The 461,373-nt window shown below is 42.4% G+C and carries 340 protein-coding genes, 4 tRNA genes, 3 rRNA genes and 11 pseudogenes (2 of these 358 cut by a window edge); 174 read left to right on the top strand and 184 right to left on the bottom strand.

The window, feature by feature from the left end; all coding sequences use genetic code 11:
- The 6 genes and pseudogenes from MA_RS28170 to MA_RS09135 all read left to right on the top strand — a co-directional run.
- Window positions 1–260: the final stretch of a DUF3344 domain-containing protein gene (locus tag MA_RS28170; RefSeq protein ID WP_011021764.1), read on the top strand. 2,968 nt of this gene lie to the left of the window's left edge; 260 of the gene's 3,228 nt are visible here — the last part of the coding sequence; the start codon falls outside the window, past its left edge; it ends in the stop codon at window positions 258–260.
- Window positions 257–421 (top strand): hypothetical protein, encoded by a 165-nt coding sequence (locus tag MA_RS26720; RefSeq protein WP_157860139.1) that lies wholly within the window; start codon window positions 257–259, stop codon window positions 419–421. Before MA_RS28170 ends, MA_RS26720 begins: the two co-directional genes overlap by 4 nt.
- Before the next feature lie 584 nt (window positions 422–1,005).
- A complete protein-coding gene (locus MA_RS09145; protein WP_011021763.1) occupies window positions 1,006–2,721 on the top strand; it encodes a DUF3344 domain-containing protein in 1,716 nt (571 codons plus the stop codon).
- Window positions 2,718–4,331 (top strand): hypothetical protein, encoded by a 1,614-nt coding sequence (locus MA_RS09140; RefSeq protein ID WP_048065208.1) that lies wholly within the window; start codon window positions 2,718–2,720, stop codon window positions 4,329–4,331. Before MA_RS09145 ends, MA_RS09140 begins: the two co-directional genes overlap by 4 nt.
- Before the next feature lie 349 nt (window positions 4,332–4,680).
- Window positions 4,681–4,773 (top strand): annotated as a pseudogene (locus MA_RS26715) (IS200/IS605 family transposase); the annotation flags it as partial.
- A 1,201-nt stretch (window positions 4,774–5,974) separates the two neighbouring features.
- Window positions 5,975–7,531 carry a DUF3344 domain-containing protein gene (locus MA_RS09135; protein ID WP_048065207.1) on the top strand — a complete coding sequence of 519 codons (1,557 nt, stop codon included), beginning with the start codon at window positions 5,975–5,977 and terminating at the stop codon, window positions 7,529–7,531.
- Window positions 7,532–7,891: 360 nt separating this feature from the next.
- On the opposite strand, the gene MA_RS09130 is transcribed toward MA_RS09135, so the two are convergent.
- Window positions 7,892–8,254: a hypothetical protein gene (locus tag MA_RS09130; protein WP_011021760.1), complete on the bottom strand. Its 363-nt coding sequence runs from the start codon at window positions 8,252–8,254 to the stop codon at window positions 7,892–7,894.
- 555 nt (window positions 8,255–8,809) lie between these two features.
- On the opposite strand from MA_RS09130, the gene MA_RS09120 reads away from it, so the two are divergent.
- From MA_RS09120 to MA_RS09100, 5 genes and pseudogenes are all read left to right on the top strand, one after another.
- On the top strand, window positions 8,810–12,376 hold the full coding sequence (locus MA_RS09120; RefSeq protein ID WP_011021759.1) for a DUF3344 domain-containing protein: 3,567 nt from the start codon (window positions 8,810–8,812) through the stop codon (window positions 12,374–12,376).
- Window positions 12,377–13,060: 684 nt separating this feature from the next.
- A protein-coding gene (locus MA_RS25255) for an IS630-like element ISMac18 family transposase (RefSeq protein ID WP_226990809.1) occupies window positions 13,061–14,192 on the top strand; the annotation gives its coding sequence in 2 pieces (ribosomal slippage) (window positions 13,061–13,494 and window positions 13,493–14,192; 1,134 coding nt in all).
- 1,053 nt (window positions 14,193–15,245) lie between these two features.
- A pseudogene (locus tag MA_RS26710) lies at window positions 15,246–15,337 on the top strand (IS200/IS605 family transposase); the annotation flags it as partial.
- Between the two features lie 1,435 nt (window positions 15,338–16,772).
- Entirely contained in the window at window positions 16,773–20,234 is a 3,462-nt protein-coding gene (locus tag MA_RS09105) for a DUF3344 domain-containing protein (protein ID WP_226990808.1), read from the top strand.
- Window positions 20,235–21,106: 872 nt separating this feature from the next.
- A complete protein-coding gene (locus tag MA_RS09100) occupies window positions 21,107–24,556 on the top strand; it encodes a DUF3344 domain-containing protein (protein ID WP_011021757.1) in 3,450 nt (1,149 codons plus the stop codon).
- Between the two features lie 1,340 nt (window positions 24,557–25,896).
- On the opposite strand, the gene MA_RS09095 is transcribed toward MA_RS09100, so the two are convergent.
- The 3 genes from MA_RS09095 to MA_RS09085 are packed head-to-tail and all read right to left on the bottom strand — an operon-like array spanning window position 25,897 to window position 29,351.
- Complete coding sequence (locus tag MA_RS09095; RefSeq protein WP_011021756.1) at window positions 25,897–26,571, bottom strand: ABC transporter ATP-binding protein; 675 nt, start codon at window positions 26,569–26,571, stop codon at window positions 25,897–25,899.
- Window positions 26,572–26,596: 25 nt separating this feature from the next.
- The gene (locus MA_RS09090) at window positions 26,597–27,595 is read right to left on the bottom strand and encodes a DUF3344 domain-containing protein (protein WP_048065202.1); all 999 of its coding nucleotides are present in this window, start codon (window positions 27,593–27,595) and stop codon (window positions 26,597–26,599) included.
- A complete protein-coding gene (locus MA_RS09085; RefSeq protein ID WP_048065201.1) occupies window positions 27,564–29,351 on the bottom strand; it encodes a CARDB domain-containing protein in 1,788 nt (595 codons plus the stop codon). Before MA_RS09085 ends, MA_RS09090 begins: the two co-directional genes overlap by 32 nt.
- Before the next feature lie 654 nt (window positions 29,352–30,005).
- Between MA_RS09085 and MA_RS09080 the strand changes: the two genes are divergently transcribed.
- Window positions 30,006–31,331 (top strand): DUF3344 domain-containing protein, encoded by a 1,326-nt coding sequence (locus tag MA_RS09080; RefSeq protein WP_048065200.1) that lies wholly within the window; start codon window positions 30,006–30,008, stop codon window positions 31,329–31,331.
- Window positions 31,332–31,373: 42 nt separating this feature from the next.
- On the opposite strand, the gene MA_RS09075 is transcribed toward MA_RS09080, so the two are convergent.
- Complete coding sequence (locus tag MA_RS09075) at window positions 31,374–32,237, bottom strand: energy-coupling factor transporter transmembrane component T family protein (RefSeq protein WP_048065199.1); 864 nt, start codon at window positions 32,235–32,237, stop codon at window positions 31,374–31,376.
- A 110-nt stretch (window positions 32,238–32,347) separates the two neighbouring features.
- On the opposite strand from MA_RS09075, the gene MA_RS09070 reads away from it, so the two are divergent.
- Window positions 32,348–34,192, top strand: a complete 1,845-nt coding sequence (locus MA_RS09070; RefSeq protein ID WP_011021751.1) for an ABC transporter ATP-binding protein — start codon at window positions 32,348–32,350, stop codon at window positions 34,190–34,192.
- On the opposite strand, the gene MA_RS09065 is transcribed toward MA_RS09070, so the two are convergent.
- The 3 genes from MA_RS09065 to MA_RS09055 all read right to left on the bottom strand — a co-directional run bounded on the left by MA_RS09065 (window position 34,189) and on the right by MA_RS09055 (window position 37,552).
- Complete coding sequence (locus tag MA_RS09065; protein ID WP_011021750.1) at window positions 34,189–35,280, bottom strand: hypothetical protein; 1,092 nt, start codon at window positions 35,278–35,280, stop codon at window positions 34,189–34,191. The two genes, MA_RS09070 and MA_RS09065, sit on opposite strands and share 4 nt — an antisense overlap.
- 76 nt (window positions 35,281–35,356) lie before the next feature.
- Window positions 35,357–36,289, bottom strand: coding sequence for a DUF3344 domain-containing protein (locus tag MA_RS09060; protein ID WP_011021749.1), 933 nt, complete (start codon window positions 36,287–36,289; stop codon window positions 35,357–35,359).
- Between the two features lie 60 nt (window positions 36,290–36,349).
- Window positions 36,350–37,552, bottom strand: coding sequence for an ABC transporter permease (locus tag MA_RS09055; RefSeq protein WP_226990807.1), 1,203 nt, complete (start codon window positions 37,550–37,552; stop codon window positions 36,350–36,352).
- A 414-nt stretch (window positions 37,553–37,966) separates the two neighbouring features.
- On the opposite strand from MA_RS09055, the gene MA_RS09050 reads away from it, so the two are divergent.
- The 6 genes from MA_RS09050 (at window position 37,967) to MA_RS09025 (ending at window position 50,081) form a co-directional block, all read left to right on the top strand.
- On the top strand, window positions 37,967–39,142 hold the full coding sequence (locus MA_RS09050) for a DUF2117 family protein (RefSeq protein WP_011021747.1): 1,176 nt from the start codon (window positions 37,967–37,969) through the stop codon (window positions 39,140–39,142).
- Window positions 39,143–39,582: 440 nt separating this feature from the next.
- Window positions 39,583–40,767, top strand: a complete 1,185-nt coding sequence (locus tag MA_RS09045; protein ID WP_011021746.1) for a PGF-pre-PGF domain-containing protein — start codon at window positions 39,583–39,585, stop codon at window positions 40,765–40,767.
- Window positions 40,768–43,379: 2,612 nt separating this feature from the next.
- On the top strand, window positions 43,380–43,853 hold the full coding sequence (locus MA_RS09040) for an rRNA maturation protein (RefSeq protein ID WP_011021745.1): 474 nt from the start codon (window positions 43,380–43,382) through the stop codon (window positions 43,851–43,853).
- Window positions 43,854–43,984: 131 nt separating this feature from the next.
- Window positions 43,985–44,230 (top strand): KEOPS complex subunit Pcc1, encoded by a 246-nt coding sequence (locus MA_RS09035; RefSeq protein ID WP_011021744.1) that lies wholly within the window; start codon window positions 43,985–43,987, stop codon window positions 44,228–44,230.
- A gap of 365 nt (window positions 44,231–44,595) precedes the next feature.
- Window positions 44,596–46,788, top strand: coding sequence for a CHASE4 domain-containing protein (locus tag MA_RS09030; protein WP_048065198.1), 2,193 nt, complete (start codon window positions 44,596–44,598; stop codon window positions 46,786–46,788).
- Window positions 46,789–47,168: 380 nt separating this feature from the next.
- Entirely contained in the window at window positions 47,169–50,081 is a 2,913-nt protein-coding gene (locus MA_RS09025; RefSeq protein ID WP_011021742.1) for a NosD domain-containing protein, read from the top strand.
- Between the two features lie 378 nt (window positions 50,082–50,459).
- Here MA_RS09025 and MA_RS28080 read toward each other — a convergent pair whose 3' ends face one another.
- Both MA_RS28080 and MA_RS09015 read right to left on the bottom strand, forming a co-directional pair.
- The gene (locus MA_RS28080) at window positions 50,460–50,633 is read right to left on the bottom strand and encodes a hypothetical protein (RefSeq protein ID WP_162829679.1); all 174 of its coding nucleotides are present in this window, start codon (window positions 50,631–50,633) and stop codon (window positions 50,460–50,462) included.
- A gap of 326 nt (window positions 50,634–50,959) precedes the next feature.
- Window positions 50,960–51,355, bottom strand: a complete 396-nt coding sequence (locus MA_RS09015; RefSeq protein ID WP_048066255.1) for a Mov34/MPN/PAD-1 family protein — start codon at window positions 51,353–51,355, stop codon at window positions 50,960–50,962.
- 559 nt (window positions 51,356–51,914) lie between these two features.
- Here MA_RS09015 and MA_RS09010 point away from each other — a divergent pair.
- Window positions 51,915–53,087 carry an NAD(P)-dependent malic enzyme gene (locus tag MA_RS09010; protein ID WP_011021739.1) on the top strand — a complete coding sequence of 391 codons (1,173 nt, stop codon included), beginning with the start codon at window positions 51,915–51,917 and terminating at the stop codon, window positions 53,085–53,087.
- Window positions 53,088–53,470: 383 nt separating this feature from the next.
- Here MA_RS09010 and MA_RS09005 read toward each other — a convergent pair whose 3' ends face one another.
- Entirely contained in the window at window positions 53,471–53,719 is a 249-nt protein-coding gene (locus MA_RS09005; RefSeq protein WP_011021738.1) for a hypothetical protein, read from the bottom strand.
- A gap of 274 nt (window positions 53,720–53,993) precedes the next feature.
- Between MA_RS09005 and MA_RS09000 the strand changes: the two genes are divergently transcribed.
- Together MA_RS09000 and MA_RS08995 are read left to right on the top strand one after the other, a co-directional pair.
- Window positions 53,994–54,671 carry a class I SAM-dependent methyltransferase gene (locus MA_RS09000; protein ID WP_011021737.1) on the top strand — a complete coding sequence of 226 codons (678 nt, stop codon included), beginning with the start codon at window positions 53,994–53,996 and terminating at the stop codon, window positions 54,669–54,671.
- Window positions 54,672–54,985: 314 nt separating this feature from the next.
- Window positions 54,986–55,204: a hypothetical protein gene (locus tag MA_RS08995; protein WP_011021736.1), complete on the top strand. Its 219-nt coding sequence runs from the start codon at window positions 54,986–54,988 to the stop codon at window positions 55,202–55,204.
- 219 nt (window positions 55,205–55,423) lie between these two features.
- Here MA_RS08995 and MA_RS08990 read toward each other — a convergent pair whose 3' ends face one another.
- A complete protein-coding gene (locus MA_RS08990) occupies window positions 55,424–55,948 on the bottom strand; it encodes a YIP1 family protein (protein ID WP_011021735.1) in 525 nt (174 codons plus the stop codon).
- A 308-nt stretch (window positions 55,949–56,256) separates the two neighbouring features.
- On the opposite strand from MA_RS08990, the gene MA_RS08985 reads away from it, so the two are divergent.
- On the top strand, window positions 56,257–57,492 hold the full coding sequence (locus MA_RS08985; RefSeq protein WP_011021734.1) for a PKD domain-containing protein: 1,236 nt from the start codon (window positions 56,257–56,259) through the stop codon (window positions 57,490–57,492).
- Between the two features lie 88 nt (window positions 57,493–57,580).
- Here the strand turns inward: MA_RS08985 and MA_RS08980 are convergent, their stop codons facing one another.
- Both MA_RS08980 and MA_RS08975 read right to left on the bottom strand, forming a co-directional pair.
- Window positions 57,581–58,117, bottom strand: coding sequence for a YIP1 family protein (locus MA_RS08980; RefSeq protein ID WP_011021733.1), 537 nt, complete (start codon window positions 58,115–58,117; stop codon window positions 57,581–57,583).
- A 476-nt stretch (window positions 58,118–58,593) separates the two neighbouring features.
- Window positions 58,594–59,637 carry an STARP antigen gene (locus MA_RS08975; RefSeq protein WP_011021732.1) on the bottom strand — a complete coding sequence of 348 codons (1,044 nt, stop codon included), beginning with the start codon at window positions 59,635–59,637 and terminating at the stop codon, window positions 58,594–58,596.
- A 727-nt stretch (window positions 59,638–60,364) separates the two neighbouring features.
- Between MA_RS08975 and iorA the strand changes: the two genes are divergently transcribed.
- The 3 genes from iorA to MA_RS08960 are packed head-to-tail and all read left to right on the top strand — an operon-like array spanning window position 60,365 to window position 64,146.
- Window positions 60,365–62,224, top strand: coding sequence for an indolepyruvate ferredoxin oxidoreductase subunit alpha (gene iorA / locus MA_RS08970; RefSeq protein ID WP_011021731.1), 1,860 nt, complete (start codon window positions 60,365–60,367; stop codon window positions 62,222–62,224).
- The gene (locus MA_RS08965; protein ID WP_011021730.1) at window positions 62,221–62,832 is read left to right on the top strand and encodes an indolepyruvate oxidoreductase subunit beta; all 612 of its coding nucleotides are present in this window, start codon (window positions 62,221–62,223) and stop codon (window positions 62,830–62,832) included. Before iorA ends, MA_RS08965 begins: the two co-directional genes overlap by 4 nt.
- A gap of 6 nt (window positions 62,833–62,838) precedes the next feature.
- Entirely contained in the window at window positions 62,839–64,146 is a 1,308-nt protein-coding gene (locus tag MA_RS08960) for a phenylacetate--CoA ligase family protein (protein WP_011021729.1), read from the top strand.
- Between the two features lie 168 nt (window positions 64,147–64,314).
- Here MA_RS08960 and MA_RS08950 read toward each other — a convergent pair whose 3' ends face one another.
- The 3 genes from MA_RS08950 to MA_RS08935 form a co-directional block, all read right to left on the bottom strand.
- Window positions 64,315–65,442, bottom strand: a complete 1,128-nt coding sequence (locus MA_RS08950; protein WP_083755895.1) for a mechanosensitive ion channel family protein — start codon at window positions 65,440–65,442, stop codon at window positions 64,315–64,317.
- Window positions 65,443–65,811: 369 nt separating this feature from the next.
- Window positions 65,812–68,445, bottom strand: a complete 2,634-nt coding sequence (locus MA_RS08940; RefSeq protein ID WP_011021727.1) for a fasciclin domain-containing protein — start codon at window positions 68,443–68,445, stop codon at window positions 65,812–65,814.
- 590 nt (window positions 68,446–69,035) lie between these two features.
- Window positions 69,036–69,956 carry a mechanosensitive ion channel family protein gene (locus tag MA_RS08935; RefSeq protein ID WP_048065193.1) on the bottom strand — a complete coding sequence of 307 codons (921 nt, stop codon included), beginning with the start codon at window positions 69,954–69,956 and terminating at the stop codon, window positions 69,036–69,038.
- A 283-nt stretch (window positions 69,957–70,239) separates the two neighbouring features.
- Between MA_RS08935 and corA the strand changes: the two genes are divergently transcribed.
- The 3 genes from corA (at window position 70,240) to MA_RS08920 (ending at window position 73,608) form a co-directional block, all read left to right on the top strand.
- Complete coding sequence (gene corA / locus MA_RS08930; protein ID WP_011021725.1) at window positions 70,240–71,310, top strand: magnesium/cobalt transporter CorA; 1,071 nt, start codon at window positions 70,240–70,242, stop codon at window positions 71,308–71,310.
- A 640-nt stretch (window positions 71,311–71,950) separates the two neighbouring features.
- Window positions 71,951–72,694 carry a DUF432 domain-containing protein gene (locus MA_RS08925; RefSeq protein ID WP_011021723.1) on the top strand — a complete coding sequence of 248 codons (744 nt, stop codon included), beginning with the start codon at window positions 71,951–71,953 and terminating at the stop codon, window positions 72,692–72,694.
- Window positions 72,682–73,608: a mechanosensitive ion channel family protein gene (locus tag MA_RS08920; RefSeq protein WP_011021722.1), complete on the top strand. Its 927-nt coding sequence runs from the start codon at window positions 72,682–72,684 to the stop codon at window positions 73,606–73,608. The genes MA_RS08925 and MA_RS08920 overlap by 13 nt, the downstream gene beginning before the upstream one ends.
- A 380-nt stretch (window positions 73,609–73,988) precedes the next feature.
- Here MA_RS08920 and MA_RS08915 read toward each other — a convergent pair whose 3' ends face one another.
- Window positions 73,989–75,173 carry a right-handed parallel beta-helix repeat-containing protein gene (locus MA_RS08915; RefSeq protein ID WP_011021721.1) on the bottom strand — a complete coding sequence of 395 codons (1,185 nt, stop codon included), beginning with the start codon at window positions 75,171–75,173 and terminating at the stop codon, window positions 73,989–73,991.
- Between the two features lie 276 nt (window positions 75,174–75,449).
- On the opposite strand from MA_RS08915, the gene MA_RS08910 reads away from it, so the two are divergent.
- The 4 genes from MA_RS08910 (at window position 75,450) to MA_RS08895 (ending at window position 79,589) form a co-directional block, all read left to right on the top strand.
- Window positions 75,450–75,857: a PAS domain-containing protein gene (locus MA_RS08910; protein WP_011021720.1), complete on the top strand. Its 408-nt coding sequence runs from the start codon at window positions 75,450–75,452 to the stop codon at window positions 75,855–75,857.
- A gap of 524 nt (window positions 75,858–76,381) precedes the next feature.
- Window positions 76,382–77,143: a UPF0280 family protein gene (locus tag MA_RS08905; RefSeq protein WP_011021719.1), complete on the top strand. Its 762-nt coding sequence runs from the start codon at window positions 76,382–76,384 to the stop codon at window positions 77,141–77,143.
- Between the two features lie 268 nt (window positions 77,144–77,411).
- Window positions 77,412–79,235 (top strand): aldehyde ferredoxin oxidoreductase family protein, encoded by a 1,824-nt coding sequence (locus tag MA_RS08900; protein WP_048066253.1) that lies wholly within the window; start codon window positions 77,412–77,414, stop codon window positions 79,233–79,235.
- Between the two features lie 69 nt (window positions 79,236–79,304).
- Window positions 79,305–79,589 carry a ubiquitin-like small modifier protein 1 gene (locus tag MA_RS08895; protein ID WP_011021717.1) on the top strand — a complete coding sequence of 95 codons (285 nt, stop codon included), beginning with the start codon at window positions 79,305–79,307 and terminating at the stop codon, window positions 79,587–79,589.
- Between the two features lie 210 nt (window positions 79,590–79,799).
- On the opposite strand, the gene MA_RS08890 is transcribed toward MA_RS08895, so the two are convergent.
- Entirely contained in the window at window positions 79,800–80,957 is a 1,158-nt protein-coding gene (locus MA_RS08890; protein WP_048065191.1) for an LL-diaminopimelate aminotransferase, read from the bottom strand.
- 164 nt (window positions 80,958–81,121) lie between these two features.
- Between MA_RS08890 and MA_RS08885 the strand changes: the two genes are divergently transcribed.
- Entirely contained in the window at window positions 81,122–81,481 is a 360-nt protein-coding gene (locus MA_RS08885; RefSeq protein ID WP_048065190.1) for a hypothetical protein, read from the top strand.
- A 119-nt stretch (window positions 81,482–81,600) separates the two neighbouring features.
- On the opposite strand, the gene MA_RS08880 is transcribed toward MA_RS08885, so the two are convergent.
- The 6 genes from MA_RS08880 to MA_RS08855 form a co-directional block, all read right to left on the bottom strand.
- Entirely contained in the window at window positions 81,601–82,068 is a 468-nt protein-coding gene (locus MA_RS08880; protein ID WP_011021715.1) for a DUF2124 family protein, read from the bottom strand.
- A 351-nt stretch (window positions 82,069–82,419) separates the two neighbouring features.
- On the bottom strand, window positions 82,420–83,385 hold the full coding sequence (mch, locus tag MA_RS08875) for a methenyltetrahydromethanopterin cyclohydrolase (protein ID WP_011021714.1): 966 nt from the start codon (window positions 83,383–83,385) through the stop codon (window positions 82,420–82,422).
- 536 nt (window positions 83,386–83,921) lie between these two features.
- A complete protein-coding gene (locus MA_RS08870; RefSeq protein ID WP_048066252.1) occupies window positions 83,922–85,118 on the bottom strand; it encodes a peptidase U32 family protein in 1,197 nt (398 codons plus the stop codon).
- A 1,043-nt stretch (window positions 85,119–86,161) separates the two neighbouring features.
- Window positions 86,162–86,857 (bottom strand): epoxyqueuosine reductase, encoded by a 696-nt coding sequence (locus tag MA_RS08865; protein ID WP_011021712.1) that lies wholly within the window; start codon window positions 86,855–86,857, stop codon window positions 86,162–86,164.
- Between the two features lie 1,568 nt (window positions 86,858–88,425).
- Complete coding sequence (locus MA_RS08860; RefSeq protein WP_011021710.1) at window positions 88,426–88,848, bottom strand: hypothetical protein; 423 nt, start codon at window positions 88,846–88,848, stop codon at window positions 88,426–88,428.
- Between the two features lie 230 nt (window positions 88,849–89,078).
- On the bottom strand, window positions 89,079–89,420 hold the full coding sequence (locus tag MA_RS08855; protein ID WP_226990805.1) for a hypothetical protein: 342 nt from the start codon (window positions 89,418–89,420) through the stop codon (window positions 89,079–89,081).
- Between the two features lie 165 nt (window positions 89,421–89,585).
- Between MA_RS08855 and MA_RS08850 the strand changes: the two genes are divergently transcribed.
- Complete coding sequence (locus tag MA_RS08850; RefSeq protein WP_226990804.1) at window positions 89,586–90,875, top strand: sensor histidine kinase; 1,290 nt, start codon at window positions 89,586–89,588, stop codon at window positions 90,873–90,875.
- Between the two features lie 890 nt (window positions 90,876–91,765).
- On the opposite strand, the gene MA_RS08845 is transcribed toward MA_RS08850, so the two are convergent.
- The 3 genes from MA_RS08845 to MA_RS08835 form a co-directional block, all read right to left on the bottom strand.
- A complete protein-coding gene (locus MA_RS08845) occupies window positions 91,766–92,395 on the bottom strand; it encodes a CatA-like O-acetyltransferase (RefSeq protein WP_011021707.1) in 630 nt (209 codons plus the stop codon).
- 443 nt (window positions 92,396–92,838) lie between these two features.
- The gene (locus tag MA_RS08840; RefSeq protein WP_011021706.1) at window positions 92,839–93,267 is read right to left on the bottom strand and encodes a hypothetical protein; all 429 of its coding nucleotides are present in this window, start codon (window positions 93,265–93,267) and stop codon (window positions 92,839–92,841) included.
- Between the two features lie 116 nt (window positions 93,268–93,383).
- A complete protein-coding gene (locus MA_RS08835) occupies window positions 93,384–93,995 on the bottom strand; it encodes a GNAT family N-acetyltransferase (protein ID WP_048065188.1) in 612 nt (203 codons plus the stop codon).
- A 722-nt stretch (window positions 93,996–94,717) separates the two neighbouring features.
- On the opposite strand from MA_RS08835, the gene MA_RS08830 reads away from it, so the two are divergent.
- Together MA_RS08830 and MA_RS08825 are read left to right on the top strand one after the other, a co-directional pair.
- The gene (locus tag MA_RS08830) at window positions 94,718–95,107 is read left to right on the top strand and encodes a hypothetical protein (protein ID WP_011021704.1); all 390 of its coding nucleotides are present in this window, start codon (window positions 94,718–94,720) and stop codon (window positions 95,105–95,107) included.
- 132 nt (window positions 95,108–95,239) lie between these two features.
- Window positions 95,240–95,410: a hypothetical protein gene (locus MA_RS08825; protein WP_226990803.1), complete on the top strand. Its 171-nt coding sequence runs from the start codon at window positions 95,240–95,242 to the stop codon at window positions 95,408–95,410.
- A gap of 109 nt (window positions 95,411–95,519) precedes the next feature.
- Here the strand turns inward: MA_RS08825 and MA_RS24470 are convergent, their stop codons facing one another.
- Together MA_RS24470 and MA_RS08815 are read right to left on the bottom strand one after the other, a co-directional pair.
- Complete coding sequence (locus MA_RS24470; protein WP_011021703.1) at window positions 95,520–96,398, bottom strand: tetratricopeptide repeat protein; 879 nt, start codon at window positions 96,396–96,398, stop codon at window positions 95,520–95,522.
- Window positions 96,399–96,698: 300 nt separating this feature from the next.
- Window positions 96,699–97,376, bottom strand: a complete 678-nt coding sequence (locus MA_RS08815; protein ID WP_011021702.1) for an ATP-binding protein — start codon at window positions 97,374–97,376, stop codon at window positions 96,699–96,701.
- 539 nt (window positions 97,377–97,915) lie between these two features.
- Between MA_RS08815 and MA_RS08810 the strand changes: the two genes are divergently transcribed.
- Window positions 97,916–99,157 (top strand): hypothetical protein, encoded by a 1,242-nt coding sequence (locus tag MA_RS08810; protein WP_011021701.1) that lies wholly within the window; start codon window positions 97,916–97,918, stop codon window positions 99,155–99,157.
- 256 nt (window positions 99,158–99,413) lie between these two features.
- Window positions 99,414–99,632 (top strand): hypothetical protein, encoded by a 219-nt coding sequence (locus tag MA_RS08805; RefSeq protein ID WP_157860138.1) that lies wholly within the window; start codon window positions 99,414–99,416, stop codon window positions 99,630–99,632.
- A 236-nt stretch (window positions 99,633–99,868) separates the two neighbouring features.
- Here the strand turns inward: MA_RS08805 and MA_RS08795 are convergent, their stop codons facing one another.
- The 3 genes from MA_RS08795 to MA_RS24465 form a co-directional block, all read right to left on the bottom strand.
- Window positions 99,869–100,132 (bottom strand): type II toxin-antitoxin system RelE family toxin, encoded by a 264-nt coding sequence (locus MA_RS08795; protein WP_011021698.1) that lies wholly within the window; start codon window positions 100,130–100,132, stop codon window positions 99,869–99,871.
- A complete protein-coding gene (locus MA_RS08790; RefSeq protein WP_011021697.1) occupies window positions 100,129–100,338 on the bottom strand; it encodes a hypothetical protein in 210 nt (69 codons plus the stop codon). Before MA_RS08790 ends, MA_RS08795 begins: the two co-directional genes overlap by 4 nt.
- Window positions 100,339–101,250: 912 nt before the next feature.
- The gene (locus MA_RS24465; protein WP_011021696.1) at window positions 101,251–102,372 is read right to left on the bottom strand and encodes a tyrosine-type recombinase/integrase; all 1,122 of its coding nucleotides are present in this window, start codon (window positions 102,370–102,372) and stop codon (window positions 101,251–101,253) included.
- An 8-nt stretch (window positions 102,373–102,380) separates the two neighbouring features.
- On the opposite strand from MA_RS24465, the gene MA_RS08775 reads away from it, so the two are divergent.
- Together MA_RS08775 and MA_RS08770 are read left to right on the top strand one after the other, a co-directional pair.
- Window positions 102,381–103,775, top strand: coding sequence for a PFL family protein (locus MA_RS08775; RefSeq protein ID WP_011021695.1), 1,395 nt, complete (start codon window positions 102,381–102,383; stop codon window positions 103,773–103,775).
- Between the two features lie 747 nt (window positions 103,776–104,522).
- Complete coding sequence (locus MA_RS08770; RefSeq protein WP_226990852.1) at window positions 104,523–105,635, top strand: hypothetical protein; 1,113 nt, start codon at window positions 104,523–104,525, stop codon at window positions 105,633–105,635.
- A gap of 338 nt (window positions 105,636–105,973) precedes the next feature.
- Here MA_RS08770 and MA_RS08765 read toward each other — a convergent pair whose 3' ends face one another.
- Window positions 105,974–106,870: a hypothetical protein gene (locus MA_RS08765; protein WP_011021693.1), complete on the bottom strand. Its 897-nt coding sequence runs from the start codon at window positions 106,868–106,870 to the stop codon at window positions 105,974–105,976.
- Between the two features lie 306 nt (window positions 106,871–107,176).
- On the bottom strand, window positions 107,177–107,368 hold the full coding sequence (locus tag MA_RS08760; RefSeq protein WP_048065185.1) for a hypothetical protein: 192 nt from the start codon (window positions 107,366–107,368) through the stop codon (window positions 107,177–107,179).
- A gap of 820 nt (window positions 107,369–108,188) precedes the next feature.
- On the opposite strand from MA_RS08760, the gene MA_RS26705 reads away from it, so the two are divergent.
- Both MA_RS26705 and MA_RS25245 read left to right on the top strand, forming a co-directional pair.
- The gene (locus MA_RS26705; protein WP_048065184.1) at window positions 108,189–108,521 is read left to right on the top strand and encodes a hypothetical protein; all 333 of its coding nucleotides are present in this window, start codon (window positions 108,189–108,191) and stop codon (window positions 108,519–108,521) included.
- A complete protein-coding gene (locus MA_RS25245) occupies window positions 108,448–109,089 on the top strand; it encodes a phosphoribosyltransferase (RefSeq protein WP_157860472.1) in 642 nt (213 codons plus the stop codon). Before MA_RS26705 ends, MA_RS25245 begins: the two co-directional genes overlap by 74 nt.
- A 66-nt stretch (window positions 109,090–109,155) precedes the next feature.
- On the opposite strand, the gene MA_RS08745 is transcribed toward MA_RS25245, so the two are convergent.
- The 3 genes from MA_RS08745 to MA_RS08735 form a co-directional block, all read right to left on the bottom strand.
- A complete protein-coding gene (locus MA_RS08745; RefSeq protein WP_011021690.1) occupies window positions 109,156–109,890 on the bottom strand; it encodes a metallophosphoesterase family protein in 735 nt (244 codons plus the stop codon).
- A 718-nt stretch (window positions 109,891–110,608) separates the two neighbouring features.
- Entirely contained in the window at window positions 110,609–110,869 is a 261-nt protein-coding gene (locus MA_RS08740) for a hypothetical protein (RefSeq protein ID WP_048065182.1), read from the bottom strand.
- 226 nt (window positions 110,870–111,095) lie between these two features.
- Complete coding sequence (locus MA_RS08735; RefSeq protein WP_048066247.1) at window positions 111,096–111,542, bottom strand: cupredoxin domain-containing protein; 447 nt, start codon at window positions 111,540–111,542, stop codon at window positions 111,096–111,098.
- 435 nt (window positions 111,543–111,977) lie between these two features.
- On the opposite strand from MA_RS08735, the gene aspS reads away from it, so the two are divergent.
- The 5 genes and pseudogenes from aspS to MA_RS28530 all read left to right on the top strand — a co-directional run.
- Window positions 111,978–113,312: an aspartate--tRNA(Asn) ligase gene (gene aspS / locus MA_RS08730; protein WP_011021688.1), complete on the top strand. Its 1,335-nt coding sequence runs from the start codon at window positions 111,978–111,980 to the stop codon at window positions 113,310–113,312.
- Between the two features lie 89 nt (window positions 113,313–113,401).
- A complete protein-coding gene (gene rpiA / locus MA_RS08725; protein ID WP_011021687.1) occupies window positions 113,402–114,106 on the top strand; it encodes a ribose 5-phosphate isomerase A in 705 nt (234 codons plus the stop codon).
- A gap of 383 nt (window positions 114,107–114,489) precedes the next feature.
- Entirely contained in the window at window positions 114,490–116,133 is a 1,644-nt protein-coding gene (thsA, locus tag MA_RS08715) for a thermosome subunit alpha (protein ID WP_011021686.1), read from the top strand.
- A gap of 452 nt (window positions 116,134–116,585) precedes the next feature.
- Window positions 116,586–116,954 (top strand): annotated as a pseudogene (locus MA_RS08710) (CDGSH iron-sulfur domain-containing protein); the annotation flags it as partial.
- Window positions 116,955–117,154: 200 nt separating this feature from the next.
- Window positions 117,155–117,235 (top strand): annotated as a pseudogene (locus MA_RS28530) (CDGSH iron-sulfur domain-containing protein); the annotation flags it as partial.
- A gap of 178 nt (window positions 117,236–117,413) precedes the next feature.
- Here MA_RS28530 and MA_RS08705 read toward each other — a convergent pair.
- The 5 genes from MA_RS08705 to MA_RS08690 all read right to left on the bottom strand — a co-directional run bounded on the left by MA_RS08705 (window position 117,414) and on the right by MA_RS08690 (window position 123,154).
- On the bottom strand, window positions 117,414–117,800 hold the full coding sequence (locus MA_RS08705; RefSeq protein WP_011021683.1) for an SET domain-containing protein: 387 nt from the start codon (window positions 117,798–117,800) through the stop codon (window positions 117,414–117,416).
- A 126-nt stretch (window positions 117,801–117,926) separates the two neighbouring features.
- Window positions 117,927–120,431 (bottom strand): plasma-membrane proton-efflux P-type ATPase, encoded by a 2,505-nt coding sequence (locus MA_RS08700; protein ID WP_048065180.1) that lies wholly within the window; start codon window positions 120,429–120,431, stop codon window positions 117,927–117,929.
- 359 nt (window positions 120,432–120,790) lie between these two features.
- Window positions 120,791–121,129 (bottom strand): hypothetical protein, encoded by a 339-nt coding sequence (locus MA_RS28525; protein ID WP_226990802.1) that lies wholly within the window; start codon window positions 121,127–121,129, stop codon window positions 120,791–120,793.
- Between the two features lie 3 nt (window positions 121,130–121,132).
- Window positions 121,133–122,125 (bottom strand): APC family permease, encoded by a 993-nt coding sequence (locus MA_RS08695; protein WP_226990801.1) that lies wholly within the window; start codon window positions 122,123–122,125, stop codon window positions 121,133–121,135.
- 384 nt (window positions 122,126–122,509) lie between these two features.
- Window positions 122,510–123,154, bottom strand: coding sequence for a hypothetical protein (locus MA_RS08690; protein ID WP_011021681.1), 645 nt, complete (start codon window positions 123,152–123,154; stop codon window positions 122,510–122,512).
- Between the two features lie 462 nt (window positions 123,155–123,616).
- Between MA_RS08690 and MA_RS08685 the strand changes: the two genes are divergently transcribed.
- Entirely contained in the window at window positions 123,617–124,429 is an 813-nt protein-coding gene (locus MA_RS08685; RefSeq protein ID WP_048066246.1) for a sulfite exporter TauE/SafE family protein, read from the top strand.
- A gap of 212 nt (window positions 124,430–124,641) precedes the next feature.
- On the opposite strand, the gene MA_RS08680 is transcribed toward MA_RS08685, so the two are convergent.
- Both MA_RS08680 and eno read right to left on the bottom strand, forming a co-directional pair.
- Window positions 124,642–125,811, bottom strand: coding sequence for an ABC transporter permease (locus MA_RS08680; protein ID WP_011021679.1), 1,170 nt, complete (start codon window positions 125,809–125,811; stop codon window positions 124,642–124,644).
- A gap of 848 nt (window positions 125,812–126,659) precedes the next feature.
- A complete protein-coding gene (gene eno / locus MA_RS08670) occupies window positions 126,660–127,946 on the bottom strand; it encodes a phosphopyruvate hydratase (RefSeq protein WP_048065179.1) in 1,287 nt (428 codons plus the stop codon).
- Window positions 127,947–128,585: 639 nt separating this feature from the next.
- Here eno and MA_RS08665 point away from each other — a divergent pair.
- Window positions 128,586–128,975: a transcriptional regulator gene (locus tag MA_RS08665; protein WP_011021676.1), complete on the top strand. Its 390-nt coding sequence runs from the start codon at window positions 128,586–128,588 to the stop codon at window positions 128,973–128,975.
- 171 nt (window positions 128,976–129,146) lie between these two features.
- Here the strand turns inward: MA_RS08665 and MA_RS08660 are convergent, their stop codons facing one another.
- The 14 genes from MA_RS08660 to MA_RS08590 form a co-directional block, all read right to left on the bottom strand.
- Window positions 129,147–129,839: a class I SAM-dependent methyltransferase gene (locus tag MA_RS08660; protein WP_157860137.1), complete on the bottom strand. Its 693-nt coding sequence runs from the start codon at window positions 129,837–129,839 to the stop codon at window positions 129,147–129,149.
- Between the two features lie 143 nt (window positions 129,840–129,982).
- Complete coding sequence (locus MA_RS08655; protein ID WP_011021674.1) at window positions 129,983–130,420, bottom strand: PPC domain-containing DNA-binding protein; 438 nt, start codon at window positions 130,418–130,420, stop codon at window positions 129,983–129,985.
- Between the two features lie 10 nt (window positions 130,421–130,430).
- A complete protein-coding gene (locus MA_RS08650) occupies window positions 130,431–131,114 on the bottom strand; it encodes an ABC transporter ATP-binding protein (RefSeq protein WP_011021673.1) in 684 nt (227 codons plus the stop codon).
- Between the two features lie 180 nt (window positions 131,115–131,294).
- Window positions 131,295–132,212 (bottom strand): DMT family transporter, encoded by a 918-nt coding sequence (locus tag MA_RS08645; protein ID WP_048066245.1) that lies wholly within the window; start codon window positions 132,210–132,212, stop codon window positions 131,295–131,297.
- Window positions 132,213–132,681: 469 nt separating this feature from the next.
- The gene (locus MA_RS08640; protein WP_011021671.1) at window positions 132,682–133,656 is read right to left on the bottom strand and encodes a DMT family transporter; all 975 of its coding nucleotides are present in this window, start codon (window positions 133,654–133,656) and stop codon (window positions 132,682–132,684) included.
- 157 nt (window positions 133,657–133,813) lie between these two features.
- Entirely contained in the window at window positions 133,814–135,490 is a 1,677-nt protein-coding gene (locus MA_RS08635; RefSeq protein WP_011021670.1) for an adenosylcobalamin-dependent ribonucleoside-diphosphate reductase, read from the bottom strand.
- Window positions 135,491–136,030: 540 nt separating this feature from the next.
- A complete protein-coding gene (locus MA_RS08630; RefSeq protein ID WP_011021669.1) occupies window positions 136,031–136,444 on the bottom strand; it encodes a helix-turn-helix domain-containing protein in 414 nt (137 codons plus the stop codon).
- Between the two features lie 198 nt (window positions 136,445–136,642).
- Window positions 136,643–136,972, bottom strand: coding sequence for a hypothetical protein (locus MA_RS08620; protein WP_011021668.1), 330 nt, complete (start codon window positions 136,970–136,972; stop codon window positions 136,643–136,645).
- A gap of 529 nt (window positions 136,973–137,501) precedes the next feature.
- Window positions 137,502–137,969 (bottom strand): peptidylprolyl isomerase, encoded by a 468-nt coding sequence (locus MA_RS08610; RefSeq protein WP_048065176.1) that lies wholly within the window; start codon window positions 137,967–137,969, stop codon window positions 137,502–137,504.
- Window positions 137,970–138,884: 915 nt separating this feature from the next.
- Window positions 138,885–141,665: a lectin like domain-containing protein gene (locus tag MA_RS24460; protein ID WP_162013078.1), complete on the bottom strand. Its 2,781-nt coding sequence runs from the start codon at window positions 141,663–141,665 to the stop codon at window positions 138,885–138,887.
- A 429-nt stretch (window positions 141,666–142,094) separates the two neighbouring features.
- On the bottom strand, window positions 142,095–142,226 hold the full coding sequence (locus MA_RS29345) for a hypothetical protein (RefSeq protein WP_282679967.1): 132 nt from the start codon (window positions 142,224–142,226) through the stop codon (window positions 142,095–142,097).
- A gap of 313 nt (window positions 142,227–142,539) precedes the next feature.
- Window positions 142,540–143,088, bottom strand: coding sequence for a ferredoxin-thioredoxin reductase catalytic domain-containing protein (locus tag MA_RS08600; protein ID WP_048065175.1), 549 nt, complete (start codon window positions 143,086–143,088; stop codon window positions 142,540–142,542).
- Window positions 143,089–143,102: 14 nt separating this feature from the next.
- Window positions 143,103–143,408, bottom strand: a complete 306-nt coding sequence (locus MA_RS08595; RefSeq protein ID WP_011021663.1) for a glutaredoxin family protein — start codon at window positions 143,406–143,408, stop codon at window positions 143,103–143,105.
- 222 nt (window positions 143,409–143,630) lie between these two features.
- Entirely contained in the window at window positions 143,631–145,139 is a 1,509-nt protein-coding gene (locus MA_RS08590; RefSeq protein ID WP_011021662.1) for an MFS transporter, read from the bottom strand.
- Between the two features lie 653 nt (window positions 145,140–145,792).
- On the opposite strand from MA_RS08590, the gene MA_RS08585 reads away from it, so the two are divergent.
- Window positions 145,793–146,914, top strand: coding sequence for a DUF21 domain-containing protein (locus MA_RS08585; protein WP_011021661.1), 1,122 nt, complete (start codon window positions 145,793–145,795; stop codon window positions 146,912–146,914).
- 88 nt (window positions 146,915–147,002) lie between these two features.
- On the opposite strand, the gene MA_RS08580 is transcribed toward MA_RS08585, so the two are convergent.
- The 3 genes from MA_RS08580 to MA_RS08570 all read right to left on the bottom strand — a co-directional run bounded on the left by MA_RS08580 (window position 147,003) and on the right by MA_RS08570 (window position 151,838).
- Complete coding sequence (locus MA_RS08580; protein ID WP_011021660.1) at window positions 147,003–148,679, bottom strand: nitroreductase family protein; 1,677 nt, start codon at window positions 148,677–148,679, stop codon at window positions 147,003–147,005.
- Between the two features lie 188 nt (window positions 148,680–148,867).
- Window positions 148,868–149,407 (bottom strand): DJ-1/PfpI family protein, encoded by a 540-nt coding sequence (locus MA_RS08575; RefSeq protein WP_011021659.1) that lies wholly within the window; start codon window positions 149,405–149,407, stop codon window positions 148,868–148,870.
- Window positions 149,408–150,476: 1,069 nt separating this feature from the next.
- Window positions 150,477–151,838 carry a TIGR00297 family protein gene (locus MA_RS08570; protein WP_011021658.1) on the bottom strand — a complete coding sequence of 454 codons (1,362 nt, stop codon included), beginning with the start codon at window positions 151,836–151,838 and terminating at the stop codon, window positions 150,477–150,479.
- Window positions 151,839–152,437: 599 nt separating this feature from the next.
- Here MA_RS08570 and MA_RS08565 point away from each other — a divergent pair.
- Window positions 152,438–153,868: a dihydrolipoyl dehydrogenase gene (locus MA_RS08565; protein ID WP_011021657.1), complete on the top strand. Its 1,431-nt coding sequence runs from the start codon at window positions 152,438–152,440 to the stop codon at window positions 153,866–153,868.
- 423 nt (window positions 153,869–154,291) lie between these two features.
- Here the strand turns inward: MA_RS08565 and MA_RS08560 are convergent, their stop codons facing one another.
- A complete protein-coding gene (locus MA_RS08560; protein ID WP_011021656.1) occupies window positions 154,292–155,140 on the bottom strand; it encodes a class I SAM-dependent methyltransferase in 849 nt (282 codons plus the stop codon).
- A gap of 240 nt (window positions 155,141–155,380) precedes the next feature.
- On the opposite strand from MA_RS08560, the gene MA_RS25240 reads away from it, so the two are divergent.
- From MA_RS25240 to MA_RS08540, 3 genes are all read left to right on the top strand, one after another.
- Window positions 155,381–156,063 (top strand): IS1 family transposase gene (locus MA_RS25240; RefSeq protein ID WP_085984837.1). Its coding sequence is split into 2 segments (ribosomal slippage): window positions 155,381–155,701 and window positions 155,704–156,063, totalling 681 coding nucleotides; the frame shifts between segments, so codons are not numbered across the junction.
- A gap of 368 nt (window positions 156,064–156,431) precedes the next feature.
- Window positions 156,432–156,896 (top strand): NUDIX domain-containing protein, encoded by a 465-nt coding sequence (locus MA_RS08545; RefSeq protein WP_011021653.1) that lies wholly within the window; start codon window positions 156,432–156,434, stop codon window positions 156,894–156,896.
- Window positions 156,884–157,549: a nucleotidyltransferase domain-containing protein gene (locus MA_RS08540; protein ID WP_011021652.1), complete on the top strand. Its 666-nt coding sequence runs from the start codon at window positions 156,884–156,886 to the stop codon at window positions 157,547–157,549. Before MA_RS08545 ends, MA_RS08540 begins: the two co-directional genes overlap by 13 nt.
- A gap of 122 nt (window positions 157,550–157,671) precedes the next feature.
- On the opposite strand, the gene MA_RS08535 is transcribed toward MA_RS08540, so the two are convergent.
- Together MA_RS08535 and MA_RS08530 are read right to left on the bottom strand one after the other, a co-directional pair.
- On the bottom strand, window positions 157,672–160,830 hold the full coding sequence (locus MA_RS08535; protein ID WP_157860136.1) for a PAS domain S-box protein: 3,159 nt from the start codon (window positions 160,828–160,830) through the stop codon (window positions 157,672–157,674).
- Between the two features lie 535 nt (window positions 160,831–161,365).
- Complete coding sequence (locus MA_RS08530) at window positions 161,366–164,026, bottom strand: PAS domain S-box protein (protein ID WP_011021650.1); 2,661 nt, start codon at window positions 164,024–164,026, stop codon at window positions 161,366–161,368.
- A gap of 642 nt (window positions 164,027–164,668) precedes the next feature.
- Here MA_RS08530 and MA_RS08525 point away from each other — a divergent pair.
- Window positions 164,669–165,367 carry a hypothetical protein gene (locus tag MA_RS08525; protein ID WP_011021648.1) on the top strand — a complete coding sequence of 233 codons (699 nt, stop codon included), beginning with the start codon at window positions 164,669–164,671 and terminating at the stop codon, window positions 165,365–165,367.
- Window positions 165,368–165,386: 19 nt separating this feature from the next.
- On the opposite strand, the pseudogene MA_RS08520 reads toward MA_RS08525, so the two are convergent.
- Window positions 165,387–166,140 (bottom strand): annotated as a pseudogene (locus tag MA_RS08520) (IS5 family transposase).
- Window positions 166,141–166,738: 598 nt separating this feature from the next.
- Between MA_RS08520 and MA_RS08515 the strand changes: the two are divergent.
- Together MA_RS08515 and MA_RS08510 are read left to right on the top strand one after the other, a co-directional pair.
- Window positions 166,739–168,745: an alpha-amylase family glycosyl hydrolase gene (locus MA_RS08515; RefSeq protein WP_011021647.1), complete on the top strand. Its 2,007-nt coding sequence runs from the start codon at window positions 166,739–166,741 to the stop codon at window positions 168,743–168,745.
- Window positions 168,746–169,309: 564 nt separating this feature from the next.
- The gene (locus tag MA_RS08510; RefSeq protein WP_048065174.1) at window positions 169,310–171,493 is read left to right on the top strand and encodes an amylo-alpha-1,6-glucosidase; all 2,184 of its coding nucleotides are present in this window, start codon (window positions 169,310–169,312) and stop codon (window positions 171,491–171,493) included.
- A 170-nt stretch (window positions 171,494–171,663) separates the two neighbouring features.
- On the opposite strand, the pseudogene MA_RS25235 reads toward MA_RS08510, so the two are convergent.
- The 3 pseudogenes from MA_RS25235 to MA_RS25225 all read right to left on the bottom strand — a co-directional run.
- Window positions 171,664–172,045, bottom strand: a pseudogene (locus MA_RS25235) (transposase); the annotation flags it as partial.
- A 20-nt stretch (window positions 172,046–172,065) separates the two neighbouring features.
- Window positions 172,066–173,673: pseudogene (locus tag MA_RS08500) on the bottom strand (IS1634 family transposase).
- Window positions 173,674–173,758: 85 nt separating this feature from the next.
- Window positions 173,759–174,047 (bottom strand): annotated as a pseudogene (locus tag MA_RS25225) (transposase); the annotation flags it as partial.
- A 461-nt stretch (window positions 174,048–174,508) separates the two neighbouring features.
- Between MA_RS25225 and MA_RS08495 the strand changes: the two are divergent.
- Complete coding sequence (locus MA_RS08495) at window positions 174,509–175,957, top strand: homospermidine synthase (RefSeq protein ID WP_048066243.1); 1,449 nt, start codon at window positions 174,509–174,511, stop codon at window positions 175,955–175,957.
- 524 nt (window positions 175,958–176,481) lie between these two features.
- Here MA_RS08495 and MA_RS08490 read toward each other — a convergent pair.
- The 6 genes from MA_RS08490 to MA_RS08465 form a co-directional block, all read right to left on the bottom strand.
- Window positions 176,482–176,877: a DUF6326 family protein gene (locus MA_RS08490; RefSeq protein ID WP_011021642.1), complete on the bottom strand. Its 396-nt coding sequence runs from the start codon at window positions 176,875–176,877 to the stop codon at window positions 176,482–176,484.
- 259 nt (window positions 176,878–177,136) lie between these two features.
- Window positions 177,137–177,769, bottom strand: a complete 633-nt coding sequence (locus tag MA_RS08485; RefSeq protein ID WP_048065173.1) for a class I SAM-dependent methyltransferase — start codon at window positions 177,767–177,769, stop codon at window positions 177,137–177,139.
- A gap of 37 nt (window positions 177,770–177,806) precedes the next feature.
- Window positions 177,807–178,658 (bottom strand): AAA family ATPase, encoded by an 852-nt coding sequence (locus MA_RS08480; protein WP_011021640.1) that lies wholly within the window; start codon window positions 178,656–178,658, stop codon window positions 177,807–177,809.
- Window positions 178,659–178,664: 6 nt separating this feature from the next.
- On the bottom strand, window positions 178,665–180,023 hold the full coding sequence (locus tag MA_RS08475) for a nitrogenase component 1 (protein ID WP_226990799.1): 1,359 nt from the start codon (window positions 180,021–180,023) through the stop codon (window positions 178,665–178,667).
- Window positions 180,004–181,431, bottom strand: coding sequence for a nitrogenase component 1 (locus MA_RS08470; RefSeq protein ID WP_157860135.1), 1,428 nt, complete (start codon window positions 181,429–181,431; stop codon window positions 180,004–180,006). Before MA_RS08470 ends, MA_RS08475 begins: the two co-directional genes overlap by 20 nt.
- Window positions 181,432–181,579: 148 nt before the next feature.
- Window positions 181,580–185,125, bottom strand: coding sequence for a PAS domain S-box protein (locus tag MA_RS08465; protein WP_048065172.1), 3,546 nt, complete (start codon window positions 185,123–185,125; stop codon window positions 181,580–181,582).
- Between the two features lie 179 nt (window positions 185,126–185,304).
- Here MA_RS08465 and MA_RS08460 point away from each other — a divergent pair, with 179 nt between their 5' ends.
- Complete coding sequence (locus MA_RS08460) at window positions 185,305–186,933, top strand: IS1634-like element ISMac5 family transposase (protein WP_011021636.1); 1,629 nt, start codon at window positions 185,305–185,307, stop codon at window positions 186,931–186,933.
- A gap of 169 nt (window positions 186,934–187,102) precedes the next feature.
- Here the strand turns inward: MA_RS08460 and MA_RS08455 are convergent, their stop codons facing one another.
- The 5 genes from MA_RS08455 to MA_RS08435 form a co-directional block, all read right to left on the bottom strand.
- Window positions 187,103–189,814 carry a PAS domain S-box protein gene (locus MA_RS08455; RefSeq protein WP_048065171.1) on the bottom strand — a complete coding sequence of 904 codons (2,712 nt, stop codon included), beginning with the start codon at window positions 189,812–189,814 and terminating at the stop codon, window positions 187,103–187,105.
- Window positions 189,815–189,864: 50 nt separating this feature from the next.
- Complete coding sequence (locus tag MA_RS08450; RefSeq protein WP_048065170.1) at window positions 189,865–192,705, bottom strand: PocR ligand-binding domain-containing protein; 2,841 nt, start codon at window positions 192,703–192,705, stop codon at window positions 189,865–189,867.
- Between the two features lie 699 nt (window positions 192,706–193,404).
- Window positions 193,405–194,646, bottom strand: a complete 1,242-nt coding sequence (locus MA_RS24455; protein WP_011021633.1) for a hypothetical protein — start codon at window positions 194,644–194,646, stop codon at window positions 193,405–193,407.
- Between the two features lie 49 nt (window positions 194,647–194,695).
- Window positions 194,696–194,920, bottom strand: coding sequence for a hypothetical protein (locus tag MA_RS08440; RefSeq protein ID WP_048065169.1), 225 nt, complete (start codon window positions 194,918–194,920; stop codon window positions 194,696–194,698).
- Window positions 194,921–195,874: 954 nt separating this feature from the next.
- The gene (locus MA_RS08435) at window positions 195,875–197,965 is read right to left on the bottom strand and encodes a cache domain-containing protein (RefSeq protein WP_011021631.1); all 2,091 of its coding nucleotides are present in this window, start codon (window positions 197,963–197,965) and stop codon (window positions 195,875–195,877) included.
- Window positions 197,966–199,544: 1,579 nt separating this feature from the next.
- Between MA_RS08435 and MA_RS08425 the strand changes: the two genes are divergently transcribed.
- Window positions 199,545–200,147 carry an adenosylcobinamide amidohydrolase gene (locus MA_RS08425; RefSeq protein ID WP_011021630.1) on the top strand — a complete coding sequence of 201 codons (603 nt, stop codon included), beginning with the start codon at window positions 199,545–199,547 and terminating at the stop codon, window positions 200,145–200,147.
- Window positions 200,148–200,421: 274 nt separating this feature from the next.
- On the opposite strand, the gene rrf is transcribed toward MA_RS08425, so the two are convergent.
- The 4 genes from rrf to MA_RS08405 all read right to left on the bottom strand — a co-directional run bounded on the left by rrf (window position 200,422) and on the right by MA_RS08405 (window position 205,276).
- Window positions 200,422–200,544 (bottom strand): 5S ribosomal RNA (gene rrf, locus MA_RS08420).
- 73 nt (window positions 200,545–200,617) lie between these two features.
- Window positions 200,618–203,521: ribosomal RNA gene (locus MA_RS08415) — 23S ribosomal RNA — on the bottom strand.
- Between the two features lie 118 nt (window positions 203,522–203,639).
- Window positions 203,640–203,712, bottom strand: a tRNA-Ala gene (locus tag MA_RS08410).
- Between the two features lie 86 nt (window positions 203,713–203,798).
- Window positions 203,799–205,276: ribosomal RNA gene (locus MA_RS08405) — 16S ribosomal RNA — on the bottom strand.
- The 16S, 23S and 5S rRNA genes sit together here with 1 tRNA gene alongside, the layout of an rRNA operon.
- 1,134 nt (window positions 205,277–206,410) lie before the next feature.
- On the opposite strand from MA_RS08405, the gene mtaC reads away from it, so the two are divergent.
- On the top strand, window positions 206,411–207,193 hold the full coding sequence (mtaC, locus tag MA_RS08400; protein ID WP_011021627.1) for a methanol--corrinoid protein MtaC: 783 nt from the start codon (window positions 206,411–206,413) through the stop codon (window positions 207,191–207,193).
- Between the two features lie 13 nt (window positions 207,194–207,206).
- The gene (gene mtaB / locus MA_RS08395) at window positions 207,207–208,592 is read left to right on the top strand and encodes a methanol--corrinoid protein co-methyltransferase MtaB (protein WP_011021626.1); all 1,386 of its coding nucleotides are present in this window, start codon (window positions 207,207–207,209) and stop codon (window positions 208,590–208,592) included.
- 598 nt (window positions 208,593–209,190) lie between these two features.
- Here the strand turns inward: mtaB and mtaA are convergent.
- Complete coding sequence (gene mtaA, locus MA_RS08390) at window positions 209,191–210,210, bottom strand: methylcobamide:CoM methyltransferase MtaA (RefSeq protein ID WP_011021625.1); 1,020 nt, start codon at window positions 210,208–210,210, stop codon at window positions 209,191–209,193.
- Between the two features lie 344 nt (window positions 210,211–210,554).
- Between mtaA and MA_RS08385 the strand changes: the two genes are divergently transcribed.
- Both MA_RS08385 and MA_RS08380 read left to right on the top strand, forming a co-directional pair.
- On the top strand, window positions 210,555–211,079 hold the full coding sequence (locus MA_RS08385; protein WP_048065167.1) for an O-acetyl-ADP-ribose deacetylase: 525 nt from the start codon (window positions 210,555–210,557) through the stop codon (window positions 211,077–211,079).
- A 712-nt stretch (window positions 211,080–211,791) separates the two neighbouring features.
- The gene (locus MA_RS08380; protein WP_011021623.1) at window positions 211,792–217,449 is read left to right on the top strand and encodes a tetratricopeptide repeat protein; all 5,658 of its coding nucleotides are present in this window, start codon (window positions 211,792–211,794) and stop codon (window positions 217,447–217,449) included.
- An 864-nt stretch (window positions 217,450–218,313) separates the two neighbouring features.
- On the opposite strand, the gene leuS is transcribed toward MA_RS08380, so the two are convergent.
- From leuS to MA_RS08330, 8 genes and pseudogenes are all read right to left on the bottom strand, one after another.
- Complete coding sequence (gene leuS / locus MA_RS08370) at window positions 218,314–221,199, bottom strand: leucine--tRNA ligase (RefSeq protein WP_011021621.1); 2,886 nt, start codon at window positions 221,197–221,199, stop codon at window positions 218,314–218,316.
- A gap of 282 nt (window positions 221,200–221,481) precedes the next feature.
- The gene (gene thrC / locus MA_RS08365; RefSeq protein WP_011021620.1) at window positions 221,482–222,699 is read right to left on the bottom strand and encodes a threonine synthase; all 1,218 of its coding nucleotides are present in this window, start codon (window positions 222,697–222,699) and stop codon (window positions 221,482–221,484) included.
- Between the two features lie 762 nt (window positions 222,700–223,461).
- Window positions 223,462–223,797: a DUF1622 domain-containing protein gene (locus MA_RS08355; RefSeq protein WP_011021618.1), complete on the bottom strand. Its 336-nt coding sequence runs from the start codon at window positions 223,795–223,797 to the stop codon at window positions 223,462–223,464.
- 710 nt (window positions 223,798–224,507) lie between these two features.
- Window positions 224,508–224,840, bottom strand: a complete 333-nt coding sequence (locus MA_RS08350) for a DUF1622 domain-containing protein (protein WP_011021617.1) — start codon at window positions 224,838–224,840, stop codon at window positions 224,508–224,510.
- Between the two features lie 18 nt (window positions 224,841–224,858).
- Window positions 224,859–225,197, bottom strand: coding sequence for a DUF1622 domain-containing protein (locus MA_RS08345; RefSeq protein ID WP_011021616.1), 339 nt, complete (start codon window positions 225,195–225,197; stop codon window positions 224,859–224,861).
- Window positions 225,198–225,534: 337 nt separating this feature from the next.
- Complete coding sequence (locus MA_RS08340; RefSeq protein ID WP_011021615.1) at window positions 225,535–228,381, bottom strand: M1 family metallopeptidase; 2,847 nt, start codon at window positions 228,379–228,381, stop codon at window positions 225,535–225,537.
- A 324-nt stretch (window positions 228,382–228,705) separates the two neighbouring features.
- Window positions 228,706–231,447: pseudogene (locus MA_RS08335) on the bottom strand (DUF3427 domain-containing protein).
- A gap of 170 nt (window positions 231,448–231,617) precedes the next feature.
- Window positions 231,618–232,016: a (deoxy)nucleoside triphosphate pyrophosphohydrolase gene (locus MA_RS08330; protein ID WP_011021612.1), complete on the bottom strand. Its 399-nt coding sequence runs from the start codon at window positions 232,014–232,016 to the stop codon at window positions 231,618–231,620.
- Window positions 232,017–232,140: 124 nt separating this feature from the next.
- Between MA_RS08330 and MA_RS08325 the strand changes: the two genes are divergently transcribed.
- On the top strand, window positions 232,141–232,431 hold the full coding sequence (locus MA_RS08325; RefSeq protein WP_011021611.1) for a hypothetical protein: 291 nt from the start codon (window positions 232,141–232,143) through the stop codon (window positions 232,429–232,431).
- 1,305 nt (window positions 232,432–233,736) lie between these two features.
- On the opposite strand, the gene MA_RS08315 is transcribed toward MA_RS08325, so the two are convergent.
- Together MA_RS08315 and MA_RS08310 are read right to left on the bottom strand one after the other, a co-directional pair.
- Entirely contained in the window at window positions 233,737–233,958 is a 222-nt protein-coding gene (locus MA_RS08315) for a type II toxin-antitoxin system HicB family antitoxin (RefSeq protein WP_011021610.1), read from the bottom strand.
- A 259-nt stretch (window positions 233,959–234,217) separates the two neighbouring features.
- Window positions 234,218–234,760, bottom strand: coding sequence for a protease inhibitor I42 family protein (locus MA_RS08310; protein ID WP_011021609.1), 543 nt, complete (start codon window positions 234,758–234,760; stop codon window positions 234,218–234,220).
- Window positions 234,761–235,060: 300 nt separating this feature from the next.
- Here MA_RS08310 and MA_RS08305 point away from each other — a divergent pair, with 300 nt between their 5' ends.
- A complete protein-coding gene (locus tag MA_RS08305) occupies window positions 235,061–235,363 on the top strand; it encodes a hypothetical protein (RefSeq protein ID WP_011021608.1) in 303 nt (100 codons plus the stop codon).
- 349 nt (window positions 235,364–235,712) lie between these two features.
- Here MA_RS08305 and MA_RS08300 read toward each other — a convergent pair whose 3' ends face one another.
- Both MA_RS08300 and MA_RS08295 read right to left on the bottom strand, forming a co-directional pair.
- The gene (locus tag MA_RS08300) at window positions 235,713–236,480 is read right to left on the bottom strand and encodes an ABC transporter permease (protein WP_048065164.1); all 768 of its coding nucleotides are present in this window, start codon (window positions 236,478–236,480) and stop codon (window positions 235,713–235,715) included.
- Complete coding sequence (locus tag MA_RS08295; RefSeq protein WP_011021606.1) at window positions 236,467–237,423, bottom strand: daunorubicin resistance protein DrrA family ABC transporter ATP-binding protein; 957 nt, start codon at window positions 237,421–237,423, stop codon at window positions 236,467–236,469. Before MA_RS08295 ends, MA_RS08300 begins: the two co-directional genes overlap by 14 nt.
- 1,077 nt (window positions 237,424–238,500) lie before the next feature.
- On the opposite strand from MA_RS08295, the gene MA_RS08285 reads away from it, so the two are divergent.
- Window positions 238,501–238,743, top strand: coding sequence for a hypothetical protein (locus tag MA_RS08285; RefSeq protein WP_011021604.1), 243 nt, complete (start codon window positions 238,501–238,503; stop codon window positions 238,741–238,743).
- Between the two features lie 732 nt (window positions 238,744–239,475).
- Here MA_RS08285 and MA_RS08275 read toward each other — a convergent pair.
- Window positions 239,476–240,048, bottom strand: a complete 573-nt coding sequence (locus tag MA_RS08275; protein ID WP_011021603.1) for a protease inhibitor I42 family protein — start codon at window positions 240,046–240,048, stop codon at window positions 239,476–239,478.
- Window positions 240,049–241,664: 1,616 nt separating this feature from the next.
- Here MA_RS08275 and MA_RS08265 point away from each other — a divergent pair.
- The 9 genes from MA_RS08265 (at window position 241,665) to MA_RS08220 (ending at window position 257,895) form a co-directional block, all read left to right on the top strand.
- Window positions 241,665–242,996 carry a cytochrome D1 domain-containing protein gene (locus MA_RS08265; protein ID WP_011021601.1) on the top strand — a complete coding sequence of 444 codons (1,332 nt, stop codon included), beginning with the start codon at window positions 241,665–241,667 and terminating at the stop codon, window positions 242,994–242,996.
- Window positions 242,997–243,041: 45 nt separating this feature from the next.
- Entirely contained in the window at window positions 243,042–244,373 is a 1,332-nt protein-coding gene (locus MA_RS08260; protein ID WP_226990798.1) for a YncE family protein, read from the top strand.
- A gap of 153 nt (window positions 244,374–244,526) precedes the next feature.
- Complete coding sequence (locus MA_RS08255) at window positions 244,527–245,129, top strand: UPF0228 family protein (protein ID WP_048065161.1); 603 nt, start codon at window positions 244,527–244,529, stop codon at window positions 245,127–245,129.
- Between the two features lie 687 nt (window positions 245,130–245,816).
- Window positions 245,817–246,047: an Lrp/AsnC ligand binding domain-containing protein gene (locus MA_RS08250; protein ID WP_011021598.1), complete on the top strand. Its 231-nt coding sequence runs from the start codon at window positions 245,817–245,819 to the stop codon at window positions 246,045–246,047.
- Window positions 246,048–246,238: 191 nt separating this feature from the next.
- Window positions 246,239–248,104 (top strand): DNA topoisomerase VI subunit B, encoded by a 1,866-nt coding sequence (locus MA_RS08245; RefSeq protein ID WP_011021597.1) that lies wholly within the window; start codon window positions 246,239–246,241, stop codon window positions 248,102–248,104.
- 1 nt (window position 248,105) lies between these two features.
- Window positions 248,106–249,227 (top strand): DNA topoisomerase IV subunit A, encoded by a 1,122-nt coding sequence (locus tag MA_RS08240; protein ID WP_048065160.1) that lies wholly within the window; start codon window positions 248,106–248,108, stop codon window positions 249,225–249,227.
- Between the two features lie 715 nt (window positions 249,228–249,942).
- Window positions 249,943–251,847, top strand: coding sequence for a DNA topoisomerase (ATP-hydrolyzing) subunit B (gyrB, locus tag MA_RS08235; protein ID WP_011021594.1), 1,905 nt, complete (start codon window positions 249,943–249,945; stop codon window positions 251,845–251,847).
- An 11-nt stretch (window positions 251,848–251,858) separates the two neighbouring features.
- Complete coding sequence (gene gyrA, locus MA_RS08230; RefSeq protein ID WP_011021593.1) at window positions 251,859–254,648, top strand: DNA gyrase subunit A; 2,790 nt, start codon at window positions 251,859–251,861, stop codon at window positions 254,646–254,648.
- Window positions 254,649–255,579: 931 nt separating this feature from the next.
- Window positions 255,580–257,895 (top strand): tetratricopeptide repeat protein, encoded by a 2,316-nt coding sequence (locus tag MA_RS08220; RefSeq protein ID WP_011021592.1) that lies wholly within the window; start codon window positions 255,580–255,582, stop codon window positions 257,893–257,895.
- Window positions 257,896–258,036: 141 nt separating this feature from the next.
- Here the strand turns inward: MA_RS08220 and MA_RS08215 are convergent, their stop codons facing one another.
- Entirely contained in the window at window positions 258,037–259,326 is a 1,290-nt protein-coding gene (locus tag MA_RS08215) for an ATP-binding protein (RefSeq protein ID WP_011021591.1), read from the bottom strand.
- Window positions 259,327–259,556: 230 nt separating this feature from the next.
- Entirely contained in the window at window positions 259,557–261,350 is a 1,794-nt protein-coding gene (locus MA_RS08210; protein WP_011021590.1) for a hypothetical protein, read from the bottom strand.
- A 122-nt stretch (window positions 261,351–261,472) separates the two neighbouring features.
- Here MA_RS08210 and istA (MA_RS08205) point away from each other — a divergent pair, with 122 nt between their 5' ends.
- A complete protein-coding gene (gene istA, locus MA_RS08205; protein ID WP_011021589.1) occupies window positions 261,473–262,717 on the top strand; it encodes an IS21-like element ISMac3 family transposase in 1,245 nt (414 codons plus the stop codon).
- Window positions 262,714–263,487 carry an IS21-like element ISMac3 family helper ATPase IstB gene (istB, locus tag MA_RS08200; protein ID WP_011020063.1) on the top strand — a complete coding sequence of 258 codons (774 nt, stop codon included), beginning with the start codon at window positions 262,714–262,716 and terminating at the stop codon, window positions 263,485–263,487. The genes istA (MA_RS08205) and istB (MA_RS08200) overlap by 4 nt, the downstream gene beginning before the upstream one ends.
- 55 nt (window positions 263,488–263,542) lie before the next feature.
- Here the strand turns inward: istB (MA_RS08200) and MA_RS08195 are convergent, their stop codons facing one another.
- The 3 genes from MA_RS08195 to MA_RS08185 form a co-directional block, all read right to left on the bottom strand.
- Window positions 263,543–264,748 (bottom strand): hypothetical protein, encoded by a 1,206-nt coding sequence (locus MA_RS08195; RefSeq protein ID WP_011021588.1) that lies wholly within the window; start codon window positions 264,746–264,748, stop codon window positions 263,543–263,545.
- A gap of 132 nt (window positions 264,749–264,880) precedes the next feature.
- Complete coding sequence (locus MA_RS08190; RefSeq protein WP_011021587.1) at window positions 264,881–265,936, bottom strand: metal-dependent hydrolase; 1,056 nt, start codon at window positions 265,934–265,936, stop codon at window positions 264,881–264,883.
- A gap of 326 nt (window positions 265,937–266,262) precedes the next feature.
- Window positions 266,263–266,697, bottom strand: a complete 435-nt coding sequence (locus MA_RS08185) for an ester cyclase (protein WP_226990797.1) — start codon at window positions 266,695–266,697, stop codon at window positions 266,263–266,265.
- 831 nt (window positions 266,698–267,528) lie between these two features.
- Between MA_RS08185 and MA_RS08180 the strand changes: the two genes are divergently transcribed.
- Window positions 267,529–268,140: a superoxide dismutase gene (locus tag MA_RS08180; protein ID WP_048065157.1), complete on the top strand. Its 612-nt coding sequence runs from the start codon at window positions 267,529–267,531 to the stop codon at window positions 268,138–268,140.
- 176 nt (window positions 268,141–268,316) lie between these two features.
- Here MA_RS08180 and MA_RS08175 read toward each other — a convergent pair whose 3' ends face one another.
- The 4 genes from MA_RS08175 to MA_RS08160 form a co-directional block, all read right to left on the bottom strand.
- Window positions 268,317–269,510: a metal-dependent hydrolase gene (locus MA_RS08175; RefSeq protein WP_011021584.1), complete on the bottom strand. Its 1,194-nt coding sequence runs from the start codon at window positions 269,508–269,510 to the stop codon at window positions 268,317–268,319.
- A 485-nt stretch (window positions 269,511–269,995) separates the two neighbouring features.
- Window positions 269,996–271,048 carry a metal-dependent hydrolase gene (locus MA_RS08170; protein ID WP_011021583.1) on the bottom strand — a complete coding sequence of 351 codons (1,053 nt, stop codon included), beginning with the start codon at window positions 271,046–271,048 and terminating at the stop codon, window positions 269,996–269,998.
- Between the two features lie 272 nt (window positions 271,049–271,320).
- Window positions 271,321–272,190 carry a dienelactone hydrolase family protein gene (locus MA_RS08165; protein WP_011021582.1) on the bottom strand — a complete coding sequence of 290 codons (870 nt, stop codon included), beginning with the start codon at window positions 272,188–272,190 and terminating at the stop codon, window positions 271,321–271,323.
- A 429-nt stretch (window positions 272,191–272,619) separates the two neighbouring features.
- Window positions 272,620–273,069, bottom strand: coding sequence for a hypothetical protein (locus tag MA_RS08160; protein ID WP_048065156.1), 450 nt, complete (start codon window positions 273,067–273,069; stop codon window positions 272,620–272,622).
- Between the two features lie 350 nt (window positions 273,070–273,419).
- Between MA_RS08160 and MA_RS08155 the strand changes: the two genes are divergently transcribed.
- Complete coding sequence (locus tag MA_RS08155) at window positions 273,420–274,463, top strand: phosphatase PAP2 family protein (protein WP_157860134.1); 1,044 nt, start codon at window positions 273,420–273,422, stop codon at window positions 274,461–274,463.
- Window positions 274,464–274,964: 501 nt separating this feature from the next.
- On the opposite strand, the gene MA_RS08150 is transcribed toward MA_RS08155, so the two are convergent.
- Window positions 274,965–276,554, bottom strand: a complete 1,590-nt coding sequence (locus MA_RS08150; protein ID WP_011021579.1) for an MAST domain-containing protein — start codon at window positions 276,552–276,554, stop codon at window positions 274,965–274,967.
- A 726-nt stretch (window positions 276,555–277,280) separates the two neighbouring features.
- On the opposite strand from MA_RS08150, the gene pdxS reads away from it, so the two are divergent.
- From pdxS to MA_RS08135, 3 genes are all read left to right on the top strand, one after another.
- A complete protein-coding gene (pdxS, locus tag MA_RS08145) occupies window positions 277,281–278,177 on the top strand; it encodes a pyridoxal 5'-phosphate synthase lyase subunit PdxS (RefSeq protein WP_048065155.1) in 897 nt (298 codons plus the stop codon).
- Window positions 278,178–278,443: 266 nt separating this feature from the next.
- Window positions 278,444–279,043 carry a pyridoxal 5'-phosphate synthase glutaminase subunit PdxT gene (pdxT, locus tag MA_RS08140; RefSeq protein ID WP_011021577.1) on the top strand — a complete coding sequence of 200 codons (600 nt, stop codon included), beginning with the start codon at window positions 278,444–278,446 and terminating at the stop codon, window positions 279,041–279,043.
- A 526-nt stretch (window positions 279,044–279,569) separates the two neighbouring features.
- A complete protein-coding gene (locus tag MA_RS08135) occupies window positions 279,570–281,216 on the top strand; it encodes a hypothetical protein (RefSeq protein WP_162013077.1) in 1,647 nt (548 codons plus the stop codon).
- 826 nt (window positions 281,217–282,042) lie between these two features.
- Here MA_RS08135 and MA_RS08130 read toward each other — a convergent pair.
- A complete protein-coding gene (locus MA_RS08130; RefSeq protein ID WP_011021575.1) occupies window positions 282,043–282,762 on the bottom strand; it encodes a hypothetical protein in 720 nt (239 codons plus the stop codon).
- Window positions 282,763–283,325: 563 nt separating this feature from the next.
- On the opposite strand from MA_RS08130, the gene MA_RS08125 reads away from it, so the two are divergent.
- Entirely contained in the window at window positions 283,326–283,913 is a 588-nt protein-coding gene (locus MA_RS08125) for a hypothetical protein (protein ID WP_011021574.1), read from the top strand.
- A 997-nt stretch (window positions 283,914–284,910) separates the two neighbouring features.
- Here the strand turns inward: MA_RS08125 and MA_RS24450 are convergent.
- The gene (locus MA_RS24450) at window positions 284,911–285,168 is read right to left on the bottom strand and encodes a hypothetical protein (RefSeq protein WP_052279134.1); all 258 of its coding nucleotides are present in this window, start codon (window positions 285,166–285,168) and stop codon (window positions 284,911–284,913) included.
- Between the two features lie 734 nt (window positions 285,169–285,902).
- Between MA_RS24450 and MA_RS08115 the strand changes: the two genes are divergently transcribed.
- The 3 genes from MA_RS08115 (at window position 285,903) to MA_RS08105 (ending at window position 287,815) form a co-directional block, all read left to right on the top strand.
- Window positions 285,903–286,892, top strand: coding sequence for an adenylate/guanylate cyclase domain-containing protein (locus MA_RS08115; RefSeq protein ID WP_011021573.1), 990 nt, complete (start codon window positions 285,903–285,905; stop codon window positions 286,890–286,892).
- Between the two features lie 11 nt (window positions 286,893–286,903).
- Window positions 286,904–287,449 (top strand): Pycsar system effector family protein, encoded by a 546-nt coding sequence (locus MA_RS08110; protein WP_011021572.1) that lies wholly within the window; start codon window positions 286,904–286,906, stop codon window positions 287,447–287,449.
- Between the two features lie 102 nt (window positions 287,450–287,551).
- On the top strand, window positions 287,552–287,815 hold the full coding sequence (locus tag MA_RS08105; protein WP_011021571.1) for a winged helix-turn-helix transcriptional regulator: 264 nt from the start codon (window positions 287,552–287,554) through the stop codon (window positions 287,813–287,815).
- Between the two features lie 896 nt (window positions 287,816–288,711).
- Here MA_RS08105 and MA_RS08100 read toward each other — a convergent pair.
- Both MA_RS08100 and MA_RS08095 read right to left on the bottom strand, forming a co-directional pair.
- Window positions 288,712–289,668 carry a hypothetical protein gene (locus MA_RS08100; RefSeq protein WP_011021570.1) on the bottom strand — a complete coding sequence of 319 codons (957 nt, stop codon included), beginning with the start codon at window positions 289,666–289,668 and terminating at the stop codon, window positions 288,712–288,714.
- A complete protein-coding gene (locus MA_RS08095) occupies window positions 289,665–290,207 on the bottom strand; it encodes a hypothetical protein (RefSeq protein WP_011021569.1) in 543 nt (180 codons plus the stop codon). The genes MA_RS08100 and MA_RS08095 overlap by 4 nt, the downstream gene beginning before the upstream one ends.
- Before the next feature lie 623 nt (window positions 290,208–290,830).
- Here MA_RS08095 and MA_RS08090 point away from each other — a divergent pair.
- Window positions 290,831–291,139 carry a hypothetical protein gene (locus MA_RS08090; RefSeq protein WP_048065154.1) on the top strand — a complete coding sequence of 103 codons (309 nt, stop codon included), beginning with the start codon at window positions 290,831–290,833 and terminating at the stop codon, window positions 291,137–291,139.
- Window positions 291,133–291,261 (top strand): hypothetical protein, encoded by a 129-nt coding sequence (locus MA_RS29340; RefSeq protein ID WP_282679943.1) that lies wholly within the window; start codon window positions 291,133–291,135, stop codon window positions 291,259–291,261. Before MA_RS08090 ends, MA_RS29340 begins: the two co-directional genes overlap by 7 nt.
- Before the next feature lie 575 nt (window positions 291,262–291,836).
- On the opposite strand, the gene MA_RS08085 is transcribed toward MA_RS29340, so the two are convergent.
- The 3 genes from MA_RS08085 to MA_RS08070 all read right to left on the bottom strand — a co-directional run bounded on the left by MA_RS08085 (window position 291,837) and on the right by MA_RS08070 (window position 296,364).
- The gene (locus tag MA_RS08085) at window positions 291,837–294,026 is read right to left on the bottom strand and encodes a hypothetical protein (RefSeq protein WP_011021567.1); all 2,190 of its coding nucleotides are present in this window, start codon (window positions 294,024–294,026) and stop codon (window positions 291,837–291,839) included.
- A gap of 209 nt (window positions 294,027–294,235) precedes the next feature.
- Window positions 294,236–294,394, bottom strand: coding sequence for a hypothetical protein (locus MA_RS26700; RefSeq protein ID WP_157860133.1), 159 nt, complete (start codon window positions 294,392–294,394; stop codon window positions 294,236–294,238).
- Between the two features lie 668 nt (window positions 294,395–295,062).
- Window positions 295,063–296,364 carry a tyrosine-type recombinase/integrase gene (locus MA_RS08070; protein ID WP_011021566.1) on the bottom strand — a complete coding sequence of 434 codons (1,302 nt, stop codon included), beginning with the start codon at window positions 296,362–296,364 and terminating at the stop codon, window positions 295,063–295,065.
- Between the two features lie 92 nt (window positions 296,365–296,456).
- On the opposite strand from MA_RS08070, the gene MA_RS08065 reads away from it, so the two are divergent.
- From MA_RS08065 to MA_RS08030, 9 genes are all read left to right on the top strand, one after another.
- The gene (locus tag MA_RS08065; protein ID WP_048065151.1) at window positions 296,457–296,864 is read left to right on the top strand and encodes a pyridoxamine 5'-phosphate oxidase family protein; all 408 of its coding nucleotides are present in this window, start codon (window positions 296,457–296,459) and stop codon (window positions 296,862–296,864) included.
- A 577-nt stretch (window positions 296,865–297,441) separates the two neighbouring features.
- A complete protein-coding gene (locus tag MA_RS08060) occupies window positions 297,442–298,122 on the top strand; it encodes a YIP1 family protein (RefSeq protein WP_048065150.1) in 681 nt (226 codons plus the stop codon).
- 398 nt (window positions 298,123–298,520) lie between these two features.
- Complete coding sequence (locus MA_RS08055) at window positions 298,521–299,006, top strand: pre-peptidase C-terminal domain-containing protein (protein WP_048066236.1); 486 nt, start codon at window positions 298,521–298,523, stop codon at window positions 299,004–299,006.
- 46 nt (window positions 299,007–299,052) lie between these two features.
- Window positions 299,053–299,745, top strand: coding sequence for a winged helix-turn-helix transcriptional regulator (locus MA_RS08050; protein ID WP_226990796.1), 693 nt, complete (start codon window positions 299,053–299,055; stop codon window positions 299,743–299,745).
- A 161-nt stretch (window positions 299,746–299,906) separates the two neighbouring features.
- The gene (locus tag MA_RS25220; protein ID WP_011021561.1) at window positions 299,907–300,329 is read left to right on the top strand and encodes a potassium channel family protein; all 423 of its coding nucleotides are present in this window, start codon (window positions 299,907–299,909) and stop codon (window positions 300,327–300,329) included.
- An 840-nt stretch (window positions 300,330–301,169) separates the two neighbouring features.
- Complete coding sequence (locus MA_RS29630) at window positions 301,170–301,649, top strand: hypothetical protein (RefSeq protein ID WP_011021560.1); 480 nt, start codon at window positions 301,170–301,172, stop codon at window positions 301,647–301,649.
- Window positions 301,650–302,084: 435 nt separating this feature from the next.
- Window positions 302,085–303,689: a TolB family protein gene (locus MA_RS08040; protein ID WP_048066234.1), complete on the top strand. Its 1,605-nt coding sequence runs from the start codon at window positions 302,085–302,087 to the stop codon at window positions 303,687–303,689.
- A gap of 14 nt (window positions 303,690–303,703) precedes the next feature.
- Entirely contained in the window at window positions 303,704–304,609 is a 906-nt protein-coding gene (locus tag MA_RS08035) for an ABC transporter permease (RefSeq protein WP_011021558.1), read from the top strand.
- Window positions 304,610–304,614: 5 nt separating this feature from the next.
- Window positions 304,615–305,499: an ABC transporter permease gene (locus tag MA_RS08030; RefSeq protein ID WP_011021557.1), complete on the top strand. Its 885-nt coding sequence runs from the start codon at window positions 304,615–304,617 to the stop codon at window positions 305,497–305,499.
- 569 nt (window positions 305,500–306,068) lie between these two features.
- Here MA_RS08030 and MA_RS08025 read toward each other — a convergent pair.
- From MA_RS08025 to MA_RS26695, 4 genes are all read right to left on the bottom strand, one after another.
- On the bottom strand, window positions 306,069–306,953 hold the full coding sequence (locus MA_RS08025; RefSeq protein ID WP_011021556.1) for an ABC transporter permease: 885 nt from the start codon (window positions 306,951–306,953) through the stop codon (window positions 306,069–306,071).
- A gap of 12 nt (window positions 306,954–306,965) precedes the next feature.
- On the bottom strand, window positions 306,966–307,826 hold the full coding sequence (locus MA_RS08020; RefSeq protein WP_011021555.1) for an ABC transporter permease: 861 nt from the start codon (window positions 307,824–307,826) through the stop codon (window positions 306,966–306,968).
- A gap of 4 nt (window positions 307,827–307,830) precedes the next feature.
- Window positions 307,831–309,549, bottom strand: coding sequence for a TolB family protein (locus MA_RS08015; RefSeq protein ID WP_048066233.1), 1,719 nt, complete (start codon window positions 309,547–309,549; stop codon window positions 307,831–307,833).
- A 91-nt stretch (window positions 309,550–309,640) separates the two neighbouring features.
- Window positions 309,641–309,913 (bottom strand): hypothetical protein, encoded by a 273-nt coding sequence (locus MA_RS26695; RefSeq protein ID WP_011021553.1) that lies wholly within the window; start codon window positions 309,911–309,913, stop codon window positions 309,641–309,643.
- Window positions 309,914–310,694: 781 nt separating this feature from the next.
- On the opposite strand from MA_RS26695, the gene MA_RS28515 reads away from it, so the two are divergent.
- The 16 genes from MA_RS28515 (at window position 310,695) to MA_RS29170 (ending at window position 328,478) form a co-directional block, all read left to right on the top strand.
- Window positions 310,695–310,895 carry an ATP-binding cassette domain-containing protein gene (locus MA_RS28515; protein ID WP_226990851.1) on the top strand — a complete coding sequence of 67 codons (201 nt, stop codon included), beginning with the start codon at window positions 310,695–310,697 and terminating at the stop codon, window positions 310,893–310,895.
- Window positions 310,892–311,311 (top strand): hypothetical protein, encoded by a 420-nt coding sequence (locus tag MA_RS28510; RefSeq protein WP_226990795.1) that lies wholly within the window; start codon window positions 310,892–310,894, stop codon window positions 311,309–311,311. The genes MA_RS28515 and MA_RS28510 overlap by 4 nt, the downstream gene beginning before the upstream one ends.
- A gap of 468 nt (window positions 311,312–311,779) precedes the next feature.
- A complete protein-coding gene (locus MA_RS08005; RefSeq protein ID WP_048065148.1) occupies window positions 311,780–313,597 on the top strand; it encodes a TolB family protein in 1,818 nt (605 codons plus the stop codon).
- Window positions 313,594–314,490: an ABC transporter permease gene (locus MA_RS08000; protein ID WP_011021551.1), complete on the top strand. Its 897-nt coding sequence runs from the start codon at window positions 313,594–313,596 to the stop codon at window positions 314,488–314,490. Before MA_RS08005 ends, MA_RS08000 begins: the two co-directional genes overlap by 4 nt.
- Before the next feature lie 11 nt (window positions 314,491–314,501).
- Window positions 314,502–315,422, top strand: coding sequence for an ABC transporter permease (locus tag MA_RS07995; protein ID WP_048066232.1), 921 nt, complete (start codon window positions 314,502–314,504; stop codon window positions 315,420–315,422).
- Window positions 315,415–316,986, top strand: coding sequence for a COG1470 family protein (locus MA_RS07990; RefSeq protein ID WP_011021549.1), 1,572 nt, complete (start codon window positions 315,415–315,417; stop codon window positions 316,984–316,986). The genes MA_RS07995 and MA_RS07990 overlap by 8 nt, the downstream gene beginning before the upstream one ends.
- A gap of 2 nt (window positions 316,987–316,988) precedes the next feature.
- Window positions 316,989–318,059, top strand: coding sequence for an ABC transporter ATP-binding protein (locus tag MA_RS07985; protein WP_011021548.1), 1,071 nt, complete (start codon window positions 316,989–316,991; stop codon window positions 318,057–318,059).
- 120 nt (window positions 318,060–318,179) lie between these two features.
- Entirely contained in the window at window positions 318,180–318,830 is a 651-nt protein-coding gene (locus MA_RS07980; protein ID WP_011021547.1) for a hypothetical protein, read from the top strand.
- Window positions 318,831–320,805: 1,975 nt separating this feature from the next.
- The gene (gene istA / locus MA_RS07970) at window positions 320,806–322,050 is read left to right on the top strand and encodes an IS21-like element ISMac3 family transposase (protein ID WP_011020064.1); all 1,245 of its coding nucleotides are present in this window, start codon (window positions 320,806–320,808) and stop codon (window positions 322,048–322,050) included.
- The gene (gene istB / locus MA_RS07965) at window positions 322,047–322,820 is read left to right on the top strand and encodes an IS21-like element ISMac3 family helper ATPase IstB (RefSeq protein WP_011020063.1); all 774 of its coding nucleotides are present in this window, start codon (window positions 322,047–322,049) and stop codon (window positions 322,818–322,820) included. Before istA (MA_RS07970) ends, istB (MA_RS07965) begins: the two co-directional genes overlap by 4 nt.
- 110 nt (window positions 322,821–322,930) lie before the next feature.
- Entirely contained in the window at window positions 322,931–323,197 is a 267-nt protein-coding gene (locus MA_RS07960; RefSeq protein WP_011021546.1) for a hypothetical protein, read from the top strand.
- A complete protein-coding gene (locus MA_RS07955) occupies window positions 323,181–323,921 on the top strand; it encodes a winged helix-turn-helix transcriptional regulator (protein WP_011021545.1) in 741 nt (246 codons plus the stop codon). The genes MA_RS07960 and MA_RS07955 overlap by 17 nt, the downstream gene beginning before the upstream one ends.
- Window positions 323,922–324,198: 277 nt before the next feature.
- Entirely contained in the window at window positions 324,199–326,022 is a 1,824-nt protein-coding gene (locus MA_RS07945) for a TolB family protein (protein WP_157860132.1), read from the top strand.
- A 257-nt stretch (window positions 326,023–326,279) separates the two neighbouring features.
- Window positions 326,280–327,047 (top strand): winged helix-turn-helix transcriptional regulator, encoded by a 768-nt coding sequence (locus MA_RS07940; RefSeq protein WP_011021543.1) that lies wholly within the window; start codon window positions 326,280–326,282, stop codon window positions 327,045–327,047.
- Window positions 327,048–327,439: 392 nt separating this feature from the next.
- The gene (locus MA_RS07935) at window positions 327,440–327,910 is read left to right on the top strand and encodes a LolA family protein (protein ID WP_157860131.1); all 471 of its coding nucleotides are present in this window, start codon (window positions 327,440–327,442) and stop codon (window positions 327,908–327,910) included.
- Window positions 327,911–328,127: 217 nt separating this feature from the next.
- Window positions 328,128–328,478 (top strand): ion channel, encoded by a 351-nt coding sequence (locus MA_RS29170; protein ID WP_157860130.1) that lies wholly within the window; start codon window positions 328,128–328,130, stop codon window positions 328,476–328,478.
- Between the two features lie 258 nt (window positions 328,479–328,736).
- Here MA_RS29170 and MA_RS07925 read toward each other — a convergent pair whose 3' ends face one another.
- The 6 genes from MA_RS07925 to rpl7ae form a co-directional block, all read right to left on the bottom strand.
- Entirely contained in the window at window positions 328,737–329,147 is a 411-nt protein-coding gene (locus MA_RS07925) for a 30S ribosomal protein S6e (RefSeq protein ID WP_011021540.1), read from the bottom strand.
- 176 nt (window positions 329,148–329,323) lie between these two features.
- Window positions 329,324–331,099, bottom strand: coding sequence for a translation initiation factor IF-2 (gene infB, locus MA_RS07920; RefSeq protein ID WP_048065143.1), 1,776 nt, complete (start codon window positions 331,097–331,099; stop codon window positions 329,324–329,326).
- A gap of 135 nt (window positions 331,100–331,234) precedes the next feature.
- Window positions 331,235–331,684 carry a nucleoside-diphosphate kinase gene (gene ndk / locus MA_RS07915; protein ID WP_048065142.1) on the bottom strand — a complete coding sequence of 150 codons (450 nt, stop codon included), beginning with the start codon at window positions 331,682–331,684 and terminating at the stop codon, window positions 331,235–331,237.
- Window positions 331,685–331,720: 36 nt separating this feature from the next.
- The gene (locus MA_RS07910; RefSeq protein ID WP_011021537.1) at window positions 331,721–331,909 is read right to left on the bottom strand and encodes a 50S ribosomal protein L24e; all 189 of its coding nucleotides are present in this window, start codon (window positions 331,907–331,909) and stop codon (window positions 331,721–331,723) included.
- Window positions 331,910–331,930: 21 nt separating this feature from the next.
- The gene (locus MA_RS07905; protein WP_048065141.1) at window positions 331,931–332,152 is read right to left on the bottom strand and encodes a 30S ribosomal protein S28e; all 222 of its coding nucleotides are present in this window, start codon (window positions 332,150–332,152) and stop codon (window positions 331,931–331,933) included.
- A 24-nt stretch (window positions 332,153–332,176) separates the two neighbouring features.
- Window positions 332,177–332,539, bottom strand: a complete 363-nt coding sequence (gene rpl7ae, locus MA_RS07900) for a 50S ribosomal protein L7Ae (protein ID WP_011021535.1) — start codon at window positions 332,537–332,539, stop codon at window positions 332,177–332,179.
- Between the two features lie 358 nt (window positions 332,540–332,897).
- On the opposite strand from rpl7ae, the gene MA_RS07895 reads away from it, so the two are divergent.
- Window positions 332,898–333,557, top strand: coding sequence for a TatD family nuclease-associated radical SAM protein (locus MA_RS07895; RefSeq protein WP_011021534.1), 660 nt, complete (start codon window positions 332,898–332,900; stop codon window positions 333,555–333,557).
- 91 nt (window positions 333,558–333,648) lie between these two features.
- On the opposite strand, the gene MA_RS07890 is transcribed toward MA_RS07895, so the two are convergent.
- On the bottom strand, window positions 333,649–335,106 hold the full coding sequence (locus MA_RS07890; protein ID WP_226990792.1) for a WD40 repeat domain-containing protein: 1,458 nt from the start codon (window positions 335,104–335,106) through the stop codon (window positions 333,649–333,651).
- A 512-nt stretch (window positions 335,107–335,618) separates the two neighbouring features.
- On the opposite strand from MA_RS07890, the gene MA_RS07885 reads away from it, so the two are divergent.
- Window positions 335,619–337,085 (top strand): sodium-dependent transporter, encoded by a 1,467-nt coding sequence (locus tag MA_RS07885; RefSeq protein ID WP_226990850.1) that lies wholly within the window; start codon window positions 335,619–335,621, stop codon window positions 337,083–337,085.
- A 1-nt stretch (window position 337,086) separates the two neighbouring features.
- Window positions 337,087–337,194, top strand: coding sequence for a MetS family NSS transporter small subunit (locus MA_RS26690; protein ID WP_157860129.1), 108 nt, complete (start codon window positions 337,087–337,089; stop codon window positions 337,192–337,194).
- Between the two features lie 504 nt (window positions 337,195–337,698).
- On the opposite strand, the gene MA_RS07880 is transcribed toward MA_RS26690, so the two are convergent.
- Window positions 337,699–339,483, bottom strand: coding sequence for a right-handed parallel beta-helix repeat-containing protein (locus tag MA_RS07880; RefSeq protein ID WP_011021531.1), 1,785 nt, complete (start codon window positions 339,481–339,483; stop codon window positions 337,699–337,701).
- 132 nt (window positions 339,484–339,615) lie between these two features.
- Between MA_RS07880 and MA_RS24445 the strand changes: the two genes are divergently transcribed.
- Window positions 339,616–341,028 (top strand): MFS transporter, encoded by a 1,413-nt coding sequence (locus MA_RS24445; protein WP_011021530.1) that lies wholly within the window; start codon window positions 339,616–339,618, stop codon window positions 341,026–341,028.
- 271 nt (window positions 341,029–341,299) lie between these two features.
- Here the strand turns inward: MA_RS24445 and MA_RS07865 are convergent, their stop codons facing one another.
- The 3 genes from MA_RS07865 to MA_RS07855 all read right to left on the bottom strand — a co-directional run bounded on the left by MA_RS07865 (window position 341,300) and on the right by MA_RS07855 (window position 343,908).
- Complete coding sequence (locus MA_RS07865; RefSeq protein ID WP_048066227.1) at window positions 341,300–341,692, bottom strand: type II toxin-antitoxin system VapC family toxin; 393 nt, start codon at window positions 341,690–341,692, stop codon at window positions 341,300–341,302.
- A gap of 5 nt (window positions 341,693–341,697) precedes the next feature.
- On the bottom strand, window positions 341,698–341,931 hold the full coding sequence (locus MA_RS07860) for an antitoxin VapB family protein (protein ID WP_011021528.1): 234 nt from the start codon (window positions 341,929–341,931) through the stop codon (window positions 341,698–341,700).
- A 261-nt stretch (window positions 341,932–342,192) separates the two neighbouring features.
- Window positions 342,193–343,908: a lectin like domain-containing protein gene (locus MA_RS07855; protein WP_157860128.1), complete on the bottom strand. Its 1,716-nt coding sequence runs from the start codon at window positions 343,906–343,908 to the stop codon at window positions 342,193–342,195.
- Window positions 343,909–344,458: 550 nt separating this feature from the next.
- On the opposite strand from MA_RS07855, the gene MA_RS07850 reads away from it, so the two are divergent.
- Window positions 344,459–344,899: a type VII toxin-antitoxin system MntA family adenylyltransferase antitoxin gene (locus MA_RS07850; RefSeq protein WP_048065140.1), complete on the top strand. Its 441-nt coding sequence runs from the start codon at window positions 344,459–344,461 to the stop codon at window positions 344,897–344,899.
- 27 nt (window positions 344,900–344,926) lie between these two features.
- On the opposite strand, the gene MA_RS25210 is transcribed toward MA_RS07850, so the two are convergent.
- From MA_RS25210 to fpoA, 18 genes are all read right to left on the bottom strand, one after another.
- A complete protein-coding gene (locus MA_RS25210) occupies window positions 344,927–345,100 on the bottom strand; it encodes a type II toxin-antitoxin system prevent-host-death family antitoxin (RefSeq protein ID WP_083755892.1) in 174 nt (57 codons plus the stop codon).
- Between the two features lie 235 nt (window positions 345,101–345,335).
- Window positions 345,336–345,758: a hypothetical protein gene (locus MA_RS07845; RefSeq protein WP_011021525.1), complete on the bottom strand. Its 423-nt coding sequence runs from the start codon at window positions 345,756–345,758 to the stop codon at window positions 345,336–345,338.
- Window positions 345,759–345,976: 218 nt separating this feature from the next.
- A complete protein-coding gene (locus MA_RS24440) occupies window positions 345,977–352,258 on the bottom strand; it encodes a PKD domain-containing protein (protein ID WP_162013074.1) in 6,282 nt (2,093 codons plus the stop codon).
- Between the two features lie 494 nt (window positions 352,259–352,752).
- Window positions 352,753–352,989 carry a F420H2 dehydrogenase subunit FpoO gene (fpoO, locus tag MA_RS25205; RefSeq protein WP_226990791.1) on the bottom strand — a complete coding sequence of 79 codons (237 nt, stop codon included), beginning with the start codon at window positions 352,987–352,989 and terminating at the stop codon, window positions 352,753–352,755.
- A gap of 230 nt (window positions 352,990–353,219) precedes the next feature.
- Complete coding sequence (locus MA_RS24435; RefSeq protein WP_162013073.1) at window positions 353,220–355,481, bottom strand: right-handed parallel beta-helix repeat-containing protein; 2,262 nt, start codon at window positions 355,479–355,481, stop codon at window positions 353,220–353,222.
- A gap of 829 nt (window positions 355,482–356,310) precedes the next feature.
- A complete protein-coding gene (locus MA_RS07820; RefSeq protein WP_011021521.1) occupies window positions 356,311–356,673 on the bottom strand; it encodes a F420H2 dehydrogenase subunit FpoO in 363 nt (120 codons plus the stop codon).
- A 13-nt stretch (window positions 356,674–356,686) separates the two neighbouring features.
- Window positions 356,687–358,156, bottom strand: a complete 1,470-nt coding sequence (gene fpoN, locus MA_RS07815; protein WP_011021520.1) for a F(420)H(2) dehydrogenase subunit N — start codon at window positions 358,154–358,156, stop codon at window positions 356,687–356,689.
- A gap of 3 nt (window positions 358,157–358,159) precedes the next feature.
- Window positions 358,160–359,647, bottom strand: coding sequence for a F(420)H(2) dehydrogenase subunit M (gene fpoM / locus MA_RS07810; protein ID WP_011021519.1), 1,488 nt, complete (start codon window positions 359,645–359,647; stop codon window positions 358,160–358,162).
- On the bottom strand, window positions 359,647–361,665 hold the full coding sequence (gene fpoL, locus MA_RS07805) for a F420H2 dehydrogenase subunit FpoL (RefSeq protein WP_011021518.1): 2,019 nt from the start codon (window positions 361,663–361,665) through the stop codon (window positions 359,647–359,649). Before fpoL ends, fpoM begins: the two co-directional genes overlap by 1 nt.
- On the bottom strand, window positions 361,659–361,967 hold the full coding sequence (gene fpoK / locus MA_RS07800; RefSeq protein ID WP_011021517.1) for a F420H2 dehydrogenase subunit FpoK: 309 nt from the start codon (window positions 361,965–361,967) through the stop codon (window positions 361,659–361,661). The genes fpoL and fpoK overlap by 7 nt, the downstream gene beginning before the upstream one ends.
- Window positions 361,964–362,215: a F420H2 dehydrogenase subunit FpoJ gene (gene fpoJ, locus MA_RS29335; protein ID WP_048065138.1), complete on the bottom strand. Its 252-nt coding sequence runs from the start codon at window positions 362,213–362,215 to the stop codon at window positions 361,964–361,966. Before fpoJ ends, fpoK begins: the two co-directional genes overlap by 4 nt.
- Window positions 362,205–362,495, bottom strand: coding sequence for an NADH-quinone oxidoreductase subunit J (locus MA_RS29330; RefSeq protein WP_011021515.1), 291 nt, complete (start codon window positions 362,493–362,495; stop codon window positions 362,205–362,207). The genes fpoJ and MA_RS29330 overlap by 11 nt, the downstream gene beginning before the upstream one ends.
- Entirely contained in the window at window positions 362,492–362,902 is a 411-nt protein-coding gene (gene fpoI / locus MA_RS07785) for a F420H2 dehydrogenase subunit FpoI (protein ID WP_011021514.1), read from the bottom strand. Before fpoI ends, MA_RS29330 begins: the two co-directional genes overlap by 4 nt.
- 4 nt (window positions 362,903–362,906) lie before the next feature.
- Complete coding sequence (gene fpoH / locus MA_RS07780) at window positions 362,907–363,944, bottom strand: F420H2 dehydrogenase subunit FpoH (RefSeq protein ID WP_048065137.1); 1,038 nt, start codon at window positions 363,942–363,944, stop codon at window positions 362,907–362,909.
- Window positions 363,945–363,949: 5 nt separating this feature from the next.
- Window positions 363,950–365,074 (bottom strand): F420H2 dehydrogenase subunit FpoD, encoded by a 1,125-nt coding sequence (fpoD, locus tag MA_RS07775; protein ID WP_011021512.1) that lies wholly within the window; start codon window positions 365,072–365,074, stop codon window positions 363,950–363,952.
- 10 nt (window positions 365,075–365,084) lie between these two features.
- Entirely contained in the window at window positions 365,085–365,561 is a 477-nt protein-coding gene (gene fpoC / locus MA_RS07770) for a F420H2 dehydrogenase subunit FpoC (RefSeq protein ID WP_011021511.1), read from the bottom strand.
- 30 nt (window positions 365,562–365,591) lie between these two features.
- Window positions 365,592–366,146: a F(420)H(2) dehydrogenase subunit B gene (gene fpoB, locus MA_RS07765; RefSeq protein WP_011021510.1), complete on the bottom strand. Its 555-nt coding sequence runs from the start codon at window positions 366,144–366,146 to the stop codon at window positions 365,592–365,594.
- Window positions 366,134–366,523 carry a F420H2 dehydrogenase subunit FpoA gene (fpoA, locus tag MA_RS07760; protein WP_239451000.1) on the bottom strand — a complete coding sequence of 130 codons (390 nt, stop codon included), beginning with the start codon at window positions 366,521–366,523 and terminating at the stop codon, window positions 366,134–366,136. Before fpoA ends, fpoB begins: the two co-directional genes overlap by 13 nt.
- 1,221 nt (window positions 366,524–367,744) lie before the next feature.
- Here fpoA and MA_RS07750 point away from each other — a divergent pair.
- The 10 genes from MA_RS07750 to MA_RS07705 all read left to right on the top strand — a co-directional run bounded on the left by MA_RS07750 (window position 367,745) and on the right by MA_RS07705 (window position 377,860).
- Window positions 367,745–367,906 (top strand): DUF362 domain-containing protein, encoded by a 162-nt coding sequence (locus MA_RS07750; protein WP_048065135.1) that lies wholly within the window; start codon window positions 367,745–367,747, stop codon window positions 367,904–367,906.
- A complete protein-coding gene (locus tag MA_RS07745; RefSeq protein WP_011021506.1) occupies window positions 367,903–369,180 on the top strand; it encodes a phytoene desaturase family protein in 1,278 nt (425 codons plus the stop codon). The genes MA_RS07750 and MA_RS07745 overlap by 4 nt, the downstream gene beginning before the upstream one ends.
- Window positions 369,181–369,228: 48 nt before the next feature.
- Window positions 369,229–370,254 carry a 7,8-didemethyl-8-hydroxy-5-deazariboflavin synthase subunit CofG gene (cofG, locus tag MA_RS07740; protein WP_083755891.1) on the top strand — a complete coding sequence of 342 codons (1,026 nt, stop codon included), beginning with the start codon at window positions 369,229–369,231 and terminating at the stop codon, window positions 370,252–370,254.
- Complete coding sequence (cofH, locus tag MA_RS07735; RefSeq protein WP_011021504.1) at window positions 370,251–371,378, top strand: 5-amino-6-(D-ribitylamino)uracil--L-tyrosine 4-hydroxyphenyl transferase CofH; 1,128 nt, start codon at window positions 370,251–370,253, stop codon at window positions 371,376–371,378. The genes cofG and cofH (MA_RS07735) overlap by 4 nt, the downstream gene beginning before the upstream one ends.
- A 47-nt stretch (window positions 371,379–371,425) precedes the next feature.
- A complete protein-coding gene (gene cofH / locus MA_RS07730) occupies window positions 371,426–372,580 on the top strand; it encodes a 7,8-didemethyl-8-hydroxy-5-deazariboflavin synthase subunit CofH (RefSeq protein ID WP_011021503.1) in 1,155 nt (384 codons plus the stop codon).
- Window positions 372,581–372,703: 123 nt separating this feature from the next.
- Entirely contained in the window at window positions 372,704–373,330 is a 627-nt protein-coding gene (gene cofC, locus MA_RS07725; protein ID WP_011021502.1) for a 2-phospho-L-lactate guanylyltransferase, read from the top strand.
- Between the two features lie 309 nt (window positions 373,331–373,639).
- Window positions 373,640–374,254: a TetR/AcrR family transcriptional regulator gene (locus tag MA_RS07720; RefSeq protein ID WP_011021501.1), complete on the top strand. Its 615-nt coding sequence runs from the start codon at window positions 373,640–373,642 to the stop codon at window positions 374,252–374,254.
- Window positions 374,255–374,355: 101 nt separating this feature from the next.
- Window positions 374,356–375,858 (top strand): tetraether lipid synthase Tes, encoded by a 1,503-nt coding sequence (gene tes, locus MA_RS07715; RefSeq protein ID WP_048065134.1) that lies wholly within the window; start codon window positions 374,356–374,358, stop codon window positions 375,856–375,858.
- A gap of 560 nt (window positions 375,859–376,418) precedes the next feature.
- Window positions 376,419–376,640: a 4Fe-4S binding protein gene (locus tag MA_RS07710; protein WP_248698086.1), complete on the top strand. Its 222-nt coding sequence runs from the start codon at window positions 376,419–376,421 to the stop codon at window positions 376,638–376,640.
- Window positions 376,637–377,860, top strand: a complete 1,224-nt coding sequence (locus tag MA_RS07705) for a digeranylgeranylglycerophospholipid reductase (RefSeq protein ID WP_011021498.1) — start codon at window positions 376,637–376,639, stop codon at window positions 377,858–377,860. Before MA_RS07710 ends, MA_RS07705 begins: the two co-directional genes overlap by 4 nt.
- A gap of 121 nt (window positions 377,861–377,981) precedes the next feature.
- Here the strand turns inward: MA_RS07705 and MA_RS07700 are convergent, their stop codons facing one another.
- The 8 genes from MA_RS07700 to MA_RS07660 all read right to left on the bottom strand — a co-directional run bounded on the left by MA_RS07700 (window position 377,982) and on the right by MA_RS07660 (window position 389,258).
- A complete protein-coding gene (locus MA_RS07700) occupies window positions 377,982–379,412 on the bottom strand; it encodes a TrkH family potassium uptake protein (RefSeq protein ID WP_011021497.1) in 1,431 nt (476 codons plus the stop codon).
- 55 nt (window positions 379,413–379,467) lie between these two features.
- Window positions 379,468–380,814, bottom strand: a complete 1,347-nt coding sequence (gene trkA / locus MA_RS07695) for a Trk system potassium transporter TrkA (protein ID WP_011021496.1) — start codon at window positions 380,812–380,814, stop codon at window positions 379,468–379,470.
- Window positions 380,815–381,388: 574 nt separating this feature from the next.
- Window positions 381,389–382,819, bottom strand: a complete 1,431-nt coding sequence (locus MA_RS07685) for a TrkH family potassium uptake protein (RefSeq protein ID WP_011021495.1) — start codon at window positions 382,817–382,819, stop codon at window positions 381,389–381,391.
- Between the two features lie 24 nt (window positions 382,820–382,843).
- On the bottom strand, window positions 382,844–384,190 hold the full coding sequence (gene trkA, locus MA_RS07680; RefSeq protein ID WP_011021494.1) for a Trk system potassium transporter TrkA: 1,347 nt from the start codon (window positions 384,188–384,190) through the stop codon (window positions 382,844–382,846).
- Between the two features lie 528 nt (window positions 384,191–384,718).
- On the bottom strand, window positions 384,719–385,867 hold the full coding sequence (gene dnaJ, locus MA_RS07675; protein ID WP_011021493.1) for a molecular chaperone DnaJ: 1,149 nt from the start codon (window positions 385,865–385,867) through the stop codon (window positions 384,719–384,721).
- A 110-nt stretch (window positions 385,868–385,977) separates the two neighbouring features.
- Window positions 385,978–387,831, bottom strand: coding sequence for a molecular chaperone DnaK (gene dnaK, locus MA_RS07670; RefSeq protein WP_011021492.1), 1,854 nt, complete (start codon window positions 387,829–387,831; stop codon window positions 385,978–385,980).
- Between the two features lie 271 nt (window positions 387,832–388,102).
- The gene (gene grpE / locus MA_RS07665; protein ID WP_011021491.1) at window positions 388,103–388,732 is read right to left on the bottom strand and encodes a nucleotide exchange factor GrpE; all 630 of its coding nucleotides are present in this window, start codon (window positions 388,730–388,732) and stop codon (window positions 388,103–388,105) included.
- 124 nt (window positions 388,733–388,856) lie between these two features.
- Entirely contained in the window at window positions 388,857–389,258 is a 402-nt protein-coding gene (locus MA_RS07660) for a heat-shock protein (RefSeq protein ID WP_157860127.1), read from the bottom strand.
- Between the two features lie 371 nt (window positions 389,259–389,629).
- On the opposite strand from MA_RS07660, the gene MA_RS07655 reads away from it, so the two are divergent.
- The 10 genes from MA_RS07655 to MA_RS07610 all read left to right on the top strand — a co-directional run bounded on the left by MA_RS07655 (window position 389,630) and on the right by MA_RS07610 (window position 399,174).
- On the top strand, window positions 389,630–390,607 hold the full coding sequence (locus tag MA_RS07655; RefSeq protein WP_011021489.1) for an ATP-grasp domain-containing protein: 978 nt from the start codon (window positions 389,630–389,632) through the stop codon (window positions 390,605–390,607).
- A 118-nt stretch (window positions 390,608–390,725) separates the two neighbouring features.
- Window positions 390,726–391,715 (top strand): hydantoinase/oxoprolinase family protein, encoded by a 990-nt coding sequence (locus MA_RS07650; protein WP_011021488.1) that lies wholly within the window; start codon window positions 390,726–390,728, stop codon window positions 391,713–391,715.
- A gap of 131 nt (window positions 391,716–391,846) precedes the next feature.
- Complete coding sequence (locus MA_RS07645; protein ID WP_011021487.1) at window positions 391,847–392,539, top strand: amino acid kinase; 693 nt, start codon at window positions 391,847–391,849, stop codon at window positions 392,537–392,539.
- Between the two features lie 188 nt (window positions 392,540–392,727).
- A complete protein-coding gene (locus tag MA_RS07640) occupies window positions 392,728–392,898 on the top strand; it encodes a zinc finger domain-containing protein (RefSeq protein WP_011021486.1) in 171 nt (56 codons plus the stop codon).
- Window positions 392,899–392,990: 92 nt separating this feature from the next.
- Complete coding sequence (locus tag MA_RS07635) at window positions 392,991–393,260, top strand: elongation factor 1-beta (protein WP_011021485.1); 270 nt, start codon at window positions 392,991–392,993, stop codon at window positions 393,258–393,260.
- 63 nt (window positions 393,261–393,323) lie between these two features.
- Window positions 393,324–393,395 (top strand) — tRNA-Ala (locus tag MA_RS07630).
- A gap of 884 nt (window positions 393,396–394,279) precedes the next feature.
- Entirely contained in the window at window positions 394,280–397,480 is a 3,201-nt protein-coding gene (locus MA_RS07625) for a PAS domain-containing protein (RefSeq protein ID WP_011021484.1), read from the top strand.
- Window positions 397,477–397,890 carry a response regulator gene (locus MA_RS07620; protein ID WP_011021483.1) on the top strand — a complete coding sequence of 138 codons (414 nt, stop codon included), beginning with the start codon at window positions 397,477–397,479 and terminating at the stop codon, window positions 397,888–397,890. The genes MA_RS07625 and MA_RS07620 overlap by 4 nt, the downstream gene beginning before the upstream one ends.
- A gap of 341 nt (window positions 397,891–398,231) precedes the next feature.
- The gene (locus MA_RS07615; protein WP_048065130.1) at window positions 398,232–398,627 is read left to right on the top strand and encodes a response regulator; all 396 of its coding nucleotides are present in this window, start codon (window positions 398,232–398,234) and stop codon (window positions 398,625–398,627) included.
- 328 nt (window positions 398,628–398,955) lie between these two features.
- A complete protein-coding gene (locus MA_RS07610) occupies window positions 398,956–399,174 on the top strand; it encodes a hypothetical protein (RefSeq protein WP_011021481.1) in 219 nt (72 codons plus the stop codon).
- Window positions 399,175–399,626: 452 nt separating this feature from the next.
- Here the strand turns inward: MA_RS07610 and thiI are convergent, their stop codons facing one another.
- Window positions 399,627–400,865, bottom strand: coding sequence for a tRNA uracil 4-sulfurtransferase ThiI (thiI, locus tag MA_RS07605; protein WP_048066223.1), 1,239 nt, complete (start codon window positions 400,863–400,865; stop codon window positions 399,627–399,629).
- A gap of 476 nt (window positions 400,866–401,341) precedes the next feature.
- Between thiI and MA_RS26685 the strand changes: the two genes are divergently transcribed.
- Window positions 401,342–401,515, top strand: a complete 174-nt coding sequence (locus MA_RS26685; RefSeq protein ID WP_157860126.1) for a hypothetical protein — start codon at window positions 401,342–401,344, stop codon at window positions 401,513–401,515.
- Window positions 401,516–402,100: 585 nt separating this feature from the next.
- Here the strand turns inward: MA_RS26685 and MA_RS07595 are convergent.
- Complete coding sequence (locus MA_RS07595; protein ID WP_048065128.1) at window positions 402,101–402,547, bottom strand: hypothetical protein; 447 nt, start codon at window positions 402,545–402,547, stop codon at window positions 402,101–402,103.
- 276 nt (window positions 402,548–402,823) lie between these two features.
- On the opposite strand from MA_RS07595, the gene MA_RS24430 reads away from it, so the two are divergent.
- Together MA_RS24430 and MA_RS07585 are read left to right on the top strand one after the other, a co-directional pair.
- Window positions 402,824–404,857 carry a histidine kinase dimerization/phosphoacceptor domain -containing protein gene (locus MA_RS24430; RefSeq protein WP_011021477.1) on the top strand — a complete coding sequence of 678 codons (2,034 nt, stop codon included), beginning with the start codon at window positions 402,824–402,826 and terminating at the stop codon, window positions 404,855–404,857.
- 271 nt (window positions 404,858–405,128) lie between these two features.
- Window positions 405,129–405,569: a universal stress protein gene (locus MA_RS07585; protein ID WP_011021476.1), complete on the top strand. Its 441-nt coding sequence runs from the start codon at window positions 405,129–405,131 to the stop codon at window positions 405,567–405,569.
- Window positions 405,570–405,892: 323 nt separating this feature from the next.
- On the opposite strand, the gene MA_RS07580 is transcribed toward MA_RS07585, so the two are convergent.
- Both MA_RS07580 and MA_RS07575 read right to left on the bottom strand, forming a co-directional pair.
- A complete protein-coding gene (locus MA_RS07580; RefSeq protein WP_011021475.1) occupies window positions 405,893–406,171 on the bottom strand; it encodes a PspA-associated protein PspAA in 279 nt (92 codons plus the stop codon).
- A 2-nt stretch (window positions 406,172–406,173) separates the two neighbouring features.
- On the bottom strand, window positions 406,174–406,914 hold the full coding sequence (locus MA_RS07575) for a PspA/IM30 family protein (protein ID WP_011021474.1): 741 nt from the start codon (window positions 406,912–406,914) through the stop codon (window positions 406,174–406,176).
- Between the two features lie 651 nt (window positions 406,915–407,565).
- Here MA_RS07575 and MA_RS07565 point away from each other — a divergent pair.
- Complete coding sequence (locus tag MA_RS07565) at window positions 407,566–408,306, top strand: V4R domain-containing protein (protein WP_011021472.1); 741 nt, start codon at window positions 407,566–407,568, stop codon at window positions 408,304–408,306.
- A 181-nt stretch (window positions 408,307–408,487) separates the two neighbouring features.
- Here the strand turns inward: MA_RS07565 and MA_RS07560 are convergent, their stop codons facing one another.
- The 10 genes from MA_RS07560 to MA_RS07520 all read right to left on the bottom strand — a co-directional run bounded on the left by MA_RS07560 (window position 408,488) and on the right by MA_RS07520 (window position 416,750).
- Entirely contained in the window at window positions 408,488–409,183 is a 696-nt protein-coding gene (locus tag MA_RS07560) for a DUF2110 family protein (RefSeq protein WP_011021471.1), read from the bottom strand.
- A 39-nt stretch (window positions 409,184–409,222) separates the two neighbouring features.
- Complete coding sequence (locus MA_RS07555; RefSeq protein WP_011021470.1) at window positions 409,223–409,885, bottom strand: MarR family winged helix-turn-helix transcriptional regulator; 663 nt, start codon at window positions 409,883–409,885, stop codon at window positions 409,223–409,225.
- A 124-nt stretch (window positions 409,886–410,009) separates the two neighbouring features.
- Window positions 410,010–411,176, bottom strand: coding sequence for a tRNA (guanine(10)-N(2))-dimethyltransferase (locus MA_RS07550; RefSeq protein ID WP_011021469.1), 1,167 nt, complete (start codon window positions 411,174–411,176; stop codon window positions 410,010–410,012).
- A gap of 24 nt (window positions 411,177–411,200) precedes the next feature.
- Window positions 411,201–411,854 carry a cell surface lipoprotein gene (locus MA_RS07545; RefSeq protein WP_226990790.1) on the bottom strand — a complete coding sequence of 218 codons (654 nt, stop codon included), beginning with the start codon at window positions 411,852–411,854 and terminating at the stop codon, window positions 411,201–411,203.
- Between the two features lie 422 nt (window positions 411,855–412,276).
- Complete coding sequence (locus MA_RS07540) at window positions 412,277–412,810, bottom strand: hypothetical protein (protein ID WP_048065126.1); 534 nt, start codon at window positions 412,808–412,810, stop codon at window positions 412,277–412,279.
- A gap of 600 nt (window positions 412,811–413,410) precedes the next feature.
- A complete protein-coding gene (locus tag MA_RS07535) occupies window positions 413,411–413,650 on the bottom strand; it encodes a hypothetical protein (protein ID WP_011021466.1) in 240 nt (79 codons plus the stop codon).
- Window positions 413,651–413,705: 55 nt separating this feature from the next.
- A complete protein-coding gene (locus tag MA_RS29325) occupies window positions 413,706–413,828 on the bottom strand; it encodes a hypothetical protein (protein WP_281085276.1) in 123 nt (40 codons plus the stop codon).
- A 216-nt stretch (window positions 413,829–414,044) separates the two neighbouring features.
- Window positions 414,045–414,224, bottom strand: coding sequence for a hypothetical protein (locus tag MA_RS07530; RefSeq protein WP_048065125.1), 180 nt, complete (start codon window positions 414,222–414,224; stop codon window positions 414,045–414,047).
- A gap of 162 nt (window positions 414,225–414,386) precedes the next feature.
- The gene (locus MA_RS07525; RefSeq protein ID WP_011021464.1) at window positions 414,387–415,628 is read right to left on the bottom strand and encodes an MgtC/SapB family protein; all 1,242 of its coding nucleotides are present in this window, start codon (window positions 415,626–415,628) and stop codon (window positions 414,387–414,389) included.
- 465 nt (window positions 415,629–416,093) lie between these two features.
- Entirely contained in the window at window positions 416,094–416,750 is a 657-nt protein-coding gene (locus MA_RS07520; protein ID WP_011021463.1) for a metallophosphoesterase, read from the bottom strand.
- 223 nt (window positions 416,751–416,973) lie between these two features.
- On the opposite strand from MA_RS07520, the gene trmY reads away from it, so the two are divergent.
- The 8 genes from trmY to nudC all read left to right on the top strand — a co-directional run bounded on the left by trmY (window position 416,974) and on the right by nudC (window position 424,451).
- Window positions 416,974–417,609: a tRNA (pseudouridine(54)-N(1))-methyltransferase TrmY gene (trmY, locus tag MA_RS07515; protein WP_048066221.1), complete on the top strand. Its 636-nt coding sequence runs from the start codon at window positions 416,974–416,976 to the stop codon at window positions 417,607–417,609.
- 352 nt (window positions 417,610–417,961) lie between these two features.
- Window positions 417,962–419,257 carry a tRNA pseudouridine(54/55) synthase Pus10 gene (locus MA_RS07510; RefSeq protein ID WP_011021461.1) on the top strand — a complete coding sequence of 432 codons (1,296 nt, stop codon included), beginning with the start codon at window positions 417,962–417,964 and terminating at the stop codon, window positions 419,255–419,257.
- 233 nt (window positions 419,258–419,490) lie between these two features.
- Complete coding sequence (locus tag MA_RS07505) at window positions 419,491–419,784, top strand: 50S ribosomal protein L21e (protein WP_011021460.1); 294 nt, start codon at window positions 419,491–419,493, stop codon at window positions 419,782–419,784.
- A gap of 457 nt (window positions 419,785–420,241) precedes the next feature.
- A complete protein-coding gene (locus MA_RS07500; RefSeq protein ID WP_011021458.1) occupies window positions 420,242–420,595 on the top strand; it encodes an RNA polymerase Rpb4 family protein in 354 nt (117 codons plus the stop codon).
- Between the two features lie 358 nt (window positions 420,596–420,953).
- Window positions 420,954–421,691, top strand: a complete 738-nt coding sequence (locus MA_RS07495; RefSeq protein WP_048065124.1) for a DUF655 domain-containing protein — start codon at window positions 420,954–420,956, stop codon at window positions 421,689–421,691.
- 281 nt (window positions 421,692–421,972) lie between these two features.
- Entirely contained in the window at window positions 421,973–422,782 is an 810-nt protein-coding gene (gene rsmA / locus MA_RS07490) for a 16S rRNA (adenine(1518)-N(6)/adenine(1519)-N(6))-dimethyltransferase RsmA (protein WP_011021455.1), read from the top strand.
- Window positions 422,783–422,785: 3 nt separating this feature from the next.
- Window positions 422,786–423,394 carry a HemK2/MTQ2 family protein methyltransferase gene (locus tag MA_RS07485; RefSeq protein WP_011021454.1) on the top strand — a complete coding sequence of 203 codons (609 nt, stop codon included), beginning with the start codon at window positions 422,786–422,788 and terminating at the stop codon, window positions 423,392–423,394.
- Window positions 423,395–423,593: 199 nt separating this feature from the next.
- Window positions 423,594–424,451: an NAD(+) diphosphatase gene (gene nudC, locus MA_RS07480; RefSeq protein WP_011021453.1), complete on the top strand. Its 858-nt coding sequence runs from the start codon at window positions 423,594–423,596 to the stop codon at window positions 424,449–424,451.
- 83 nt (window positions 424,452–424,534) lie between these two features.
- Here nudC and MA_RS25200 read toward each other — a convergent pair.
- Window positions 424,535–425,632, bottom strand: a pseudogene (locus tag MA_RS25200) (IS630-like element ISMac17 family transposase).
- Between the two features lie 455 nt (window positions 425,633–426,087).
- Between MA_RS25200 and MA_RS07465 the strand changes: the two are divergent.
- The 3 genes from MA_RS07465 to MA_RS07455 all read left to right on the top strand — a co-directional run bounded on the left by MA_RS07465 (window position 426,088) and on the right by MA_RS07455 (window position 428,637).
- Window positions 426,088–426,714, top strand: coding sequence for a magnesium transporter (locus MA_RS07465; protein ID WP_011021452.1), 627 nt, complete (start codon window positions 426,088–426,090; stop codon window positions 426,712–426,714).
- Window positions 426,711–427,289 carry a magnesium transporter gene (locus tag MA_RS07460; protein WP_011021451.1) on the top strand — a complete coding sequence of 193 codons (579 nt, stop codon included), beginning with the start codon at window positions 426,711–426,713 and terminating at the stop codon, window positions 427,287–427,289. Before MA_RS07465 ends, MA_RS07460 begins: the two co-directional genes overlap by 4 nt.
- 148 nt (window positions 427,290–427,437) lie before the next feature.
- Window positions 427,438–428,637 carry a potassium channel family protein gene (locus tag MA_RS07455; protein WP_011021450.1) on the top strand — a complete coding sequence of 400 codons (1,200 nt, stop codon included), beginning with the start codon at window positions 427,438–427,440 and terminating at the stop codon, window positions 428,635–428,637.
- Window positions 428,638–428,968: 331 nt separating this feature from the next.
- On the opposite strand, the gene MA_RS07450 is transcribed toward MA_RS07455, so the two are convergent.
- Window positions 428,969–429,886 carry an IS481-like element ISMac4 family transposase gene (locus MA_RS07450; RefSeq protein ID WP_011020628.1) on the bottom strand — a complete coding sequence of 306 codons (918 nt, stop codon included), beginning with the start codon at window positions 429,884–429,886 and terminating at the stop codon, window positions 428,969–428,971.
- Window positions 429,887–430,025: 139 nt separating this feature from the next.
- Here MA_RS07450 and MA_RS07445 point away from each other — a divergent pair, with 139 nt between their 5' ends.
- From MA_RS07445 to MA_RS28500, 15 genes and pseudogenes are all read left to right on the top strand, one after another.
- Window positions 430,026–430,904 carry a DUF362 domain-containing protein gene (locus tag MA_RS07445; protein ID WP_048065121.1) on the top strand — a complete coding sequence of 293 codons (879 nt, stop codon included), beginning with the start codon at window positions 430,026–430,028 and terminating at the stop codon, window positions 430,902–430,904.
- Between the two features lie 190 nt (window positions 430,905–431,094).
- The gene (locus tag MA_RS07440; protein WP_048065120.1) at window positions 431,095–431,301 is read left to right on the top strand and encodes a hypothetical protein; all 207 of its coding nucleotides are present in this window, start codon (window positions 431,095–431,097) and stop codon (window positions 431,299–431,301) included.
- 366 nt (window positions 431,302–431,667) lie between these two features.
- The gene (locus MA_RS07435; RefSeq protein WP_048065119.1) at window positions 431,668–432,258 is read left to right on the top strand and encodes a YbhB/YbcL family Raf kinase inhibitor-like protein; all 591 of its coding nucleotides are present in this window, start codon (window positions 431,668–431,670) and stop codon (window positions 432,256–432,258) included.
- A gap of 180 nt (window positions 432,259–432,438) precedes the next feature.
- Window positions 432,439–433,005 carry a peptide-methionine (S)-S-oxide reductase MsrA gene (gene msrA, locus MA_RS07430; protein ID WP_011021447.1) on the top strand — a complete coding sequence of 189 codons (567 nt, stop codon included), beginning with the start codon at window positions 432,439–432,441 and terminating at the stop codon, window positions 433,003–433,005.
- Between the two features lie 128 nt (window positions 433,006–433,133).
- Window positions 433,134–433,847 (top strand): ABC transporter ATP-binding protein, encoded by a 714-nt coding sequence (locus tag MA_RS07425; protein WP_011021446.1) that lies wholly within the window; start codon window positions 433,134–433,136, stop codon window positions 433,845–433,847.
- Between the two features lie 263 nt (window positions 433,848–434,110).
- A complete protein-coding gene (locus MA_RS07420; RefSeq protein ID WP_048065118.1) occupies window positions 434,111–434,791 on the top strand; it encodes a heme exporter protein CcmB in 681 nt (226 codons plus the stop codon).
- 387 nt (window positions 434,792–435,178) lie between these two features.
- Window positions 435,179–435,892, top strand: a complete 714-nt coding sequence (locus MA_RS07415) for a cytochrome c biogenesis protein (RefSeq protein ID WP_048065117.1) — start codon at window positions 435,179–435,181, stop codon at window positions 435,890–435,892.
- 216 nt (window positions 435,893–436,108) lie between these two features.
- The gene (locus MA_RS07410) at window positions 436,109–436,954 is read left to right on the top strand and encodes a hypothetical protein (protein WP_226990789.1); all 846 of its coding nucleotides are present in this window, start codon (window positions 436,109–436,111) and stop codon (window positions 436,952–436,954) included.
- A gap of 148 nt (window positions 436,955–437,102) precedes the next feature.
- Window positions 437,103–438,200, top strand: coding sequence for an NADH:flavin oxidoreductase (locus MA_RS07405; RefSeq protein ID WP_011021442.1), 1,098 nt, complete (start codon window positions 437,103–437,105; stop codon window positions 438,198–438,200).
- Window positions 438,201–438,368: 168 nt separating this feature from the next.
- Window positions 438,369–439,802 (top strand): annotated as a pseudogene (locus MA_RS07395) (IS66-like element ISMac24 family transposase).
- Between the two features lie 321 nt (window positions 439,803–440,123).
- Entirely contained in the window at window positions 440,124–440,702 is a 579-nt protein-coding gene (locus MA_RS07390; RefSeq protein WP_011021440.1) for a helix-turn-helix domain-containing protein, read from the top strand.
- Window positions 440,703–440,809: 107 nt separating this feature from the next.
- Entirely contained in the window at window positions 440,810–441,265 is a 456-nt protein-coding gene (locus MA_RS07385; protein WP_011021439.1) for an acyl-CoA thioesterase, read from the top strand.
- Window positions 441,266–441,359: 94 nt separating this feature from the next.
- Window positions 441,360–443,012, top strand: a complete 1,653-nt coding sequence (locus MA_RS07380) for an AMP-binding protein (RefSeq protein ID WP_011021438.1) — start codon at window positions 441,360–441,362, stop codon at window positions 443,010–443,012.
- Window positions 443,013–444,332: 1,320 nt separating this feature from the next.
- Complete coding sequence (locus MA_RS07375; protein WP_226990788.1) at window positions 444,333–444,617, top strand: DUF2769 domain-containing protein; 285 nt, start codon at window positions 444,333–444,335, stop codon at window positions 444,615–444,617.
- A gap of 322 nt (window positions 444,618–444,939) precedes the next feature.
- Window positions 444,940–446,658 carry a PGF-pre-PGF domain-containing protein gene (locus MA_RS28500; RefSeq protein ID WP_083755889.1) on the top strand — a complete coding sequence of 573 codons (1,719 nt, stop codon included), beginning with the start codon at window positions 444,940–444,942 and terminating at the stop codon, window positions 446,656–446,658.
- 343 nt (window positions 446,659–447,001) lie between these two features.
- Here MA_RS28500 and MA_RS07365 read toward each other — a convergent pair whose 3' ends face one another.
- Genes MA_RS07365 through MA_RS07355 form a run of 3 tightly spaced genes read right to left on the bottom strand, consistent with a single transcriptional unit; the run spans window position 447,002 to window position 449,895 of the window.
- The gene (locus MA_RS07365) at window positions 447,002–447,784 is read right to left on the bottom strand and encodes an energy-coupling factor transporter transmembrane component T family protein (protein ID WP_048065114.1); all 783 of its coding nucleotides are present in this window, start codon (window positions 447,782–447,784) and stop codon (window positions 447,002–447,004) included.
- Window positions 447,781–449,367, bottom strand: coding sequence for an ABC transporter ATP-binding protein (locus MA_RS07360; RefSeq protein ID WP_011021434.1), 1,587 nt, complete (start codon window positions 449,365–449,367; stop codon window positions 447,781–447,783). Before MA_RS07360 ends, MA_RS07365 begins: the two co-directional genes overlap by 4 nt.
- A 3-nt stretch (window positions 449,368–449,370) precedes the next feature.
- Entirely contained in the window at window positions 449,371–449,895 is a 525-nt protein-coding gene (locus MA_RS07355) for a tryptophan transporter (RefSeq protein WP_048065113.1), read from the bottom strand.
- A gap of 412 nt (window positions 449,896–450,307) precedes the next feature.
- Here MA_RS07355 and MA_RS07350 point away from each other — a divergent pair, with 412 nt between their 5' ends.
- Complete coding sequence (locus MA_RS07350; protein WP_157860124.1) at window positions 450,308–451,219, top strand: hypothetical protein; 912 nt, start codon at window positions 450,308–450,310, stop codon at window positions 451,217–451,219.
- Window positions 451,220–451,426: 207 nt separating this feature from the next.
- Here MA_RS07350 and MA_RS07345 read toward each other — a convergent pair.
- The 6 genes from MA_RS07345 to MA_RS07320 form a co-directional block, all read right to left on the bottom strand.
- A tRNA-Glu gene (locus MA_RS07345) sits at window positions 451,427–451,504 on the bottom strand.
- 378 nt (window positions 451,505–451,882) lie between these two features.
- Window positions 451,883–451,960: transfer RNA gene (locus MA_RS07340), tRNA-Glu, on the bottom strand.
- A gap of 226 nt (window positions 451,961–452,186) precedes the next feature.
- Complete coding sequence (locus MA_RS07335; protein ID WP_193589516.1) at window positions 452,187–452,585, bottom strand: helix-turn-helix transcriptional regulator; 399 nt, start codon at window positions 452,583–452,585, stop codon at window positions 452,187–452,189.
- 39 nt (window positions 452,586–452,624) lie between these two features.
- A complete protein-coding gene (locus MA_RS07330; protein WP_011021429.1) occupies window positions 452,625–452,849 on the bottom strand; it encodes an LSM domain-containing protein in 225 nt (74 codons plus the stop codon).
- Window positions 452,850–453,416: 567 nt separating this feature from the next.
- A complete protein-coding gene (locus MA_RS07325) occupies window positions 453,417–453,818 on the bottom strand; it encodes a DUF3467 domain-containing protein (RefSeq protein ID WP_011021428.1) in 402 nt (133 codons plus the stop codon).
- A 168-nt stretch (window positions 453,819–453,986) separates the two neighbouring features.
- Window positions 453,987–456,467, bottom strand: coding sequence for a DUF5814 domain-containing protein (locus MA_RS07320; RefSeq protein ID WP_011021427.1), 2,481 nt, complete (start codon window positions 456,465–456,467; stop codon window positions 453,987–453,989).
- Between the two features lie 344 nt (window positions 456,468–456,811).
- Here MA_RS07320 and MA_RS07315 point away from each other — a divergent pair, with 344 nt between their 5' ends.
- Window positions 456,812–457,051: a hypothetical protein gene (locus MA_RS07315; protein ID WP_011021426.1), complete on the top strand. Its 240-nt coding sequence runs from the start codon at window positions 456,812–456,814 to the stop codon at window positions 457,049–457,051.
- Window positions 457,052–457,297: 246 nt separating this feature from the next.
- On the opposite strand, the gene mtnP is transcribed toward MA_RS07315, so the two are convergent.
- Window positions 457,298–458,074, bottom strand: coding sequence for an S-methyl-5'-thioadenosine phosphorylase (gene mtnP, locus MA_RS07310; protein ID WP_011021425.1), 777 nt, complete (start codon window positions 458,072–458,074; stop codon window positions 457,298–457,300).
- 67 nt (window positions 458,075–458,141) lie between these two features.
- Window positions 458,142–459,278, bottom strand: coding sequence for a DUF373 family protein (locus MA_RS07305; RefSeq protein ID WP_048066217.1), 1,137 nt, complete (start codon window positions 459,276–459,278; stop codon window positions 458,142–458,144).
- A 699-nt stretch (window positions 459,279–459,977) separates the two neighbouring features.
- Here MA_RS07305 and MA_RS07300 point away from each other — a divergent pair.
- Together MA_RS07300 and MA_RS26680 are read left to right on the top strand one after the other, a co-directional pair.
- A complete protein-coding gene (locus MA_RS07300; RefSeq protein ID WP_011021423.1) occupies window positions 459,978–460,355 on the top strand; it encodes a hypothetical protein in 378 nt (125 codons plus the stop codon).
- A 136-nt stretch (window positions 460,356–460,491) separates the two neighbouring features.
- On the top strand, window positions 460,492–460,680 hold the full coding sequence (locus MA_RS26680; RefSeq protein ID WP_157860123.1) for a hypothetical protein: 189 nt from the start codon (window positions 460,492–460,494) through the stop codon (window positions 460,678–460,680).
- Window positions 460,681–461,015: 335 nt separating this feature from the next.
- Here the strand turns inward: MA_RS26680 and MA_RS07295 are convergent, their stop codons facing one another.
- Window positions 461,016–461,373 carry the 3' portion of a hypothetical protein gene (locus MA_RS07295; RefSeq protein ID WP_011021422.1) on the bottom strand. Its footprint extends 5 nt past the window's final position, so the window shows 358 of its 363 coding nt (coding positions 6–363); its start codon lies off the right edge, out of view; it ends in the stop codon at window positions 461,016–461,018.

Below are 461,373 nucleotides of genomic sequence, written 5' to 3'. Positions count from 1 at the left end.
AGCCAACTCCCCTGGCAGGGACAATTGAAGTAACTCTTCTGTCCCCACTGCCGGACCAGGAATATGCCCCTAAAGACCTTGACGGAGATGGACTCTATGAAGACCTTACAGGAAACGGGGAGTTCAGCTTCGTAGATGTAGTGGCATACTTCCACAACATGGACTGGATAGAGGCAAACATGCCGGTGGAGTACTTTGACTTCAACGGAAACGGAAGGATAGACTTTGATGATGTTGTGGATATGTTTGCAATGATATGATTAGGGAAAAAGAGAATGAAAAAACAAAAGGAATAGAGAAAAATGAAAAAACAAAAAGGGGAATAGAGAAATATTTTCTCAAATTTCCCACAACTTTTGTTCTTTTGTTTATTTGGAAAACATTTTTAATGAGGTGGTTCTCTGCAAATTATCTGCAATGATTAGGGTATTTCAGGAATAGACAATTTATCAACTCCGATATGAAAACTTGGAGGCTTGAAGACGCTGCTTCGGTAGATTTGACGGTATTTACAGTTATTTCCGGTGAGATTTGAGGTTTGCATTTCATACAATAAGAGTCAGGCTGTCTCAAAACTAAAGTTAATTCTATAATTGTGTCAAATTTTTCTACTACAAGGTTAATTCATGTATAAATTTCTCTAATTTAGGTGGTCTTGTTTTTAAATTCAACGTTGCTCATTATTCAATTGTAGAAATGGTTTGAGTTTTGAGACAGTCTGGAGAGTATTAATTATTGATTTTGAAATCTCTACTTTTTAATCTCTACTATTTAATAACTTGATCATAACAAATATTAGATATTTTAGATAAAATAGCAACAATTAGAAAAATTTATATAGATATAACATATAAAGTGTGACAAATATTAAAAATTGTAGGAAAAAATAACTTGATTGAGATATCCCTGAAACGGTGCAGAAAATAGTTCTAAAAACCAGTAGCCTGCATTGTTTTATCTAACAGGAACTTAAATAACTGACACTGAAAGGGGCTGGAGAATGGTATGTCGTCAGAAAGCAGGAACTTGAACAGGTTTTTCCTGTACTTTGCAGGGATACTTATCTTTTTTATTTATATTACTCCATGCCTCGCAACTTACAATTTCGAAGGCACCCCAGAACAGGATGAACTGATTGAAATTACCTCGGGTACTGTAAAAGGCGGGCTTTATGTTGATGGGGGGGAAGGGCTTAAGAAAACCCCTTATGTGCAGGAGTTCAATGTGCCTGGAGATGTCGTAACCTGGGCCCGGGTCTATGTAGGGGTGTGGGGAGGCACAGAAGAAAAAACAGGGACTCTTGACCTTACTATTAACGGGGAGGAGTTCGAAAGCCTGGATCTGGAGGGTAAAAACGATAAGGGGGATGATGAGGATCAGAACCCTGCTATCTACTGCACGGGACATGGAGTCTACTGGATTGCCTATGATGTGGGCACGAATATAAGTACCGGGCCCGTAACTGTGGAAGCCCAGACAGAAGGAGACATTGATGGCAGAGTTTACGGCATAATCCTGGCTGCAGTATACGAAGATAAAGAGGGACAGAGCACAAAATACTGGGTTGAAGAAGGAAATATAAACCTGCATGGGAAGGGTTGGAGCGAAACCCTGGCATCAACTCATGATGAAGGGTATGCGGACTTCTCGGGCAAGGTGGATACGGACAAGTATAACACTGCAAACCTGGCCGTGGTGTATCTCTGCGGGACTCCGGGGCTTGATGATTCTCTTTATTTTAACGAAGAACAGCTCTCTGACGGGGAGAACAGTAACGACATTGCAAACTCAAAAAGTTATTTTGACTTCAAATTCTTCGATGTACTGGATTTGCTTGAAGAAGACGACAATGAACTCAAATTCCAAAGAGATGAGGAAGATTATGTGCATCCCGTACTGGCTGCTCTGACTCTGGGAACGGGCGAAGAAGGAACTTCTGACCTTATCGTCTCCGGGCTTACCGTTCCTTTACTTTATGCAGGGAAAGACAACACTATAAAAGCAAGCATCAAAAATATTGGTAAGGATTCTGCATATGGTTTTCAGGCAGCGCTTTATGCCGATGGAGAAATTGTTTCTACTGCTCCAGTATCTTCCCTTTCCAGCGGAAAGAGTAAAACAATTGAGTTCAACTGGAAACCCGCTTGGGATGGGGAACAGGCCCTGAAAGTTTATGTTGACTACACGAACAAGAAAAAAGAAACCTGTGAAGTAAACAACTGGAACAGTCCTTTTCTTGCTAAGGTCGTGGATCTAACTCCCCCCGAACTTGAGATCGATTATCCGGAAGATGGGGCCAGGGTAGATGCTGGCTACCTTACAGTTAGCGGGACAATTGAAGATACAAACCGAAATCTCACAGTTGATGTTAACGGGCAAAATGCTCTGATCTCAGGCGAGAGCTGGAGTGCCAGCGTGCCTGTAGTTTCGGGTCCCAATACAATAGTCGTATCTGCAGTCGACGGAGAAAACAACACAGGAAGGGAACTCATTGTTGTAGAAGGCAAAGAGTCTTCCACAGACAGCAAAGAGTCTTCCCAATCCGACCTTACTGTTTCTTCGAAGGCCGAGAATGAAACGGAACCGGTTAATCAGTCAATTTTAGGTTCCCAGACAAGGGAATACGAAAAACAGGCGGTTTTATCCCCAATTTCCGAGGGAATCGGGTTTATTTCTGCAATTTTATTCTTGAGATATCGAAACAGGGGGAAACGGCTGTGAACAAAAGGGTAAGCCAAAAGAAGAGCAGAAAATATCACTTTTGTGCGGTTTTAGTTCTTTTCACTGCCCTGTTTTTACTCTCAAGCTCTCTACCTGCATCGGCAAATGAAGATGACTGGGACAACCTGACCGTTACCCTGGGACTTGAAAACTCTCTCGTCTCCAAAGACGGGTACACCCTGGAAGCACTAAAATTTGACGGATACGGTATGGTCTTGATTCGGGTGTCGAAAAATGATACCATCCTTGGGGAGACGGTTCTTGAAAATAACAGCTCTGGCTGGTGCTATATGGACAGCAAGAATTTAAGGTTAAAGGCATTCAATGTTACTGACCAGAGAACTCTTCCGATGTTTGGCAGTCTCTTTTCCCCAAAAGTCGAGCTCCTTTTTGAAACAAAAAAAGATATTGAAGAAAATGTGATTCTGGAACTTGATCTCGAAGAGGACAAAGATGAATACCTGCTTAATGATGAGGTAATCGTTGATATGGAACTTCGAAACACAGGGCAGGTAAAAGCCGAAAAGATAAGCCTCGATTTGGATTCGGACGGGCTCCTTGTCAGAGAGGGATGTCCTGAAAAAGTGGTACTTGATAAGGGCTCGAAAAAGAAATGTGAACTGAGGTTTAAGTTTCCGGAAAAGGTAAAAGAAAATTATAACATTACCGTAAATGTGAACTGGGAGGACGATTCTGGTAAGCATTTTCTTTCTGATGATGTGGAAATTGAGGTTTCCGAACCTCTGAATATCTATAAAAACGCAGGTTCAGAAGGCTTTTCAGGGAGCCCGGTATATGTTACAGTTTCAGTAAAAAATATCCAGGAAAGAGCAGTGAATGTCCGACTTTTTGACCTGCTGCCGGAGACTTTTACACTGAATAATAGCTCTTCTTTAGAGGATGTCAATCTAACGAACAGTTCTTCTTATCTATACTGGGAGTTTGTGCTGGATCCGGAAGAAAAAAAGACCTTTTCTTATAGTATCAGCTCCGAGCAGCTTGGAGCCCATAGGGTGCCCCAGGCCCATGCCTACTCAGATTTATGCGGGCAGCTCTACACCGAAAGTTCCGATTCCGAGAATATAATCACCTTATATAATAACATCTCATACACGCCGTATAACAACAAAACCCTGACACAGGTGACCCTGGCATCAGGAGCCGACCTTACATCTTACCTGGACAATGATGGCTATGCTCTGCTGGATATCACGGTGGAAAATGAGGCTCTTGGTGCTTTTGTATTCATTCCAAAAGGTACGAAGTTGAGTGATAACCAGAATGAACCCCTTAAAGCAATAACAATAACACAGGCAGATGAGCTGGCTCTTCCAGGCTCTTTATACCTGGCAGGGAAATGTTATTGTAAACTCGGGCCTGATGGAGCGGAGTTCGATCCTTTTGTCCGGCTCAACCTGGGCCTCAACAACTCAATAGAGGGCAACTTCCCCTCCATCTACTGCTATGATGAAACCAATTCCACATGGACGCAGCTGGACAGTACTCTCAATGAAAACAGAATTTTTGCCGAACTTACTCATTTCTCTGTGTATGCAGCTCTTGCAGAACCTCCGACAGAAGCCGAATTGCTTGTTAAACTGGTTAATTAATAAAATTAGTCATGTGAGGTTTTGCCATTTTTCACATACGCCCTTTATTGCAATGGGAGCGCTGAGGGTCACGAATACCCCGACCTTTTGAGGCTGTCCGACAATTATTGATAGTAATAAAAAAGTGCTAAAAAGAAAGCAAATAAGCCCTTTGAAATCAAAAAAAAGGAATTCATTTATTACCGAAGGTAATTATCGTACAGCCTGTTTAGGTGGGGATTAAGTGAACCCTCGCCTCTTCGTTTTTCTCATTAAATATCTAAATCATTACTTTTTTTGTAAAATGAGCTTTTTTTGGCACCATGGCCATAGGTGGTGCCAGCTGCCTATAGCCTGGATGTGATATTTATTGGAATTGAACAGTTTTAGCCATGGCTATGGTCAGATTACCTACCATCCCGTTTTGGTGCCAAAGTATCGATACAATATATTCTACAATAAGTGAATTAAAAAGGATTGTGAGTTGATCTTCAATAACATTTGCAGCGGAGTGCGCCAGCGTAATTTTGGTTATCATACTCCATTATTTTGTATTCTCAGTTAAACTGAATTAAAAAGAGGTATACAGTATGCTTCCATTCTATTTGATATTTTTGTTTATTTTTGAATACTAAATATAAATAAAAATGATAATAGTATGATTAAATATTATTAATTATAATATTTATATGATTAAATAGTAATATATATTTATTTACTGTTGTAAGATCTCCTGATTTTCGGAATATAACCGCAAACAGTCGATATACTCCAACTTAATTATTATATTTATTAAAAAAATAATAAAATAAAACTTCCATAATTAACATTGTAGTAAACATTACAATGAAAACCCTGTAATGATATTCGGAAACATCAATGCCGGAAACCGGATACTTTTGATATAGAGATATAGACATGAGGCTTAAGTTAACGAAACACTGCCAACCAAGAGCGAATAAAAACAAACCAAATTTAAAACTTTTGATACATTTTTATACTTGTTTGTAAGAAATTAGTTAAAATATTTATTATATAATATGAAAAAATTATACAAAAATACGTTAAATCTGTGAAATAACTTTATATAAATGGCAAAAAATTACTATTATGTCGAAGGGAAGTGGAGTCCAAAATTTACGACAGGTAAAAAATTCGGAACCTGACCTGCAAAGTCCGCTGGCCAGTATCAGGTAAACCAGTATATAGAGAGATCTCCGACGATCAGTCACCTGAGGTATCCAGAAAAGGTGATTGAATTATTGGACAGAAAGAGTCTGGAAAGAATAAGGATCGACCCAGACTCTTGCACATTACCGTCCGACAGTTCCCACAATAAAACCGTCGAGGATGACTTGGAGAGAGATGAAAATAATCTATTTCCAGGCTATTTGTATTATTTCAGGCTATCCATATAAACTTACTGGACAGCATCTCTCAGATAACTTACAAAATAACTATCGAATGATGGACCGGAAATGAAGCAACTCCACAAAAACAGAAAGGCGCTGATAGTAGTAAAACCTGCTGCCTAATTTCCGAAAAGTACACTCTAATCCTTACCTGAGCAGCAGGTATGAAAGAAAACCAACCAAAAATTCCCTCAAAATGAGAATTTTAACTAAACAAAACTCAAAAATTAACAAAATTTGGAGAAAATACTTATGTTTAAAAAAGAAAATTCAATAAAAATAGGCGGCACGACGCCGATCGCTCCCCTGCTCCTCTTAGGTGCACTGGTGCTCTTATTTGCAATCGCCTCTCCTGCCGCAGCAGACCCGTACCTCGGAGGAGTTCCCCTTATCACTGCGAACGGTACATACGGTACAGTAACCGGAGACCTGTGGTTCGATGCTTATCCCGGGTTTGATCAAGCATATCCAGACCCGGTTCACTGGGAGACCACCTTACCGTGTGACCCAGATGATATCGTATGGGCAAGGCTCTATGTAGACACCTACATTGGACACATGGAAAACAATTATCCCCAGAATGTCACTACGGAGTTTAACGGAAGTGGCTCAAGCTACGAAACTCTGGGCTCTGAGAGCATGAACACTGAATACAAGTTTTATCTTGCGGGTACTGGAGGGGCAGGCAGTGGTCCGGTCTGGATAACTAACCACAGTAACCGTGTAACGAGCGATTTCCTGATCTGGTATGACGTGACTGACAACATCACCTCATCAACTGTCTCAACAAATGTGAGCGTGACCAATTTGATAGGTGAAGCTCCATTCGAAAGCCGGGTGAAGGCGATCGTCCTTGTGGTGGCATATAATAATCAGTCCTGTAATGTAACTCATTACTGGGTAGCCCAGGGCCATGACACGGACTCATATAAGACAGATGGTATTTTTTCGCCTTATACGGGTGGCTTCCCTCATCCTTACAAAGGGAACACTACCTTCAATACGTCGGTAGTTTATACTCCCGGGGAAGCAAACTTAACTGTACTCCCCCTTGCGAGTTTTAACGGGAACTATACCTTCAACAGTGACGATGATCAGTTGCCGTGGGCTAATCCAGGGCAGGGAGAATACTTCCAGTGGCAGAGCTGGAACGTCACAACCAATGTTACCAGTGGAAACGACAGCTATATGACATACGATCGAAACGCAACTGATTCAGGAACATACAGTGGCTACTTCAAGATCCCGCTTGCCCTGCTGACCGTAGAGGACAAATCTCTTATCTACGACTTCAGCAATGAAACGCTGGGTAGGGCAGGGATATGTATGTTTGCGTACAAGAAAGAGGCTTCTGGCCTGCCACCATCTGTCAGCAATGATCCGGATGATGAATTTTCAGGGACAGAGTACGATGAGATCAAATATGATGATGGAGTTTTTGCGGAACATTATACTGACACCTATGAAAAACGTGCAGCACATAGGTTTGTGTTCAATGTCAGTTGCTGTAACGATTTATCTAATTTTGATTCGATCAACGTAACATGGAATGGTGCTGGGTGGCATGATGCAGGAGGTAATTCCAATGGAGCTTATCTCTACATCTGGAATGGAACTGGCTATGAAGAATTGGATAACTGTGATGGTGACGGAAACGAGAATTACCTGACAGGAGGAATAACAAATAACCTTGGGAACTATATCATTAATAATAATGTGACTGTGCTGGCAGAACAGAAGACCGAAGATGATGACTACCACTCACATATCGCAACAGATTATGTAAAATTGTGGCTCAAAAAAGTATGATCTCCTAAGTTTAGAAAAAACGCAAAGTAAAAACTTTGATTCGTTAACTTGGAGGTTTATCAAAACCTCCCTTTTTTAAGAAGATTTTGGAGACTCCAATTGGTTATAAGTTAGACTGTCTGCTTCAGTTTATCTACCTTATTACAGAAATTGACCTTAATTCGGTTCTATTTTTCTAAAATCAAAATGTATATCCAAGAATTGATAATTGAGGTTTTGCCATTTCTCACATAATCCCTTTATTGCCGCTAATATTTAACATAGCTGATTTCGTGAAAAATTTATCTAATAACAACTTAAATAAGAGTTACGCAGTTTGGTCTTAGCATATCGTTTTCAATAACTTACCAAATATCTGGATTAATTTACTGTGTACAGAGGATTATTTAGATATACAGTCACTGCAACTCTTCTAATTTTCATGGCACTTTCAAACCAGGATATTCCACTTTTTACCCTCTGTAATTCCAGTCTAAGGAAGGCTCTTAATGAGAACAGTATATGTGCTCTTTGTGACTCTTCCTTTCTTGCCTGACATTTTTCAACACCACAGAACTGTTTTATCCCTCTATGGTATCCCTCAATTTTCCATGACTTTTTTGCCAACTCTTCACGTTTTGATTCATCCATATCTTGCACATCTGTAACCCAGTGTTGCGTGTCTCCATCTTTTGAAACTATCCTAAACACCTTTACAAATCCATATGCTCTGAAGTGAACCACACGTCCTTTTGGAGGAATTTTAGTTTAACCACGTAATTCATAATTAGCAAGATGAGTGTTAAAAATAGATTTATTTTTGTTACTTAATACCTATATAACTAGATACTATTCTTATTTTTTAGATAAATTTATATATATCGTAACCATTTTTTATACTAAATTATCCAAGTCTGAAACGTGATCTTCTCCAGTAAATTCGGAATCCAAATTCGGATCAACTCCACAACATTGAATCGAATGTTGGAAGGCTGAGAGAAGGCCACGATACTTGGAAAGTTTCGTTCCTGACTTCAGAAATGAGAAATAAATTATAGACAGTGACTTAAAATCAATAATTTGGGCTGATCTGAAAAACACAATATTAACGCAGATCCAGATTTTTTTATATACGCCGCAAATTTTTTTGTTTTTTATTATTGGGAGAACCCCCTTCAGACTAAAAGAGCTACAAAATAATTGTGATTCAATCCCGAACATCCTCTCAGATCCTGCTGAAAAAGGCCACAATCACAGGAGTTTCGGGCTAAAATTTCAGAAATGAGGAGTGAATGATAGATGAATAAAAGAATATTTATAATTCTGTTTTCCCTTCTTTGCACGGTGTTAATAACACCTGCAGAAGCAAAGACCTGGTACGTCGATGACGACGGAGGAGCAGATTTCACGACTATACAATCTGCTGTCAACAGTGCTTCTTCCGGTGATACAATTTATGTCTATGCTGGGACATACAATGAATTTGCAGTCCCCATCCCATACCTTACTATAAAAGGTGAGGGCCCTGATCTAGTAACCGTTAATGGTATAATAGATATTCCGCAAACTGCGACTTATGCAAATGCAACCGGAACTGTCCTTGAAGGAATGAAAATAACAACAGCGCCAAATATTCAATCAGTTACTGGCACAGCTTCGGATATAACTATCAGAGATTGTGTGTTTGATGGACTTACCTCTGTTAACCTGCACGTAAATACGATTTTTGAGAATAATATAATCATAAATAATACAAACAAAGGACTGGAATTAAAAGCAGATAATTCGATAATAGTAAATAATACAATCAAAAACAGCAAAGATTCTGCTATTTGGTTTAATGCAGCCAATACTACAGTAAAAAACAATCATATCGAATCAAATGGTTATGCATTTTATTTTAGAGATGCAGGAGATGAAAACAAGATATATTTAAACACCATATCCAACAATTCAGAAATCACCAAGATTAGAGGTACACTTCCTTCCATTACATACTGGAACTCCACCACCCCCATCAAATACACCTACAATGGAACCACCTATACTGGCTACATGGGTAACTACTGGTCCGACTACAACGGCACTGATTCAGATGGTGACGGAATCGGCGATACCTCCTACACAGTTCCAAACGACCTTGGAACCGACAACCATCCCCTGATGCAGCCTTTTGAAAACTACAACGTTGTCGGTAGCGGTCCTGTTATCCCCGTTTCTTCATTCACAGCATCACCGACATCTGGATATGCATCTTTGACGGTCCAGTTTACCGATGAGTCTACTGGCTCCCCTACATCCTGGGCCTGGGACTTCGAAAACGATGGAATCATTGACAGTACCAACCAGAATCCTTCTTTTACATACACCTCAGCCGGGAACTACACTGTGAACCTCACCGTTGCCAATGCAGACGGAAGTGATTCTGAGGTAAAGACTGATTACATTGTTGTCAATGAACCACTCCCGGAGCCGCCGGTAGCAGACTTTACGGCAACCCCGACATCCGGAGATGCACCGCTGATGGTCAACTTCACCGACGCATCAAACGGTACTGTCTCTTCCTATGCATGGGACTTTGACAACGATGGAAATGTTGACAACGAAGAAGAGAACCCATCGTATACCTACGAAACTGTGGGTACCTACACTGTCAACCTCACCGTTGCCAATGCAGACGGAAGCGATTCGGAAGTAAAGACAAACTACATAACCGTAACTCAAGCGGGTCAAGTGGCAACGAACGACCTTAGCATAGCCGCAGTTCTTATTTCACCAAGCAATGTTGTCTTTGCCAGGGAAGCAAATACCATTGTGGCTTACGGCATAACTAACTCCGGAACAGAAAACCTTACTAATATTACTGTAGACGTGTATGCGAGCGACGTATCCGGTACAGTTCCTGTAAACACGGAAACGATTTCTTCCCTTGCGGGTGGAGGGACAACAACTATATTCATTACCGATCCCACCATCCGAAACCTCCAGGGAAGCACCGTAACCTACACTGCAGTTATCGACCCGGATAATCTGATTCCTGAGACCAATGAAGCCAACAACAACAAAAGCAGGGCTGTACCGGTCAAATACAACGGGTACAAAGGAAAAGGTCTCTACTGGGAAGGCGGAAGCAATATCACTACCAAGCATACCTTTGACCTCCAGGGGAACCTTCTGTACTCCACGATGCCTGCAACTGCTTACAAGAGTGTTGGAGCATGGGGTTCCGGCAGGACCGAAACCTGGACTGCAAGCGACCTTCCGGTCCCGAGCGGTTCCACAATAGAAAAGGTCTTCCTTTATTTCGCCTACAACTGGGACCAGACCGCTGGCGGATATCCGTGGTTGAACCTCAGCTTCAACGGGAACATAATAGAGAACGGAAACCTCTCAACCGGGAACGGAACTCTCTATAGGGACTGGAGCAATTTTGGCACGTATGCTGATTATGAATATGGGCTCTGTGTCTATGATGTAACTGACAGGTTTAGCTCGTCGGGTAACAGCCTTGTCACAAACCCCTATGATGGTGATAATAACCTCTACGGCAAAGTCGCACTGTACCCCAGCACCCTTGTTGTGGTCTACAAAAATTCTAACGAAACCCGGAAACAAATCTTCATCAATGAAGAATGCGACGAGCTTGGTGTATCAGCATCCAGTTACGGGACCACTCTTGAAGAAGCGACTGCATATGCTCCTTTCACCGGGATGTCTATTGAAACAGGTAAGGTCCAGAACGCTACACTATACAGTTTCGCAGGAAGTGCGGGGTCCGATGAAGGAAACCTGCTTTTCAACGGAAACATAGTGGCAACCAATGCATGGCAGGGTGATTCGAAAACCAGTAATGCACAGGTCTTTGACGTAAAGAGCTATCTCAATGAAACCGGTAACGAGGCTGGAATCCAGGGAACTACAAGCGGAGGTATGGACGCACTCCAGCAGATCCTTGTTGTCGAATATGAGAAATCGGCACCTGCTGAGCCAGTGGCCGACTTTACGGCAACCCCGACATCCGGAGATGCCCCGCTGGCAGTAAACTTTACCGATACATCAACCGGGTCTCCGACTTCATGGTTCTGGGACTTCGGAGATGGAGCTAATTCAACTGAGCAGAACCCCTCGCATACTTATTCTGCAGCAGGTAACTACACCGTAAATCTGACTGTGGAAAATGCTGCTGGTTCTGACTTCGAGTTAAAAACGGATTACATAGAAGTTTCCGAAGCTTCCGGATCAACTGTTACTTTATACTTCGACCCGGAAAATTCCTCTGTGGCGGAAAACGAATCTACTGAAATAAATCTCGTTGCCAGCCTTTTCCCTGCAGGTCTTTCAGGCTACAACCTGACCGTTGCTATTGATGACCCGGCTGTTGCCGAGATAGTTGATATAGAGTACCCCTCCTGGGCTCTGATTACTCAGAACTCTACCCTTCCAGATTCTTCTATCTACCTGAAGACTATTGACCTGGAAGATTCCGTTAAGGAGGGGGCAGCAGATGTTGTGCTTGCTACTCTCACGGTTTCTGGAAAGGAATCTGGTTCAGCGAACCTTTCAATAGGGGTTAAACGTCTGGAGGACGATTCCGGAGACTCTATCGAACCAGCTCTCCTGGCAGGGACAATTGAAGTAACCCTTCTGTCCCCACTGCCTGATCAGGAATATGCCCCTAGAGACCTCGACGGAGATGGGCTCTATGAAGACCTTACCGGAAACGGGGAGTTCAGTTTCGTGGATATAGTGGCGTACTTCCACAACATGGACTGGATAGAGGAAAATATGCCTGTTGAGTACTTCGACTTCAACGGAAACGGGAGGATAGACTTTGATGATGTTGTGGATATGTTTGCAATGATCTAAGAACAGGAAAAAATGAAAAAATATGGTTAAAAATGATAAAATGAAAGGGAATTGAGATAAATTTTTCTCAAATTTCCGCAACTTTTGGTACGCTGCCATAACATTTTTTTCATTTATTTTCAATATGGATCAGAACCTATAGAGTTTGAGTCCAGGTTTTTTCTCAAAAAACGCAGATAAAATTCTCTGAATTATACTTTCGGACACTATTCACAAATAGATACGGATATTTTTCTCTACCTGAAACCCCTCACCTGCATAATTTACAGGCGAGGAATTCTCAGAGTCGAATGCGTCGCAGACATTTAGGAGGCGTGTCTGGTGTCTGTTTTGTTGTCTTCAGACATTTTTAGACAGAACGACATATGTTGAGCAGATATTTAACACTTTTGATGATATTCATAATATTTAATACTATCATATTTAAAATTAGTATTACTTATCCGTACAAAATAATTGCCTCAAAATGTGGAATTCAAATAATTTTTGAAGCTAAGTTTTTGTCACTTTCATTAAAGGTACTTATCTTTCAATAATATCCATTAATAACTTTTATTTTGTTGAAAAAGTAATTTTAGAGAACTTTTAATTGATTTAATATGATATTATTCAATTTTTTCTAGTGTCGCGTCAACGATGAAAGGTCTTAAGAGATACATAGAATGATCTTCATAAGTATCATTTATGATTAGATATACTGTGACACTTACCGAAGATGAACGTAGATCTCTTTGTGAACTTGCTTCAAAGGGAAAACATAACTCTCAACAAATTCTCAATGCTCTGATCTTGCTTAATTGCGATAAAAGTGAATTGAATGTTACCCATTCAACCAATGAAGAAATCTCACGTGTCCTGAATATTAGTATGAAAAAAATTGACCGTGTTAAGAAGCGATTTGTTGAAGAAGGACTTGAAGTTGCCCTCAACGGGAAAGAAAGCGATCGCATTTATACTAAAAAAGTTGATGGTGACGCTGAAGCCCATTTAGTCGCCCTTAGTTGCAGTCAACCCCCTGAAGGTTTTGCAAGATGGTCTTTGAGATTATTAGCCGATAAGGCTGTAGAACTTGGCTATTTCGAGGATATTTCTCACGAAACAGTACGGCGTACTTTAAAAAAACGAAATTAAACCCTGGCAAAAGAAACAATGGGTAATTCCTCCAGAACAAAACAGTAGCTTTGTTGCGAATATGGAAATGGTTCTGGATGTTTATAAACGTCCGTTTGATCCACGAAATCCTGTTGTATGTATGGACGAATCCCCAAAACAACTGATTGCAGAAACCAGGATTCCTATTCCCTGCTCACCAGGAAAGCCATCCAGGTACGATTATGAATATGAGCGAAATGGGGTGTGCAATGTATTCCTTGCTTGTGAACCATTGACAGGGAAAAGAATGGTAAAGATTACTGAAAGAAAAACAAAGCGAGAATGGGCTTATTTCCTGGAAGAAATAGAAGGTCAACATGAAAATGCAGATAAAATTACGTTAGTAATGGACAATTTAAACACGCATATACCTGGATCTCTCTACGAAACATTTCCACCACCCAAAGCAAAGGCGCTGTGGGACAGATTTGAGTTCGTGTACACACCAAAACATGGAAGCTGGTTGAACATGGCAGAGATTGAACTGAACGTACTTACAGGTCAATGTTTAAAAAGAAGAATGGATAACATCGAGCTTGTTAGGAAAGAAGTATGCGCATGGCAAAATTACAGAAACAACAAAAATTCAAAGGTTAATTGGCAATTCACAACAGATGATGCAAGAATAAAATTGTCACGTCTTTATCCGACAATTGAGGATTGACTCGACACTAGTTTAATTCATTTTAATCCTTTTTTATTAGTGAATGGTAGGTTATAGATTTTTTAATATTTGCTGATAAATAATTCACTGATCGATTTGTAAGTTAAACTTAGAATTTTCTCATAAATATTTATTACAAGGGGAGCGCAGAGGGTCCCGGTGTGCCACGAGGCTGCAGAAAAGATGAGGGTAGACCCCTCGGACTCGCTTTACAGGAAGTGATTCCAAACCACCCATAAGCTGCTTTGGTCAAAAGCCACGGTAGTGAGCATTATGGGAAAAGGCGAGGCTATGACTTCGTCAGGTGTGGGTTAAGGAGCCGAATGAAATGAACCACTGAAGACGTATCGAAAACGCGATGATGTCATCAAAACCAGGTTGCGTGACTAACCTGGGATAAGTCTAGAAGATACTCTGTTTACTGACCAGATGGTGATCGGTATATAGGTGGCGGGAACTTAACTCGGGCTTTTCTGTGGAACGTGGGAACCTGCTCATCGATGTTAAGAGAAAACTCCAAGCGGTGGACCCGCAAGGACAAAAATATCGATGAGACGAACAGGGGCGGAACAATTCGTTAGTGATGAAGTGCCTGTAATGGGCATGGAGCGAAGGGATTGTATTATCCAGTTTTGAACTGCGGTCAACCTTGTTTTCAAGGGAGGAACCAATGGACAAAACAAGGCTTTATGGCTGGATAATGGGAGCCGTATGAATCAAGAGATTCACGTACGGATCTGAGAGGGCTTGGGGGTGAAATTCCCCTGGGCTACTTACTAATACCCCACCTTTAGAGGCTGTCTGACAATTATTAATAGTAATAGAAAAATGCGAAAAAGAAAGCAAATAAGCCCTTTAAATCAAAAAAAAGGAATTCATTTATTACCGAAGGTAATTATCGTACAGCCTGTTTAGGTCGGGGATGAAGTGAACCCTCGCCTCTTCGTTTTTCTCATTAAATATCTAAATCATTACTTTTTTTGTAAAATGAGCTTTTTTCAGCACCGTGGCCATAGGTGGTACCAGCCGCCTATAGACTGGATGTGATATACGTTGGAATTGAACAGTTTTAGCCATGGCTATGGTCAGATTACCTACCATCTCGTTTTGGTGCCAAGTATCGATACAATATATTCTACAATAAGTGAATTAAAAAGGATTGAGAGTTGATCTTCAACAACATTTGCAGCGAAGTGCGCCAGCGCGACTTTGATTATCATACTCCATTATTTTGTATTCTCAGTTAAACTAAATTAAAAAGAGGGATAAAGTATGCTTCCATTATATTTGATATTTTTGTTTATTTATTAGCATAAAATATTAATAAAGATGACAATAATATAAATAAATATGATGAATTATAATATTTATAGTATTAAATAGTAATATATATTTATTTACTGTTGTAAAATCTCCTGATTTCCGGAATATAACCACAAACAGTCGGTACACCCTAACTTAATTATTATATTTATTTAGAAATAATGAAATACAACTTCCATAATTAACATTGTAGTAAACATTACAATGAAAACCCTGTAATGATATTCGGAAATATCAATGTCGGAAACAGGATACTTCTGATATAGAGATATAGACATGAGGTTTAAGTTAACGAAACACTGCCAACCAATATCGAATAAAAACAAAATAAATTTAAAACTTTTGATACTTTTTTATACAGATTTGTAAGAAATTAGTTAAAATATTTATTATATAATATGAAAAAATCATACAAAAATATGTCAAATCTATGAAATAACTTTATATAAATGGCAAAAAATTACAAATATGTCGAAGGGAAGTAGAGTCCAAAAGTGCGACCGGTAAATAAATCCTGCCCCGCCCTACAAGACATTTCGATCAATATACGGCAAGCAAGGATTATGAGGGACCCATTCGACGATCAATGGTCTAATACAGCAGAAAAGACGATTGAATCCCATGGACAGAAAGATCCTGAAAAACGAGAAAAGCAGATTTCCAGGACTTTGCATAGTAGAGCTCGATAGTTCCCGCAAAAAACTATCGAGGATAACCTGGAAAAGGATAGGAAAGATCCCTTTCCATATTTAAGGGATTATCGTAGATTCTCTATATATACTTACTGGTAAGTGTCGATCGACGCTTTCTTTCCAAAAATCGTCCGAATATAGAATATAAGCCACAGAGAATCTAAAAAATAGAAAGGCGCTGATTGTAGTAAAACCTGCCTAATTTCAAAGAGAAGCAAGCACAAAAAGACTAGAATCAGCAGTCAATCCCTTGAAATCGGAATTGGAATAAAGAATATAAAAAATCACAATGAAATGGAGTAAATTCTACAATTAATAATAGAGTATAACCATTCAACCTGAACAAAACAATCTCAACAACTCCCTATGAGATTATGCGAGAAATTTATGCAAATATTTAATCGTTGGCTATTGATGATATTTTTAATTTTTTTAATCTGCCAAAGAACTATGCTTCTACGTTTTGTCAAAATAAGCATCGATCAAGATATTTAAGGACCGAATAATTAAAAAATAATACATAGGAGGAAAATTCACGAACATAAAACTGATTCTGATAATGCTAGTGCTGATTCTAAGTAGCGGAGTCAGCGTGGCTATTGCTACAGAAACAAACGACCTCAGCATAGCCGCAGTTCTTATTTCACCAAGCGATGTTGTCTTTGCCAAGGAAGCCAATACCATTGTGGTTTACGGCATAACTAACTCCGGAACAGAAAACCTTACTAATATTACTGTAGACGTGTATGCGAGCGACGTATCCGGTACTGTTCCTGTAAACACGGAAACGATTTCTTCCCTTGCGGGTGGAGGGACAACAACTATATTCATTACCGATCCCACCATCCGAGACCTCCAGGGAAGCACCGTAACCTATACTGCAGTTATCGACCCGGATAATCTGATTCCTGAAACCAATGAAGCCAACAATAACCGGAGCAGTGCGGCTGTACCGGTCAGATACAATGGGTATAAAGGAAAACGTTACTGGGAAGGCGCAAGTGACATAACTACGAAACACACCTATGATTTTAATGGGGACGTTTCGTCATCCTCGCAACCGAGCACTTCATATAGGAGTCAAGGGGCATGGTCTAATGGTAGGACGGAAACCTGGGGTGGCAGTGTTCCGAACCCGGATCTCCCGAGCGGTTCTACTATTGAACAGGCCTTACTTTATGTCGCCTACAATTGGGATGAAACTCCAGGGGGATATCCATGGTGGAATGTTTCCTTCAACAATGTAATAATCGATTACGGAAACATTTCAACAGGAAACGGAATCCTCTACACCGACATGAGTAACTTTGGCTTGTATGCTGATTATGAGTACGGTCTTGTTGTCTATGATGTGACTAACTTGTATAACTCAACCGATTACAACGGACTCAAGATGTACCCCTATAATTCTACTTTTGCTGACCTGACCGCATTGTATCCCAGCACTCTTGTAATAATCTACCAAAATCCTAACATGACCAGGAAACAGATTTTTATCAATGAAGAGTGCGACGAGCTCGGAGTATCTGAGTCAACTTATGGAACCACTCCCGAAGAGGCTACTGCATACGCTCCTTTCACAGGCATGTCTATTGACGTCAGCAATGTTTCAAATGCCACGCTTTACAGTTTTGCAGGAAGTGCCGGGCCGGATGAAGGAAACCTGCTCTTCAATGGAAACACCGTAGCAACTAATGCATGGCACGGAGATGCCTACACTGCCAGTGCATCGGTCTTTGATGTGAAGAATTACATCAACTCAACCGGGAATGAAGCCGGAATACAGGGAACTGTGAGCGGGGGTATGGACGTACTCCAGCAGATACTTGTAGTCGAATACGTAGAATCGGTACCATCAGCTCTGGATGCTAACCTTACTGCAAATGTGACCAGCGGAACAGCCCCTCTTACAGTTCAGTTCACAGACCTGTCTGAAGGAAATGTGACTAACTGGCTCTGGGACTTCGGGGACAATACTAATTCAACCAGTCAGAACGTTTCGCACACCTATAATTCGCCCGGAACCTACACTGTCAACCTCACAGTCACTGGACCCGAAGGTAGCGATTCCGAGGTAAAGACAGACTTTATTACTGTAAGTGACTCGAATGTATCAGCTCCGGTCGCAGCCTTCACTGCAACACCTTTAGTAGGTACTGCTCCTCTCCAAGTAGCTTTCACGGACCAGTCCACGAACTCGCCGACCGAATGGAAGTGGGAATACAATAACGGCTCAGGCTGGGTGGAGTTCTCCAACGAGACAAACGCATCCTACAGCTTTGCAACCGCAGTTCCCTACGACATACAGCTAACCGTAAGCAACAGCGGTGGCAGTGATGACGAGACCAAACTGCACTACATCTCCGTAGGCAATGTACGCGAACCGCTTAATACTGTCCAGTCCGGCACCGTTTCCGGGGATCTCTACATAAGTTCACCCACGACCTGGCCTGCCACTGAAGTGAACCAGACCTTCACTCTGCCGGCGGCAGCAGTAGGAAATATCCAGTGGGCAAAACTGTACGTTAACACCTACTCCGGTTCAGCAGCCAACACCTACGCCCTTTCCTCAACAGTGAAATTAGATGGAGATGGGGACAGTACCTACGAATCCACTCTAGGTACCGAAACTATGGACATCGCATCCCTGACGAACGGAGCTTCTTTCCCGCTCAACGACCATGTAAATAAGGTTTACTCGGACTACGAGGCCCAGTACGATGTGACAAGCCTTATCTCCGCAGCAAACCCTGCAATCAATGTCAAGAGCGAAGCAATCAGCGGAAAGAACTTTGACGGAAGGATTAAGGGAGTAACTCTGGTTGTTGCCTACAATAATACCTCGTCCACAGACCAGACTTACTACTGGGTGAACCACGGAGGCGACTGGTCCAGTCCTGCAAACGGGAACACCATCTTTGATACCTCTGGACTCTCCAGCGGATGGGTCAGTGCTGAAAGCAAGATCCGCTATTTCTCCTACTCAGATGCCAACTACACCTTCAATGGCGTAGCAAAAACAGGAAGCACTCCATCCAATTATAGCGGTCTGAATACCTGGGACGTGACAGATAATATCACTGCTGGGCAGTCAAGTACTCTTGCCTACTCCAAGGGCAGCGGTTCATACAAAACAACACTTGCTACCCTGAAAGTAAAATATGAAACACCAGGTTTCTCAAACAAAGTTACTCTTGGTGATACGAGTCCGGTAAGTCCGACACTTGCCTCTCTTAATGGTCGGTTATATCTTGCCTGGAAAGGCGACGGCAACAACAATTTGAATGTGATGTACTCGGCGGACAACGGAATGACCTTTGGGAACAAATACACTTCTTCTGAGACAAGTCCTGAATCCCCAGCTCTTTGTGTACATAACAATAGTCTATACATTGCCTGGAAAGGCAACGGCAGCAATTACCTCAATGTTGCTCAGGTAACCATGAATGGGGACAATATCACTGATTTTTCAAACAAGGTTACTCTTGGTGATACGAGTCCGGTAAGTCCGGCACTTGCCTCCCTTAATGGTCGGTTATATCTTGCCTGGAAAGGCGACGGCAACAACAATTTGAATGTGATGTACTCGGCGGACAACGGAATGACCTTTGGGAACAAATACACTTCTTCTGAGACAAGTCCTGAATCCCCGGCTCTTTGTGTACATAACAATAGTCTATACATTGCCTGGAAAGGCAACGGCAACAATTACCTCAATGTTGCTCAGGTAACCATGAATGGGGACAATATCACTGATTTTTCAAACAAGGTTACTCTTGGTGATACGAGTCCTGTCAGTCCGGCACTTGCCTCCCTTAATGGTCGGTTATATCTTGCCTGGAAAGGCGACGGCAACAACAATTTGAATGTGATGTACTCGGCGGACAACGGAATGACCTTTGGGAACAAATACACGTCTCCTGAGACAAGTCCTGAATCCCCGGCTCTTTGTGTACACAACAATAGTCTATACATTGCCTGGAAGGGCGACGGCAACAATAATCTCAATGTGGCTCAGGTGATTTAGTTGTGCAACTCTTTTCGAAAGTTGTGATACTTCTCCTGAATACCTAAATTGACGACAGCAACAAAAAACTCAATGTTCAAGGTGGGTACAAATAAAATCTGCCCACCTTTTGTTTCTCTTTTTCAGCTTTCTACATGAGAACAGACCACGAATGTGTATCCTCTTCAAATTAATTGGAAACCATTTCACTCTCAGTTCAATGCACTTTTTTCGGCTCCTCGTTAATTAATGAGCTCATCCCAAAACCAATTTATTTCCACATCAATAAAAGTTTCAGAAACATTTTCCAGAGCATCAGATCGATTAATTTAGACAGTTGATGATTTAATGCAGTTTTTTCAGTTCAACCAAGTAATTCATAATTGCAAGATGAGTATTACAAATCAATTTGTTTTTATTACTTAATACATATATAAACAGATACTACTCTTATTTTTTAGATCAATTTATATATATCGTAACCATTTTTCACACTAAATTATCCAAGTCTGAAACGTGATCTTCTCCAGGAAATTCGGAATCCAAATTCGGATCAACTCCACAACATTGAATCAAATGTTGGAAGGCTGAGAGAAGGCAGCAATACTTGAAAAGTTTCGTTCTTGACTTCAGAAATGAGAACTAAATTATATACAGTGACTTAAACTCAATAATTTGGGCTGATCTGAAAAACACAACATAACGCAGCTCCAGGTTTTTTATATACACCACAAATTTTTTTATTTTTTATTATTGGGAGATTCCCCTTTCAGACTAAAAGAGCTACAAAATAATTGTGATTCAATCCCGAACATCCCCTCAGATCCTGCTGAAAAAGACCACAATCACGGGAGTTTCGGGCTAAAATTTCAGAAATGAGGAGTGAATGATAGATGAATAAAAGAATATTTCTAATTCTTTTTGCAATTATTTGCATAGTATTAACGATGCCTGCAGAAGCAAAGACCTGGTACGTCGATGACGATGGTGGGGCAGATTTCACAGACATACAAACTGCTGTCAACAGCGCTTCTTCCGGAGATACTATTTACGTTTATGCAGGTGATTATCTCGGTTTCAATGTCAACAAGCCATACATTACAATCATTGGAGAGGGTGCTGATCTCGTAACGGTTGGCCCCACCAGCCAAATTAGGCTTCCAGATATTGGCAATGCAACTGGAACTGACCTTGAAGGGATGAAATTGATGTCAGACTTATATTTAAGCACATATGGCCCAGCTCCTGATTGTACTATCAAAAACTGCATACTAGTTAACTCAATAAGTACTGCTTTTGGGAGATACTACTCTGCTTCGAATCTGACTTTTGAAGGAAATCTTGTTAATGGATCTGGTTCTATAAATATGTATGGATTATCGTCCAAATCCAAAATATTAAATAATCATTTTACTGATCTTTCAAACACATACAGTGCAATTTATTTTAGACAAGATGCTAACTTTTGCACCTTTAGCAACAATGTTCTAGAAAACTCAACGGCAACAAATATGCTTACTGTTTATAATGTACCAGGTTGCACTATTACTAACAATACATTCAGAAATAATACTGGAGTTGCACTTCGCCTATATAAGAATACAGTTACGAATACTACCATAACCCATAATATCTTCTCGAGAAATGGAGGTGGAATTAAATTCGACAGTGCAGGTGACAACAACAAAATCTATCTGAATGATTTCATTGAAAATACCGCACAAATTATTCTTCTGGGAACTGCCCCGACAACAACAATCTGGTCTTCTCCTGATCAAATCCCCTACACCTTTAACAGCACGACCTACACCGGCTATATGGGCAACTACTGGTCCGACTACAACGGTACAGACAATAACAATAATGGAATTGGGGACGATCCATACGTCTTACCTGACAGTCTGGGAGCCGATAACTACCCCCTAATGCAGCCTTTTGAAAACTACTTTGGCGGTAGCGGTCCTGTTGCCCCCGTTTCTGCATTCACAGCATCACCGATATCCGGAGACGCGCCTTTAACAGTCAACTTCACGGATGAATCTACCGGGTCTCCGACTACCTGGGAATGGGACTTCGGAGATGGAGCAAACTCAACTGAGCAGAGTCCAGTACACACCTATTCCACTGAAGGAACCTATTCTGTCAACCTCACAGTTACGAATGAAGACGGAAGCGATTCCGAGCTGAAGACAGATTACATAACCGTAACTCAAGCGGGTCAAGTGGCGACGAACGACCTTACAATCTCAGGAATTGTCAACACCGTTCCGGCTTCTGCGGTCTTTGCCAGGGAAGCAAATCCTGTGAAAGTTCTCAATGTCAAGAATACCGGAGATGAAACCCTTAGTAATATTTCGATAGCTGTGTATGCAAGCGACGTTTCCAGTGGCACAGTTCCCGTAGATACGACAACGATTGCGTCCCTTGCTGGCGATGCAACGACTACTGTAACCCTGATCGACCCCACAATCCGTGACCTTGAAGGCGGCACCGTGACCTACACTGCCGTTGTCGACCCTGACAACCTTATCGCTGAAACGGACGAGACCAACAACAACAAGAGCAGTTCGGCTAAACCTCTCAGGTACAACGGGTATAAGGGCAAAGGCATCTACTGGGAAGGCGGAAGCAATATCACTACCATGCATACCTTTGATCTCCAGGGGAACCTTTTGTATTCCACTCAGCCTGATTCTGCTTACCAACCTGTTGGCTGGGAGAGCAGGACCGAAACCTGGACTGCAAGCGACCTTCCGGTTCCGGACGACTCCACCATAGAAAAGGTCTTGCTTTATGTCGCCTACAACTGGGACCAGACTCCCGGCGGATATCCGTGGTTGAATATTGACTTCAACGGGTACATCCTTGATAACGGAAACATCTCAACAGGAAACGGAACCCTCTACAGGGACTGGAGCAATTTTGGAGCATATGCTGATTATGAATACGGGCTCTGTGTCTACGATGTAACCGACAAGTTTAGCTCTGCAGGAAACAGCCTTGTCATGACGCCTGTTGGCGAAAACAAAAACGCACTGTACCCCAGCACCCTTGTTGTGGTCTACGGAAACGATAATGAAACCCGGAAGCAGATCTTCATTAATGAAGAATGCGACGAGCTTGGTTTATCTGCGTCCAGTTACGGGACCACGCCTGAAGAGGCTACTGCATACGCTCCTTTCACCGGCATGTCAATTGATGTGGAAAAGGTCACAAACGCTATGCTGTACAGCTTCGCGGGAAGTGCGGGGCCCGATGAAGGAAACCTGCTTTTCAACGGAAACATAGTGGCAACCAATGCATGGCAGGGAAGTTCAAATTCAGGAAGCCCTCTGGCCTTTGATGCTACAAACTACATCAACGCAACAGGAAACGAGGCGGGAGTCCAGAGCACGACAAGCGGAGGTATGGACGCACTCCAGCAGATCCTTGTTATCGAATATGAGGAATCGGCACCTGCTGCGCCAGTGGCCGACTTTACGGCAACCCCGACATCTGGAGATGCCCCGCTGGCAGTAAACTTTACCGATACATCAACCGGGTCTCCGACTTCATGGTTCTGGGACTTCGGGGACGGAGCAAACTCAACTGAGCAGAACCCCTCGCACACTTATTCTGCAGCAGGTAGCTACACCGTAAATCTGACTGTGGAAAATGATGCAGGTTCTGACTTTGAGTTGAAATCGAGTTACATCGAAGTTTCCGAAGCTTCCGGGTCAACTGTAACTCTCTATTTCGACCCTGAAAGTTCCTCAGTTTCGGAAAACGAATCTACTGAAATAAATCTCGTTGCAAGCAACTTCCCTGCAGGTCTTGCAGGCTACAACCTGACCGTTGCTCTCGACGACCCGGCTGTTGCCGAAATAGTTGATATCGAGTACCCTTCCTGGGCTTTGATTACTGAGAACTCTACCCTGCCCGGGACTTCGATCTACATGAAGACTGTTGACCTGGAAGATTCCGTTAAGGAAGGGGCAGCAGATGTTGTGCTTGCCACTCTCACTGTTTCTGGAAAGGAGAAAGGATCTGCGAACCTTTCAATAGGAGTTAAACGTCTGGAGGACGATTCCGGAGACTCTATCGAACCAGCTCTCCTGGCAGGGACAATTGAAGTAACCCTTCTGTCCCCACTGCCGGGCCAGGAATATGCCCCTAGAGACCTCGACGGAGATGGGCTCTATGAAGACCTCACCGGAAACGGGGAGTTCAGTTTCGTGGATATAGTGGCTTATTTCCACAATATGGACTGGATAGAGGAAAATATGCCGGTGGAGTACTTCGACTTCAACGGAAACGGAAGGATAGACTTCGATGATGTAGTGGATATGTTTGCAATGATATGATTAAGGAGAAAAATAAAAAAACATGGGAAAATTTGATAAAATGAAAGGGAATTGAGATAATTTTTCTCAAATTTCCCACAACTTTTGGTACGCTGCCATAACATTTTCTTCATTTATTTTCAATATGGGTCAGAACCTATGGAGTTTGAGTCCAGGTTTTTTCTCAAAAAACGCAGATAAAATTCTCTGAATTATACTTTCGGACACTATTCACAAATAGATACGGATATTTTTCTCTACCTGAAACCCCTCACCTGCATAATTTACAGGCGAGGAATTCTCAGAGTCGAATACTTCGCAGACATATTTAGGAGACGTGTCTGTTTTGTTGTCTTCAGACATTTTTGGACAGAACTACATATGTTGAGCAGATATTTAACACTTTTGATAATATTCATAATATTTAATATTATCATATTTAAAATTTGTATTACTTAACCGTAAAAAATAATTGCCTCGTGATGTGGAATTCAAATAATTTTTGAAGCTGAGTTTTTGTCACTTTCATCAAAAGTACTTATCTTTCAATAATATCCATTAATAACTTTTATTATGTTGAAAAAGTAATTTTAGAGAACTTCTAATTGATTTAATATGATATTATTCAATTTTTTCTAGTTTAATTCATTTTAATCCTTTTTTATTAGTGAATGGTAGGTTATAGATTTTTTAATATTTGCTGATAAATAATTCGCTGATCGATTTGTAAGTTAAACTCTGAATTTTCTCATAAATATTTTATTTTCTCGTAAATATTTTATTGAATCTCATATTTATTAGATCCTTAAATCTCCATCGCTTAGGGAACAAACCAATTAGATGATTTTGTCTTTTGATACTGTTTTTCTAACGGAGTTATGCATTTTTCTCTCTGTTACTTTCAATTTCACCAGAAATTTTTTATACATTTAGTATTGTCTAGTCTTTAGATGCCGAAAAATTTGTCTGACACAAACTAAGAGATATAGAGAAAAGTTAGTTCCTCTAGGGAATAATTTTGAGTAATCTTTACGTCTTTGCTTATATTAAATTCGATGTCAGTAGGCTCAAACATCAATTTGTCATCTTTAGCTTTCGAAGAAACAGTCTAAAAAAATTCACATTCATCTCCGAAAATTCGGAGTGAAACATAATCAAGAGCATTGTTATCTGAAAAAGTTATTCCCTATTTGTGGCAGAGTTAAGGTTAGATATTTTAGCGGAATTGTGCATAATAATTCATGGAGTAGTCTTTCTAAAGGTTCTTAAAGTAAATAATAAGCTAAATAAGCGTTTATAGATCTTTTCTTAGCTTTTAAATCATTATTAAAGTCTTTGGTAAAGTCTCATGTATTAAAAAATTAATCAGTTATTTTCCCATCCTTCAGTTTTATCACCCTGTCCGCAGTTCTGGCCATTTCATGGTCGTGAGTCGTAACAAGAAAACTTACGCCCTGCTCTCGATTGATTTTTCTCATAAGGTCCGTGACCTTTTTCCCGGTACCTGAATCAAGGTTTCCTGTAGGTTCGTCTGCCAGGATAAGCTTGGGGTTGTTTGCAAGAGCTCTTGCTATAGCAACCCTTTGCTGTTCCCCTCCTGATAACTCGGAAGGCAGGTGGTGCATCCTGTCTCCGAGCCCGACCAGGTTAAGAAGCTCGGTTGCCCTCTTTTCTTGCCGGGAGTGGGGGACTCTGTTAAAGTACAGGGGGTAGCAGACGTTCTCCATGGCATTCATTGTGGAGATGAGGTTAAAAGCCTGGAAGATAAAACCTATTGTCTGCCTGTGAAGACGGACAAGATTGGAAGAATTCCTGTAATCAATTTCGCGACCTTCGATAAAAACATTACCTGATGTCGGCTGGTCCAGGCAGCCAACAATGTTAAGCAGGGTGGACTTTCCCGAACCCGAAGGACCCATAAAGGAAACAAAATCTCCCTCTTCAATGTTCACATTTATTCCCCTGAGAGCTTCAACGCGCAGCCCTGAATCGAATGTGTAATACTTGGCTAAGTTTCTGGTTTCAACTATATTCATTTCGTATCCCTTTCCTGTAAAAAAATCAGCTTCCCTCCCCTGGGTTTTCAGGCTCTTTATTTTCAGGTTCTTTATATTCAAGCACCAGTATTGCATTCGTTGCCAGAAGGTAATCTCCGTTATCCTGGATACTGACAAAGTTTTCTACAGGTTCCAGATAAGTCCCTACCTGCCTTTCGTCCAGAGCAACCTGGACAGTTTCGTTTGTCTGGTATATATTCTTCCAGCTTTTTCCTCCACCGAACAGGATCTGTATGATATCGCCAATAACCGGAATACTCCCGGTTTTCTCGTTAAAGTAAAGCCTGTTCCGGGCTCCTGTACCTGAACTGTATCCCCCTGAAGGAGAAACTGTTATCAAGCGTGCAGTTGCGATATTTTCGGAGTTGATGTCCCCCTCAAAATAAGCTGTCGTTGTGGCCATTTCGGGGTCTATCCCGTATTCTGCATACAGCATGTCGCAGCCTTCATTGACCCAGTACTCGATTACAGGTAACTCTGAACCTTCATAGACGAGCAGAAGCCCGATTCCCTGCACACAAAAGGTGCTTCCGTCCTCTGCCGAATTTACAAGCGAGATGGAGTAAGTACCGGATTCGGAAATTTCCTCGCTCAAATCAAAGGCATTCGCGCCTGAAAAAAAGTCGTACCTGGAGACAAAACCCTTTGTATCCGTATACATCTGCCCTCCCTGGAGAGGCAGAACCGTGCCCGAATGTACAAGAGAAGCATTAAATTTCGGATAGATTCCCTCAAGTCCTTTTTTGCTCCAGACCCAGTAAACGTAAGCCTTCGCAACCCTTACGGAACTCCCGGCCGGGAGTTCGATATCAAAGTTCACCTGATAACTGTTATTGTGTTCAAGCTCCCCGCTGTACCTGCTGTCCCCGAGAGAAAATTCAAGAGCTCCCTGGTGTTTGTCATAGAGGACCGTCTGCAGGGGTTTATCGCCTGCATATGACGCCGAAACCGGGGTAATGAGTAGCAGGAGGTTAATTAAAATAATAGCTTTCCTCAAATCCATTGTTATCCTCGTCCGACTCAACTATGTCATTATGCTCATCTACCTTCACGCTAAGGGTATGCTCACCCTTAAGGGTCTGAACTCTGATCCGGTCCTCAATTGAAGTCTGACCTTCAAGTTCCGGGATCTTCAGGACAGTAACACTTTCCCCATCAAGATAGAGGGTTACATCAAAGTCCAGAGCTGAAGCTTCTCCACTATTTGTAATCTTTAGCGGGATAGAGTAGGCGGTTTTTTCTACTGTCTGTGTTTCCTCAACACAGCCGCTAAAAGCCGCTATTATGAATACTGCAAGTAAAAGCAGGAAAAGAGGTTTTTTTCTCCGGGCTCCGAAAAGAGATAGGAACGAAAGAAAAAGTAGTGACGCTGATGAAGTCTCTTCCTGAGCCTCAATTTTCACGGGCTCTTCCAGAGAAACCGAAAGGTCAGGCTTTGATTTGACGCTAACATTTAATGCACATACGTTATTTTCCTCGTCCGACTCTTTTATTTTGGCTTCGGAGTCAACGGCAAGCTCAAGCAGGTGTTCCCCTTCGACTGCCGGCCATGAGAATGAAGACCTGTAAACCCCGGAGGCGTCCATCAGGGCAGAGGAAGTTAAAACCTCAGTTCCGTCAACCCTGAAGCTTACCGTACAGTTCTCTTCGCAGATCCCCCCGGGATTGTTTATTGTAAAGGAAATTTCCGCCGTTTTTTCATCTACCAGTTCCTGTTCCGGGATTTTCATCTCAGGGTAGAGGTCAGGAAGTACGGAAGCGGTACTCCCGGAACTCAGGACAAGAGCTGCAAGGACAGGGTGCAGGTAATCTTCTCCTTCCTGGATTCCGATTTCCTTATCCCCGTCCAGGTCAAGTCCTCTCACAAAAGACACGGTATTATCGGTTTGTAAGTAATTGAGTACGTCAAAATGCTCTATATCAAAGTAACTGGAAGAAAAGCCCTTTTCTCCCGAGGCATCAAAGCTAACCTCATTGGCAATATCCATTGCTTTTCCACCATAGCTCTCGGTTAGGTACGCAGGGGAAACACCAAGCATTTCTCCGTTGAATTCCAGATAATCAGGCAAACCTCTTGACCCTGTAAGGTATACTACAGAAAGGGTAGCATCTTCCGGGCTGCCCGGTATCTGCGAGGAAATAAAATTGACGTCTGTCTGGTCGTTTACATTTGCGAGAGTCCCGCTCCAGCCTTTCCCGTGCAGGTTTACGTTTCCGCTCAGGAGCTGGTAGGATATGAGGGGCGCTTTTGAGTCTTCACAGGCTGCGGCAAGTACCGCTCCATAGACTCTCCCGTCCAGTTTGTTTCCAGGCTCCCCACTGCTTGTAAGGACCACTACAGTATTATTCCCGTTTTTCGTGATGTTGCTGACGTCATAGGAAACCCAGTAAACCCCGTGACCTGCACAGTATACATTTTCGTTCTGGTCCTCGACCCCGGCAAGCTGCAACTGTTCAAGCTTTTGCCCGTTAAATTCTGGTCGGACCCAACCTTTATAGTTCTCCGTACCTCCCCATACACCTACATACAGGCGAGCCCAGCGGAGAGTGCCATCCGGTACGTCAAATTCCTGAGAGTATGGGGGAAATGAAAGCCCGTGTCCTCCATCTATGTAGATCTCTCCCCTGAACGTGCCCTGAGCGTCCGAGGCAAGGGGTATGCCATCATAAGAGTATACGGCTCCTGCAGGAAGGGCTGAGAGTAGAACTGAGAGCAAGAATATACATCGTAAGGTTATCTTTACAGGTTCTGTCTTCATTGCCGTTCACTTTCTTACAGAGTGAAATTTGAATCTCAGAGAGATTCAGACTGCCTCTGATTTTATATTCTTATAAACTCCTTTCTCTGAGACGTAATCAATGTAATAAACATATTACCATTAAATAATTACTGTGAAGTAAAGGTTATTAAATATTACTATTTTTCTTTTTTGTATGAAATATTACAAATGTTAGACATTACTAAATGCAAAAATATACTCTGGGATATTTCCCGGGAAGCTGCAGGAAATTTAACTGAAAAAAAGCCTGAAACACTGCCTCAAATCCCGCAGACCTCTTAACTTCCCAGCCTATTCGACCTCTATTGAGAGGTAATTGAGGCTTGCTTAAAGCTTTCTTGAGGCTTCTTGAGACTTTTTTGAGGTCGTTTCACCATGGGGTTATTTAGTTGGATCCAGAATATAGAAGCCGCATTTAGTGAACATAAATAGAAAAATAGTAACAAAATATGTTATGATATATTCACAAATACTTATTTTTTAAAAGAATTTATATATTCAGTTTACCTTATTGTTTACTAGTTCTAATTGTTATAAAAGAACCTCAATATCTTAATTAGAAACTATTTTAAATTGTTACCAAAGATCTGAATTTCTAAAAGAATATCAGTGACTTTTCAGGTGGGAAGAGTAATGCAAGCCGGAAGTATAAAGCGTAAAGGGGACCGAAGGCTTCCCTGCAGAATCAGGAAGAATCCAATAATAAATGCAGGATGTAAAGCAAAAATCAGGCATTTTGACAGAACGGAAAAAAGCAGGTGCAAAAACAGGTTCGGAGACAGGAAGAAAAAGCTCGGCAAGGTAGGGAATATACTATCTCTAACTGCCGGAATATGTCTCCTGATTACATTATTCTGCGGGTTGGCGGCTCCTTCTGCCCTGGCCCAGTCTCCTGAGAACAATGGATATGTGGGAGACAAACCTCTTGAATTATACAGCCATGATACGGTTCAGGGAGACCTCTTCTATACGATAGGAAATAGCTACTACAGTGGGAAAGTCTATCCCGGAGATGTGTATTCTGTAATACATAACGTAAACTTGCCTGAGGGAGCGACCGTGAAATTTGCAAGGCTCTATGTCTACTGGACCTGGAGTGCCGAAGGGATCACCGGGAAGTATCCCGAGATGAGCCTGAGCTTTAACGGGGAAAGCCCTGAACCTGAACGGGAATACAGTGACAGGAAAGGCTGGGGCATTTATGATTATCCCACGGGTACCTGGGCTTATGATGTGAGTGCGTACGTTCCCGGTTCGGGCACTTTTAGCACGGAAATTGAAAACACGGGCTCAGGTATTCCTTATGTCTGTTTTGACGGGGTGGGGCTGCTTATTGTATATACGGACCCTAACGGGAAGTATATGGAATACTGGATAGGGGAAGGGGCTGACGAACTCAATTCCCAGATGGATGAAAACGGAAATCCGCTTTACTATGCTAGCCCAAACCAGACAATATGTGAAATGCTCAGGCCCACTCTGCAGTTTCCTGTTCGCAGTGCGACGCTCTGGACGATCATTCAGTCCGGGAACTGGGAAGATAATGTCCTTCTGATTAATGGGAACGAATTCCCCGGAATCTGCAATGGTAAGCCTTACCCTGACCTGGATATTGACACAAGAGAAGTAAAGGACTACCTGAAATCCGGAGAAAATTCCATCCTTTTCCAGGCTGTAGGAGATTATGTGGTGCCTTCGGGGTCCTTCCTGGTGGTTGAAAAAGACTCTCTGACAGAAGAAGCACAGGAAGATTCGCAGGAAGATTCACAGGAAGATTCGCAGACAGAAGATGTGCAGGCCTCTTCAGAGGAAAACTCTGAAAACCCGGAAGCTTCCGGCATAGAAAATCCAGGAGATGAAACAGAAAGTGCTCCCGGATTCGAATTAGTTTCTACTCTTGCCTTTTTGGCAGGAGGAAAACTTGCTGCAGGTCACCGAAAGCAGAATACCCGAAAATGAAGGGCTTTTTTCAGAACTGCTTTTTCCGGAGGGCATTTCAGGTCAGACCGGGACTGTCCCTCCGAACCCCGAATAACTCAGGTAAAGCCCGGCTGCCGTAAAAAGGATTGTGTATGCAAGGAAAAGGTAATCATTGCTTTTCAACCTGAGCTCATTTACGTAGGTCCTGTGCCTGTTTGCCCGAAAACCCCGGGTGTCAGCTGCGACTGCGAGTTTTCGCCCTGCCCGGAGTATATTAACCACGAGAGGGACAAGGATGTATTTCAGGGCCTTTACTTTCGTACGGACCCCGCCTTTTAACTCAAGCCCTCTTGCCTGCATCGCATTGAGGATTATCCCGCTTTCTTCAAGCAGCGTGGGGGCAAAGCTAACTGCGGAAGATAGCATGAATGCAAGCTCGTAGGGAAGGCCTATCCTGTAATTTTTTCCTCCTACTCTTATTTCGAAAAATCTGACTAGCCCGGAGATAAGCCCCGAGGGATGGCTTGTGGCCAACACCAGCATTGCAGCGCTCAGAGAAGTCATAAAACGGAAAGACTGATACAGCCCGTAGACGGCCCCGTCAGCATAGAAGTAGATCCCTCCCGTAAGGGGGCCCAGCAGGGGAAAGGAAGAAGGTACGAGGGTGAACAGCGGCTCTCTTGCCCAGTAGTAGAAAAGGGCCTGCGAGAGAATAAAACCCAGCCCGATACTCCCAAAGACGATGAGCATTGCCTTTACCCTGCTTTTTGAGGGTCTCAGGACGAACCAGAAAGGTAGGGTAGAGGCGAACAGGGCCACCAGCAAATAAGGAGTCCCGAGGACAACACTCAGGACCGATACCCCGAAAAGCCAGAGCAGCTTCACTCTCGGGTCCAGCCTGTGAAGAGGGCTGTCTTTTTGTTCATAACGAAAGAGCCACTTCAAGGCGCAATTCCTCCTCCGGGGAACTTCATACAAAATTGAATGACAATCAAACTATTTCTTACTTTTCATAAGGATTTTAAACTCCAAGGTGTAAAAAGCTGCATGATAGTATGGATCCCTCGAAAGACACCTCTCCGCAAGTCAGACTTGAAAAAATTACATACAACTATCCATATTCGGATGCCGCTGCTCTTTCGGATGTGAATCTTGAGCTTAAAAAAGGAGAGTTCGTGCTCCTTGCAGGCCCTAGCGGCTGTGGAAAAAGTACTCTTGTGCGCTGCCTTAACAGGCTGGTACCTGAGGTTTCGGGGGGCAGCTTTTCAGGGCGCGTCCTGCTCCGGGGAAAAGACCTGACACATGAAAAAGTCCACAGTCTGGCCCTTGAAGTAGGAATGGTATTCCAGAACCCCGAAACCCAGCTGTTCTCCCTGACCGTGGCCGAAGACCTTGCTTTCGGGCCTGAAAATCTCGGGCTGCCCGGGGAAGAAATCCGAATCCGAGTGAAAAAAGTGCTAAAAGAAGTAGGGCTTAAAGGTCTGGAAGACCATTTTATCTTCACGCTTTCGGGAGGGGAAAAACAGAGGACCGCGATCGGAGGAAACCTGGCAATGCAGCCGGAAATCCTGGTCCTTGACGAACCAACCTCGGACCTGGACCCTGCAGGTACCGGGGAGGTGCTTGAACTGCTCAAACATCTGAATGCAGAAAACAGGACCACTCTCATTCTGATCGAACACAAACTCGATGCTGTTTTTGAAATGGTAGACCGCATGCTTGTTATGGATGAAGGAAGGGTCATTCTGGATGGAAAACCATTTGAAATCCTGTGCCGCGAGGAGGAAAAACTCCGAAAGCTCGGGATTCATCCTCCCCAGTTCACAGAGATTGCACGCTTCCTGGGCTTTTTCTCCGAAAATTCAAGTATTCCTGCTTATGAAACTCTTCTGAAACGGCTGACAGAACTTCTGCAGGCGTCTGAGGTAGAAATCCACCCCGAAGACCTTGAGAAAAGAGAATCCGAAATTCCAGCTCCCGCACCGCAGCCCCGAAATACCCCTCCTCATGTCCTGATTGAACAGCTTTGCTACAGGCATGAGGACGGTTCGGAAGCTTTTGAAAAACTCAACCTTGAAATCAAACGTGGGGAATTTCTTGCCCTGCTCGGGCACAATGGGGCAGGAAAGACAACCCTTGCAGGCCACCTTATAGGATTTTACAGGCCTGCCTCCGGTAGAATCCTCCTCGATGGAAAAGACATAAGCGGGTATTCCACTGCCCGGCTTTCAAAGCAGGTAGGTTACCTTTTCCAGAACCCGGACTCTCAAATATTTACCAACAGCGTTTTTGAAGAAGTCTGTTTCGGGCTTGAGAACCTGGGAATGCCGGAAGAGAAAATCAAAAAGCTGGCAGATTCTGCCCTGGAAATGATGGAACTTTCGGCTTACAGGAACAGGCACCCTCACGCGCTCTCAAGAGGGCAGCGCCAGCGCCTGGCAGTAGCTTCCATTCTTGCCCTTGAACCGGACCTGCTGATCCTGGACGAGCCTACCACAGGGCAGGACAGGGGGCATATCCGTAAGTTCCTGGATAAAATCAGGAAACTTAACGGGCTCGGAAAAACCGTGATTCTCATAACCCATGACATGGAGCTTGCAGCGGAGTATGCGGAAAGGGTTGTTGTGATGAAACAGGGAAAAATCTTCCTGGACGGCCCGACAGCCGAGGTATTTTCAAGCCCTGAAGAGCTGGGTGCAGCCGGGCTTCTCCCTCCCCTTCCTGCAAGGCTTGCCCTTGACCTCAGGAAACTGGGAATAGACATTCCCCGGCTGCTTACCGTTTCCGACCTGAAAAGCTTCCTTAAGGCCCGCTGTCCTGAACTTTCGGCTTGCAGGCCCACGGAAATCGAAAAAATAGTTGAAGAAAACGATAGTGGAGAAGAGGTGAGCTTATTTTAAAGCCTTGCCCCGCTCATTTTTACCGCCGTATCGTAACCGAGCAATCCCCCAATTAACCCCCCTGCACATGCAAGTAAGAGCTGAAGCCCTATATACCAGGGCGCATAGGAGATTTTCCACTCAACAGGTGCATAGAGCAGATAAAAAACAAGGGTTGAGACCGCCCCTCTTGATATGCCGTAGATTACGGCGGTCAGGCGTCGGTCGGCATAGTCCATCCCGAAGAGGATGACCAGGAGGTCAACGACAACTCCTTCGGCAAGGTAAAAGCCAAGCCACATAATATGGGAACCCCAGACAACCATGCTTATGAGCAGGACACAGGTAAAGAGCAGGGTTGCAGTCCCGGGCTTTCGGACCAGCTGCAGGGCGACCACCATAAGGACAACGGTGGGAATTGCAATGACCAGCCCGTCAAACCAGCCCAGGTTGATGAGCTTGCTCAGATAGCGGAACACAACGGCAATAACGGCTGCAAGAAGAGCTATGGTTATCAGGTCAACAGTTGAAAAGAGGTCAAGAACTCCTGAGCGTTTGAATGCAGCCAGAATGCCTGCAAAAAGCAGGAGGCTTGCCAGGATAGTAAAATAAGTAAGCCAGGAGGGTGGAGGTATGAGGCTGACGGTGTGCTTGCTTTGCTGCTCCCCTCCGGAGTAGATTGCCTTAATCGTGAATGTGGCCTCTTTTTTGAACTCAACGGAAACAGGAGGCTTTATGTCCAGAAGGAGACTTGCACTTTGTCCAGAAGCCAGTTCCCCGATTTCAGCCGTAATTTGCTGCCCTTCTATTTTTATCTGATACGGCTGGGAAGGAATGCTGGTTTCCAGACCTTCCGGAACTTCGATGAACACGGTTATGTTATTCAGGGTTTCAGTGCCCGGATTCTCAAGGTTTAGCCGGGCTCTTTCCCAGGAGTGTCCAGCTACAAGGACATCGGGAGCCTGATCTTTGTCAAGGGGGATTTCCAGGCCTAACCCGAGAGAGGAGGAAGCTGAGCCTGAAACTTCATCTGATGCAGAAACTCCGGGAACCCAGAAAGCTGCCAGGATAATTGCAAGCATTAATGTGAGAATCCGTCCGTATTTCATATTTTACCTCTTTTCGTTTTACCTCTTTTCGTCTGCCTTTTTTTAATTCTGGTAAGGGGCTTCTGTTCTCAAAACATCATTTCTTCCTGAACCTCAGGACAAGCGCCAGGCAGGCTAGAATGGATACGACGATTACAGAATACGGGATCTGTCCTCCTGTTGAGCTTTTCTGCTCATGAAGTTTGAGAAATTCACTGTCTGATTCCGATTCTGAAACAAGGACTGCAACGCAGGGATGGAGATAGCCTTCCTCTCCCCTTTCGAAGCTCAGGATACTTTCCGTACTTTTCGGGGAAACCGAAGTCGAATACAGGTCAAAGTACTTTCCCTGCGAGGAGTTCCCCACATCGCTACCGATCTTTAAGGAATCGAAATAGAGATCATCCTTTTCTCCTTCGGTGCCTGCAACCAGCATAGCGTAAAGGCTTGCATTTTTCCCTGGAGATGCACCTTTAAAGGTGCTTGTTACCCTGTCCTGTTTATTCGTATAGGTAAGGGCATAGTTGCCTTCGTTGATCCAGAACCTGACAGGAGGCAGGGATCTGTTCTCGCAAACGGCAACCAGGGTGATGCCATATGGACCTCCTCCCGGGTTTTCGGATAGGACCGAGACTTCATTTAACCCGGGGCCAAGGGAAGTATTGGACTCGAGACAGTAGAGAGCTGTACCCCATGCCGAAGCATAATCAGGTTCCTGTCTTACAGCAAGTTCTTTTCCATTGACCGTCACCCGGATACTGTCTCCACTGTCGTAGTTCCAGACAGGCACGTAAAGCCTTGCATACTTTACATCTCCCAGAGGCAGTTCGAAATACTGGAGATAAGGATTTTCTCCGGTATAGCCGTGCCCGCCGTCGACATATACCTCTCCCCTAACAGTTCCTTCTGCGATTGTATATGGGGGGATGCCGTCTCCCTGCCAGCCCCCGTTTCCCGAAAAGAAGAGAATCAGGAACAGCAGTCCTACTCCTAGAAGCCCAGCTATTAAAATTTTTTTCCCGGTATCCACGGTGGTGTCTCCTGAAAAATTGTTCCTGTAATTGCTCCTGAAAAATTGCCTGTTCTTTTTTCAAAGCTGCCTTAAAGCTCTTACAGGATCCAGTTTTGAGGCTCTCCAGGCAGGGTAGAGCCCCGAGATTACGGATACGAGTAAGGAGATCAGGATCCCGGCCGCAAGAATCTTGAAGTTCAGGGCAGTCAGGTGTTCAATACTTCCTATTTCAAGCCTCGACATCAGGAGAGCTCTTCCTGCCCTATCTATGAGGGTTGCGAAAAGAACCCCAAAAAAGTCCCCTAAAAATCCTCCCAGGGTTCCTATAAAGAGACATTCGGCTAAAAACATCCGCAGGATATCCGACTCCGAAGCTCCGAGAGCTTTTGAAATCCCTATTTCCCGGGTTCGTTCGTAGACTGAGATCACCATTGTATTGATAACCATCAACCCGCCTACGAGCAGGGAAATGCTTGAGAAAAAGGCAAGGACAAGAGTAACCCCGTTCATGATCCTGTTGACCGAGTCGATTTCGTCCTGGGCACTTGAGGTGGAAAGTCCCAGTTTTTCTACCTGCTCCCTTGTTTCGTGGACCAGGGAAGAACTTTCCACCTTTATCAGAATTCCGTCATAATGCTCCTTTTCACTGAGTTCTTTTGCAGATTCAAGCTTCATGAAAGCTCCTGAATCGATTTCGTTTCCGGAGGGTTTCAGATGGCCCACGGGAGTAAAAGTTACTTTCTTATCAAGAGGTCTGCCGTCTTCTCCGTAAAGGCGCAGACTTGCTGTAATCGGGGTCCCAATTTTTGCCCCGTCTATTTTTTCCAGTTTTTCCCATAGGTCACTTCCAAGAACGATCCGGTTCTCTTCGCTGTCCTCTCCGCTGTCAAACCAGGTCCCACCGGCCAGCTCGAGCTCGTTTGCAGACCTGTAAACTTCCTGGACCCCGAACAATTCAAAATAAGTCCCCGAAGGGCTGACGTAAGCGTCCTTTACGTAAGGGCAGACAAGCTCTGCGTGTTCCTTAATCTCCTCTACTTTCGAGTTGCTTATAAGGACAAGACCGTCGCCTCTGATCCCCGGAGAAACTTCAATCAGAGTCAGGTCCCGGGACTTCTGGATTTCTTCGACTGCATTGATACGAAGACCTTCCCCGAAAGAAACGACAGCTACTACCGTTGCAACTCCTATAGCAATTCCGAGGAGAATAAGCAAGGTTCTTAGTTTTTTAAGGCGCAACTGCCGTATTGCCATTGCGAACTCTTCAATCAAACCATTCACCAATCCCTTTATATTCCTGCCCTGGGAGCAGGTGCCAGATCACATATGAAGTTAGTATTAAATTACATAAGCGTAAAATATATAGGTAAAAAATATTGATATATTCATTATTTCATGATACAATATTTAAATTAATTAACATAAATTATGAATATATAACTTTTTTGATTTTTGATCGAAATTTCTTCTTAAACGACTCTGTGCCGGATGGCGTATACATGTCTCTCAGACAATCCCCGATGAAATTATAAGACTTCTTCAAACTCTATGTACCCACTGGATCTTCTACTATCTGCCGGGAATGTTAATTGTGCAGAAGTAAATGCCCCTACTAATTTCGAAATGAGTATCGAATTATTAACACAAAATTAATTCGATTAGTATAATTAGTTTGACTATGTATGTTTTAAATGTATGCAAATTGGAATTGTGATTCATAACCTCCAGCTTATGGATTCTCCCCAGACGGTAAAAGACATTCTTGCCCTTCTTTCCAGGGAAAATTGCATAAATGCCTGCCTCTGCGGTACTATGGGGAAAGTTGCGGCGATTGATGCCGGTCTTGAAGATCTGATCGAAATAGAACAGTTTCTGAAACCCAGTGCCTGCATTGAGACTCTTTTCGGATCAAACGACCTTGTGTGCCTTCTGAACCACGGCCGCGAACTTCAAACAGGCCGGACTTTCGGAAGGATTGTGGTTTCGAATATAAAAAATCCTGATGAGAAACCCCTGATCCAGATTGAAAGGCCAGGATGCTTTGATGGGGAACTTATACCCTGGAACAGGGCTGCGGGTCCCCATGCAAAAAAACTCTCCAATCTTCTTAACCTTAAAATTTCCAGGCCCCCTCTGCCAGTCAACAATATAGAGATAAGTAACCAGGGAAAACGGGTTGTGAGAAGAATCTCAACTTTCCCGGGGGCAAACATAATGGTCGAAGGAATTGTGGTTGGAAAAGCTACTTCCTCGGAGGTCGCCCTTGTAGCTGAAAATGGATTTCTTACTTCAATGGAAGGAGGAATCATAAAGGAACAGGGAATTGAAATCCTTCATAAGCATGGAGAAAGAGTGCCCTTAGACCTTGTAAGAGCATGGGTAAAAACCTCAGCTTCCCGAAAAAGTTCGGATGTCTGCAAAAACCCGCTCGAAAATAAAACCAGAGGGCTGGAGAAAAATCTTCCTCTGAAAAAAGGTTTTTTACAGGAACAAACCCCGGAGAGCGGTGTGAAGGTTATCCTTATAGACCACTGCGCAGAGCGTGCATTTGAGCTAATTGAAGGAGCAGGGCTTGCCATTACTATTGGAGATGACACAACGGAGCTTGCAGGAAATATCCTATACAGATTTGGAATCCCTGTTCTGGGGATTACGGACGGGGACTGTGACGAACTTGCAACTGCAGTGAACTATGCCCCGGGGTCTCTGGTCCTGCATCTAAAGCCCGAAATGGACGACGAACTCGGGAGAAGGCTTCAACATGAACTCTTTTCAGGAGAATACACCGGATTTTTTACAAATCTTGAGGATCTGAAGCGGAAGGTCATAACTCTTGCAGAAAATTCTCTGGAATCCACCTCAGAATACTGAATTTTTGTCTGCAGCGGGAGCAACAATCCTGCAATAAATACGGAAAAGCTCAAAAATTCATTTTATCCTGCAGGAATCGAGATTTCTCCAGATTAATTTGATTTTGAGACGAGCAGGAACAAGATGACATTTCAGGAGGGTTTCAGTTAGGTGATAACAAATAATTAACACAAAATATGTACTAAATCAAATAATATGATGTTCTATTTTAGAATAAATAAAACAAAAACAAATATTTTTAATATAAGAATCTCAAGATATGTAATATTTGTAAATTAATTATGGACTAAACATAAATTACAAAGTAACTGAACATACATTACAATCAACGGAAGTTCAATTTAAGATATAAATCCGGCAGAAAAAAATAATTTAGAATCACAGTCCGATCGTGAAGAAGTTCGATCATAACAGGAGCCCGGAAATCTTGAGGTTTATGAATGAGAATGAAAGTTGTGTTATTTATCATTGCTTTTATGGTCTCGATGCAGGTCGTTGCTACTGCTTCTGACATAGGAATCGGGGTAAGCCCCGGTAACATGAGTTACATGCTTGCTCCGGGAAGTTCGGCAGAGCAGTCGTTATATGTGATAAACACAGGGACTGAAACTGCAACATATAACGTTTTCATCGATGACAGCACTTACAGTAGCTGGTTTACATTTTCTGTCTCTTCTTTTGAGCTGAAAGCAGGGGAAAATAAAGAAGTTAAGGTAACGCTCAATGTTCCGGCTTCGGCTAAAGAGGACGTAGACTGCAAGATAAAAGTCCCATGTACCGTACCCGGCGGAGATGTTGGAACAGGGATTATGATTCCTGTCCATATCGAGATCTCAAGCTCAGGGAGTAGTTCCTCCGGAAAGAGCTCTTCAGGTGGCAGTTCTTCCGGAGGAGGAGGAGGGGGATCTCCGGAACCTGCCAGTAACGTAGAAGCCAGAGAACTCTCACAGCAGTATGTAACAGCTGGCAGTCGTGCAAGGTTTAATTTCACAGAGGATGCCACCTGCGTAAAGTATGTGGAGTTTGATGCCAAAAAAACCCTCGGAAAGATCACAACCATCATTGAGATGTTGAAAGAGCGGTCCACTCTTACTTCAGACACACCCGATGGTGAGGTCTACAAATACCTGAATATCTGGGTTGGAAACGAAGGTGTTGCAACACCGGAAAATATCGAAAATGCCGTTATCGGTTTCAGAGTGGACAAAACGTGGGTCATGGAAAACGGTATCGATGTAAATTCAATTGTCCTGGCACACTTTGACGGCGAGGAATGGAAGCCTTTGCTTACGAAGAAAGTGAAGGAGGATGTAGAAAATCTTTATCTGGAAGCCGAAACTACGGGTTTCTCTCACTTTGCCGTGACAGGTGAAAAAGCGAACGAAACTGAAAAGAATATGAGTGCCGCTCCAGTTACAAGAGCAAGGGAAAAATTGAAAGAATCTGCTGAAAACCTGGAGTCAACCGCAACCAAGAGTCTTGAGGAAGGAGGGTCCGGTTTTCTGGCAGAAATTGAAGGCTATGAAGAAAAACTTCGAGATCTTTACCTGGCTTTGATCCACTCCTTGCAGGAGAAAAGCTGGTATCCGGGAGCTGCTCATAATGACACGGGCACAGAAAACTAACTTCTGACAAACTCAGGGTTAGCCTGCACCGAAGAAATCAACTTGCGTGCGGCCACCCAACCCTAAGAGGCTGGCCGACAATTATTGATAGTAATAAAAAGTGCTAAAAAGGAAGCAAATAAGCCCTTAAATCAAAAAAGGAATTCTTTTATTATCGAGGTAATTGTCGGACAGCCTGTAAAGATCGGAGTATTCGTGACCCTCTGCGCTCCCCTTGTAATAAAGAGGTGAATAGAATACAGTAGTCATAGGGTAAGAATTTGTTTCCTTCCTTCAATGAAAAAAGAACTCACAAAGCCAAACACGAAAAATTCGTCGAAACAGTGACAAAATTTAAAAATGACCCTGACACAGGAAATTCAATAATATCAATTACAGGATATGATTCCCCTTTTTAGGTTAAATCCCTGAACATGAAAATTCACACATACCAGCCTCTCGTTAGCGGCTGATAAGAAGATAGGAATAAATGGGGATAACAAAGAGCAACTAAAACTGAGAGCAATTGAGTGTAACTAACCTCCGGTCAAACCGAATAACCTTAAAAACTCAGAACCACCACAGTTTTCAGGCGATAGCCAGAAAATACTTCAGAAAAGATTGTGGGAAATACTTGATATTGGGCAAAAGGACAATTTATCTGGCTTCGCCCTACACCGTCAGTTCCCTACCTGCTTAAAACTTCTTCTGCAGGCAGGAAACCTTCGGTATTAAACTGCTCATTATCTCAGAAGACGTTTCTATCTTTTAGAAACGCTTCTGAAAATATATGTATTAATGCATAGTATTTAATATTTTCTATTCAGTTAGTCCAATGAAGTATTATTTTTATTGATATTTTTAATATCAGATAAGAGAAAATAGTTGTTATTTAATATCCTTACTGTAATCAGCCAGAGAAGAAACAATTAATTGTATTATCCCTTATTTAATGTGTCTTCTCTTTCTCGTATATGAAAATGAATTGATTTTATTTGACAACATCCATTGATACTTTTTTTCAATTTAAGACGGGGCAGACCGGATAGAAAAAAGAAGTTACCAGAACCGAGATCTCTCAATCCATTTCAGGAAGAATTATCGTTTCCTATTTGGATATTCGAAAGCTAGCCAGTGAATAAGTAATTAGTAAGATTTTAATTAAAATTAATTACAATTAATCGGAAATAATATAAATTAAATCACAATTAGTTATTATAATAGAAACTAATTTCATATATCATAACAAAATATTAAATATTATTAACACATTCGTACTCTTAGAGTCTATCTAAAAAGTCATATTGTTTGCTGTAACTTTTACAACAGCTGATGTGCAACCGGAGCGACCATTCGGATATTATAGACCTGTTGTAACTTTGCAACATGCCATTATTGACTTTGCAGATAGACTCTTTACAACCGGGGAAAAAATTTGTGATAAAATAGATTATATATTCATACAGGTTTGATTTTCAGAATATGGGGTCATTACTTTTCTATTTTAAAGTAAAAATTCTCATTTTTATACTGGATGGGTATAAAAACGATATTGTGTTGATAGGTCGTAAAAAAGCCAGCGGACTAATATCGCAAAAAACACAATCAGAGTCTTTATTAGAGAAGCCGGGCCTGTGGGGAGACAACCGGTTATCGATCAGCCGAAGAGGCTAATCGGACCTGAGTTCCTAAAATTAAAACGTGTAAGCTTAACTCCGCAAATCTGCCAGCTCAGATGCTTGTGATCTCAAAATTAAAACCTGTAGCTTATGCGCTTTAATTTCAACGCATAATCCAATTTTAGGAGAAGGTTATGTGATTTAAAAATCAGAGCTTGGGTTAAGTCATATAAAAAAATCAAAGGTATTGTTAATTAAATATAGATAACTCTTTATTTCTGTGTTTCATCAATAGAAAAACATTAATGAGTTATCTGTTACCAGAAAATTACAATTTAAGTATTCACATTATTTGTATTATGGAACTGGTAAGCCCTAAATGCTCCCATAATAGGTACGACTATATTGAGGGATTACGATGGCATTGAGGGTAGAGGATTCGGTAAAAAACGACTGTCAACCCGTAATGGATTGGACAGGAGTTCAAACTTTGCCTCAGTCTGATACCGAAAGGATTTGAAAACACTCGGGCCGTGTGAAGGGAAACTTTCAAGTACGGTTCCTGGAGGAAAAAGGAGGAGTAATCCTTCCGATTTAACTGACAAAATATCGATTTTCATCAAGTTTTATTCAAAGTCTAAATGCTTTAATCCGCTCAAAAAAGCTATCATGAGAAATGTTGATAATCTATAAAATATTGCGGAACGTGGGATGAACATCGAGTTCCTCCATTACAAAAAATATTTTCTGGTAGTTTCTGAAATAATGTTCAAAGTAGTCATATATTTTTACCAGGAAGTTTCAAACCTTCGGCAAAAAGATAATTTTCAAAATTCAGAATAGACTTATTATTCCAGAATATCCTGCAGTCCGTATTCTCTCTTTTATCCGCGGAAGCTTACGTTAACTTGATAATCATGTATTCCCATATACTCACCTCCACTGTAAGCAGAAATAAAAATGATTTACAGGTGGAGCGAAAGTGAAAAATACTAAAATCTCGTCAGGGGAAGTATGTTAATTACTACTTCTCGCAAACCTTCTGCAAAGACCCGGACACTTTGCAAACTTCTATCACGCTTCATTACCGGTAGATGCATTACCCGCGGCAAGATGGGTATGCAGGAACTTATAGGGTTTGCAGAGGGCGGACCTCTCATAGTCGTGGGAGAATACCACGGGAATCCCGGAGAACTCGGCTTTTACGACGATGCAGGGAAACTTCTCTTTTCCCTCAGGTTTTCGGACTGGTATTCTGAGGACATCGGTTCTTACTGGTTTCCGGATCTTGAACCGGTGCTTGCAGGCCAGGGAGAGATTGCTGACGCATTTGAGTCTTTTTTCCATTTTAAGAGGGTCGAAAGTGAAGAAGTCGATCAGCTCCCTCCCCTTTCCACAGTACTGGTAGCAGGGGAAAAAGAGATTGATTTCACGGGCAGCGGGAAGTCTCTTTTTAAGCTAAACGTCAAAGGTTTTAAAAAGTACTGACCAAATACCCTTTTTCAATCCTTTTTTCTGAAGATGCTGGAATTTCATTTTGTTCTGAATGTTCGGAAATTTCAGGCAATTCAGGAATTTCCAGCCGATTTTGAGGACTGAATTCTAAAAGGAGGAATTTTTTGAAACTTTCCGCAGAGTTTACATTTGAAACCGAAACTGCCGAGAAGATCTATCAGGCTGTCCTTCCGGAACTTAACGAGAACTTTTCTGAAAGATCAAAAATAGGGCTGACCCTTAAAGGCGCTGATCGCCTTGTACTTACGGTTAAAGCCGAAGATGCGGTTTCCCTGCGTTCTGCCCTGAATACCTGGTTCAGGCTTATCCAGATCGCTCAGGAAGTCCTTGAAGTCACAGCTAAAGCCTGAACGGGGCGCGCAGGAAGTAAGAACTGCGCCTCCAGGGCATATTCCCGGACTTTCCGGGTCACGTGCACGGATCTATCTGTTACTGCTTTTAATGCCCTGTTCTCAAAATAAGTGTGTAAAGCAGAGGCAAAAACCCATGATTTCAGGATCCTGGGGATTTTACCACCAATATAATCAAATTTTTATTAATAATACTTAAATTCATTCTAATTTTTTATATATAATTGCAGCGTGGATTTGAAGAAAAAAGTGTTACATAATAATGAATTTTCTTATAATGTGAAACTAGGCTTATATACTTATTCCACCTTTTTAATATTAATTTCTTCTTGCTTTTCAGCTTTTCATTATTCAGAGTCTATGGGGTGTTTGGGATCGATATTAGTAAAAAGATTTTTATAATAACAATTTTAATTTTTGCAGTTCTTACTGCAACATTTGCATTTACCTATAATATACAGCTTTCTAATTTTTTGGGGCTTGAAAAGGCAGATACATTGAAGAATGTTGAAAGGGTGCAGAACGCTGTTTATACCGAACAAAGTTATATTAATAACATGGCTCAGGATTGGGCCTGCTGGGATGATACTTACCGTTTTATCGAAGATGGGAATCAGGAGTATATAAACGTAAACCTTCAGAACCAGACCCTTGACGGACTCAAAGTAAATGTTATGCTTTTCGTAAATGAAACCGGAAAGCTCGTCTACTCAAAATCCATAGACATTAACACAGGAGAGGAAACGCCAGTTCCGGTAGATCTTCTTGAACTGGTCGAGAGCGGAGTGCTTTCAACAAAATCAGAAGATGACGTTATCCGCGGTTATGTTTTGCTCAATAGATCCCCAATGTTTGTTTCCTGCCACCCTATTCTTACAACAAGATATGAAGGGCCCATGAAGGGCACATTAATTTTCGGGAGGTACTTCGACATAGACCTACTCAATTATTTTAGAGAATCTACCTACTCTTCGATTTTGATGTACAGGGTCGATGAAAAGATGCCACCCGATTTTCAGGGAAAATTTCAAAATTCTTCCGATTTGTCGGACAGAGTTATTGTCGAACCCCTTAGCGAAGAGAAAATTGCAGGATATTTTGAGTTATCGGACGTTTCAGGTCAACCTGCCATTATTATGCGAACTGATTTTCCAAGGGACCTTTACATGAATAGCAAAAGAGCCCTGAATTCTATGTATTTTTTTCTTTTGCTAACCGGGCTTGTGACAGGAGTGGGAGTTAAATTTGCCCTTGACAATTTTTTTGTTTCAAGACTGACTGAGATTGATAATTTCGTTACAAAAGTCAGGTCGGAAAAAGATCTTTCCAGAAGATTGGACCTGAAAGACAACGATGAACTTTATCGCCTGGCAAAAGAAATTAACGGGATGTTAAATGAAATCGAACTGGCAGAGCAGGAATTAAAGGTACAGGAAAGGGAGAAGAAAGTCCTGCTTGATTCTTTAAACGAGATGGTCATTTTCGTAAATCCCCAGCTTAACATCGTCTGGGCAAACAAAGCTGCGCTTGAATACATGCACATGGACCTTGAAAAAGCAAAGGGAATCCACCTTAAAGCTATTCCGAGCATGAGCGGCCCTCTGGTTGAACACCTGCCGCTTGAAGAGATTTTTTCATCAGGTAATAAAGAGTCGGGAGAATTTACTACAGAGGACGGAAACTCCTGGTCTATCCAGGCCACCCCGGTGACTGATGATGACGGCAAGATCATAGGCGTCCTGGAAACCTTCAGAGACATTACCGGGAAGAAAGCGGTAGAAAAACTGATTCAGGAAAAACAAATCGCAGAAATTGCAAACCGTACCAAGAGCGAGTTTCTGGCAAATATTAGCCATGAACTGAGGACTCCCCTTAACTCAATCATAGGCTTTTCAGACTTGCTGTGCGAACAGATTTTCGGCGAGTTGAATGAAAAGCAGCTAAGGTACGCAGGCAATATTTCAAAGAGTGGAAAGCATCTTCTGAGCCTGATCAATGACATTCTGGATCTTTCTAAAGTAGAAGCCGGAAAAATGGAGCTTGATTATACGGAATTTGAACTTGCCGGTAAGCTCAACACAATAAAGAATCTCCTGGCCCCAATAGCAGACCGAAAAAGTATCCAGATTGAAATCGAGGTTGACAGCAGGCTTACAAACCTCTATGCAGATGAAGCCAAGTTTGCCCAGATAATGTACAACCTGGTTGATAACGCTATTAAGTTCGCCAGTGAAAACAGTCCTGTAAATGTCGGGGCAAGAATGAAAGGAGACAAGGTAGAAATAACTGTTACAGATATCGGAGCCGGTATCAAACCCGAGGACCAGCATAAACTCTTCAAGCCCTTCAGCCAGGTCGATTACTTTGCCTCAAAACAACATCAGGGAACGGGGCTTGGCCTTTATTTAGTTAAACAGATAGTGCAAATGCACAGAGGATACGTCTGGTTCAGGAGCGTCCCCGGCGAGGGGAGCACCTTTGCATTCGCAATTCCTATAAACGGTAAGAAAAGCGATGGTAACGATACTGCGCCCCATATAAAAGAACAAAACAGCTGAAAAACCGAGACTTCAGGCGAAAAGCCAGGGGAAGAGCACCTTTTTCCGTGGAATTTGTTATTCCAATTATCCTGATTATATGTCAAAAGAAGCAGCCTGACCTATAATCACCTCTTGAGTAATCTGCATCTCTTCAATAAGCAGTAACGCTTAGTTCCTTAAAATTATGCAAAAACCAAGAAATAAAAGAAAATAAAACTCAAAACCAATGGTTATTAAAGATTTATATTTAATATAACTTCTCAACCTGTTATACTTTCCTTGAATAATGGATTAATTATATAATATCCGGAAAATAAGGTAATTCCATAAATAGTCAGTTCTCAGGATTTCATGGGACTTTATCATTTCATATTTCTGGTTTAAAGGGGGAAGTAACGGTGTGGGCAAATAAATCAACTATTTTTTTAGTGTTTGCCATTTTTCTTATGGTTGCGAGTTGCAGCTCTGCATCCGCCAGAGAGATTACGGTGGGTAACAACGGTTCAGGTGCAGATTTTAAATCGATACAGGAAGCCGTAAACAATTCATTTTCAGGAGATATAATTCTTGTTTGTCCTGGTTTCTATAATGAGAGTGTGGATATAGGGATACAGAACATAAGCGTCCTTTCCAAGTCCGAAAATCCTGAGGATACTACTGTTCGGACTTTTAAACTAAGTGTAAACAATATTACCGTAAAAGGGTTTAGCATACAGGAAAATTTAGTTTTGCAAGGTTGTAAGGGCGAACTCTGGTATGCTAAAATTGAAAATTGCACTGTTAAGAATAACATTTTGGAATCGGGTATCTGGGCTGATGAGTGTTACAATTCAATTATTGAGAAAAATGTAATTTTAAACTCAGGTATCTATATATCTGGTCCTGAAGCAGATTCTAATTTTACAATTTCTGACAATCTAATTGTTAATGGAGGTATTGGGGTTCATCACGGATCATATAATTGTGTTTTGCTTAACAATACACTTCTGAATGGGAGCATAGGGGTAACTGAAGGTCCTGGATGCGAGATTCTAGGCAATTATATTTCAAATGGGATGGATAATGGTTATGGGATTCTCTTTTCTGAGTCTTCTTCCAATAAGGTCGAAAACAATACAATTGTAAATTGTACTAATGGTATTTTTCTGGTCTGGCTCTCGGGATCTAACACCATTTACAATAATACCCTGACGTCCAATGAACGGGGAATTTATGCCGGAGACTCCGGAGGCAACTCATTTCTAAATAATACTATTTCAAAAAACAATATTGGGATACTGTTAAGCGGCTCAACCATAGATCAGGCAGGATCAAATTCACTTTTAAACAACACCATTTCAAACAACAATATAGGAATATCATTAGAAGGCGACTCTTCGAGTAATCTGGTTACCGGCAACAGGATAGAGCTAAACAGGCAATATGGAGTATATATAAAACAGGTTAGCTACGAGCCTCTTCCATATAATGGAACTAATTGGTTCTACAACAATATATTCAATAATACTATCAACTTCTTTAACGACACCGGCAACTATACAGGCAACTATTATACTGCAAAGGCAACAAACATTAAAACTGGAAAAAATTCTATCGTCCTGGATACCACAAAAACCTCAGGCACTAACATTGTAGGTGGACCCTTCCTTGGTGGCAATTACTGGGCAAAACCTGACGGGACCGGTTTTTCCCAAAACTGCAACGACCGGAATAAAGATGGGATTGGGGACTCGACCTACACGGCCAGTGCGTATGATGTTGATTATCTTCCTCTCGTCTCCATATCTGGACAGGATCAGCCAGTATTTCCCGTTGCAGACTTCAGTACCAACGTAACCGGTGGTTATGTGCCTCTTTCCGTCCTGTTTACAGATTTTTCGCAAAATGCAACATTCAGGACATGGGATTTAGATAATGACGGAATCACTGACTCGACAGATAAAACAGCAGTTTATGTATACCCGGTGTCCGGTGCCTATACTGTCAATTTGACAGTAAACAATGCAAACGGTACTTTCTCGAGATTATATCCAATAGTAGCGTCCGATAGACCTCAATACACTCTCAAGGAGGCTCAAATCACCACAAATAAATCAAATCAGACGATGCCTGCTATTTACAGGGATAAGATAGTATTTTTCGATGATCGAACCGGGAGAGGGCGCTACAATATCTACGTGTACGATCTCTCCACATCCAGAGAAACTCAGATTACAACCGATAATTCACACTATAACCTCAATACGGTGCCTGCAATCTATGGGGACAGGATAGTCTGGCAGGAATATCGCAGTACCAGCAGTCCCAGTGTACTGGACAGATCCGATATCCACATGTATGATCTTTCCACTTCAAAAGAAATTCAGATTACTAACAGCGGAAAAGCTTTCTATCCTGATATTTACGGAGATAGGATAGTCTGGACAGATACCCGCAATGGAAACGGAGATATTTACATGTATGATCTTTCCGCATCAAAAGAAACCCGGATAACCACAAACGAATCGCATCAGGATAATCCTTCTATTTATGGGGACAGAATAGTGTGGCAGGACTCTCGCAATGGAAAGGGCAGTTATAATCCCACGGATATCTACATGTATAATATCTCGACTTCTACGGAAACTCGGATAACCACCAATAATTCGAATCAGTATTATCCCGCTGTCTACGGAGACAATATAGTTTGGAAGGATAATCGCAATGGGAAAGGGGAGATCTATATGTATAACCTCTCCACTACTAAGGAAACTCAAATCACTATCAACAACGGCTTTCTGGAGGATTTTGCTATTTATGGAGACAGGATGGTGTGGGTAGATGATCGTAACAGAAATGCCGATATCTACATGTACGATCTATCTACTAACGCGGAAACTCAGATCACCACAAACAAATCAGAGCAGTCAGACCCTGCGATCTATGGGGACAGGATAGTCTGGACGGATTGGCGTAATGAATATAGTGTTGATGTTTTTCCCGACATAAAAAATGCGGATATTTATATGTGTACTCTCTCTGAAGCTGATCCATCGCTAAAAACACCTGTTGCTGACTTTTTTGCGAATATAACATCAGGAAATGCACCTTTAAAAGTATTATTTACTGACAGCAGTACGGGTGCACCGATTTACTGGTTCTGGGATTTCGGAGACGGTATTAATTCAAAACATGCTCTGAATGCAACTCACACATTCACTGAACCGGGAAAGTATGATGTAAGTCTCACAGTAACGAATGAAAACGGCAGCAACACCAGACTCATTCCTGAATATATCGTAGTCTCCGAGGACGAAAGAAAGGGAAATTGAAAAACATAGATATTAACATAGATATTAGCATAAAAATACATAGGAAGTTACTGAGCATACATGACAAAGGAGACGCATTTGTTTTTCTTTGCCAGGTATCAGGATCAGCCTTCACAATATCATTCTTAGTAATTGATAGGACCTGGAAAGTTTTAATAAAATATCAAAAGTTAGTATAGAAAGAAACGCAAAGGTAAAAAGGAGATATAAAAAGGAAAGATTGAATGGAACTGAACTTATAATTCATTTGAGTCCGGCAAGCAGAAAAAAGTTTTTTGCGCTTTCCGGCATTTTTTCCATCTGGATGCTCGATCAATATACTTTTACACTTTCTACCTCATTTAACCGAGCTTTCTTCGTCCCCGATTCGCATTCATTTTAATACCTGGACGCTTCGGCTTTTTTCGATTTGGGACCTTTATTTGGCCTGAAAGCCCGCTCCGGGCACTTCTTGGAATCGGTTTTCCCGCGTACTTCAAATCCGAGGCTGAAACATTCGCCTTTTATCTCATCAATGGCCGTATAAAATCTGCAGTCTTGGCATGTAGGCATTAGGATTACTACCTCCAGATACGTGAAGGCCATCTGATTCTTGAGTTTCAGATGTGTTTCCGGGACACAATCTTTGAAGCGCAAACTGCTCTCCCTCAAATAAAGGCAAAGAGTGTATCCTATAAATAATGTGTATATGTAAATAAAATGTTTTTGGTAGCAATAAGACAGACAGCCGGCTGGTTCGGAGGAAAATATTGCCTTTTTGAGCGTGGACATGAAAAAAATAGTGAAGATTTCTCCGGAAAAACGGAATAGGGATATTAAAAAGGTATTATGCTAAATGATTTGCGAGGATTCACTATTTGTTTAAATTTTCTATTTGTTCAAATTTCCTCGTCCTCTTCGAATTCTACATCAAGGACAGGAAGGTCCCTGACATTTCCTTCCCTGTCATAGCAGGTCCAGCTCTCCCTGCCGTACGGGCGGCCCGCTATAATATGGCAGTTTCCGGTTTTTGAGAATAGGCGCAGATCAGCTTTTGAGGGCCTCCGGTTCGCTCCCGGATGGCTGTGGACAGAGCCTACGGCTTTTACATTAGGCATCATATAAAGCCTGATAACTGCGTTTGTATTACTGGATTCGGTCCCGGGCAGGATAAGCACCTCGGTGATTATTCCGTCCTGCTCCTGCAAAAGCCCGGCAAACTCTTCCGGAGCCATTGATTTGCTGGCTTCGAGGATAAAATCAAGAGTATCACGGGCAATACCTTTAATCTGCATGTAGAGTAATTCTCCTGAAATGGTATATGTCTTTCTGGAAAGCGGAATATTAAAACCGAGGAAATTATCGGGAGGAAAAAAGAACAATTCGTCATTGAGTTTTGGGACTCCTGTCGAGTTTTGGAATTACATCTGAGTTTTGGGATTACATCTGAGTTTTGGAATTAAATCTGAATTTTGGAATTAAATCTGAATTTTAGAATTAAATCTGAATTTTGAAATTCAGAACTGAAGCCGGACCTGAGTTCTTTATTCCGGATACATTTCCCCTTGAATTTGGCTCTTATTTTTACAAATCATTATATTTCTATAAATCATAATGTATCATTATATTTTGTGCAGGTAGTTTAGCCGGAGCTTTCCCACTCCAGACACATGGTTTGCTACAATACAACAGGGGGTTTTCGGAATAAAAGACATTTACCCGGTTTCAGCTTCGGAAAGAGAGCTGGAAGAAAATAGAGAGAAAAATTCCGGAGGAGAATCTCAAAAGGACTCCGGAAAGGACGCGGAAAATGAGAGTGATATACATGCTTCATTATATCAGGAATCGCTCGCCATGCACAGGAGACTTGGGGGCGTACTTGAAGTTGAAAGCAAGGTCCGCCTCCGTACAATCCACGACCTCAGTGTTGCCTATACGCCCGGGGTCGCTGAGCCATGCCGGAAAATAAAGGAGAATCCCAGTCTTGTTTACCTTTACACTATCAAGAAAAATACGGTAGCTGTTGTAACGGACGGGTCAGCAGTGCTCGGGCTTGGAAACATAGGTCCGTGTGCAGCTCTGCCGGTAATGGAAGGAAAGGCGATCATTTTCAAGGAATTTGCCGGCATAGACGCTTTTCCGATCTGTCTCAACACTCAGGACACCGAAGAAGTGATAAAAGCGGTAAAATACCTGGCTCCGGCTTTCGGGGGTATCAACCTCGAAGATATCAGTGCCCCCCGCTGTTTCGAAATCGAGAGTCGCCTGCGTGAAGAGCTTGACATTCCTGTAATCCATGACGACCAGCACGGGGCAGCCATTGTCGTATTTGCCGGGCTCCTGAACGCTCTTAAAATAGTCAAAAAGGAGCTTGGAGAGCTGAAAATACTTATTACAGGCCTTGGAGCTGCAGGGGTTGCTATTTTCAGGTTCCTGGTCCGAGCAGGCGCAGATCCTGCAAAAATCCTTACCTGCGACAGCCAGGGAATTGTATATGAAGGACGGGAAAAGGACATGAACCCCATAAAAGCGGAAATTGCCACGCTTACGAACCCCGGAAAACTGAAAGGCGGACTCAAAGAAGCCTTCCCCGGCACTGACCTCTTTATCGGAGTTTCAGTCGGAGGGATCGTAACCGAGGAGATGATCAGCTCGATGGCCAACGACGCCATTGTAATGGCAATGGCAAACCCCACTCCTGAAATCATGCCCGATGCTGCAAAAAGGGCGGGGGCAAGAATTGTTGCTACCGGCAGGTCGGACTTTCCAAACCAGCTCAATAACTGCCTGAGTTTCCCCGGAGTCTTCAAAGGGGCTCTCGGGACCTGTGCCAGGAAGATAACCCCTGAAATGGAAATGGCAGCAGCCCATGCCCTTGCAAATGTTGTGTCTGTCGGTGAGCTCTCGGAAGACTACATAATCCCGGAACCCCTTGATAAGCATGTGGTGCCTGCAGTTGCAAAAGCCGTTGCCAATGCTTCACTTGAAAGCTGTGCTGCAAGGAGAAGCCTTGAAGACGAACTTTGAAAGCTCCGAGTTTCGGCTGAAAAAACCCGGTTTTCGGACAGAATATTAAATACGTGAGAATGACAGAAGCTGTGAAACTAACAGAAGTTAAGTATAAATAGAAGTGAAGTATAAATACGACTTCACCATTATATTTTATTGGTAGTGGGGAACAGTCGTATGTAAGGATCTCTCTAAAACAAATTAAACCTCTTAAATATCCCCACTTCCAAAAGTACTCACTGAAAATTTTCTTTTCCATCCTGAGATCTATGCATTATCATGGAACCTGTTTATAGCCCTGAATGGATTTTATTTAAAATCTTTAAGCTTTCATAAGTTAAAAGTGAAAGTTGAAAATTAAAAGTCTTCTCCCAGGCGAAAAAGAAAGTATGAGTTGAGATTTATTCGGGCCTGTTCTTTTTAATCTCTTCGAGTATTTCCTTCTGCGTCTCTGCAATCTCTTTTAATGTTGCCCTGATTTCGGCAAGAATCTCCATCGTGTTTTCTTTGACAACGGTTTCCTGGATTTCCACCAGGCAAGTCTCGGTTTCCTCCATTTCTTCCATTTGCAGCTCCCGCAGAACATCTCCGAAGACGCCAAATTCGCGACTCTGCTGATCTTTCATTAGCTCTTCATCTTTGAGATACATGCTTCTAACAATGTCTCGAAATATAAATAGATTATTTTTTTAACTTTATCGAGAGCGTGCCCAAATTAATTTCACGAGAGGCTGGAAACAACTATTGAATGCAAGAAACCTCAATAATGAATTAAGTATATGCGGGACAAAGGCATATGCAGTGAAAAGGTAATTTTCAGGAAGAAAAGAAAGTGCTGTAAGAACAAAAAGTACTGTAAGAACGAAAATGGCAGTAAAAAAGAACAGAAAAACCTGTCCTTGATACTGAAACCCGGAGGAAAAAATGAGCGAAATTCAACAAAAGTTTGATGCTATTTCAAAAAAGTACGATGAACAGAGAAGGAAGTTCATCCCCTGCTTCGATGACTTTTACGGAGCAACAGTATCCGTGGCATCAGTATATACTGAAAATCCAAGTATCCTGGACATAGGTGCAGGAACAGGTCTTCTATCGGCATTTCTGATGAAAAGATATCCGGAAGCATCCTTTACTCTTATTGACATCTCGGAAAAGATGCTGGATATGGCAAAAGACAGATTCGGAAAAAACTCCAACATCAAATACATTGCAGCAGACTATTCAAAATATGATTTCGCGGACAAATATGATATCGTAATTTCAGCCCTATCCATTCATCACTTGGAGGATGAAGAAAAGGAGGAACTTTACAAAAAGAGTTACTCCATACTCAAAGAGAACGGGATTTTCATTAATGCCGATCAGGTGCATGGAGAAACCCCTTTCATAGAAAAACTGAATAAAACGACCTGGAGACAATATGTCGAAACAAGCGGTTTGTCCGAAGAAGAAATACTGGCGGGTTACGAGAGAGTTAAGCTCGATAAGGATACAAGCCTTAGCCAGCAACTGGATTGGCTTAAAGAAGCAGGCTTCCGTGATGTCAGCTGTGTATATAAGTACTATCAGTTTGCAGTGATGTTCGGGAGAAAGATCGCATAAATAACGAAGATTATTAACGAGGATTATTGCGGAAAGCAGGAGAAAAACTTTGATGCATACTGACCCACATTGAATGCCCGGCTGTTCGGGACAACCTACAAACGAAATATGGGATTGTCAGTACATCCCTTGCCACCCTTTCCTTTTCAAACGCTGCTTTTAATTATTATTGGATTCTAATTTATATTTCTGTAGTTATTATATGTCAGTAATAATAATCTCTTTGTGATACCCGAAGATCTTTAGCGGTTTCCGGGTATGAAAGATAACGAAGATGTTAGTAAAATGGATACCATTGTAACGGGGGTAATTTTATGGTAGAAGAAATGGCAGGAAAAGCCCAGATGCATCACGGAATGTTCGAGCTCTGGGAGCTTCTGACTGAAGATCAGAAAAAAGAAGTTATGTTAATGAAAATGGATATGAAAATACAGTGGATGGAGATAAAAATAGATAAAATGGAAAAGATGATCGAGCTAAAGAAAAAATCCATCGAAAATACTAAGAAAGTCAAGGAAATGATCAAAAAATAAGAAAGATCAAAAAATAAGAAGCAGGGAATCGAGAGCCGTAAATCATGAAAAGACGGTAACCTCCAGGTTCTGCGAACTCTCAATTCCCGCCCTTACTTCGGTCCGGATTCAATTTTGAGTATTTTACTCTGAACGGCAGGTGTTCGACAGTGCTATCACCGGATTACAGACAAAAGTTCACAATTAATAACAGAACCGGTAACAATGTCAATAACAGAGTTAGACAAAGCCACTCGAAGAAACCAGCATTATGAATACAATAACCAGCAAAATGGACAGAAACACAGCCAGAGCAGACCTTTCAAGGCTTACTTCATGCACAACCCTGCCGCCCACAACGTAGAGATATAGCTGGTAAACTCCGAAAATCCCGCCTGCAAGAGGAATCCAGAGGAGAGAGGTCGCAGCAGATGCATAAAATACGAACCTTAAGGTACCTTCGTAATTCCCCTTTCCCCCAAAAACTTTTTGAATAATGTGAATCAGTGTAGCATCAAGGAAGAGAGCAACAACACCGACTACAGGTGCCAGAAGCGCGACTGCAAATATCATTGGAGAACTGAAGCCGCCGATATCGTATGCTCCGGGATTAAAAAGCAGGTAAAAAAGCGAGTATATGGCAACATTAACTACTGCAAAAAGGATAGGGGCAGCGTATCCTCCGGTCCTTGGCATTTTGCTGTAAAAATGAGAGGGACTTTTCATAACCTCTTTCCAGGTTCCGATATAATCAAGATTAATCATAATAAATAATATTGTGAAGTTCTATTTATATTTGATCTGTGGAGTTCAAAGCCCGCCCACGTGAAAAAATAATATGAAGGAAGTTTGTGGACACAGTTCTCTTGAATCGCCCGCAAACGGCTGAAGAGTTGCTGTAGAAATTGAAATTCCCTTTAAACTTCCCTTTAAACTTTCCCTTAAACTTCCCCTGGAAATTTATTTTATAAAGATTGGTTTATATTTTTAGCTCCCCTGATTTATAGTAATGAAAATGCGAAAATGAAAAGCAGAGTGAGTCGCTGCTTTAGATTTAATTCGGGGGGAAATGAGTGAAAAGTAAACTCTTTTTGATACCTTTAGCTTTTGTTTTTTTGATTTTTGTTTCTTTGATTCTGGTCCCGACAGTTGCATCAGCCGGACAGGAAAACCGACTTGGGGCCGGACATGAGCCTGATATTTATGGCGACAGAGTAGTGTGGTCATCAAACGGTAGTATTCATCTTTATGACATAAGCAATAAAACTGACACCGAACTTAACTCGTCTTCAACAAGTCACCCTGCCGTCTATGGGGACAAAGTTGTGTGGCTGGATAACAGCACTGAAAACCCCAATCTTTGTGTTTACAACATATCAACCGGTGGAAAATTTCTGATTACCGAGAATGTAACAGGTGATAGTAACTACAGGACGGGGAGTAAGCCTGCTATTTACGGTAATGTAACAGTATGGCAGGAATATATCGACAACGAAAACCCTAAGAATAGAACTTATAAAGTCCATATGTATGATCTGTCTACATTCACCCGGACCCAAATCAGTAACTATGGATGTCATTATGGAAGTCCTGATATCTATGAGGATAGAATAGTGTGGGCCAACGACAGCGGATTTTTCGGGGATAGTGGTCCTATATGGATGTACAATGTATCCACCGGTAACAAGACAAAATTTGAAACATGGTACTCATATGGCTGTGTGATATATGGAGACAAATTAGTATCTCACGAATATGGCGCTAATTATTACTGCATTGTCATATATGACCTCTCCACTAATGAAGTGAGTGGTGTTAACTCTCCGTCAGATCCGTTTGATCCTGACATCTATGGGGACAGGGTAGTGTGGAGAGATGAACGCAATTGTATGAGTGACATTTACATGTACGATATGTCCACTGCCAATGAAACTCGTATTTCCACAAACGGATCAGCATCCAGTCCTGCTATTTATGGGAACAGGATAGTTTGGCAGGATAGGCGTACCAACCAGAGTGCTATTTACATGTACGACCTTTCAGCCGAACCCATAAAACCCCAGGCTTCTTTCACTGCTAACGCGACATCCGGTAAATCCCCATTAACGGTACTGTTCACCGACACCAGTACCGGAGGCACACCCACAAGCTGGTACTGGGACTTCGGAGACGGCATTCAATCAAAACACGCTCAAACTGCAACCCATACGTTCAGGAAGGCAGGGGAATACACCGTCAGCCTGACGGCAACGAATGCTGCCGGGAAAGATACCCTAACCGTGAAAGGATGTATTAGAGTGTCGGAATGAAATAAAAAGAGGGGAAAGTTGAAGGAATTACAAAACCTGAAAGCTTCGGAACTGATCCTCGGAAATGATTCTGCAATCGAAAGCACGGTTAAGCAAAGACACTCATAGAGACAAGCCCTGCAAAAACAAAAACCAGTAACAAGGACATAATTAAAGCTATTGCAGATCTGAATATGCCCATACCATGTATGAACTTACCTCCCACAAGATAGAGATAAGTCTGATAAAACCCGAAAATCAAGCCAATAAGAGGTATCCAGGCAAGTACAAGTGCAGCAGTTGCATAACATACGACCCCTACAGTACCTTCATAACTTCCCTTTCCCCCAAGAATTTTATAAGTAATATAAAGTATGGCAGAGTTCATAAGAAGGCCAAGAATATACATCACAAAAAGAAATATTACGATCAGAGATATCTCCATATAAGTTAATTTTATGGTGTTACCTATTTCAGGGAAAATAAGGGGATAAATAAGCAATACACAAAATAACATTATGGCTACACTGCCTATTGCAAAAACAATAGGATAAAAGTATCCTCCTGTCTTCGGCATTTCGCTGTAAAAATGAGACGGGCTTTTCATAACCTCTTTCCAGGTTTTGATATAATCGACGTTTATCATAATAAATAATATTACGAAGTTCTATTTATATTTGCTCTGCTAAAGCTTAAACATAGATACCCCGGAAAATGAGAACTTCCGGCAAAAAATAGAAATATTCTTTTTTCAATCAGTGCCTATCAAGGCGAAGAATACGGCCACCTTGTTCATATACCAGCTCTTTTCTCGCCTGGCGTCCCCCGTATAAAAGAAGTTGTTTTCAATTATAGGCTCTTATGTAAAAACTTACACTCAACTCACTAACCCGAGACAAAGAAGTATGCAATATGGATTATCAAATGAACTGCCTCTTTGAAAAGTGTAACGATTTTTGTGAATGAATGTAATTTTAAAAGCTCTTTATAACAGCAAGAAGCCAAAAGCAAATATTTTGTTGTCTCTAACAATTGAAAAAGAATTTATTTCAATGCAGTTAAACTTTTCTCACTTTGCATGAAAAAAAGGAAAAAGGAAAGAGGAAATACTAAAACACTTCATTAGTTTAATCCAATTTGAGTAATATTAATTACATTGGTAAACACATTGGTGACTGTAATTATTGATACATTTGAATTATTATTTTTCCATTCCATTCCGGTCATATTGTTCATATTTTCATCCATTTCTTTTACTTTATCAATATTTTCAGACATCTCTGTCATATTATCTATTTTTTGATCCATCTTTTTTATTTCTTCCATATCTTCGGATATATCCGTAATGTCATCCGCAGTTTCAGGCGCCTCAGTCATATTATTCGTATTTTTGATTAAAATCATGTTTCCAGTAATATTATATTTCATTGGTTCGGCTGTTGCACTCATGTTTCCGACCATTTTGGTCATATCGATCATGTTTTCGGTCGTTCCAGCCGTATTACCACTGTTCTTGATTTTGATCACTTTTTTATTCAGATCACCTGTTATGATCCCAGTCATATTTCCCTTCATGAGCACAGTCATGCTGCTCGTGTTCTCTGTCATGCTGGCCACATTTTCTGTCATATTGCATTTTATGGTTCCGTTCATGTTTCCTTTCATGAGCACAGTCATGTAGTCTACTTTTCCTTCCATTCCGGTAATGTTGACAACTTTTTCGTCGGCCTCAGTTTTGTCCATTTTTCCGATTATGACCACTTTTCCAGGCATATCATCTATTTTCCCTAGCATAACCACGTTTTCTGTCATGTTGAGCATATCTTTGATTATAGCTAACTTTCCGGTTACATTACATGTCATGAGGTTGGTCACGTTTTCCGTTTTTCCGGTAGCGTTTGAAGTTTGGGTTTCGATAGGGTTTCTTATTGTATTTTCAGTCTGGTTATCAGTCACATTTTCAGTCATGTTTTCAGTTATATTGCCCGACGTACCGACCACAAATGCGTTTCCGGTTATGTTACACATGAAGGTTTTATCCGTATCTTCGGTCACGGTCAGATATGTATTATTCGTATTCTCGATCGTGTTAGTTTGTGCCTGTACAGGTACAGCAGAAAAAATTATGCATATCGCTAGCAAATAAACTATTACTTTTATTTTCATAACTTCCCCCCGTTATTCGAATTAACTCATTGAACGAGAAAATATACCCCAAATAAATTAAAATTAATAATATAAAAACTACTGAATTATAATTTTGTTAGGTTATAAATAGTTAACCATAATCAACTGAAGTCCACTTTTCTAATTAAAATCAATATTTTCACAATTTATCCAGAGGTCGATTCCCAGTTAAACATTAATTTATTGGACTTCTACGAAATAGTAGAAAACGGTTGGATGTAGCATTACACCAGGATAACGAAGCTTTTTCCAGCCAGTTACTGGGGTCTGTTTGAAGCATACAGTCAATAGTTCATTCACCAACATTAAACTCTTAGATACGGAACTTCAAGGCATTAGCGAGCTCTTATCCTGTATTTTATTTTCTTTTTTAATTTGTTTGAAACCTTTTCAGGTGATCCTATTCATTTTCTTTGTTTCGCAGGTCAGGTAATCTAGATCGATTTTACAAACTCTCAAAAACAAAAACTTTATATTCAAATTTTACGTTCTTCTTCCGGGCAACATTGTACATAGATGTGCGTCGCATATCAATAACGTAAAAATACGGCGAAATATCCTGATGTATTTTCTCGGGTTCTCAAAACAATTTTATCAGATTCTTTGGGAACTCAGGTTTGTTTTCAACCTCATTTTATTTCCTTTGAGGCTTGTCAAACTTTATCCAGTTCATTAATGTATTACCCGCGATCCGAGATGAGTTTATTTGACTGAGAAAAAACTGTTAATGGGTAATGAAGCCATTGCACTTGGAGCAATAGAAGCCGGCGTACAGGTAGTTACGGGGTATCCGGGGACACCCTCTACCGAAGCTCTGGAGACAGTTGTCCGGTATGCGGACAGGTGCGGGATTTATACCGAGTGGTCGAGCAACGAAAAGGTTGCGCTTGAAACGGCTGTGGGAGCGGCTTATTCCGGGGCAAAGGCGCTTGTGACCATGAAGCAGGTCGGGTTAAATGTCGCATCCGACCCCCTGATGAGCCTGAGCTACATCGGGGTAAAGGGGGCTCTTGTCCTGCTTGTTGCAGACGATCCTGGGCCTCATTCCTCGCAGACCGAGCAGGATACGAGGGTTTTCGGGCATTTTGCAAACATCCCTGTTCTTGACCCTGCAAACCCGCAGGAAGCGTATGAGCTTACAAAGCTGGCTTTTGAGCTTTCGCATGAATTCGAAGTTCCTGTCATACTCAGGACCACTACACGGGTCTCTCACAGCTGCGAGGACGTCGAACTTGCAGTTGCAGAACCTGCCCCGGTCGAAGCTTCCTGCGAGGGCTTTGTAAAGGACAGGCGCTGGACGATTTTTCCGAGGCTTACTACAGAGCGGCACCCCTGGCTTGAAAACGTACAGGTGCAGCTTTCCGAGCGCTTTTCGGAACTTCCGTACAATTCCGTTTCGGGAAGCGGGAAAATAGGGATAATAGCCTCGGGGGTTTCAGCCCTCTACGTAAAAGAGGCTGTAAAGGGTTTTGAAGGGCTTTTCACCCTTTTCAGAGTCGGGACAGTGCACCCATTCCCCGAACAGGCAGCTCTTTCCTTCTTAAAAGGGGTCGAAAAACTGATCGTGGTCGAAGAACTTGACCCTTACCTCGAAGAACAGGCCCTCCAGCTTATAGGAAAAGCTCACCTGCCGGTTGACGTTTACGGAAAAAAGAACGGATTTTTCCCGGTGGGGGGGGAATACAATGTGGACATCGTTATTGATGGCATCAACAAAGTGCTTTCCAAGCTCGGAGAGCCTTCCCGCCTCTCCCATGCTTCTCCTGCCGTTTTAAGGGAAGAGCTCCCGCCCCTACCGGTTCGGGCTCCAACCCTCTGTGCGGGCTGCATGCACAGGACTGTTTTTTACGCTTTCAAACAGGCTGCAAAGCAGCTTAAAAAGGATTCTCAGGTCGAGACTATTTTTTCCGGGGATATCGGCTGTTATACCCTTGGAAACGCCTTCCCTCTCAACATGGTTGAGACCTGCCTCTGCATGGGGGCAGGAATGAGCATTGCAGGAGGGCTTTCCCGCACGAACTCTGAGGTGAAACAGGTAGCTTTCATAGGGGATTCGACTTTTTTCCATTCAGGCATTCCGGCTGTGATAAATGCAGTCTACAACGGAGCCGATGTTACCCTTGCCGTCCTTGACAACCGGACAACAGCCATGACAGGACACCAGCCTCATCCGGGGATCGGGGTTACCGTCCTCGGGAACCCTTCTAAAGCCATCGACATTGCCGGGGTGATCCGGAGCTGTGGGATCGGCTCTGTAAGGACCGTGGAAACAGTCAACCTTGAAGGCTGCATTGAGGCAGCAAAGGAAGCCATGGAATTCAAAGGGCCTTCTGCGATCGTGTTCAAAGGAAACTGTGTCGGGATTACAAAATCCGGGATAAAACTTACAATCGATACTGAAAGCTGCACAGGCTGCGGGTTCTGCATAAAGCAGCTGGGCTGCCCTGCAATATTCCTCCCTCCGGGAGAAGAAAAACCCTTCATCCTGGACAGCTGCAACGGCTGCGGGCTCTGTGCCCAGATCTGTCCTTCGGAATCCATAAGCGAAGATGGGGTGAAGAAATGAAATACGACATCCTGATTGCAGGCGTCGGAGGACAGGGTGTTGTGCTTGCTTCCCGCATGCTTGCACTTGCTGCAATGAAAGCCGGGTTCAGGGTGAGTACTGCCGAAACCATAGGCATGTCCCAGAGGGAAGGATCGGTAAGCAGCCATATAAGGATCGGAGACGAGATCTCAGGCTCCCTTATTCCTGCAGGGCAGGCCGACCTGCTCATAGGGCTCGAACCTGCAGAAACCGTAAGAAACCTGCCTTTCCTGAAAAAGGGTGGAAAAATCCTGTCAAATTCTCATGCCATAGCTCCTGCATCAAAACCTCCGGGAAGTCCCGAATATGCCCCCGAAGCTTTGCTGGCCTTTCTGAAAGCCCTCATTCCGGACATGCTCTGCCTTGATTTTACCCGGCTTGCAGAAGAGGCAGGCACATACAGGGCAGCCAATGTCGCAATGCTGGGAGCGGCTGCAGGTGCAGGAATGCTTCCATTTTCAAAGGAAACCATTCTCTCGGTACTTGAAACCGAAATTCCTGAAAAACACAGGGCTGTAAACAGGGCTGCGTTTGAAGGTGCGATTGAAAAAATTAAGCCAGGCACCCTGATAGGGAACAGAAGGTGAAATCAAATGTATGAAGCATCTTTGGATTCTGAGCTCGACCCGGAAGTCCAGCTCTACCATCCCAAAATCTCTGAAGAAGATACCCTTGCAAAACTGAAAAGCCTGCTTAAACGGGCGGTTGAAGGCAGTCCCTTTTACCAGAAAAAGTTCAAAGAAGCAAACGTGGATATCGAGAAAATCCAGTCGCTTGAGGACCTCAAACTCCTGCCTTTTACCCACAAAGAGGAACTGAGGGACGCTTATCCCCTCGGGCTTCAGGCAGTTCCGGATTCCGAAGTCGTAAGGATCCACTCGTCTTCAGGGACAACCGGCAAACCTGTCATTATCCCCTATACCAGGAAAGACGTCGATGTCTGGGCCGAGCAGATGATGCGCTGCTACATGCTGGCAGGGCTCACCAACCAGGATAGGATCCAGATAACTCCCGGATACGGACTCTGGACTGCAGGGATAGGGTTCCAGCTAGGAGCCGAGCGTCTCGGAGCAATGGCAATCCCTACAGGCCCTGGAAATACTGAGAAACAACTTGAAATGTTTGTTGACCTCAAGTCCACAGCACTTGCAAGTACCTCTTCGTACGCGCTTTTGCTTGCCGAAGAGATTGAAAAGCGCGGCTTGAAAGACCGGATCCACCTCAAGGTAGGGGTTATCGGGTCCGAGCGCTGGAGCGGAAAGATGCGTAGCCGGATCGAAACAGAACTAGGGGTCGAGACCTTTGACATCTACGGGCTGACCGAAATCTACGGGCCCGGAATTGCCCTTGACTGCTCCTACCACGAAGGGATGCACTACTGGTCTGACCACCTGCTTTTTGAGATCATCGACCCCATCACCTGCGAACAGCTGCCGGACGGCACCCTCGGAGAGCTTGTAATTACCACCCTAACAAAGGAAGGAGCTCCCCTGATCCGCTACAGGACAAGAGACCTGACCCGAATAATCCCAGGGCTCTGTAAATGCGGCTGCCCCTTCCCGAGAATTGACCGGATTTTAGGACGGTCGGACGACCGCATAAAGTTCAAAGCCGTAAATATCTACCCCGGCCAGATCGAGGACATCATCCACAGGGTCCCAGGTGTCAGCAGTGAGTACCAGATCCTCCTTACCCGCAAAGACGGCAGGGACAGCATGACCTTCAGGGTTGAAATTGAAGGAGCCGAAGACCCTGAAATAAAAGCAAAAACCGAAAAAGCTTTGGGAAAAGCCTTCAAGGACTTTATCGGGGTTACCGTGGATATTGTAGGCGTAATAATCGGAGAACTTCCAAGAAGCATGAAAAAGACAAAAAGAGTGATCGATGAAAGGGAACTTTAAATTCCTTTCATCATTTAATTTTTTTAAATCAACCTTTGATCGGCTTTTGACCGACCTCTTTCTTACCCTGCTGCTGCCTTTTTTAACCCTGAATCTACCCTTTGATACTGGCCCCGGGCCTGTTTCAGTTTTATTGAACCGATTCAGTCTTATTGAACCGGTTCAGTCTTATTGACCATTTTCATCCTCTAATTTGTCACCAATATCAGTTAACCTGCTTCGTGGAGCATATGAAACTTTACTATCTCCCGCCGTAGCAGCTTTTCCAGGAGCCTTCTCTCTTTCGATATCGGTCTTGTACACGATAGTCCTGTAGGGGAATGGAATTTCGATGCCTTCGCTGTCAAAGCGTTTCTTTATTGCTTCTCTGATCTCGCACCCTGAACTGTAGGCATCACTCCTATCCTTAAACCAGACATAGAGGCGGAGATTTACGGCAAAATCTCCGAGTTCTGTGAGTTGTACCTTAACCTCTCCTCTTTCCTTGAAATCCGGATCTACGGTATGAAGCACGGACAGATCCATAAGCCCGTTTGCAAGAGTCTCGGGTTTCAGGAAACTGGGCTTTACAATGCTGTATTCGAGAGTCTGTGGAGGCATTACCAGGGGATGCTTTCGGGCCTCTTCGATCATGATTTTTCTTGCCAGGCTGATATCGGAGTCGTAGCTTATCCCTATATCTATAGGCCATATAACTGCAGGGTCTTCTATGGTCCAGTTAATAACCGCCTCGTTGCTGATTACCGAGTTCGGGATAATAAGACGCCTGTTATCCCAGGTTATGATTACCGTATGTCTGAGGTTGAGGTCAGCAACCTTTCCGTATTCATTCATAATGTTCAGTCGGTCTCCAACCCTAAAAGGTTGGAAGATAGTTAGAGAAATACCTGCAATAATGTTGCTCAGCGTGCTCTGGGCTGCAAAACCTATAATGATACCGGCAAGCCCTGCCCCGGTAAAGAGGGCTACAGAGAGGCTGCGAAGGTCAGGGATGCTGAATATAATAACAATCAGCCCGAGAAAATAGATTGCTGCAACCGTAATATGCCTGAACATCCGAAAAGCAGTGATATCCATCCTCAGCTTGCTGCTTGCCTTTTTGAAGTAACTTTCCATAAGGTGGTTTACGGTCCTTGCAACAAGGATGGTGCCCATGCCTATGAACACTATAAAGATCAGCGTACCGAGGTTGTCCGAAAACCATGTGAAAGCCGTATTTAATAATCCGTCAAAGTTAGAAATGTTTGCTTTAAGAGTAGTATTCGAAATATTGTTAAGATTATCCAGGATTAGCATGCGCTCAACCATTGGCAGGAAGCTTTATATAAATATTGATTTTAAAAATTAAGAAATTAAAGAAGTTCAAAGAAAGCTCTTTAAAAGTGAATTGAAGCCTCTTGAACGAATAAAAAGTCAGCTGGACAAGGGAAAAATAATTAAAATAAGAAGTAAATTCAGGTAAAAAGAGATTTGAGTAAAAAAGAAGTTCCATAATTGAAGCTTCCTTTTTCTCTTGTAAATACTTTTTTCCTAAGGGTTTTTTCCTGTTTTTTTGGTTTTCTTGTGTTTTCCGGTTTTACTAATTTTTACTCTTTTTTAGTGGTTTTTACGGGTCTCTTAAGTTTATCCATACACTTATTTCTACACTTATTTCAGGTGACCTCCTCAAGCATACAGGCTTTCCTCTTTCACAAAGACCCAGTAACCCTGATAAGGTTCGACTTCTAATTCGTCCGCACCTAACTGGTTTTCTTCCAGGGTCCCGTTAAGGTCGTTGTATGCGACATACTGGTAGTAACCCGTAGTGTTATTGCCCGGCACCCAGGGCCCGACAACTTTTGCATACGTGTCGTTAATGGATGCAAACGCAGTTTGTGCAGAGACAGTCTCGTTTACAGGTGAACCCAGCGCGTTCCAACCCTGATAGGTCTGCAGGCTCGGCGGAACGGTAACCAGCTTTTTCTCAACGGAAGCAAACTGATCTTCAGCATTGAACTCGGTTCCGTTGGGGACATTGATCCAGTAGCCCTTCAGAGGTTCAATGTTTGAGACGTCTTCGAAGAGTTTGGTTGAAGCGTTGTAGTAAATCAGTGAGCTATAGTTCACATCCGAAAGCAGATAATCAACGCTTGTATTGTTGGCTTCGAAGGGGACTGAGAAGAAGTACCAATCTCCTCCCAGATCTTCAGTCTGGTTTCCGTCAGTCAGATTTCCATCGGTCTGATTTCCATCGGTCTGATTTCCGTCAGTCTGGTTTCCATCGGTCTGGTTTCCATCGGTCTGGTTTCCATCGGAAGGAATCCCGCTGTCCGGAGGGATGATCACTTTATCGATTATGTAGATAACTCCATTTTTCACAATGATTATCTGCTCGATAGTCGAGTTTTGTATTGTGATATTGTCCCCTACCATATTGATGTCGAGCGTGCCGCCCTGAATATTATCAACGGCATCCATGCTGGCAAGCTGTTCACGGGTATACTCTCCGCTGGCCACATGATAGGAAAGAACTTTCCTTAGCAGGGTGGTATTGTTCATAAGCTGATCACGTGTTTGTGCAGGCAGCTGATCGAAGGCTTCGTTGCTCGGAACAAAGACCGTAAACGGGCCGGTTTCGTTCAGGGCCTGCGTCAGGTTTGCAGCCTTCGTTGCGTTTACAAACGTAGTTAATCTCGTCTGGTTCTGTGCTGCCTGGATGATGGTTTCTCTTGCCATCATTTCGTTAACAGTGATGTTAACCACGTAGGTTGCATTCTCGATTGCGGCTTCTCCACCTTCCTCTGTTGTGTACCAGAAGCTGAGATTGTCCCCGGCACTTACAGGGTTCATTCCGAAGTCTGCTTCAGCTGGCTCTCCGTTGATGCAGAGGAACCACATCTCTCCGGTAGTATTATTGTTCTCGATTCCCTCTATGCCCTCAAGCACAAATGACACGTTAGTCATGTTGTCAGTCATGTTTTCGGTTACATTTCCGGTCATGTTTCCTTCAGTCATGTTTTCGGTTGCATTTCCGTCAGTCATGTTTTCGGTTGCATTTCCGGTCATGTTTCCATCAGTCATGTTTTCGGTTGCATTTCCGGTCATGTTTTCGGTTGCATTTCCGGTCATGTTTCCATCAGTCATGTTTTCGGTTGCATTTCCGGTCATGTTTTCGGTTGCATTTCCGGTCATGTTTCCATCAGTCATGTTTTCGGTTGCATTTCCGGTCATGTTTTCGGTTGCATTTCCGGTCATGTTTCCTTCAGTCATGTTCTGCATTAAAGACACGTTCAAATCGAGTCCCGTTGCATATAGAGCTCCGAAGTCCGTGAGGTTGCCTATTGTATAGGGCTGAGTGGCATTTGCCGGCATGAAGGTGAAGTTTCCTTCAGCCAGGTTCACGGTATCATTATAGAGTACTGTAAAGTTTTGTTCCGGCTCAGGTTCCATCCCTTCTTCTACAGCGATGGTAATGTTAGCTACATAGGTTGCACTGGCTTCTCCACCAGCTTCTGTTGTATACCAGAAGCTGAGTTTATCCCCGGCACTTACAGGGTTCAGTCCTAAGTTTTCTTCAGCCGGTTCGCCGTTGATGTAGATAAACCACCTCTCTCCGGTAGTGTTATTGTTCTCGACCCCTTCCATGCTCTTAAGCACAAATGACACGTTGGTCATGTTAGTCACATTTCCGGTCATGTTCTGTGCTAAGGCAGCGTTAAAGTTGAGTCCCGTTGCATATAGAGCTCCGAAGTCTGTGAGATTGTCTATTGTATAATTATTGACAGTATCCGGCCTGAACACGACATTTCCTTCAGTCAGGTTTACAGTATCGTTATAGAGTACTGTCAGATTTTGTCCCTTTTCTTCAGGCGGGATAAGTACTGCATCTATTGCATGAACTACTCCGTTGCTGGCATTGATGTCTGGAACTATGACCTTTGCGTCTCCTACGAATACCCCTTCTTCAGTGGCATTGACAGGCAGGTCGCTTCCCTGAAGGGTTGTGACGTTGCTTACGTTAACCAGGTCTTCTGCCATCAGAGTCCCGTTTGTGACGTGATAAAGAAGCACCTGTTCAAGGGCGGCAGGGTCTTCTTTTAGGCCCTCAAGTGTGGTTCTCGACACATTCTCAAAAGCGGCGTCCGTCGGAACAAACACCGTATAAGGTTCTTCCCCGGCAAGGGTAGTATTGAGGCTGCTGTTATTGAAGAAACCTGAGATGATAGTGAAATTTCCATTTTCCCCTATCAAGTCCAGTATGGTGGTTGTCCCGTCATCCTGTGCCGAACCGGTACAGGTAGCTGCGCTTAATAATAGCAAACTAATAAAAGCACAAGTTAAACTGGTAAATCCCGATCTAATCCAAATTCCCCCCGATTTTTCCCTTCAGCAGACCCTGTATCCATTCTCTATCAGATCTATACCCCCGTTTTTGTCTGGCTGAAGTTTTATTTCGTGTGAATATGTATGACTTCCAATTTTATATATCATACAAAGAGTATTTGTATTTTCTTATTAATATTATATTACAAAGAAAGACTGCATTTTTATAAAAATTTGTTTAAATCTTATAATAATAAAAGTCCTCTAATAAATCAGCCTGAGATTAAAATTTTTACCAGATTTTCCCGTAAGAAAAGCCCCTTCATCATTCATACCCGGGTTTAAAACTCTCTATTCTTTCAATCAGCCCTTTTCGAAAAACGGTTACAGCCTTTTTCTCAATAAAATCTCTCAATTTCAGGAAAAAGCAGAAGAGAGATAAAAGAATTATTATTTTTTGTTTGTATCTAAAAAATAGCCTTCTAAAGTTGAAGATGAGCCTGTATTAGATAGATACAATACTCATTTTATATATAAATCAAATAAAAGCAGGAGCCAGTCATTTAAAGAAAAATGAAAGGAAGCAATTACTTCCTTTCTCTGGCATACGCAACAATAGCGTCTTTGACTCCGTATTTGAATGCCACCACAAATGCAATTCCCCATGCCAGCGGTCCGAAGAACAGGTAGAGAATACTGGTATCAATTAGCATCGTATCCAGAGCAACCAGAATCACAATAAGAAGCAGGAAACCTCTGAGGAGAGGAAGAATGATATCTGCTCCTTCTATCTCCATGCCCTTGACAGTATTACTCAGGTAGTCCATTACTATGTCTATAGAAAGAATTCCTATCACCAGAATCAGGATAGCTATGATGACACGTGGCAAGTATTGAGTAATATCTATCAACAGAATGCTAATCATATTTAACCGCAGGATATCAGACGCAGCCGTCAGGAAAATCAGATACCCAAATATTCTGAAAATTCCAGCCACAATGCCTGAAGCTGTCAACCCCCCGGATTTAATCGAAGCTCCAAAAGTTGTCTGTTCAAGTTTCTCATCTACTCCGGTCGAAATAAGTAGATTCTTGAGCAGGTCGCTAATGAAGTCCACAATCAGCAAACCTATAAGCAGGACAATGAGAGCAGAGATTACAAGCGGGATGTAGAATATTACGAGATCAACGAAATTATTCACAACCCCGATGTTCAGAATATCCAGAATGATTAAAGCGAAGATGATGTAGACGAACCAGCGGATGACTGCATCAAAAAAGCCTACCGTACTCATCTGTCCTCGTTTTATCATTCCACCTATCACGGTTTTGTCAACCAGATCATCAAGTCCTATTTTGTCCAGTATTTTCGCACCGATCTTTCCGAGAAACTTTCCCAATATTATTCCTACAATAATAAGAATAATTATGGCTACCAATGTAGGAATAAAAGCTATGAACTGGTCAAACATAGCATACAGACTATCCGTAATTTCTGTTCCAACCATATTAATACCCCTATACTTTAGCTTTAAACTGAAAATCTTTCCAATTTCCCCTAATTTTGGAAAAAATCTAGTACATATTATACTGTGATATATATAATTATATTTAACTACAAACATTTAAATAACTCGCTTTTAAGTTAAGAGCCACCTTACACTGAAAATAATCCAATTTGCTTCAAAAGCCGAATAATCGTATTCAAAAAAAGACCAGGCACAGAGCTTAAATTGATGAAATTTCCATTAACTTAAGTGTTTATTTTTTGTTCAAAGGTGAGGCAGAGCCGTGAAATCGGGAACTTTCAGAAGGAAACAGTCAAAAGTCGGGCTTGCCCCCGGAACTCTTGTGCATGTAGGAGAAAAAAAGGCAGAAAAAGTCACAATTCGGGTCTGGATCTATAACGACGAGGAACTGATAGAAAAAGAACTGCAGACCATAGATGAGTGCCAGGCCCTCAAAAACCAGCCCGGAATGAAATTATGGATAAATGTTGACGGGCTCGACAGGATTGAGGTTATAGAAAAACTCGGGAGCTGTTTTAAGATCCACCCCCTGACTCTCGAGGACATACTCAACGCGGGGCAGCGCCCCAAGATGGAAGACTACGATTCCTACATCTACACTGTCTTAAAAATGATGCTCCTCGATACGGAAAACGAAGAAATTGTTATCGACCAGGTGAGCATCATTATCGGGCCCAACTATATCCTGTCTTTTCAGGAAAGGGAAGGAGACGTTTTTGATCTTCTCAGGGAAAGGCTCAAAAATCCCGCTTCTCGCCTGCGAAAGGGTGGGGTGGACTACCTTGCCTACGGCCTTATTGACGCTATAATCGACAATTATTTTCTGATTCTCGAACATTTCGGGGAAAAAATAGAGGATCTTGAAGACGAACTCGTCAGAGACCCGGACCCCGATACCCTGAAAATAATCCAGAAATACAGAAGAGATATGATTCTCCTTCGCAAATCAGTCTGGCCCCTCAGGGAACTTATTAACGGCCTCCAGAAAGTAGAGTCCGAGCTTATCACGGAAGCGACGCAGATTTATCTGAGGGATATTTACGACCATACCATCCAGGTCATAGACTCAATAGAAGCTTTCCGGGATATCCTTGCCTCAATGGTCGATGTCTACCTGTCCAGCGTGAGCAACAGGATGAACGACATCATGAAAGTTCTGACAATTATAGCCACTATCTTCATTCCTTTGACCTTCATTGCAGGAGTATACGGTATGAATTTTGATTACATGCCTGAACTCAGGTGGCACTGGGGTTACCCTGTAGTCATGCTTAGCATGATGTTACTGGGAATAAGCATGTTTTTTTATTTTAAAAAGAAAAGGTGGATCTAAGTCCCAGATTTCCCGAATTCCCTGATCTCCGGGGTTATGAAACATGCCCTTTCATCCGATGGGATTTCTTCGATATACTGTATCCCACATTCTGCAGTATTTTTTCAAAAATCAATATTTTCCCTGATAGCGTTTTTGAAACAAATCCAATTAATTTGGACTTTTAATGGAACTTGGTGAAAATTGAATGATATCGTTTTTTTGTCTCTATGATACACCATATAGCTGCTTTACCTCCTGCATAAAAGTCCAATAAATCCACTTTTTATTGAAAATCGATAGCAGGAAAAAATGTGAATATGCGAAAATTTACTGCGGAAAGTGGGCTGTATCTTTCGATTGGGACACTTTTTTCAAGTTGTTATTTATCCGGCTGGCCGGCTTGTCAAGGCCCTGGGCGGCAAAGGAAGAGAAAAACTGAAAGATCTCTCCAGGAATCCGGAGGAGATAACCAGTTAATCAACCGGATAATCAACCGGACAATCAACCGGATAATCAACCAGTAATTAATCAGTTAATCACGAACCGTCATTACCTACAATCCTATAAAATTTATTTAAAGTAATTTTTTTATAATGGTTAGGCTGTAATATTAAGAAATTTAGAAATTGAATAAATATATGCTAACTGCTGGAATACTATGTACGGCTACTACGATCCTCCATTTTCAGTAGAACAGGAAGGAATCTCGATCTCCGTAGAAAAAACCGGAGACCGATGGACATACAGAAGGATTTTGGGAAATGATGAAGTGGAAAAGCTCATCCTTGGGGATAGAAAGCGAATTATCATAAACCCTGTGGAACCTCTGAACACTCCGAAAGAAATTACTCCGAATCTACTGATAGAGTTTGAAAAAACCCTGATCCTTGCGGAAGGGGAGAAAAAACAGGTTTTTTTGACTTTTCCGGTAGAAATAGGCGTTTTTATCTCGGATAATGGGAATAAGAGCCCCCAGCTTCTGGATGTTTTTACCCTGGTGAAGCAGAAATTTACCCTTTACGGGGAGGTTTCGAATGGGGTTGTCTGCAAGTACTGGAAAAGCAGGTTATATTCAGTCTCTCCTTTACTCAATCCCCTGCAGGAAGGAGTTATGGAGCTTACTCTACGCAATACCTCCTCGGAATGGGCCTCAATATCAAAAGCTGTTTTCAGTGCCTACGGGATGAAGCTGTACTATGACGGGGACGTCTTCATGAGAGCCAGAATGGATATCCTCAACCGGAATACAGCTGAAACGGGTTTTGAGCCGCAGCCCATAAACGGGGAGCTGAAGGGTGCTCTTGTCAAAGACCGAAAAACCAGAAAAGAGGCTTTTGGGGTTTACGGGCTCCAGAAGCTTGGCTTTGTACCTCTTAAATTCTATATGGGGTGGGGCTTTTGATCTTCCCTGATATTAATTTTCTTGACAATGACCTGTACTCAACTTCAGAGGGTCCGGTTACCCCGGCGGATCTGATAACGTTTGTTCTCATTATTTCTTTTTCAGTCCTCCTATTCAGAGTGCTAACAATTTACCTGCGCAGGTCTCTTAAAGACCGGATCAGTAAAGATGTGGGGGAACCGATCCTCAAACTCATTTATTATGGCTCTCTGGTTATCGTTTTCATTGCAGCGCTTCCCTTAATAGGACTTAATCCCTCAGGGCTTCTGCTGGCAGGAGGAATAACAGGTATTATCCTCGGTTTTGCAAGCCAGAACATTGTCGGAAACCTGGTTTCGGGCTTTTTCCTGATGGTTGAGAGGCCCATAAAAATAGGGGACCAGGTGGAAATCAACGGGACTGCCGGCTATGTCACCGATATCCGCATAATCTCCACCCTTATCCGCACCTACGACGGGCTTCTCGTCCGCCTGCCAAACCAGCAGGTCTTCACCACAAATATCACAAACATTGTAGGACACCCGGTCAGAAGGTTCGAATACACAATTGGGATCCGCTACAGTGACGATGCCAATGCCGCAATCTGGCTCATCAAGGACCTTATTGATAAGGAGCCTTTCGCCCTTCAAAACCCCTCACCCTCGGTTTTTGTAAGCGACCTGGGAGATAGTGCGGTGAAAATAGTTGTCAGGATCTGGGCTCCTGTGAGCGAATGGTTCGGGCTTAAAACCAGACTTCTCTGGGACATAAAATGTACTCTTGAAGAAAACGGCATAGAAGTTCCCTTTCCACAGCGGGTGCTCCATATTAAAAACAATTCGGGAAAAAAGCCCCAGGAATTTGAAGGTCTGAAAGAAGGCCATTTTGAAGGCAACGAAGGTGTGTTGAATTTTGAGGGAAGGGGAGTAAATTGAGCGAAGTTAAGCCAGAATGAGTAGACAATAGCGTATAATGGACAGGGGAGAAAAGAAAACGGTTTTTAGGATACAGCTTTTCGGCTCATCTTTGGCATAAAAATTTCTGAGTGTATTCATTAGCATGAAAGTTACGGAGTGCTTTCATTTTTGTGCCTGTAATTCGAAATTTCATGTGCGTTTTTTTCGTACTTTTTATCAGCGTTTTCAAGCTTTCATTCCTGGCTTTATTCTTTATGCGAATCGTTTCTTATTTTTGGAATTTACGACAACCTGCTACTACAGGCTGATATTTTTGGGGATTTATAGATTCCGGGGATTTATAGAAAAACTCCAAATCCTGATTCCATTTAGTTATTTATGAAAGGTTTTTAAAGTCCTCATTTTCGAAACATAAAAAAGAACAAATAAATCATGCCGAAGACGGTGAGTTTTAATACGATGTATCCCCCGTATACTCCTTTAATATATTTATTATATGTTCTTTTAAGATATTTACCGTAGTCTATGTTATTTTTGGAAATATTATTATTGTTGCTGTCATCCGAATAATAAATATCCTCATCATTATTTAATGTGTTTTTGGAAATTGTGTTGTTGTTGCTATATGTTTGCAGTTCGATCCCCATAAAGTTGTCAAACATGGTATTATCAGTTAATTTATTGAAACTGGAATTTTCCCGTAAAAATATGCCGGTACTGGATGTGGATATGGAGTTTAGGCTAAGTTCATTCTTGTCGGATTCGATGAGGGTAATTCCTATTCCCCCAGGATTTATTGTATTATTGACTATTTTGTTAGCGTCTGATTGAAGCAGTGTTATACCAAGCCGCAATAGATTATTATTATAAACTTCATTGCCATCGGATTCTTTCAAACTGATTCCGTATTTATCCATCCTATATTTTTCATCCGCACTTATGTTATTATTCCTGACAATGTTGAAATTACTAAAATCCCAGATTGAAATTGCACCGTCATTATCAATTGCAGTATTATTTTCTAATAAATTATTACTTGATGAATTTAGCAAAATACCTCGATTGTTCCCCAAAAAAATATTGTTGTTGATTATGGTGTTATCAGTATTATCAACATAAATTCCTGCCCAGTTTTTAGGTATGAGAGCCCATTGTCCTTCAGATGAATAGACAACTTCGTCTTTGCCTGTAGTTTCATTGAAGGTACTGACATTGATGCCGGCATCCGGAAAATAACGATTCTCTGGTTCTTCAAAAGCACCTGTTATGGTAAAACCCAGGATAGCAACATTGCTTGCAGTTGCATGAAATATGTGATTACCCGGATTTGCAGCTCTGATAATCGTGTCACTGGGATTTCCGGATTTTGATTTTATAGTGACCGACTTATTAACTTCTATGTTCTCTGCATAGGTTCCCGGAAACACAATAATTGTGTCGCCAGAATAAGCATTTTTGACAGCATCCTGAATCGAATCTTCCGGATAAACATAGATATCAGTAGCTGATACAATGCCTGCAGTTATAGTCAGAAATAAAATAGATATACTAATGAAAATTCGTATGTTATGTTTAATTATCATTCCATTTCCCCATTTTCAACAGCAAAGAATATCAAAAATTTGGACCCAGTATACACTTATTTCTTTTGAAATCTGCGTATTATGTGATATGCACGTTATGTAATATGCGTGCTATGTGATTAGCTTATTCTCTCAATTCAAGGAAAACTTATTGAATATATTTGTTTTCATAATTTACGTGAAAACTGTAAGGAAATGTTGATATAGTGATAAAAAGATACTAACACATAATCAAATACAACCTTTCAAAGTCATATTTCTGATTGGGGATACCGAATGGACGAAAAGTTAAGGAATTCTGAAACTCATACAATTGAAAATAAGCAAGCAGAGGAAAACTCCACGGATGTGGAATACCGGCGGAACCTTCAGACCGATAGCGTTGATTTCATGAGCCCGGTGATAGAGAAGATTGCCGGTTACTCTGCCCGAGAGATGATCGAAATGGGCAGCATCAGTAAGTCTTCGGATCTCATTCATCCCGATGACCTCTCCCTCGTTACTACAGGGTTCGCCCATGCGATTGATATCGGCTTCGGAACCCTGGAATACCGGTTCAAGCATAAGGACGGGAAATACCGCTGTTTTGCCGACCACTTTACGATCATCAAGGATCAAGATGGCAAGCCCCTCTTCAGCGAAGGTATCATGCGTGATATTACCGGGATCAAAAAAGAAGAATAAGTTCTAAAAAAGCACATAAAAAAACACATAAAAATTTAGAATATTCGGCTGAAGCAGTAAGTAAAAACGACTGGATACGCCTGTAAGGAACTAACATGTAAAAGTTACCCGGGAAACCGAGAAATTTCCACTTTCTTTTCTTTTTCTGTTTTTTGTGAAGGGCCGCCAGACAAGCTGGCGGAGACGCTGATATTTACATGTGAATTGAAAAACGGTTTTTGAGGCAAAGTACAGATTCTTCTGGACAGGTGGAATTTTTCCAATATTTATTTCTCTTTATTGCGGTACCTTTTTGTGGAAACTTTTTATCTTGCTGGTTGGCGGCTCAGACCCGGTGCGGCTCAGGGAAAGAAAAACGGAGAAATTCCTTCCGGACCCGGATAGTTTAACCGTTATCAGGAAACCCCGGTTTTCGTTGAATTCCGGTTTTCATTAAACCCCCATTTTCCTGTTCCGCTTCACTCCCAGGAAGTCGGTTCAGAAAAACATTTCTTTTTTAAGCAATAAACCCCAAGTGAATCAGCATGCCAGAACCCACGCAAAAACCCGCTAAAGAACCTGTAAGAGCCCCGATAAAAGAGCATTTCCAGTTAAGGGAAACCATTGTCACGATTGCGGCTGATGACCCTGCTCACATCGAAGCCGCAAAAGAAGCTATCAGGGTCCACAGGGCAACTCTTGAGACCTACATACTTGCAGACCCTTATTTTCAGTTCACCCTCGAACCTTACGAATGCCCGGAAAATGCTCCTGAAGTAGTCCGGAGGATGGTAAAAGCCGGAAACACTATGGGAATCGGGCCCATGAGTGCGGTTGCAGGCACAATTTCAGCCCTTGCTGTGGAAGCAATGGTAAAGGCCGGAGCAAAATATGCTATTGTTGATAACGGCGGGGATATTGCACTTATCAATGACCGTTCGGTTGTGGTCGGGATTTATGCGGGGCAGTCTCCTATAAAAAACCTGGGCTTAATTTTCGAGCCCAGGGACTCGATCACAGGAGTCTGTACCTCGGCAGGGACGGTGGGTCCTTCGATCAGTTTCGGGATGGCGGACGCAGCGGCAATTTTTTCGGATGATGTTTCTCTTGCGGATGCGGCTGCAACGGCACTGGGGAATGAGGTCGGGATAGGAAAGGAAGCTGTTGAGGTTGCATTCAAGGTTGTAAAAACCGTGCAGGGGATAAAAGGGGCACTTGTGATTCAGGGGGAGTACATAGGAATGTGGGGAAAAGTGCCGAAAATCACAAGAGCCGAGGTCAGGCATGAGTATATTACAAAAGCGTGATGTTGGGGCGGCTAGAACACTTTTATTAAGGAACTTCGACATATATAAGAGGGTATATATTCAAATGTACCCGGCTATGTTTAAAGGATATAGTTAATGAAGCTTCGGCTATCCATACGAGATTTTTTCTGAACAGCTGAAATACATGGTCGAACAGGAAGCTTCTGACAAAGCAGGCCGGATAAGTGAACGGACGAATGAGACGGATAAAGTGAGCCGGAAAGGCTGCTTATCCTTTATGCTAAATTTACCAGACAGGAGGAATTACATGCCTGGGGGCTATAACGGAAAAATTCTTGATGTTAATCTTGACAGCGGCGAGCTCAAAGACCTTCCGCTTGACGAAGAAATGGCAAAGATGTACCTCGGAGGCAAGGGGCTCGGCCTGAAACTTGTATATGATGAATTCAGAGCTGATATGCAGCCCTTTGACCCTGATAACCTGCTTGTGTTTGCAACCGGGCCGGCTACCGGGGAAAAGGTCCCCACAAGTGGGCGCTACCATGTTGTCTGCAGCAAATCACCCCAGACAGGAACAGTAGGGAGCGGGAACTCAGGAGGAAAATGGGGTCCTTACCTGAAGTTTACAGGATATGACGCAGTAGTTGTCCGGGGAATTTCGAAAGAGCCTGTCTACCTGAGCATTGTGGAAGGAAAAGCCGAGCTTGTGCCGGCTCCGGAACTCTGGGGCATGACAGTCCACGCAGTCACGGACGAACTTACCGGAAGAACAGAAAATCCTAGGAAGACCTCGATTGCATGCATTGGGCCCGGGGGAGAAAACCTGCTTTCATTTTCCTGTATCATGAACGACAAGTACCGGACTGCAGGGAGGACCGGGCTCGGGGCTGTCATGGGGAGTAAGAAGTTGAAGGCAATCGTGGTTTCCGGGAGCCAGAGGGTTGAACCTGCAAACCCCGAACTTCTGAAAGAGAGGGTTGCGGAAGCCATGAAAAAGATCAGGGAGAACCCGGTTACAGCTCCCGATGGAGGGCTTCACACCTACGGGACCGCGGTCCTTGTGAATCTCATCAATGAGAGTGGAGCCTACCCGACACGGAACTTCCAGGAAGCTTATTTCCCGGAAGCTGACGAACAGAGCGGAGAGACCCTTGTAAAAAAATACCTGACAGGGAGATACGGCTGCTGGGGCTGTCCGATTGTCTGCGGACGAAAGTCCGATGTGCCGGACGGACCTTTTAGTATCCGGAATACCGAGGGACCGGAGTATGAGACTATCTTTGCCTTCGGTTCCAATTGCGGCATAACAGAGCTGGACGCTCTTATTAAGGCAAACCACCTCTGCGATGAGCTGGGGCTTGATACGATTTCCATGGGCGATACAATTGCCTGTGCCATGGAACTCGTGGAGAGAGGAAAGATCCCGGAAGAGAAGCTCCAGGGCATGAACCTGCGCTTTGGAGACCCCAGCTCAATGATTGAAGCCATCTGGAGGACTGCCTACCGCGCAGGTATAGGGGCTGACCTTGCCCTGGGTTCGAAAAAGCTTGCAGAAAAATACGGGGCTCCGGAACTCTCCATTGCTGTCAAGGGTATGGAGCTTCCGGCCTATGACCCCAGAGCCATCCAGGGAATAGGCCTGAACTACGCAACTGCAAACCGCGGTGGAGACCACGTCTACGGCTACATGATCTCTCCCGAAATCCTGGAGCTGCCCGAAAAACTCGACCCCTATGCAGTCGAGGACAAGCCCAGGTGGACCATTATCCTGCAGGACCTGACATCAGCTATCAACTCCTCTGTTGTCTGCCTCTTTACCTCGTTTGCTCTCGGCCTGCCCGAGTATGCGGGGATGCTGGCAGCGATTACGGGTTTTGACCTTGACGCCGACAAACTCCTGAAACTCGGGGAAAGGGTCACAAATCTCGAACGCTTGATGAATAACATGTACGGGTTTGACCGGAAAGAGGACGTCCTTCCAAAGCGCCTTACCGAAGAGCCGGTCCCGGCAGGCCCCTCCAAAGGGCAGATCTCCCACGTCCCGGAAATGATCAATGAGTATTATACTATCCGGGGCTGGGTTGACGGAAAACCCACAAAAGAGAAGCTGGATGAACTTGAGATTGCCTGAGCTCCCTCCTTCTCACTTTTTTATTATTTTCTTTCAAATCGTTTTATTCCTTTTTTCGGAGAGATAGGCTTGAAAATCCACGTAAAGTTCCTTGCAACTATCCGTGAAATTACCGGCAAACCCGAAATAGAACTTGAGATCCTTCCCGGCGACACCGTCGGAACCGCCCTGCAGGCTCTTCAAGCCCGCTACGGGCCGGAGTTCAAAGAAGCCACAACAGGCACAACTGCAGGCGGGATTCCGAAAGTAAGGTTCCTTGTCAACGGAAGAAACACCGACTTCCTGGATGGGTTCGAGACCGAATTAAAAGCAGGGGACGTGATGGTCTTTGTCCCTCCAGTTGCCGGGGGATGAAAGGAATACGGGAAAGAACAAACAGAAAAGAACAAACAGAAAAGAACAAACAGAAAAGAACAGTAAATATGGAAACTCTGATCAAAACCTTGAAATAAACTCGGATATAAAAAGGAGATTTTAGGCAGCTTTTTCAGTATGCCGCCTGTTTTGACTGTTTTGAGTTATTTGAATTACGGCGAGTCCGGTTTCAGGGATTTTCCGGATTGCTTAGAACTGCAGTTTCTTCATCCTTTCTACAGCTTCTTTGATCCTCTCGACCGGCTTGGTGAGGGCAAACCTGACGTAACCTTCGCCAGCGTCTCCGAAGCCGACTCCGGGAGTTGCGACGATTCCGGCTTCTTCCAGGAGGAGTTTTGCAAACTCTATTGAAGTAAAACCTGTCGGGACAGGAGCCCAGACGTAGAAGGTTGCTTTTGGGGGTTTTACTTCAAGGCCCATGGCTGTAAGCCCTTCAATCAGGACGTTGCGCCTTTCTTCATAGATTTTATTGGTATCGTCAACGCAGGCCTGGGAAGAGGAAAGAGCTGCAATGCCTGCTATCTGGATTGCATCAAAAACGCCGGAATCCACGTTGGACTTAACCTTCCCGAGCCCCTTTATTAGGGCTTTGCTTCCTACGGCAAACCCGAGTCTCCAGCCGGTCATGTTGTAGGTCTTGGAGTGGGAGTAAAGCTCGATCCCTATGTCCATTGCCCCTTCTGCTGCTAGGAAGGAAGGGGCATCGTACCCGTCGTAGACCATCTGGCTGTAGGCATTGTCATGCACCGCAATGATGTCGTTTTTCTTGCAGAACTCAACAACCTTTTCAAAGAATTTCATGTCCGCAGTTGCCGATGTTGGATTGTTCGGGTAATTGAAGAAGAAGAGCTTCGCCCTTTTCAGGATATCTGCCGGAATTGAGTCCAGGTCAGGCAGGAAGCTGTTCTCAGCCTTCAGAGGCAGTGAATACGGCTCTCCTCCTGCAAAAAGAGTACCGATCTTATATACAGGATACCCGGGATCGGTATAGAGCACGACGTCTCCTGGGTTGACAAAGGCGAGCGGGATATGAGCAACTGCTTCCTTTGACCCTATCAGGGAAAGGACTTCGGTTGCAGGGTCAAGTTCAATTCCCTTATATTTTTTGCACCATTCAGCCGCAGCCTCCCGAAACTCCGGCATGCCGGCATAAGAAGGGTACTGGTGAGTCTTGGGGTCGCAAACAGCCTCGCGCATGGCCTCCACAATGTGCGGGTGGGTCGGAAGGTCAGGGTCTCCCACTCCAAGGTCGATCACGTCTACCCCCTTTGCAATCATTTCGTCCTTAGCTTCATCAATCGCTGCAAAAAGATATGGTGGTAATGCGTTTATGCGGTCAGAATACATTGGAAAAGTCACCTGAATATGAATTTACAGTATGTAATTCTGCATATTTACGGCAGTGGGGCTATTAAAAGGTATGGGATGAAGAAGAGGTATTAAAAAGAAACATACAGTATCATTTTTAGTATAATGAACCGAACACTGGAAACTTTTTTTATATTATTATAATGTACAAAACACCGGAAACTTTTATACCATATAATGTAAATATTTTTTATGTGTATAAAACTAAACTTGCTATTTTGAGTTTTATTGCATCGGAATTATTTATTTTAACAATTGAATTGACATTTGGAGTTCCGCTTAACGTTTATTATTATCTTGACCCTACTCGTACAAACGCAGCCGATGCTATGATTCCCCTTTGGCCAGCTACCGAGGGGTGGGCTGAATCCACTGGAAATCTAGAAACAGTGGTAAATTTTTTAAGTATGTTCTTGAGGTTTATGTCGTCTCCTGCCCTTTTGATTGCAGGGGTGGTTTATCTGTTAGCACCGGATGACGAAAGTAGAACAGAACCTGATTAATACGTCTAAGTCCGATAAAAAAGGATGAAAAAAAGAATTTGTTGGCAAACTGTTATAAGCAGTTTACTCACCGGCTTTAAGTAGTAATTTTGTTTTTTCTGCATTTGTGGCTTTAAGTTTCAGGGTTGAAGCACTTCAACAGCCAGGTCGGCATTAATTATATAATCAAAGTTGATAATCTCGTCCCATTTCTGCAGCGTAAACATTGCCTGGAAACAGACTCCGATGATTTTTCTTTTCGCCGAACCTTCCAGAACCTTTTCTGTGATTTCTTTAGCTTTTTCCGGGCTGACGCCGATCTTTGGCATCGCAAGCCCTCCGAGCAGGACAACAGTGTCAGCATGGGCGTCTATGGGTTCTCCAAGCTGTATTCCCTCGGGGGTCATGGAGATTGACCTGGCTTTTTCAAAGTCCAGGTTGGGGATAAAAGCAAGTTTTTTGTCCCTGACCACAAAACCCAGAAGTTCTGCAAATGGGGTGCAGAACCCCGGAGTTCCCACAAATGTAATTTTTTCTACTCCGTCTATGAGACCCTTGAAGCTGTTCAGGATGCCTCCTACTCCCTGAGAGGTGTTTATTATCGGCATTAAAATCTTCTCCTAACTCTTCTCCTTTTTATCCTAAATCTTCTTATCGATACTTCATAAAAGCCTGCTTTTCGGGGACTTTCTTTACAGTATCAATTTACAGTATCATCTACTTCCACAATAAGATTGGAAACATTCCCATAAATAAGTTGAGTTAAGCACCGCAATTATCTCAGGATAGGGCAAAAACAGAGAAAAAGGCAGAAAAAACAGAGGAAATAAGAAAAATAGAGGCAATGGATAAAGGAGCAGAAAAAAACGAGAAAAAACAGCAAGAAATGGAAAAAAGAAAAAAATAGCAAGAAATGGAAAAAAAGAAAAAAAAAGAAAAGTAAAAAGAACAAATGCTCTTTAAACGTTTCTGATTCCGAAGGACTCAAGCAGGATTTCGGGATAGAGCCCGCCGCTTGAAATGGTCTTTGTGCTCTTGAGATCGTTTACAGTGACCCTGGCAGGAGCGAACATACCTGCGTCAACTTTGAAGAAGTCGAAGTTTGCGGCTTTGAAGGTCTGGTAGAAGGGCTTTCCGAAGTCATTGGAGGTGGTTGATGGGACTTTCTTTACAAAGTCTTCGAGTTCGGCCAGCTCGCCTTCGAAGCGGACTGTGTAGTTGGTCTCACCGCAGTAGATCACACAGTCATTTGTTGAGCCCATGCACTGGACATCGTTTCCGACAACCGGGGCTATGGGGGCAATTCCGTACCCGCTCTTGATACAGTTGATATCAAAACCAATGGATTCGAACTTGTGGATCCCGGTTTCCACAACACGGGCTGAGATCTGGACCGAGCCTGCAATGGAAGCTGTCGGGGCAACGGCGATCATGACGTTTTCCGGCTCCACGCCGCAGTGCTTTGCAATGTACTCAACCACTTTCTCATCAGGAAGCTTGTCGGACTCCATTACAAGGACCGCAACTTCGAAATCATCCTCATACCCGATTTCTTCGTAAAGCTCTTTGGGTTTTAGACCGAGGGCACGGGCAGGGCCGGAACCCATTCCAAAGTAATCTCCTACAGAGATCCTCCAGCCTGCGTACTGGGAAGCCATGCAGGCAATTAACGGGTTGTCGGTTGCCACCTGGATGGCAGGCCATTTGATACCGTTGAGGTCAAAGGTGCTGTATTTAAGGTCAGCAAGATCACCAAGGCAGAGTCTTGCCAGGTACATTCCGGCTTCATATCCGCCTTCGGCTTTAACTCCACAGTCAATGATTGTGGCCCCGCTGTTAAGCTTGGTTACTTCCGTTTTCAGGTCTTCACTCCAGTCGAGCATCTCTTCGATGACGTATGATCCCATTTCGTTGACGCTTATCAAAATATCACCTTACTTATCGGTCAGATAATTGTTTATCGAAGTTGTTTGTCTAAATTATTTATCGAACTATTTATCTAAATTAATTCTCTAAGTTGTTTATCGCAATCGTCTACAGACCGGCAAAGGCCATGAGCTGGCTGTAAACCATTATCAGATGGTGGCTACCAATCGAGGTGCGATTTACCCGGCTGGAAGTTGGTCCTGTCAGATGAGCATTATACTGAATATTGAGCCTACACCGAATAAATGAGTTACACTGAATAGCCAAGTTTCTGGATAACTAGCTATACTGAATAACCAAGTTTCTGGATAACTAGCTATATACTGAATGACCAAGTTTCTGAATAACTAAGTTTTTGAACAACTGAGCTGTATTGAAAGACTGACCCTATGTGAGTAATTGAGCCAACTCTTTTCAGTTGTTTTCGTAAGCTGTAATCCGTATAAGGAAGAATCCAATATATAGATACTGTTATAATATTTTAATTGAATAATACTAATTTACTTAGATAATACAATTGATCAAATACAATTGATCAGATTATAAAGATTCGGTCGTTTTTTCTGACTACTCCATCAACAGCAAGCCCAACTTCGTCCCCTTTTTCGGTATTTTGCAGGCTCATGCCTTCTTTCATAATCGAGCGAACCTGCTGCTTCAGATAGGTAGTACTGCCTTCGATCAGGATCTCATCCCCTATCGTAAGCCCTTCTTCAAGGAGTCTTATTGCTGCAGCCTGCTGTCTGGGATAATAATTCTCTACAATCCCTGCAGCCCTGCGTTTCTTTTCCGAGGCATTCATACCCTTTTCGGGAGAAAAAACTTCCAGGCCCGGAACTCCGAAGTAAAACCCGGTAGAAAAGCCCCTGTTATACACCGAAGCCAATTCGGTTCTCCAGACCTCTACTTTTTCAGGGGTATAGCTTCCTGCTTTGCAGGCATCAATTGCTTCCCTGTAGCAGCGAGAGACCACTTCCAGGTATCCGGGATCACGCAGCCTGCCCTCTACCTTAAACGCATTTATCCCGGCTTCAATCAGTTCCGGCACATACCCTATCATACATAAATCTTTTGCACTGAGAAGGTATTTTCCCCTGCTTTCCATAACTAGCCCGTTTTCCCCGTGAAGCTCCCATTCCCAGCGGCAGGGCTGGGTGCATTCCCCGCAGTTTCCGGATTTTCCAAGGACATATGCCGAAAGGTGACACCTGCCCGAAACCGCCATGCACATAGCCCCGTGAACGAAAGCTTCGATTTCGACCTCCGTCTGCTGCCTGATTTGCCGGATCTCCTCAAGGGAAAGTTCTCTCGAAAAAACGATCCTTTCAGCCCCGAGGCTCCTGTAAAACTCAGCTGTTTCGTGGTTCGTAACGTTTGCCTGGGTAGAGATATGGACCCTGAGCCCGGCTTTACGAGCCCTGAGGATAACAGCTGGGTCCCAGGCGATAACTGCGTCCACTCCGGCTCTTACCGCTGCAGCTACCACGGCTTCGACTTCACCAAGCCTGGCTTCGTTCACGGTCGAGTTTACGGCCAGATAAGCTTTCAGCCCCTTTGCCCTGACCTCAGAAACAAAATCCTCCAGATTTTCAAGGGAAATCTCTTTTGCCTTTGCCCTCAGGCTGAGCCTGTCCGTTGAAAAATAGACGGCATCAGCATACCTGGAACATGCCTCAAGCCCTGCAAGGTTTCTGACGCCAAGGATGAGTTCCGGTTCCGAACTTTTATGCATGAGAGAGAAAAATGCTCCAACTTTCATTTAAGAATATCTTTGCTCTTTTCATCATAAAAAAGGAAAAAATGCAGACATATCGTATCCGGTAAGAAATGTAGACTTATTACGTCTCATCATAACCCGTAAACTTATCATATTCAGCAAAATAGAACAAGATTAACAGGAAGATTTATATAAAGATACGGTGTTCATAAAAATAATAATTAAGTTGAGTTCATAATGAAAGAATTTAGCTAACAGCGAAAAAAATAGAGACTTCTGAGGTCTCGAACATGGGGGCAAATGAATGGAACATGAACCCGAAGATATGGAACTCAAAGCCGTAAAACTCGAAGAAGTAGAAAGAGATTACGTGGAATTCAGAAGGGAAATGGGAGAAGAGTAAACGGGAAACTAATAGAATCGAATTAAAAGAGTGAAGATACGGATCAAAATTCACCAATATTATTTACTACTTTTTATTTCCTAATTTCAATCTTATTTACTACATTTTATTTCCTAATTTTTATGTTATTTATATTTTTTACACTCTCTGGTATTCAGATCAACAAAATAAGTCTTTCTACCCGAAAAAAAACTATTCAAAGAAAACCACTTTCTCACTTCGCTGGAAAATTTTAAGTAATATAAAAATAGTTAAGAACTAACAAGTTTTATAAAAACTTGGAAAAACGGAAAAACGGAAAAACGAACCCCCAGATAACAAAATATCCAGAGATTGGTAATGAACCTGAACTCTTGATGGTATTCTTTTTTATCCTATTTTTCCAGGTTACTCGATTTTATTCCAATTTTTCCATTTCATTCTAAACCAAACTTCTTTTAAGATCGAATAACACCGGATTTTTTGGTGATCTCAGCCTCAAAATATATTAATCGGCATCCTTCTGAGTCTAAGGTATCTAAGACCATCTCTCTGGACGAATTTTAAGTTCCAATCCTTCCGGGTCCGGGAGAAAAAAATGAGACATGGCTCCGGAAAAGAGAAGAGCAAAGAGGATAAGACTCGGAAAGTCTTCTTCAACGGATTTTGGAAATTCTTAAAACCGATCCAGAGGGCACACTTTTATACAAAGCCCACACCGAAGTCCACCGAGAACATTGAACATGTACTCAGCGCATTTCTCCCTGTGAATCACCCCTTCTGCGGTAATGGCACCTGCAGGGCATATTTTGATGCACTTCATGCAGGCGCTGCATGCATCGTTGATAAAAGGCAGTTGAGTATTTTTATCTCCATCCAGTGGAGCGTCTGTCAGGATGGCAGTCATACGGACTTTAGGCCCAAAATCTTTTGTGATGAGAAGATGGTTCATGCCGAAGTTTCCCAGGCCTGCATGGTATGCGGCGTATTTGAAAGAAAAATCCGCTTTAAGGGTCTTGCGGTCTGCATACCAGTAGCCGAACTCGCTCCCTTCACTCGGAGCAATCGTTGCCTTATATCCCTTCTTTTCAATGAATCTGGCTATTTGAAAAGCAATTATTCTCAATGTGGCTGTACCTGCCATAAGAGTATTTGTATACTCGGCTCTGCCTCTGGGCAGTGTGTCAAAAGCTCCCCGTGGTATGGAAACCCCCAGAATTATCACAGACTGGAGATCTGTCATCACATCCTGGGGTTTATTTCCGGTGTACTCAGAATTTTCAAAGCAGGAGGGATCGACTATGCCGACAAAATCAGCGCCTGATCTAAAGGCCATATCTTTCAAAACTTCCGTAATGCTGGTCTCTACCATCTTTTATCTCCTTTTTTTTACAGGTCTTGGAAAAAGTGGTTATGAAAAACGAAGATTGAGAATGTAAAGTTTTTGATCTCAATTTTCAGAGCAGTCAACCTGGAATTTCACTTTTTCATACTTGTGTTTCCAGATTAGATACCTGTTGTTACCTGTTATTTTCTGATAACTTTTATAATATGTAATACTTTCCAGGAAAGTGTATTTTAGCTGTGGGGTTAGAAAACAACCATGAACCAAATTGACCGATTTACGGCATCTATTTTACTAGCCCAGGGATAAATAAAAAAAGTTTAAGAAATGGCTGGAATTAGGAGGGGAAAGTAGGAGAGGGAAAGTTTTCATTTCAAATTTTGAGGTTGTTGGAGGGACTGGATCGAATTCGATCCGTCCCTCATGTTCTCATCGTTGTCAAGCTATGCACACTTGCCAAATATTTCTACACTTCCATAGTATATAAAATTAGTGAAGAAGTTCGGGAGTTTATACATTTAACGTGAACCATGTCCCTATCAGGGGAAAAATTGCTCGGTTCAGGGCAAAGGATACCTTTTTTCCGGACACGAAGAGTATTTTAGTAAATTATTATGGAAAACTTCGGATACATATTTACTCGTTTTTCTTTCAGAATACAGAATAGTTAGGGTTCACATAATATCTTTTTGTGTAATGTGTTTGCTCGGAGATAGAAAGTTATTTATAGTTTTAAGTAGGTAATAGGTTACCGTTTTCCTATCATATAAGAAAAACAACCCTACAAAACTGTGATAGAAAACTTGTAATAGGCGACCCGGGGGGTGGAAGAAACAACAGAGAAGAAAAAGTAACCAGAAGCAGATTAACATGATTTTTTTCGCAATGGCATGTTTACCTCTTGACGAAATAAAATCTTGGAAAGTCTTAGAGTCTTCTGTGTACGAAACAGACCACTAAAAGATCAAAAACTTGTTTATACCCAACCAGTGTGAACCTCCAAAAAGTCTACTGTATAGGACTTACGCACCTAAAAAACAAATGTGATTCAAAAGTTGAGATTCTGTTACCGTTCTCGATTTGACTGCGCAAGTCCTAAAAACGAAATTCAAATGCTGCCAAACTCTAAAATGGGGAGTCCAAAAAAACGGGAGTCAAAAAGTGCATACTTAAAAAAGAATCCACAACCCTGTAAAAAATGGCAAATTGAAAAACAAATCAAGGGTCTGGATAAAAATAGGAAGTATATAACGGAACCGGGTCTTGGTTAAAATGGCAAACTGAGAAAAATCCAGGGCCTGGTGAAAAAACTACTTTTACATTATTTTTGATGTAAAAATATTGAGGTAGAAGACCTGCCGGAATTCTGAAAAATAATTGCAGTCACTTCCCGCACAATTTTTTCATGCATAATATTTCTCATGTTGTTCCCATTCAGGACCTCAATGATTTTCCTCATCTGGATTCAATCCATACCGATCTTATTTCTATCAATTTCAGTTACTAATCCTGGGGAACGGCTGCCAATCAATTCTGAAATGTCAAGTTTGTCAAACACGCTGGCAATAAGGCCACGATGAAGATGAGTTATGGATTCAAAGCTGGAAAAACTGAGAAAAAGAGTCAAACAAAAAATAAAGAGTATTTTTTTTCGTGTAACCCCCCGTTTCTCCCGGATCAGCAAAATAGAGCCTTTTTCTATCCGGACAATACATACCAAGCTCAAGCTGGATCCTCTCTATAAGCCCCATACAGCAGCTCCCTGTAACTCCGTAATTTTCCTCCAGAATCCCCATAAGGGTTTCTACCTCAATTCCATCATGGATAACTTTTTGCAGGCTCTGAAGGATGCTTCTGACAAGCTCTTCTTCAGTTAGAGAATCCTGTATCTCGATATTTTCAACCACATACCTGCAAGCCTGCTTCTCTCCCTCGAAATGCAGATGTTCCAGAGCGGATAACCTGACGTCATGGTACATCTCACTACCACAAACCGGACAATGTATTTTTATAAACATTATTAAACTCCCATCAGGGAATTAAATCACCTCTAAAGATATAAGAAATAATCAAGCATGCTGAAAGTAATCAAAAACCTGAACGTGGAGTAAGTTTCATTATTGAGAACTAAAAAGGGCATCATCTAAGGGCATCATCTTTAAATTTACAGTATACAGGCAGAGAAGAACTATGCTTCTTTAACAGGGCTCGAAGGTGTTACCCTCATTTTATTGAAGCGAATCAGACTTTATTCAAAAAAAACTTTTCTAAGGTTCTCCTCTTTAGTTCCTTTTTCTTTTTCCGATTCCGCAATATTTTTACTCAAATTCCCCAGTTCCTTATATAAAAGTACACCAAGAGTGTCTTCAAAACTAAGATTTAATTTTTCAGATATCCTGGAGAGAATTTGAACATTTTTTTTAGATAAGAAAACCGGCTCTACTTCTTCTTTACCCCAGTGTAAAAGCACAACCTTTTCGACATCCATTTTTTTTATTTGCTTGACACAAAATTCAATACCATGACTTCTACTGCTGAATATTTTTTCATCACACAATCTTTCAAGCCACGATACAAGATCATTATCCATTGAGATAGTGAACCGTTCTTTCATCGCTAAATCATATCACTGATTATAATATAAACAATTGTATGAAAAAAGAACTGATAATAAGTTATTTATATGAATAATTAATAATATTGTATGATAAATACACCAATAAAGAACGGAATAGAATGTGAAAAGGAGGGGAGAATGCTGGATAAAAAGAGAGACATAATAGCAGAATCCTGCGACACAATGTTTCGTACAGCTTCAAGATATGTGCTAAGTATAATCCTCCTGTTAACTCCTTTGCTTTTGACGGATCAAGGGGTAGAGAAGACAAAAGTAAAACCCGCATCCTGGGAAAAAACAGTGTTTTTATGGAGAGAGGAAAACGAAAGTGAACTTTCGGGCAAGAATCTGCTGACCGATGAAAATGACTGCCGTTTACTCGTACAGAATATTAAAGGCTTTATAGGGTTCAGGACGGATGAAAACTTTGAACCGGTATTTATTGATGGAGACGTGAAAGGAGTAACCGGTTACAATAAAGAAGATTTTCTATCCAGCAGGGCAAGATGGTTGGAAATAATCGTATCCGAAGATTTGCCTCTGATTTTTAAGAATGTAAAAACGGCTTTGTCTAATCCGGTTGCCTCCACCGAAATCGAGTATCGGATACGGAATAGGGATGGTGACATAAAGTGGGTCAGGCAGGTTATTCAGAAAACTCCGTCAGATTCCGGAAAGCACGGAGAAGTACAGGGATTTGTTCGTGATATCACCGGAAGTAAACTGGCAGCAATTTCCCTGGAAAAAATGGAGAGAATCCGAATAAAAGAAATTAACCACAGGATAAAAAATAACCTTCAGGTGATCTCATCCCTGCTCAGTTTCGAAGCTGAAAAATCCACCGATCCTGAAATTCTTGAAGCCTTTCGGGAAACCCAGAACCGTATAGCTTCAATGTCTCTGATTCATCAGGAACTTTGCATAGGAGAAACATACACAATTGACCTTGCCGACTATCTTCGGAAACTCACTGCAGGGATTTTCAGCTCCTACCTGGTAGGAAATGAAAGGATCAATCTGAGACTCGACCTCGAACAGGTTTATATGGAAACAGATACCGCAGTACCTCTTGGTATTATTGTCAACGAACTGGTTTCAAATGCCCTGAAGCACGCCTTTCTACCTGGAAAAGAGGGAGAAATTCGAGTAAATCTTTCCCGGATGAAGAATTGCGAAAAAGAATTTAAAAACTCCAGGAGCTCAGGAATTGTACCGGGCTACTCAAATGGAAAGAATTTGCAGTTCATCCTGACTATAGAAGACAACGGCCGGGGGATTCCGGAATTAGGGGACCATCAGAATAAGGATTCTCTTGGATTGCAGCTCGTAAACATTTTTGTGGAACAGATAGGAGGTTCTATCGAACGTAAAAAAGACAAAGGGACAAAATTCAATATCCGCTTCAATAAGCTGGAAATTGAGAAATGAAGTTTTCCGGGGCATTAATTGCCAGTCGTCCAATTAGACATACTTGATGAGAACAATATTACATTCTCTTAATTCTATTGGAGTTCATCCCAAAACTAATTTTACTTCCACATTAATAAGAGTTTTAGAACTATTTCCCTAATCAGAAGATTTGTTGACTTCCTCCTATTCTATATTCAAGGACATTAGTCTGAGTTTTGGGATAAGCTCTTGGATAAATATATGACGCAGACTATTAAAAAAGCTATAATTACAATATTATTAAAATAAGCATTACAGGCATCCCATATCGATCATTATAGTATGAGCTGTTGAAGTTACGGCAGAGCTGGAAGTTATAGTACTCATGCTCGTCTCATCGGTTTAAAACATTTTTATTTTTTTGTATATCCGGTAGTTTCGAATAACCCAAGTTCCTCTGCTTCTTTCTCTTTCTATTATCTACTGTTAAATTTTTGAATATACAAAATATCAGGAAAATTTTCCTATATGCACAGGTTTTAGCCTAAAACCCACTCCCGGATTTCACGCTCTGTTTTTAGTCTCTCTTCACTTACCTGGAAACCTTCCATCATATTGCGTATAACGTTCCATGTTGACAACAGGCGAGAGAAACAAACTTTGCTTTATGTCAAAGTCATGATAGGAAAGCAGACTGAAATAGGCTCCCATACTACATGCAAACAAATGAATGTTACGCGAGCAACTTTGCATACTCGTAAACAGCGGCCAGATCAATTACACAAGCTCGGAGATTACACAATCTCGGAGTCCTGAACGTACAGGAATATAACCGGCTGGCGATGCGTTGATTATACAGATATCTGAAGACATAACTTTAAGAAAAGTAAAAATTAGTGAACCGCTGGTCCTCCCATTATGCTTATAATCTACACTTCGTCCAGGTATCTCTGTAGCTTATCCGCAAGTTTACCAATATGAATACCGTCAACAAATGCATGATGAACCTGGACTGCAAACGGCATCACTAATTTGCCATCCCTTCCATGATATTTTCCCCAATCAAATATGGGTTGTGCTTTTTCCCTATTTCCGAAATCCGTGTGCGAAATATGCGTAAATGTTATCCACGGCAAGGCAGAGAATTGATATACATCATTTTCTACAGGTCCTGTAAAATGTTCTTTTTGATTTTCTGCCGTTACGATTGCCAATTGTACAAACTTCTCAATCGTATCCTGCATGGGCACATTTACTACCTTAAATAATTCTGTTTCTTTATCCAGATATGTAAATGTGATGTCAACGGATTCATATAACACAACTTCACCATCAAGAAAACGATACCGAAACTCCTCGATTTCATTTGCGCATTTCGTAACAGCAAATATAAACGCCATCGTAAATGACAAGTTATTTTCTTTAACGTACCTTTTAAAATTCATCACATCGAGTTCAAAACTCACACAATATTGAGGCTGCACCGCACTCCTGTATATTTGACAATACTCTTTTCTTTTCCATGTTTCAAAATCTATTATTTGATAGCTGTTTCCCATTTTTTACACCTTCGCTCAATACAATCTACATTCCGATATTTCCTTTTTAGTTTCACGACATATTTTCGCTATAGATTTCATACATTACTGTTTCTTTAAGCGGTTTTCCGGAGATTATGGCAGTCAGTACTCAAAAAGCCCGTGGTGTAATAAACTAAGATAAGTTGGTGCAATAACCTAAGATAACTAATGCAGTTGGCTTAATGTATCCGGGGATTTTAAACTCTTTTCTTACAATATGAGGATCAAACAGTCCAACCTTTGAAACTCTATGATAATTAATTCTGTTTTCCTTAATTCTATGCGTCATTATCAGGGCCTCGCCTTTTAGGATGATGAATTAAGGGAAATTAAAAAACAGTTGATGGCATGAGAATTTTCTTTAGAATGAGTCTCCCTAAAAAGTAATGCGATTAAATCAAGTTTTGTGAGGAGCTCATTCATTAGTTATACAGTTTCCCATCCTGCAGTGTTTCCGAGAAGAAAATACCTTGAATTAAGTTTCCAAAAAGTCGACATGAATCATTCACACCAACATACTGCTTGCCATTCTTAAAAATAGTACCATTGTTTGCTCCGATTTCTATTTTGGAACCATCTCTCTGATAAAACGTGCATGTCGTATCTGCAGGTCCGCCATTAGCTTCTCCAAATCGAAAACTTAATACTTTCGCAACATTGACAGCTTTCTCAATATCTTCACCGCCGGTAAGATTAATGGTTTCGTTTCCCTGCACAATTTGCACAGATACAATATTCGTTTTTTCCAGTTCGTAAGCAACAGGTAAACCATGTGCAAGATAAAAATATACCACTAAAATAATAGTTGTAATAACAAGTGGTATTATAAAATTTGCAACCTTTTTGATCATTCGATTTTAACTCCGTTTTATTTCGTAAAGAATTTTCTTTACCTTTTTGTCACCGGGCCTGTTCCGTGACTGCCATGAATTTATCAAAAAGTTAATTCATCGCGTTCCTTCTTTATTTATAGTTTTAATTGAGTGTCCGTAATATGCTTTTCTTTGTAGGGAAATTGCTTTTCAAAATCCTCCAGCTCCTCATTTTCTATCTTAAAAACTTCGTCCTCATAAAATTTTCCTGAAACACCCTTCAAGCTACCGTCGTAGAGTTCCAATGCCATAAATGCGTCAAAATTATCGCCCCAGGACGTCCAAATATTATACTCTTTGGCACTGACAAAACCAAAACGATGATAGTAGTCGGGATTTCCAAAAATAATAATACCCTTATATCCCAGCTGCCTTGCCTTTTCGATAGAATGATTCATTAATAAAGAACCTATCCCCTGCTTTTGAGATGATGGCAATACTGCAAATGGGCCCATACATAAAACTTCGAACTCCTTATTTTCCGAATCTATGACCTTAGCTCTTGAATAGATAATGTTGCCGACGATTGTATCCTCATCACATGCAACAAAATCCAATTCTTTTACAAATGCAGGTACCTTTCTTATTTTATGCAATACAAGATGTTCATCACATCCCGGTTTGTATAAATCCCAGAATGCTTCTCTTGTCATGTATTCTACATTTTTGAAGTCCTTTTCTTCTTCCAATCTGATAGAAATGTTCATTGTCGTTTTCTCCTCCCTTCTCAGAGAAATCCGTTTCTGCAATGACTGAAAATGAAATTACTCCATTTTCACATCAAAACTAAAATCTTTTGCTATGTTTGTTTACATCTGCTTTTCACAATTGCTCCATCATACCTAATGTTTCATTTATACGTGAAGGATGTAATGGTCCTGACCTGTTTTGTCCTGATTCCTAAAGGATATGAAACATTAAATGTAGCTATACCATAAGATCAGCATAAAACCATAATTGATATTACTCCTAATTACAGGGATGCAATAAGCGGAGCTTTTGAGGTTCTATGATAATTCATTCTGGCATATAATGAGAAAGAAATATAATCTATCTTCCAGAAGAAGCACAGAAGAAGCACAGAAGAAGACAGCTTAAAAGAACTATTCATCCTCTGCCTTCCATATTCCATTATCTTCTAAAGGACTTCTGGCTGGCCCGGGAACCTCCCTTAGAAAGTACCTGGAATAAGAACCTTCATAGATGGACCATATCTGCAAGCATAAACCCTTATGAACTCTCGGTAAAGTCAAGTAGAAAAACGTTGGAGTCCTGATTAATTGCTGCCGGGATTCTTGAGTCTACAATATGTTTGCGTCAAGGTCATGACCTTTTCCAAAATTTTAAGGGATGTATCTGAATTACTAAATCTAACACTGGCGTTAGGAGGCAGATTAGATTCCTTTGCCTTAAACAATCGGAGATTGTAATGGCTGAAATCGTAAAGAAAAAGGAGCAGATCAATGCAACCGTATCTCCTTGGATCAAAAAGCGATGTTTAGAATTAGCTGAAACTCCTGAATTTTCCAGTATTTCTGATGTAGTATCACAAGCACTATCCGAGTTCTTCGGAAAGTATGATTACATAAAAACTAAAGAATCAAAGGAACGTGAAGATCGAATTCCAGATTTACTTGATGCTCTTATGAAAACTAAAGAAGGTCAGGAATGGCTTAAATGTGTTTTTAAAACAGGAAAGCAACTTGAAAGCGGGCAACCAACTGAGAAAATAAAGAATACACAAAATCCCAGAAAGAAAGAAGAAGAAAAAGACGAGGAAGAAGAGGAAGTAGTAGAAGAAGAATTTATTTTGGGATAATTTTTTGGTCGTCTATCATGACGGGAGAAAGTTTTCCTCCTCCGTATGTAGGGCTGTCACTTTTTGAATGTGGACGGATTTCAATCTGCCCAATATCATTAAAATCATATGGGAAAGAATAAAGGGGAATTTATGTTTCCTTTTGCAGGGAGGACAGCATATAAAAGACTCCATAAAAGACTCCAGGCTTACTGTGAACGTGCCGGGATTCAGAAACGACCTTTCCACGCATTAAGAGCGACCTGCATAAAGTCGCCCAGGCGCAGGCTGGACTCCGGAAGAAGCTACAAAGCTTACAAGTGAAACTCTTAGGGTTATTCAGGAACATTATAGTATCTCTTCATCTGGAGCGATGCAGGAAGCTGCAAAAATGAAATCTATCCATAAATGGATGAAATTTAGGAATAAGATCTCAATTCTCACTTTTTCCTTCCATATTAGTGATACATTGCACGAAATTATTTCTTATAATAATAGTGTTTGGATGGTTTGATCCTAGCACATTTTCCATTATTTCAAGCGCCCGTTGATAAATTGGAAGTGCCTTCTCGTACTCCCCCATCTGACGATAGAGTAGGGCGAGATTGTTTAAAGTATTTGCAACATCTGGGTGTTGTGGCCCAAGAACCTTTTCCACTATTTCAAGCGCCCGTTGATAAATTGGAAGTGCCTTCTCGTATTCCCCCATATTATCATAGAGTCCTGCGAGATTGTTTAGGGTTGTTGCAACAGAGGTGTGTTCAAGTCCGAGTTTTGCTTCCAGAAGTTGTAGCATGTCTTCATACAGAGGGGCAATTAATTGCCAGAATGCTGCTCTATTAAATGGATCTGAAACAGTAATACACCAGTCGAACATGTCTCTGATTTCAAGTGCCTCTTTTGCGTGATAAAAGGCTTCTATTAGTGCTGTTTCGTGTTCTGAGGTGATGGATTTTATGTCGAGTTTTTCCAACTTATCGTTATAAAAATTAAATATGATTTTGTGAACACTTTTTTTCTCTTGATTTCCCTGATGTTTTTGCAAACCCTCTCTCATTATATCGTGCATGGACCATCTTTCACCGGTTTCTTTTTGAATAAAAGAAAACCTGCAAAGTTTTGAAAAATTAGTTACCGGATAATTGATTTTACCTGCTAATGCTTCAAATAGGTCAAAGTCCCAGAAATGAGCTATAGATAATGCTTCAAGCATAGGTTCTTCCTGGGGATCCAGGTAATCAATGAACCTATTAATTACCTGTTCAGGTGTTTTTGCAAACTCTTCAGGTGAGAGTTTCCCTTGTTTACTCATTTCTTCGTAAGTGTCTGCTACGATGTTGAGGAAAAGGGGAAGTCCCTTGCTACTATTGACTATTACTTCCCGAATTCTCGAATCTTTAATATTGCAGTTATCTAAAAACTTCAGAGAATATGGTTCCTTTAGTTCTTTAGGGAGATATGGATGAATATAACTCTTCCAATTTTCATCAGTTTCTACCCAGCGCAGTTCTTCCTTCCCACCGAATACCCATATAACACCTGGCAGTTCCGCTACAAGTTCTCTTATCCACTGGTCCCTTGAATTGTAATTGCTTTTGTATTTCTTTTCTTTCTAAAGGGCTTCATATGTGTCTACAAAAATCACGGCAGGTTTTGAGGTATATTGCAGATGATTCCAAAAATCTCTTGCCCAGTAGAGATGAAGGTTTTCCTCTATATAGGTCGGATCTTTTTCAGCAAGTTTACGAATTTCTTCTTTTTGGCTGTTCCAGAATTTTTTAAATTCCTTTGACGCTCTGTAAATATTTTTTAAAATTAGAGATATTATGCTACTGCTAGCTGGGTCACTGATGTCCAGCATGGAAATTCCAAGCTCTTGAAATAAACTGTAATTGTCTTTCTGGAGGGGGATTTCAGGGTGGGATTTTTGCCAGTAAATTGAATGTGCGATTTCAAAAAAGTGGAACTTTACTCTATATTTTTTCTGAAATTCCTTTTTTAAAGTTACAAGGAATGTTCCCTTTTCCATGAGAGTTTCAGTGTTGAGATTGATTGAAGCCCAATCAATCGGAAGATGCTGGTCAGTGAGGTTATATTCTTCTATAACTTTTTGTAATTCGCTTATCAACCTGGATTTTCCAACTCCTGAAACTCCATAGTAAACCTGTACTCTGTACGTTGTCTGTCGAGTATTTTCAATCGCATGCTTAAAAAGCTCAATGCATTTTTCTCTGTTAACAAATTCTCTTTCTGTTTGTTCAACAAGACAACCTTTGCGAGTGATAGACACTCAATCCCTCCGAAAATCAGTCCCTGCTTTACTAAGTTTCAATCTTCCAATATGTTTGAACTTGAGCTATATTACTCTACTGAAATCTTTCGATTTCAAAAATCAGACTTGTCTTGTTACAGGAGATGGAACAAAAGTTCTTCCCATTAAAAAGTGTTACAAATTGAAACAGAGAGACACAGATTCGGAGAAAAGGCCTTTTTAGATTATAAAGAAAAACCCTACGCTATTAACTGTTTTTTAATATTTCTCCGGCAGCCTGTTCAAATCTGAAGATTTTTTAAAAGAGTTGAAAATTTCAGGCATTGGTTCACAACCAAGATGAAAAGGTCTGGATGCTTCAGAGCTGCAATCCAAGAGCTCAGATACATAAAATATATTCTTCAAATAGGAATTTAAAAAAGTATTTAGGGAAATATATTTCCTTGTGGCAAATTTTAAAAAGAAGATTCATAAAATACAATGGAGATTTTTACTTTTTGAAAGAAAAGAAAACACAAAATTTTGTTCAGGTTTGGGTGTTGATCTGAGGTTTAATTGTGCGTTGGAATTGGAATAAAACATTGGTTGGGATGTTCAGATTAGGTTTAATGCTTTCATCTTTTTCATTTGTCGATCAGAATGAATTGTTGCTTAATAAAGCATTCTTACCGCAGATACCAGTAGGACTTATTTTATTACTTATTCTAGGAATTTTCATATTGCGGCATGCTTATAGAACGCTAAAATGGTATTCTGCATGTTTTAAAGCAAAAAGATATAGAACAAATGTGCTTGTTCATTTTTGTTTATATTTGGTAGTTTTCTCAATTGCACTATCCATTCCTGTAGCTTTAGGCACGACACCATCAACACATGAATACATATCACAAAATAGTCCACACAATGATGAAGTGCACCCTGTTACTAAACAGCCTACTGAATCATCTAGCACTACCGAGTCAGTGACACCAGCAGTCGATACATCGAATTTTAAGACCAAACCAAAGACTGTAGATTACACTTACATTTTGCATGGTAATCGTGGACATATAACATATACTGTATATGGCGGTCTCAACGATTATTTGAAAGGATTACCTAGATCAATGACTTATTATGCCACACCGCCAAAATATATTGATTTCATCCTGAGGGGCTTAAACGATGAAAATCAAAAACAATACCTTGACCCTCTAGTTGATGAAATTAAAAGTATTACACCAAATCAAGATGATCAAGCAAGGATTGCAATAAGTCTTGTTCAAAACATCGATTATGATATGGCTGGTTTTAGGTCTGATAACATCACGGGAAAATACCCTTATGAAGTTCTATACACGGGTTGTGGTGTGTGTTCAGAAAAATCAAAGTTGCTTGCATATCTATTGAGAGATCTTGGATATGGAGTTGTGATATTCCATTTTGATTCTCACGAAGCAGTAGGACTGAAGTGCCCTCAACAATACAGTTATAAAGGCACAGGTTACTGCTTTGTTGAATCTACTTCACCGACTATTATAACTGATAGCAATGGAGACTATTATATATCTGGCACCAGTGATGCGACAGCCAAATTACCTGATGAGTTTAAGACATTGCAGATATGTGATGGCAATTCATTTGATAGTGTTTCGGAAGAATATAATGATAATATAAAATATCACAACTTGTACAGTAAGATGAATTCATACCCCGGCACGACCTTAAGCCAATCTGATTACAATGCATGGAAATCTTACCATGAAGAATGGCAAAAGTTAGTAGATAAGTATGGGATCAAGTTTGATGTAACTTATTAAAATTAAATATTACTTTCAGTCAGCTTGTAGATTTATTATATATTTTAGGGACTTTTTTATCTGAGAAAGCAGGAAAATCCCTTCCTTAAAGTTTCAGGGAAAAATAGTTGCTTGTCCGTAGAAAATGTGGGGTTGAAAAATGTACATCAAAGCGCGTTGCCCTGTCTGTGGCACAGATGTATATCATGATCTATATGTACATGTCCAGAAATATCGACGCCTGGGTTCACAGTCGCATAGATACAGGATCACCAAAATGGAAATACAAGATTCTCAGTCAGAAAATGAATTGGTATATAATATTCTACAAAGCCTGGAAAATACAATTCACAATGGGATTAAAATAGAGGTTCTGACAGGAATTTTAAAGGAAGACTACGGAGTTACAGAACCATGTTGTAGAGACCTTATAGAAAAAATCAAAATTGAGCTTGATATGTACTGCCCTGATATGGAAACATTATATTTTGTGTAGTTGTTATTTGGAAGAACTGCATCAATCCTGGAAGCTTTGGTCCTGCAGCTACAAGGAAAGTGGGAAAGTGGAAAGGAAATCTTTTTTGCAGGCTATTTCCCGGGAAATAATGTTACAGAACCTGCAGGACCCTGGTCCTGGGAAAGTCATGGTCCTGGACTAAAGCTCGAGATCTTGCCGGCAAAAAAAGTCTTAGAAGAATTTTTCGGAAAAAGAAAGGAAAAGGCAAAGGAATTTCACTTATATGCTTTGTCATGAGGACTGAACTTCAAAAAAGTGATGGTTTCATTAGTATTATCTATTTCATAGATTAAAACGAAGTGGCCAATGTGAACTCTGCGAAGTCCTTTAAGTACATTCCGCAAAGGTTTTCCACACTCCGGATTTTCTAGAATACTGTTGACAGTTTTCTTAAAACGGCCATAAAGAACAGGATCCTTTTTGAAGAAGATCTTTGTTTCTTTTTCAAAATCGGGTGATAAAACTACCTGATATGTCATTTTTCAAGGTTGCTAAAAAAGTCATCTACTGTGTTGAACTTGATACCTTTCCCGTTAAGGACTTTCTGCCTACTGCATTCAACCTCTTTAATGAATTCAGGGTTCAGGCATTCTTCCGGAGGATAAGCTTTTTTAGTACCAAGATGAGTTTTTTTGGTACCATATTTTTTACCGCTAAACTTACGGAGAACATGAACGCTTTTCATATGAGAATACTCTTGATTTATGGATATATAAGATTGTTGATTGGACCCTCATGAGAACCATTTTCTTAGAGTAAGGGAAGTGCAGCTGCAAGGAAGATCTTCCTGGAATCAGGAAGTTTTTCCCCCGGGTACAAGGAAGAATTTCTCTCAGGGTATTGCCCTTGAAGGGCAGAGGCTGCCAAGCAGCACAAAGAAAGAGATACATGAAAGACCCTATTAAGATATCCTTGGAAGGTCTTCCTCCGGATCCAGACTTCCAGAATCTTGGCGCCTAGGAAAGTCCTGGTCCTGACCTGAAAGCTTAACCTGAAAGCTTGATCTTAAGCTTGCGTTAAGTTTTCCTACAAGGAGCTACTAGGAAAGACATCTTTTATCTCTTTTTCATCTCTTTTTCAAGAAGATTAATGTCAAGCACCTTCTGAATATAACTTATTTAAAACTATTTATGTCTGAAACTTCTGAGATTTCAGATTTGTAAATATCAAAAAAATCTTAAAAGCCCGTATGAGGTCTTAGGATGCATTCTAAAAAAACGCCAAAGATCGGAAGAGAATAAACTTTACTTGTTTTTCTATTTTATAAATTATTATTGTAAGTTCAGTTGGATGCGAAATATTTATCAATAGTAAAGTAGTTGTAGTTATTAGTAAATCAACTTTTCTTGATTTGCCGTCGATTAATTATGTAAACCTCAATTCAGAGAGTAATTTGCCATTTTACTCTCTGAATAGGATGTTAGTTTTTTAACCTCCATTCATTTTCCGGAATCGGGGATTTAACCTCCAGCTATTTTTCCTCCTTTCCGTTTTTCTATTTTCTCAATTTTTTATTATCCGATATCATTTTCGGCATTGATACATTTTACTGAGAAATTATTTTCAACCCACATAAAACAGCGAAGAGCCCTATTTCTTATTTTTGCTTTTCTATTTCCGCCATAATCAACTTCAATATTCCTGGGTCTTGCATTACTGCTTTCATCATTTCCAGATTGAATTCTGCCGTTCCCTGCTCAATTGAAGAGGCCGTTTGTGCACTCAAAGGCATTCCACATTTGAAACAAAACTGGTTTTTGCCGTCCTGCAGCTCTTTACAACGGGGGCATTTCGCAGTTTTCAGCCGGTCATCGTCTTCAGAGTCTTTTATATCAATGCCGTTTAACCGCAGAATGGAGTTGTCTATGTCTCGCCCGGATAAATGAGTGTATATGCTAGTCATGGTTGATGATTTAGTCCAGCCCATGTATTCCTTTAACTGGGCCTCTGTTAGGTGTTCACTCAAGTGTGTGGCTCGCGTGTGTCTGAAATTATGAGGATGCAATTTTTCTACCGGGATTCCAGCTCTTTTTCCTATTTCTTTTAGTTGATCGTGAATTCCCGTGTTACTAAGTTTACCGAAGGGAGATCGGAGAGAGCAGAAAACAAACGCATCTCTATTGTCTTTCAACGGGTGACAATCTAACCACTGCCGCAGATAAGAAGCTGCAAATACAAGTCTAATCCTTCGAGACCCTGTTTTGCCTTCCGTGATGTTGACAACAACCCCGAATTCATCAAATACAATATTTCTGATCCTGACAGCCAGTAATTCCCCTTTCCTTGCGCCGGACTCGTAGAAGGTTGCAACAATAGCCGAGTCTCTGGGGTTTTGACAGGTATCTATCATTGCCTCAACTTCTTCTTTTGTGAAGATGTCTTCGGGGAGCTTGTTATTCTTCGGTTTTCTTATCTTAAAAGTAGTTTTCAGGTATGGATTAACAAAACTCAAAAACTTTCTAACTTGAATTCGGTTTCTGGCTTTTGTGAACTCTGAATACTTTTTCTCTACTCCTTTCTGTTTGAATGTATGTTTTTCAAGCTCGTCCAGATAATCAAACACATCATCCTCAGAGAAAGACTCTAAAAGCTTGCCTTCCTTATCACACCATTCAATGAAATGCTTGATAATATGAGCAGTGAGGTTAACAGAGCTTTGACCCAATCCGTCAGCTTTGCATTTACGTATATATTTAGTCGCATATTCAGAATTTTTCATATAAGGAGATGATTTCTATAGCATTTAAACACTATGGGTTTTATTCGCCTTCTAGTAATGAAATCCTGGAAACGATTCAGATGGTCAGGATGGAACACCTGGATATCAGGACCGTCACCATGGGGATCAGTCTCAGGGACTGCAGCCATCCGGACCCTGAGGTTTTCAACGAGAATATCTATGAAAAAATAACTTCCAGGGCAAAGGAGCTTATCAGGACAACGAATGAGATCCAGAGCCTTTATGGGATTCCTATCATCAACAGAAGGATTTCCGTAACTCCCATATCCATAGCAGCCGAAAGCTGCAGGTCTCAGGACTTCGTTTCCGTTGCAAAGACAATGGACGAAGCTGCAAAGGAGGCAGGTGTGGACTTTATAGGGGGGTTCAGCGCGCTTGTCCACAAAGGAGAAACCCGGGGAGATCTCAAACTGATAAACTCCATTCCCGAAGCCCTCGCATCTACTGAGAAAGTTTGCTCATCCGTAAATGTTGCAACAACAAAAGCGGGCATCAATATGGATGCAGTCGGTTTGATGGGAAAAGTAATCAAAAAGACTGCAGAACTGACCGCTGAAAGGGACGGGATAGGCTGCGCCAAACTGGTGGTTTTTGCAAATGCCCCCGAAGACAACCCCTTTATGGCAGGAGCTTTTCACGGAATAGGCGAGCCCGAATGTGTTATCAATGTGGGTGTTAGCGGGCCGGGTGCGGTTAATACAGCTGTTTGCGAGCTTGAAAACCCGAACCTTACGGAAATCTCCGAAACGATCAAAAAGACAGCTTTCAAAATCACCCGTATGGGGGAGATGGTAGGAAAGGAGGTCTCGCGAAGGCTTGGAGTGGAATTCGGGATCCTTGACCTCTCGCTTGCTCCAACTCCGGCAATCGGGGACAGTGTTGCCGCAATTCTCGAAGCTATGGGGCTCGAACGCTGCGGGACCCATGGGACAACGGCGGCCCTTGCCCTCCTGAATGATGCTGTAAAAAAAGGCGGAGCAATGGCTTCTTCTTCCGTAGGAGGCTTAAGCGGAGCTTTCATCCCTGTCAGTGAGGACGCAGGCATGATTGAAGCAGTTAAAGCCGGGTCCCTTACGCTTGAAAAACTCGAAGCAATGACCAGCGTATGTTCTGTGGGGCTTGATATGATAGCAGTCCCGGGTGATACTTCAGCTGCTACCCTTTCCGCAATCATTGCTGACGAAATGGCAGTTGGAGTAATCAACAAAAAGACAACAGCCGTCCGTATCATCCCGGCTCCGGGAAAAGCCGTAGGAGATTCCGTAGAGTTCGGCGGGCTGCTCGGAAGTGCACCTATTATGCCAGTAAGCAGTTTCAGTTCCGAGACTTTCGTAAATCGGGGAGGAAGGATTCCGGCTCCCATCCAATCTCTGACCAACTGAAGTATTATCCCTTAAATAAGGGACCTCGGGTAGAGTTACTGTTGAGCATAACGAACTGTTGAGCATAACGAACTGTTGAGCATAACGAACTGTTGAGCATAACGAACTGTTGAGCATAACGAACTGTTGAGCATAACGAACTGTTGAGCATAACGAACTGTTGAGCATAACGAACTGTTGAGCATAACGAACTGTTGAGCATACTTTCATGGAGTCAGAACATGCTGATTTTCAGTTCTTACCGGCATTAATTACCAGCCCATGAAGGGTGAAAAACAAAACAATAGCCTTCAATTGATAAAAATGGGTTCTCTGAAATCTGTTCGTTAATCCTTTAAAAAGATGGCTATTGAATTGTTTTCCTCTTGAACTGTTTTCCTCTTGAACTGTTTTCCTCTTGAATTATTTTCCTCTCGAATTGTTGCAAGCGGATCTGGAAACGAGAACATGAATATTGTTTTCTCTTCTTTGATTTTAGTTGTTCAGGCATTTTGTTCTTTTGAGGTCTTTTTCAAATATTTTTTGTAAAATCTTCAAAAGCACATTATTATAAAATACTTATTAAATATAGAAAAATTTTTCATCATTTACACTGTTCAATTATGGACATCATTTTTGTTTTATCCTCTATTTTTGGAGGTTGTTGGGATGTCTCAAAAAGTGGCTTGAAGAACATGAGTTATTAACAAAGGAGAGAGTTATTTGAACCAAAAATGCTTGAGAATAATAATTTTGCCGCTTCTTTTGGTGTGTCTTACAGATATATCAGGAGCTGAGCCGGGCAGCAAAACTTCAGGAAACTCAGCAGTTATGGACTACACCGAAGGCGGGCACTATGAGACCGACTTCGATGCCAGTTTTATGTCGGAATGGTGGTACCAGAACGGGGACATGCGGCTTGTTGGGGAGGACGGAGAAAAGAAAAACCTTGCCTTTTTTGTCGTACTTGTGCACCAGGAGTCTCCGTCGCTTTTTTATGATTCTGAAACTGAGACACAGTTATCGAATCTGGTGACATTCTATGGGCTTTATCCATATGGAGAGGATGCTTCTCACAATTATACCCAGATTTTTGTGCCAAGGGATACAGTTGAAAATTACGTTGGATTCCATGTGCCTTACCTTGATTTCACTTACCCGGAAGGTTTAAGGAAATTTTACGGTTCAGCCCTTAAAGGGTATCGGCTGGATTATGCTTACGATAACGTTCAGTTGAACCTGTTCTGCAAGCCGTTTGCCGAAAAAACAATAGATAGTGCCGCAGAGCCTGTCAATTTCACCACTTATGAATACGCTTATGGAAAAGTTCATGGTAGTGTGGTGCTCAACGGCAAAAAATATAAGGTTACACAGGCGGACGGGTACTTCGACCATATGATTCCCTATACAGATGAACAGCTTGTTTGGGAATGGGAATTGCATGGGTGGAGCTGGTCAGAACTTACAACGGATAATTACCAGACAGTGTTCTATGGGGTCAGAGGAACCGAGGATGGTTATGATGATTATACATATAAACATCTGACTCTGATAAACAAACATACCGGGAAGGTAATCGCAGAGTACTCCGGGGATGAAGTGAGTATCAGCCAGGGGGACTGGGTAGACACGAAAGTAAAAGGGCACGATGTGGAAAGACCGGCCAGCGTCCAGATCTCTGCCCCTGACCTGAATATCTCCATAAGTGCTCAAAGTGTTATCCAGCTTGATAGGTCTTCCATGGAACAACCTGTGGGATTTGTTGATTTCATGTCCTTCCAGCCCGATGAAGCAACAATTGAGTATCAAGGGGATCTTGAGCAGGGAAGTGCATTCTATGAATATATGATCTCTGACTGGGTTATTTTCCCTCCAGAGTAAATGCCGCAAGTTGACGGGAAATAAAGCAAGTTGACGGGAAATAAAACAAGTTGGCGGGAAATAAATGTTGCAGCTTCAGATTTGTAGCTTCAAACCTGTAAATTTTGTATTTTGCAGAAAATTTCCCCTTTTACATTTTTTTCTCTTTGGTATGAAAGTACTTTCAATTACTTTCATTATTTGTGCCTGCTATTCGAAGAATATTATGTGTGTTTTTTATTTGGAGCAGCCAATCTACTTCCAATGCAACCTGTAGCTCCCACCTGAAGTTTTTTCATTAATATTTAAGCGAGATTTCAGGTTTAATGTTTAAGTCAAAAGTGTTTTTTCCTTCTTTTTTACTTCGAGTCTGTCCACAGCGCTCTCATCATTTCCCTGATATTTTCTATTTTTTTGATGCTGGATTCATCATTTATAATATCAAGTTCGTTAAAGGATTCAAGGGCAATCTTTGCCGCAATCGAGGCATCGTTCAGGTATCTTTTTCCCGCACTGCTCATAATTGTCTGAAGAGCGGACGCAGCCTGGAAAACGGCATTTTCCATCTCCTCTTCATCAGCACTTTTTCCGATCTCTTCAATGGAAGCTGCGATACTCCCGGTTGCGCTTTGAAGGTTTTCTTCCATTGCTGCTGCTGCCATCTCTTCCAGCATAAGTTCGGCTCCTATTGCAGCTTCTTCAAGGGTTTTCTGAGCAGCCAGTTTCCCAGTTTCTCCGAGGCAGGTGGCACATATGGCAGCATTATCCGAAACATCAGGGATTTTCATTCTGGCAACCGCTTTTCCAATTTCCCCAAGCCCGATTGTAACGGCAAGGGTTTCTCTTTCCCTGTTAAGGAGAGCCGCCGTATTTCCGCTTTTCCCGAGCATTGAGGCTGCAAGTTTGGCTACCGTCTCAAGTTGCTGTTCGGCAGCGATTTTTCCGATAGTTCCGAAAGAAAGCAGAACCCTGACAGTTGTGCTTTCCATGTTCTGTTTCATTGAGCACTGGAGCATCTTTTCCAGGGACAGGAGAGCATTGACTGCTGCATTTTCCATTCCCTGAAGGGCTGCAGCCTTTCCTATTTCTTTTATGGAAGATATCGCCTTCTCGGCTTCCAGTTCTTTTCTTTCGCTAAGATACTCTTTACCGATCTCTGTCAGGGAAGCAAGAGCCTGGCTGACTCCTTCATCAAAATCCTCCTCGATAGAAGCCAGCCCCTTACTCACTGCTTGATCGTTCTCTCCTGAAAGCATGGCTTTGAAGCTCCTTTTGATCCGGTATGCCCTTATTTTATTCTAATGTTTCTCTTTTTGTGCTATTTCTAAGATGCCTTTTCCTGCTTTAATTGTTATTTGCTTTGATCTTTCTATTTGTTTTGTTTTTAATCAATAGCTCCGCCAGAATAATGGTAGATATAATAAAGCGTCAGAAAAACGAGAACCGCAAGAAGAGCTTTAAAGTCTATTTTTTTTAATAAATCGCTGATTTCACCAATCCCCCTATCCTCTGTTTCTTCCCCGAATTTACTTTATATTTATGGCTTCCGGGTTAAAATATTTTCAGGTAATAAGATCAATTTTCAAGTATGTTGATTCCGTTCTTCCAGCATTTTCTTTGGAACCGTCAGTAAAACAACCAGGTAAAATAATGTTTTGTATTAATCCATATGTCCAGCTATTCTCTTTTCTGTCTTCCATTCTTACCTGTTTGGCGCTTGAGTAATAGAAAAAAACGGTTTTCCGTAGTTCCATAGCCGAACCTCCGATTTTATTTTCCCGAGTCTTGATTCAACACCCGATTCAACACACGAATTGTACTTCAGGTCAAAGGAAATCGGAAATTTTCTGGGAGTTTTGAATTCCGGGCGGAAACAGTTATTTTTTAAAAACAAATTAAAATATTTCTTAAGTCCAGATGCGGCACCCACCCATTCCGCTATCGTATCCGCTATTTCATAAAGATCCCAGGTTTAAATATATGAAAATAAATGTTGTTCTTGCCCTTGCTCTTCTTTTTTCCTTTCAGGCTATAGCTCCACCGGAAAAGTGATAGATATAGTAAAGAGTACAGAATACAAGTACTGCAAGAATTGCTTTGAAATCCATTGTTTTACTCCTTTTTAGCGGTTTCTTCAGGCTATGGCGCCGGATGAAAAGTGATAGATGTAGTAAAGAGTACAGAATACAAGTATTGCAAGAATTGCTTTGAAGTCCATAATTGTTATCCTCCTTTAAAAACTATCAAGAAAAATCCTTTTTGTGGGTAAAATTAGTAGTGAGGCGCAGGTATATAAAAATGCCGTTTTGTATCGTTTTTGGGGTCCATTCCTGTTTTTTCAGTCCATTTATGTTTTTATTTTTTGGCCGGCTGTCTATTCTGGCATTTAAAGTTTTCAGAACCTTGAAAGTACCAATTCGGAGTCTGGTTAGAACTATTAATCAGAAGAAAATACTTTTTGCTTTGCAAAAGTAACCTTATATATTTTCCAGTAAAATTATGCTTTGAGGGTCAAAATCGGGAGATGTATTTCAAGTATTCTTTTTACATTTTTTCCCTCCTGGAGCCCGGTAAATGAATAAATTTGTATCCGGGCTTATGCCGACTAAGGGAAGGATACAGGCTCCTTTTTACTTCAAAGTTTTACCTGAGGACGTAAGAAAGGCAGAAAGTGACACCTGCAAAAGTGATGCAAGAGAATTAGTGCTCTCAAAAGCGGCACCTGTAACAGTAATACCAGCAGAAGGGGATTCATCTGGACAGAGAAAAAGAAAAAGCAGCCCGGCAGTTCAACTGCTCTCCGGCAGAAAAGAGTTCTTTCAGGTGCGAGCTCATAAGCTTTGGGGAAGTTTCCCGTCTTTCCAGGCTTCTTGCCAGGAAAATCAAGGCCACAGGCTACAAGCCTGACCTGATCATTGCTATAGGGAGAGGAGGTTTTGTCCCAGGGAGGCTTATTTCGGACTTTTTGCTTTTTAACGAGCTTACGACAATGAAAGTCGAACACTATACTCGGGGAGCGGAAATGGGAGCAGAAGCCCGAATCAAATATCCCATTCCTGTAGACATAAGCGGGAAGAAAGTGCTTATCGTAGACGACATAACCGATACGGGAGATACCCTTTCCATTTCGGTTGCTTATGCGCAGAGCCTGAACCCCGCTGAGATCAAAACTGCAGTCCTCCAGCACAAGACCTGTTCTTCCTTTACCCCGGATTTTTACGCCCAGAAAATTATCATGTGGCGCTGGATAATTTATCCTTGGGCTCGTTATGAGGATCTGGCGGGCTTTGCAGAAAAGATTCTCGGGGATAGAACCCTCGATATCGCCCGGATAATAACCGAATTTAAGACCAGGTATGAGATCGGGGTCAGGGAAAAAGAGCTGCTTGAGATTCTGCAAGACCTTGCTGAGAGAAACGAGATTGAGAGGGTTGAAACGGAAAAGTTGGTCGGGTGGCGGGTTAAGGGGAAGTGAGTATGATTAAAAAATAAAAAAGAAAGGAATACGTCGATAAAGAAATATCAAATTTTTGACGCACCTTCACATTACGGTTTCTGTGACCAGTTCCAGCTTTCCCTGCGGAAAAACCCTGGAAACGCGGACATTCCAGTTGTTGTTCTCTCCATTTTCTGCCTGGATCAGGTTAAAGCACTGTGTGGTTTTGCCTCTGGTCTTGGATGAACAGAAGGTGCCTGCGTTTACGACAAGCATGTTATTCAGGTTCCAGACATGAGGAATGTGGCAGTGCCCGCAAAGTACAAGGTTTACCTTGCAGCGGTTCAGGAGGTCAAGGACATCTCCTGCATCGACAAGAACGGTGTTTTCTCTCCCAGCAAGCGGGATCGGGACGAGGTGGTGATGCAGGGCAAAGACCTTGAAATTCTCCCCGGAAAAAGCTTCTTTGATCCAGCCGTAGTTTTCCCTTCCCAGATGCCCTTCATCAAGGTCAGGCTGTGAGGAATCGGCCCCTACGACAGTTACGTTTCCCAGGTTCCGGGTGGGGAACCTGTTTTCGAAAAGATCTTCAAAGTGCAGGTAACCTGCGTTTTTGGAGTCGTGGTTTCCGGGAACAAGGACCTTGTCTTTACATTCTATCTTGTCAATAAACTCCTTTACCCCGTCATATTCGGCTGAAAACCCGTTTTCTGTCAGGTCGCCGGTAATTACCACTATGTCCGGGTCCAGCTGGTTTATTTTCTGCAGCATGGATTCTGCAATTTCCGGGACAAAGTATGCTTCTGAAAAATGAATATCCGAAAGATGTACAATCTGTATAATTTTTTACTCCCTCTTTTCTCTGAAATTTTTATAATTTTATTTGTATTCAAACCAATGAACTTTCGTTCCATTATATATAGTTATCTGAAAAAAATACATATTTTTGAGAATCTAATTATAAATCATTAAAAAAGCTGGAGTTTAAGCTTGATCCTTTTCCTAGCTTTATAAATATTTATTTAATTTAAATTCGTGTAGAATATTCCTCTAAAACTCCATAGAATCAGATTCTCGTGGATATTCAGTCCTGCTTTTTGTGTAGTTCCCGGGCGCGCGCGGATAAGGGCTTGAGAAAGAGATTTTTTTCAAAAAAAGATATTTTCGGACTTCGAATAAAGTCTAATTTAATTCCTTTTTTCAGGCTCCGGAGTTTATAAAAAAGAGTCTGTAAGTAAAAATCTCTCCAAAAGACTTGCATTCACATGACCTTTCAGCTCACCCTTTCCGACATATCAAAACCTTGTTTCCAGAATACCGAAAATTGAGGATTTACTCATCAAGTTCGCCTTAAAAATGAAACATTGTCCTCACACAGAGAGGATTTTTCATAACGCATGATTCGATAGCAAGAGGATGAATTAAAAAAATAGGGAAATATTAAACTGTTCTCCGAAAAGTAAAAAATGGAACTCAACCTGGGATGTTTCTGGATTTGACTGTACTTTTGGCATGTTCATTTCCCTTACACCAGATTTTTTAGAGGCTCTAAAGAGCCTCAGTCATTAGGATACAGACAAACGTAGTGTTTAGTTATCTCACCATTTTTGTTTTCCTCGTACTGGAGGGTATAGAGCCACCCTTTCCAGACTATTTCATCTTCAAAAGTGAGGTCTGGTTTCCATTCCTTTGGTACTATCCCGGTTGCTACAAAGGAATCAATACTATGGAGTATTTTTGTTACCCCATCCTCTTTCATCGTCTTGGTTGGTGCACTTCTACACGCTGGATCGATCTCGCTAATATCTGTTTCGCCCATTGTCAGTCACACTCCTTTATAATAGGGTTATTTATGACCCTATAAAAACTCTACATCTATCCATATATAAGCTTCTGAGAGCCGTCAAACAAGTTTAGAGCGTAATTTACTGCCAGATCCAGAGGATATTTTCGCGGCTGCAGAAAGGATAAACAAAAGAAGATGAATAGGAACAATCGTTCCCTAATTTTGATTTCACTGAGCCCATTTGAGTAGCTCTCGCTATTCAGGCTCCAACAATTACTTTTCCTTCCATCGAGGGGTGTAGTGTGCAGATATAATCATACGTCCCTTCCTGCTCGAAGGTGTAAGTAAAAGTCTCTCCCTGCTTAAGGTATTCGGATTCGATACCCGATCCTACAACGTCGTGGAGCACGGTATCGTAGTTTGTCCACCTCACAGTCTGCCCGACATCAACCGTAAGACTATCGGGTATGTACTTATAGTCCCGAATCTCAACGTCAATAATCTCACTCGCACCGGTCTCATTCTGCTCAGCTTCGGGTACAGTCACAGTTTCTTCTCCTCCGGAAACTTCCCCATTATCCATTTCTTCAACAGTTTCTTCAACAGGTGTAGAAGGGGCAGGGTCTTCAGGCCCCCCATTTTCAGCACAACCCGCAACAAAAAGCATACCAAGTATTACCAGAAAAATTATTATTTCCTTTTTCACTCTGTTTTCCCCTTTAAACCTCAATTTTTATAAATTATATTCCTCTTCTATCCTTTATCTACTTCTTTATCAGGGTTTTACTTCCCAAGTAAAAACTATTTAGAATCTCAGCTCAGTAAATAAGTTTTTACCATATTTCTTCTTCCTTTATCCGGTTCATAGAGTCACTACTATAATTTACAAATTGGCTTTCTGAGCAAAGTTACAGCTGAAATCCATTATCAGTCCTCTTGAGCGAAGCTTATAACTCTATCCTAAAAATTAGTCCTTTTGAGCGAGCGAAGCGAGTGAAAAGGACCGCGTACTCCCGAGGCGCAATTCGGGCGAGACGGGACTAGGGGAACAAATACATTAATAATGAGTTATGACTATTCACCTACGTTTCAGCTTCATTCTCATAATTACGTTTAATTTACCCCCGAATTAGGTGAATTTATGTCTTTAGCAAATCTCAGAACGCATTATACAGCCGAAGTCAAACCTGAAAGTGTTGACAACGGCCAGAAAATTACCCTTGCAGGCTGGATCCATGAGGTCAGAGACCTCGGAGGGATCTGTTTCGTTGTTCTCAGGGACAGGGAAGGAAAGGCTCAGGTTACACTTGTAAAGAAAAAAATTGACAAAGAACTCTTTGATGCAGCAAGAAGGCTCATCCGCGAGTCCGTGATTTCCGTAACCGGTTCTGTCAAGTTCGAAGAAAAAGCTCCGAACGGCTACGAACTGCTTCCTGAAGAGATCAAGGTGCTGAACGTTGCAGGTTCCCCTCTCCCGATGGACACGACCGGAAAGGTTGAAGCCGAACTGGACACAAGGCTTGACTCCCGTTTCATTGACCTGAGAAGAGCCGAGACAACTGCGGTTTTTAAGATAAGGCACGAGGCTCTCCAGGCTATCAGGGAATATTTTGTCAAGAATAAATTTATTGAGACCGCAACTCCCAAGGTCGTTGCGACTGCAACCGAAGGCGGAACTGCCCTTTTCCCTATTACCTATTTTGACAGGGAAGCTTTCCTTAACCAGAGCCCCCAGCTCTTCAAACAAATCCTCATGGGCGGCGGTTTTGACAGGGTCTTTGAAATCGGGCCCATCTTCAGGGCAGAGGAACACGATACCCGCAGGCACTTAAACGAAGCCACTTCTATCGATGTGGAAGTTAGCTTTGCCGACCACTTTGATGTAATGGAAATTCTGGAAAACCTGGTTGCTCATATCTATACCCGGGTAATTGAGAACTGCAAAGCTTCCCTTGAAATCCTCGGGGTTGAGTTGAAAGTTCCGAAGACTCCTTTCCTGAAACTTACATATGACGAGGTAATCGAGATAGTAAACAGCCGTTGTGAAGAGAAAATGCACTGGGGAGACGACCTTGGCACTCTCGGTGAACACACGGTCGGAAATTATGTATACGAAACAACAGGCGAATCCCACTACTTCATCATCGACTGGCCAACAGAGATCAAACCTTTTTATGCCATGCCTTATGAGGACAGGCCTGAGTTCAGCAAGTCCTTTGATATGATGCACCGCACAATGGAGCTTTCCTCGGGAGCTCAGCGGATTCACATTTCTGAGCTGCTCAAGAGCAGGATCGAGTCCCAGGGCCTGAACCCTGACGGTTTTGAGTTCTACCTTAAAGCCTTCGAATACGGAATGCCCCCTCATGCAGGCTGGGGAATGGGCTGTGAGCGTTTTGTCATGACAATGCTCGGAACTGAGAACATCAGAGACACGGTACTCTTCCCGAGGGACAGGAGAAGACTTTCTCCCTGATCCTCCCATTTTTTTCTTTTAAGCTTGAAAGGACATCATGTTTTTGAAAAATATTTTTCCTTTTTTAGAGATGAAAGGCGGAACATAACATGACGGAAAGAAATACTTCTACTGATTCTCCAGAAAAAAGGGCGGCAGGAATTGCTGCAGCAGGGCTTGTCAGCTCCGGGATGCTTGTAGGACTCGGGACAGGTTCAACCGTTGCATACACAATAAAAGAACTTGGGCGCAGGGTGAGGGAGGAGGGGCTCGATATCCTGGGAGTCGTTACCTCTTATCAGTCCGAGATGCTTGCAATAGAGGCCGGAATCAGGCTGACGACCCTTGCCCAGCATCCGGAACTGGACCTTGCCATTGACGGGGCTGACCAGATAGATTCCGAACTCCGTGCGATTAAGGGAGGAGGAGCGGCTCATACAAGGGAAAAGATCGTTTCCGTTTCTGCAAGACGGTTTGTGGTTGTAGCCGACGAGTCGAAAACGAGCAAGCAGCTTGATAAACTCGTACCTGTGGAAGTCCTGCCTTTTGCAAAAGAACCTGTGGTAAAAAAGATCCGGGAACTGGGCGGAAAACCCCAGCTCAGGTCTGCCGTAAAAAAAGACGGGCCCGTAATAACCGACAATGGAAATTTTGTCCTTGATGTCGAATTTGGAGTTATAAAAGACCCTGAAGCGCTCGCCCTTCAACTATCTTCAATCCCTGGTGTCGTTGAGCATGGGATTTTTTGCAATGTGAGCGAGCTTTACATAGGGAATAAAGACGGGGCTATAAAGATTATAACCCGACAGAAATAAACAGGATTCCAAATAAATTAAAGGCAGGAGTTTAAGGCAGAAGTTTTTCTTAGACGTTTTTCTTAGAAGTGCTTCCTGCAAACATTTTCCTTCAGGTTCCTGTGGCAAGCAGGACACAGGTTACTGCCTTTTTCATCTCAAGCATAACAGGAAGCGGAACCAGTGTTCTTTTTGCAAAGCTGCAGGTCTTACCGGTATATTTTTATAGAAGTATTATCAGTAATTTCCTGATCAATTACAATTTGCAAGATTAACAAATTGCTCAAAACAGGGTTCTCGGGTCCGATACCTGAGAGCAAGCAGCCGCAAGCCGGATAATAACTCAAATTATCGATCATTTATCCTTCAATCCGTACTATGTATTTTCAGGAGGTTTTGTTCAAATGGATAAAGGTGGCCAGCCAATCTTCATAATAGATCCGAATAAAGAACAAACAAAGGGAAGAGACGCACTCAGCATGAATATTGCAGCTGCAAAAGCAGTGGCAACCATAGTTAAGAGTACGCTTGGGCCCCGGGGTATGGACAAGATGCTTGTGAATCCTCTGGGAGATATCACCATCACAAATGATGGTGCCACTATCTTACATGACATGGACATCGAGCATCCTACAGCCAAGATGATTGTAGAAGTTGCCCAGTCTCTGGAAAATTCTGCCGGGGACGGGACAACAAGTGCGGTCGTGTTCACAGGTGCCCTGCTGGAAAAAGCCGAGGCTCTTATTGAAAAGGGAGTCCATCCTGCAGTTGTTGTCAAAGGGTACAGACTTGCAGCCGAGAAAGCTGTTGAGATGTTTGAGAACCTGGCAGTTTCCGCAGGCGAGGAAGACCGAGACCTGCTTGTAAAAACCGCAAGCACCTCTATCACTGGCAAGGCTTCTGAAAAATATAACCGTTTGGTCGCAGAGCTCTGCGTGAGTGCTGTGCTTGCGATTCACGAGGGAGGAAAAGCCGACCTTAAACACATCATCCTAACAAAAGATGTAGGCAGGCGTGTTGAGGACACGGAATTCGTGGAAGGAGTTGTAATCGATAAGGTTGCACTCGATAAGAATTCCCCTCTAAAAATTGTAAATCCCAATATCGCGCTTATTGATACTCCTATGGAAACCGGAAAGACCGCAAACAAGGCAAAGCTGCAAATCAGCACTGTAAGCGAGATTGAAAATTTCGTGAAGCAGGAGGATGCTGCCCTCTTTGAGATGGCGGATTACATTATCAGGGCAGGCGCAAATGCTGTCTTCTGCTCAAAAGGCATGGACGATAAGGTCGCAGCGTACCTCCAGAGCAGGGGAATCTACGCAACCCGCAGGGTGAAGACTGATGATATGCAGCACCTTGCTGACGCTACGGGAGGCAGACCTGTCCGGAATATCAAGGAACTTACGGAAAAAGAACTCGGGCATGCAGGGCTCCTTGAGCAGGACAGGGACGAAGACCAGGGCAAAACCTACCTCAGGGACTGCAAGGGTGCAAAGTCGGTCTCAATCGTGCTGCGCGGCGGGACCGAACATGTAGTGGACAACCTGGAACGTGCAATTGATGATGCCCTTAGAGTTGTGAAATGTGTGGTCGAAGACGGCAAAGTCGTTGCCGGAGGCGGGGCCTCGGAAATGGAAGTTGCACTCTCCATCCGTTCCTATGCTTCCAGCATAGGCGGGCGTGAACAGACGGCGATCACAGCTTTTGCCGAAGCTCTTGAAGAAATCCCAAGGACAATTGCAAGAAACGCAGGCCTGGATGCTATCGACTCCATCCTCAACCTCCGTGCAAAGCATGCAGAAAACAAAAACGCCGGCTTGAACATTCAGACCGGTGCTGCTGAAGATATGCTTGAAAAAGGCGTTGTTGACCCCCTCAGGGTAAAGGTCAACACTATCAAGGCAGGATCCGAAGCTGCAGCAATGGTGCTCCGTGTGGATAGTATGCTCCGTGCCCAGCGTGCCGATATGCAGGAAGTAAAGCCCGAACACATGGCAAGTACCTATGATGGCATGTCAGCCCCTGCCCTTAACATGCGCAGGTAAAACCTGAACTCTTTAAGTTTAACAATTGAAAGGGATGAAAATTAAAACGAAATAACCTGTTTATTGCAGGAAAAGTTGCAGATTCTTTTCTGCAGATTCTTTTTTTAAAAGAAGTGTTCTCACTTCTGGTTTATTTTTCTCTTTCAGGTTTCTTGACCCTGCTAATAAACTCTTCACTTCAAAATCATAGTCCTATGCCCCACAGGCAGATTCTACAATTTTTCTTTGAACTTCTGTCTTCTTTTTTCTTTACATATCGGGTCCCGAATAACAACACCCCTGTTTCTTTTCAAATATACCTCCTGTATTCCAACCATACAGCAGCTCAGTTTACACCGGAGCAGTTAACCGTGGAAAGAGCGGGTTAGCATCCATAATCAGATATGCATTATCAAGAACGGGGGCAAATACTTAAGCCGAAAATGCTAATTTTATAACAGGAGAGGGGACAAATGGTTTCACAAAGTGAAGAAAAGAAACCTTCAATAAAGGTCATAAAAAACGGTCCGTATCTTGTAAGGAATCTGAAAAATTTCAGGAACTCAAAAGGCGAATCCATTGAAACAAAACCTATAATGGCTCTTTGCAGATGTGGAAAGTCAGAAAACAAACCTTTTTGCGACGGAGCCCATGAAAAGATCGGTTTTTCGGGAGAAAAGGAAGAAAATAGGGTTCCTGATGACGTAAAAGATTACAAAGGCAAAAAGATCATCATTCATGACAACAGAGGAGTCTGCGCTCATGCCGAATTTTGCATTAAAGGAGCATCTTCCGTTTTTAAGAAGGGGAAAAAACCCTGGATCGACCCGGAAGCTGCAAACCCTGAGGAAATTGAGAAAATAATCAGGAGCTGCCCATCCGGAGCCCTGAGCTATTCCAGGGATGGGGTGCTGTACAGGGACTACCCGCGTCCTCCTGCAATTATCGTTTGCAAGGATAGTTTTTATAAAGTTGTCGGAAATATCGAGGGTTATGTTCCCCTGACGGTTCGGTTCCGCAATCAAAAGAGCATTACACACTCTGCCGCTGCGGAGCTTCAAAAAACAAGCAGTTTTGTGACGGGACCCACTGGAAGATTAAATTCAAAGACGAAAAGAATTGAGTATGTAGAAGGCAGATCAAGGCTTATTAAGGCTATTAAGGCATATTAAGCTTATTATGGATTAAGCAGCCATATATTTTGTGCCAAAAAGTAAAAAGTAACAAATAATAAGTAAAAAGTAACAAGTAAAACAGTTATAGGTATTTAAAGTTGTTTTACCGAATCCAAAACCCGGAAATCAGTTCTGGCTTGCAATATCAAACCAGACAGGGGTTTTGTCTTCAGGGTCGCAGTTATAGTTTATGGTGATTTCCTCATCTTTTCGGATGTCTTTTATACAAACATATTTCAAAAGACCGTTAATGAAATCTTTCTGGTATTCTGCGTTAGGGGTATATGAGTGGTTGTAAAGAGATCCGTAGCCAAGGGCAATTGCTGCTGCTCTTGAGTCTGTTCCCCATGCGAAATAGTAATTATAAAGCTGGGTAAGCTCAAGCGTATTTACTTCTTCGGGTGGAAGAACGATAACGGGACAGGTTTCTATTACTTCACCTTTTTTCAAATTTCTCTGTGCAAATACGCCTCTACCTTTTCCGGGTGCGTCTTTAACACTTATCAATGACATCTTGTCAGGCTCCTGTATTTATTATAATTTGCCTGGAAACTATTGGATTATTTTGATGAGGCAAGGAATTTAAAAGTTTCTCTCTAAAAGATTCTTCGGAAGATTCCGAAAAAACTCCAGCCCATTTCATACATGAAACTTTATTCCGGTATGGTTCAGCAACCTGTAAGCCTGGACTTTGATAAAATCTGTTATAACGAAGGCTGTCAACGCATATCCCCAGACGAAAAAGGCAAGTTTCCATCCCATTGCAGGAAGCAGGAACCCGTACACGGTTATGAGTGTGGCAATAATTTGTGTAATTATTACTGCTGCGAATAAGATTTTGGCCGGTTTTACTGACCAGAAGTAGCTTTTTGTCCTTGCCACAAATATTGTTAAATGACCTGCTACGGAAAGTTTCAGGTATATGAAAGACTGGAGGACTTCATGGGAAAGCTGGAAAATATGGAGGCCTATGTAAAGGATCCCGAATGAACTGATAACTCCTATAACTCCAAGAAGGGTTGCCATACTCAGCAAAATTCGCATGTCCCATTTTTCCGGCAGATCGGAGTATTTGACATTGTCATAAGCAATAGTCATTATTGGAGCATCATTCAGAAGCGCCAGCAAAACTATCATCAGAGAAGTAACGGGATAGAACTTAAACGCAAGGATTGAAGAGGTTATGAAAAGCAGGACTCGAATCGTTTCGGTAATACGGTACAGGGCATAATTATTCATCCGCTGGAATATCTTACGGCTCTCCTTGAGCGCATTGACAATTGTAGAAAGCCCGGGCTTCGTCAGCACGATGTCGGCAGCGGACTTGGCTGCGTCCGTAGCTCCGGCAACAGCAATACCTGCATCGGCCTTTTTCAGGGCTGGAGCGTCATTAACTCCATCTCCGGTCATGCCTATGATATGACCCCTGTGCTGTAGCAATTCCACGATATGGTACTTATGTTCCGGGAACACCTGGGCAAAACCATCCGCTGTTTCAACTATTTCTTCTGCATTTCGGTCAGGTGCATCCAGAAAGGACGTGGGAAGCATGATGTCCTGCTTTAAGTTTACCTGCCTGGAAATCTCCTTTGCAATAGCGAGATGGTCGCCTGTAATCATTTTTACGTCCACGCCCATATCCTGTGCAGTCCGGATGGTCTCTGCAGAATCGTCACGGGGAGGATCGTAGAGGGCAAGAAGCCCTGCAAAATGCCAGCTTCCCTGAGCATCGGTCCGGCCAACTCCCAGAGCCCGGTATCCCCTGGATGCAAACTCTTCAACGTATTCCTCAATCTGGGACCCTGCTGTATTCTCACTGTCATCTGTGGTAACTTTACTATCTGTGGTAACTTTACTGGTCACGGCAACTTCACTGTCCATGAGAGCCGAAACTGCCTGAGGCGCCCCTTTTGTTACCAGGAACCTGTTGCCAGCCGAGTCCTCTACTTCGGCTTCCGTCCGTTTTGAAACCGGGTCAAACGGCTTGAACGAAAGTACCCTGTAGCTTCCGGCGATTTCTGAAAAATCCTTAAGGGTTTTTGTTCTGGCGAGAACTGCGTCATCAATCGGGTCCCTGTCCTCTTCCCTCGAAGCCAGGCTGGCAAAGAGAAGCACATCGTTTTCGGAAAAATTCTGAAAAGGGTTTATTTCGGTCAGAACAAGTTCGTTTTTGGTAATGGTCCCGGTCTTATCCGAACACAGGATATCCATTCCTGCCATTTCTTCGACAGCCGCAAGCTTACTTACGATAGCCCCATCCCTGGCCAGGGTAACTGCGCCTACTGCCATGCTTACCGATAGAACTGCAGGCAGGGCGGCCGGAATTGCTGCTACGAGCAGGACAAGCGCAAACTGGAAAAATTCAAGCAGGCTTTCATGACGGAAGAGCACCACAAGGAAAGTAAAGGCAACAAGGACAAGGGCAAAAACAATAAGGTAGTCTCCGATTTTGATGACAGCCTTCTGGAAATGGCTTTGGGTTTTAGCCTCTTCTACCAGCCTCGCAGTTTTCCCAAAGAAGGTGTTCATGCCGGTTGCAACTACCAGCGCATCCATTTCCCCCTGCCGGATAACCGAACCCGAGTATGCAATATCGGACACATGCTTTTCCACAGGGAGAGATTCCCCTGTTAATGCGGATTCATCGACAAGCAGGTAATCTCCTGTAATAAGTTTGACATCTGCAGGGCAAATATCTCCCAGCCGGAGTCGAATTACATCTCCGGGTACCATTTCACCTGCGGATATTTCAAGCCATTTGTTGTCGCGGAGTACCCTTGCTTTCAAAGCCAGTTTCTGCTTCAATAATTCAATAGCATTATCGGCTTTGTGTTCCTGCCAGAAGCCCACAGTTACATTCAGCAGCAGCAGCGCAAGAATAATTGCAAAATCATCCCACCGATGCAGGATTCCCGACAGGACGACTGCAATTTCGATCATCCAGGGAATAGGTCCCCAAAAATAGCTCAAAAACTTGACAAGTGCACTGGCCTTCTTTTCCGTGATTTCATTGGGCCCGTATTTTTGAAGCCTCTCTTTTGCCTCCGAATCGGTAAGCCCTCTTTCACTTGAAGATAGTTTCTCCAGGAGTTCGGCTACAGATGCTTCTTTTGCTTCATCCGTACTAGTGATATTTTGATTCATCACAATGATCCCCACAAAACGTTTTGACCCTCTACTCCCTAAAATTACATTTTCTTAATTAACATAAGGTTATTTTTCTATCTATAACCTGCGATCCATAGCCTGTTATCTTTAGCCTGCAATCCAGTTAGTCACCCAAAAAAGCAAAAAATAAGAGAAGTAAATGAAAGGGCTGAGTTAGAGAAGAGGATTTTTCAGGGAAGGAGTTTATCACTCAAAAATAACCTTTCCAGCTTTGGATATACCTAAATTTACAGATTCAGGTTTGTATTGAGTTTAAAGTTAAAATTTAAAGGCCGTTTTAAAGATCGCTTTTAAAGGTGGGTTTAAAGGTTTGAAGTTAAAGATCTGAGTAAGCCTTATAGATCCGAGTAAGCCTTGTAAGCAGTTTTTTCCTCCTGACCTTTCTGCCTCGCAGTCTTCCTGACAAACCCATAATACCCGATTCCTGTAAGGGCAACTGAGTAGAGAATCCTCCAGCTAAACCCTGAAACCAGGAAGGAAAGAGACAGGAGGGAAAGTCCCGAATATATCCAGCGTCTCCGGCCTGTTTCGGTCTTCCAGTAAGAAATCAGGACAAAGCCGTAGAGAAAGAGAAAGTTCTGGTTGACGAGCATGAAAGAAACCGGAACTTTAAACACATAAGTCCCCAGGAGCACAAGCAGGAAAGCCGTATACATACTCAGGATGCTTGCCATTGGCTATCCGCGCTCCGAGAGTTTTCCCAGGTAAGCAGGGAGCACATTTTCTTTTCCTGATGCATAGATAAGCCGGCTTGAAGCAAAGTTCCAGCAGGGTACATTAGCAACGACAACTACTGCCATCAGCCAGATGAGCAGGTTTCCCGGAGGGGTGAACTTAACAAGCTCCACAAGCCCTGACGCTCCGGGGAGGGGAATTCCGGCCGCATCAGCTCCTATACTTGTGACTGCCAGCATCAGGTAAATGAAGATTGTAAGCCCGAAACTGAGCCAGAAAACCCTTTTGACGTTTTTTTCCGGGTTCTGGAGTTCGCCCAGGCCAAAGGACATATTCTCCCAGCCCAGAAAAGCCCAGAAGAGAAGAGCGGAAATTTTCCAGACATTGTAAGGATCGGGAGCTCCGGCACTGAAGCCTGCAAGGTCTGATGCCCCTTCAAAGAGAGCCTGTACCGAAAATCCTAGCCCTGAGGTAAAGAAATTGAAGTTATAGAAAGTGAGGGCAGCAATCAGGAAAAGCAGTATAGCTACGGCTGCATAATTGAAAAAAGAGACAAGTCTGACCCCGGCAACCGTGATAAGAGTCATAACCGTAATCAGGAGAAAAGCTAGTAAATGCACTCCGAAATCAGACAGCTTAAAGAGGTGCTGCAGGTATTCTCCGCCAATAAGAGCAACTGCGGGCTCTCCCAGGATAAAGGACCCACAGACGAGGGCTGTTACTGCATACTCTCCCCACTCTCCCACAGCCTCGCGGGCATAATGGAAAAGGCCCCCTGAGCAGGGGAATTTCTTTCCCAGTCCTGCGCAGATCTGAATAAGAGGCATTGCAGCCAGAATGATCAGGAGCCAGCCGAAAACCACTTCCTGCGCTGTCCCTGAGTCCGCCACCAGTCCTGGCAGGCCAAGGAGCCCTGAACCTATAACCATAAGAATTGCAAGGACCACACCTCGCCCTAAAGTAACTGTTTTTTCAAGTTCGGTCATGCTTTGCATCCTTTCTATCCCGGATTATTTACAGAAGTGAAGGGAAAGAAACTGAGGATACACTCTGAAACCCTATAATGTTTGCGTTTTTTATCTTTATCCCCTGGAATTAACCGGAAAAATTACACCCATATAATCCAGAATAGCAACAGCAAGCGCCACAAATCAAGAACCACATTTCAAACTTTTAAAAAAGCCTCATTAAAAACACGGGAAAATTCGACAGTATTTAAGCAAAAGTCCCATAAAATAAGAGGGATAATACAAATTTTCATTTTTTCATTTAAAATTAGGGAAAGGCCGGTCGTGGCTGCACGACCGGTGAGAGTCCGGGGTTCTGAAAACATTTATGCCCCGGTTTGACGGGTTTACTACTAAAAAATATCCTCAACCTTACTCCTTCTTCTCCACGCAGATCAGTTCTTCGGCATACGGGAGTTCCTTTTTCATCCAGTCACAGAAGTCCCGCCACTCGTCAAGTTTGTGGTGGCGGCGCTGGAAGTAGATGTTCCGGAGTTCGGCGTAGTTGGTGATGACTGTCCTTTTCTGCATGTAAGCGCTCGGGAGGTCCTGGACGAGTTCCCTGAAAACGGCTTTCCGGTATGCATTATCCTCTTCGCTGTCACCTTCTCGGGATTTGTAGGCTTTGATCAGGTCGTTGAGATGCCGGATCTGGGCATGCCTGTATTCCGTCATCGTATCAAAGGAAAAGTCATGGGGAGCAAGGTCCTTGCTGGTTAGCTTGTGCATTGTTGAGGTTGAGTTCTTTTCGGTAAATTTGTAGGTATCAAACTCTTTCCACCAGTAGAGGGGAGCTGAGAGGTCAAAGCAGACCGTGATGAACCGCAGAAACTTGCCGTGTTCGTTTCCTGCAAGGGTCAGGCGCTGGGCCAGGTTCAGGTCCTTTTCCCCAAGTTTGCAGTTCCCTGCCTGATCAGGCTCGCTGCTGTCCATCAGGTGCCAGGAATTCATGGGATTTCGCATTCCAAGAATCGCATAATAAAGGTTGTATGTGCCGTGTAACTCGATTTTGATCATAATAGCGCCTCATTAGCCCGGTTGTGGTAATAGTTTATAAATACGGTTCGGTAAATTGTTTGTAAACCTGCTTCTGGCTAATAACTTATAACTCATTTTAAATATTAGTTACGCAGGGAAAGGGTTAGAGGTAAGCAAAAGGTAAGCAAGAGGTGAGAAGGGTCGCTTGTAAATGTGCAGGTATGCAGACAGCAAGACAGGCTACTTCAGGGGCAAATTATTTAAGAAAAACAGTTACCTTTTTAAGCCATGATTTATCCTTTCAAGTACAACCTTTCTGCTAGTTCCGGATTTTTCCATATTACCATCAGTGGCAGCCCTGCATATTTTCAGTACGATACTGTTAACTTGAATAAACTCGCAGTTTTATGTAGTAAACAGCCGGAAAAGCCGGAAATATACGTTTAAACCAGGAAAAATCAGTAAAAAATCAGGAAATAAAAACAAAATACTAAAATGGAAATGACTCCTACAGACCCCCTTTATCTTGGCGTTCTCATTTTTACAGGTGCCTTTGCAGGCATTATCTCAGGGCTTCTGGGCATAGGGGGAGGCTTTATTATGTCTCCTGTCCAGTACTGGCTTTTGCAGGAAACCGGAATGGACCCGGACCTGGCTCTAAGGGCGGCTCTCGGGACAAGCCTCTTTGTGATCCTGATAAATGCCATAATTGTTACCCACAAATATCACAAAAAACAGGCAGTGCTCTGGAAACCGGCTCTGATTATGGGAGTTTCCGGCTTAATTTCCAGTTTCGGGGGAGCAGCAGTAGCTTCCTATCTGCCGGCCTCAACCTTGAGTACAATTTTCGGGGTAGTGATCATACTTGGAGCCCTGAAAACTTATACCACGTCGGCTGTAAAGGAAAAAGAGAAAATTCGAACCAATCCGGTATTTTATATCTTTGGCGGCATCCTCATAGGTTTTTTTTCAGGACTTCTTGGAATTGGGGGAGGAGTAGTCGGGATTCCGGTCATGCTGATTCTCCTGCATTTCGACATGAGAAAAGCTGTCGGGACCTCGGCGGCAATTATGCTTTTTACCTCTTTCGGAGGGTCAGTCGGATATATTATCAACGGCTGGGGGCAGGCCGGGCTTCCTCCTTATTCTCTTGGCTATATCAATCTCCTGAACTGGATTTTACTTGTAGTCCCCGGGCTTCTTGCAGCAAGAACAGGAGCAGAAATCGGTCATCTGGTAAACCCGGAATATTTAAAACACTTTTTTGTACTTCTGATGGTCTACGTAGGGCTGGAAATGATAGGAGTTATTTGAAAACAGAATTTTAAAACAGAATTTTAAAACGGAATCTTAAAACAGAATCTTAAAACAGAATCTTAAAACAGAATTTTAAAACAGAATCTTAAAACAGAATCTTAAAACAGAATAGACAGAAAAAACAAAAATGCTGAAAGGGATTTCAGAACTTGCTAAAAAGGACAACTGTCAAAAATAAGAACCTGTTATAAATGAGAACCCGGCTCTATTCAGGCGCTTTCAATAGCTTTTACAGGATCGAGTTTTGCAGCTTTCCTTGCAGGGTAGATACCTGAGATTATATTGACTATGAAAGCAAAAAATGCAGCATATACAAAATTAAGAGGCTTTACTTCAAGAGGCAGGGTCTGAAGCCCGAAATACATTTCCTGAGGGACTTCGATTTCATAATTCTGCAGTGCAATGGTCACAATGTACCCTAGAATGATGCCGAGCACCAGACCTATGGCTCCGAGAACCAGGGACTGGAAAAGAAAGACAACCATTATGCTTTTTTGAGAAGCTCCCATCGCTTTCAGGATGCCGATTTCCCTTGTCCTCTGGGCAACGATGGTAATAAGGGTATTTGCAATCCCAAAGCCTGCAATCCCGTAAATCAGGAGATAGAAAATATTTACAAAGACCATCTGCGTATCAAGGAGGTTGAGAATTTCAGCATTTGCTTCGCTCCAGCTTACGGCATCAAGCCCGGTTTCTTCTTCAATTGAGGCTGCAATAGCCTCAGCCTGGTAGGGGTCTGCAACCCGGACTCCGATGTTGCTCACAACGCCGGGCTCGTCAAAAAAGTCCTGTACCGAATCTAGCCTTGCATAGGCTGTCACCTCGTCTGCAGAAGTGCCGGTATGGATAAGCCCGATCACCTTGAACGAAGTTGTTTTCGAGCCCGGAAAAACGGCATCCACCCTGTCCCCCACATGGACCTCAAGGTTTTCCGCAAGCTTATCCCCGAGCAGAATCCCGTCCCTTGTGTGGACAAGGGTCATGAAATCCCCCTCTACAACATCCTCACTCACTCTCATCACATTCTCTTCAGCCACAGGGTCAACTCCCTGAAGAGAAACTCCCTCAGCATTGTCCCTGTATTCCAGTGCCACCTGGCCCAGATATTTAGGGGATACGGCTATAACTCCTTCCTTTTCGGCAATTAGGGCGGACGTATGCCTGTAGAGATGTATGAACTCTTCTTTCTCATCCTGAGGAGTGATGACAATATGGGGATTATTTTCTATGCTTGAGCTTACAAGTTCATCCTGAAAACCCGAAAGCATTGCCATCATCACCGTGATCACTGCAACCGCCAGAGCAACGGCAAGTATTGCAAAAAGGGTCTGCTTTTTTCTGGATAGTACCTGCCTCAAAGCGATTTTCAGTTCATACATCTGGATAAACTCCCGGATCCACCCAAATTTTAGGAATTTTAAGACGGCCCAAACCTTTTAAATTTTCAGGGAATTCCGATCGACATAGCATTTCAAATCTTTGAGAAATTTAACTTTTAAGTATGTTCGGGCTTTCAAGACTTTTAAGTCCATCTAAACCATTCTGACAGTTTAGATTTTCAGACTCTTATTCATTCTTGGAGGGCTGATTATAAAGCTGTTTCTGATACAGGAAAGAAAATTCCTCGAATCGAGCCTTATCCGAGTTACGTATTTCAAATTGTGATTCAGGATTCTGCTGCCCTATTATCAACAAAATAGGATAAGTCGAAAGGAAAAAAAGCTACAAATAAAAGCAATAACTGAAAAGACTCTTTTACAGCCGTTCTTCTATCTTTTTTCCTTCTATTTCTTTCTTCTTTTTTTCAGGGCCACCGAACAAGCTGGTGAGGGCGCTGATATGTATCTGTAAGCTTAAATGAGGTTTCAGGGATTAAAAGGAGTTATTAACTTGCAAGGGGCTATTTTTGTATTGGCTTTCATCAACAGGGAAGGCTCCGGCAAGTTTTCAAAGCGGGACCGGAAAGGCAGGTGTATATCATTCCGGTCGTCCGGGGAAAGATCAACTGGTTCCAACAAAATAGCAGAAATCAGAAAATGTAAAGAGACTCAAAAAACAAGGAGTAAATGAAAATCATGAGGTGATGAAATCAGGGGCCAATGAAAAATTAAACTAAAAGCTCAAATGAAACTAAAACGGCGGGACTAAGAAATAAAGGAACAAGAAACTAAAAAACAAAGGTTCAAAAAAGTACAGAAAAGAGGTAAAAAGTTAATCAAAAAAAGGGTTAGAGCTGCACGTAATGTGCAACTTCACCGAGATCTTCTTCAATTCTGAGAAGCTGGTTATATTTTGCAGTCCTCTCGCCACGGGCCGGGGCACCGGTCTTGATCATTTCTGCACCTATGGCAACTGCGAGATCTGAGATGGTGGTATCTTCGGTTTCGGCAGAGCGGTGGCTTACAATTACGGTGTAACCGTTTCTGGAAGCCATGCTTGCGGCATCGAAGGCTTCGGAGATTGAGCCTATCTGGTTGACTTTGAGGAGAAGGGCATTTGCAGCTCCCATGTCCACGCCTCTGGAGAGCCTTTCGATGTTTGTGACAAAGAGGTCGTCCCCCACAATGATCGTGTCCCAGAGTTCGTTGGTCAGGGCTTCAAAGTCCTCGAAGGCTTCTTCGTAGAAGGGATCCTCGATAGAAAGGATGGGGTAGGAGTTTACAAGCTCCACATAGTAGTCAAGCAGTTCCGGAGCAGCCAGTTTCTTTCCGTCAATATTATAGAACTCTTCTTCGTAGAACTCGGTTGCTGCGGCGTCAAGCCCTATTGTAACTTCGGATTCGGTATAGCCTGCTTCTTCAATTGCCTGTACGAGGGCGTCAAGAGCTTCTGTAGACTCGCTCATTTTGGGCGCATACCCGCCTTCATAGCCTACATTTGTAGAAGAGCGTCCGTATTTTTTCTCCAGGTACTTCCCAAGTACATGGTAGATCTCTGCCCCGATCTGAAGGGCTTCGTAGAAGGTTTCTGCACCTTTGGGCTGGATCATGAATTCCTGAATTGCAAGCTCGTTTCCTGCATGTTTGCCTCCATTCAGGACATTCATTGTAGGTACCGGAAGGGTAAAAGCGTTAGACCCGCCGAAGTAGCGGTAAAGGGGCATGTTAAGGGAATCAGCTGCGGCTTTTGCAACCGCCATGGAGACACCAAGAATGGAGTTGGCTCCAAGGTTTGATTTGTTTTCGGTTTCGTCGAGCTCGATCATCAGCTCATCGATTTCCCGCTGGTTTCGCACATCAAGTCCAAGCAATTCCTTCTGGATAATGGTATTTACGTTCTTGACCGCAGTCAGAACTCCTTTTCCACCGTATCTGTTGGGGTCCGCATCACGCAGTTCTAGGGCTTCATTCGTACCCGTCGAAGCTCCTGAAGGGACACTTGCTCTGCCAAATCCCTTTGGTGTAAACACATCTACTTCAATTGTGGGATTTCCCCTTGAGTCCAGGATCTCCCGAGCATGTATCTTTTGGATCTTATATTCTCCAGAATCCTGCTGTAAACCGATATACGACATCATTTCACCCTTTCTAATCTCTGATCTATGTATACATATATTCTGTTATTTGAACTTGACTTTTCCTTAACCTAAGCGTTACATGTCCGAATTGTATTTAATTCTTTATCCGGTTCAAACGAATAAATTTGCCTGAGTTATATCTGTGTTTCTGATAAAAGAGACTCCTCTCTACTTTACACTTCCAGTTCGCTCTTGATCTCAGGGCAGAAGTATTTAAGGAGTCCCGAGTTTAAAATTTGCCAATCTTCATTTAGAGTGAATCCTTCCCATTAAAGAATTGAAGGTATTCATGCGCTTAAAACCTGTTATTCCATCTATCAGAAATGCTTATTTCCGACCATCAGGGACATCCAGATTCTATAGGGCAAAATCTATCTCTTTATTTCTGGAAAACCTTTTTTCTACTTAAGAGATGTTTAATTCCTGTAAACACTTGCTTTAAAGGTTTTGGTTAGAGGACGACAAAGCCTATTTTTTTCTGGAGATTGATTCTATTACTTTTTTATATGAAAACTCCTCAAAGAAAGTCTTACTAGGGTTAGATACCTTTTTTATCTACTGACAATGCTCAATTTATTTAAAAAAATAATTTTATCTACATAAAATATATAAACCTGAAAGTATTATTCATTCACAATGACCGACGATTCTCCAGTTAATTTAACCGAAAAAGAGTATTCAATTATTGATATGCTCCAAAGCCTGGGACTCCCGAGGACAGAGGCTACCGCGATCGTTTGTTTAAAGGACTGCAAGGAACTCAGATCCCTTCATATAGAACTCGTTTCCGGACTCAGACAACCGGAAGTGAGTGTAGCTATGCGCCCTCTAAAGGATAGGGGCTGGGTGGATGAAAGGTCCGAAAAGAAGAACAAAGGAAAAGGCAGACCTGTGAAATACTACCAGTTAACAGTACCGTTCCCGCAGATAGTCCATATCCTTGAAGAAGAGTTCTTAAAAGATAATAACGAGAAAATTATCGCTCTTAAAAGGTTGAGGGAACTGGAAATTATAATGCAAAATTAAGTTTACTGCAAATCAAAGTCACTTGAATTAAGTTTAAAATATTCAAAATTCAAAATAATAATCACGCACCATCACTTTTCTACGCTTTGTTTTTAATATCATTCCAAAGTAGTCGAAAGATTTCCTTTTTCCTTTTTTCTGTCATATTATGCTTATAACGTGTAGTGTAGTTCACTTTTTACAGCTTAAGAAATATTGGAACATAGCCCACGCATTAGCTTTTTCCACTTTTTCTATTTCAAAATAATTACAAAGCATATTTTCAAAATCCAACGGCAGCATATCAAACTGGTCTGTCCTTCCTGCATGCTCTTCAAGTAATATCATACCCCGACACGCCGGGCTTACGATGTTAGGAATATCAAGAACAAGCTTTCCGCCAGGCTTTATTATTCGGTGAGCTTCAATGAGTGCCTTCTCGACAAAATCCTTTTTATAATATTCAAGAACCCCAATACATGCCCCGATGTCAAAATAGTTGGCATCAAAAGGAGTTTCATGGATGCTCCCGCAAATTAATGCTCCAATATGCAATTTGTTATTTGTTGAAAATTCATTTAACAGCTCAATGGTTTTGCTGCTTATATCAACCCCATGATATGTTGACGCCCATTGATCATACCCATTAAACATAAGGTTAAGGCAACACCCAAGGTCAATAAATTTCATGTTCGTTGTGGGCGATAAATATTCCCTGATTTCTTTGTATCCGCTATAAACTGAAGGCTCGATGCTTTCAGTTGTTTTTTTGTATATAATATAGTCGGGATTATTTGTGATATATTCCGGCAAATCATCGTATAAGCTAATACCCCGCCTTCCATAATCAATACCTTTGTCATAGGATTCTGCTATCAATTCCAACTGATTTTTCATATTGTTTAGTACCCTACTTTCTCTTCAATAACACACTTTGAGCTAATCCCAAAACTTGAAATTGGCTCTTTTAATCTCTAATTTGAGATCTTGATGCGGGAATAAAATTGGTTTTGGGATGAGTTCTTTATTTAAATAAAATTCACAGGAGAAAAGCCCTGTTCCGGGTCCATAATTCTTCTGGCAGAAATCCCTTCAAGCTCGAAAATGAATACCTCGACAACCATAAAAACTTCGCTTTCCCCTCTCAGGCATCCCAGTTTGATGCGGTTTTCCCTGGCTGTTCCTGCATGAAGGTGAATTTTTGGCTTCCCGTTTTCCTGGAAAATGTCGCCTATTCCGAGAATCTCATGTGCGTCATTAAAGCCAGTCCAGACCGGTTCAGGAGGCCTTCTGTTCTCTTTAGGGCCTGTAACAAGCTTTCCCTCCCTCAACGCGCCGAGCAGCATAAATACAGCCGATTCAATCTTCTCCAGTTCTGCAAGTTTAATAAGTTCCAGAATAAGGTCGTCCCCGTGGTCAACCCTGACGGTAAAGACCCTGCCGATCCTTCCTTTTGTGTATTCCATTTTTTTCCTCTTACTGATCCGTTATTTTTCCGTCTATGATTCTGACAATTCTATCGGCTTTTCCGGCCAGATCCTCGTTATGAGTTACCACAATAAAGGTCTGGTTATACTCCTTGTTCAGCCTGCGAAGCAGTTCATAGATCAAATCTCCGGTTTTGGTATCCAGGTTGCCTGTAGGCTCATCCCCGAGTACGATTGCCGGTGAACAGCTAAGGGCCCGGGCTACCGCAACCCTCTGGTTCTGCCCACCAGAGAGTTCGCCCGGCCTGTGATCCATTCTGTCTTCAAGCCCCACATCTTTTAAAATTTTTTCGGCAACACCCTTTGATTCGTCCCTGCTCTTTCCTGCAATCAGTAGCGGCATCATCACGTTTTCCAGAGCAGTGAAATCAGGCAACAGGTGATGATACTGGAAGACAAAACCAAGCATCCGGTTTCTCATCCCGGAACGCTCCTTGTCCGACATTTTTGTAACGTCATCGCCGTCTATCAGGAGAGTCCCGGAAGTGGGTGTGTCGAGTAGACCTATGAGATGCATAAGTGTACTTTTACCTGAGCCAGAAGGACCTACAATTGCAACAAACTCTCCTTTTTTAATTCTCAGGTTTGCATTGTCAAGTGCGCGAAATTCCACGCCGTCTTTGTAAACTTTGGTCAGGTTTTTAAGTTCTATAATCGGGCATTCATCTGTCATGCTTTTCCTGCGGGTTCAAAACTTTAATATTAAAAATAGAGGGGTTCTTAAGTAAAGAGCTTTTGGGCAGAGGGGCAACTTCTTCCTTAAAATTATCTGACTATTATCTCTCTGACTGTACCCTGCAGCCCTTTCAATCTCAACATATTACTCGAGAACATTCCCCCTGTGAAAAACCGGTCATGGTACTGGCTGAACATCGGCTGAAAGCCTTTTATCTGCTGGTTTTTTCCTGCTCACAAGGTAAGCTGCTGTGAGGATGAGCACACAGCCCAGAAAAGTCGAGATATAAAGCGGGTTTTTCAGGACTGCAGTATCAAAGAAAATTCCTGATACGGGTTCGAGCAGGGCAAGAATACTGCCTGTCTGCGCCCTGATGCCTGAAATTCCTTTGAGGTAAAGGATGGCCGCGAACGTAATGGTCAGGCCGAAGAGAAACAGAGTACTGAAATTTCCAATGTAGGTATACATGGGGGTTGTAAGGGCAGACGGCAGCATAAACAGAAGGCTTATTCCGGTCAGCCAGAAAGTCTGGGATATCCCTGTATAGTCGTGCCTCAGGTAGCGAATAGTGATTATGGTTGCGCCAAAGGAAAGCCCTGAAATCAGCCCGAAAGACAGGCCTTTCATAAAATCGGCCCCCTCATTCAGGCTTCCCAGAACTTCGCCTGGGCGGGCAATGAGTAAGACCCCTGCAAGTGAAAGGAAAAGGGGTAGAAGACTTTTGCTGCTGCTTTTTTCTCCCAGAATTGAAGGGGCGAGCAGGTTCACATATACAGGAGCCGTATAAAGAAGCAGGACAGCAACTGAAATCCCGCTATATCTTATGGCCGATAAATAACATACGCCTGTTACCGCATTCAGAAACCCCAGCAGCAGCAGATATTTTCTGTTCTTGCCGGGCCTGAGCTGTTCAAGGCTTCCGCTCAGCAGCAGGTAAAAGAAAATCATGCATAATCCGAAAAAGAGCCTGCAGAATAGAACGGACCCTACGGACATGTCCTGGACCCTGTCAAGAAAAACCCCCATTGTGCCATAGATTATGCTCCCTGTTATGACTTCGGAATAGGGCTTGAAAGAGTTTTTCTGCGCAGGCATATTCTGGAAATAAAAGACTGCAGATATATATTTTTTGGAAACGGAAGAAAGTAAGAGTTTGGAAAGCCCGAATCTTTTTTTCCTTCTTTTTTTCATGGTCGCCAGATAAGCTGGCGGAGGCATCTTATTATGAATGGATTCAAAACCGTTCTTCGGGATTAAGGGAAGTATTCTAAGCCGGAGGTTTTGTTCCCATATTAATTGCTAACTGATTGCAAAAATCGGTATCCTCCACCTGCTGTTTTTTGCCGACTGGGATGCTGGCTTGAATTCAGTACAGTGAGGAGGAAACCAGTAAGAAGGAAACAAGCAAAAAATTACAGCTTAAGAGATTAGAATTATGTCCATAATTATAGGGGACTACCGGATTTCTCAAAAACAGAATTTTTTAGGAATCGAATATATCAAAAAGAGGAAATCTAAAAAAGATTCTTACCGGGAAAGAAAATAAAAAAAGAAAGAGGAGGACTTATTTATCCAGTACCCTTAGAAGTCCTTTTTTCCATGATATCTTTTTGCTTGATACTATCTTTTCCCCTAGAACCAATTTCTTCAGGAAATCAAAGTTATCCAGGCTTACTACGATTGCTGCTGCAAGGATAAAGAAGGAACCTATAAGCATCCCACTGTGAATCGGGCTTCCCAGAATAGTGTAATCAAAGAAGATGCAGGAAACCGGTTCAAGAAGGGTGAGGATGCTGCCGGTAATGGCACTTACGCCCGCAACTCCTCTGATATAGAAGACTGCACCTACACCGGTGATAAGGATTCCAAAGAGTGTGAGGATGGGAAGATTTGCAGCGAGCACCTGTCCGGGAAGTGTGACTGCGAAAGGAGACAGGAAGACCAGGCTGATTGCACTCTGCCAGACAAGCTGGGTAAGGCCGTTATACTCATCTCTGAGGAAGCGGACAGATATTATGACTCCACTGCTGAAGAGACCTCCTATGAGTCCGAAGATTACGCCTTTAAGATAGGTGCTGCCAAATGCAAGCTGTTCAAAACCCCCTTCAGGTCTTGTTACGTAGAAAACACCTATAAGACCCAGGAAAAGGGCAAGAATAGTTCTTCCGGTATTTTTTTCTCCAAGAATTATCGGAGCAAGGAAAGTCAGGTATATGGGATCGGTATACAGAAGAAGAACAGCAGAAGAAGCTCCAAGGTAACGGATTGCAGAATAGTAGGAAAACATTTGTGAAACGTACAGAATTCCCAGAAGAAGAAGGTATTTTTTCTTTCGTTTCAACGAGAGTTGCCCTAGATTTCCGGTAATTGCAAGATAACATATTATGGCTGAAAGCCCGAAAAGAACTCTATAGAAAATAATAGATCCTACAGACATGTCCTTAAGCAATTCCATGAAAATTCCGACGGTACCATAAATAATACATGCAGTTAGTAATTCAATATGATGTTTGAGGGGAGTAGTCACGGAGGGAATCATATATATTCAGGGGGTATGAATGTATATATATTTTTAGTAAGATAATGGCAATTTTAGTGGTATAACACTTCATAAAAAAATATGAAAACTTCGCAAAAAGTTAAATTTTTCCGGCAGGGACTAGCCAGAATTTCAAAATGCCCCTTAAGAGAACAATTCAGTTTCCGGATTTTTTTAAGTTAAGAACCACATACTGTCTGCTTCCCGTCCTGTAGATCGTAATCCCCTTTAATCCCTGTTTCCAGGCATAAATCAGAGCTTGCTCGATATCTTCTTTTCCGGCATCTACAGGCATGTTGATGGTCTTTGAAATTCCTGCATGACAGTGGCGTTGAAAAGCTGCCTGTATATCAATATGAGTTTTCCACCCAATATCAAGGGCTGATCTGAAGAGCTTTTTTTCATTCTCGGGCACAATTTCAGGGTCGTCTATGTCCTGCAGGGTCCCATGTGCGTAGACATGCTCAAGGAGCTCATTATAATCAGATTCCGAGAGCCTGGGCTTGAAATGTGCTTCAAAGAGAGGGTGGACGAGCAGGAATTCTTTTCCCACTGTCCGGGTCCTCCTGTAGACCCAGCTGAAAACAGGTTCAATCCCTGCAGAACAACCGGCAAGAATGCTGATAGTGCCGGTCGGGGCAATTGCAGTCAATGTGGCATTTCTCATCGAGAGTTCCCATATGGATTTTTCATACTCCGGAAAAGGTCCCTTTTCTGCCGCAAGTTTTCTTGATTCCCGGACCGCAGCCCAGTTAATCTGTTCCATAAGCTTTTCTGCAAGTTCGACGGCTTCTGTTGAGTCATAGGACAGCCCCAGTTTCAAAAGCATATCATGAAATCCCATAACTCCGAGTCCGATTTTCCTTGTCTTTCGGGTAGCCTCCGCAATCTCCGGGACAGGGTACACATTGATATCAATTTCATTATCCAGAAAACGGACGGCTTTTCCGGCTGTTTCCCTTAAGAAGTCCCAGTTGATTTTTCCGTCCGCAACAAAAAGGGATAGGTTAAGGCTGCCCAGATTGCAGGACTCATAAGGCAGGAGAGGCTCTTCTCCACAGGGATTTGTGGCAGTGATGTCCCCAAGCCCCGGCGTGAAGTTATCCCTGTTAATACGGTCATAGAAGAGAACACCCGGTTCTCCATTTCTCCAGATCCCTTCAACGATTTCGGAGAATACGTCCCCAACCGTTGCCCCTGTCCGGGGGTTCCAGACCTCTTCGGTGCTGCCCGCTTCAACAAGCCTGAAAAAAGCATCACGAACCATTACGGAGAGGTTGAAATTTCTGAAGCTCCCTTCAACATGCTTTGCCCTGATGAAGGGAATAATATCATCATGCGAGACATCAAGAATTCCTATATTTGCGCCTCTCCGTCTGCCGAACTGTTTGATTACTTCGGTTGCCTCGTTAAAGAGTCTCATGAAAGATATTGGTCCGCTTGCAACTCCGTCAACACAGAGGGCATGAGACCCTTTTGGCCTTACCCTTGAGAAATTAAACCCGCTTCCCCCACCGGTTTTCTGTATAAGAGCTGCCGTTTTGAGGGCATCAAAAATCTCTTCGACACTGTCTTTCACAGGGACTACAAAACAGGCGGCAAGCTGGCCAAGTTCCGTGCCTGCATTCATAAGCGTGGGAGAACTCGGGACAAAGATTTTACGGACCATCAGGTCTTTGAATTCCAGATATTCGTCTTCATCTGTTGAAATTGCCCTTGCCACCCTTTCACAAATGTCTCCCCAGCCTTTTTCCCCTTCGCGCAGATACCTGGCTTTGAGGGCTTCGGCAACCAGAACATCCCATCCCTCGGCTGTTTCCCACACAGAAATCATTCCCCCGGAAAAGTAAGCAGACTCAGTCTTCGATAAAAGAAATTGTATTCAATATTGAACAGGATTTTTTATCTTTGTATCCGAACAAGCGTTCAGAACTTATGATCAGAGATTTTAGTCATAAGTTATGATTATGATTTGAAATCAGGGGTTATAATCAAAATCATATTTGCTTAAATTCAAAATAGGTTTTTGTTGTTAAAGAAAATTATTCTTTCGGCCTGGAGCTAATTTCTTCAACATTTTGTTGCTCTAAATTGCGAGATGGTCTTCCAGTCGTTTTTTCTGGCGGACAGGCGGACAAAATTTTTCGCGGCGCAGGAAGAAAAAACTGAAAGATTTCCTTCGTGATTCCGGAACAGATCAACGATTAATCAAGAATCACCGTAATTGGGATAAACAGGTTGAATCAGAAAAAGCAATCAGAAGAAATAGAATCAAAAAGGAATAGTCAGCAGAAATAGAATCAAAGGGGACAATCGGAAAAATAGGACCGAAAGAGAATATCCGGAAGATATGAACTTAATATTTTCCGTTAACTTATTCCTGTATTCGGGTTTCCTCGTCTCCTATTCTCAGAATGAGAGTACTTACCTTATCATCCATTTTTTCAATCAACCCGTTCATCTGGCAGTACCATTCGTCAACGTTCTTTTTTACCATCTGCTTCATTTCCCAGGGTTCGATAGCTACATATTCATGGTAGTATCCTCCGCTCTCCAGAGACCTTGTTTCCCTGTAAACAACTCCGCATGTTATGAGGTTCTGTAGAGAACGGTATGCAGTACTTCTTTCTCTGTTAAGAATTTCCCCCAGCCCGTCGGTTGTAAGAGGTCCATGCATGAGCAGGATCTTGTATGCCTCGATGTCAAGAGATTTCAAGCCGAGCACACATTTTACCATATCTTCACATCTGAAGCTTGCTCTGATCATCTCGTGAATTGAATCTACCATAAAATCACTATTTGAGTAATTTTTCTTTCATTAAAGTTAATCAGGGTTGATATTGCTTCTCTTCTCTCAATCCTGATCCTCTTTACCTTATTTGAGGAGCACAGGATCAAGCAAGTTTTTCGGACTACCTTGAAAATCGGGAGGTTTGCAGGTTTCCGTAAACTTGCTTTCAGCATTAGTCAGTATCCCCTTTCCAATTCAAAGTGCCTGGTTTTGTCGATGAATACCTGTGGAATCTCTACTCTTGAATAGGAAAAAGGTCATTATCCTGTGTACCATCCCAGCAGGATTTAAGTAAAAAAGGCAGTGTTGAATCCGGGACATGTCTTTTTTGAAGCAGAGCTCAACTTTCTCTCCGATCCGGATGTCCATCAGGAAATAACAATCTCTGGTATTCTCTTTTATTGTTCCTGGAGCAAGGATTTCAAAATAAAAGACTTTCTTTTCCCTGAGAAGAGATATGTATTCGGAAAGAAGAGTTACTTTTCTCTGGCAAGTTTTGGGGACTGACAGCTTGTTTTCGAACACCGTTTTTCGCTCCTGTGATCCTCAATTTGCCATTAATGCACACATAGTATAAATAACGTTATGTTCATTCATACATAACGGATGAAGAATTGGTAGAAATCCAGAAAAAGGAAATGGAACAATTAAAATGAATTAGAGAACCTTAAAAAACAATAACAGCTTAATGAAAACTGCTTAGAAGGTGCTTTTCCAGAACCAGTTAAAAAGCCTGAAAAGGGGCAATTTAAGAAATAATAAACTTAAGAAAATGAAAAAATGATTGGGATTTTTGGGAAAACGCCCGGATCTCGATCTTTTTTGCAAATCTTTCTTAGCAGATCTTTCTTGGCAGATCTTTCTTGGCAGATCTTTCTTGGCAGATCTTTCTTGGCAGATCTTTCTTGGCAGATCTTTCTTACAAATCTTAGTAGATCTTTGATGATATTAGCGATCATAGCTGATATTATGATCTTATATGACCTTGTTCCGGACACCGAAAACTGATATTCTCTTCCCGAATCCTTTTAATAGTCCCTTACTTTCGTTTTATTCAGACCAGTTCAGCCTTCACGATTTTTACTTCAGTCTTCGGGCGGTCCTGACGGTCGGTTTTTACCTTCCCCATGGCATCGACAACGTCCATGCCTTCTACAACCTTTCCGAAAACAGGGTGCATTTTGTCCAGATAATTGTTGTTTACGAGGTTAATGAAGAACTGGCTTCCGCCTGTGTTCGGGCCTGCATTTGCCATAGAGATAGTGCCCCTGTCGTTCCGGTTGTGCTTTGTAAACTCGTCCGGAATCTCATAGCCAGGTCCTCCCATACCCGTTCCTGTCGGGTCTCCGCCCTGAATCATGAATTTATCGATTATCCTGTGGAAAATTACGCCGTCATAGAATCCCTTATCTACTAGTTTTGCAAAGTTTCCTGCAGTAATCGGCATGTCCTCAAACAGTTCAATAGTGATATCGCCCATAGTGGTGTTTAAAACCACTTTCTTTCCCTTCCATACAGCCATTTATTTTCCTCTACCGGTCTTTTAACCTTATTTTTATGTGTGCCTGGCTTTTTGCCGGCTTTTTGTGCATTGTATGCTCGCCTTACATGTAAATGCTTCGACACCCTAATTGCGATTCTGGATCACAGGAAATCGGAGGTTTTCTGGAAGTTGCACTGCAAGTGCAACAGCCCACCGTCCTTTTCGGCAGATTTGCGGCTCTGCAGTACGCTGTCTGTTTCGCTAGTATATAAGGTAGTTGCAGCATTTTTTTATTGCTGCAATTTCATAAAAACGATACGTAAGCTGGGAAGGTAGTTTGCTCGTATAACCTTTTAGCTATCTCATATCGCTTTTATCATGCTCAACGCAGGAGAGCGGCCTTTTCAAAAAAGAGAGAAAAGAAACTTCAAAATCCTCAAATGAATCGGCTTTTAACACCTTTAAGGAATTAACATGTAAAAATGACCGTATAAACTGCTAACTTTCTGCTTTTTTTGCCTTTTCTACTTTTTTGCTTTTTACTTCTACTTCATTTTGTGAAAGACCACCAGACAGGCTCGCAGAGGAGCTAATATTTATCAGCGAATTAAAATGCGGTTCAAAAAGTCAAGATATGAATTCGTCTATTCTTTTTTTTGCTTTACAGAAAAGACAGGTTCAGCCTGCAAGGAGTAGAATTGAAAATCAAAGAATCTCGGTTTTTGATATCCGGTAATATCTACATTTATAAGGGAGCGCCAAAATCAGTACATTTGCCGGTTCCAGCCTCGATGAAGCTGGTAGCAAGATAAATACAGATAATACTCTAGTTTTATCAGTATATAAAACAGTATCAACCTTGCCAAATCTTACACAAAAATTTCAAAAATGAGGATTTTGATCTCTGTTATCCAGAGTAAAATCCCCATCAATTTTTACTGTGAGTTCGGGTATTTAATTTATTAACAGACACCCAAAAACTGCTCTACTGGTCGGGTAAAGTGTTGAGTCCATACTCACCACAAAGAATCTGAATCCAGTAGCGTTTTCCGGAACCTCTACTTCCAGGAGAAGTATAATCTCTTCCCCTTCCAACAAATTCACATCTTTTTCAGTCCATGAGTACCAAGACGGGTCTATGCTACTCGAAGTCGGAACCATATCGTTCTTGATCTGGATTTTTAATGTGTCATCAACATTTTGGTCATTTCGAATTGTAATCTCGAAAGGTACAGTAGTTCCTTTCGCTGCAAAGGTCATTATCGGATTCATACTGAAAGACACATTTCCTTCACGTGTGAGGACATTGCAGGGCAGTGAACTTTCAGCCTTATTGCCAGCTGCATCCAGGGCAACTACCGGAATAGAATATTCCCCTACATCAGATGGAGCCTGTATGCTTCCTTCCCATAAGTTCCCGTTTTTAGTAAGCTGCACATCGTCTACAGTTACATTTACAACTCCGATATTATCCGTTACATTAACTGTAACATTAATAACAGAATCGCCGGTCGTATTGACAGGATACGAACTGACTGACTGAATCACCGGTGGTTCAGTATCCGGTGTTATTTCAGTTGCAGTATAACTTGTCGAGTTGTTCCATGCAACGTTTCCTGCCTCATCCCTTGCTGACACATTCACGAAATGAGTTCCTGACAGTGCACTAATTGTTCCTTCCCAGATATTTCCGCTGATGTTATTCAGATTATTTCCGTCAGCTTCAACAGAAGTTACTGCAACATTATCCGTAGCGTTTACACTTATCAGGATAAAGTCACCAGCATTTGGATTGCTGTTATTCAGACTGACTGAGTTGATCACAGGGTCCTGAGTATCCGGTATTATTTCCGTTGCAGTATAACTTGTCGAGTTGTTCCATGCAATATTTCCTGCCTCATCCCTTGCTGACACATTCACGAAATGAGTTCCTGACAGTGCACTGATTGTTCCTTCCCAGATATTTCCGCTGATGTTATTCAGATTATTTCCGTCAGCTTCAACAGAAGTTACTGCAACATTATCCGTAGCGTTTACACTTATCAGGATAAAGTCACCAGCATTTGGATTGCTGTTATTCAGACTGACTGAGTTGATTACGGGATCAATGTCATCAGAAGTAGTGGTGTATGCTTTTATGCAGCAATTATACTTAGATTCGCCTGAAGCCAAATCTGACCAGTTTATTCCATCGCTGCTAATGTAACTTTCTCCGGTGTTAGCGCTCGCTTTGCTCGAATAATTTTCAATTACACCTTCAATTGGAAATACTATAGGAGACCCGGAACTAAGTTTCACAACAATCGAGAAATTATCTCCTGTACTCAGAGATACACTCTGTTCGAGAGGGATTGTGTGATATCCTGGCAGTTCAAAACTACCTGAACTATTACATACTAATGTGCCGCCATTCGGAATGTTTGCCGGATTAATATATACATAGACTTCATAGTTGACGTCAGGTTGAGGCGTATAAAGCCCTATAGCCTGAAGTTCTTCATTTGATTCGGCAGTAAAGACATTGGCAGCCCAGATAGAATTTATATCATATCTGTAATCGTGTGTCCATCCCAGAGGGTCATATTGATAAACTTTTTCATAATTGTTTGGACTTTCGGCGGTGTAGAAAAATAAGTCTTTAAAACCATCTTCCATACCAAGATTTGCATCGTAATATGAAATATAAAAATATCCGGTTCCATTAATTCCATTATCGGTACCCCAGCTGTTTTTGCAGATAAAGGCTCCATCACCTGGGGGAGTGGAATTGAATTCATTCCTGCTAAAGCTATTATCCCAGCCTACAATACATATTGAATGACCATTGTTCGTACCAATTGTGGGATTATAGTATGTTACGTAAGATTTTCCGTCTTTTTCCTTAAAGCAATCCAACTTTACATTAAAAGATGCAAGAACTCCTCCCTCTTCTTTGACCATTTTTTTAATCAGCCCATTATCTGTGGAGTTATTGCGCGGCGGTAAAATAATTATTTCCTGAACATGTTTTTGTACATCTTTATCTGTAGGAGACATTCCTGAGTTTTCGTTGAAAGGATCATCGGATTCGAGTATAGGCCCGCTCCACCTTGTAAGGTATGCCGCTGACATATACGCGTTTCCTGCATCGTTGTAAGTCCGGTCAAATCCTTCAGAATAACCGTCAGAAAGGAGATTTTTCATGTTATTTTCTGAAAAGTCCCACTGGTACGAATCAACTGGTATCAAATATGATTCAAGTGAAGCAAGTGTAGCAAAAGCCCAGCAAGTACCTGTAGAACCTTGATCTTTTACGGGAGTTACCCTTCCTTCGTCCACAAGGCTAAAGTATGACTCTGTCGGATATCCGGAGAGCTGCGCACCTGTAATCAACTGGTGAGATTCTGAAATGAGTTCGGTATCCGGAATATAAACATAGTCGTCAGGCCAGTAAACAGAAGTGGGAGAAGGAATAATTCCCAGGGTTATAAGCTCCCCGTTTTCGTCGTAATGTTGAGATGTCCAATTCTCTGGACATTCGATGTAGTCCTGAAAATCAGGATTTAATGGGTCCACCTGAAGGTCCAGATTCAGAGCATCCGAAAACTCATCTTCAATGTAACAATAAGAGGTCAAATTATCTGGATTTTCAGAAAGATCTGAAAGTTCAGGACTTAATGAATCTATTTTTGGTACTGAATCTAAATCACCTGCACATGCATAGAATGACATCATGGTTAAGAGTGCAAATAACATGCATCTCCTGGCAATAAAACAAAATGATTTTTTGTATGATTTTTTGTTTTTGAATCTTTGAAAGTTCATATTTTCTATAGCCCCCATTCAACTAAAAACTGGAATAAGTCAATATGTTTGCCCAGCCTGTTTCTATTCACATCTGGAAAACAACCTCTACTTGAGACCAGGTTGTAAAAATCTATTATTTTCTTCAGTGGGCCCTTTTATGAGTGTAGACTTGTCCAAAAAGATCTTCTAGTTCTCCTGGAAGTAGAGAATTTGGGCATTGAGATGACTCGGTTCCACAAAAAAAGCCACATACCCACTTATGTCCTCCGTCGCATGAATCGAACAGTACTATTCCATCCCCACAAATGGCAGAAAATATATGTTCTGCTTAATTGACAGTAATCTGATTTTTCCAAAAAGATGGATTTATCATCGAGCTCATCCCAAAACATATTTTATCCCTGCATCGGTCAAAATTTCAGAATTATTTTCATTATCTGTGACGTGATTGACGATTTCAGATTCAAGATCCTGAGAGCCGATTTTGAGTTTTGGGATAAGCTCATCCATAAACTTCACTTTTCATTCTAAACACCCCCCACAGATTAAAAATAATTATGAATACTCAAACTATGAGATATATGTCGTAAAGTTAATACGTAAGAACCTATATAAAGTTATTTATCGACGAATATAAATATCTACTCAAAAATAGGTTAATAAAAACACAAAATTGGGATCAATTTTAGGGACCTTCAACAACTTATTTTTCTATAACGCCAGCTAAAAAATAGAAAGAGATAATTCAAAAGAAGAAAATTAAGAAGAAATTTTAAAAGTAGAATTGGAAAATGTGAAAGGAAAGAAAATTATATGAGAATTTTCACATGAACCGTTCGAATCTTTCCTTCCTTGCCTTGCAGATGGGGCAGACTCCCGGAGCCTCGTCCATGGCGCAGAGATATCCGCAAACCTTACATCTCCATACCGGCTTTGAAAGTTTTCCTGTAAATTCCATAGTTTCCATCATCTCCGCTCTTGAGGCTTCCTCAGCTCTTATGGCTTCCCTTTTCTCGCGGGGAGGGCGCCTTTCCGGGATAGACTCAACTTCTTTTTCTCCTCGGATGACTTCATCCGAAACATAGAGGGCACAGTAACAGGCCCCGTAATCGTTCAGGTCAGGGTCTCTGTAATAGCAGGGACAGATTATGTCAAGATCCTCTTCCTTGTTGTCAGCGGAGAGCCTGCACGGACAGGACCAGTAACCATAACGTCTTTCGTTAGCCAGCAGTCCCCGCACAAGTTCTTTTGTGAATTCAACGTCAGGGTTGAGGTGGTAGCCCGACTTTTCAACCTCCTGGTTCAAGCGCCTGTAGACTTTATCTACTTCTTCTTCGGATATGCCTTCTTCAGAAACTTCCTCTTCTTTCAACCTGAATTCCCCCCTTAAAAGCCAAGAGCTTCACGGATTTGTTTTTCCTTAAAACCCACAATTGCCTTTTCGTCGTTTAGAATCGTTGTTGGAAAAGAAACTGAAGGATTAAAACGGCTGACCTGCTTAATGGCGTTGCTTTTTTCCTCTTCCTCCAGCAAGTCCACAAAAACGTACTCAAAATCCACTCCCAGATCGGTGAGCAGTTTCTTTGTTTTTTTACACCATACACAGGTGCTCAGCCCGTACATTACGATCTTACCCCTGTCAATTCCGGAAACATGCTTTCCTTTATCTGTGTCCTTACTAAATATATTCATTATATAAACCCCCTGGCAAAATTAAATCGGCTGCACACGTGAGCATTTCGTTCAGGACAGCCTGCCGCTAGGATCTGGCAAAAAGAAAAAAACACCAGATAACAATAGATTCTATAAACTCCTTATCAGAAAATGTCAGAGAAAGTATATAAAATTGAGATATACTTCTGGTTGCAAGTCCTCCGGATACGCCGGATTACTCCAAACGGAACCCCATGAAGGTTATTTCTCAAAGCCCTGTTTTTTACCTGCTTCAGGTATGCCGGTAACAGCCGCAGAGCTGGTTTTTCCTCTCGCCAGAGATGCAAATATCCCAAGAGTACAGAAGACCGTAAACAGGATAAACGCATAGTGCAGGCTTAAAACGAACCGGGAGTAATATTCAGGCGTAATCTCCACAGGGCCGATGACAACCGCAAAAATCATCATTGCAATGCCCATTGAGAGCATCTGGCCAAGAAGCCGCATCGTGCCATTCATCCCTGATGCAACGCCGTAGAACCTTTTATCAACCGAACTCATAATTGCATTCGTGTTCGGGGAAGAGAAGAGCCCGAAGCCTGCCCCGAGTATGAGAAGGGTGAGAACCATATGCCAGAGAGGAGTTGTTTCCGTAAGGAAAATGAGGAGGAAAAGCCCTATTGCTGTGAGCGCCATTCCCGCCGAGGCAACGATCCGCGGCTCAATCCTGTCAGAAAGCCTCCCGGCAACAGGGGAAACCATAGCCTGGACAACAGGTTGCGCTATCAGAATAAAACCTGCATGCTCGGGAGTGAAGCCTTTTGTGTACTGCAGATCCAGGCTTAAGAGAAAAGTCACTGCAAAGGTTGCACTGTAATTGATAAGCGCGGCAAGGTTCGAAAGGGCAAAGATCCTGTTTTTTGTAAGGAGCCTGATGTCAAGAACAGGAGACGGGATTTTCAGCTCGTATAACGCAAAACCGAGAACTCCGAGAATTCCCGCGGCTATAAGTGCAGCTCCTTTAAAGTCCGGGAGATATGAAAACCCGTACATGACGGCAATGACCGCCGCCCCATAGAGAACAGATCCCGCCAGGTCGAATTTCTCCCCCCTGAACCCGGTCCATTCCCCTTTCAGTTTCCAGAGGACGATAACAACCGTGGTGATACCTATAGGCACATTTACGAAGAAGATGCTCCTCCAGCCCAGATACTGCGTCATCAAGCCTCCAAGGAAAGGCCCAAGGGAGAGCCCGAGGTAAACTGCAGTGATATAGATCCCGAGAGCTTTTCCCCGTTCCCCCGGAGGAAAAACGGAGGTAACGATGGCAACTCCGGTCCCGAAGATCATAGCACTTCCCAAACCCTGGAAAACCCGTATTATGATAAGCAGTTCGGTTGAAGGAACCATGGTCATCAGCAGGGATGCAAAACTGAAGATAACAATGCCGTAGAGGAAAATCTTTTTCCTTCCGTAAATATCTGCGATTTTTCCGAACGGGACAAGAAACACGGCTGAAGACAGAAGGTACGCGGTCGCAACCCAGGAAAGGGCAATCGCTGTCATATGAAATTCCGCTCCAATTGTGGGTAGGGCAATATTTACTGCCGAACCGTCAAAAGGCGTGATAAATCCGGCAAGTACCGCAATAGTGAGTACGATTCGTTTTTCTATGGCAGCGTCACGGGTGTCACCATCAGAGGGGGGTACAGGACGGCTAATCCCCGCAACTTCAGCAGCCGATCCGGTGTTTTTCGTTTCTTTTACCATGTTTATCACGATCAGAAAGGGCGTTATCTTCTATCTGGGAGTCATCTGGGAGTCCGAAAGATTGCAGGGTTTATACACGGGCTGCAGTATTAAGCATTAGTGCTCTCCTTACAATATTTTCCTTTGTATGGTTGACCGATAAGGATACTTACTAAATCGAGACTTACTAAATCAAGAAACTTACAAATGACCAGTCAAATAATCGTCAAAATGAGATGGCTGTTGTATCCTGAAATGATTTCGCAGATCCAAAACCATTTGAATGTTCAATATACGATACAATAGCAGGCGGCTCAAAAGGTTAAACGTTGAGTAAATTCAAATTCCGTTTAAGTACTGTGAGATGATCATAAAATGAAACAAATTCGAAGTTGAAGTAAGTGGGTCACCTGTCTACGATATATATCTGTAATAAAAGAAATTAAAAAAGTGAACTGATTTTGGGATAAAACAAAATGAGATGAAGCAAATTAAATTATATCAGGGTAAACGTAACTTAATAGCAGGTAAAATGTTTATCCGGCAGGGAAATGGTAAATCAGGCATGAAGCGATGAAATCAAGCCTGAAGTGAGGAGATTAAATTTATAATAGATTAACTGATTAAGGATTCGATTAGGTTTATACAGATTTTATAGAGGTTATAGACTTACAATGAATGAAATCATTACCTGGATCCTAATTGCACTTTGCCTGACACAGTCTGCTATATTTTCAGGGCTGACTATAGGGATTTTCGGCCTTGGGAGGCTGAGGCTTGAGATTGAAGCCGAAGCAAATAATAAAGATGCAATTAAAATCCTGCAGCTTCGAAAGGATTCCAATTTCCTGCTCACTACCATGCTCTGGGGGAACGTGGGCATAAATGTCCTTATTGCTCTGCTTACGGATTCCGTAATGGCAGGAACCTCAGCTTTTCTCTTCTCGACCTTTGGGATTACCTGTTTCGGAGAGATTGCCCCTCAGGCTTATTTTTCCAGGAATGCGCTTTCAGTTGGGGCAAAGCTGACTCCTCTTATTCGTTTTTACCAGATGCTGCTCTATCCGGTGGCAAAGCCGACAGCCCTTATCCTTGACTGGTGGCTGGGCAGAGAAAAACTGGAGCTGTTCAGGGAGCAGGCAATGAGGATTATGCTTGAAAAACATATCGAGTCCGGGAAGACCGATATCGGCCTCTTTGAAGGGATAGGTGCCCTGAACTTTCTTTCAATAGACGACGTCAACATTTCTGATGAAGGATCCATTATTGACCCGAGGAGCGTCATCTCTCTTCCTGTTGAAAACAACCGCCCTGTTTTTCCTGCATTCAACCGGGATCCGGCTGACCCTTTCCTCCAGAAAATAGAAGCCTCCGGAAGAAAATGGGTAATCATCACCAACCCGACAGACGAGCCTGTAATGGTGCTGGATGCTGACGGCTTCCTGAGAGATGCTGTCTATAAGAAGGGGCCTTTCATTCCGCTTTCTTACTGCCATTTTCCCGTAGTGGTAAAGTCTCCGAAAACCAGGCTAGAGAAGGTAATCCGGCAGTTCAAGGTATATCCTCAGTACCCGGAAGATGATGTAATTGACCAGGACCTTATTCTTTACTGGGGCGAGGAAAAGCGCATAGTTACAGGGTCGGATATTCTGGGCCGCCTGCTCCGCGGAATTGTGGTTGAATGTGATGTGGGCTCAGGATGTGAGATGCCTCCTGCAAAGCAGCCGGGACTCGTAAGAAGGGCAGCTTTCAGGAAGGACAAAAGAAAAGAAAAAACAGAACAAAGAAAAAAGTAAAGAAAAAAGAATCAAAGACAAAAAACCGGGGGCAAAAAGAATTAATGAAATAAACGAAGGGAGGACGGAAGCAAACTTTTCTCCCGAGTTACTTCCTGTACGCAGGGAAGGTCAAAACCCCGATATCCTGAAGAGGCGAGCCCATTGCAAAGTGGTAGAGATCCTGATACTCAAGCCCTTCAAGCCCCAGAGCTTCGTGCAGAGGGTCGTCGAAAAAACACCCTATCCCGCAACCCCTGAAACCTCGAGCTTCGGCTTCCAAGTAAAGAAGCTGCCCGAGGACTCCGCATTCCCAGAAAAGGCGAGGGTACATCCATGAGCCGCTTGTTTTCAGAGGCTCTTCGAACTCCGAAAGCATGCAGGCAGTAAAACATGAGTCTTCTGCTTTTCGCTGCGCACATGAAAGCTGGGCTGCAAAATGATGCAATTCCTCTTCCATAAGCAGGTAAAATTCAAGGTCATAAGGGCAGTTTTCAGGCTTTTCCCAGAGAAAATCCGGTCTGAAGGCGGCTTTAAACTCTTCCGCTTCTCCGGCTTTTCGCAGAAAGATATAAAGTCCTTCACGAAGCCCCTTCACCCTGTTTACAAAGAGAAGCAGGTGTGCAAAAGGTCCGGAAGCAAGCGTCTCGAAAATGGGATTTTTCTCGGGAAGAGTTCTGCGTAGGATACCATAGAAACTGTTTTCGTCCATGTAAGCACTGTTATTCATTTCAAGGGCACTTCTTCTCCTGTGAATAACGCTACGCAGAGAAACCGTCTCCAGGCTGGAATGGACTCCAGCGCCGGAAATTACCGAGGACAAGCCTGCAGCTCTCCTTTCAGGCTTTGGTTCAGGCTTTTTTTCGTCTTCATAAGAAGTTTCTTTCTTCTGGGTTGCTGAAGCAGCCTTTTCAATCCCGGCCCATTCCACATGTGCAGGGCTTAAACGATTAGGAACCCCTTTCCAGGTAAGCTTTTCAAAATCTGCAAGTGCAGAGGAAGAGATCTTTCCCAAAGGGTACTCCTTTCCTGCCGGATAAACTGCGAGCAGACAGGCAGGTTCCTCTTTTTCAGGTCCCTGCCTTCCCGAAATGCCCAGAAGTTTTCCTGTTTCCTCCGAACCCATATCCTTGAGGAGGCACGTCCTCCAGCCAAGTCCTGCTGCAGCAAAGGTAAGAGCAGCAATAGCATGCCCGAGGTCATGGTTTGCATACCGAAAAGCCCTGATGCCGTATTTCCAGGCAACCCGCCAGTAAATTGAATTCAGCCCTATGAAAAATGTGCCTTCCGGAAAGCCGGAACTCAGTTTTTTCCAGGTCTCCGGGGAAAATTCCACTCTTAGCTCAAGGGCGTGCTGCAAAGGTGCGTAATGACAGACAGCCGGTTTTTCCAGAAGCTCCGGAACCGGTCCGGTAATAAGGTATACCTCAGTTGGGTGAAGGTTTCCGCTTGAAGGGTTGATGCGGAGTGCCCAGCGAGTATTTCCTACTTTTTTCCAGACTGAAAGGGCAAAGCTGTCAAAAAAAAGCTGAGAAATGCTGTTCCGGTTCAGTCCCGAAGGCCCCAGTTTCTCCGGAGAAAATGCCTGTTCATATGTCGGTAAAAGTTCGGACTCAATATCTTCTTCACTCCAGGTATCGAGCTTTAAAAGTGGAGTTCCTTTGTAATTTAGAAAAGGGTCCGGTTTAATTGACATCTCAAGGAACCGGGGACCGGGAGCATAGGCTTTAAAGTTATGCTTGCTATCCTGATGATAGGACAGTATGGCTTCGAGTTCTGAATTCATAACAGGGCACCAGCTTTGCTATCGAATAGTTTCCAATCCGTAGGCTACGGCTTCCAAATCGTAGCCTTCAACTGTTGGGATTCGATTGTTATAGTTCAATAGTTAGTGTTCAATTGTTAACGTTAATTTTTAGGGTTTGATTGTTAGCATGATTGTTAGCATGATTGTTAGGGTTCGATTTTTGGGGATCAGGCTTTTTTCAGGGCTTTAAGGACGGCTTTTCCAAAGGCTTCCGCACTTCTCGGGTCTCGTCCTGTCACTATCCTTCCCGAAACTACAACTTCCCTGTCCAGATAGACAGCTCCATGCTCCTTAAGTTCGCGCACGGTATCCGGGCTACTGAAAACAGTGCTTTCCTTTCCCTTCAGGATTCCTGCTCTTGCCAGAATCACAGGCGAGATGCAGATTGCAGAAACCACCTTTTTAAGGGAATCGGCTTCTTTTACGAGTCCACTCAGGTACTGATTATCCCAGAGGTACTTTCTCGAACCCGGGCCCCCGGAAATTACGATCGCATCATAATCCTCAATTCTGGCATCGGAGATCCTTATGTCAGGTTTAATCGTACCTCCCAGTGCCCCTTTTGCAGTCTCCCTAAACTCGGCTGCAACCGTAACATTTGCTCCTGCAGCTTCGAATAGCTGCTTCGGAACAAAGCATTCTTCATCCCTGAACTGCTCCTGAGCAACAACAAGTAAAATCTTTTCGCCTTTGTGTTCTGCGGTCATCTGGCTACCTCCCTGTAATTTGAAAAGCAAGAGTTCCGTTTATTCTTCATCGAAAACCGGTAGAGTCGGAAGAAAGATAGATTACCGGGAGACAGGCTTTCTGCCTCGCATCGTATCCTGCAACGTATCTGAAAAGACCGGAACCGAATTGATATTAGTTTTCAGCTGATACCAGTTCCCTCACATGAAAGTCTAATATACAACAATCTCACCCAGATATGGTATAAGGACACTGCAGTAACCCAACCCGAGTAAGAATATATTCTTGAAGATATAAATGGGTGTCTTTTGGCAGAGTTGGATTGCCTTAGTTGTGCTTCCCGAATTGCGCCTCGGGAGTAAGCTGTCTGTTTCGGCAGAGTTGCGGCTCTGCAGTGCGTCCTCTGTTTCGGCAGAGTTACGGCTCTGCAGTGCGCCCTCTGTTTCGCTCCGCTCAAGCAGACTAGTACATCGATTCCAAATTATGGGAAGAATTGGACTTTGAAATCAGCACTGGTCAATGTTTTTTCTATGAGAAAACCACAAGCGGACAAGAATAAACACGAATTGAAAATATTTGTGTTCACTTGTTTTTATTCATGGTTTATTGAGGATATATGGAATCGATGTACTAGTTTGCAGATAAAAATCGGGAGCTCTGCTCAAGCAGACTAATTTGCAGATAAAAATCGGGAGCTCCGCTCAAGCAGACTATTATTGGAAAAGTGAGTTTCGCTCAAGCAGACTAATTTGCAGATAAAAATCGGGAGCTCCGCTCAAGCAGACTATTATTGGAAAAGTGAGTTTCGCTCAAGCAGACTATTATGGGAAGAAGTGAGCTCAACTCAAGCAGACTAAATTGTAATATCTCTGACCCGTACAATGTCATTAGCTGTATTGTGTCATTCTTTTCACGCTCGACGAGGAGAGCGGTCTCCCCCCAAGAAGGCAAAGAAAAAAGAAGAAGATGAAAGAAGAAAAAAGAAGATAAAAGCCAAAAACTAAATTTGAGGCCATAAAAGATTGAAAACCAGGAGAAAAACCAGATTTCAATGGAATTTCCAAATTAATGCAGAAAAAATTTCTAAACTTAAAAACTAGATACGAGAAGATATATAATGGCTGAAATCCCTGCGCCTGCAAAGGTTGCAGCAAAGTTTACTCCACTGTTTGAGAGCAGGCCTCTTTTCTGAAGGGTAGCCCCGAGCAGGCTATCAATGTTTGTCCCGAAAAAGCCTCCTGCTGTTGTAATAAGGACTGAAAGCAAGAGATTGTCAGATATTCCGAGGACATAGCCAAGCACGCCTATGATTGCAGAACCGAAAATTGCAGCAAGTTCGCCAAGGGAGGAGACAGCTCCGTCAGCTCCGGGTTCAGAAAGTTTGAGGGTTGTGATCATTCGGGGTCTTCCTTTTGCCGTGGTTCCTATCTCACTTGCAAGAGTGTCGCCTGTCGCGGTTGCAACAGTGCCCATGTAGGCATATATTATAGGGAGACTCTGTTCCGGAAAGACTCCATATGCTACTGCAAGGACGAGGGCTGCGGTACTGTTTGAGAAGACGTTTTCATAACTCCGGATTCCGTCTTTTGCCTGGGCAATCCCGATTGATTCCTTATATGCGTACTTGTACCTGGTAAACCCGCCTCCCAGAATGAAAAAAGTCAGCAGGAGCAAAAACCAGGGAAGCCCGCTGAATACGATTATCAGGACTCCGAGAAGGGCAGCGCTGAGGAGGGCGGAAACATCAGCAATTTTCGCTCTGTAAGCCATCGCCCCGAGGAAAAGGGAGAAGGCAAGGGCTACGAGCATCTTCTCTGGAGGCACCCAGTACCTGAAATCCTCAAAAATCCACATCGTCATCCCTGCTCCCAGAGGTACCGGGATATTGCTGTCGATCTTGGTGGGAATGGACTCAAAAAGAGAACCTGTAACTGCTCCGATGACGGATATGAAAAAGATAAAGCTGTATGGGATCGGAAGGTCCTGCCAGTAGACGATCCAGCTGGCTGCAAGAAAAGCCGCAATAATCCTGAGAGAGAGAAAAATAGAACTCCAGAGCAATGAGAACCTTCTCTGCCTTTTCCTGTTCTTTTCAGACTCTAAATCAGCCATGAAACCTCTTTCGGTAAAAAAGGAAATGTGATTTCCGACTGCTGCAATGGCAAAGGCAGCAAGGACTATATAATACGGGTATGTGTACTGAAGGTCTTTAGTAACTGCAGAAACAAAGAGCATCAGCGTAAGGGAAAAAGAAAGACTGGCTGCGTCTCTTCTGCAGGGCAGAAACTTTCCGGAAAACCTCAGTCCCAGGAAAAGGCCAAAAGATAGGAAGAGAAGGAGATCTACCCCTGCAAAAGGAGCTATCAGAATAAGCAGGAAATATAATACATGCATCACGGGAATTCCATGATAAGAACTCCCATTTTCAAGGAGGGGGGTAGCTCTGTTCATTCTAAGACATCTTTTGTTTTTTATTCTTCCTGAAAAGCTACATAGAATAGGCTTTTCTTTATAAATAGATAGTTGTTTTCCCTTCCGACAAATGCTTAAAAATTAAACAAGATTAGGAAATATTTATGTATTTTATTACTTGCGCTCCGAGATATTTTCATGTCAGCTCTGGCGGTTATTCAAAGAGCAAAGGAACTTTTTTGTCTGCGACTTCATTCCACAGACACCTGCTACTAATTTTTTATCTCATAAAGTATCTTTAACTGCAATCCGGGATGGCTTCTTTCTGATGTTTTTTGAATAGATTTCAGGTCCTTTTTTATTTATTTTTACAATCCTTTTTATGATTTTTTACGATATTTATCACGATATTTATCACGATCTTTTTTACGATCTTTTTTACGATCTTTTTTATTTATTTTTACGATCTATTTTTTCTATCTTTTTTGCTATCCTTGTCTATTTTTCGGTCTTCTTCTGCTATAAGAATCATTTATTTAAGGATAAGGGTAATTAGCAAACAGACAGATAATTATTGCAGTTAACAAATCCAGTTATTGGCTAATATTTTGCTTTAAGTTTGCTGTGAGGGGAAGAGGATGAAAAATTACGATCTGATTGTGATAGGTACGGGTTCAGGGATGAACTACGTGAACTCTATCATCGATTCGAAACCGGAGATGAAAATAGCTGTTATAGATAAAGATGAACCCGGGGGGATCTGCCTTACCAGAGGGTGCATCCCTTCAAAGCTTCTGCTCTATCCTGCGGAGCTTGTCAGGGAAATCTGGACAGCTCCACTTTTCGGCATTAGGCTTGAGATAAAAGATATCGATTTCCGCATGATAATGGAACGGATGCGCAGAAGGATAGGGAAGGATATCGATACGATCAGGGACGGCCTAAACGAAGACACCTACCTTGACTATTATCACGAAGCCGCCGAATTCATATCCCCGTATACCCTCAGGGTTGGAGAAGAAACCCTTCACTCCGAGATGATTTTCCTGTGCACGGGCTCAAAACCTTCAATCCCGCCGGTTAAAGGGCTTGAAGAAACCGGCTACCTTACAAGCGATACCGTGCTTGAACTCGAGGAACGCCCTAAAAGCCTTGCCATTCTCGGAGGAAGTTATATAGGAGCTGAGTACGGGCACTTTTTTTCAGCCATGGGAGCTGAAGTCACGGTCATAGGGAGAAATTCGCATTTTCTCCCCCAGGAAGAACCCGAAATCTCCGAACTTGCCAGGATAAAGATGTCGGAATATATGAAGATCATTACAAACCACGAGGCAATAGAAGTCAGAAAAGAAAGCAACGGGCAGAAAACCGTTGTTGCAAAGGACAGAAAGTCGGGGGAGGAGATAAAAATTACCGCGGACGAAATCCTGGTTGCAACAGGCCGAACTCCGAATACTGATATTCTACACCCCGAAAAGGCAGGAATCAAGATCGACAGCCAGGGCTGGATTATGGTTGATAAATATCTTGAAACCTCCCAGCCAAATATCTGGGCTTTCGGGGACGCAAACGGAAAATACCTGCTCAAGCATGTGGGAAACTATGAGTCCGGAATAGTTTATCTCAATGCGATCATGAAGGAAAAAGTAAGGGCAGACTACCATGCCGTACCACACGCCGTTTTCTCCTATCCTGAAATTGCAGGGGTCGGGATGTCAGAAAAGGAAGCTCTTGAGGAGTACGGGGAAAACAGGGTGGTTATCGGCTTTAAGCTCTTTGAAGATACGGCAAAGGGATCTGCTATGGAAGCCAGGGGTTACTTCGTAAAAGTGATCCTGGACAGCCTGGAAGAGACAATTCTGGGTGCTCACATCATTGGACCCCATGCCTCGATCCTGATCCACCAGATTATTCCTCTCATGTACGCGCCCTCAAGAAGTGCAAAGCCAATTATCCGCAGTATGGACATCCACCCGTCCCTCAGCGAAGTTGTCACCAGAGCCTTTTATTCCAGGTTTTCCCCTGAACAATACCACCATATTATGAAACATCTCGGGCTTGAGGACTGAAAAGGTCTGTTTGAAGGTTGAAAAAACCGCTGAAAAGCGATAAAAAATGAGAATTTTACTCACAGGGGCAAAATTGTAGATCAATCTGACCCATACAACCATATTCACTGTATCGTACCGTTCTTGTTCCGCTCGACGAAGGAGAGCGGCCTTTCCCAAAAACCAAAAAGTGTAAAAACCCAGAAAATGAAAGCTGCTGAGGGCGCTTACGAGTAAGAACGAGAACTGAACAGATCAAACCTGCATAATCTATGGTATTTTCTCTCTTTTAAGCCTCTTTTTCTGCTCTTTGGGAAGGGCCGCCAAGCAAGCTGGCGGGGGCATTTTATAATAATTGAACTAAAAACGGTTTCTGGACTAAGGGAATTACTTCTTTTACCATAACGAACGGCAGGCAAGCAGACAAGCTACAGTCTTACACGACTATTTTTTGAGCAGGTCAAAAACCCATCTGCTGACACCCGGAGCAACGTTTCCGCAACGCCTGTAAAATTCAACCTCGAACCCCATGTTCCCGTATTCTTCAATTAAGCCCAGGATCTGGGAATCTGTTTTGAAAGTGTAAAAATGGATCTTTCCTTCTTTTCGGACATTTCCTGAAACCTCCCCTAGGAAATGGTCCATGTCATAGGGTGTCGGCACAATTGCCCTGTCAAAACCATTTTCCGGAACCTCAAATCCTTCATTTGTCAAAGAATCCGGATGGCTAAGAATATATTCGGCATCTCCCTGGATTACGGTCACCTGTCCTTCAAGCCTGTTCAGCCGGACGTTTTCTTTCAGGCAGGCACAGGCGTCAGGATTTATTTCGATTGCACAGACAGCTGCCCCTTTTCCTGCGGAAGGGAGCACAAAAGGGCCTACGCCTGCAAAAGGGATCAGAACGGACTCGCCGGGAAGGACTTTTGAGGCTACACGTGCCCTTTCCCAGTAGAGCCTGGGATTGAAAAAAACCTTTCTTATATCCATTCTGTATGTATAGCCGTTTTCCCTGTGAAGGGTTTCTGCGGAGTCCCCGGAGAGAAGTTCAAATCGGGCTACCCTGTGTTCGCCTTCAAGCTTACTGACCTTATTCAGGACAGCCCGGGTATTGCCCCTCATCGAGAGAATCTTTGAAACAATAGAGTCCCTGTAAGCCTCAAGTTCCTCCGGAATGGAAATTACTGCAACGTCTCCTACATAATCGAAGCATTTTGGGACTAAGGGAAGCAGGGGGGCTTCAACTATTCCTCTCATTGCATCTCGGAGAGTCACCCTGTCTCGAAAACTCATATCAGCATACCTCTGCTTACAATATATAAGCCTTTCAGACTTGCAAGCCTTTCATAATTGCCTGTAAGCTTTTCACAACTGGATATGGAAATTTAATACATGTTTGTAGGCCTTTACATGTTTGTAGGCCTTTTATACCTGCTTCTAAAAATTTCATGCCTGCTTTTTCAAGTGCTACTAAAATATCTGCGGTATTGGTAGTTAATTATAGCTACATATTATGAAAACCTATATTTCTGCATGAACTGCCCAAGATGCAAAAGTTCCAATCACACAAAAAACGGTATAGTTTGTGGACGTCAACGCTACAAATGCCACGATTGTGGATATAACTATTCAGTTGAGCTAAAATCAACTGCTAGTTCTCCTTTAGTTAAGAGACAGGCTTTGCAACTTTATCTTGAAGGATTAGGATTTCGCTCAATAGGACGATTTTTAGGGGTAAGTCATGTTTCTGTCCAAAAATGGATAAAGAAATTTGGTCAGGAGATAGAGGAGCTAAAAAGCGAAAATGAGATATCTATTGTTGAACTGGATGAGATGCACACTTACATCGGTAACAAAAAAAATATTGCTGGATCTGGATTGCTGTTGATAGAGTTGGGAAAAAGTTCATCAACTGCTCTTTTGGTAGCAGAGGAACGAAAACTGGACAACTACTCTGGGAAAAATTAAAGAAGAAAGAGATTGAAGAAGTGATGACTGATCACTGGAGGGCATATGCAGAGTTTATTCCTGAAACCATTCATACTCAATCCAAAGCAGAAACGTATACAGTTGAAGGATATAACGGCATATTAAGGCACTTTCTGGCAAGGTTGAGACGAAAGACAAAGTGTTATTCGAAGAGTCTTGAAATGCTAAAGTACTCTGTTCTTCTATTGATGAAACACAGAAATAAAAAGTTATCTATATTTAATTAACAATACCCAGCATTTATGATCTATTGGGTATTAACAGAGCCTTATAAAACAAAACTTAAATCTGTGATCATTTATAATGCATTGTTACAAAACTTCGCTGTTTATCAACTATATCAATAGATAGCTAATCGAGGATATAGTGTACGATTGTATATTTTTAGCGATTCTGCGACTCAGTTCCAAAATCTAGTGATTTTTACATTTTTGGATTAAAATCTTGAATTCCCAAGCAAAATTCAATTTTCGATCAAACTCAATATTCGAACTCTTCTGGCACAGGTCAATATTTCATGTTCAAAGGATTGTAGCCATATTTAAAATCCAGTGATTTTGCCAGTGAGATTATTATATAATAGGGAGAGCAGCTTATGGGTCGATTGATAAGAAATTCTGCAAAAGCTTTGATAATTAAAAACGGTAAGATGCTTGCAATAAAATTGCAGGAGAATGGTGAAGTTTGGTATATCATGCCTGGCGGGGGGCAGGAAACAGAGGAACTGCTCCCTGATGCCGCTTGTCGTGAGGTTTCCGAAGAATTGGGAATCAGTGTTACTCCGAAAGAACTGGTTTTTGCTGTTGAAGGTGTTCATGGTGAGAGGTTTCATCGAGTGGATTTAGTTTTCCTGTGTGAATATGTCGCCGAGATTCCCAACACAGCCTTACACGGTGACACAAATCAAATTGGATATGATTGGTTGGATATAAAAACGCTCAATACTCAGCCTCTGTATCCTTCAAAGCTGCGTAGGCAGATTATGAACCTTTACGAGGGAAAACCGCACAAAGTATATTTGGGAAATGAAGAAGCGGGGGATCCGGAATGCTTAGAATAGATACTTATTTTAAAGAGCTGATCGACTTATTAAAGCAAAATTACAGTTCACGGTTATTATATGTCGGATTGCAGGGAAGTTATTTTAGAGGAGAGGCCGACGAAATCAGTGATATTGACGTAATGGTTATTCTTGATAGATTATCAATTAATGATATGGAGACTTATCGGGAAATAATTGCCGAATGTGGAAATGGCGATAAATCGTGCGGTTTCATATGCGGAGAATCGGATATCAAAAATTGGAACCCATGTGAAATATGCCAGCTTGTTCATACCACAAAGGATTATTATGGGAGGTTGTCAGAGTTTGTCCCCACATATACGGTGGAAGATGAAAGAACTTATATAAAAATGAGTCTTAATAATTTGTACCACGAATTATGTCACCGATATATTCATGATTCAAGAGAAAAAAATATAATGAAGCTTCCAAGTACATATAAATCCGTCTTTTTTATTTTGCAGAACATTCACTTTCAGAACACAGGAAATTTTATACTGACAAAACGAGAGCTGCTTTCTCAATTACCAGACGAAGATAAAAAAGTTCTGCTTAAAGCTATGGAATTGAAAAATCAAAAGGAGTATCATTTTGACGAGTATTTTAGTGCATTATTTGAATGGTGCCAAAATTCAATATTCAAATCTTAAAAAAAGGCATACTCTGTGTGTTGCTAAATTTCATTTTTATAGATATAACTATGCCCCTGCTACGTAAATCTTTTTTGCCTCATAACTCCAAATTTTTGTACTCATTTTCCTGTGGTTTAAAGTTAACTTGAGCCAGATTTATCATTTTCTATCACTGAAAATCCCATAGTGAACTCTGTGCCATTGTTCCTTTTCAGTTCAAACTCCCCACCCAACTGGTCTACAAGAGAAGTTACAAGCTGAAATCCAAGACTATTAAGATCTTTGACATTCAGATTTTCAGGAATGCCTGTGCCGTCATCTGAAACTGTCAGAACGAAGTCGGCATACTTACAGCCATTGATTTTGCATTTTCCTTTTTCTTCTCTGCGAAGTTTGATTCGGATTTCTCCTTTATCCCTTTCAGGAAATGCATATTTGAAGGAGTTTGAAACCAGTTCATTGATAATCATCCCTAATGGAATAGCAGTATCCATATCTAAGAAAAAGTTCTCTTCCAGATCGAAATTCAAACTAACATCGGTCTTGAGGCTGTATGTTAGGAGTAGATTATTAGCTAATTCCTTTATATACTGCGAAAAGTTAAGCAAATCAATATTTTTACCTTTGTACAATTCCTCGTGTACAAGAGCAATAGAAAGAACTCTGTCAATGCTTTCGTTGAAAGCTTTCAACACTTCTGAATCCGTGATAGTCTTTTTGCCTTTAAACAAATCAGCCTGAAGATCCAGAAGAGAGGAGATTACCTGAAGATTGTTCTTGATCCTGTGATGTAATTCCTTCTTACTGGCAAGCTCAAAATTCCTTAGAGCTTCTTCAGCTTTTTTGCGTTCGGTTATATCTCTGGAAATGAATGAGACAGCTGACAGTTTTCCATTAGTATCAAAAACCGGAGAAAGAGTTATTGAGACATATATTTTCTTTCCGTCCTTTCCTAATCGTGAAGTCTCATATTGACGGATACTTGCTCCCTGTTTAATCAGTTCGATTAATTTCAGTGTTTCTTCATCTAAATGGGATGGAGCCAGAGTGGATACATGCTTTCCTAGAATTTCTTCCGCGGAATAACCATAAACCTGCTCTGCTCCTTTATTCCAGCTGAGAATTATGTCATCAAGGGATAAAGTTCCTACAGCGTCCAATGATGATTCAACAATATTCGCCAGTGTCTTAATTTTCTCTTCAACGATTCTAAGGTCTGTTATATCTTGTGTTGTCCCTCTAATCCGAACAGGATTATCTTCCTCATCGAAAACAGTTTCACCTTTAGAATGGGCTATACGCTCTTCTCCATTGGCTAGAATTATTCTATAATCAATACTAAAGGAGTTCCCGCTTAAAGCTCCTTTAACGGCATTATTAACATAATCTTGATCATCTGGGTGTAAGTAACTTAAAAATAAGCCATAATTTACTTCAAACTCTTGAGGCTTAAGTCCAAAAATCCGATACACTTCATCAGACCAATGTAATTTACCAGTTACAAAGTTCCGCTCCCAATTTCCAATATGAGCCATTTCTTGAGCGTTAGAAAGAAGTTCTTCTTTTTCTTTCAATGTACTGTAAGCTTTTTCAAGCTCTACGGTACGTTCTTTAACTTTTTCTTCCAGTGTTTCATTTGCTATTTTAAGGGCATCTTCTGTATTCTTGAGTTGTGTAATGTCTGTAAAAGTACAAACTATAATGTTAATACTACCATCGGGATTTAACAGAGGCTCGGAGTTAGCAAGCGTCCACACCCAATCTTCGTGCGAATACCGACGTATACCGATTACCTGATTCTTTAGCGGCTTGCGATTAATCCTGGCGTACTGTATGGGGTGAGACTCAAACTGTAGGGAATTCCCATCCTTATCGACGACATCCCACATATCCCAGCTAAGGTCCTGAATCCTCATATGCTCGAGTTCCTGTTCAGAGATATTGAATATTTGCAGAAATGCAGGATTATATATTGCAAATTTACCTTCGCCATCAATGAGAAATACACCGGATTCCAGATCCTGCACCAGTGCCTTAAACCGCAACTCGCTCGCCTTTAATTCTTGTTCAGCAAGTTTGCTCTCCTGTTCAACCTTTCTCCTCTGCAGGACTTGCGCCACTGCCGGCGCGATAGCTTCGAGATCCTCCCGTTGTTCGTAGCTATAACCACCTTTACGGTTTGCTACAGCAATTGAACCTATCGTTTTTCCGTCCTGGACAAGGGGAACGCCAAGAAACGATTTGATTGGCGGATGTCCTTCCGGCAAGCCTCTGCTGTCCGGGTGTGACTGTGGATCGTTGGTAAAGAAGCTTTTCTCGTTGATTATGACACTGCCATATAAACCATGGACAACATAATCTCTCGGGAGATTAAGATGCCCTGTCCTGTCGTACATACGACACTGTTCCCACGCCAGCTCGCTTTTTGCAACATCGTGCAGTAGCCCGTCAGCGCCAATTTCAACAATGAAACCAAACTCGCTGCCGGTCACTTCAAGGGCTACAGACAGACATGCTTCCCCCAGTTCTTCTTCTGTTTTTGCCTGCACCACATTGCTGAAGATCCAGTTGATACCCTCAAGAATACGGTTGTATCTGCAAACCCGGTGCTCTTCTTGCTTGCGCTCGGTGATATCGCGATTGCTGCCCCGGCTTCCAGCGTAGCATCCTTTACCGTCGTAGATAGGCTGGCACAGGTGGTGAAGCCATCTTATTTCGCCATCTTTTGTTATAATGCGAAACTCGATATCACTATGACAACTTGGTGACGCACCATGCTTATACTGGAGAAATACCTGCCGATCGTCCGAATGTATTATTTCCTGGAGCAGATCAGGGTTGTCCATGAATTCCCGGACAGTATATCCTGTGACCCGCTCGCAAGAAGGTGATATATACAGGAAACGGCCATCAGGGCCCAGCCAAAATTCCCAGTCGAAGGTGTTATCTGCTACGATACGATATTTCTTCTCACTCTCCCGAAGTTTTTCCTCAAGCACTTTCTGGTCGCTTATGTCGAATCCATAAATGTTCACACATTCTTCTTCGGGTAAGGGCTGAAACGTGATCAGGTATACTTTTTTTCCCACTTTAATATCCATCTTTTCGGATCTTTTCTGGCAAAGTACCCTTTCCACAATATCTCCGATATAGGAAGGCAGTTTTTCTCCGATTTCCACGCCCCATTCGATTAATAAAGGCTTAGCTGCCTCATTTGAGTAAAGAACAGTATCATCCTTTTCAACACTAAGTACAGGATTGGGGTTTTTCGCAGGAAAGTGTTTCATTCTCGCTTTCATTTTCCCATATAGCTCCATCTCTTTAGTTGCAATATGCCTTATCGCTACTAATTGTTGACCCGCTCACAGCAAAAGACATTTTTAATAAAAGACATTTTTAATTCAAGAGAATTATATAATTAAACTAAATTTAAAACTTTCCATTATAATAGATATCGTCAAAGGCGAAAAATAGTTGAACTAAGTAATTTTCTAAAAGAGTCAGAGCATGAGAATAAATAGATTTCCTATAAAAAGTCTTAAAGTGAATATTAAGATTATTAAGATTAGAACTTGATTATATATTAAAGTATTATAATAAAAATTTAATTATATGTTTTAAAAAAACCCGATATAAATATAAAAAAGCAAATTTATGTTCATTTTAATTATGCTTCACATAAATAAAAGGATATTAATTAATCTTTATTTGCGCTTCATTTCACTAGCTTATCAGCTAAAGTCAAAAGAGCTAAGGTAGATGCGAATCCATGTGGACTTCAGAGTTTGGTTTCGCAGGAATTCGTGTGTTCGAATCGCACCTCTCACACTAATTTTATCCATTTTCTTGTGATTTTAAGCCTACTCGAGCCAGATTATCTTTTTCCGTCACTGTAAATTTCATAGTAAATTCTGTGCCATTGTTCCTTTTCAGTTCGAGCTCACCATTCATTTGATCGATAAGGGAAACTACCAGTTGCATACCAAGACTACCGAGATCTTCAATATCAAGATTGTCAGGAATGCCTACGCCGTTGTCTGAAACGGTTAGAATGAAGTTGGTGCTCTTACGGTTTTCGCTTTCAAATTCTGCGGATTCTTCCCTGTAAAGTTCGATTCGAATTTCTCCTTTGTCTCTCCCTATAAATGCATGTTTGAAGGAATTGGAAACAAGCTCATTAACAATCATTCCTAAAGGGACAGCGGTATCCATATCAAAGAAAACATTCTCTTCAAGATCAATGTTTAAGCTGATGTCAATATCTCCAAGCCTGTATGTCTGGAAAAGGTTCTCAACAAGTTCCTTAATATACGGCGAAAAGTTTAGTGTCTCAAACCCTCCACCTTTGTATAATTCTTCATGGATAAGAGCCATGGATATCACTCTATCCTGGCTTTCCCTGAAAGCTTCCAGAACTTCCGAATCCTTAATGTTCTCCCGGTTTTTGAATTGTTCAGCCTGGAGGTCCAGAAGGGAAGAAATTACCTGAAGGTTATTCTTAATTCTGTGATGGATTTCCTTTTTACGGGCAATTTCGATAATATTGAGAGCTTCTTCAGCTTTTTTGCGCTCGGTGATGTCTGTTAGCATACTCATAGCGCCTATATACTTACCTTCCTTATCAAAAAGAGGTTTAGCATTTAGAAATGTCCAGAGGGATGAGCCATCTTTACGTATTAATTTTAATTCATAGCTCTCACTTATTCCCTGCACCCTCTTTTCCAAGTTCATTTTGACAACAGGTTTACATTCTTCACTGATGAAGCTCCATATCGGTCTGCCAACAAATTCTTCCAAAGTATACCCGAGCATGTCTACCATTTTTTTGTTAACGTAAGTGATTATGGATTCTTTGTCAGTTATGAGTATAATTTCATTTGCTGTCTCAACGATATTTCGGTACTTTTCCTCACTATCCCGCAGTTTCTCTTCTGCTTGTTTTCTCTCGGTAACGTCAATGTCCATCTTGAGGATCATGGGAGAACCATCAACATCGGTAAAGGGGAAACTGTAGACATCAATCACGCTTCCTTCCGGGATGGTAACTTCCCAATGATGGGACTGACCGGTTTCAAGTACTTTGTATGATTCACAGAACTTACAAGGCTGTGTACTCCCAAAACAATGTTCATAACAGTGCCGACCTCCGGACTCGCCGAACTTTTCACGGAAACTGCGGTTGGCAAAGGCAATGTGATGGTCAAGTGTTAACAGGCATATCATTACCGGCAGTGTCTCCAGAACATCAAAGAGCCGCTGCCGTTCAGACTCGACAGCTTCGGCAATCTTACAACTCAATTCAGTCTCGCGCAGCATCTCCTCAGCCCGTTTAAGCTCAGTGATGTCAGTTTGCACGCCATCCCATACCGTTCGGCCATCAGGTAGCCGGCGAGGACGGGAGTGCAATCGCATCCACTTCACCTGGCCATCAGGTAGCTGGGTAGGTATTTCCATGTCAAAGTCAGACAGCTCGCGGGCACTGCGCGCCTCGGCTTCGACGAGCTGTTCGAAATACGTTTGCGGGATTTGCCGGTGTAGCGTGCCCGGATCGCTAAGCACATCTGATACTTTAATGCCGTTGAGCCGCTCTATGCCTGCGCTGATGTACAGGAAGCGAACACTGCCATCGGGCTCATGGGCATACTGATATACCGCACTGTCCGGCAGGTTATCGCCCAAAAGGCGTAGTTTTTCCTCGCTCTCACGCAATGTGTTTTCAGCCTTCTTTCGCTCAGAGATGTCCCTGATGACCATGACAACTTTTGTAAGGCCGTTCTTATCTTCGAACAATGCACTCGATATCTCACTTGGGAAGACAGTACCATCTTTCCGCCTGTGATTGAGTTCTCCCCTGAACCTGCCAGCTCTGGCTCTTTCATCCAGTACAGACTTAAGCCTTGGATCAGACGTATCCACAGTACCGTTTCTTCCAGCCCGGATAAGCTCCTCTTCTGTCATCCCAAACATCTGGCAAGCGGCTGGATTGGCTGCAAGAATAGTTCCGTCTGGAACTGTAACAAAAATGCCATCAAGACTATTATCAAATATTGCCTTATATCGGTTCTCACTCTCCAGCAACGCCTCTACAGCCTGCTTGCGATCAGTGATATCTCGGATGATGGCGACTGTTCGAGGCTCTCCGTTGCTATCTATAAAAAATGTCGTGCTTACCTCTCCAGGAAATGTAGTTCCATCCTTGCGCCTGTAAGTAAGCTGCGCTCTTGCTGATCCAGAGTGAGTACGTTCATCTAATAAAGCTGATAGCGTCGGTTCTTGCAGGTCTGAAATTGCATCGCATTCTTTGCCAACAAGCTCTTCTTCCGTCCATCCGAGCATACGGCAAGCTGCTGGATTAGCTGATAGGATTTTCCCATCATCCCTTGGATCGGTCAGGATAATACCATCCATTCTATGATCGAATATCATCCTATAGAGCTTTTCACTCCCCTGCGATTTCTGATCTATACTACCATTTCTCATATTCTTCTCTGGCATGGATAAAGAATCAAAATCTACCCCAATATTTTCGCTTTATCTGAGCATTCAAACTTTATCAGTTTTAATCTATGCACAAAAGCAAATATTATAATTTGATACTTATATACAGTCTTTTTTATATAGAAACGATGTGATAAATATCTTGCCTGTTAGATTTACTGGAATAAGTCCGTATTTCATTTTTTTATGCCTGAGAAACTTCTTCAAAGAAAGTTCAAAAAATAAAACAATTTTTTTTGGAGGAATTAATATGCAAAAGGTGGAATCGACTGTTTTTCATTTTTTATGCATTATATACATCTTTTCCATATCTTCAATTTTAAAACAAAAAGGCTTGGATGAGATAGGTCCATATGTTTTTCAGAGTTTGGTTTCGTAGGAATTCGTGCGTTCGAATCACACCTTTCGCATTAAACTTAAGGGATGTAGCTAACAAGAAAAAATAGAACTCTTTGAAAAAATGAATAAACTAGGCATAAAATAGCAAATATTAAAAGTTTTTACATTACATTAAAAACTGCGCTTTATATCCGAAAAGCAGGTATTAAGCAAATAAAGATTGCGCATGATACGTTTTAAGTGGAATAAATCTAGAGCCCTTACGGAAAGTTTATAGAAACGCAATATATTATAAGAATTGTGACAACTGATAAATTGTTCGAATCATTAGAAAAAATTGTAGAAAAATCTCAAGATTATCTTGTGATAGGCTCCCTGTCTTTTCTTCCATTATTAAAAAACTACCGAGAACCAGGTATTGATTTGGATATTTCAATTGAAAAAGGGTTATTTTATCGTAGAAAGAATATTGTGGAAGCAATAGGAAATATTCAAGTATTAAGATTAAATGAAATTGCTGTTGCAAACAAATCATTCGTTTCAAAATTGATCTCTCCAAAAACTGATTTTATCCACCTTGAGACAAAAGAGGGGTTATTGGATATACAATTATATGAACATAAAAAGGAATCAATAGAGATTAAGTTAGGAATGGGCTTCAGTTTATCTCTTCCAAACTCAATCATTAAAAGAAGTAAAATACTCAAATGGAAAGGACACTCTTACAGGGCAGCACCTTTAGAATGGATGTTTGCTACAAAATCAGTAGAATACTTGCAAGCCAAAGAAGAAAACAGGCTTAATGATTTCATGAAAACAAAACATTATAATGATTTGAAGATGATGGCAACTATTGTTGATTGGGACTTCCTAAAAGACTTTTTAAAAGATTTGGAATTGAAATGGAATGGTTTTAAAGTTCCAAGATTTATTGACAAAAAAATAAATCCACTATATTCCATAAATATAAAATTATTAAAAAGAGATTTACTACAATAACGGATTCCCGATTTAGAGCCTATCCGAAAAATCCTGCTGCTCTGAAAGTTATCCATACGCATGCGAAATATAGCATTGCTAGGTAATTCTCAATCTTCTTTTCCCATCTAATAAGCAGTCTTCTGAATCTGTTCAGCCATGAATGTGTCCTCTCCACAACCCACCTTCTTGCCCTGTAACCTGGTATATCTATTCTTATGTTTTCTTCTCCACGTCTCCTGATATGGGCAGTATAACCATACTCTTCAACCAGTTCTCTGATATCAGGAAAAGCATATCCTTTACCCATGAAGATATTCTGAATTCTTCTATGTGCAAGCCTTTCAATTATTATGGCATCAAGCTTCCCTTTTACAAGCATTTTATCGTGGCTATTTGCTCCATCCACGACAACAGAAAGTGGTATGCCCTTACCATCAATCAGTTAACAGGCTTCTTTTTGTACCTTTTTTGCCATGATCAGTAGGATTCGTTCCGGTCCCACCTCCACCCAATGGTGCTTTTGTCATAGTTGCCACATTTTCTCAAATAAGCCTGCTCTTTGCCATTCCTGAAATCTATCATATACGGTGCTTGGTGTTCCGTAACATCGTGGCAACGCTTTCCGTTGACAGCTTGTGCGAAGGAGATAGAAAATGGTTCATTATTTTCCGATCATTCTCTCGCGGTCTTCCAGCCTTCTTTTTAGGTTTGGGCAATGGGAGTAAAGCTTTTATTTTAGTCCAGAATTCATCAGATATCTCGTAGTCGTATCCTGTTTTTCGTTTTCTCACTATCAAACATTACCATGAATCGTAAGCCAAATACTTTTCGGATAGGCTCTAAGTTCTTATTAACTCTATTTTTGTTAGTCCATCTTTATCAGATGATATTTTGAAAAATCTGAATATCAGCAGTCCTTTAAATTTCACTATAATCGGAGAGTTTATTTTTTAATTTAAACCTTATTCCTTCTTTTCTTGGAGAGTATTAATGTCCTTCAGAAAGAGATGTTTAACGCTTGATTGGTTGAAATTATTTTTGAACTTTTAACAATTTATTGCCAACATTTTAGTTTAAATGTATAAATCTGTCCCAATTACGGAACTAAATTTATTTATTAAGACCTGTTCTTAGCAGGCTTATTTTTGGCTTGTATGATTGCCCCATTGTAGGATTGTACCTTCTAAAAAAACATTAGCATCCAACATTAGACAATAATAAAAAAATGAATAAATACATTAAGAAGTACGTAATAAAGAAACAAAGTCATTTTATTATTTTTGTTGTCTTATGCTACCTAAGAAGATTGTTAGAGAACTAGAATTAAAAAATAGAGGCGATTATCATGGATTTATTTGATTTTGCACCGATCTCAAGAGAGGGTGTATAATGGTATATGAAACATCAAAACAACTTGAAATAGATTCTGAACCATTATTGGAAAAAGTCTATGGAGAAGACAAAGTAGTTGAGATGTTTGCAAATACTCTGGAAATTGTTGAAAGAGCCGGACCAGAATGTACAACCTCTTTAAAACAACTTGAAATAGATATTAAACCAGCATTGGAAAAGGTCTATGGAGAAGACAGAGTAGATGAGATGTTTGCAAATATTCTGGAAATTATTGAAAGAGCCAGATCGGAACGTGCAGCTTCTTTAAAAATGGATGATCTCACAAGAGATTGCAGCTGGTATAAAGATGAAATAATGTACACGTTCTATGCAGATCAATTTGGTGTAAAAAATAAAAATACTACTAATACATTTAAAGATTTAATAGAAATGCTCCCTTATCTTAAAGGTTTAGGAGTGACAACACTATATATTTTGCCTTTTATGGATTCTCCGATGGGTGACGCAGGTTTTGATGTCCGAGACCCTCAAAAAGTTAGAGAAGACCTGGGTGGGATTGCTGAGTTTGATCAGTTTATGGCAGAGGCGAAAAAATACGGATTTAAAATACAGGCAGATCTAGTATTGAATCATTTTTCGGATCAGCATGAGTGGTTTCAAGACGCTTTAAACGGTGACGTCAGTAAACTGGATTATTTCATATTTCGCAAAGAACCACCGAAGTATGAACGCTCGCAAAAAGGAACAATAATTAAATATTTTGAAGAAGACGGAGTCCCTCCATCAGAAAGAAGGATAGTTTTTGCTGATGCCAGTGAAGAAACTCACTACAGGAAGGTCGATATCGGCGGAAAGGATTATTATCTTTATCACACATTCTATCCTTTCCAGCTTGATATAAACTGGGAAAATCCCGAAGTTCTTTACTATGTGCTGGAGAAAATAATAGCTTTTTGGAGCAATAAAGGTATAGACATATTTAGATTAGATGCTATTCCTTTTCTTATAAAAGAAAAAGGTACAAATGCTGAAAATCAGCCAGGGACCCACTGTATAATCAAGATTTTAAGTTCATTTAATCAGGCGATAGGTCCCAGATCGATTTTTCACGCTGAAGCCTGTGAGCCCCCAAAAGAAGTTCTTAAATATTTTAGCAAAGAACGCGTCTTTAATATTTACGGAGGCGAAAATTTAACCCGGACAGATGGGGTTCAAGTTGCTTATAATTTTCCGTATATGCCTGCAATCTGGGCAAGCTTAATTACAGGAAGTAATGAATATTTTTGGAATGTGCATGAAGAAACTCCTTCTATTCCTGAATCCGCTGCATGGGCTCAATTTTTAAGAGTACATGACGAATTGACTGTTGAGATGGCTGATACCGGTACCCGAAAAATTATTTATGATGCATTACTTTCGAAGGGTAAAGATTTTAAGGGTCTTGGAATTAGTGGCAGAATGGCTAATTTCCTGGACAAAAATCCAGCGAAAATCGGTCTCGCTTTTGCTATACTTCTTTCTCTTCCCGGGATACCTGTAATTTATTATGGAGATGAAATTGGAGCCGAAAATAACACAAATTATGGAGAAGAAGCTGGAAATAAGCGTAAGGAAGTTCTAAATAAAATAAATACAAACTTTTGTTCTTTTGATAGTCGAGATATTAACCGCGGCCCTATCTTAAAGAGTGACTTCTATAGTTCAGAGAAAGACAATGTAATCCATAAAACAGTCAAGAACTTAATAGAAGTGCGAAAAGGGATGTCTGTTTTAGGAAGAGGAAAATTATCCAGGTTAGAATCAGACAATAAAGAGATTTTTTCCTATCTAATAGATAGTGACGATCAATATGTGATTGTTGTAAATAATTTATCTGGAGAAAAATTAGAGACTTCTCTTACATTATCAAATGATTTAGTTGAAAAGATAGATAAAACGACAGGTATGGTAAATCTTATTGATCGTGGAAAAATAAATGTTTGTTTAAAATGTAAAAAATTAATTGTTTCTCTTGAGCCATATCAAACCTTGTGGTTGAATTAGTCCCAAAACCTTTAATCCTAAATTAAAATGAAGAAGATGGTAGATGCAGATGTTAGATGCTATGGTTTCTTTTTAAGGAAACTGAAAGTTCCGGATAAACAGACAAAGTAAGAATACTAACAGACAAAGCAAAAATACTTTCCTGGATACGATTAATTGTATTTCCCCCTGTGTCGAATTCAAGCATATCGGCTGTAATCATCGTCTGGTGGGTTATCACGACCGGCAAGGAGTATCCAGTACTTGCCGATAATGAGTTGCCAGTTGAAGATATCAACATCACTTATTAGCCAGGCAAGTGCACAAAATAGGTGAGAATGAATACTTACTCCAAAATCTGTACAACTTTTGGATCTTATGAAAAACAAGCGTTTATTGAGATTGATTTCATATGGAAAAAGCTCTGCTTACGCCAATGACAGTGGATGACAGTTGAAAGCATATGCTTTGGATGTGTGACCAGTCTGACCATTCGGTTTTTGTGAGAAGCGACCTGAAGGCAGAGAATGTCCTGAAGGCTGCCACCATTATATAAAAATTATTATCATGTTGAGAGGAATTTGCATGCTAGAGTTTTCTGAACGAGAGAAAATCCCCGAAGCATGGGACATATACAAGAGGCATACCCTATCCAATAGCATTATCAACAGTATGGTCATACGGGACGACGAGCTGACGCTCGTAATGCAAAAGAATGGCGAGATACCTATTACAGAAAATTACGGATATGGTCTCTATTACCATGACTGCAGGTACCTGAGCGGTTTTCTCATGCGACTCATGGACATGCCTCCTACGCGGGTTCTGTCCAGTGACGTGAAAGGTTTCAGATCGACGCTTATGGTCACCAACCCGGAACTGAAGGATTGCACGGGCACCACTGTCGCCAAAGAAACGCTCCTCGGCACCATTGACACTGTCATAACCGGCTGCATCCGGCATAGCCAGACCATCCGGAACTTCAATACGTTCCCTGTGACCTTGAACCTTACTTTTGAATTCGACGCAGATTTCGCAGACATGTTCACCGTTAGGGGCATCGCCCCTCCGACCTCTGGAGAAGTGTTGCCGACCAGGTTTGATGGTAAAAACCTTTACTTATCCTACGAGGGAGAGGACAAGCATCGACGCAACACGATCATCGCATTTGATCCATTGCCCGTAAGGGTCGAAGGGAAAAAATGCACATTCGAGCTGAAGATAAACCCCCGCGGATCACAGACGGTAAATCTGGAAATCTCCGTCGAGGATATTGAGCCCGGCCAGGAACCGGGGCGACCAGTGAGAAATCCAGATCAGCAAATGAACCAGATTATGAGCTCCTACATTGCTGCCCTCGAATACTGCGACAACATACCGACCAGCAACAACATTTTCAACAGCATCCTGGTGCGCTCTCTTGCCGACCTGAACATGATGCGCATGAGCTTCAACGGAGAAGTATTTCTTTCGGCAGGGGTACCCTGGTACGATACGCTATTCGGGAGGGATAGCATCATCTCGGCGCTCCAGCTATTACCGTTCGAGGCAGAACTGGCAAAAAGCACACTGCTGGTGAATGCAAAATTCCAAAGCGACAGATCAGATGACTGGAGGGACCAGGATCCCGGTAAAATGCTTCACGAGCTGAGGCAGGGCGAGCTGGCCAACCTGAACCTTATCCCGCATACGCCATACTATGGCACCGTCGACTCCACGCCCCTGTTCCTGATTCTCCTGATCGAATATGTGAACTGGACGGGGAACATCGAATTGGTCAGGCAGCTGGAAGGCAACGTGGACCGGGCCCTGGAATGGATCGATGTCTATGCCAATATGGAAGGAAATGGCTTTGCTTACTACGCGGTGAAATCCCCATTGGGCATTTACAACCAGGGATGGAAAGACTCTCCCGACTCTATCAGCCGTTCAGATGGCACGCTGGCAAAACAACCGATCGCCGTTGCCGAAGTACAGGGATACGTGTACATGGCAAAAAGACGCCTTGCGCCACTGTTCAGGCAGCTGGGCCGGGAAAGCGACGCGGCCAGGCTCGAAAAGGAGGCCGTGGAACTTAAAGAGAGATTCAACCGGGAGTTCTGGATAAAGGACAGGCAATTTTTTGCCCAGGCTCTTGATGCAGAAGGCGTATGCGATGTAATATCGTCGAACCCTGCGCAGTGCCTGTGGACAGGAATCATCGATCAAAAATATGTAAAATACCTGGTCGACAGGATCTTCAGAGACGACATGTTCACCGAATGGGGCATCCGCACGCTATCTTCAAAGGAGCAACGGTACAATCCGCTAGGATACCATAACGGCACGGTCTGGCCACACGACAACGCGATCATTGCCATGGGCTTGAAAAAATATGGGTTCATCAATGAGATGTCCTTATTGTTCACGGGAATATATGAGGTGGCCAGGATGTTCGAGGACTACCGGCTGCCGGAATGCTTCAGTGGGCTGACTCGCTCGGAGTATGGCATCCCCGTGAAATACCCGATAGCCTGTAGCCCGCAGGCGTGGGCGTCTGGAACCATCCCATTTATGCTAACTGCCAGCCTGGGAATAACTCCCGACGCCCTGAATAACCGGCTAATCATCAACAAGCCCCATCTTCCTCCGTGGCTGGATAACGTGCAGTTCAACAACGTGAAGGTCGGCAACACACTGACAGATCTGAATTTCAGGAAGGTCGAGTGCGAGACGCTGGTCAACGTATCAAAGAAGAGCGGGGACATCAATGTGCTCATCGAGTATTAAGCGTCCGGGAACTAAGAGCATGTCTTAATTATTCTTTTCCCATTAGCTCGATGTTTTTATATTACCCAGCCTTCTAACCATTAAACGGACCATGCTTCAGATATCAATTTTTGACCTGATTATGTCAAGAATTCGTAATCCTTACTTAAATGTCAATATCTATCTAATCATCCAAATGTACGCTCTACTACCCATCTATGAGGAAGTACCTGGAAAAACTCGTATTATCGCTGCGCTTTACTATCTCCAATATCCACCCACAGACTGAATTTACCCAATCAATCAGCTGTCCTGAATAACCAGCATCAGCCCAAATAAGCTGTGTATTCGGAGGAATGTCCCCTTGACTTGCTCCAGAACAAGTTTAGCACCATCTCGATCCTGAATATCTGCTGTATGAACCACAATCATCAACAATAGCCCGATTGTATTCACCAGAATGTGGCGCTTTCCCCCTTTAATTTTCTTGCCAGCATCATAACCGCGTACTCCTGGTGTTTCTGTAGTTTTAACTGATTGGCTGTCTAGAATTGCTGCACTTGATTCTGGTTCCTACTTTCCGCACTATTTTTTCACATATAATATTTTTCGTACTTTTCTCCCATCAGTTTCAGCACCTTAATGGTTTCCTCATCTAGATTCAATACCTTCTTTATCCTTTTTCCATCAATTTCGATCACTAATTCTGTTATTCTTCTGAACAGGAAGAATACCCATTTCATTGTTGGAGTCTGTGTTTTCTTCTTAACCTGGTTTCTAATAGCTTCTTTTGCTTCTTCCAATCTTGTTCTCAGTTTCCACTCAGCTATTGAATACAACAATAAGCACAGAACCATCACCATTGCAAGTGCTTCTATTCTGGACTCTTTTTTCAGGTATACCTCAGACACTCTGAAACTCTTATCTTTAAGGAACCTGAACCCTCTTTCAACTGTTCCCTGTTCCTTGTAGTATTCCAGGAGTTGATCTGGAGTCAACTCCAGATCATTGGTTGCAAGAATGAACCTTCCTAACTTTGCTCGTCTTTCCTGTACTTTCTCCCGATCATGTTTAATCTCTGCTTCTATCATGTAGAAAGTCTGTACCTCTTCATCTTTTCTTGGTCTTCCTTTCTTGTTTTCAAGCCTGTGAGACTTAGTTTTTATATCAAGTTTTGTGAATTCATACGATTCATTCTCTTTCAACCATTGTTCAGCAGCCATTCTTGCGTCAGCTTCACAGGCAAATTCACGATTAGAAAGCTTTTTAAGGGATTTTTCTGCTGCTTCAAGCTCCTTAATAATCTTTTCTTCAAAAGTCTTCTCTTCCTTCTTTTTCATTTCCTCTGAACAGAATACAACCCATAACTGTTCAACTCCGCCATAACAGGACTTTGTAGAATAGCAAGAATAACGTTCATCAGAGCATGTTTTCAGAATTAAGTCGGCTATTAAGAGTTCCTTTGCTTCATTGATGGTTGCAGGAGCTCTCGATATAAAAAAAGCGTTAGTTCCTATTTCTTTCACATTATCTTCAGTATAAAATGCACTGTCTGCAACATGGTAGACTCTTTCATCAAGATTCAGGTTCTGTGTTAGTTCCTTTATGGTTTTGATGAGAGCTTTCTTGTCGGAACTGTTGCCATCTAATGCTCTTACGAAAAGAGGAATTCCTTTCTGGTCAGTAACCATGGAAATGGAAAAACGAAGCAAGTCGACTCTTTTGTCTTTTGGATGACCATAAGTAATGTTGATAGTTTTGCCATCATCGTTTTCATAGTCACCATAAACACTGAAATTAGTAGTATCTGTATGACAGAAACGGGGATTAATGGGAACATGTTTCATAGCTTGCAGAATTATATAGTTGAAGAGTTCGGTTGCTCCGTGTTCATAGATTTTATCCAAAGTTCTGCCAAAAACATCGTCATTAAGGTGTTATGGGAGAACACCTTCTCCCAGTAACCTCTCAGTGGGTAAATTTTCAAAAAAGTTTGGAAACAGGTAAAGACGGCGCTCAGTGAATCCTAAACCGTTAATGCACATTGCCTTGATAACAGTAGAATGAGGAATGTTATGGCCACTTTTCTTGGGAAGGAGAGTGTCAATCAAATCTGAAATATCAAGCTCGTCAAATACGCCAGCAATAAGACCATAATGACCAAGATGAGTTGTAGATTCAGAGCTAGGGGAAAGAGTCATCAAGGTAAATGAGAAAAGATTTTATAAAAAATAATTGGAAGATTAAAAAATATAAAATCCTGAAATTTTACTGCGGAAAGTGCGCTGGTTCTCTACCATATGCAGTTCTCAGTTCAGTCCTGAGTGCAGCATTTACACGCTCCCCATAATCCATTAAGTCTCCAAACACGGAAATAATGGTAAACAGTTTTCCAATGCGGAAATTCGTGGGGTAACATTCGCCATGAACAAACGGAACGTAATAAATAGAAGATGGCATTCAATATTTCTCGATAAGAATGAATGCGTTTTCGACCTTGATTAGTATTATGAATAGGAAAATGAGGTTTAATTATTTCCCATTCTCTAAAACTGATTTTGTCATCTGTTGGCATGTTATTAAGATATAATAGGCCTTTTTCCTAACACTTTTATGAAAAACAGGAAATTAATAAACAGACACACTATTGGTTAATCTGCATCAATATTCTAGATCAAAATTTTTAGCTTATGATTTATTCCTTTTCGTGAAAAATCATTTTCATCACATCCAGCATATATTTATCAATTCAGAACTTTACTTTTCATATCTGCACCCTATCTGTTTTATAAAGAATATCTCTTAACCAGTGGTCCAATTGGTATGCAGTCCTGGAAAAATTTTAAAACTTCATCAGGATTGGAATAAAAACAAAAAGTTTTAATAAGATGTATTATGACCGGGAGAAATCTTGTTCAGATTTTTTAAGAATGTGTAGGATGACTATCTTTTCAGGCAGGAACATTTACATATAATTGAATAAGTAAGGTCGTTTTTGGGAGAAAAGTTATATCTATGCCTTGCGTTTACGAAACCATGAAAAAAAAGTTTTCCAATAAAATCCTCGTTATTGGTTATGGATCTGTTTCGCAATGCACCCTCCCCCTTTTGCTGGATAAACTCGATGTTCCGCTGGAAAACATTACCCTAATTGATTTTGAAGACAAATCAAAAGCTCTGAAAAAGTATACTAATCAGGGATTAAGATTTGTCTGTGAAAAGATTAACCCTAAAAATTTGGATCAAGTTTTGTCACAATACATGGAAGATGAAGGTTTGATCATTGATCTTTCATGGAATATCGATGCCAATGACATCCTTACGTGGTGCCATAATCATAGTGTACTGTACGTTAACACTTCGGTTGAAGTATGGGATCCTACAGAGGATTTTTTGACCAGGAGTCTATTGGAAAAATCACTTTATTTAAGGCAAATGAAATTGCGTGAACTTTCCCGTGATTGGAAAGATTCACCGACTGCTGTTGTTGACCATGGCGCAAATCCTGGCCTGATAACTCATTTTGTGAAGCAGGGCTTGCTGGATATTGCTGCCCGGACCTGTGCCGATAAGAAAGTCTCTCCCGAGGATGAACAGGAAATTGCCCTCCTTGCAAAGAACAGGGATTTTGCCCGCCTGGCTCAGAAACTGGGAGTCAGGGTGATCCATTGCAGCGAGCGGGATACTCAGGTCGCAAACCGGGCAAAGGAAGTAAATGAATTTGTAGGGACATGGAGCATTGAAGGCTTGAGGGAAGAAGGAACCGCTCCTGTCGAAATAGCTTGGGGAACACATGAGAACAAATTGCCTCCCCTCACGCATATGCCGCCTTACGAACCGAAAAATGTGATCTTCTTACCCCAGATGGGCATGAATACATGGGTCAGATCGTGGATACCGGATGAAGAAATCGTAGGTATGGTGATCCGTCACGGCGAATCATACGGCCTTTCAAAACTGTTAACTGTCCGGGACAATGACGAGGCGGTCTATAGACCCACCGTACATTATGCTTATATGCCCTGTCATGATACCCTTTCCTCTCTTTGCGAATTGCGGGGCCGGAACTATGAGCTCCAGCCCAGACTCAGGATAATGACAAACGAGATCGTTTCCGGCGAAGATATAATGGGGGCACTCTTGATGGGCCATTCTTACAATTCCTGGTGGACCGGAAGCGCATTGGGCATTGAAGAGACTAGGTCCCTTGCTCCAGGTCAGAATGCTACCACTCTTCAGGTAGCTGCAGGCGTTGTTGCCGCCATACTCTGGATGCTTGAGAATCCGCGAGAAGGCATTAAAACCCCTGAAGACCTGCCTCATGATTTTGTCCTGGATATTGCCAAGCCGTACCTTGGAAAATTTATTTCCACACCGTCGGACTGGACCCCGCTTAAAAATCGCAAAATACATTTCAAAGAAAATCCAGCCGTGAAACACGATCCCGATCCGTGGCAATTCGAAAATTTCCAATTTGTAGGTTAATCCTTGGGAAAACACTCCTCCAGGCAGACTGATGCCTGTCTGGAGGAGGTATAAAAGTAATTTACCTGTGTTCTCAAAGAACAGGATACGAAAGGATCCAAAAAGTACACAACTACATTCTAAAAAATTTAATCTTGAATACATGCCGAAGAGAAGAGAAAAATAAACTTCTGGATACCTGTAAGCCTCTATGAGAAGGTTCAGACTCCGGTTTCGCGGGAATTAGTGCGTTCGAATCGCACCTCTCGCATTAATTCTTTTTCAAGTCTTTTTCAAAAACAGCTTTTAAGCCTGATTCTTTCATGCATTTTCTTTTAGAATTCGTGAACTTTAGCCTTAATGTTAGCGAAAAACAAATTATCTTGAAGCCTGTTGTCGCCTTTCTACCACATTTATGCTATCAGCTCCTTACTCGCTTTTTAATTTAGTATTAACATAATAACTGCTATTTGGCATGAAAGTCCTTTCAATTACTTTCATTCTTTGGGCTTGTTATTTGAAGAATATCATGTGCATTTTATTGATCATGATGCCAGGCGGTGCTTCCATGCATACCATACGATTAATGCCGAAGCTACGACTGCTGAAAACGTCATTAGTGCTCCGCCCCAGTATGCAGACTGTGTAGCTTCAATTACACTAATGAACCATAGGATAGCAAAGACCGCGCCCACGATGATATTTAACCAATGATTCAGCGAATCTTTCAGGGTCAGGGATAGGAAAGCCATCATCATTGGAACCAACATTAAGCTTGCAAAGAATAGTATCATACCAGGGCTTATTTTCTGACCTTCTGCTTCTCCTGCCATTAGTTGTGCTATAACACCCGGTTCCATAAGCACTATTATCTGATGAGCCAAAAAGGCAATTGATGCAAAGAGCCAAAGCACTGAAATTTTTATCTTCCAATCTTCCAAGACTTCTGCCTCCTTATAGACATATAAAATTAACTATATCTGTTTGCCATTTTCCCTACCATAACTCTTCTACTTTCCACCCACAGTTTTAATGATATAACCTCTTTGTTATTCAAAGGTTATTTCTTTTAATTAATTTGACCGTCAGCGCTTTTTTAGGGATAAAATAGAAGTTTGTCGGCTAAAAGAAGAAGATAAGGAAAGAGGCTGAAGGAGAACAGAAAACGATCCTCATGTGCCGAAAATACCATAATTAAAATCAGCGCCTTTTAGACAACGCAGAAATGACATAATGTGATCCGACTATAGCTTTAATTTCTATCGTTTTTAGTTCCTGTATGACAAAATACGGTGAGAGAAGATCCCTTATTTCGGATTCCGAAGAGAAATACAGAGTTGTCCCAAGCTTCGTTTTTTGGAATTTACCTGCTTCGCCAAATTGCGGATCCTTCTCAGAAAAACAAACTGAAAAGTATAATGCTCCCGGTTTCAGAACATTACATACATTTTTTATATATTTCTCCCGATCTTCCGGAAAGATATGGTGCAAAAGTTCCCAGTCATAGCCAAAGTCAAAAGTCTCTTTTACTTCATGCAGGTCACCCAGGAAATCAGCGACAATAAACCTGCACCTAACTCCCTTTTTTTGTGCGTTTTCAGTAGCAATCTTTATCGCGGTAGGGGAACTATCGACGCCGGTTACCTCAAACCCCTGGCCTGCAAGGTATATCGCATCGTTGCCGGCGCCACAGCCGAGATCAATGGTCTTGCAGGGCCGGACTTTTTCACTTTGTACCAGCTCGACAAGCGCATCCGGAGGCATCTCACTATTCCAGGGAATTTTTTCAAGCGGTACCTTCTGGTAAATTTTGTCGATGTCGGCGTATTTCATGCGTGCTACTTCCGTGTTGATACTTCCGTAAAATGATTTATTTCTTATCTTTTACCAGACATTGCCGGTACATCGTCTCAAGCTCGGCAAGGTCATTTATCGGCGTAGGGATAACACGCGAATCGTTTTCTATGATCGCTTTCGCAAGATTCCGGAAAATTTCCGCCTCCTGAGAGTCGGGAGCATACTCTACTACAGGCCTCCCTCCCAGTTCACATGCCTGGATCACCGGACTCCGGGGGACGAACTGGACAAACGGGGTCCCCAGTCTTTTTGCAAATGCAGGAATGAACGCATGCTCGAAAGCCTCATCTCCGTTGCTATTGCAGATTATTCCGGCAAGACCGGCATCCCCACGTTTTGCGAGGCGCTGCACGGCCCGAGCAATATTGTTTGCTGCATAGATGCTCATGAACCCTCCGGAACAGATGAGATAGATCTCTTCTGCGAAACCTTCGCGGATCGGCATTGAGAAACCTCCGCAGACGACATCGCCAAGCACGTCGTAGATTGCCACGTCGATGTTGTAGGTAGAAAATGCCTTGAGGTCTTTTAGGATTTGCAGGGCTGTCAGGACTCCCCGGCCTGCACACCCTATACCCGGTTCCGGTCCCCCCGCTTCAACAAGGTAGATCCCGCCGGGTGACTTGAAGACGATATTCTTCAGATTGATCGCATACTCATCTTTTCCTATCCTTAACTGTTCCCGATGTTCTTCCAGCACCGCAGGAATAAACTTTCCTTCTGCAAGGATCCGCGTCGAATCCCTTTTGGGATCACAGCCAACCTGCATGACCGTATGTCCCATCTCATGCAATGCGGCAGATAGGTTCGAGGAGATAGTGCTCTTCCCTATTCCGCCTTTACCGTAGATCGCAATCTGTCTCATACTTCCTCACCATTTAGCTTCGTATCTCCTTTCTTTCGAACGCCAGCCCATCACCCACTCGTTCTGGACACACTCGAGAAGGTTCAGGATGCCGGTATACCCAAAGTATTCCCTGTTGATCATTCGGAACTGACGCATCATCCTGACCACTTCAACAACGTAGGCCACGGGAAGTCCTTCACTGGCATGTCGTTCGATCGTGCTACCGAATACGACCCTTGGCCTGACCTCCTGAAGACTTTTCCGGGTCTTATACACATCAGTTCCGTACACGACCTTCGGATTGAGCCCGAGACTCTTAAGTTCACCCTCAAGCAGTTCCCACACTGACCGGTGAGACGTGTATAGAGCAACAAGTTCAGGAGTCATCTCCATTTCCTCAGTGACAAAACGAACCAGCGGAATCCCTACCGTGGCATCGGCAACAATTGCTGCCGGGGTCCGGTACATGAACCGTGCCATTGGCCATTTGCGCCGGCAAGTTGCCATAACCATCCGTTCGCCTTCCGCAACTATCTCCTCCGCTGTTTTCAGTATATCAAACCGATCTCCCAGCGCGGTCAGCCAGCGCTGCGTGTTGGTCATACCTATGGGCAGAGGTATCCCTTTGCAGACCTGCTCGATGCCAAATGTTGCGGAAAGGTAATCTGCTGCTTTCTGCCCGGCATCATGACTCAGCAGGAGGGACGTCTCAGCAGATGCGATATTCTCGATTTCAGCAATAGGTGTACGATGTGTGAGTGTAGCTACAACCTTTATGCCCATCCTGAAAAGAACCTGTTTCACCCACGCAAGGTCTGCCGGCCAGGTCGGGTTGGCATTGGCATGGGGGGCAACAAGGCAAACCGAACCCGGTATCTTCTCAACATCATCTTTTACCAGTTTTTTCAGGATCGTATCCATTGCGATGTCGATTCCATCGTACTGCGATCCCCGAAACCCGGCACTTTCGATCGGGACAAGCCTGAATTTAACTTCCGGCTGCAGAGCCTCGCATACCCCTACAATATCATCACCCACGATCTCGGGTCCGCAAGCACTTAGCACGAACAGGGCGGAAATCGGGAGATCTTTTACCTCCCTGATAGTGCGGGCAAGTATATCTTCTCCTCCGTGCACGATCTCGTCAACGCAGAGTTTCGTACAGAGAGTCATTGTCTCCATGTAGTCGCACTCCTGCGAGGCGAAAGCGTTGTTGACAAGGTACTCGCATCCCTGTGGGGAATGGGCTAGAAGAGCGGAATGAGAGATTCCCAGCGCTGTCAGAGCAGCGCCGTTGAAAGCACAGCGGAGATAGGGGTCAGTGCACGCCTCCGAGGACGAGGTTGACGATCCGGCCATCTCTTTAATTGGTTCTTGTCCCATAGAGCATCCCTCTAAATAAGCGTGAACGTGGCAGGTCTTTGTTCTCAAGGGCCTGCCTGACTAGAGCAGAAATGTTCTTTATCCCCCGGAAGCCATACTGGGGTTGGAACGCAGGATTCATGAGTGTTAAGTTCACCACCGGACAGGGAGGAAAACGGCCGGAGTTCCCGAAGAAAATAGCATTATCATATTTCTTCACAATAGTCTCCAGCTCATCCTCGGTCTCTTTCGATGAACGGAAACTTCCCAGCCGGAAGAGTCCTTTTGTCAGGATAATCTCCGGGTTGACTCCCTCTTCCAGGAGGAATTTGATGCTTGGCATACGTTCCTTGATCGTATACGGGTGGACGTTGATCACGACAGGATGGGAGCCAAATTCTGCTACCATTCGTGCAAGGGAAAGCGCTCTTATAGGCCCTGGAAATTCCGAAATCTCTATAATAGCCGTTTTCCCGGAGAGAGCCTGCCTCAGGGATTCAATTTCTGGTTCTACTTCCTCCATCTCTCGTTCGATAACCTTAAGGGCCTCTGCCTCCATTCCAAGAGGTTTTGCCACACCGAGAATCCATTCTTTTGTGGCCTCAGGCCCATAGGGCTGGCCGGTCCTGCTGTACGGGATACCGAACCGTTCCTGCATCAGGTCACCCAGCTTCTGCCCCCAGTCAAAACACCATGATGCATTCAGTTCGACTTCCCTTGCGTGCCTGAGCTGTTCGACGGTGCATCCTCCCGCGATAATGGCGTTTATTTTTATTCCGACTTCACCGAGAAGACGTTCAATCTCATCCATATCCCAGTTGAATTCCGTAGGGGTAGGGCCCCAACGAGCCCCGAGGATATTGATCGTCCCTTTCATCTTGGTTTTTGGAGGTTCCATCAGCTCCATAATGAGTTTGAAAGCATCCTCATAGCCGCTTCGGAAATCCCCGCCGAAACCTTCGCTGCGGAGAGCAAGCACCCGGCAGCCTATCAGCTTTTCTGCCTCACGAGCAATGCTTTCGACATCATCACCGATGATCCCGGAACAGCAGCAAGAAAGAATGACTATAAGGTCAGGGTGATACTTAGCGTATGCTTCCTTTACCGCTTCCAGGAGTTTTCCTTCACCCCCGTAGATGACATGGCTTTCGTTGAGGGCGGTACAGGCTGTGGGCTCGAGCGGAATTCCACGGATCTCGCAGCACTCACGTGTCCTGACAAAATCCGACATGTACAGCGGACATCCGGTAGGACCGTGGACCAGGGGAACAACATGACGAATTCCACTAATAACATAGTACGAAGTAAAAAATTTGCACATCGGAGCGTGCGAAGCCTGTAGCTTGGGAATCATCTCGCCTGATTCCACTTTATCCAGTAACTGCTGCAAGTTACCGTGAAAAACTATGAAATCATTTTCAAGAGTCATAAAATATCTCATGTTGCATGGAGATAAATGTTTTTCTTATTATTATCGAGATCAACAGTGGAAGTGATATTCGGAATTCTGGTTTTCAAAGTCCGGTCTTGCAGGAGTTCGTGCGTTCTAATCGCACTCCCCGCATCCAGGTTATTTTTTATTCATTTTCCTGTGATTTTAAGCCGACTTGAGCCGGGTTATCTTTTTCCACTACTTTAAACCTTATAGTGAATTCCGTACCCTGCGCCCGTTTAAGTTCAAGTTCGCCATCAAGCTGGTCAACAAGGATATTTACTAACTGCAGGCCGAGCGACTCTGCACTTTCTAGTTCCAGATCTTCAGGCATTCCTTTTCCGTTATCAGAAATTGTCAGGCTGAAAAGGGATTCATTAGTATCATAATTCCTTTCTTCCCTGCAGAGATTGATTCGGACTTTCCCTTCTTCGATAAATGCATGCTTGAGGGAATTGGAAACTAACTCATTAACAATTATTCCTAACGGGACAGCAGTATCCATATCAAGGAAAGTGTCTTTTTCCAGGTCCATGCTCAGATTGATATTTTTGCTGCTAAGGTTGTAAGTCTGGAAAAGGTTTTCAGCTAACTTTTTAAGGTATACCGAAAAATCCAGGGTATCGGTCCCTTCTCCTTTATATAGTTCCTCATGGATGAGGGACATTGAGATTACCCTGTTCTGACCTTCCCTGAAAGCCTCTGTAACGTTTTTGTCCTCGAATTTCTCAGCCTGGAGGTCAAGAAGGGAAGAGATTATCTGCAAATTGTTCTTGATTCTGTGATGAATCTCTTTTATCCGGGCCTTATCCATCTTTTCCAGAGCTTCTTCAGCCTTTTTACTTTCAGTTATATCCTGAACTGTCCCTTTAATTCGAACAGGATTATTTTTCTCATCAAAAAGAACTTCTCTTTCTGAATGGACTATGCGCTCTTCTCCATCAGGTCTAACTATTCTATAATTAGTCGCATAGATTTTTCCGTCAAAAGCCTCCTTGGTGGAGTTATACACGTAGTCCCTATCGTCCGGATGTACATAACTTAAAAATTTATCATAATTTATGTCTTCTTGAGGGTTAAACCCAAAAATGCGGTACATTTCCTCAGACCAGTATGCTTTATCAGTTACAAGGTCATTATACCAGTTTCCAACGTGGGCCATTTTTTGGGCTTCAGCAAGGCCTCTTTCACTTTCTTTCAAAGAATTATAAGCCTCTTCAAGTTCAGCTGTACGTTCTTTAACTTTTTCTTCTAAAGTTTCATGTGCCTTTTTAAGGGCTTCTTCTACCTTCTTGTTCTCAGTGATATCGATTTGCACGCCGTCCCAGATTGTTCGGCCATCGGGTAACCGGCGAGGACGGGAGTGCAGTCGCATCCACTTCACCTGGCCATCGGGAAGCTGCATGGGTAATTCCATATCTACATCCGACAACTCTCTGGCACTGCGTGCCTTTGCTTCGAAGAGGCGTTCTAAATACTCCGGAGGAACCTGCCTGTACAGCGTGTCGGGATCGTGCAACACGTCCCGGACGTTGACACCATTTAGCCGCTCGATTCCTGAGCTGATGTACAGGAACCGGACATCCCCGTCGGGCTCATGGACATACTGATAGATTGCACTGTCCGGTAAGTTGTCGCCCAGGAGGCGCAGCCGCTCTTCGCTCTCACGAAGTGCCTCCTCGACCTTTTTGTATTTTGTAGTCTCACGTAGTGAGAAGACCAGACCCTCAACGTCTCCGCTGGAATTTTTGACTGGGGTCAGGCTCCAGTCCCAATAGGTCACTCCGCGCTCCGGCTGATCCGGGAAGACAAACGGCTTGTCCTTGTAGAAAACTTCTTTGCCGGTGTCTCGAACCGTCCGAAAGATCGCCTCGTTTTCTGCGTCAGGATACAGGACAAAATGATTCTTGCCGACCATCTCCTCCGGCTTCAACTTGCACGTCTCGGCATAGGCCGGGTTGACCCACACAAAGTTGAATTGCGGATCGAGAAGAACCAGCATAACGTCGGTGGTCTGCATGACACTTTCCAGCATGCTTCTTTCTCGGCTAAGCGCCTCTTCTGCCTTCATTCTCTCCTGTTCTTCCCGTTTTCTCTGCAGTACCTGTGCCACTGCCGGTGCGATAGCTTCGAGATCCTCCAGTTGCTCGCAGTTATAGCCGTTTTCACGGTTTGCGACCGCAATCAAGCCCACAGTTTTCCCTTTCTGGACAAGGGGCACTCCAAGAAATGACGTTAGAGGTGGATGACCAGGTGGCACGCCGATACTGTCGGGGTGTGACTGCGGATCGTTGGTAAAGAAGCTTTTCTCGTTGATAATGACACTGCCGTATAAGCCATGGACAATAAAATCACTTGGGGAACGGCGATGCCCGGTCTTGTCGTCCATAAGACACTGTTCCCAGGCCAGCTGGCTTTTTGCAACATCATGTAGTAGCCCATCAACGCCCATTTCATTAATGAAACCAAACTGACTGCCGGTAATTTCCAGAGCCACAGATAGACACTCATTTCCCAGTTCTTCTTCCGTTTTTGCCTGCACTACATTGCTGAAGATCCGATTTATTCCCTCTAGAATACGGTTATATCTGTATATCCTGCGTTCTTCTTGCTTGCGTTCGGTGATATCGTCAAACAGGGTATATACCTGGAAGGGCTTATCCTCTCCAGTCCGGAAAATGGGCACAGCATTAATGTTGATCCAGCGATAGCAGTTCTCCCGGAGATTGTAAACTCCCATCACCACATCCTGCACTTTCTCCCCTGTTCGCAGGGATACCATAGCCGGATGCTCGAGTCCGGGGAACGGCGAGCCGTCTTCCCGGATAGTAAGGTGCTCTTCGCCCACAGAAGAGCTGCCCAGGAACTCAACCGGAGTTTTGCCAAGAATTCTCTCAGCTGCGGGATTCATGGAGATTATCTTACCGCTGGCATCATGGTAGACCACACCTTGAAGCATGGTCTCATGTAAAAGTCGATGATGTTGCTCTGACTTGAAAAGAGCTTCACCTGCCTGCTTACGCTCTGTAATGTCGTTAAAGACCACAGCGAATAGATTACCTCCCATCGGACTTGCAAATACTTCAAACCACCTGTTAAGAGAAGAATTGTATTCTTCAAAGCGCATTCCCTTACCTGTGCGAACAACCTCTCTGTAGCGATCCAGCCATACCTGCTCCACGACAGGAAGCACTTCCTTGAGGTGCTTGCCAACAACGTGCTCGCGCCTGAGTCCCGAATATTTCTCATACGCGGGGTTGACATCGAGAAGAATAAAGTCGACAGGATGACCCTTGTCATCCAGGACGAGCTCACAAATCTGTACTGCTTCTCTCGTCAAACTGAAGGCATCCAGGTATATCTCATTCTCCCGAAGTTTTCCTTCAAGTTCTTTTTGGTCACTGATATCGAATCCAGAAATGGTTACGCATTCTTGTTGAAGTAAAGGGTGAAAAACAACCAGGTATACATTTTTTTCCACTTTGATTTCGATTTTTTCCGGGCTATTCCGGGAAATTACACTTTGCACGATATCTCCGATGCTCGGAGGCAGTTTTTCTCCTGTTTTGACACCCCATTTATGTAATAAGAGCTCACCCACCTTATTGGAATAAAGAACAGTACCGTCTTTTTTAACACTGAGGACAGGATTAGGGTTATTTGTCGGAAATTGCTCCATTTTTGTGTTCATGTTACCCTCAGACCCCTCTTTTAATGACAACATGCCTACTTTCAATGAGCATATATTGCGAAGAAGTTATTTTTAACTGCTAAGCGTTACTCTTTATGATTTCTGTTATATAACCTAGATTCGGCAGGTAAACAAATATCTTAATATTATAACTTTTATATCTCTTTCCTGGTCTTCCCATGGCAGAAAAAAACAGCAGTAGAAGAGTTGAATCCTCCCTAAAACGTACAAGGTTCTTAGGTCACCTTGGTCTTATGGCTGGAGTTTTCCGAGAACTTGAGGTTGACAAACTGATCGATGAAAAACTTCCCAAAGAAAGGGATCATACTGTCCCTCACTCAGTCTGCATCCTTGCCATGTTGCTCAATGGTCTTGGTTTCGTAGGGCAACGTCTATACCTGTTTCCTGATTTTTTTAAAAACATTTCTACGGAAAGGCTTTTCGGAGACGGTATAACAAGAGAGGATCTGAATCAATACGTTATCGGAGAGACTCTTGACAGAATCGTAAAATATGGCCCTACAAAACTGTTTACGGAAATTGCTCTTCACATTATGACTCGTCTCCCTATTCCTGTTCATTGTTTACACGCTGACACTACAAGTGTCAGCGTTTATGGGGATTATGATGACGAAGAAACTGAGTCTATTGACATTACTTTTGGAATTCCCAAAAACGGAAGATGGGACCTCAAACAATTTGTACTTAGTTTGATTGTTAATCAGCATGGGATACCTCTTTTCATGAACACACATTCAGGAAATTCTTCCGACAAAAACACAATTCTGGAAGCGATCCAGTCTCTCAAATCAGTTTTAAGACCTGAAAGCGAAGTTTACTACGTCGCTGATAGTTCCTTTTACACAGACAATAATATCAAGAACATGGGAAAGTCATTCTGGATCAGTCGTGTTCCTGCAACAATTACCGAGGCAAAGGAACTGCTAACTGCAAATCTGAACCTGAAAACGCTAAAAAGCGACGAAAGATACTCATTTTATCAAACCTTTGTGGAATATGGTGGAATCAAACAAAAGTGGGTTTTGCTGCTTTCTCACAAGATGAAAGAGAAGAAAGAGCAAACTCTCAGGACGAAGCTTGAAAAAGAGGTTGAAAAAGCAGAGAAGTCTTTTAAAAAACTGAAAGGAGAGGACTTTTTTTGCGAAGAGGATGCATTAAAAGCTGCAGAAAAATGGATTCAAGATTTCCCTTCTGTCTCATTTGAAAAAGTAGATGTGAAATCCATTAAAAAACGTGAGTTGGGGAAAAGAGGCAGACCTTCAAAAGATGAGCAATTAAAGACTTATTACAGGATTAATGGAATCATAAAGGTTAATGATGCTTTTGTTTTAAATGAAATGGATAAAATGGGACTTTTTATTCTTGCAAGTAATGATATCAATCTTTCTCCTGAGGATATGCTGAAGTATTACAAAGGTCAGGATAACGTGGAAAAAGGATTCAGATTCTTGAAAAGTAACACCTTTAGCATATCGAAGGTTTACCTCAAGAACAAAAAGAGAATTGAAGCGCTGACTATGATAATGGTTCTCTGCTTGATGATTTATTCAATTGCAGAATGGAAATTAAGGACAAAATTAGAAGAAGAAAATGAAACGATTCCAGATCAAAAAGGGAAACAAACAAAAAGACCTACAATGAGATGGATATTTTTCAATTTTCAGGGAATTACAGAACTTATTTATCAGAACGAAGGACAAATGAAGTCAGAAATATTGAATATGGAGGAGATTCACTGGAAGATACTGGGTCTAATGGGAGAGAAATATGAAAATATCTATCTCTAATTACGTTAACCTGCCGAATCTAGGATATAATAGAACTTTATTGAATTATAATAGAACTTTATTGAATTATAACGGAATTTTATTGAATTCATTTCAGTAATTTGTTAACGTTAGAATACCCTCAATATGCCATATTATATTTGAGTTTTCAAATATGGGACTCCTTCCTTTATACTGCTGGATGCGACGCCTGATTATTTTTTTCTGTTACTGCAAACTTGATAGTAAATTCAGTCCCATTGCCCCTTTTAAGTTTAAGTTCCCCGTCTAGCTGGTCAACAAGAGAAATTACAAGCTGAAGCCCCAGGCTGTCGAGGTCTTTAATATCAAGGTTTTCAGGAATGCCTATGCCGTCATCTGAAACTGTCAGAACAAAATCAGCACTTTTACAGCCGTTGATTTTGCATTCTCCTTTTTCTTCTCTACGGAGTTTGATTCGGATTTCTCCTTTATCCCTGTCAGGAAATGCATATTTGAGGGAGTTTGAAACCAGTTCGTTGATGATTATCCCTAACGGAATAGCAGCATCCATATTTAAAAAAAGGTTCTCTTCCAGATCGAGATTTAAGTTAACATCGGTTTCAAGTCTGTATGTTATGAGTAGATTATCAGCTAATTTCTTGATGTACTCAGAAAAGTTAAGCACATCGATATTTTTACCTTTGTACAATTCCTCATGTATAAGAGCAATAGAAAGAACCCTGTCCATGCTTACAGCGAAAGCTTTCAACACTTCTGAATCTCTGATATTACTTCTGCCTTTAAACATTTCAGCCTGCAGATCCAGAAGAGAAGAGATTATCTGAAGGTTATTCTTAATCCTATGATGGATTTCCTTTTTACGGGCAATTTCAAGCTTCCTGAGAGCTTCTTCAGCTTCTTTTCGCTTGGTGATGTCAGTGTGAAGGCTCAGAGTTCCAAAAAACTTTCCATCCTTATCAAAAAGAGATTTGGAATTTGTATGCGTCCAGATAGAGTAGCCGTCTTTATGTATAAATTTAATTTCAAAGCTCTCATTGACGTTTTTCTGACCTTTTTCTAACATCTTCTTGATAATAGCCTTACTTTCATCACCGATAAAATCCCACATCGGTCTGCCAATAAGTTCTTCTGAACCGTAACCAAACATATCTTCAATCTTCTTATTGACGAAAGTAATTCTTTCTTCAGCATCAATTATGCTTATACCTTCGTTTGCTGTCTCTACGATGTTTCGGTACTTTTCTTCACTTTCCAGAAGTTTTTCTTCTATTTTTTTTCTTTCTGTTATATCTCTGGAAATGAAAGAGATGGCAGTCAGCTTTCCATAGGAATCAAAAACCGGAGAAAGAGTTATCGAAACGTATATCGTCGTACCGTCCTTTCTTAACCGTAAAGTCTCATAATGCTGTATCTTTTTCCCATGCTTGACCTCTTCGATAAGTTTTATAGTTTCTTTATCTAAATGAGGGGAAGCTAAGACAGATACAGGCTTTCCCAAAACCTCTTCCGCCGAATAACCATAAACATGCTCAGCTTCTTGATTCCAGCCTGTAATGTTGCCATTCAGGGACATAGTTCCAATAGCATCGTTTGATGATTCCACAATATTTGCCAGGATCCTTATTTGTTCTTCTACCCTTTTTATCTCAGTGATGTCCTGAACTGTTCCTTTCACTTGAATAGGGTTATTTTCCTTAGAAAAAAGAACCTCAGATTCCGTATGGACTATGCGTTCTTCTCCATTAGCTAAAATTATTCTATAGTCACCTGCAATAGGTTCTCCGTTTAAACCCTTTTTTATGGCATTATTCACACGGCTCCGGTCATCGGGATGGACATAACTTAGAAATTCGCCGTAAGTTGCGCCTGATTCTTGAGGGGAACGTCCAAAAATGCGATAAAGCTCGGCAGACCAGTATACTTCACCAGTCATAAGATTCCAGTCCCAGTTTCCGACATGAGCCAGTCTTTGAGCTTCAGTAAGGCTACTTTCACTTTCCTTTAACGAAATGTAAGATTTCTCAAGCTCTGCGGTACGTTCTTTAACTGTTTCTTCTAAACTATCGTATGCCTCTTTCAGGGCTTCTTCTGCTTTTTTGCGTTCGATTACCTGTGCAATTAAAAAAGCTACTGAACTGAGAAAGTAGGTGTCATCTGATGTAAACTTCCTTTTTTTCCTGGAATGGACACCAAGCACTCCAAATATTTTTCCAGTACTTCCGATTATAACACTTACTCCGCTATTAACTTCGTGCATTCTCAGTATTTCTGGTTTCCCAAAGCGGCTTTCCTCTTCAAAGTCTTCCACGACCACAGGCGCCCTCGAAAGCAAGGTGTACCCTGCCTGTGACTCCTTTTCCCCTTCAACAATAGCTTTTCCTACAAGTCCATGTTTCCATCCGAACCCAGCCCTTAACAGGAAGTTTCCGTCGGGCATAAGTTCCAAAATTTTACAGAATTCCACTTCAAGTATACTTGCAATCAGCCTTCCGCTCTCATCCAGAAAGTTTTGCAGGCTTTCGTATTCAAGAGCGACTTTTCCTATCTTGTAGAGAACGTCGTTCTGCTTTTCCTTGACACGGAGCCTTTCTTCAAGCTCTTTCTGGTCAGTTATTTCGAACCCGTAAATGTTTACGTTTTTTTCATCAGATGAAGGATGAAACGTAACCAGGTATACTTTTTTCTCTGTTTTTACTTCCGTTTTTTCAGGTCTGTTTAGGGAAATTACCCTTTGCACAAGATCTCCGAAAGTTGAAGGTAGTTTTCCTCCTATTTCCACGCCCCACTCATGCAATAAGGGCTCACCGGCCTCATTTGAGTAAAGAACAGTACCATCCTTTCCAACACTGAGAACAGGATTAGGGTTATTTGTCGGAAATTGCTCCACTTTTGTGTTCATGTTCCCCTCAGGCTCTCTCTTAAGCGGCAATATGCCTAACCTTTATTTTTTCATATTGCTGGATGTGACGCCTGATTATTTTTTTCTGCTACTGCAAACTTGATAGTAAATTCAGTCCCATTGCCCCTTTTAAGTTCGAGTTTGCCGTCTAACTGATCCACAAGAGTGTTTATCAGTTGCATGCCAAGACTATCAACATCTTGAATATTGAGATTTTCAGGAATGCCTATACCATTGTCTGAAACAATCAAAATAAAACTGGTAGCCTTATCGCCTTCCTTTTTGCGTGATCCATTTCCTTTTCTACGGAGTTTAATTCGGATTTCTCCTCCTTCTTTACCGGAAAATGCGTGTTTGAGAGAGTTGGAAACTAACTCATTAACAATTATTCCTAACGGGACAGCGGTATCCATATTAAGAAGGACGTTCTTTTCCATATCCATACACAGGCAGATGTTTTTGCTAGTAAGGCTGTAAGTCTGGAAAAGATTTCCAGCTAACTCTTTGATATACGTTGAAAAGTTCAGCGTATCGTTTCCTTCTCCTTTATAAAGTTCTTCGTGGATGAGAGCCATAGATATAACCCGGTTCTGGCTTTCTCTAAAAGCCTCAATAACTTTCGGATTATCGAACTTATCAGCCTGGAGGTCAAGAAGGGAAGAGATTACCTGCAAATTATTCTTAATCCGATGGTGAATTTCCTTTTTACGGGCAATCTCGATATTTGCTAAGGCTTCTTCTACTTCCTTACGCTCTGTAATATCCTGAATTATTCCCTTCGCTCGGATAGGAATCTTATCTGGATCAAGAGTAACTTCGCTCTCTGCGTGGACTGTGCGCTCTTCTCCCCTGGCTGTAATAATCCTATAATCAATGCCAAAGGGTTTTTCGTCTAAAGCTTTCTTGATAGCATTATCCACATAATCTCGATCATCGGGATGTACATAATCTAAAAAGTCATTATGAATTGCGCCTGATTCTTGAGGATTAAGCCCTAAAATATAATAGATTTCCTGAGACCAGTATGTTTTATCAGTTACAAAGTCCCACACCCAATTTCCAATGTGAGCCATTTTTTGGGCTTCAGCTAAACCTTCTTCGCTTTCTTTCAACGACTTATAAGCATTTTCAAGCTCAGCTGTGCGTTCTTCAACTAATTTTTCCAAATTACCATGTACTTTTTTTAGATCTTCTTCTGCTTTTTTTCGTTCAGTAATATCACGTGCAGCAGCAAAGACCCCAACAACCTTGCCGTTTTCGTCTCTATAAACCGAAGCATTGTACAGGACAGGAGTTATATGTCCATCTTTATGCTGGATTTCAAGAGGATAATCCCGGATCTCACCATGCTTGAATGACTGCTGATAGCCCTTACGGGCTTTTTCAGGCCCGGTGAAGTAATCTGAAAAATCAGTCCCAATCAACTCATTTCTGGAATATCCAGTAACCTGTTCTGTAGAGCCATTCACATCCGTGATCTTACCATTACGCCCAATAGTTACTAAAGGATCAAGACTGGCTTCAATAAGGCTGCGATTATAAAGATTTGATAATCTGAGAGCCTTTTCCATTTTCTTGCGCTCTGTAATGTCGATGAATGCAGAAACAGATCCTTGTGGGTTTCCCTGCTTGTCAAGCAGAGGTCGGGCATTGCCCAGCACGTGTCGAATCTCACCATCAGCAGATACGATGTCCAGCTCGCAGTCTTTAATCTCTCTACCTGCAGCCGCCATCTGCGATGGCATATTTTCAGGCGGAATCTCCTTTCCGTCCTTGAATAGCTCAAACATTTCTGGCTTCTCTCCTTCAGGAGCGGATTTGGAAAAGTTTGTACCCACGGGAACCCGTAACCATTCATAGGAGAGGCGATTACCGGTTAGCTGACCCACCTGGGGATCGTGTGTTAAAAACACAGCTACAGGCACGGCATCTAATACTGCTTCCAGTTCATCCGAACGAGCTTGCTCACGCTTTTCGCTCTCCTGCAACGCGTCCACCAGCTCGTCACGTTCAGCCAGCGATTGAGATAGCTTGATATTGCTGTAGCTTAGCTGTGAGATCATATTAGCAAAGGTCATTAAGAAACCCATGCTTGTATCCACAGCTTCCCTGCTCATCCGCGGAACTTTATCAAGCGCCTTTAGATATTCTTCCTCATTGAAGCCGTACTTTCTAGCCTGGGATCGAAAGAGCTCGTAGTCCAGAGGCTCATCATCGAGAAGGAACTGTCCTGAGAAGATATTACCTATATGCTGCCCTTCTGCCATAATCGGAGTCACTACATCCCACATATTGTTCTTGCATTTGTACAGCCTATATCTTCCCGGAGCAACACCCTTAGACAGATGTATGTCACTATCTTCGCAATACTTGCAGGATTCAGGATTAACCCTGTGGAATTTGGTACAAATCTCCTGCCATCCAGCACTTACCAGAATATTGCCCTTAAGATCGAGTAGGGCCATGGGGGTATGAGCAAGCCTATAAAAATCATTCATAAGGGATTGGACCGTTTTAACATCAATAATATTGGCAAGTTCCAGTTTCTCCTTTTCTTGAGTTTCACTTTCCCGAAGTTTTTCCTCAAGATTTTTACAATCACTTATGTCAAATCCGTAAATGTTTACGCATTCTTGTTCGGGTAAGGGATGAAAAACAAAAAAGTATACTCTTTTTCCCATTTTGACTTCAATTTTTTCAATACCTTCCCGAAAAATTGCCCTCTGGACAAAAATTTTGATATTTGTAGGCAATTTTTCTCTTACTCTCACGCCCCACTTACGTAATAAGAGCTCCCCTGCCTTATTTGAGTAAAGAATGACTCCATCCTCTGCCACACTGAGCACGGGATTTGAGTTTATTGCCTGGAATTGATCCATTTTGACTGTCATTATCCCCTTAGTCTCCCTTTTTAGACGGCAAAAATGCCTAACCTTCAATAATCGTCGAGTAGATTATTATTATAATTATTTGAGTAGGTTATTATTGTAATTATTATATTTTCTGGATAATAAGAGATCATTCACGTTTGGCTGCATTCGATAACTTTAAGGTACATGCTATAATGGCTGCTGCCTCGATTTGCATTATCGTATTTGAATCTTTCTTTTAGAATATTACGACAACTCATAATTTAAATATAATTCCAAATTTATAAAATACTCTGTTGGGCTCATCGAATATAAGCTTTATACATAAAACGTAGTCAAATTTGATAATTAAAAATGGAAGAATGAGTTAAATGGACAGATGTGATTTTCAGGGTCCATGTTAGTAGGAATTCAGGCGTTTGAATCGCACCTCTCGAATTAATGCTTTTTCTATCTTCTCTCGATTTGAGGTAATGGTTGAACTTATGAGCTTTTCATGGGAATTTCTTCGGCTCTGGTGTATATTAGAATATTTTGTTTAATAATGGATTTTCTTTGAAGGCTTCCTGTATTTACATTTCCCATAAAGACCTTCGGCAGGTATCCTCATTTACCAGGGTTATTTTCGGACACGAAGAACACTTATTTATTTTGATGGTGATGAGTTTCTATCCCGATATTATTCACGGGTTACCCAAAAAAAAGAGACTTAATCATAATTTAGAAAGAGGATAACAAACGCTTAAACTTCCTATATTTTTGGACTGCTTTCAGTATGTATCTACCCAAAAATGTTTCATTTTCGATTTTCTTTGTAATTTCTTCTTCGATCTCATCTTCAATGTAAGTTCTGTTTTTTTCTCCAAATACAACAGGACCATCGTCTAACCATGGGATATACTCCCATTTCCAGAGATTATGATTCGAATCATATTCTGCCATTGCATGATTGGAAGTGTTTATAAAAAGCACCGGATGTTCTTCTGTGTTAAAATAGTACTTAATATCATGTTCAGGAACCGGATCTCCAGAATCTCCATGAATTGAATCGTATTCAAGGCCATATTTTTCGCTGTATATATTATGAAATACGAATTTATTGCCTTTAACATCGTCTCCTAATCTGATCCTGAAAGTTTCTATATCAAGAATCCGACCGTAACGGTAATATCGAAACGCTTGGTAAACATTATTTAAAAAAGAATGCTGGCGAAGTTGCTCATTGTTGAAAATTAGCGAAACCTCAATTTCAAGGTACCCATCAACAGTTTTGTAAGAGGCGCAATCCACTATCCGGACAAAATTTTTCATGCTATCTATAGCAGGTTGATAAACAACAGGAATAATTTTTAAGGCATTTTCATTCTCTTTCTTAGGTATTATGGCCTTTACATCTTCTACGTCAAATATATTATCACTTTTTACTGAAGGATTGGAAATTTCTTCAAATATTGATCTGTAGAGATCATACACATTGGAGGACTCTAGAGTTTCCCCTTCTTTTACCCACTCCCAGACCCAACAGTTGTCATTGAACTGAAAAACAAATCTTTCCTTTGGACCCCCGAGGATTTCTCTTCCCCCTTCGTTTTTCCTGGCAGTATAAACATCCTCCCACGGCTCATAAATTTTTTCAAGGTCAAACCCTATCATCAATCTGATCTCAACTTCTTTTCCCCGAAAAGTACTGAAATGCCGCTTTTTCCTTCGGACAATGATTTTTAATTTGTTGTCAGAAGCTCTTACCAGACTGATATTGCACGCAGGATAGTCCCAGATCTCAACTTCTCCGGTCCAAAAAAACCTGGATTTCTTATGTCCCCAGCTTTCATAGCTTTGTTTTACCTTCCATCTTTTTTCCCGATAGGAAAAAAAGAGTTCCGAGGTGGATTCGGGGTCGTTTTTATTTAAGAGCTGATCCTGAACGGAAGTCGGATTAAATAGTTCGAAAAATTCTGTCAATTTACTCCAACCTCCATTGAATTTTGATTATAGGACCCTCTTATTCCTATTAAGCAGGAAAAAAGGCGTACCGGGTCTCAAAAATACCCAGACCCAGCAAGCGATGGGAGTATCCTTCCTTTTCCTGTCGTTTACCTGCTGCAAACAGGGAATATAGATATTGAGCCTGAACATCTGAGGGCACATTAAAAAATGCATTTTCCTGTATTGGCTTTTGACAGAATCTATCAACGAAGTATTCCAGGTTGAATGTTACTATGCATAATTTACTCATATTATTACCCCCCAAGAAAGATTCAATTTTTGAACTGCAACGTTAATCTATCTTCAAGATCAGTTCTCTGATATTCAGTAATAAATTAAGATAACTAACTCGATTAGCATTACTACAATAGGGAAGAATTCTTGCGTTGCTTTAGGCGCATCATCCAATTTTTTCTAAGAAACATGATACAATCCTTTCTTCAATGACTTCCTAAATTTTCTAGAAATTAGAGTTTAAAACCCTGTATCCTAATGCTAATCTGGTTCCATTGATGTGGAATCTTTTTCTATTTATTCCAGGAATTAATGAAATATTTAAAAAGTTTTATTTAATCGTTAAATTAGCAAATTATTTTAAATTGGAAGTGAAAATTACCCATTACTTATATAACACATGGCATATAATAATCGTTTTGAAATATTGATTCGTAGCAGCATTCTGAAAGAGAGCTGACAACAGAAATTAGAAAAAAATTGATTTCAGGAAAAACTCCTGACCTGTACAACCATATTCGACATACAAGGTCGGATTTTAAGTTTTTTTTGAGGCAGTAAAGGTATAACCTAAAATTTTACAACTTGTTACTTAGACAACTTTTATACTAACATCAATTAAATAATAAAAGATAAGTCCCGTTGTTTAGCCAAAACACACTCATCTTCGAAGTAATTTTAATTTTTTTCAGACTTCATAGTCCATTTTCATAGGAATTCGTGCATTTGGCTCGCACTCCTCGCATCCGGAATCTTTTTTCATCCATATTTTTTCACATTTCATGTTCTGTGTAAACTTAGTAATTTTTGTGTAAGCTTCGGAATCTATGTACCTGTTACGGGCTATTATACCGAATAGGCCCGTCCTGGCAGATCCAGGCCTGCCGGATCCTGACTCACAAAAATTGAGCAGATGCCGTATTAGTGTATTGATCAGGCAGCGGCATTAACCTTCTTAAAAACGGGCTCCTCAATAGAAATTCAGGAGTGTTATCAGCAACAGGCATCCCAGGATGACAGGCCAGTACAGCAACTTAACATACAGGTTGTCCTTTGCATTAATAAAGCGGATATCCATATTGGATCCAAAAACTATTGAATTCAAGGACACAGCCAGGATTGCCATATACATTATGAAGTAGAAATATTCAAGGTAGATGATACCGTGCATGGCGGTTCTGGTCCTGAGGGAAGCATGGGCAACGATAAGAACAAAAAAGAGGGAGGAACAGTAACTCAGGACTCCAGAAGAACTGAAACTGAAAAGTGTTTTCTTCTCATCCCGGGTCGTGATCGTAAGCACTGCAAACAAAAGGATGGATATCACTATAACGGACAGAAGGTTGGAAACAAAGGGGTCCTTAAAGTTCCCTTTGATTTCGATATTAAAGTAAAGTTCGGGTACATTGGAATGTGTAAAATCCCCTACTCCGAAATCTGTGTTATAGGAATTTACCCTGTAACTGAAAAAAGTTTTTTGCGGCTCCCAGCCTTCCATCACGAAAGAATGTTCCAGACCCGGAAGACTTTCCGGAACCAGGCTGTCATAGGAATCGAAGTCCGGGACCAGGACGTTTCCTTCAGAAGCATTGTTCCAGAATCTGATCCATACATATTCCCTGTTAAACGGGTATCTGGAATAGTCGAACGGCTGGCGCAGTGCGGTCTTAAAACGCCAGCCTACAACACTTTCATTCTCATTCACATAGGCCCTTTCGATCGTAGTCTCTTTTGATTCAGGAAAACTAAAGCCCGGAGAAGCTACATCAACGTCCAACCCGGAGAAATTTTGCCAGACATATCCGGTCAAAATGATTTCATTGGAACCCGAAAACTCCATAGTCTCGAGAAAAACCCCTGTCGGAATCCTGGAAGTTTTTGAGTCGGTACTGAAGTGTTGCAGCACAGTTTCAACTTCAGCCATATCAAAAACAACAAAGTCCTCGTTCCCACCGTCAAGAGAGGAATAATTTAAAGCAAGATGCCAGATAAAACCCATTCCCAGAATGCAGAGAAATGAAAAAATAAATACGAGGATCCAGAGCCCTCCATGGTCATGCCTGTAAAGAGAGATAAAAAGCAGGAATAGGGAAAATAAAAAAGCAAATGCTGCGAACATTATCCGGATAACGGCGCGTTTCTGCTCCGTCTTTTTTTCCAGCAGAGTCTCTTCCAGAGGAAGAACAATTCCCAGAGTCCAGTCTGTAGAAGGTATACCTTCGTGAAATACCCAGAAAGATTGTCCTGTACGGGAATTTGTTACTCTGTACCCTCCAACTGCCATATTCTGACTTATGAGGTCAAAATCGTAGTATTCTTTTGCCAGTTCACTAATATTTCCGCACAGATACCCCTGAAAAGGACAGGAAATGATCAATCCTTCCCCGGAGAGAATGAAACCATAACCCGTTTTTCCCAGATCAAGACCCCCTACCGCCCCTCTTATCCCTTCAAGGGAATGGCTCACAGCTACCACTCCTGCAGCTTCATCCCTGTTTCCGGATTCCGTAAGATAAAAAGGAACCGAATACTCGATCAGATAAGTCTCGGCTGCGACCCCGAAATAAGGAGAATTCCATACACCAGATCCTTTTTTCAGGGGATTATTGTACCATGCCGCTTTTTCAATGTTATCCGTATAGTTGTACTGGATTGCAGAGTAGTTGACATAAGAGCCGTTCCTTTTGAAATAAAGGGAATGAAGCTTCCCGGCATTGACAGCAGGAGAATATGCAATGCCGATACTGAAGATATCGGAATTGTTCTCCATTTCAGCAAGAAGGCGTTCCCTGAGAGTGAAATCATCTTTCAGTTTTCCGGAACTCAGATCCTTTGAAATCTCTTCGGCAAGGAAACGTGTAGAATCAAGATCTTCCACGATCGTTTTCAGGGCAAAATGGGCCTGATTATGCGCATCTTCCTTTGCTTCTTCCAGTATAATTTCATCCGTCTTACTACTTTTGTATTCGTATACGGCCTGTACCAGCAGCAAAAAACTGAGCAGGCAAAGTATTAAAGCAATACAAACTGCTTTTCTTCCACACCCATTAAATGAAGCCATTTAACCCTCAAACTACCATAAAAATGTCCACCATCAGGTAAATGTAAAAAACTTGACCAGAAAATTCAGGATAATTCTGGTAAAACAATATAATTAAATTTCATATGTAAAAAGGTTTTTGTCAAAAATGGATAATATCGGAATAAAATCAAGCAAATGGAATAAGCGACTTAAAAATCATTATTGGAACCATTTTATTTCATATATCCCTTTCATTTGAATTCAGAAAAACAAACATAACCCCGGGGAGAAACAATCCTGCAACAACAGCAATATCAAATCGAATTTAATGTACTGAAACCAATGTACCCAATGTGCTGAAACCAATGTACCCAATGTACTGAAACCAATGTATCTAATGTGCTGAAACCAATGTACCGACACTAATCCAACTGTAATTTGTGTTCAAGAACTCAAACTCCCGGATATTTCCCTTTTGATGGGGTAATGTAACTGCTTTCAATGTATTTCTCTAATCTGATGCTTGTTTACAGGTCTCTTTTTCAGAATTTGGGATGGTCATAATCTGATGTTATGCGTAAACATTTGTCTGGATGATTTCAGCAAATTATGAAAAATTATTTATAGTATTAAATAGGAAATAGGTTACCGTATTCCTATAGGAATAAAAGAGAGTATAAATCGGGATAGGAGAAGTAAAAGATGGAAAACATAAATGAGGAAAAGTCCTCAAAACTATTTTTACATGGTTTTCTGGCAATGTTATGATTCGGACCCGTATGAAGTGAAATATTCTGTTCAACTGCGAAAGCACTATGAAAGAATTTCAAACATCATAACTTTAAACGGAGGGATTAAATGGAATACGAACTTGAAGAAGTCGAGAGAGATTACATCGAATTCAGAAAAGAAATAGGTGAGGAATAACACAGGCAAATGAAAAACAGCACAGTTAAAGATAGAAAATCAAAAATCGCTTACTTAAAAACAGAATGGAAAAAATGGCATACTTAAAACGGATACTTAAAAACAGATTATTAAAAATGGCATCCAAAAAAAATAGAATATAGATCTTGTCCGTGAGTTATTGAGCAAATCTAAAAACGGTCACATAATCTATGTTCTAACAACTCACAAACTAGCCTTTACTTACTATTCTCAGTTACTGATCCCCTTGACAAGGAAACCGCGCCTTTGATGAAATATACTCATTTTGCAGTGGCTGTCCAGCACCTTGTTCATCGTCTTTCTATTGTACGAATAGTTTTAGTCACTAAAACGATTTTTTTACCCGTTACCACAGAAGAGGCTCTTTCAGAAAAAATTTGGGTCATTCATGGTGTAGAGATGTGGTAACGGGATGATGTTTTTAGTACAAACATACTAAGACTGCCTCCTATATATACTTGATCCAAATATCTATATATTGCCATCATATGTAAATATACGTACAAATAAAACATGAAGTCTAATGAGAAATGTATTTTTAGAGATTCACAGTTGAAGCTTTGAAATGTAATGCAAAATAGAGGAGTCATCCCCAGGAACTGCAAAGAACTGCCAGAAAGCAAAAGAAAAAATATGACAACAACCCTTTCTGGAAAAACGTGATCATTATATGCGATACTATGTAAAAGACAATAATCTCATCATTGAAGGCTATTTTGAAGCCGTGAGCACGGGCTTAAACGGAGGTCGCGCCCAGGTAAACTATCTTTTCAACAAACAGGTTCCAAGAACCTTCAACCCTCCTGACCCGCAGGGGTTCGTAAAAGAAGAAGCTCTCAAACTAAGCTTTGATGCAGCCTACTTCGGCCTTCTGACAGCTGTCAAAATGGAATACCTCCAGGTCATTGAAGACGATTATCTAACCGTTTTCATAACCGCTGGCGTAAGCAACGGCTCTGAATTCAGAGCAAAAATAGGAACCATAAACATAATTTTAATCTCAAAAGTAAGACTATCCGAGACTGCCCTCCTCGGGGCGATCATAACAGCCACCGAGGCTAAAGGACTTGCACTGCTTGAAAAAGGATACACTTTTCTGGGCACGAATACGGACGCTGTGGTTGTTGCCTATGAAACGGGCTCAGGACCTGACCATGAAAATAAGGAAAAGCAGGAAATCCCCTATGCCGGTTCAAGTACTGAGTTCGGAAAAAAGATTACCAAGGCTGTAATGAGAGGAGTTAAGACAGGACTTGAGCTGAGGGGAGAATAATTCATAAAACTTTTTTTGCAAAAACTCTTTTTGCAGCGCCCGGTATAATTAAGCTAATTTTTTAGCACTCAGATTTTCTTTAAGATACCGGAAGTACGCCTACCTCGTATATGAAACGGCAAGCGAGGATTAAAAGAACAGGAAATTAAAAAATGGTCTCACCTGATTCGAAAGTACCAGGATACAAAATTAAAGAATTATTGAAAACATCCAAAAATAATATCAGAAATCCAATTCAAAACTCAATTCTAAAATAGTAAGTAGTATAGGGTGAATTTGGCAGCGATCCAGAGTTCCCGAAGGCTCGCACACTTCAGTACAGTAAGGAACGCGGGGCAGGCTTATCTGCTGTGTTCGGGATGGGTACAGGAGTTACCCTGCCGCTATGGCCGCCAAACTCGACCTATAAATGGGATATGGAAAAGTCATGTATAGTTGTGCTGCATACGGGATTTCGCCTGGACCTGAATTAAGTGAAAGGAACGAATGGTTAGTAAACGCGGACTGAACACCTCGTTGCCTTGGTGCTTACATCCCGTTTCTATCAAACCGGTCTTTTACCGGAATCCTTAAAGAGGTCTCTTTTTAGGTCAGAGTTCGAGCTTAGATGCATTCAGCTCTTATTCCTGAGCGCGTAGCTGCCCGGCGATGCCCTGTCGGACAACCGGTACACCAGTGGCGCCGCTGCTTGGTTCCTCTCGTACTAAAAGCAGCTTACCCGCAGACCTCGGGCACCTCTAGTAGATAGTAACCGACCTGTCTCACGACGGTCTAAACCCAGCTCACGATCTCCTTTAATAGGCGAACAACCTCACCCTTGGCCGCTGCTGCACGGCCAGGATGGAAAGAACCGACATCGAGGTAGCAAGCTGCCGGGTCGATATGTACTCTTGCCGGCAACGACTCAATTATCCCCGGGGTAACTTTTCTGTCATTTTTGGCCCCCACCAAGGAGGCTCAAAAGTTCGCTAGAGCCGACTTTCGTCTCGTCATCCACTGCTGTGCTGAATAACGTCAGGCTGACTTATGCTCTTGCACTCTTCAGCGAGTTTCCGACCCGCTTGAGTCAACCATTGCGCGCCCTTGATATCTTTTCAAGGGCGTCCCGCCCCAGGCAAACTGCCCACCTATCGGGGTCCTCTTCTCAGAGTTAGGGTCGTAGTCCCGGAAGGGTAGTGTCCCAAGGACGGCTCCACGAATGCTGGCGCACCCGCTTCGATGCCTCCTACCTACACTGTACATCCAGAACCACAACCCAACGACAGGCTGCAGTAAAGCTCCACGGGGTCTTCACTTCCCCCTAGAGGTCTCTAGACTGTGCACTAGAATGTAAGCTTCACCGGACTCCAGTTAGGGACAGTAGGGCTCTCATTGATCCATTCATGCAAGTCGCCAATTAAGCGACAAGGTACTACGCTACCTTAAGAGGGTCATAGTTACCCCCGCTGTTTACAGGCCCTTCTTCCCGTTGAACCGGGGTTTCAGGTACCTGCACTGAGCAGGATTCAGAGATTGTACTAGCCCTTACGGGTTTGCAATCTCCTATGTTGGTATTAGACAGTTAGAGCCCCCTGGTCACTGCGACCTGCTGTCTACACAGCAGGCACTCCTTATCCCGAAGTTACGGAGCTAATTTGCCGAATTCCCTTAACTGAATTACTCCGACACGCCTTAGCCTTTTCAGCTAGGGGCACCTGTGTCAGTTCTCGGTACGGACATTTAGCTGTCCTTTTCACGGGTCCCGGGGTGAAGCCGACTTGTGCCATTACAGATTCGCCCGCTTCTCGCCATTACGGCTCTCCACGGGGTTCGCTGCTTAGACGGCGCGACGACGCCGCTCGGCTTGCCCTGAGACGTCAGACTAAACGCTAAATGGTACAGGAATATTAACCTGTTTCCCTTTCGGCGTACTCGAATTACGGTACGTCTTAGGACCGACTAACCCTCGGCTGACGAACATTGCCGAGGAAACCTGGCCCCTTCGGCGGCAGGGAGTCTCACCCTGCTTTGCTGCTACTATTACCAGGATTTTCGTTTGTGAACGGTCCACAGGACTTCACAGCCCTGCTTCGACCCGAACACAACGCCTTCCTACGAGATTACCTTGCGGTACTCCGTGGTATCGGTGGTCGACTTGAGCCCCGTCAATTTTCGGGGCCCCAAACCTCGACTGGTGAGCTGTTACGCACTCTTTGAAGGGTAGCTGCTTCTAAGCTAACCTTCCAGCTGTCTGGGGCTTGGGACGCCCTTTAGTATTAACACTTAGTCGACACTTGGGGACCTTAACCACGGGCTGGGTTGTCTCCCTTACGGACTACAAGCTTACCCCAGCAGTCCGGACTCCGACTTTCTAGGATGACGGGGGGTTTGGAGTTTGACAAGCGAGCGAGGGATTTCTCCCCCGGAATCGCCAATCAGTGCTCTACTCCACCGACGATCTCAAGTCAGGTCATGCTGCGACATGTTTCGGAAGGAACCAGCGGATGCCGGGTTAGATTAGCATTTCACTACGAGACGCAGGTCACACGAATGATTTGCAGATCAATACCGTTTACGGTCCTCCACGTAGCTTTCGCCACGCTTCAACCTGCCCACGCCTAGATCACCCGGCTTCGGGTCGTACCCCGGTGACTCCACGCACTTGTATACGTCGTGCCTCGCCAAAAGGCTGCGCACATGTTGCTTTCGCTTCGGCTGCCCAGATAAAAGGTTAGCCATTGCCACCAAGATACACTCCCTGGCCCGTTCTTCAAAACGTAAGATACGACACTGGCAGTGACATTCGTACTACATCCTCGCGAATGATTCCTTCATGCCAGAGATCCTTTCATGCCGTATCGTTCCATCACTATCAGGTTTCAGGCACTTTGCACCTCCCTTCTCGGGGTACTTTTCAGCGTTCGGTCACCCTACTATTTCGCTATCGGTCTCAAGGAGTATTTAGTTTTGGAGGTTGGTGCCCCCCAGATTCACGCACGATATCCAACGCACGGTACTCAGGGACATGTTCCGGTCTTTTGGCGTACATCTAAGTGACTGTCACACTCTATGGTCTGCCGTTCCAGGCAAGTTCGATTTTACCGCCAGACGTTTGAACAGCCCTACAACACCACATGTCCCCGAAGGGATTCGGTTTGAACTGTGCCGGTTTCACTCGCCGTTACTTACGGCATCTCAATTGATTTCTTTTCCCGCTCCTACTGAGATGTTTCAATTCGGAGCGTTCCCGATCATGAATGATCACTACGGAGAGGTCCCATTCGGAAATCCCGGGTTCATTGGCTCCATGCACCTACCCCGGGCTTATCGCAGCTTGGCACGTCCTTCATAAGCTCTTGAGCCGAGCCATCCACCTGATAGCATAATTCCTAATTACCTAACCAGGTCCAGTAAGCGTCCAGTATACAGCACATATACACGACTTCATATGCCTGAGCTTCAGCACAGGCTATCCATCCTTCCCCGAAAAACTACTTTCCGGGTGCACAAAAATGGACTTGCTGGGACTCGAACCCAGGGCCTCTGCCTTGCAAAGGCAGCGATCTTCCAGCTGATCTACAAGCCCGAGAGAGACGAGAGATCCATAAAGGATCTCAGGTTTGAGGATTTGATCGGTTTATCGGCATCTGGGTGGTAGTGTTTTTTCGGCTTAGGAGGTGATCCAGCCGCAGATTCCCCTACGGCTACCTTGTTACGACTTAACCCCCCTTGCAAAATTCAGGTTCGAACACGGCACGAAGTCCGTGCCCTCACCCATACCTCACTCGGGTGGTTTGACGGGCGGTGTGTGCAAGGAGCAGGGACGTATTCACCGCGCTATATTGAAACGCGATTACTACGGATTCCAGCTTCAAGAGGGCGAGTTACAGCCCTCGATCCGAACTACGGATGGGTTTGTGAGATTACCAGCCCTTTTCAGGGGAGGGACCCATTGTCCCATTCATTGTAGCCCGCGTGTAGCCCGGGAAATTCGGGGCATACTGACCTACCGTGGCCCGCACCTTCCTCCGATTTAACACCGGCGGTCCCCACAGAGTACCCATCGTCCCGGAGGACATGCTGGTAACAGTGGGCACGGGTCTCGCTCGTTGCCTGACTTAACAGGATGCTTCACAGTACGAACTGGCGACGGCCATGCACCTCCTCTCAGCGATTCAGGCAAGGTCTTCGGCCTGGCCTACATATTGCTGTCGTCCCCGGTGAGTTGTCCGGCGTTGAGTCCAATTAAACCGCAGGCTCCACCCGTTGTTGTGCTCCCCCGCCAATTCCTTTAAGTTTCAGCCTTGCGGCCGTACTTCCCAGGTGGCTCGCTTCACGGCTTCCCTGCGGCACCAGACACGGTCGCGCCATGCCTGACACCTAGCGAGCATCGTTTACGGCTGGGACTACCCGGGTATCTAATCCGGTTCGTGCCCCCAGCTTTCGTCCCTCACCGTCGAACCCGTTCTGGTAAGACGCCTTCGCCACAGGTGGTCCCACAGGGATTACAAGATTTCACTCCTACCCCTGTAGTACCTCTTACCTCTCCCGGTTCCAAGTCTGGCAGTATCCCCCGAAAGCCTAACAGTTGAGCTGTCAGATTTCCCGGAGGACTGACCAAACCGGCTACGGACCCTTTAGACCCAATAATCACGATCACCACTCGGGCCGCCGGTGTTACCGCGGCGGCTGGCACCGGTCTTGCCCGGCCCTTGCTAACAGATGTATTTTACACATCCGGACAGCCAGCATATGATGCTGGCACTCGGTGTCCCCTTATCACGGTTTCCCGCATTGTAAAGTTTTCGCGCCTGCTGCGCCCCGTAGGGCCTGGATTCATGTCTCAGAATCCATCTCCGGGCTCTTGCTCTCACAACCCGTACCCGTTGTCGGCTAGTAGGTACGTTACACCCACTACTACCTGATAGGCCGCAGACCCATCCTTGGGCAGACGAATCCGTTTTACGCAGAAAGCATTCCAGCATATGTGCGTTATCCGGTATTATCCCCAGTTTCCCGGGGTTATGCCGGACCCAAGGGCAGGTTATCCACGTGTTACTGAGCAGTACGCCATGTTCACAAAGAACATATGACTCGCATGGCTTAGGCGAACACCGATAGCAGTAACCTCTGGCAGGATCAACCAGAATTGTTAAGGTATCGCACACTTAAAATTAAAGGTCTTGGTCGCAGAAACTTGCACTAACAACATCAATTCAGTTAGTTCATTTTTCGCGATAGATATTTGAAAAACATCTATCACCCAGAATTAACCGAACCGACAAATCCTCGTCAGACAGGAAAGAACTCCTGGCTCCATTAAAAGATGAAAGAGATTTTTGTAATTCAACCCACACAACCACGTTGTGTGAGGGATACATACAAGACATTTCTTATATATAAAGATTTGTATTACACATCTTCAAGCAAATTCTTGCAAAGATCCGGAACAAAAGACGTTTTTGTTTGAATCAAGGAAAGACTTTGCCATTTCAACCATTTGAGATCGAAACAGATGCACTCGCTAACACATTCGCTTTGTGTGAAGGATACATACAAGACATTTCTTATATATAAAGGTTCCTGTCGAACAGTTTTTTTTCCACAAGGACGTTTTGCAAAAGAAATTTTTGCTGTAAATCCACATGAACACTGTCGCCTGATCACTTAAGATAAGGGAAATACCTAGATGCAGTACTTGAATAAATACATTTCGATAAATTCTTCCAAAAAGGCCGATGAAAAGATGATCAGAAAAAAATGAAATTACTTAAAATCAAAAAGATAACAAATTTTCAGAAAAAATAAAATATAAATTATGATTAAAAAGTATTATATTAACACTATAAGCGTGTATTTTAGAATTTTTTTCAGCACATAGTAGATTATTTTTTCCACAAATTGGCATCCGAGGTTATAACGTATTCAGGAAAAATCTAGATTCTTCCAATAAACTAAGAGCACGAAAACGAGAGAGGAAACATGAATCTCAAACAGAGAACATACATAGAACCTTTAGATGGCTCAGTGAATTTTATATATAGAGAATTCCAATTAAATTAAGGGGAGTTAGAAGTCCCTTTAAGAAATTGGGAAGAAATTGGGAATTTAGATCTGGTTAGACCTTAAATAGTTGCTTGTGTCTAAAAATGGGGAAGAATATGACATTAAAATCTTGTTAAGGTCTTGTTAGCAGAAATTTGATTTTCAACCCAGCTTTTGCCCTCTGAAAAAAGCAGAGACTCCTGCAGATGACGAGGGATATTTACTCCTCAAATACTAAAATGGAGGTTAAATATTTGATAGATATAGACCCCAGTGGTATTCTGGTTCGTTACAACGTTCAAATGGAAAAGGAAATGACACCGGAAGAGGCCGCAGAAGAGCTCTATCCAAAAGACTCTTTAATATATCCGGTTGCAAAAGCCATCTTCGAGGGAGAAGAAGATGACGTTGTAGAAGGACTGCAGAAAGCTATCGACTCTGGAAAAGACCCGATCGCCCTTATCAATGATTCCTTAATGGTAGGGATGGGTGTTGTCTCCAAGCTTTACGATGATGGAGTTATTTTCCTGCCAAATGTCATGATGTCTGCCGACGCCATGCTGGAGGGTATCGATTTCCTTAAGCAAAAAGCCGGGAAAGCTCCTGAAGTCAAGGGCAAAGTCGTCTGCCACGTGGCAGAAGGTGATGTCCACGACATCGGCAAGAACATTGTGGTTGCGCTGCTAAGAGCAAACGGCTACGATGTAATTGACCTCGGAAGAGATGTCCCTGTCGACGAAGTCATAGAAACCGTGGAAAAGGAAAGCCCATTGATGCTGACAGGTACAGCTCTCATGACCACAACCATGTATGCCTTCAAAGAGATCAATGACAAGCTAATGGAGAAAGGCTACAGGATTCCCTTTGCATGCGGTGGTGGAGCTGTAAACCAGGACTTCGTGTCCCAGTATGAGCTCGGCGTTTATGGTGAAGAAGCATCGGATGCCCCGAAGATGGCTGATTTCATCAAGGCCCATGGGGACAACATTGTAAAGCTGAGGGAGAAATTCCATAAACACTGAGGAGGTTGAGTGAATGGCAGTAACAAGATGTACCAAGATGGCTTATTCTTCAGCAGACGAGATGGTCTTCGGAAAAGCTACAAAACCTGTCAAAGCAGGACTCGGGCTTGAAATCGGTGCCGGCTACACAACCCCTGAGGTGAACTATGCTCCAAGACCTGAAGCTGGCGCATCCAAGGAAAAACTCATAAAAGAATACGAAAGGATCACCACTGACATCATGGCAAGGATGGTCCAGATCGGAGCCCCCTCAGTCGTGCTCGAAACCGAACACGTCCAGCAGATGTCAAATCACCCAGACTGGGGAGCAGCCGTTGCCCATGCCCAGAAAACCATCATGGAAGACTACCATGACGAGTACGGCATAAAGTGCGCCCTCCGCCACACAATCGGTGATATCCGTGAAAGCAGAGACTACCTCCAGCTCAGGGGAGACAAATACAACACATTTATAGAAGCTTTTGAACAGTGTGCCCAGAACGGTGCAGACCTGCTTTCCGTTGAGTCGATGGGTGGGAAAGAAGTCTTTGACTATGCTATTCTCAGGAACGATATGGCGGGTGTACTTTTCGGTATCGGTGTGCTCGGCAGCATGGACATGGAAATGATATGGTCCGACATCGCAGACGTTGCAAAGAAGAACAATGTCGTTGCAGCTGGTGACACCGACTGTGCCCAGGCAAACACTGCAATGTTCATCGCAGGCGGCCTCCTCGACAAGAACCTGGCTCACACCATTGCAATTATTGCAAGGGCAATTTCCGCAGCAAGGACCCTTGTTGCGTATGAAGCAGGTGCAACCGGCCCAGGAAAAGACTGTGGATACGAAAACAGCGTTGTCAAAGCCATAGCAGGTGTCCCGATTGCTCAGGAAGGTAAGACCTCAACCTGTGCCCACTCTGACCTGATGGGTAACCTGACAATGCAGTGCTGTGACCTCTGGTCTAACGAGTCCGTTGAATACCACGGTGAATTCGGCGGTACCACGGTTCAGTGCTGGTCCGAGACTCTTGCATACGACTGTGCTCTGATGAATGTAGCTCTTGATTCAGGCAATGAAAAAGTTCTGAGAGACATGTTCGCAGCTTCGGATATGTACAGAGATCCCCAGGGATATGTTCTCGCCTATCAGAACGCTTACAGAGTAGGAGAGGCGATAGCTAAGAGCGGAAACGATATTTACGTTCGTGCCAAGAACGCAGCACTCGAGTCTATCGCAATCGTTGAAGAAGGAGCAAAAGGCAAACTTGAAATTTCCAGGTTCGAAACCAAAGCCCTTGCAGATGCAAAAGCTGCTTTTGAGGGCCTCACAGACGACAAGGACAAGTTCATGAGCGACTGCCTGGACAAATATAAGAAGGAAGTCAAAGTCTTCCTGCCGGAGAACTACGGCCTCTAAATGAGCCTGTTCTTCCTTTTTTCTTTTTTTCAGCTATTCTCAACATTCGGGCTTTTTCAAACATTCGGATTTTTAAGGATTTCTCGAGTATACGAAATACTCCGAAGTTTACCGTCCCTGCCAATACCTGCTCATCTTCCTGCTAACCATTTACCAGAAGAGTCCAAAACGAGAAGAACAGGTCAGAAGGCAGAACCTCAAAAATTTAAAACTTAAAAAATTGGTGCTCCCCGATTAGCTTGTTGATCTATTCCGGAATCCAGGTGGAAATCTTTTGCAGTTCTTTCTCCCTGTGCTGCACGAAACCGGGATCATCCTCCCTGTTAGATAAAAAAGCAACTCAAAAGCCGACACCGCAGTTAAAAGAAACAATACATTGAAGAAAATTGCCCGGGGGTTGAAAAAATACGGTTGAAAAAATACTATCCTCAAGCCCGGAGCCCGCTTTTCGATTCGCAGATAGATACAAATGCCTCCACTACTTCGTCGAGCTAAACTTAAAAATTAAAAAGTAGATAGTAAAATTAAGAAGTAGAAGGTAAAAGGCAGGAAGTAAAAAGTAAAAATTTAAAAAATATATTTCTATTTTTCAGGTTCTTCAAGCGTAATACTCGTCCCTTGATTCGACCATTGCCTTGATGTTGGCAACCGAGGTCATAGGAGCAATCCCGCAACCAGGGGCGAGCACATCTACTCCGTCTGCAAGAGCCTGCTTGGATTCGGCCTTGATCTTGTCAACAGGGCCAGGGAGCAGAGTGAAGGGACTTGAGATATTTCCTACCAGCCTTGCCCGGGTTCCGAGGACTTCCTTTGCTTTCTTTATACTGCCGATCTTTTCCTCGACACTGAGCCCTTCAAAGCCGCAATCTGCCATATAGTTGAGGATCGGGTTCACATTCCCGCAGACATGGAGGACAGTTACGCTGTTCACGCTGGAGGAGAACTTCTGCAGCCGCGGCTCAAGTTCGGTTTTGAAAGTGTCAGGGCTCATGAGGTCAGGAGACGCAACCGGGTCTGCAACAGAAATTATGTCAGCTCCTGCTTCAACCATTGCATTTGCATAGACTACCGTGCCCTCGGCTGCGAAATCCAGAATCCGTTCGAAAAGGTCAGGTTTCTTAATGGACCATTTCATGAAGGATTTTACACTTGAAAGATCCGAGGCAAGGGTTACCGGCCCTTCCATGCCCCCGATCACCGGGACATCGGGACCTACCTTTTCCCTGATGATTTTTATGGCTTCAAGCACAACAGGAATCCTGCCCGTCCCCAGCAAATTATCGGGCATTTTCAGGCCTTCCAGATCCTTGGGATAAGGATGCGCAGTAACCGAAGGCTGCCTGTTCTTTGTCCCCATGTTGACCTCACAGCCCATGGCTTCAGCAAGAACGGTCAGGCAGTAAGGAACCCTTACGGCTTCAAGCCCTCCCAGTTCATGGGTTGCAATTGCCAGTTTTGCCATAAGCCCGGCGTCAGAGTGAGCTTCAGGCCAGGGAGCCCCGACTTCATCCATCAGTTCCACGACCCCGGTCTGGGTCACCGAACAAACAGGCACTTTGTCAACTTGCTTTCCTTCGAGGGCGTTTAATAACCTCTCCTTAAGTGTCATGTCACTCATCTTCAATCTTCCCCAAATATTCAATTCACAAAATTAAAAATTCTGTACGAATTGTTTTTATTTCTTCAAAATGCTTAAGATTTGAGTTCCTGGAATTTATTTGAACTCCGAATCAGACTCTTATCAGGATCGCCTCAGTGACCCCTTGAGGCGCAAAAAGTTTTTAGAGCTGTCCGGGTAGAAGACATCACTACCAGGACAATGGAATCCCCAGGTCAGAATTGACCAGTATAATCTCTGTTTTATGCTATATCATTGTTTGGGCAACGAAATAAAGAAACATGGACCCGCAGAAACCATATAAAAAGGAACTAAAAAGAAACAGCCGAAAAAGGAGCCTTAACATGTCACAAAATTCAGAAAGAATCAGGATAATTGAAAGGGATATTACAGAACTGAAAGTGGATGCAATTGTAAACGCTGCAAACAATACACTTCTCGGAGGAGGAGGTGTTGACGGAGCTATCCACAGAGCTGCAGGCCCCGGCTTGCTGGAAGAGTGCAGGACTCTGAACGGCTGCCCCACAGGAGAAGCAAAGATTACAAAAGGATACCTTCTACCTGCAAAATACGTTATTCATACTGTTGGCCCAATATGGCAGGAAGGCACGAAAGGAGAGGACGAATTTCTGGCTTCCTGCTACAGGAAGAGCCTCGAACTTGCCAGGAAATACGATGTAAAAACAATAGCTTTCCCGACCATAAGCACAGGAGCATATGGCTTTCCTTCCGAAAGAGCAGCCAGGATTGCAGTTTCACAGGTAAAGGAGTTTCTTAAGGTAAACGAGCTACCTGAAATTGTTTTTCTTGTCTGCTATAATAAAGAAGCCTGTAAAAATATCAAAAAAGCCCTTGAAGAGAATCTTTAAAAGATAACTCGGATTTAGAATGTCCTTTCAGATATTATTTCAGATATTATTTCAGATACTATTTTAGATATTATATTAGATATTATTTTAGATATTATTTTAGATATTATTTTAGATATTATTTTAGATATTATTTCGTAACGTAAAACTATCCTCGAAGAAATAGCTTAAATTCTCCGTAAACAATTAAAGCAATTGGAAAAGTTTTCTCCCACTCTCACTTCTGGCAGATTATTTATATAGTATGTTACAAAAATAGGTTCTAAATAAAAATTATAATGACAGCAAATTCCGAATATCCAGTAACATCCTACCCTAACAAAGGATGCCGGGCTTAATAAAACAGATTAAATATAAAAATATTTAATGTAATGAAAATTTATCAGTAAATACTTACTAGTAACATTTATCGGTAACGCGGATCAGTAGTATGTATCAGTAATACGTATCAGCAAACGTCTAACTGTAACATTTACCGCAAACACAAATCAATAACATTTACTACGAATACAAATCATCAACATTTACTGCGAATACAAATCATCAACATTTATCACTAGCACTTTATCAGTGTAAGTCTATCGATGTACATCAAGGCACGGTTTACTCGTGTAAATACCCCTAAAAAGAAAAGATACGCGCTAAAAAGAAAAACATTAACATAACACTCAAATGAGCCTGCAGGAATAACACGAAAAAAGGGACCGGAGGAATTATTATCACTAACGATGAAGCCTTTCAGAGAGGCCTTGACCTGGTTAAACGCAAAAGGTACGAAAAAGCCATAAACACATTCAATAAAATTCTGGATAAAGATCCGGACCATAAAGAAGCCCTTTTCCACAGGGGACTTGCTCTTCTTGAAACTGAAAAAACCCAGGAAGCTCTCGATTCCTTTAATGACGCCCTGCAACTTGAACCCGGAAACTCCGACGCCCTCTACAGAAAAGGAACCTGCTTTGCTGCTCTTGGGAGGTTTGAAGAAGCACTGGAAGCCTATGAAAGTGCCCTTGAAAGTTCCCCGGATACCCCTGAAATCTGGTATATGATGGGGCTTGCTTTTGCCGAGATGGAGAGAGCCGAAGCTTCGATCCTCTGCTTTGAAAAGGCTCTGGAACTCAAGCCCGAGTATACAGCTGCATGTTGTGCAATGGGGACAGTAGCCGGAAAAGCAGAACGATACGAAGAGGCCCTGGAAGATTTTGAGCGGGCACTTGAAATAAGCCCCAGAAATTCGGAAGCCTGGTATGCAAAGGGCCTGATTCTTGCCAAAATTGAAAAATACGAAAATGCACTCGAATGTTTTGATTTTCTTATCCGGGAAAAACCGAAAGATACGGCTGCCCTTGAACAGAAATGCCTGATCCTTGCAAATCTCGGGAAGAATGAAGAGGCTCTGGGAGCCCTCGAGGACTTTTTAAAGAAATTCCCTGCAAATGAAGCTGCCCTCTACCATAAAGGTATCCTTTTAAGCGAACTTTCAAGATATGAAGACGCCGAAAGAACCATTTCAAAAGTATTGAAGCTAAACCCCGGACACCGGGAAGCCTGGTTCAGAAAAGGTTTTGCCCTTGTACAGCTGCTCAGGCTTAATGAAGCGATAGAAGCCTTTGACGAAGCCATCCGGCTTGACCCTGCTTATTTTGAAGCCTGGAATTACAAGTGCTTTGCCCTGATGAAACTTGAGGTCTATGAAGAAGCACTGGAAGCCTTCGACACCATACTTGAAACCTATCCAGATATGGAGGAGATCTGGTACAACCGGGCACTTGCTCTTCTGAAACTGCAGAACTTTCCGGAAGCTGCCCGGTCTTTTGCCCGCGTTACGGAACTCGACCCAGGCAACACGGACGCCTGGTTCCAGCAGGGCCGCCTGCTTGCCCGAGCAGGTAAATATGAAGAAGCACTGGAAACTTTTGACCGGCTGCTTGAATATCACCCTGATTTTACCGAAGCCCAGAAGTTCAGGGGCACCGTGCTTACAGGGCTCGGCCGCTTTGAAGAAGCCCTTGAATCCCTTACAAAAAGCCTGGAAAAGGAACCTGAAAACTATAACATGTGGATCCAGAAAGGACTCCTGCTCCTGGACATAGGAAAATTCGAGCCCGCCCTGGAAGCTTTTGAAAATGCCGCAGGCCTGAAGCCTGATGACGAAATCTGCTGGATGAACAGAGGTTTTGCCCTCTATTCCCTGGAATGCTATGAAGAAGCCCTGGAAGCTTTCAAGGAAGGCCTGCACCTGAACCCTTATCTCGAGAAAGGCTGGAACAAGAAAGGAATAGTGCTCGGCAAGCTTGGAAAAACCGAAGAAGCCCTGGAAGCTTTCGAAGAAGCCGTAAAACTCAGGCCAGACTTCGAAGACGCCTGGAAAAACATGGGGCTCCTGCTTTTTGCCTCCGAAGAATACGAAAAAGCCGAAGAAGCCTTTGCCGAAGTCCTCAAAACAAACCCCGAAGACCTTGACGCCCTTTACAACAGAGGCATCTCCCTGCTCAGGCTGGGAAGAAATGAAACTGCCCTCGAATATCTTGAAAAAGTTGTTTCTCTAAGCCCCGATTATCCGGATCTTGCCTACAGCCTCGGGGTTGCCCTGATGGAACTGGGGGAGCTGGAAAAAGCCCTGGAAACCTTTGAAAAGCTTGCTGCAAAAAATCCTGAGGACCTGGAGATCCAGTGCAGGAAAGGAAAACTTGCAATGGAGCTAGGGGAACATGAAACTGCCCTGCAGGCATTCGAAAAGGTACTGCTTGAAAAACCCGGATCGAGAGAAGCCTGGTACAGGAAAGGGCTTGCTCTGCTGAACATGGAACGTTTCGAGGATGCTGTAAAAGCATTCGATGAAGTAATAGTAAGGAACACTACAAAGGACCCCTCTTATGAAGACGCCGGAACCCTCAAGGGTTTTGCCCAGATGCAGCTCGGAAACTTCCTCCCTGCCCTGGAAACCTTCGAAGGCGCACTTGAGAAAAACCCGGACTCCGGAATTACCTGGTATTATAAGGGCCTGACCCTGCAGGAACTGCAGAGGCAGGAAGAAGCAGCCAGAGCCTTTGAGTCGGCGCTGCGCCTTAACCCGGAATTTTCCGACGCCTTTGAATACAGGGCAGTCTGCCTCTTTAAAACCGGACAGTACGAAACTGCTCTCGAAGCCCTTGAAGCCTTACTTGAAAACGATCCGGAAAACCTTTCAACCCTGAACAGCAGGGCAATTTGCTTCCTTGAACTCGGGAGGCATAAGGAAGCAGTCGAAGCCCTCTCAAACCTGCTTGAAATTAATCCTGAAAGGGAAGAAACAAAGTTCAGGCTCGATGAAGCAAAGTTCAGGCTCGGGATCGAATATTTCGAGCTTGGGCGCTATGATGAAGCCTTTCCCCTTTTTGAGGGAATAAACGAGGAAGTAAAAGCTAAAAATGGAGAAGCAAGTGGAGAAGAAAGCGAAAATTCTCATAAAGACTCTCCTCTTTACTGGAAGGGGCTTATGTTTATCCGGCAGGAAGCTTATGAAAAGGCCCTTGAAATCTTTTCAAAGCTCACCGAGCAGAACCCGCAGTTTGCGGAAGGCTGGTATTTTATCGGGATGTCCTGCTCAAAACTCGGGAAACATGAAGAAGCCTCAAAAGCCCTCAAGAAAGCCCTTGAAATCGACCCGGCATTCCGGGACCTTCACGACATATATTACAGGCTGGGGCTTTCCTGCTTTGAACTCGGAAACTTTGAAGAAGCCCTTAAAGCTTTTGAAGAAGCCCTTTCAACAGTTCCTGAAAATTCAGAGAGGAACCCCGACGAAGCCCAGGATATTATGTATAAAAAGAGCCTCTCCCTGCTCAGGCTCGGGAGATACGCGGAAGCTGAATCCGGCTTTAAGGAAGTGCTTGCCCTTGACCCGGCAAATACCGAAGCCCTTGCCCACCTGAGCACTGCCTGTTTCAAGAAGGGGCATTACAAAGAAGCCCTCGAGATCTTTGAGAGGGTGCTCAGTCAGAACCCGGCAAGAAAAACTATCCTTTTCAGAAAGGGACTCGCCTTAAAAGCCTTTGGGAAAAACCTGGAGGCTCTGGAAGCCTTTGACCTCGTCCTTAAACTGAAACCTGACTGTACATATGCCCTTGACCAGAAAGGATACACGCTTTTCGAACTCGAAAAGTATGAAGAAGCAGCTGAAGCCTTTAAAGCAGCTCTGGAATATTCCCCCAAAAATGCAGATATGCAGTACCTGAGAGCTCTTGCCCTTTTCAGGCTCAGGAACTTCAAAGAAGCAATGCAGGAGTTTGAAAAAGCCTTTGACCTCGGGTGCCGGAAGCCTGAAATTTCCTATTATACGGGGCTTTCCTGCTTCGAAACTGGAGATTATGCAGGAGCCATAAAAGCCTTTGATATCGTCCTTAGAGCAGGCATACAGGAGCCGGAAATCCTGCAAAAGAGAGCTCTTGCCCTTTTCGAACTGGGGAAGGCAGAAGAAGCCGTATCCGCAGTAAATTCCCTTCTTGAATTTTCCGCAGAAAACCTGACCAGAGAAATAGTACAGGATTTGCCCGAAGAAGCCGGAGGAGAAAATAGAGATACGGGAGAAACTCCACAGCCAGGAGAAACTCCACAGCTAGAAGAAACTCCACAGCTAGAAGAAACTCCACAGCTAGAAGAAACTCCACAGCTAGAAGAAACTCCACAGCCAGGAGAAACTCCACAGCCAGGAGAAAAATCTCAGTTCAGCCCTGAACTCCTTGAGAAATTCGCATCCGCCCAGATAGAACTCGGGCACTATGAAGAAGCCCTGCTGCCGCTTGAAAAGCTCATAAGAGAAGGCTTAGCTTCAAAGGGAACCTTTTACAGCGCGGGGATAGCACTTATGGGACTTGGAAAGCAGGAAGAAGCCTTTGAGGTCTTTTCCGAAATCCTTGAGGTTTATCCGGACTTTAAGAAAGCGTGGTACGGGAAAGGCCTTGTGCTGTTTTCGCAGGAACGATACGATGAAGCCCTTGAAGCCTTCGAACAGGCTTTGATGGAAAGCCCGTACGAAGTGGCAAAAATTGAAGAATCGGAAATTGAGAAGTCAAAAATAAGTGACCCGGAACTGGAAGACGCCTGGACCAAAATAGGGCTTGCCCAGCTCAAAACCCGGAGATATGAGGATGCCTTTGATACCTTTGAAAAGATTCTTGAGAAAAATCCGACGGATGCCGATGTATGGTACCTGAGCGGGCTTGTCATGCGCGGGCTTGACCAGAACGAAGAAGCAGTGGAAGTTTTCGAGAAAGCCCTGGAACTCAACCCTGCCCTGACCGCTGCCCTTGAACAGAAAGGACTTGGCCTTCTTGCCCTGTGCAGGTACGAAGAAGCCAGGGACGCTTTCGGTTCGGCCCTTGCCCTGAACCCTGAAAATGTTGATATCCTTTACAGCCGGGCAGTAGCCAGTTACAAGCTCCTTGACTTCGAAGAAGCCTCAAAAGACCTTGAGAGACTGCTCCTCTTTGCCCCGGGCTTCCCGGACTACACCAAAGCCTGTTACATGCTCGGGATCGCCAGCATAGAACTTCAGGACTACGAAAGAGCCCTTCAGGCTCTGGACCTTGTCCTTGAACGCGAACCTGCACACCGGGATGCCCTCTATAACATGGCCCTCGTGCTCTTCAATCTCGAAGAGTATGAAGAAGCTGCCAGGACCTTTGAACAGCTGCTTGAAGCGTCACCCGAAGACCCCGAAAGCCTGAACTACCTCGGGCTCTGCCTCCTTGAACTTGAAGACCTGAAAGAAGCCCTGAAAGCCTTCGAGAAAGCCGCCCTTTTCAACCCCAAAAACGAAGAGGCCCTTTACAACGCAGCCACGACCCTCATCAAGCTGAACAGGATCCAGGAGTCCCTCGGATACTTTGACCGCATCCTTGAGATCTCTCCTGAAAACTACGACGCCATGAACTACAAAGGGGTTGCCTTCTGCATGCTTGAGCAGTACAGGGAAGCCCTCAAGTCCTTTGACAATGTGCTCAAAAAAGACCCGAATAACATCAAGGCGGTCTACAATGTGGGAGTGGTCTGCTTCAAACAGAAACTCTACGAGACCGCAGCCAGAGCCTTTAAAGAAGCCCTCACCATCAACCCCTGGCACGAACCTTCCCTCAGATATCTCGGCCTCTCTCTTGCAAAAACCGGGGATTACGAAGATGCCCTGAAAGCCTTCGAAAAGCTTCTCAGGATAAAACCGCAGGACCCCCAGGCCATGAACTACAGAGGAGTCCTCCTCGGAAAGCTGGAAAAATACGGAGAAGCAATAAAAGCCTTCGACGAGGTCCTGAGCATCTACCCGAACATGGCAGGAGCAAAGGAAAAACTTGAGGTGTTAAAGTCCTTTGAGAAGGAAGAAGAGTCCTATTAAGGGTTCTGCAAAGGATTCCATAAACCTTATAAAGTAACAGTTAAAGAAACAATTAAGGAAAAGGTAAAGGAAACGGGTTCTCAGAAAAAGCAGGAATCTTTTCCAAACACTCTTTTCTAAGCTTCAAACCGTTTTTGAAAAGATAAACTCCTGGTTCGTATTAATCGATTGATATTATTCAGATATCCGAGCTGGAACCTTTTGTTTTTTGATTCTACTCCTTGCAGGGCCGAACTTTTCTCGTCTAACACACAAAAAAAGAACAGATGAATTCATATCTTGACCTGGGTAACCTCATTAAAATTACAGAAAAAATATCAGCGCCTCCGCCAGCTTGTCTGGCGGCCCTTCTCAAAACTAAGAATAGCAGAATAAATGAAAGAGAAATAAAGACCGAAAATTATACCGGTTTGATCTATCAGGTTCTTGTTTCTGTTTACGAACTCAAGCAGCAGCTTTATTTAATTCGATTCTTGTTTCTGTTTACGAACTCAAGCAGCAGCTTTATTTAATTCGATTCTTGTTTCTGTTTACGAACTCAAGCAGCAGCTTTATTTGCTTCATTTTTACGGGAAAAACCGCTCTCCTACGTCGAGCGGGGAAAGAACGGTTCAGGATAGCGAATGACGTTGCATGGGTCAGATAGCTCTATAACTTAGTCCGCTTAAAGACAGAGAAAAGTAGCGTTACTTCTCCATAAAAAAGTAGAAGCTAAAAAGTAGAAACTAAATAGAAACTAAAAAGCAGAAACTAAGGAAATAAGAACTAAAAAAGGAACCCGAGGCTATCGAATATAGCCCGGATACGATTGTTTCAGATAATCAAAAGTCCTCTTAAATCAAGAGGCTTTTTTTCGTCCTTCTTTTATTCGATGTAAATCGCAGGCCTGAGAGGCTCTGCAAACCTGGACTTCTTCTGGGGGTCGTACTCCGGAGAGTCGGCGCTGTAGATCTCGACCGGACAGCCGATTTCTTTTTCCAGGAAGGAGGCAGATTCTTTCAGGAGGGCCTGTTCATCGAGGCCGAGGTAGGCAAACGTCTCGTAACGTTCGGCGCCCCCGCTCTTGAACTCGGGGATTATCTTCTGCACGAACTTCGGAATTTCCTTGCCAAAGCGCTTGAGCTCGGGGTTTGCCATCAGGGTTTTGATCAGGGCGCCCACTTCAAGGGGGGCTTCGATTTGCAGTTCGCAGGCACACCTTATGGCTTCGGCTTTCCAGGCAGGAGCTGTGTAAAGGTAGACCTTCTGCGGGGTCATCTTCGTAACCCTTACGATCTCTTCGATATCGTTCAGGGTGCTCTTTACGGCTTCTTCTGCAAGTTCGGCTCCCTCGTCTATTAAGTCTTCGTTGTCGAGCGGGTACTGGGCAAGGGAGATCGGGTCTTCGTGCCCCATGGCTTCCCAGATTTCTTCACAGAGGTGAGGAGTGAAAGGAGCCATAAGCCTGACCCAGTTGTCCAGCACATAATAGAGCAGGGCTTCCCCGCCTCTGCGCTGGTACCATCTGACGTCGTTTATGAGCAGGAAGAAAGAGTTCTGGATAGCTTCCCTTGTCTGGATGGAGTCAAGGGCAATGTTTGTCTCCATGATGTATTTCTGCATCCTGGAGAGCATCCAGCGGTCGATCAGCTTTAGCTCCGTGCTGAGGGTTGCTCTCTTTCCACTCTCGATTACATCTTTTGCAAAGGAGTAGAACCTGTCCACCTGCCTGCGGGCAGAATCGATTCCTGTCTTCTGCCAGTCGGCGTCCTGGGTCTGTTCGGCTGTCGAGAGGATGTACATCCTTGTTATGTCTGCGCCATAGGCGCTGACCGCGCTTTCCAGGGTCAGGATGGGGCCTTTGGACTTGCTCATCTTCTGCCCTTCAAGAGAAACAAAACCGTTTACTGCAAGGGCTCTTGGCCATTTTTCCTCCTCAAAGAGGGCTACGTGGTGGAAGAGGAAGAAGAGCAGGTGGTTAGGGACAAGGTCCTTTCCGGAAGAACGCAGGTCAACCGGATACCAGTAATTGAAGTGGCTGCGGATTTCTTCCACAAGTTCCTGTTTAAGGCCGGTTTCCGCAGAAACTGCTGCAGAATCACCTATTCCGAGCAGGACGTAGTCGAAGAAGGAAAGGGTAAGCTGCTCGAGGGCAAGGTCGCCTCTCTCAAGGAACCTGGCAATTATATAGTAGCTCATGTAGATTGTCGAATCCCCGAGGGACTCGATCAACCATTCCTTGTCAAAGGGCAGGCGGGTCCCGAGGCCTTTCCTGCGGGCACATGCCTTATCCTTGAGCCAGTCTACCTTGTTTTCGAACTCGACCCTGTACTCTTCGGGAATGATCCGCATCTGGCTGAGGCACTTGTAGACCTTTGCTTTCCATTCGGGGTTCGAATAGTTAAGGAACCACTGGCCTTTAACCATGTTCACAACGCAGGGAGTCCCGCAGCGGCAGACCACAGGCTCGCTGAATTCGTAAAAAGTCTCGCCTGCGTTTGAGGCGATAAGGTCTCTGGTAAGGACGTCCTTGATCTTTGAGACCGGGTATCCCCTGTATTTCCCGGTAATCTCCTTAAGGACTCCTCCGTGGAACTCTCTCCTGTACACGATCTTTGTGGCTTCCTCGGCTTTCGGGGCTTTCTGGTTTGCAATCCCCATGCTTTCCACGATCTCTTTTGCCGGGAACTCCCCGAATTCTGGCACCTGGATAAGGGAAATCAGTTTTATGTCCCTGAGGTCTTCGGTAATCCCGTACTCGCTCAGGTCCGCATCGTAGAGGTCGCGGAGGGCAAGGTAGTCAAAAGGCGCATGGGCAGGAACACTCATTACTATTCCGCTGCCATTTTCAGGCTTAACGAAAGATGCCGGAAGGGAAATTACTTCGTCTCCTGTTATCGGGTTTGTGAGTTTTATCCCTATGATGGACTTTGCAGGCACGTCCTCAACGTATTCCACAGTCCTGTCCGTAAAAGTCAGTTTCCTGAAAGCTTCTTTGCTGACAACCCAGAACTCCTCGTTTCCGTCCTTCTCAACCCTTGCCTTTACGTAATCGACGTCCGGATTGACCCAGAGGTTGGTCACTCCGAAGGTTGTTTCCGGCCTGAGGGTGGCACATGGGAGAACAAGGTCATTGTACCTGAACTTGATAAGGGTATATTCCACGATTGTGGCTTCCTCCCCGTACAGGATATCGTGGTCTTCTACGGGGTTGTTATCGTTCGGGCACCATTTGACGGGGTGAGAGCCTTTCACGATCAGTCCCTTTTCTTCAAGCCGGATATACTGCCATTCAATGAACTTCTTGTAGGTCGGGTCGGTTGTCGTGAACTTGCGCCTCCAGTCAATGGAGTACCCGATCATGCGCATAGCTTTCTCGGCTTCCCGCTTGAAATAGTCAACGATTTTTTCAGGGGTATCGAGGGTCGGCAGGATATCTCCCGGAATCCCGTGGAGATGCTCATAAACGTCCATGGTCTGCGGGTCCCGGCTTGCAATCAGTTCGGCAAGCCCGACAATGGGGGTGCCGGTTACGTGGAAACCCATAGGGTAAAGCACGTTGTACCCTAGCATCCTTTTGTGCCTTGCCACCACGTCGCCGATGGTGAAGGTCCGGGTATGTCCTGCATGCAGGTTCCCGTTAAGGTATGGGTAGGGGATTGTTATGAAGAACTTTTCCCGCTTATCCGGATCAGCCTGGAAAATCAGGCTCTCATTCCATTTTTTCTGCCATTTCTCTTCAATCTCGTGAGGCTTATAGTCCTGCTCCATTCGTGTTCACGCCCACAGATAATTATTATGGTATAAAAGAATCTGAATACGACCGTAAAATATGGATAATAACAGTAAACGGTTCAGGGGAGCTAAGAAGCTGTCCCCGGAAACCATAAAGGATTGAATCGCAGCTGATCCCGGTATGTCAATCTTTCAACTGTTTACGGTTCCGGCACGTAAATATTTATCTTTGTATTTGGCCGATCGGGTTTTCGAACCGATCCGGTTCTTTAATTCAATCCCTGATTCGATACCTTATCTAATGCGTTTCTCCGGATTTTATTTTGCCTTTCCGAAGATTGCTTCCCGGATAGCATCGATGTTTGCATCAACAACTGTCGGCTCCTCGCAGACATCAATCACGGTCTGAGGGTCTTTAAGGAGGTGGCCTGTCGTGATACAGACAACGGTTTCGTCCCTGCCTATAACACCCATATCAACAAGTTTCCTGAGCCCTGCAACCGAGGCTGCACTTGCGGGTTCGACCCCTATGCCTTCAAGCCTTGCCAGGTCTTTCTGGGCTGCAAGGATTTCTTCATCGGTCACGGACTCCGCAGTGCCGCCGGATTCCCTTATGGCACTGAGGGCTTTTGTTGCGTTTACAGGGTTTCCGATCCGGATTGCCGTTGCAACGGTTTCGGGATTCTCTTCGGGGGTAATTGCCGGAGCCCCGCTCTTTATGGCTTTTACTATGGGGCAGGAGCCTTCGGCCTGGATCCCGGTCATTTTCGGAAGAGAGTCCGTTATCCCGAGGATTTTGAACTCCCTGAAGCCCTTGTAGATAGCAGTGATATTTCCTGCGTTTCCTACGGGCAGGACAATCCTATCAGGCACCTTGAAATCCAGCTGGTCTGCAATCTCAAAACCGATAGTTTTCTGACCTTCCAGCCTGTAAGGGTTGATTGAGTTTAAGAGATAGATCTTTTCCTGGGAGCAGAGCGTGCGCACAAGAGCAAGTGCGTCGTCAAAGTTTCCGCGTATGCTGAGGACCTTTGCCCCGTGCATCAGGGCCTGGGCAACCTTCCCGAGAGCTACCTTTCCTGCCGGAAGCAGCACAACAACAGGGATTCCTGCTTTTGCCCCGTAGATTGCAAGGGCTGCCGAAGTGTTCCCGGTTGATGCGCAGGCAACGGTGTTCATGCCGAGTTCAAGCGCTTTCGTAACCCCTACAGTCATGCCCCTGTCCTTGAAAGAACCGGTCGGGTTCATGCCTTCGTGCTTCACATAGAGCTTTTTTATCCCTATTTTTTCGGCAAGCCGGTCACATTTATAAAGAGGAGTCCCGCCTTCCTGGATCGTGACAGGTTCCCTTTCCACAGGCAGAAGTTTTGCATACTTCCAGACCGAGGGACATTCGGTCTTTAATTTTTCCATGTCGATTTTAATTGAAGAATAGTCATAAATAACATCAAGCAACCCGTCACATTTGCTGCAGGTATAAATCACTTCATCTCTGGAATACTCTGCACCGCATTCGATACATTTCAGGTGATACATTAAATTGCTCCTGTTTCTGATGATTTTGAATTATCCGGATACCGGGTTTTGAGTAGTACCCAATTCCATGTTAGAATTTATCACACGATTATTACAAGGTTTCACGTTTACACGATTTCATGTTGTTGCATAATTTCACGGTAGCATTTGTTAACAGTACAAGTTATATGACTCAATGTCATTGCACAATTTCATGTCAATTTGTTATGCCACTTTATTAATACAGCCCAGTGTTCAGGTCAGTATAATCTGGATTTCGGATTAGTATAATATTGGAGTTTAATAATATTTTGTATCCTTAACACTCTACTTGCTTTTAAATCATACTATTTTTTAGAGTTGTACGGTATTCAGGCTTTATAATAGCTCCGCAGAAACAGGCATACCATATGCATCTAACAGCAGTTTATTCATCTTCAAAAAGCATGGAGAAAGAAGAGAAGATTGAAGAAGAGTAGAGGAGAGTAGAGAGGATTGAAGAAGAGTAGAGGAGAGTAGAGAAGAGAAGATTGAAAAAGAGTAGAGGAAAGTAGAGAAGATTGAAAAAGAGTAGAGGAAAGTAGAGAAAATTGAAAAAGAGTAGAGGAAAGTAGAGAAGATTGAAAAAGAGTAGAGGAAAGTAGAGAAGATTGAAGAAAACTCGAAAATTTCTATTTTTGAATTTTTTGCAGGTTCCAGACCCGGAAGAGAGAGAAATGGTAGTGTTAAACGTACAGGTACAGAGAACCAGGCAGATTTCGGATTCGGCATCCCAACCCCGGTTCAATCCAGCTCGTATTCCGTAACTTCTTTGCTGAGGAAATAGCCAAGGACCGTCCTTATCAATACGACCATACCCAGCAGGAGCAGTTCTTCCTGAGAGGGGTTTCGTACGGTTTCCAGAACATCGGCTGCAATGAAAAACTCAAGCCCGAAGACAATTTTGTTTGTCAGCTCTTTTCTCACCTGCTGGTAGCTGTGCGGTTTCTTCAAAACTTCAATTAGGAAAACCCCCAACATTGCCCTGAGCCCGCCGTATATTATGAGAAAAGATCCCATAATATTGAACAGAGCAAAGAATATGTCCAGCACCAGACCTTCGTAATATAAAAATGTCATTCTACCATCCCCTCAATCCCCTTCAAAAGCCAGATATCGAAATCCGGGAAAAGGTTCCCGAATAACAATTATGACATTTCATTTCTCGGGATAAATATTCTTCTTGCAAAAGTCAGAAAGTGAAACAGGCTTCCAGGCAAGCTGACGGAGACCGTTATATTTCCCTTTTAATTGAAAAACGTTCTCAAGGTTTGAAGAAAAAGTATTCTCCCAGGAGGGCCGTTCTTTAATAATTTATTCAATATGTATTATCCTTAATCGCGGCACCGGGTAGTTTTCAAGCTGTTATTTGCCGGTTGACGGGTCGGTTCGGGTCAGGGGCGGCACTGAGAAAGGAATCTAAGATTTACTTCCGGATTTCGAAACAGGTCTTTCAGGACTTTTTTCAGGACTTTTTAACAAAACTTGAATCGGAATGAAGGATTAACGTACTAAAAAACTTACTGTCGAGAGTGGGTTTAGAAGAGAATTCATACGGTGAAAGGTTATTTACAGCTATTCATGATAATTTCAATCCATGCGTCTTCGGTTAAGTGAGGAATCGTGAGAAATTGCCTCTGTTCTCACAACAGTTGCCAATAATGCTAATGTGTTGTGGACTGGAACTAGGTATCGATTTCATGTAATAAGGCCAAAATTTAAGGCAGCCTTTTGGTGCGAAATCGATAGCTTTCAGGCAAGAAAATTCCTTAACCGAGGACCAATGAATTTCAATCAAACCTATACTCTTTAATTTCCTTATTTAAGAAGTAGCCGAGTACGGTCCTGATAAGCACTATTATACCCAGAATAGATAGGTCCTGCATCGAAGGGTCCCTCATAGTTCCGAAAACAGCGACTACGATATAAAATTCGAGCCCGAAGAGTATTTTGTTTGTAAGTTCCTTTCTGATATCTCCCAGGTTGTAAGACCTTTTTGATATTTCCTGAAGAATGATTTGAGCTACTGCTCTCAGCCCTCCGTAAATTATAATAATTGTACCAATCGCTTCGAAGACCCATTCAAAGATTTGTAAAAATGTATTAAACAGTCCCTGGACCAATTTTATCCCTCAAGCTCCTCAAGATTCGGTTAAAACAGATTCTTCTGTTTCCTTACTCAGGAAGTAACCAAGAATAGTTCTGATAATCACGATGGCTCCAACTACCAGCAGTTCTTCCAGGAAAGGCTTTCTCAGAGTTTCGACCAAATCAGCAATTATCAGCAGTTCAAGCCCGAAAAGAATTTTATCCGTGAATTCTTTTCTTATGCCCCTGTAGGCTTCGGGCTTTTTGTGAACCTCCACAAGAAAGATTTTAGCCGCAGCTTTTAGTCCCCCGTAAGTGATCAGAACCGCACTCACAAACTCAAAAAATATTACGAATACCTTCAGAACCACACTGGTAAGTTCAAGCACCATTCTCCCTCTTCCCGAGATAACCGAATCAAAAAATGCACTGATCTCGAAAATGAAACTTTATAGAGTAAAGAAGCGAGTTTTGAATTTCCCTGTACTTTGCCCCCGGATTCCCACTGATATGATTCTCACTGATATTTATCTATCTTAATATAATAGCTTCCCTGCCCTATCTGCAAAAAACAGACCTGCCGGATCTATAAAAAGAATGGACTCATCAAATCTGTAAAAAGATCCGGAAAAACAGGCAGGAAATTCAAGTAAAAGGCTTTGCTCCGGTATTTTCCCGGAGCAAAGAAACCGGTTCCGGTTCCAGAAGAAGCTTACTTCTCCAAATAATTCAGGATTGCAGAGCCGGAATTTCCCCGTGCTCTATTCCGTAGGCTTTGACAGCTTTCGGGGCTCCGAGGAGGAGTTTTCTGATCCTGTTATAGACGCTCGGGAATTTCTGCGGGTCCAGTTCTTCGAGGAGCTCTGCAAGGACCTTGACCAGAGGGATATGATACTTTGATTCCATAAGGTCTATGTTTGCAAAGGCGTTGAGAATATTGACTGTGCTGTATTCGTTTACAGGGGCCAGTTTTCTCAGGATTTCCGCAAAGAGGGCCCTGCCTTCTTCGGTCTGGAGGGATTTCTTGCGGTTCCTTGCAAAGCTGCCGTAAAGGGCACGCTGGTCGTTTGTCTGCTCGATCCTGAAAGCGGCTGACCTTTCCATTTCCCTGACGAGTTCGACTGCATCAATACTGCTGTTACTGCCTATTACTCCGAGGAAGGCTTCCCAGGCAATAAGGTTCTGCTTTGATTCGGCTTCAAAGGCCCTAAGGACTTCAATCTTGTCCGGGGCCGAACTGTTCAGGTATGCGGCAAAGGCGTTCAGCCGGTCCGTTGCACAGGTTGCGGTCTCAAACTGCTGTTTTATGAGGGAATGGATCTCCGGCGTATCGAGGGTTTCAAGGATGTTAAGGCAGATGTTTTTGGCCTGCCGGACTTTGATTACCCTTGCTGCTTCCTCGAGGGTCGAGTCCCTTGAAACAGAGGAGTCTTCAAAGAAGCGGTAGGCAGAAATTATCGAACTCCTGTACTTCCAGGCAATGGCTTTCAGGATTTTTTGTTTTACGTCATAGAGGGCCTGGTAACTGTGGGCAAATTCTTCGTCTTCCACGGACTCGAAAATGGTGAGGAACTGCCCGCCTGCCCTTTCGAGGAGCTGCCGGTCATTCAGGAGCCTGTAATAGAGATCGACAAACTCTTCGGAAGGCTTTGCGTCAGGATTTTTAAGCAGCCTGAACTTTTCCCGGTCCACAAGGGTATAGAAAGCCGTAAACCTGCCTGTGATGTCACTGTCTTTCCGGACCTGCAGCAAAAGTTCTTCCTGGCTTGCTTTGTAGACGAGTTTTCCGTAGAAAGAATAGCCCCTGTTCAGGGAGAGGAAAGCCGGAAGGTCCACGTTTTCAATCGTAACCGTCGAAGTTTCCTCGCTTATCCTTTCCAGGACTTCGGCAAGGTCGTTCCCGTTTTCGTCAACAAGGGCTGCCTTGAATGGGAACTCCCAGGGCTTTCCCCCCGCAGGCACCTTCTGCTTGATGAGGAAAGCGAACTTCCTTTCATCCCTGTCGTATTCGGCTGAGACCTCGACTACCGGGAACTTTATCTGTTTCAGCCAGGTTTCGGACATCTCCTTTAAAGCCTGTCCGCTTTCTTCTTCCATGGCTTCGATCCAGTCATCCGTGGTTGCATTTGAGTGGCTGAACTTTTTGAAGTAGCGGTCCAGGCCCCGGACAAAAGTCTCCCTGCCTATAAGGGTCTCGACCATACGCACGTATTCCGGAGCTTTTACGTAAGTGACGGCAGTGATCAGGTCGTTGGGATCATTAAAGCCGTCCGGGATGATTGGCATGGAGGCTGCTCCCGAGTCCAGGGCAAAAGTCCCCGAGGCCGGGGCGAGCAGGTCAAGCACCCTGCCGAGCCTCTGGTAGTCTTCGCCAAAGAGGAAGGCGTGGTACTGCTCTTCCACGTGTACGGTCACGGCTTCGTTCAGCCAGATCTCAAACGGGCTCTTTCCGGTAACCTCGGACCCGTTCTGGTTGTGGTAATATTCATGCACCTTGACCCGGATCATGTACTCGAAAGCAGAGTCCGTGATCTGCGGGAAAGGCATTATGCGGTTTGTGGTAATCGTTGTGTTCCCGACGTTTTCCATCCCCCCGAAGTCCGAGTTCTGCATCCCGATTTCCCTGTAAACGGTCCCGGTGTATTTGTACCCAGGAGTGATGCCTGCAACAAGCCCGGCAAGCTTTTCCCTGAACTCCCGAAGCTCTTCCAGCCTGGCCCCCTTTCCCTCAAGTTTCATGTCCTCTCGCTTGCGGACAAGCTCCCAGAGCTCTTTCCTGACAGGCAGTCCAGCTTCATCATACTGCTCGGGCCCTGTAAAGAGATAGACCCACATGACCGAGTCGTGCAGGATGTCAAGCGCTTTTTCGGCAGCCTCTTCGCTTGAGCCGGGCGGCACCAGGAGTTCGAGCATAAAGGTATCCCCGTCCGGGTACTCAAATTCCCGCTTAAAAGTCGCATAAGTCCCCACGCCCAGGAAAAAGAGATACGTCGCCATCGGGGTTATCGAGTTGTCGTAGACGATTTTGTCCCTGCCCTGCTTTACGGTCTGCCGTTCGACTGCGACGTCCCCGTTTGTGATCAGGTTCGTGTACCTCGAGTCCGCAATGATGGTCGTCCTGTAAGTGCACTTTGCACACATGTCGTCAATGCAGGGCACGATCCTCTGGAACCCCCACTGCTGGCACTGCGTGATCTGCTGCGGAGGAGCCCCTGCCGGAGTCTCGTCGTAGTACAGCCCCTCAAGGATGTTCTTTGTAGGCCTGCAGACCGTCTCCGTAACAATCGCAATCTCGGTCTGCGGAGGAATCACATCCATGAAGTTGATTTCGAGAATTGCATCGTCTTTCCTGTACCTGTAAGAGACCTCGGACTGTATGCAGCTCACAGCCCGGACCTCCAAGTCCCTGCAGTTTAACTCAAGCTTCTCAAGCGGCCCGTCCCTGGTCCTTATCCTTAGCAGAGACTTCACGCTCGTCCTGTCATCATAGACATCGAAAGCCAGGTTCATATGTAAAACGTCAACATTAAGCTCCCCGAAGTCTTCGGGATAATATTTGTACAGCCTATTATTCATAAAAATGTCACCTAGTGAAAGTTATGAGAGTAATATTGTGAGATAGAAAAGGGAGAGGAGGGATTTAAAGGTGTAGTTTGAGAGAGGAGGAAGAGGAAAATTCTTGTTTTTAAGTTAAGTTGATATGACCATTTGAAAATTGGTAGTATGGAAGTCAAATAATGATCTGACTACATAGCTTAAGTTGAACTTTGAGTTTTTATTATGAACAATCTATAAGAATCCCTGATTATAAAGTGCTTCTTAACTTTAATTGTTTAAAACAAAAAACATGCTAAACAATTCGGTTTTTACTATTGTGGCTTGTGAATGTCTATCTGGAAGTTACCCAACTAAGTAGTCATAGATGCCATCTCTGACGGGCTCTAGGAGAGAATACTGTATTTCCACAGCTTTTTTTGTTGTATTAGGCATGATAAATTCTTTTACATTCCCAGTAGCAAACATTCGGCCTAAGTAGTAGAACTCTTTTGATATTTTATCGTCCTTATTTTTACGAACAAATAAGCACAAGTCTGTACCGTTTTTTTGGGCATTCAAAGCTTGGTGGACATCTTTAGAAGATTTGGTTCGGCCGGATTTGGAAATTGCAATAAGTGAAGAAGGCGAAAGGAAGCGGTCCTCATACTTGATTGTGTCATCAATATTATCTTCTTTATTATAATTAATAAAGACAGGAAAGGTATTAGTTAACTGGTGGAATTTGTATCCACCAATGTTCTGTGGTACCTCTGCCTGAGGCCAATCTAAGCATTTGCATACATCATCATAGGTATATTTTTGATACAGCTGAAAACTTGTATCTAGATATCAATCGCCATATAACAAAGTATTTCTTTCCAGTCCTAACTCTATCAAATCAAGTAACATCACTTTGAACTCATTATTTGTAAGAAGTCTAGCAAATTCCTTAAATATCTCATATTCACCAGAGGTTGTCCTGTTTACGAAAATGGCAGAACTATACTTCTCCCTTCCAGAACCTGTGGCAAACTTTTGCATAATTTGATTTAAAACGCAAGTTATAGTGTGCTCATTGAATTTAATTGCTGGGTACTTCGCTCTCATTACTTCCTTAAACCCATCAACTGGATATGGATGACCATCAACAAGTAGTTTGACAAATTCAAGTTCGTGAGGTCGTTTACCATTAGCATATTTTGTAGAAATGAACTCAATGTATGTAGATTCAATTGTAGATAGCTCGACAGTATATGCTTTTTCATAAATTTTGAGAAAATTGTGATATGAACCAAACTTATCAAAGATGCGAATTACATCAACTGAACCGTATCTTGCGAATTCGTCTAACCGAGGAATTCTGCCAAGCCGTTGCTTAAGGGCTAGATAGGATTCTTTGATTAGTTTTGAATCATTAAAGTTAGCTTGATCAATGGAAGCATAAATACGTTCGCGAGTTATCGCATCAAAGTTTACAGTTGAGCAACCAGGAATTACCCGGTTACCTTCAGCAACAAATCTGCGGATTGTATCCTTGTTGTAAGTTTGATCTCCGGAAAGGGCTATCGGGATTAAAAAGTTCCTTTCATAATTACCAATAAAATCAATGACAACAACATATTCCTTGTTTTCTTTTTTACGCAGGCCTCTGCCTAATTGTTGGACAAAGATAATTGCAGATTGAGTAGGTCGAAGCATGACAACTTGATTTACAGACGGTATATCCACGCCTTCATTAAAAATGTCAACGGTAAAAATGTAATCGAGCGCACCTTCATACTCATCTTGCTCAAGCCGTTCTATTGCAGATTCACGCTCACTTTGACTGTTAATGCCAAGAAGTGAGCAGGTTCGATACCCACAATTATTAAATTTCGTGGACAGTTCATCAGCTTCATCTTTTCTGCTGCAGAATATTATACCTTTTACACGATCACCACTATATCCATAGTACTCTATCTTTTCGATGATATTGCGCACTCTCTCATCAGATGTTAGTTTGCTGAATTCTGCCTTGTCTTCAATGACCTCACCGTCTATTGTGAGTTCGGAAATTCCAAAATAGTGGAATGGACATATCATTTTTTCCTTCATAGCTTGCTGGAGACGAATTTCGTAGGCGATATTATAGTCAAACATCTTGAAGATATCAAATCCATCTGTACGTTCAGGTGTTGCCGACATTCCCAATAAGAATCTTGGCTTAAAATATTCGAAGACTTTTTGATACGAAGCAGCACCAGCCCTATGAACTTCATCAAATACAATATAATCAAACTCTTCTGGACTTAACTGATTGAGAACTTCATCTTTAGATAGCGTTTGGATCATAGCAAATATATAGTCAGCATCTACCTTGTTACCGCCACTCATTACATCCATACTTTTTCCATTATGGATAACACGCTTGTAACTATCCATTGCGTCTTTAGCAATGAGCTCACGATGGACAACAAATAAGAATCTTCTGGGATTAACAGTTCTAACATCAAACGCCGATAAATATGTCTTTCCAGTTCCAGTCGCCGAAATAACCATAGCGCGCTCAGCATTTTGATTTCGCAAGTCGGCTAAAGCCTGCAAAGCAGATTCCTGCATTCTATTAGGTTTGATATTTGAAAATTGAATTATTTTCTTTTCGACAGATAATGCTGCAATGTGTTCAGATTCTTTTGCAGTACGGTATATCTTCATGTATGCAGCAAGCCAATTATCATCAACTGGCGTTGCAAGTTCAAACATGATTTCAAATTCAGAAACTACGTTGTATACTATTCCACCTGTGCGAGAGGAACTAACTTTAAGATTCCATTCTTTATTCTCACAAAGAGCATTTTGTGTAAGGTTGCTGCTTCCAACAATAATAGAGTACTCTTTGCATTTTCTAAAAATGTATCCCTTCGTGTGCATATTAGCTACATCTTCAGTGACTATCCGCAACTCAATATTCTTAAAACGTAGCAGACGCTTTAGAGCAGTTGGGTCTGTGAAGTTCTGGTATTGAGATGCGATGATTCGACCTTTCACACCACGTTGTTCCAGGTCGCTTAAAGTGTTTAACAAAACGGTTACGCCACTATTTGTTATAAATGCGACAGAAATCATGAACTCATCGCATTTAGTAAGTTCCATTACTAACGATGTTAAAATTTTTTCCCCTCGGTCAAAATCGTTAATTAGCAACCTGGGTTTATATTCTTCGAGTGCCAGAATGGAAGAATCTAAAAAACCATATTTTATTCCATTTTTCAGTTCTACACAACAATCCGTATTAATCACTCCAGCATCAATTTTTTTACGATAGGTTGATCCGCGGGTGCCCAATCTAGTTTATCAAGATCTTGGCGCTTTAACCATAGATGATTAATATGTTCTTTCCTAATGAATTCAGGACTGTTTACCTGGCAAATATAGCTATGCATTGTGACCTTAAAATCTGGATATTGATAGACCACTGTCATAAAAAAGTCACTTTCGGATATGTTTATTTCAATCTCCATTTCTTCGCGCAGTTCACGCATCAGCGCTTGACTATTTGTTTCATCAGGTTCAACTTTGCCTCCAGGAAACTCATACTTATAAGATAAATAATCATATTTGTTAGCATTTCTTTGCATACAAAGGATTCTATCCTTGTAAATGATTATCCCGGCTACAACTTCAATATGTTTCATTTCTTTCCCGTCTTTTACTTTTTTCTGTAACTATTTTCTCGAATCCTGTTTTTTCAACTAACAGGAAGTCCTCTGAATCACCTTATTATAAAATGAAGCATAATTTCTATTCGGTGAAAGGGATATGACTCTCACTGTGGATATAAAAGGTGACTTCACGCCCCAGGAGGTAAGTGAGGTAATTCGGGCAGCGCTGGAGCAGAACGAGCGCATTGCAAAATACAAAATAAAGAAGTATTCGGATATTTGTGGGAATTTTGAGAACAAATACGGGATGAGTTCCGACCTTTTTGTGAAGAAATTCGACTCCGGTGACCTTGGAGATGATGAAGACTTTTTCGACTGGTATGCGGCAAAAAGGGGACTTGATATCTGGGATAAGAAGTTGAAAATTATCTCGGGGATTCAGATATGAATTTCAGAGATTAATATTTAAAAATAGAATCTTTGCTTAATAATTTCTCTCCACGCCCGCATGCTCACGAAGTGAGCAGATATCGGGCGGTCGCTGACAAAAAAGAAGAAGCTGCAAGATAATATAATGACTGCATATTAGTTTATTTCAGAAAGAGCCAGAGGAATCCAGTCTGAACGGATGCTCGATATAAGATCTAGTATGATTTTTATTGACTTGTAACCTTAACTCTGCCACAAATAAGGAATAACTTTTTCAGAGAACAATGCTCTTGATCCTATAGTCGGCAGGTCGACATTAGATTTTAAGTATTTTTAATGATGGCGTTTTTCAAACATTATGTAATATATGTTGGGTTCAAAACTGGTTAACATATGACCCAAATCTCACGGCATATATAAACAATGAGTCGTTTTTGCAATAATGTCTAGTATCAGGAATAATGTGTTTTCTAGCAAAAACGCTATCAGTAAAAATATTACGAAAAAAACAAGTTACCTGCCGAAAGCAGGCTTGATCATGTTTCATTCCGAATTTTCAAAAATCAGTATGAAGTTTTTCAGACAATTTCCTCCGAAGCTAGAGGTGACAAATTGATCTTTGAGCCTACAGGTATCGAATTTAAAAATAAGCAAAAACGTAAAAATTACTCAAACTTATACCCTATAGGGAACAAGTTTTCTCCAGATCTCTTAGTTTGTTTCAGACAAAATTTTCGGCATCTAAAGAATAGATATTACTAAATGTATAAAAAATTTCTGGCGAAATTGAAAGTAACAGAGAGAAGAAAAATGCATAACTCGGTTAGAAAAACGGTATCAAAAGACAAAATCATCTAATTGGTTTATTCCCTAAGCGATGGAGAGTTAAGGTTGTAATTATCTATTTTTCGGATTTTCAGCGGATTAAAGCTTGCGGAGGCATTTAGAATAATCTATTGAAAAAAGATGCCTGTGGTATCTGAAAAGCGGAAATACCATTCAGCCGACCTCTCAGCAAGTGTAAAGTTCTTAATTGTGCGGCTTGTTCCAGATTTCTTGAATATGTCGGTTACCTGCTGGCTGCCTGGAGAACCGGAGACGAAAAGACTTTTTGATAGGAATGTAGTAAAAAAGGACTTAATACTTAAAAAGAAAAGAATGTATTGAATCTGAATGCTATCTTGGTTAAATTTCGATATACATTAGAGAGAAAAGCAAACTATTTCTTGTAAACCATAGAAAGTGCGAAAGACAGTGTTTATAAATTAGTCCTCTTGAGCGCAGCGAAGCGGAGCGAAAAGGACCTCGTGCTCCCGAAGCGAAATTAGGGATGGGAAGAAACCTCCACCGTCGTAGTAAAAACCTGTCCGGCTGCGGGGATCTGAGCATCTTCGTCTTCAAGGTAGAGTTCAATAGCTTCTTTCAGGTTCTCGATGGCTTCTTCAATAGTTTCTCCCTGACTTGCAATATCAAGCTCGGGGCACCAGGAAACATACCATTTTCCTTCCTTCTGGACAACAGCTGAAAACCTGTACGTCTCTTCCATAATTATGAGATTAACGCAGGGTTATAAAACATTTCTCTTGCGAGTGCCAATTGAGACTTCTGATCAATATACGCACTTTACCGGAATTTCTGCAGGTTTTTTTCTTGGCTAATAAAGTGCTTTTATAATTTGGCAAGACCTGAATTACTCATTTCAACCTACTTATTTATTTTGCAAAGGCAGTCAGGCAAGCTGGCGGAGGCGTTAGCACAATCAGACTGGAAAAAATGAAATTGGAACTAAAAAGTGAGAATAACTCTCAGCTGACCTCGACAATGAGTGTAAAATTCTCCTCCATGCCTGTTGTATTCTCCCAGAGTCTCTTGTATATTCCATTCACCTGCTGGGTGCCCGTATCCACGGCTTGAATTACCCATGTATAAATTCCGGAAACACCGGTATACCCTTCAGGAGCTGGGTCCTGGGTATGATCTTCACTGAGAATACTGAGCCCTTCGCTTACGTTGAGTTGCCAGGAATAACCTGTAGTGGGGTTCCCCCTGAGTTGAAGGGTAAACTTCTCTCCATTATTGAGACTAATGTTTGTCCCATTGTCGGCTTCGGTTACTACCTGCCCTGTTACCACGGTTTCATTAGCTTCGGTTGCGTTGTTTTCAGCTGTGTTATTTTCGGCAACATTTTCGTCTGTCATGTTAGAAGTTTCCGGTGTTGCAGGCGTAACCTGTTCGGAATCTTCCGGAGTTTCATTTTCCGCAGGCTCCGCATCTTCGGCACAGCCGGCTGCAAAAACAACAGCAGCAATGGCAAGTAGCAATGCCATTAACTTTAAGATTTTTGTCATAACTATTCCCTCAAATTTCTCTTCTTTAATTTCATGGCGCCTGATTTATTGTAATTTTTTACTGATTATATACTTCATTACTGATATTACCGGTTTTTGAAAATAAAGCCTGAAGAACAATTGATCCCGTATCCTATTGAGAACCAATATTTCTTGCAAAATTTTTACACTGAGTACAAGGTAAAAACAAATCCGGACTGACAAAGATGGAAAATGAAGGTATTGTTTGTAATTTTCGGAGCCGGTTCCTGAATCACCTTATTATAAAATGAGGCACAATTTCTATCTGGTGAAAGGGATATGACTCTCACTCTTGATATAAAGGGCGATTTCACACCTCAGGAAGTAAGTGAAGTCATTCGTGCAGCGCTTGATCAGAATGAACGCGTTGCAAAATACAAAATAAAAAAGTACTCGGGTATCTGTGAGAATTTTGAGAATAAGTATGGGATGGATTCAGACCATTTTATGGAAAAATTTGATTCAGGGGATCTTGGAGACGATGACGACTTTTTAGAAAGCACTACAGCAGGCTGTCTCAAAACTAAAGTTAATTCTACAATTGTGTCAAATTTTTCTACTACAAGGTTAATTCATGTATAAATTTTTCTAATTTAGGTGGTCTTGTTTTTAAATTCAACGTTGCTCATTATCCAATTGTAGAAATGGTTTGAGTTTTGAGACAGCCTGACAGGCAAGTTTTTTCCGTTTTTTCCGTTCTTTCCGCGGTAAAAAGCAAATTGAACAGTTTATCAGTATTTTAAAACAAATGGGTCTGAAAATCTAAAATGCCTGTCCAATGACTTCACAATGCGTGAAAAATTCTCCTTCTTGCTTTGTGTGCTCGCGGAATTGTGACGGTTACCTGCCCCGTATTGAGTTGCAGTGAACAACTTAATTAATATATTTTTATTTTAGTATTAATTAAAATTTAGAGATACAGTTACGTTGTTCACTCGTTGAAATTTTTATACATATAGTTTGTAGCCAGATGGAAGATTATAATGAATATCACAAGCATTGAAATATCTATAAGTGGAGAAAACAGTGAATTACCCGTAAATGCGTATCCTATCATATCGTTTCCATAAGTAAGTGGGGATATCAGTGCAATCTTCTGACCTATCTGAGGCATAGAAGATATCGGAATGAAAATGCCGGAGATAAATATAAGCGGTAGCCTGACAGTATTAAGAATTGCCATGACCTCGCCCGCAGTCTCGGTGGGGTACGCAGCAAATAGCGTCCCAAGCATAGCAAAACAGAACGATGTGAGAATCATGGAAATAACAAGGATAGGTGCATTTACTATCTGCGTATCGAATATGAAGATGCCGACAACAAGCGGTAATAACGCAATGACGAGACTGTAGAGAAACCCGCTGATGCTCTCCCCGAAAATCATTGAGTTCAGGGAAATAGGTGCTGAGAGCAAGCGTTCAAAAGTCTTTACGCGCCGCTCAAGAGTTAATGAAACCGGCTCTATTTGTGAAGCAGAAAACAGTAAAGTGATTGAAATCAATCCGGGTACCAGTGTTTTTGGGGGGGCATTCTTCCCAATAGCAAAAGATAGGAACATAAAAAGAGGAAAGAGTATGCCGGAAACTATGATATTGGACCTGAAGTAGTAGATTCTCATATCCTTTTTGGCGATTGCCCATGCACCGTTCATTTCCCGAGATAAGTGCTTTGTCCATCCTTTATGCTCAATCGATGGCATGAATTCCATCACCTGCCCGTTGAAGACCGGTTAACCTTACAAATACATCCTCAAGACTCGGACCGGGAGTTGCTATACTGAGAATTTTTAAGTTATAAGAGTGGGCATAAACAACCAGAGCATCAATAACTTCAGATGGAAGTTCGGTAAAGATCTTAAATTTGTCACCTGCTTTGTGAACTTCGTTTATCATTGGAAGGCGGCTGAGTTCTTCGAGATGATCAATAGAATTATTATCAAAAGCAACTTCTATCGACTGAACACTCCGAATTGTCCTTTTCAACGATTCAGGTGTATCGACTGCAACGATATTTCCTTTATTGATAATTGCTACCCTGTCACACATAACATTTGCCTCCTCAATATTATGAGTTGTTAAGAAAACAGTGACACCTTCGCGGACCAGACCTGAGATCACTTCCCGGATGATAAGATTGCTCTGTACATCGAGCCCTGAGGTCGGCTCATCCAAAAATATCAGACGAGGACTATTGACCATGCCCATAGCAAGCGTCAGACGCCTTTTCATTCCTTTTGAAAAACCCTGAACTTTGTCATTACGCCGTTCGTATAATTCAAACTTCCTGAGCAGTTCGTTAGCTTTTTTTTCTCGCTCTTTTCGTCCTACATGGTAGAGTTCAGCTGAAAACATCAGGTTCTGCCAGGCGGTCAGGTCATCGTACACGTTTGAATTTTCAGAAACAATGCCTACAGACTGCCTTGCAGCAATGGTGTCGTGTTTAACATCATGACCAAAAATGGTTGCAGTTCCGGAAGTAGGTCTTGATACTCCTGTCAAAATACGAATAGTAGTTGTCTTGCCGGCACCATTGGGACCCAAAAACCCGAAAGTTTCTCCTTCACCGACTGAGAAACTGATGTCATTGAGAGCAGTAAGGGAGCCAAATTTTTTAATGAGATGAGATACTTCAATTGCTTTCATGGTTAGTCCGTGACCTCAGTGCATTAATATTAAACCTTAACTCCGATTTTTTGTAGGGAATATATTAAATATGTATTTTTGTTATAATCAAGTTTATCACATTTGAAAACAAATTAATTTTCAATATATTGAATATACAGTTTTCGTAAACTTGAAGATTACACTAAGCTTAGAAGATACTAAAGAAAGTAAACAATTTAAACAATTATTTCCCTTCAGTTTTGGTCTGCATTAAGCTATTACTGTTCTAATTTAATCATTGAGTTTTTGAAAGCTATGTAAAGAATTTAGGAATCAATTTATAGAACTTTTGTCATTGAGGCACTTGTAGTTGAAAACTACCATCTTCTTGATAAGATCTCTATATCCCCACAAAACATTGGAGTTAAGGATTAAAATCAATTAGTAGCAGGTTCTATAAGTTAAAGTTTGCTGATTTTTAGAGTAAAATTTAGTTCTGTAAAATCTTCGGTTTCAAATAAGTTGTCAAGAGGCATAAATGATATCGATTTAATTAAAAAGATATCCATGCCGCAATATTTTATGGGAAGAATCTAATATTCCTGATTTCGTTCCATCAACGAGGACTTAAAAGAATCATAAATTATAAACTCTTTTCTAAATCTTCTAACCGGGACCAGTTTAAAAAATCCGTAATAAGCATCTGCTTCCTGTCTATTTCCCTAAGATTACTAACCCCCTACACCTACAAGCTGTATTTTTGCCTTCCTGGAAAATTCCGAAAGAAGCTTTACGACTATTCTTTTAATTACAAAATATACAAAGTCCGGATGGAGATCGTCTTTGAGCGCATATAAGTGGGAAAATCCTCGAAACGCACTTTCAGGGTCACAGTTTAAAAAGAAAACGATGCTCAATAAGAGAACTGAGCACACTCCCGGCAAGCATTCAGAGCCCCTACTATTTAGAACCTATCCGAAAAGTGGTTACCCACTGTAACTTTCACAATATGCAAAACCGGACGGAAACACAAGAATACACCTTAATGAAGAATTCGTCTGTCATGATAGACTCATCAAATGTGGTAAAAGAGAGTTAGGAAATAGGTTCCCATATTTGTTCCTATATTTATATGAAGACCTGGACCTAAGACTTGAAGAACAGAAGACGATCTTCAGAAAGAGAGAGGAAGGGAAGATCAGTGATGAAGAATACTCTTTAAAACAAAATAGAGCAGGGAAGTTCTTGATTATCTCCAATTACGACATCGGAAAAAAGGAGATGTATGAACTCTTCAAAAAAAGACTCTATGAAAAGTTGTTTGACATAGAGCTCATCCCAAAACCCAGTTTTATCTAATTACCCAGGATTATTCAGGATTGTTTCATAAACGAGGCTAGATATGTAGCTTAAATATGAGATCCAAAGAAGCAAATTTTGAGTTTTGGGATTAGCTCATATACAAAACAACATTAGATGCTGATATGTTGTATCTTCATGAGGATCAGAGCGTTTATGGACATGTGTTTGTGGCATTTCTTTCATATATGCGTACCGCAAATTGTTGAAGGCAATTAAAAAAGCAGAGATAAATAATAAGTTCTCACCTATTGATAGCCTATTGAAGTTTAGAAAAGTGAAAAACATAAATTTTGGTGAAAAAAGTATCATTACTGAAGTTCCTAAGAAAGTAAAAGAATCAAATAAAGCTCTTAAATTTAACATATTCCCTACAAAAAAATGGAAGTTAAGGTTAGAAGTATTCAACCCTATGCTTGGAATTGTACTCCGAGAGTAGTAGTTGCAAAAGTGCACAATTAAACCTTCAACTGCGTAAGTTCTAATATAATAAAATGAAGTATAATTATTTTCACATGAAAAACATACCCCACAAACGTGAATATAAAAGGCGATCTCACCTCAGGAAGTAAGCGAGGTCATCCATACAGCACTGGAACAGAATCGCAGTAGCTAAACATAACCTAAAAGTCCTCTCTTAAAAAACTCCTGCAACCTGAAAAGCCTCCGACCCCACAAGAAAGTCAAATAAAGAAGTAAAAAAGTAAAAAACCTGAGAAACAAAAATGCCTCTCAGGCAACCTCAACAGTGAGTGTAAAGTTATCCTCAGGCCCGGTTGCATTCTCCCAGAGTCGTATATATTCGCCGTTTACCTGCTGGGTGCCCTGATCCACGGCCTGAATTATCCAGGTATAAGTTCCGGGAACACCGGTAGATTCTTCAGGAACTGCATCCTGAGTATAATCTTCACTGAGAATATTGAGTCCCTCGCTCACGTTGAGTTCCCAGGAATAACCTGTAGTGGGGTTTCCACTGAGCTGGAGGGTAAAATTCTCTCCATTGTTGAGACTTATGCTTGTCCCGTTGTCAGCTTCGGTTACTACCTGTCCTGTTTCCACGGTCTCATCAAATTCAGCTGTGTCATTTTCAGTTATGTCATTTTCAGCTATGCCATTTTCAGCTGTGTTATTTTCGGTAACACTTTCGTCTGCCATGTTGGAAGTTTCAGGTGTTACAGGCGGAACCTGTTCGGAATCTTCCGGAGTTTCATTTTCTGCAGGCCCTGCCTCTTCGGTACAGCCGGCTGCAAAGACAACAGCGGCAATGACCAGAAGCATTGCCATCAACTTTAAAATTTTCTTCATAACTATTCCCTCAAAAATTCTCTTCCTCTAACTTAGTAATGCCTAAATTAGTGTACTTTTTTACCGGATATCGTACTTTTTTTACTGGTGCTACTGTTTTTAGGAATAAATCCTTAAAAACGATCGATCCTCGTATTTTACATTTTTTGAGAATTGACAATCTTGCAAAATGTTACGACTGCTGCCAGCTAAAAATAAATCCGGGCGGATCAGGATAGAAAACCAAGGTGTTGTCATGTACCTTACAGAAAATATCCAGAGATTCCTGGCAACTAATGTTAAGTACTAACTTTCTTTTAGATTAAAGCTTTTTCGTTTTTAGCGAAAGTTATAAAGTAGAGATATAAAGAAAGTCAGGTTTAGAGAACCTGCGTACTTCCAATATCTTCAGATGGCATGCCGAATGTGTAATAACTTATAAAAAAATCCCCTGCCGCCTGAGAAGTTGCCATTTCCTTAAATCCCGCTTTTATTGAAATATCCAGCTTTTTTCGCTTAATGTTAACGAAGGCGGTTAAGGTAGAGATATGATAACTCCCCATAATCGAAAATATATTGACAAATATACTTATCAAATAATACATAGCTATTATTTTTTGAAAGATTATTATTGTATTACCTCTAAGAGGCTATCTTAAAATTAAATCAAATTGCGGGCGGCCACCCCACCCTAAACAGGTTGTCCGACAATTACCTTAGGTAATTGTAATTTCCGTTATTGAATATATTGATCGTTATATAATTTTATTAAGAATATTTTGCTTTAATAAGGTCGGATATGTCCCAACCTTATATTTTACCAAATTTTGAAGTTGTTGTCGTTTGTTTTACCGCCGAGGGGAAAGCGGAGTGAAATTGTACCAGCCTTGATGTAATTTCACAGTCTTGGGACTTTATGTGGGACTTTAAGTAGTTCAAGAATACTATAAACCTGAGTTCCGGATTTTTGGCACACAAAAGCCGCTTGATGCCAAATTACGTGCTTAACCTTAACCACATAATACTCAGTTTCAAGTTCTAAAACCGTAGTCAAATGACATCACAGATTTGTGGAAACATGGATATGCGCTTAATATTTTGGAACTCAAGTATAAACCGATACAAGTATTGACTTGGTATATTTTATTTCGTGCTACTTCGAATATTTATAAAAAATACAGAATATGACATCAGTTGAGTACTCATATATATTATTTCTAGCCAAATAGTCCAATAGTCAATGCTCAGGGAAAAATTGCAGACTCAAAACAGGTATGAATAACGAATAGTTTGATGATATGACCAGAAAACTTATAAGGAGTTAGATAAAAGGAATTTATTGAGTTCAAAAGTATTTCCCGTACCATACGAACTCCATAAAATACACCCTAAAAGGCAGCGATTACTGGGAAGCTGTATCAGGTAGTCCACAGAAGGCCTGCGTATATATGTGATTTTCTGAGCGAGGGGAATATAAAAGACTGAAATTGATACATATGAAGAGCTTAACTCCTCATTTTTAAGAAACAGATATGAGTAATATTTATGAGGGAATTATTGTTTCTATTGTTTTTGGACTAATTTTATATCTGATCTCGGCACCTGCATAAAAGACAAACACTACAGGGGGTAAATAGATGAAAATTAAAATTATACCAACAACAGAGATTGCCATTTTTTCGAGTCTATTCTCATCTGTAGCTACATCCAATAAGGTACACAAGCAGCTTAAAATCATGAAAGTTTTAGGAATAACTGCACTTATGATTTTAATACTGATGGATGTCGTAGGTGCAGCTCCATTTGCCTACATTACTAACTCCGACAGCAATAATCTCTCTGTAATTGATACGGCTACAAACAAGGTTACAGCCACAGTAGATGTAGGAGAACATCCTGCCGGAGTTACAGTAAGTCCGGATGGAACAAAGGCATATGTGGTTAACTCATATGATGACACGGTTTCTATAATTGACACCACCAAAAATAAAGTTATAGCCACAGTGAAAGTAGGAACCTATCCTCAAAATATTGCAGTAAGTCCGGATGGGACAAAGGCATACGTGACGAGTTTCAGCAACAACACTGTTTCTGTAATTAACACAACCATAAACAAAGTTACAGCCACAGTGCCTGTAGGAAACTTTCCTTTCGGAGTTGCCGTTAGCCCGGATGGGAAAAAGGTATATGTGGCGAATTCTGGCGGTTACTCAACTAATTTTACAGGCACAGTTTCTGTAATTGACACAACCGCAAACACTGCTGCAGCCACGATACCTACAGGAAATAATTCACTTGGGGTTGCAATCAGTCCGGATGGGAAAAAGGTATATGTGGCGAATATGGCAGGCAGCAGTATTTCTATAATAGATACAATTTCAAATGCTGTTGTAAGTACGGTTAAAACAGGAAGAAGTCCTAAGGGAGTAGCGGTCAGTCCGGATGGGAAAAAGATATACGTAGCGATAAATCCCATCAATTCACTTACAGGTGCTGTTGATATTATTGATACAGCCACAAACAAGGTCACAGCCACTGCTGTGCCTGTAGGAAAGGCACCTGGTGGAATTGAAGTCACCCCAGACGGAGCAAAGGTATATGTGGTGAATTACGCGAGCCACACTGTCTCTGTAATTGACACCGCTACAAACAAGGTTACAGATACAGTGAAAGTAGGAAAATATCCTATTGAAGTTGCCTTTGGGCACTTTGTAGATTCTAATGTAACTGATCAAAGCATAAAGGTAACCTCCAATTCAACTGAATATGTGGGAGTCGAAGAAACTAATTTATCATCTAAAGAAATAAATGCTGCCGAACTCAATAATTCAAAAAATAATAATTCAGAATCTGATAACGATAGTAGCTCGGGCGGAAATGAATCGAGTGAGAATAACTCTATTCCAGGTTTTGGGTTATTGGGAAGCTTGACCTGCCTGTATGGAGGGTGGAAATTAAGGAAGAAGTAAGTTCCAAAATGGGATTTGCTGTCGTTATTTTTCGGACTGAATAACATGAAAGACAAACGCCGCCTGGGGAAAAAGATGAAAAGTAAAACTATCTCAACAATACATATCGACACATTTTCTATTCCACTCCCATTTGTGGAAATGTCTGATAAAGCACGCAGAGGATGTACCCTCATAAGAGCTTTCGGAATAACAGTATTTGCGATTTTAATACTGGTAAGCGTAACAGGTGCAGCTCCATTTGCATATGTGATGGGCCTGAGTGATGCAGTCTCCATAATTGATACCGCAACAGATACTGTTACAGCCACGATGAAGATAGAAGGTTATCCTGGCGAAGTTGCAGTCACACCGGATGGAACAAAAATATATGTGACGGACTCAGGTATAGGCAGTACTGATGTCTCTGTAATTGACACAGTAACAAATACAGTTGATGCCATAGTGAATGTTGAAGGTAGTTCTTGGGGGGCCGCCGTTAACCCGGCAGGAACAAAGGTATATGTGTCGATCCGTGATAGTACAAATATCTTAGTAATTAACACAGCCACAAACAGTGTAACAGCAAAAGTTAATGTGGGGCGGAATCCTGATAGAATTGCAATCACTCCCGATGGAACAAAAATATATGTTACAAGCCATCGCAGCGATATCACTTCTACAATTGACACAGTTACAAACAGTGTTATTACCACTGTAAATGTAGGAGAATATCCTTGGGATGTCGTAGTCAGTCCAGATGGAACAAAGGCATATGTGACCAATTCAGGAAGCAATAATGTCTCTGTAATTGAAACAGCCACAAATAATGTTATAGCCACTGTAAACGTAGGAGAATATCCTTGGGGAGTTGCAGTTAACCCGGCAGGAGCCAAGGTATATGTGACAAGCTGGGAAAACAATTCGGTTTCTGTAATTGATACAGCAATTAATAATGTCACAACTACAATTCCTGTAGGAACTAATCCTTGTGGAATTGCATTCGTCCCTGATGGAAAAAAGGCATATGTGGCTAACTACGGCAGCAACACTGTTTCTGTAATTGACACGGCTACAGACAGTGTTATAACAACTATAGATATAGAAAATCATCCTGTTGAAATAGCCTTAGGGCACTTTATAGATTCTAATGTAACTGATCAAAGCACAGGTGCAGCCTCTATTGCAACTGAAGATACAGGAATTGAAAAAACGAACTTATCATCTGAAGAAAAAAATGCTGTCGAACTCAATAATTCAAACAATAATAATTCGGAATCTGACAATGATAGTAGCTCCGGCGGAAATGAATCGAGTGAAATTAGCTCTACTCCAGGTTTTGGATTATTAGGAAGCTTGACTTGCCTGTATGGAGGGTGGAAGCTCAGGAAAAAGTAAGATAGGGATTGGATAACCGGATTTCTGGCGAGACTTATATTATAATCATTCATTTCCTTTCTGATTTGACACATAAACTGCTGAAGCCTCTGGTTTTGAAATTAGTCGTGTACAATTGAGGGATTAAACTCCACAACTTCTGAAGTGGTTAATATGAGCAAAATCAATAAGGAAATCGTGATTTTTATTGTTTTTCTAACTCTTGTAGCGCTTTGGGGGTTATTTGTAAAAACACCGGTAGAGGATACGAAAACACCATATCCTGAATCAAAAGTAGGTGGTATGGCTATCCAATTTAAAGATGGGATTTCTGAGTCCGAAGTAAAAGCCATTCTTCAACACTATAACATGACTCGGAACTATAGACTAACATATGACACTAATTATTCCGATATGGATTACTACATAATGGCAGACAAAGATAACTGGAGTGACATCAGAAGCGAACTTGTAACAGAGATGAAAGGAAATAATAAAAAAAATTGGACCCTATCTATACCTGCTCAAGTTATGAAAAAAGAAGATTATTACGTTCTTCCTGTCTCTGAACAAGCAGTCAAGGACGGAAAATTTCTTGAAATACTGGCCAAATATGATATTAAAGTGGAAAAATTTACCTGGTGTAAGATTCGTTTTCTTTATAGTGATGGTCCCCGGACTTATTGGATTCCGGAAGAGGATGCAATAAAAATAAAAAATGAAATGGAACAAAATGAAAATATTTTTTCGGTCCAGCTTAGTTACCTTTTTCCCTAATTTGACAGAATTGTAACTAATGTCACCGATTTGATTTTTTTTTCATAATATATTTCATTATAGACTTTTTGCACAGAAAGGAACACAAATTTTAGTTTTATCTTATATTCGGCAGGTCGACATTATGAATTAAATATTTTTGCTGATATTGTTTTTTAAACATTCTGCAAATTTGTAATATACTTGAAGCTGGTTAACATACGACTCAAATCTTACGCCCTATATAAGTAACGAACCATTTTTGCAGTAATGTTTAATGTGGAAGAAAATGTGTTTTCCCACAAAAACGCTATCAGTAAAAATACTTGGAAAAAATCAAGTTACCTGCCGAAAGTAGGTTTTATGTGATCTCTCTGCCATGAGCCTGCAAAGCGTTAAAAAATCAATATCAGGCAAAATTGAAAGTGACTATATTATATAAAGTGCAAATAGTGATATGTTTTATCCTGAAATTATTTCGCTAACAATGTTGGTTGCAATACCTTCTCTTTTGCAAAACTTCATGCGAAAAAAATTCGTTTAATAATTGCCCAAAAGCTTGAAGGTGAATCACCTCGACTTTAAGAACAAGAAATAAAGTCGGAGGAAATAAATCCGGTTGCCTTAAAGGCTATCAATTTATGCTGTGAAAATTTCTCCGTCGGATAAAAATAAATAACTTGCAGCCGTTACCTCATAGTGATACCTATGGTTATAGGAGTTACAATGATAAACGTGCTGCCCGGATATGAAAAGGCAGCATACAGGGAATTGAAGAATATAGAGGGAATCAAGGACGTCTACCATGTTTTCGGAGAGTATGACTTTGTCGTAATCATAGACGTTAAAGACCTTAGCATCCTCAATGCCGTGGTAGACAGGATAAGGGAAAGCGAAACCGTGACCGCAACCCAGACGATTATCGGTGCGGAACTCTGATTCCTGGCGCCTGAAAGCCTGAACTTCCGACAGGAAAGAGCGGAAGAATCGTTATCTTTTTTAGCAGGCGCTAATATTTATTACCTTACGCTTTTATTAAGAAAGAATTCCTTTTCAGACAGAGAAGCTTACTGTGAAGACCGTATCCTTTTAAGCATCAGATCAATTTTTCATCCCTGAGGTAAAAGTCCATGGAAATCCCCATTGCAGAAGAACTCGCCAAAAAACAAAAATCAATAAGTGTAGCCGAATTTTTTGAAAAGAACAGGCAGATTCTGGGTTTTGATTCCGCGCCTCGAAGCCTTATAACAACCGTAAAAGAAGCCGTGGATAACTCCCTGGATGCCTGTGAGGAAGCCGGGATCCTGCCGGATATCCTTGTTCAGGTTGAGAGAACAGGTCAGGACTATGTAACCGTTATCATTGAAGACAACGGGCCGGGAATCGTAAGAGAACAGATCCCCAAAGTTTTTGCAAAGCTGCTCTACGGTTCAAGGTTCCATGCCCTCAAGCAGAGCAGGGGGCAGCAGGGAATAGGAATTTCGGCAGCCGTGCTCTATGCCCAGATGACCGCAGGCAGGCACACAAAAATCCTCTCCAAGACCGGCTCAAACGTTCCTGCTCATTATTACGAGCTCATGATCAATACCAGTACCAATGAGCCTGATATCCTGATGGATGAAGTCAGGGACTGGTTCCGCCCCCACGGGACCCAGATCGAACTGGAGATGAAGGCTGCCTATGTGAAAGGGAGGAGGCAGTCTATTTACGAATACCTTAAAGCCACTGCAATTGTGAACCCCCACGCAAGGATAACCCTTATCGACCCTGACGGCAACGAGGAGGTCTTTGAAAGGGCTACGGATAAAATTCCTGACCCCGCAGAAGAAATCCTGCCCCATCCCGAAGGGATCGAACTGGGCACTCTTATGAAAATGCTTCATTACACGGAGCGCCAGAAGCTTGCCCCCTTTCTTCGCTACTCTTTTTGTAAAATCGGGCTGCTCACTGCTGATGAAATCTGCAAGGCGGCAGGGCTTGATCCCGAAATCGATCCTCATGCCCTGGGGCGCCACGAGGCAAGAAAACTGATCGAGGCTTTCCAGAAGGTAAAGATCATGTCTCCGCCTACGGACTGCCTTTCCCCTATAGGGGAAGAGCTGATCTATCGGGGGCTTGAGAAAGAGACAAACGTGGACTTCATTGCCACAAGCACGCGAAAACCGGCCGTATATTCCGGGAACCCCTTTGTAGTGGAGGTGGGGCTTGCATACGGGGGAAATCTCCCTAAAGAAGAAAAGATCAGTATCATGCGTTTTGCAAACCGTGTGCCTCTGCTTTATCAGCAGGGAGGCTGCGTGACCACTCATGCCGTAGAAGACATCAGGTGGAAGCAGTACGGCTTAAACCAGCCCGGGGGAGGGGTTCCGATTGGGCCTGTTCTTCTCCTGATCCATGTAGCCTCCATTAACGTGCCCTTTACCTCCGAATCAAAGGACGCGATTGCCGATATCCCTGTAATTAAGGAAGAAGTGGACCTTGCAGTCAAAGAGGTTGCAAGAAAACTCAAACATTACCTGAGCAAGCAGAGCAACCTCAAGAAACGCAGGGAAAAAGAGATTATCATTACGAAGGTGCTCCCGAAAATGGCAGTAAAGGTTGCAAATATTCTGGAAAAGGATGTCCCTGACATAAACCCTGTTGTTGCAAAGATCATGGGGAACCTGCTTGTGTACAGGAAAGTTAAAAGCAACGGCGACGGGACTGCGGATGTGGCAATAAAGGTCAAGAATTTCGGAACCTCGGCACATTCTTTCAGGGTGCACGAAATGCTCCCCTGCAAAATTAACGGGGCAAAACCGGAGCCAAAAGTTGTGACCATGGACAACGATTACGATTACGTCTGGGATGTTTCGGCCGCTGCAGGCTCTTCAAAGGTACTCAGTTATAAAATAGAGTCAGCAACCGTTGAAGAACTCCGGAAGCTTCCCCAGTTGATTGTGGAAGGGATTGAAGAAGAGCTGGTTACCGGGGCAAAGGCTTTCAGGGGTGTTTGAAATGGCAGGAGACGTAAATAACGAAGTAAACAGCAAAAAAAGACAGGGAGATACCCTGGCAAAAGAAAGACTCCTCGGGCTTGCAGAAAAGATCTATAACCAGTTTGAAGAGGAGGTAATCCCGAGTGTCAGCCTCCCCAGCCGGACCAAGGCAAATATAGAATATTCCGACGAAAGCGATGTCTGGGTTTACGGGGACAGGGAAAGTGAGAGGAGTGCAAAGACCGTAAAAGGGGCATTCCAGCTCCTGAAGACTACCTATGCTACGGACTTTCTCATAAACGAACACCTTGCCCATAACCGCGGTTCAACACTTCGAGAACTTTATTATATTTCCGAAGGCTGGGACTATGCCAAATTCAAAGAGCAAGCTGAAAGCGACCGCCTGATCGAAGATCTGGAACTCCTGACCAGTCTCCAGAGGGAGTATTTCCATATGCGTCCTGAAGAAGACGGGGCTACGATGTTCGGGCCGATTGAGATCTCGGAACTGACCAAACGGGGCGCGCGGAATATCCACTGTCAGAAGGACGTGGGAGAAGGCGGGTACCAGATCCCCTTTAATGTGGAAAATATTGAGTTTAAGAATCACGACGCAAGCATGATAATTGCCATAGAGACCGGGGGTATGTATGCCCGTTTAATGGAAAACGGGTTTGATGAGGCTTATAATGCTATTCTTGTCCATCTGAAGGGCCAGCCTGCACGGTCAACCCGCAGGATAATCAAGCGTATGAACGAGGAGCTGGAGATTCCCGTAGCAGTCTTTACTGACGGCGACCCCTGGTCTTACAGGATCTATGCCTCGGTTGCCTACGGGGCTATAAAAAGCGCTCACCTCTCGGAATTCATGGCAACCCCCGCTGCCAGGTTCCTGGGGCTCCAGCCCTCGGATATCGTGGAGTACGAACTTTCAACCGACAAGCTCACCGAGCAGGACATAAGCGCACTTCGAAGCGAACTTTCCGATCCCCGCTTTGAATCCGAATACTGGAAGGAGCAGATCCAGCTCCAGCTCGATATCGGCAAGAAGGCTGAACAGCAGGCTTTCGCAGGAAAAGGTCTGGACTTCGTGACCGAGGTCTATCTTCCTAACCGGCTGAAAGAACTGGGCATGGTTTGAGAGAATCAAGTGAACAAAGCAGTGCCGGAAACTGAATAATACCTGAAACATACCTGAGCTCTGATAATAGAGAACCGAATTTTGCTTACCTGGTACCCCTCGGCGGGATTGTGAATGAGTTGAAGAATGAGTTGAAGAATGAGTTGAATGATCTGAAGGCGATGGGCTCCGGTGGTATTTTCGGTTTGTTTTGTCCGTGCTCTGTGCCGGCTGTAACCGGTGGGCTTCCGGGAATTTAAGTTCAATCTGAGCGGTGTCCGTAATTTTGGGGCTCAAAGTATCAACTTTTTTTCGGTTGAAATGCCGCGAGTCATGCTCTGACTGCCCTGAAGTAAGCAAATTTTTCTCTGTGATACAGCAAATATTTATTTCAACCAAGAACATATCGAAAAATTAATCTGAAAAGGGCATTTTCGAGTACAAAATTATGCTAAAAATTACCTTTTTCGTGAGAGTCTGGACAGAAAAATCAGGCTAAATATGCTGCTGATCTAAAGGCTTAAAATGTATGAGCGCATAATGAATCTGATTTACTGTAGAAACATAAGAATTAAATATAAATATACTCCAATAAAAACTAAAGGCTCAGTGAATTGACACGACTCCTAAAGTTCGATTTCGAACCTAGTTTTCCTACGAGTTTTAAAAAATGTATAATATGTTATGAGATTTAATATAAATAACTTTATCAGATTTTTATGGAGAATAAACCAAAATGAGTGATAAACAGGTTTATGACGCTTCGCGTATCCAGGTACTCGAAGGCCTGGAAGCTGTCCGAAAACGACCTAGCATGTATATAGGGAGTACAGACAGCCGCGGGCTCCACCATTTAGTCTACGAGGTTGTAGACAACAGTATTGATGAAGCCCTTGCAGGCTTCTGTACCAGGGTCGATGTCACTATCAATCCCGACGGAAGTGTGACGGTCCTGGACAATGGGAGAGGTATCCCTATCGACCCCCATCCCGTGCACAAGAAATCAGCTCTTGAGGTCGTGATGACAGTTCTGCACGCAGGAGGCAAGTTCGATAAAAATACCTACAAGGTCTCCGGAGGGCTACATGGAGTGGGGGTCTCGGTCGTGAACGCCCTTTCGGAATGGCTGAATGTGGAAGTTGAAAGAGACGGGAAGAAATATTTCCAGCGCTATATCCGCGGAAAGCCCGAGGCCGAGGTCCAGGAAACAGGAACTTCGGAGATTACGGGCACAAAGACCACTTTCAAACCCGATGCAAGAATCTTTGAGACCACCGACTTCCAGTACGATATTCTCTCAAACCGGCTCAGGGAACTGGCTTTCCTTAACAGGGGCCTCACAATCAACCTGAAGGACTTAAGAAGCCCCGAAGGGCAGGCTGAGACTTTTATCTACAGCGGGGGAATTGTAGAATTCGTGGAGTACCTTAACAAGAAAAAACAGCCTCTCCACGAAAAGCCGATCTATTTCGAACGGCAAAGAGATGATATGGTTGTAGAAATTGCAATGCAGTATACGAACAGCTACACTGAAAACGTGTACTCCTTTGCAAACAATATCAACACCCATGAGGGCGGGACCCATATCATCGGTTTCAAGACCGCCCTTACAAGGGTTGCAAACGATTACATCAAAGCCAACAAGCTCTCAAAAGAAGACGCGAAGCTGACCGGAGACGACGTAAGGGAAGGCCTGACTGCGATTATCAGTGTCAAACTTATGGAGCCCCAGTTTGAGGGGCAGACCAAGACAAGGCTCGGAAACAGTGAAGTCAAGGGAATAGTTGACTCCCTTGTAACGGACGGGCTTGCGGAGTACTTTGAGGAAAACCCGAAGGTTGCAAACGTTATCCTTGAAAAAGCCCTCCTTGCCCAGAAAGCCCGGGAAGCTGCAAAAAAGGCAAGGGAACTTACCCGCAGAAAGAGCGCACTTGAGGTCAGCACCCTGCCCGGAAAACTTGCGGATTGCTCGGAAAAAGACCCTTCAGTCTGTGAGATTTACATCGTGGAAGGTAATTCGGCAGGAGGTTCGGCAAAACAGGGCAGAGACAGGGGTTTCCAGGCAATTTTACCCCTCAGGGGCAAGATCCTGAATGTGGAAAAATCCAGACTTGCGAAGATCCTGAAAAACAATGAGGTCGTTTCCCTTATCACCGCCCTCGGGACCGGGGTCAGTGAGGACTTCGCTCTGGAAAGCGCTCGCTACCACAAAGTCATCCTCATGACTGATGCCGATGTGGACGGAGCGCACATCAGGACTCTTCTTCTTACTCTATTCTTCCGCTATATGAGACCTCTGATCGACGCCGGATACGTATATATCGCCCAGCCTCCGCTCTACCGCATAAAGAAAGGCAAATCTGAGTACTATATACACTCGGACAGGGAACTTGAAGTAAAGAAAAAAGAACTCGGGGAAAAAGGACTTGCAATCCAGCGGTATAAAGGACTTGGAGAAATGAACCCGGAACAGCTCTGGGAAACAACCATGAACCCTGAGAGCCGGACTCTTTTACAGGTTACCCTGGAAGATGCGCTTCGGGCGGACGAGATCTTCAGAGTCCTCATGGGAGATGAGGTAGAACCACGCCGGAACTTCATCGAAACGCATGCAAAAGAAGTTGTGGACCTGGATATCTGAGGTGGCTGAAAATGGCAAAATACGAAGAAGAAAAAAAATCAGAAGCTGAAATGAAAAAATCTTATCAAGCTACCCTTATCCCGGAAGAGAGAGACGATAAGCAGGAACATGGAGACGGTTCAATCCCCCTTACTCGCGAAGAGTCCGGCAAGAAACTCGAACTGGCCCTATCCGACCCTGCTTCGGACGAAACCGAGGACGAAGGGCCGGAACCCGATAATAATGGAGTTACGGCTATCCTTATCGACGATGAAATGAAACGCTCCTACATTAATTATGCAATGAGCGTCATCGTCGGAAGGGCACTTCCCGATGCCAGAGACGGCTTAAAACCGGTCCACCGCAGGATCCTTTTTTCAATGAAGGAATCCGGGATTACTCACGACAAACCGTATAAGAAGTCAGCCCGTGTGGTGGGTGACGTGCTTGGTAAATATCACCCTCACGGAGACGCTGCTGTTTATGATAGTATCGTGAGGATGGTGCAGGACTTCTCACTTCGCTACCCTCTGATCGATGGGCAGGGGAACTTCGGGTCCATTGATGGGGACGAGGCTGCAGCCATGCGATATACCGAAGTCCGCATGGATAGGATTGCAGAAGAGATGCTGACAGATATTGAAAAGGAGACCGTTCCGTTCAGGCCTAACTATGACGGGTCCCTTGAAGAGCCGGAAGTCCTTCCTGCAAAGCTTCCGAACCTCCTTATCAACGGGTCAACCGGAATTGCCGTCGGAATGGCAACGAACATGGCTCCCCACAATATAAGTGAGGTAATTGACGGGACTCTGATGCTTATTGACAACCCTGAAACCCCGGTTTCGGAACTGATGACCGTGGTAAAGGGGCCGGACTTTCCCACAGGTGCGCATATCCTCGGGACAGCAGGTATAAGGTCTGCATACACAACCGGAAGGGGGCCGGTAAAGATCAGGGCAGTTGCCGAAATTCAGGAGCTTAAAAAAGATAGGGAGCAGATTATAGTAACCGAACTTCCTTACCAGGTGAACAAGGCAAGGATGATTGAAAATATTGCTCAGCTTGTCAGGGAAAAGGTGATTTCAGGAATTTCCGATCTGCGGGACGAGTCGGACAGGGAAGGGATAAGGGTCGTAATCGAGCTTTCAAAGGGCACAAACGCCAGGGTTGTCTTAAACCAGCTCTATAAGCACACCCAGATGGAGACCACTTTCGGGGTCATCAACCTCGCCCTTGTGGACGGAAAGCCACAGGAGCTTAACCTGAAGCAGCTTCTCGAGATCTACCTTGAGTACAGGATGGAGATTGTCCAGAAGCGGACGCTTTACGACCTGAAAAAAAGCGAAGAAAGGGCCCACATCCTGGAAGGGTTAAGGATCGCTCTTGACAACATAGACGCAGTTGTTGCCCTTATCAAGGGGTCTGCAAATGCCGATGAAGCTAGGCAGGGCCTGATGGACAACTTTACCCTTGACGAGGTCCAGGCAAAGGCTATCCTGGATATGCGCCTGCAGCGTCTGACAGGGCTTGAGACCAAGAAAATCCTTGAGGAGCTGGAAAACCTCATAAAACTGATCGCCGAACTCAAAAAGATCCTGGAAAGCGATGAGCTCAAGTACGAGATTATCAGGACCGAACTCCTCGGACTCAAGGAAAAGTACGGGGATGTCCGCAGGACAAAGATCGTACATTACACGGAAGAAGTGACCGATGAAGACCTTATTCCGGAAGCCGACGTTGTGGTCACAATCACAAACAGCGGCTACATAAAGCGTATCCCCCTTGATACTTATTCCATGCAGCGCCGCGGAGGCAGGGGGATTATCGGTATGGAGATGAAGGAAGAAGACTTCGTGGAAAACCTCTTTATTTCCTCAACCCACAACTATATCCTTTTCTTTACAAACAGGGGCAGGCTCTACTGGCAGAAGGTCTATGAGATCCCTGAAGGTTCCCGCCAGTCGAGAGGTAAAGCCATAGTAAACCTGCTTGAGCTGCGGGAAGGTGAAATGGTCAATGCAATGATCCCTGTAAAAGAGTTTGCCGAAGACAGATACCTCCTTATGGCAACAAGGGCAGGCACGACCAAAAAGACCCCTCTCTCCGAGTTCAGGAACCCGAGAAAAGCCGGTATTATCGCAGTCAGCCTGGATGAAGGCGACGAGCTTGTGAAAGTCCTCCTTACCGATGGAAAGCAGGAAGTCTTGATGGTCTCTAAGAAAGGCAAAGCAATACGCTTCTCCGAAGACGACGTCCGTCCGATGGGCAGGACTGCAAGAGGAGTCCGCGGCATGATCCTTGATGGCCCGGAAGACGAGGTGGTCAGCATGGACCTTGTCGATGAGACCACAACTCTCCTATCGGTAACTGAAAACGGGTTCGGTAAAAGGACAGAGTACTCCCAGTATCCTATGCACCGCCGCGGCGGGAAAGGCGTAATAACAATCGTTACGAACCTGAGAAATGGCTTTGTTGCTAACGTCAAATCCGTAGCTGAGGATGACGAACTGATGATTACCAGTTCGGAAGGCATCATTATCCGTGTGCCGGCAAAAGATATCTCAATCCAGGGCAGAAATACCCAGGGCGTAAGGATCATGAACATGAAATCCGGGGACAAAGTCGTCGGGATGGCCCGTATCAAAGCTGAAGATGAGGATCAAAAACAGCTGAAAATCACTAACCTCAAATCCGGAAAAGCAGTAAGTGTAAAATCCGAATTCGAGGTCGGAAAGGACGAATCCGAAGAACCTGAAGAAGCAAAGGACGTCGAAGAAGCGGGAGTTGAAGAAGTTGAAGAAGAAGTCGACGAAGAAGAATGAATGATGAGAGATAAATAAGAGAAATGAGTGAAGGAAAGCTCCTTCACTCGAACTTCCTGCCGGAATGTACCTATTGGGGATGGATATCCGGCATCTGGATCCCAGTCTGGAAGGGAGGCGGAAGGTATTATTCTTCCAGTTACTTTTCGTGTAGTGGAGCGTGTTACCGATCAAATCTGACAAAAAGACACGTCTGTCATCGCCTACGATTCTATCTGCGAGCTACCCCTACACCCAGTTTTCCTGTTTGTGCATACTCATTTTTTTGAGACAGGTATTCCCAGACCCCAACGAAAATGAGTATACCAGATATATTACTCTTAATTATATAAGCTGCGTGGAATATATTATACGTAATTCTGGTCATTTGAGTTAGATTTTTACCTGAATTCACTGAATTCTTCTGCTAATGCTTCTTCAGTAACTAACCCCCATAACCCATTTTTTTTGAATATATGAAGGCTTTCGCTGATATTTTACTGATATTTATAAACGAAGGTGAAGTAGAAATGTAAGGTTTAAAAATGAAACCTGAGTTTTGACCGTGTCCCTGTACCTTTAATTTCTGATAAAACACACATGATATTCTTCGAATAACAGGCACAAATAATGAAAGTAATTGAAAGTACTTTCATGCCAAAATAAACGATTTTGAAGCTTTAATCGGCACTCTGTGAAATATCGAGTTTTCAAATTGTTTTGTGGGCTGATAAGGGGGAAATCGCCCGTACAAAATGAAAAATGAAGTTATTTTAGTCTGCTTGAGCAGAGCGAAACTCGAGCTGCAAAGCCGCAATTCTGCTGACGTAACTATGCTGACGTAACTATGCTGACGTAACTCTGCTGACTTAAACCCTCCACCTCATCAAGGCTGATTTTTTAGTATCAGGTTCGTTAGTATTAATCATGTATAAGGACAATAACTGCAATTATGGTATCAAGACGGCTTCAGGATTCTGCAAATCGTTTATTTGGCAAAGCAGCCACTTTCATTGAAAATGGAAAGTATGACAGGGCTCTTGAGAGCTTGAAAGATGTCGATAAAATAATGAAAAAAGAAAAAGACCCTGAAATTTCTTTCCATACCTTATTTTTGAAGGGATACACAATAAGTAAGGCTGGAGATCCGGAGGGAGCTCTGGAATTTTATGGTGAGGCCCTCAAAATCATCGAACCGCTGTTTTCAGGAGAGCCGGGGAAAAAGAACTATCAAAAATTCATAAGCAATATGATTGAGGAGATAGGGAGTTCATTTGACGAGCTTAATGATGAGGAAAGAGCTGAAGAGTTGCTGGGACCGATGGAAAAGCAGTTTGAGAAAGTTGTCCGGACATTTGAAGAACTGGTGAAATCAGACCCTGAAAATCAGGAATATCTTTCCGGTTTCCTGGAGATTATTGGAAGTATGGGGGTGTGTTATCAAGCCGGGCAGTTGATGGATCAGGCGGTGAAGCTCTTTGACAAAAAAATAGACATCTACGAAAAACTCTTCGAGCTTGAGTCCGGAGAGACGGATCTTCTCGGCGACTTTGATGAGGACATCGAACTTTACGGGTATTTATTCCGGAATTACGGACACCTGAAGGAAGCCGAAGGCAATTATTTCAGAGCAGCAGGAATTTACAGAAAAATGATTGAGAAAGACCCTGAAAACAGCATGGCCGAATATTACCTGAGCTATACTTACAGCTACCATGGGAGCCTGTATTCAGGCATGGAAAATTTGGAAAAGGCAGAGCGGTATTACGAGGAAGCCGTGGAATTGATGGATAAAGGCTATAAAGAATTTCCCGAGGACTATGCGTATGCCGTTTCTTTAGCCAATATTCATGAAAGCTATGGCGTTGCTTTTTCCAATAGAAAATATCTCGAAAAATCAATCGCGAATTACACAAAAGCCAGGGAAATTTACCGGGACCTGATAATAAACCACCCTTCAGAATTTGCACGCAACAAAAAAATTGCAATGTATCTGGATGACCTGGGGGACCGTTTTTCAAAAATAGGGGAATTCGAGGCTGCAGAACTCTGCTACAAAGACAAACTGGATGTTTTCCGGAACCTGCATGATGAAGATCCTGAAGACCTGAATCCCATATTTGAAATTTCCGATACATATGAAGAACTCGGAGACATCTTTGCAGAACACGGGGAAACTGGAAAAGCAAAGGCTTACTACGAAAAAGAAATAGAAATCTACGAAAGCCTTCTGGAAACAGAGCCCGATGCCCTGGACTACAAGACATATATGGCTGAGGTACAGGCTACTATCGGAAAACTCTATCTTGATGAAGAACCCGAAAAAGCACAGAAATATTTTGAAGATGCTCTGTCAGTGCTTGAAAACAATTTCGAGCTGGAGCCGGAAATGGATATACATTATTCAGTGCTCAAAAAGGTACTCAACAACTTTATACAATTATTCAAAAATCAGGAAGAGCATGAAAAGGCAGCCGAGATGTACAGCAAATTGCTTGCAGTCCAGCAGCGTATGCTTGACCTGAACCCCGAAGAAAGAGAATATAAGGAAGACCTCGCGGTCACATACACTAACCTTGCACTCCTTCATTCCGAAAGAGGGGATATTGAGCAGGAAGCCCGTTATCACAGGCTGGCTCTCGACATTCATGAAAAAATATTGGAAGAATCCTCTGACTATCCGTTATTCCTGCAAAGGTTTGTCACCGGCATTTATCTCCTTGGATCAAGACTTAAACTCGATGAAGAATCCCGGGGAAAAGAAAGTGGCATTGTCAAGGAATACCTTGAGCTCGCTAAAAAAGCAGAGAATAAACTTTATGCTGTCAAACCGGAAATAATGGAAGATAAGGAACTGATTGCCGAAATCGCTGAAAAGATGGGCATTTCTTTCAGAGAGAACGAAATGTATGAGGAGGCGATTGAAGAATTCAAACGTTCCCTTGCAATCCGCGAAAAATTGCATGAAAAAAACCCCGAAAATCTGAATTATTTAACTGTTCTTGAAGGCATATTCCACCAGATGGGAATCACATTCTTAGCCCAAAAGGATCTGGAAAAAGCAAAGGAAACCCTCGAAAAAGCAATGGATCTCAATGCAAAACTGCTTGAAACCGATCCCGAGGACTTTAATTACCTTGCCCGTTCTTCCATGATCTTTGAAACATATTCAAGTGTACTTGAGAATATGGGCAAATCCGAAGAAGCTGCGAAATACCTTGCAAAAGCCGAGGAGATTAATGCAAAACTGGGATATAGTAATGAATGACCCGAATGACCTGCATAATCACGTTTTTTCGCACATGCACACGTAAATTTTTGCATGAATTTCGTAATTAAGGCCGATTTGACAAGCATACTTAGATAGCCTCCCAGTTCGAGAAGTTTAAAGAGAAACTAAACAAACTTTTCATTTGAGAAGCCATCTCCATACCGGTTTCACGACTATTTCTCTCCCTCCTGTATCCAATATGTCGTCCTCTTCAAACGTCAGGAGAAGCCCCCTGTCAAGTTTATAAGCTTCCATTGCCTCTTTTAATCCTTCAATTTCCCTCTTCTTTGTTTCCGGATTGTTCAGGTTCACTGAAACCTGAATTGCCTCACTAACCCTCAGCCCTTCCCTCAGTACAAAATCGCATTCCTTTTTTTCGGAATGGTAATACAGTTCTTTTTTTCTTCTCAACAGTTCGACAAGGACCAGATTTTCAAGCCTCTGTCCTTCGTTTTCGGAGAAATTGAACGCCACCGTCTTCAGGAAACTATTGTCGATGGTATAAATCTTCGAAGACGATACCTTTTGCTTTTTCAGTGAGTAGTCAAACCTGGGAACCTGGTAGAGTAAAAACACATTCTGGAAGTAATCAATGTAATTTTTGATCGTGCTTAAACTCTTTATCCCGGTTATGCTTCTCAATGTGGGGTAAGAATACGCCTTCCCCACGTTAGAAAGCAGGAACAGGGCAAGGTCTTTAAGAGCTCTTCCCTCCCTTATATTGTAGCGGACCAGAACGTCTTTGTTCAGGATATCTTCAAAATATCCTCTGGAAAGTTCAAGGTCCCTGCTTTTCAGGACAAGCGGAAAGCCTCCGCTTTCGAAGTATTCCAGAAAATAACTAAATATCTCAGCTTTTTTGGAGCTAGTAAGAAGATCGGCTTCAATTTCTTCTCCTGTGATCTCGATTCCCTTCAGGCGCAGGAACTCCTTAAAGGAGAAAGGAAAAAGCCTGAGCACTTTGTTTCTTCCGGTCAAAAATGTAGATATTTCCGAACTGAGGAGCTGGGAATTCGAGCCTGTGGCAAATACCTTTTTTCCTTCTTTGTAAAGGTTGTTAAGCCACCTTTCCCAGAGTGGCACGTTCTGTATCTCATCAAAAAAATAATAAATCTGCCCAGTCCCATTTTTTTCCATCTCTTTCCCATAAAGCTCAATTACCAGATCCTGCAAATCCTGATAATTCCCGACCTTAAAATCCGAGAGCCGGATGTCATCAAAGTCCACATAAAACTTAACCCCCTCAAGCTGCCCGGCTATCAACTTCAAAAGCGAACTCTTCCCACACCGCCTGATCCCCGAGATGATAACAATTTCATTTCCCCTGAGGTATCTCTCAAGGTCGATATCACGGAATACAAGCTCTTCCCTTTTCCTGAAAGAGACCTGCTGGTCAATTATTACCTGGCGAAGCTGGCTTTTCTCCATCTAAGTTAGATATTTGTAAGTTCGTTTATATAGCTTTCGTTGGTATTTTACTAGTCTTTATAAGTGGACATAAAATGGAAATGAAAAGATTAAAAATGAAATATGACTTTTGATCGCCCGTCAATTTTTGCAGGATTTTCATAATTCAGGCTGGTTTGGGTTTCGACATTTCTTAAATACAGGGCGGCCATACGCCTGTTGAGCAGGCGGTGAAGTGCAAATATAAGAACTCACGAATTTCTTATCGCTGCTAACAACATAGTCATAATCTGAGAAGGTATAGGTACACCAAATGCTGCTGTTGACAACACCGGAGTAAGCAATGTAATAATTTCTTCAGCAGTCAAACTCACTATCACGTCTTTTGTGACATCTACACTGAAAGATTTCGCTTTTTCCTTTAAAATCCCCGGTATCTTTTTGAGATCCGCGAGTTTAGATTTTGCTTCTGCTTTCTCCTTTTCAGGGATCTCTGCTGCTTCTATGATTTCTGTAATAGATGAACTATTTTGAATAATCTTTTCACTGAAACGCTTTAAAGCTTCAGAATCTCCTTTTTTCATAAGCTCAAGCATCTGTGATGCGAATTCCTTGATGCATTCCCCTTCTTTGCCGCCAACTTCATTTGAAATCTGCACCAGATTGTCAAAATCCTGCTCAATATTATCGATTTTCCCTTTAATTTGTCTGAGTTCAGCAGCTGTGCCATCGAATCCGTCTTCAATCTGACTTTTTATTTCGGTAAATCCTGAATGTATCTGACTTTGGATCTCATCAATTTTATTCTCAGTGCGTATTGAAATCTCTTTTACCTGCTCTACATCCTTACTAACAACACCTATTATTTCGTGTACTTGGCCAAACCTATAATATTCAAGATCTACTCTCTTACGGTCTGAATACTGACAAAGCAAATTGTAAAAATTAGACGAAAATTCCCTGTTTCGAATTATTTCTTGCCATGCATCTGGATCCCTTTTTTTCACAACTGCATTGTGAAAAATCTCACACATTTGCTGCCCCTGTTTATCTCCATATTCACGGAAGATTTTACATCCTTCTTTAACATTCTTTGCAGCTTCTGTGTATGCTTCCTCAGTAAAACAGTCAACAAGAGCTTGTAAGAGGTGAATGTAAGCTGAAACTCTGTCTTTGATGATCTTAATTTGCGTCCGGTCTCTTATTTCTGTAAGTTTTTTCACTGCGAGTTTCAACTCGTCTTCTTCATTAATGGTACTTTTCAAAGCATTTTCCAGATGGCACTCGAACACAGTGTAATCGTAATAATCAAGAAAGATACTTTTTTTCTCTTCTAATTTCCAATTAGACACAAGCTCACAAAAAGATATAGTGCCACTTCTCGCTTGGCAGAATTCTTTCATAAACTTATAATAAGGCTCTTTTGAAAGTTTATATGCTTCATAATATTCAAAAGATGCATCGGATATTCCCTGTTTCCCATCGAACTCAAATAAACTGGCACGTATTTCATGAATGCTTGCCATTACACGTTTTTTGTATCTAATATTTCGATCCTTTATCTTTTCTTCTATATCCCCAAGATTTCTCTCCCATTCTTCGAGATGTTTTTTCTCTCCGGTTTTGTAGAAGTTGTCTTTAAGTAGGTAGTTAAAACCCAATAAAGCGACAGAATATGTCCATCCATCTCCTAATTCTTCAAGAATTGAAATACTTTGTAAATACAATTCCTTTGATCTTTCAAAGTTATCTCTTATATCAATCCCCATCTCTGCAAGCATCGATCTTGCATTACCCTCGTTCATCAATGCGCCAGCGTAATCTGTGCTTTTCTCGGGAAAAATTTCTCTAGAATCGCCATAAAGGCTGACAGCAATTTTAAGATTCACCCTGCTTTCAATGCTCATCTCTGCAAGCTTTGATCTTGCAGTACCCTCGTTCATTAACGCACGAGCATAATCTACGCTTTTTTTGGGAAGAATTTCCCTAACTTCGCCGTAAAGATTGATAGCAGTTTCGAGATTTTCCTCACTTTTAATGCTCATCTCTACAAGTGTTTGTCTTGCAGTGCCTTCATTCTGTCAAGGGCGGTTAAGAATCTTCCAATTACGGCGGTTTAAAAACTTCCAATTCTCAATCCTTGTGAAAAGTTCGAGGATTGTAGATAATGCTGAAAACGGAGGAATGGCTATTGATACGAGATTTGTATTCACAAGGCTTCAGCATCAGTGAGATCTCTAGAAGAACAGGTTATGCTAGGGAAACTGTGAGGAAATATCTTAAAAAGAAAACTGCCCCAGAACCTCAGAAACGTCCGCCAAAACCGAGTAAACTTGATCCTTTCAAACCTTACATACAAGAAAAACTCAAAGAAGGTCCTTATACTGCTGTTCGCCTTTATAGGGAAATCAAAGAAATGGGTTTTGATGGAGGAAAAACCATAGTCAAGGACTTCGTAAGAGAAGTCCGACCTAAACAGGGAGTCCCTGCTGTACTCCGCTATGAAACAAAACCAGGTGTACAGGCTCAGGTTGACTGGGCAGAGATGGGAACAGTTGAGGTTGATGGAAAGGTAAAGAAACTCTTTTGCTTCAACATGATTCTTGGATATTCAAGAATGAGATATGTTGAATTTACACTGAGCATAGACACTCCCACTCTTATTCAGTGTCATCTGAACGCTTTTGAGTACTTTGGAGGATTTACACAGGAGATCCTCTATGATAACATGAAACAGGTTGTTATCAAAAGAGCCTTAAAATCATCAGATTCCGAATGGAACCCACAGTTTGAGGATTTCTTCAAATGCTTTGGTTTTATTCCACGGTTATGCAGGCCTTACAGGCCTCAGACAAAAGGGAAAATTGAAAATACAGTCGGTTTCGTCAAGAGGGATTTCTTCCTTGGAAGAAGGTTTACCTCTCTCGAAGACCTGAACGCCCAAGTTCACAGTTGGTTGGAATGGGTAAATTCAACTGTCCACGGAACAACCTATCAAATCCCTCTTGAACGCTTTAAGGAGGAGAAACTGAGCCCTCTGGATCAGGTTCCTCCTTACAAAGTTGTCCATAAGGAGACCAGAAAGGTCTCCAGAGACTGTTATATTTCGTTCCTTGGAAATAAGTATTCTGTTCCTTACAGGTTTGCAGGGAGAACTGCAGAGCTTCAGATCCTTGAAGGAATATTCGAGGTCTATGTTGATTATGAGAAAGTCTGTGAACATGAAATCCTTCCTGGAAACTGCAGAGTTTCAAGGAAAAAGGAACATTTCCAGGGTCTCCTGAGTGAGATTCTTAAAGAGAACTCAAAATGCAAAAAAGATTCACAGATCCCGTTGAAGTTCTCAGATCCCGAAGTTGAAAAAAGGTCTCTTGATGTCTATGAAATATTTAGTGAAGGTGGTTTTGAATGAACAACTTCACCTATGAGAGACTTCACAATAACCTGCAATACCTGAAACTTAATTCTATCGAAGAGCTTCTGGATAACTACCTTGAAATTGCTGCAAGGGACAACAAGACAACAATGGAAGTCCTTGATTACTTGTTTGAACAGGAAAAGAAACACAGAGAAGCTGTTGCAATTGAGAGAAGGATGAAAAGTGCAGTTTTTCCCGTTAAAAAGACTCTTGAGGAATTCGATTTTGAATTTCAGAAATCCATTGATAAAAAAGCAATCGAAGACCTTGCAACCTTGAGATTTGTTCATAATTCAGAGAATGTCGTTTTCCTTGGTCCTCCCGGAGTTGGAAAGTCTCATCTTGCAATCGCTCTTGGGATTGAAGTAGCAAAAGCAGGGATTTCGGTTTACTTTACCAATACAGGAAACCTTATCGAGAAGTTGAAAATAGCAAATCGAGAAGGAATGCTTGAAAAGAAACTAAGGGACTTGATGAAATATAAAGTGCTGATAATTGACGAAATAGGGTATCTCCCATTTGACGAAGAAGGAGCTCACTGCCTATTTCAGCTGATCTCAAGACGGTATGAAAAGAGTTCAACGATCTTGACATCAAATAAATCATATGGAGAATGGGGAGAGATATTCAAGGACCATGTAATAGCGGCTGCTGTACTTGATAGGATTCTCCACCATTCAACTACGATTAACATCAAAGGGGAAAGTTACAGGCTGAAAGAAAGGAAGAAACAGGGAATAAAAACAGGAAATATATGCCAGTAATTTCTAAAAGTTTATGAAAAATTGAGTAAAATTTATATTAAAAGGTTGGCAAATTCTAAACCGCCCAAAATGGAAAAAAGTTAACCGCCCTTGACACATTCATTAACGTACGAGCATAATCCACGCTTTTTTTAGGAAAAATTTCCCTGGAATCGCCGTAAAAACTGACAGCAATTTCAAGATTCTTCTTGATATCAATGCCCATCTCTGCAAGTTTTTGTCTTGCATTACCCTCGTTCATCAACGCACGAGCGTAAGGTGTTCTTTTTTTGGGAAGAATTTCCCTAGCTTCGCCATAAAAACTGATAGCAGTTTCAAGATTTTCCCTACTTTCGATACCCATCTCTGCAAGTTCTTTTCTTGCATTACCCTCGTTCATCAACGCAATAGCATAATCCACGCCTTTTTTGGGAAAAATTTCCCTGGCATCGCCGTAAAAACTGATAGCAGTTTCAAGATTTTCCCTACTTTCAATGCCCATTTCTGCAAGTGTTTGCCTTGCAGTACTCTCGTTTATCAATACACGAGCGTAATCTGCGTTTTTTTTGGGAAAAATTTCCCTGGCATCGCCGTAAAAACTGACAGCAATTTCAAGATTTTCCCTACTTTTAATGCCCATTTCTGAAAGTGTTTGTCTTGCATTACCCTCGTTCATCAACGCAATAGCGTAATCTATGCTTTTTTTGGGAAAAATTTCCCTGGCATCGCCGTAAAAACTGACAGCAATTTCAAGATTTTCCCTACTTTTAATGCCCATTTCTGCAAGTGTTTGTCTTGCATTACCCTCGTTCATCAACACAATAGCGTAATCTATGCTTTTTTTGGGAAAAATTTCCCTGACATTGCCATAAAGACTGATAACAGTTTCAAGATTCTCCTTGCTGTCAATGCCCATCTCTGCAAGCTTACAGCAGGCAACTGCATTATTTACTAATACGCGCTTGACTTTTTCTTTATTGGTTTCATAGAGGGAAATACATAAACTATAATAGAATTTACTGAGAAGAGAATTATTGAGTTCATCGATTCCCTTTAAAGCGTTATTCAGGAAAAATAATCCTTTATTTTCAAGAAAATTAAATAACCTATCCATTTTCTGTGAGCTAAACTGATGGGATATGTAAATAGTTCGCGAAAATTCTTCTTTAGTGAAGCCGATTATTACATCAGGCTGAAGGTCGTAAAAAGTTTTAGCAAACAATTTCTTATCCTTCTTTGTTGCAGAGGATTCCAATTGATGCAAGAAGGCTTCTTTATCCATGTAATGCGATATGTGCTAACTTATTTTAAATTTTATCAAATTATTTGATATATTGAAGGTTTCAAAATAGATAATTCTATTAAAAAGAGATTAAATGATATTTTTTGAAATGAAACTTCAGATTCTGTAATTTCACCCAAAATAATTCTTCCCCAATTTCTCTTCCTCCTCTTCCCCCTGCACGCTTGCATACACCTCATATTCCCCGCCCTCCGTATCAAAAACGAACCTGTAAACCGTATCAAAATACGTCCACATTTTAACATACGGGTTTCTTGCATCGCTCAGCACGATATTTACCGAGCCGTTTTCTTCCGAAACGCTATAAACAGGGTAATCGATTTCCTGAGGGACGGCTGTGCTGTAGAGTTTTCCGGCTCTTTCGGCGTAGGCGTAGGCATCGGGGACGTCGCCGGTTACGTTGATTTTTTCGATATAATCGCTTCTTTCGATCCCTGCCCAGTAGCTGACTTCCAGAATCTTGTAGTGGGTGGCGTTATAAGAGTACGCGGTAAGGAACTTTCCGGGGGAGGAAGGGTAGGTATTTTGGTAACTTATTCTGGTTCCTTCTTCTTCGGAGACCTGGTTGACAAGGAAAAACTTTGCCATAGGCAGCACTGTGATCCAGACCAGGAGCACGACCAGAAGCGTTGTATAGAATTTGCTCCGGTTTTCGGCGACAAAGGTACAGAAGTTGTTGAACTTTCCGTTCCATCTGCCATTCCTTTTCATATGCCCGACAAGTACGATAAAGACGGGCAGCAGGGGGAGGAGGTTTGCCAACGGATCGAAAAAATAGACGGCTCCCATGATGGATGTCTCGGTGCTGAAAGGGTAGAGGGGGCGCATTTTCCAGCTGGTGGCATAATCAAGGTAGCTGTGGAGAAAAATAGCTGCAAACCCAGCGGCGGTGAACCTGCGGTCTTTTGTTATAAGCCAGATGAAAAGCGTTACGAGCAGGATGAAAAGGATGGAGTGCATGAACTCCCTGTGGCCCAGCAGGTAAAAGAGCTGGTTTCTGGTCTCATGGCTTACGCTGTCGCTGACAAGGGCAAAGAGGATGTAAGGGATGAAGTCCAGGTCCGGCAGGATTGCCAGAAAAGCCAGAGTTTCTCGTTTTCTTCCTTTATATCCGAGAGCCAGAGCGATCAGAAGGCCGACTCCGAGGTGGGAGAGTGTGTTTACCATTTTTTTATCCCTTTATTATGGGAGAGAACTTTGAAAAATATATATCTTATTGAAGAGGGAAACTTTGAAAAATATAAGTCCTTAATTCAGGGCCTGCCAGAAGCAGAAGATAACAAAAAGCGGGATGTCTAAAAACCCGGTTGCTTGCGCATAGAACTGTTCAGATATGATATAAAACTTTACGCAAGCAACTACAGTTCAAGCGTGTGATTCATGCAAATGCAATTTAGCAACTAAATTCAAGCAGCTATAATTCAGGCGTGTACCCGTTTCCAGGTATATTTGAAAAACCGATTGTTTCTTTTCTCTCACATAAGGCTAATCTGTTACATAAGGCCAATCTGTTTCATCAGCCCGACAAGGTCGTAGAAAAGCCTCTCTTCGACGATTTCTCCATTTTTCCAGTGAGCAACCGTACAAAATTCCACTTTGAATTTCCTGTTTGTAGGTGGAATTTCTTTTCCATCAGCTCCAATCATGGGTCCCTTCATGGTACCTGTGAATGTAGCTACTGAGCAGGTCCAGTCTCCCTGTCCAAATAACACCTTATACGGTCTGTTCTCAACATGGTTATCCGGAAATGTTTTGAAAAATTGTACCGCTTCTTCGTGATGCGATTTTCTTCCCCTTGTCGGCTCCGGCTGACCCGGCCAGTAAACCTCAACCTTTTCAGTATGACGTTTCTCGAACGTGTCCCAGTCCTGTGAATTCCATGCATCATCCAGTGTTGTCATCAATTGCAGGTTTTCCTCAACTGTCACTTCAACTCTCTCCCCATCACCCTTTATTTGATAAATCCATAACAAGTATCCGTTATTTATATTAACCCATTTTTAAATATTACTATTAATTATATTCTTCTACTTAGAGCTATTGTTGTAGTTTTATTTTCTTCAATCCAAATTTTGCTATTTTTCCTAAAGTTCCTTCTTTTATGATTGGAGCTCCAAATACAACATCACGCGAAGGAGCCTTCAACAAATTAGAAAACTAGAAAGCAGCAAAAAATGAAATGAACTTTTTGTGTTCACCTGCAGAAAAAGGAACAAATAATTACAGGCGAACAATTACAGAAAAACGGTTTGAAGAATACGAAACAAACAGTTTGACGATTACGAAACAAAAGGTTTGGCTAAAGACACAAAAAGTTTGGTGAAACCTTGAATCAGTTTCTTCAAAAATCTCTCATAGTTTTCGTCTTTTACCTTTAAATAGGTTTGATGTATAATTATATTTTACATTTAGAATTGCCAGATGGCGATTTTATATGTGTTTGCTTTGTATTGAAAAGATACGGCGCAGAATATTTTGGGATTGAGTAGTTTGTGACAGAGTAGTTTGAAAGACATACTTCTGTTAACATATTTAGGGGAAAATTGGTTCACAGGCAGGATTTTTAATTGAATCTCTGACTGGAAAGTGTAGAATCTGTGAAATTCTGTTTGACTCTGTTCAGACGTCGTTCAAGTTGTTCGGACGCCTTTCAGATCCTATTCAGATCTATTCGGACTCCATTCGGATTCTATTCGGACCCTATTCCGATTCCGGAGCAAATTCTGTGAAACCAGCCGATTGTGAAGAGGGTATATAATATGGCTAAAGACCTGTACAAGTTACCACCATTGAAATATGGATACGCAGACCTTGAACCGTACATTTCCGAAGAACAGCTGCGTATACACCACGACAAACACCATCAGGGTTATGTGAACAACACTAACGCCCTTCTGGAAATGATGGACAAAGCCAGAAAAGAGGACACGGATTTTGACTATAAAGCAACTGCAAAAGCTCTGTCTTTCAATCTGAGCGGGCATGTCCTTCACGACTTCTTCTGGTGGGAGATGACTCCTGCAAGCAATGCCAGCAAGGAACCTGTAGGCGAATTTGCTGAAGCAATTAAGGAAGATTTCGGAAGTTTTGAAAGATTTAAAAAAGAATTTTCCAAGGTCGCATCAAGTGTCGAAGGTTCCGGCTGGGCAGCCTTAACTTTCTGCAAGGGCACCAAAAGGCTCGGGATCGTACAGATAGAAAAGCATAATGTAAACCTGGTCCCTGATTTCCCGATCATTATGGACCTGGATGTCTGGGAGCACGCCTACTACATTGATTACAAGAATGACAGGGGCAAATTCATAGAAGGGTTCTGGAACATAATCGACTGGGAAGAACTCGACAAGTACTTCAAAAAGATTCAGAAATAAATCGGGAAGATATTTCTCGACATAATAATCGGAAAATTATTTTCAGCATAATTCGGCATAATTATGTTGTTTAAGCATAGTTATGTTATTCCGATTACCTTTTTTGGATGAAGTGTAATCGGAAACGACTCCGGTTTTTCTCAAAATGCTTTTTGCTTCCAGGGTTCACTCAAGGTTCACTCAAAATAGTTTTTATCAAGCTTCTTTTCTGCTCTTCCGTAGTGACTCTCATATACCTCGTATTCTCCGCTTTCCCTGTCAAAAACAAACCTGTAAACCGTATCAAAATAAGGCCAATTTTTAACATACGGATTTCTGGCATCGCTTAATATTACGGTTACAGCCCCATCTTTTTCCGAAACCGAATATACAGGATAATCGATCGCCTGAGGCACTGAATTCCCGTATAGCCTCCCGGCTCTTTCGGCATAGGCGGAGGCATTCGGGATGTCTCCGGTCACGGTTACTTTTTCAACGTAGAAGCTTTTTTCGACTCCTGACCAGTAGCTGACTTTCAGGAGTTTATACCGGGCATCATCATACGAATATGCTGCCAGGAATTTGTCGATCGATATAGGATAGGTGTCGTTGTAGCTGATCTCGGTTCCTTCTTCCCTGGAGATGCTATCTATCAGGAGGATTTTTGCAATAGGGAATATTGTGGTCCAGACAAGGAGGACCAGGATAAAAGAGGCATAGAATTTGCCTTCATGCCTGTTTACAAAACCATGGAATCCGTTTAATACACTTAATTTTTTCAGTCCGCTTAATTTTCTGCTCAGCATGTCTCTGTTTTTGAGACTGTATCTTTTTTTAAGGCTCCAGCTTTCCATGCCTTCGAAGGGCCATCTCTTCGCGTTTTTAAGGTTCCATTTATCTCCGGTTCCAAGACTCCATTTGTCCCTGTTTTTCATATATTCCGCAGCCACTATGAAAACCGGCAGCAAGGGTATGACATTTATCACAGGGTCGAAGGGGTAAAGGGCTCTAAGAGCGGATTCATTTGTGCTGAACGGATAGAAGGGACGCATTTTTGCGATAGTAGTGTAATCCAGGAGGATATGAAGGAAAAGAGCCTGAAACCCTCCGAATGCAAAAGCTCTGTCTTTAGTTCTGAACCAGATAAGAAGTGCAACAAGAAAAGCAAAAAAAATCGAATGCGTAAACTCCCTGTGCCCCAGCAAATAGAAGAGCTGGTTTCGCGCCTCGTGACTTACGCTTCCGCTGATGAGCGTAAAGAGCGAATAGCTGACATAGTCCAGGTCAGGGATTATAGAAAGAAGAACCAGGCCAAGCCTCTTTTTTCCTTTCAAGCCCAGGGAATGGGCAAGAAGCAGACCGATTCCTATATGGGAAATTGTGTTTACCATAAATCTACCGTGAATTATTCCGTATTATTAGAGGAGCCTATCCCAAAAACAATATTATTTCCACATGCATAAGAGTTTCATAACTACTTTCGTAATCAATAGCTCGATTGATTATTCCAATATCGAGATTCAACGAAGCGATTTTTGAGTTTTGTGATCAGCTCGAGGTGTGTTTAATGCATAAGGTTTGGAAACTATAGTTCTGGAAGCACTTCAGTTCTAAAGTTCTTCTGATAGAGAAGTTCTACTGCTCTGGTGCTTCTCCTCAGTACTCTCCTCAGTATATTCCTATCTTATTATATAAATAGATAGATAATTGAATGAAGTCTGGAAAAAAGAAGAAATGAAACTTAGAAGCTATTTATACTGTTCATAATCCTGAAGGTGATAAATCGTTCTAAGGAATTATCTAAAAAATTACTCAAAAAGTGTCGAGTAAAATATCACCAGATAAGAATCATCTGAAAAAATCATCTGAAAAAGGATCATCCGAACCAGTTTCTATTAAGTTCTTCTTCCGGCCCTCCCTGGACACTTGCGTAAACATGATACTCCTCATTCCTTTTGTCAAAAATAAATCTGTAAACCGAGTAAAAATAAGCCCAGTTTCTAACATAAGGATTTCTTGCATCACTCAGGGTTACCATTACAGAGCTGTTATTTTCAGAAACCACATAAACCGGATAGTCGATTTCCTGAGGAAGACCGGCACTGTAGAGTTTCTCAGCTCTTTCAACGTAGACAGAAGCCTCAGGGATATCTCCATTTACTGATATTTTTTCAATGTATTTGCTCCTCTCGATCCCTGAAAGGTAGTTAACTTCCAGGACCTTATAATGAGTAGAATTAAAGGAATATGCAGTCAGAAACCCGCCTGTGGATTCCGGATAGGTGTTCTGGTAGCTTATTTCGGCTTCTTCTGTCCAGGATATATGATTGATGAGGAAGGCTTTTGAAACCGGCGTAAAAGCAAGCCAGATAAATAGTACGAGGATCAGGGAAGCATAGAGTTTATCGGAATTCTTACATATATAAACGTAAAAGTTGTTGAATCTGCCGTTTAGCTTTCCCCTGCGTCTCAAACTCCCCAGAATTATAAAGAAAAGGGGCAGGAGTGGAAGCAAATTTAGCAGGGGGTCATAGAAATAAACTGACCCTATAATGGAAGGGTCTGTGCTGAACGGATAAAGCGGGCGCATTTTCCAGGTTGTGACATAGTCCAGATAAACGTGGAGAAAAATGGACTGAAATCCTCCGTAGGTAAAAATCCAGTCTCTCGTTTTTACCCAGATAAAAAGTGTAACCAGAGCAATGAAAAGAATTGAGTGCGTGAACTCCCTGTGTCCGAACAGGTAGAAAAGCTGGTTCCGGGACTCATGGGTCAGGCTGCTGCTGACAGCGAGAAACAACGAATACGGGATAACGTCCAGATCAGGGAGCACGGAGAGAAAAGCAACAACTTTTAGTTTCTTTCCTCTCAGACCCAGAGCCAGTGCAATCAGAAAACCTATTCCCAGGTGAGAAAGTGTGTTTACCATAAGTCCATGTTTCGGGCAAGAACATTTTTTATTTTAATATTATGGATTAAATATATATTGCTTTTTTGAAAAATCGTATTCGAAAGTTCCAAAGTTGCCTCTACTTTCAGCAATAATATGAAGTAAAAAGCAATCTGTTAAAAGATATATACAGAGATACATACAAAATTTCAGAGACGCAGGAAAAATATATATCCCTATTACGATAAAACGGACTGAAATGCTATTTTTATAAAAAAATGAATTGATGAGATTGACAGTGCTCTCTCAGGTCACTGAGACGAATTATTCATTGTTCCGGAATTCAGTGTCCTGTCAAAGAAATTAATCATCTCATCATATGCATCCTGTGCAACGAAGCTTTCGGAAAGTTCTCCGTCTTGGACCATGAAACCGTGTGGTTCCCCCTGGTAAACTTTCAGTTCGAAATACTTGTCAGCTGCATCCAGCTCGCCGGCGTACCGGTAGATATCCGAGACATTGCTCGCCTGGTCGCGAGTCCCGTGGATGATAAGGATCGGGGCTTCAAGCTGGTCGGTCAGGTTTGCAGGTGCTTCCGGCTGGGTTTCAGTCCCGCCTGAGTAAGGAAAACCATACCAGGCAACTCCTGAATTGAACTCCTCTATCTGGGGCAGGAAAAGCATGGTATACCTGCCGCCCGCACAAAAACCGGTGAGGCCAATTTTTTCCGGATCCACATCGTCCCTGCTCTCCAGGTAACTTACGCTGTTTCTGACAAGGGCCTCCACCTCAGAATCCGGAGGTGAACGGGAATAGGTCTGCCACTGCGGAGCAACCACAACAAACCCGTCTGCTGCCATCCTGTCCACCATCTCCTGGTATCCGGGTTCAAAGCCGTTAAAGGAGTGGATAAGCACCACAGCCGGGTATTCGCCCTCTACAGCCGGAGCGGCCGTATAGCTTGGATATTCCAGACTCTCACCTGTGATATTAACGGTTTCGTTCAGGATGTCAGTTGAAGTATTCCCTGCTGCTCTGGGAACAGCCGGGACATCGGGACTGGGTTCAGGAGTATCGGGCACAGGAACGTCAGGTTCGGAATCTTCAGAACTTGTGCAGCCTGAAACGCCGATAAGGCATACTATGAGCAAAAGTAAGAGTAGTGTTTTCATGAATTTCATTTAATCCCCCTCAAACGTGCATATGCCGGAAATATCGTATTCCAGAATATTGAATTTCCGGGATTTCCAATGTTCCGGAACATCAAATTTCCAGAAATATCGAATATTATGGCAGATATTTACGATGGCTCATTATTTCCGGTATATACCGAATATATGAAAATTATATATCACGGGATATAAAACTGAGGGAACGAAATTTTCTGCGAAAGATAAAAATAGAAAATAACCGGGAAAACAGAAAAACGGGAAATACAAAAAATAACCGGGAAAAACAGAAAAACAGGAAATACAAGAAAATAATCGGGAAACAAGTCTAAAAGGAAAAAATCTAAAAGGAAAAAATCTAAAAGGAAAAAATCTAAAAGGAAAAAATCTAAAAGGAAAAAATCTAAAAGATATTTTGATAGCAGGCTCCGGTTGCAGAGCTTACATTTCGACTATCCTCTCGATCAGGTCCCTTTCGGAGCGGTAAACCCTGAACTTGGCCACCCTGCCCACTTCCAGCGTATTGAAGTCCTCCCTGCTTGCCCTGTATTCCCTTACTTCGTCTTCAACGCAGAGCCGCATCAGGACAACGTATTCGATTTCCGGGTACATGGTTTTTAGTTCGGCTTCCACTGACTCGTTGATCTGGAGATTTTCGCTCTCCGGGAGCAGTTCTCCGCAGGTTGCGTTCTGGACCAGGACTCCCTCAGGGCCGCTCTGGAAGATGATAGTCCTCTCTTCTCCCGTAACTCCGACCACTTCTTTCTGGAGGATGAAACCGACACCTACCACAGGAGACAAAAACCCCTTGACCGAGATAAAAATAATGGCGGCAAGGAAAATGATAACTGCCCTTTTTCTTCGGGTGTCGTCTATCTGGTTCAGTTTCAAGCTATCGATCCTGGTGTTGCACTCTGATTAGAAAAAATATGATCTCATTATTGCTCTCAAAATCATAAATATTTTTTTCACATTTTTATTAATTTTTCCATATTTACTAAGAGCCTATCCGAAAAGTGTTGTGACCTACTGTAACTTTTACAATTGGCAATATGCACAACTTAACTGATACTCGATATTATGGCCTATTGTAACTTCTACAACATGCCATTATTGACTTTTCGGATAGGTCTTAAGTGGAGTCAAATGCCAAACTTAACATAAACTTTTTACAGTTTCCCTTCTTTCTGGATATAGCCGGATATACGACTGACGGAAAGCATTTAATCAGGAGTGACTCCTTGTTCCAGACAGAACCCATACTTTATCTCCAGTCCCTCGGGACCGAATGGTTTACATTCCTTGTGGTTTTGATAACTTCAATGGGATCTGCCACCTTTTTTGCCGGCATAATAATCATCACTACTTTCGGGATTGATTTCAGGAAGGGTTTTCTTCTGTTCCAGCTGCTGATCTGGACTGCTTTGATTACCGAGACCTTTAAGGCACTTATCGCCTTCCCAAGGCCGGATTTTGTAGACAGCAGGGTCCTCAACCTTGAGGATGGAATCAAAAATACCTCTCCCTTTAATGGAAACGGAGAAAAGGGTTTTTTCAAAGTTCCGGACAGGGAAATCCTTGAGGCTTTCCGCCTTCAGGACCCCCTCCCCGATTCTCCTTTCGGCTTCCCTTCAGGACATGTCGCACTTACCACCGTGCTCTGGGGAGGGACCTCCAGCGTCTTCAACAGCAGAACAATCAGCAGGCTAGCCCCTGCAGCAGTGCTGCTCGTAGCTTTTTCAAGAATGTACCTGGGAAGGCATTTTCTGGGGGATGTCCTGGGGGGCGCTGTCCTGGGTTTAACTATCCTTGTCGCCTTTTCGTACTTCCTTAAAAGTCCCCTGAAAGATGAATTTTTCAAAAAAGAAAACTTTGAACCTGCTTTCAGGCAGAAAAATCTCTTTTTCTACTCCATTATGTTTGTAGTCCCCACCCTGCTTGCAGCCATGTCCCTTGTAAGCGGCGAAGTAGCAGGCTTTTTCCTTGGAGCTAACATGGCATATCTCCTAATAATAAGAAAGGGTCTCCCGGTAGATTCCGGAAATTCAGGACAGAGGGCTACACGGGTATTTATCGCTCTCATGCTGTTCGGGATATCCACTCTTCTTCTTGATTTTGGACTTGCCACGGTGGAAACTTCCAGTTACTCTGGAACTACTCTCATAGAGTTTTTAAAAGCCTTTATCCCTGCACTTACCATATGGGTTTCTGCAGGTATCTGTACAAAGCTTGACCTGTACGGAATAGAAGAAGTAATGGAAAATTCTTCGGAGAATAAAAAGTGAAAAAAGAACTTTGAGTGAAAAAGAGGTGCAGAAGAAGAATTTTTTTGATATAACTTGGTTTGTTCTTTTCCGTTTGTTATTACAGCTTCTTTGATAGTTTCTTACTTTACTGTTTTTTCTCCTTCTTTTCAGTCTTTTTGGGAAATACCGCTCTCCTGCATCTCTTTATTTTACTATTCTTTTTAAGTTAGTCCTCTTGAGCACAGCTCCCGACTCTATAATAAAGTAGTCTGATAAAGTAGTCTGATAAAGTAGTCTGATAAAGTAGTCTGATAAAGTAGTCTGATAAAGTAGTCTGCTTGAGCGGAGCGAAACAGACCTCGTGCTCCCGAAGCGAAATTCGGGTGGCATAACTCTGCCTGGACAGGAACGACTCAATACAGCGAATAATGTTTTAGGTTCAGAATGAAAAAAAGTAATAAATCAGGAATCGGAAATAAAAAGCTCAATTTTTTGAGAATTGATTCCGGTTCCTTATGCATAAAGCATGGTGCCGAGTTTTTATTTCCTGTGCCTCAGTCCGTATGCTGCTGCCAGACCTGTAACCGCAAACACTAACTCAAAGGCTGGAGAAGATTCCGTTTCTCCTTCTTCGTCCTGAGCCATAGGTTCTCCTGTTTCCAGGTCCTCTTCATCCTGAGCCGTTTCAAGATTTGCTGAATCTTCCTCTCCTTCGGGCTCGAGGTCTATTATAATCTCATGTTCCGAAAACTGCGGGATATATACTGCAATTGAAGCTGTCCCATTTTCGTATTGCCTGTAGCAGAGGGGGTTGTTTCCACCTGCAAAAAGCTCGTCAATACTGTCAGCTGCTTCAATTACCGTTCCGTCATACCTGAGCCTCAGGCGGTCGGGATTGGTGAGGTTGATGGTTTCATTGTCTACATTTATATAGACGACTCTTCCATCTGGCAGTTCGGATTCAACATCGAGGACAATGCGGTCCTGATCTCTTTCTCTTATCTTCAGGCCAACAGGGGCATAATTTGTGACCGGAGCATAATCCGAGCCTGCACGGAGAGCCATCTCGGCTCCGAATCTTCCGGTTGCTATTCCTCCGTTAAGCACCTGATTCATGTAGGTATAATTATTACTGTACCTGTATCCGGTCTGCATCAATGAAGGCTGCATCGGGCTTGCCCTGAACATTGACACACTATCTTCGACAAGTTTGACTGTGATCTTATCGCCCGAGATTTCCGCTTCAGTCCCGTTAATATCTACATTGGGATTTTCGGCAAGGGGATTCCTGAAAAACAGGAGGTAACCCTCAAAATTATCTGCAGTAATTTTTATCGGAACTGCATTTTCAAGCCCGCTGGAAATGTTCTCTTCCAGGCTTGCCGTTACTCCCTCTGCAAGGTCGTAAGTGACGGTTTTGTCTGCAAAAGCTCTTACCTGGAAAATTCCCATTGGAGAATCCTGAATCAGGACCTGGCTGTCAGCGCCCTGGTAAAAAGCTGTTGTTTCAGTCACCTGTTCATCAAGGTACTCAAAGTCCGAGATCTCAACCGAATCAAAGAGCAGGTTTCCGCTTACAGCAAAGTCTTCTACTGCCCCGCTTTCGTTGAAGTTAAAAGTGGTAAAGTTCCCGTAGGCAAAACTTCCCTGCCGCATGAAATACATCCCATAACCTCTACCGGCCCGCATTGCCTGAATTGCTTCCTGACGCATCAGGAGCCTTTCCCTCGGGTTAAGAGTCGTATTCAGCTGCTGCATATTCATTACCATGTAACTGGCAATTTCCTGCCCTGAAACCCCATACCGCTCTTCAATCTCCAGAATGGTGAGCTGCGTATCCAGATCTTCCGGAAGCTCAAGGTCAGAGATCGCGTCTTCAACCGGAATCCCGAAGGTATCCGCGGCTTCTTCAAAGGTCAATGACCCAAAGCCATTAAACCTGCCGTCGTATTGCGCAAAACCGTAACCCTGAGCCATTCCATAGCCCATTCCTGCACCTGAATTACCTATACCCGAATTACCTGCACCTGAATTGCCTCCAGGTCCCATCTGGGCATATGCCGGTAACGCGATAAGGGCGGTAAGCAAAAATGCACATAAAAATGATACTTCCAGACGTTTAAACCTCATTTTCGAATTCCCCCTACGTAAATAAATAGTCCGTGTCTGAATTAATAAACACCTGAAATCCAGAAACTATCCGGAAAAAAATAACCTTATATAATGATTTAGCCCATCTTATAATTATTTTTTCATGTATCCCCTCAAATGTCCTGTCTGAAATATAAAAGGAATTAAAGAAGCATGTATCTTTTTTTGAAAAGGATTTCCCATCCCATCTCTCCAGTTATTTACAAAAACTTTATATTGGATAATTGAGCGTAGGAGAGTCAGATTTTATTCCTTGCTCTGGCTCAGGGATCATATCAAACCTTACAGGATATATTATGAAGATTGAAATTATATGAAGACTGAGATCGTCAGGTCAAACCGAAAAGTTAACTTATAAATATACTTTTTGATATTATAGCGCGGAAGTTCATTAAGGGTTCAGATACGTTCGGGGTAAATGGTCGGAGAAACAGGATAGTTATTAAAAATATTAATTCTCAATAAAAAAATAAAAATTTTTATATCATTGCAAGTTAATTTATTCTGTATTCTCCTATTAAGGAATAGCTTAAATAATGCTTTTAACTATTGAGCGTATTCACAATTAACTGGAGAAACAGCATACTGAAAACCGCAACCTGCTGGTTGCAACTGGTGGAAAGACCTGATGGCCGTTTCACCTGTGGAAGAGATTTCCTACGGCAATATCTTAGAAATCTTATCAAAACAAAGAGGATGACATTCATGGACTTTGAGAAATTAAGACATGGGACCGAACTTATCAAAAGGGGCTTTGCACGGATGCAGAAGGGGGGTGTGATCATGGACGTTACAACCCCGGAACAGGCCAGGATTGCAGAAGAAGCCGGAGCGGTTGCTGTTATGGCCCTTCAGGCTGTCCCTGCAGATATCAGAAAGGCTGGTGGGGTCGCCCGGATGGCAGATCCCGAAATCGTACAGCAGATCATTGAAACGGTCACCATCCCTGTTATGGCAAAAGCAAGGATCGGACACTTTGTCGAAGCCGAAATCTTAGAGGCCCTCGGCGTTGACATGGTGGATGAGTCCGAAGTCCTTACTCCTGCCGATCCTTTCTATCACATAGACAAAACACAGTTTACGGTGCCTTTTGTCTGCGGAGCCAGAAACCTCGGAGAAGCCCTCCGCAGGATCAACGAAGGTGCAGCCATGATCCGGACCAAAGGAGAAGCCGGAACAGGTGACGTTAGCCAGGCAGTTAAGCACATGAAGCAGATCCAGGGTGAAATCCGTGCCCTTGCAGGCAAGACCAAAGAAGAACTTATAATGGTTGCCAGGGAAATCGAAGCCCCGATCGAGCTTGTAGTTGAAACTGCTAAAATGCAGCGTCTGCCTGTCGTGAACTTTGCAGCCGGCGGAGTTGCAACCCCTGCAGATGCCGCGCTTATGATGCGCCTTGGCGCAGACGGGGTTTTTGTAGGCTCAGGCATTTTCAAAGCCGAAAACCCTGAAAAGATGGCAAAAGCAGTCGTGGAGGCCGTAAATAACTACGATAACCCTGTAAAACTTGCCGAGATCTCAAAAGGTGTGGGTGCAGGCATGAAAGGCATCAGCGCTGACATGATCCCTGCCCAGGAAGCCCTTCAGGAACGCGGTTGGTAACCCGCCCGAGTCCCGTCTCGGGAGGACGGTGTCCTTTTCGCTCCACTTCGTTTCGCTCAAGAGGACTAATTTGTGGGTTTTAGAAGTGAATTTTGTTGAAGAGGAATGTTTACGGGTTATAGAAATTAGCTTCTTTCAAGAGGCCAAAACTCAATTTTTTAAAAACAGATTTATTCTTGCAGGTTTGTAAGAATGAAATCAGTTTATTTTTTCAGGGTTTTTGATTCAAGAAATAGAGGATTAATTTCCGGAAAATGGTGTTTTTCATGAAGATAGGTGTAATCGCTATTCAGGGAGCGGTTTCCGAGCATGTTGATGCTTTGAGGAGAGCCCTTGCAGAGAGAGGGGTTGAGGCTGAGGTAGTTGAGATAAAGCATAAGGGAATTGTTCCGGAGTGCAGCGGAATTGTGATCCCCGGGGGGGAGAGCACAACGCTCTGCCGGCTGCTTGCCCGCGAAGGAATTGGAGAGGAGATTAAGGAGGCTGCTGCAAGAGGAGTTCCGGTTCTCGGGACCTGTGCGGGGCTGATCGTGCTTGCAAAGGAAGGGGACCGGCAGGTAGAAAAAACCGGGCAGGAGCTGCTCGGGATCATGGATACAAGGGTTAACAGGAACGCTTTTGGGAGGCAGAGGGATTCCTTTGAGGCAGAGCTTGATGTGGTTATTCTTGACTCTCCGTTTACCGGGGTGTTCATCCGGGCTCCGGGAATCATTAGCTGCGGGCCTGGTGTGCGCGTGCTTTCCAGGCTTGAAGACATGATTATTGCTGCAGAACAGGGTAATGTGCTGGCTCTTGCTTTCCATCCGGAATTAACCGATGATCTGCGCATCCACCAGTATTTCCTGAATAAGGTTTTGAGTTGTTAAGAGGCATTCGGGACAGGTTTGCGGTTTTGTTTCCGGTGGCTAACTCCCCATTCTTTTGCCTCTTTTCTTCCCCTGTCTCTTTTTCTTCTATTTTGTTCTCTGTTTTTTGATGGCTTCAAAGTTATATACCCATTGCAACCATATTAATAAGGATAAATACTTTTTTGTAATCATATCTTAAATTCATACTGTTATAGGTTTTAGATGCATGCAAAACGAGGTTTAATAGTACTTCTTTTCAGGCTACTGTTTTAAAAAAATAACAGATTGAGTGTGCATTACTAATTCAATTTATTTCATATTTAAACGTTGACTTTTTGTGGATATGGTTATTTTTTAAAAAAAAATGATTTTAAGGCTGTCTGAGAGGTCTGAACTTTCGGGGAATTAGTTATTCTTATAATTTAAATAGACATTATATATAAAAATATTAAATACAATTTCTTTAGATTTAAAAGCTTATTTGTAAAATAGAGATATTAAGTAATTCATGTCTAATGAGCCTAATTATACAAATTGTAAATACATGGAAAAAGGCGAGTTTATAAAGTTCTGTGTGAATAACTCTGTTGAGATCACTCCTGATTTTTTAGAGCTTTTTGAAAAAGAAAAACTTCTTTATCCAATAAAAAGATGGGTATATCCTAAAGAATATGCTATTATTAAGCAACATACTTTTTTGTCTGATAAACAAGTTTATGATTCTACTTATTCATCTTTGCTAGAACTTGAAGAAGAGATTTTTAAATTTTGTAATTTGTATTTATTCAACAGGATAAATCATCCATTTGATGAAAAAGATAAGGATTGGCAACAATACCTACTAGACCCAACTGACAATGAATTTATCATTTGGAAAGATTACAAGGTAAATTATGTTGATGAAAGTGGAGAAAGTTGGAGTACAGTTAGGGCTCAAAATTATTATTCATATTGGCAAATATATGAATTGGATGGAATAAACGATTTCAGAAAAAGTTATTTTACAGTACGTTTTAACGATAAAGAGAATTACTATTATAGAACTTGCGACAAGGAATTTGTAGAAAAATGGTCTAGAAGCAATAAAAATAATATTTTAAGGTTTTATCAATTTGAAAGCCATTATGCCTTCCTTTGTGAATTCATTCAATCTTATGAAAGAAACATATTTATTGCATTTAAAGAAAAAAATGCTGGAGATTTTTTAACAGAAGAAGAATTAAACATACTTGAAAATAATATTTTAAACAAATGCAACAAACTTATGGAGATTTATGATTTTACTATTGACAATCTTTATGAATTCTTAGAAGTACTGTGTAAGAAGTATTTTTATGAATATAAAGAAAAAACTAAACTTCAAGATCTAATTAAGAGAGATATTTGGTACTGTATTCAAATGATTATATATTTGACAGGGGATACGTGGGAAGATATCTCCTTGAAAATAGGTAGAAAAGGTCAAATAGCAACTTATTATAAACTTTACTCACGGGGGGAAAAAAATACATTAGAAGTATTATTCCCAAACGAAAGAGAAGAAATTAAAGAAAGGGCTATGATTTATGTTGATAGAATAGTTAAAAGTTACAACAAGCAGTCAACTCCCAAATATCAATTAACAAATACAGATATTAGCAATTTTATTGAATTCATAGAAACAAATGATCTAGACCATTTTTTAATATTTATTGCTGATTCAAACGTGGATTATTTCAGCCAAAAATATAAATCTAAAAAAAATCTTACTTTTTATTTAAGAAATCTGAGTATATTTATAGAAGAAATAATTAAAACAGTGGGTTTAAATTCCATTGATGAAATTCGAACTCAATATATTGGTGATATATCCGGTATTAAAACTATTTTGAAACCAATATGTAAAGAAGAAACATGGTGGAATACATACGTTGAGTTAGAAAAAGAAATAGCCCAAAAAGCAAATAGTAACAACATCACCATCCTAATAAATAAACTTCCTGACGAGATTAATAAAAAAAATATAAGAGATAAACAACGTCAGTTTATCCTACTAAATATTTTAAAAGCAACAATAATCAGAAATTACTATGCACATAACTCAGCTAAGATAAATAATTTCAAGACAAGTTATCCATTGTTGTTTGAAAGTATACTTAATTCAATTTTTATAATATGGGTTATCGGAAAGGATAAAATTAGAAATGAATAACTTTATTTTTGTTTTCTTCACTCAACTTTCCTCCCATGCTGACACTTGGTCATTTGACAATATATTTACTTCAACTCATCTTTATCAGAAATTTATATATCAAATTCACGTTACAATCTCTTATGGCACCGTTTTACCATTAATGATATTGGGAAGTGCAATTATAGGGCCATTATCAAAGTGAAAACTTGAAGTCAAATTTCAACCATTCCTTAGTCAGAATCATCTTTATTTCATCTGGCTTTACACAGGATATTGAAGTAATAATAAAAGTCTCACATTTTATAAATTCATTTCTAATAAATCATTGAAGAAAAAGGAAAATGGTAAAAGTTTACATTTTTCAGTAAAAAGTATACATATTTTTACTGTAAACTAGTGAAAACAGCATCAAGAGAAATTGAAAATTTTACTGTTAAATAGTAAAACGGTATCAAGAGAAATCGTAAAATGGATGCAAAATTTACAGTAAAATAGTAAAACAGCTTAAGTAGAGGCAGTAAAAGGGTTGAAGAAATGTAATTAATTTTACATCTCTTAGTAAATTAAGGTAGATGGTTCAAAATTGAGAGGTTAAGCTTGAGGAAACTTGGTTTTGGGGTGTCAAGCTAATTTTCAAAATGGGTTTATTTATAGGCATTTTATGAGCACATGCCTGCAAAGAACAAATAAATAGACCAGCTTAATGAAGTTACACAGAAGCAGGCTGTTCACATCCAGAGCTTAATCCAAGAAAACAGCAAGTTAAACACAAAACTTTTGGCGGAAATCATATAAGAAATCTTGGTGGTACCTTTAGTAAGATTTGAAGAGAGAAGAAATATTCTCATTTGTCAAGAAAAGATTTGACAAAACCCTCTAAATATAAAACCACTAAAAATAAAATAAATCCAATAAAAGGTAGTTTTATTTGAAACCAAAAGTCAGCCAATTTGATAAACAAATAACTATATTCATTCTCAGACCATGTTATAGATTCTAAGAAAAGGATCAACACCGAAAGCACAATTGCGAATACTCCACATGTCAAATGGTTATTATTAATCTTAAATAAATTTTTAATTTCAACGTCAATTTTCTCTATTGGTTCTGTCAATTTATGCAGCCTGGTAATTAGATCTTTGTACTTATGGTGAATGTAGTCCCCTATGGTAATTGGTTCATTTTTAAAGTTGATTGGCTTATCATTTTCAAAATGAATTGTACTTAAGAATGAAGATGATTTTTTATAAATGTCATTCGGATCTTCAAGGGCTATAAAATCATATAAATCAAAATATTGAGGCGCCGATATCCATTTTAATATCTCAGTTGTGTCTCCACTTTTTACAAAAGAATGTAAATTATTTATAAGTATTTGTTTTTGATCTTTTAACTCATTATATTTTGTTATGTAATCGTTAAAAACGAAGGTAATTAAGATAGGCACAACCCCTTTTAAAATATGAGAGTCATTTATCTCGACCCCGGCCTCGTTCATTGCAAGACTACATACCAATATAAGCATAAGTAAAATAAAATTTTTAACAGTTAGAACGCCACTCAAAAAATCACCAGCAATCTCGAACTAATCGAATATATAAACATTTATCGAATTTATACAGGTTTCTCGAGCACAGAAATTTTGAATCTAGCGTATAAAAATAGCGGGAAAAATGTGTTTTTTAATAGGTGACAGGTGCGCTCATCCTTACCCCCCACCTCGCCTTGACACCCCGCTCAGGCGCTAGATAACCATTTTGCGGTCTGATGCGAGGCTCAGGGGTGTGGCGGGGGAAAAGGATTCACTTTAATGCGTATGATGTGGTTATAATACACATATTAATTTAAATAGAAGTTCCTGACATTGCCCTGGAATATAGATAAAGATGTGTAACGTTATACATCTCACTGAAGCCTGATTCGTTTCCCAGTGGAAAAATTATATTTTATCTGACTTTTTCCATACATTTGTAGAATTCGGCGACAGGTGACTGTGTCTGATATATAACTGTTTACTGTAACCTGTAATTACCATGCTTTAAATGCTCTGGATTTTCAGGATATCACTTAGATGCCCACTTTAAACGAAAAGATTTAATTTATATATTTAAACTTAACTTACTCATCATGAGTTTTCAAATAATTGCATTTTTAAACGATATATTTACGTTTATCAATGAGTATGATAATCTACTGTTAGTGGTGGTTACTGCTTTATATATAATTTTAACTTATAAATTATCAGCTGAATCAAAAATGGAGCGTCGGTACCAGTATCTCCAAAAAAGACGTGACTACTTATACTCCCCTTTAACAGATGTTTTTAGTTCAAAATTTGACCTTAATTACAGGAAGACAGGGTGTGAAAATAATACTTTATTCCAGATTGGTGAGAATAAAAATCCTGAAATAATAAAATGTTTCCATCCGGATCTTAAGCTAGGGAATGTAAAATCGTACTTATATATGGCACCTCCAGATTTAAAAAAGTTATTTGATGACTGGGCAAAAGAAGTAAGTGAATTGACAAACCCGGAAAATCGCTGGTCTGAAGAAGAAGCAGGTCTTATAATTAAAGAGTTAAATGACAGTTTTAAAGAGATATTAGTTAAAACAAATGAATATATCGAAGAAGATGAGAGAGAATTGTATTCGATAGACAATGGAGCTTTTAAAAGTTATTTAAATAGATTTAAAGATTTGTTTAAAAACTAATGTATAAACCTTTGAAAAATAAAACACTTTAGCGTTTTCGAATAGCTGGCCTAAAACGATCTAACGGAAAAATATCAAAACTTTTACTGACAGGCTGTCTCAAAACTAAAGTTAATTCTACAATTGTGTCAAATTTTTCTACTACAAGGTTAATTCATGTATAAATTTCTCTAATTTAGGTGGTCTTGTTTTTAAATTCAACGTTGCTCATTATCCAATTGTAGAAATGGTTTGAGTTTTGAGACAGCCTGCTGAGCATTATTTTTAATTAATATTTGATTAATTTATTTTGTTTAATAAGATATAAAGAGGGTTGGGCCGAAAGCCATATCAGTTATGACCAGATGACTTTTATCAATAAGGTCACAACCCCAAAGAACGCCAGAAGTTCTTCAGGTTTGCATTTCGCAATTATGTATATCTCGGTCACCTACCTTTATTTCATTGTTTGTCAGACATTTAGGTAACCTCCTTTTCCGCTTTCGCCTTCATATTTACATAAAGTATAGTATTACCCTTTCCCATACAGTATGTCGTACCGCGTGCAATTGTAGAAAGCTTTTAAGTCGCTCTGCGTCGTAGACAATTGCAGAAAGCGTTTAAATTCGCTCTGTCGTAGAAAGCGGTAACTACGACTGCGTTGCCGATACTTTCTGGTGTATTTGGCCGGCTTTCAACCCAACATACAAACAATAGGACACACTGTATATAAATTATTAACAATTGTTCGTGTCTGCTTCTAACGGTCCGTTCCCGTTTCCCTCGCCCATCATCTCCTCGCAGATGGGCAGCCCCTGGGCTTTTGCATTCTCCAGCATGCCCAACAGAAATGTATTGAGAATGGATTAAATCCACCCTACCAATCTTCTTTTTATCTCCTCTTTTTCTTCAGATGTAAATGCCAACCCAAGATAATGGTTAATAGCTGTAATGTTGTCGTGGCCTTGCATTAAACAAACCTTAGTAATAGGTATATCTACAGCCACCATCCATGACTCTATACTTTTTCGAGTAGTTTTTGCACTAAAACCACTTGATCAAAGCCAGATTTTTCAGCCCAGCGTCTTATGTTTTCATTCCATGTCTGAGGAGTGGGTGGCTTTTGATTGCTAAAAAAGTAAGGAAGACTACTTTCAATTCGTGGTGAAATGGGTATATATCTTTCAAGTTGTTTCCTTTTTTGTTTTTGTTGTGCTTCTTCTGGAAGATGTATTGTTTTGCGAACTTTCATCCACCAATCGGGATTATTATGCAATCTTTAAACTTCTACATATCTCATTCCTGTCCAAAAACAAAGTTCAAATATTGTTTTGAGATAAGGTTTTTTATTTCAGATACATATGTGTCATATTCAAATGGACCAAGAATACGAGATCCATTTACAAAAATAGGTTCCATACATTGTATAATTACTTGTTAACACTTAAAATTTTATGTAAGATATGATGTTTGACTATTCTCAAACAGGAACGAGAGGGCATCGCAGAATTCTGGAGCCTATAACTAAGAACATACATCCATTGAATTTCGACTCCAAAATCGGAATCATTTGGAAGCATTGAATTTATTAACAACGATAAAATTAGGTAAATTTTGAGTAGGGGAACTTCCAAAAAGAGTACTGGTACTATTTTGCTGTTGCGTACAAAAAATTTGAGTTACCTATATCCCAACAATTTAGTGCGAGAGGCTGGATTCGAACCTGTAGAACCGATGAGAGCAAAGACACCAGTAAACCCACCGCGTTTACGTTTTATAGGGGATACACCCCAAACTTCGCCTTTCACCCTAAACAGTCATGTTTTAGAGAGAGTTAAAGCCTGGGAAAACTTGGTTTCTGGGATTAGGTCTAGGTTAATGGCAGTTCAAAAAACTAATCTATCACCCTAAAACCCGCAGACACGTAAGCGTAAAAAACGGAATTCTTATTTAATGCAGCAATTGTTTACTGTTCCTTAGCAAAAACGAAACTTTAAAATAAGATTTTCCATGTATAGGAGTCCTATTAATTACCTGTGGTGTCTATTCCTGAATCCCAAAGATTTTCTCCAAAAAATAAGTGATGAAACAAAAGATATTGTCTCATCTGATTTTGATATTGAAATAAATACTACTGAATATGTTCCAAATGTTGATGATACAAATATCACTTATGAAAACTTAGATAGCAAATGTAAGAAATGTAAGACTATAGAAACTTGTGTACTTTACATAGATATCCGAAAATCCACCGAATTAAATTTGAAACATCGGCCAAAAACGTTAGCAAAACTTTATACAGTTTTTGTAAGAAACATGATTAAATGCGCTGAATATCATGGTGGTTATGTTAGAAATATTATTGGAGATAGAATAATGGTTGTTTTTGATAGAAATAATTGTTTCAAAAACGCCATTGATACTGCTGTACTGCTAAATACGGTTGCTGAGTATATAATCAACAAAAATTTCAAAAATAATGATATTGTTTGTGGAATTGGAATTGACTTTGGAAGTATGCTTGTAGTCAAGACAGGAACTATTAAACAAGGCAATGAAAATCAATTTTACAAATCATTAGTTTGGTTAGGTAAACCAGCTAACATTGCCTCTAAATTAACTGATAATGCAAACAAGAGCACAGTCTCCTCAAAAAATAAAGTTCGTGTGGGTCTTCACTATCCACTAACAAATAAATGGAATTGGACAGAAATCTCTTATTCAGAATTTCTGAATCATTTGGAGATAACATACTCGCCTACTCTAAATTATAAAAATGAATACTTCAAATATTTTTACGAAGTCACTGAATCCAATCCAGTTTCTATTCCTCCAATATTAATTACTGATGAAGTATATCAAGGATTCAAAAAAGATTGTCCCGACGATCAGTCTCTAAAAGAAGAAATGTGGAAGAAAGTAAAATTAACGATTCCAGGATATGATGGAGGCATTTATGGAGGAAATATTAGATTTACAATAGTTGATGAAATCAATTAAGAAGGCTTTAAATGGATAAAAATCTGTATGATATTTTATTAAATATAAACGAATGGTTAAAATTTGCTGAGGCAAAAAATGCGGCGTTAATAGCACTAAATGCAGCTGCAATTTTTGGCATGGTTTCGATTTTAACAACGGAAAATTTATCGTTAAATCAATGCTTAATTTATTATTCTTATTCATTCATACTGTTTAATTTGTTGTCTCTCTCCTTTGCTTTATTTTCTTTTTGGCCCCAAGTCCAATGTTCACATAATTCAATTGAAAAAAGCGAAAATCTGCTATTTTTTGGGGACATAGTTAATTGTAATGAAAAAGAGTATCTATCTAAACTATTCGATTCATGTCAAATAAGAGAAGAGCAATATCGACCGATAGATCTTGATTACGCAGAACAAATTATATCAAATTCGAAAATTGCAACGCGAAAATATTCTTTTTTCAAAATAGCACTTTGGTTAACAATTTCAGCCTTCCTTAGTCCTGTGTTTAGTGTTATCTCTCTTGCTATTTTCATCTTAAAAAAAGTAATATCATTTATGTTTCATGACTAAACACCTTCCCAAATATCCAATCTTTTCCCTTTTTAGTATTAGAGAGTAAACGGTTTATCTGCTCAGGCAATTGCATTCTTCAATTTCTATCAGAAACCTCTCATGCAGACACATGATGATATAAAACACAAAATGGAAGAATTCCAAGAGAGAATGGATGATATAAAGGGGGTAGCTAAATCAAATGCAAAACAAGTAGAAAAATGTTTTAAAAAGGGCGAAAGATTGTCATTTACCGATATTGCGAAAAGAGTGGACCTTGAGAACAACCAGGTGAGTAATGCATTGAAACGATTGAAAAGACAGGGCAAGTTAAAATTCGACAGACTTGACACGGAAACCAGAAGGTATTACCATTTACCATAAGAAATGAATATGGCCCCCTTTCACGCGAAAGGAACCATTTCAAAAGTCTCTAAAATTGATGATGGGACCATATTCATACTAGACAACGTGATGCTAAACTAAACTATATATTTACAAGTCTTATTTTTTGTAATGAAGATGATTACATTTTTTAAATTTGTATATGGTGTCCAATGTCGGAGCAACTGGTCTGTTTGACTTTTAATTATTTAATTTATTTTTATCTAATTCTTTTTTTAAATTCGTATACGCCATTCTAACTTCTACCTATACCAACCAAAGAGTGATGAGCTGTTATATGAGCCTTGGCGGAATCTAGCCACAATCCTGTTAAAATACATGGATAATTTCAATATCGGTATTTTACTCCAAATCTACATAGGGGAAAAGGCAAAATGGAATTAGACCAAATTCTCTTTATGCGTCAATCATGGGATATCAACAGAAGATTAGGCAGCAAACGCAGGAAAATGTGCGGAATCGGTAAAACGGCAAAGGCAGTAAACAAACCACCAAAAAAACGATAGCATTAAACACGTTAATATGAATTCATACACACAAAAAAACCAAATTCGATATCGATTAAGTTTGATAGTGGTGAAAAACTATATAATCTACCTTAAATATTTTACAAGGGCTTATTTTTTTAGCAGGTCTTCGTTTCGTGGGCTTTTTTTACATTACAAGTCCATTGTTTATTTACATCACATGTTTAAACTAAATTAGATATCGATTAAAACTGTTAAAAAATATTATGTCAAAAAGAGCGTTGACCGGAAGAGGTTTTCCGGTTGACGGAATACGGCAATTTAGCAAGTGATGTGAAAGGCTGGTTGTTGTTGGTTTGTTGTTTGCACTATTACTAACATATTTTTGCCGTCGCCCGTCATGACCATTTAATCAGAATTGAAGATACCCCAATCATTGAGTGTTGTCCTTGGAATTTCCATGAATTCTGCAACCTGGCGTTTGGACATGCCATGTTTGAGAATTAAATTATGTGCTACGGTCCTGAAGGCTTCCAACTGCCTTTCAATTACCTTTGCCTGCCTTGGGTTGGGTTTGGGTTCATCTTCCTTATCAAGCATTTCTGTGAAGAATTCGTGTTTACGTTTTTGGTATTCATGCATGAATGCGTTGCTTACACCGTACATTTCAAGCATGTCCTTTTCTATCGGTAATAGAATGATTCCTATTTCTTCCATATTCGGACCTTTACCATAGACCTTATATGGCTTAACTATGGGATCAGTGAACGGGGTTTTCAATACCTTATACGGCATGGTAAACTTTCGGGCGTACGGCTTACCATCTGGAGTATGGTAAACTTTCGACATGTTCCAAAAAGCAACGTCGAGTTGCAGCCGGGTGTGATTGTCTAAAAGTGAAAGGTGTTGAAAGTTTGCGATAACAGCTATCCTGCGATACCTGAATACCTGAAAAAATTTATTCAGATCTTTGTTTACCTGGTTCATGAAATCCCTGGAATATGCCCCTACTCCCGCTTCTTCCCAGACTGCGGGAACTTTTCTTTTGTTGGTTATAATTTCCTTCAGCTCTTCGAACGAGAAACAGACATTGGCCGGGTCGAAGTCTGGATCTATTGCGAATGCTTGACAGATCGACATGGTACTTTTGCCGGTTCCTCTGTCTCCCAGAAATGCAAAAAAGGAGCTATCATTGATCGCGTCGGTCATCTTGGCTTTTGCCTGCAAGTTGAATAGTGCAAGGTAATTCATTTTCCGGGATATCCCCGGTTCCTCTTCAAAGTCCTTGAATTCGAAGTTCTTAAGCAAATCTGTGGCATCGACGTCTTCATGCACCCTTGCCCTTTCATCGAGACTTGGTTTCATTTCATCACCGTCTCCATTTCAGGTAACTTCCATCCTGCCGCAAACATTTCCAGAATTACCGGCATACAATCAAAGTTTTTGAATAATGTATGATCCGTAATGTATTGTGAAATCTGATTCATATCTTCGATTGGTCTTTTATTCATTTTATGATATTCAATGACTGCTGACTCGATTGAGTAAACTCGCATGATTTTTTTTCTCATCACGGATTTATGTGATTGGTGTGTTAAATATGGTTTTTCCCCCTCGACCTTTCGTTTTTTGAGCTGGTCGTCCAGGGTTAGCCCGTTCATAAGGTCTGCTATGATTTCACGATACTTCAAAGGTTGGTAACCGTCATTCCCCGTCATTTTATCGCCCCGGGTGATTTCGTTTCCATTTGGCTGTCCTGCATCTCGGAGAACAAACGAGAGCTCTACCGGTGGGTGACTTAAATTCGCGTCCGCAGATTTCACAAGTTCGCATAGAGGGTATGTATTTCCCGTGTTCCTTGGGTTCTGCCGGTTTTGCGGGTTTATCAGGTTCCTGGGGCGCACGGGGGTTTACCTGATCTTGCAGTGCTTTTTTGGTATCCCTTACTGCTTTCCTGTGGCAGTTGGGGTTATTGCACGCCCTACGATTTGGAAAATATGTATGAAATTTTTCTCCGCAATAGTTGCAAGTCAATTCATATTTTCGTGTTGGAGTCATATATTTTCACAAATAAAAATAGTTACGTCACTGTATATATATTCACCACATGGGCATTATAAAAAACCAGGAACTATATAGAATATAAAAATAAAAGAAGAAATGAATCAATAATATAATTACTTTTTAAACTTTTCTGCCGTTTCAGTTTTCAGGCGCTCATGATATCGCCACGTGTTACTTTTTCTTTTTTGGTACATCCCAATACGGACTTTTGCACTTGGGACAGATCACTGGATTTTCTAACTTTGCCTGCCATACATGACCACACCGCTCGCATGTGCATTCGATAACAGTTATTTGAATTTCGCGTTTAGCCATGGTAAACAAAATTACTTTAAAGTATATAATCCATGTATACACCTTAGAAACATTACTTCTGACGTAAGTTATTTATACACCCGGTCATATTCTTCAAGTTACCTCAAAGTCATAACCTTAGAGGTAAGTATACCGGAGGAACATGACAATGAAAAAAATTGAGAAAGCAGATTTAGTCGTCGGAATAATGCATGATATCGAGAAAGATCTAACACACGAAGCTGAGGAAAAGTTGAGCGCACTAGTCACCGGTCTCAGAGGCAAATCAGGGCACATGACTTATAAAAAAGACAAAATCCCGCCCTGGGACCTTAAATTTAAAATGAATGGGAAGATGCGTAAAGTTACCCTCGGTGATAAAGTCCGTGTACATTATATCGAAATCACCATCAAACGCCCACGGTCCGAGGTGGTGTTACATGGCAGTTTTAACGGGTTCGCTTATGGGGTATGGTGAACATGATTATTGAATTTCATTGCCCGGAATGCGGGGAAGTTGTGTACCTGGAAATTAAAATCGACGTTATTAGTAACCCGGATGTCTTAAAAAACGTTGAAAAATACCCCGTTTTAACGTGATTTCTTTTTTCCTCTCCTCTACATTTTTAAAAAAGCCGCTTGTTTGTAATCACCCATCCAACACCAACACCAACACCAACACCAACACCAACACAACTGTGCTTCTCCCCACCCCCAATACACAGTGTGGTGGGTTGTTGTGGGTAAACGTTATCAATTGACATCATATTATTATTGTATTTGCTTTATATTATTGCCACCGTGTCAACCGTATTTTTTTCCCATTTTTCGCCCTTTTTCGCCCATTTTATACCCATTCTTCTCCCATTAAAATTTATTATTATTAGGTAGGTAGATACTGTTTATTTTTAAAACTTGTAATTCTTCGCCCATAAATAAAAAAATGATAAGAAAATTTTAAAATTAATTTTTTTTAACTTATTGTATGTTTTTATACTGTTAGAATATAAAAAATAAAATTTTACTTTTTTTTTGTATATTTCATTTTTTGGGGTTTTTGGGCGAAGAATTCTACCGCTATCGATTTATTGGGCGAAAAATGGGAAAAAAAGGGAAAAAAACGGGTATAAAATGGGTAATAAATATCGGTCGACTCAAAAAATGGGTAATAAATATCAGTCGACTCGTTCCTTTAACCTGATAAAGTCAAATGCCCCCAGTCCGAATTCATGGTAGTTGTAATTTGTTAGTTTTATACGATCTGCTTTTCTACCTTTGCTTTTTATCAGTGTTCCTACTGCATCACGGTCGTATTCCGTTTCGTTTAAATGTTCCTGTCTCAACCCTTTAACCTTCCCCATCAATCCCTTAGTATTCCTGTCTTTCCTTCCGAGTATAATACGCTGGACAGTTCCATAATCCAATCCGGTGTCGTCCGCTATTTCGTTCATAGTAGCACCTTCTTCACCGTGTTCTAAAATACTTTTTATGATCTTGCTTTCATTTTTTGTTAATTTCGTTACTGTGTTTTCAGCTCTAGACACAAAAAGCATTTTTGCTTTATGGAAATCCTCCTCAGTTGCCAGTAGTTTACCGTCTGTGTCTATCGTTCTTTGTTTCCAGTGCCATAGGGTATAACCCATGATCATATCTGCAAAAAGTGGTAGTATTCTGCTGTTACTCACATCATCAAGCTCGATTCTGTCGGCGAATGGTATTTTCACTTTAAATAGAACTTCTTTGAGATTGGCGTGCATCCTTCGGCAGATGAGTACCCCGAGGTTCACTTCGGTCTCGTTTTCCCCCCGCATTAACTCGCGTTTTTGGACTTCGTTGATTGCCTTTTTTTGCTTGTAGCTCGAATCCGTCTCGAATACCAATTGCCGATTTAAAACTTGGTCTGAAACGTGACTTTCTACACTCGTTAAAAACCAATTTATGCGCGGTGGAATTGCAACGGATACCCCTGATTGATCTTTTACAGTGTAGTGGAATGTGTATTCCTGGTAATTTGTGGTTGATCTTTTGATTACTTCCTGCATAGACTCATCCGGATCGGTGTCATCTGAATATATCGCCGTTCCCGGTTTAAGGTCCATGTAATATGCGGATTTCGAGCTTAGGCTTCCTTTTCGTTTATCGGCGGCTGGTACTAAATGCATATACACCTTTAAGCCGTGACTTTTTCCTGATCCTGATTCACCGTTTACTGATACCTGTATACCGGATGTATTCTGACATGATTGGCAACCGATTGCGAGCGCGATGGCTTCAATGGTGTTTACATCGCCTACATGTTTACGGGCTACAGTTTTCATTATATATTTTATCGGGTTTCCGTGTGAAAGTATCCTTTCCGCGAGTCGTTCCGCTTTTGCTATGAGTGCCGGATCAACGTCCCTTTCATCAATGTCGGTATCAATGAATTTTGCTTCATCCTCATCGATGTCTTCTTCGGCGTCCCTGTCTTCTTCGGTTTCAACACCTGCGTTTTTACGGGTTTGTCTGCCGTAAGCCTCGTTTTGAATGACATTTTCAATGGTTCGCGTAATGTAATCTTCCCGTTTGGCCTTTTCGCGTTCTCCGAGTTTGGACGCCTTGAATATTTCAATGGTCACGGTGCGGTCCTTACATCCCCTGTAGACCATGCCCATAAGAGCAATATCCGCCCGGCTCTGGTCGTTGTCATAGTCCGATATATCCCCGTCGAATAGTCGTTTAAATTTGGCTCCAAGTTTTTTACTGGCTTTCAGAGATTTTACTACCTTTTTTGCTTCATTGCTTAGGGTTTTGTCGTCGGTTGATTTGGAAAACCATTTCTCATAGTAGGTGTTTATTGCTTCCTGGGCTTCGTTTATGGTTGTCGGTGTGTCTGGTAACTTGTCACCTGTAAAGGTTAAGAAATGACTATCGCTATACATTTCCCGGTTATCCTGCCTTCTACCTGCTGCAGGCATAACCCCTTTACAGATTACATGAACACCGGTTCCACTAGGGGAAATTTCCGTATATGAGTTTAGTGCCCTTATTTCTTCCAGTGCGACTGGGTCAATCTCCCCGGTTTCATTGACCCTGATATGATCGAAGTCGACACCCACTAATCCGGTGTTTTCACTGAATACAAATCCGATACCGTCAAACTTTTCTGGGTATCTTGTTATTTGCCGGATCACATAATCAAGGTTTGACCATGTTACCGGGTTGGATACTCTGGCTTTCTGGGTTCGTGTCCGGTACGGAACCTTTGCGGGTTTGTTGGGGTTGTCTTTCCGGGGTTCGTACTTCCACAAGACCCAATTTTTAAACCCCCTCATGTCTTCTGGAATCGCGCTAAAATCAAAAGATGGATTGGTTTCGGAGACCATTATTTAGTCCCCTCATCTTCGAATCTTCCGCTTTCCGGGATTGGTCTTCTTGCATACCCGTATAATTTATATACCCGACTGTGACTATATATGATAGATAGAACAATTGTCTCTATCAAGAAACTGCTTTTCGTTAAAAATTCAAGAACGTTTTCGAGATTTGCCGCCTCTCGGGTCCTAAAGGGGCGGCTCTGACATTCTAGCATTTTTTAAGTCACTCCTGCCGCTGTCATAATTGTTTTTGCGATCGCTCGTTCCATTAGGTCCTCGGACCGAAGCATCTGCTCTACTATGTTCTTGTTTTCTGAAAAAAGATTCTTGAAATACACAACGGTTGAGGGTTTAAAAGTTACATTAGTAGCCTGCATTAGACCACTCTCCGGCAGTTGTACGTCGGATGTGCTGCGCGTAGTCGACTTTTGAATATACCTATAACACATCGGGAACGTGCGTCATCTCTTGTTGACACGTGTTCTCTTGTTGATCTGCTAATTTTTTTACTCATGTTCTGAATGATTTCCCTGGCTTCGTAAATCCGATCGAGTGTGGCCTGCGCCGCTCTACCTTTCTCAAATATCGCGCGATTCCAAAACGATTCCATACCTCGCGCTCTGTAAACATGGATTCGCAATATTGCAATTCTTTTTCTGAAATTGAATTGTTTCATGTGAATTCCTCGATGCTTTCAGCTATATAGTCGATATGTATCCAAAAAAGTCGTTATGCGTCGATAATGTTTTTAATTAGATTGGCCAAGTACGTATTTCTTTTTATTAATCCTCGCTTCTCGTCAACCTTTTCCAGAACATCAAGATCTAAATATAAACTGATTGATGCCTTATTTCCTACCATTCTTACTATAGTCTCACCTCCTGCTACCATTCACCAGTATTTACATATGAAATATTATGCATAAATAGTTTTTGTTAATCTATAAAGTAATAGTTACTAATACATAGATTATCATATTTAGAAAAATCATGGAGTTATAAATACACTATATATAGAACTAAAGAAGTATAAAGCTAGAATTCCGTTACTGGTTATCGGTTAAAAACTTTAATAACTGTGCCCGGATATCGGGATCGTTGAAGTTTATAGTGCTTTTTTTAATGTCCTCTTTCTTTTTCATGTTTTCAATTTCCGTTCGTAAATTTTGCAATTCTTCCCGCTCCGCCTTCCTTTCTTCAGATGCAATATCCGCTACCCGTTTATATGCATCAGCATCTTTTCTCATCTGAATAAAAGTTGGGTGTTCAGTTGGATCTAATGTCTTTTCTATAGTGAGGTAGGGAATATATTTCTCGTATTCTTTCCTCAGTGAAACCGGATCAGCCCTGAAATAGGCGTCTCGGGTACCATCGATTTGATGACCCATTAAAAAATCAACAAAAAAAAGTTCAGCCCTATTAGCTAACATTGTGCTGTTGAAAAACTTCCTTACGTTATGTGATCTTACCAGGTTTCGTTCACCTAACGGGTTTGATTTTCCTGCCTTTTCATTAAGTTCTCTATAAATCTTTTGTATATTTTTAGTGTTAAGCTTTCTGAGCTCTTCGGCTTCTTTTTCGTTATTACATTCAAGATATTCATAGGGTATATAGCGGTTAATGAACAGGTATCCCGTTGGATTACCTTTTTTGTCGTATTTTATTTTTTGTTTTAGTAACTGGCTTTGTCTGACTTTGTCTTTCTTTTCAGTTGTCCTTCCTCTATATTCCAGATAATTCCATATAGCCCTCGAAGCTTCAGGAGTTAAGAATGTATAAAATTCATATCCCACTTTTTCCCTAATAAGGTGCAGGGTTGTTATTCCGGTTTCTTCGTCATAACCTTCCATAAATCCCCTTACCATTAAGTTTGAAATTTCGTTTATGGAGAGGCCACTTGAAATGCCAGTAAGAACTAATGCCTTCTCTAAGTGATCAGCTACGGTTAGTGTTTCTCTGATATCTTCTTTTGTTGGAATTGCTCTATTTTCCATCAATGGCCTTGCACTAGTAGCCGATCTGGGTAAAACAGGCAATTGGATATTATAAAAACTAAAAAAGCTTCTTACACCGGTCAATCTAGCTTTTATCGACATTGGGGCTATATCAGATGACTCTAAGGATTCTCTAAACTCCCTTATTTCGTTGAAAATCCTTCTTTCCCTCATCAGCTTACCGGATTTTATGTCTTCTTCAGATTCGATGATGATTTGTTCAGGAATCTTATTCAGGAATTCAGTATAAGCTCTTAAACTATCAGTATAGCCTTCTCTGGTTGTTGTTTTTGCTCCAATTCCTGATAACCAGTTTTTTATATATGCATCGTCCTTTAATTCATTATATTTCAAAACATCACCAACTTTATAACTTAATTAGTTTAAATAAGGTTACGTATAAGTATTTATTCTAATAAAAAAGATTCAATGACGGAGTGATGAGAATGGTCAAATTGAGCAATGAAATGGTAGAGGATTTTGCAAAAATGAAGATTTTTCCCTTTGCAACCGCTTCGAAAAGCGGAGAACCGAATGTTATCCCAATTGGCTTTTGCAAGCTTCAGGATGACAGAGAGACTATCTGGATTGCGGACAATTTTTTCCATAAGACCCGCCAGAACCTTGAAGAAAACCCGAGAGGTTCAATCTATGTCTGGGGGCCTGAGGTCAAAGGTTGCTACCAGATAAAAGGGGATTTTGAGATCAAAACCGATGGGGAAGACTATGAGAAGATGTACAAAGCTGTCAAGAGTTTGGGAGACAGGTTCCCTGCAAAAGCCCTTGCCGTTATGAAAATCACCGATGTTTATGAGTGCAAATCCGGTGCAGGAGCCGGAAAGCAGCTCCTCTGAAATCCTTTTAGAGGCTATCTAAAAAATTTCAGATTTTATCCTGACGCAGAGGATGAAACACACCCTCATTTTCTCTCTTTTTTGACGAAATATTCTTGATAACAGATCTTTTGATGCCTTTTTCTGAACATAATTTCTTTTTGTAACAACTTATCATAAACACTGGTAGTGCTGAATTGTTAGAGATTCCGGTCAGAAAATTTATAAGGAGTTGTTTATAAGTGAATACTTGAATTCAAATTTGCTCCGGAATGATCTTTTAAGGACGACACAGATTACCGGTTTTGAGTAACTCGAACAGATTACCAGCTATAAATAACTCGAACAGATTATCAGTTTTGAATAACTTGAAGTATCTCATTAAATTCACTCTATATTTAATTTTTTCATAAGACTCAGAAACAATTGGGAAATAAGCAAAAATTAACACTTATATTATTTGATTTGAGAATAATGACTTAACTATGAATGAAAAATTGAAAACAACAAAATTCAGTAGAAATGTTTAAGTAAATATATTGAAACTATGAAAGTGATCTCGCACTTCTTGAATGACACTTCTAACGGTGGAAAAAATATGGATAACCTAGATCTAAATAGTCTATTATTTAACCCGGATTCGTTTTTCAGCAGGAAATCGAAAAATGAAGTCAGTTTTAAGTATCCTGCCCTGATATTACTTGTATACTCGGCACTTGCAATAGCTTCAAGTTTACTTGTCATGAATATGTTTAGAGAATCACTTTCTTCCGACCTTGGCTCATCTGGCTCATCTTTTTCTTCTATAGCAATATTCGCGGGTGCCGCTGGAGGTGTCCTTGGGGGTTTGATTGGAACATTTTTAACATGGTTTATACTGGCTGGGATCCTGTATTTAATATCATCTTTGTTTCATTCAACAGGTTCATTTAAGAGGACTCTGGAATTCGTGAGTTACGGGTTTGTACCACTAATATTTAGCGGTTTCATAAGCTTTGTCGTATCGTATAAATTGCTGTCTTCAGTAGATTTTTCATCAATGGGCCCGCAAATCATGGTACAGGGCATAAGACAGGTCTTCTCAAACAATCCCTTCTATTACACATCACAAATAATTGGAATTTTATGTGCCTTACTATCTGCGTACATCTGGGTGTTTGCACTTTTACATGCCCGAAACATGTCAATTAAGAATTCTTCCCTTACTGTCGGAATCCCAGCAGGCCTGTATATTGTTTACCTGATATATCAACTGCTGTTTACTTCAGGGAGCATTTAATTGTGTAACAATAAAACAAAAAGAGTGTTATCATATCCTGTAGGGCGCAATTCAAACGACCAGATTTCTTATTATCATGGAAATCATGGAATTCTATGAGTGCAAAATAAGAATATGAGCTTGAAAACAGTTTATAGTTGTCTCAGAATAGTTTATAATATTTACGATTTTATTCTGACATTGAGAATGAAAATACATTCTCATAATCTCTCATTTCTTTGCTAAGTAATGCAGGATAAAAGGTCTTATGATGTCTTTTTCTCGGGGAGTTTTCTTTCTTTTTACAATACTTTTTCATAAAAAAAGATAACGCTAATTCTGAGAGGTGGCACTGATTGTTAAAGACTATGGCCATAAAACTTATATGTCTGGACTTTTTAGGTTTTTTGGGTGATACTATGAAAGCCTGGAAAATATGTGTATTATGCATAATTATAGGATTGATGGCTGTGCCTGCGGTTTCAGCCGAAGAGGAACACGCGGAAAATTCTGACACGGAAGATTCTCCGGCTTCTGCTGGAATAGAGTACATTGTTAGTCCCTGGGTAAAAAATTCTCCTGGTACAGAGACTATCTCTTCTTTACGGTCAACTCAGTATATAACTCAGGGACAGACCATAACTCATAATGTAAATGTAGGCTCCGGAGTAAATTATCTTGAAGTGGATTTAGACTGGGGAGATACGAGTGATTCCCTGACTCTTAGTATTTATACTCCGTCTGGAAGCAAAATCGGAACTTTCCATGATAATGATGACGCTCGGATACGTTTTAATATATACCCTCCTCAGGGATACATAGAACAGGGAACCTGGAAGTTCAAAGTCTATGGAGAATCAGTCAGTGGAACCGAGGACTACACATTTAGTGTTGCATTACATTAATTATAGGAGACTCTATCTCCTTTGCTTTTTCTCTTTATTTATTATATTGACAGCCGAAGCTACAGAATATATTGTACTTCCAGCTCCAGGCGACGAATTTGGAGCATCTGTAGCTGGAGAAGATGTACAGATAGTAGAGGACACTATAGAACCATACTGGCATTTTCTACTCTGGTTAGCTGTAATGAACATACTGTCGATAGTAGATATAGTGGTTCTTCCTGCAAAGTTTCTTTTCGCAATACTCGGATTTCGAGTAGCTGATCATTCAAATGCTGTTGGGGTTTTAAAGAGAAAATTCATATTTTCATTTATTAAAGTTAATCCCGGAACCTGTATCAGTGAGATGGCAAATAATCTGGATATTAACAGAGGGACTCTGCGCTATCATCTCAACGTTCTGGAAGAAAAAAAGTTGATTGAGGCTCACAGCAATCACGGAAATACCAGATATTTCCAGAATAATTTCACATATGGAGAGAATGAAAAATTGGTTATTTCATCCCTTCAAAATGAGATGACCCGCAATATAATCTTGAACATATTGCATAATAAATGCAATACCAACGGCGACCTTTCCCAAGAAATAGGAATTTCCAGAGCTGCAATGAACTGGCATATGACAAAATTAAAGGATTCGGGTCTTATTGAAGAAGATAAAGTAGGCAGGAGTACGATATACAGTATAAATCCTGTTTATCGGGATTTAATCGAAAAAACGTACATGAAATCCTTTTAATAAAGGTTCAATTAAAGGAAAGCACTTTAAAATAATGGTTTCTTGCTGAAATTTCATAATATACCTGGATTTATATTCTGAACCTTCCCATAAACAGGATCTGATTTTTATTCATATAATTCAGTGTTCATACAACTATTAAATAATTTTACTGTAAAAATTTGATTGGTGGTAGTATAATTTCAAGCAACCTTCTTATAAGAATTTTTCATGGGAGTTGTCGCAAAATAATTGCATTTCTATTTACGATTCTGAGTTTGACGCTAATCTCAGGGGTTCTAATATATTTTGTAGAAGGAGAAACTGGCGGTTTTATCAGTAGATCCTCAAGTGTCTACTGGGCTATCACAACACTTCTTACTACTGGATATGGAGATACGGTTCTGCAAACAAATTTCGGCAGATTGGTGGCTTCGGTTGTCAAGGTATTAGGATTTAGCATAATAGTAGCCCCGATTGTTATTATAATTACTGAGATTTACAAATCGCTATCGGAAACATCCCGAAAAACTAAAAGTTTGACTATAAGTCCTTTTCCTTTAATTTGGAGATACCTCAATACACAATATTTTAGAATGTTGTAATAAATAAGTCACTTGCGCTTAAAAAGAAATGAAAACTTCAATCTTTTATTCTGATATAGGAAAGGTTTACTCATTTCTATTTTTTTGAATATAATCGGAGAATGAAAGTGAAAGCCGGGTTTTCAAACTTAGAGAAAATTCTCTCACATTGGAAGACACATTTTTTGACGCTACCGGAATAAACCTTTAATTTTCAGGTAGCAAGTTCATATTTTTATTTCCAAAGAAGATTTAGTAATATAAAATTAGTTGATTCTGGATTACATGCCTGAAACATGTCAATTAAGAATGTAGCCCTTACTGTAGTTTTTGTATTCCAAATAATCAGATCTCATTCCAAAAAAAATAAAAATGCCTTTGAAGAGCGCGGCTTTTCCATATATTTAAGATTTCTACCAGGGAATCAAATGACTCTTCATATTAAATATTACTTCTAAAAATATGGTCATAATTTTCACATCAAATTTGATTGTTAAATGATCTGGTGAAAAACTTTGGGGTTTATATAAAGTGTACTGGTAATGCTAATCAAGGATAAGTACTGGTGAGACAAGTGGAACTATTACAGGTATCGGTGTTACAGTAAATCAAGAGAGGTGGATGTATTGTAATCAGGTAAAGGCAAGTTATAGTTCTGCGGGAGGAGATAGTGGAGCTCCAGTATATCGCATGTCAAATGATAACTTGTATATCATAGGAATTCTCCACGGTTCATTAAATAGTAATGCTTATTTCTCACCACTTTCGGAGGTTGTATCTGATTTAGGTGTTCACCCTCTTAAAGTTTGAAAAGGCATTGCACTTAATTTTTATTTCCTGTAGCTTATAAAACATGTTTCATTGAAGGGTAGCTATGAAAAGATTAAAAACGGTACGGAAGGAAAAATCGCACTGTATTTTGACAGAGGTCAGGTAGTAGCATATGGAATTGAACTCACCAGATTATTTGTAGATATTTACGATGGTTTACCTTCTGAAGAAAAAGCTGTCTTAGTTGAAGAGATTTACCAGATAATTGATGAAGAAGCAAGAAAACAAAATGTGACTGATATTCCGGTTGCTTTTGCAGAGAGCGGATATCTACAACTTGATGAAGAAATGATTGAAGACGGAGAAACGGTTGGGAAAGAAACAAATTTGTTGGCATCCGGAGAAAAAAACACTGGTGAAATCAATAATTTAAACAATAACGATTCTGAGTCTGCTAATAAAACTAGCTCCAGTGGGGATAAATCAAGTGAAAATAATTCTACTCCAGGTTTTGGATTATTGGGCGGATTGATCTGTTTGTATGGAAGCTGGAAACTCAGGAAAAAGTGATACAGGATTGAACTAATATCTTTGGAATATTTAATAAGTCTTATACTTTCTCAGGCCTTAGAAGTTTGATCCATCCTTTCTCTTATTTTTTATATTTCATGCTTGTACAGGTTTGATTTTAAGAACTACATTGGATTATCGATTTATGCTTCTATGTATGAATTCTGAATTCTAAAGCTAGATATGTATATTATATCATAATACATTGATTAATATCGCTCAATAAGTATGATGACTCATGAGCTAGTTATTAAACGGGGATCATTATAAATTATCTTTATCTACGCAACAGTTACCCATAATTTGCTTTGATTGAGAATGGAATAAGGTATCGATTTAGATGTTGTGCCAGAAATTACGAATTAATCTCTGTTCCAAAATCGATAGCATACAGGCAAGCGGAATCCTTAACCTATGTCAATGGAGGAAAGTGAAATGTTCAATAAGCAGATCCCATTAACACTGATGTTCATTGCTCTGGTTTGCATATCTTTTCAACCAGTTTCCGCAAGCGATAGCTTAAACCAGACGAATGTAAGCGTAGTGTCTGACTTGAATCAGACAGTGGGCAAAAACATCATTGGTCTTGTCGACACGAACCGCCTTGAGATCGGAAATAAACCCGTTTTTGATATAATCTGGAGCCCTGACGGCAGTCATATGCTGATTAATGTAGTTGTCAATGTATATCCGAAAGGGAAACCTGATTTATATGGCTGTGTAGGTGCACTCTATGCAGCAAATACGGACGGTTCCGGAATAAAGCGTATTGCATGGGCAGAATTTATTTCCAGTCGCGGTGGAATAACAATTAATCCACCTTTATGGAGCCAATCTGGCGATTATTTTGCATATGTGGAGTGGGTAAAAGGAAGAATGTATAAGATAAAATCTGTCAATCTTTATGTTATGTCAAAAGATCTAAACCTTATTCAAAAGGTAGAATTAGATCCAAAAGTAACAGGTTTAGAATCTGACTTAGCTAACTTCAAATGGTCCCCAATAGAAAATAAATTTGCTGCACTCGTACCTGGAGAAATTGTCATTTACGATCTGGATGAAAAAAATGAGTTAAATTTTAGCATCTCGGGTGATGACGCAGAAATAACTGATATGGAATGGTCTCCGGATGGTAAGAAAATCGTATTTTTAAAAAACGGTCAGGATATTATCGCTTTAGATATTGAAAATGGAGAATTTAATCAGATCTATTCTGCAAAGTATGTTGGAATGTATGGCGAAAAATGGAGTACGGATAGTAAAAGATTAATTTTCTATGAGATTAAAACATCAGAAAAAGTTGACGATGTCAGTTACGATATATATGTTGCGGATGAAGACCTGGAGAAGCCTGTAAAAATCACAACTTTTACTTCGGGTTCGTCAAGGGTGATACAATGGTACCCGGACAGTGAAAAGATTTTAGTTAAAAAATGTTCTGATGATTCTTGTGCACTATACTCTCTCTCAATAACCGGCAAGATGAAAAAACTGATCAAGAAGGATAAAATAATTGATGGGATGGTAGCCCCTAACGGTTATATATCAGCAACCAGCCTTAATCCCAACTCCACGACTCCACCTTATATAAGAACGTATGACCTGTTTTTGCTCAACGAATCAGACAGATTGACAATTGAGAATGTGCCCTATTACACCTGGGAAGGCGCAGATGTGCTATTTGCTACGGATTATAAGTTATCAGTACTAAACACCAGCACACATGATACTTGGGACATACCACTACCATCGAAGAATTTTGATAGGCTCAGTTTGGACCCATCCGGACGCTTCGTTGCTGTAGATAATATTATTTTCGAAATACATGAACAAGGTACCCACACACAAATATCTGCCAAAAATTACACAAACAGTACTGCATCCGAAACGGCGATAATCAAAAAAGATATGGATGAACATTCAAAAATAGATACTACTGAAGATGCCACTGCAAATACTTCTGAACTACCTGGATTTCCTGCAATTATTGCATTAATGGGCGTATTAATTGTATTCGTCTGCATACATATGGAAAAATAATGTGAGGGTCAATTGTGGAAAAATATCGGAATATGTTTGTGATTGCCCAGAAAGAATTTGCAGACAATATATGGAGCCCAGGGTTCGCAATACTTATGTTTGTATTCACAATTATTGTTTTTTCTTTAAGTTATGGTTCTGGAATTGGGCCAGAAGGGAATGCCATATCCAGAGGTTATCTTGATATCTCTCAAATTGTTTCCCTCTTCTTGCCGTTTATGGGAATTGCACTTGGTTTCGATGCAATTAGCAAAGAGAGGGAGTCCGGATCTTTGAATGTGCTTCTGACGCATCCAATATATAGGGATAATATCATTGCTGGAAAAACACTTGGAGCAATGATTACACTAGTTCTGGTAGTATTTATATCAATTTTCACAGTTCTCGGAACAATACTTTTGGCATCAGGAACCGAGTTAAGTTCACCAATTCTAAACCGATTGGTAATCTTTGCAATTCTTACATACTTATATCTATCAATATTTTTGTCACTTGGTATACTTAGTTCTATTGTGACAAAAAATGCAACAAAATCACTGGTATACAACATAGCGATCTGGGTTATATTATGTATTGTATTTGGTATGATTAGTACTACCACCGCTTCTATTATAACTGGGCATAAACCCACTGATTTAGATGATAATGAACGTTTTTTAGAACTGAATGCAGATATTCAAAAATTGTCACCAGAACATAATTATGCTATGGCGGTAAGTGGTGTGTCTGGTTTGAGTTTGTTAGGTGTTTCAAGTGAGAGATCAAGCGTGCGAGGGATATTTGACATGGAATATACGCTGAAGCAGTGGTGGAATGAACTCTGGATAAATGTTCTAATTTTAATTATTACTCCTATTTTTTTAATTATAATAGCATTTATAATGTTTTTGCGCCAGGATGTATCAAAGGACATGGGGTAACTCGAATGAAAAATAATAATGTACTTGTGCTTGCTCAAAAAGAGGCTGCTGACCATCTTCAAGATGATGGATTTTTGGTGTTGCTTGCGACATATACAGTAATAGTATTTGCCTCTACGTATATGCTTGGTTCCGTGATGGTCGGTTCCATGGCGTATGGTAACAATTCAGTTCTCTTAAGTAGCATTCATGTCAAAATGATATCCCAATTTACTCCATTGGTTGGCATAGCTCTGGGATTCGATGCAGTTGTCAGAGAACAGAAATCTGGATCACTGAATGTGTTGCTAACTCATCCACTATTCAGAGATAATATTCTCGCAGGGAAATTACTCGGATCAACGTTATTGGTAGCTGCTATAATCGTATTTTCGGTTTTTGTATCTGTAGGAACACTCTTGATCTTCTATGGAGTCGAGATCGGATATACGGAACTAATCAGAATAGCTGTGTTCACTATTTTCACATTTTTCTATGCAGTGACATTTTTGGGAATTGCAGTTTTAATCTCCACGATAGTAAAAAACTCCACTGATTCACTAACCTGCAACATTATTGTATGGATCTTTATCTGCATATTACTTGGTGCAATTATCAAGACAGTTGTTGCCATATTGACAGGTCAAACATCGAATGAAGATTTATTGATCACACAACTTTTGAATATATCACCACTGCATCACTATGCAGAAGCTGTGACTGGAAGAGCTGATTTGAGTTTTATGGGAGTTAACGTAGAACCAACCATAAGAGGGATTTTTGATACTGAATATACTCTCACTCAATGTTTAAGAGAATTCTGGATGAACATTGTAGTGCTGATAATGACTCCGGTTATACTATTCGTAATAGATTTCATTGCATTTCTCAGGAAGGATATTACTTTGTGAAGTGAGTAGATGACAGACAAAACACAGAATTCGATCAGAAGTTTTGTCCTTCTCTGAGAGCAATCGATAGTATTACTCCATTATTGTGAACTCCCCAGAGAAATCATGGTCCATTTATGGAATCCAGGTGAATCAAACCCTTAATTCCTGTCGAACCCGGACAGCAGGGGCTTATTCCGACGCATTCAGGTAAGCCAGAATCTCTTGTATAAAGGATGCAATACTAACAACAATCTTCCCGAAAAATAAGAATTTCCAGAGCTTCAATGAACTTGCATATGACAAAATAAAAGGATTCAGGCCTTATTGAAGAAGATAAAGCAGGCAGGAGTACGATATACAGTATAAATCCTGTTTATCGGGATTTGCATATCGGAAGAATAAAATTACACACAGTACACAAAAAGTTGACTTAGAATTTACATCAAATTCGCGACATTGCCTTTTCATCTATATTTTGAACATCATTTGAGACTTAAAAAATAACTATTCTGGTATAGCACCAGAATGAAAATGATACTAATGTCTATACCATTAAATCAAAAGCTTCCTCTGTGGAAACATTTTTTTCAGTACGTTATGTCCTTTTTCATAAATGCGAGTACTGAGCCTATAAGCAAGATGAATGGCAGCACAAAAAGATAGGCCAGGTTGGGCCAGAATTCCCATGCCCAGGCTCCCAGTGTATAGCGGGTATCAAATATCCCTCCTATTCCAGAAGTCATTCCTGTATCAGTACTTTTGATTCCCACAGCAGTTGAAGTAAAATGATAATCAGGTAAGAAGTTCTTGATGATCTGAGTCTGGCCATTTGCTGTATTAAGATCTTCAGAAAAAGCATAACTTACAACAAAGATTAACTTGGCAAGCAATATCGTTATGATAAGCCAGAAAATAAGGTTGAACATAAGGGAATTATTTGATTTTTTTGCTATTGTCGAAATCATTATAGAGATTGCAAGGAAGATTAAAGAATAAAAAAAAGTCAAAATCACGAATATCTCAATCCTTATGATTTGTTGCATAGTAACTGGGAGACCAGAAGCCATGAGCATGACTCCGGTTGCCAGATTGATGGAAAAGAAGAGCACCAGCAAGATACACAAGCCTGATCCCAGGATTTTGCCAAGAATTATATTATCTCTGAAAACAGGATGTGTCAGTAAAACATTCATAGAGCTGGATTTTATTTCTTTGACAATTGCATCAAAACCCAGTACTATACCCATAACTGGCGCAAAACGGCCGACAACCTCTGCTACTCCTTCAAACCCTCTCATTAAGTCAGGACTGCCAAGAACATTCAAAGTATATTCAACTTCCGTCCCCTGTACATACGACCAGGTAATGACAACCAGCATGAAAGTGGCTGTAAATAAAAGGAATACAGGACTTTTTAGATGGTCAGTAAATTCTTTTTGGGCTATTACTTCGATATTTGAGATCTTTTCCACAATTTTCCCTCCTTAAATATCATCTCTCAAAAATGAAATGTATGAAGCCGCAAGAAACAGAAATGGGAGAATTAACAAAATTATCGCGTTTTGCCAATAAAATCCAAGCAGATAAGGTAATGTATACTGAGTGTCCAGAAATCCATGTACGTCAGACTGAACATTGAACCCTCCATAAAAACTCAAATCTTGGGCTCCAACAATTACCTCAGCAAAATGATGCAAAGGTGAGATATTATAAAATAAGGATGCTGTAGAAGCAAATTCTTTTGTCATATCAAACAGTGTTTGACCTGACGCGAAAGATGCCAGCATTATTATAGTGGGTCCAAGGGCGAAACACATATTGATCCAGACAAAAACTCCAAAGGTAAGGGATTCAATTTCTGTTTTACACCAGACTGAAGTAAAAAGCCCAAATGTGGCAAAAAGTAAAAGATAAAGAAAGGTAAATATCCCAAAAATAAACAGCCGTAAGAGGGAATCAAACTCAGCTATTTTTCCAGAAATTAGGAAATCCGAAGCTGCAATTATCGTAAGGGAAAAAAATACTACAAGAGCAAGGGTCATTGAAATCCCCAGAAATTTGCCTGTAATAATATTATCCCTGAAAACCGGTTGTGTCAATAAAACATTGAGGCTTTTGCTATTTTTTTCTTTAATTATTCCGTCATACCCAAGGGCTATTCCCATTAATGGAAAAAATACTGCAATAACTTGGACAACGTCTCCAAAATTATCTCCACCTGCACGGTTTTGCAAATATGCAAATACAGTGCCCGTAAAGATAGCTAGCAGTATAATAAAACTGGGTTCATACAACTTGTCTGAGAATTCTTTTTGCGCAATTGTTAAAACGCTGTTTTTGTCCACAATATCATTGCTCCCGGGCTTTATGCAGTAACCAGACTCCCATTATGCAAACAAACAGTTGTAAAAACATAAATGAAGGAGATTTATTAGTTGTTTCCTTATTCTCAGTAACCTGTGATGTGTTTATAGAGTTGGACTCACTATTTTGAGCTTTACCGACAGTAGCAGGGTCCTCTCTTTCTATAATTTTCGTTACAGTCATATTAGTCCACATAGAAGAAGAGTTTTGATTGTTTAAATCGACCAGAGAGTCTTCCCAATCAGTTCTATAAAGGGAATAAGACTCAATCGTAAATTGTTTTCCATCAGGTCTCCACCTTCGGAGCATATCGAATCTACCCTTTGTTGTGGGTGTCACCTGAGTGAGACTAGAACCATTGCAATTAACAATAAACAAAGGGGCAGCAATGCTTGAATATTTAGATGAGTCATTCTCACTTTCAAGAATTTTATCAGTTTCATTTTTATAAAATTTTCCTGTATCTGGGTTAAGGGCAGAAGCAAATACAATAACATCACCGGATGGACTTATTGAATAAATTGAAAAACGATCGATTTTGTCTGAATTATACCAGGAATGAGATGGTGTCGGCCCGAAATTAGTGATAAAGGACAGATTGGTCCCATCAATATCAATTGAATACAGCTTGTTTTTGTTTTCAACGAATAATATTTTCTTCCCATCAGGGAACCACTGGGGTTCACTGGCATTGCCTTCATACAAAAGACGCTTGTTGTTTTCATTTCCTTCTACAATATACAGATTCCTGTTCTGATTTACCAGCAAAAGAGAACCATTTGGCTGCCAATATTCTTTTGTCAAGATGTTGGTATCTTCTGGATTGTCTCCATCATAAAAAGAAACGTTTCCTTTTAAGTTTGAACCATCAGTATCAGAGATATACGTATGTAAATCGAAGCTATCCGGTAGCCCTGAAACTAAGAGTATTTTTTTTCTGTCAGGACTGAGCGAAAATCCCCAATATTTTTCATCTTTGTCCTCAGGCTGGAAAGTATCAATCAAATCACTGCTCTCATTGATCAGGTCTACAGTTCCTTCATCGGTAACAATAAAGACCTTGCCAGAGTCATACCAGGCAGGTTGTGGATATGTAGCTGAAGAAAGTTCATGGGCATTTGTTCCATTTCCATTTGCGATAAATACCCCAGTTGAAGCATTTCCAGGTTTTTGCCATTCAAAAGCAATTTTACTAGAATCAGGACTCCATTTCAGATTCCTTTGAGAACCAATATCCCCACGGTTCTCTAATATCTTTGAAAGATCGGTATAGTTAGTCCCTACACCCCTTAAATTCGTACCGTCTGAGTTGCAAAAGATATAACAATTACCTGGCCCTGTTGGTCCATATCCTGAAACTTCAAAGCATATTTTGTCACCGGAAGGGGTCCATTTTGCCTGCAATATGCCGTTGGTATCCGGGCCATGAACTCCATAATCAATTTCTCCGAACGTATGGGAATTTGTATCTAATAAATAATGTTTAACAATATTAGTTGAAGGAGAATCCGATTTGGAGCAAGTTACCAGCAGATATTGCACATCAGGACTCCATTCCGTTGAAATCGTCATGAATCCTTTTTCTATCTGGAGAATTTCATCAAGCGATGTAACGTTAATATTTGGATCTTCCGATGCAGGGTTTGCTAATCCTACAATAACTGAAAGCGATAATAAAAATAAGATTAACATATTTTTTAACATTTGGAATCCCATCTAAAACTCTGAATTTAGCTTACAATCTGTTAAAAAATGAATACATTCTGGTATTTGCACCAGAATGGAAGATTTGATTTTAATTCTTGTATAGACAAAAAGTATAGGCTCCGGGATTGCTAGTGGAATATAATTCGGTTATCGAAACATATACCGGTGGTGTATTCAAAGTGGTATCAGTACCCGAACGAATGCCTTCTTGTACATGCCTCATTAAACTATGTAAACTGTTACCCTCATACATGTTAGCGATTGCTCCTTTGTCCAGTGAAGTGCCATCAAGGTATATATCAACCGTACTACCAGCAGCGATATTGCTGTACCAGTAGTCTGCGCTGTCACCTGAATACAATGTTCCATCAACATAGTTGTACCCACTTACCGCACTGAAAGACTTTGCTGTACTCCACGTTGATCCTGCATCAGGATCTTCGGCAGCCGCAACACCTGCAAGTATTAAGTAATCTTAAAAATATGCAGATTTACTTCTTTTAGGAGTTGGAGTTCGATCGTTTTTTCGCGTCTGGTTTAACTCCATAAATTCCTATTTTTTTACATGCATATATTTTTTATGTCCAAAATCTCTAACAATTCGCACTTATTATTATTATTCTAAAGCAAAAAATAATCGATATTCACTCTATTTCATAATTGATAGGGGCTTTTGACATAAACTATTTAACAATGAACATATTTTTGGAAAAAAAGAGAGATATTTATTCAAGATGGAGTAAAATTTTGGGAACAATAGTTCTTCTTATTAGTTGAGAGAAAAATCAACGACTTAAAGTAGCTACAGTAGAGTAGCTGAGCCTTACAGGCCCACTTGCAGGACCACAAATTTTCCTGATCGTTACATACATGATATTTTTGAGGACGGATATAAGTGCCTGAAAATAAAGCAAAAAGCCTTCTTATGCTAATCATGTTGCTTATTCTTATGCTCTTCCGGTTGGAGCGGATTTCTCCCGTCTTGCAGTCCTGAACGATATTAGCGGGAAAGTTTCAGGTTTCGAGATCATCCGTGAGGTAATCAACATAAGGAAAACGACAGGAGTCCTTCCCGAACCTGCCTGTTTTTATGAAACCTCACTGCAAGACAGAACCTTTGCTTTTATGCAAAACTCTACAATATCGAACCCGATGTACGGGAAAAACGGATTGTGAACCTGCTTGATACCGTGGGCCTTAGCCGTGCCATCGACCAGAAGACAGGCGGTTTTTCTACAGGCATGCGAAAACGTTTCGGGCTTGCCCAGGCTTTGATCAATGAGCCTTCGGTCCTTTTCCTTGATGAGCCTACAGCGGCATCGATCCCCTTGGAGCCCAGATGATGCGGGACCTTATAAAAGACCTGAACCGGAGCAAAGGAGTTACTGTTTTTCTGAGTTCGCACTCTATGGCAGAAGTAGAGGAGATCTGCGACAGGATTGCAATAATTGCAAGAGGGAAGCTGCTGGCAGTAGGGTCCGTGGAAGACCTGCGGGACATGATCAGGGAAAAGGAAGGCGTGCATTATTTGCTTGAGGTCCAAGACATTCCTGCCTCCACAGCTGCAGATGCCGTAAAGAATGTAGAGGGTGTGACAGCTCTTGATATTCGGGATCGGACTCTGTACGTACATACTAAGATGAAACTCCGTACAGAGATTGCAAAGGCCGTTAAAAACGCAGGCGGTACCGTATCCATGTTCGAAGAAGAAGAAATGAACCTGCAGAAACTGTTCCTCAAAATTATTGAAGGGGCATAAATGTTGAAGAGTCACTTTTTCATTTCTAAGTCAGAGTAGGTGAGGAAAGGAGAAATCTAAAACGCTTCAAAATGCGTTATAAAACATTTACTATTTTGTCCTGATTCAGGGAGCGAAACAAACATCCTGATAAACTCACTTTTTTGATAAATTCTTCCAATAAAAAGTATTACGATACCTTTTTTCTGACCAGTCCTTCTTTTCGTAACAATTTCTCGTATGAGTTAGTAGAGTTGATTGTTAGAGACTATGGACAGAAAACTTATAAAGAGTTGATAATATGTGAATTTTAGGGTTAAAATATGCTCTGGAACGATGTTGGAGGATGTACGCAGATTACTGGTTTTTGAGTATGCTGGTTGAATAACCCGATATATCTTTCAAAATTCCTTCCCCTTAGGTAATTTTCGTCATAATATTCAGAATCAGTTGAAAAATAAACAAACTTTACATTTTCAAGGGACTTGTATGACAGAAACACTAAAAATAATCTTATTCTTAACCCTTCTAATTTCAAGTATATCTACATGTTTTGCAGCTTCATCCGAAAATCTCAATGTAAGCATTGAAGAGATTATACCCATATCACAAATAGTGACTCCTTATTTTGACAGCCTTGTAGAGTCTTCGGAAACCGGTATCAAAGAACAACCCATAATTAGTGCTTCATGGGGTCCGGACAGCAGCAGATTGCTGGTAGAAGCATCTATCAATTCTCAGAGTGGAGCCAGCCTTCATGCAATTTATTTGCTGAACGCAGATGGAAGCGGAATTCGGGAACTCACATCAACTCCAAGCAACACGAAAGAAAAATCCCTGGGTCTGCACATCCTGGAAAATCCAGATACACAGGAAACATCCTGGAGTCCAGATGGAAACCGGATCGGAATTTTTGCAAATATTAATGCTGTAAGGGACTTTTATGTAACTGCTAATCCAGATAAAACGCTGATCAAAACTGCAGGTAAATGTAATTATACAACAGTTGATGAAATAAAGGAAAATATTCTGGATATTGAATGGCAAACTAATTTAATGTGGAATCCAGAGGGCACAAAAGCCCTTATAATAATGGATAAGGATCCTCTAAATTATCAATTATATTTAATTGATCGGGATGGATATGTACTCCAGAAGCTTACAGATACGTCTGATCGTGTAGAGACTGCAATCTGGAGTAATGATGGCAAAAAAATAGCATATAGCATTACTGGCCCTAACAAGGACGAAGAAACAGGTCTCTGGATAATAAATGAAAACAGAACAGAGGATAATAGACTAGTGGATAACGGAATTGTAATTGCCTGGAGCCCCGATGACAGCAGAATCTTCTATGTTGATGCAAACTCCGGTCTATATTCAATTAAGGCTGATGGAACCGATGAGGTTCAACTTTCAACAGGATTTTCCAGGATTGATGATGTACTTAGTTTCAGCCCTGATGGAAAAAACCTGATTTTCAGTACTGTAAACGATGAAGGAGTCACCATGTTTCTGGCCGATCAGACTGGAAAAAATGCAAAAGTGCTTGAAGAATTTCCGGGATATATTATTTTCAAGCCCAGCTGGAGCCCGAAAGGAGATAAAATAGCTCATGCACAGGACGATAACCTTTATACGATTAACCCTGATGGAAGCGAAAAAAGCCTTATCGCATCCGCAATAACCGACTATGAATGGCATCCTTCAGGAGACTTCATCAGTTTTATTTCATCAGATTCTGTTTTTGTTGCAAGCCCTGATGGATCAACAAAAATACAGCTTACTGAAGATGGTGATGATTATAGGTTTCTGGCAGATAGGTATCTGAATGGCTGGAGTCCTGATGGAAGCCGGTTGCTCGTTCGAAACGACTTCAAAGATTTATCCGTAATAAAATTCGAAGGATATGAAGATCCTCTCTCCATTGATTTCTTGACGCCCATAGAGGGAGAAAACTGCGAGCTAAGAATTCGTTGCATGTCGGAACCTGTTACAGATGCTCTTCTGACCCTTGATGAAAAAGAAATTGGCTTTACCAGCAGTTCGGGTTTCCTTAACTACAGCTGTCCTGATGCGGGCAGGTATGTAATAAATGCCAGCAAAACAGGATACAGGTCCACAAGCAAAGTTCTTATCGTGGAGGTGAACTCCTCCGCATCTCCGGAAAAATTCGTGGTTCCGGAAACATCTTCTGATTCTGGAAAAGAGGAAGATTCAAGGCCCGAATTTCAGGTCTCGGGGTTCAGGGGGATTACTGCAGTCCTGTTCCTTCTTTTTTTCATCCGCAGGAGGAATTCTCTGTGAAGGCAGACCTGAGAAATATCGGGGTCATCGCCCAGAAAGAATTCGCAGATTACCTGTACAGCCCTGGTTTCAGGATGTTGCTTGGGATCTTCACATTTGTTGTTCTTTCGATGAGTGTTATTTCGGGAAAAGAAGGGTGCGAGCTCTTTAATCGGGGCTTCGGTTTCATTGATGTTGCTCAGGTAATAACGCTTTTTATTCCCGTTCTCGGGCTTGCCCTTGGCTTTGATTCGATCGTTAGGGAAAAAAATTCCAAATCGTTGAATACATTACTGACACATCCTGTTTTTCGGGATAATATTATCAGTGGAAAAATCATTGGAGGTCTTGGTGCTCTTATTCTTGTGGTCTTTATTTCGGTTACTGCTTCAATTGGTACTGTACTGATACTTACAGGAATAGATGTCGGCTTTTCCGAACTGAACAGGATCCTCATCTTTTCATTGCTCACTTTTTTATACCTTTCAGGTTTTTTTGCCTTCAGCCTGATAATTTCAATTATTTCGAAAAGTTCGGAAAGCTCTTTTATTTCCGGACTTGTAGTGTGGCTAAACCTGATTTTAATCTTTGGAGCTATAGTTACTGCTGCCTCATCTATTATTACCGGGGAATTGATAGTTGACCTGGATAATAATGATGAAGCCAAGGTTATTAGTGAAGACTTGCAAAAACTTTCTCCTGCAAGTTACTATGCTGAAGCTGTAACTGGAGTCCGTGTAAGTTATGGAAGCTTTGGAATTTCTTCAGGCAAAGAAACAAAAGGAATTTTTGATACCAGAGTAGGGCTTGGGAACTGGTTTGCTGATTACTGGACAAATCTGGTGGTATTGACAGGCATACCTTCACTGATGTTTATAGTTTCGTATGTAGCATTTCTCAGAAGAGACATATGAGGGGAAAACGAATGAATTGTGATTTCGAAAAAGCTTTAGTAATAGCCCAGAAAGAATTCGCAGACCATCTCTGGAGTCCTATTTTTCTTTCCTTACTAGGAACTTTAATAATAGCAATATTTGCAGTCACTTATAGAGAGGTTCTTCAGACCGAACTCTATAGCCAGATAGGACAGATACCTGTACCTTCCTCAGCAGTTCTTGAAGGTTTTTACAGTACTTCATTGATGATGACATGGTTCGGCCCGCTTGTAGGTATCGCCTTAAGTTTTGATAGTGTAATAAAGGAAAGAAAATCTGCATCTTTGAATGTTTTGTTAACACATCCCGTATTCAGGGACACAATCATTCTTGGGAAAATGCTTGGAGCCGTACTTCTTCTTCTGGTAGTAATGCTGGCCTCAAGTGGGATTTCCCTGGGCACAATAATTCTCCTTCTGGGAGCAAAAGTAAGTGCAATGGAGTTAAGCCGAATTGCAGTCTGGTTCATCCTTACTTTCCTTTATGCCCTGGTGTTTCTTGGTATAGGACTTGTTTGCTCTATCTATGTTCGAGAGGCTACGGATTCACTTGTCTATAATATCGTTATCTGGTTAACTCTGAGTATTATGTTTTCCTGGATACTGACATTTTTAAGTTATTCACTCGAACCTGTAGTAAGTGCTGGAGTCCAGGATATAACTGATAGTCTTTTAGCTTTGTCCCCAATGCACCATTATGCTGAACTGAGCACCGGAAAGACAGGTCTTGGATGGGGTGCAGGAGGAGGTTCATATGGCAGAGATAGTATGGAAGGGATTCTGGATATTCGTTTCACGCTGGCTCAGTGGTTAAAAGAATTCTGGACAAATCTTGTAGTCCTGTTCATAGCTCCTTTAATTCTTCTTATAGCTGCATATCTGAAATTCTTGAGGGAGGATATAAGTGCTTGAGAATGGAAAGAAACTTTTCCCAATCCTATTGATAGTATTACTTCCTCTCATGTCCCTTACTGCCGGAGCGGACTTCTCCAGTCTTGCAGTCCTGAGTGATATCAGCGGCAAGGTTGCAAGACCCGGAGACCTTGTGGAGTTCAGCTTTACTGTAGAAAAGGGATACAATACTTCTGAGAGCACCTCAGTTACTTTTTTTATAGAGAAAGTGCCCGAAAACTGGACTGCAGGAGTTTATACCGATGGCAGTCAGGTCAGCCAGATCACTCTGCCCGAAGAAGCCGATGAAAGGGAACTGACTCTTAAGGTAAGGGTTCCTGAAAATGTAGAAGATGGAGCATATACTGTAAAAATAGGGCTGAAGCCTTATGGAGAAAATCGCCGTAATTATGATAAGATATATCGGGAATTTACGGTAACGATTGACAGGGCCGCAATGTCCAATCTGGAAATTTATTCCGATATCCCGGGAAAAAAGACCCATCCCGGGATTCCTGTCAGTTTCGGAGCTTTTGTAGAAAATAAGTATGAAAGCAGAGCTAATTTTCGGATTTATCTGGTTTCGAAACCAGAACAGTGGGGAGTTGACCTGCTTTCCACCGATGGGGCCCGGATTACAAAGCTGGGAGTTCCTGCAGGCGAGAGTCAGGAGTTTGAAATTCTCGTAAATCCTCCTCTGAATGCAACAAAAGGAGATTATGAAGTTCTGGTGGCAGCGTGTCCGGAAAAAGGAAACCGGAGTGTACTTTTGCCTATCAGCGTAAGCATAAATCCCGAACTTTCCAGAGACCAGGACCTGAGTGCGTATGTAGAGCTGAATTCAAACATAGTGGGGTTTGAAATCCGGCCGGAAACAACTGCGGAATTTGCGGTTTCCTTAAAAAACCGGTATGATCAGCCGCTTAAACTGGACCTTGAAGTTCTGAGCCTTCCCGAAGGCTGGAGGGCGGAATTTGTCAACGATGACGATGAGGAGGAAAGGCTTTCTTCCCTTATGCTTTCTGCCGGCGAGGAACTGGCTTTTACCGTAAAGGTCAAGCCTTCCCAGAATGCCACAAGCGGGCTTTATCCGGTTATAGTGGCAGCAGTAAGCGGAAACAAGGTCGTTTCCCGGCAGCTTGAAGTGAACATCAACAACGATCTTGAAAATGAGGAACTGCTTAAAGTCGATTCAAACCCTGAAGAATTAACCCTGAACCCCGGCAGTTCTTCTGACGTCCGGATCAGCATTGAAAATAGAGGGAACGATGCCCTAGAAGATGTCACTCTTGAGATCAATGATGTTAGCGGGCTCAGTACGCAGATCCAGGGCTTCGGGACAATAGACGAACTGGAAGCAGGCGAGTCAAAGAGCATATCTGTAGAAATTACTGCAAATGCTAATGCCGGCTCCGGTGCAAAGGAGATTTTCATCCGGGCAAAGAGCGATGACCTTGTGAGCTCGGAGAAAAGTATCAAGGTGAATGTGGAAAAGTCATCAAGCAGTGGGCTTCTCGGCATAGCAATGCTGGGCTTTGCGGTCCTTGTGCTTGTTTTTGTAATACGTAAGTTCGGAAGGCGGTAAATGTGGAATCAACAGGCATAGAATCAACAGGCATAGAATCAGCAGGCATAGAATCAGCAAGTATAGAATCAACAGGTATAGACTCTATAGGTGTGGAATTGGAACAAAGCAGAATTGCACGGAAAACAGATGAATTCGCAATAGAAACCATTCACCTGAGTAAGGTCTTTGGAAAAGAGAACCAGATCCGTGCGGTAGACAACCTTAACCTGCAGATAAGAAAGGGAGAAGTATTTGGTTTTGTGGGTCCTAACGGAGCTGGCAAGACCACGACTATGAAAATGCTTATCGGACTGCTTGAACCTAGCGAAGGAAGCGGGAAGGTTGCAGGTTTCGATATCATCCGTGAGGTAATAAATATAAGGGAAACGACAGGAGTCCTTCCCGAACCTGCCGGTTTTTATGACAACCTCACTGCAAGACAGAACCTTCGCTTTTATGCAAAACTCTACAATATCGAACCCGATATCCGGGAAAAAAGGATTGTAAGTCTGCTTGAGACCGTGGGCCTTACCCGTGCCGTCGACCAGAAAACAGGCGGTTTTTCCACAGGGATGCGTAAGCGTTTCGGGCTTGCCCAGGCTTTGATCAACGAGCCTTCGGTCCTTTTCCTTGATGAACCGACAAGCGGTATCGATCCCCTTGGAGCTCAGATGATGCGGGACCTTATAAAAGACCTGAACCGAAGCAAAGGAGTTACTGTTTTTCTGAGTTCGCATTCCATGGCAGAAGTAGAGGAGATCTGCGACAGGATCGCAATAATTGCAAGAGGGAAACTGCTGGCAGTAGGGTCCGTGGAAGACCTGCGGGACATGATCAGGGAAAAGGAAGGCGTGCATTATTTGCTTGAGGTCCAGGACATTCCTGTTTCTGCCGCTGCAGATGCCGTAAAGAATGTGGAGGGTGTGACAGCTCTTGATATTCGGGATCGGACTCTGTACGTACATACTGAAATGAAACTCCGTACAGAGATTGCAAAGGCCGTCAAAAATGCAGGCGGTACCGTATCCATGTTCGAAGAAGAAGAAATGAACCTGCAGAAACTGTTCCTAAAAATTATTGAAGGGGCATAAATATGGAAGAAATAAGTTAGAACACAGTATTATTCTATAAACACAGGTTTAGAAGCAAATAGGTTTAGAAGTAAATAGGTTTAAGCTCAAAATTCTCAAAAGTACAGTGGTGTTTGGGTTATGAAGATTGATTATATAGTAAAAGAGGAATTATTACGTTCATTCCCAGTATTAGTTGTTAGTTTTTTAATAATCGGGCTACTAAATAGGGAAGGATATGTTCCGCTAGGGATGTCAGGGGTATTTGTTCTGGCCCTCTTTATTACAGCTATCCATTTCTCATTTATGGTCTGGTATAGAAAAAAGGAACAAATCGAAAATAATTCTATTTTTTACATAATAGACTATATTCTTAGTTCAAAGCCTCATGATGAAAAAACAAGAGAGCCTTATAAAGATGAAGAGACTAAAATTTTCTCATCATTTCGGAAAAATATGCGTCTTCTGATTATTACACTATTTCTGTATGTTGTTTACCTTTACGCATCTCTGGTTTATAATATAGATCAAGCATTTTGGATCTTGATTCTATTATTTATCGGAAGCTTGTTATCAAAAATTATATACGGAGTGAGTAAAGAAAATCAAAAAGATCCTATGAGATTGCTGGTTTTCTACGTAATTGCATGTGTCTTCATTTTCGTACGCTACCTTGTACTTGATTATCCTCTTCTTCCTATTTTGAAAGGAAGTATAATTCTTGGAATGCTGCTGATATTTCTGGTATTAGGAATCAAATGGTCGCAGCGTAAACAGAATTCAGATAGTTAAGTCTGCTCATCCTGAAATGAGCGATCAAAATATTGAAATGTAGACATAGATGACCGATTGGTGGAAAGTAACATTATCTATAGTCTCTGTGTACTTCTCAAACTATTTTTTTGTTAACTTATTTCAGATTTGTATTCCTCTCTTATGCTTGATTGTTTGAGAGTTTACACATAAAACTTTTAAAGGATTATGAATTTCTGGAAAGTAAGAATGTTCTACAGGATTCGGTAGAGTTTGAAACCTGCCCTGAATCCTGCATGCTCGAAGGCGAGAAATAGATCACTTTAAAGCTATTTTAAAGTTTGTTTCTTGCCTCTTATATAAAGGTGAAGAAGTGGGATAAATTGAAACTAAACTGCAAAGTTAGATAAATAAGCGGGCTTTTCATGATAATGCTTGTTGTAGGTATGATACTGGTTACGCCTGCACTGACATGCCCTCCTAATGTGCAGACTGAGCAAGACAGTTCTAACACATTAATTGTAAGTTATGAGGCATGCAATTGGGCAACTAGCGAAGTATGTGAAGGAGAGGGACTATGTTAAACCCTCTTGTTACTTTTTTTATTTGTTATGTAACCTCGTTGACTACTCGCGTAATAATAATGACTTATTACCCACAATATACTTATTTTGCGCATGTACTTTCTTCATTTTTGATTTCCATAGGCATTGCTTTTTCAGTTCCATTTATGAAGCCTATTATTTCGCTTTCTCCAACATTCAACCCAAAAATGAAAAGATGGTTTAAAATTGGATTTATTATTCTGGTTTTTATAACAACGTTTTTGATATCTTATTATAAGTATATGCCTCAAAATCAATAAAGAAGCCATATAATCGATTATAATCTATTTGATGTTTATTAAAATTTGTTTTGTCCTAAAATTATTTCGCATATCAAAAACTTTTAACATTTTAATCTTTAATACAATAACAGACGGCTCAAAGATTAAAAAATAGGGGAATTATTTTCGGGATAAGATAATATTAGGACAAATCAGAAAATGAGAAATCACTAAATTATGAAATTGTATCTCTAAATTTTACATTTCATTTTAAAATTCAGTATTGACAGATTAGTTTCTTTCGTAGTATACAACAATTTGACTTCGAATTTACGGCAAATTCACAACACTGCCATATCCATGAATGAATAAAGGCCTCTACCACCAGAGGGAAAGAAACATCATAGTTGCCATTGATTGAACAGACAGCCATATAGATGAAAATCTAATGCTACCAGATAAAAGGAGAATTTTTGATATCAAAACTGAGAGGGGAAAACTGAGAGGGGAAAACTGAGAGGAAATGTATATGATTGCCAAAAGCATGAGAGACAGGTTCACTGCAAAAGCCCTTGCCGTTATGAAATTAACCGATGTTTATGAGTGCAAATCCGGGGCAGGAGCCGGAAAGCAGTTCCTCTGAAAGCCTCTCATAAGTTCTATAAAAAATTTACGATTTTATCCGGACTTGGAGGATGGAAATAATCCTCATTTTCTCTCTTTTTTGACGAAATTTTTTCGATAGTAGATCATTTGATGCCTTTTTTCTGAATATCAATCTTTTTTGTAACAAGCCTTCATAAAGACCGGTAATGCTGGATTGTTAGAGACTATGGTCATAAAACTTATATGTCTGGACTTTTTAGGTTTTTTATGTGATATTATGAAAACATGGGAAGTATGTGTAATGCATAATAAGGACTGACAGTCGTTCCTGCAGTTTCAGCTTAAAGATGAATATGCAGTAAACTCTAACATGGAAGGCACTTTTGTTTCTGTTGAAATAGATTATATTGTTAGTCCCTGGGTAGAAAATTCATCTGATACGGGTCATTTTCTCTGTGCGGTCAACTCAATATATAACTCAGGGACAGACTATATGTCAAGGGCGGTTAAGAATCTTCCAATTTCGGCGGTTTAAAAACTTCCAATTCTCAATCCTTGTGAAAAGTTCGAGGATTGTAGATAATGCTGAAAACGGAGGAATGGCTATTGATACGAGATTTGTATTCACAAGGCTTCAGCATCAGTGAGATCTCTAGAAGAACAGGTTATGCTAGGGAAACTGTGAGGAAATATCTTAAAAAGAAAACTGCCCCAGAACCTCAGAAACGTCCGCCAAAACCGAGTAAACTTGATCCTTTCAAACCTTACATACAAGAAAAACTCAAAGAAGGTCCTTATACTGCTGTTCGCCTTTATAGGGAAATCAAAGAAATGGGTTTTGATGGAGGAAAAACCATAGTCAAGGACTTCGTAAGAGAAGTCCGACCTAAACAGGGAGTCCCTGCTGTACTCCGCTATGAAACAAAACCAGGTGTACAGGCTCAGGTTGACTGGGCAGAGATGGGAACAGTTGAGGTTGATGGAAAGGTAAAGAAACTCTTTTGCTTCAACATGATTCTTGGATATTCCAGAATGAGATATGTTGAATTTACACTGAGCATAGACACTCCCACTCTTATTCAGTGTCATCTGAACGCTTTTGAGTACTTTGGAGGATTTACACAGGAGATCCTCTATGATAACATGAAACAGGTTGTTATCAAAAGAGCCTTAAAATCATCAGATTCCGAATGGAACCCACAGTTTGAGGAGTTCTTCAAATGCTTTGGTTTTATTCCACGGTTATGCAGGCCTTACAGGCCTCAGACAAAAGGGAAAATTGAAAATACAGTCGGTTTCGTCAAGAGGGATTTCTTCCTTGGAAGAAGGTTTACCTCTCTCGAAGACCTGAACGCCCAAGTTCACAGATGGTTGGAAAGGGTAAATTCAACTGTCCACGGAACAACCTATCAAATCCCTCTTGAACGCTTTAAGGAGGAGAAACTGAGCCCTCTGGATCAGGTTCCTCCTTACAAAGTTGTCCATAAGGAGACCAGAAAGGTCTCCAGAGACTGTTATATTTCGTTCCTTGGAAATAAGTATTCTGTTCCTTACAGGTTTGCAGGGAGAACTGCAGAGCTTCAGATCCTTGAAGGAATATTCGAGGTCTATGTTGATTATGAGAAAGTCTGTGAACATGAAATCCTTCCTGGAAACTGCAGAGTTTCAAGGAAAAAGGAACATTTCCAGGGTCTCCTGAGTGAGATTCTTAAAGAGAACTCAAAATGCAAAAAAGATTCACAGATCCCGTTGAAGTTCTCAGATCCCGAAGTTGAAAAAAGGTCTCTTGATGTCTATGAAATATTTAGTGAAGGTGGTTTTGAATGAACAACTTCACCTATGAGAGACTTCACAATAACCTGCAATACCTGAAACTTAATTCTATCGAAGAGCTTCTGGATAACTACCTTGAAATTGCTGCAAGGGACAACAAGACAACAATGGAAGTCCTTGATTACTTGTTTGAACAGGAAAAGAAACACAGAGAAGCTGTTGCAATTGAGAGAAGGATGAAAAGTGCAGTTTTTCCCGTTAAAAAGACTCTTGAGGAATTCGATTTTGAATTTCAGAAATCCATTGATAAAAAAGCAATCGAAGACCTTGCAACCTTGAGATTTGTTCATAATTCAGAGAATGTCGTTTTCCTTGGTCCTCCCGGAGTTGGAAAGTCTCATCTTGCAATCGCTCTTGGGATTGAAGTAGCAAAAGCAGGGATTTCGGTTTACTTTACCAATACAGGAAACCTTATCGAGAAGTTGAAAATAGCAAATCGAGAAGGAATGCTTGAAAAGAAACTAAGGGACTTGATGAAATATAAAGTGCTGATAATTGACGAAATAGGGTATCTCCCATTTGACGAAGAAGGAGCTCACTGCCTATTTCAGCTGATCTCAAGACGGTATGAAAAGAGTTCAACGATCTTGACATCAAATAAATCATATGGAGAATGGGGAGAGATATTCAAGGACCATGTAATAGCGGCTGCTGTACTTGATAGGATTCTCCACCATTCAACTACGATTAACATCAAAGGGGAAAGTTACAGGCTGAAAGAAAGGAAGAAACAGGGAATAAAAACAGGAAATATATGCCAGTAATTTCTAAAAGTTTATGAAAAATTGAGTAAAATTTATATTAAAAGGTTGGCAAATTCTAAACCGCCCAAAATGGAAAAAAGTTAACCGCCCTTGACACTATAACACACTACGTGGGCGTAGGCTCAGGAATAAATTATCTTGAGGTGGATTTGAATTGGGGAGATACGATTGATTCCCTGACTCTTAGCATCTCTACACCCTCGGGAAGTAAGTTGGAACCCTACCATGATAATTATGATGGAAGCGTAAATGGCAGGATACGCCTTAACATAGATCCCTCTCAGGGATATGTGGAACAGGGAACCTGGCAGTTCAAGGTTTACGGGGAATCGGTTAGTGGATCTGAAGATTACACCTTTAATGTTTACCAGCGTTAAGCTTCAAAAAAAGCTTACCATTTTCTTATTATTTTTTTTGTTAACAGCAACAGCTGGAGCTACGGAATATATAGTAAAGCCTGTTCCAAGTGACCAGGTCGGAGCTTCAGTTAATGGAGAAGAGGTAGTACTACTAAAGGATTTTACAGTCTACTGGCAGTTTCTACTCTGGCTGGCTATCATGCAGATCTTGTCAGTAGTAGATATGCTGATCCTTCCTGCAAAGTTTCTTTTCGCAATCCTCGGGTTCCGGATTACGGAGCGTGCAAATGTCTTTGAGAACTCTAACCGCGCAAGAATCTACGAATATATAAAAACCAGACCCGGAGCTTACCTTAGTGAAATTATAGAAAATGCAGGAATAGGCAGGGGAGCAGCGCGTTATCACATCAAGATCCTGAAAGCCCATCACAAAATTGAAGCCTACAGTGATTCCGGGAAAACAAGATATTTCCAGAATAATTCCACTTATGGTGAAGAAGAAAAAAAAGTTGTTTCTGCGCTTCAAAACGCCACGAATCAAAGAATAATTTCAGAAATACAGAACGGTAACTGTAATACAAACCTGGCTCTTGCACGTGAAATCGGAGTTTCCGGGGCTACGATCAGCTGGTATGTGAAAAATCTTAAGGAAACAGGTCTCATAGACGAAACAAGAATTGGGAGAAGTATAATTTACAGAGTAAATCCTTCATACGAGACTTTGATAGAAAAATATGGATGAAAGTCTTTTGCTTTTCTTTCAGGTATGTAACTATTCCTTAATCCTGATTGTTAGAGACTATGGACAGAAAACTTATAAAGAGTCGATAATATGTGAATTTTAGAGTTAAAATATGCTCTGGAACGATGTTGGGGAATGTATACAGATTACCGGTTCTGAGTATGCTGGTTGAATAACTCGATATATCTTTCAAAATCCCCCACCAGTCTGTTAATTTTCTTCATAATATTCAGAATCAGTTGAAAAATAAACAAACTTTACATTTGCAGGGGATTGTATGCCAGGAACACTAAAAATAATCTTATTCTTAACCCTTCTAATTTCAAGTATATCTACAGGTTTTGCAGCTTCACCCGAAAATTTCAGTGTGAGTGTTGAAGAAATTATACCCATATCACAAATAGTGACTCCTTATTTTGATAGCCTTGTAGAATCTTCCAAAATCAACGTCAACGAAGAACCATCGTTTTATGGCTCATGGAGTCCGGACGGCAGCAGATTGGTGATAGATGCATTTTTCAACCCCATGACAGGAACCAGGCTTTACGCCGTGTATGTACTGAATGCAGATGGAAGCGGAATCCGAGAATTGGCATCAACCCCGAATAATACGAAGGAAAGAAGCCTCAGTATAAGAGGAGTATACTATCCCTTTTCTTGGAGTCAATGGAGTCCGGATGGGAGTAGGATCGGAATTTTTGCTAATATTTTCACGGTAAGGGACTTTTATGTAATTGCTGATCCGGATAACACATTGATTAAGACCGCAGGTAAATGTAATTATACAACAGTTGACAATATTAGGGAAAATATTCTGGACCTTGAATGGCAAACTAATTTTATTTGGAATCCGGAGGACACAAAAGCCCTTATAATAATGGATAAGGATCCTCTAAATGATCAATTATATTTAATTGATCGGGATGGATATGTACTCCAGAAGCTTACAGATACGTCTGATCGTGTAGAGACTGCAATCTGGAGCAATGATGGCAAAAAAATAGCATATAGTACTGGCCAGACCGAAGACGAAGAAACGGGTCTCTGGATTATAAACGAAAACGGAACTGAGAATAAGAGACTGGATAACGGAATTGTGATTGGCTGGAGTCCTGATGACAGCAGAATATACTATGTTGATGAAAACTTCAGTCTCTATTCAATTAAGGTCGATGGAACGGATAGATTTCAACTTTCAACAAAATCTTTTTCCAGAAATGAAGATGTTTTTAGTTTCAGTCCTGATAGAAAAAGCCTTATTTTCAGTACTGTAAACGATGAAGGAGTCACTATGTTTCTGACAGATTCGACAGGGAAAAATGTCCAAGTGCTTGAGGAGTTTTCAGGGCGTTGTGTCTTCAAACCCAGCTGGAGCCCGAAAGGAGATAAAATAGCTTTTACACAGGGCACGGACCTTCATACAATCAATCCTGACGGGACCGGAAAAAAACTTATCTCATCCGCAATAACCGACTATGAATGGCACCCTTCAGGAGACTTTATCAGTTTTATTGCATCGGATTCTGTTTTTGTTGCAAGCCCGGACGGATCAACAAAAATACAGCTTACTGAAGATGGTGACAATTATAGGTTTCTGAATGATAAATATCTGAGTGGCTGGAGTCCTGATGGGAGCAGACTGCTCATTAGCAATGGGTCCACAGATTTATCCATGATAAAACTCGAAGGATACGAAGATCCTCTCTCCATTGATTACCTGATACCTGCAGAAGGAGAAAAGTGCCAGCTAAGAGTTCGTTGCATGTCTGAACCTGTTGCAAATGCCCTGGTCACTCTTAATGAAAACGAAATTGGTTTTACCAACAACTCAGGCATTCTGAACTACAGCTGTCCTGCTGCAGGCAGATATATGATAAATGCCAGCAAAGCAGGATACAGGTCAGCAAGCAAAGTTCTTGTCGTGGAAGATAACTCCTCTGCATCTCCGGAAAAATCCGTAGTTTCTGAGTCGTCCTCTGATCCGTCTTCTGATTCCGAAAATGAGGAAATTCCCGGATCTGAATTTCAGGTTTCGGGCTTCAGATGGACTGCTGTAGTCATATTCCTTCTTTTTTTCGTCTGGAGAAGGAATTTTCTGTGAGGTTAAACACCTGAGAAATCTGGTCATTGCTCAGAAAATACAGGTCTAAAGGAAAATGAGTTTCAAAGTTCTCAAAATATAGTAGCAGTCTGACTATGAAAATTGATGATATTATAAAACAATAACTATGATGTCCAATTGAAACTTATTTCTTTTTCCTCAATTCATATAAGGAAGGATACATTTCAGTATAGGCCCCTCTCAAGGGACACGTGGAACAGGGAATCTGGAAGTTCAAGTATGCGGAGAATCGGTCAGTGGATTTGAGAGCTATATATTTAATATTTGCCGGCACCAAGTTTGAAAAAAAGTTTACCATTTGTCTGCTCCTTTTTCTTTTAACAACCACAGCCGGGGCTAAGGAATATATTGTAAGCCCCTGTACAAGTGATCAGGCCGGAGTTTCAGTTAACGGGGAAGAGGTAGTATTACTTGAAGACACAATAGAACCATACTGGCATTTTCTGCTATGGCTGGCTTTAATGAACGTCCTGTCTGTAGTAGATGTACTGATCCTTCCTGCAAAACTTATTTTCGCAATCCTCGGGTTCCGGATTACGGAGCGTGCAGATGTCTTTGAGAACTCTAACCGCGCAAGAATCTACGAATATATAAAAACCAGGCCCGGAGCTTACCTTAGTGAAATTATAGAAAAAGCAGGAATAGACAGGGGGGCAGCGCGTTATCACATCAAGATTCTGAAAGCCCATCATAAAATTGAAGCCTACAGAGAGTCCGGGAAAACAAGATATTTCCAGAATAATTCGACTTATGGCGAAGAAGAGAAAAAAGTTGTTTCTGCGCTTCAAAATGCCACGAATCAAAGAATAATTTCAGAAATACAGAACGGTAAATGTAACACAAACCTGGCTCTTGCACGTGAAATCGGAGTTTCCAGGGCTACGATCAGCTGGTATGTGAAAAATCTAAAGGAAACTGGTCTCATAGACGAAACAAGAAGTGGAAGAAGTATAATTTATAGCATAAATCCTTCATACGAGCCTTTGATAGAAAAATATGGATGAAACTCTTTTTTCTCCCCTTCGCTGAATCGGGTTGAAGCAGGTATAAGGTCAATCACCTTTGGAATGTTCTACATGTAGTTTCCTCCCGACCTATCTAACTGCTTTTCTACTGGCTTATTTCAGGCATGTAACTATTCTTCAATCCTGATTGTTAAAGACTATGGACAGAAAACTTATAAAGAAGTGATCAAAATTAGTTTTTGGAGTTCAGACTAATCCTCCCGAGTAGTTTTGAACCCCCTTGTGCCGGAAGCATGGTTGTGTTGGCCCTGAGGATTCTCAAGGCTTACCTGACCCTGCTTCTGAGTATAGGTAACTCCACCTGGTATTGTCAGACATTCCTCTTAAAAGCACAGGAAAGTGAGTTTGATATCGTTTACAAAAAACCGAATATGAAGAAAACAATTACAATGGGGACCGGGAATGAAACTGTAATGATCTATTATGGAAAAATGGAATGGCTGTACGGTCCCGAAACAAATGTTGTTCAGAAAATAATGGTTCCTGAAGAATACCAAGAATCGAATCTTGATTATTTCAAATTTTTTAATTATGTGTTTAATGAATATGATGTTTCTGTGCCTGGAAGTGATACGGTTGACGGGAGAACTGCATATCTCCTTGAAACAAAACCGAAAGAAGGAAAGGACGAAGATAATTTACTCGATGGGATCAGAATCTGGGTTGATGAGGAAACCTGGATACCCCTGAAGTATGAGATATACCTGGGCCCACAAAGAATGGAAATCGAAATTAGAAATTTAAAAATTAATACTGGCATTCAGGACTCCGAATTTGTATTTGATGTACCTGAAGGGGCGGAAGTAGTTGCAATGAATTTTGAATGTTTAACAAAAGCGTGACCTGGAGAGGAATCGATGTGCCTGTCGAAGGAGAGAAAGAAGCAACCATGGTTGTTGTTGCTTGAATGGATTCGGTATGTAGTCGAAATAACAACCGTGGCTCATCTCGGGGTATTACTAATTGGTGGTGATATTTAGCTGTGAGGCCAAAAAATGAACTATTAGCGAAAGTTCTCTAATCAATTAATAAGATTTCTCTAATCAATTAATAGGATATTTGATTGGTGGTGATATAATTTCCAGCAGCCCTTTTACGAAAATTTTCTATGGTAGTTGCCGTAAAATAGCTGTATTTATATTTTCGGTTCTAAGTTTGACAATAATTTCAGGCATTCTGATGTACTTTATAGAAGGAGAAACAGGTGGTTTTACTAGTCCATCCCTTAGTATCTACTGGGCTATAGCAACACTTCTAACAGTAGGCTATGGGGATGTGGTTTTACAAACAAGTGTCGGTAGAGCGATGGCGTCGTTTGTCAGTGTATTAGGACTTAGTATAATAGTAGTGCCTATCTTTATTGTAATAGCTGAGATTTTCGGTTTGCTATCCAGAACATTCTCTTGGTAACAGGGGTTGATTCAATATTCCTTTTTTCCAGGGTGTTTGAGAATATTCAGAGTGGGCAAATGTGAGGTCCCAGAGCTTCACTATTCTCGGGTAAAAGCCCTGACTTATTTGAAAAAATTTATCTGTATGTGCTGATGGAAAATCAATCTACCAATGAAAATGGAAAGTGCTGCAAAAAGGATCTCAAAACAGAGTTAAACGAATGAAATAAAAGAGTAAATGAGTATTTGAAATCCCGCCCGAGGGCGGAACTTGAATTTACTCTGCTGCCGGAGCTTCTTCTGCGGTTTCGAGGCCGAGAAGGGCTTTTATGGACTTGCTTCCATATTCGACGATCTTGGCGTTGACCTGGATGATGTCAGGAGCAATTTCTTTGCCGCGCATCATTTTTCTCCTGCGCTGTCCGGGAAGTTTGGGAACGTATCCCACACCTGTTGCGGTCAGGATTCTCTGTCTCCTGGGGCCCGGGAGGTCCGGCTTCATAACGAAACCGCTGCCGTCGCAGCCGCCAGTGATCTGGACTTTGTAGCCGGCAAGCCCGAAAATGGCACCGTCAACAACGTCTCCTATTGCTTTTCCGATTAATGCGTTTGCTTCGGCGTCCTTGATGTCGATCTGGTAAGCACGCCCTTCTTTTGGGTCAGAAACTACAACTTTGAAATTTGCCATGTGAAATCCTCCAATCAGATTTATCTGTAATATTTCCTTTGCCTTATCTGCCTTCTTTATCCGAAATTTATCCGAAATTTATCCGAAGTTTATCCGAATTTACCTGAATTCTTTCCCGAATGATTATTTCCCGAAACCCTGCTGAATCCTGAATTTGCTACCCTGCATATCAGGCATTACTTTGCCCAGAAAGGATTGTTTTTCCGTTTGAGTGTCAGGAAAATATCAAGAGTTTCCTTTTCATCGGTTGAAAGGGAGTCGTAGATTTCGTGCTCAAGAACCTTGGCATGCCTTTCAGGCACGTTAATATAGAGCACGTCTTCTTCTTTGATCTGCCTGCCTACGGTTGCACCTTCAATTGCCATTGCAACTTCTTTGCCTACCTTTGCAGAAGGAATATTTTCCCCTTCGGACTGCAGACCTTTGATCTTGCCCACAACGTTTCCGTTTTCAAGCATGACATCCGCATTTGTCCGCACGACTCCGCCAAGCACTCTTACCCCGACGACTGCGGGTTTGCTCTGCCGGAAAACACATCCTGGAAGGATCTTGAACTTTCCGGGGCGAATTATCGTTTCGAAAATCTTCTTCTCAGCCAGTTCCTGCTGTTCCTTTACGTATTTCTGGTAATCCTCAACAAGGCGGTAGATCACGTCACTTGTGAACACCTTTACCGTGCTTTCCTGCAGGAAATCTCTGGCGTCAGGGTGAACCTTAACATTGAAACCTATAAGCACCGAATAGAGGGGATCTTCAACTGTAGAAGCCTCAACAGCGTCCCTGTGGGAAATGTCTCCTACTTCAGCTTTCCTGATAGGGACTTCATCTTTCTGGAACTCGTGGACAAGGGCTTCAAGGGAGCCGAGAGTATCTGCTTTAATCATAACTCCGACTGATCCCGTATCAATCCGGACCTCATCAATCTCGGACTTTACCTGGGCTACAATCTCTCCAAGGGTTTCTTCCGTTGCAACCCTTATGGGAGAACCTGCAAGAGCACCATCAAGGCCAGGAGCGGAGATCTTTACCCCGGCTGCGGCAGTGACTTCACTCACCTGCTTAAACTTGCTCTCGTAGCGGATTTCCGAAAGTTCTCTCGGTTTTAAAAGAGCCCTGACCTTTGTCTGGATAGGCTCACCCAGGCTTCCGATAACAACCGTATCTCCTTTCTTTAATGTGCCGTCGTAGAGAATAACATCAAGGGTTGCTCCAAGCCCCTTTTCTTCCTTTACCTCAAGGACAGTCCCGACACCCGGGTTTTTTGCACTGTACTGAAGGTTTGCCTCAAGGAATTTCTGAGCAAGGCCTAAAAGCACCATCAGGACATCAGGAATACCTTCTCCCGTAACAGCACTTGCAGGGACTACACCCAGAGTTTTCTGGAAGTTTGTGACCCGGTCATACCGTTCGGCTGCAAAGCCCTGGTTATAGAGTTCACCTATTACCTCGTAGAGCTTTGTTTCAAGCCGTCCCTGAACATCCGGGGACTGCTTTTTGAAGGTAGCTGCAAAAGGCATGTCCTTCTGTGAAGCCCAGCCGCCAATCCTGTCGATCTTGTTAGCAACGACCACAAAAGGCGTCTTAAACCGCTTTAAGATCTGCAGGCTTTCGTAAGTCTGGGGTTTAAAGCCTTCATTTATGTCAACAACAACAATCGCAAGATCGGCAAGTGCGCCTCCCCTGCTCCTGAGGGTTGTAAAAGCGTGGTGCCCCGGAGTATCGATAAAAAGCAGTCCAGGAACCATGAAACGGTCCCTTAACTTTGGGTCTCCGAGCTTGTTGACAATCACATCTATAGGGACTTCGGTTGCTCCGATATGCTGGGTGATAGCCCCGGCTTCTCCACTGACAATCGCAGTACCCCTGATCTTGTCAAGCAGAGTGGTCTTCCCGTGGTCGACGTGCCCCATCACGCAGACTATAGGAGTCCTGAGATTTTTCTTGTCGGTCATATACAAAACCTCTCTCATTCCCGCGTCTTATTTGCTGCAGGTCCAGAAGGGTCCGGGTTTCCCCGGAAGGACCCATTTTGCAGGTAACGGATAACGGATTCGTGCCAGGCACGAAAAGGATCTGGCGCACCTGCATTACTCGTACAGACAGACCTCATCGACTCTGGAATACTTCCCGATTTCTGAGTCCTTGAAGTGGATAGCAATTTCCCTTGCTGCAGCTTCGGGAGAGTCGGAGGCGTGAACCACGTTTCTGCCTACGTCAAGAGCAAAGTCCCCACGGATAGTTCCCGGAGCTGCATCAACAGGGTTTGTAGCCCCGTTTATTGCTCTCATAACCTTAATTGCATCTTTTCCGGCAACTACCATCGAAACGGAGGGACCGGAGGTGATGAATTCGATAAGGGAGGGGAAAAAGGGCCTTGCTGCGTGCTCACCGTAGTGTTCTTTTGCAGTGGCTTCGGCAATAACGTTCATTCTGAGGGCAAGAATCTTCAAGCCTCTCTTTTCGATTCTGGAGATTACTTCCCCGACCAGTCCGCGCTGGACTCCGTCAGGTTTCACCATAACGTATGTCTGTTCCATATTCACACCTTGCTATATTTGAACTAATTCCGGCAGTTACGCTTTTTTCAACTGGATTTTGCCTTTCTCAGTCCACTCGGTGCGGCGCGGAAGCCTTCCAAGGGCGAAGTTGCTCATGCACTTGGAAGAGCACATGAAATAGGTGGAGCCGTCTTTTTTGACGTAGAGTTTACCGGTACCAGGCTCCAGCATCTTTCCGCAAAAATAGCATTTCCTCTGTTCCATTTATTTTCACCGTTTATCTTTTTACCTGGTAGTCAGTTTCTTTGCTTCTCTTGACGTTTCCAGAAGCATCAGAATGTCACCGATACGGACAGGGCCAACGCAGTTTCTTGTGATTACACGACCCTTGTCTCTGCCTTCCAGAACCCTGCACTGGATCTGGCTGGCTTCACCATGCATACCCGTGTTCCCGATAACGTCAATAACTTCGGCAGCAAAGCCGCCGATTGTGCTTTCTTCAGCCATAATCAGCACCCCATGTTATCAGGATTATTTAAGAGCTTCAAGTTTCTGAGCGATGTCCTGGACCATTTCAGCTGCTTTACCTGCATCCACAATTGCCACGGTTGCACAGGAGACTCCAAGTCCGCTGGCTGCACCAAGTTCTTTCTGGTTCTTGATGAAGATGTAGGGAGCTTTCTTTTCTTCGGAAAGAGGGCCTATGTGAGCGACGATCTCTGCAGGCTCAATGTCTTCGGCAATCAGGACAAGCTTTGCATTGCCTCTTTCGATTGCTTTTGTGGCTTCGTTTGTGCCCTTTTTGATCTTTCCGGTATCTCTGGCAAGTTCCAGAGCTTCAAGTGCTTTGTTTGTGAGTTCTTCAGGAACATCGAATTTAGCTAATTGTGCCATTTAAGTTTCTCCTTCGAAATTGCGGGTCTCGCAATTTTTCATCAATCATAGGTTTTTAACACATATCTGTCAACATTGAAAATTCAAATTCCTAAAAAAAGAACCTGAAAAACCTTCAATGCGGAGAGTAAATGAGTTGAAACATAGATACTGCTAGCTAAATGCTGCAGACTGCACCTTACAAGTACATAATCACCTATAAACTTTCTGCTTGAAAAGTGGGGCAACAGGAAGTGAGCTTATATAAACCCGTAAACAACGAAGTCTCTAAGAAAATCAAGAAAATCCCGCCTTCTGCGTCGGATCTGAAGCTGAGGAATGGGGTAAAGGAAGGAGCCAAAAATCAGATAAATGCGTCATGGTTATAAGGAATGTGAGGACTTTGATCCGTATGAATACAATTTATTACGAGGCCCATAATAATCTTTATCTTAACCTTACAAACCGCTGCAGTGCGGACTGCGTCTTCTGCATCCGCAACTTTGCAGACGGCGTTTATGGGTACGACCTGAGGCTTTCAAAAGAACCAACAACGGAAGAGATTCTCGAAGCCCTTGAAGGGCTCGACCTTTCTAATTACAGGGAAGTTGTGTTTACAGGGCTTGGAGAGCCAACCCTCAGGTTCGATGTGGTGCTGGCAGTCACCCGCTGGCTTAAAAGCCGGGGCATAAGGGTCAGGCTTGATACCAATGGGCATGCTGCACTGATTAATCCTGAACTGGACGTAGTTTCCGAATTAAAAAATGCAGGCATGGACTTTATTTCAGTTAGCCTCAATGCAGAGTCCGAAGAAAAATACAATAAACTCTGCAGACCGGTCCACAAAAATGCTTACAGAGAAATACTTGATTTTGTAAAAAAGGCAGGAGAAGCGGGAATCCCTACCAGGGTTACGGTTGTTAAAATTCCAGAAATAGATGTGGAAAAATGCAGGCAGGTTTCAGAAGAACTCGGTTCGGAATTCCACATCAGGACGCTTTCCGAGGCTGCAAGTAAAGAAATAAGGGGAAATAATTAAAGGATATTTGGGGTAACTCCTTATTTCAGGAGTTACCCTTTCAGGAGTTATCCCCGTTTTACATCTTTTCCCGCTTTTTAGTTTTTCTCAGTTATTCCCTGATATCTTTCTCTTCAAGGTCCTCAAGGTTCTCATCGTTCTTTTCGTGATATTTGACGAGCCTGCGTTTCAAGAAGAAGACCGTACCCGCCAGAGCCCCGAGAAGAAGGGCAGCAGGAAACTTTATCGAATCAAACTTCTCCAGGAGTTTTAAAGAACTCTCTTCAGTAGGTAACTCCTCAGAACCCGGATTTTCCCCGGTTTTTGGGTTTCCGCTCACGCTGCTTGAGGTAGCTGGAGCGTCTTCGACTTTATTTTCAACGCCTCCGGTAACTGCCGTTTCTTCTTCTATTGGCTTGATTGTTTTTTCGGCAAGAGAAGTATCTGTTTCCTTTGTAGTTTCTTCTGGCAGGAAGCTTTCGTCTCCCAGCAGCAGGGCAAAAGCAGTTGGGTTTCGCTCAAAAAGGTATACTGCTCCCGCATCACTCCCGACCGCTATAGTTGTGCTGTCGCGTGAAACGTCCAGGCTGTTAATATTTCCTCCGCAGTTGTAGTTCCAGAGTTCTTCTCCGTCCATATTAAGGACATAGAGGGTATCGTCCCAGCTTCCGGCTGCAATGAAGGAGGAGTCGGCAGAGATCTCAACGGCATAGACGTCATCTTTTGCCTTGTAGTCCCATATTTTTCCTCCGGTGCGGTTGAACAGGTAAATCATATCATCAAAACTTCCTGCCGCAAGATATGCGCCGTTGGTTGTTAAAGAGACGCTGCTGACCCAGTAACCCGGGTTGTTCATCCAGGAAAATTCCCCTTTGCGGTCAAAAAGATAAACATTATAGTTAGATCCCCCGGCAGCCACATAGTAAGCATACGGAGTCATACTCACGCAGTTAATCAGGCTTCCGGTTTTTCGGTTCCATATCGTTTTTCCTTCGCTATCAAAGAGATAGACATAATTGTTAGCATTTCCGACTGCCACATAAGTTCCGTCTCTGGATATCGCAATGCTGCGGACAGCTGCCTCGGAATCAAAACTCCACAGCAGTTTGCCTGCACTGTTCATGAAATATACTTTCCCGTCCTCGCCTCCTGCGGCTACATACAGGCCATTGGAGGATACTGCAACGCTATTTATGTTGCCTCCGGTTTTGTGGGACCAGAGAAGATCGCCTTCCCGGTTAAAAAAGTACACTTTTTTGTCGTTACTTCCTGCCACAATCCGGGATCCATCTGAAGAAATAGATACTGTATAAACTATATCTTCAGTCTTATAATTCCAAAGTTGTGTCCCTCTGGAATCAAATAAGGAAACGTTGCGGTCAAACCCCCCGGCTACAAGATAGTTTCCGGTTGAAGAAAGTGATACGGTATTTACTATGCCCCAGGTTTCACATTTGCATAACAGGTCAAAAGCCTTGAGCTCCGAAAGGTTCACATCCCCACTATCCAGAGCATGAGAGTCTGCTGCTTCTGCTCCTGAAATAAGGCAGAAAAACAGACTCAGTGTCAAAAGTAACTTTGTTCCTGATGAATGTTCCATATAATTTATAATGAATTACTTTATTACACATGAATTTTTTGTTACAGTAGTCAGACAGGAAAAATTAATAAAATTTATTTATTCCTGCTTACAAGAAAGAAGCAGTAATAATTAAATTATAGATATATTATCAGTATTGTTAAAACTCAAGAGTTCAAACGCAAATGTTTGATTCTCATGTTGCTAAAACTAAGAGTTCAAACGTAAATGTTTGCCTGATTTAGCAGAAAAAATTCGGAAATTCTGAAAAAAAGAACTACTTTTTCCTTTATTCGGAAAAGGGATAGTTTAAGGTTTGAGCAGAGAGTTTAAGGTTATATTTTGGCATCAGCTGTAAGCGTGCCAGTAGCTGTAAGTCTGCCGAATGAATAAGCTTCTTCCTTATTCATTTGCAGTTATCTTGTCGAGTAATCTGTTTTAACTTTTTTAACTTTTCCTGTTCCGTGTGTGGAATTAAAAAAAGCTTAAGGATGTGATTTTTGGTGGCGAGAGAAGTCTGGAACACCAGAGTTGGATTTATTCTTGCAGCAATAGGTTCTGCAGTCGGCCTTGGAAATATCTGGAGGTTCAGCTACATGGCATATGAAAACGGAGGAGGAGCTTTCCTGATCCCGTATTTCATCGCCCTTCTGACTGCGGGTATCCCGCTTATGATACTTGAGTTCGGACTTGGAAGCAAGTTTCTCGGCTCAGCTCCACTTTCATTTAAAAGGGCGAAAAAAAGTTTCGAGTGGATAGGCTGGTGGGGTGTAATTGCCAGCTTCATAATTACGACTTATTACTCCGTAATCGTGGGCTGGAGCCTTGTATACCTTTTAAAAGCGTTCACTCTCGGCTGGGGTACGGACACGGGAGCTTTTTTCAATAACGAACTGTTACATGTTTCCGATTCTCCCTGGAATTTGGGGAGCTTTTCCTATCCGGTCCTTATAGGGCTACTGGCTACCTGGCTGATTATCTGGGTTGTCGAAAAAAGAGGTGTGCAGGCGGGAATCGAGAGGTCAAGTAAAATCTTTATTCCTCTTCTCTGGGTTCTTTTAATCGTGCTTGTTTTCAGAGCAATAACCCTTGAAGGCTCAATCAATGGAATAGAGTGGTACCTGAAGCCGGACTTCAGCAAATTAACAGACATAAAGGTCTGGCAGGCAGCCTACGGACAGGCGTTTTACAGCCTGAGTCTTGGTATGGCAATAATGATTACCTACTCAAGCTATCTTTCAAAAAAGAGTGATATTGTAAACAACGCTTTCATTGTCAGCCTGGCAGACGGAGCTTTCAGTTTCACAATGGGCTTTGCGATTTTCGGGACTCTCGGCTACATGGCTTATGCCAAAGGGCTCGGAATTGAAGAAGTGGTGGCCCAGAGCATAGGCCTTGCCTTTGTGGTGCTGCCAGAAGCCCTTAACATGCTCCCGGGATTAAAAGCCCTCACCGCAGTTGCTTTTTTCCTTTGCATCGCTATAGCAGCTCTTTCTTCCCTCATATCCCTCGTGGAAGCTTTTGCCTCCTCAATAATGGACAAGTTTGAGGTGAAAAGGGGCAAGGCAGTTGACCTCACAATCGGCTTTGGGCTGCTCTTCAGCCTTATCTATGCAACCAGGGGAGGGATTTACTGGCTTGATATCATAGACCACTTTATCAATACCTATGGACTGATCATAGTGGGAATCCTCGAAACCGTTGCAATCGGCTGGATCTACGGTGCAGATAAGATAAGGGAATGGGCCAATAATTATTCGGATATCATGGCAGGGATCTGGTGGGATGCCTGTATAAAACTGGTAATTCCGGTTGTCCTGCTGTACATCGTTTTTGTAGATACCCGGTCAAACCTGGCTGCACCCTATGAGGGTTACGATCCTGCAGCTATAATGATCGGAGCCGGAGTAATTGTCCTTGGAATTCTCATCTCTATCCTTACGCCTTTTATCAACAGGGAGGTGAAGTAAAATGTTGCTCTCAACAGGCAGCTTTCTGATGGCTGTTTTCGGGTTCATAATCCTTTACGGAGGGCTGGGACTCTGCCTGAGCATAGCCCTGAGAAAAAGGATGCCATGAAAAGAAAGGTGGATAAATAGAATTAAAGTCAACTATCCAAACAGGACTAAAATTAAGATTACATAAACAGGAATTAAGATTACATAAACAGGAATTAAGATTACATAAACAGGAATTAAGATTACATAAACAGGAATTAAGATTACATAAACAGGAATTAAGATTACATAAACAGGAATTAAGATTACATAAACAGGACTAAAAGGTTGTTCGGTTAATGGTTTTTCAGTCAAGATTTGATCATTTACCCGCTCCTTTTAGTCTTTACAATTCATTGTTTTTCTGAGGGTATTATTTTTTTTACTGTAACATACCCGGTCTTTTTTGCTGTTACTACCAATATCATTCTTACTGGTCAATGTAAATATATCTCCCTGCCCATGTAGGTGTGAGCTGCATTCATGGCATGAAGTTGCATTCATGGAATGCGGACTGCTTCGAGCAAAAGAATGTAAGTGAAGTTGAGTTTTAAATAAGAAATGGAGAAGAAAAGGAGGTGACCTCTCAAATCTTCTCAGCCCGGAAAACGATAGACCCTTTTTTCGTCCCGTTTTCGGAATAGTTTGCCGGAACTTTGAGCACGACTTCAACGTTCTTGACAGTATTGTTTGCAATTACTTCTGAGAAATCAGACCAGAAAAGAGAGGAGAGATAAAGCCCTTCGGAAAAAACCGGGTCAGAAGAATCTCCAACATGGGCAGTAACTCTCACATCACTTTTTCCTGTGTTTCTTATGTTCAAAACCTGAGGGCTGCTGGCCTGTCCGGGGAGCATGGTCCCGAAATTCAGGCTGCTCAGGCCAAGCTCTATCGAAACATCGGATGTTTTGTTTGCTTCAGGTGTTCCTATTGTTACTGCAAGGTCAACTGAGGGTGTTGAAGGAGGTTCGGCAAGCGGGAGATAGTCGAAGTCGCTTCCGTTGACATTATAAGCCAGGTCGCAGATCCCATCCGAGTCAGAATCTTCAGTGGTCTGTGAAAACCCGGTTCCGTTAAGGTCAGCCCAGAAATTTCCCCCCAGATAGGAGCCGCCCACAATATTTTCTCCCGAGGTTTTCGTAGTGTTCCAGGTGTTTCCTTCACTGTTTTCAGCCTTTACATTTACAGTGTTGTTAAAGTAGTTGTTGTAGATATGGTTGCCGGTACTATAGTCCAGCAGGATCCCTGATTCGTTACTGGAACTTATCCTGTTGCCGAACAGTTCGTTATCGTGGCAATCTTCTCTCAAATAGATACCTTTGCTACTGTTTGAAATTGTGTTATTATACACTCTGGCATCAAAGACTAAAATCAGGTAGATCCCGTTCTCGCAGTTCGTAATCCGGTTGTCACGAAGGACGGTCCTTGCCTGAGTGTCATACACATCAATTCCGTTACTGCAATTTATGACCTCATTCTTTGAAACAAGATTGCCTCCTCCGCAGCAGGCAATGCTTATCCCTCCGCCGTTTGAAAGCCTGTTCTGGAACATTATATTGTCCCAGCCGTGCGCGCCAATGATGATGTTCCCCCTGTCAATGGAATTGTTAATCACCATATTCTTGTTGCACCCTTCATCAAACCAGATACCGTCTCGGGAAAAGTTATTCTCCGAGATCGTAATGTTTTCGGAGCTCTGGAGGTACACTCCATAACGGTTTTCGAAAATATTGTTTCTTTCGACCGTACAGTTTTTAACCTGATCAAGGCAGACCCCTGCCGAAGGACAACCAGCCCCGTCCCATCTGGAGACAAAGATCTCTCCTGATTCGGAGGAACCGTAAGCCTGTATGGCTTCCGCCCCTGAAGTCCCGTTAAGTCTTTCCGAGCTTCTCGTGATAAAAGAATTTGTGACCCTTGCAGCCTCAAAGGAACTGAAAACCTCACCTGACCCGGTTATGTTGAAACCGCTGATAGTTACATTATCTGCTTTAACCTGAAACACGCTGGAATTTGCATCCTTCGACCTGATAAGTACGCCGTCAGGGCTTTCAGGTTCCGAACTGACTGTTATCCCTGAAACATTGACAATGATATTTTCCTCATAGTCCCCGGCTTTCACAATAACAAGGTCTCCGTTTGTTGAGTTATTTACGGCTGCCTGAATTGAAGCTCCGGGTTCCACATAAATAACTTCCGCATTCCCTGCACCTGCGGAAACAAGAAGCAAAGCAATAGCTAGCGTTGCACTCATTAGCCTGGTAAAGCAATTTCCGATAAGTATGATCTTCAGAACTATCCCCTCCCCGTACTTTGCACAGCCCCGAAGGTTCTGGATTGGATAAATTTTGAACCGACAGTTCCTGTGCATAATGACTATTATTTATTTATAATACTATCAAATTCATTACTATATATATCAACTGTCTTTTAAAAATGGATTAAGGATCATGAAAGTTGTCGGCATCAGGGTTCAAAGATTTCGTGAATAGGGGGCAGGGGTATGAAAAAACATGAAAATACCTGGCTTCCTATCATCTGCTCAATAATGTTTTTTGCGCTGGCAAACGGGACTCTGCTGGGGCCTGTGCTTCCCGAAATGCTGGCCCCTCTGAAGACTGCGGAGCAGGATATCGGGATGGTAGTTGCGGTATTTACTCTTGCAACGGCGCTTTTTACCCCGGTCTTCGGGATGTTCGCGGACCGTTTGAGTCGAAAAACCCTTCTAATCCCTTGCCTTGTGCTCAACGGGTTTTCGGGGCTTGCATGTTATTTTGCTCAGGATTTTGAAACTCTCCTTATCTTCAGGTTCGTGCAGGGGATCGGAGCTGCGGGGATGCTGCTTCTTGCCCTGCTCCTTATCGGAGATCTTTATCCCGGGCATGAAAGGGTTCATGCTACAAGCAGGGTGGGTATGACTTCCGCTATCGGGCTCGTAAGCTTCCCGGTGCTGGGGGGCTTGATGGCTCTGAAGAGCTGGAACTTCCCTTTCCTTTTCTACGGACTTGTCCTGCCTCTGGCCGTTTTTGCTTCGATATTTCTGCCGGGTGGAAAAGGACTTGAAGTCCCCTCTGAAAAAAGATATGGAAAGAAAATAGATGAAAAAGGAACCCGATTAAGCGGAACAAAGATAAATGGAACAAAGATAAATGGAACAAAGATAAATGGAACAAAACTAAAAGGAACCAGGTTAAGCGGAACTAAGTTAAAAGGAACCGGGATAAACAGGAAAGTAAATAACGGGAATGAAAAGAACCGGAAAAAAAGTTTATCCGAACTTTTTTCCACACTCAGGGATTTCAAAGTCCTTTATGCAATATTTCTGGGGTTTGCGATTTTCTTTCTCCTCTTTGTCATAGTCATATATCTGCCTTTCAAACTCAAGACCGATTTCGGGTACACGTCAAAAGAAGCAGGGTTTGCCCAGGGGATAATCGGGATAACCGTTATTTTTGTTTCAAGCCGTGCAAAAGGGCTTTCCCTCAAATATTCCCTGTTCTCTCTTACAGGTGCAGGTTTTTTCCTGACGGCCCTGACCTGTGGAATGATCGGGCTTGTACATTCTAAAGTTTTACTGATCCTCCTTTTAATGCTTTTCGGAGTCGGAGGCGGGCTTATCCAGATCATGGGGGATACCCTGATACTCCAGGTCGCCCCGATAGCTTCAATGGGGAGCACTGTTTCCCTGTATAATTCCATGAAGTATGCGGGTCAGACACTTTCTCCTGTCTTTTTCGGTTTTATGCTGGTCCGTTTCGGACTTAAGCCTGTTTTTCTTTCAGGGGCAGGATTCGGCTTTGTGGTCGCCGGGATGTGCTGGCTCCTGAAGGGCAGATTAAAGGCAGAACACGAATATGCGCATGTGGAAGAGCATTCAAAAGGAAAGGATTCCGCTCTGACTTTCAAAAATGATTGATCTATGATTGATTTATGATTGATTTATGATTGATTTATGATTGATTTATGATTGATTTATGATTGATTTATGATTGATTTATGATTGATTTATGATTGATTTATGATTGATTTATGATTGATTTATGATTGATTTGTGATATTCTTGATACCATTGAAAGTTGTCAAAGTTTTATTTAATGAGTTGCTTCCTGAACTGAAAAAAGAGATTGAAACGACACTGAAAGAAAAAGACTTCAAATGAAATTCCACATTTTCAACTGAGGCAGTTTTCAATAGGTGATTACTTCAAGCCCTGGAACTCTTTTGAAATGCTCATCTCTCGTAACTATCTGCTCTTCCTGAAGCAGCGTAATTGCTGCTATCAGTTCATCAAAAGCCCCAATCGGCTTGCCTTCCGAAAGTAACCGAGCCGAAAGGGAAGCAAAGATTTCATAGACCGGTTCTTCAAGCTCCAGAACCTGAAAACATTCCAGAAGCTTCTTGATTTCTTCCAGATTTTGATACTTTTTTCTGAACAGATAAGCTCCCCGGTACAGTTCAAGGACATTAATTTCGGTCGTGCTTAAGGGAACTTCTTCAGCTTCCATTTCAGCCAGTTTTTGATGGGCTTCCGGCTCTCCCCTTAAGAGGGCCACAATAAAAGAGGTGTCAAGCACCGGCATTTCGATCAACTCTCCGGATCAATCTCCCTCATTTTTTCCGCTCTCATTTCTCCTGACACTTTTTCGATTGCATCAGCAAGTTCGGGATTCGGACCTATTTCTGCGAGCACTTCAGAGAGCTTTCTTTTTTTGGGGTAGTACCTGAGAATCACATCAGAGAAGCTGTCTTTTTCCGAGCTTTTGAGGCTTTTGAGCTTCTCGTAGGCCTCTTCGCTTATGCTGATTGTTCTTGTTGGCATAGTATTATCTGTGTATGTATGCGTATTTAAGAATTTTCAGTCTCCCTTCAACCAGTAAAAATCTGGATAAAACACTATATGTCGGGATATAAGTCCGCTTTGCTCTCAGACTCCTTGTGCAAATATATACATTTTTTACAATCCTTTTACGATCCCTTTTGAGATCTCCAGATCATAAAATCAACTCTATGGTATCCCTGCTCATGAAAGGACCAAAGAAGGATTAAAACTCTAAGCAGCTTGTTCCTGTTTTCTATCCCCTTAAAGCCTATCATAAAGCTTTACAACATCATCAAAGTCGATTAACCCGTTGTTGCTAAAATCAAAGAAAGCAACAAGAGCATTTTCTTCTATCCATCCCATGTTATCATAGTATGCCACCACATCATCGAAATCCAGTATTCCGTTTCCATTGACATCCTCATAGAGGCCGTCCTGATCCAGATCTGTTGGTGGATTTATGTAGCCAGGGAACACACTTAAAGTTCCTGAATCTGTAAAGGCCTTAATGCATACATTTGTATTCAAGTAATATGCAGTTATATCTTTCCAGGTACTTCCGTCACCACTGATAAAACTCTCTCCTGGATTTGCTGTTGCTTTACTACTCCAGTCTGCGTAAGGCATTTCTATGGCAATCGGATATCTGGAGTCAGGTGTCGTAAGCTTCAAGACTACGGAGAATTTTTGATCGGCTTCAAGCTGAATTTCGGAATCCAGAGGGACTGTGTGATAGCCTGCAACTGGAATTGTCCCGCTCTTTGAAAGAACCGGGCCTTCCCGGCTTAGAGGACCGGATTCAGGACTAGTATAAATATAGATTTCATAAGCACAGTTTGAGTCCGTTGTATAGAAACTGACGGATTCGAGGGTTTCATCAGATTTTGCAGCAAAGATGTTTGCACACCAGGCAGTAGGGTTGTTGTAGCCCACGTTCAGGACCCATCCGAGGGGGTCGTACTGATAAATATTTTCATAGTTATCAGTGTTTTCAGCCGTAAAGACTGCATTATCATTTCCTATGTTTGAGTCATAATAGGAAACATAGAAATATCCATTATCACCCCAGTATGTACCCCAGCTATTTTTTACGATAAATGCCCCATTTCCGGGCGGAACGCCGGAAAAGTTGTTTTTATCATAATTGTCATCCCAGCCCACAATGGATACAGCGTGGTTAGAGATTGAAGACCCATTATAGTAATAGCCGTATCTGGAAGAATAATAACTGGAATCATCAAAGTACATTGAGGTAGATAGGGCTCCGTACTGCAGGATAGCAGATTTTATCATGGTATTATCCAGAGAACTCTCTCTGTTGGGAATAAAAAGTACATCCTGTACATGTTTCTGTACAGGTAAGTTCTCAGGGGATACCCTGCTATAGATGGAGTAAGGATCAGCTGTTTCTTCCACGGGTCCGCTCCAGTGGGCCAGATAGGCAGTTGACATGAGTGAATTTCCTCCATCATTTGGATCACGGTCGAAACCCTCCGGGTATGCGGAAGAAAGAAGGTTTTTCATATTATTTTCAGAAAAGTCCCGGTTTTCTTCAGGCATTAAATATGATTCCAGAGACCCACTGGTTGCAAATGTCCAGCAAGCCCCTGATTCCCCCTGGTATTTTACAGATGTAACTCTGTTCAGGGTACGCAGGTCATAGTAAGCTGGTGCGGAAATCTCGAGTGTGGAAATTTTGCTGAGATCACTAAGATCCACCGGTGCGGGTACAAAGCCTTTTTTATGCCTGTTCGAAGAAGCTAAAGATTGGGTGTAAACTTTGTCTGCATGGTATTCGGTAAAGTCCGGGTTTTCCGGTGAAAGTACGGGCTCTGTTGCCCTGGTCTTCCCTGAAGATCCCGCGACTGCCATTGATATCGATGAACCCATTATCATAAATAGAAGCAAGAGTCCACTGAAAACAAATGTTTTCTTCTTCATGTTTACTCTGTTTTTTGTGTTGATTTTATTCTTCATGCCTATCTCCTGTTCTGTTTTCTTCGATAGCCTTTCCATATCTCAATTTGCCTGTTCAATACATATAGAAAAATATCTGAACTACTGTCATAAATTATTCCAATAGTTAAAAAGCGAAACTTGGATATAACAGTTTTATTTTTGTTAAGATGTTGAAGAAATATCTTGACTAAATTGAATGGTTATGTAATCTCTTTAGAAAGAAAGTTAAATTTACGAGATATTCTCACACGAATAATCTTAATCCGTTTCTCAATCTTTTGTCCCACGCTTGAGCGGGCTGAGAATAGATCTGTTTGAGGAGTGAAAACTAAGAAGTAGTTGCATTGGGCAGTTAGTTGGAAAACTTCAACCACATAAAGCAGAAGACAGAAAGGCTCGAAAACAAATCAATAAATAAAATCAGTAAGCAGAATCCACCTAAACTAAGGAAAAAAAATAAAGCCGCAAAATGCAGCTTTACCCAATGTTACTGTGAGTGTATTTCATCTCAATCTGCTCCTTTTTACAACATAGCATATTTGAAAGAACAGGACATAGAGAAAATACAATGGGTCTTCAAACGAAAAAGGTAAAGAAAGAGTTTCTGTGTAAGCTGCTTCCGGAATTTTTTAAGTCACGGGAATATGTAGAACTTGCATACCTCTTCGGTTCGACAGCCGAAGGCACAGAAGGGCCGTTGAGTGATATTGATATAGCTGTGTACCTTTCCGGTAAACTTACAAAAGGAGAACGGATAGAAAAGCGCCTGGAACTCATGGGAGAACTTTCATCTTTCCTTCAGACCGATCATGTAGACCTTCTTGTGATGAATGATGCTTCACCTGTTATTAATTTTGAAGTCATAAGACCCAATGTGCCGTTATTTGTTAGAAACGAAGACCTGAAACTGGATGTGGAACAGCAAGTAATGTCCAGATACTTGGACCGGAAATATCATGAAGATTTTTTGAACAGGAAGTTGCTGAAAAGAATCAGAGAGAGATATTGAGAAGAAAAAGACAGAGTGAAAACTATTTTATAATATTCTTTTCATCTCTTCAAAACTAATAGTTTTCTCGTTACGTCTTTCTGCAACGATAGCCAGATCGTGGAGATCCTCTTTCATTTTTTCATATTCCTCTATAGGAAGAATAATAGCCACTCTTTCCCCATTTTCATTAACCACGTATTGTTCATGCGCAACGGTCACATAATCACCTTTTTCAGAAATTCCCTTGGATCTACTTTATATCCATTTATCTTCCTTTCAGGTATAACCTTTTTTCGTCTATTAAACAGACTGGTAGGATAATTATGAATTTGACTGCAAGCTTATGTTTTTGATACTACTTAAAAAATTGATGATAAAAGAAATTTTATGCGGGTAACCCAAACCCGCATTTCATGCCAAATACACTATGCATCTAAAAAATACCTTAAAATGCTTACTTGCTCGTTTTATCTTTTTTACTGTCCTTTTCAATCACCGCTATTACATCGCTCCCTTCTAAACTTGCCATGTCTGAAAAAATTCCATTATTATACTCCACTTTACTCGTTAGAGTAACTGTAACTTCTCCTACTTCAAGGACGGCTTCAACTTTTTCCCTGTCAAACTTGAGCATTCTCGCAAGGATCTGGTCTCCATCAAAGTCCTGAAGGTATTCGCTTTCATTGGTAACGAATTTGTACTTCAGGTCCGTAAATGCCAAAACAGTGCCATTCAGGAGCGCACCGGATGCATTGATTCCGGCGGCATCATCTTCTCCTTCAGGAATTTCACTTACGCTGATCTGAACCTTAAGCGTTTCATCGATATTCTTGCTGTTTACATGGTAGGGTACTGTTTCTACAACATTTCCAGGCATCGTTTGTATTAACCGACAGGGAATAGTAGCCTACTGAAGAAGGAACGACCACTGGACGATCCAAACTCGATAAAACTTATAGGACTTACGCACTTGAAATGTAATATCAAACAAATGCGGAGTCGTCAACATTTTTCTGATTTATACAATTAAGTCTTTTCCGCTTGTGGTTTTCAGCTCAACTGCGTAAGTCCTAACTTATTCATATTTTTTATCCCTTAAAGCATATCAAACAGAGTTACAACATCATCAAAATCAATCAACCCGTTTTTGTTATAATCAAAGAACTCAAGCGGCACATTTTCTTCTATCCAGTCCAGGTTAGCGAAGTATGCCACCAGATCATTGAAACCCAGTCTCCCGTTTCCATTGATATCCTCGTAGAGACCATCCTTATCTGGGTCTGTCGGTGGATTGGTGTAACCAGGGAAAACAGATACTGAAGCATTAGTAACGGTGATATTAAGAGTATCATTCCCTGTATCACCATTCTCACCAGTGACTGTTAAAGTAACTTCATAGGCTCCAGCATCCTCATAAACATGAGAAGGAGTCAAAGAACCGGTAGTATTGGTTCCATCACCAAAGTCCCAGTGGAACGAGTAGGTATGTAAACCGGAAGCCGTAAAGTTTCCTTCAAAGTTCACGGTTGTTCCTTTCTTAACAGTCTGACCAGGGCCGGCTTCAACAATTATAGGTGCATTTTTGGTTGTTGCAGTCAGGTTGACCCATGTCTCATTCACATTTCCGTAGGTATCCACCGTGTGCGTACCGATCGTGTATTCTGTTTCGGGTTCTAGGCAGGTGGCGTTGAAGAATTCGGTGGAGGTGTTGGTCTGGAAGATGTTGTTTAGGTAGATTTCAGTGCGGTTGAAATCGGGGTCTGTGGGATTGGTCCAGGTCCAATTGATCCAAGTTGTGCCATTGGTGGATTGGAGATTGGTGATGCTGGAAGGTGAATTGCTGCCAGTAAGAATAAAGTAAGCAATTCCAGATCCCGTCCCACCATTAATGTCTCCAAAGGTGACTAGAACAGAATATTTTTCGCCAATAATTAATTCAGGATGATCCGCTGTGTAGAAATCAACAGTATAGTACCCTTCATCCGAATTTACTTGGACACCACTAGTGGTGTTGAAACTCTCAATAACTGTTCCCGTAGAATTTTTGATTAACACATTAACTTGGTCATCAAAAACTAAATCGCCGGTATCGGGGTTTCTAGCTGTAAATTTGATGGGTAAGATATCCCCTTTTATGAAACTTAAAGTATCTGCGTTTGTAAGTGGAGGTAGTAAAGAAACATCGTATTGTTTAGAGACTTCAATACTGTATGTTCCATCGAGATTTTGGCTATATACGACTGAATGTTCATTTTGTGTCCCTGGAGCAATATGCTCAGTTACTTTTCCTGAGTAATCATTCCCATTTTCATCAAAATAAAATCCAATGAGGTCATAGGAATCGATAAAGTCCCCCGTAAGATCTGGATTTTGATACATATATTTAGCATTTGCATAGCTGTCTACCACATATTTAACATTAACATCTTCAGGAACAATTATCCATTCACGCTCATTTGGTTGAAGTCCAGAAGTTCTAGCTCCAGGAATCTGAACTTCATATTCTCCAGTTTCATAATTCATTCCTACATGATTTCCATCGTCTGTATAGGCATGCAATGACAAAGTTGGGTTGACGGTATAATTTAATGGATACGGGAAGAGCAAATTATAAAATATCGTGTTTGTCATTTGTAAAATTACACCTTTTAACCCTATTTCGTTCTCTAATTGCACGTTTATTTTGGCACTGTTTCCATCAGGAACGTCAACGACACTAAAATTGATAAATTTTAAGACTATGTCTATTTCTTCTTTATCATAAGAATAAAACAAATCCTCTATTGAGCTGACTTCGTTGTAAAATGTAGGTTCATTCCAATTGTTTTCAAGATTGCTATTTAAGACATGAACTGTATAAGTGTCAGTTTCATTTTTACCTGTCAACGAGTTAGTAGTTGTGTGCAAGGTACTGCCATTAGTAGCTGTATATATCACAATAACCCCATTTGGATTATCTTCATTAACTCGATTTTGATCGTTATTTAAAATACTATCATGCCCAATTGCCCTTCTATACTCAAAAATGTAAAAGTCGTCAGAATATTCATTTGGTTTAAACTTGATTACCTCATCTCCAAAATGTAAACTATCAAGTGGATATATCTCATAATCTTTGAATTCAGTTTCTTCTTTAAAATTTAACCAACCAGAATTAACTTTACTAAATGAACTCATACAAGCATAGTTATCGTGCATTACATCCCAATTACTAACATTTGAGCCTCCCCCAGAACTAGGGTATAGATCCTGATTGATTAAATGATGTAATGAACCCATTTGATGCCCTATCTCATGGGCAAGAACCTCTTCATCATAGTCAGAACTGATTGGAAAAACGATCCAATTTTCTGCGCAATCAAAACTTCCATCATTATTTGATGTCACAGAATCAATCGGAATTGCTTGGGCTGAACCTAAATAAACTGGTACATGTTTATATTCTATCCCCAATGGAGAATCCGGTGAATCAATCCATTTCCATGTGTAACTTGGTGCATAAATAATCAGATTAATATCAAAATCAGAATAGTCAACATTTTCATCTAGGCCGTCTATGACATCCTTTGCAAATTCATAGGCTGAATTATTATATGAGAAATTATGTAAACCATCAGAGATCTCATGCCTTACATGGTTGTCATTGTACCATTGAATATCATGAGGAACTTGAAACCAGTTGCCATTATCTGCTACTTGGAAATTAAGGGATATAGTACCATATGAATTCTCGTTGTAGTAATCGGTGATACCTTCAAAGTATCCATCAAATTTTTCTATATCGCCTTCGCTCTCATTATAGGCATACATCACATTTACATTAACAGGCGCTGTATTTTTAAACCTTATAACTTTATCATATACCTCTCCTGTATCTGTATTCTTATTACATCCATTGCCCGTTTCTCCAACCACACCGCAAGAATCACTCCATAAAATTGTTTCACTTATTGAATCATTTTGCATTAATTCAAATTTGTAAGTCCAATCTCCCCCTGCATTGGTAACTTTAAACTCGATGAAATTATCTCCTCTTGGTTCGTGAATATCAACCCATCCACTATCTCCATAGTACGTGGCATTTTTGATATAATGACCATTTACCCAGATTTCTCCTAGGTCATCGATATTTGAGACCCTTACATAGTATTTGCACCTTTCATCAAACTCTCCCAGATCAGTCATCTTTGAAAAGTTATAACTCGCCGTACTTTTTCCCAGAACTTCTCCAGTATTTACATCTTCATACCAGAATTCCCACGTGTATGTCCCTTCGGGCTCTGTACCCGTCATTTTATAGATATCCCAGTTCCAGGTATTCGTTTCTGCGTACCAGGGATCTTCTGTGAGAGGTTGCTTTTCGTCAGAGAAATATAGGGGGTTGTCGGGTAGGAATGGGTCAACACGGTATGCATATTTTTCAGTTCCATCTGGCATTATCATTTTTACATAGGTGTTGACGGTGTGGTCATCTATAATCATATTAGTATTTACATATCCTTTTAATGTGTCTCCAGCCTCAAATTCTGATGCATGGCTTTGAGTCTGCTCCATATGGTTTACTGTATCAAAATAAGTTCTGTCAAAGTAAAGTTCTATGTAAATTTCACTTGTCAGATAAGCTTTGTACTTTCCTTCTGCTTCATTCCATCCGATGTTTCCGTTTTCAAATTCGCAATAGCAATGTCCATTTTCGTCGATTTCCTTTTGATCCGTTATCGGGAATCCTAACTCGCTCGCAGTTCCTCCTATTTCCGTATAGAGCTGATCCAGTTCGCCATAGGTCATATTAGTGTTCATATAATGATCTCCACTACCATGCCAGTGGAGGTGACCATTTTCAAAATCGCTTACTCTACCGGTTGTGCCTTTGAAGGAAGGTACAGCATCCCTTTCATCGCTTGTTACAAGCCCCAATACACTATCAGCATAACCAATGGAACCCCATTTTGCAAAAATAGCGCCATGAATCTCAAATACATTCCCTGAAGTGATATTATATTCAAGAGACCCGTTCTCAGTTCCATTTGCAAAGAGTTGATAACGGTAATCTGTATTCTTACTTGAAGTCCTAATCTCAGACATATCGCCTATCGGATAACCAAGAATACCTGCTCCATACCCCAGTTCCCTCCATTTTGTAAACAACGGATTAAGAACTGCATATGCCTCTCCCACATGTGGACCATTCTTGAAACATTCTATTGAGCCATTTTCGAAATTGACGTAGGAACAGTAATTTCCATCTTGATCCTGTTCACCATTCAATTCTCCTTTACCATCTGGCTGTCCGAATGTTGTGGAGCCTTTAAGTGCATAATATTTGTCAATTATTTCCTGGGAAATGCTGATGTTGGGTCCTGATGGAATAGAATCTAATGTCTTACTTGAAACATTAATTACTTCATCGAAACTTCGTCCGTTCCACTCAAGGGCTTCGGGGGATGTGAAATAGCGTTTCTCTCCATTTTCGATGAGGTAAACATCTATGCCGTCTTTTGCTCTGAAAAGTAAACCTTCATAACCCAATTTTACATCGTAAGTTCCCGTAGAATCGTTCCAATCAATAATCCCGCCTTCAAACACGCAGTAGTCGTGACCATCTTTTTCTCTCTGGTCAGTTATCGGGAAACCCAGATCACTTGAAGTCCCTCCCAGGTTAGTATGAACCTCATTTAAATACCCTGATGTGACAAATGCTTCCCCTCTATAGGGATGTTCCTCATTTTCGCCTTCCTTATCACTGATCCAATGAATTGTTCCATTTTCGAATTTGCTGTATCTTCCAACAGTCCCAAATGGTGATGGTGCCGCCTCATATTCATCAGTTGTTACAAGCCCCAATACACTATCAGCATAACCAATGGAACCCCATTTTGCAAAAATAGCTCCATGAATCTCAAATACATTCCCTGAAGTGATATTATATTCAAGAGACCCGTTCTCAGTTCCATTTGCAAAATTCTGATATCTAAACGGCGTCTCAAATTTCGAATTCTGAACTTCAGACATATTATCTATAGGGTAGCCAAGAACACTCTTGCCATATCCCAGTGAAGCCCATTTCGTGTAAAGGGGATTAAATATCGCATAGGCTTCTCCAGTGTGGTCTCCATTCTTGAAACACTCAATGGCACCATTTTCAAAATTAACATAGGAACAGTATGTTCCGGCACTGTCTTGATCCCCAACCTTTTCCCCCTCTCCTGATGGTGCTCCAAAAATAGGTTCACCGCCAAGCGCGTGATATTTGTCAATTATAGGTTGACTAATGCTGATGTCTTCTCCATCAGGGTAATTCTGGAGGATTTCGCTTGTAACGGATATTATATTGTCAAAACTGTGTTCATTCCATAAGAGAGCTTCAGGAGAAGTAAAAAGATGTTTCATGCCGTTTTTAATAAGATATACATCTGAGCTGCCTTCTACCTGGACTAAAGATCCATCTATTAGTCCTTGATCTTGGATATCAGTTCTCAAAATCACAAGACCATTATCACCATCGGCTACGTATATATAATTGCCACTGACTGCAATGCCCTTTGCATTTCCATCAGTATCATAACTACTTGCAAGGGTTGGTGATGTTGGATTGCTGATATCAACGATAACAAGACCTTTATCACCATCGACTACGTAAGCGTAATTGCCGGAGACTGCGACGCCCCTTGTATTTCCATCAATATCTTCAGTATCGTAACTGCCTACGCGGGTTGGTGATGTCGGAGTGCTGACATCAACAATAAAAAGGCCAGTAGTATAATCGGTTATGTAGGCATAATTGTCGGAGACTGAAACACTATATGCATAACCAGTATCATAACTGCCTACGAGGGTTGGTGATGTTGGGGCACTTATGTCAACAATAACAAGACCAGCTCCAAAAGCAACATAAGCATATTTGCCTGATACAGCAACATCCCATGCATCACCACTATTATAACTGCCCATGCCTGCGAGGGTTGGTGATGTTGAGGTACTTACGTCAACAATAACAAGACCATCGTGAAGATCGGCTACGTAGGCACAATTGCCGGAAACTGAAACACCATATGCATAACCAGTATCATAATTTCCTTCAAGTGTTGGTGATGTTGGGGCACTTATGTCAACAATAACAAGACCACTGCTATCATCGGCTACGTATACATAATTTTCTTTTACAGTAATATCATTTATCACTGATGGAGTAGTCACTCTTCCCATTTCTGATAGATTTGATAGATTGGATGCGTCACTAATGTCCAGTATAACAAGCTCATTTCCCTGTCCTATATATGCATAATCCCCGGAGACTGCAACATTAGAAACATCTCTACCAAGGTGACTGACAAACTCCACATTTACATCGTCAGCTATTGACGTCCCTGTAATCATCACCAAAAAAACAGCAAGTAAAGGTAAACAAATTATTCCTCGATTTATTCTCATCAAACTATACACCCCTTATTTTCAACAGATCAAGTATACAGAACACATTCAGTATTTTATCAGAAACCCTACCAGATTTTTTTGCGAAAAAAATTAGACTAACCATTCCAATTTTTATCATTCAAATTCAAGTCCTCAAATTATGAAAGCAAATTTCCCTTTCAGCCTCGCCTTCACACTTTATTACTTTCAAGAATTGTACCAACAGTAGACATATAAAAAATATGTATATAATATGTAAAATACTATTTAATGTTTGGGAGCTGTATATATAGATAAACATTTCCTTTTTTTACAAATATATGATAAAATATGATATACAAGATGAAATATGTAAATTAAATAAGAAAAAAATGGATTCTTGTATGTGCGTATATAACTACAAAAGAGTATTTATGAAAAAAATAATTTACAGAGATATAGATAACCACTCAAAAACACTAAAAAAGAACAAAATCCGGGACCTGCAGTTCCACCGAGAAAACTCCTGTTTTGTCTCCGCAGAGGGCGCATTTGCCTTTTCTGCACGAGGGCTGGTTTTTGTTTGCTTCCAGGTAAGTTTTCTGGGCGGAATCGAGGCAGGTCTCACAGAGATCTTTCCAGACTCCGTTGGGGTAGGCGAATTTGAGGAGGGGGCGGACGACTCTGACAAGGATACAGTCTGGTTTTGGATTCAAAAGTGACAATTCAAATAATCAAAATAGACAAAATATATTAAAAATATATAAAAAATTTTATGATACATTATTTTGATTAAGAGATATCTGCAAATATTGGCGTCATGACAATTAACCCTGTAACATATTTTGGGATATTGGATCAACATAAAAGGTTTCAGAGTCTATAAGTGATCTAAACTTAAATTACCGGGACCCCGGGTTCAACCTTTGATAAAAAACTGGCTACTTTAATCTCTTCTAATATGTTGCCTGCCCTCAAGCGTATTATTTGTGCTCTCAGGCCCAGATGATACTCTAACTTCAGTCATAAAGCCTGCACTGTTACCTTGTAATGTATTATTATGAGAATTCCCCAGTGTAATATCAAATGAGTATCCAATTGATTTGACGGTATTGTCAAGAAGTTTGTTATTATTTGAATCTTCAAGACCAATGCAGAAATAGTCATCTATAACTGCATTTTTGCTCAGTTCGTTGTTTGAAGAATTTTCGAGGCGTATACCATCCCAATTTCTCGATACATTATTACCTGTTAGCTTGTTGTTATTTGAATTTCTAAGAAGGATCCCGTTTCTATACTCCTTCCCATAGAACCAATTATGACTCACCTCATTATTTTTCACGATATTTCTACTGGAGTCTCTCAAGTAAATTCCACGCCCATTTTGAGATGCATTGTTATTTTCAATTGTAATGTTTTCGGCTTTTTTCAGGTAAATTCCGTATTTGTCAGAAACCAGTTTATTGCCAACGATAATGCCACCAGATCCGATATAAAATATGCCTGCCTTGTCTGTTCCCGTCACATTAAACCCGCAAATTGTTACATTGTCAGCAGCTACATAGAATATATCATCTTCCGGATCCGCAGCCTGAATTTTAGTCTCAGTTGATTCTCCAGGCTTTGAAATTATGATGAGAGATTTGTTCACAATCAAATTTTCCTTATATAATCCCGGATAAACAGCAATAATATCGCCGGAACTTGAATTGTCTATTGCCTGCTGGATTGAATCTCCGGGATGTATGTAGACATTTATTGAATCATCGCTAATATTATCGAGAAAATTGCTTCTTGAATTATTGCTGAAATTGTCAGAAAGGTTATTTATTGGATTATTGTCAACATTATCCGAAAAATTATTGGGATGTATCCAGGATGTAATTACAGAAATTGTAGAATCAATGAAAGATTTATTTTCTATATCCTGATTTTTAGTCTCATTCTTAGAAGTACGATTGGGAGAATCATCTGGTAAATGATCCATATCTGAATTCCCAATATTACCTCTCAAAGTGTTGTTATCTGAGCCGGCAAGTTCAAAGCCGTGTTTCCTGTTTGAATTTGCAATGTTATCAGTCAGAATGTTATCTCTTGAGCCCCCCAGATCAATTCCTGCATACCTGTTTGAATTTGCAATATTATTGTTTAGCAAACTGTTACTGCAATTGAATAACTTAATTCCATCACTATTGTGATTTGCAATATTTCCAGTTACTTCATTTTTTATAGAAGAACTTAAAGCTATACCATTATCTTTATTATTATTTGCAGTGTTGTTGTTCAGTTCAGTGTTATCCGAATCTTGAATCTCAAATCCCTGACCATTAAAATTTGCCACATTGTTATTTAAATAATTATCAGTGGATGCAACTATTGCAATGCCAACAATATTATTAACTGCAATATTGTTCAACCCGGTGTTATTATCTGAGTTAACCAGAACGATTCCAAAATAGTTATTTGATAGGATATTGCTGTCATACCTTGAATCGCTTGTATTATGTAAAAAAATACTCTGGATGTTATTTTTGAGAACCTGATCTTTTATTGATATGTTCTGGCAGTTGATACAATAAATAGCCCCGGCATTTGAGGCCGAATTTAAAGTAACATTCGAAACGTTTACAAGATAATAGATAGGTTTCCCATTTACAGTATTGGTAGTATCGATATTGTTTTGCATACTCGCATTTAGATACATAGTATCAATCGCAAAATTATATGTGTTATTAACCATCGTGTTATTAATGAGCGTATTGTTGCTGGCAAGCTCGCTGTCGTTTGGAGATAATCGGATTCCTGCCCAGTTATTGTCTGATGCTGTGTTATTGATCAGCATATTGTTGTTAGCATTCCAGAGATGGATTCCTATCTCATTAGCCTGTAAATGGTTGTTTGCAATAGTGTTATACTGCACACTGTCCAGATAAATTCCACTTCCTGAGCTGGAATTTATCAAACTAAAACCTTTGATGGTCACATTGTTCGCAGTTACATGAAAGATGTGATCACCTGGACTAAGAGCTTGAACGATTGTATCTTCCGGATTTCCCGACTTTGAGGTTATTGTTAACTTCTTATCTACGTCTACGTTTTCGATGTATGTTCCTGTATTAACGAGTATTATATCTCCGTTATTAGAATTGATCACGGCTTGCTGTATAGAGGTATAATCTCCTTCTCCACCGCTATCAACAGTAATCATATTCGCTGCAACGGTGCTTGCATATATTATCAGAAAAGAAAACGCGATCATAAAATAGGTTTTAGTTTTCAGTTATGTCACCTTCTCGGGTGATTCATTATTGGCATATTAATATTAGGACTTCCGCGGTTGAACTGATGAAACAATGGACCCTAAGCCCCAAGCTGTCTAAAAAACTATTTTGATCACAAAGTCTATTGTACTTGATTTTATACATCAGTATGGGAATCCTACAAGAAGCTTTCAATTTCCCAGGGCTCTCATATAGTATGAAAAATTTGCTTTTTTCACAAAACGGTATGATTTTTTATTATAAAGTATTTATGGCCAAATCATCAAACTATTTAGTATGATACTGTTTTTTAATGAATGTTCATACTAAATAATAAACAATTGAGATAATTAATCAAGCAACCAGAAATAATAGATTAATGCACCTGTCTTTCCGCAGACGTTACCTAAACATGAATGCTTTTTCTGATATTGTTTTTAGAGCAATTTTCATAAATTTCGGGTTGAGATTATCTTAGATCTCAATTGTTGCTACCAAAAAACAAAAAGGGAAACCTTACTGAATATATAAGGTTTAATGAATGAGTGAACGGAGAAATACAAGTTAAAATAATCAAAATAGATATGGAAAAAACGACATCGAGAAAGATAGTGGAATTTCTCAGACATCTGAAGAAAGTGGGATATACAGTCTTGTAAAAAAACATATCTATAAGTCTGAAAATGGATGAGCAAAATAAGGACATTCAAAAAAGAGAAAAAGAGAAAAAATAAGAAAAGAAATAAAGCCGCTTTTAATAAGCAGCTTTGATTTCACTTAATGATATCCATGTTCCATCTCAATTTGTTCCTTCTTATGCCTGATATATGCCTCATCGACTCCTTTCAGGCACCTGTAGCAGAGATCCACATCTTTCTTGACTATCCCTTTTGAGAAATCCGGGACCTGCAGTTCCACCGGGAAAACTCCTGTTTTGTCTCCGCAGAGGGCGCATTTGCCTTTTCTGCATGAGGGCTGGTTTTTGTTTACTTCCAGGTAAGTTTTCTGGGCGGAATCGAGGCAGGTCTCACAGAGACCTTTCCAGACCCCGTTGGGGTAGGCAAATTTGAGGAGGGGACGGATAACCCGGACCGGGATGACGGTCGGGATTGCTTTTCCGCATAGGTCGCAATCTGTCATTTCTCATACCTCCTTATACCAGTACCATTGCTGCTTTCATAGCCAGTTCCACGAAGGGTTCGGGCCAGATACCCATTACCAGCACGCCTGCCACTGCAACCAGAAGGGCGGCTGCATATGGGAAAGGAACGCTGACGGATTTACCCTCGGGGGGCAGGAAGTACATGTATCTCACAAGCCGTGCGTAGTAGAACAGGGAAAGGGCACTGTTCAGGATCGCTATTACTGCAAGCCAGGCCATGCCCGCCTGGATGGTTGAAGAGAAGAGCACGAACTTGGCCATGAAACCTGCAGTCGGGGGAATACCTGCGAGGGCAAAGACGAAGACCGTCATGGAAAGGGCTGCAAGAGGCATTCTTTTTCCGAGGCCCTTAAAGCTGTCCAGGTGGTCGGGGACATCGAGGTTGCCCGTCTTTTCCTGGCTCACCATCCAGACCACGACTCCGGCTGCAATAAAGGCTCCTGCTTTCATAAAGGCGTGGGCAAGAGCGTACATGATGCCTCCTCCGAGGGCCACAGGGGTCATAACGGCAAAAGCCATTGCAATGTATCCGGCCTGGGCTACGGAAGAGTAGGCGAGCATGCGTTTTACGCTGGTCTGGGCAACTGCGACTATGTTTCCGAAGGTCATTGTTGCAACTGCCAGGATAGTAAAGATAAACTGCCAGTCAGGCTGTAGGGCCACAAGAGCCACAATGAAGATTCTGAAGGCTGCCACAAAGCCCATCTTCTTGGACCCGGCTGCAAGCAGGGCGGAAACGACCGAGGGAGAACCCTGGTAGGTATCCGGAGCCCACATGTGGAAGGGCACAAGGGCCATCTTGAAGCCGAAACCTGCAATCAGCAGCACGACCGCTACAAGCCCGATCGGGTTTTCTATAAGGAGCCCGGGGTTTGCAGCAATCAGGGGGATGCTGGTAGTGCCGGTTGCCCCGTAAACAAAGGAAAGCCCGAAGAGCATGAGGGCTGCCGAGACCGAACCGATCACGAAATACTTCATGGCTCCTTCAAGAGACCTCGGGTTCTGCTTTTCGTAGCCTGCAAGGGCGTATGTTGCAAGACTTGCCAGTTCAAAGGCAACGAAGAGTACGACCAGGTCGTTTGCAGAAGCTACGATCATCATCCCGAAGGTTGCAAAGAGCATCAGGGTGTAGAACTCTTCTGTGTGGTCACTGTTCTCATTGTACTTGATTGCAGCAATTGAAACAATCAGGGCAACTACCAGGAAGACCAGTTTGAAGAACTGGGAGAGGGCATCGATATTCAGAGCTTCTGAGAAGATTGAATATCCGACCTGGAAGCCCTGCATCGTCAGGAGCCCGAAGCTTTTAACCGTCAGGAAGAGGGCTGCAAGGATTCCCAGGGTTGCCAGGTAACCAAGTATGTTCTTGGCCCGGGGGGACAGGAAGACTCCGGCCAGAAGTACGACCAGGCCGGTTGCAACCACCACGATTTCAGGTGCAAGATACATTAATTCGTCCATTTTTTACACCCCCATGACAGCCGCCAGGCTGACTATTGCTTCCGAATTCTTAATCATCATATTAAGCACCGGACTCGGGTTCAGGCCGAAATAAAGCACGAGTAGGGCGATGACTCCCATTGAAAAGACCTGCATGGAATTGATGTCCCTGATACTCCCGAGTTTCTCATTGTACACTCCGAACATTGCTCTCTGCATTGCCCAGAGGTGGTAACCCGCAGTAATCACTATTGCCAGCAGGGCAAGTAAGACAAAACCGGGCAGGTTCACAAAGCTGAAAGTCAGGACCAGGAACTCGGCAATAAAGCCTGTCAGGCCCGGAAGCCCGAGCGATGCCATAAAGCCTACCATCATAAGCACGGCGAGCATCGGCATCTTCCTTGCAAGCCCGCCGAGGTCGTTAATGATCCTTGTGCCTGTAGTTGTCTGGATTGCTCCGGCGGACATGAACATAATGCTCATGATAAGCCCGTGGGAAAACTGCTGGAACATGGCGCCTGAAACCGAAAGAGCAACAAGACCGGCCGAACCCAGGGTAACAAAGCCCATATGGCTCAAACTGGAGTAAGCAATCATGCGCTTGAGGTCTTTCTGCCGCAGAGCGAGCAGAGCCCCGTAGACTATGCTGAAGGAACCAAGCAAGCCCAGCATCATGATCATCAGGTTAGGGTTCCCGGTGTTAGGGAGCATAGGAAGGGAGATCCTGAAAAGCCCGTAACCTCCGATCTTGAGCAGGATAAAGAGTACACTGCCCGCGGTCGGAGCTTCGGTATATGCATCCGGAAGCCAGGAATGGAAGGGAAAGGTCGGCAGCTTTGCCAGGAACCCGAAGAGGATTGCCAGGAATATTGCGTCTCTCATCAGGCCGGATTCGAAGAACTGGAACTGTGCGATCAGCTCTCGGATGTCAAAGGTCGGAATTCCGGTCTGGTGCAGGGCTGTGTAGAAGAGCCCGAAGATCCCGAGAAGCATCACCAGAGATGCAACGTGTGTGTAGATAAAGAACTTGTAGGACGCATGAGCCCGCTTTTCTCCTCCCCAGATGTTTACGATGAAGAAGAGGGGGACAAGGGTCAGCTCCCAGAAGATATAGAAGACTACGAAGTCAAGGGCCACAAAGACCCCTATGACTGCGGCCTGCATGGTGAGGATCAGCCCGTAGAACCTGTTCGGAGCTTCCCTGTCCTCTTTCCAGCTGAATAGGATCAGGAGGGGGATAACGATTGCATTCAGGAGGATAAGGGGCATGGAAATGCCGTCAATTCCAACCGAATAGTTGATCCCGAGGAAGGGAACCCACGGAACGGATTCATAGAACTGCATTGCAGCAGTGCTGCTGTCAAAGTTCAGATAGGCGTAAAGGGTAAGGCCCAGAGTCACAAGGGACCCGATAAGGCCCAGCCCTGCAGCCTGGTCTTTTGTTTTTGTGAAAAAGGTCACAGCTGCGAAAATCAGCGGCACCAGAATCAACAACGATGCGACCGGCAGCATCAGAGTACCTCCGTTATCAATTTAATTAGTATTATCAGCAGGCTCACACCCGCGATTATGACGGTTGCATAGGTCTGGACAACCCCGGTCTGAACCTTCCGGAGTTCTTCACCGACTCCAACCGTGAGAATTCCGATTCCTTCAACGATACTGTCGACGATCACATCAACTACCTGCGTAAGGAAAGCGATAACTCCGTACACTATACCTATCGAGAAAAACTCGGTATAGATTTCGTGCTGGTAGTAGCGCTTGTAGAGCAGCCTGTAAATCGGGTTCTTCATAGAAGCTATAGGCCCGAGGCTGAATACTCTGAGGTAATAGATCACGAAAGCGATTGCAAGGCCTGCAACGGCCATGATTAACGGGAGCCACAGGATTAAGACAGGTTCATGCCCGGCTGCCTCTACAAGCTCGTATCCGCCTATGCCTGCAAGGTTTCCTATATTCAGGTCCACAAAACTGTTGGTAAAGGTTTCTTCAAGGAAATTCATAAAGCCGGTCCTTGTCAGCGAACCGAAAACAAGGGCAAAAAGGGCCAGTATGGAGAGGGGAACGGTCATAATGGAGGGGGATTCATGCCCATGATAATCGCTTCTTGGCTTTCCTGCAAAGGTCATGAAGATCAGCCTGAAGATGTAAATAGAGGTCAGGAGGGCTGCAGCAATTGCGAAGATATAGGGGATCCAGTTCCCGCTGTGTTCTGCGAAAAGGTATGCATTTTCAATGATCGGATCCTTTGACATAAAGCCGCTTGTCCCTATCGAGGTTCCGGGAATCCCGAAGCCCGCAAGGGAAAGGGCTGCGATGGCCATGGTTCCGGCAGTGATCGGCATTACCTTTCCGACGCCTCCCAGCTCTCTCATGTCCTGGGTGCCGACTGCATGGATTACACTGCCTGCACAGAGGAAGAGAAGGGCTTTGAAGAAAGCGTGGTTGATCAGGTGGAAAAGGGAAACTCCGACTGCTTCAAGTCCTACTGTAGCCCCAAGGCCCAGGGCAAGCATCATGTACCCGAGCTGGCTGATGGTCGAATAAGCGAGTACACGCTTCAGGTCGTTCATTACAATGCCCATTGTGCCTGCAAAGAGCGCAGTAAAGCCTCCCAGGTACGCAATGACCATGAGGGTACCGGGGGCTGCGATAAACATCGGGAAAGTCCTTGCGACCAGGTAAACCCCGGCAGTGACCATTGTTGCTGCATGGATGAGGGCTGAGACGGTTGTCGGACCTTCCATTGCATCGGGCAGCCACACATGTAAGGGGAACTGCCCGGATTTTCCTACGGCCCCACCGAAGAAGAGCAGGGTGATAATAGTAAGGTGGCTTACTTCAAAGCCGAAAATGTTTGCCTGCAGGGCTGAAAGCTGAGGGATATAGCTGAAAATTTCGTCAAAGCGAAGCAGATATACTCCTTCCTGGAAGCCGCCTGCAAGTTTCAGGAGGTCGGAAGTAAGCACGATTATTCCTGTAAGGAACATTACGTCTCCGACCCTGGTTGTCAGAAAAGCTTTCTTGGCAGCAGCCGCAGCCGAAGGTTTTTCGAACCAGAACCCTATCAGGAGATAGGAACAGAGCCCGACAAGTTCCCAGGAAACAAAGAGCTGCAGGATATTGTCCGAGAGGACCAGGGAAAGCATTGCAGCGGTAAACAGTGCGGTTTCTGCAAAGTACCTGGCTTTTCCCGCATCATGGGACATGTAGCTAACTGCGTAGATATGGATTAACAGGCTCACAAAGGAGACCATTGACAGCATAACTGCAGCCAGAGGGTCAATTAAGATTCCTATGTCAAGCACTGCAAACCAGGAATAGGACTGGCTTACGACCTCTCCGGGGTTTGCCAGCAGCCCAAGGGTAATCGCAAAAGAGATTACAAAGGAGGCGGCGATGGCAAGGATGGGAACGATTGCCCCTCCGGATGGCATTTTCTTGCCAAAGAAGAAGGTGATCGCAAAAGCCAGTGCCGGAAGCAAGGGGATCAAAAATGCAAATTCTTCCAGTGCCGTTTTTACCACCTCAGAATGTTAAGCTCATCAAGATTAATTTTATCATGCATTCTGTAGATTGCCATGAAAATCGCAAACCCTACTGCTGCTTCAGCGGCTGCAAGGGCAATTGAAAATATGGCAAATACCTGCCCGTTCAGGGTGTCCGTATAGCTTGAAAAAGCTACAAGGTTCAGGTTTGCGGAGTTCAGCATGAGTTCGATACACATGATCATCCTGATACCGCTTTTATGGGTCATCACGCCATAAAGTCCGATTGAAAAGAGCAGGGCTGCAAGCCCCAGATAAAATGTTAACGGAATAGCAGTCATCTGTTGCCCTCTCCTTTTGCCATATAGATTGCCCCTATAAGGGATGCGAGCAGGACAATTGACAGGACCTCGAAAGGTACCACGTACTGGGTGAAGATCAACATGCCTATACCTTGGATATTGCTCGGGTCAGCCGGGTTCTCAGGGAGTTCCGAAACCGTATGCCAGGAAGTCCCGAAAACTCCTGTCACTATAACCGCGACAAAGAGCAGAGATACAAGAAGAGCCAGAGGACGGTTAATCCGCACGGGACCCACCTCCCAGATGGCGCTTTGTAAGCATAACCGCAAAGAGGATTAGCACTCCTATTGCTCCTATATAGACCAGCACCTGAATTATTCCAAGGAACTGAGCGTTTAAGAGGATATAAAGTGCTGCAACACCGAACATGCACATAATCAGGGCAAGCCCGGCTCTAACGACATCTTTTGCAATAACCACAAAGATTGCAAAGAAAACCGTGACAAACGCAAGGAGTCCGAAGACAGCCATTTCCAGAGCTGCTCCGACCGTTTCAAGTCCGATCATTTCTCATCACCTTCCTTGATATCCACTTCCCTTGCGAGTTTTTCAGGGGTCATGAGCAGATCTTTGTGAGCCCATTTAACCATACCCTTGGTATATTCTTTCCCGCTGGAAAGAGCACCTTTGGGGCACTGGTCAATACAGAGCCCGCAGAAGAGGCAGTGACCTATGTCGATTTCTGGGAACCAGCGCTGCTTGCTGCTGCCCGGCGCAATCGGGGCTTTTACGATCTTGATCGCGTTGTTAGGGCAGGTATTTGCACAGATCCCACAGCCTATGCATTTGCTTTTGTCGAGGATCTGAAGCCCTCTGAACCTGTCGGAGAGCGGGCTTTCCACTTCCGGACACAGCCTGGTTACGCGTTTTTTAGGAATGTTTTTTACTGCATACTTGATATTTTTAAGAACCATACTCTTAAGCCCCCAGATAAAGTCCAAGGCCCACGGCCCAGACAAGGTTCAATAAGGATAAGGGCAGGAGTCTCTTCCAGCTCAGGTCCACAACCTGGTCGATCCTGAACCTCGGGACAGCCCACCTCATTCCGATGATAGTCATCAGCACAAGTACGGTTTTAAGAAGGAAGAAACCTGTGGGGGCAATCAGACCGAGCACCGGGTTGTTTGCAACAAAAGCCGGCACGTTCCAGCCTCCGAGGAAAAGGAGTGCAACAAGGAAGGAACCAAGGATCATGTGGATATACTCGGCAAAGAACCCGAGCCCGAAACGCATTCCGGTGTATTCGGTAATCCAGCCTGCGACCAGTTCTTCTTCAGACTCGTTCTGGTCGAAGGGAAGCCTCCCCATATCAGCCATAAGGGCAATAAAGAAAACAATGAATCCGATCGGCTGCAGGAAGATATTCCAGAGCAGCCCCTGAGCGCTGGCAATTTCCACAATGTTCAGGGAACCTGTCATTATAGCAACACTGACAACAGTAATTCCGAGGGGCACTTCATACCCGACCATCCGGGCGAAGTTCCTGAAGGCTCCGAGCAGGGAATATTTGTTGTTAGAACCGTAGGCAATCATGAAGATACCGAAAATGGTAATTGCAGACATTGCCTCAATATAAAGGACGCTGATATCCATCTCTGTTACAGCCAGGGGGTATTCAACCCCATTGATGAAGACCGCGCCCACCGGGATTGCAACAAGCATCAGGAAAACCGAGCTCATCATGAAAATAGGAGCATTATCAAAGAGAAGACGGTCAGCATTTCTCGGTCTCATGTCCTCTTTGGTAAAGAGCTTGATTGCATCGGCTACCAGCTGCAGGAGCCCGAACTTGCCTACCCTTGAAGGCCCGTACCTGAACTGGATATCAGCTGAAAGTTTCCGCTCAAGCCAGACAGCCCCCATTGCTCCAAGGAAGATGGCTCCCACAAGAACCAGGCCCACGACCCCGCGGATCCAGGGGATTAAGGGAATTATGAATTCAGGAATTTCTATCATGATATTCACCTGTCTGCTTCACTGGTACAGCCGTCCATGCTGCCTGAAATCGCCGCAACGTCCGCAACTGTTGTGCCTTTGATCAATGGAGGCAGAGCCTGCAGGGTCGGGTAGTAAGGGCCTCGGACTTTTACTCTGTAAGGCTTGTCGCTACCGTCGGAGATCATGTACATGCCCATTTCGCCTCTCGGGTCTTCGACCCTGTGGAAGACTTCTCCGGCAGGCACTCTCATTACAGGAGTCCTTCTGCCGTAAGGGGTGCCTTCAGGGAAGAGGGGGCCGTTCGGGATCTGGTCAAGGCACTGCTCAAGGATGTAGATGCTTTCCCGCATCTCGTTGAGCCTGACCTGCACCCTTGCAAAACAGTCGCCTGCAGTTTCCGTGCAGACCTTGAAGTCGAGGTCCTTATACACAAGATAAGGTTCGTTCTTCCGGATATCGAAGGGGACTCCCGTTGCCCGCAGCGGAGGGCCCGAAACCCCGAGGTTCTTTGCAACGTCTGCGGTCAGGACGCCGACTCCTACGGTTCTTTCCCTGTAAATCCTGTCCGAATTGAACATTTCTTCGTAGTCGGAAATGACTTTTTTGAGGTTGTTCAGGACAGGGAGGGCTTTTTCCTTGAAGCCTTCGGGCAGGTCGTCGCGAACCCCTCCGAACTTCAGGTAGCTGTGGGTGACCCTTGCTCCTGTGACCATGTCAATAAGGGTTAGTATATCTTCCCTTTCCTTGATGGTGTACATGAACATGGAGACAAAGCCGATGAACTCCCCGAACTCTCCCATGCCGAGCAGGTGACTCTGGAGCCTTGAGAGTTCTTCTAAAATGACTCTTATATACTGTGCTCTCTCCGGAGGTTCGATACCCAGCAGCTTTTCAGTGCAGCCCACAAAGCATTCTTCGTTTGTAAGGGCTACAAGGTAGCAGATCCTGTCCACTATCGTTATTCCCTGGAGGTAGGTCTTGTTCTCCAGGATTTTTTCAATTCCCTTGTGAATGAAACCCAGTTCCACTTCAGCATCCATTACGGTTTCCCCTTTCAACCTCAGGTTTAACCTGAAAGGTCCGGGCTGCATGGGATGCTGGGGGCCCAGGTGTACGATCATTTCATTTGGTTCAAGCATTTCTTCCATTTTTCACCCCTCACACAAGGTTTCTTGCTGTCCTGTTCGGGAAACCTTCGTAGTCTTTCCGGAGAGGCCACTCTCCCAGCATATCTTCGGGGAGCACAAGAGCCTTCAGGTTCGGGTGGTTTTTAAAGAAGATCCCGAAGAGTTCGTAGGTTTCTCTCTCATACCAGTTCGCATTCCAGTATACCGGTACGATAGACTCGATTTCAGGAGAATCCCTGGGCAGCCTTGCTTTGAGCATCAGGACAACGGGATGGTCATACGAAGCTATATGATACACTACTTCCTGCTCGTTCCTCTGAGGATAGTCCACTCCGCAAACGGAACAGAGGTGGTCGAACTGAAGTGAGTCCTTGAGGTACTGGCAGACCTCTTTTGCTTTCTCCTTATCCGCATATGCCCTGATACGGATAGGGGATTCGACCTCGGCTTCGGAAATTGCCTCCGGAAATTTCCCGGTTAATGATTCGATAATTGTCATGGCATCCATTATTTTTCCCTCAAATAAACCTGAAATTCCTCAGTATTCCGTGCCCCGGTCTTTTTTGGCTTTAATCTTTTCCTGCAGTTCCACAAACCCCTGGATCAGGGCTTCGGGTCTGGGCGGGCATCCGGGAATGAAGACATCGATAGGAAAGAGTTCATCGATATTCTGCACCGTGCTGTAAGACTCATAGAAGGGACCGCCGCTGATCGAACAGTCCCCCATGGCGATAACCCATTTGGGAGCCGGCATCTGTTCCCAGAGCCTTTTTAAGGCAGGCAGGTATTTTTTTGTCACATAACCACTGATGATCATGACATCCGCATGCCTCGGGGAGTTCCTGGGGATAATCCCGAAGCGGTCAGTATCATAATGGGCACAGCCCGTAGCGATCATTTCCACACCGCAGCAACCCATTGGCTGGGTCATGAACCAGAGCGAGTTTTTTCGCCCCCAGTTGATCAGGTCCTGAGCCTTGGTTTTCTTGAGAAAGTCGCTGATCGCATTGGTAGTTGTTGTGATTACGCCGGGAATTTCTTCTTCCGGAGTTCCTGTTGTGTTGTTCGTTTTTGTCTCCTTCACTTCACCCATGTAAGGGCCTCCTTCTTCCAGAGATACACGTATCCGAAGAGCAGTATGAAGATAAATACAAACATCTCAACTACTGCAATTGAGGTAATCCCATGCCCCTTATAGACGGTAGCCCACGGGTAAAGGAAAAGCACCTCAATATCAAAGAGAACAAAAGCAATCGCATAGAGATAATACTCAACATTGAACTGGATTCTGGCAGTTCCCGTAGGAATGGAACCTGATTCGTATGTCGTGTATTTGCTGGCTGCCTTGCTCCTCGGACTCAGTTGCTTTACCATGAACATTGTCATGGGCGGCATGATCAGCCCCACGGCAAGAAATATCGCAACCGGTATATAGCTATCAATTATTCCAGACATCGTATCACCTATCAAAGTGCAGCAATCTGAAACTGCAGCTTCTCATGATCTTGATTTTTTTGTTTTTAAAGATAAAAGGACAAAAAAAACCGTATCCGACTTCCGGTTGTTTCGAAAAACCACTGTGGTCCGAATACAGGTCCTGCAGGGAATGCCCGGACCCGGGTCTCCTTTCTTCCGACAGAAAGGCTTTTCCGAATACGGACACTTTGTGCCGAGCTCCGATAAATTCCCTTTTTCGTTGCCCGGGGTTTTGTAATAAATTGCCGAATGTCAGGGGAGACCCTTTCTTCCGGCAACATGGATTCAATTGCCGTGAAAGTAGTATAATTAATAGTTATGATTCGAAGTAGCTATGCTAGTTCTGCAAATGAATCAGGGGTTATTTATAGCTATTTGCTAGATAATTAATATTATATAAATATTAAGTCTAAATAATTAAAAGTCTCTTTTTAAAATATGCGTATGTTAATATAAATTAGAGGAAAAGCCCTGACCCGATCGCGAAATTATATATACACCATAAATATGTTATTATTTTTGGACAGCCGAAAAATCCTGATAATTATTCATCTGCAGGTCTGGAGTTTTCCTCTGATATGGAAAGGAATTATATATAACCGTTAATTATTTTTATTTCCAGAATATACCCTGTGAATACAGCATGAATAATGATGATGAATTCCTGGGACACGGCGCTTCCAAGGCAACCTTTGAAATGAAAATATTAAGGAACTGAAAGGGCTGAAAATTTCCTGCGTAACCGGGGGAGAAGCGGCATCTTATCTCATCCAAATATACATTCAGGGGCATCATACGGATAATGGTTATAATGAATGGCTATGCTGGCTGAATTGTATTGGCTAAATGACTATGGCGGTTGGATGGCTATGGGCTAAATGATTATGCTGGCTGAATCTATCTGACCATTTGGGAGGCTTCGGTACGAGCCCTTAAGTATTATTATGTACAGGTAGCTGCCTGAAAATGCCTTTTCCCGGCAATCGGAATGTTTCAACGAAAGCAGGGCTTTCCGGGATTTTGGGCGCTTGCTCTTAAGTGATATTATATTCCAAAAAGAGATAAATTCATAGTATACTACTGATTAGATATTACAAATGGGGCTTTATTCAAAGGGAAGTTCTGCTTTCCATCTGCCTGAGAAAATAACATGGGCGACACACTAACCAATACATTATAATAAGTCTTTTCACGATAGAAAAGCTGGTGGATCGCATGAAAATAAACGATAACTGTGTAGGGTGCGGCCAGTGCGCTTCTTTCTGCAAAAAAGGAGCAATTGAGGTACGAGGGAGAGCACGGGCTACCGATGCCTGCGTGGAATGCGGGCTGTGTGTCCCCTACTGCCCTGTAAAAGCCATCGAGGTACTGGTATGAAATCGATTGTAATCGGGGCAGGCCTCGGAGGGCTGTTAAGCGCGGCCAGGCTCGCAAAGGCAGGGCATGAAGTTGAAGTTTTTGAAAGGCTTCCTCTCACAGGAGGCAGGTTTACCAATCTCGATTATAAAGGGTTCCAGCTCTCAAGCGGAGCTTTCCATATGCTCCCCAACGGGCCCGGAGGTCCGCTTGCCCGGCTCATCGAAGAAATCGGAGCTGATGTGCATATCGTTCGGTCGGAAATGACCACCATACGCGTGCCGCTCAAGAAAGGAAAAACAGATTATGCAAAAGGCTTTAAAGATATCTCTTTTAATGATTTTCCCTCGCTTCTTTCCTATAAAGATCGCATGAAAATTGCTCTTTTAATTGTGAGCACAAGAAAGAACCGTCCGGCAGGAACTACGCTTCAAGCCTGGATAAAGGCTCAGGTCAATGATGAGTGGCTGGTCAAATTTGCCGATTCTTTCTGCGGCTGGGCGCTCAGCCTGAAAAGCGATGAAGTCCCGGTAGAAGAGATTTTTGAGATAATAGAAAACATGTATAGGTTCGGAGGTCCCGGAATTCCAATCGGGGGGTGCAAGGGGATTATTGATGCCCTTGAAGCCGTAATTCAGGCAAGCGGGGGAAAAATCCATACCGGACAGGAAGTCTCGAAAATCCTGGTTGAAAACGGAAAAGTTGCCGGGGTTGTTGCTGAAAACAAAGAACATAATGCTGATATCGTTATCAGCAACCTTGGGCACACAGCAACCGCTCTGCTCTGTAGGGAAGTCCTCTCCGAAAAAATGCATTCTGATTACCTTAAAATGCTTCAGACCCTTAAGCCGTCTGCCGGAATAAAGATTTGCCTTGCCGCAGACGAGCCTCTGATCGGGCACTCCGGAGTCCTGTTAACTCCCTATACCAGGCGGATAAACGGAATCAATGAGGTTACTCAGGCTGACCCGAAACTTGCCCCTCCGGGAAAACACCTTACCATGTGCCACCAGTATGTAGCCCCTGAGAACATAAAGAACCTCGAAGCCGAAATTCAGATGGGGCTTGACGACCTCAAAGAAGTTTTCCCCGGCAAGAAGTATGAAGTCCTGCTTATCCAGTCCTACCACGACGGATGGCCCGTAAACAGGGCAGCTTCGGGTACGGACCCCGGAAACGAAACTCCTTTTATCGGGCTCTATGTCGTAGGAGACGGGGCCAAAGGAAAGGGAGGAATAGAAGTTGAAGGGGTAGCCCTTGGCGTCTCTTCGACTGTGAAGAAAATCCTGGGCTGAAAAGTCAAAAAACAATAAACCAGAATTAGCAGGTGTTTTATCATTACCCTGGAAAAAGCTTCTTTCGTAACATTCTCAAAAAACGTGTTCATTCCCGTAACCAACATTTGCAGGAACCGCTGTGGATACTGCGGTTTTCGGCGGGAGCCCGGCCAGCCCGGGGCCCGGCTTATGAAACCGGCAGAGGTAATCTCCATTCTTAAAAACGGAGTAAGGGCAGGGTGTACCGAAGTCCTCTTTACTTTCGGGGAATATGCCGAGGAAATGCCCGGATACAATCTGATGCTTGATGAAATCGGTTATTCCTCAACACTTGATTATCTCCTATTCCTTTGCGAAACTGCAATCGAGACAGGGATTCTTCCTCATACGAATGCGGGAGTTATGACCCGTTCCGAACTTGAAGCCTTAAAACCCCTGAATGCGAGTATGGGGCTGATGCTTGAGAGCACGGCAAGCCTGGAAGCCCATAAAGACTGCCCCGGAAAAATTCCGGAACGCAGGCTTGAGACAATCCGGGAAGCCGGAAAACTTCAGATTCCATACACAAGCGGTCTTCTCATAGGGATAGGGGAGAGCAGGGAGGACAGAATCGAGTCTCTCGAAGCAATCACATCCCTGCACAGGGAGTACGGGCATATTCAGGAAGTAATCATTCAGAACTTCGCCCCGAAGCCCGGGACGCCCATGGAATCTTTCCCGGAACCCACAGTGGAAGAAATGATGGATGCGGTAGTTCTTGCCAGACATGTCCTGCCGTCTGACGTCTCAGTACAGGTCGCCCCGAATCTCATAGACCCGAAAGCCCTTATTGGAAAGGGGGTAACGGATCTTGGGGGGATTTCTCCTCTTACCATTGATTGGATCAATCCTGAAGCCGAATGGCCCGACGTAAGAGACCTGCAGAAAAAACTCGGGGACATTCCGCTCAGAGAACGCCTGCCAGTTTACCCTCAGTACGTGAAAAGAGGGTGGTATTCGGAAAGGATTGGCAGCCTCATCGAGCGGCTCTCGGATAATGAAGGCTACAGGAAACAGCCCGCAATAGAGAACGCGGAGGATTTAGAAAAATGAACAGCAAAATTCCCGAAGACCTCATGGAACGCGCATACCAGGGGAAGTGCACAAAAGAAGACGCGCTGCAGCTCCTGGAAGTACCTCCTTTCGAACTTTTCAGGTTTGCAGATGAGCTCCGCGACCTGGCAGTAGGGGACACAGTGACTTACGTTGTGAACAGGAACATAAATTTCACAAGCCGCTGTGTAGGAACATGCGGGTTCTGTGCATTCAGGACAAATAACGGTAAAGTCCTCAGCATCGAAGAAATTATGGAAAAGGTCAGAGACGCCGAGAAGGCAAATGCAACCGAGGTCTGTATCCAGGGAGGGCTGCTCCCGGAAGTGGGCCTGGACTTTTACCAGGGGATTGCCGAAGCCATTAAAGCCGAATTCCCGGAAATGCATATCCACTCTTTTTCGCCGATGGAGGTTTACCACGCTTCCCGCATCAGTGAAATCCCGGTAAAAGAAGCCCTCAGGAGGCTCAAAAGAAGCGGGCTTGATACCATGCCCGGGACAGCAGCCGAAATTCTCTCGGACCGTGTGCGGAAAATAATCTGCCCTTCAAAACTCAAGACCGCAGAATGGGTAGAGGTTGTCCGGCAGGCGCATGCAGCAGGCATTCCGACCACTGCGACCATGATGTACGGACATGTTGAAACCCGGGAAGAGAGAATCGATCACATGCTGATCATCAGGGATATCCAGAAAGAGACCGGAGGAATTACTGAGTTTGTGCCCCTGCCTTTTATGCCCTACAACAATCCCGTAGGAGAAAAAATGATTCGGGAAGGCCGCTATGCCACTCCGGGTCTTGAAGACCTGAAAATCTATGCAGTATCCCGAATCCTCTTCCATGGGCACGTGGACAATATCCAGGCAAGCTGGGTGAAACTCGGGAAGAAACTTGCCCAGTTTTCTCTCCACTGCGGAACCAATGACCTGGGCGGAACCCTTATGGAAGAAAGCATCTCCAGGTCCGCAGGGGCCTGCCACGGGGAAATGATCACCGTAGACGAACTGGAATGGATGATCCACGGAGCCGGCAGGATCCCTAAAGAGAGAACTACTCTGTACAGGAGAGTTGAGCTTGCTTCCGGAAATCTGCGAAAAATTTCCGGGTGTGGAGCTTACGAATAAACCCGGTAAAATGGAAAACATATCGAATCTGGAAAGGAATGAACGGCATGTACATGAAAAAACCGGCAATTCCGGATGATGTCATTGAAAGGGTGCAGCAGGGAAAATGCACTAAAGAAGACGCTCTTCTCCTGCTCGAAGGAAATCCTTTTGAGCTTTTTGAGCTTGCCAACAAACTGCGAGCAAGCACGGTAGGCGACGTGGTCAGTTATGTGGTTAACAGGAATATCTATATCACAAACAAATGCGTCGGGACCTGCGGGTTCTGTGCCTACAGGACAGATGAAGGGTATATCCTGAGTATTGAAGAAATTCTGAAACAAACGGAAGAGGCAAGAGAAGCCGGAGCTGTCGAGGTCTGCGTTCAGGGAGGGTACACCCCTGAAGCTGATATGGAATTCTATCTTGAGATTATAGAGGCCATTAAGTCCGGTTTCCCTGATATCTGTATCCATGCCCTGTCCCCGATGGAAGTAAACTATGCAGCAGGGCTTTCCGGTATGTCCGTGGAAGATGCCCTGCGTAAACTGAAAAAATGCGGGCTTGATTCCCTCACCGGAACATCCGCCGAGATCCTTTCCGACAGGGTGAGAAAAATTATCTGTCCCGGAAAAATCACTACCCAGCAGTGGGTCGATACCGTAACTGCGGCACACAGGGCAGGGATTTCCACCAATTCCACTATCATGTACGGGCACGTAGAAACCCTGGAAGAACGCCTTGACCACGTCTTCACCATCCGCGAAATCCAGAAAGAGACCGGCGGCATTTCGGAGCTCATCCCCATGTCTTTTTTGCCTTACAACAACCCCATAGGGGAAAAAATGATGGCCTCAGGAAAATTCACCAGCACAGGGCTTGAAGATCTCCAGCTTATAGCCATTTCTCGCATAATTCTACATACCCATGTAAACAATATTCAGGCCACCTGGGTAAAATTAGGGAAAAAGCTTGCCCAGTTTGCTCTGCAGTGCGGAGCCAACGACCTTGGAGGCACCCTTATGGAAGACCAGATCTCAACAGCTTCCGGGGGCAGCTATGGAGAATACGTATCTCCTGCCGAATTTGAATGGATGATAAAAGGGGCAGGAAGAGTCCCCATACAGAGAGATACCCTCTATCGGAAGGTAGAACCGAGGTTACCTGCTAGTGAAGGCTTGCTTCCGGGTTATGTAAAGCCAAAGATGGGCAGTAAAGAATAAAGAACCGAATTAGCGGGTATCAAGGAATAAAAACCGAATTACTGGGTAGAGAAATAAAAGCCGAACAGGAGATTAATTACAGAATTTCCCGGAGCTATAAAACGTAAACATACAGGAGTCCAGATGAGAGCCGTAATCCCCTACAAGAAAGCCGGCGCAAAATCCAGGCTGTCGCCTGTCCTTAGCCTGGAAGAGAGGGAAGAGTTTGTAGAACTCATGCTTAATCAGGTAATCGATTCTCTAAGAGGTGCCGGAATTGAAAAAATCGATATCCTCAGCCCTTCTGTCTATGGACTCGAGGATATGACAAAAGCGAGAGTTCTGCTGGACGAAGATGACCTGAACGAAGCCCTCAACAGGTACCTCGCAGGCTCGGAAGAGCCTGTCCTGATCGTAATGGCCGACCTGCCTTTACTCGCCCCTGCCCATATAAAAGGGATAAGTTCAACTGAAAAGGATGTATGCATCGTCCCGGGAAAAGGCGGGGGTACGAACGCCCTGTTTATCAAGAACCCTTCCAGATACAGGGTAAAGTATTACGGCTCAAGTTTTTTGACCCACTGTTCCATTGCAACGGACACCGGCCAGAATTTTGAAATATATGACTCCTTCCTCGCAGGCACGGATATAGACGAGCCCGAAGACCTCGTAGAACTTCTCATCCACGGAAAAGGCCCTGCAAAAGAGTATATCAGCCGAAAATTCCGCCTGGAAGTCAGCCGGGGAAGAGTCGGGCTGGTTCTGCTTTAAGCCAGGTAGTCTGAAAATACTCCCGCCAGCTCTACTGGCGGCTCCTTAATAGTAAAGGTTCTGAACAGCATTCTTTTCTTGATTTTCTAATTCTATCGACTTTTTTTCTTCTTTTATTATATGGAAAATCTTTTTTATGTGGAAAATTTTTGATCCAATAATTTTAAATAAACAATGTGGTAATTAATCTGTGAATAAAAAATCAAATGATTCATTTATATTCATAGTTTTTATTTTTAAGGTGGATGAACTCCGGGTTTGGAAACTCGGCAAAACTCTGGAAGGGTTTCTTCCTTAAGAGGTGGGCCTGTGCGATCTTTTACGGATGAAGAAAGAGAGATCATAAAAAGAAAAATCATAGACCGGGGAAAGGACTGCTTTGCCAGGTACGGGATTAAGAAAACAGGCATTGAAGACCTTACTGAGGGCCTGGGGATTGCAAAGAGTTCTTTTTATTCCTTTTTTAACAGCAAGGAAGATCTTTTTCTGCAGATCTTTAAGGAGGAAAAAGAGGCTTTAAAGGACAGTGTACTCGCAAATTCCTTCCTAAAATATAGAACGGAACCCGATAAAGCTATCAGGGCTTATCTCCGGTATGTGTTGTATATCGTAGATAACCATCCGATCTGGAGAAAATTTTTCATTGAGAAAGGGCACCTTAGATTGACGATTTTCCAGTCTTCTGATGAAGAAATTAAGAATATTCATGGAGACAATCTGGCAATAATTCTACCTTTTTTTGAGGAATGGGCAGCTTCAGGGCTCCTGATCGATAAACCTGCTAGGATTCTTGCCGAAACCACAAATGCAGTCCTTTATTTCATCTACTTCAGGAACGAAATTGAGGGCGATGACTTTTCTGAAATTATGGATACCTTTATTGACATGCTGGCAGAATACATTATAAAAAAAGATAATGCGTAATTATATCATCAGACAGGAGTTTGAAAAAAAAGAATTTCTAAAAAAGTAAATAGTTCCAGGAAAATAAAGACAAATTGTATGATTTTTTGGAGAGTGTATTAATGAAACAGATAAAGTCTGTTTGTCCGGAATGTAAAAAGGTGCTTGATGCTAATCTGTTCCAAGAAAACGGAAAAATAATGCTGGAAAAGACCTGCCCTGAACATGGGACCTTCTCAGATCTTTACTGGTCGGATGACGAACTTTACGATCGGTTCAACCGCTATTATTATGTCGGTAATGGAGTCTCCAATGAGGAAATTTCTTCTTATCATGGCTGTCCTTGGGACTGTGGAATTTGCTCTGAACACAAAACCGGGACCCTACTCGCAAATATTGACGTCACCAATCGTTGCAACCTCAATTGTCCAATATGCTTTGCCAATGCTAAAGCCAGCGGTTTTGTATATGAGCCGGACTTTGAACAGATCCGGAAAATGATGTTGACTCTCCGAAACGAAAAACCGGTTCCATGCTATGCAGTCCAGTTTGCGGGAGGAGAACCCACAGTCCGGGAGGACCTGCCTGAGATTATCGAAACAGCCCGAGAACTCGGATTTGCACAGGTTCAGATCGCAACTAATGGTGTCCGGCTCGCAAAAAGCCAGGATTACTGCAAAGCTTTGAAGACCGCAGGTCTACATACAGTATACTTATCCTTTGACGGGGTCTCCGAGGAACCATACAGGGTGATGCGGGGATTTAATGCCTTTCCTGTAAAACAAAAAGTCCTTGAGAACTGCAGGCAGACCGGTCTGCAAAGTGTCGTACTCGTGCCTACCTTGGCAAAGGACGTTAATGCGCACCAGGTTGGGGACATTGTCCGTTTTGCAGCCAGGAATGTGGACGTGGTAAAAGGAGTTAACTTCCAACCGGTAGCGTTTACTGGACGTATTGACCAAGTCCTGCGCAAAGAACGGAGAATAACAATTCCCGATCTTGCAGCCCTTTTGGAAGAACAAACAGAAGGGGAAATTCCTCGTGATGCCTGGTATCCCGCATCTGCTGCAGTGCCCATAAGCCGATTCCTGACTGCGGTGAAAAAGATTCCGCTTCCCGAGTTTACTGTACATCCACTCTGCGGAGCTGCCACTTATGTCTTTGAAGAGGAAGGCAGACTAATTCCGATAAGTGAGTTTGTAGATGTTGAAGGGGTTCTTGAGTTCCTTGAGAGCGTTACTCCCGAATTTAAGGGATCAGGCTCTAATTCTATGAAAGTTGCAAAAGTTCTCTGTAAACTCCCGCGCTATATCGATGAAACAAGAAGCCCAAAAAATCTTAATGTAATCTTCCTGATAAGCAGCTTTCTTAAAACAGGTGCAAGAGAACAGCTTGCTCAGTTTCACCAAAAAACACTTTTTCTCGGAGCTATGCACTTTCAGGATCCCTACAACCTGGACCTGGAAAGGATCAAACACTGCGGAATCCACTATGCTACCCCTGATGGAAAAGTCATTCCCTTCTGCACTTATAACAATTTTCACAGAGAAGGGGTCGAAGCAAGGTATTCAAAACCGTATAGAAAAGTTATGAAGTTTGAGGAGGAATCTTTTGAAGTCCATTAAAGAAAAGTAGTTTGATTATTCCTGCTTTTTATTACCAGAAATTTAAATATTTCTATCATTATCTTGAATGGCTGCAGGCAAATTTTATCAAATTCTATCCTGCCTCCATTTAAGAATAAAAGCATGGAAATTTTTCTTAAAAGGCAAAAATATAATTTGTAGAGGTATAATATAAATAATTTATATAATAGCGAGAAAAGTAACTGGAAGAAGATTTTGTATTGAGTGTGTCGCTCTTCTAAGAGAGCCAATAACTTTAAGCTAGATAAATACATTAATTGTGAAAACTATTCGACAGAGTAACTGTATCAAACAGATGAATCTGAATTCGGATCTGAACTTTCTTGAAAATCTGTATAATAAAAAAACAGCCCTGAAAAGCCGGAAAAAGATTCATTATCAGAATATCAGTTTCGAAAAAGATAGTTAATAAAAAGAGATCTTCAGAAACTATATTACAGTCATCAGTTTAAATGGTGTGGCATTATACTAATGATGTGGCATTATACTGTCGTGCCTTTCGATCTATGCCTCATTGTTTGCGAGAAAGACAATATTTCATGGTTAAAGATCATGACTTACTTTTAAAATTGACAGGTGAGCTGGTGAGCGTCAACATAAACAGATATAAATGTGGATACTGTGGGGCTTGTGTGGGAGTTTGCCCAAAGGGAGCACTCGAACTTGTGGAGACCTGGATTGAAGTAGATGAAAGTACGTGCATAAAATGCGGGATATGTGATCGTATCTGCCCTGTGGGAGCAATTGAGGTAATGAAATGAAGGATATCTATGATGTTCTCGTAATAGGAGCCGGGCCTGCAGGTTCCATTGCTGCAAAAACGGCAGCTGAAAAAGGGCTTGATGTGCTTTTAATCGAAAAGCGCCAGGAAATAGGCGACCCTGTACGCTGTGCCGAAGGAGTAAACAAAGAATATCTCAAGAAACACGTTGAAATTGACAACAGCTGGATCTGCGCTGACCTTAAGGGTTCCCGTATTTATTCTCCTAACGGCACAAAGGTCGAAATGGCAGAAGAAATTTCCGGTGGAGAGGTGGGTTATGTCCTTGAAAGAAAAATATTTGACCGCGCCCTTGCTGAGCATGCTGCAAAAGCCGGAGCAGAGGTCCGGGTAAAGACAAGGGCAACGGGCCTGATCATTGAAGACGACTTCGTGAAGGGCGCAAGGCTCATGAACCTGGGAAAAGAATATGAGGTGAGGGCAAAGATAGTTATAGGTGCAGACGGGGTTGAGTCCAAAGTAGGCAGGTGGGCAGGAATAGATACCTCCCTGAAACCAATCGACATAGAAACCTGCGCCCAGTACCTTATAGCAGGCGCGGACATAGATCCGGAATACTGCGAATTTTATATCGGAAACGAGATCGCCCCTGGCGGCTACGTCTGGATCTTTCCGAAGGGGGAGGGTAAAGCCAATGTGGGAGTAGGTATTCTCGGGAACAGGACAGGTAAGTTCAAACCCAGACCTGTCGATTACCTCAATAATTTCGTAGAGAAAAAATTCCCCAACGCCAAGATCGTAGAAATGGTCTTCGGAGGAGTCCCGGTTTCGGGAAGCATTGAAAAAACTTCCGTAAACGGCTTAATGCTTGTCGGAGATGCGGCCCGCCAGTCCGACCCGATCACAGGCGGTGGGATCCTCAACGCAATGGACGCAGGAAAGATTGCAGGGGAAGCCGCTTACGAAGCCATCTCCTCAGGGGACGTTTCTCTTGAAAAGCTTGAAGAAGTTTATGAAAAACGCTGGAGGGAAACTACCGGGCATGACATAGACATGAGCCTCATCGTGAAGAACTGTTTTATCAACCTCAAGGACGAGGATCTGGATTCCCTTGCCGATTCCCTCAAGGAAGTAAAGTTCGAGAGTATGAGACTTTTTGACCTCCTGCAGGCGCTCTTCAAAGCCAACAAAAAACTGCTCTGGGACCTTCGCGTACTTTTCAAGGACGCAGCAAAAGAAGTGATGAAGAACAGGACATAATGCCTGAAAACCAGGCATTTCTACTCTTTTTATTCTTCTTTTTTGGAAGTTATTTGCTCTTTATCGGGGTTTTTATTGCTTTTTACCGGGTTATTCCGAAACTTCAGCTGCTTTTCAAAAATCACTTGTTCCAGAACTCCGGCGTAAAGAGCACTATTACAGTGTAGACTTCAAGCCTTCCTATCCACATGTTCGCAATCAGGATTAATTTTCCGAGAGGGGGGATCGGGTCAAAAGTTCCCATCGGACCTACCACATTAAGGCCGGGACCTATGTTCCCGAGGGTAGCTATGGAGGCAGTAGTTGAAGTTATGATATCCATGCCTAGTACCGCGAGGATAAGAGCACTTGACATAAAAATAAAGAGATAGATCACCACAAAAGAAAAGATAGAGTTTATAACCTCGTCTGGAACGTTCTTGTTGTTGAATTTTACACCTCTTATGGCTCTCGGATGGAGGGACTTAAAAAGTTCCACTCTCCCGTGCCTGAGGAGCATGAGGATGCGCACGACCTTAATGCCTCCACCCGTAGAGCCTGCACATCCGCCTACAAACATAATAAGGAGAAGCACCATTTTTGCCGAGTCGGACCAGAAGTTAAAGTCCGCTGTTGCAAACCCGGTCGTGGTCATGATGGAAACTACCTGAAAGATCGCAAGTCTGAAAGAGTCGAAAAACCCCGTATTAATATCGCGATAGAGCAGGAGGGTTAAAAGTCCGGTTGCTGCAAGAGTGAGGGCTGTGTAGAAGCGGAATTCATCATCTTTTAGAAGAAAGTCCTTGTCAACATAAATTGCCCTGTAATGGAGGGCAAAGTTTGCACCTGAAACGAACATGAAAAAAGTTATTATATATTCTACCAGTGGGCTTCTAAAAGCTTCAATGCTCGTCCCATAAGGTGAAAAGCCTCCGCATGCCATTGTGGTAAAAGTATGGGTAATTGCATCGTATAAAGAAAGTCCTGCAAGCAGGAGAGCAACAACCTCCGCGAATGAGATTACAAAGTAGACCATCCACAGGATCTTTGCAGTTTCCCTTATTCTTGGTTTTAGCTTATCTTCGGTAGGCCCCGGGGCTTCAGCCCGGAAAAGCTGGCGTCCGGCGACTCCGAATTTTGGCAGAACGGCAATGAAAAGCACAATAATACCCATTCCGCCCAGCCACTGCATCATGGATCGCCAGAAGAGGATGCCTTTTGGATGACTTTCTATATCAGTTAGAATCGTAGAGCCCGTGGTTGTAAAAGCCGACATTGCTTCGAAAAGAGAATTGAGGGGAGAAATCCCGTCCAGCATGAAAGGAATTGCCCCGAAGACTGCAACTGCAAGCCAGCCCAGAGCAACGATTGCAAAGCCTTCTTTGCGCATCCAGTCTTCATCAGTTTTATAGGAAAGCAGGATTAAGCCGGTAAGGACGGTTATGACAATAGAAACAAGAAATGGCGTCAGACTTTCCCCGTAATAATAAGCGACTCCGAGAGGAACAATCATAAGCAGCCCGAGAAGCCTGAGTAAACCGCCAAGCACATAAAAAACAATCTTAATATTCATGCCGATCCTCTGTTTTTTGCAGCTATGACCCTTTCAATGTATTCATATTTATTCCTTACTTAAACAGCTTCTCAACATAAGGAACTGCGGAAGAAAGGGCAAAAACGATCACTCTGTCCCCTTCCCATATTATGGAATCACCTCTGGGAATAACGACTTCATCCTTATGAACCACCATGGTGATAATTGCCCCTTTGGGAAACTTGACCTTGCTGAGTGTTTTTCCCACGATTTTTGACTGCCTGGATGCGGTATACTCAATAATTTCGGCTTTTTCGCCCTCAAGCGTTGCAAGGGTTTCTATACCTTTACCCATAGTGAGCTTGAGGACCTCATTTACGGTTGCTGCTCTCGGGCTTACTGCAATGTCGATTCCAACCATTTCGAAAAGAGGCACATAATCCGAGCGGTCAGCTCTTGCAATCACTTTTTTGGCGCCCATTTGCTTTGCAAGCAGGGAACAGAGCAGGTTTTTTTCGTCACTGTCCGTAACCGCAACGACAACGTCCATATCCTCAATATTTTCTTCCTTTAAAAGGCTGACATCAGTCCCATCCCCGTTGAGGATAAGGGCGTTTTCCAGCATCTCGGCAACTTCTATGCAGCGACTTTTACGGTACTCAATGACCTTGAGATCCGCGTTTTCATCCTTATCGATAATTTTTGCAAGGTAGAAGCCCACAATTCCGCAGCCGATAAGAAGAATTCTGTTTCTGTGAGACTCTTTGTCCCCGAAGACGCTCTCAAGGTTTTCCATGGCCCTGGGCTTGCCCACAACTACCATGCGGTCATTTGCCTTGATTAAATCGTCTCCACGGGGAATGATTATTTCTTTTTCCCTGAAAATAGCACTGACAATGCAGCAGTCGTCAAGTCTGAGGTCCTGCATATGTTTTCCTACGTACCTGTTGTCAGGGCGGATGGCAAATTCCATCATCTGAACTTTGCCCCCTGCAAACATTTCCGCATCTATTGCAGAAGGGTTTGAAAGCACCTCGGCGACCTCCGAGGCAAGCGCAAGTTCGGGGCAGATCATGATGTCCACACCCACCTGAGCTCTGGAAGTGACAGGCACATCGATATAGTCAGGGTTGCTAACTCTGGCAATAGTCTTCGTTTCCTTCCAGCCGGGATGGGATCGTATGATCAGCTTTGCGGTCATGCAGGCAACAATATTAACTTCATCAACGCCGGTGACCGCAACGAGAATATCCACATCCGGAAGGACGCTGGCAAGAATATCAGCATTTGCTCCGTTCCCTTCCACGACCTGAACATCCAGTTCATCCGCCCGCCTCAGGGCGTCCTCATTGTTTTCGATAACAATAACATCATGCGTGAGGGAAAGAAATTTTGCGATATGATATCCCACTTCACCTGCGCCGATAACCACTGCTTTCATAAGATTCCCTCGAAGAAAAGAATGTTCTCAGATATTACCTGCTTGCTTAAGTATTCTTTGGAAAAAAGAAACCGTAAATGGGTATATTTCTAAGAATTAGTATGTTGTACCGTATAAATAATCATCCTGTATATTGTACCGTATAAACAATCATCCTGTATATTGTACCGTATAAATAATCATTCCGTATATTGTACCGTATAAACAATCATTCCGTATATTGTACCGTATAAATAATCATTCCGTATATTGTACCGTATAAATAATCATTCCGTATATTGTACCGTATAAATAATCATTCCGTATATTGTACCGTATAAACAATCATCTAAAACCACAGAACTGATGAGAGTTCAGGCATATCTGTGGTCAGAAGTGGAAATTAAATTTCTGGATACCCGGAAAAAACAGAAAAACTGAGAAACAGAAATATAGAAAAACTGAGAAACAGAGATACAGAAAAACTGAGAAACAGAGATACAGAAAAACTGAGAAACAGAGATACAGAAAAACTGAAAAAGGGGCCTGAAGAGGTTCAAAACCAGCCTTTTTTGAGCCAGTAGATATCTCCGGTTCAGGAGTGCCAGAAGTCACTTGTGAAGAGTACCAGTACGGTGTATAATTCCAGCCTGCCAATCCACATATTAGTGATAAGAATAATTTTACCCAGCGGAAGAAGAGACTCAAAGTTTTCCATAGGGCCAAAAAGATTAAAACCCGGCCCGATGTTTCCGAGGGTTGTTATCGAAGCTGTAATCGAGCTGATGAGCTCGACCCCGAGCAGGGTCAGAAGCATTGAGCTGAAAACAAAGACGGAGATGTAGATCACAACAAAAGAAAGTATCGACTGCAAAACGTCATCAGAAACTGCTCTTCCGTTGAAGCGGATAGGTCTCACAACTTTTGGATGAATAAATTTAAAGAGTTCTCTTCTTGCGTATTTCAACATCAGCAGAAAACGCACAACCTTCATTCCTCCTCCCGTGGAACCCGCACAGCCTCCTATGAACATGACTGCAAGAACCAGGACCTTTGCGGAGTCTTTCCACCGATTAAAGTCGACCGAGGCAAAGCCCGTGGCTGTCATAACCGATGTTATCTGGAACGAGGCGTAGCGGATGGAATTGAAAAGGGAAAGTCCCATGTCTTTGTACAGGACAAGGGTAAGCAAGCCTGTAAAACCCAGAAGAAAGGATGCATAGGCTCTGAATTCCTCATCCCTGAACAGGAGGTTCTTATCAATGCGGACTGCCCGGTAATAGAGGGCAAAGTTCGCCCCGGCTGCAAACATGAAAAAGGTAAGGATAAACTCGATTAGGGGGCTTCCAAAAGCTTCGATCCCTGCTCCGTAAGAGGAAAATCCGCCGCAGGCCATACAGGCAAAGGTATGGGTGAGGGAATCGTAAAGGGAAATCCCTGCCAGCATCAGGGCCAGAACTTCAAGAGCAGATATAAGGACATAAAGGGCCCACAGGATCTTTGCCGTATCTTTTATTCTCGGTTTTAGCTTATCTTCAGTAGGGCCCGGGGCTTCAGCCCGGAAAAGCTGGCGTCCGGCAACTCCCAGTTTTGGCAGGATAGCAATGAAGAGTACGATAATTCCCATGCCTCCGAGCCACTGCGTAAAAGACCGCCAGAAAAGAAGACTCCTTGAATAACTCTCGATATTGACAAGAATTGTTGACCCTGTGGAAGTAAAACCCGACATCGTTTCAAAGACCGCATCAAGAAAGGAAATCCCCTCGAAAAGGAAGGGGATCGCCCCGAAAATTGCTGCTGCAAGCCAGCTCAGAGCCACAATGGCAAGCGCTTCCTTCTGCTGCCAGTCGGCATTCTCATTTATACGCGCCAGGATCAGGCCTGCAAGAAATGTTACTAAAGTAGAGACCAGAAATGGCTCCAGGGGTTCCCTGTAGTAAAGAGCCACAAAAAGGGGAACAAGCATGGTAAAAGCCAGAAGCACCAGAATTTTCCCCAGGGCGTTAAAAATAGCTTTATCATTCATGGAAAAACTCCTTCTTCAGAAAACTTATTTGAAGAATTTTTCCACTTCGGAAACCGCAGAAGCCATCGAGAAAATAACTACACGGTCTCCGTTGTTGATAGTGAAACCCCCCCTTGGAATTATAGTCTCTTTTCCGCGTACTACCATATTGATAAGAGCTCCTTTGGGGAACTTTACCTTGTTTAAGGGTTTGCCGACAATTTTTGACCTCTCGGAAGCCGTATATTCTATGATTTCAGCTTTTTCGCCTTCGATAGTTGTGAGCGTCTGTATGCCTTTGCCCATGGTAAGTTTGAGGACCTCGTTTACGGTTGCTTCCCTGGGGCTTACGGCCATGTCGATTCCTACCATTTCGAAAAGAGGCAGGTAGTCCGAGCGGTCAGCCCTGGCAATTACCTTTTTTGCTCCAAGCTGCTTTGCAAGCAGGGCGCAGAGCAGGTTCTTTTCGTCGCTGTCCGTAACCGCAACAACAACGTCCATGTCCTCAATATTTTCTTCCTTTAGAAGGTTGACATCAGTGCCATCCCCGTTGAGCACAAGGGCATTTTCCAGCATCTCGGCAACTTCTATGCAGCGGCCCCTCCTGTATTCAATAATCCTCAAATCAGCGTTTTCTTCCCTGTCAATCAGTTTTGCCAGATAGAAGCCCACAGTTCCGCAGCCAATAAGGAGAATTCTGTTTCGGTGGGGCACTTCATTCCCGAAAACGTTCTCAAGGTTTTCTATAGCTTCGGGCTTGCCCACAACTACCATGTGGTCGTTTGCCTTGATTAAATCGTCTCCGTGGGGAATTATGATCTGGTCTTCACGGAAAACCGCACTGACAATGCAACAGTCTGCAAGCCGAAGGTCCTGCATCTGCTTTCCTACGAGTCTGCTTCCCGGGTTTATTGCAAACTCGGTCATCTTTACTTTTCCCTCGGCAAACATTTCCGCATCTATGGCAGAGGGACTGGAGAGCACGTCAGCAACTTCCGATGCGAGTGCAAGTTCAGGGCAGATCATAAGGTCGACGCCAACCTGAGCTCTTGACGTAAGAGGGGAATCTATATAGTCAGGATTGCTAACCCTCGCTATGGTCTTTGTATCCTTCCAGCTGAGTTTGTTTCTTGTAATGAGTTTGGTGGTCATGCAGGTAACAATGTTGACCTCATCAACCCCCGTAACAGCTACAAGCAGATCGGCATTATGCAGAAATTTTGAAAGAATGTCTGCGTTCGCGCCGTTTCCTTCTACCACGAGCACGTCAAGTTCATCTGCTCTTTTTGCTGCTTCCTCGTCTTTTTCTATAATTACCACATCATTTTTAGAGGAGAGGGCTTTTGCAATATGATAGCCTACTTCCCCTGCACCAATAATTACAGCCTTCATAGAACACCTTCAAAAAAACTGTTTTTAATGAATCTACCACTGTAAAAATTACCGAACCAGAAGCAATGAGCATAGGACAGATTAAAAAGAACGAAAAGATTCGAATAAAAATAACCGAAGTGAAAGCAGTCAAAGTAAATAAAGCTAAAATAAACATATAGAATATGTCAGGTTCAATCCTTAAGCGTAAAATGCCGCCTGATACGTGATCCGTTGTAGTAAAATTAATCAGCGTGTTTATCATCTCTGGAAATTAACGTTTTGCAAACCAGAATTTTTCGAACCTATGCTTTTGCGAAGTAAGTATGATTCTTAGCATAGAATTAAACAGGTATATATAAATGTTTTTCAAGCTTCCAGTATAGAAAATAGTCTTGATATAAAGAAATTCTATAAAGAAAAAAGGAATTCTACACAGAGAATTCTTCATGAAATAGAGAACAAAAGAGAAAAGAAAAAAGTGTGTAAAAGGGAAAAAATAGAAAATTAAAAAAGATCTGAAAAATTAGAATTTAAGCCGAAGTTTTTTCAACTTTCAAAGGCATCTTTTACTTTTTCAAAAATCCCTTTTTTATGCTTTTCGGCTTTACTTTTTTCCTCCTCTTGGGGCTTCTTTCCTTTGCTCAGATTCTCAAACTGGCGGAGCAGCTCTTTCTGTTCCTGATTGAGCTTTGTAGGAGTCTTAATTATCACTCTTACGAGCTGGTCCCCTTTGCCGTGTCCATGGAGGCGCTGTATGCCTTTGTCCCTGAGCCTGAAAACGGAATGGGTCTGAGTCCCTGCCGGGATGTTCATTTTGACCTTGCCGTAAAGGGTATCAACCATAACATCGGCTCCGAGTGCGGCCTGGGTGAAGGTTATTGACAGTTCGGAGATTACATCGTAATCGACCCGCTTGAAATGCCTGTGTTCCATCACGTGGATGATAATATAAAGGTCTCCTGAGGGTGCCCCCGGCTCTCCTGAATCACCTTCTCCGCTGAGCCTGAGGCTCATGCCTGAGTCAGCTCCTGCAGGTACGTTAACTGTTATTGTTCTCTTATTCCGGACTCTGCCCGCCCCGCCGCAAACAGGACATGGGGACTCAATTATCTGGCCTCTGCCGTGACAGGTACTACAGGTGGTGGTGCTTATGAACTGCATCCCCAAAGTTGAACGGGTGGTGCGGACCTGTCCTGTACCGCCGCAGGTCGGGCAGCGCTTCGGGCTTGTTCCCGGTTTTGCTCCTGTGCCTGAACAGGTGGAACACCTTTCTGTCCTTGGGATATCTATATCCTTACGGACACCGAAAGCAGCTTCCTCGAAGGTTATATAGAGGTCATACTGGAGGTCCGAACCTCTCCTCGGACCCATGGGCCCACCTCTTCTGCCGCCTCCGAAAAACATTTCAAAAATGTCTCCGAACCCGCCAAAGTCCGCGCCTCTGAAGATGTCCTCTGCACTGTATTGATTATCTATTCCGGCATGCCCGAAGCGGTCGTACTGAGCCCGTTTTTCCGTGTCTGAAAGAACGGCGTAAGCCTCGGATATTTCCTTGAATTTGTCCTCAGCTCCGGGATCCTTGTTTCTGTCAGGATGGTACTGCAGTGCAAGTTTCCGGTAGGTTTTCTTTATATCTTCGACTGAGGCATCTTTAGGTAGTCCGAGAATTTCGTAATAATCACGTTTGGTAGCCATCAGGATTCCCTGTAGTTTTAAAAAAATAAAGGAGACGGAACCTGTTCCCAGGTTTCCGGTCAGGCCTGGGAATTCCCAGGCATCTTCTGTTACTGTTAATTCTTCTTTATTTACTTACGCTTTTCGTCGTCAACTACTTCGTAGTCGGCGTCAACGACGGTCTCATCAGGACCCCTTGCATCAGCGCTGCCCGCTTCACCTGAAGCCTGTTGAGCCTCCTGCTGGGCTTTCTGGTACATGGCCGTCGAAATCGGGTATACGGCTTCCTGAAGAGCTTCTGTCTTTGCCTTGACTTCTTCGGTGTCCTTGCCTTCAAGGGCTTTCTTCAGGTCTTCGATTGCAGCATTGACTTTTGACTTCTGGTCTTCGGTAGCTACATCGCCGGCTTCCTTGATAGTCTTTTCTGCGGCATTGATCAGGGCTTCGGCGTTGTTTCTGGTTTCGACTTCTTCCTTGCGCTTCTTGTCTTCTTCGGCGTGGAGTTCCGCGTCCTTAACCATGCGCTCGATTTCTGCATCGGAAAGTCCGCCTGGTTTCTGGATGGAAATGGACTGTTCCTTTCCTGTGCCCAGGTCCTTTGCATTCACGTGCAGAATCCCGTTTGCATCAATGTCAAAGGCAACCTCGATCTGAGGAATGCCTCTCGGAGCCGGGGGTATACCGTCAAGGGTGAACCTGCCAAGAGTTTTGTTTTCAGAAGCAATTCCGCGCTCTCCCTGCAGGACATGGATCTCGACCGAGGGCTGGTTGTCAGCAGCGGTTGAGAAGATCTGGCTCTTTTTGGTCGGAATGGTGGTGTTCCTCTGGATAAGCGGGGTTGCAATGCCTCCAAGGGTTTCGATACCCAGGGTAAGGGGGGTAACGTCGAGCAGAAGGACATCTTTTACTTCTCCGCCCAGCACTCCTGCCTGAATGGCTGCACCGATTGCAACTGCCTCATCAGGGTTGATGTTCTTGTAGGGCTTCTTGCCTGTAAAGTTCTCCACAAGTTCGACCACGGCAGGCATCCTTGTCGCGCCTCCTACAAGGATCACTTTGTCAAGGTCATTTGGCGTAAGCTTTGAATCGCTGAGGGCGCGGCGCATGGATACGAGGGTCTTTTCCAGGAGATCCTCAGTCATCTTCTGGAACTGGGCTCTGGTCAGGTCTATGTCCATGTGTTTTGGTTCCCCGTCAGGTCCGACTGTAAGGAAGGGGAGATTGATGTTAGTTACGGTGACCCCAGAAAGCTCGATCTTTGCTTTTTCAGCAGCGTCTTTCAGGCGCTGGAGGATAGCTTTATCTTTGGAAAGGTCAATTCCTTCGGTTTTCTTAAATTCTGCGAGCAGGTGATCGATAACGCGCTGGTCGAAGTCATCTCCGCCAAGGTGAGTGTCTCCACTTGTAGACTTTACCTCAAAGACCCCGCCCCCGAGCTCAAGGATGGATACGTCAAAGGTCCCGCCACCGAGATCGTAGACAAGGATCTTCTGGTCCACATCTCCTTTGTCAAGCCCGTAAGCCAGGGATGCGGCTGTGGGTTCATTTATGATTCTCAGGACTTCAAGTCCTGCAATCGAACCTGCATCCTTTGTAGCCTGCCTCTGCGCATCGTTGAAATAAGCAGGAACTGTAATAACAGCTTGTTTTATTGTCTCTCCGAGATAAGCCTCTGCTTCCGTTTTGAGCTTTTGGAGGATCATCGCAGAAATTTCCTGCGGGGTGTATGTTTTTCCGTTAAGAGTGACTTTGTAATTGGCTTCTCCCATGTGCCTTTTAATGGAATAAACAGTGTTCTCAGGGTTTGAAATTGCCTGCCGCTTTGCGACCTGGCCCACAAGTTTCTCCCCTTTCTTGGAGAATCCAACAACTGAAGGAGTCGTTCTGCTTCCTTCGGCATTCGGGAGCACGACAGCGTCCCCGCCTTCCATCACTGCCATACACGAATTAGTAGTACCAAGATCTATACCCAGTATCTTTGCCATGTTATATCCTCATAGTAAATTATCAATCAAATTATTTAGTTAGGTTACCTTGTCAGGTCGTTTTTCAGATTAATCAGTTAAACTTCCGTCAAGGAACCCGGAAAATACTTAATAAACTTATTTTGCTTGATCGGCAGGACCTATTTGTTAGATGCCTGCCCGGAGAAGTTATTGAATTTAGTGTCGATTTGAATGTAGAATTTGAATGTAAGTTCAGTTTAACCTGTGTAAATGTAAGTTCGGTTTACATCTGATTTTGAATTAATCAGTTTTATTTTTCGGTCTCGTCGGGGTTTCTTGCCACTGAAACCAGAGCGGGTCTGATAACCTTTTCGTTCAGGGAATAACCCGGTTTGTAAACATCAACTATAGTATTATCCGGAACTTCGGAAGTTTCTATGTGCTGGACAGCCTCATGTCTATGAGGGTCAAATTCGCCTGCCTTTTCGCATTTGATTCTCTCAAGCCCGTACTTTTGCAGGATAGAGAAAAACTGCTTTGAAAGCTGCTCGATTCCGCTTACAATCGAACCCATATCTTCTGCAGTCTGTGCAGATTTCAGGGCACGTTCGAAGTTATCCGTCACTTCGACAAAGTCAAGAAGCACCTGTTCAAGCACAGCTTTTCGGTTTTCTTCCATCTGACGGGCGGTCCGTTTTTTGAAGTTATCAAAATCCGCTGCAAGCCGGAAAAGTTGATCCTTTAGGAGTTCGTTTTCCTCTCTGCAGGCAGCTTCCGGACTCTTTTCAGTGCCGGAACCTGCAGTCGCTTTTTCAGGCTCTGCCGTTTTTTCACCGGCTTTTTTGGTAGAAGGTCCAGATTTCCGGGCTTCGGAATTTCCAGCCTGGGTCTGGCTCTCTTCTTTAGAATGTGTACTTTCCTTTTTAGTGGACTTCTTCATTTATCGATCCCCATGAAATTCTTCTAACGGTTCGCTCGCCTTGATCTGTGATTGTTTGTAATTCTATAAATAGTTTTTGGATAATCTGATAGCAGATATCCCAGAGGAAGCAAAAAAAGAAAAATCAGTAAAAGTGGTTCTGAAGTTTATGAGATAGTACTTTAAGCATTACGACGCCTGCAATCATGCAGCCTGCAACTGCTGAAATTACCTGTTCCCATCCAATAGTTGAAATTCCTCCTCCCAATGCAAACTGCACGCCTCCAACAAGGGAGACAAAAACGAACGAAAGTCCAAAACCTGCAAGTGTTCCTCCCATAAGGGAACTCAGGGTATCTAACCCCTGTCTCTCATAGAAGACCATCCCTCCTATAAACATAACAGCAAAGATCATGAGTACAAATGCCAACGGCAGGGGGCTTGATCTGGTAGAAAATATATCAAATAGCCCTAACCCCATGTCAACAAGGAATATACCCATAAGAACCGCAACAGCGAGGGTTTTGACAAAAGGATTTTCAAACAAAGACTGAGAATTTGGGTTTCTGCTGTTGATTTTACCAGCCACCATCAAGATTATTTGTATACCTTTTATGCTATAAACTATATAAATTATATAAACCTTTACTTATGTAACAGTATTAGTTACCTCTCTCCCATTTTTCTTTCATATCCCCCTATCAATCTATTCGGATAATTTTCCCGTAGATTCAAAGAATTCATTTTCGTCTTCTTTCTTCTCTTCTTTTTGCGGGAAAGTTCACTCTCCTGTGTCAACCCATCAAGTAGTCCGCTTGAGCGAAGCGAAACGGACAGCGCACTGCAGAGCCGCAACTCTGCTGGCGCAACTCTGCTTAGACAAAAAATAATATAAAATGACCTGGTTTTTCTTCTCCGATGAAAATTCTGATTGCAGAATTCGCTGTCGGTACGGATATCGAAAAGTCCCTTATCCCGGAAGGGGCAGCTATGTTGAAAACACTTGCAGAAAGCTTTGTCCGGGCAGGGCATGAAGTGTACTATCCGTCTGCAGGTACGGAAATAGGTGCAGGCACTTCCTTTAAATCCACGGCTGAAAACTTCAGGCAGGTAGTTGAAAAGGAGGCAAAGAAATGTGATGCCGGACTTCTTATCGCTCCTGACGGAATGCTTCCCGAGCTGAACCGGATCCTTGAAGAAAATTCCGTAAACCTGGGGTGTTCACCGGAATCGGCAGCCTGTTGTGCGGACAAAGTCCTGTGCACAAAAGTCCTGAAAAAGGCTGGAGTTAAGGCTCCCGAGATTGCGGAATGGGCTGAAAAGGGCAAAAAGTATGTCATAAAGCCAAGGTTCGGATGTGGAGCAGAGGCAACATCTCTTGTTATGGATTTCGAGAAGACAGAAGCTTTCATTGCAAATGATTGCATCGCAAGCGAATATATTGAAGGAAAACACCTGAGCGTAAGCCTTATTGCCGGGGAAAAGCCGCTCCCACTTACGGTAAACCGCCAGTTCATCGAGTTTGGAGAGAAAAAGGACGGGGCAGGAGAAAATTCTGAGAAAACCGGAATCTCTGGCATAAAATACAACGGAAGCCTGACCCCATACCCTACTCCGCGAAAAGAGGAGCTCTATGAGACTGCAATTTCTTCAGTAAAATGTCTGGGTTGCTTTGGGTATGTGGGTGTGGATATCGTACTTTCGGACATTCCGTATGTCGTTGATGTAAACCCAAGGCCCACAGCTTCTTTGTTCGGGATCAGCAGGGTCATGAAGGAAGAAATCGGCGAACTTCTTCTCAGGAATAGGTTCGGCAAACTCCCAGATTCCGTGCGGATCGAAGGGGAATATCACTTTTCGAAAGATATGCTTGGCGAGCTTTTCGGAAGGAATTGATTCGGGGAAAAGTTTGGATAATCGGAAAGGGGAAAATGTGAAAAATTGGAACAGATAAATTTGCGGAGAATTATAAGTTTAAGATTTACTGACCTGGAAATGACGAGAAGGAATCAAAATGAATTCAAAAATCATAGGGCTTGATATTGGAGGAGCGAATACCAAACTTGCCTCCTCGGACGGAAGGATCGTAGAACTTCACTACCTGCCTCTCTGGAAAAACACAAGGCTGCCGGAGGTCTTAAAGGAGATTGCAAAAAGGCTGAAGCCTGAAGAGGTAGCTGTTGTGATGACCGGGGAGCTTGCAGACTGTTTTGAAGACAAGGAGCAGGGTATTCGTTTCATAAAAGAAACGGTTGATTCTGCTTTCGGTTCTGAAAAAGTATCATATATAAACAGTCAGGGAAGGTTCCAGAGTGAAGCTGATTCCCTGAGGGAACTTGCGGCTGCAAACTGGGCAGCTTCCGCCCGGTTGATTGGAGAAGAGGTCGGAGATTGTATTTTTGTTGATGTCGGGAGTACCACAAGTGATATCATCCCTATCATATCAGGGGAGCACAGGGCAGGGCTTACGGACTTCGAACGCCTGCTCAAGAGTGAACTCGTATACGCAGGCACCCTCAGGACAAACCTCGCCGCCCTTCTCGAAAAGGTCAAGCTTGAGAAAGGCGCATGTCGGACCTCTTCGGAACTCTTTGCAACGACAGCAGATGCTTACCTCATCCTCGGGAAAATCGAGGAAGCTAAATATACCTGTGAGACGGCTGACGGGGCTGGCAGGAGCAGAATAGAAGCCATGCGCAGGATTGCACGGCTGGTCTGTGCAGACCTTTCGGAGGTAGGGGAAAGGGAAATCTACGAGATTGCAGAGCAGATAAAAGAAAAACAGGTCTCTACCCTGGCTGAAGCGATCTTCGAAGTTGCGGAAAGAAACGGGCTTAACAGGATTGTATCTGCGGGCCTGGGAGAGTTTCTTATTCAGGAAGCTGCAAAAAGGCTAGGATTCGAATGCATTTCGGTTTCCGGGCGCTGGGGAGAAGAAATCTCAAAGGTTTTTCCGGCATACGCTGCTGCCCGCTTGCTGGCAGCCGAAAAATCAGGAAACTGAAGCTCCAGAAAATCTGTCTCCCTTATTAACTTAAATATATTCCACCAAAAAATCGAATCTGGTTCCCTTGATACTTGAACCTTAACTGAAAGCCATTTATTGAGAAAAACCTTAAAGAACGAGAAATCTTCATGAAAACCATTCGGGTAGTTATTAAAGTGGGAGGAAGCCTGATAAGCGAAGCCCCTGCGCTCCTTGACAGGCTCGTAAAAGAATTTGGCTCCGGCCCTTCTGAAGCTACTGCGGAGGAGAAGGTTTCTGATGAGCAGGTTTCCGAAAGCCCTCTTTTTTCCATCCTTATCGTGCCCGGTGGCGGGGTGTTTGCAGACGCGGTACGGAGCGCTGACGAAAGGTTCGGGCTTGGAGATGATGCAGCTCACTGGATGGCTGTACTTGGCATGGAGCAGTACGCCTGCTACCTGCAGGACAAAAGCCCAGCTCAGGTTACGGATTCGATTACAGAACCGCTTTCCGGAGTTTCGATTCTTTTTCCTTACAGGCTTCTGAAGACCGAAGACCCTCTTCCTCACTCCTGGGACGTAACTTCGGACACAATTGCTGCCTGGGTCGCGAAGCAGACCGGATCCCTCTTCATTAAGGTTACGGATGTTGACGGAATTTTCAGGGAAGGAAAACTGGTCAGGGAGATTTTAGCCTCAGATTTTCCAGAAAATTTTGAAAGCTGTATTGACCCTTTCCTGCCCGGATTTCTCCTGAAAAACAGAATGGAATGCAGAATTATTAACGGAAAATTTCCTGAGAGGGTAATTCAGGCGGTGTACGGAAAAACTGTACCCTGTACGACGGTAAAGGGGAATATTTAAATCGTATATCGTATATGACTAGGGAGAGAAGCAAACCGTGTCCAAAAAGCATCATTATATTCAGTTAATCAGACTTATTGATGTTAACACAGGTGCCAAAAAAAGCAGGATCTGGAGCTTGAGAAGGTGCCTGATTCACCGGTTAATTCATTGCAGTTCACTATAAAAAATAATTCAGGAGAATTAAAATGTCATCACAGAAAGTTGAATACTGTACCTCATGCGGTATCCGTCTTGTGGAGAAAGGCTATGTGAAGTTCCCCTGCCCTCAGTGTGGAGCAGAGATCGGAAGATGTATAAGCTGCAGGCAGCAGGGTAACGTGTATACCTGCCCGAAGTGCGGATTCAAAGCTCCGTGATTTTGGCCAGAACGCTATAGGCTCAAGAGGCGCATTGTAAAAGCAGCTTGAATTTGTTCATAGAATCATAATATATTACAAGAGGGATTGAAATGGGTGATGTTGCAGCAAAAATTAAAATTATGCCAGAAAGCATTGAAACCGACCTTGCGGAATTGAAAGAGAAAATAAAAGCCGTAATTCCTGCAAAGGCCGACCTTCACGGAGATATTGTTGAGGAACCTATCGCTTTTGGCTTGAAGGCTCTGATTGTAACACTAATCGTTAATGACGAAGAAGGTGGAACCGAACCTGCAGAAGAAGCTTTTGCAAAAGTTTCCGGTGTCGAGAACGTTCAGGTTCTGGAAGCCTACCGCATCTGAGAAGGGAAAAAGAACCGGACAATGTATCCGGAAGACTTTTTCATCATTCTCTTTTTAAAAAAAGGGCTCGTAGATCAGGGGAAGATCGTTACGTTCGCAACGTAAAGGCCGCGGGTTCAAATCCCGCCGAGTCCATTTATTGGATCAGCTAATTAGACAGATTTTTTTTTATTTATCCAAATTGTGATTCAGGAGGTCGCTTTCTTTTTCGAAAGCTTCGGCACCCGAGTTTCACTTCCCGAGTTCCGCTTCGGGAGCACGAGGTCCGTTTCGCTTCGCTCAAGCGGACTACTTGACGGGTTTTTATAGGTAGTTTCGCTCAAGCAGACTATTTATGGGAAGAGATGAGCCTCGCTCAAGCGGACTAAATTAAGAACAACTGTAAAATAAAGAGATACAGGAGAGTGAGCTCTATCGAATGACGGAAAAAAGACAGAGGAGAAAAAGGAGCCTAAAAGCTTCTGGGAACACTCCAAACTGAAGCTTAAATTTGGAAATGTTGTAATTTATTTTTCCTGTTTTATGTTATCATATTTTTACACAAATGTTTAATATATTCAGATGTTTTAAGTTCTTTTGATACCTTTTAGGGTGAATCCCTCTTTTTTAACTGTCAAAAAAATGAAAACAATTAAATACAAATAACTCTTTTTAAATATTAGTGTGGTTATCCCACGCTAGAATACCCCCTCAGATGGCCAGGGAAAGTTGAAGCTCCCCCTGGCCATCTATGTTATATTTTTTAAGAGGGGGTTCTCAGTTGAATTTTTCTGTTTCTGTGGTTTTTTTCGCGATCCACATTCAAACTTTACAAAATCCCGTGCTACATCATATACTTTTTAAATAATGGATACATAACAGAGCAACGTATATTTTTTTTACAATAAAACCCCGATATGTCGGATTGAAGGGAGTAAATAGCGGAAAAAGGGAAGATCCGCAAGGCTATTTTTACTCTGTTTTTAAGCTAAAATATGGTTCTCGCTCTGTAATCCACGAGACTAAGGCAAAAGTGAAAAATGGGGGACTGGAAGATTAAAAGTAACGGCTTGCCCAGGAAAAAAGGAGAGGCTCAAAAAGAAGAGGCTGGGGAATTAGAACAGGAAACCTCAATAGAGTTGCAAGAAAAAATAATAGATCCCTTACCTTCGGAGAACCCTAACCCTGTCCTCAGGGTAGAAAAGGATGGAAAGGTGCTTTATGCCAATAGGGCAGCCTGCTTTCTTCTTGAGCACTGGGGCATAAAGGACGGAACCGAACTTTCTCAAACACTTAGGCAAGGTATAAGAAGAGTCCTTTCCCAGAAAAAGCCTGAAAACTTTGAAATCAGCATAGGGGAAGCTACGTATGCTCTGATGCTTTATCCCCGTCCGGAAGATGAGTTCATAGACATTTACGGGTTTGATATAAGCTTCAGGGTCCGGGCTGAAGATAAACTCAGGTCCCAGCATGAAAGGCTGGAAAATCTTGTTGAGCTGAGGACCCTTGAGTATATAGAAGCAAACGATAAACTTGCACAGGAAGTAACCGAAAGAAAAAATATTGAAAAAACCCTGCGGAACAATCTTCAGTTTCTTGAGACACTTCTTGACAACATCCCGAGCCCTGTCTTCCAGAGGGATCGGAATGAGGTTTATGTAAACTGCAACGAGAGTTTTGCAAGGCAAATCATGGGGCTTCCAAAGGAACTGGTCATAGGAGAGTCGTTCTCTGAGTTTCAGAAGAGAGTTCCAAAAGAGCTCGTTGATATCTACTATAAACATGACAGGGAACTTTTTGATAGGGGTGGGAGCCATTACTATGAGACCAAGGTTTTCTGCGCTGACAGCGCAAGCAGAGACTTCCTGTTCCATAAGGCCACTTATGAGGATAGTTCTGGAGAGATTGCCGGAATTGTGGGCGTAATGCTGGATATCACTCAGCGCAAAGAAGCTGAAAAAACTTTCAGGAATAGCGAGGAGAGATACAGGATTGTTGCCGAGCAAACAGGACAGCTCGTTTATGATTCCGAGGCCGAATCGAATAAAATTGACTGGGCTGGGGCAATAGAAGAACTTACAGGCTACAGCCCCGAAGAATTCAGTCACGTAGATCTGGAAGGATGGATAGCACACGTCCATCCCGAAGATCGCGAAAGGGCCTGGAAATCACATGAAAAGTGTATGGAAAACGGGGGGAGATACCTTGAAGAATACAGGTTCAGAAGAAAAGACGGAAGCTACTTCCATGTAGAAGATAGCGGCGTGTATCTTCAGGATAACCTATCCCGGGTTTATCGGATTGTAGGAGTAATAAAAAATATTACGGAAAGAAAACTTGCTAGAGAAACCCTCGAAAGAAGTGAAGAGAGATTCCGCGTTACCACAGAACAGACCGGGCAGCTTGTTTATGATTATAATGTGGAAAAGAACCACAGTTCCTGGGCTGGGGCAATAGAAGAACTTACAGGATATAGCTTTGAAGAGTTTCAGGATTTTACCCCGGAAGTATGGGCTCAGCATGTCCATCCCGAAGACCGGGAAAAGGCATTAAAAGCCCATGAAAGGTGCATTAAAAACGGGGGAAAATATTTCGAAGAATATAGACTCCGAAGAAAAGACGGGAGCTACATCTGCGTTGAAGATGGTGGCATTTACCTGAAAGCTGGGAACGGAGGGATATGCAGAGTTCTTGGGGTAATTAAAGACATAACTGAGAGGAGATCTGCCCAGGAAAAACTTCGGGAAAGTGAAGAGAGGTTCCGGATAGCTGCAGAACAGACCGGGCAGATAGTGTTTGAACATGACCACGAGGAGAATATTATCAAGTGGGCAGGAGCTATCCTAGACGTCACGGGATATACAGTGGACGAGTTTAGCAAATTCGACTACGTTTCATGGGAAGACCATATCCATCCCGAAGATCGCGAAAGAGCCCTTTGTGAACTCAGGAAATTCCAGCAAACAGATAATAAGTTCCGCATTGAATACAGGTTCAGGAAGAAAGATGGGATCTACATTCATGTGGAAGACAGTGGGGTTTACCAGAGAAACGAAGACGGAAGCATTCGCAGGTCTTTAGGTGTAATGAAAGATATTACAGGCATAAAACTGGCTTCTGAAAAACTGAAAGAAAGCGAAGCTCGCTACCGGTCCTTCATGAAAAACTTCCGAGGAATTGCCTTCCAGCTGGGACTTGACTTCACCCTGATCCTCATAGACGGCAATACGGAAGAAACTACGGGTTACCGAAGAGAAGATTTCCTCTCCGGAAAAACCAACTGGTACCAGCTTGTTCATCCTGCCGATGTAGGCAGGCTTTTTGAGAATAGAAACAGATTGGTAAACGACCCCTGGCTCTTAATAGAGCACGAGTACAGAATAAGGCACAGGGATGGAAAAATAAGGTGGGTTCGTGAGATAATCCAGAACGTTTTCGATCCATCGGGAAGAAAGAGAATCCTCCAGGGGATAATCTATGATATTAGCAAGCAAAAAGAAGCTGAAGAATCTCTTGCAAAAGTGGAAGAAATCCGTAAAAAGGAAATACACCACAGGATAAAAAACAACCTGCAGGTAATCTCAAGCCTCCTCGAACTTCAGGCAGAGAAATTTGACAATCTCGAGGTTCTCGAAGCCTTCAGGGAGAGCCAGAACCGGGTTGCTACGATGGCAATAATTCATGAGGAACTGTACAGGTCCCGAAATAACGAGACTCTGGACTTTTCAGCTTACCTTCAGAAACTGACTGCAGACCTGTTCCACTCATACCTTGTCCGGAAAGGAGATGTCGGTATGCAGCTCAACATCGAAGAGATTTTCCTTGGAATGGATACTGCAGTTCCTCTCGGGATAATCATCAATGAGCTTGTATCCAATTCTCTGAAACACGCGTTTCCATCGGGTAGGAAAGGTGAAATTTACATTAGTCTCTGCAGAACAGACGAAAATAATGAAAATAAAAGTATAAGTAATATCATTAATAATATGGATGCTAAGAGTCCAGTTGATAAAAATATCCAGTACATGCTGGTAATTTCGGACAATGGGTTGGGTTTTCCGGAAAATGTCGATTTCACGAACACGAGCTCTCTGGGTCTCCAGCTGGTAAATATACTTGTTGAACAACTGGAGGGCGCGATTGAACTTGAAAACGATTCGGGGACTAAGTTCAAGATCTGGTTTAAGGAGCCCTGCCAGTCATCTGAAAGAGTAACCAGTGCCAAAGGGGAGATACAATGAAAAAAGCAAAAATTCTGGTTGTTGAAGACCAGAACATTGTCGCTCTGAACATCAGAAACAAACTCAAAAATCTGGGTTATACTGTACCCGGTACTGCGTCCACAGGAGAGGAAGCAATAAGAAAAGCAGAGCTGACTAATGCAGATCTTGTTTTGATGGATATCATGTTGAAGGGAGACATGGATGGAATTGAAGCTGCCCGTGAAATAAAAGCCCGCCTTAAAATTCCTGTCCTGTATCTGACAGCTTACACTGACGATGAGACCCTTGAAAGGGCTAAAATGACAGAGCCGGCAGGATATATTTCCAAGCCTTTCAAAGAAGAAGACCTGCACAGCAATATCGAGATGGCACTCCATAAACACAGAACCGAAAAAAAAGAGATTGAAAACTCCGACAGCGACGAATGAAAATCTTCAATATACCTTGACCAAACCCGTATCCGGCTAAAACTTCCAGTACAACGGATACGTATTTCCTGACAAATTCTAAAATTTAGTAGCCTTTCTCAATAATTCAGCTCTTCATTTTTTGCTCCCTTTTACTTTTCCCGCGCTTTAAGGGATAAAATTTTTTACGAATATTTTTTCCGGAAATAAGGTCGTATATATTTTTCAGGCGAGAAAATGAATAAACTGAGCTTATTTGCGACAGGGTTAAATATCAAATCTAATAAAAAATATTAATAAACTAACTTATAAATTTGAGTACATTTTTCCGAATACGGAATAGTAAAAAACGGAGTGAAATAATGGACAAAGCAAAGATTCTGGTCGTTGAAGATCAGAATATCGTGGCCCTTAACCTTAGAAACAGGTTAAAAAACATGGGATATATCGTTCCTACTATTGCTATTTCAGGGGAAGAGGCTATACGAAAAACAGAGCTTACAACTCCTGATCTTGTTTTGATGGATATTATGTTGAAAGGGGATATGGATGGGATTGAGGCAGCCAGGATTATCAAATCCCGCTTTTCAGCACCCGTTATTTACCTTACTGCCTGTACTGATATTGGAATTCTTGAGAGGGCAAAACTAACAGAGCCTGCAGGGTATATTTCGAAACCCTTCAAAGAAAAAGATCTTGTAAGCAATATAGAGGTGGCTCTTCAGAAAAACAAATTGGGTAAAGTAACTGAAGAATAACGAAAGGAACCAATTTTACCTTGTGGAGAGTTTTCGGCTTTCTACGTTACGCCATGCGTGTTATGGCCTGTTTTGAGATTGGGAAATAAAAAGAAAACCCGAACCTGCATCACTATCGGAAGAGCCCGAATATAATAAATAAATTCTGCACCTGCCTTAGAAACATTTTTCCCTGCCCAGGAAGCTTTTTTAACTCCCATTATCAGACGCTAATAAAGCCAGTAAATAACCTTTCAACCAATTATCAGGTGCTAGTAAAGCCAGCTTTCCTGGAATGTCTGATCAAGAAATTCCAGTGGGAATTTTCTAACGCCTGGAGTTCAGGAAAGTGACTAAATTAAAAAGGAGCCAGAGGCCACAGAAAAACCAGAATATCGGACCTGCTGTGCTTATAAGAAACTCTCCTTTTTCCGGGTTATCAGGGAACAAATCGATATATAGCGAGCCGGCAGTCATCAACAGAAAACTTATGATCGTAAATAAAAGCAAAACCGTTCTTGTTCTGGAAGCTATTGTATCTGAGCGGGAAAAATCATTCATAGAATAAGTTAGTAGGAGTAAAAATAAATAATTTTTTAAATTGGTTCGTTTTGAAGAAAGTTGTAACTAACTCTGAAAAATACGGGAAAGTCTGGTCAGAGTTGTGGTTTTGAAAGATTCGGACTATTTCTTGATAAAGATAAGGGCGTTAACTGTAGTATATAATTTGTGATTGTGGATTGAACCTGTGGATTGAACTGGAGCTTGGATGATGAACTCCATTAGATCTATAACGCCCGGAATATTAAAAGTAAGAAATCTTATATAAACCATTTCAATTTCATATATTTTTTAAAGTATATTTTTTTAAAGTATATTTAATCACAATATATATTTCTCAATTATATTCCCTTCAATTATATATCGGAATCCTATTTGCGGATAGACTGAATTAAAATAAGCTGGAGAATTCCAGCTCTATATAATGCCAGAATCCCTGTCCGGAAGCCGGGCCTCGAATCAGAGCTTGAGGATTTTTACAGCTTTCAGAGCATCGCCAACCATAGTCTCAATCCCAAGCTTTTTTTCTTCAAGGACTATAAGGTCATAGTTTGCCTTAACTTCGGGCCGTTCCGGGACTGCGGTACAGATCCCGGCCGGCCTTGTAGAGATATCATAAGTTCCAATTCTGCGGGCGATATCCACGATCTCGCTCTTGTCAAAGGCGATTAAAGGGTGATAGATCGGGATAGCAAGCTGGTAGATTTCGGCATGCATATTGGCCGCAGTCTGGGAAGCTACCTGTCCGAGAGATGAGCCGGTAATAATCCCGCTTGCCCCAACTTTCTTCATAACTTCGTAGGCTTCCCTGTACATCATGCGCTTGCAGAGGAGGCAAGTGTTTTTTCGATCGCATGTCCCTATAAAAGCTCTTAGATTTGGACCGTGGGGGATCTCATAAGTTGCGAACTGATGTCCTGGAGCCCAGGTCTGAAGCTGGCGGATACAGTCAAAAGCCCTTTCCCTTGCTGCATCTTCTGCATAGGGAGAGTTATTGCAGTAAACAGGCGTAATCATTACCCCGCGTTTCATCATCAGCCATGCAGCTACAGGGGAATCGAGGCCACCGGACATAAGCACTACCATACTGCCCTGCGTACCAAGGGGTAGCCCTCCCACTCCTTTAACCGTTTCCAGATAAACGTAAGCCAGATTCTGCCGCATCTCTACAAAAATTTCCTTATCCGGAGAAGTCAGGTTCACTCTGGGATGTTTTCCTTCTTTTTCAAGTGAGTCCCAGACAGCATCCCCGCAGTTTCTCCCCACGTCCGCTGAGGAGAACGGATGGTTTCCGCTTCTCCTTGCCCGAATGGCAAAAGACTCTCCTTCCCGAATGAGACCTGTTCCAAGAAAGGCACAGGTTCTGGCTGCGCTCTCAAGGTCCGGTTTCGTTACTAATGCAGGGGAGGTTGAAACTACTCCAAAAACGTCTGCTGCAGCTTCTGCTGCCCGTGGATCTGTTGTCTCGATAAATATCCTTCCCCATTCTCGCCGTAGCAGGGAATACGGAATGTTCCTCGAGTCCAGCATAGCGGCAATGTTCTTCATGAGAATTTTCTCATACCAGTTCCGAACGCCTGTGCTTTTAAGGGCAAGCTCCCCGTATCTAACTATAACAACATTTGGCTGACCTTCGAAACCCTGGCGAGAAGGATCTGAGTCCTGCTTATCCGTATTGTCAGTAAAAATATCTGGCATGTTCTGGCTATCTCTTTTTGTTTTTTTCTCAACATCATATGCATTTTTTGAGTTTATCTCTTCGGAATTGCCTGTCATGGATATTTAACGGTTAGGGCAACATAGCGTTTAAAGGTTTCAGGAAAAAGAATTTTTCTGAAAAAAATGGTACATTGCGGCAACCCTGGAGAGCTCAATAGAAACCCTTAAATATAGGAATATTCTCGAACCTGCAGGATTTGCAGGGGCATATATGAAAGAATATTAAAAAACATGAAAAACTGTTCTTTTAGTCTATCATCTTTGATCAGTATAAAATATATACAGACCGTAATATTATTTTTGGAAAATCTATATAAGTCAGGACTTGCATAGAATTGTATGCTATTGTGTACTACGCACAATATCGAAGACATTGGGTAAGACTGGGTAAAAATTGCCCAACTATCGAAACGACGCAAGTAAAAAAAGACAACCACGCCAGGGGTGGAGTACCAATGGATACTCTGAAGAAGCTTGCAGGGAAGTCGATTGTAACAGCAATTGCTGCATATAGCCTTCTGCTGATACTGTTTCCTGTGGGCTGGATCGTTTTGCTCGGGACGACTATCGGTAAGCCGAGCCCAGAAAAAGGATCTATCGAAGCGAGAATCCTTGGGGCAGACCTTTAAGTCTGAAACCCCGAGAGAAAAGGCATGGGTGTCAGAAACTAACAAGGAAGCCCGAAAGGTGTTTCTGGTCAACATTCTTGCCGCCCAGCACCGGTGTCGAAATAAACAAGGGAGTCCGCAAGGCTTCTGGCCAACATTCGCACCACCCTCTTGCAATCTGAGAACTGGTTTCAAGCGGGTGTCGGAAACTAACAAGGGAACAGCAGTTTCAGGAAAGCTATCCGGCTACCTGCCATATCAAGAGGCGGATCTGGGAGGAACTGGATGAAAAAGATGGAAACGGCCGTTTCTGGCTACATTCAGGCAACCCACTTTTTTTTATTCTAATATAATTTTGTTTATGTCTTTTTATTAGTTTTTACTGTCTTTGATCAGAATTCATTTTCATCGCGTTTTCATCACTTTTAATATATCCTCATTGTATTTCCCTTATAATTCCATTAGTTTCCCTTATAAATCCATTAGTTTCCCTTATAAATCCATATTTTCCTTGAACCCTTTTATATTTGAATAGATTTGTGATTTTTATGATTTGCAGAGAGAAATGAAGAAGGGGGAATAATGATATCCGGTGAATGTATCTTCTTATAGCCTTACCCCGAACTCCAGCGTCCTTCCCGCTCCATCAATGATTGTCTTTTTCCCGTCCTCGTAGATGTATCTTATTGATATATTTCCATCTTCGCCGTACTTTGTCCAGACTGTGGTGTTTTTGTCCTGCGACCACATGTACTCGTATCTGGTGTTGTTCTCTTCGTTCCCGGTTATTATCATGGATTTGCAAAGGGTTTCGTTTTCGAACTCTTCGGTGCCGGTAACTGTCATATTAAGGGCTTTTCCGGTGGTAGGGTTTTTAATCTGGACCTGAGCTCCTACAGGGCACCAGTCGCCTTCGGCTTGTTCGGAGATGCTGACATTAATTTCGGTATCATTGCTCGAAATTGAGATTTTTGTTCCGCTATCCCCCAAACAGCCTGAAGCGAGAAGGGCGGTTGTGAGAAGCAAGATCAGAATTGCCTGTTTTTTTGACAAATTATATCACCTGGTTTTCATTTCCAATTAAAGATAAGGATCAGCCCATAAAAATTATTCCATTATTCCATCCAAGCCGGCTATTTGCAGGAAAATAAGAATTCTTCAGCTTCAATATGTTTTTTCCTTATAAAATTAACACTTTTTTCTCATTTTTCGGGCATTGAATATGCTATTTTATTTACAAAAAGATCTTGTCTGATATTTTTTTTATACCGATTAATCAATACATATGTATAATTATATGTGAATTTGTAGCAAACAGGAGAGTTTTGAGTGGTAATAAATGCAGTAAAAAGTGGAGAGTGCGGATCACAATGGGTGCTTCAAATCCTTTCTACAAGCCCTTATTCCGTAATGAGGGCTGGAAATGACGGAACTGTACTTTATGCAAACGAAGCCTCAGTTACTTTACTTGAAGTCTGGAGAACAGGAATCGGTCAAAAACTTCCTTTTCAATTTCTTCTTTTTGTTCGAAAAGCGATCAGGAAGAAAGAGGTTTTAAACATTGAAGTAAAAGTGAATAAAAAAGAATACTTTTTCGTTTTTAATCCTTTGGAAAATGGATATGTGCATATCTACGGAATGGACCTTACCTTCATGGCAGCAAGAAAGAAGAAACTACTTACGCGGGAAAAGCAGCAAGAACCTTTTCCCGAAACCCTGATGGACCGGACTGCAGAGATGGTAGCTTCAGTTCTCAAAGCCGAATTCTGCAGAATTTTCAAGCTTCCTCACGAATGTAGTTACTTTCCGGGAAGTCAGTCCTCAATTCAGGAAATCGGATGTACTGGACAGCCTGCCAGTTCAGGTGAACTTTCCGGCGGGGTCAGTGTCTTTATAAGAATCCAGGGAAAACCCCCCCTGGTCGCAACGCTTTATAGAAACAGGCAGGATGAGTTTGCTCCCGAAGAAGTTCGTTTTTTGAGGTACGTCCTGTCTCTGATTCGCAAGATTCAGAAGTGTAAAGGGATCGATAACGAACTTCAGGACCGAATACTTTTTTTAGAGTCCCTGCTTGAGGAGGTTCCAAACCCTGCTTATTTCAGAGATGTGAGCCAGACTTTTCAGGACTGCAGTGAGTTTTTTGCCGGGAAAAATTCCCTCTTTTCTGATCGAAAAACCTCAGGGTATTCGATGAATGAGCTGGAAGAAGTAATTCCAAAGGAGCTTACCGCTATCTACAAAAGAAAAAGCGTGGAGTTCCCAGGAATTTCCGGGGATTTGGAGGTGATCCCGGGCGTCTGCGGTATGTTCAGGGAAAGTGAGGAGGCATTGCAAATCGCCCTCGAAGTACAAAAAGTACTCTGGACAGTCATCAATAACAGTCCTGCAGTCGTTTTTTTATGGCGCAATGAGGATAAATGGCCTGCGGATTTTGTGTCTGAAAATGTCTCCATGTTAGGGTATGAAGTTGAAGACTTTACCTCCGAAAGAGTCCTTTACGGCGATATTGTCCATAGAGACGATCTGAAAAATGTTCAGGAAAAGCTTGACCGCTGCATTGAAGACCGGTGCGAGGGTTTCAAGATGGAATACCGGATCTGCACAAAAACCGGGGAACTGCGCTGGGTCGATGAGAGGACTTACATTCAGAGGGACGATGAGAGTCATGCTATTTATTTTCAGGGTGTGGTCATCGACATTACCGAGAGGAAAGCTGCAGAAGAAGCCCTGGCAAGAGCCGAGCATCTCCGAAAAAAAGAGATCAACCACAGGATCAAAAATAACCTGCAAATAGTTTCTTCCCTGCTTGACCTGCAGGCTGAACAGTTCAGTGACAAAAAAGTTATCGAAGCTTTCAGGGAAAGCGAAAACAGGATTGTTTCAATGTCGCTTATACACGAAGAGCTTTATGAATCCGGAAACCTCGACATCCTGGATTTCTCCTCCTATATCCGCAAGTTAATTGACGATCTCTGTCGTTCGTACAGCACGGAAAGTTCCCATATCCGGATAAAACTTGATGTGGAAACTGTTTTCCTCGGAGTAAATCTGGCAGTATCCCTTGGCATTATAATTAACGAACTTTTTACCAACTCCCTGAAGTATGCCTTCTCTCCGGGAAAAGGAGAGGAGATTAGCATTTCCTTGTTACGAGAAGATACCCGGGGGCAAGATCAGCGACCTGAAGCGATAAGTGAAAAGGTCTTCCTTACAGCATCTGAAGACAGTGAAAATTTCACTCTTGTCTTTGCAGACAACGGGAAGGGCTTCCCCGAAGAATCTCAATTTCAGAAACACGGAATCCCTTGGGCTGCAGCTTGTAAATGCTCTTGTGAACCAGATAGAGGGGAGCATAGACCTTGAGGGAGATAACGGCACAAAATTTACGCTTAAATTCGGAGAAAAAATCAGGGGAAAAACCTGAAATAAGACGCAAGTGATTGTGTTTTAACTTAGAATCCGAATCTGTGTGTGAATTATTTACAGGCTCCATCAGTCACTTTTACTTTGTGATGTCCATCCTCTTTATTCATCTTTTTTTCAAAGTTTTCTTTTTTACTGATATTTCGTTCAGGATGAAATTTTAATAGTAATACCTGCATATTTTAAATTATAAAAATAAGGGGGTAAGTAGATGAGCGAAAAGCTTTTCAACAAAATTCTGATTGCAACGGATGGTTCGGAAAACGCCCAAAAAGCAGCTGCTTATGGAATCGACATTGCGAAGGTAACAGGGGCTGAAGTATCTGCTCTGTATGTTATTTCTACCGAACACGCTGGAACTGCCCGGTCAGTTATGGGCTGGACCGATGCATTTGAAGAATATCTCGCAAATAAAGGAGGAGTTGCAACCGGTTATGTAGAAAAACTTGGAAAAGAAGCCGGAGTTAAAGTGGAGCCGGTGTACCTGAAAGGTGTCCCGGCTGAGAAAATTCTTGAATATGTGGAGGAGAGTGATATTGACCTGATAGTAATGGGCACACAGGGCCTGACCGGAGTCCAGAGGTTCCTGATAGGCAGTGTGGCAGAAAACGTTCTCAGGCACTCAAAAGTCCCTGTAATGATTATCAGATAATGCAGATCCTCAAACTGTCAGTTCTTTTTTCCGATAGGATTCCAAATTTGCCAGAACAGTTTCCAGTTTATCTGGAGTACCGGATTATCCGGAAGTTGTTCATGGTATTCAGTCAACTATTTTTTTGAAGGGTCCGGGGTAGGAGGATCTCAGGTTAAGAGAGTTTCCTCCGGTTAGAAGAACAGCCCCTCGGGTTAGAGGAACGATTCTTCAGATCAAGAACGACCCCAAGCTATGGAAAGTTGCCTGTTGAAAATCAGGTGATCGGTCGAACAGAAATTCCTGACCCCATTTTTCTGGAAATCGCAGCTTTTTAAAGCTCTTCAGTCCTCAAAAATCCCTGAACCTGTAAATACTTCTTTTGCTTCCTCAAGGCTCAGGTCTTCCGGAGGAACAATGATGTCAGACTCCAGAATTTCTTCCGCGCTGACAGATTCTCCTTTTTCCTTTATCTCGGAAATCAGTCTTGCGAGCTCTTGTCTAAATTCCTGGGCTTTTCCTTGCGAAACAAGAACTACAATCCTGTTATCTATCTTGTTTAATTCCTCGCAGAGAGCTTCAGGTGCCCGGTACTGCCCCTCTCCAATGATCCTGATTATCATCTTCAGACCCCCTTTTTTTCTTCCTCTGTTTCCTCTTTTTCGGGCTCCTTTCCAGCTTCGGCTTTAAGCCTTGCAAGTTCGGATTCGACACTTGTCTGGGCACTGATTTTTGCAAGTTCACGCTCGATATCGTCCTTGCTACCCGTGAGGTCTTCGAGGGTACCGGCTTCCATGAGTTCGTCAATCGCCTCGGCGCGGGCTTTCATCTCTTCGGTCTTATTTTCAGCTCTTTCAAGAGCAAGCCCCACATCTGCCATCTCTTCGCTTATCCCGGTGACGGATTCGTTAATCTTCACCTGGGCTTCGGCTGCGGAGTACTGGGCTTTAATGGACTCTTTCTTTGTCCTGAAAATCTCTACTTTTGTAGAAAGCCTCTTCTCCGAGGCGATGAGCTTCTCTTCCTGTTTTTCGAGCTCTGCAATTTCCCTGTCAATCCCATCAACCTGCTGCTGGAGGGCTGCTTTTCTCTCAAGAGCCATCCTTGCGAGGTCTTCCCGGTCTGCAGCAACTGCATCCCTTGCCTGTTTCTCAAGCTTTTCGTTGCTTTGAAGCAGTTTTGCCCGCTGGAGCTGGAGGCGTTTTTTAGAAGTTGTCACTTCCGCAATACCTCTCTTTACGTTCTGCAGCAGTTCCAGCTGCTTTTCATAGGAATAATCAAGGGTTTCCCGAGGGTCTTCCATTTTGTTAAGCACTTTGTTCATCTTTGATTTGAATACGGTTTCCATCCGTGTTAATAATCCCATGTGTTTTCCCCGTTGCTTTTTCAAAAATTGGTCTGTAAACAGACTGGCATTTTTTTCATTTTCTGGTATGAAAGCACTGTGATTTGAAAGTTACTTTCATTACCTGGTGCATATTATTTGAAGAATTTCATGCTTCTTTTCAAGAGTACTTTTTTTGAAAAATCCTGGTATTTTTTTGCAGTACTCTTTTCTTCCTGTATACTCTTTTCTTCCTGTATACTCTTTTCTTCCCGTATACTCTTTTCTTCCCGTATACTCTTTTCTTCCTGTATACTCTTTTCTTCCCGTATACTCTTTTCTTCCTGTATACTCTTTTCTTCCTGTATACTCTTTTCTTCCCGTATACTCTTTTCTTCCTGTATACTCTTTTCTTCCTGTATACTCTTTTCTTCCTGTATACTCTTTTCTTCCTGTATACTCTTTTCTTCCTGTATCTTTTGGCTGGAGTTCTATTTTTAGTTTATCGGTACTTTACTCTGTTTTGCTTTACTTTATCGTTTACCTATCCCTCTGTTTTATTTGATTTTACTTTGCCGTTTCCCCCCATTTTCTTTATATCTTTTTATATCTGTATTATTATATTTCAAACATGATTATTCGTAGTCACGCGAACGTTTTATATATTCAAAACGCAACTTATCTAAAGATATTATGGCAAAACCTGAGACCAAAACTGAATTCTTTTATACCGAAAGAGGGCTCATAGCCGTAGACAGCCCTGTTAAACTCCAGATCCTGAATTTTCTCAGGGAAGAGCCAAAATCGTTTGACGAAATTGTTAAATGTACGGCAAAAGCCAAATCAACTATTTCCGTTCATCTCAATAATCTAAGAACATGCGAGCTTGTTGAAGAAAATTCAGACCCCGAAGACCGGCGCAAGAAGATTTACTCCCTGACTTCCCAGTACATGGGCTGCTCTCAGGAGCCTTTTCTGGAGCATTACCGAAGCCTGCTGAAAAAAGTTGCTGAAAACGGAAATGACAGGTTCTGCTTTATGGAAGCCCTTTTTCATGTGCTGCGATTCGGTTTTGAAGCATACGGGATTGATAATGCTCCTGTTGTCAGGATGATCGGAAGAGATATTGGGAAGTGTCTTTCGGCTAATTTTGAATCAAACACTCCTGAAGCCCTGTTCAGGGAAATTGCAACCTTTATGGAATTTCACGGGGACTGCCGGGTCTCGGTCCTCATGGGCGATTCTCCTGCTCTTCAGGTTGAAGACGACTTTAAAGCCAGGGTCATGCCGGCAATAGGAAAACCTCTCTGTGTGCTTAGAGAAGGCATCCTTGAAGGCGTCCTTAAGGAAAAGCTTGGAAAAGAGTGTGGGGTCCTGGAAACCGAGTGTTATGGGACCGGGCACACACGCTGTCTTTTTGAGATTACAATATAAATTATTTATTTATATTTCCATTTTTACATAATCATTTTTATCACGAATGATGTCTTTTAAGAAACAATACTCTTAATGAAGAAGCAATAATTCCCTTAATGTAATCTATAATAATAAAAATTAGACTTGAATGGTTGGTTTTCGGGTTCGACTGTTTTTTCCAGGCATTGTGAAAATGAAATTAGTGAGAGTCTCCGATTACAACTCCCATTTCGGATTTCAGGAGGGGCCCTATTGCTGCCACGATTCCGGGTCCGTCGGTTTTTTCACGGCATACGACGGCATGCTCAAGCAGCCCAAGGCGCTCGATTTCGTAAATATCCCTGCCGTGCCCTGTTTTTTTTACTGCACTTTTTATTTCCGAACGGGTGGCGGCATTAATGATAACCCTGTCAGTACTTGCTTTTTTCCAGCCCCACCATAGGTCAAGCTGTTTTTTGGTGAAACGGGCTTTTATTTCTTTGTTAGCCTCAATTACCTCAACTTCAACCGGCAGGTGAGGGATCATACCGAACCTTGATGCAAGCTGTTTTGGCTTTCCGCTTCCCAGAGCTTTAAGTTCCTCTGCTTCAATGTTCACAGGGATGCCAATGTTGACCATAAATGCATCCTCCGTAAAAGCCTGAAGAAAACCCAGGTACACTTTCCCCAGCTCGGCTTTGTTTGCAGGACTTCCGTATCTGGATTTCAGGAGATTTGCCGATACCTCTTCATCTTCCCCCTCAAGGGTAAACTCTGCCCAGTTTTCCGTGGTAATGGATACCTCAACCTTTACTTCAAGTTCTTTCAATTCATTCTCAACCAGGCTTTTCAGGAGTTCAGCCATTCTGTCCCGTTTTTTTCCATAAATATGCTGGAGGGTCACAACTTTTTCCATTTTCTCCCTGTCCTTTTCTCTCTACCTAGGTCTGCCGTATTAAGTATTTTCTGGTTTTGGACTCTTAAGATAAGTCTCAAGGAGTCTTTCAGTCTTTTCCAGAGCCGAAACCACTGCTTCGTCAACAGGGCTTTCAGCCTTCTCAATCTGGCTGTGCAGTTTCTTGACGTCCCGGCTGTAAGGGCCAAGCTTTCTGGAAACCATCTCTTTACTCTGCCCCTGCTCAACTGCTTCCCTGTGAATGCTCTCGATCTTATTTCTAAGGTTCCGGATCTTTTCAAGGATCTCAACACTTAGAGGATCAAGCTCTTTTGTTTTCTCAATTTCGGTTTCTTTTCCCGGTTCCTCGGACTCTTTGCCTTCATCTGCTTCGCCTTTCCCGTCCGGTCCCTCTTCTCCTGTTTTTTTGCTTTCTTCGCTTGCAGGAGATTCTGCTGCAATTATGTTCCGGAACTCTTCAAGGGCGGTTTCTACTTCCTTTCCGTACTCCGTAAGTTCGACAAACTTTATCCGTCCTTCAAATGTGAATCTTATAAGTCCGGACTGTTCCATCTTCGAAAGAATTCTCGTGGTGTGGGCAAAGGTCGAGTCTATCTCCTTTGAAATAACCGAAGCATAGGTTTTTCCCATCGAACCTATAAACAGCAATGCAAGAGTAGGTTTCTCCTGCAAAAACAGCTTTTCTGCATCATCGTCGGACATGATATCACATTGAGTTTTTTTAACGGATTATTTACGGATCTGAGCTCAGGCGTTTATTATTCTTTTATAGTTTATATAATATTTGAACAGGTTTCTGCCTCCGGGCTTTAAAGGAATGTTCGCTTCAGCCGGAAAGTGCCTGGATTATTTTCTTTATTTCAGCAATGGGAGCATCTGTCCTGAACGAAGTCCCGCTGAAATGAGTCCTTGAAGCTTCAAACCCGCCGGCTTTAAGGGCCTCGATCAGAGTCTCGATCCCTGTCGCAGAAGCCCCCAGTTCCTTACAGATCACGTGCTGGTCATAGAACATGGGGATGTCAAGTTCGTCCCTGCAGAACGTAATTATTTTTTTTGCTTTCTCTTTCGTGTTCAGAGGGTGCGCCTCAAGCTCGGAAAGCACCTCATTGCAGAACTTCGGTTCTCTGAAGGGCCCGAGCCACAGGGGACCTGCAATCTTTGTCAGGGCCCCGCAGGCAGGACATTCCTTCTCAATATGTACGGCAAGCCCGTAGACAGGGCCCCTGAATCCGCATTTTGGGCAGTAGATGCTGAATCCCATGGACTTCAGGGCCCTGTCTGCATGTTTGGTCCCTGGAAGCACTTCAAGGTAGCTGCGGACATAGTGCCGCGTGACATGGGAAAGCAGAGGAAGCATCCCTTTTTCGTGTTTTGCACATTCTCTGGCACAGGCTCCGAGGAGGACCCTTAAGCCCATCTCACTGTGATATTCCGTGTTCAGAGGTACGGCTGCGTACTTTCTGATCCCCGAGTTCAAATGGGCTCCACAGAGGGGAGCAGTATCTGTTGCAGTAACCGAGAGCATGCCCTGCGCCGCAGTTGCGGCTGCATCGAGGTAAGGCGCAGGGGTCCCGAACGGGTCGACATCCACGATATGGAATTTCTGCTCATGAAGCAGCACATTTGCATTCTTGCGTGTAGCCTGGGCTTTTTCCTCAAGCCCGTTAATCTTTATATTTTCCTTTATCAGTTCAAACGCTTCAGGGTTCCAGTCATTCATGGTCGAATGTATTCCTACTTCCCCTGCAATCCTGAGACCCCGGATTCCTGATGCTGAAAAGGCGTCTACGTAGCGGACCTCCTCTCTCTTCAAGTCTTTCCTCGAAAGAAGCCTCTTCACAAATGCTGCAGTTGCTGCAACATTGATATCCCGGTTCAGCTCCATCTCCGGGTTATAGAACACCGGCGCTGCCGAGGGAGGGAAATTTACATCCGGAGGCGGGATCGGAACCGAGATCTTTGTTGTCCCTTCCACTATAGTTCTACAGATCATCTAAAGTTGCTATACTTTGTGATATTATTTTACCGTGATGGTCATTTGCATGTTCGGATACCCGTTTGCGCTGAAACTGTAGCTTCCGTTTTCAACGAACGTGTAGTTCAGGGTATTTCCGTATCCAAGCTGTTGATCCTCAAAAAGCCCTTCCTCGCTATTCAGGGTAAAAACATTGGATTCATCGAAATTTCTCCATACAACTGTGTCCCCTGCATTTACCTCCAGCTCGGAGGGGATAAAGAGATAATTCTTGAGTCTTACAAGGTAAATTTCCGGCTCGGTTTCCGTAGGCTGCACTGTCCCTACTTCTTCCTCTCCATCAGTCACGTTTTCGGTTTGTTCCTCTTCAATTCCATCCTCAAGACCCGGAGTCAGTGTTTCACCGGGAGTTTCGTCCTCTTTAACCGTTTCCGTTTCTTGTGGCGTCTCCGCTTCCTCTAATGTTTCCGTTTCTTCCGGTGTTTCCGTTTCTTCCGGTGTTTCCGTTTCTTCCGGTGTTATTGCCTCTTGTGGTGTCTCCACTCCTGTTGGTAGCTGTGTTCCTCCTGAAGTGCCACCCGAACCGCCGGAATCCCCCAGGGCTTCTTCTTGCTCCTGACCTCCACCCCACCAGTTCAGGTAGGCAAACGCTAACACTGCCAAGACTACGAGGAGCAGAATGAGTTTTTTTATCACTATTATTTCCCCCCTGTGTAAGTTTTCCTTTTTTACTCCCAATCCAATATAATCCTCATTAAATAATAATACTTTCTTATATTAAGCCTTATTTTAAAAAATAGTTTGTTTGTAGGCGATTTTGCCATTTCTGACCTGAAAAACTACTTTCTGGAAAAATGGTTAACTAACTTATTGACCAGCTTATTGACCAGCTTATTGGCTGTTTATTGGCTGTTTATTGGCTGGCTCATTGCCTCATGATCCTGTTTCTTCAGGGGGAGATGTAAAAAGGGTTCAGAAATAGAAATGAGGGAGCAAAGTCCAGAAGCTAAAAAAAGTAAATTTACTGGAAAGTTTTGCAGCCTTTCCAGATAAAGCAGTACACCTTTTTGCTATCCTATCAGTCCCTTCAGAAAGCTTCTTCGGGGGCTGCTTCAGAATTAACTCACAGTTATACTGACATCCATTTTAGGTTGCCCGACGACGGTAAAGTTGTAAACTCCTGTTTCGTTGAAGGTATAGGGAAAGGAACGCCTGTACACAAGGCTCTCGTTTTCAAAGAGACCCTGTTCGCTGACAAGGGTAAAGACTCTCCTCGGACTGTCCTGATAGTTTATCCAGGCAACCGTTTCCCCCTGTTTAATGTCCAGGCTTGTGGGATATGCTCTGTAGCTAACAAGCCTTACGAGATAGGGAGTTGTCCTTATATTGGATGTGTTAATAGTCGGTCCTTCTTCTGTTTCATTTTCTACCGGAGTTACTTCTTCCGTTTCATTTTCCTCCGGGGTTTCAACTTCTTCCTCGGTCTCCGTTACTTCCGGGGTTTCGGTTTCTTCTGGAGTTGAAACCTCCTCCGGGGTTACGGTTTCTTCAGGTGTCACATTTTCTTCCGGGGAGGTTTGTTCATTTCCAGCGCATCCCGAGAATAAAACTGCGCTTAAAACTAGAAGCAGAACAATGATTTTTGCTTTCATTTTATTCCCCACGATCTCTTTTGGTTATGGAATTAGAAATCTGTAGAATTAATTCTAAGTTCCGTACAGTTTTTTTGATATTTTACTTTAAAATCTCTAAATCTTTCGAATATTAATTCTTTACTCTTGTTTATTTAATATCTAATGTTATTTAATCTTAAGTTCCTACTTTAATGGACTTTTCAAGCTTTCAGCTTTGCATGTACATTCAAGTACATATAAATATATTTTTGTATTTTTCTTTTATACTGCCTGTTTTCAAGGCAAAATTCTTTATGAAATCTAAGTGCTTTGCTTGCATATAAAGATATTTTAGACTTCTTCGGTCATAATTCCAGCCAGATAAAACAGTTCTTACCTTAAGAAGTTCTTTATTACTCAAACAATCTGCACAATATATTTAGATAGTTTTTTATATATTGATGTAAAAAAGTAAAATTATCCTAAAAAATATCCAAAAAAATATCTAAAAAAATATCTAAAAAAATATCTAAAAAATTGTTCCCTTCTGAAAAAACAGGTCTCTTTTTTCCTTAGCCAGATTAGCTTCCGTTTGCTAACTCCCCTGCAAGGGGACGTATTTGCTTTTCTTATTTCCTCTTAATTTACTATCACAATGAGTTCGGCGTCAGGAATCTCCTCCAGCTTAAAATTGTAGTCTCCGGCTTTGTCAAAGGTGTATGAAAAGCTTTTTCCATAAGCAATTACCTGGTCATCGAAAAGTCCCTCTTCGCTCACCAGCGTGAATGATTGTTTAGGCCTGTTAAGGTTTTTCCAGACCAGAGTTTCTCCGTTTTTAAGCTCAAGAGTCTCCGGATAAAAGAGAGATCTGCGGATCAATACCGAATTTTCGGCACCCTGTATTTGTTCTGTCTTTGGCGTGGGAGTTACTTTCTCAGTAGGGGCGGGAGTTACCTACCTCTTCTTCCTCCTCTGGCTCGGTTCCCTCCTCTTTTATCTGACCGGTTTCTTTTTCCGGGAGCGGAGCTCCTGCAGTTTCCCTGGATTCCCCCACCACAACTGTACCTTTCAGGGCTGGTTCTCCTTCAACGCTGAAGCAAAGATTCCGGTTTCATTGAATGTATAATCAAAAGTTCGGCCATAACCAAGGGAAAAATCTCCCCACCGTTTGTCCTTGTTTACAAGGACAAAGGTTCTTTTTGGCTTGCTCAGGTTGCGCCATATAACTTATCATACTGGTTTATTTCTGTAGTTTCAGGACTGAAAGCGTTATTCATAAGGACAATATAATCGTCTGAGATTCATATTTATTTTCTTCAGAGACTCTGCTCTGGTTCGTCTCTTTGATTTCGGTAGTTTCCCCCTGAGATAGGGCTATAGTTGTCAAGCCCGCAAGCAGGATAAAAACAAAAACTGCCAGTATCCTGAGTTTAAAACTTTTATTGGCTGCCATCTCTCCCCCAAATCTATTATGCTAACGGATGATGTCCGCAACTATTAATATAGACAGCGTTTTATATTTATGTTACTCGATATTCTTTATTTTGAAAAGATAAGACTCCTATCCTGATATGAAGGTGCTTTAATACTCCTTATTCTCTCATTTTGCTTCCTCTTACCGGATGTTCCATAAAAGCAGAGCAATGGTTCCGGTTAATGCAATGATTCCGAATGCGCTTCTGGAAAGGGAAAAAAGGTTTTCAGAACCTGATATCCTTGAAAGCAGAATTTTATTTACAGTACTTACGAGGCTTGCGAGCACTGCAGTGTTTGCTGCGACTTCGTAGGAGATATTTCCGCTTACGGCAAGGAGGGTTACGGAGACTATCACTCCTGAGCTGCTGACAAGCGCTCCGAGGGCGGTTATGTATATGCCGGCAGTCCCTGCAAAATCATAGGCATAGTTTCCTATGATGAGAATAAGGGTAAAAGCGATACCGAATTTGAACGCTTGGCCGAGTGAGAAAGGAGACTGGATCTTAAGCTCGCCTCCGCCTATCGGGCAGAACTGCTTACTGTGCCTGAGAACTATTGCTATGGAAACAATAATAAGTACAAGCTGGGGAGGGAGCATAAGCAGGGTTATTTTTCCCGTCGGGTCAACTATAAAGGCCAGTATAAGGTTTCGAATGAGCATGGAAACATTGCAGAGCAGAATACCCGTAAGGACGGGATAGGTCATTTCCTCTGCCTTTTTTGATAGTCCAGCGAGGGCTCCTGTGGTCGCTTCACTGTTAATAAAGCCTCCGAGGAAGCCCGAATAACAGAGGCCACGTTTTGCCCCGAACTTTCTCAGGAGGATATAACTTAAAAAACTGATAAGGGAAACAAGAATCACGATCAGAATCGCAGACCTGAGGTTTACAAGCCCGAAGAATTTTTTTTCCGGCATAACAGGATAAAGTATGAAAGCGACAGCCAGAAACTGTACGGCATTGAAAAGTTCTTCTTTTGTCAGGCTTCCTGCAAACTGGTGAAGAGGCTGTTTCTGGATCAGGAGGAAAGCTACAACTATTGAAGAGACAATAGCAAACATGCCATAGTCATAGCCAACAAGGACTCCCATCACGAAAATAAAGAAGAGGGCGATAGGACTTGTAACCCCTATCCGCCTGTAGAGGAATATCTTGGAGTAGGTAATTATGGAACAGATAGCTGCAAAGAAAAGCGTGGCTACGTACACGAAACCGGGACCAATCGATTCGCTTGCAAGAGCAACCAGCATGCCTGTTATGCAGGTTATGCTGTAACTCCTGACCCCTGCAAAAATCTCGTGTTCCAGACCTCTGTGTTCCCTTTCCACACCCACCATGATCCCTATCAAAAAGGCAATGGCAAGTTTTGTCAGGAATTCCACAAAAACCGGATCAAAACCGAACTCGCTAATTACGTCCGTAGCTCAACCTCTTATATTTTTTCACTGTATCTCTTATCCTGAAGTATCTCTTATCCTGAAGTATCTCTTATCCCGAAGTATCTCTTATCCTGAAGCATCTCTTATCCTGAAGCATCTCTTATCCTGAATGAACATGTCTAATTGAAATTTTATCGTTTAAAGTCTATCTAATTTTCCTGAATGAACATGTCTAATTGAAATTTTATCGTTTAAAGTCTATCTAATTTTCCTGAATGAACATGTCTAATTGAAATTTTATCGGTTAAAATCTATCTAATTTATGTGAACATGTCTAATTGAGATCTTATCGTTTAAAGTCTATCTAATTTATATCTGGCTGATTAAAGCCCTTTCAGTTGAATTTTTTCCTGATTAAAGCCGGTTTCATTGACACCCCTGTTGATCAAAGTCTGGCCAGAACCTATTTCAGACTTCCACGAATTCAACTTCAATGGGTTTGTTTCCAGTTTCTTCAATTTCTATAAGGGCACATGAGCCTTTGCAGGCTTCTCCGGGATTCACGACAACGGTTTTTCCGACCTTTTCGCTGCCTTTTGCTTCATGGATGTGCCCGCAGACGATCAGGTCAACCCTGTCCAGGAATTTCTGGATGGCTTTGCTGCCCACGTGCCCGAAAGGCAGTTCATCCCTTGCTCCGAGGGGAGGAGCGTGAGTCAGGAGCACTATTGTCCCGCATTCTCCAGAGTTTTCGGCGGAACAGACCATTCCTTCAAGGGCGTTTTCGATTTCTTCCTCGGAAAGCTCAAACGGGGTGTTAAAAGGTGTGGGGTTTGAGCCTCCAAGCCCGATAAACCGGATTTTTCCAATCTGTTCGGCTTTTCCATGAAGATTTACGGCTTTTGAATTTTCAAGGGCTTCAAGGATGGTCTTCTGGTCGCAGTTCCCGGGAATTGCTAGCACGGGCTTATCAAACATCTCAGCCAATTCATCCACCTGCTCATCGGGTCCGAAATTGGTAATGTCTCCGACCACCACGGCAAGGTCGAAGTCCCCGGCTTTTTCTATGATCTGTTTCATCTTCGAGTAGTCCCCATGGGGGTCGGAAATTGCGAGTATCTTCATCCGTATCCCATCCTTAATGATTTTTTAATTCTTTTATCGTTTACTTATGTTTTTTTAATTCTTTTGTCGTCTAATTATGATTTTATTAATCCGCTGATCATCTAAGTATGATTTTTTAATTCTGGCCTGAATTCTTATATACAATCTCTTTTACACTTTATGTTATGTGTTTTTCTGTGAACATGCACACATCTTTTATATCCCTTACGTAATATACTGCCGCATGCGTGACATCGTTATCATAGGGCATAAAGCAAAGACGAGCGGCGATTTTTCTTTAAACGACCTTCCGGGGTCTGCAGGAAGAATGGATATACTCTGCCGCTGCGTAAGTTCTGCCCTTTTTCTCTCTTTCGGAATGCGTAGGGATGTAAACGTTCACCTGCTCCTTCTGGGAGAACCTGAACCTGGAAAAATTATCCGGTTCGAAGGCCTCCACCTGAGGTACCTGAATCCGGACGAAAGAAGCAGCGGGTCACTGATCCAGAAAGCCCTTCAGAAAACTGTAACCGAAAAGGATATCCGGTCAACTCCGGGAGTCTGGGTCCGAAACGGGGATTTAAATACCCTGCTGGCCTCTTTTGAGGGAAGGACCCTGTTCTACCTTCGGGAAGATGGCGAGGATATCCGGGGGCTTGACAGGGAAATCCGGGACCCTGTCTTTATCCTGGGCGACCACATGGGCGTTACGGAAGAAGAGGAAAAACAGCTCCTTGAAGCCGGAGCAAAAATTATTTCTGTTGGACCCATTTCTCTTCACTCCAACCACTGCATAACCCTTCTCCACAATGAACTGGACAGGGCTGAAGCGGAAAGAGGGGAAATTCCTGGAGGGGAAAAATTAAGGGCTGGGGAATAAGCTGCGGTTTTTTTCAGATTTTAATCCAAAAAGTTATATCCTACTTCCCTGTATCAGGATAGAAACTTATCCGTAGAAACTTATCCGGATGCGCTTTTTTAGAGTACATGCTTCAGTTTGCGCATCTCCCTCAATTTAATCTTTAATATTATCTCTAATCCAATCTACCAATTTATCTAATATGTCAGCACTATCTCCCAATATCAGCTTCCAACTTATCTTTCAATCTCAACCCTAAACTCTAAATTACCCTCAATCACTCTAAATTTATTCTCAGCTACTCCAAATTAATCTCAATTATTCACTCCCAGGTCTATTTTCCGAATAAAGAGCTTAGAGAAAGTGAAACCAAATGGATGTACTTGAAATTTCAAAAAAGATTCTGCACGAAGGCCCTATCTGTGACCACTGTCTGGGCCGTCAGTTTGCAAAATTATCTACAGGCCTCAGCAACAGAGAGCGCGGGAAGGCGATGAAACTCGCGCTCGCCCTTGAAGGGGACCGCATTTACAAAAGTGAAAACGACGACTCCCTCTTAAGGGAACTTACCCCATGCAGTGCTCTTGCAAGAAAAACCCTCAGGATCGAGGGAGAAGACGAGCAGTGCTGGGTCTGCCTTGACCAGTTCAAAAAACTGGACGATTGGGCGTCTGAGGCGGCAAAGGCTCTCGAAGGGCTTGAGTACTCCACCTTCCTTGTCGGAACGAAAGTCAGCGGGCTTCTGAGTGAAAACGAAGAGATGCTCTGGGCTGAGGCAGGGACTGCCTATGCCGAACAGTTGAAAACCGAGCTTAATCGGGAAGTAGGCAAGCGGATCGCAGAAAAGGTTGACAAGGAAGTGGACTTTGGAAACCCGGATATTGTGATTACCCTCGACCTTGCAACACACAAGTTCGAGCTCCAGGTCCGTTCGGTATATGTTTACGGGCGCTACCTCAAAAAAGTCCGCGGAATACCCCAGACCCGCTGGCCCTGCAGGAAATGCAAGGGCAAGGGCTGCGAAAGCTGCGGATTTACAGGCAAGCAGTATCAGGAGTCCGTAGACGAGCTTATCAAAGGACCAGTAGTCGAAGCATTCGAGGCTATTGACACGGCTTTCCACGGCTCGGGCAGGGAAGATATCGATGCCCTGATGCTTGGAAGCGGCAGGCCTTTTGTGGTGGAAGCAAAGGCTCCAGTAAGGCGCAGTACTGACCTTGAAGCGCTTGCTGCCCGAATTAACGAAAGTGCCGCAGGAAAAGTTGAGGTAAAGGATCTTCACTTTGTCGAAAAAGGCATGATTGAGACTCTCAAGAGCTCCAAGGCGGATAAAACTTATAAGCTTAAAGTTACATTTAAAGAGCCTGTTTCAGAGGAAAAGCTTAAATCCTGCCTCGAGTCTTTGAGTGGCAAGGAGATTGCCCAGCAGACTCCAAAGCGTGTGGTCCACAGGCGGGCAGATCTTGTCCGGAAAAGGTATGTGCACAGCATCACGCTTGACGAGCTGAAAGATGACGAAAACGCCTACATAACTGTGAACTGTGAAGGCGGGCTTTATGTCAAGGAGCTGATTTCCGGAGACGAAGGCAGGACAAATCCGAGCCTTACAGGGCTTTTAGGATACCAGGCACTTGTGGAAGACCTCGATGTGGTCAACGTCGAAATTTAAGCTCCGGGCATCTGAATCTAATCTGAATCTAATCTGAATAAACCAAATCGATCCAATCTAAATCAATCTGGATTTCATCTGAATCAGTTTCATTGGCCGATCGGGACACAGGGAATGAGTGGCTTAATGAACGGTTCATTTAAATAATATCCATCTTATTTAGAGGGAAATCAATTATTGAATAGAAAATTTATTAAAGAGATTTATCGAGCATTCTAACGGAGGAACATGCGATGACAAATTCCCACGGTGAAAAACGCTGCACAAGGTACAAATTACAGAAGACGGTTCGCGAAAGAGGAATTTCCCCTGTAAGCAGGGCAATTCAGGAATTCGAAGAAGGACAGATGGTCCACATTGATATCGACCCGAGTGTCCAGAAAGGTATGCCAAATCCAAAATTCCAGGGCTCTACCGGAAAAGTTATCGGACAGCGCGGTCGCTCATATGTACTGGAAGTCCGCAGCGGAAACGCAATGAAGGAAGTCTTTTCCCTTCCGCAGCACCTGAAGCCGCAGAAGTACTGATTCTGGGCAGTTAGGTTTTTACAACCTAATCTCCCTTTTCTTCCGAAATTTAAGGTATTCAGGCCTCCGACCGAAGGTTTGAAACCTTCCGGGAATTCCGGCAAATAACAGCCTGAGTAGCGCTGTTAAAGGGTTGGATGCAACAGAACTGGTGTCTCTTAAAAAACCTGCTAAAAGGGCACACTTAAGGGGGATCCGGAATAACTGCTTTTTGAAAATTAGTCTCTTATCCCGGTAAAGGAACATCTATAATTATATATCATTTGTAAAACATATAGCTGAAATAGCTCAGGATATCGTTATTCAATACAGCTCCGGCTTATTGGGTGCATGCCGGGTACTGAAAGGCAGAAAATGCTTGCAGCAGGAATTAGGGTTCGCAATTAAGTATCGAGTACAGGTTGTTCTATAAGGAAGCAAAACTACCTGAAATATTTAGTTAGAAGAGTGTATTCCAATGATAGTTAAGGAAGTCCTCAATGAAGAGTTATTGACATTGGCCGAGGTCAAGGATATACTTTCCAGGATCGCTGACGAGCGCAGAGAGCAGGGAATTGAGGTAGCATACAGCTTTAGAAAAGCCCTGCATCATGCGGAACAGTTCTCTAAAATCAACGGAGAAAAGTCAAGAGAACTTGTTAATAAATTACTTGAGCTTGAAAAAATGAAGCCTGTTATTGCGGTCCGGATCGCAGATATCCTGCCTCAATCCAGAGACGAACTCAGGTCAATTTACGCTAAGGAAAAGTACACCCTGAGTAATGAAGAGCTGGATCAAATTCTTGACTATGTATTTGAAGCTATGGAATAATTAAAAAGTAAAGGGGATAAGCTATATAGCAGTTTATCTTGTTATTTATGAGGGAAGTATCCGAAATCTGGCTAGAGTACTTTAAAGTATCAAGAAAGTACCGTGGCCTGCAAAATTAAGGACAGAGGCTTCTCCGGTTCTCTAAATTCCCGAGAATGCCGGGATACAGGTCAGTCTCCAGTTTCCGAAAACTGGTGTTCGGGGAATAGTTCGACAGGCCTGGTAGCTGGGGAAAAGTCTGAAACAGACCGGAGAAAGAAGCTGAGCATATCTATGTGAGAAATCCCCGGCTGGAGCATACCCTGGACATAGATCAGATCTTAATAGGGTTTCATATTTATCTACAGGATGGGTGCTGATGAAAGTAGAGAAGTCGCAATCAGGTAGACCGTACACTGGCAGATCATCTGCCGAAAGACCTTCTTCTGGCGGCAGGCGGCCGACAGGTAAACCGCAATCTGAAAGGCATTCAGAAAGAGCTCCGCGCTCATCCGGAAAAGGCATGGAAGGTTCACAGGACAGGGAGGAATATGTATGGGTGCTCGATTATCTTCCCTATGGAAAATCCGTTGACGGCACTTCAGCGTACCAGAAAAAGCCTCTTGTGCAGGCCGTAGGGGATAAGAAGTTCACTCTTATGGAACTGGTCCCCAAAGTCGGCGTAATCCCTGATATCCAGTCAAGAGTCTATATCGGGCCCGGAGACAGGGATGAAATAGATCATGTGAAGCAGAGGATAGGGTATATTGACCTGACTACCGGAGCAAACCTGGAATTGCCCTTCATTCTCGAAGCCGTCGTCAGGCACAAAGAAGAAAGGTTCGTAAAGTTCTTCAACGATGCCCATTCCATCACAACCCGCCTGCATATGCTTGAACTTCTTCCGGGGATAGGGAAAAAACTCATGTGGTCTATCATTGACGAGCGCAAGAAAGGGGAATTTAAGAGCTTTCAGGATATCCGCGAGAGAATCCCGAGCCTTCACGACCCTGCGAAAGTCATCGCCCACAGGATCGAAGAAGAACTCAAGGACGATTTCATCAAGTACAGGCTGTTCACCACTCCCCCTCGCCGCCAGGGCCCGAGCGATAGGTGAACCTTTTCCTTTCTTTTTTCAATCCCATTTCCGGCCATCTGACTTCCGAAGGCTCAACCTTTGAGAATTTATCCAGGTGCCCTGGGGGTTTATTGAAGTATTTTTAGTATTTATCCAAGCTTTTTGGGAATTTATCAAGTAGTTTGAGTATTTATCAAGATTTTGAGAATTTATCAAGTATTTAAGAATTTATCAAGTATTTAAGAATTTATCAAGTATTTTGGCTATTTATCCAAATATTATCTATTAAAAACGCTTAATCCACTCAGGAGGTTTCAGCCCTGGTTCGTTCTATTCTTAACAAGTACAATATAAAAGGAGGCACCTTTGACCAGCACTTCCTCATCGATATCGGCTACCTGGACCGGATCGTTGTCGCTGCTGAACTGAGTCCGCAGGACACGATTCTTGAAATTGGCGCCGGAATAGGAAACCTTACCGAAAGGCTTGCAAGGCGAGCAAAAAAGGTAATTGCAGTCGAGCTTGACCCTGCCCTTGTTTCAGTCCTCCATGACCGCTTCGATAAGGTCGAAAATATAGAGGTTATCGCAGGCGATGCCCTTAAAGTGGATTTTCCCGAGTTTGACAAGGTTGTCTCAAACCTCCCATATTCCATCTCCTCGGAAATCACCTTCAAACTCCTGCGCTACAAATTCAAGCTCGGAATCCTGATGTACCAGTACGAGTTTGCAGCCCGCATGGTCTCTCCTCCGGGCCGTAAGGATTACTCCCGCCTGACGGTTGATACCTACTACTTTGCCGATGCGTCAATCCTCATGAAAGTCCCCAAAGGTGCCTTCCAGCCAGCCCCTGAGGTCGATTCTGCAGTGGTTAAGCTGGTTCCACGCCCCTCTCCGTTCGAAGTCCGGGACGAAGCCTTTTTTCTGGAATTTGTAGCTGCAGTCTTCAGCCAGCGCCGGAAAAAGCTGAGGAACTCTATCCTGAACACAAACAGCATGCTCAAAATTCCGGATATCAAAGAGGTCGTTAACCAGCTCCCCGACGACTTCGTGAACAAAAGGGCTGAAAACCTGACTCCTGAAGAGCTTGCCAGTGTTGCAAACATGCTTTTTGACCTCAAATCCCGATAAGCCATGGTTGAAATAGAATACAAAAATACCCGGGTTAAACTCGGAGCCTCAGACCTTGTCTACGAGCCTGCGGAAGACTCCTTCCTGCTTGCGGACGCAGCCCTTGAAGAGGCAAAGCCGGGCATGCGCGTCCTTGAAATCGGGGCAGGCTCGGGTTTCGTCTCAGCCGTGCTCAGGGCAAATGTTGAGGACATCCGCATATTTGCAACCGAGATCAATCCTCATGCCGCTCGCTGTGCAAAAGCAAACGGGATTGAGGTAATCCGCACCGACCTTTTCAGGGGTCTGAAACCGGGAAGTTCGAAAACTTCCTTTGACCTCATCCTCTTCAACCCGCCCTACCTCCCCACTTCCGAAGAAGAGAAAGTCCCGGGCTGGCTAAATTATGCTTTTGACGGCGGAGCCAGCGGGCGGGAAACCCTTGACCGGTTTTTGGACGAGGTCAGAAACTACCTGAAACCAGGAGGAAAAATTCTGGTGCTGATTTCTTCAATTACCGGGCTTGAAGCAGTGAAAGAAAGGATGGAGAGATTGGGATTCGAGGTTGGTGTTGTTCGAAGAAAAAAGGTTTCATTTGAGGAATTGATGGTGGTCAGAGGGAAAATCGAGTAATCTTCCCCTGATCCGGCAAGCTATTTTTATCTTTACATTATTGGAATGCCTCCCTGCTGACTTGCTGGCTCCCTGCTAAAAGAAATTGTATGAGTGGGGAAGAACGACCCGGTATAGCAAATATAGTTTTTAACCAGGGAAATTCGGACTGTACGCTACTCTAATCATATATAGAACAAAACCCAATAGTATAAGCATTATGAGCCTCACAAACAGGGAAAACCCCAGTTACCCAAAATTCATCGTAGGCATAGAACCGCCGGCCGGAAGGGCCGAAAAGGCTCTCTGGTTCATTTTCCGGGGGCGTAATATTCTTATCAAAGTCAGGAAAAATCCCGGTGCTATTCCGAAGCTTGTGGATTTCGAGGAGCTAGGGCTTCCCGCGATAAGGGAACAGTACCTTGGTATGCTTGAGGGAACACACTGCTACTCTGTGGAGCTGCCTGCAGATACGAAGGCTCCGGAGGGGATGGAGTTTGTTGACCTCAGAAAGGCACATTCGGAGATCAGTGAAGGGTGCTTTGAACTTGTAAATAAGGCAGTGCAGGTGATGGAGTGGGACAGGACAAACCAGTTCTGCAGCCGCTGCGGAACAAAGACCGTGCAGAAGCCGGGAGAGAGGGGAAAAGAATGCCCTGCCTGCGGAGAACTTTTCTATCCCAGGATCTCACCTGCTATAATCGTGCTTATCAGAAAGGGTCATGAGGTTTTGCTTGCAAGGTCCCCGAATTTCCCTCCCGACGTCTACAGCCTGATAGCCGGCTTTGTCGAGCCCGGAGAAACAGCTGAGGCAGCAGTTTCCAGAGAAGTCTGGGAAGAAGTCGGGCTCAAAGTAAAAAACATAACTTACTTCGGAACGCAGGCCTGGCCTTTTCCGAATTCCCTCATGATCGGCTTTACCGCAGAATACGATTCCGGGGACATTCGGCCTGACGGGTTTGAAATTGAGGACGCAAAATGGTTTTCGGTAGAAGAGCTGCCTGCTCTACCCGGGAAGATCAGCATTTCGCGAAAACTGATCGACCATTACCTCAAAGATGAAGGGATGGAAGTTTAAAACGGATTCATGCTTGATTCAGAGTTTTATTCATCTTTGTGATTATCCATCAGAATCGATGCACTAGTACCTTGACAATTTAATTATAAAACATAATATTTGGACATCTTCTCATTAGCAATTTTCTTTGTGAACTTCCAGTTTATTTTCTTTTTATCTTCATTTCTTCTCCTGGTCCAAGCATCCACTTCATTCGTAAGCATTCCAATGTCACCTATTCGCCTATCAGTACATTCTTCATCCATCACACTAATCTCTATTTCGGCTGCATTGAGCCAACTTGCATGTTTTGGCGTGTAATGAAATTCTATCTTTTCCAGAATCTTTTCAGCTTCATCTTCGCTGAATGTTTCATAGAATGATTTCTCTTTGCGGATATTGAGATTATCTGTAACTACCCGGACTACTTCAGTTTCTGAATATTCATCGATGACAAGAAGTTTCATGAATCGTGCAAAATCTGTCATTGTTCTTCTTTGAGTAACTTGAATGACCCTTTTTCCTGCTTTGAATTCTACAGCTATGAATATGTTTGCCACTCCATTCCTGGTGTACTCATAATCATACTTCTCTGGACTTCCAGGCTTCATTGGAATGGGCTTTCGCTTATCTTCGATAAGTTGTATGGGTTTCTCATCGAGACAGATAATAGGTCTTTTCGGGTCGTAATCTTCTTCGTACAGGTCAAGAACGTCGTACATTCTCTTTCTGTATTCAGAATTAATCGTTTCAATGCACCACATTTTTTTCAGTCAGGGTTTAATTTTATTCTTTTTCAAAATAAGTCTGATAGTTTCTTTGTTTATCGTTTCAAAGCCTTCTTTTTTTCTCAATTCCTCACAGAGCAGTGCAAGCAACCATCTCTTTCTTCCTTCAGGAGGCTTGGTGCATGTTAAAGCTACTATTTCTGCAGTATGCCTTTCATTATATTTTTTAGGTTGACCTGATCTTGGCTTATCTACCAAAGCACTTTGTAGACCTTCTTCAAGATATCTTTTCCTTATCCTTAAAGCGGTGCTCCTACCAACACCTAACGTTTTTGCAATCTCGGTGTCTCCTTTTCCCTGATTTGCCAGTAGTAGAATACGTGCTCTGGTAATTGATCTTGCACTTTTCAGTCCTTTTTTTATAAAGTTTGTAAGGAATTTCACTTCATTATTGTTAAGATTAATATTTAACATAAGATATAAAAAGAACTCAAAGTATATAAGTGACTCACAACTAAGCTGTCAAGGTACTAGTATGGCTATTCACGAAGAAGAGATTTCCAAAGGTCAAATTAATTTTGTTCGTGAAACTGCACCTGATTTAATTGCGATCTTGAAAGAAATCACCGTATGAATGGATATCCTAACATTTTATAGACCTAATAGATGAACTTGGAATTAATCCAGATATCGTTAGTAAGGGCAACTCTAACAATAGAGCAGGGGAAACAATCCATGTAAGAACCCTATATTTCTTAGCAAAACAATTTCCTTTTTGAACATTATCATAACCTAAGTGTCTAAAACTCCGTATGTGATGAGATTAGTTCAGAGTTCAACATACCCATACCTGATAAAGAAATTTTATACTAATTCGTTTTTCAAGAGTTACATATTATTTTAATATTATCAGCGTATAATACAAGCGCATGCCCCCAGAGTCGCACAGGGAAGAAGACATCTTCGAATCCCAGTTTATAGACAGATACCTCAGCGAATACGCGAGTGTTTCGTCAATCGTACGTGAGGCACTACCTTTCGAACTTCTGGCGACTGTTGGAGGGGTCATTGCAGGGATCATTTTTTCAGGAATGACCAGCGAACTTGAGATGATTCCCGGCCTGATTGTTATTTATCCGGGCGTGCTCGGACTGCGCGGAAACATTTCCTCGACCCTTGGCTCAAGGCTCGGCAGTGCAATCCACATGGGGCTTATCACTGACATCGACAGGAACAACCCTGAGCTGACAAATAATATTTCAGGGTCCCTACTCCTGGGTTTTATTATGGCGATCTTGCTAGGGTTTTTGGGGCATTTTGTCACCCTTGCCCTGGGTTTTGAAAGTGCGGGGGCCTTTAAACTTATCCTCATTTGTGTGATTTCCGCCCTTACTTCCGGAGTAATCCTCTCTTTTGTTGCGGTCCTGCTTGCCATAGGCATGTTCAGGTTCGGCTTTGACCCCGATAATGTTGTTACGCCTTCGATTGCAACTATCGGGGATATAGTTTCCATGTTCATGCTTTTCCTCTCGGCAAAACTGGTGGTGATGCTTTGAGAAAAGCCAGTAAGCAGACCAGCTATTACACCGTACAGGGAATTGTCAAGCGCGGGCTTCCCGTGCTTTCGATTACCTGCGTAATAGGCATCATTGTAGGGCAGGTCCTTAACACCAGAGAAAATAGCCTGCTTTCCATGCCTGCAATCCTTATTCTTATCCCGGCCCTGATCAAGATCGGAGGGGACACTGGCAGCATGCTCGGGGCCAGACTCTCCTCAGCTTTCCATATGGGGCTTGGAGACCGGATTTACAGGAACCCTGTCGTACACAACAGCGTTATTGCTGCCTCAATAGTGGGCTTTGTTTCTTCGATTTCTGTAAGTGTGCTGGTCTTCCTTGCAAGCCATTTTATGGGCATTGGCATGCCTTTCCTCACCCTACTGGAAATCAGCCTTATTGCAGTTGTTATAGAACTTTTAGTTGTATACTCTGCAACGGTTGCCATTGCTTTTGCATCTCACCGCTTCGGGATAGATCCTGACGATACGGTTATACCTTTAATAGCAAGTCTTGGAGACCTTGTTGGGGTTATGGGAATCTTCATGGCCCTGCATTTGCTGGAGATTATATAAATGGGATGTGACTTAACAGTAACACTTCTATTCAGGACATTTTTATTTAATTTGTCAAGCTGTCTAATTGGAATAATTCGAAAATTAATAATTACTATGAGGTATATACCTCATACACCAACAATAAGGTAGAGTTGATACAGAGACCATGTTCCCTAAAGAATTCAGATACAGTCCAAGGAATCTTATAGACCTTTTGACTGAGATGAAGGATACTTCCGAACTCATGGTAGACCTGGCGTATTCTGCAATGGTCTATGATGATGAGGACATCGCAGAAGAGGTGCTTAATCTTGAAGATAAAATGGATACCCTCGACTATCATATGAAGATGGCTGCAATGTTAAGCACCCGCAGAGTTGATGAGGCTGAAGAACTCCTGGGAGTTCTGAAGGTTGCTGCCTCCTCGGAAAATATATCAAATGCAGCAGGCGACATTGCCAAGATCGTTCTTATGAATATGGGCATCCCTATGGAGCTGAAGGTAGCCCTCAGGGAAGCAGAAGAAACTATTGTCAGGGCAACCGTTGCTGCAGAATCCGTAATGGCCGGGCGTACCCTTGGGGACCTCGAGCTTGATATCGAGACCGGGATGTGGGTAATTGCAATCCGCAGAAGTGAAGACTGGATTTATGACCCTGACAAGGAAACCCGAATCCGCCAGGGGGATGTGCTGATCGCCAGAGGGCACGACGAAGGAGTTCCACTCTTCTTTGAAATGGCAACGACAAGGAAGTTTATCCCGAGGGAAATCGAGCATGATAAGGGCTTAAAGGACCTTGAACATGCGGTGGACATAATCGTGGACATGAAAAACATGTCCGAGCTCTCGATAGGGCTTGCGTACTCTGCTATCCTTTTCGATAATGAAGATATCGCATATGAGGTCAGTGCCCTTGAGTCCGAAATGGATTCCATGAAGTACGAACTCCAGCACTGGGTACTTGAAACTGCAAAACACGTTGAAGACGTAAACACCCTCAGGGGAATCCTGCACCTTGCCAGCGCCTCGGAAGCAATTTCAGACGCCGCCTACGGGATTGCAGATACCGTCCTCAGGGACATCGAACTCCATCCGATCATTACCCTTGCCGTGCGGAACTCCGAGGAAGTTATCACAAGGCTCCAGGTCGAGAAATGCTCTCCAATCGTTGGCAAGACCTTCTCGGAACTGAAACTTGAAACCGAAACCGGACTGCATGTAATGGCGATCAAAAGAGCTGAACGCTGGGTTTATGCCCCCAAAGGCAACACCGTTGTCCAGGCAGGAGACATGCTTATTGCCCGCGGTTCAAGAATAGGAGAAGGGGCACTCATAGAGATGTGCGAATGCAAGTTACGCCAGTAAATATACACTCTTTGAGCCACTCTGGTTGCGTTTCCCGAGTTTCGCTGCCCGAGTTTCTCTGCCCGAGTTTCGCTTCGGGAGCACGAAGTCCTTTTCGCTCGCTTCGCTCTCTCAAGAGGACTAATTTATGGGTTTCTATTTTATGGGTTATAGCAGTAAGCTTGGCTCAAGAAGATTGAACTGCAAATAATAGTTACCAAACAAGGCAGAACTAAATTCTGTCTAGAAAATAGCCGTTTTGATTCTCTTTTTTATTTATTCGTCTCTGATTTTTTTCTGTTTTGTCCTGAAATAATTTCGCTTTGAAACTTTTTTCCTCTTGTCCATGTTTTCACCACCCAAACAATCTCACTCCTATTCTGAACTTTGCCTCAACTGGTAATCTATTCCAGAATGCTTCCTGTGGCGATTCTAACTGTTCAAGTTTCAAAGCTCCATGTGGCCTCTTGTTATACCACTGTACGAATTCTTCAAATGATTCAAACTCTCCTCTAAACCTTTGATATGTATCGAACCATTTCTCTATTTTTCCGTTTGTCTGAGGATGTCTTACCCTTGCAAGTATTGGTTTGATTCCAAGTTCTTCAATGCATCTTTTAAAGTCACTATCCCATGAACCATCCTTATTAATCCTGTGAGCCCCGAATTCACTTCCATGATCCATAATGAGCTCTCTTAAAGGGTATATGTCCCAGTACTCTTTGACAAGTTCATCAATCACTTTAATGGTGTTCTCCGTGTTGCAATGAACGTACTCTCCACCTGCAATTATCATTCTTGATGAATCATCAAGAATGGCACAGACTTGCAGTCCTAACAGGGGATTCTCATGCCAATCGATGTGTGCAGCAGACATGCTGTGTTCGCGTTCGTATCTACACCATTTTCTTCTCTGTTTCTTTTTTCGGTTTTCCTTGGCAAGGTCCATGCTAAGTAGGTAGTTATGGATTCTGTTATGAGATATCTTACGATTATATTTGCCTTCGATGAGAATCTCAAGGTAACAGGCTCCAAACTTATAATCAGAGTAAGTTTGGTCAATCAATTCCTGATCAGAGGAGGATAAGGGGTTCTTTGGTCTTCCAAGATTAATGCCAACTTGAGGAAGCTGACCAGTTTCAACGTATTCTTTGTAGATCTGCTGAACTCGACGGGCTGAGATCCCCTGGATCTCAGCTATCGTCGAGGTAGATTCACCTTTCGATTTTTGAGCAATGATCCAACGTATCTTTTTTCCATTAAGTTTCACAAAAGATAAGGGATTACAACCGACATATTTAGCGCGAAATAATTTCGGGATAAAACATCTCTGATTTTTTTCTTCTTCGTTTTTTTATTTTATTTCTGATTTTTATACCTCGGATTACAATTACTCTTTGGAGTTTGATATGGTACTTGTTGGATTTTCGAGAAATAAGGATACCCTTGAATCCATCAGGACAGCTGTGGAACTTGCAGGTGGGCTTGGGATCAGGGAAGGGGAAACTGTATTGATTCGGCCGAACGCAAATACTGCAGACCCGGCCCCGGGTTCGACAAACCCGGAGGTTTTGAGGGGCGCTATCAGGGAAGTTAAAAAATACAATCCCGGAAAAATAATTGTAGCTGAGAAGTCGATGAGTTCGCTGGATACGGAAGAAGTGCTCAAAAAGTTGGGGCTCTGGCAGGCTGCGGAGGCTGAGGGAGTCGATGAAATCCTGACATTTGACCACATGAAACGCGAACATGTGGAGCCTGGGAAGGCTTTCTCGTGGCCGCAAGGGTTTGATGTGCCTGAGTTTCTGAAGTCGATAGATTATACGATTGCTCTTCCGGTAATCAAGACTCACTGGACTGCAACCTTTACTATGGGACTTAAATCCCAGATCAGCATAACCTCAGACAGGGACAGGAGACAGCTACCTCACGGGCAGGGGATGGATACACTCTTCGGACATATGATTGCCGAATCCAACCTCGTATATAAGCCTGATTTCTACATCTCGGATGCTACTAAGTGTTTTGTGACCAACGGCCCGAATGTAGGGACCCTGAGGGAACCTGGAATTGCCCTGGCGAGCACGGATGTGATTGCAAACGATGTTGCAGGCCTTGCCCTCCTGAAAACCCTGGGCACGGTTCCCAAGATCCAGATAAAATCGGTCTGGGCTCAGCCGCAGATCAGAAGGGCTATTGAACTGGGACTGGGTGTGGGCAGCAAAGCAGAGATCACGGTTAAAAGCTCCGGGATAGAAGAAATAAATGAGATTATTGCTAACCTTGCCTGAACTGCCCTTTGCCTTGCAGCCTTAATGGAAAAGGTGCTTGCGCCTTTAATGGATCAGTTCATAGGTTTCAGTCCAATAGGTTTCAGTCCAATAGATTTCAGTGCCTATTATTCAATGGCTATGCAGTTATGCTCACATATCACCAAAATTTATTTATTTTCGACAGCCCCATAATAATTGGGGTATTTCTATGAATTGCGAAATATGTGGAGCAGAAAGCGACGCAAGATATTGCGACGAATGTGGCAAAATAATGAACGATGTTATAAGACGCGTAGGTGAAGCTCGTTGGGCAGCAATTGACGACTGTGCTTTTATCTATCCGCTCGTAAGGCGCGTAGGTAAAGGAGAGGCTACGGTTAACGATATAATTCAGGCTCTTGAAGTTGAAGATTGAAGAATCTGCCTTTCAAAGCTTTGTCCAACAGTCAACGACTTTACAGAAGGGATCCTGAGCTACATTAATTTTTTAAACCTGAGTTTTCAGGTTCCAAAGGTGTTAATACCGGGACGCAGCTCGGGAACCCAACAAAGTAAAGTGCATAAACTTTTAAAGAAGTAAGGTCCGGTAAATTTAAGTCCTTTTTAAGAAGCTTTTTAAAGGTCTAGGCTTAAGTCCGGGTTTCGAATTTGTTCAGACTGCGGGATTTCAGTTTATGTTTTTTAAGTTGAGCTCTGATATAAAATCCTTAAGGTTATATCTCTTTAGCTTTAATATTATAGTGTTAGTAATTTTCTCTGAGTGCAGGGACTGGTGCTGTACATGAACAGAAAAGACGGAGCAGTTTTCTTAGTGTTCCTGCTCGCAGGAGTGCTCCTGATTTCGGGATGTGTTAAAAATGAACGGGCTGAAACCCCTGCAGATGAACAGTCAGAAACTTCCAATACCGGCAAAGGGGATGAGAATATGGATATTCAGATTATAAAAGTTTTTAGCAGCGCGTTTGAATCAAACGGTACTATCCCCCGGAAATACACATGCAATGGGGAGAATATAAATCCACCTCTGGAATTCACTGATATTCCTGAAGGAACTGAAAGTCTGGTGCTGATTATGGACGACCCTGATGCTCCCATGAATCCGTTTACTCACTGGATCGTCTGGAATATCGAGCCGGTGGCGAAAATAGAGGAGGATAGTATCCCTGGAATAGAAGGAATAAATAACTTCAGAGAGATCGGCTATGGCGGCCCCTGCCCTCCCTCGGGCACGCACAGATTTTTCTTCAGGGTTTATGCGCTGGACAGGCAGCTTGAGCTCAAGGCGGGAGCAGGAAGAAAAGAGCTTGAAAGCGAAATGATAGGGCATATCATTGCCGAAGGAGAACTGATGGGGAAATACGGTGAAACCTGATCAGAAAAAGATACCTAGCAGAGAAAAAGATCCTACCCGGGATTCTATCCTGAATACAATATACCGTTATTATGCGGACTGCCTTATTATATATTAAAATATATCCGGGCCATAAAGCAGACCTGAATCCTGTGATCATGATCTAGACCCGGTTTCCTTGAAAATCGAGGGGGGAAGATAATGGAAGGAAATGAAAAAGCTGAACAGAAAAACGCAACATCCGAAGAGAGTACGGACATATTTGAAAACCCCGGAGAAGGCCTGGAAAAAGCGACCTTTGCTGCAGGCTGTTTCTGGGGAATTGAAGAGGCTTTCCGGCAGGTAAAAGGCGTGGTCGCAACTGCGGTTGGCTACAGCGGAGGACACTTTGAAAAGCCTACTTACGAGCAGGTCTGTACCCTTGACACAGGGCATGCAGAAGCCGTAAGGGTTATTTTTGACCCGAAAGTCGTTTCGTATAAGAATTTGCTTGATGTTTTCTGGAAGATCCATGACCCGACAACAAAGAACAGGCAGGGCCCAGATGTCGGAAAGCAGTACCGCTCCGTGATTTTTTACCACAACGAAGAGCAAAAAGCTGCTGCTCTCGCCTCAAAAGAAGAACTTGAGAAGGCAGGAGTTTTCAAAAATCCCATTGTGACCGAGATTGTGCCGGTTTCTGAGTTCTATATGGCAGAAGACTATCACCAGCAGTACTTTGAAAAAAAAGGATTTTTACAGAATATACTCAGGAGCTTTAAAAAGTAAGTGCTGGAGACAGGTAATAGGGACGAAAAAAATCTGATCCAGAGCCGCAAGTCAGTATAGCAAAACTGCAGCCCGAAGTACATACCATATAAAAAGATTAATTTAGAGGGATTCTCAAAGTAGTTCCGATGGAAAACGCGGTCTCCATAAGGGAACTATCAAAAGTTTTCGGGAAAACTCCTGTCCTGAAAGCCCTTGACCTTGACCTTAAAAAAGGTGAGTTTGCGGTTATTTTTGGCCCCAACGGGGCTGGAAAGACCACTCTTTTGAAGTTGATCTCAACCCTGCTCGAACCTACCGGAGGTTCTGTTTTCGTATCCGGCTTTAACGTAAGCGAGGAACCGGAAAAGGTCCGCAAAGAAGTAGGAATGCTTTCCCACGATTCCTATCTCTACGGAGAACTTACTGCAAGAGAAAACCTGCATTTTTTCGGAAAAATGTATGGAATCGAGAGTCAGGAACTCGAAAAGAGAATTTCACAGCTTTTAACTGATGCGGGGCTTCTAACAAAAGCGAACGAAAGGGTCAGCACCTTTTCAAGAGGCATGAAACAGCGGCTTTCCATTGCAAGGGCTCTGCTTCACAGGCCTTCCCTCCTTCTTCTGGACGAACCCTACACAGGGCTTGATCCCGGAGCCTCCCTTGTTTTTGAAAATCTCCTCAAAAGCTCTGAATTCCAGGGGAGCACAAAATTAATGGTTTCCCACAATCTTGAGCGGGGCTTTGCCCTCTGTGACAGACTCCTTATCCTCGATAAAGGAAAATTTGTATATGATGAGTCTAAGGAAGATTTCTCATGTTTTGAGGACTTCAGGGAAAAATGCGGTCCCATGCTCACATGAACCCAAAAGTTAAGAAAACACCACCGTAAGTAAATGCAAAAACTGAAAAATAAAGGTATAAAAGTAAATATTGAAATCAGGATAGAACTTATTGAAACCTGGAAGAACTTATTGAAACCTGGAAGAACTTATTGAAATCAGAATAAAATTTGTCAGAATAAGGATAGAACTTATAAAATCAGACCTGAGCTTATTGAAATCAGATAGTGAGATATTGAAATAAAATAAGACTAACAGATAACGTGAAAAAAGGAGTTTTAGAAATGATCCGGAGCTTTTATATCGCTGCAAAAGACCTTAAAGCCGAGTTCCGGACAAAACAGATGCTTAACTCGATGTTCATTTACTCGCTTCTGGTGCTTGTGGTCTTCAGCATTTCTTTTGGGGATTTTCTCGGGGATAGCTCAAAGGTTGAAAAACTTGCCCCCGGAGTTCTCTGGATTGCTTTCACCTTTGCGGGAATGCTCGGGCTTTCCAGAACCTTTGTAATGGAAACTGAAAACGGTTGTCTTGAAGCCCTTATGCTCTGCCCTGTGGATCGGGGTGCGATTTATACCGGAAAAATCCTCTCCAACCTTGCGATTGTATTTCTTATGGAAGCCGTAACCCTGCCCTTCTTCATCATCCTGTTCAATTACAACCTTGGAAAAGGAACCCTGCTCCTGCTCCTGCTCATCCTCTTCCTCGGGACTTTCGGGTTTATTGCTGTCGGGACTTTGCTTTCAGCCCTTACCCTCGGAACCCGGACAAGAGAACTTCTCCTGCCGGTCATTCTCCTGCCGGTCCTCCTACCGGTCCTGATCCCTGCGGTGGAAGCAACTGCCGGAGTTCTTGCCGGGAACAGCATAGGAAATTTGCTGCCTGAGATCAGGTTGCTCGCGGTTTATGACCTTGTATTCTTTGTAATCTCACATCTGGTCTTTGAATATGTAGTTTCGGACTGAGGGTTAAACGAGGTTTCTCGGAGAAGAAATCAGGGGAAGAGGAAAAAAGACAGAGGGCAAAAAGAAAGAGGCTGAGGAAGAAAAGAAAGAAGGGAAAAGAAAGAGGCTGAAGGAAGAAAAGAAAGAAGGGAAAAGAAAGAGGCTGAAGGAAGAAAAGAAGGAAGGGAAAAGAAAGAAAAAGGAAAATAACAGAATAGAGTCCTTTAAAATAGAGATAAAAATTGGATAAGTAATAAACGAAGTAAATCGAATCAATAAAAAACGAAGCAAATCGAATCAATAAAAAACGAAATAAATAGAATCAGTAATAAAGAAGTAAATCGAATCGATACCGAGACATATTATTGAACTTTTGTTAATTCGAACCTATCAAGATACGTGAACAAAATGGCATCAAATTCCAGAAAAACCGGAGTGCTGGCAGTTGCAACTGCCGGTGTAATGCTTCTTGCGACATACATGATTTTTTTCTACCTGTCTCCGATTAAAGACGAAGCAGGCGAGGTCCTGAGCGGAAGTTTCAGGATCTTTTTCTTCCACATGCCAATAGCAATTATATCCTATCTGGCTTTTGCAGTCGTATTTGCCGCAAGTATCCTCTACCTCCGGGACAAAGCCCTCAAATGGGATATCTATGCCCGCTCGGCTGCAGAAGTCGGAACCCTTTTTGCATTCCTTGTGCTGATTACGGGTTCGATCTGGGCAAAGGATGCCTGGGGCTGGTACTGGATCTGGGACATCAGGCTGACCACCTCCCTTGTCCTCTTCCTTGTTTACCTCGCCTACATGATGCTCAGAAAAGCCCTCGAAGAGCCTGGGAAAAGAGCCCGGCTCGCGGCAGTCTTCGGGATCTTAGGTTTCATGTCCGTGCCTCTGAGTTTCTTTTCAATCCGGCTCTGGCGCTCGGCTCACCCCCTTATGTTCGGAGGAAACACCGGCGGAAGCGGAGGAGGACTTGAAGGGACATCACTGCAGTTGACCCTCTTTGTCAATTTCATAGCTTATTTCCTGCTCTTTTTGACCCTCTTTTCCATAAAAGTGCAGAATGAAAAGATGGGAGAGGAACTTGACGCACGCAGATCTGCCGGATCAGAAGCCTGATTTCTGGCGGTCTATTTTTTCTTTTTGGCATGAAAGTCATTTCATTTACTTTCATTATTTGTGCCTGTTATTCTAAGGATATCATGTGTGTTTTTTCAATTTGTGTTACATAAATTGCACGATACAGATATAGAACACACCAGATATAGAGAGTAATTTTTTAATTTTTGAGGGAAGATTATGCGCTTTAAAATTCTGGCTACTGCAGGGTTTATTTTGCTGGGGATAGTGACTTTTTCGGTATATTCAGGCTTTAACACCGAGAGCATAGTTAATGACAGAGATATGATAGATGCGGACAATGAAAGTTCAACAGATAGCCTGTTAGAAAGCAGTGAGAATGACATATTTGAAGAAATAAAACTTAACAACAGCTCCATTGAGGCTCCTGAATCATGCGATAATTTTGAAACTATAATAGTAAATCCTGCGAAGTTCAAGGAACTGGCCTCAAACGGAACTGTAAACCTGAGCCTCGCAGGAAAAGATTATGAACTTAAACTTCAAGAAAGAGAGACTCAAAAACCAGACGTAACTTCTTACTCAGGATACATTGTCGGAAAGCCGCAAAGCAGTGTTTATTTCACGGTAAAAAATGATTCGATCGAGAGTTGCATTAATGTAGATTTTTACACGCTATCATACGGGATCGCTTCCACTCAGGAGAAATACAATGGAAAAATTGTCCATCTTCTGTGGAGGTACTATAATGAAGGAGCAGAGGAAGAAATTAAGAAACATTATTCCTTAGATCCGCTGGAATTTACCCTGACTAATAATGATAAAGAAATTCATGAAGTCTACATTGAGCTTCTTGATTTTTATAATCAATCCATATTCGAACAAACGTACACGTTGGATCCCGGAAATAAGATTAGCTCGCCTGAGATAAACGTTGAACCGGGAATGTACAGGTATGAGATTTTTCTAGATAACGAATTTATATGCGAAGAAACAGTCAGAGCGGATTATGCCGTTGAACTGGGTTCTTCTGAAAAACTGCACATTAATCTAATAGATAATCCGGAATATCCGATTGAAATAATGATTGAGGTTGCTTGATTTAAATTCCTTCCTTTCCCTCTTCTCTCCTCTCCTTTCATTTCTTTCCCTGTGCATCTAAGGGAAGCTTTGTGTCTGAACTAATTTCTCTTCCTTTTTTCCAGGAATCCGGGATAATTATTTACCCTTCCCTCACCTATTTTTTCCTATGATTTTTGATCCGATCACAGTCTGTAACCTGGAACTCCAGAACCGCTTTGTGAGGTCCGCAACCCATGAATTTATGGCAGAAAAGGACGGGACCCCCACTTCCAGGCTTGGAGACCTCTATGAAGAGCTTGCAATAAATGAAGTTGGGCTGATCATAACTGGTTATTCTTATGTCCTCCCCGGCGGGCAGAGTGATAATTTGCAGCAGGCCATCTATGATGACCGTTTCATCGAGCCGTACCAAAAGATAACCGAGAGGGTGCACAGGTACAGAAGCAAGATAGTGATCCAGATAGTACATGGAGGACGGCAGGCAGACATCTCGGACGAATATCCTGTTCCGATTGCACCGTCAGTGGTCAAAAACGGGCATTCTTCAGTGGTCCCCAGAGAGATGACAGAACAGGAGATCCTGGACATGATAGAGGCTTTTACCAGGGCAGCTGGGAGGGCAAAGGTGGCAGGTTTTGACGGAATCCAGCTCCACTGTGCCCATGGGTTCCTTTTGAGTAACTTCATCTCTCCTTACACAAACCGGCGGACGGACAGGTGGGGAGGTTCTGTCGAAAACCGGGCAAGGATAGTCACGGAGATAATAAGGCGTATAAAAGAGGATGCAGGGGATGATTTTCCGATTCTTGTGAAAATGAATGCAACGGATGGTTTTCTGCCCGGTTCCTCAAAGGCGGGGCTGGGCCTCGATGCTCCCGAATGTGTGGAAATTGCAAAAATTCTTGAAAGAGCCGGGGTCTGTGCAATAGAGGTCAGCGGAGGGATAGGCGAAGCAGGCGGAGTGACCATAAAAACTGCAATTAACTCACCTGCAAAAGAGGCATATTTCAAAAACTACTCAAAAATGATTAAAGCAGCCGTAAATGTTCCGGTAATCCTGGTGGGCGGCATCCGCTCCCTTTCTGTTATGGAATGCCTGCTTGAAAACGGATGCGCAGATCTGATCTCCATGAGCAGGGTGTTCATCAGCGAACCTGACTTCATCCCCAAACTCAGGTCAGGAGCGGTGAAAAAAGCAAGGTGTGTGTCCTGCAACCTCTGTTTTGACTCGGAGGGGATCAGGTGCAATTTTGAGTTTGATTGAAACTCTGATCTTCTCCTTTTTTCCAATTTCGTTTTTTCTTAAGCTTTTATGTTCCAGTTTTATTACATTTTTTTCGGTAACAATTCAGGTAGCCTTTTAACGGCTACAATTTTTCCTCGTTTCGAGGAAAAATTGGATATAAATTGAATCCTATTTCATTTCGTTATCATGCCTACCCGTGAAGAGATTCTTGTTTTGTGTGCTTCAAACCCTGAGGTTATTACTTATATTGTGAGTCTTGAGTCTCAAATAAAAGAACTCACTGAAAGATTGATAGCCTTAGATTCTCGTTTAAATCAAAACAGTCGTAACAGTAGTAGACCTCCTTCTACTGATTATTTTGTAAAGGAGAAGCCCAATCCCAAGAGTCTCCGTAAAAAGAGTGGCAAAAAACCTGGTGGTCAAGATGGTCATCCTGGAACAACTCTTGAAATGGTTGATGAGCCTGAGTAGGAAATAGAACACTCTTTGAGTTGCTGCAAAGAATGTGGACACACTCTTGAGAATGTTGAAGTTGAAGCTTATGAGAAAAGACAGGTCTTTGATATTCCTCCCGTAAATCTTATTGTTACAGAACACAAAAGTCAGATTAAGACCTGTCCTCATTGTGGAAGATTAAATAAAGCTGCCTTTCCCGAATCTGTGAAATATCCAGTTCAGTATGGCCCTAATATTCTAGCTTCAGCTGTTTACTGTAAAAATCACCATTTTATCCCCTATGAAAGAATTTCTGAGTTTTTTGAGGATATTATGGGAATAAAAATCTGTCCTGCTACGATAATTAGAGCAGAAAAAGAATGTTTCCAGAACTTAGAGAAATTTGAAAGCATAATTCGAGAAAGGTTACTGGCTTCTCCTGTTATTCATTGTGATGAAACTGGTATGAAGATCGAAGGAAAAAGACACTGGCTTCATGTAGCTTCTAATGATAAATACACCTGTTATTTTCCTCACTCAAAAAGAGGATCAGAAGCAATAAATGCTATGGGAATTCTTCCTGAGTTTAAGGGAGTAGCAGTTCATGATGGATGGAAACCCTACAACACTTATGACTGTGATCATGCTCTGTGTAATGCTCATTTACAGAGAGAACTTACGGGAATTGAAGAGAACTATAAACAGCAGTGGGCTAAAGAAATGAATGAATTGCTCACTGAGATGAAAAAGTATACTGACGAATGCAAAGAGCAACTCAAAGAACTGGATTTTGAGCAAATTAAAGCATTGGAAGAAAGGTTTGATGCTGCAGTCATGAAAGGAATTGAAGAAAATCCGCTGGCTCTAAACCCTGAAAAACAGGGAAAACGTGGTAAAAAACCAAAAACAAAAGCAAGGAATCTACTGGATAGGTTTATAGAACACAAAGAAAAGATCCTGAGATTCCTGACTGATTTGAAAGTTCCGTTTGAGAATAATCAGGCAGAAAGAGATATCAGAATGATGAAACTACAGCAGAAAATATCAGGAACTTTCAGGACGATACAAGGAGCGGAAGCTTTCTGCAGAATTAGAGCTTATATTTCTACAATTAGAAAGAACGGGTTATCTGTTTTAGAGGGTATTATAGCGGTGCTCAAGGGAGCGCCGTTAACCATACCCTGAATAGTTACTTTTTTCGTTCTATTTTTTCATTCATATTTTATTTGTTCCATTATTTTCACTCGAATTTTTTGCGTTCTTTTTTCCAATCTAACTTTTTTCTTTTTCACTTTTTTCTGATTTTTCCTCTTTTCTTCTAACTGATTTTTGCTTGTTGTTTACAATTATTTTTTTATCATTACCTGGAAAAACGGGTCTTAACGTATATTTTTTATAATAGATGGATACAAAAGAGATAAGCTTTAACGGCTGTTTGCAGGGACTCTGGTTTACATTTTTCTGCCGGGTCCACTACATGAAAAATATGTGTGAGGAAATAGAATAATGTCAGAAGAGAACCGTGTCGGCAGTAAGATACGTCATCTTAGAGAAGCCCAGGATATGACTGTTGAAGAACTGGCTGAAGCCAGTCAGAGCAGCGTGGAGTTAATCCAGCAGTTAGAAAATGGAGCCCTTGTTCCGTCCTTGACCCCTCTTTTAAAAATTGCCCGGGCTTTAGGTGTCCGCCTTGGTACTTTTCTGGACGACGCGCCCCAGAAAGGGCCCGTAGTGGTAAGGGCAGGACTGTCCGAAAACGTAGTTCGTTTTTCCGGGAAGACCGAGCAGCCAAAAAAGAGTGCTCTTGATTTTTATTCCCTTGCCTCGGATAAAGCAGACCGTCATATGGAGCCTTTTATCATCGATATTCACTCTTCCCCTGAAGAAAGCCACAAACTCTCATCTCACGAAGGAGAGGAGTTCATCTATGTCCTTTCCGGAGAAATCGAGATTTTCTACGGCAAGGACGTTCACAGGCTGAGTGTCGGAGACAGCATCTATTATGATTCCATAGTTCCTCATGATGTCCACACAGCAGGAAAAGAGGACGCGAGAATAATGGCTGTAGTCTATGCACCTCTCTGAGAGCCCCTAAGGCCTGGTAAGAGAGTAAGAATGTACCTTAAACTGACAGAAGTTTAGATTAAAAATTGGATAATTGAGTACAGATATTAAGAGTTAGGGAATCCAAAATGTTCAGTATAAATGTTAGTCCGCGCTTTGGAGATATTGACGGCCTCGGGCATGTAAATAACACAGTCCTTCCGGTCTGGTTCGAAACAGGAAGAAATGCTATTTTCAGGCTTTTCTCCCCGGACCTTGACCTCAGCCCTGATGTGTGGCACCTGATCCTTGTCAGAACCGAATTTGATTTTCTGAGCCAGATGTATTTCAGGTCCGATGTGGAGATCAGGACCTTTGTTGCAAAGATCGGAAACAGTTCCTTTACCGTCGGGCATGAAGCCTGGCAGGAAGGGGAACTCAAGGTAAAGGGCCAGGCGGTACTGGTCTACTACGACTTCAAACTCCAGAAAGCGATCCCCCTTCCGGACTCTATCCGCGATGTCCTGAAAAGGCACATGTTCCCTTCAATGGAAACTTCTCCGGCGGACGCAGAAACCGATACGGACTCTCCCTGCTCTATTTAAATGTACTTCAGGAACGCTTTTGATTGGTCTGTATGAAAACCCCATTCATAAGCCTGCAGTTTCTGAAAGTAGTCCAGAAGAAGAGGCTGAAACTATGCATCTTATTGAAGATTCTCTGGGAGAATACTTTGAAAAACAGGTAACTATCGACCCTGACCACGAATTTATTATTTATCCAGACCGCAACCTGCGCTTTACCTATGGACAGTTTAACGAAAGGGTCAACAACCTTGCAAAAGGGCTGCTTGCGATCGGGATAAAAAAGGGAGACCATGTAGGGATCTGGGCAAAGAATGTCCCTGACTGGCTTACCTTCATGTTTGCAACCTCAAAGATAGGAGCAGTGCTCGTCACGGTAAATACCGCCTACAGGAGCCATGAAGTTGAGTATGTGCTCAAACAGTCAGATATGAAGGCCCTGGCTCTTATCGATAGTTTCAGGGAAGTGGACTACCTCGAAATTATCAACGAACTTGTCCCTGAGCTAAAAAGTTCGGAAAGAGGGCGCCTGAAAAGTAAAAAATTCCCATACCTGAAGAGCGTGATCTATGTCGGGCAGGAAAAGCACAGGGGAATGTACAACACCAGCGAGCTGATGCTCCTTGGCAGTCATTATCCGGATGACGAACTTAAAGAAATTCTGGCAAGCGTCAGCGGGGACGATGTAATCAATATGCAGTATACCTCAGGGACAACGGGTTTCCCGAAAGGAGTTATGCTGACAAGTAAAAATATCCTGAACAACGGCCTCTCCATCGGCGACCGCCAGAAGTTCACCCATGAAGATCGGCTATGTCTGCCTGTTCCTCTTTTCCACTGCTTTGGAATCGTGCTGGGAGTCATGGCTGTCCTGACCCACAGGGCAACGCTTGTGATGCTTGAGGTTTTCGACCCCCTCCTGGTGCTTGCCGCAGTCCAGAAAGAGAAGTGCACTGCCCTTTACGGCGTTCCTACTATGTTCATTGCCGAGTACACTCATCCCATGTTTGATATGTTCGACCTTTCTTCTCTCAGGACAGGAATCATGGCTGGTTCTACCTGTCCTGTAGAAGCTATGAAAAAAGTAGTAAAAGATATGCATTGTCATCAAATCACGAGTGTCTACGGGCTTACGGAAGCTTCTCCCGGCATGACCCAGACTACTGTAGATGATCCTGTAGAACTCAGAGTCGAGACCGTAGGCAAATGTTTCCCGGGCGTGGAAGTCAGAGTTGTAGACCCGGCTACCAACGAGCTGGTACCCCCGGATACTGTAGGAGAGATCTGCTGCCGTGGGTATAACATAATGAAGGGCTACTACAATATGCCGGAAGAAACGAAAAAAGTTATTGACGAAGGCGGCTGGCTGCACAGCGGAGACCTTGGGACCTGTGATGAACTCGGTTACTACAGGATTACAGGCCGCATAAAGGACATGATCATCCGGGGCGGGGAAAATATCTATCCTAGAGAAATTGAGGAATTCCTGCACGCCATACCCGGAGTAAAAGATGCACAGGTCGTCGGCATCCCTGATAAAAAGTACGGGGAAATCGTAGGAGCCTTTACTATTCTCGAGAAAGGTGCCGATCTCACAGAAGCCGATATCAGAGACTATGCTCTAAGCAAAATCGCCCGATATAAGGTTCCAAAGCACGTCTTCATAGTAAATGAATATCCTCTGACCGCAAGCGGCAAGATCCAGAAATACAAGCTCAGGGAACTGGCTGTGGAGCTTCTGAAAAAGAGAGAGGAAGACAAAGAATAATTCAATACTATCGGCCTTCGGGTCGATGGTTTTTTAATTTTCAGTTTCAGTTTTAGTTTTAATAGAGTTGTCTTGTCCATTAGCTGCCTGAGCATAATTTTTCCTGTCACTCCATTTACGAAAAAACCTGGTTTGTGAGTTTCACTTCCCAGGCTAATAGCTAGATATTTAAATCTCAAACAGGATAGTAGTCTTAAAGTTGAAATTCAACTACTGCGATTCCGAAGTAGGTTCATAAAACTTGACTTTTGAATAGATCCGAATATCACGAATTTTTTTCAGGAAATAAGGAATTTATTTTGGAATCGAAACACTAGTCTATATTTTTGCTTTGATTGAAAATTTTAATGCCATTGAAAAACTAGAAGCTATCCATATTTTAAAGATTAACTATAATTTCCAGCAGTTAATAAAATAATGCTTCGGTCAAATAATACTAAACGAACAAAATTAATTAATCATTGAATATTTAGCGGAATTTATTATATATAGAATTTAAGCATTGAAAAGACTGTAATTGTAAGAGAAGCACTTTGGTGCATGTTTGTAAATAGAATACTTGGGGAGTATTCATTAATAGGGGTTTCACCCGATTGAGAACCCGAGGGATCACAATAAAGGGTTCTCAATCAATCACCAAACCAACCGTAAATTTTTATTGCCTTCTCTTACAATTGAGTAAAGAATATGTGGGAGTATTCTTTAAAGGGGGTTTCATCCGATTGAGAGCCCAGGGACCAGAATAAAGGGCTCTCAATCAATCACTACCACTGATATCTCAGCCACTTTTTTAACAAATGACAAAACATATGGAATAGAAAACCCATTATTTACAGAGTTTTCATTTAGAATTTCCCCGTATTTTTATTTGACCCCTGCTAAATCTTTCTAATAGTTCTTTTTACTATTCTATGATATATAAATTCTTTGATATTTTGACAAGTTAGAAATTAAACACTGAATTAGCATGGAAACTTCATATTATGCTTCATTTTTGATCACTTTTAGCTTGTTTCAATAGCTTGTAAACTCGTATTTTAAATAATCAATAAAATGTTTATCCCTATCCTCGGGTCACCTATCGAATTCTAGTATACTGTAGTAATATTGAATTTTCATGTTAAGTTTTGACATCTCGTCCTGACATCGAATTTTGCCAGCGGTTTTATTTATTATCAATCTAATTTTTCTATGGGGAATATTATGGTCTCAGGTAATAAATGTAGAAAAGCATTCTGTTTTCATGAAACTGTTCAAAAAAGGGCACAAAAACAACAGGGCACATCGCATAAACAAAAAATGCAGCTTAAATCAAGATCTTTGAAAGCTGTTCAAATTAGCGAGACCGGAGAAATCCGGCAGATGGTAGCTGACACTCCCGAAAACCTCCGCATCTGTATGGAACACTGCGGTACATGCCCGAGTCTGCCCTTTCCACCTGAACCATTTCTTTTCTGCGCGAGAGGGTGTTCTCCTGAAAAGATCTCAAAAAAAAGCTGCAATTGCCCGACATGCCCCATCTATAACAAATACAAGCTTCAAAACCTGTACTTCTGCGAGACCGGAAAAGCTGTAAAAGAAAGAGAAGAAGAAAAAAACGTATAGAAAGGATGGAGTGGAAGGATTTAACGGGCCCAATTGAAATTAATAAAGTTCTAATTAGCAGTTATTCTAATTACCAGCCATCCTAATTAGCAGTTATTTTAATTAGCAGATATTCTAGTTAGCGGTGGTTCTAATCAGCAGTTATTCATTTCTTATATCGTTTTTTATAATTTATTTAGCTAGATGACTTTAGTTTCATAATTTTTATTAGAAATTACATTTCCATTAAATTATATGGTTGTTTGAATATTAGTTATTAATGAAACATTGAGAATCTTCTTAATACTGGATCTTTTGGTTATGTATTTGGGGGGAAGAAATTATGAGAACAGATCTAACAATATCGTGTTTCTTGCTGGTGTTTTTCTTATTGTTGACACCATTTAATGCCGCAGCATCTGAAACAAATTCAGATGACGCAACCGCCGACGCAAAAAACCTTTCCGGGACAAATGCTGCAGATACTGTGGTTTCCCAAATCATAGGCGCATCTGTCTACATAGAAGGAGAGATTTACAATAATGAATACGCTACGATCTCCGTAACAACAAAAAACGAAGGAGACAAATCAAGTGAAGGCCATATTATTGTCGCGTTTCCGAATAATGAAGAAATCTTGAGTAAGGAAGGAAGCGGGGACAGAGTAGACATCTATCCAAGCGGCAGTTCGATTGAGACCAAAGACGGTACAAAAATTGATTCATCGGAGTATCTTTTTGTCGATCTGGTAAAGTACGACTGGGAAACAGGGAAAAACGAAACTCTCAACCTGAAGGTCAAGCCGAATAAAGGCTCCGAGGAAATTGTGTACCTAGTCAGGGCAGAATTAATGAATGACGCAACCGGAGATTATGAGAGGTATCCCGGAATTTTGAGTGAATCGAGTGACGTGGACCAGCAGGGCTGGTACGTTTACAATAATTCGTTTGGAGTATCCGGCGATCCCGATTTGATGATCGAGGACATATCCTGGGAACCGGAAAATCCCCATGAAAACGAAAACGTGACATTCAAAGTTACATTGAAGAATGTGGGGCTTGCATCATCCGGAAATTGCAGTGTAAAATGCTACCTGGATGGAAATGAGATCTCTTTTTCCACGGTTTCCGGACTTGAAGCCGATTCGACAACTTCCTTTACATTCAACTGGGTCCCGACCAGTTCCGGAAGTATGGACTTGAAGGTAGTTGTGGATTCAGAGGGCCAGTTTGTTGAGTTTACCGAAGAGAATAACGAAAAAACAGGGATATTTAAAGTGATAAGCTACACGAATTCGTCGTCTCCTTCTTCGCCCTCTCCGGGTTCGGGCTCGTCAAGTTCTTCATCCAGCTCCGGTGGAGGAGCCGGCGGCTCTCCAGAACCTGCCAGCAATGTTGAGATAAAAGAACTTGCCCAGCAGTTTGTCAGTAACGGCAACCATGCCAAATTCATATTCGCAAAAAATGTAACCTCAATCGCTTACATTGAATTCGATCCGAAAAAGACTGTCGGGAAAACCACAACCATTGTCGAGACGCTTAAAGGAAAATCCACCCTTGTGACGGAACTGCCCACTGGGAAAGTTTACAAAAACACGAATATCTGGGTCGGAAACGAAGGGACTGCAAGCTCGGAGAACATTGAAAACGCAGTTGTCGGTTTCAAAGTCGAAAAAACCTGGATTAATTCAAACGGAGTAGATTCGTCTTCTGTCAAACTCTGGGCGTTTGAAGACGAAAAGTGGGTCGAACTTCCGACCAGCCAGACTGACGAAGACGAGGACTATGTCTATTATGAGGCAGATACTCCAGGTTTCGCGTCTTTCTCAATAATGGCCCTTTATCCGGAAGAAAACACGGAAGGGACGTCTCTGCCTCTTGGGAGTTATGTAGAGGATAAGGATACAAAGGCAGTTTCCGAAACTTCAGAAGAAGAATCTGAGGTTGTCGATTCGGAAGCCGGAGAGAATAATTCAGGAAGCATGAAAAAAGGATTGCTGGCAATCGGTATGCTGGCTGCAGTAATTCTGGCTGGCTATGTGATTTCAAGGAAGCAAGACTAAGGTTTCACTTCCTATTTTTCTCTTTTTTGAATAATCTAGAGTTGTAAATTCTTCTTGTAAATTCTTCTTTTTTGCAATTTCGTCGTATTTTGCAGAGTTTTCTATCCCTAATTTGACAGATTCTGCTAATTAATACAGTATATTCTTACACAAAACACGTTGCATTGACACACTACATTTTAGTAAATTAAAAAATGTCCAAAAATCATAAGATGCAAGACAAAACTTTGAATTGTATTAAAAAAACAGAAGCATGAAGCCCATTCCAACATTATAAAATGTGTGCTTCTGTCAAATTTGGGTTCTATAGTTCCCGATGCTCACAGGAAGAAGCTTGGAGAGTTTACATCAACCCGCCAAGCACCACTCCCAGTCCCATAACAGCCACACAGCCTATAGCTGCCACATCGGTCTTGTTCCAGGTAAGCTTTTTCTCAACACTCTGGCGACTCCTGTAACCCCGCATGTCCATTGTCAGGCCGAGCACCTGGGTCCTTCCGAGGGAGTTTGCGACCAGAGGCACAAGGATTGGCTTTACACTCATGATTTTTCCGCGGAGGCCTGTCCCGGGGTTGTATCCCCTTGCGAGCTGGGCTTCGTGGATACGCTGGCCTTCTACCTGGAGGCTCGGGATGAAGCGGAGAGCGATCACGAACATGAGCACGTAGTCTACAGGGACGTGGATTGCAAGAAGGGCTTTCATAAGGTCACTTGGCTTTGTGGTGACTACCAGGAGCTGGAAGGCAAAAAGCATTGCAAAGAAACGGAGGGAAAGGACGGTTCCAAAGTCCAGGGCTCCGGTCGTGATCGGAACAAACCCGCCAGCTGTAAAGGTACCGGCAGGGATCAGGTAGCCGACGGTTTCCCCGCTTCTCAGGGTAAAGACGGTGAGCAGAATAAGACTGATACTCAGGAAGACCAGAAGTTTTACCTGCTTGAGAAGTTCCTGCTGAAGCCCAGCTATTAGAGAAGCCAGAAAAATCCCGAACACCATAACGGCCAGGAAAACCGGGTTTGTTGTTAACACGCTCAGGGCTATTATGCCCGTTACCGCAGCGATTTTCGAAAGCGGGTTCATGCGGTGTAAAAAGCTTTCCCTATTTATGTACTGCATAATCTCTTTCATGCGCATGTGCCTCCTCTTACACATTCTTCACTAACACTTTCTTCACTAACAATTTCTTCACTAACAATTTCTTCACTAACAATTTCTTTACTGACATGTCCTTTGTAGTCACTTTCTTCCTTGACAGATCCTTTGCCGGAAAATTTCCTGTTTGCCGAATCCTCCACAACTTTTCCGGACTCCATCCGAATGACTCTTTCTACATGGTCCCTTACGATCTGCAGGTTATGAGTCACCATGACTATTGTATGGCCTTCCTGCTGGAGCTTGCGCATGAGCTGCATCATCCGGTCGGACTCTTCGGCATCAAGGCCTGTGGTGGGCTCGTCAAGCACTATCAGCTCAGGCTTCATCGCAATTATGCAGGCAACAGCCAGCCTCTGCCTTTCTCCTCGGCTGAGATGGCGGGGGAAGACTTTTTGCTTATCATTCAGGTTTACAAGCTCCAGGGAACGGAGGATTGCCCCTACTGCTTCAGGCCCTTTTACGCCGATGTTATTCAGCCCGAAATTGATTTCGGCTTCAACAGTATCTTCAAAAAGCATATTGTCCGGGTTCTGGAAGACCAGCCCGGTATGTTTCACAAGCTCGTTTATGGGGGTTGTAGAGGTCTCAAGCCCTTTTACTGTCACTTTTCCGGAGTAAGGGCGAAGGAGGCCATTGAAATGTTTTACGAGGGTAGTCTTACCAGAACCATTTTCCCCCAGAATGGCAACAAGCTCCCCAGGGTAAATCTCAAGGTCAATGTTGTCAAGCGCCAGGATTTCTCCATATCGCTGGGTGAGGTTCTTTACGGAAATAATCGGCTGCTCAGCTGTTCTTGAAAGGGGAAGGTCTGTTTGAAGAGCTGAAGTAGAAGTAAGATTTGTAGAAGTAAGATCTGAAGACTTTGAGGTAAATTCCGAGGGACTTTTTATTGCCTTTATCTCTCCTTTCTCAAGAAGCACGACCCTGTCCCCAATTTCAAGGAAATCCTCGATATTGTGGTCTATGATTATAATAGTTTTTCCGGCATCTTTCAGCCTCTTCAGGACAGAAAATACCTTTCGGACTGCCTGGGAGTCTAGTTCGGCAGTGGCTTCGTCAAGGATCAGGACTTCCGTATCCAGGGCAAGGGTTGCTGCGAGGGCAACTTTTTGCTTCTGCCCTCCGGAAAGCATGTGAGGAGCCCGGTTATTCAGATGGCTGATTGCGCAGAAATCCATTGCCTCTTTTGACCTGCGTACCATCTCTTTTTCCGGATGGCCGCGGTTTTCAAGTCCTGAAAAGATTTCTTCTTCAACAGTCGTAAAGATCAGCTGAGATTCCGCGTCGTCAAAAACCACCCCTATATGTCGACTCAGTTCCTTTATGCCGTCAAATTCTTTTACATCCCTGCTCTGGAAGCTGATGTTCCCCTCAATTTTGCCTCCGATCTCGTGGTGGAGAATGCCTGCCATTGCAAGGGCTAAGGTAGTTTTTCCGGCTGCACTGTGCCCCGTAACAAGGAGCAGCTCTCCTTTCCGGATTTCCAGATTTATGTTTTTTAACGCAGGGATTGCTGCTGTTCCGTAGGTATACGAAAAGTTCCTGAGTTCTATCATGCTTTATGCTTTCCCCCGGGCAAGTACCTTTGAGGCGGGTACGTAAAGGATCTGGGCAATGAAAGAGTTGGCAATTGCAGTTAACCCCACAATCGGGATGATAGCTACTACAAAAGCTCCCATGGTCGCATACTTGGTCAGGATTGAGGACGCAACGAGAAGCATTGCGACAAGCACAAAAGTTATCCCACTGGCAAGAGTCCCGATCAGAGTCGCAACGGCAGGGGAAAGAGACAGCTTGTTCATAAGGGATTTGTACGTGGCCAGGCAGACCACGGCCCCGACAGGTTCACTGATAAGGTTTGCCGGCGGGAAAATAGAGTGGCTGAGGAGAGCACAGATAATTCCTGCTACAACCCCTATCCCTATTACCTCAGTAAAAGTTGGTACTACAAGGATAATGGCAAGACAGTAAAAGGCTATAACGAGATTTGAGACAATCGGACCCGGAATTACCAGGGATAAGTAACGAACGATCGCACCGACGGCGAGTAAAATTCCAACAATAGCAATATCCTGAGATTTCATTAAAATCATCATCCTGCATCATTTTTCAGGAGAACTTTCCTGAGTTCATAAATACCACAAATCAGTTATACACAACGATTAATTGGACAGAGTAAATTGATTAAACATAACAAACCAATTCTACATTATAGTACAACAAAGCATAATAATGTACATTAGTATATGTACTTTACGCTTTACGGACCCATATCTACAATTATTTCCCCGAAAATCCCCCAATCCAACCTTAAACAACTCCGATTTTCGATATTGCCCTGAGAAATTCCTTACATCCCTGAAGAGTTTTCCACAGGAAAATAGCTCTGATAGGAAAACTGATCATGCGACAGAACATAAGATTAAACGAGATAAGATTGACAAGGACTATCCTGGACAAGAACGATTCTGGAAAAAGACTATTTTGGGGTGTTTCATGTCTTCGGTGGACGAACGTGAGCTGGCTGAGGTCAGGATGATCGAAGAGGGATTAAGAAAAGCCTACGATGGAGATGCAAAAGGGGTGGTAGATGCTTTCAGCAGCCTGAGGGATTTTGCAGTACAGTTAATACATCTGGACCTTACTGCAGAAAATGAGCTCGATGCAAAAGCTTTGATAATTGCTATGGGGGATATAGGCAAGTTGACTGCCGAAAAAAGAATGGAGATAGCATCCATAGCCGCAGTCCACTCTCTTGGAGAGGTGGCAGTTGAAGCCGCAGACCGTAAAAGAGAGTCTCTTGCCTTAAAAGCGCTTTCCGGACTTGGAGGGCTTGCCCTGGAATTTGCAGAAAAGGGTATGGATGCTGTGGCAAAAAATGCAGCCGAAACCCTGGGGAACCTGGGGAAAAAATCCTTAGAGGCAAAAATGGAGGTTCTGGCAAGCCTTTCTGAGACTTATCTAATGCAATTAGCCAGGAAAGCAATGGATGAAAACCTCCCCGAGACCTGGGCTACCGCCGTAAACTTCCTTGTGGGAATAGGGGTTTCATCAGCCGGGCAGGAAATGGAGAATAGCTCGGTAGGATCTGCAATTCTCCTTGAGGAACTGGGTATTGCTGCTGTAAGGAAAAGAAATGAACCTCAGGTAAAGGTCATAATCGAGGCCCTTGAAAAGCTTGGAAAGGAACTTTCCCGGCAGGAATCAAAAAATGCGCTTGTCCAGACGGTATGGACTCTGGAAACCCTCCGGGTCCTTGCCCTGGAATATGGGATGGAAACTGCAGTTGCTGCAGGAAAGCTGACACTTGAAGCCCTGAATACGACAGGAATCCCTGACGAGGAACAGAATCTGGAAAGAATCCAGGAAATAAAGGAGTTACACAGGCGTATCCTTAAAAGAAGTTAACTGAGATGGAGTTTATTGACATAATGAGGGTGTTGAAAATGGTTTTTCAGAAATAGCTTAAACTTCACAGGGAAACAGACAGAAACAGATAAAATAATTTTCAAAAATACATTCCAACGAAAATGCCCGAAAATATATTTTTCACATCACAAAAAAACATATTAGAAAAGGAATCAAAATTTCCGGTAAAATACCCGAAAAAAAATTTGGTGCTCCGGCCGGGATTCGAACCCGAGTCTTCGGCTCGAAAGGCCGGAATGATTGGCCGGACTACACTACCGGAGCACATCGCATCTCAGAGCGAAACCAACAATATACCTTGTAATATATAAATCTGTCCCTTACCTGCGAAATTCTGGTATATTTTATCGCTCAAATATGGTTTATACATCCGTATATTGGGACAGTCCCCTCAATTTTTTGCCATGTATTGTATAACTGGCTGAAAAATATTTAGTCAGAAACCCCTTTTCGGGGCTCAGAAACTTAGGAAAGCGCGGGAACAGAAAGGGAGCATGAAACAACTCGATTAACAAAGATAGAAAACAGTCAGGTAACAGAAGTAAATAACAAAAGTTTTCAGAACAAGTAAAGTTTTCAGAACAAGTAAAGTTTTCAGAACAAGTAAAGATTTTGCAGCGAAACTGACGCATTTAAAAAATATGGTGCTCCGGCCGGGATTCGAACCCGAGTCTTCGGCTCGAAAGGCCGGAATGATTGGCCGGACTACACTACCGGAGCATTTTGCCTGTACTTGACCGAACTTTATTTCCCTTATTGAAGGGATCTTCAATAAGGGTTTCCCGTATAAATAGTTATCTATTGCAAAGAGCTTCTGAGGATGTATTATCCAAGATCTTTCAAGATCTTTTTAGACCTTCCAGGTCTCTAAGTTTTTGCAAATTATTCAAGATATTATAAATTTTATAATTTGCTTTAACTTTATTTAAGATATATTCAGATACTTTCAGATATCTTCTTCGGATTCATCCTCGCCTTCAGCTTCGAGATTCGGGTCTTCTTCAGCTCTCTCAGCTTCTTCTACCATAAGGTTTCCGATCCATTCGCTGAGTCTGCCGCAATATTCGGGTTCGCAATCTCCGGTACAGCCAGTACAGACTGAAAACAGGTCTCCGGAGAGCAGAAGGTCGTATTTCTCCTTAACTTCCTCCTTTGCTTTAAGGAGGTATGTTCTTGCTCCGTTTGAGACTCCCACCTCACGGATAATCAGGTCCTTGTCCAGAAGCTTTTTTATGATTCTGGAGCATTTCCTGCTGTCGATATTCAACTCTTTCCAGATAACGTTCTGGAAAACGCCTTCTTTATGTCTTCTAATTATATTGTATGCTTCTTCTTCAAGATCCATGCCTGCTTCCACACTAATGAGGTTCCTTCTTCAGACGTTTCAGTCTTCGACAGGAGTAATCAGTATGATGTTATTGCCCCGAAGCACTACAGAACCAAGGGAGCGGACTTTTTCCCCTCTTACGATCTCCATCGTGTCAACAAGATGAAGATTCATATAGTCGTCCACACTCTTCAGAGTGCCTTCAAGCAAATTAAGGTCGCCTTTCATTTCTACCCGGATCCTTGATCCAACGATTTTCTGAACTTTTTTATTTGGGAACAAAATTAAACCCTCGCTGATTTATTCTGGATTTTCGGTTCCCCGTACTCTCGGGTGCCTCTTCTTTCATTCCAAAGCCGGCGCAGAGCAAATTGTGTCAGGGCAATATATGCATTTACAATAAGCCTGCTGCCTTTATCAGCTGCTTCCTGCCAGCAACTGAAAAACCATTCCGAATCGTCACTCCACCGGCTTTTAAGAAAACTGAAATTACATACCCTTTTCAGAGATATATAACCATCGATGTCTGGAGTGGGAGAGTGACCTTATGAACCTCTCAAACTTAAATTAGCTGAGACAGGTTAAAACGGAGTTAAACCTGCACCAGAAAGAAAGTAAGTTAAAATAGGATAAATGCTGCATTTCCATTTATTAGACAGTATTTAGTTTAGATAGTGTTTATTTTAGGCAGTATTTGTTTTAGACAGTTTTTAAGATTCTATGCAGCTTTAATACCCTGAAACTCTACTTCCCAAGCAGGTTCTCCTGCAAGCATCCTGCTTCCAGACAAACGAGGCTTCTTCAGAAGTTTCAGTAACCGTGATCCCGGATTTCAACAAAAACCCGAACTCAGATATAACCCTGAATATCCGTACTTTCGTTACTGGACTTTGAGGGCTCTTTTCGAAGAGGCCGAGGAATTGCTCTTGAGATGGGCCCGAAAACGGATTCGTACTCATTGATATGCTGGGTCAGCCAGCGGTTCAGTTCAAGAGCTGCAACCGGAGAGAGGATCACTTCGGCTTCAACGCGCCTCTCAATAATCCTGGACTCCGAGGCATCCCCGAACATCTTTGGGGTGTCGTTGTAGAAGCCTATCCTGAAATCATAAGGGCTGTGCCCACCTGCAGCTCCTATTGCATATATCTGCCGGAAGTCTTCAGGCTTTACAAATTCAATCTTAATACTCTTTTTACCTTTTTTGGAAGCTGCACTTTCAATATTTTCCCTGGATTCAACATCCTCAGCCATAAAATTACCTCTGTACTTTGATTTCACAGAAATCCCGGTATCCGGTATTTGCCAGTTGTCCGCAAATACTGACAGTTTTCTATCTTACAAACGATTCTCCGGTATAACAGGAATAGTTTACCTCTTCATCACTTATAAATCACTGGTTTTCAAAACGCTGTGAATTGCTCAGCCCTGGACTTTCTTCTTGAGCTTCTTTGCTTCTTCTGCTACTTCCTTTTTCGAATGGACCCTTGCAATCAATTCCACAGCATCAAGGTTACGTACCGCATTATCCAGGTACCCGAAAACATCCCCCTGGTACGCGGAAATGCCGTACTTGTCCTCAAGATTCCGGATTATCTGGGTAGGGTCCAGCCTTTCCATCCGCAGCCGGATAATCTTCTCCGAAAATTTCTGCTCTGCGCATCCGCAGTAAGGAGAATCCCGGCAGGTGCAGGTTAAAAAATCCGAGGCAAAGTTCAGCATAAGTTCTCTTATTTTGATATCCAGATGGGAGAGAGATTCCCCATCAAAGACTATATCAAGGGCTGCACCCTGAAAAACCCTCGAAGGCATGTTCACATGCAGAGAGCTTCCGATCTGGTTTGCATATTTAAAGTAAGCAGCATCGAAAAACTCCAGGTTGGTTACAATTTTCAGGGGACTGTTTTCCGCAAGCACAGCATCTCTAATCAGGAAAGCTTTCGAAACCGGCAGGAAATGAGCTGCAATAATCTTTCCGAAACGGGTAAGTGAGACTTTGTTTCCCTTTTTCTCAAGGAACCTGTAGCTCTGGAGCCGGGAAACCAGTTTATCGAGATCAAAGCCTCCGAACATTAAGGAATGGATATTCCTCAAGTCCTGAACCGAAGAGGTAACCGCAACCGAGGCCAGGACCTCTTCCAGCTGTTCGGCTTCCCCGTACTCGACGCCTGCAGAGAGCATCTCCCCCTGCAGTAACTTGATTGCAACCTCTTCTTCAGTATCGGACTGGGCGCTTGAATAAGACTTCCCCGGTACGGGCATGAGCACGACAACGCCCCTGTCATGGTAATCGGGTCTACCCGCCCTTCCGCTCATCTGCAGGAAGTCCTGGACCGAAATCCAGTCTATGCCCATTGCAAGGGATTCGAATATAACCTGGGAAGCCGGAAAGTCAACGCCAGCTGCAAGGGCAGCAGTTGTCACGACCACCGGAAGCTCTCCTTTTGCAAAAAGGGTTTCCACTTTTTTTCTTTCATACTGCGAAAGCCCTGCATGATAAGGAGAAGCCCGGATTGAAAGAGCTCCCGCAAGCTTATGGCAGTTTCGCCTTGAATTCGTAAAGACTATTGTCTGTCCCCTGTGCTTTTTCGAAGAGCGCATCGAATACTCTTCTTTTGCAAGCTGGGAAATCAGTTTTGCCTTTTCGTTTTCCTGACAGAAAAGGAGATGCCTATCTATGGGGACCGGCCTGTGTTCATAGCGGACAAGCCGGGCTCCGAGTTTCTTTGCATAGCCCTCAGGGTTTGCAACGGTTGCCGAGAGATAGATGAACTGGGCTTCAGGCGCCACATAACGAAGCCTTCCTATAAGCCCGTCCAGCCTGTGCCCTCTTTCCAGGTCTTCGAGCATATGGACTTCATCTATAACGACAGTCCCTATTTTTCCAAGAAAATCGGCATTTTCCGAGCGGAGCATGTGGTCTACGCCTTCATAAGTCCCCACAATTATATCCGCATTAGGGCTGGTATTCATTTTCACACGCTGAGAGGTCTTTATGAGAATTGCGCCAATCTTAATGGAGCTTGTGAGCCCTAGCTTTGAATAGCGTTCCGTAAACTGGTCATATTTCTGGTTTGCGAGGGCTACAAGGGGAACCAGGTAAAGCATTTTCCCTTTTTTATCCAGCAGGTTCTGGACTCCTGCCATTTCCCCGATGAGAGTTTTTCCTGTTGCGGTTGCGGAAACCACAAACTGGTTTTTCCCTTCCAGAAGCCCGGCTTCCACAGACAGCGCCTGCACAGGGAGCAGGGTTTCGGATTTCTGGAGGAGCATTTCTCTGAACTTCTTTGCAAGGGGAAGATTTTTCACCCTGACCGTGGCTTCGTTGGGGCTCGTCCGGATAGTATCATAACGCGTAAACTCCGGGTCCAGCCTCTCAGGGCTCAGCATCCGGATTGTCCGGTCAAGGTCTCTTGTTTTGTGGAGAACCTGCTCAAGGAAATAAACCGATTTTTCCCCGTACTGGGAACCGGCAGAACGAACTGCCCGGAGCAATTCTTCTTTTGCACAGTCAGCACAGATGAGCTCGTCATGGTACTTGATGGACTTGCTGTTTACAAAATTAAAACGTCGGTTGAACCAGCAATGCTTGCAGATCTTAACCCTATCTGCACTGAGCTGAAAACCTTTGAGCATTTCAAGAAAAGACTCTTCATTTGCAGGGTCCCCTCCTTCTGCGAGCATAATCCTGTTTGCACTGCGCAAAAGCTCTATGAACTGTTGGGGAGGGATGAATTCCTCATTTTTTTTCCCGGTAAGAACCCTGATCTTATGAGGACGTGGACCTTTAGAACTGCCCTTTATCTGGAGCTCGGCCACGGAAAGAGGCTGTTTCATCCGGTCCTTTATGGTCATCACTACAACTTTTGATTTTTCTGCATAGCTTAGGACCCATAGCGTCATTGTGTATCCTGATATGTGAATAATATAAGTAAGCTTCCTTTGATGCTCGAAAAACGGTGGTTTTCTGCCTTCTCTACTTTCTGTCCTTCTGTCTAAGTATCCAGTCTTGCCGTAGAAGACTAACCCGGCACCTGTAAAAATTGAAATGAAAACATACGGTTAGATTTTTCAGTAACTTTTCCGAAGCGAAAACCTTTTTCAGGGCACATCACCCGATTTTTTCTGCAGGGCATGCCTTCCTGAAACTTTCCTCAGAACGTATTCATAGTATTTCCATATATAACAGCTATCATATTTATATTTTATCACTATATTATTATATAATAATCGTCCTGTTTCATTTCATGCTAACAAAAATCCTGCTACTCAGAACACAGGGTCTTGAATTCCGCAGGAAACCGATTCCGTGGTACAGAAAAATAGGACAGGACGTTGAGCTGGATAAAGAGATCAATGAAATAGATATGGCCGTGAAAGCGGTAATCGAGCTGGATAAAGAGGTTAGGCTGAAGAGAGCATATTTGAGAAAAGAACTTAAAAGAAGGGAGCTTAAAAGAAGAGAACTTAAAGAGAGTAAATCATAACTTCGGTTGATATACTCTTCAATTTTTCTTAAATCAAAGTTGCGCTGGCGCACCCCGCTGCAAGCAACGGGGTATGTTCGCGCCACCGCTCAAAATTCCGTTAAAGAAAGCAGTAACCCTAAAAAATTTAGTTTAAGCAGAAGTTAAAAACCAGAAAACGGAATTGATAAACCATCTTCTCATTAACGGTTGCTGGGGAAGTTTTCCATCCCCGCAGCAAGCTAGCGGGGTATTCGACTGAAATAATTAAAGGCAGGCTCCTTCCTTTGCAAATCTGCACATGCAATTCCGGGTCTCAGGAATTTTTCCTATCGCATCCGAGAGAATTTTGAAGATTGAGGCCTGAGCCTTTCCGACAACTTCGGTGACTTCGTCAGCAGTTAATTTCTGCGTGGTCATCCCGCATGCCTGGTTTGTGACGATGGAAAGAGAGGCGTAACAGAGGCTGAGTTCCTTTGCAAGAACTACTTCCGGCACACCTGTCATGCCAACAACATCTGCAAACTGGCTCATCATGCGGATTTCAGCCCGAGTCTCAAAACGGGGACCTTCCGTACAGGCGTAAACTCCTTCGGTATAGGAAATTCCCCTTTTTTCCAGAGAGTACCTGAGAGAGGCCCTTATTTCCGGACAGTAAGGCTCGGAGACGTCAACATGCACAGTTTTATCGTCATGAAAGGTCGAAGGCCTGCTGCGGGTAAAATCTATGAAATCGTCAAGCACAACAAAACTGCCAACAGGATGCCCGCGCATTGACCCTACCGAATTTGTGGAAATTACGCGCTTTGCACCAAGGGAATGGGCAGCCCAGATATTTCCCCTGTAATTAACTCTATGCGGCGGGATATGGATTTCTTCAGCATGTCTGGGGATTATTACAACGCTTCTCCCTTTTATGCTGGTCAGGTATGCAGTAATTCTTCCATAGGGAGTAGTTACCGGATGGCTTTCGCAGTCCTTATGGGAGTTAAAACCTACCCCACCGAGTACTGCAATTTCCGCAACTTCAGCTTCCTCATCCATTTTTTGATCTCCTTCCCATTTTTTAATAACGGATTGCTAATTTTCAATTGATTGATCCTTCCAAAGTTCATGAAGCTTTTTTACTTTGTATTCCTTTCACTCTATTCTCGTTTTCCGAAGCCTGGCTTGACAGGGAATACTTTATTCCTGCAAGGGCGATAAGCACGGCAATTATGATCGAATATACGAAGTACTGTAGCGCAACGGAGGGATCACTTAACAACCCTTCGGAAATGGAGGCTACAGCCAGGATGTAAGTGCTTGCTCCCCAGAAGAGTATTCCGCTTGCAATCACGAAGAGGGAGATAGAGATACCTCTGTATATGGGCTTGCCGCCCATCCTGAGATCGAAAATCTTTCCCAGATCTGCAAGCAGGAGAGCTGCTGCATACCCCCATACCGAGGTATTGATGAAGACCGAGATCAAAGTCAGAGTCCCGTGGTACCAGACCCCTTCTGCGGAGTAGAGTGTCCAGACCTGCATAGCTCCGTACACAGTGGCTACAAGCCCGGTAAGCAGGGCAGCAGTGTAACTGATGAAGACCATTCTCTGCTCAAGGAAAGCGTCCCAGAGCCTTTCTTTTTCGAGGGCAACAATATCATCGAGCCCGAAGCCTCTGTACAGCATGTAAAGCCCGACAGCTGCAAGAATTCCCACAACTGCCCCTTCGGGGTAGTCGGCGAGCAAGAAAATGGCATAAATAAGAAAAGCAAGACCTATAGGCACAAAAAAGGTCTGAGAGATTTTGGGGTCGCTGAAGACGTGCTTGAGAATATAATATGTGCTTTCCAGGTTTTCGCTCTGCATAACGACAATACGTTTTACGGAGTCAATTTTCATCCTGGACTGCACTATTGGGACGAGGGTTTCATCCTCTGCCCCATCAGAGACGAAGACCGCTCGCTTTACCTCATTCATCTGGAGATAGAGTTCGAGCTGTTCGGCGATCTTCTGGTCGGAAATCACCCCGACATTCTTATCTCCTGCAAATGAGACGATCTCAGCGTCAACTCCTTTTTCCAGAAGCTCGTCAAGAATCCGAATCCCTCCGAAAATCGTATTTGTGTCCGAATCTTCAGGGTCAGCAATCCCGAGTGCAACTGCTGCCCGAACATTTGCCTCCCTCCCTACTATGGGAGTTTCCATTTTTGCTTTTTCGCCCAGGTCGTTGTCCCTGTCTATGCATATAACTAAAGTCTGCATGTCTCCTCTATCATTTTTATGGAGGTATTTTTCTCCCGGAGATCCAGTTCTCTTCCGAAAATATATCTTATCAGGTTTCTGCGTTTTCAGCTTGCAGGGATACATTACAGGAGCCATATTATTATATTTACCGGATCTTCTCCTCTCCTTTCCGGGAATCTCTGCCTGACTTGATACACTCTTTGAATTTGTTGAACTTCTCTACTCTTTACAAGCATACTATTTTAATTTATAGTTTATAAGCTTGTAGCGTAATGAAATTCATTTCAAAAATCGGCCTTGACCATCATGGGTTTTACAATGTTGACTGAGAAGAACTGAAAATTGCAAAAATTGCAGATTGAAGTTTAGTAGATTGAAGTTTAGTCCAGATAGTATAAATTTGTTTTGTATGTAAGAAGATGAGATGTCGCAGAGTAAGCTCATTTTTCCAAATTCCCTTCTGCTGGCATCTTACCCGAAAATGATTTTTTTTATAAATTTTAAAGAGCCTTAACTTTCAAGGATAATGTTATATTTCTGGATGTTAATATATAAGTGTCATTTCTGGATGTTAATATATAAGTGTCATTTCTGGATGTTAATATATAAGTGTCATTTCTGGATGTTAATATATAAGTGTCATTTCTGGATGTTAATATATAAGTGTCATTTCTGGATGTTAATATATAAGTGTCATTTCTGGATGTTAATATATAAGTGTCTGAAAAACAGGCTCTTTATGAGAAAAATTATAATTATAGAACATTCAAAGGGGTTTATATGGCAAAAGAAGCTGAAACTGAAACAAAAGAAGCCGGTAAAAAAGGGTTCAACATACAGGAAAAAGTTAGGAAACTAGGGGATGATGTCGACAGCCTTGCAAAAAAGACCGGAGATGAAGCCTCAAAACTTGGGAAGAGCATAAATGGAGAAATAAAATCACTATCTGGAGAAATAAAGTCCATTGATGTAAAAGACGAGGTAAAGAGCATTACAGGCAAGGTTGAAAAGCTTGTTGACACGACTGGAGAGAGTGCGAAAAAGCTTGCCTCGGATATCAAAGCAGATATCAAAAAGCTGATGGATAAAATCTAATGATAATTTTAAAGAAAAAAAAGATGAAATAGAGGATGAGGAAGCAGAGGTCTTCTTTTTTTATTCACTTTTTGATTTTCTTCCTTTATCCCCCTATCATTTCTATTAACCTCTTCCTTTATTTTCTTTCTTCATTATGATTTTCCCGTTTGAGTGTCTTATCTTTTCAGGGGTCCGGGAAGAGGTATCCCAGTTTCTCTCCCCGCATCGTAAGGAACATGAACCTGCTGCCAGCCAGATAAAAAACGACCCGAAAACCAACGAAGCAATTAAGAGAAACAATACCGTAGAGAAATACCCGGTGATCAGGATAGTCCATCCTTAACCGCAAAAACCGTTTTTCAATTAGAAAGTAAATATAAGCATCTCCCCCAGCCTGTCTGGCAGCCCTTCACAAAAAGGAAAAAAGTAAAAACAAATTTGAAAGAAAAACAATACCGAAATTTCTGTCGCTTTGACCCGTTGTGCTCCCTTCCTAACTAAAAAATGTTCTCAGAAGCCTTTGCTTTCCCACTTTCCCTTTATCTTTTTTTGTGCTTTTTTTCTTCTTATTTTTATAGAAAAGACCGCCCTCCTGCATCGAGCGGGACAGGAGCGAATTTTGTTACTCTAAACCATAAATTAGTCCTCTTGAGAGAAATGAATTAACTTGAATTTCACTTATTCCTTACTCCCCTGCACATAAACCGAATCTACAACCTCACCTTCGATCACTGTGACGTTTACCGTAGCTGTATCGATTACAGCCGGATCTTTTTCAGAAATAAGATCGAACCTGTAGACAAACTCCCAGCAGTAAGGGCAACGAAGGGTCACGGTTTCTACAAGGATCGGTTCTGTTAAGTTATATTCCCTGTAGGAATCCAGGTTTCTGACATAGGTTTCAGCAATCTGCTGGCTTTCCTCTTCAGAAGTTTCATTGAATTCATAGGAACCGGTTCCATTACGTTCAGTGCAGCCGGAAATGACAGTAACAATACAGATAATAATCAGAAGTAGGGGGAAAATCTGATGGTTT

The sequence above is a fragment of the Methanosarcina acetivorans C2A genome (assembly GCF_000007345.1).
In the GTDB taxonomy this organism is placed as follows: Archaea; Halobacteriota; Methanosarcinia; order Methanosarcinales; family Methanosarcinaceae; genus Methanosarcina; species Methanosarcina acetivorans.
The sequence above is the reverse complement of the archived record's forward strand: the minus strand, read 5'-3'. Positions and strand labels throughout refer to the sequence as shown.

What these genes read in the sequence shown, in the direction of transcription:
- MA_RS26720 (WP_157860139.1), top strand. Translation starts at nt 257, where the DNA reads ATGATTAGGGAAAAAGAGAATGAAAAAACAAAAGGAATAGAGAAAAAT.
- MA_RS09145 (WP_011021763.1), top strand. Translation starts at nt 1,006, where the DNA reads ATGTCGTCAGAAAGCAGGAACTTGAACAGGTTTTTCCTGTACTTTGCA.
- MA_RS09135 (WP_048065207.1), top strand. Translation starts at nt 5,975, where the DNA reads ATGTTTAAAAAAGAAAATTCAATAAAAATAGGCGGCACGACGCCGATC.
- MA_RS09120 (WP_011021759.1), top strand. Translation starts at nt 8,810, where the DNA reads ATGAATAAAAGAATATTTATAATTCTGTTTTCCCTTCTTTGCACGGTG.
- MA_RS09100 (WP_011021757.1), top strand. Translation starts at nt 21,107, where the DNA reads ATGAATAAAAGAATATTTCTAATTCTTTTTGCAATTATTTGCATAGTA.
- MA_RS09095 (WP_011021756.1), bottom strand. Translation starts at nt 26,571, where the DNA reads ATGAATATAGTTGAAACCAGAAACTTAGCCAAGTATTACACATTCGAT.
- MA_RS09090 (WP_048065202.1), bottom strand. Translation starts at nt 27,595, where the DNA reads ATGGATTTGAGGAAAGCTATTATTTTAATTAACCTCCTGCTACTCATT.
- MA_RS09085 (WP_048065201.1), bottom strand. Translation starts at nt 29,351, where the DNA reads ATGAAGACAGAACCTGTAAAGATAACCTTACGATGTATATTCTTGCTC.
- MA_RS09080 (WP_048065200.1), top strand. Translation starts at nt 30,006, where the DNA reads ATGCAAGCCGGAAGTATAAAGCGTAAAGGGGACCGAAGGCTTCCCTGC.
- MA_RS09070 (WP_011021751.1), top strand. Translation starts at nt 32,348, where the DNA reads ATGGATCCCTCGAAAGACACCTCTCCGCAAGTCAGACTTGAAAAAATT.
- MA_RS09065 (WP_011021750.1), bottom strand. Translation starts at nt 35,280, where the DNA reads ATGAAATACGGACGGATTCTCACATTAATGCTTGCAATTATCCTGGCA.
- MA_RS09050 (WP_011021747.1), top strand. Translation starts at nt 37,967, where the DNA reads ATGCAAATTGGAATTGTGATTCATAACCTCCAGCTTATGGATTCTCCC.
- MA_RS09045 (WP_011021746.1), top strand. Translation starts at nt 39,583, where the DNA reads ATGAGAATGAAAGTTGTGTTATTTATCATTGCTTTTATGGTCTCGATG.
- MA_RS09040 (WP_011021745.1), top strand. Translation starts at nt 43,380, where the DNA reads ATGTTAATTACTACTTCTCGCAAACCTTCTGCAAAGACCCGGACACTT.
- MA_RS28080 (WP_162829679.1), bottom strand. Translation starts at nt 50,633, where the DNA reads ATGCCTACATGCCAAGACTGCAGATTTTATACGGCCATTGATGAGATA.
- MA_RS09015 (WP_048066255.1), bottom strand. Translation starts at nt 51,355, where the DNA reads ATGCAGATTAAAGGTATTGCCCGTGATACTCTTGATTTTATCCTCGAA.
- MA_RS09010 (WP_011021739.1), top strand. Translation starts at nt 51,915, where the DNA reads ATGCACAGGAGACTTGGGGGCGTACTTGAAGTTGAAAGCAAGGTCCGC.
- MA_RS09005 (WP_011021738.1), bottom strand. Translation starts at nt 53,719, where the DNA reads ATGTATCTCAAAGATGAAGAGCTAATGAAAGATCAGCAGAGTCGCGAA.
- MA_RS09000 (WP_011021737.1), top strand. Translation starts at nt 53,994, where the DNA reads ATGAGCGAAATTCAACAAAAGTTTGATGCTATTTCAAAAAAGTACGAT.
- MA_RS08995 (WP_011021736.1), top strand. Translation starts at nt 54,986, where the DNA reads ATGGTAGAAGAAATGGCAGGAAAAGCCCAGATGCATCACGGAATGTTC.
- MA_RS08990 (WP_011021735.1), bottom strand. Translation starts at nt 55,948, where the DNA reads ATGATTAATCTTGATTATATCGGAACCTGGAAAGAGGTTATGAAAAGT.
- MA_RS08980 (WP_011021733.1), bottom strand. Translation starts at nt 58,117, where the DNA reads ATGATAAACGTCGATTATATCAAAACCTGGAAAGAGGTTATGAAAAGC.
- MA_RS08975 (WP_011021732.1), bottom strand. Translation starts at nt 59,637, where the DNA reads ATGAAAATAAAAGTAATAGTTTATTTGCTAGCGATATGCATAATTTTT.
- MA_RS08965 (WP_011021730.1), top strand. Translation starts at nt 62,221, where the DNA reads ATGAAATACGACATCCTGATTGCAGGCGTCGGAGGACAGGGTGTTGTG.
- MA_RS08960 (WP_011021729.1), top strand. Translation starts at nt 62,839, where the DNA reads ATGTATGAAGCATCTTTGGATTCTGAGCTCGACCCGGAAGTCCAGCTC.
- MA_RS08950 (WP_083755895.1), bottom strand. Translation starts at nt 65,442, where the DNA reads ATGCTAATCCTGGATAATCTTAACAATATTTCGAATACTACTCTTAAA.
- MA_RS08935 (WP_048065193.1), bottom strand. Translation starts at nt 69,956, where the DNA reads ATGGTTGGAACAGAAATTACGGATAGTCTGTATGCTATGTTTGACCAG.
- MA_RS08925 (WP_011021723.1), top strand. Translation starts at nt 71,951, where the DNA reads ATGTACGGCTACTACGATCCTCCATTTTCAGTAGAACAGGAAGGAATC.
- MA_RS08915 (WP_011021721.1), bottom strand. Translation starts at nt 75,173, where the DNA reads ATGATAATTAAACATAACATACGAATTTTCATTAGTATATCTATTTTA.
- MA_RS08910 (WP_011021720.1), top strand. Translation starts at nt 75,450, where the DNA reads ATGGACGAAAAGTTAAGGAATTCTGAAACTCATACAATTGAAAATAAG.
- MA_RS08905 (WP_011021719.1), top strand. Translation starts at nt 76,382, where the DNA reads ATGCCAGAACCCACGCAAAAACCCGCTAAAGAACCTGTAAGAGCCCCG.
- MA_RS08900 (WP_048066253.1), top strand. Translation starts at nt 77,412, where the DNA reads ATGCCTGGGGGCTATAACGGAAAAATTCTTGATGTTAATCTTGACAGC.
- MA_RS08890 (WP_048065191.1), bottom strand. Translation starts at nt 80,957, where the DNA reads ATGTATTCTGACCGCATAAACGCATTACCACCATATCTTTTTGCAGCG.
- MA_RS08885 (WP_048065190.1), top strand. Translation starts at nt 81,122, where the DNA reads ATGTACAAAACACCGGAAACTTTTATACCATATAATGTAAATATTTTT.
- MA_RS08880 (WP_011021715.1), bottom strand. Translation starts at nt 82,068, where the DNA reads ATGCCGATAATAAACACCTCTCAGGGAGTAGGAGGCATCCTGAACAGC.
- MA_RS08870 (WP_048066252.1), bottom strand. Translation starts at nt 85,118, where the DNA reads ATGCATAAAAGTTCGGAACCGGAACTCATCCTTGGCGTCAGAAACCTT.
- MA_RS08865 (WP_011021712.1), bottom strand. Translation starts at nt 86,857, where the DNA reads ATGGTAGAGACCAGCATTACGGAAGTTTTGAAAGATATGGCCTTTAGA.
- MA_RS08860 (WP_011021710.1), bottom strand. Translation starts at nt 88,848, where the DNA reads ATGTTTATAAAAATACATTGTCCGGTTTGTGGTAGTGAGATGTACCAT.
- MA_RS08855 (WP_226990805.1), bottom strand. Translation starts at nt 89,420, where the DNA reads ATGGATAATGATCTTGTATCGTGGCTTGAAAGATTGTGTGATGAAAAA.
- MA_RS08850 (WP_226990804.1), top strand. Translation starts at nt 89,586, where the DNA reads ATGCTGGATAAAAAGAGAGACATAATAGCAGAATCCTGCGACACAATG.
- MA_RS08845 (WP_011021707.1), bottom strand. Translation starts at nt 92,395, where the DNA reads ATGGGAAACAGCTATCAAATAATAGATTTTGAAACATGGAAAAGAAAA.
- MA_RS08840 (WP_011021706.1), bottom strand. Translation starts at nt 93,267, where the DNA reads ATGATCAAAAAGGTTGCAAATTTTATAATACCACTTGTTATTACAACT.
- MA_RS08835 (WP_048065188.1), bottom strand. Translation starts at nt 93,995, where the DNA reads ATGAACATTTCTATCAGATTGGAAGAAGAAAAGGACTTCAAAAATGTA.
- MA_RS08830 (WP_011021704.1), top strand. Translation starts at nt 94,718, where the DNA reads ATGGCTGAAATCGTAAAGAAAAAGGAGCAGATCAATGCAACCGTATCT.
- MA_RS08825 (WP_226990803.1), top strand. Translation starts at nt 95,240, where the DNA reads ATGTTTCCTTTTGCAGGGAGGACAGCATATAAAAGACTCCATAAAAGA.
- MA_RS24470 (WP_011021703.1), bottom strand. Translation starts at nt 96,398, where the DNA reads ATGAGTAAACAAGGGAAACTCTCACCTGAAGAGTTTGCAAAAACACCT.
- MA_RS08805 (WP_157860138.1), top strand. Translation starts at nt 99,414, where the DNA reads ATGGAAATACAAGATTCTCAGTCAGAAAATGAATTGGTATATAATATT.
- MA_RS08795 (WP_011021698.1), bottom strand. Translation starts at nt 100,132, where the DNA reads ATGACATATCAGGTAGTTTTATCACCCGATTTTGAAAAAGAAACAAAG.
- MA_RS08790 (WP_011021697.1), bottom strand. Translation starts at nt 100,338, where the DNA reads ATGAAAAGCGTTCATGTTCTCCGTAAGTTTAGCGGTAAAAAATATGGT.
- MA_RS24465 (WP_011021696.1), bottom strand. Translation starts at nt 102,372, where the DNA reads ATGAAAAATTCTGAATATGCGACTAAATATATACGTAAATGCAAAGCT.
- MA_RS08775 (WP_011021695.1), top strand. Translation starts at nt 102,381, where the DNA reads ATGATTTCTATAGCATTTAAACACTATGGGTTTTATTCGCCTTCTAGT.
- MA_RS08765 (WP_011021693.1), bottom strand. Translation starts at nt 106,870, where the DNA reads ATGCTTTCAGGAGAGAACGATCAAGCAGTGAGTAAGGGGCTGGCTTCT.
- MA_RS08760 (WP_048065185.1), bottom strand. Translation starts at nt 107,368, where the DNA reads ATGGAACTACGGAAAACCGTTTTTTTCTATTACTCAAGCGCCAAACAG.
- MA_RS26705 (WP_048065184.1), top strand. Translation starts at nt 108,189, where the DNA reads ATGAATAAATTTGTATCCGGGCTTATGCCGACTAAGGGAAGGATACAG.
- MA_RS08740 (WP_048065182.1), bottom strand. Translation starts at nt 110,869, where the DNA reads ATGGGCGAAACAGATATTAGCGAGATCGATCCAGCGTGTAGAAGTGCA.
- aspS (WP_011021688.1), top strand. Translation starts at nt 111,978, where the DNA reads ATGTCTTTAGCAAATCTCAGAACGCATTATACAGCCGAAGTCAAACCT.
- rpiA (WP_011021687.1), top strand. Translation starts at nt 113,402, where the DNA reads ATGACGGAAAGAAATACTTCTACTGATTCTCCAGAAAAAAGGGCGGCA.
- thsA (WP_011021686.1), top strand. Translation starts at nt 114,490, where the DNA reads ATGGATAAAGGTGGCCAGCCAATCTTCATAATAGATCCGAATAAAGAA.
- MA_RS08705 (WP_011021683.1), bottom strand. Translation starts at nt 117,800, where the DNA reads ATGTCATTGATAAGTGTTAAAGACGCACCCGGAAAAGGTAGAGGCGTA.
- MA_RS08700 (WP_048065180.1), bottom strand. Translation starts at nt 120,431, where the DNA reads ATGAATCAAAATATCACTAGTACGGATGAAGCAAAAGAAGCATCTGTA.
- MA_RS28525 (WP_226990802.1), bottom strand. Translation starts at nt 121,129, where the DNA reads ATGGCAAGCATCCTGAGTATGTATACGGCTTTCCTGCTTGTGCTCCTG.
- MA_RS08695 (WP_226990801.1), bottom strand. Translation starts at nt 122,125, where the DNA reads ATGCAAAGCATGACCGAACTTGAAAAAACAGTTACTTTAGGGCGAGGT.
- MA_RS08690 (WP_011021681.1), bottom strand. Translation starts at nt 123,154, where the DNA reads ATGATCAAAATCGAGTTACACGGCACATACAACCTTTATTATGCGATT.
- MA_RS08685 (WP_048066246.1), top strand. Translation starts at nt 123,617, where the DNA reads ATGACTCCTACAGACCCCCTTTATCTTGGCGTTCTCATTTTTACAGGT.
- MA_RS08680 (WP_011021679.1), bottom strand. Translation starts at nt 125,811, where the DNA reads ATGTATGAACTGAAAATCGCTTTGAGGCAGGTACTATCCAGAAAAAAG.
- eno (WP_048065179.1), bottom strand. Translation starts at nt 127,946, where the DNA reads ATGTCGTATATCGGTTTACAGCAGGATTCTGGAGAATATAAGATCCAA.
- MA_RS08665 (WP_011021676.1), top strand. Translation starts at nt 128,586, where the DNA reads ATGACCGACGATTCTCCAGTTAATTTAACCGAAAAAGAGTATTCAATT.
- MA_RS08655 (WP_011021674.1), bottom strand. Translation starts at nt 130,420, where the DNA reads ATGGAATACACAAAAGGAAGGATCGGCAGGGTCTTTACCGTCAGGGTT.
- MA_RS08650 (WP_011021673.1), bottom strand. Translation starts at nt 131,114, where the DNA reads ATGACAGATGAATGCCCGATTATAGAACTTAAAAACCTGACCAAAGTT.
- MA_RS08645 (WP_048066245.1), bottom strand. Translation starts at nt 132,212, where the DNA reads ATGCCTGCGCAGAAAAACTCTTTCAAGCCCTATTCCGAAGTCATAACA.
- MA_RS08640 (WP_011021671.1), bottom strand. Translation starts at nt 133,656, where the DNA reads ATGATTCCCTCCGTGACTACTCCCCTCAAACATCATATTGAATTACTA.
- MA_RS08635 (WP_011021670.1), bottom strand. Translation starts at nt 135,490, where the DNA reads ATGATTTCTGTGTGGGAAACAGCCGAGGGATGGGATGTTCTGGTTGCC.
- MA_RS08630 (WP_011021669.1), bottom strand. Translation starts at nt 136,444, where the DNA reads ATGGTAGATTCAATTCACGAGATGATCAGAGCAAGCTTCAGATGTGAA.
- MA_RS08610 (WP_048065176.1), bottom strand. Translation starts at nt 137,969, where the DNA reads ATGGCTGTATGGAAGGGAAAGAAAGTGGTTTTAAACACCACTATGGGC.
- MA_RS24460 (WP_162013078.1), bottom strand. Translation starts at nt 141,665, where the DNA reads ATGTTATTTGCACTCTTAACCATGATGTCATTCTATGCATGTGCAGGT.
- MA_RS29345 (WP_282679967.1), bottom strand. Translation starts at nt 142,226, where the DNA reads ATGGATGAGCTTATCCCAAAACTCAAAATCGGCTCTCAGGATCTTGAA.
- MA_RS08595 (WP_011021663.1), bottom strand. Translation starts at nt 143,408, where the DNA reads ATGAATATATTTAGTAAGGACACAGATAAAGGAAAGCATGTTTCCGGA.
- MA_RS08590 (WP_011021662.1), bottom strand. Translation starts at nt 145,139, where the DNA reads ATGGTAAAAGAAACGAAAAACACCGGATCGGCTGCTGAAGTTGCGGGG.
- MA_RS08585 (WP_011021661.1), top strand. Translation starts at nt 145,793, where the DNA reads ATGAATGAAATCATTACCTGGATCCTAATTGCACTTTGCCTGACACAG.
- MA_RS08580 (WP_011021660.1), bottom strand. Translation starts at nt 148,679, where the DNA reads ATGAATTCAGAACTCGAAGCCATACTGTCCTATCATCAGGATAGCAAG.
- MA_RS08575 (WP_011021659.1), bottom strand. Translation starts at nt 149,407, where the DNA reads ATGACCGCAGAACACAAAGGCGAAAAGATTTTACTTGTTGTTGCTCAG.
- MA_RS08570 (WP_011021658.1), bottom strand. Translation starts at nt 151,838, where the DNA reads ATGAACAGAGCTACCCCCCTCCTTGAAAATGGGAGTTCTTATCATGGA.
- MA_RS08565 (WP_011021657.1), top strand. Translation starts at nt 152,438, where the DNA reads ATGAAAAATTACGATCTGATTGTGATAGGTACGGGTTCAGGGATGAAC.
- MA_RS08560 (WP_011021656.1), bottom strand. Translation starts at nt 155,140, where the DNA reads ATGAGTTTTCGAGACAGGGTGACTCTCCGAGATGCAATGAGAGGAATA.
- MA_RS08545 (WP_011021653.1), top strand. Translation starts at nt 156,432, where the DNA reads ATGGGTCGATTGATAAGAAATTCTGCAAAAGCTTTGATAATTAAAAAC.
- MA_RS08540 (WP_011021652.1), top strand. Translation starts at nt 156,884, where the DNA reads ATGCTTAGAATAGATACTTATTTTAAAGAGCTGATCGACTTATTAAAG.
- MA_RS08535 (WP_157860136.1), bottom strand. Translation starts at nt 160,830, where the DNA reads ATGAAAGCGAGAATGAAACACTTTCCTGCGAAAAACCCCAATCCTGTA.
- MA_RS08530 (WP_011021650.1), bottom strand. Translation starts at nt 164,026, where the DNA reads ATGCCAGAGAAGAATATGAGAAATGGTAGTATAGATCAGAAATCGCAG.
- MA_RS08515 (WP_011021647.1), top strand. Translation starts at nt 166,739, where the DNA reads ATGGTATATGAAACATCAAAACAACTTGAAATAGATTCTGAACCATTA.
- MA_RS08510 (WP_048065174.1), top strand. Translation starts at nt 169,310, where the DNA reads ATGCTAGAGTTTTCTGAACGAGAGAAAATCCCCGAAGCATGGGACATA.
- MA_RS08495 (WP_048066243.1), top strand. Translation starts at nt 174,509, where the DNA reads ATGAAAAAAAAGTTTTCCAATAAAATCCTCGTTATTGGTTATGGATCT.
- MA_RS08485 (WP_048065173.1), bottom strand. Translation starts at nt 177,769, where the DNA reads ATGAAATACGCCGACATCGACAAAATTTACCAGAAGGTACCGCTTGAA.
- MA_RS08480 (WP_011021640.1), bottom strand. Translation starts at nt 178,658, where the DNA reads ATGAGACAGATTGCGATCTACGGTAAAGGCGGAATAGGGAAGAGCACT.
- MA_RS08475 (WP_226990799.1), bottom strand. Translation starts at nt 180,023, where the DNA reads ATGGGACAAGAACCAATTAAAGAGATGGCCGGATCGTCAACCTCGTCC.
- MA_RS08470 (WP_157860135.1), bottom strand. Translation starts at nt 181,431, where the DNA reads ATGACTCTTGAAAATGATTTCATAGTTTTTCACGGTAACTTGCAGCAG.
- MA_RS08465 (WP_048065172.1), bottom strand. Translation starts at nt 185,125, where the DNA reads ATGAACACAAAAATGGAGCAATTTCCGACAAATAACCCTAATCCTGTC.
- MA_RS08460 (WP_011021636.1), top strand. Translation starts at nt 185,305, where the DNA reads ATGGCAGAAAAAAACAGCAGTAGAAGAGTTGAATCCTCCCTAAAACGT.
- MA_RS08455 (WP_048065171.1), bottom strand. Translation starts at nt 189,814, where the DNA reads ATGAACACAAAAGTGGAGCAATTTCCGACAAATAACCCTAATCCTGTT.
- MA_RS08450 (WP_048065170.1), bottom strand. Translation starts at nt 192,705, where the DNA reads ATGACAGTCAAAATGGATCAATTCCAGGCAATAAACTCAAATCCCGTG.
- MA_RS08440 (WP_048065169.1), bottom strand. Translation starts at nt 194,920, where the DNA reads ATGAGTAAATTATGCATAGTAACATTCAACCTGGAATACTTCGTTGAT.
- MA_RS08435 (WP_011021631.1), bottom strand. Translation starts at nt 197,965, where the DNA reads ATGGCTTCATTTAATGGGTGTGGAAGAAAAGCAGTTTGTATTGCTTTA.
- MA_RS08425 (WP_011021630.1), top strand. Translation starts at nt 199,545, where the DNA reads ATGCGATACTATGTAAAAGACAATAATCTCATCATTGAAGGCTATTTT.
- mtaC (WP_011021627.1), top strand. Translation starts at nt 206,411, where the DNA reads ATGGAGGTTAAATATTTGATAGATATAGACCCCAGTGGTATTCTGGTT.
- mtaB (WP_011021626.1), top strand. Translation starts at nt 207,207, where the DNA reads ATGGCAGTAACAAGATGTACCAAGATGGCTTATTCTTCAGCAGACGAG.
- mtaA (WP_011021625.1), bottom strand. Translation starts at nt 210,210, where the DNA reads ATGAGTGACATGACACTTAAGGAGAGGTTATTAAACGCCCTCGAAGGA.
- MA_RS08385 (WP_048065167.1), top strand. Translation starts at nt 210,555, where the DNA reads ATGTCACAAAATTCAGAAAGAATCAGGATAATTGAAAGGGATATTACA.
- leuS (WP_011021621.1), bottom strand. Translation starts at nt 221,199, where the DNA reads ATGGAGCAGGACTATAAGCCTCACGAGATTGAAGAGAAATGGCAGAAA.
- thrC (WP_011021620.1), bottom strand. Translation starts at nt 222,699, where the DNA reads ATGTATCACCTGAAATGTATCGAATGCGGTGCAGAGTATTCCAGAGAT.
- MA_RS08355 (WP_011021618.1), bottom strand. Translation starts at nt 223,797, where the DNA reads ATGACATTTTTATATTACGAAGGTCTGGTGCTGGACATATTCTTTGCT.
- MA_RS08345 (WP_011021616.1), bottom strand. Translation starts at nt 225,197, where the DNA reads ATGGTGCTTGAACTTACCAGTGTGGTTCTGAAGGTATTCGTAATATTT.
- MA_RS08340 (WP_011021615.1), bottom strand. Translation starts at nt 228,381, where the DNA reads ATGAATAATAGGCTGTACAAATATTATCCCGAAGACTTCGGGGAGCTT.
- MA_RS08330 (WP_011021612.1), bottom strand. Translation starts at nt 232,016, where the DNA reads ATGAAACATATTGAAGTTGTAGCCGGGATAATCATTTACAAGGATAGA.
- MA_RS08325 (WP_011021611.1), top strand. Translation starts at nt 232,141, where the DNA reads ATGACTCTCACTGTGGATATAAAAGGTGACTTCACGCCCCAGGAGGTA.
- MA_RS08315 (WP_011021610.1), bottom strand. Translation starts at nt 233,958, where the DNA reads ATGGAAGAGACGTACAGGTTTTCAGCTGTTGTCCAGAAGGAAGGAAAA.
- MA_RS08310 (WP_011021609.1), bottom strand. Translation starts at nt 234,760, where the DNA reads ATGACAAAAATCTTAAAGTTAATGGCATTGCTACTTGCCATTGCTGCT.
- MA_RS08305 (WP_011021608.1), top strand. Translation starts at nt 235,061, where the DNA reads ATGACTCTCACTCTTGATATAAAGGGCGATTTCACACCTCAGGAAGTA.
- MA_RS08300 (WP_048065164.1), bottom strand. Translation starts at nt 236,480, where the DNA reads ATGCCATCGATTGAGCATAAAGGATGGACAAAGCACTTATCTCGGGAA.
- MA_RS08295 (WP_011021606.1), bottom strand. Translation starts at nt 237,423, where the DNA reads ATGAAAGCAATTGAAGTATCTCATCTCATTAAAAAATTTGGCTCCCTT.
- MA_RS08275 (WP_011021603.1), bottom strand. Translation starts at nt 240,048, where the DNA reads ATGAAGAAAATTTTAAAGTTGATGGCAATGCTTCTGGTCATTGCCGCT.
- MA_RS08265 (WP_011021601.1), top strand. Translation starts at nt 241,665, where the DNA reads ATGAAAATTAAAATTATACCAACAACAGAGATTGCCATTTTTTCGAGT.
- MA_RS08260 (WP_226990798.1), top strand. Translation starts at nt 243,042, where the DNA reads ATGAAAGACAAACGCCGCCTGGGGAAAAAGATGAAAAGTAAAACTATC.
- MA_RS08255 (WP_048065161.1), top strand. Translation starts at nt 244,527, where the DNA reads ATGAGCAAAATCAATAAGGAAATCGTGATTTTTATTGTTTTTCTAACT.
- MA_RS08250 (WP_011021598.1), top strand. Translation starts at nt 245,817, where the DNA reads ATGGTTATAGGAGTTACAATGATAAACGTGCTGCCCGGATATGAAAAG.
- MA_RS08245 (WP_011021597.1), top strand. Translation starts at nt 246,239, where the DNA reads ATGGAAATCCCCATTGCAGAAGAACTCGCCAAAAAACAAAAATCAATA.
- MA_RS08240 (WP_048065160.1), top strand. Translation starts at nt 248,106, where the DNA reads ATGGCAGGAGACGTAAATAACGAAGTAAACAGCAAAAAAAGACAGGGA.
- gyrB (WP_011021594.1), top strand. Translation starts at nt 249,943, where the DNA reads ATGAGTGATAAACAGGTTTATGACGCTTCGCGTATCCAGGTACTCGAA.
- gyrA (WP_011021593.1), top strand. Translation starts at nt 251,859, where the DNA reads ATGGCAAAATACGAAGAAGAAAAAAAATCAGAAGCTGAAATGAAAAAA.
- MA_RS08220 (WP_011021592.1), top strand. Translation starts at nt 255,580, where the DNA reads ATGGTATCAAGACGGCTTCAGGATTCTGCAAATCGTTTATTTGGCAAA.
- MA_RS08215 (WP_011021591.1), bottom strand. Translation starts at nt 259,326, where the DNA reads ATGGAGAAAAGCCAGCTTCGCCAGGTAATAATTGACCAGCAGGTCTCT.
- MA_RS08210 (WP_011021590.1), bottom strand. Translation starts at nt 261,350, where the DNA reads ATGAGCATTAAAAGTGAGGAAAATCTCGAAACTGCTATCAATCTTTAC.
- istA (WP_011021589.1), top strand. Translation starts at nt 261,473, where the DNA reads ATGCTGAAAACGGAGGAATGGCTATTGATACGAGATTTGTATTCACAA.
- istB (WP_011020063.1), top strand. Translation starts at nt 262,714, where the DNA reads ATGAACAACTTCACCTATGAGAGACTTCACAATAACCTGCAATACCTG.
- MA_RS08195 (WP_011021588.1), bottom strand. Translation starts at nt 264,748, where the DNA reads ATGGATAAAGAAGCCTTCTTGCATCAATTGGAATCCTCTGCAACAAAG.
- MA_RS08190 (WP_011021587.1), bottom strand. Translation starts at nt 265,936, where the DNA reads ATGGTAAACACACTCTCCCACCTCGGAGTCGGCCTTCTGATCGCTCTG.
- MA_RS08180 (WP_048065157.1), top strand. Translation starts at nt 267,529, where the DNA reads ATGGCTAAAGACCTGTACAAGTTACCACCATTGAAATATGGATACGCA.
- MA_RS08175 (WP_011021584.1), bottom strand. Translation starts at nt 269,510, where the DNA reads ATGGTAAACACAATTTCCCATATAGGAATCGGTCTGCTTCTTGCCCAT.
- MA_RS08170 (WP_011021583.1), bottom strand. Translation starts at nt 271,048, where the DNA reads ATGGTAAACACACTTTCTCACCTGGGAATAGGTTTTCTGATTGCACTG.
- MA_RS08165 (WP_011021582.1), bottom strand. Translation starts at nt 272,190, where the DNA reads ATGAAATTCATGAAAACACTACTCTTACTTTTGCTCATAGTATGCCTT.
- MA_RS08150 (WP_011021579.1), bottom strand. Translation starts at nt 276,554, where the DNA reads ATGAGGTTTAAACGTCTGGAAGTATCATTTTTATGTGCATTTTTGCTT.
- pdxS (WP_048065155.1), top strand. Translation starts at nt 277,281, where the DNA reads ATGGACTTTGAGAAATTAAGACATGGGACCGAACTTATCAAAAGGGGC.
- pdxT (WP_011021577.1), top strand. Translation starts at nt 278,444, where the DNA reads ATGAAGATAGGTGTAATCGCTATTCAGGGAGCGGTTTCCGAGCATGTT.
- MA_RS08135 (WP_162013077.1), top strand. Translation starts at nt 279,570, where the DNA reads ATGGAAAAAGGCGAGTTTATAAAGTTCTGTGTGAATAACTCTGTTGAG.
- MA_RS08125 (WP_011021574.1), top strand. Translation starts at nt 283,326, where the DNA reads ATGAGTTTTCAAATAATTGCATTTTTAAACGATATATTTACGTTTATC.
- MA_RS08115 (WP_011021573.1), top strand. Translation starts at nt 285,903, where the DNA reads ATGTATAGGAGTCCTATTAATTACCTGTGGTGTCTATTCCTGAATCCC.
- MA_RS08110 (WP_011021572.1), top strand. Translation starts at nt 286,904, where the DNA reads ATGGATAAAAATCTGTATGATATTTTATTAAATATAAACGAATGGTTA.
- MA_RS08105 (WP_011021571.1), top strand. Translation starts at nt 287,552, where the DNA reads ATGCAGACACATGATGATATAAAACACAAAATGGAAGAATTCCAAGAG.
- MA_RS08100 (WP_011021570.1), bottom strand. Translation starts at nt 289,668, where the DNA reads ATGAAACCAAGTCTCGATGAAAGGGCAAGGGTGCATGAAGACGTCGAT.
- MA_RS08090 (WP_048065154.1), top strand. Translation starts at nt 290,831, where the DNA reads ATGAAAAAAATTGAGAAAGCAGATTTAGTCGTCGGAATAATGCATGAT.
- MA_RS29340 (WP_282679943.1), top strand. Translation starts at nt 291,133, where the DNA reads ATGGTGAACATGATTATTGAATTTCATTGCCCGGAATGCGGGGAAGTT.
- MA_RS08085 (WP_011021567.1), bottom strand. Translation starts at nt 294,026, where the DNA reads ATGGTCTCCGAAACCAATCCATCTTTTGATTTTAGCGCGATTCCAGAA.
- MA_RS26700 (WP_157860133.1), bottom strand. Translation starts at nt 294,394, where the DNA reads ATGCAGGCTACTAATGTAACTTTTAAACCCTCAACCGTTGTGTATTTC.
- MA_RS08065 (WP_048065151.1), top strand. Translation starts at nt 296,457, where the DNA reads ATGGTCAAATTGAGCAATGAAATGGTAGAGGATTTTGCAAAAATGAAG.
- MA_RS08060 (WP_048065150.1), top strand. Translation starts at nt 297,442, where the DNA reads ATGGATAACCTAGATCTAAATAGTCTATTATTTAACCCGGATTCGTTT.
- MA_RS08055 (WP_048066236.1), top strand. Translation starts at nt 298,521, where the DNA reads ATGAAAGCCTGGAAAATATGTGTATTATGCATAATTATAGGATTGATG.
- MA_RS08040 (WP_048066234.1), top strand. Translation starts at nt 302,085, where the DNA reads ATGTTCAATAAGCAGATCCCATTAACACTGATGTTCATTGCTCTGGTT.
- MA_RS08030 (WP_011021557.1), top strand. Translation starts at nt 304,615, where the DNA reads ATGAAAAATAATAATGTACTTGTGCTTGCTCAAAAAGAGGCTGCTGAC.
- MA_RS08015 (WP_048066233.1), bottom strand. Translation starts at nt 309,549, where the DNA reads ATGTTAAAAAATATGTTAATCTTATTTTTATTATCGCTTTCAGTTATT.
- MA_RS28510 (WP_226990795.1), top strand. Translation starts at nt 310,892, where the DNA reads ATGATGCGGGACCTTATAAAAGACCTGAACCGGAGCAAAGGAGTTACT.
- MA_RS08005 (WP_048065148.1), top strand. Translation starts at nt 311,780, where the DNA reads ATGACAGAAACACTAAAAATAATCTTATTCTTAACCCTTCTAATTTCA.
- MA_RS07995 (WP_048066232.1), top strand. Translation starts at nt 314,502, where the DNA reads ATGAATTGTGATTTCGAAAAAGCTTTAGTAATAGCCCAGAAAGAATTC.
- MA_RS07980 (WP_011021547.1), top strand. Translation starts at nt 318,180, where the DNA reads ATGAAGATTGATTATATAGTAAAAGAGGAATTATTACGTTCATTCCCA.
- istA (WP_011020064.1), top strand. Translation starts at nt 320,806, where the DNA reads ATGCTGAAAACGGAGGAATGGCTATTGATACGAGATTTGTATTCACAA.
- istB (WP_011020063.1), top strand. Translation starts at nt 322,047, where the DNA reads ATGAACAACTTCACCTATGAGAGACTTCACAATAACCTGCAATACCTG.
- MA_RS07955 (WP_011021545.1), top strand. Translation starts at nt 323,181, where the DNA reads ATGTTTACCAGCGTTAAGCTTCAAAAAAAGCTTACCATTTTCTTATTA.
- MA_RS07945 (WP_157860132.1), top strand. Translation starts at nt 324,199, where the DNA reads ATGCCAGGAACACTAAAAATAATCTTATTCTTAACCCTTCTAATTTCA.
- MA_RS07935 (WP_157860131.1), top strand. Translation starts at nt 327,440, where the DNA reads ATGAAGAAAACAATTACAATGGGGACCGGGAATGAAACTGTAATGATC.
- MA_RS07925 (WP_011021540.1), bottom strand. Translation starts at nt 329,147, where the DNA reads ATGGCAAATTTCAAAGTTGTAGTTTCTGACCCAAAAGAAGGGCGTGCT.
- infB (WP_048065143.1), bottom strand. Translation starts at nt 331,099, where the DNA reads ATGACCGACAAGAAAAATCTCAGGACTCCTATAGTCTGCGTGATGGGG.
- ndk (WP_048065142.1), bottom strand. Translation starts at nt 331,684, where the DNA reads ATGGAACAGACATACGTTATGGTGAAACCTGACGGAGTCCAGCGCGGA.
- MA_RS07910 (WP_011021537.1), bottom strand. Translation starts at nt 331,909, where the DNA reads ATGGAACAGAGGAAATGCTATTTTTGCGGAAAGATGCTGGAGCCTGGT.
- MA_RS07905 (WP_048065141.1), bottom strand. Translation starts at nt 332,152, where the DNA reads ATGGCTGAAGAAAGCACAATCGGCGGCTTTGCTGCCGAAGTTATTGAC.
- rpl7ae (WP_011021535.1), bottom strand. Translation starts at nt 332,539, where the DNA reads ATGGCACAATTAGCTAAATTCGATGTTCCTGAAGAACTCACAAACAAA.
- MA_RS07895 (WP_011021534.1), top strand. Translation starts at nt 332,898, where the DNA reads ATGGTTATAAGGAATGTGAGGACTTTGATCCGTATGAATACAATTTAT.
- MA_RS26690 (WP_157860129.1), top strand. Translation starts at nt 337,087, where the DNA reads ATGTTGCTCTCAACAGGCAGCTTTCTGATGGCTGTTTTCGGGTTCATA.
- MA_RS07880 (WP_011021531.1), bottom strand. Translation starts at nt 339,483, where the DNA reads ATGCACAGGAACTGTCGGTTCAAAATTTATCCAATCCAGAACCTTCGG.
- MA_RS24445 (WP_011021530.1), top strand. Translation starts at nt 339,616, where the DNA reads ATGAAAAAACATGAAAATACCTGGCTTCCTATCATCTGCTCAATAATG.
- MA_RS07865 (WP_048066227.1), bottom strand. Translation starts at nt 341,692, where the DNA reads ATGCCGGTGCTTGACACCTCTTTTATTGTGGCCCTCTTAAGGGGAGAG.
- MA_RS07860 (WP_011021528.1), bottom strand. Translation starts at nt 341,931, where the DNA reads ATGCCAACAAGAACAATCAGCATAAGCGAAGAGGCCTACGAGAAGCTC.
- MA_RS07855 (WP_157860128.1), bottom strand. Translation starts at nt 343,908, where the DNA reads ATGAAGAATAAAATCAACACAAAAAACAGAGTAAACATGAAGAAGAAA.
- MA_RS07850 (WP_048065140.1), top strand. Translation starts at nt 344,459, where the DNA reads ATGGGTCTTCAAACGAAAAAGGTAAAGAAAGAGTTTCTGTGTAAGCTG.
- MA_RS07845 (WP_011021525.1), bottom strand. Translation starts at nt 345,758, where the DNA reads ATGCCTGGAAATGTTGTAGAAACAGTACCCTACCATGTAAACAGCAAG.
- MA_RS24440 (WP_162013074.1), bottom strand. Translation starts at nt 352,258, where the DNA reads ATGATTACAGGGACGTCAATAGCTGACGATGTAAATGTGGAGTTTGTC.
- MA_RS24435 (WP_162013073.1), bottom strand. Translation starts at nt 355,481, where the DNA reads ATGATTACTGTTGATAGCGGTGGAGAAGGAGATTATACCTCTATACAG.
- MA_RS07820 (WP_011021521.1), bottom strand. Translation starts at nt 356,673, where the DNA reads ATGACAGATTGCGACCTATGCGGAAAAGCAATCCCGACCGTCATCCCG.
- fpoN (WP_011021520.1), bottom strand. Translation starts at nt 358,156, where the DNA reads ATGGACGAATTAATGTATCTTGCACCTGAAATCGTGGTGGTTGCAACC.
- fpoM (WP_011021519.1), bottom strand. Translation starts at nt 359,647, where the DNA reads ATGCTGCCGGTCGCATCGTTGTTGATTCTGGTGCCGCTGATTTTCGCA.
- fpoK (WP_011021517.1), bottom strand. Translation starts at nt 361,967, where the DNA reads ATGACTGCTATTCCGTTAACATTTTATCTGGGGCTTGCAGCCCTGCTC.
- MA_RS29330 (WP_011021515.1), bottom strand. Translation starts at nt 362,495, where the DNA reads ATGATCGGACTTGAAACGGTCGGAGCAGCTCTGGAAATGGCTGTCTTC.
- fpoI (WP_011021514.1), bottom strand. Translation starts at nt 362,902, where the DNA reads ATGGTTCTTAAAAATATCAAGTATGCAGTAAAAAACATTCCTAAAAAA.
- fpoH (WP_048065137.1), bottom strand. Translation starts at nt 363,944, where the DNA reads ATGATAGAAATTCCTGAATTCATAATTCCCTTAATCCCCTGGATCCGC.
- fpoD (WP_011021512.1), bottom strand. Translation starts at nt 365,074, where the DNA reads ATGGAAGAAATGCTTGAACCAAATGAAATGATCGTACACCTGGGCCCC.
- fpoC (WP_011021511.1), bottom strand. Translation starts at nt 365,561, where the DNA reads ATGGATGCCATGACAATTATCGAATCATTAACCGGGAAATTTCCGGAG.
- fpoB (WP_011021510.1), bottom strand. Translation starts at nt 366,146, where the DNA reads ATGGGTGAAGTGAAGGAGACAAAAACGAACAACACAACAGGAACTCCG.
- MA_RS07750 (WP_048065135.1), top strand. Translation starts at nt 367,745, where the DNA reads ATGAAAATAAACGATAACTGTGTAGGGTGCGGCCAGTGCGCTTCTTTC.
- MA_RS07745 (WP_011021506.1), top strand. Translation starts at nt 367,903, where the DNA reads ATGAAATCGATTGTAATCGGGGCAGGCCTCGGAGGGCTGTTAAGCGCG.
- cofH (WP_011021504.1), top strand. Translation starts at nt 370,251, where the DNA reads ATGAACAGCAAAATTCCCGAAGACCTCATGGAACGCGCATACCAGGGG.
- cofH (WP_011021503.1), top strand. Translation starts at nt 371,426, where the DNA reads ATGTACATGAAAAAACCGGCAATTCCGGATGATGTCATTGAAAGGGTG.
- cofC (WP_011021502.1), top strand. Translation starts at nt 372,704, where the DNA reads ATGAGAGCCGTAATCCCCTACAAGAAAGCCGGCGCAAAATCCAGGCTG.
- tes (WP_048065134.1), top strand. Translation starts at nt 374,356, where the DNA reads ATGAAACAGATAAAGTCTGTTTGTCCGGAATGTAAAAAGGTGCTTGAT.
- MA_RS07710 (WP_248698086.1), top strand. Translation starts at nt 376,419, where the DNA reads ATGGTTAAAGATCATGACTTACTTTTAAAATTGACAGGTGAGCTGGTG.
- MA_RS07705 (WP_011021498.1), top strand. Translation starts at nt 376,637, where the DNA reads ATGAAGGATATCTATGATGTTCTCGTAATAGGAGCCGGGCCTGCAGGT.
- MA_RS07700 (WP_011021497.1), bottom strand. Translation starts at nt 379,412, where the DNA reads ATGAATATTAAGATTGTTTTTTATGTGCTTGGCGGTTTACTCAGGCTT.
- trkA (WP_011021496.1), bottom strand. Translation starts at nt 380,814, where the DNA reads ATGAAAGCAGTGGTTATCGGCGCAGGTGAAGTGGGATATCATATCGCA.
- MA_RS07685 (WP_011021495.1), bottom strand. Translation starts at nt 382,819, where the DNA reads ATGAATGATAAAGCTATTTTTAACGCCCTGGGGAAAATTCTGGTGCTT.
- trkA (WP_011021494.1), bottom strand. Translation starts at nt 384,190, where the DNA reads ATGAAGGCTGTAATTATTGGTGCAGGGGAAGTAGGCTATCATATTGCA.
- dnaJ (WP_011021493.1), bottom strand. Translation starts at nt 385,867, where the DNA reads ATGGCTACCAAACGTGATTATTACGAAATTCTCGGACTACCTAAAGAT.
- dnaK (WP_011021492.1), bottom strand. Translation starts at nt 387,831, where the DNA reads ATGGCAAAGATACTGGGTATAGATCTTGGTACTACTAATTCGTGTATG.
- grpE (WP_011021491.1), bottom strand. Translation starts at nt 388,732, where the DNA reads ATGAAGAAGTCCACTAAAAAGGAAAGTACACATTCTAAAGAAGAGAGC.
- MA_RS07655 (WP_011021489.1), top strand. Translation starts at nt 389,630, where the DNA reads ATGAAAATTCTGATTGCAGAATTCGCTGTCGGTACGGATATCGAAAAG.
- MA_RS07650 (WP_011021488.1), top strand. Translation starts at nt 390,726, where the DNA reads ATGAATTCAAAAATCATAGGGCTTGATATTGGAGGAGCGAATACCAAA.
- MA_RS07645 (WP_011021487.1), top strand. Translation starts at nt 391,847, where the DNA reads ATGAAAACCATTCGGGTAGTTATTAAAGTGGGAGGAAGCCTGATAAGC.
- MA_RS07640 (WP_011021486.1), top strand. Translation starts at nt 392,728, where the DNA reads ATGTCATCACAGAAAGTTGAATACTGTACCTCATGCGGTATCCGTCTT.
- MA_RS07635 (WP_011021485.1), top strand. Translation starts at nt 392,991, where the DNA reads ATGGGTGATGTTGCAGCAAAAATTAAAATTATGCCAGAAAGCATTGAA.
- MA_RS07625 (WP_011021484.1), top strand. Translation starts at nt 394,280, where the DNA reads ATGGGGGACTGGAAGATTAAAAGTAACGGCTTGCCCAGGAAAAAAGGA.
- MA_RS07620 (WP_011021483.1), top strand. Translation starts at nt 397,477, where the DNA reads ATGAAAAAAGCAAAAATTCTGGTTGTTGAAGACCAGAACATTGTCGCT.
- MA_RS07615 (WP_048065130.1), top strand. Translation starts at nt 398,232, where the DNA reads ATGGACAAAGCAAAGATTCTGGTCGTTGAAGATCAGAATATCGTGGCC.
- thiI (WP_048066223.1), bottom strand. Translation starts at nt 400,865, where the DNA reads ATGCCAGATATTTTTACTGACAATACGGATAAGCAGGACTCAGATCCT.
- MA_RS26685 (WP_157860126.1), top strand. Translation starts at nt 401,342, where the DNA reads ATGGATACTCTGAAGAAGCTTGCAGGGAAGTCGATTGTAACAGCAATT.
- MA_RS07585 (WP_011021476.1), top strand. Translation starts at nt 405,129, where the DNA reads ATGAGCGAAAAGCTTTTCAACAAAATTCTGATTGCAACGGATGGTTCG.
- MA_RS07580 (WP_011021475.1), bottom strand. Translation starts at nt 406,171, where the DNA reads ATGATAATCAGGATCATTGGAGAGGGGCAGTACCGGGCACCTGAAGCT.
- MA_RS07575 (WP_011021474.1), bottom strand. Translation starts at nt 406,914, where the DNA reads ATGGGATTATTAACACGGATGGAAACCGTATTCAAATCAAAGATGAAC.
- MA_RS07565 (WP_011021472.1), top strand. Translation starts at nt 407,566, where the DNA reads ATGGCAAAACCTGAGACCAAAACTGAATTCTTTTATACCGAAAGAGGG.
- MA_RS07560 (WP_011021471.1), bottom strand. Translation starts at nt 409,183, where the DNA reads ATGGAAAAAGTTGTGACCCTCCAGCATATTTATGGAAAAAAACGGGAC.
- MA_RS07555 (WP_011021470.1), bottom strand. Translation starts at nt 409,885, where the DNA reads ATGTCCGACGATGATGCAGAAAAGCTGTTTTTGCAGGAGAAACCTACT.
- MA_RS07550 (WP_011021469.1), bottom strand. Translation starts at nt 411,176, where the DNA reads ATGATCTGTAGAACTATAGTGGAAGGGACAACAAAGATCTCGGTTCCG.
- MA_RS07540 (WP_048065126.1), bottom strand. Translation starts at nt 412,810, where the DNA reads ATGAAAGCAAAAATCATTGTTCTGCTTCTAGTTTTAAGCGCAGTTTTA.
- MA_RS07530 (WP_048065125.1), bottom strand. Translation starts at nt 414,224, where the DNA reads ATGGCAGCCAATAAAAGTTTTAAACTCAGGATACTGGCAGTTTTTGTT.
- MA_RS07520 (WP_011021463.1), bottom strand. Translation starts at nt 416,750, where the DNA reads ATGAAGATACTCGCAATTTCCGACCCCCATGGGGACTACTCGAAGATG.
- trmY (WP_048066221.1), top strand. Translation starts at nt 416,974, where the DNA reads ATGCGTGACATCGTTATCATAGGGCATAAAGCAAAGACGAGCGGCGAT.
- MA_RS07510 (WP_011021461.1), top strand. Translation starts at nt 417,962, where the DNA reads ATGGATGTACTTGAAATTTCAAAAAAGATTCTGCACGAAGGCCCTATC.
- MA_RS07505 (WP_011021460.1), top strand. Translation starts at nt 419,491, where the DNA reads ATGACAAATTCCCACGGTGAAAAACGCTGCACAAGGTACAAATTACAG.
- MA_RS07500 (WP_011021458.1), top strand. Translation starts at nt 420,242, where the DNA reads ATGATAGTTAAGGAAGTCCTCAATGAAGAGTTATTGACATTGGCCGAG.
- MA_RS07495 (WP_048065124.1), top strand. Translation starts at nt 420,954, where the DNA reads ATGAAAGTAGAGAAGTCGCAATCAGGTAGACCGTACACTGGCAGATCA.
- MA_RS07485 (WP_011021454.1), top strand. Translation starts at nt 422,786, where the DNA reads ATGGTTGAAATAGAATACAAAAATACCCGGGTTAAACTCGGAGCCTCA.
- nudC (WP_011021453.1), top strand. Translation starts at nt 423,594, where the DNA reads ATGAGCCTCACAAACAGGGAAAACCCCAGTTACCCAAAATTCATCGTA.
- MA_RS07465 (WP_011021452.1), top strand. Translation starts at nt 426,088, where the DNA reads ATGCCCCCAGAGTCGCACAGGGAAGAAGACATCTTCGAATCCCAGTTT.
- MA_RS07455 (WP_011021450.1), top strand. Translation starts at nt 427,438, where the DNA reads ATGTTCCCTAAAGAATTCAGATACAGTCCAAGGAATCTTATAGACCTT.
- MA_RS07445 (WP_048065121.1), top strand. Translation starts at nt 430,026, where the DNA reads ATGGTACTTGTTGGATTTTCGAGAAATAAGGATACCCTTGAATCCATC.
- MA_RS07440 (WP_048065120.1), top strand. Translation starts at nt 431,095, where the DNA reads ATGAATTGCGAAATATGTGGAGCAGAAAGCGACGCAAGATATTGCGAC.
- MA_RS07435 (WP_048065119.1), top strand. Translation starts at nt 431,668, where the DNA reads ATGAACAGAAAAGACGGAGCAGTTTTCTTAGTGTTCCTGCTCGCAGGA.
- msrA (WP_011021447.1), top strand. Translation starts at nt 432,439, where the DNA reads ATGGAAGGAAATGAAAAAGCTGAACAGAAAAACGCAACATCCGAAGAG.
- MA_RS07425 (WP_011021446.1), top strand. Translation starts at nt 433,134, where the DNA reads ATGGAAAACGCGGTCTCCATAAGGGAACTATCAAAAGTTTTCGGGAAA.
- MA_RS07420 (WP_048065118.1), top strand. Translation starts at nt 434,111, where the DNA reads ATGATCCGGAGCTTTTATATCGCTGCAAAAGACCTTAAAGCCGAGTTC.
- MA_RS07415 (WP_048065117.1), top strand. Translation starts at nt 435,179, where the DNA reads ATGGCATCAAATTCCAGAAAAACCGGAGTGCTGGCAGTTGCAACTGCC.
- MA_RS07405 (WP_011021442.1), top strand. Translation starts at nt 437,103, where the DNA reads ATGATTTTTGATCCGATCACAGTCTGTAACCTGGAACTCCAGAACCGC.
- MA_RS07390 (WP_011021440.1), top strand. Translation starts at nt 440,124, where the DNA reads ATGTCAGAAGAGAACCGTGTCGGCAGTAAGATACGTCATCTTAGAGAA.
- MA_RS07385 (WP_011021439.1), top strand. Translation starts at nt 440,810, where the DNA reads ATGTTCAGTATAAATGTTAGTCCGCGCTTTGGAGATATTGACGGCCTC.
- MA_RS07380 (WP_011021438.1), top strand. Translation starts at nt 441,360, where the DNA reads ATGCATCTTATTGAAGATTCTCTGGGAGAATACTTTGAAAAACAGGTA.
- MA_RS28500 (WP_083755889.1), top strand. Translation starts at nt 444,940, where the DNA reads ATGAGAACAGATCTAACAATATCGTGTTTCTTGCTGGTGTTTTTCTTA.
- MA_RS07365 (WP_048065114.1), bottom strand. Translation starts at nt 447,784, where the DNA reads ATGAAAGAGATTATGCAGTACATAAATAGGGAAAGCTTTTTACACCGC.
- MA_RS07360 (WP_011021434.1), bottom strand. Translation starts at nt 449,367, where the DNA reads ATGATAGAACTCAGGAACTTTTCGTATACCTACGGAACAGCAGCAATC.
- MA_RS07355 (WP_048065113.1), bottom strand. Translation starts at nt 449,895, where the DNA reads ATGAAATCTCAGGATATTGCTATTGTTGGAATTTTACTCGCCGTCGGT.
- MA_RS07350 (WP_157860124.1), top strand. Translation starts at nt 450,308, where the DNA reads ATGTCTTCGGTGGACGAACGTGAGCTGGCTGAGGTCAGGATGATCGAA.
- MA_RS07335 (WP_193589516.1), bottom strand. Translation starts at nt 452,585, where the DNA reads ATGGATCTTGAAGAAGAAGCATACAATATAATTAGAAGACATAAAGAA.
- MA_RS07325 (WP_011021428.1), bottom strand. Translation starts at nt 453,818, where the DNA reads ATGGCTGAGGATGTTGAATCCAGGGAAAATATTGAAAGTGCAGCTTCC.
- MA_RS07320 (WP_011021427.1), bottom strand. Translation starts at nt 456,467, where the DNA reads ATGACGCTATGGGTCCTAAGCTATGCAGAAAAATCAAAAGTTGTAGTG.
- MA_RS07315 (WP_011021426.1), top strand. Translation starts at nt 456,812, where the DNA reads ATGCTAACAAAAATCCTGCTACTCAGAACACAGGGTCTTGAATTCCGC.
- mtnP (WP_011021425.1), bottom strand. Translation starts at nt 458,074, where the DNA reads ATGGATGAGGAAGCTGAAGTTGCGGAAATTGCAGTACTCGGTGGGGTA.
- MA_RS07305 (WP_048066217.1), bottom strand. Translation starts at nt 459,278, where the DNA reads ATGCAGACTTTAGTTATATGCATAGACAGGGACAACGACCTGGGCGAA.
- MA_RS26680 (WP_157860123.1), top strand. Translation starts at nt 460,492, where the DNA reads ATGATTTTCCCGTTTGAGTGTCTTATCTTTTCAGGGGTCCGGGAAGAG.